We start from the raw sequence: 461373 nt of genomic DNA on the forward strand, positions 1-461373 counted from the left end.
AGCTTCGAGCTCACGCTCCCGGAGCCCGAGGGGGCGAGTCACCGGACGTGGACGGCGCGCCTCGAGGCGCGGCTCGAGGACGGCACGCGCCTCGGTCGCGAGCTAGAGCTCGGTCCGTGCGCCGCGGGCGCCGCGCCGGGCGGGCTCGTCGTGGACCACGGCGCGCCCTATGGCGCGGTGGTGAGCCCGGACGAGGGCGCGGTGCTCTCGTTCGCGGGCGCCACGCTCGATATCCCGCCAGACGCGCTGGAAGAGACGACGCGCATCACGATCCGCCCGCTGATGCCCGTCCAGGTGCAGCCCATGGGGCGCGCGATGCGCAATGTGACGCCCGAGGGGCGCGCGTTCCGCTTCGGCCCGCATGGGCTCAAGTTCAAGAAGCCGGTGAAGCTGACGCTGCCTGTCGACGCCGCGGCGATCCCGAGCGGCGCCAGGGCCAGGGAGATCTTCGGCTTCTACTTCGACGAGGCGGTCCAGCGATGGACGAAGCTCGGGCGCGTCGAGGAGGGCGGGGCCCGGGAGCTCACGAGCTTGACGGATCACTTCACCGATTTCGTCAACGCGGCGATCTCCATGCCGGATCAGCCGGGAGCGCAGTCGTTCGATCCCAACGCGATGAAGGGGATCCAGCTCGCGAGCCCGTCCGCGGGCGTGTCGTTCATCGAGCCGCCGGAGGCGAACGGCCAGGGCACGGCGCAGCTGTCGTTCCCGATCGAGGTGCCGCCGGGCCGGCACGGCATCGCGCCGGATCTGGCGGTCACGTACGAGAGCGAGCTGGGCAATGGCTGGCTCGGCGTGGGGTGGGATCTGCGCGTCTCGGCGATCGAGATCGACACGCGGTTCGGCGTGCCGCGGTACACGGGCGACGAGCTCTACACGCTCGACGGCCAGATGCTGCGGGCCATCCCCGATCAGCCGGGCAGGTACGAGCGGCGCGTCGAGGGCGCGTTCGATCGCATCGAGCGCCTCGGGGCCGATCCCGGGAGCTTTCACTGGGTGGTCACCGACAAGGACGGCACCCGGTATACCTACGGCGAGAGCGCGGACGCGCGCCTCACGGACCGGTCCGGCGAGGCCGGGATCTTCCGCTGGAACCTGGAGCGGGTGGAAGACACGTTCGGCAACCGGATGCGGATCTCGTACTTCAAGGACGCGCCCGAGCGCGAGGACTGGGTGCAGCTCTATCCGCAGCGGATCGACTACACGGAGCACGAGAGCGGCTTCCCCGGAGCGCACTATCACGTCGTTTTCACGTTGGACGACGGAGCGCAGCGGAGCGACGTCGTGAGCTCGGCGCGCGCCGGCTTCGAGGTGCGGACGACGCGGAGGCTCACGCGCGTCGACGTCACCATGGGCCAGGCGCCCGACGCCGAGGAGATCATCCGGAGCTATCATTTCGCGTACGACACGCCGGACCCGCGGCACCATCACAAGTCGTTGCTGAAGAGCATCGCTGTCCATGGAAACGGCGGTGAGGAGATGCTCTACGAGCACGGCTTCGAGTACTTCGGCCTCCAGCAAGCGGACGGCGAGCTCCAGGTGTTCTCGGCGCCGACCGAGTGGGGCCTTCCCGCGGAAGGGCGCGATGGCCTCGGGGCCACGAGCTCGGTCGAAGGGGGGCTCAGCGCGTTCGTCGGCGTGGGGCCGACGGTGTGTGATCCGCACGCCGGGGTGGGGGTCTCCGTCTCGTTCGGGGCGGACGACGAGGACGTCGCGTTCACGGACATCAACGGCGACGGGCTCCCGGATTTCGTGGGCAGCAACGGCGTCTGGCTGAACTCGCTCCCGGATCGGTCGAGCGGAAACGCGTTCTCGCCGGAGAGCGTGGGCAGCACGCACCAGATCACGGCGAGCCTGCAGGGGGCGATGCACATGTTGCAGGAGCTCGGAGGTCTCGGTCTCAACCGCGCCTGGAGCACCGCGACCGCGCAGAGCCTGCTGCTCGACATCAACGGGGACGGCTTCCCGGAGCTGCTGGATGGGAGCGGGGCGGCGCTGAACCCGAACAACGCGCGGCTGGGGCCGGGCGCCCGCGGCGCCGGGTTCACGATCGACGAGGACTTCAGCGATGGCGAGCAGGTCGAGGCGCTCCGCAACGCGTTCTACCGGACCAGCGCGCTGGTGAAATGGACGCCGCCGATCGACGGTGTCGTCGTCATCGACGGCGGCGTGTCGCTGGCCGGGGGCGGCGCGGGAGACGGGGTGACGGCGTCGATCACGAAGACGATGCTGGCGCCGCGGCCGAGTGACAAGTTGCACCGCGAGCACCTGCCGCTCTGGCAGAGGGACATCGGGCCGAGCGATGCTGCGTGTGTGCCCGAGGGCGAGAGAGGGTGCGGGAGCGGCATCCGCGTCCGCGTCCGTCCGACGGATGCGCTCTTTTTCCGCGTGGACCCGAGGGAGGACATCGAGGGCGACATCACGCGCTGGAACCCGCGCATCCGCTATGCGGAGCTCTGCCCGTCGGACTCCTGCCGGCCGTTGCTTCCGCGCGAAATAGGGCGCCCCGACGCGCTCGGGCGTCCGATGTATACCTATACCTTCGCGGACGACTTCTCCGTGCTCGACCGGAGCGTGCCGGGCTGGGCCGCAGGGGCGGACGGGCAGGTCACGGTGCAGGCGAGCTTCGTCCGGACCGACGCGGACGATGCGTTCGATGTGCGGCTCGTGCGCCGGGACGTCGACTCGGGGCAGAGCGTCGAGGTCCATCGGACCAGGGTGTCGGGCGCGCAGCTCGGCACCGAGATCGCGTGGCCGGTGTCCGTGCTCCAGGGCGATCTCCTGTTCCTGTACGCCGAGCTCGGCGAGGACGTGGTCGACCCGTCGCGCGTGCAGTACCAGGGGTTCGCCCGGTACACCGAGGTGTGCGGCCACGACGCGGATCCTGGGAGCTGCCGCGCTGTGGGCGAGTGCGCGCCCAGGTTTGGCGCGCCGTCCGGAAAGAGGGTTTGCGGGCTCGAAGCGTCGCCCGGCGACGGCGGGCCGATCTCGGTGCCCGAGGAGTCGATCCTGGCGCCCGTGCAGCTGAGCGACAGCACGATCGGCGGGACGGCGCTTCTGCTGTCGCAGCTGGAAAAGGTGGACGCCCGCATGGTGGGCGGGTTCCGCGGCTTCAGCTACGGCGAGTGGACGACGGAGTATCCGTTCGACGAGAACCAGCTCCGCCGGAGGCCGGCGGAGAACAAGCCGCCTTATTTCACGCGCGTCGAGCCGCACTGGGAGGGGTACCACGCGAGCTGGTCGCCGGGGGACGCCGGGTTTCCTCTCGTGGGCAGCGTCAGCGGCCCGGTGTTCCGGGGCTCGGGCGCGGACATGTACATCCGGGCCGGGGAGCTCAAGCCGTCGCGCGTCGGCGGCATCCGGCCGGAGGACGTGGCCAACGTCCCGGGGCTCAGGAAGAGCCACAACGGCTCGGGCTCGGGGGAGCTCGCGCTCATCGGGTCGTTCCAGGTGACGACCGGGACCACCGAGTCGAAGCTGGAGCTCGTCGACGTCAACGGCGACGGGCGGCCCGATGCCGTCACGCAGGGCGGCGTGCGCATCCAGACGTGCGGCAGCGGCGGCCGGTGCGACGGGCAGCAGCCGGGGCAGTATGGCGCACTGACCGTCGACGGGCCGGGGGACATCCGGGTCATCGAGAGCATGAGCGCGCGGTTCGGGTTCGGCTTCGGATCCGCGGCGTCCGCCGTCGCGGAGAAGATCGAGGCGAGCGCCGAGACCAAGGAGGTGCTCAGCGTGCTGCCCTCTCTCGGCAAGAGCTGGGGCACGTCGCAGACGACGCGCGACCTGCTCGACGTGAACGGCGACGGGCTTCCGGACAAGGTGAGGAGCGCGGGCGGTGTGCTCCATGTGCAGCTGAACCTCGGCTACCGCTTCGGGGACGAGCGCCCCTGGGCGGCGCTCGATCCGAGCGGCGATCCGTTCGAGCCGTTGCCGGAGGTCGACGGGGATCCGCTGACCGCGCTGGGCCGGGTCTGGTCTCCGGAGCATCTCTCGTCGGTGCGGGTGCAGGACAACACGACGAACAGCCTGCAGGTGGGTTATGCGGGGATCGGCGGCGGCATCGCGCACACGGTGAGCCGGACGCTCGTCGACTTCGTGGACCTGAACGGCGACAGGCTGCCCGACCGGGTGATCAAGCAACCTGGACAGGGCTATTACCGCGTCCGGCTGAACCTCGGTGACCGCTTCGGGCCCGAGGAGAGGTGGAGCGCGCCGGCGGTGAGCGGCGCGCTGCCGTGGGGCGTCGTGCTGGAGAAGAAGTTCACGAAGGAGATCAACGGCAGCAACGACGCGCTGTCGTTCTCGGAGACGACGGCGTTCAACGCCGGGTATGGCGTGCCGATCAAGATCACGACGCCGTACGTGTGCATCGTGCTCGAGATCGCGGCGCAGCTCGGGTTGAGCGACGGACGGAGCGAGCTCGCATGGGAGGACGTGGACGGCGACGGGACGGCGGATCACGTGCTGAAGCTGAGCGAGGGGATGCTGCGGGAGAGCGACCCGGCGCTGCGGGCGCGGCTGAACCTGACGGGCAAGACCAACCGGCTGTCGCGGGTGGTGCGTCCGCTCGGCGGCAGCATCCGGCTGGACTATGCGCGTGAGGGCAACAAGGTGGCGTATGCGAGCAGCCCGGACGAGCTGAGCGTGGACATGCCCCGCAGCAAGTGGGTGCTGTCGCGGGTGGAGGTGGACGACGGCATGGGCACGCCCGCGTACGTGCACACGTTCGATTACCACCAGAGCGGGTTCTACGACCGGGCGGAGCGGGAGGACTACGGCTTCGCGCAGGTGACGGCGACACGGGAGGACGGCTCGCAGATCGTGACGCGTTACCACAACCAGGACTATTACCGTCGCGGGCTCGTGGCCGAGGTGATCGAGCAGGACGCCGAGGGGCGGCTGTTCAGCCGGCAAGAGGTGGTGTACCGGGCGCCCGGGGCGCAGGCGACGCTGACGGGCTCGTTCTTCCCGGCGGAAGAGCTGCGGACGATGTCGTGGTACGAGGGCAAGACGACGGACCCGAGCGCGCCGGGCAAGCAGACGCGCGAGGAGCGGGACTGGGACGACCGCGGCAACCTCATCGGGGTGATCGAGCACGGCGAGCCAGGCACGCTGGAGGACGACGTCACGAGCACGATCCATTACGTGACGTACGACGGGCCGCACATCGTGCGGGCGGACAGCGTCGAGGTGCGTGACAGCGCGGGGACGCTGCTGCGCGAGCGCACCGCCGGGTACAACGAGGTGACCGGGGCGGTGGAGTGGATCACGAGCACGGTGATCGGGGGCAAGGATCCGGCGACGGGCGCGCCGTACACGGGCGACGCAGCGACGAATCCAAGATGGGAGTTCACGCACGACGCGTACGGCAACCTGGAGCGGGCGATCGAGCCGCGGGGCTTCACGCTGACGTACGAGTACGACGATGTGGCGCAGACGTACCTCTCCCGGGTGGAGGACTCGTTCGGATACTTCTCGGAGAGGTGGTCGGACTACCGCTACGGCGCGGTGAGCGCGGTGCGGGACGTCAACGGCCATGAGGTCCACTACGACTTCGACGGGTTCGGGCGGCTGCGGGCGGTGTTCGGTCCGGACGACCCGCTGGCGGCGGCGGAGGCGACGATCGCGTTCGAGTATGCGCTCCAGGCCGGGGAGAGCGTCGCCATGCCGGCGTGGGCGCGGACGCGGCACAAGGACGTGCAGCACCCGGGGGATCCGATCGACACGGTGACGTTCGTGGACGGGCTGGACCGGGTGATCCAGACGAAGAAGGACCTGGAGAAGGATCCAGGGACGGGGGCCGCCGCGGTCGTGGGCATGAGCGTGAGCGGCCGGGTGGTGCTGGACGAGCGGGGGCGCGTCTGGCAGCAGGGGCAGCCGGTGTTCGCGACGGGGGAGGCGACGGCGTTCGTGGACGTGGCGCTGAAGCACCCGACGACGTTCGAGTACGACGTGCTCTCGCGCATCGTCGAGCGGAGGGAGCCGGACGACGAGGCCGAGGGCGGCGAGGCGGTGACGACGACGAGCTACGATATCGAGGAGCTCGATGGCGTGGCGATGTTCGTGGCGACGGAGGTCGACCCGAAGGGGAAGGTGCGCAAGGCGTACCAGGACGTGGACAACGCGATCGTGGCGGTCGAGGAGCGCAATCGGCTGGGCGGGTCGGAGGCGTGGACCACCCTGATGACGCGGTACGGGTACAGCGCGGTCGACGAGCTGGTGCGGGTGACGGACGCGCGCGGGAACGTGACGACGGCGGCGTACGACACGCTGGGGCGGATGGTGACGCTGACGAGCCCGGACATGGGGCGTACGGAGTGGCGTTACGACCGGTCGGGCAACGTCGGGGCGCGGCAGACGGCGAAGCTGGCAGCGGAGAGCGCGGGCAAGCTGATCCGGTACGAGTACGACTTCAACCGGCTCACGCGGGTGAACTACCCGGACTCGACGGACGTGACGTATGTGTACGGCGAGCCGGACGAGGCGGGCGACGAGCACGGCAACCGGGCCGGGCGGCTGGTGGAGGAGCAGAGCGAGGCGGGGAAGAGGACGTTCTGGTATGACCGGCTGGGGAACGTGGCGAAGCTGACGACGGAGTTCCCCCGGCTGAGGGAGCCGCACCGGGGGCCGTACCAGGCGACGATGGAGTACGACTTCGACGGGTTCGGGCGGCTGCTGTCGATGAAGTTCCCTGGCTCCGGGGCGGAGGTGGTGACGTACGGCTACGACCGAGGGGGCCTTGTGCGGTCGGCGGTGGGAACGAACACGCAGACGAACCCGCAGCACCCGGACGAGCCTGCGGTGACGCAGTACCTGCTGCACATCGGGTACGACGAGTTCGAGCAGCGGGTGAGGGTGGTGCACGGCAACGGGATCGCGACGTCGTATCGGTATTACGAGAAGTCGCGGCGGCTTCAGGAGATCAACGCGGACCACCGCGACCGGTACCTTGTGGAGCGCGGCCGGCCGGCGCGGGCGTTCCAGCGGATGCGGTACGCGTACGACCCGGCGGGCAACCTGGAGCGGGTGCGGAACGAGGTGCCGTACGAGCAGGACATGCCGGGCTCGGTGCTGGTGGGGCCGACGACGCAGGAGTACGGGTACGACGATCTGTACCAGCTGCTCTCGGCGAGGGGGACGTACCAGGACCGGAGAGACTGGCAGTACCGGTACCGGCTGTCGTTGGCGTACGACGAGATTGGCAACATCCTGACCAAGGACCAGGCGAGCTACCGGTACGTGCCGCAGGCGTGTCCCACGCCGGTTCCGGCTGGGTGCGACGGATGGCGCGAGGACCACGCGATCCGGGAGCAGACGTACCGGTCGGAGTACCGGTACACGGGCCCGCAGCCGCACGCGCCGAAGCGCATCGACGAGCAGCTCGTGGCGGAGTCGGCCCCGTGGTCGCGGGTGATCAGCTACGACGCGAGCGGCAACCAGACCGGCTGGACTTACCCTGGCTCGGGCACGCGTGCGACGGAGTGGAACGAGGAGAACCGGGTCACGCGGGTGACGCAGAACGGGCAGGTGCTGTCGCGGATGCTGTACGACGGCGACGGCGAGCGGCGGGTGCACCAGCACCACGTGAGCGGCGAGGAGGAGACGGCGTACCACGACCAGCACCTGACGCTGCGGGACGGTCGGTTCGTGACGAAGCACATCTATGCGGGGCAGACGCGGATAGCGAGCAAGATGGCCCCGGACTGGTTCCGTGACCCGCCGACGCTGTACTACCACCCGGACCACCTGGGCAGCACGAGCTTCGCGTCGAACAACGAGCAGACGCTGACGCAGCGGGACGAGTATTTCCCGAGCGGGGAGCTGTGGATAGACGCGTCGGACTCGCGGTACGAGCTGAGGCGAGCGTACGTGTTCACGGGGAAGGAGCTCGATCAGGCGACGGGGCTGTACTACTTCGGGGCGCGGTACTACGACCCGAGGAGCAGTGTGTGGCTGAGCCCGGATCCGATCCTGGACGAGTACATGGACGGAGGGACGAGCGGAGGGGTGTTCAACCCCGGGAACCTGGGGCTGTACAGCTACACGCTGAACAACCCGGTGAATCTGGTCGACCCGGATGGACGGCAGGCGCAAGGGGGACACCGGAACTTCGCGCCGGGTGGCAATGGAATGGGTGGCTGCCGGCATCCGAACTGCTGGTACGGGCCCGAAGGGGCTCGCTTCCAGCAGCAGATGCAGATGCAGCGCTTGGCGGAGCAGCAGGCGCAGGGCAGGATACCGACAAGCCCGGCGGCTGCTCCTCCTAGGACGGTGCGCATGGGCGGCGTGAACCGAGAACCGGTGCTGCCACCGCGGACCGCTGCCCAGCAGCAAGCGGCGGCGCCCCCGAAGCCGGTGCCGGCAGTGCAGCCTGGGCAGGCAGCACAACCGGCGAAGCCACCGCAACCTGCCCCGGCAGCGCAGCCGCCGAAGCCTGTGCAGACGGCGGCCGGCAAGGCATCCGCGCAGCAGACGTCATCCAAAGCAGCCGCAGGAGAGAAACCAAGCGTTTCGGTTAAGAAAGTTGTGAATAGCAATATGCCGCATGCTGCAGAAAGGGCAGTTGAGCGCGCGGGTTTCAGTAGTGCAAAGGATGCTCGCGCCGCGCTTCAAGAGTTCGGGGTCAGTATAGAAAAGGGCGGCTTACCGAGTGGTGCTATCCGAGATACTGCCCATGAAGATCGAGTGATTGTTCCTGGGTTCGGGCAGCGAGGGGCTGTTGTCTATCAGGTCAAAGACGGGACTCTGAGGTTGAAGACGGTGTTGCAATGGAGGCCGCTAAAATGAGTGAATCTGACTCGTTAAATGGTGTTGGGGTCTTTGAGTTGCGTGTGTCTGAGGACGATTCCGATGTGGCGTATCTTCGGTTGCCGTCTCATCCTGGAACCAGTCCCTGTGAGATGTCCAAGTCTGCTCGGCTTCGTGATCTTATTGGTGATTACGATGGCCCGGATGTGGTGCTTGATTTTGATTTGAGGGGTGTTCTTGTTGGTATTGAGATAATTGCATAGGCTGGGAAATCTGGCGAAGCTGACGGCCGAGTCCCTCCCCCCCCCGGGCTGCGCGAGCCGCACGGGGGAGGGGACCATACCATGCGATACACGCAGATCAACCCACAGCACCCGGACGAGCCTGCGGTGATGCAGTACCTGCTGCACATCGGGTACGACGAGCTCGAGCAGCGGGTGAGAGTGGTGCACGGCAACGGGATCGCGACGTCGTACAGGTATTACGAGAAGTCGCGGCGGCTTCAGAAGATCAACGTGGACCACCGCGACCGGTACGACGCAGCAGGCAACCTGGAGCGTGTGAGGAACGAGGTGCCGTACAACCAGTCGATGCCGGGGTCGGTGCTGGTGGGGCCGACGACGCAGGAGTACGGGTACGACGATCTGTACCAGCTGCTCTCGGCGCGCGGGACGTACCAGGACCGGAGAGACTGGCAGTACCGGTACCGGCTGTCGTTGGCGTACGACGAGATTGGCAACATCCTGACGAAGGACCAGGCGAGCTACCGGTACGAGCCGCGAACGTGCCCTCCCCTTCCGGAGCCGTGCGACCCATGGCAGGAGGGCCACGCGATTCGGGAGCAGACGTATCGGTCGGAGTACCGGTACACGGGGCCGCAGCCGCACGCGCCGAGGCAGATCGACGAGCAGCTCGTGGCGGAGTCGGCCCCGTGGTCGCGGGTGATCAGCTACGACGCGAGCGGCAACCAGACCGGCTGGACTTACCCTGGCTCGGGCACGCGTGCGACGGAGTGGAACGAGGAGAACCGGGTCACGCGGGTGACGCAGAACGGGCAGGTGCTGTCGCGGATGCTGTACGACGGCGACGGCGAGCGGCGGGTGCACCAGCACCACGTGAGCGGCGAGGAGGAGACGGCGTACCACGACCAGCACCTGACGCTGCGGGACGGTCGGTTCGTGACGAAGCACATCTATGCGGGGCAGACGCGGATAGCGAGCAAGATGGCCCCGGACTGGTTCCGTGACCCGCCGACGCTGTACTACCACCCGGACCACCTGGGCAGCACGAGCTTCGCGTCGAACAACGAGCAGACGCTGACGCAGCGGGACGAGTATTTCCCGAGCGGGGAGCTGTGGATAGACGCGTCGGACTCGCGGTACGAGCTGAGGCGAGCGTACGTGTTCACGGGGAAGGAGCTCGATCAGGCGACGGGGCTGTACTACTTCGGGGCGCGGTACTACGACCCGAGGAGCAGTGTGTGGCTGAGCCCGGATCCGATCCTGGACGAGTACATGGGGGGAGGGACGAGCGGAGGGGTGTTCAACCCCGGGAACCTGGGGCTGTACAGCTACACGCTGAACAACCCGGTGAACCTTGTCGACCCGGATGGGAGGAGCGCGCAGGGGGCGCATCGGAACTTCCCGCCTGGGGCCAACGGGTGCAGGCACCCGAGCTGCTTCAACGGGCCGGCGGGGCAGAAGTTCCACCAGGAGCAGATGCTGCAGCGGATGAACGCTGGCGCTGCGGCGGCGGGTCGCACGTCTCGCGGTATCGGGGACGGCATGCGCCGGCTGCTGTTCAGGTTCGTGATGCAGCAGCAGCAGACTGCTCGGCCGCCGGCGCAGCCAGCCGCCGCGCCGGCGCAGCCGCCGCAGGCTACGCAGCCGGCGAAAGGCCCGCAGCCGGCGCCAGCGGCGAAGCCGCCGCAGGGGGCGGAGGCGGCGAAGGCGGCGACATCATCATCCGCAGCGGGTGCAAACGGAGGACTCAAATGGGGCAATCCGGCGAGTAAGCCAACCTATGGTCACACATTTACTAGTCACACGGCAAAGCTTACGCCGAAGCAGCTAACGGATAGGGCCAGAGGGTTGGGTCACCAGGCAAGCTAGTGGACAAATGACAAGGCGGCGGCCAATTTTATTGCGGACGTGGCAAAGAAAGGTCCTGGGGTTCACGATGTCCCGCTTCCGAAGGACATGGGGCGGAGCTTTCTTGCTGATGGAACTCAGCTGAATTCCGATATGGCGCGGGTGATAGTCAAGCCAGATGGTGGGGTGAGGACCGCGTTTCCGTTTAGTTCGACTCATCCCAACTAAGACGCGCGAGGTTGACGTGATTGAAGACGAAATTGCATCGATTCGAAGAATTTGTTCTGACCTCGGGCTTCCTGAGGGAGACTCGTATGTTCAGGATTGGGCGTATGAATTGCCGGAGGAGTTTCGGGGCGAGGTTGCATTCTACAGGTATCTGGATGCGTACGCTAACCCGACATATGGGGATCCTGAGCGGCGCATACTAATGCAGCTGGCACTGGATGTGGCGAACGATTTGCTGCAGCGGGATGAAAATATTGGTGTGTCGGCATGGAATGCTTTGGCCAGTGTCATTCGCGTGAGGCCTGATCTTCATCGAGATCAAGTTGAGTACTGGGCAGCGGTCGGGGAACCTCTGGAGGACGCCTTTGCATTGACGCGCATGGTTCGCGGGCTTTGGAATGAGATCTACGCTTGTGCGGACGAGCAGTCTTCGTGAAGTGTTGTGGTGCGGTGTGTCGAATTTTATGTTTCGTGGATAGAGCGTCAGCGCGGGTACGACGCAGCGGGCAACCTGGAGCGCGTGCGGAACGAGATTCCGTATGCTCAGTTGATTCTGGTATTGAAGCTATGGAATGCATATGCGAGAGCGTGTTCGTGAGGTGTTGATGCTGCTGTCGAGCTTGGAACTGCAGCGTGCCTACCAGGTGCGGATTCCTGCTGTGAACGTGGCGGAGGAGCTGTTTAATCAATGGGACGATTGCTACAGGCCAGACAACGCTGAGTTTGACTCTCTGTTTTCTGTGGAGGAAGGCCGCGCGCTTGGGGAGTTCTCCAGGATTATCGATGTCATCGCCGAAGATACCCCTCAGGTTCTTCCTCCACTGGAGGAATTCATGGCGACTGAGGCGTGGAAGCGGCTCTGCGCCGAAGAACAGAAGGCTTTAGGGGCACTGGCCAACCAGGGGCCGCGGAACTGCGGCGCTGGCTGGATGGGTGACGCCGCGGAACGGTTCGCTTGATGAGAATGCGAGCAGGGGCAGGTGTGGATGAGGGCAAGGCGCTGCTCCTCGGTGCTGAGTTGTTTCGCTCGGTTGTGAGCGAGATGCGCCCAACGTGGATCGGCGGAGTCCTTGAGGCGGTCCTTGCTGTGACCCGATGCGACTTCTTGGGGTTCGGGCAGAGGATCGTGGCAATATGTCGCGACAGGAATTCGTGAGGTACGGCGGAGGGCCTGTTCCTCGGTCTCAGGCGGGTCAGCCTGAATCTCGAGAGCGAAGGGGCGCCAATCGAGTGTGCGATGGTAGAGCTTCTCGAGGTCTCCGCTAAGGTCGTATTCAATGCAAGCGGAGCTCAGCCGGGTTTTGACGCACACGCCGGAGCACGGGGCCTCCCGCTGGTGTGGCACATCATGAGGCTCGTCGAGGAAGGACCTGGACGCGAGGAGGCGCTGCGCTGCGTTGAAGAAGCCTTGTGGCGAGGGGTGGGAACGGAAGTCGCCAACAGGTTTGCGACAGGCCGGGCGAGGAACCTATGAGAGGATTTGCGCTGGGGGCACGTTCCGGCACCAGGCCCCCCAACCAGTCGAGGTCGGGGCGGCCGCGTTACGGCGGGCGTCGCGCCAGGTTCGGGCGCGGCGCTGGTCGTGTCTGTGTGCGGCGGCACCGCGGTTCGGCCGGCGCGAGCTCCCCAGACCCGAGCTCAGCGATCGGGCTCGGGTCGGGCCCACGCCAGCCGAGGGGGGCGATCCGCCGCCACGCCCCCCAAACCCCGGCCGAAGCCGCGGATCGCGACGACGGTTCGCCACCGCAAATCAGCCTGCGGGAGCTCGTCCAGCGCGCGCCGCGGGCCCTCCGCCGCTCAGGGCGACGGCTGTGCCGGCACGAAGCGCTCGATGACCGCCTTGCGAAGCAGCTTCAGCGGCAGGATGCCCTGGGCGAGCACGAAGTCGTGGAATCGCTGCGCGTCGAAGCGCGAGCCCATGGTGGACGCGATCTCTCGCCGCAGCTCCATCAGCCGGGTGAACCCGTCGAAGTACGAGGTCGCCTGCCCCGGCGCCCGGCAGGTGTAACGCTCCACCTCGGGCGGCATGAACGGGAGCAGGATGGCCTCCGAGCAAAGCGCCCACCCCTCCATGTTGGCGCTGTTCTCCGCGAAGACGGCCCGGGCGATCGAGACGCCCCGCTCGACGAGCGAGGCGAGCTGGAGCTCGTGCCCGGGGCGCGCCGCGTGGGCGGTGAGCGTCCATGACGCCGCGGCGTAGGTGAAATCGTCGATCCTTCGCAGCTCGTCCGAGGGCCCTGGCAGGCTGAGCGGAAGCACGAACTCCCCCCGCTTCTCCCTGGTTGTCGAGCAGCCGCGGCGGCCGCATGCGCGGCGCCGGCATCTCGGCGCTCTCGGCGGCGGTGCCGAGCCGGATGCGCGCCGGCCGCTCCGGCAGCGTGACGAGGCGCTCCTTCCGGATGATCTCGTCCATCCGGGCGAGCCGCTCCCTGTAATGCGTCAAGATCGCCGCGGCCTGCAGCGCGAGCGCGACCCCCTCGGCGCATGGACAAGTTGTTGAATTGGCACCGCTTTTCAGGGGACGTCGGAGCGCATGGAAAATGTTCAGTCAACCCGGGGTCAGGTCCCCGCAGCTGGGGCTTGACGTCTTCGGAAACGTTGGATCTCCTTCTCCGCTGGCAGATTTCGGTAGATGAATTCAAGATAGTGAAACTGGCCCTGCGCGGCCGCGTCGGTCGGCACAGCGCTGAGCCGCACGGGAAAGCGAGCGGTGGAACATGGCAGACATTCGTCATCTGGTCATCGTGATGCTCGAGAACCGCTCCTTCGATCACATGCTGGGTTACCTGCGCGGCACGGGCATGGACGTCGATGGGGCGATCGGCGCGACGAACTCGGACGATAACGGCACGCCGATCACTGGATATCATCTCGAGAGCACGAGAGTCCGGATCCGCCCGTATCACCACCGGAAGGAGGTCGTGAGGCAGATCAACGGCGGCGCGATGGACGGCTTCGTGAAGGGCTACAGCACGAACAGCCACGTCGCCGAGATCATGAGCTGGTTCGACCAGCGCGATCTGCTGACGTACGATAGCCTGGCGCGACAGTTCGTCGTTTGCGACCGGTGGTTCGCTTCGTTCGCGGGCCCGACGTGGCCGAACCGGTTCTTCGCGCTATGCGGGACCAGCGGCGGGCGCACGGGCAACCTGCAATGGATCGACCACGCGACGTTCTTCGACTTGTTGCCGGTCGACTCGTGGCGCTACTACTCGCACGACATCGCGTTCTTGCGCACCGTCGAGAAATACAAGGGCCACCGCGGGCCGCCGATCGCGAAGATCTCCTCGTTCTACAGGGCCTGCCGTGAAGGCACGCTGCCCAGCGTCTCGTGGATCGACCCGAACTTCACGCTGGTCGACGTGGACGCGCTGCTGAACTGGGCGAATGACGACCATCCGCCGGCCGACGTGGCGCGCGGTCAGAACCTGATCGCGCGCATCTACAACCACCTGATCGCGAGCCCGTCCTGGCCGCACGTGGCGCTGGTCGTGACCTACGACGAGCATGGCGGGTTCTACGACCACGTGCGCCCGCCGCCGTCGCCCGCGAACGAGGCGGCGCCGTTCGACACGCTCGGCGTTCGCGTGCCGGCCTTCGTCGTCTCGCCGTGGGCTCCGCGCGGCGTGCCGTTCCACGGAACACTCGATCATACGTGCATCGCGCGCACCGCGCTCGAGCTGTTCGCGCCCGATCGCGTGAACGCGCTGAGCCCTCGGGTCAGCGCGTCTCCGAGCCTGCTCTCCGTGCTCAGCGAGCCGAGACCACGCACCGACCAGCGCAGGCTCGACGGTATCCCGATCCTGGAGACCGCGGTCGCCCCGATCCACATGGGCTCGACCGCCCCGCCCGGCTTTCACTCGATGGAGCTCACCGACGCCCAGCAGGAAATTCTGACGCTGAAGAAGGCCGCGCTCGAGGCCGGCGTGCCCGTCGAGAACCATTGAGCCAGAGCGCGGCCCTCCGCGGCCGCGCTCCCCTCCGAGCGAACCCGGCGTCGACGCGCCCTGCCTCGACGGGGAGCCCGCTCGCCGGCCAGCCGCGCCAGCCACGCGGTGACCTCTCCGCTTCGCGTCACGCGCCCTCCAGCGCCGCCGTGCAGTGCCCGCAGCGCACCGCCTTGATGGGGATGCTCATCGCGCACTCGGGGCACTCCTTCGTCGTCACCTCCTCCGCGTGCTGTCTCTGAAGCTTCCCCATGAGCCGCACCAGGAGGAAGACGCAGAGCGCGACGATGAAGAAGCTCACCAGGCTGTTGATGACGACCCCGTACTGGAGGAGCACCGCGCCGGCCTTCACCATCTCCTCGGGGGTCGCGTACGGACCGGGCCCGCTCGGGGGCTTCAGGACGATGTAGTGCCGGCTGAAATCGATGCCGCCCGTCAGGAGGCCTATCGGCGGCATGATCACGTGATCTACCAGCGTCTTGACGATGTTGCCGAACGCCGCGCCGATCACGACGCCCACGGCCATGTCGACGACATTGCCACGAACCGCGAACTTCTTGAAATCCTCCCAGAACATCGCTTCCTCCGGCGTCGGGGGCTCCTGCCCTCGCGATCGCACCGCTCCGGTATCATCTCTCCGCGATCAGGACGCTACCAGACGCCCGTGCGGACCGCGCGGCAGCGGCGGTCGCCGCCCTCCGCGCAGCCGCCGCCAGCAGCACGAACGGTGCCACCGGGCTCGTCCGTGGGCTCACCCTGGCTAGCCGCCCGCAACTGGCGCCCTCCGCGCGTTGCCTGCCGCGCTCCCGCGCGCTTCCTCGCTCGCCCCGCGCTCCCTCCCCGCTCTCCGCCCGCTCCCCGCCGCGCGTCGGGCCCCCGCCCGTCGGCTTCCCCGCGCTCGCAGCGCGGCCGCCGCCCCGCCCCCGTGCAAGAGCGCCACACCTGGGGCCAACTGCGCCACCTCCCACCGATTTCGCACATGGCGGTTTCCCGGCCCGGGGCGGCTCTCTAGGATGCGCGCCGGAGGAACCACCGAGCCATGGACCCCGACGCCGAGGCCGCCCTGCGCTACCGCGCCAAAGCCGAGCTGCGGAAGCGCGCTCGGGCCCTCCGCGGCTCCATCCCCCGCGACGCCATCCTCGAGCGATCGCGCCGGATCCAGCGCGCGCTCGCGGAGCTGCCGGCCCTCGCTGCGGCCCGGCGGGTCGCGCTCTTCTACCCGATCGAGGGGCGCAACGAGGTCGACCTCCGGGAGCTCGATCCGCTGCTGCGCGCCCGCGGCGCCCGGGTCGCGTACCCCTCCGTCGACCCCGAGTCGCGCGCCATGACCTTCCGCTTCGTCGAGGACCCCGAGGCCATGGAGGAGCGCGGCCTCGGCTTCCGCGAGCCCGGGGCGACCGACGAGGAGGCCGCGGCGCTCGACGTCATCGTCGTGCCCGCCCTGCAGATCGACGCCCGGGGGCACCGGATCGGCTATGGCGCCGGCTACTACGACAGCACCCTGCCGCGCTTCTGCCCCCCGGCGCATGCGGTGGGCGTCGTGTTCGACTTCCAGCTCATCGCCGAGGTGCCGGCGACCCCGGGCGACGTCCCGCTCGGGACCATCGTCACCGACGCCCGCGTGCTCGTCGCCGAACCCGCCTAGGATGCCCAGGGCGCAGGTGGGAGAGGACATCGCGAGCGACAGGCCCGTCCTCCTCGCGGCCATCGCCTCGGGCGCGATGATCGCCCAGCAGGTCGCCGGCCGGGCGACCCGTGACGCCCTCTTCCTCGCCAGCTTCGGCGCGGCCGACGTCCCCAAGGTCATGGCCGCCGGCGCGGCCCTGTCGTTCGCCGCCGTCGTCCTGCTCTCGCGCGCGCTCCTCCAGCTCTCCCCCGCGCGCGTCGTCCCGGCCACGTTCGCTGCGAGCTCCGTGCTCCTCGCCCTGGAGTGGGCCCTCGCCCGGCGCGCGCCCGGCGCCGCCGCCCTCGTCTTCTACCTGCACATCGCCGTCTTCGGCGCGACCCTCATCTCCGCCTTCTGGTCGCTCGTCAACGAGCGCTTCGACCCCCACACCGCCCGCCACTCCATCGGGCGCATCGCGGGCGGCGGGACCGTCGGCGGCGTGATCGGCGGCCTGTTCGCCTGGCGCGCCAGCCGCCTCATCGACGCCCCGACGATGCTCCTCGCCCTCTCCGCGGTGAGCGCGCTCACCGCCTGGGCGACCCACCACCTGGGCGCCGGCCTCGCGCGCGCGGCCCGCGCCACCGGCGGGGCAGGGCGCACCGAGGTTGAGGCGGGGCGCACCCAGGTTGAGGCGGGGCGCACCCAGGTTGAGGCAGGGCGCACCCAGGTTGAGGCGGGGCGCACCCAGGTTGAGGCAGGGCGCACCCAGGTTGGCGCCGGCGGGTCGGGGCTCGCCGCGCTGCGCGACAACAGCCACCTGCGCGACCTCGGCCTGCTCGTCGGGCTCGGCGCCGTGAGCGGCGCGCTGTTCGACGTGGCCCTCAGCGCCGAGGCGGCCGCCGCGATGACCGACCGCAACGCGCTGCTCTCGTTCTTCGCGCTCTTCCACCTCTCGGTGAGCGTGCTGTCGTTCCTCGTGCAGTCGCTCGCCGCCACCTTCTCGCTCGACCGGCTCGGGCTCGCCGCCACCATCGGCATCCTCCCGGCCGCGGTCGTCGCGAGCACCCTCTCCGTCGTGGTCGCGCCGCGGCTCTGGGCCGCCTCCATCGTCCGCGCGACCGAGGCGGTGCTGCGGAACTCGCTGTTCCGGTCGGGCTACGAGCTGCTCTACACGCCCCTGCCTCCGGACCAGAAGCGGTCGATCAAGACGCTCATCGACGTCGGCTTCGACCGCATCGGCACCGCGGCGGGCAGCGGCCTCGCGATGGCCCTGCTCGTGCTCGCTCCGGGCGGATCGCTCCCGCTGCTGCTCGGCCTCGGCGCGGCGGCCGCGGGCGTCACGCTGCTCTTCACGCCTCGGCTGCACCGGGGCTACGTCGCCGCGCTCGAGGGCAGCCTGCGCTCCGGCGCCGTCTCGCTCGACCCGACGAACGTCGTCGACGCGACCACCCGCCGCACCCTGAGCGGCACCGTTGACGCGCTCAGCCGCGACAAGGTCCTCACCGAGCTCGCCGCGCTCCGGAGCGCCGCGGCGGCGCGGCACGACGCCGGGCGCGCTCCCGCCGACGGCGAGCGCACGTCGCACCCCGGCCCGCCGCTCTCCGGCCGCTCACCGCTCTCCGGCCGCGCCTCGCTCTCCGGCCCCGCCCCCGGGGACTCGCCGCGGCCTCCGGCGGATGATCGCAGGGGCGTCGATGGGCCGCTGTCCGCGCGCGCCGCGTCGGCCGCGCTGGCGTCCGATCCGGTGCTCGCCGCCACGGCCGACCTGCGCTCCGGCGATCCCGAGCGGATCCGCCGGGCGCTCGTCCGGGAGCCGGACCCCGCGCTCGTGCCGCACCTCCTCCCGCTCCTCGAGCGCGAGGGGCTCACCTCCGAGGCGATCCGGGCGCTCCGCGCCGTCGCCCCCCGCGCGACCGGCCAGCTCACCGACGCGCTCCTCGATCCGTCCGTGAGCGTCGCCCTCCGGCGCCGCATCCCGCGGGTGCTCCAGGCCTGTCCCACCCAGCGCGCCGCCGACGGCCTGCTCCTGGGCCTCGCCGACGAGCGCTTCGAGGTGCGTTTTCAGTGCGGCGTCGCGCTCGCGCGGCTCCTCCAGCAGCGCGCGCCGATCCACCTGCGGCGCGACGACGTGATCGAGGCGGCGATGCGGGAGATCGCGATCGGCCGCCGGGTGTGGGACGCCCAGCCCCCCGGCGTCGCGCCCCCGGTCGAGGCGCCGCTGGCCGAGCGATGGCTCGTCGAGCGGACGAGCCGCAGCCTGGAGCACGTGTTCCGCGTCCTCTCGCTCTGCCTCGAGCGCGAGCCGCTCGAGATCGCCTACAGGGCGCTCCACGCCGACGACGCCCACCTCCGCGGGACCGCGCTCGAGTACCTGGAGAACGTCCTGCCGGCGCCCATCCGCGAGAGCCTCTGGCCGTACCTGGGCGCCCGCGCGCCCGCCCCACCCGAGCCAGACGCCGCCGAGCCGCGCGCGCCGCGCCTGCCCGAGCACGCGCTCGACGAGCTTCGCCGCTCTGCCGCCGGCATTCCGCGGCCGTCGATCTCCGCTGCGCGCCGACGACGAGAGCCACGCACGTAGCGCGTGCCCCACCGCTCGTCGCTCCGGCGAGCGACAAAAAAAAAGCGTCGCCGGGGCCTAGGGGGGGAGAGGCCGCACCAGCAACGCTCGCCCGTGAACTAGCAGCTCACATGCCACCGCGAGAAGACGGAAATAGATTTAAAATTCGCATAGATGTCCCGGGCGCATCCTCCCGGCGTTGCACTCCTGCGATTTCATCCTTGCAAACGAGCATCGTGTCGAGGACGTCCCCCACCCATCCGTCTCAAGGCGTTCCCCCCGGCCCTCTGCCCCATCTCCAGCGGTTTCCGCCCCCTCTCTGCCCCATCCAGAGCCGCAGCAGAGCGGCGGTCTCCCGCACAGGAGACGGGCCCAGATCGGCGTTTTCGGCGCGGAAGCGCACTCCGGTGCGCTGAGCACCGAAAACGTCGAGGTGGGCCCGTATCCGAAGCGGGTGACCGCCGCTCTAATGGAGGGGTTCGCGGCGGTGGGCGCGCTGGTCGAGGTGCTCGGCGATGGTGAGCCGGTCGGCGTCGCTCATGACCACGAAGCGGACGGCGAGCAGGTTGTCGCGGTCCCAGACCGGGCGGGCGCGCAGCCGGATGGGGCGCCCGACCCCGAGGTCGAGCTCGAACGGGGTCACGGCGGGCAGCGCCCGGCCTGCCAGCGCGGGCGCGCGCTCGACGACCATGCCCGTGGGGGAGAGATCGATCGCGCGACACCGGTGCCGGTGGCCATCGACGAGCGCCGAGACGGGGAAGTCGACCTGCGCGCGCGCGCCCTGCCTCCGATCCATGAAAGCCTCCTTGGTGTCCTCGTGACGCGGCGATCCTAGGTCGCGGGGCTCGTCCGGGCCAAACATCGGGCGGGCGAGCCGCGCGGTCCGCTCGCGGCGCCGGGGCGCGATCTCGGCGCTGTCCGCTCGGGGCGCGGGGGAGCGATCTCGGCGCGCGCGGGATCGGTGCGATATGCTGGCCCGTCGAAAGGAAGGTGTGGCGATGCCCACGTGCCGGGAATGCGATAACGAGGTCGACGAGCTCAAGACGATCAAGGTCGGAAGCAAGAAGAAGAAGGTCTGTGAGGACTGCGCCGACCGCGCGGCGCAGGAGGGCGCGATCGCCGAGGAGAGCGAGGCGGTGGTGCAGCAGATGATGGGCTTCAAGGGGAGGCGCTGACCGCTCGCACGCGCGCGCGCCCGCCGATTCCCGCCGATCTCCCCCGCGCGGCGAGCAGCGCGACGCCGCGCGGACGCCGCCGATCTCCCCGTCGAACGCCGGCCCGTCGTCCCTCTCCACGATCTCCCGCGAGCCCGTGCCGCGCGCGTCGCGGCAGGCCAGCCGCGACGCGCACGGCGGATCCTCCGCCAAGCGATCGAGCAGGGCTGCGAGCTGTCTTCTTGCTTGCGATGCAGCGGTGTCGCCGAGGAAGCGCGCGACCTCCCTCGGGTCACAGGCGCCGCGGCCGAGATAGCGAATGCAGGGGCAAGGTAGGTAAAGGTGTTTGGTCGACATGGAGAACGCTGTCGCATTGGGGGTTCACCCACATTTCCCCGGGGATTTCGTCTGCATTCAAGCGAGCGGACGACCACTTCTCTATACCTTCCTTACATCAGCGGACGGACTGCGCATTGCAGTTCTGCATCGAAAATTTGCAACCGCGATGTGAAAAGCGGCCGAGGTGTGCGACCTAATTGGGTGTTCGTTTCGTTTTCGAAAGCATTTCGTCTTGACCCGTCGTGTTAATCCGGGAATAAGTTGTTTCACGAGAGCGCCGGTATCCGCCCCTCTGGTGCTGAATGGTCTGCACCGATGGTTCGCGGCGCGAAGGCACGCAGCGGGAGGCTCCACTTCTGCCCCCTGGTGCTTTCGCCCGTTACGGTCCTGTTCACCACAGGGGTTTGACGACGCCGGGGGAGATAAAGCCATGCATTCAATTTCTCAAGGCTTTGGGTCGCTGTCGATTGCCGCCGGTAAGGTCATCGCTTCCCTGTTGGCGATGTCGATCGTCGGCTTCGGCTGCGCGCCGCTCGACGAGGACGTGACCGCAGAGGAGCTGGACGCGGAGGAGCAGGCGGCCGGCACGACGTATCAAGTTGGTCCCACGCGCACCTACAAGACCATCGGTGATGTAGCCAGCAGACTGCAGCCGGGCGACGTGGTGGAGGTCGACGGAAACGCCACGTACTCGGGCAACATCAGGCTCACGAAATGGGGCACGCCCACCTCGAAGATCACGATCCGCGGCGTTCGCGTCGGCGGGAAGCGCCCCGTCCTGAAGGGCGGCACCAACACGATCGAGATCAACGCGAACCACATCGTCTTCGAGGGGTTCGATGTGACGGGCGGCACCTCGAGGTGCATCTTCCAGCACGGGCACGATGTCACCATCCGTGACTCCGTGATCCACGATTGCCCAGCGCACGGGATCCTGGGCGCCGACAGCGATTCGGGTTCGCTGTTGGTGGAATACGTGGAGGTCTATAAATGCGGTAGCGGTACGCAGAAGCACCCGATCTACATCGCGACGGATGAGTCCGCCTACCCGGGCTCCGTGTTCCGGATGCAGCACAGTTACATCCACGACGCAATCGGTGGCAACGCGGTGAAGACCCGCGCGGAGCGGAACGAGATCTATTACAACTGGATCGAGGGCGGGCTCTACAAGGACCTCGAGCTCATCGGCCCCGACGGGCAGGATCCGGGGCTCGCGCGGGAGGACTCCGATGTGGTCGGCAACGTCTTCCGCAAGACGCACACGCAGTACGTGATCCGCGTCGGCGGCGACGGCACCGGCGACACCAACGGGCGGTATCGGTTCGTGAACAACACGTTCCTGCTGATGGCGGGGTCGAGCGCGGCGATCCACCTGTTCGATGGCATCGAGAGCATCGAGCTCCACAACAACATCTTCCATCGCGTCGGGGGCGGGAGCGTTCAGGTCTTCCGTGACGACGCGAGCTGGAAGACCGGCAGCCCGCTCATCAAGGGCGTCAACAACGCCGTGCCCACGGGCACGACGGTGCCTTCCGGCTTCACGGGGACGCTGATCGTGAGCGATCCCGGCTTCACGAGCATCGGCAACCGCGACGTGACGCTGCTCTCGACGAGCCCGCTGCGGAACGCGGGGGTCAGCTCGACGACGGGGATCTCGGGGCGCACGTTCCCGTCGCCGCTCGCGATGCCGCTCTACCACCCGCCGAAGGCGGCGCTCGCGGCCGTCGGCTCCGCGCAGCGGCGGACGGCCGTGGGCGCGGTCGACATCGGCGCGTTCGAGTTCGGGACGACGACCACGACGCCGACGCCCACGCCGACCACGCCGACGCCCACGCCGACGACGCCCACGCCCACGCCGACCACGCCCACCCCGACTCCGGTGTGCTCGGTCGTCAACGCTGGCCAATGGTTCAATTCGTCGCTGCCTTCGACCCAGCGGGGCACCTTCACGGCGACCTGGGACGTGACGCCGAGCGCGTCGAAGATCGACGCCGTGGTCGGCCTCTCGAGCGGCTCCGCGAGCCAGTGGACCCAGCTCGCCGCGATCGTCATCTTCGACGAGGAAGGCAATGTCCGTGTCCGGAACGGCGCGAGGTACCAGGCGCTCCGGGTGTTCCCGTACACCGGCGGGACGACCTATACCGTCCGGATGGTGGTCGACGTGGCGGCGAAGCGGTACTCGGTGTACATCCGGCCGAAGAACGGCACCGAGGTGCAGCTCGCGAGCAACTACGCGTTCAGGTCCGAGCAGGCCAGCGTCGCTTCGCTCGCGAACTGGGCGATGACGCAGACGATCGGAACGGCCACGCTGTCGGCCTGCAACTTCAAGATCCAGTGATCCCACGGGGGGCCGGCGCGACGAGCGCCGGCGCTTCCTCGAGGCGGTCGCCCGAGGGGCCCGGCGCGAGGAGACGGTGTTCTTCGCGCGGCGCGGGGACCCCGCCGGACTCACCTGAGACAAAGCTCCTCCGGCTTCACCGGAGGAGCTTTTTCATTTGGGCTCAGACATCGACGCTCCCCGCGCCGCGCGAAGAACACGGCCTCCTCGCGCCCACGGAGGCCGATGGGGCGTAGGCGATAACCATGCTTTGCGCCCTGAGCATGACCGAACGAGCCTGCTTGACGCCTCACGAAAGCGCCGCTCGGTCACATGGCCAGAGAGGGAGTTTGGGGGTGGCCGTGATGGACGCGGCGCCGGGCCGCCCCGGAGGCTCAGGCGAGGCCGCTGCGCTGGAGCAGGGCGTCGAGGGTGGGCTCGCGGCCGCGGAAGCTCCTGTAGAGATCCATCGGGTCCTGCGTGTCACCGAGCGCGAGGATCTGGCTCCGGAACGCGTCGCCCACCTTCCGGCTGAACAGGCCCTCTTCCTGGAAGCGGGAGAAGGCGTCGGCGTCCAGCACCTCGGCCCACTTGTACGAGTAATAGCCCGCTGCGTAGCCCACCGGGCTCGAGAAGAGGTGCGAGAAGCCGGCGATCATGGCGTAGCCCTCGGGCAGCGGGACGGGCGAGTAACGCCCGAGGACCTCGCGCGCGAACTCGACGACATCGCCCTGCTCTCCGGTCCAGTCCATGTGGAGCGCGAGGTCGATCTCGGCGAAGCCGAGCTGCCGCATCGTCGCGGCGCCCGCGCGGAACGTGCGGGCCGCGCGCATGCGCTGGAGCAGGTCGTCGGGGACGGGCGCGCCCGTCTCGTGGTGGCGCGCGAAGAGATCGAGCGCGTCCCGCTCCCAGCACCAGTTCTCCATGATCTGCGAGGGGAGCTCGACGAAGTCCCAGGCGACGTTGGTGCCGGCGAGGCTCCGGATCGGCACCCGGCTCGAGGCGTGGTGCATCATGTGGCCGAACTCGTGGAACAGCGTCTCGACCTCGCGGTGGTTGAGCAGCGCGGGGCGGCCGCCGACCGGCGGGGTGAAGCTGCCCGCGAGGACCTCGAGGTGGCGCGCGTCCTCGCCGGCCGCGCGCCCGTCCTCGCTCGGCGCGCCCGTGACGAGCCCGTGCATCCAGGCGCCGTCGCGCTTCTGCTCGCGCGGCACGAAGTCGAGATAGAAGGCGGCGCTCTGGGCGCCGTTCGGCTCGACGAGCTGGTAGGCGCGGACGCTCGGGTGCCACGTGGGGGCGGCCTGCCAGGGCGCGATGCGCACGCCGTAGAGGCGGTGGGCGATCTCGAACAGGCCGGAGACGACGCGATCCAGCGGGAAATACGGGCGGAGCGCCTCGTCGTCGAAATCGTAGCGGGCGCGGCGGAGCTTCTCGGCGTAGTAGGCGACGTCCCACGGCGCGAGCGGCGGCGCGTCCGGGCCCTCGATCTCGCGGCGGAAGGCGGCGAGATCTTCCTTCTCGCGGGCGAAGACCGGCTCGGTGCGCGCCCGCAGCGTGTCGACGAAGCGGCGCGCCGCGGCGCCCGTCTTCGCCATCCGGTCCTCGAGCACGAGATCGGCGAAGCTCGCGTAGCCGAGCAGCCTCGCCTTCTCCCCGCGGAGCTCGAGGATGCGGCGGATGAGCGGCCGGTTGTCGTGGTCGGCCTCGGTCGCCCGCGTGTTGAAGGCGCGGTAGAAGCGCTCGCGGATAGCGCCGTCGTCGAGGTGCGTGAGCACGGGGATGTAGCTCGGCGCCTGCAGCGTGAAGCGGTAACCCTCGATGCCCCTGTCCTTCGCGCCCTGACGGGCCGCCTCGACCGCGCTCGGCGGCAGGCCGGCGAGGCGGGCGGCGTCCTCGACCACGAACTCGAAGGCGTTCGTCGCGTCGAGCACGTTCTGCGAGAAGCGCAGGGTGAGCGTGGCGAGCTCGACGTCGATCTCGGAGAGGCGCTTCTTGCCGACCGGGTCGAGCTCGGCGCCGCTCCTCCGGAAATCATCGAGGGTCTTCTTCAGGAAGCGGCGCTGTGGGCCCGTCAGCGCCGCGGCCTCGGGCGTGGCCGCGTACGCCTTGAGCGCGCCGTAGACGCCCTCGTTGAGGGCGATGCCGCTCAGGAACTCGCTGACCTCCGGCTGGACGGCGTTGTACGCGGCGCGCAGCGCGGGTGTGGTGGACGTCGATTCGAGGTGGGAGACGACGTTCATGGCGCGGTCGAGCCGCTCGGTGACGGCCTCGAGCGCGGCGAGGGTGTTGCCGTAGGTGCGGGGGCCGGGCGCCGCGACGAGCGCGTCGAGCCGGGCGCGGGCGTCCTGCAGCAGCGCGCGCACCGCGGGCTCTACGTGCTCGCTCCGGATGCGATCGAACGGGATCTCGAAGCCGAGAGTGAGCAGGGGATTGTCGGTCGCTTCGGTCATATCGCTCCTGGTTGGGCTTGATGGGGCCGGCGGGCGGGCGCGAGCCGGCGACCCTCGGCCGGTCCGCGCAGCCCTACCTTGGTAAAGGCGCCGGCGAGGGTTGGCCAGTAGTTCGTCGTCCAAGTTCTTCCATGGTGGATGGAAGGGGGCCGAGCGCCCTCCCCGGGGGCCTGATGTCACGGCGAGGGCGGAGCTCGGTGAGACGAGGTGAAGCGCGGGCGAGCGGCTAGACGCCCAGCCACCGCGCGACGATCGTGGCGAGCACGTCGGACGTCCCCGAATGGATGCTGCCGCCCAGGGCGTCGTCGATGGCGGAGGGGAGGCCGCTCTCCTCGAGGTAGCCAGCGCCGCCGCGGAGCCGGAGGTCGTCGAGCGCGGACGCCACGGCCGAGTCCGCCGTGTGCCACTTCGCGAGCGCGGCCTCGGCCTGGCCGCGCTCGCCCTGGTCCAGCGCCCACGCGGCGCGGTAGATGAGCAGCCGCGACGTCTCCAGCCGCAGCTTCATCTGCGCGAGGCGGTGCGCGACGGCCTGGTGGCGGGCGATCGCCTGGCCGCCGATCTCGCGCTCGCGGGCGAAGCGGACGGCGTCGCCGAGGGCGCGCTCCATGGCGCCGAGGCGGAAGGCGAGGATGAGCGCGCGCTCGAAGGTCATCGCGATCTGGAAGACGGCGAGGCCGGCGCCGGCGCGGCCGAGGAGCGCGTCGTGGCCGACCTCGCAGCCGGCGAACGAGACGGGCGCGAGCCGCGCGCCCCGGAGGCCCGCGGTCGCGAGCGGCGCGCCGGGGAGGATGCGCGCGGCGCCCTCGCCCGCGGCGCGGGGGACGAGCAGCGCGGTGAGGCCGCGCGCCGGGGCCCCTCCGGCGCGGCCGCCGCCGTCGCGCGCGATCGCGAGGTACACGTCGGCCCGGTCGGCCCAGGTCACGTACCGCTTGTCGCCGGTGAGCCGGTAGCCGGCGTCCGTGCGGTCGGCCCTGGCCTGCGCCGACGCGACGTCCGAGCCCGCGCCGGCCTCGGTCGCGGCGACCGTCGCGATGCACGCGCCGCTCGCCATCGGCGGCAGCCACGCGCGCTGCTGCGCGGGCGTGCCCACGCGCGCGAGCAGGAGCGCCACGCCGAAGAGGTGCGCCCCCGCGGCGAGCAGGACGCCGCCGTCGCGCAGCGTCGCGCCGAGGCCCTCGTAGGCGAGCGCCGTCGTGACGAGGTCGAGGCCCTCGCCGCCGAGATCGCGGGCGATCGGCAGGCCGAGGGCGCCGCCCCGGGCGAGGACGCGCATGCGATCGTCCGGGGCCGCGGCGTCGGCCTCCGCGCCGAGGGCCCGCATGCGGTCGTGGACGGCGCGCTGGGAAGGGGTCCACCCGAAGTCCATCGTCGCTGCGATACCAGAGCCGGCGAGGGGCGGGGAGGAGACGAGGACGGCGCGCGCGCTCAGTAGGGGCGCTCTCCGGCGAAATTGCCGGGAGGATCGTAGTTGCACACCCAGATCTGCCAGGTGCCACCGCCGAACGGCGAGCCGGTCGTGCAATCGGCGACCCCGCAGCCGAGCCGCAGGGAGTCGGCCCATACCACCTGCGTGTAATGGCCGCAGGTGGAGCTGCAGGCATTGCTCGCAAGGTCGTAGTTGGCCGCCTCGTCGACCCACGAAGCGACGACATCCTCCGGTGTGGGTGACGCGCCGGTCGACGCGAAGATGTTTTCTCCATAATCGCTCGCGCTATGGCCGAATATGCACCGGGCGGCATAGGCCTGAGCCACCGCGGCGATCTCGGGCGACCACAAGAGAGGGGGCACCGGCTGATCGGCGGGCGGGTCGACGGTGGCGCGCGCGGCGTTGTGGGCCGCCGTCATCCCGGTCATCCTGGGCGGCTCGCCGGCGGCCTGGCCGCTCGTCGGGCCCTCGTCGTCGGACGAGGCGCCGCAACCGGCCGTCAGGGCGAGCAGGAGAGAGAGCTGCACGAACCGGGGGAGCCGTGGGCCGAGCGTCTTCACGGGGCCATTGTCCTACGGCTCGACCGAGCTCTGCAACGGCGATTCGATGATGGCTGGTTGAGCCCACGACGTGCCGTGTCATGGCGCGCCCGCAGCGCTGCCTGGACGGCGGCGACCGGGCGTTCTTCCTACCACTGCCGTCGGCATGAACATCAACAGATCTCGTCGTCGTTGGCTCCCGTGCTGACGGGCTTCGCCCTAGGGTGACGTCGAGACGAGCAACAATTCCGCAGCATGGGCCTTGTCATGTGGGTCGATCTATGAGCTATTGTCGCCCTGCTTCGGAGGCGGCCGCAGGCCGAGCTCGGAGGCGAGTGTGCTCCCTCATGGGGGTTCACCGCTCTCCGTGGCAGTCCCGCACCAGCTGCATGCCCGACAAAGAACGAAGGAGTTTCCCGATGAATATCCGTGTGACGTGGCGAATCGCGGCATTCCCGCTGGCGCTGGCGGGGCTCTCCGTCATCCCGGCGATGGGGTGTGACAAGGTCTCGGAGCTGCAGAATGACGTCTGCTGTCGCGACTTCACGCCGGGCGCCGATCTCGCCACGGTGGAATGGGGTCTCGAGGGCGAAGCAGAGCTCAATTATGGTGCCTTCATGCAGTCCGTGTCGGACTTCACGGGCGCCGCGGGCGCCATCGTGGCGGACGTGACGAGCGCCTGCCAGGCGATTGCGCTGGACCTCGGCGCGGACGTCGCGACGATCACGGCGACGAAGCCGAACGAACGGGCGGAGCAATGGTGTGAGCTCGCCGTCGACGCGCTCGGGGACGCGACGGCCGGCCTGTCGATCACCTTCCAGCCGCCGAGCTGCACGGTCGACGCGAGCGTGCAGGCGAACTGCGAGGCGAGGTGCAGCGCCAACGTCGAGTGCCAGCTGACCCCGGCGGAGGTCGTCGCGCGCTGCGATCCCGGCCAGCTCTCGGGGCGGTGCGAGGGGAAGTGCACCGGCTCGTGCGAGGGCTCGGCCAACCTGGCGGTCCACTGCGAGGGCACGTGCCAGGGGACGTGCGAGGGCACGTGCGACGGCGAGTGCTCCGCGACGACCGCCGGCGGCGACTGCCGCGGCGAGTGCCAGGGCACCTGCACGGGCGAGTGCCGTGGCTCGTGCGCGTTCGCGGCCGAGGCAGAGGTGCAGTGCAACGCCGATTGCTCGGGCTCGTGCGACGTCCAGTTCAAGGCGCCGAAGTGCAAGGCCGAGCTCAAGCCGCCGAGCGCCGAGTGCCAGGGGTCCGCGGAGTGCAGCGGCTCCTGCGAGGCGAGCGCGAGCGCGAAGGCCAGCTGCAGGGAGCCCGCGGTCAACATCGAGGGTGGGGCCGACGTCGAGGCGGCGATCGCGACGCTCAAGGCGAACCTGCCGCGGCTCCTCGTCGTCGCGCACGCGCGCGGCGAGCTGCTCCTCGCCAGCGCCCAGGCGGTGGTCGAGGCGGGCGGCCACCTCGAGGGCGCGGCCACGGGCAGCGTGAAGGCGGGGGCGTGCCTCATCCCGGCCACCAATGCGATCACGCAGGCGGTCGAGAACATCCAGGCGGGCATCGCGGGCAGCGGCAGCGTGATGGCGAAGCTGGAGATCGCCCCCCCGAGCCCGTGAGCGCAGGGCCCTCGAGTGCAGGCCCGGCAGCGGCGCAGGCCGCGGCCGGGCGCGCGTGAAGGACCCGTCAGGCCAGCCGCTGGCGCAGGCCGCTCACCGCGGCGCTGCGCCCCTGGTCCGGGCGCGGAACGCCTCCGGCGTCACGCCGGTCCAGCGCCGGAACGCCCGGTGGAACGCGCTCGGCTCGGAATAGCCGAGCAGATACGCCACCTCGCCGATCGCCATGTCCGCGTCGAGGAGCGCCGCAGCGCGGCCGCGCCGGACCTCGTCGAGCAGGGCGTGGACCGACGTTCCCTCGTCGCCGAGGCGGCGCTGGAGCGTGCGCGGGCTCATCCGCAGGCGCGCCGCGAGCGCGCCCAGGTCGACCCCCTCGCGCAGCCGCTCGCCGAGGAGCGCGCGCACCCGGTCGGACAGCGCGGGCGGCGCCGCGCCCGGCAGGCGCGCCGCGGCGGCGCTCATGTGGCGCTCGAGGAACGCGGCGAGCACCTCGTTCGCGTGCGGCAGCGGGCGGGCGAGCTCTTCCACCGGCAGGACCAGCTCGGTGGCCGGCGCCTCGAAGAGCACCGGCGAGCCGAGCCGCCGCGCCTTCTCCTCCGGATCACCCGCCGGCGCGTGGCGAAAGCGCACCGCGAGCGCCTGGAGCGGCGCGCCGCACATGCGCCCGGCGTTCACGAGCACGTCGAACGCGAACATCTCCGCGAGCTGGCCGTGGGCCGGCCGGTCGGGCCCGAAGGGCACGAACCCGAGGTGCGCGCGGCGCCCGCGGATCTCCAGCGTGTGGCGCTCGCCCTCGTTCCAGATCTGCTGGTAGCGGAGCATCCGGAGGAACGACTCTCCGAGGGTCGGGCTGCTCATGGCCAGGAAGCCGAGCGCGTCGAAGTGCTCCGGCTCGAAGCGCGCCGCGAAGTCGAGGCCGAGGTGCGGATCGGCGGTCGCCGCCACGGCCGCCTCGATGAGCGCATAGAACGCCGCGAGCGGCACGCGGGCGTCCGGATCGGCGAGCGCCGCGCCGGCGAGCCCCGCGGCCTCGAGCAGCGCCCGCCGATCCGCCCCGCGCTCCGCGGCGTGGTCCGCGAGCTGCGCGGCGGTGCGGGCCCAGATCGTCGGGGCGGGCGCCCGCGGGGCCTGGCGCCGCATGTCAGCCCTTGTGGCGCGCGCTGTCACGGCTCCCCGGCCGGGCAGGCCCCAGGCTTCCGGGCGATCGGAGGAGCATCATGCGAAAGCACGGCATCGAGGAAGGGCGCGGCGCGTTCGTCGAGGGCGCCTGGTACATCATCGCGGACGCGGCCAGTGTGGGCAAGCGGCCGGTCGCCGTCGAGCGCTTCGGGACGCGGCTCGTGCTGTTCAGGGACGAGCGCGGCGCCCTGGTCGCGGCGCGGGCGCGCTGCCCGCACCGCGGCGCGGACCTCGGCATGGGGCGGGTCGTGGACGGGGCGATCGAGTGCCCGTACCACGGCTTCCGGTTCGCCTCGGACGGGCGCTGCGTCGCGATCCCGTGCGAGGGGCGCGGCGCGGGCGCGCGCGGCGCGGGGGATGCGCTCGCGCTGACCCGGTACGAGGCGCGGGAGCACCGGGGCTTCGTGTGGCTCTTCTGGGGCGAGCGGCCGGCCGAGCTGCCGCCGGTGCCCTGGTTCGATGGCCTGCCGCCGGACGAGCGGCACGCCCACACGGCGTCGATCGACTGGGACGTGCCGTTCGCGCGCGCGATGGAGGGCATGCTCGACCTCCACCACCTGCCGTTCGCGCACCGCCCCTGGGTCCCCGGCGTCGGCGCGATGCTCGACCCTTGCGAGGTCCGCGTGGACGGCGATGTCATCCACGCCGAGGCGGTGCTGCGCCACGACGACGGGGAGCCGTGGGACGGCCGTCGGGGGTGGAGGTTCGAGATGGAGGTGCGCTTCCCGGGCGTGCTGCGCCTCTCGTTCGGGAAGCGCGTGGTGGGCATGGCGGGGTGCGCGCCGATCGACGCGGAGCGGACGGCGATCGTGGGGCGGTATTACGTGCCGATTCCGGTGATCGGGCGGCTGCTCGCGTGGCTCGGGTTGCGGGCGGAGTTCTGGCTGATCCAGCCGGGCGACGAGCGGATGCTCGCGTCCTCGGAGCCGCGCGACGCGGATCTCGACGCGTGCCGCTTCGTGCGCGCGGACGCGGGGATCCTCGCGTGGCACAAGATGCGGCGGGCGCGGCTGAAGGCGCAGCGCGCGGGGGAGCCGCGCCGGCTGCCGGTCGAGGCGGGGTGAGGCGGCGCCGGGCAATTCACGATCGCACGGATCTGCTCTACGACGATGTTGAAAACCTATCCAGCGGTCAACTGGCGCGCTCCTGACAAGGGGCGTGTGCAGGCCAGTTGCTCGTCGATAGGGCCCCACCTACGCGCCATCTCGTGATGTCTGTGATCGCGAGATGCGCGAGGAGCGTGGGGGGGCGGCGGGCCATTGGTGTGACCGCGGCGTGGGGCGGCGCGGGGGGCTGCGTGGTGCGTCAGCCGCGCGTCGAGACGAGGGTCTGGACCACGAGCCGCAGATCGTCCACGTCGAGCGGCTTGTCGAGCACCGCGTCGGCGCCGAGGCGGTAGGCCTCCGCGTGCGTCTCCGGGTCGCCGAACGCGGTGATGAGGACCACCGGCGTCGTCCAGTCGTCGCGGCGCAGCCCGGCCAGCAGATCGAGCCCGCTCGCGCCTGGCATCCGGATGTCGCTCACCACGACATCGACCGGGGCGCCGTTCCCGGAGACGAGCGCTTCGCCCATCAACTCGAGGAGGTGCTTGGCGTCGTGCGCCTCCAGGACCTCGTAGCCGTCGCGGCGGAGGGCGGTGGCGAGGAGCAGCCGCAACTCCCTGTCGTCTTCGGCGAGCAGCACGCGGATGGGGGGCGCGCCGGGGTGGACGCACGGCACCGGCGCGGGGGGCGTATTCAGGATCGAGGCAAGACCGCGCATCGAGTCGGGGGGCATCGGGCTCTCTCCTTGGTGGGAGGCCTGTACTGCAGGCCGCGTGCCGCCCGCCGGCGACCGTCCTGAACCGACCCGGGTTGAGGTGGCTGGGTTGGGTGGCCGGAACCGACCCGGGTTGGGGGGCCCGGAACCGACCGAGGTTGAGGTGATCCGGAACCGACCCGGGTTGGGTGGCCCGGAACCGACCGAGGTTGAGGTGGCCCGGAACCGACCCGGGTTGGGGGGCTGGCCGGAACCGACCGAGGTTGAGGTGACCCGAAACTGACCCGGGTTGGGGGGCTGGCTGGCCGGAACCGACCGAGGTTGAGGTGGCCCGGAACCGACCCGGGTTGGGGGGCTGGCCGGAACCGACCGAGGTTGAGGCAGCAAGGTTGAGGCAGCAGGCGCCACCCAGGTTGCGGCGGACGGGCGGGTTGCAGCGGACCGGCGGCGACCCCCGCGTCGGCCATCCGGGGTGGGGCGTCGTTCCCCGCCCGGGGTATTCCTCCGCGCCTCAGCTCCCCTTCGTCCCCCCGGCGCCCGGCTCCCACCGCTCCAGCTTCCGGTGCAGCGTCTTCCGGTCCAGCCCCAGGATCCTCGCCGCCAGCGTCTTGTTCCCGCCCGCCGCCTCAAGCACCCGCAGGATGTACCGCCGCTCCACCTCCTCGAGCGGCACCAGCTCGGACGGGTCGTCCCCCGCCACGAGCACGTGCGACGGCCGGTGCTCCCGGATCTTCGCCGGCAGGTCCTCCACCGTGATCTCCGGGTACGCCGTGAGCGCCACCGCCCGCTCCATGCAGTTCTGGATCTCCCGCACGTTGCCCGGCCACGTGTACGCGAGCAACCGCTCGGCGGCCGCCGGTGACAGGCCGACCACCTCCTTGTCCCAGCGCGTGGCGAAATCCTCGATGAAGCGCTGCGCGAGCAGCAGCACGTCGCTGCCCCGCGCCCGCACGGGCGGCAGCTCCACGTGGAGCACGTTGATCCGGTAGTACAGGTCCTCCCGGAAGCGGCGCGCCTCGACGGCCTCGTCCAGGTCGCGGTTCGTCGCGGCCATGATGCGCGCGTCGAACGGCACCTCCGCGTTCCCGCCCACCGGGCGCACCCGGCGCTCCTGGAGGGCGCGGAGCAGCTTCGGCTGCACCGCGAGCGGCAGCTCCCCGATCTCGTCGAGCAGCAGCGTCCCGCCGTTCGCCTCGACGAACAGCCCGGCGCGCGCCGTGCGCGCGTCGGTGAACGCCCCCCGCACGTGCCCGAAGAGCTCGCTCTCGATCAGCGACTCCGGCACCGCCGCGCAGTTGATCGCCACGAACGGCCCCTCCTTGCGGCGGCTCCGCGCGTGCATCGCCTTCGCGACGACCTCCTTGCCCGTCCCGCTCTCGCCGGTGATGAGCACCGTCGCGTCCGCGTCGGCGATGCGCTCGATCAGGTCCTGCACGCCCCGCATCGCGGCGCTCCGGCCGATGAGGTCCGGGAACCCGCCGGGCCCGGCCACGGCGCGGCGCAGCCGCCGCACCTCGGCCTTGAGCGCGTGGTGCGCGATCGCCCGCTCCAGCGCCAGCGCCAGCGCCTCGATGTCGACCGGCTTGGTCACGTAGTCGTACGCGCCCGCGCGGATCGCCTGCACCGCGGTCTCGATGCTGCCGAACGCGGTGATCACCACGACCGGCACGTCCGGCCGGATCTCGGCCGCCCGCCCGCAGACCGCGATCCCGTCCATCCCGCGCATGTTCAGATCGGTCAGGATGACGTCGAAGCCCTCGTCCGCCTCGAGCAGCGCGAGCGCCTCCGCCGGTGAGGTCCTGGTCGTCGCCTCGACGCCGCGCGACCGCAGGTCCGCCGAGAGCCACGCGCACATCGCCTCGTCGTCGTCGATGATCAGCGCTCGCCTGCCCATGGTCACCTCGATGGCTCGCCCGCCATCTCTCCTCGATAACTCGCGTAGTACAGCGCCCCGCCCGCGGCCAGCCGCGCCGCGGCGGCCGCCCCGGCCAGCGCGCCCTCGGCCCGCGGCCGCCGGGCTCGCGTCATCCTGCGTCCTCCTGGCCGCTCGGCGGGAGGTACACCGTGAACGTCGAGCCCTTGCCGAGCTCGCTCTCCGCGCCGATCCAGCCCCCGTGCTCGCGCACGATCCCGTAGGACACGCTCAGCCCGAGGCCCGTGCCCTCGCCGACGTCCTTCGTGGTGAAGAACGGCTCGAAGATGCGGAGGATGTTCTCGGGCGCGACCCCCTCCCCGCCGTCGGTCACCCGGACGGCGACGTGCTCGCCCTCGGCGCCGCCGTGGTCGGCCGGCGGGCGCGCGCGGGCGCGCTCCACCCGCACGGTGAGCTCGCCGCCCCGCTTCATCGACTGCATGCCGTTCATGATGAGGTTCGTGAGCACCTGCTGCATCTGCCCCGAGTCCACCTCGGCGCGCGCCGCCCCGCCGCTCGCCTCGTCGAGGCGGAGCGTCACGCTCCGCTTCCGGGCGAGGGGCTCGAGCAGCGCCAGCGTCTGGCGCGCGATGTGCGCGAGATCGGCCGGCGCCTTCTGCGCCACCCGGCGACGCGCGAAGTCCAGCAATTGCCGGATGATCTTCGTCATCCGGTCCGCCTGCTCGGCGATGATGCGCGCGCTCTCCGCCGCCTCCTCCTGCGGCAGGCCGCGCGCGATCATCTTGGCGCGGCCGCCCACCACGTTGAGCGGCGTGCCGAGCTCGTGCGCGAGCCCCGACGCCAGCTTGCCCACGGTGGTGAGCCGATCCGCGTGCCGGAGCTGCTCCAGCGCCGCGATGCGCGCGGTCGTCTCGCGGCCCGCGCGCTCGCGCGCCTCGGCCAGGTGCTCGCACATCGCGTTGATCTCGTCGGCGATCCGCCCGAGCTCGTCGCGCTGCGGCAGGAGCAGCGGCCCGCCGAGGTCGCCCTCCCCGATCCGCCGCGCCTTGTCGACGAGCCGCCGCGTCGGGCGCCCGACGAGGACCTGCCCGAAGGTCATCGCCAGGAGCCCGCTCAGCGCCGCGAGGGCGATGATGGTGGCCACGGTGTTGACCACGCTCGCCTGGACGTACGCCTCTTCCTCCTCGAGCGACTCGGAGATCTCGATGGCGCCGACGCGCTCGGGCTCCACCCCGACGGGCGCGTACGTGTAGAAGCGCCCGCTCTTGTCGCCCTTGCGCTCGATCCGGAACACCTCGGTGCCCCGCGAGAGATCCTCGATCTCGGCGGCGGGCAGCGCGGGCGCGAAGCGATCCCCGGCCGGCGCGTCGAGCCACACCCAGCGGAAGCGCACGCCGTCGTCGCGCTCGCTCATCTCGTCGAGCAGCTGGAGCGCCTCCCCCATCCCGTCCCGGCGCCACGTCTCGACCACCGCCGCGCGGAGCGCGATGCCGATGAGGTGCTCGTCGCGCCGCATGTCCGCCTCGAAGAGCGCCCGCTCGCGCCGGACGGAGAGGTAGCCGTACAGGCTGAGCGCCGCGCACATCACGAGGACGAGGGCGAGGGTGAGCTTGCTGGCGAGTCGCATGAGGTCGCCGGTAGGATGCAGGACGCGTACGCGTTCTCAAGGTGTCCGTCCGCACGCTGACCGGCCCGGGCCCGCCCCGGATCGCCCCGATGGGGCAAAACTCCCCTGGACGGGCCCCCGCGGGCCGCGGCGTCACCTGCGCGCCACGTCCTCCCACGAGCCGGTCGCCGCGAGCTGCGGCGCGGGCACCGGCGCCGACCAGCGCAGCGGCAGCGCGTCCTCCCGCCAGGCGCCCTCGGCCACGTGGAACCGCAGGAGCCGCCGGGCGCCTCTCGATCGTGCTCGCTGCGCACGAGCCCCCCCCGGTCCCCATCCATGTCGTCACCCGGAGGGCCGGCGGGCGGCGGTCAGGGTGCGCGCGTTCGTGGATTTCCTCGTCGATCGGCTCCGGTCCGAGGCGTGGCTGAGCTCGTGATCGCAGGCGAGCTCGCGCGTCGAACCTCGGCCGGAGGGCGCTCAGTCCGCCGGCGCGCTGGCGCGGATGAGGTGCTCGAAGGCCCCGAGGGCGGCCTTCGCGCCGTCGCCGAGGGCGACGACGATCTGCTTGAACGGCGTTGTCGTCATGTCGCCGGCGGCGAAGAGGCCGGGCACCGACGTCTGCCCGCGGTCGTTCACGACGACCTCACCGAGGCCGTTGAGCTCCACCGTCCCCTTGATGAACCCGGTGTTGGGGAGGAGGCCGATCTGCACGAACACGCCCTCGACCTCGATCTGGCGCTGCTCCTTCGTCTCGGTGTGCTCCCAGCGGAGCCCGACGACCTTCTGCCCGTCGCCCACCACCTCGGTCGTGCGCGCGCGCGTGATGATCTCGACGTTGGGCATGCTCTTGAGCTTCCGAACGAGGACCGCGTCGGCGCGGAGGGCGGGGGTGAGCTCGAGCAGGGTGACGTGGCCGACCACGCCCGCGAGATCGATCGCCGCCTCGACGCCGGAGTTGCCGCCGCCGATGACGGCCACTCGCTTGCCCTTGAACAGCGGTCCATCGCAGTGCGGGCAGTACGTCACGCCCTTGGTCCGGTACTCGGCCTCGCCGGGGACGTTCATGTCGCGCCACCGGGCGCCCGTCGCCAGCACGACGCTCTTCGCGCGGAGCGTGGCGCCGCTCGCCAGGCGCAGCTCGAACGGCGAGCCGGGCGTGATCGACGCGACGCGCTCGTGCTTGATGAGCTCGACGGGGTACGCGCGCACGTGTTGCTCGAGCGCCGCCGCGAGCTTGGGCCCGTCGGTCTCCACGACCGAGATGAGGTTCTCGATGGCGAGGGTGTCCATCACCTGCCCGCCGAAGCGCTCGGCGACGATGCCGGTGTCGAGGCCCTTGCGCGCCGCGTAGATGGCCGCCGAGGCGCCGGCGGGCCCGCCGCCGACGATGAGCATGTCGAACGGCTTGCGCTGGTCGAGCGCCTCGACGCGCTTCTTCACGGCGGAGCCGTCGTCGAGCTTGGCGAGGATCTGCTCGATCTCCATCCGACCCTGGCCGAAGGGCTCGCCGTTCAGAAAGACGGTCGGCACGGCCATGATCTTCCGCTGCTCGACCTCGCCCTGGAAGAGGGCGCCATCGACGGCGACGTGGCGAACCCTCGGGTTCCTGGCCGCCATCAGGTTCAGCGCCTGCACGACGTCGGGGCAGTTCTGGCACGATTGAGAGAAGTAGGTCTCGAACCGGAGCTCGCCGTCGAGCCGCGCGATCTGCTCGAGCGCCTCGGCGCTCACCCGCGGCGGATGGCCACCGACGTGCAGGAGCGCGAGGATCAGCGAGGTGAGCTCGTGACCGAGCGGGAGCCCCGCGAAGATCACGCGCGGCTCCTCGCCGGGGGAGTGGATGCCGAACGACGGCGTGCGCCCTTCGCCCTCGCGCCGCTCGTGGAGCTCGATGAGGGACGAGGCGCTCGCGACGTCGCGCAGGAGCGCGCGCATCTCCTCCGACCCCTGCGAGTCGTCGACGAAGGCGGTGACCGCGACGGGACGGGTCAGCCGTCCGAGGACGTCGCGGAGCTGGGTCTTGATGGAGTCTTCGAGCATGGCTGCGTTCCTTCCGTCGAATACGAGCGGGTCACGAGCGCTGTCGGGCGCCGCCGCGGCACGCGCGCGGCGACGCCCGAACACCTCAGATCTTGCCGACGAGATCGAGCGACGGCTTGAGGGTCTTCGCGCCCTCGTCCCACTTCGCCGGGCAGACCTCGCCCGGGTGCGTGGCGACGTACTGGGCCGCCTTGACCTTGCGGAGCATCTCCGCCGCGCTGCGGCCGATGCCGAGGTCGTGGATCTCGTAGACCTTGATGACGCCGTCGGGGTTCACGAGGAACGAGCCGCGGAGCGCGAGGCCCTCCTCCTCGATGAGCACGCCGAAGTTGCGCGACAGGGTGGCGGTCGGATCGCCGACGAGCGGGTACTTGACCTTCTTGATCGCCGCGGACGTGTCGTGCCACGCCTTGTGCGCGAAGTGCGTGTCCGTGGAGACGCCGTAGATCTCGACGCCCAGCTTCTGGAACTCGCCGTGGAGGTCCGCGAGGTCCTCGAGCTCGGTCGGGCACACGAAGGTGAAGTCCGCCGGGTAGAACACGAAGAGCGACCACTTGCCGAGGACCGACTCGTGCGAGACGTCCACGAACTTCCCCTGGTGGAACGCGGTGGCCTTGAACGGTTTGATGCGGGTGTTGATGAGCGACATTCTCTTTTCCTCGTTTCGGGGCGGGGGCGTCTCGTGCCTCCGCGCCAGCGAGGGGCAACGTGGTCGCTCTGCGCCGGCGATGCAAATCGAACGATTTTATGAAGAGTTCATTTTTTATGATACTCCGCCGGCCATGGACCTCGAGCAGGTGACGCTCACGCAGCTCCGCTACGCCGTGGCGGTGGAGCAGACCCGCAGCTTCCGCACGGCGGCCGAGCGCTGCCACGTCTCGCAGTCCGGGCTCAGCATGCAGGTCCAGAAGCTCGAGGAGCTCCTGGGCACCGTGCTGTTCGACCGCAGCAAGAAGCCCGTCCTGGTGACCGAGGAGGGGGCGCGCGCCATCGCTCAGATGCGCGAGATCCTCCGGGAGACGGAGCGGCTCGGTCAGATCGTCGCCGGCGACGACGCTCCGGCGGGGCGCTACCGGCTGGGGATCATCCCGACCCTCGCTCCCACCTTGCTGCCGCTGTTCCTCGACCCCTTCGTGAAGGCACACCCGCGCGTCGAGCTGTTCATCGAAGAGCTGAAGACCGAGGAGATCATCGAGCGGCTCGCCGCCGACACCCTCGACGCGGGGCTCGCCGCGACGCCGCTCCACGCTCCGGGGCTGAGCGAGACGCCCCTCGGACACGAGGCGATGGTCGCCTATCTCCCCGAGGGCGACCCGCTGCTCGACCGCAAGACGGTCACGCAGGCGAACCTCAGCGAGCGCGAGCTGTGGGTGCTCCCGGAGGGGCACTGCTTCCGGAGCCAGGTGCTCTCGTATTGCAGGAGCGGCCAGGCGAGGCCCCCGCGCGGCGTCCAGCTCGAGAGCGGCAGCTTCGAGACGTTGATCGGCCTTGTCGACACCGGGCTCGGAGCGACGGTGCTACCCGCGCTGGTGGCGCAGGGGCTGCCCCCGGACAAGCGCCGCGACCGCGTGCGGCCGCTCGCACGGCCGATCCCGCTCCGGGAGATCGGGCTCGTCACGTCGCGGACTCAGCTGCGCAGGCGCGTCACCGAGGCGCTCGCGGCCGCGATCCGCGAGCACCTCGGCCGCGCGCTCGGGCCCTCGCCCCCGGGCGGGAGCGTGCTCGATCCGCTGCTCCCCGAGGGCTGACGAGGCAGGTCCGGAGGTCATCCACGCATCGGACGATGCGGCAGCCTTCACTGCACGCCAGGCGGAAGCTCGTCCAGCGGCGGATGCCAGTGCGCGGAAGGTGTTGACCGGGTGCACGACCGCTGGGACGTTCGTGGCCGGATGATCCCCCCCGATGCTCCCCGCGGCTCTCTCTCAGCGCCCGCGCAGCGCCCGACCGCGGGGCTCGTGCCGCTCGAGCGCCCCGGCTTCGGCGCGGGCCTCAAGGCCATCCTGGGCGGCTACGGTTACCTCTTTCGCACGCCGGACCTCTGGCCGCTCGCGCTCGTCCCCACGGGCATCGCGCTGGTGCTCATGGTCGTGCTCTCCATCGTCGGCGTGAAGCTCGCGCCCTCGCTCGTCGAGCTGATCGTGAGGGAGCCGGGGACGGGGTGGCCCTGGACCGTGCTCATGGCCGTGCTGCGGATCCTCTCGCTCGCGGTGGTGCTCGTGGCCGCCCTCGTCATCTCGTTCGGGCTCGCGAAGCCGCTCTCGGGGACCGCGCTGGAGCGGATGGTGCGCAGGGCCGAGGCCGATCTCGGGGCGCCCCCGTGGCCGGAGGTCGGCTTCTTCGCGGACATGTGGCGCGCGCTGCAGTCGTCGCTCGTGGCGCTCGCCTTCACGCTCCCGATCCTCATCGTCCTCGGCGTCGTGGGTCTCCTCTTCGCGCCGGCGAGCGTCGTCGTCGTCCCGCTCCAGCTCGCGGTGACGGCGCTCGCGGGGGCCTGGGACCTCTGCGACTGCCCGCTGTCGATCCGCGGCGTGCCCGTGGCGGCGCGGATCGATTTCGTGCGCCGGAACCTCGCCGCGGTGATGGGCTTCGGCTCCGGCCTCGCGCTGCTCTCGTTCTTGCCTTGCGCGCTGCTCCTCGTGCTCCCGGCCGGCGTCCTCGGGGCGGCTCGACTCGTCGTCGCGCTGGAGCGGTGGGAGGCCACGACGCGAGCGCCGCGCTGAGCTCGGGCTGTCCGGGCCGCAGCGCCGGGGCTTGAACGGCAGGGCGGTCTGCTACGTCGCCCAGAGCACCGAAAGATCGAGCTCGACGGCCTCGAACGGCGGGGCAACCGAGCACGATCCGGCCGGCGGGCCCGCGCTCCGGCGCGGGGAGGTCCGTCGCGCCGCCGCTACATCCAGAGGCGCGCCACGATCCCGTACGTCCCTGGACCTGGCACGCCCCCCTGGTTCTCGCCGCAGATCACGACCTTCTGGCCCGGGTAGACCGCGGCCCGGTGGATGCCGCCCGAGTCGCCGATATACAAGGAGAGCACCCCGCCGACTCCGAAGTTGGGATCGAGCCTGCCGTCGCGCAGGTAGCGCGCGAGCACCGGCCCAGGCGTGGCGCCGCCTGTCGCATTGCCCACGACCAGGATCCGGCCGTCGGGGAGCACGATGGCGTCCTCCGCCACGTCGTCGCCGTCGGTGATCGGGAGCGCGACGACGCCCGACGCGCCAAAGCTCGGGTCGGCGGCGCCGTCTTCGAGGAAGCGGCGGACCTCGAAGTCGGCGCCCCCGTCCTTGCCGACGCTGCCGCCGACGAGGATGCGGCCGTCGTCGAGGACGGCGATCGCCGCCGTGCGCTCGCTGCTCGCGGACGTGCCGAAGACCTGCTGGCCGCCGGTCCCGAAGGTGGTGTCGGGCTGCCCGTCGGCGAGGAAGCGGGCGAGGATGCCGTCGGACTGGCCCCCCGCGTCCACCTCGCCCAAGACCAGGATCCGGCCCTCGCGGTCGACGACCACGGCCCTCGCGGTGGAGGCGCGGTCGAGCGCCCAGAAGCCGTTCGGCGCGGCAAAGGCGGTGTCGAGCCTCCCACTCGAGGAGATGCGCGCCACCATCATGCGCGCGTCGCGCGCGCCGGCGACGAGGATCTTGTCGTTGGCCAGGACGTGCCCGTCCACGACCGTCTCTTCGCCGCCCGTGTCGACCAGCGCCTTGCCGTTGTTGCCGAACTCCGCGTCCGCGGTCGCGCCGTTCGCCCCGACGCGCCAGAGGGCGATGTCACGCGGCTCCGGGATCTCGTGCCAGCCCATCGCGATGATCTTGCCGTCCACCTGATGCCCTATCGCGGACGACTCGGCCTCGGAGCCCGAGCTGCTCCCGATCCTTGTCGAGAGCAAGGCGCCGCCGGCGAAGTCGGGATCCAGCGCGCCGGCGCTGGTCAGGCGCGCTATCTTCATCGAGGAGCCGCCGACGCCGCCGATGCCCCAGCCGGTCGCGACGATCCGCTCGCCGACCACCTCGATATCGGTGAAATAGCCGCCGTCGTCGTTCCCGAAGCGCACCGGCGCAATGCCCGTCGCCACGCCGAACGTCGCGTCCAGGGAGCCGGGGCGGCCGGTCACGAGCGCGTTCGTCACGGCGGCGGTGCTCTCCAGGGCGCCGGAGGTCGCCGTCAGGGTGAAGGAGATCGTGTTGCCCAGGGCGAGCGGCGCCTCGGCGCCTACCACGATCTCGGCCTTCGTCTCCTTGGCGGCGATCGTGATGCGATCGACGACGAGGCCCGCAGGAGGGCTCACCGCCGCCACCGTCACCTCGCCATCGAAGCCGCCAGTGCGGCGTATCTCGATCTCGACAAGGTTCTTCCCCCCGAGAGGCACCGTGACGTTGGGCGTCAGGACGACGAGCGCGAGATCCATGACACCAGGGCCGTGACCGCCGCCGCCGGCCTCGCCGCCGCCGAGCCCGCCGCCGCCAGCGTCGCTGCCGCCAACCCCGGAGGGCGCGCCCCCGCTCCCTTGAGACGTCTGGCCGTCGGGCCCGCCCGTGTCGCGATCGTCGCTCACGTCATGAATGCCCAGGATCTGCTGGCAGCCCGCGAGAGCGAGCGGGAGCGAGGGCATGCACAGAAGCGGGAGTAAGGCCGCGAGCCGCCGGCGAGGACGCATTGCCGCCATCGTCGCACCCCCCCTCGCGACGTCAACCCGGACCAGGAGCTGCTCAGGGCGCGCTGGCCGGCGCTTGCCCGGCGCGCGGTACTGCAGCGCCGCCGGCGCGCTCGCGCCGCCTGTGCCGATCACCCGTCGCGCGAGTCGCGCGTCCCCTCCGCGTCGCCCGCGTCGCCCGCGCGCTCGCGCCCCGCCCTGCGCTTGCGCCGCCGCTTGACCGACACCCCGCTCGACTGCATCGCGAAGAGGAGCGCCTCCCGGAGGTTCGAGAGCGTCTTGATGTTCGACAGATCGAGCCCCAGCGACACCACCGTCTGCGCCACCTCGGGCCGGATGCCGACGACGATGCCCTGCGCCCCGAGCAGCGCCACGGCGTCGATGAGCCTCAGCACGTGATCGGCCGTGGCCGCGTCCACGGCGCTCACCCCGGTCAGATCGATGATCGCGTGACGGCAGCGGGTCCGCGCCACGGCCTCGAGCAGCACCTCCATCATCTGCTGCGCCCGCTCCTCGTCGAGGACGCCGAGCACCGGCATCGTCAGCACCCCCCTCCAGACCTCGATGATCGGCGTCGACAGCGCCCGGATCGCCTCCTGCTGCTGCTCGATGATCGCGAGCCGCTCGTTCAGCACGGCCTGCTGGCGCTTCTTCTCGGTGATGTCCGTCGCGCCGCCCGCCATCTGGAACGGCACGCCCTTGTCGTCCCACTCGGCCATGCCGCGGGTGAACACGTCGCGGTACTCGCCGTCCTCGCGCCGCAGCCGACACTCCACCTCGAACGGCCGCCGCTCCTCGAGGTGAGCCCTCAGCGCGGCCTGCACCGCCCCCTGGTCGTCGGGGTGCACGCGCTCGAAGAAGCTCGCGAACGTCCCGCCCCACGCCTCGCGGCGGACGCCGATCAGCTGGAGCATGCGATCGCTCCAATCCACCGTGTCCTCGCGGAGGTTCCAGAACCAGACGCCCTCGTTCGACGCCTCCGCGAAGAGCCGGTAGCGCGCCTCGCTCCTCCGGAGGGCGGCCTCGGCGCGGCGCAGCTCGGCCACGTCGGTGGTGCCGCCGATCCACCGGAAGATGTTCCCCGCGGCGTCGCGCTGCGGAAGCGCGCTGACCACGTGCTCCCGGTACGTCTGATCGCTCGCCCGCCGCAGGCGGAACTCCGTGTGGTACGGCTCGCCCGTCGCGAGGCTCCGGGTCCACGCCGCCACCGTCTTCGGGACGTCGTCCGGGTGCAGCACCGCGAGCCAGCCCTCGCCGATCATCTGCTCCTCCGTGCGGTCGAAATAGTCGAGGACCGCCCGGTTCACGAAGTTCAGCTGGCCGTCCGGGCGCGCGGTCCACACCTGGAGGGGCATCGCGTTCCCGAAGAACCGGAGCTGCGCGTCCAGGTCGCCGAGCGGCGCGTCCAGCAGCCCAGCCCCGCTCGCCGGGCCGCCGGCCCCGCGCACCCGGCTCGGCGGCGGCGCGTCCCGCCCGTCCGGCTCCTCCACCTCCTCCTGCCCCGCCCAGGAGGCGTCCCCGAGCGCGCGGAGGAGCGGCTCCTCCAGGTCGAGCGTGCGCTCCGCGCGGCTCTCCGCGACCCGCGCGCGCACGAGGCGGAGCAGCTCCTTCCGCACCTCCTCCTCGATCCGGCCGCGCAGGTAGTCCTTCGCGGAGGCCCGCGACTCGGCGAACCTCACCGACTCCGCCGACAGCTCCGCGACGTCCAGGAAGATCCCGAGCGGCGCGCAGGGCCTCGGCGTGATGCGCAGCGCGAGGGTCGCGTCGAGCCGGTGCTCCTTCGCCTCTCCCTCCGCGTCGACCCGCACCGTCACGGCGTGCGGGATCGCGACATCGAACGCGCCGCTCATGCTCCGCGTCGCCGCCGGTTCGCCGACCTCGAAGTCCACCGTGAGCCGCGACGGCCTGCCGAGGACCTCGAGCTCCCGCTCCGCGCGGCGCCCGACCGGGAGGAGGGCGATCACCTGGCGACGTATCACGTCCTCGGTCATCGCGAGATCGACGATGCTCCGACCCAACTCCTCGAGCGTCAGCCCTCCGTCCTTCACCGCGTCTCCTTCCCGATCCCGCTCTCCCCCCGGTGTCCGTTAGCCCTCCTCGCGCCCGGAGGGCAATCGGTTGACGTTAACGCACCGCGCCGCTCGCCGGAAGCCCTCGCGAGGCTCAGCTCGACGCCGATGTGTACCGGCCTATCGCCCGCTTCCACACGCCGCGCGCGACGGCGCCGAAGGCGATCGCGCCGAGCGCCGCGGCGGCGGCCGTGCGCGGTGCGATGGTGCCGAGCATCGCCTCCGCCGGGTACGTGGTCATCAGCCCGAGCGGGACGATCACGGTGAAGACGACGCGCCAGAAGCCGCTGAAGATCGTGACCGGCCAGCGCGCGAAATCGAAGATGGAGTTGAAGAGGTAGGCCAGGTTGTCGAGGCGCACGACCCAGAACGCGGCGGAGATGACCAGGATGCACATGGAGTAGAGCACCAGCGTCGCCGTCACGAGCAGGCACAGCGCGAGCGCGACGTGGGCGGGCGCGGGGGCGCGCCCCATCTGGGCGAAGGCGTAGACGAAGATCGCCACCGCGGCCGCGGCGTCCACGACCTTGCGGATCTCGAACCGGGCCGTGGAGACGAGGAACTGCGCGTCGGCCGGCTTGAGCAGCGTGAAGTCGAGCGTGCCCTTCCGGATCTGGTCGACCACGCTGATGAGCGACGGGTTCACGGCCCCCTCGAGGATGCCCTTGAGCAGCGTGAACCACCCGACGACGACGAGCGCCCGCTCGTACGTCCAGCCCTGCACCGGCGGCCGGGCCGAGAGCGCGATGTGGAGCGGCACCAGCCCGACCACCGTCCACACGACGGTCATCACCGCGCCGAGCAGGAAATCCCACCGGTACTGCATCCCGAGCGCGATCGACACGCGCAGCTGCGTCGCGAGCAACCGGAGGTAACGCACGCCGCTCACCCGCCGAACGCCGAGAACCGCCGGACCCCCGCGCGCCACGCGACGAGCGCGGCGGCGGCGGACGCGGCGGCGAAGGCCCACTGCACCGCGAGCTCGGTGAGCGCGCGGCCCGGGTCGAGCAGGCCGGTGATGAGCTCGACGGGGAACGCGAGGCTGTAACGGAACGGCAGGACCCGCGCGAGATCGGCGAGCCACGAGGGGAACAGCTCGATCGGGACGAGGTAGCCGGCGAGGACCATGAAGGCCGCGAGGTAGACGTCGAACACCGCGGTCGAGCTGTCGATCACGAACGCCAGCGAGCCGATCAGCGCCATGGTGAAGAAGTTGATCGCCCAGGCGCCGACGAGGGAGGCGACCCAGAGCCCGAGATCGAGGGCCGTCGGCTGAAACCGCTCGCCCGACGTCGCGACGAGCGCGATGACCGCGATGGGCAGGCAGAGCGCCGCCCGGAGCGGCAGCGCGGCGAGGTTCTCGGCGGCGTACGAGAAGAGCGGGTGGATCGGCCGGAGCAGGCGCTGCGAGAGGGCGCCGCTCTTGATGTCCATGTTCATCTCCCAGACGAGCCACGAGCCGGTCAGCTGCCGGACGATGAGGATGGCCAGGAAGTACGCCGAGAAGTCCCGCGCCTCGAAGCGGCCGACCGGCGCGCTCGCGGCCACCGCCGACCAGAGCGCGAGGCTCACGAGCGGCATCGTCGTCGTGAGCATCCAGATCAGCATCTCGGCCCGGTACGCGAGCGCGGCCGCGAGCCCGACGCGGAGCAGCGTCGGGAACGCCCGGGCGGCTCGAGCGAGCTCGCTCATGACGCGGCCCCGCCCGTCGACCCCGACGGCTCGCCTTCCGGCGCGCTCTCCGGCTCGCCTTCCGGCGTCGCCGAGGGCTCCACGCCCGAAAAGAGCTCGCGCATCACCTCCTCCAGGGGAGGATCCTCGACCGTGAGATCCGAGATGTCGGTGTGGCCGAGCAGCCAGGACATGGCGTCGCGCAGCTCTGCCTGCGGCACCTGCAGCACCGCGTGGCCAGAATCGAGCGAGAGGACGGCGCCCACCCGCTCGAGGAGCGCCTGGTCGACCGGGCTCTTGAAGTGCAGCGCGATCCGCTTGTGGGGCCGCACGCTGCGGACGAGCGCCGCGAGGTCGCCGTCGTAGCGCAGCCTGCCCTTGTCGATGACGATGACCCGCGGACAGAGCGCCGCCACGTCGTCCATGTAATGGGACGTGAGCACGATCGTCGCCCGCCGCCGCTCGTTGTAGCGGCGGATGAACTCGCGGACGCCGAGCTGCATCGCCACGTCGAGCCCGATCGTCGGCTCGTCGAGGAACAGGATCTCCGGCCGGTGCAGCAGGGCCGCGGCCAGCTCGCACTTCATGCGCTCGCCGAGCGAGAGCTGCCGCGTCGGCTTCGTCGCGATCTCGGCGATGCCGAGGAGGTCTTCCAGCTCACCGAGGGTCTCCTTGAAATCCGCGTCGCCGATCCCATAGATCGCCCGGTTCACCGCGAAGGTCTCGGCGGGCGGGAGGTCCCAGAGCAGCTGCTGCTTTTGCCCCATCACGAGGGTGATCCGCTTGAGGAAATCGGGCTCACGGTGCCGCGGGACGAAGCCGGCGACCTCGACCTTGCCGCCCGACGGGTGGAGGAGCCCGGAGAGCACCTTCAGCGTCGTCGTCTTCCCGGCGCCGTTCGGGCCGAGGAAGCCGACGCGCTCGCCGGGCGCGATCGAGAACGAGAGGTCCTCGACGGCGTGGACGACCTTGGTGCGGCGCCGGAAGAGCGAGCGCACGGAGGCCGAGAAGCCGGCGGCGCGCTCGTGGACCTGGTACGTCTTGGAGAGCGACTCCACCACGATGGAGCTCGACGCCTCTGCCATGGGCGGCGGAGACTAGCACCTCCGTGCTGGGGCTCCCGCGACGGTCGGCGCTCGACCGGCCGATCCCGTGGGCTAATCTCGTGACACGGGGGGCAACGGCCGCCGGAATTCCCCTATGCCGCAGAGCTTCAAGGACGACACGATCCACGACCTTCCGCTCCCGGCGAGCGGCGCGCGGCAGGGGGCCGACCCCGCGGACGCCGTCGCGACCGGCCCGCGGCAGGTCCTCGCAGGCCGGTACGAGCTCCTCGGGCTGGTCGGCATCGGCGGGATGGGCAGCGTGTACCGCGCCCGCGACCTGGAGCTCGAGGAGCTCGTCGCGGTCAAGGTGCTGCGCCGGGAGCTCAGCGTCGCGCCGGAGGTGACCGATCGGTTCCGGCGCGAGGTGCGGCTCTCGCGCAAGGTCACGCACCCGAACGTGGCGCGGGTCTTCGACATCGGCGAGCACGAGGGCGACCGGTTCCTGACGATGGAGTTCGTCGACGGCGAGCCGCTCGCCGCGCTGCTCGCGCGCGAGCGGCGGCTCGGCATGACCCGCGCGCTGGACGTCGTGGAGGGCGTCTGCGCGGGCCTCCACGCCGCGCACCGGGCCGGCGTCATCCACCGCGACCTCAAGCCGGACAACGTGCTGCTCGGGCGCGACGGGCGCGTCGTCCTGACCGACTTCGGGATCGCGCGCGCGGTCGCGAGCGGCGAGGCGGGCAAGACGCTGGGCGCCGTCATGGGGACGCCGGCGTACATGGCGCCCGAGCAGGTGCAGGGCGCCGACGACGTCGACGCGCGCGCCGACATCTACGCCCTCGGGGCGATGCTCTTCGAGATGCTCACGGGCGAGCGCGCGTGGCAGGGCGACGCGCCGCTCGCCGTCGCCGCGGCGCGGCTCTTCGCCGACCCGCCGGATCCGCGGCTCCGGCGCGCCGACCTGCCCGACGCGCTCGCGCGCGTGGTGCTCCGCTGCATGGCGCGCGAGCGCGACCACCGGTATCCGTCCGTCGAGAGCGTCGTGCACGACCTCGCCTCGCTCACCCGCCCGGCCACGGTGACGCCGCCGGCGTTCACGCCGCCGCAGGGGCGGACGGCGGTCTCCGGGGTGACCCCGGGGGCGAGCGCCGGGGTGGCCGAGCACGGCGGCAAGAGCGTCGTGGTCCTGCCGTTCGCGAACCAGGGACCTGCGTCGGACGCGTACCTGGCCGAGGAGCTGACGGACGATCTCGTCGACACGCTCTCCATGACGCCGGGCCTCCGGGTGAGGCCGCGCGGGGCGCTCGAGCGGCGCTCGTCCTCCGAGCTCGATCCGCGCGAGGTCGGGCGCGAGCTCGGCGTGCAGGTGGTCGTCGGGGGCTCGGTGCGGCGGCGCGACGGGACGGTGCGGATCAGCGCGCGGCTCATCAGCGTCGCCGACGGGTTCCAGCTGTGGGCGAAGCGCTTCGATCGCCCCGAGGCGGAGGTGCTGCGGATCAACGACGAGGTGGCCGAGGCGGTCGCGGCGGCGCTGACGCTCGACGGGGCCGCGCCGAACCGCACGGCGCCGAGCGATCCCGTCGCGCTCGACCTGTTCCTGCGCGGGCGCCACGAGTACCGCAGGTTCTGGCCGGAGCACCAGGAGCGGGCGATCGCGCTGTTCGAGCAGGCGCTCTCGCGCGCGCCCGAGGATCCGATGATCCTGTCGGCCTACGCGATCGCGCGCTGCCGCTTCTGGTTCTTCACCGACCGCGGCGGGGAGCTCGCCACGGAGGCGGCTTCGCGCGCCGTCGCCGCGGCGCCCGGGCTGCCGGACGCGCGGCTCGCGATGGCGTCGGTGCGGTTCCAGCGCCTCGACGTGGTCGGCGCGATGCGGGAGCTCAAGGCGGCGCTCGCGTGCCGCTCGGGCAACGCCGAGGCGGAGGGCCTCATCGGCCACATCCTGCTCGAGTGCGGCGCCTTCGAGGAGGGCGCGCGCCGCGCCCGGTCCGCGCTGGCGCGCGATCCCGAGGTGGTGCTGGCGGCGCAGGCGCTGGCGCGCGCGTACACGCTGCTGGACCGGTGGTCGGACGCCGACGACGTGATCCGGGCGCATCCGATGGTGGGCAGCGGCTCGGGCTACACCGTCCTGCGGATGCGCCGCGCGCTCTGGCAGCGCGAGCCGGAGGTGCTCGAGAAGCTCTCTCAGCGGCGCGTGAGCGAGGCCTTCCCGGACCTCCCCGCGCCGTTCGCGCACGTGATCGCTGACCTCATCGAGGGGCGGCTCTCGGACATCCGGCCCGTGCAGGTCGAGGGGGAGCGCCCGGCCGTCACGGCGCTGCGGCGCACGTCGTTCTTCCGGCAGCTCCAGGCGGAGTTCGCGGCCTTCCTCGGCCAGCGAGAGCTCGCGCTGGCCGCGCTCGAGCTCTCGCTGGCCGACGGCCTGTTCGACCTGATCTGGCTCGAGCGCTGTCCGGTCCTCGCACCCCTGCGCGACGAGCCGCGGTATGCGGCCGTCCACGCGGCGGTGCAGCGGCGGGCCTCCGCGGTGGTCGCGGTCTACCGCGAGCGCTGAGGCGCGGCGCTCAGCTCGGCGCGCGGAACAGCGCGAGCACGCCGGTGTAAAGGGCGAGCCTGGCCTGGCCCCGGGCCCAGGGGGCGATCTCGAAGCTCGAGTGCATGCCGGCGATCGGGAGGTCGGCGAAGCGCTGGCGCAGGATGCGCGGCTCGACGTCGGGCGTCCCGTACAGGCCCTGGCCGCGCCCGGCGCAGGTCAGGTAGAGCGCGAAGCGGGGGGCCGACCCGAGCGCGCTCCGGGACACCTGCCGGGCGATCCCCTCGAGCCCGGCGCGGCCGGCGGCGGCGTCGCGCACCGCGAAGGCGAGGCGCGCGCCGGGCCTCGCTTCGTCGCCGAGCAGGAGCCCCCGCCGCGACGGATCGATGCCGCGGACCGGCCGCAGCACGTAACGCTCGGAATCGAGCGCCTCCGCCTCGGCGTCGCCGCGGTCGGCGCCCGGCGGGTCGGCCAGCGCGGCGAGGATGAGCTGCTGCGCGCTGGGCGGCTCGCCGAGCGTGGCGGTCGCGGCGGAGAGCAGGTCGAGCGCCGGCTGCCCGCCGGCGCGGAGCACGACGCCGCCGCTCGCCTCGTCGATGCGGTGGAAGCCGGAGATCAGCCTGGCGGCGGGCGAGGCGGCGACGAGCGGCGGGGCGAACCCGGTGATGGCGAGGCCCGTCGCCGGGCCCTCGATGAGCTCGCCCTGCGACGTCACGCCGATGGCGGAGCCGGAGGCCGTCCCGGCGCCGAAGAGGCACGCGTTCGGCGCGGACAGGGAGAGCGCCTCGAGCCGCTCGGGCGCGAACGCCCCGGGCCGGGCGAAGAGGATGGCCGTCGCGGAGCGCTGGCCGACGGCGCGGGCGAGCGCCTCGCGCAGGAGGCGGCTCGGCTCCTCGGCGCGCTCGGGCAGCGCGAAGGGGGTGACCTGCCCGCCGGACCACAGCACGCCGCTCGCGCCGGTGTCCCCCTCGATCTCGCCGCGCTCGCTGAGCACGCCCGCGGCCGGCACGACGCAGGCGGGGACGCCGCGCCAGGCGCTGCGGACGAGCTCGGCGATGCCCGAGGCGCGCTGGGCGAGCTGTCCGGAGGCGAAGACGACCCCGCCCGACGGCGACGGCACCGCGCTTCGCAGGTCCGCCAGGTGCTGGAGAAGGCCATCCGGCCCACAGGTCGCGGAGAAGCTTCGTGCCATGGCTGGCTCGTCTCCATCCTAACCGAGCCTCCGCCCACTCGACAGGCCCCACCCAAGAAGTTTATCGTGCGACAGTCGCGCCGGCGCCTCGGGGATTTCCTCACGGGACGGCAAGCGAAGGACCGGGCAAGCTCGATGAGGATCCAATCATTTGGCCGCACCGATGTCGGGCGCCACCGGCGCGCCAATGAGGATGCGTTCTTCCGGGACGACGAGCTCCGCCTCTACATCGTCGCGGACGGCATGGGCGGGCACGCGGCCGGCGAGGTCGCGAGCGCCGAGGCGGTCGAGACGATCTACGGCATGGTGAAGCGGGGCCTGCCTGCCATCGGCGATCCGAACGAGCCGCTGACGCAGCCCAAGGCGCGCGCCGTGCTGCGCATCCTCGAGGGCGCGATCCAGGCGGCGACGTACATGGTCTTCGCGATCGCCGAGCTCGATCGCGACAAGAGCGGCATGGGCACGACGATCAGCGCGGCGCTCATCGTCGGCGGCGCGCTCGTGACCGGCCAGGTGGGCGACAGCCGCATCTACCAGGTCCGCAACGGGACCGCGGTGCAGATGACCGAGGATCACACGCTGATCGCGTGGCAGATCAAGAACGGCCTCATCTCCGTGGACGAGGCCAAGAGCTCGCCCCACCGCAACGTGATCACGCGCGCGGTCGGCAACCGGGACTACGTCGAGGTCGACACCTCGATCGTCGCCGTGGAGGAGGGCGATCGATACCTGCTCTGCTCCGACGGGCTGCACGGGTATCTCCACGCCGAGGAGGAGGTCGCGAGCATCGCCTCGAAGGGCGGCGACGCGGCGGTCGACCTCTTCATCGACCTCGCGAATCGGCGCGGGGGGCGGGACAACATCACGGCGGTGCTGGTCGAGGTGGGCTGACGCGCCCGCGCGAAAGTCGGCTACGCTGCCCGCATGGCGCTGAAGGACAGACTGGTCACCGAGGGCATGAAGCTCGCCGCGAACCCGAACGTGGCGAAGCTGATGCAGGACGAGCGGTTCATGCGGCTGTTCATGACGGCGATGAGCGTGCCCGGCCGGGTCTCCTCGTTCACCGCGGAGCAGAAGGAGACGTTCGCCAAGGCGATGGGCCTGGCGACCGTCGAGGAGGTCCGCGACCTCAAGCGCATGGTGGCCTCGCTGGAGCGCGAGCTCGCGAGGCTCCGGCGCGAAGGCTGAGCCTCGGGGCTGGTCGCAGGCGGTAACGAAGCGCCGCGCCGCGTTTCTTCCTACATTCGAACGTTCACGTGGGTGACCGATGGGGGGGCGAGCGGCGCGGCGCGCGCTGCCGAGAGCGCCGCCGCGCCCCCGCGACGGGTCACTTCGTGTCGCCGCGCGCGTAGATGCTGGCGACGTAGTCGAGCACGTCGCGCGCCGAGACCTCGTTGTACCCGAAGTACTTGATCATCCGGGTCTTGATGATGTCGATCTTCTCCTGCGTCTCCTTGTCGATGACGCTCGACACGAGGGTCTGGAGCTTGATCGCGTCCTTCTGATCCTCGAACAGCTTGAGCTCGAGGGCGCGGCGCAGCCGGTCGTTCGTGTGCCACTCGAACTTCTTGCCGTCGACCGCGAGCGCGCCGATGTAGTTCATGATCTCGCGGCGGAAGTCGTCCTTGCGGTTCTCGGGGATGTCGATCTTCTCCTCGATCGAGCGCATCAGCCGCTCGTCGGGCTCGACGTCCTCGCGGGTGAAGCGGTCCTTCACCTTCTCCTTCAGGGTGTAGGCCTTGATCGAGTCGATGTAGTTCGCGGCGAGCTTCTGGATCGCGTCCTCGTCGGCGCTGATCGCCCGCTGCACCTCGTTCTTGACGATCTCCTCGTACTCGCGCTTCACCATCCCGATGCACTCGGTGAAGCGCTTGCGCTGCTCGTCGTTCGTGATGAGCGAGTGGTGCCGGAGGCCCTTCTCGAGCTCGCTCATGACCATGAAGGGGTTGATCGTCCCCTCGCCGAGGTCGTTGACGAGCGCGTTCGAGATCTTGTCCTGCACGTAGCGGGGGCTGATCCCTTCCATGCCCTCGCGCGACGCCTCCTTGCGGAGCTCCTTCACGGTGTCCTGCGTGTAGCCGGGCAGGACCTTGCCGTCGTAGAGCTTCATCTTCTGGACGAGCGACAGGTTGTGCTTCTTCGGGTCCTCGAGCCGGGTGAGCGCGGCCCACATCGCGGCGACCTCGAGCGTGTGCGGGGCGATGTGCTTGCCGCGGATCTTCTCCTTGTTGAAGTCCTTCTCGTAGATCCGGATCTCCTCCGACACCTTCGTGATGTACGGGATATCGATCTTGATCGTGCGGTCGCGGAGGGCCTCCATGAACTCGTTGTTCAGGAGCTTCTTGTACTCGGCCTCGTTGGTGTGGCCGATGATGACCTCGTCGACGTCCGTCTGGGCGAACTTCTTCGGCTTGATCTTGTGCTCCTGCGACGCGCCGAGCAGGTCGTAGAGGAACGCGACGTCGAGCTTCAGCACCTCGATGAACTCGACGATGCCGCGGTTCGCGATGTTGAACTCGCCGTCGAAGTTGAACGCGCGCGGGTCCGAGTCCGAGCCGTACTCGGCGATCTTGCGGTAGTTGATGTCGCCGGTGAGCTCGGTCGAGTCCTGGTTCTTCTCGTCCTTCGGCTGGAAGGTGCCGATGCCGACGCGGTCCTTCTCGCTGAGCACGAGGCGGCGCACGCGCACGTGCTGCATCACCTTCGACCAGTCGCCGCCGTACTTGTCCATCAGGCGGTTGAAGATGAAGCGGCACGCGGGGTCGAGGTCGCCCTCGGTGCGGACGTGGTGCTGCGCGCTCGAGAGGCCGAGCTCGCGGAACGCGCGGTCGCGCCACGCCGGCGGGACGAGGCGCAGCGGCTCCTCGTGCATCGGGCACTTGAAGCGGGCGCTCTCCGTCCCGGCCATGCCGACGTCGTCGAGGTTCACCCAGTCGAACGTGTAGAGCGCGCCGTCGGGGGTCGTCGAGTAGTGCTCGATGCCCTTCTTGAGGAGCCGGGCGATCGTCGACTTCGACGAGCCGACCGGGCCGTGCAGCAGGATGACGCGCTTCTCCGGGCCGTAGCCCTCCGAGGCGGCCCGGAGCACGTGGACGAGCCGCATCAGCGGGATGTCGAGCCCGTACACGGCGTCGGCGCCGCCGTGCATCTCGTCCTTGAAGAAGTTGTACCGGATGAGCTTCTTCTTGTTGTCCGTGTACTCCTCGATGCCGTAGCGGATGATCATGTCGTACGCCCGCTGGAACGCGTTGCGCGTCACCTGCGGGTTCTGGCGCACGATCTGGAGGTACTCTTCGAACGTGCCCTCCCACGCGAGATCGCGGTAGAGCGCGAAGTCCTGCATCGCCGCGATCTTCTCAACCATCCCTGTCCGCAACTCGCCCATTTCGCACCCTTTTTCTCCAGGGCGATCGCGGGGCGGCCATGGCCGCCGGAGGTGCGGGGGACAGATCTCGGCTCGCCGAGCTCCGCCCCCGTCTCGCGTCGCGCGCCCAGGGGGAAGACGCCAAGCTTAACACCGATCTCGGGGAGGCAAGTCACCGCGCCCCGAGGCGTGATCCATCCCCCGGAACGGGAGCGCGCGGCGGAGCAGCCGGTCGCGCGGGTGGAGGTGCGAGGTCGACCGCGGGGAGGCGACGTCAGCGAGGCGTGGCCCCGCCGGAGCGCGCTCCCTGCGCGCCTCCCCAGGAGAGCCCGCCGCTCTCGACGACGCCGGGCCAGGAGTCGACGTATTCCGACGGCTCGCCGGGGCCGGAGATGTCGATCCAGAAGACGCGCCCGGCGCCGGGGCGGCGCACGTCGACATGGACGAACTTGCTGTTCGGGTAGAACCCGCAGCCCACGTCGTCGAGCGTGCGGCAGAACTGAAACAGCGCGGTGTTCGGGACGCCCATCACGAGGATGTCCATGGCGCGCCCCTCGGCGTGCTGGCTGTGGTGCGTGCCGGAGGTCGGCCTGCGCGCGGCCGGCGCGTCGCGCGTCGTCGGCGCCCGCGGCCTGTACCCGCTGAAGATGTGGAGCCCGCGGCGCGGGAAGGCGTCGGCGATCTGCTGGAGCAGCCAGAGCAGGCGCGGGTGGACGAGGCGGACCTGGGGCACCCACTCGAGCGCCCGCTGCCAGGTGTCGGCGTCGGGCTCGTCGGGGAGCTCTGCGCCCGGGTCGGGCGCGTCGGGCGGACGGGCCATGATCGACAGGCGATCCAGCGCGCCGGGCGCGACGGAGCCGTCGCAGCGCACCAGCTCGAAGGCGTCGTGCTGGCCGCCGTACCGGGCGAACCGGACCGGGCCCCTGCGGCAACGCCAGTCGAGCGGCTGCTTCTTCGGCGGATCCCAGAGCAGATCGAAGCCGTTCGAGGAGAGGCTCGGCCCCGTGGTCGCGAGCACCGGCGGGCCGAGGATCGGATCGAGCTGGCGGAACCACGCCGGCGCGGCCGGCTCGAGGTGGAGGGTGCCGGGCGGCTCGAAGGGGGTGAAGGGGGACCAGGCGCTCGCGAACGCCGTGGAGCCGAGGGCAGGGGAGGCGAGCGCGTGCTCGCCGAGCGCGTCCGCGGCGTCCGGCCGCGCGCCGCCCCAGGCGAGCTGCCACCACGGCTGCTGCCGCCATTTCCCGTAGGCGCTGCTCAGGTAGAGCCGGAACGGCCCGGGGCGCTCGACGGCGGCGTTGTGGAAGGCGCGGAGGAGCGGCAGCTCCGGCGCGACCGTCTCGTTCAGGTTGAAGCTCGCGCGCCTCGGCGGCTCGTCGAGCAGGCTGGCGCCGGCGCGCTGGGGGGCGGCGACGAGCGACGCGGCGAGGCCGAGGGCGGTCGCGAGGCTGTGGACGGCGGCGCGGGACGTTGCCGGCATGGGATCGACGAGGGGCGCGGGTGGGGCGAGGAAGGTAGCTCACCCAGCGGGCGGGCGACCCTGATTTGCCACAAACCGCCAGCGCGGTGGATGAAAACACACCCGCGGGGCGATCGGGGCCCCGCGGCGGCGCTGTTGCCAGCGCGCGGCGCTCGCTCAGGGCGTCGCGGAGGCGCGCGTCAGCCTGTCCCGCACCGCGTCCCACGCGGGACCCTCGGGGACGGCGGCGATGACGATCACGTCGCAGCCGGCGTCCTCGAGCCGGTGCAATGCGGCGTAGAGCGCCGCGGCGTAGCCGGCGGGATCGCCGGGGAGGAGCTCGGCGTGCGGCCCTGTCGCGGTGCGGCTGCCGTGCTCGACGGCGCCTGCGCGCGACCCGGCCCGCGCGGCGCGATCGAGCGCGCCGCGGACGTCCTGTGCGGGGACCAGCGCGACCTGCGCGCGGGGGGCGTAATGGCGCGCGTGGGTCCCCGGGGACGGGGCGCGCTCGGCCGGGGCAGTGATCAGCCCGGCGGTCGTCTGGAGCGGCGCGAGCGGCACGAGCGCGGCGATCGCCTCGGCCGTGACGTGCCCCGGGCGGAGCACCCGCGCGGGCGAGCGCGTGACGTCGACGATGGTGGACTCGATGCCGACGGCGGTCGGCCCGCCGTCGAGGATCGCGTCGATGCGCCCGCCGAGGCTCTTCTCGACGTGCTCGGCGGTGGTCGGCGAGATCTCGGTGGAGCGGTTGGCGCTCGGCGCGGCGATCGGCAGCCCGACCGCGTCGAGCAGGGCGCGCGCGACCGGGTGGACGGGGATGCGGATCGCGACCGTCGGCCCGCCGGCGGCGACCACGTCGGCGACGCGGTCGGCCCGGCGCGCGACGATGAGGGTGAGGGGCCCCGGCCACATGGCGTGCGCGAGCCGCTCCGCGTCCGGCGGCCAGCCGTCCGCGAGGGCGCGGGCGGACGCGACATCGGGGACGTGGACGATCAGCGGGTTGCCGGGCGGCCTCCCCTTCGCCTCGAAGATGCCGCGCGCCGCGCGCGCGTCGTCGGCGCGCGCGCCGAGGCCGTACACGGTCTCCGTGGGGAAGGCGACGAGCCCCCCGCGGCGGAGGATCTCGGCGGCCCGCGCGATGGATGCCGCGTCAGCGGCGAGCCGCTCGGTTCGCATGCGCCGCGGTCCATGTTGCCCGGGCGCGCGGGAGGCAAACGAAAAGCGATCCCCTCCGGCCGCCCGTTTGGATGCCCCCGCGAGGTCGCGACCTGGGGCGGAGGCTGTTCGCGAGCCGGCGGCGAGGTCGCGACCTGGGGCGGAGGCTGTTCGCGAGCCGGCGGCGAGGTCGCGACCTGGGGCGGAGGCTGTTCGCGAGCCGGCGGCGAGGTCGCGACCTGGGCACTTGTATGAAAAGATCCATTTCCTCAGATCGGGACCTGTCTCCGGGGCCGAAAAGATCCTCCGCGATAGGTCGTGACCTATCCGCGGCCTCGCAAACGAGCGCCGGCGCTGGTCGTGACCTTTGGTACAGGTCTTTTCTCGACGTGCACGCGCCAAGGGCGCCGTATCAATCGTACAGATCCACTGGCGCCGTCGGTGCGCTCGTATCGGAAGGGTGGGCAGCTCGCGTCGTCTTGGAGCTCCAGCCACCGGTCCTCCGGGCGTACTGGTTCCACTCACCAGGAGTCCGGCGAGGGATGGGGAGAGAGATTTCAACGCAACGTCGCAAAGGCGCAAAGCCGCAAAAAGAACAAATTTCGTACATCCTTGCGTCTTTGCGCACTTGACGATTTGAAAGCAAAGCTGGACAGCTGCACGTAATGCCGCACAGCCGGGCCAGGCGCCGGCCAGCTTGCGGCAACGCGTGCTGCCCTCTTCATGCGGGGCTGCGCTGACGTGCCCGGCGCGCCACGGAGCTCGCCGCGCTCACGGCGCTGCGGCGCGGCCGAGGGAGCGGCCGTCGCCGTCGGCGTCGATCCAGAGCGGCGCCGTCATCGCGAACGGGAGGATCTCGCCCGGGTCCCCCGCGAGCACCGGCTCGAGCGGGCGCCGCCCCCGGACGATCGCGACGACGAAGGTGTCCTCGGCGACGGAGATCGCGCCGTGCGCGCTCTGCCCGGGCCCGCGGTCGCCGAGCGCTGCGCCGGCGCGGGCGTCGGGCCGTGGCGGTCGTCGCCCGCCGCCGGCCCCGAGGACGACGGGGATCGCGATCTCGTCGAGGAGCGCGCCCGCGGGCGTCGTGCGCACGCCTTCCAGCGGGATCGGCGCGCCGCTCGCGACGCCGCCGACGAGCACCTGGAGCTCGCGCGCGTCGACCCACGGGGCGCGCTCGACGCGGATCGAGAGCGACAGCGGCCCGCCACGGGACCCGCGCCGCGCCGAGGCGACGCCGCCCTGGCGGGTGTCGCCGAGGCGCATCGTCACGAACGGCCCGTTCGTGATCACGACGTCGCGACGGCGCCGCAGGCCCGCGACGAGATCGGCCACGTCGAGCCGGCCCGGATCATCGTCGGCCACGGCGACGTAGGTGCGCGGGGTACCCGCCTCCGCGCCGCGCAGCCCGTGGCTGTCGCTGGTCGCCGTCGGCGTGACCGGGTGGGACGCGCGGAGCAACGCCCAGAGATCCTCGAGCGCGCGGTCCCGCGCGGCCGCGTCGCGCCCGGTCCAGACCTCGACGGCATCGGCGCCGTCACCGACGATCTGCGCGAGCAGGCTCGGGCCCGGATCCGGCGCGGCCTGCGGCGCCCCGGATCCGTGCAGCGGCGAGCCGCCGCCGTGCTGTCGGCTCACCTGGACGACGCGCTCGCCGGGCAGGGCGCGCACCTCGCGCAGGATCTCGCTCGCCGTCTCGTCGACCCACCGCAGCGCGCCCTCGCGGGGCGCGGCCGCCTCCCCGCCGAGCGGGAACACGCTGAGGCTCCCGAGCCCGGCGCCGCTCCGGCCGCTCGTGAGCTCCACGCCCGGGAGCGCGCGCAGCCGGGTCTCGAGCCGCAGGGCGGCGACGTCCCGCTGGAGATCCGAGGCGAGGTTGTGCTCGCTCGCCACCGCGCACTCCACGCCTTCCGCCGCGTTCCAGGCGAGCCGCGCGGCCGAGGAGACGCCCGCGTCGGCGCTCCGCGCCGTGTGCTGCCGGAGGTCGCAGGCGATGTAGCCCGACGTGTCGACCACCCGCTCCAGCGTGAGATCGAGCCGCGACGTCCCGCCGTCCGCGATGTCGACCGTCGCCTCGGCGAGCGCGTACTCGGGGCCATGCGATGCGACGACGCGGACTCGCCCGGGGGGAAGGGCGACATCGAGCTCGCCCATGAGCGCGAGCCGGGGCGGCGAGAGGGCCTCGCCGGTCGCGGCGTCGAAGAGGCTGACCCTCGCCGGCGCGAGCGGACCGAGGGGATCGGGGGCCGCGGCGGGCACCGAGGCGCCGCCCTCGTGCACCGAGAGGTAGAGCCGGCCGGCGCCGGACAGCGTGAGCCGCGCGGGGGCGATCTCGCCGGCGCGGATCCGGATCCGCGCGCTCCCCAGCGCGCGGCGGCCGCTCCCTTCGAAGCCGACGAGGTAGAGGCCGGGCGGCGCCTCGGCGGCGAGCGGCGCGCCGTCGCCGGTCCGCAGCCACAGATCGAGCGCGGCGGCGGGCGGCGCGGCGCCGTCCTCGGCGATCGGCGTCAGCGTCGCCTTGCCGGCGAGGGGCGGGAGCGGCGCGCCGCGGCCGTCCACGAGCTCGAGCGCGACGCCGCCGGGCGCGCCGCCGCCGAGGAAGAAGAGCTCCGTCTCGACGGCGAGCGAGTCGCCGCGCGGCGCGATCGCGAGGATCCGCTGGTACGCGGCGCGCCCGCCGGGCGGCAGCGCGGCCTGCCGAGCGAACGTCGCGTCGCTGAAGCCTTCGCCGCTCCGCGCGCGGACCGCCGCGCCGCCCACCGGGGCGAGCGCGTACGCGACGCCGGCCCCGACGCCGGCCAGGTACGGCGCCTCGTGCTCGCCGCGGAGCCCGGGCGCCGCGCCGGGCGCGACGTGCTCCGCCGCGCCCCAGTGGACGACGTCGCCGAGGTCGAGCGCCTCGAGCGGGCGGTCGCCGTCGTTCCGGAGCGACGTCGTGATCAGGACCGCCCGGTCGCGCGGCCGGAGCGTGTAGCGGGTGGTGACGGAGAGCGCGCCGCCGGCGAGATCGCGCCCGCGCACCGCGCCGCGCGCCTCGATCCAGGCGGCGCCGTCCTCGCCGCCGCCCGTCGTGATGTCGCGGTAGATCACCTGCCGCGGCGGCGCGCCGAGCCGCGTGACGAGCTGCCCGAGCTCGTCGCGGCGCGCCCGCGCGTCCGCCGCGTCGATGAGGTTGCCGCCGCTCTCGGCGAGGCCAGCCCCGGGGCCGGGCTGGTCGACGACCACGGCGATCTCGTCGTTCTCGAGCACGTAGTCGCCGGGCCGCCCCGCCGCGAGCGGACCGGAGAGCGCGTCCGCGGGCCCCGTGATCCGCCGGACGCGCGCCGGCCGCGCGGCGCCGCCGTCCCTCGGGCAGAGATCGCCCTGCTCCGCGCCGCCGCGGCCCCACCGGCAGAGCATGCCGAGGCGCTCGACAGCGCCGGACGACACGACGACGCTGCCGCCCTGCACGGGCGGCGCGCAGGTCGCCGGCGCGAGCGCGAGCACGAAGAGGCGCGCCGCGCGGAGGGCGCGGCGCGCCGCGCGCCCTGCGGGGCTTCCGGGGGGGCGGGGGCACTCGGGCGAGCGGGTCATCGATCCTCTTCCGACTCCGATGCGCGGCCGCGGCGCGCCTTGGGTCAGGAGCGCTCGGTGGCGAGGACGAAGAGGGCGGCGAGCCCCAGGCCGACGCCGAGCGCGCGGCGCGCGGTGAACACCTCGCCGAAGAGCAGCGGCGCGAAGAGCGCGGCGATCGCGATGCCGCCGGCGAACACGATCGGCCCCGTCGCGGTCACCGGACCGCCGATGCGGAGCGCCATGAAGGTGAGCGTCGCGACGCCGCTGATGCACAGGCCGGCGGCGCAGGCCCAGAGCACCCCCTGGGCCGACGGAGGCGTCTCCGCGCCAGGGCGGATGAGGAAGAAGACGAGGATCCCGATGGCCGCGGTGCCCTCGAGGCACAGCGCGCCAAGGGCGTCTCCGACCCGGCCTGCCGCCGCGCGCAGCATCAGGTAGTGACCGGCCATGCAGAGCGCGGCGAGGAGGGCAGGGACGTACCAGGCGGACATGTCGCGCGTCGCAGCCTACTCGTCGTCCGCCATCTCCGGGTAGTCGCCGGGCGCGAGGTTGTCGAACCGGGTGCACGAGGAGGTGAACCGCGTGAGCACCTTGCCCGTCGGCCCGTTGCGCTGCTTGGCGACGATGAGCTCGGCGATGCCTTTGTGGTTGGTCGTCTCCGGGTTGTAGTACTCGTCACGGTAAATGAAGATGATGTTGTCGGCGTCCTGCTCGATCGCGCCCGACTCGCGGAGGTCCGACAGCTGAGGGCGCTTGTCCTTGGTGGTCCGGGTCTCGACGGCGCGGTTCAGCTGGGAGAGCGCGATGACCGCCACCTTGAGCTCCTTCGCGAGCTGCTTGAGCCCGCGGGAGATCTCGCTGATCTCCTGCTCGCGGCTGCTCACGCCGTCCCGCCCCTTCATGAGCTGCAGGTAGTCGATGACGATGAGCCCGATGCGCCGCCCCGAGCTGCCGTCGCTGGGCGGCCGGTCGTACTCGGCCTGGATGCGCCGCACCTTGGCGCGCAGCTCGAGGAGGGAGATGGCCGGCGTGTCGTCGATCCAGATGGGCAGGGTGGACAGGAACGAGGCGGCCTCCGTCAGGCGCCGCCAGTCGTCGGGCTGCAGGAAGCCCTGGCGGAGCTTGCCGACGTCGACGCGGCCCTCGCTGCAGACCATACGTGTCGCGAGCTGCTCGCGGGGCATCTCGAGCGAGAAGACGGCGGCGCCGAAGCCGGGGTCGTGCCGCTCGACGCCGTGCCCCGACTGGTCGGGCCCCGGGGAGCTCACGGTGCGCGGCGACGCCACGTTCACGGCGAGGTTCAGGACGAAGGACGTCTTGCCCATGCCGGGGCGGGCGGCGATGATCGAGAGGTCGCCGTCGTGCAGGCCGGCCGTCTTGGCGTCGAGCTTCTCGTACCCGGTCGAGATGCCGGTGATCCGGTCGCCGCGCTCGGCGGCGGCGGTGATCTGCTCGAACGCGGCCTTGAGCACCTGGGCGATCGGCTGGGTCGCCGTCCCCTGGGGCGTGCGCGCGAGCTGGTAGACCGCCTGCTCCGCGCCGTCGATGTACTCCTGCACCACCCCGACGTCGCCGTAGCCCTCGGCCGCGACGCGCTGGCACGTGGCGATGAGCTGCCGCACGCGCCACTTCTCGTAGACGACCCGCGCGTGCGCCGCGACGTGCGCGACCGCGGGCGTCGCGTCCGCGAGCTGGGCGAGGTACGCCGCGCCGCCCACCTGGACGAGGCGCTCCCGGTCGCGCAGCCACGACGCGACCGAGACGATGTCGATGGGCGTGCCGGCGGCCGCGAGCTCCTGCGCGGCCTCATAGACGCGGCTGTTCGCCTCGCTGTAGAAGTGGTCCGCTTTCAGGATCTCGAGCACCCGATCGAGCGCGTCGCGGTGCAGCAGGATGGCGGAGAGCACCGCCGCCTCGGCGTCGAGGTCGTGCGGCGGCACGCGTCCGGCGACGATGGGAGGTTCGATCCTCTGAGGCCGCTGGCCGCGGCGCTCCATCATTCTCATCATCCGTGCTTCTCCTCCCCACCGATTCCCCCCATCCCGCCCCGAGCTTTTCCACAGGTGCCGAAATGGGCGACGCCCCGGAGGGGAAACGTTCCTCCGGGGCGTCGGGTGCAGGGTCGATTTCCGTCTACCAGAACATGGGCAGCGCTGAGAAGGGTTTCTGTTTGCATTGCAGTGAGCGTTCGTGCGGTCGGCATCCCAATGCAGGTTTCACGTCGAGGGGGCGCTCTTCCATGATCAGAGGCACGATCGGAGGCATGATCGGAGGCAGGCGCGGCGGCTTGCTCGGGCGCTTTCGCGGAGGCCTCGGCGGCGATCGCCGCCGAGGGGCCTCGCGGCGAGGCGCCGCCGGCGGCGAGGTATGGAAATTGAGCAACCCCGGTCTCATCGCCATTTCTTTTCGAGCTTGACTCAGCTGCGATGACGCTTCGCGCCTCGGCGTGAGCCATCGCGGGGAGCCGCCATTGTGGATCACAAAACACGCCATACAAGGATTGAGCCCGCCGAGGTGGTCTGCGTCGGTGAAGCGCTGTGGGATCTCTATGCGCCCGAAGGCATTCCGCTCGAGCAAGCGAAATTGCTGCGCCGTGTGCCGGGGGGCGGGGCGGTGAACACCGCGACGGCGCTCGTCCGGCTCGGGATACGCTCGGGGCTGTGCGCCGCGCTGGGCGACGACGCGATGGGGCGCGGGCTGAGGGACGAGGTCGCGGCGGCCGGCATCGACGTGGGACGGCTCTCGCTGAGCGCGGCGCGCACAGGCCTCATGCTCGTGGCGATCGAGCGCGGCGAGGCGCGCTTCGCCGGGTACAGGCAGGGCGAGAGCGAGGCGCAGGCGCTCGCTGCAGCGCTGCCGGAACGATGGCAGACCCGGGTCGTGCACTTCACCGGGATCGCGCCGGTGCGCGGGGCGAGCGGCGCGCTCGCGCGGGCGGCCGCGAGCGCTCGCCGCGAAGGGTGCGCCGTCGTGGTCGACGTCAACGCGCGCCCGCGGATGTGGCCGCGCGCCGCGCGCGCCGCGTCCGTTGCCGGCGCGGAGGCCGGCGCCGCGCCGGTTTCCGGCGCAGGCGTGCGCGGCTGCTTCCGCCTGTTCGGGCAGGCGGACCTCGTGAAGTGCAGCGCAGGCGATCTCGACGTGCTGGGGACGACGGCGCGCGCGCTCCGCGAGCGCCTCCGCCCCGAGGCGACGCTGGTCGTCACCGATGGCGCGCGGGAGACGCTCCTGCTCGGCCCCGGGGGCGAGCGCGCCGTCGCGCCGCGCCCTGTGCGTCCGCACGATCCGACGGGCGCGGGCGACGCCTTCTGCGCCGGGATGCTGGCGAGCCTCGTCTGGGAGGAGCGAGCGCGGTGGGGGGACGCGGCGCTCATGCTGCGCGCGGTGACGCGGGGGCACGACGTCGCGCGGGCGTGGGTGAGGCGGAAGCGCGGCTGAGGGGGCGCGGGGGCGCGGCCCAAGGGAGCGCGCGGGTGCGGCCGAAGGAGGCGCGGCCCAAGGGAGCGCGCGGGTGCGGCCCAAGAGGGCGCGCGGGTGCGGCTGGAGAGAGGGGAGGGGAAGCGCGGGAGCGCGGGTCGAGCCGCGCTCCCTGGCGCTGCGCTACTTGGCGGCGACCGTGACCTCGACCGACGCCGTGATGGACGGGGCGAGGCGGATCACGACGGGGTGGGCGCCGAGCGACTTGATCGCGTCGGTCTCGATGCGGCGCCGGTCGACGCTGAAGCCCTGCGCGGCGAGCGCCTCTTCGATGTCGCGCGCCGTGACCGAGCCGTACAGCTTGTCGCCCTCGCCGACCGGGCGGCTGATCGTGAGCTTGACCTGGTTGAGCTTGGCCGCGAGCTGCTCCGCCTCGGAGCGCGTCTTGGCGGCGCGCGACTCGGCGACCCGCTTCTCGTGCTCGATGCGGGACACGTTCTCGGCGGTGGCGCCCACCGCGAGGCCGCGCGGGATGAGGTAGTTGCGCGCGAAGCCGGGGCGAACCTTCACGAGCTCGCCGCTCTTGCCGACGTTGTGGAGGTCCTCCGTGAGGACCACATGGATGTGGGTTGCCATGATCGACCTCCTACGCCGTGACGGTGAACGGCAAGAGCGCGATGTTGCGCGCGCGCTTGATCGAGAGGGTCACCTTGCGCTGGTGGCGCGCGCAGTTGCCGCTGATGCGGCGCGGGACGACCTTGCCGCGCTCCGAGATGAAGTACTTGAGCGCCTGCGGGTCCTTGTAGTCGATGATCAGCGCCTTGTCCGCGCAGTAGCGGCAGACGCGCTTCCGGCCCGTGCGGCGGCGCCCGGGGGCGTCGGCGTTCAGGTCGGGCGTGCGCCCGAAGTCGCGATCGTCGTAGTCAGCGCCGCCGTTGCGGCCCATGTCACTGTTGCGGCCGTTCATAGCTCAGCTCTCCTCCTCGTCGGCGGCGCCTTCCGCCTCAGCCTCTTCGGCATCGTCGAGATCGCCCGCCGGGGCCTGCTCGGAGCTCCGGTCGATGCGGCGCTCCGGCTCGATCAGGCCGAGCTGGCGCTCGCGCGAATCGTCGCGGTCGTCCTCCAGCGGCGTGAGCTCGAGGCGCTCGAACTTCACGTCCTCGTCGGCGATCGTGACGCCCTCGACCTCGACGTCGTTGCGCACGAGCACCGTCTGGTACTTCAGCACGCCGTCGGAGAGGCGCAGGTTGCGCTCGATCTCGGAGACGACCTTCCCGCCCCCGAGGTACTTCAGGTACACGTAAACGCCGCGGCGGTGCTTGGCGATGTCGTACGCGAGGCGGCGACGCCCCCACGTCTCGACCTTGGTCAGCCGGCCCGACTCGCGGCCGACGACCTCGGCGAGGCGCGACCCGATCCGCTCGGCGCCGTCGGCGTCGATGTCGGGTCGCAGGATGTAGATCGTTTCGTACTCTCTGGCGCGCCCGGGCGCCGTTACCTGTCGGCTCATTCAGTCTTCCCTCTCGGCCAATGGCCCCGGGGCGGTGCCCCGGAGCGAGGAAAGGAACAGCCTGTCGAGCGACGCACCGGCGAGCTCGGCAGGCTGTCCCGTAGAGGATCAGGGCTTCTGCGTCGGGGGGAGGGGACCCTTCCCTTCCTTCGCGGCAGGGGCTGGATCCGTCGACCCATCCCCCTCGCCCTTCTGCCTCTTGCCCGGCTTGGGCCGGGTGTTTCGGACGTTCATCGCGGCCTCGAAGCCGCGGGCGGCGACTTCTAGCACACTTTGGACAGCTTGCTTCAAGCAGTCGGGCAGGCTCGCGCGCTCGACGGCGTCGAACCCCGACAGGACGTAATCCGCGACCTCGCCCCGGAAACCCGCCGGAGGCCGTCCTACCCCGAGGCGGACGCGCCCGAAGTCGCCCGTCCCGCCGTGCGAGATGATCGAGCGCAGCCCGTTGTGCCCCGCGTGCCCGCCGCCGACCTTGAGGCGAACCGTGCCGAACGGCAGGTCGAGCTCGTCGTGGAGCACGATCAGCTCGGAGGGCGCGACCTTGAAGAAGGCCATCGCCGGCTGCACGCTGCGCCCCGACTCGTTCATGTAGGTCATCGGCTTGAGCAGGATCGCCTGCTGTCCGGCGATCTCTGCCCGCGCGTGGACGCCCGAGAACTTCTCGCGGAACGGATCCGCCCGGACCTCGTCGGCCAGCGCGTCGATGGCCATGAAGCCGACGTTGTGCCGGTGAGCAGCGTATTCCTTGCCGGGGTTCCCCAGGCCGACCACGAGCAGCATGACGAGCGGGTTCTGCTGAGTCCCTGGAATTGAACAGGCGAGGCAGGCGAGGCAGGTGAGCGCGGGGCAGGGCGGGCCGCGCGCGCCTCGCGGTGCGGAGGCGCGAGGCGGCCCGCTCCCGGGTTACTTCTTGTCCTTCTTGTCGCCGCCCGCGGCGGCAGCGCCCTTCGCGGGGGCAGCGGCGCCGGCGGCCGGCGCAGCGGCCGCGGCCGGCGCGCCGGCGGCGGGCTTCGCCTCTTCCTCGGGGCCAGCCTTCTCGGGCGCGTTGACGACGGCGATCGTCTGGTCGTCCGCGAGGAGCGTCTTCACGCCCTCCGGCAGCGTCAGCCCGCTGGCCTTGTACGAGTCGCCCAGGTCGAGCTCGGTCACGTCGATCTCGACGAACGACGGGATCTTCTCCGGCAGGCAGCGCACGGGGATCGTGCGGAAGATCTGCTGGAGCACGCCGCCGGTGACCACGCCCTTCGGCTTGCCCACGCAGCGGAAGGGGATCTGCACGTCGACGGGCTGGTCGAGCTTCACCTGGATGAAGTCGGCGTGGACGAGCTCCCGCGAGATGGGGTGGTAGTCGTAGTCGCGCACCATGACGGTGAGCGTCTGGCCGTTCTCGATGGCCAGCTCGACCACGGAGTTCTTGCCGTGGTCGGAGCCGAGCACCTGAAGGAGCGCCTTCGGCGAGATGGCGACCGACTGCGGCGCGAGCTCGCGCCCGTAGGCGATGGCGGGAATCTGTCCGGCGCGGCGCAGGCGGCTCGACGCGCTCTTGCCGCTATCCTCGCGCCTCGTGGCGTTGAGCTTGATGATGTCCATGACGACGGCTCCAGAAGTGATCCGGGGGTCCGCGGTGCGCGGTTCCGCCCCGGCGTAGGGTGCGGCGCTATAGCAGAACGGAGAAGAGAAAGTCGAACCTTCGTCGCCGGAGGGCGCGTTTTATGTCTTTTGTGCGTTCTTTGGTGTGTCCTGGCGAGGGGGCGCGGGCGACCTGCGTCGCCGGTGCGTCCCGCCGCCGAACGCGCGCGGCCGGTCAGACGAAGAGCGAGCTCACCGAGTCCGAGTGATGGATGCGGCGGATCGCCTCGGCGAGCAGCCGCGCCACCGAGACGACCTTGAATTTACCGGAGGCCCTCGCCTCGTCCGAGAGCGGGATCGAGTTCGTCACCACGACCTCGGTGAGGGGCGAGTCCTTGATGCGCTCGACCGCCGGCCCGGACAGGACCGGGTGCGTGGCGCAGGCGGCGACGCTCCTGGCGCCCTGCTTCATCAGGGCGTTGGCGGCGTTCACCAGGGTGCCGGCGGTGTCGATGAGGTCGTCGAGGATGAGGCAGTTCTTGCCGGCCACCTCGCCGATGATGTTCATGACCTCGCTCTCGTTCGCCCGCTCGCGGCGCTTGTCGATGATCGCGAGCGTGCCCTGGAGGCGCTTCGAGTAGGCGCGGGCCCGCTCCACGCCGCCCGCGTCCGGGGAGACGATGACCACGTCCTTGCCGTAGTGCTCGCGGAGGTGGTGCTCCAGCAGCGCCGGCATCGCGAACAGGTGGTCGAACGGGATGTTGAAGAACCCCTGGATCTGCCCGGCGTGCAGGTCGAGCGCGACGATCCGGTTCACCCCGGCGGCGACGATGAGGTCGGCGACGAGCTTCGAGGTGATCGGCGTCCGCGGCGCGACCTTCCGGTCCTGCCTGGCATAGCCGTAGTAGGGGATGACCGCCGTGATGGATCCGGCCGAGGCGCGGCGGAGCGCGTCGACCATGATCAGGAGCTCCATCACGCTGTCGTTGACCGGCGAGCAGGTGGGCTGGACGACGTAGGTGTCGACGCCTCGGACGTTCTCCTGGATGACGCAGAACGTCTCGCCGTCCGAGAAGCGCGACACGCGCGACTTCCCCATCGGTTGCTCCAGGACCTGACATATTTCCTGGGTAAGCGGGAAATTGGCGTTGCCGGAGAAGATACTGACTCTCTTGAACACGGCGCGCCTCCAGCCCATTTCGGGGAGCGCGGCTCTATCAGTCGGCCATGGGCACGTCAAGCGACTCTGTACAGCGATCGCTTGGCTGTACGTGCGTATCGTGACCGGCGGCGCCGGCTCTCACCTGCGTTCTCGCCTGCGTCCACCCGCATTTCGTTCGGCGCTGCTTCGGGTTAGGTAGCGGCCGTGGAGTCTTTCGCCGCCGCCGCTTCGGGGCAGGGCGGGCGCGCCGCGGCCGGGCCGCGGGGCAGCCTGGTGATCATCGGCAATTTCGACGGCGTTCATCTGGGGCACCAGGCGCTGCTCGCCGACGCGGCGCTGGACGCGGAGCGGCGGGGGCTCGAGCCGGTGGCGCTCACGTTCGCCCCGCACCCCGCGAGCGTCCTCGGCCGGACCCCGCCGGCGACGCTGACGGCGCTGCCGCGCAAGATCGAGCTCATCCAGCGCGTGCAGCCGGCGATCCGGGTCGACGCGGTGACGTTCGACCGGGCGTTCGCGGCGCAGACGCCGGAGGAGTTCGTGCGGCGCGTGCTGCTCGATCGGCTCGCGGCGCGCGTCGTCCTGGTCGGCGCGAACTTCCGGTTCGGCCGCGGGCGCGCCGGCGACTTCACGACGCTCGGGCGCCTCGGCGAGGATCTCGGCTTCGAGACGCGATCGCACCCGCTCGTGGGCGACGCCGAGGGGGCGTGGTCGAGCACCCGCGTCCGAGCGGCCCTCGCGCGCGGGGATCTCGAGTCGGCCGAGCGGATGCTGTCGCGCCCGCACATGCTGTCCGGCGTCGTCGCGCAGGGGGCGAGGCGGGGCCGGACGATCGGCTTCCCCACCTGCAACATCGACGAGATCGAGGAGGCGCTCCCGCCGTTCGGCGTGTACGCGACGCTCGTCGATCGGGTGACCTCGTCGGGCCGCGCGATCGCGCTCGCGCGCGGCGTGGCCAACCTGGGCGTCCGCCCGACGGTCGAGGCGTCGAGGCAGGCGCGCCCGAACCTCGAGGTGCACCTCTTCGACGTCGACGAGGATCTCTACGGCGCGGCGCTGCGCGTGCACCTGATCGCCCGGCTGCGCGAGGAGCGGCGGTTCTCCGGCCTGCCGGAGCTCAAGGCGCAGATCGCGCGGGACGCCGAGGCGGCGCGCGCGCGGCTCGCGTCGATCAGCGCGGATCCGGCGGCGGAGGGGGCGTTTCGCTGAGCGGTCCGGCGAGGGTGAGCGAGCGTCGGATGTGGTAGCGTCGGCGGCGATGGAGCGCCGGGAGCTCGACGGGCTGACGCGGGAGGAGCTGATAGCGCGCGCCGAGGGGCTCGGGGTGCCCCGGCCGCGCCTGCTCACGAAGGTCGAGCTCATCGACGAGATCGTGGCGCGCACCGCGCAGAGCGAGCCGGAGCGGGCCCGCCTCCGCGGCTTCCTCGGGCGGGCGCGCGATCTGCTCTCGCGCGTGGTCGAGCGGGGCCTGCACATGCCGGAGGCCGCGCGCGCGCTGCGCGGCGAGGCGCCGCCGGAGCAGTGGCCGCCGCCCCCGCCCCCGCCGCCGCCGCGGTCCACCACGACGCTCGCCGAGATCTATGCGTCCCAGGGGCACACGGACCGGGCCATCGCGATGCTCGACGAGATCCTCGCGCGAGCGCCGGAGGACGAGGGCGCGCGGCGGCTCCGGGAGAGGCTGATCGAGAGCGCGGCACGCGGGCAGGGGGCAGGCGCGGAAGCGCGGGACGCGGAGGACGCGGACGCGGAGGATGCGGAGGACGCGGACGCGGAGGATGCGGGCGCGGAGGACGCGGACGCAGCCGCCGAGGGGGCGGGCGCAGCCGCCGAGGGGGCGGGCGCAGCCGCCGAGGGGGCGGGCGCAGCCGCCGAGGATGCGGAGAGCGCCGCCGCGGAGGCTTCTCCTGCTCCGTTCGCGCGAGACGATGGCGCGACCGAGCCACGCGGGGCCGCCATCGCGAGCGAACACCAGGGGGAGCCCGGGCCCGTTGCCGGAGCGCCTGGCGGCGTTCCGGTGCAGCCTCCGCGAGATCCTTCGCCTGCAGGCGCCGGAGCGACGGCGTCGCCCGTCGCCGCAGGGGTGGCGCTGGATCTTGCGGCGGCCTTGCGCGACGAGCGGGCGGAGCTCCCGGCGCGGTATGACCTCGACGAGATCGTCGGCATCGCGGTCGATCACGAGACGATCTACCTCTACTGGGAAGTGCGTCCCAGGACGCTCGCGCGAGCGCGGGCGCGTCGCCCGGAAGGACAGCTCGCGATCCGCGTCGTCGCGGTGCTCCCGAGCTGGGAGCGGCCCGTGGTCGAGCAGCGGGATCTCGCCATCGACGCGCTCTTCGGGGACATGTTCGTGCGCGACATCCCGTCCGGCGCGAACCTCCGTATGTGCACGGGCTGGCTCGCCGGCGAGGTGTTCGAGCCTTTCGCGGTCGGCCTCGAGGTCGCTGTGCCACGCGCGTTGCCGGCTTCGCCGAGATCGTCCTCCGAGGAGCCACCGGCCTCTGCGCCAGCGCTGACGGGTGAGACCTCGGAGGAGCCACCAGCCTCTGCGCCAGCGCTGGCGGGCGGGACCTCGGAGGAGCCACCGGCCTCTGCGCCGGAGCTGACGAGCGAGATCCCGCCGGGCAGCCCCGCTGCGGCGATGAACGTCGCGGAGCGGCACCTCGAGGGCGGCGCCGGCGATGCGGCGTCCCCGGCGCTGATCGCCGCGGTGACGGCGTCACCGCCGATTGCCGGGGCCAGCGGAGAGCACGGCGAGCCTGTCGTCGTGGTCGGCGCGAGCGGAGGCTCGGCGACCACGGCGCTTCCGGCGTCGAGCGCGCCGGTCGCCGGCGGTGACGCAGATGTCGAGGTGGCCGCGGCGGCGGTCGTCACCGGCAGCGACGTGGCGCCTGCTGCGCCGGCCGCGATCCGCGGCGTGGCCGCGGAGGCAGTCCGGGCGGCCGCGCCTCACGGCCTCGAAGCGGTCGCGGCTGGGCGCAGCGCGACGCTCGTCGCGGAGCCGACGCTCGCGTTGCCCGACCAGGCGCCGGGGCGCTTCTCCTCGGGAACGGCGCCGACGCCGGAGGCGATCGCTCAGGCGGTCGCGGCGACCCGCGGCGCGGCGAGCGAGGGACCAGCCCGCTTCCCGTCAGGAACGGCGCCGACGCCGGAGGCGATCGCGCAGGCGGTCGCGGCGACCCGCGGCGGTTCGAGCGAGCTGCTCCGAGGAGGCGGCGGGAGCGCGGGACCTCACGCCAGCGAGGCGCTCCGGCGCACGAGCGCGGAGCGGGGCCTCTCGCCGGGCGGCGGGCCGCGCCTCGGCGCCGATCGGGTCCGATCCCTTGGCGGTGGAGCGGAGCTCTGGCGGAGCTTCGCCACCCGGGCGCGCCCGCCTTCCCGGGGCCGCTGAGCGACCTGGTTGACCCGCCGCACGCAACTCGCGACGGGCGGCGGTCGACCCACCTCGCGTGCACCCGAACCACCGATCCGTCGCAAGCTCCGCTCTCTTCCTCCTCCTCCTCGCCGCGCTCGCCTGCGCCCTGTTCACGCGGCAGGCGCGCGCCGAGCTCCCCCTCGACGACGAGCCCACGGCGCTCGACCCGCGCGTGGACCGCCTCGACACCGCGCCCCACGAGCTCTGGGCTGCGTCCCCGGGCAGCGCGCGGCCGCTCTGGCTCGCGGTGGAGCTCGGGGTCGCCCGGCTCGAAGGGGGCGAGCGCTCCCTCACCGGCATGCTGCTCGCGAGCATCCCCCTCGGGCGGCTATCCGCCCGCCCAGGCGCGCCGTCTCCACCGTCCGCCGTCGCCGAACCTGCGGCGCCTCGGCTGAAGCCTGCCCCGGCGACCCCGAGCCCGCCGCGCGCGGCGCCCGAGATCGAGCCCCCGGGGCCGCCTCCGCCCGCGCAGCCAGCCGAGGCCGAGCCGCCGCTCCCGCTGCCGGTCCGGGTCACGCCGGCGATGGCCCGCGCGATCGTCGAGGCGGCGCTGCGGCGATCCCGCCTCCTCGATCCCGAGGCGCGCATCGACGCGATCGCGTCGCGCGCGCGGACGTCGTCGCTCTTCCCGGAGCTCCGGCTCCGCGTCTCCCGGCTCGTCGACGAAGCGGAGAGCCTGGCCCCCACGGAGTACGATCCGTCGCGAAGGACGGCGTCCGGCGGCACGAGCCTGTGGCTCGAGGCGCGCGCGACGTGGCGGCTCGACCGGATCGTCTTCGCCGACGAGGAGATCGCGCTGGAGCGCCTCCGCCGCGAGCGCGCCGAGCTGCAAACGAAGCTCACGGCGCGCGTCCTCGAGCTGCTGTTCGCGTGGCAGCGCGCCGTCGCGCTCGCGGCCGATCCGGGCCAGAGCCCCGAGGAGCACCGCGCCGCGACGCTCGCGGCGCTCGAGGCGGAGGCGTCCCTCGACCTGCTCACCGGCGGCTGGATGACGCGCTGGCGCGCTGCGCGCGAGTGAGCCCGCGCGCCTCCGCCCGCGCAGGGCGCCCGCGCGCTACAGGATGGTCTGCGAGAGCGTCACCGCGCGCTTGCCGGTACCGGCGTCTCCGTCGGGATCGGTCACCGTCACCCCGATCTCCACGACCTTCCCGAGCAGCTCCTCGATCTTCCGCTCGCCATCCAGCCGGAACCGCAGCCCGGCGAGCTTGCAGAAGCCGCCTTCGTCGGGATCCAGGGTGAAGATGACCTCGAGCGGCTCGATCGCATAGCCGAGCTCGGGCACGATGCCGTTCACCAGGGTGAGCGAGCCGGATCGGCGCAGGTTCTTGAGCCGGATGGCGACGAAGATGTGGTAGCCGCCTTGAGGTCCAGCCTCCACCTGGATCTCGTCGAGGTCATCGAGCGGGAAGTAGTCGGCCTGCCCCTCCCCGACGATGACGACCGGCTCGCCCCCGGCGGCCGGCTTGCAGAGGTCCGGCTCCGCGCCCGCGTTCCACGAGGTGCTGTAGGGATCGAGCTGCCGGGGATCCACGTCGGGGGCGCTGCAGCCGCCGGCCACGCAGGTCTGAGGGGCCGGGCAAGTGGCCGCCCCGGGCGCGACGACGCACTCCCGCTCGAGGCGCACCCGCAGCAGCAGCGTGCGGCCGCCGATCACCCGGGTCGACGCGGTGCGGGTGAGCAGCGGCCTCTCGGCGTCGTTCGCTCCGAACGCCTCCAGGGAGATCTCCACGGCCGTGCCATCCTCGAGATCGCTGAAGAAGAACTCCCGCGGGAAGAACAGCTGCCCGTTCTTCTGCGCCAGCGCGTCCTCGTGGACCACGTCTCCGCCGGCCCGCAGGACGACGCGCAGCAGGTCGATGTCGGCGCCCGCGCGGAGCTCGCTCGTCACCCCGATCACCACGGTCCCGGTGGTGGGCCTCGAAGCGCCGCAGCCCGCGACGAGCAGGGCGCAGAGCGCGAGGGCGGCGAGCAGGAAGGTGCGCATGTTCGTGGCGGCCTGGCCGCGAGGGGCGCGGCGCCCGTCGCTCCCTCCTCGCGGCGTTCGGTCGTCCTGGGCCATGCCGACGGCGTGTGCGGCGCGCTGCTGCCAGGCGCAGCGCGCTACTGGATGCCTTCGAGCGCGGCCAGGAACACGTCCGGGCCGACGAAGTCGTTGAAGCGCTTCCGCTCGGCGCCGGTGGAGTCGTACAGCACCACCGTGGGCAGGCCGACGACCTTGTACTTGCCCTTCACCGCGTCGATCTGCGGATCCTCGTCGTCCGTCGCGTCGACCTTCACCGCGACGAAGTGCGCCGCCTTGGCCATGACACGGGGATCCGAGAAGGTCTCCTTCGCGAGCTGCTTGCAGGCGCCGCACCACTCCGCGGTGAAGTCCACGAGCAGCGGGCGCCCTTCCGCCTTCGCCTTGGAGACGGCCACCGGCTCCTCGTGCAGCCACGTGAGCTGCGGCGACACGACCTCGCCGGCCACCGCCGACGGGACGGGCGAGGCGAGCCTTGGCAGATCCAGGCTCGCGACGAGCAGGAAGCTGCTGGCCACCGTGAGCGCGATCCCGACCCCCTTGCGGGCCTTCACGCCGGCGCCGCCGTCGTCCCAGGAGAGGTGAACCGCGCCGAGCGCGAGGCCGACCGCGACGAGGCCCGCCATGATGGCCATGAACTGCGGCGTGGGCTGCGCGAGCGACGACAGCGCCGGGAAGGTCGTCTTCAGGAAATAGAGCGCGACGACCATCATCACGATCCCGAAGAACGACTTCACCCCCAGCATCCACTTGCCGCCCTTCGGCAGCGCGAACGCGAACGCGCCAACGAGCCAGAACGGCAGGCCGAGCCCGAGGGAGAAGGTGGCGCCGACCAGCGCGCCGAGGCCGACATTCTGGGTCTTCCCGATCCAGAGAATGATGCCCGTGAGGACGGGCCCGGTGCACGGCGCGGCGACGAGGCCGCTCACGAGACCGAGCAGGAAGGCGCCGCCGTAGCCGATGCCCCCGACCTGCGAGAGCCGCTGCATCAGGGTGTCCGGCAGCGTCATCTCGAACGCGCCGAACATGGACAGCGAGAGCGCGATGAACACCGCCGCGATGCCGACGATGACCCACCTGTTCGAGAGCACGCCGCCGAACAGGCTGCCCGTGAGCGCCGCGGCCACGAGCATCGTCGTGAAGAGCACGACGATCCCGAGCACGAAGCTCGTCGAGAGCAGCATCGCCTCGCGCCGGGACTTCGCCTCCCGCGCCCCGAAGATGCTCACCGTGATGGCGATCATCGGGTACACGCAGGGGGTCAGGCACGTGAGCAGCCCGCCCCCGAGCGCGGCGAGCGCGGCGAAGAGCGGGCCGGCCTCCAGACCGCGGGTGAAGAGATCGCGCTGATCATCGGCCAGCGCGAGCGCCGGGGACGCGAGCGTGGCGAGCGCGACCAGCGCCGGGAGCGCGCGTCCGAGCGCGCCGCGCCCGCCACGTCGGACACCCGCCGGCGCGGCGCCGGCGCTTGCCTTGAAACGAGTCGAAGCGGTCATCACGAAGGTTCTATAGCAAAGCGATCGGGGTCGTGCGGCGGGCCGCCGTCCGTTCAGGCCGGCATCAGCGTTCCGCGAGGGACGCGAGCGTCCGGCGCGCCGCCTCGATCTCCGCGCCGAGCGCGATCGCGACCGCGGCCCTGCCCGAGGTGCTCCGCTGTACGAAGGCTTCCAGGTATTTCTTGGCCTCGTCCCAGCGCCGGTCGAAGTAGGCCATCTGCCCGAGCACGAACCGGCCGTACCCCTGGCCTGCCGGCACCTCCGAGAGCCGATCGATCAGCGCGCCGAGCCCCTCCACCGGCTTGCCGCTCTCGCACTGCACGACGGCGAGGTGCCCCTGGTAGAGCGGCTTGTCCCGCGTGCCCCAGCGCGCCGCGCGCGTGAGCGCGCCGATCGCCTCGTCGTACCGGCGCGCCAGGTGATACACGCTGCCCAGCGTCCACCAGTGGAACGCCCTCCGGCTCGCCGGCCCCGTGCGCGCCGCCAGCCGGAGGTGCCCGACGGCCCCCTCGATGTCCCCGAGGGCCTGCTTCGCGCGCGCCGCGTCCTGGTGGGCGACGTCGCTCAGCACGCCGAGCGCCAGGATCTGCTCCGCGACCTCGGCTGCCCGCTCGAAGCGGCGTGTCTCGAAATACGCGAGGTAGAGCTGCCGCAGCAGCATGGCCTGCGTCGTCCTGTCGAGCGGCCCCCGGAGCGACAGGCCCCGCCGCGCCCAGATGGCGCGCGAGCGCGGGGTCGCCGCGCCCAGCGCGCGCCGCAACATCTCCTCCGCGCTCAGCGCCGCCGCGGGCGCGCGCCGTCGCGGCGCCTTGCTCGGCCGTTTCTCTCGTGGAGCCTTGGGGCCAGCGTCATCCCCGCTACCCGCAACGGGCTGCGCCGTCGCTTTCGTGCGTCGCCGCGTACCCCCGGAGCCCGTACGGACGGATCGAGCGCCGCCCACGCTGTCACCGTGCTCGCTCGCCTTGCGCACAGAAAGCAATCCTAACAGACCTGCACACGCGTTCCAGCAATACGCGACGTTTCCATCTTGACTCGGGCCAGCTGGCTGGCAGGTGGCCGGTCGTGGGCGACGGCGGGGGCCGGCAGGGGTTGGCCGTGCGCCAGTACGGGCTGTCGGCTTCGGCTGGACCTTGTTGCGCCCCATCGAGCGTGGCGCCATCGTCGCGGCCATGCGTCGCCGTCCTGGCTCAACTTCCCTTCAAGGGAGGCGGTATTCCGTCTCCACGGTCTCCCTCAACCTGGGTCGGGTCCTCAACCTGGGTCGGGTCCTCAACCTGGGTCGGGTCCTCAACCTGGGTCGGGTCCTCAACCTGGGTCGGGTCCTCAACCTGGGTCGGGTCCTCAACCTGGGTCGGGTCCTCAACCTGGGTCGGGTCCTCAACCTGGGTCGGGTCCTCAGGCTCGCGCCATGCTTGGCCTTGCTCGCCGGCCTGCCGCTCCTGGCCGGGTGCGGGCACCCGGCGAGCCGCGACGAGTGCGAGGCCATCTTCCGGAGGAGCGCCGAGATCGAGCTCCGCGCGCAGAACGTCGTCGACCCGAAGATCGTCGAGGAGCGCACGGCGGCGGTGCGGGACGCCCGCGGCAAGGAGCTCATCGACAGGTGCGTCGGGCGCCGCATCACCGATGCGGCGATGGTGTGCGTCCGGCAGGCAACGACCCCGGAGCAAGTCGATGAGTGCCTGGAATGACGCGCCCCGCGACCCGCGCCGACGTCCTGGCAACCCTGGCGATCGTCCTGCTGGTGCTCGGTATCCTTGTGGGGCGCGCCGCGCTCCGCCGCGCCGCTCCACGCCCGTCCGCCGAGGCATGCGCCGCGCTCCTCGATCGGTACGTCGAGCTCGTCCTGCGCGCGGCCAACCCCGAGCCCGCTGCGTCCCAGGTGGCCGAGAGGACCGCGATGGCGCGCGCGACCGCCGGAGAGCGCGGCTTCGCCCGCTGCGAGGCCGACCTCACGCAGGCCGAGGTGGCGTGCGCCCTCCAGGCGGGAACTGCGGACGACCTGGAGCGCTGTCTGCCCTGACGCGACCCGCGCGCGGTCCGCGGAGGACCAGCCCCGACATGCTCCCCTACCACAGCGACGGTGAAGGAGCGGCGGAGGACGGGCGGAGGACGTCGGAAGCGCGGCGGAGGAACGTGAAGGGACGCCGGCGCGCTGCGAATCGTTCCGGGCGCGCCGCGCTGTGATAGTCTCGGCCGTGGCGAGCGCTCCCCGCTGGCGCGATCTCCTCACCTCCCCACCCTCGGATTGCCTGTCGTGAAAGCCCCGTCGCCCCTGCTCGGCTTCAACAACAACGTCCGGCACAAGGGGCGGTTGTTCCACATACAGACTGAGGACTCGGGCATTCGCCATCCTCACATCATCACGCACCTCTTCGCCGACGGCGGGCGCATCCTCAAGACCACGAAGACCTCGTACGCGGAGCACGTCGGTCAGGCCTCGCTCGCGGAGACGGTCCGCGGCCTCATGAAGGAGCAGCACAAGGCGATGTTCATCGCCCTGCGCGACGGTCACTTCGACTACCTCTTCGACGACACCGCCGCCCCGCCCGTGTCCGCAGGCGCCGTGTCCGCAGGCGTCGCCCCCGCCCCGTCGCATCCGGAGGCGAGCAAGCCGGCGCGGGCCTCGTCGCCGTCGTCGCCCGAGGTGGCGGGCGCGCCGAAGCCGCCCCCGCCGTCCCGGCCCCTCACGCCGCCCGTCATGCCGCCCGTCGTGCCCGATGCGTCGCCGCGCCCGAAGCCGGCGGCCGCGCCGACGCCGGCGCCCAGGCCCGCCGCGCCGCCCGCAAGGCCAGCGGCCGCGCCCCTCGCCGCAGCACCGCGCGCCCCGGCCGCCGAGCCGGCGCCCGCTTCGGCCAGCGGGCGCCCCCGGCTAGAGCTCGATCCCGTCGCGCTGCAGGCGCTCGGCGGCGGGCGCGCGGCCAGCCCGCTCGCCGGCAGGGCCGTACGCCCGGCCTCGCCCGCCGAGATCAAGCCCGAACAACCGTCCATCGATCTCGATCTCGACGCGCTGGAGCGCGCCGCAGCCGAGGCACAGACGCCGTTCTTTCAGCAGATCCAGGATCTCCCGCCGCCGCCCGCGTCGGTGATCGGGCGGCGGGCGGAGTCCGCGGCCTCCGGCGCCGGGGTCTACAGCAATGTCCACCCCGAGCAGCCCGTCGCGCCGCCCGCGCCCCAGGTCGCGGTCGAGCATTTCTCGGGCGGCCCTGGCTCCGGCCGCTACGCGGCCTCGCGCCCGGCCAGCATCTTTGCGACGAACCGGCCGGCGGAGGGCGCCTCGATCTTCGGTGAGGACCTGATCAGCGAGAAATCGCTCGACGAGGTGATCCTCAGCTACCTCGCGGAAGATCTCGACAGCCCCCCGGAGAAGAAATAGCCGGGCTGCCGCCTGGCGTGGCGGACGCGTGGAGCAGGTGCGTGGGGGGCAGCGTGGAGCGGGAGGGCAGGCAGGTCGGCGAGCAGGTCGACCGAGCGGCGGTCACCTGATGAGACCCGATCAGACCGCAGACGACGCCGAACGACAGCGTCGCAGGGGCGCGACCGTGGCCCGCATCTGGCTGCGGCCGATGTCGTATCTCCTGGGCGTCAGCGTCGCGACCCTCGCCGTCGTCCACCTGCTCGACGTCGCGCGGCACGAGAACGCGCACCTCTCGCTCTGGGAGGTGTTCGCGCGCATGTCGCCGAGCGACGCCGAGCACATCATGGGCGGCATCGGCGAGGTCATCGCCGCCATCCTCGGCATCGTCATCACGGTCGCGTCCATCATCGTGCAGCTCGCCGCGAACCGTTACACGCCGCGGATCACCGAGATGTTCTTCCGCGACCGGACGAACATGCTCGTGATGGGCTTCTTCGTCGTCAGCGCGGTGTTCTCGCTGTGGGTCAACTTCTCGATCCGCGTCGGCGGGGGCGGCCCGACCGAGGACGTCTTCGTCCCCGTCTACGGCGTCGTCGTCACGATGGGGCTGCTCACCGCGAGCCTGCTCATGATGGCGCCCTACTTCGGGTACGTGTTCGACTTCGTCGAGCCAGACAACGTGGTCCGGCGGATCACGACGAGCGGCGTCGAGCAGGCGCTGCGCCCCGCGGGCGGAGAGGGCGAGGCCGAGGTCGACGAGCGGCGGGTGACGGCGCTCTCGTCGCTGGAGCAGCTCGCCGACGTGGCGCTCAACGCGATCGACCAGAAGGACAAGGGGATCGCGTCGAAGACGGTCGACTCGCTGTCGGAGCTCGTCGTCGCGTACCTGCCCCACAAGGCGACGCTCGATCCGCGCTGGTTCCAGATCCGCGATCGCCTCGCGAAGGACACGGACTTCGTGAGCATGAACGCCGAGGCGCTCGGCAAGCTGTCGACCGCGCGGACCTGGCTCGAGTACAAGGCGCTCCGCCAGTTCTTGATGGTCTATCGCGAGGCGCTCACGGCGATGCCCGACCTCATCACGCGCATCGCCATCGACACGCGCTACATCGGCCAGACCGCCATCGCCGCCGGAGACCGGGCGGCCGTCGCGGTCGTCGTGAAGTTCTTCAACACCTACATGCGCAGGTCGCTCAACGCGAAGGACATCGCCGCGGCCTACAACAACCTGAACCAGTACCGCTACCTCGCGGAGGAGCTGCTCAAGGCGGGGTGGGGCGATCAGGTCCTCGAGATCGCGCGTCATTTCAAGTACTACGCGCAGACGGCGCACGCGATGGGGCTCGCGTTCCTCACCGAGACCGTCGCGTTCGATCTCTGCGTGGTCAACGAGCGCGCGTACGACCTGCACGCACCTGCCCGGGACGAGCTGCTCCAGCTCTTCCTCGAGGTGGACAAGGAAGCGGAGCTCGACCAGCAGGAGCCGTCGCTCCGCGGCGTCCGCAAGGCGCAGGTCAAGCTCGCCACGTACTACCTGCAGAAGGGGGAGGAGGCGCTCGCGCGGAAGATCTACCGCGACATGCGCGACGAGCGGCCCGACAGGCTGCGCTCCATCCGCGCCGAGCTCCTGGCCGTGACGAGCAACGAGTTCTGGGAGATCAACGACCGGGGCGCCGTGTTCGAGTACATCGAGCCCGAGCGGCGCCAGCTCATCCACCGCTTCTTCGAGTGGTTCCCGGCGACGACCATGCGGGAGCCGATCCGCGAGGAGCACACGCAGGAGTGAGCGAGGCGTGAGCGGCGCCCCCTCGGTCAGGCGGAGCCCAGTGCACGCAGGCTGGATCTGCGCCGGGCATCGACGCGGTGATTCCTGCGGCGCGCGGGCGGCGGTAGGATCGGGCATGCCTTGCTTGCACCCTCTCCACCCCGAGCAGGAGGGCTAGCCTCGACGGAGTCGAGATCGAGCGCTGCACACCACGAGATGCCTGCCTCCCGCCCGCGTCGCAAGAACGCCGAGTCCGATCCGCCGCCGGAGCTGTTCGCCGGCAAGTACCGGCTCATCCGGATGCTGGGCAAGGGCGGGATGGGGGAGGTGTGGCTCGCCGAGGAGGGGCCTCCCGACCTCCGGCGCCACGTCGCGCTGAAGCGGCTGGTCCCGAGGCCAGGGCTCGGCGAGAGCGCGAGGGAGTCGTTCTTCGCCGAGGCCCTGGTGATCGCGCGGCTCGATCACCCGAACGTCGTCCGGCTGGTCGAGTTCGGGGAATTCGAGGGCTCGGTGTACCTCGCGCTCGACTACATCGACGGCCCCGCCCTCGATCGCGTGCTCAGGAAGGTGGGCGCGTTCTCGCCGCGCGCCGTGGCCTACATCGGCCGGGAGATGGCGAGGGCGCTCGAGGCGGTGCACGGCCTGTGCGAGGACGAAGGGCAGAGCTACGCGGTCGTCCACCGCGACGTCTCGCCGTCCAACATCCTGATCGGGCGGGACGGCCGCGTCTGCCTGACCGACTTCGGCGTCGCGCGGATACCGGGCCTCGCGGACGAGCAGTCCGAGAGCAGCGTGTTCAAGGGGAAGCTCCCGTACATGCCTCCGGAGCAGGCGCGCGGGGAGCCGTTCGACGGGCGCGCGGACGTGTTCTCCCTGGGGATCACGCTCCTGGAGGCGCTGCTCGGCAGCCGGGTGCGCAAGGCCGAGACGCAGAGGCAGCTGATCATGGGCGTCGCGTCGCTGCCGATCCCTCGCGCGCGCGAGCTCCTGCCCGACCTGGGCGCGCGGCTCTCGGATGCGCTCGACGGGGCGACCGAGTTCTCCATCGAGAAGCGGACCGCCAGCGCGGGCAAGCTCGCCGGCGATCTGGAGCAAGTGCTCCGCGACATGGGCCAGGGCGCCGAGGAAGAGGCCCGGAGCGAGCTGAAGGAGCACGTCGAGGCCTGCATCGCGAGGACGGGCTCGCTGAGCGGCGCCGGTTACCGCGCCTCTCCGTCGCTCCCTCCCGAGAGCGCGTCGAGACAGAGCTCGCCGGGCCTCGGGCGAAAGGCGCCAGCGGTCGGGACCACGTCCGCTGACCGTAGGTCGGTCCGCCCCTCGTCGCCCGATGGACGGCGCGGCGTTCCTGCGGCGGGCCGCAGCGACGCCCCGCTCCCTCTCGGCGCCGCGACGGGCTCGCTCTCGGTGCAGTACCTCGATTTCGACGGCCCGGACGATGTTCCGCAGCGCCCGCGCCTGCACGCGATGTCGACCGCGCCGGAGGGGGAGCTCCAGCGAGGGCTCGCCGCGGCCCAGCCTGCGAACGGCGTTGCTCCCACGGCGAGCAGGCCGCCCGCCGCGGGCAGGCCCTCCGGAGCGAGCGTGCCGCCGGCAGGCAGCGCGCCGATCGCGGTGCCGGCGGTGAACGCCGGCGGGGAGGTGGCGCCTGGTGAGGAGCCCGCGTCTACCGGGCTCAGCGCCGAGCAGCTGCGGCGCAAGCGGACGATCTTCTATGCAGGGCTGTTCGTGCTCGGGACGCTGGCGACGATCCGCCTGATCTTCGTTTCTTATTGCTAGCGGGGCTCGGGCGGCGCCTGCGCGCCGCGAGCGTCTGGGCGCCCCTGTCAGGGCTCGGGGCCGCCTCTCGTCAGCCGCTCTGGATCGCGCGGAGCACGGCCGCCTCGTTGAGCGCGTGACGGCCGCCCTGGAGCGAGGCGAAGCCCGCGCGGGCGAGCGCGGTGAGCGCGTGCGCGGCGCGCCGGATCTCGACCTGGCTGCGCGAGCCGCCGCGGGCGGCGAGCTCCTCCGCGGTCAGCGCCGCGCCGCGGGCGAGCAGCTTTGCGGCCAGCGCGACGTGCGCCACGGACCGGGGGGATCGGCGCCGCGCATGGCTCCTCGCGGCGCTCACCATCTGCTTGACGCCGCGCACCTCGAGCATCGTGGTGGCCGGCATCGCGAGATCCCGGAGCGACGGAGAGGCCGGCTTCGCGATGATCTTCACGGCCGCGCCGCCCGACGCCGCGGCGGGCGCGAGCGCGGGCGCCCCAGGGACGCGGTCCAGGGTCGCGCCGAGCGCGGGAGCCGCGGGGGCGCGCGGATCGGCGGCCGCCGGCGCCCGGGCGACCTCGCCATGGCCAACGCGCGCCACGATCTCGCTCTGGATCACCACCTTGACGACGCCGGCCACCTGAAGCGCGGTGCGCAGCCGCTCGGCCTCGGCCTCGGCGGCTCTGCGCGCCTCGTCGGCCCGGGCGAGCTGCTGCTGGAGCCGGCGGATCTCGGCCCGCAGCGCGGCGCTCGGATCCGGGCCTTGCTGGCTCGCGCTCTCGGCCGCGAGCGCCTCGCGCAGCTCGTCGAGGAGCGTGCTCAGCGTGGCGTCCGCGACGCGCGGCACGCCGCCGGGCTCACCGGTCCAGCTCGGCGCCTCGCCGCCGTGGGCGGTGTGGCGGGCGCGCCAGCGCTCGAATCGCCCGGCGGCGGGCAGGAAGAACTCGCCGGCCGGGAGCGCGCGGAACTCCTCGAACGTGTGCCCGTCGACGAGCGCCCTCACCGCGTCGTAGTCGCGCTCGATCTCGAAGCCGCCGATGGCGGGGAAGTTGAGCTGGCTCATGAGCTCCTTCGAGACCGCCTGCGTGCGCTGGCTGGCGACGACGAGGAGGACGCCGCGCTTGCGGCCCTGCTTCGCGAACCGGTGCAGGATATCGGAGGTGAGCGACGCGCCCGATTGAGGCGCGAAGATGTGCACCTCCTCGACCACGACGGCCGCCGGGGCGCGGCGCTCCGAGAGGAGGACCCAGAGCCGCTCGAGGAACGGGAGCGCGGCCTCTTGCTGGGAGCGGCTCGTCGGCTGATCCGACAGATCGACGATGAGGCCGAGCCCCTCGTCGAGCACCCTCGCGAGCGCGATCTCCGCCGCGCGCTCGCCGGAGGGCAGCGGCAGGTCCGCGTGGGCGCCCCCGAGGACGAGGACGCGGAACCGCTCGCGCAGCGTGTAGAGCTCCCCCTCGGGATCGATCGCGACGACAGGGATGCCGGCGGCGAGCAGCTCCTCGCAGAGGACCCCGACGCCGAAGCTCTTGCCCCGGCCGGAGGAGGCCCAGATGCCGACCCGCAGCCCGGTGCGCGCGTAGTCGGAGAGGTCGAGCTGGTAACCGTCGCAGAGGGAGAGGATGGGGCTCACTGGGTCGCTTCGGGTCGGGGGTCGGGTCGGCGCGCTCGTGGTGAACTGTAGGCGAGCGCGCGGACGCGCGGGAGGCGGGGGCAGCATCGCGGCGGAGTCAAAGGCCACAGGGCATGTCGCGCCGCTCTGCGATCGGACGCGACCCGCGCTGCGGGCTCATCCGCGCCGCTCGGCTCGCTGCGGCGTACTTTCCTGCACCTCATTCGCCTGCCCCCGGCCGAATCCGTACCACACGAGCCTGTTCCCCGCTTCACGGAGAAACCGAAACCGTCGGATAGGCGACGTGACCAACGCCGACATCGTCCACGGTGGTCGTCTCGAAGGGCCAGATCCCGCCGGGCGGAATGTCGGCGGCCGCGCTGCTCGTCGCCATGCCGAGCGGCCGTCCGGCTCGATTCACCGGGAAGACCGTTATCCTGGGATCGCTCACCGCCACGTCGAGTCGGTTCTCGAGCGTGCCCGTGTAAGCGCTCCCGGCGCCCCTGCCGACGGTCTTCACCTCGCTGACGGTGACGGCATCGACGGGGACCACGTCCACGGTGAAGGCAGGAAACCTGTGCTTCAGATACCCGAGCTCCTCGATCACGAGCTCACCGGGGAGATCCGCTGAGCCAGTCATCGCGATCTCGCCCGGGGCGATGCAGGGGATCATCACGCCAGAGCCGTCGTCCAGCCGATAGAGCCGACGGCTGAGCAAGCTCCCGCCCCAGGTTGTCACCAGCTGATCGGCCTTGTCGATGAAGTAAACCATCAGGCCGGCGTCGCAAGACGGGGTCTCCCCGTCATTCCTGACCGCGGCGTAGAGCTCGGGGCCCGTCGCCCCCTGCACGAGGGTGAAGGCAACCAGCTTGAGCCCGGCCCCTTCCTCGTCCATGTCGGTGCTGGACAAGCCTTCCGGCACGAAATGCAGGCCCTCGCCGGGGTCCCCGTCCATGCCGCCCCCGCCCGTCTCCGGGCCGCTCGAGCCAGCTCCCGCCTCCCCGTCGCTGGCAGCATCCCCGCCGCTGCCGGGTCCGCTCCCGCCGTTGCCCGCCCCCTCCTCGGGGGGGCTCGCCGAGCATGCGAGAGGGAGGGCAAGAGCGACAGCCCCGATGACGACCAAGGACTTCGATTGCATCATTGTGCAGAGGGCGAGGGGCAGGGAAGCTGGCTTCCGGGGGCTCACGCTAGCGTCACACCGTCTCACGGGCAAGCGCCAACCTCCTGAAGCTCGGAGAGCGAGTGTTCAAGTCCACAGCCCACGACTCCAGGACGACGACACCGCGTCTTCATCCACGGTAGCCCCCCGCGTTCTCGGCGGCCGCCGGGCGAATCTCCTCGACGAGCGCCCCGACGCGCCCGGTCGACACCCGCACATCATCCACCCAACGCCTGGACGAGCGGGGCCGCGCGCCCGCTCTCGCGAAGGTCCCGGAGGAAGGGGACGCCGCGCCCGCCCCAGGAGCCGGGTCGACGACGTTGCGAGCGAACCCAGCTTTTCGAGCCAGAAATGACCGCCTTGACCGCCCTGACCGCAGATGACCCAATTGGCGTGATGCTCCTCACGTTGGGTGATGCGGCGCGTTGCCCACGAATGACACGAGGCTTGGAATGTCATGGTTGCACATTTGAGAACCTACTGGATTCGGCAGACCCGTGCGCCCGCGCGAGAAGCGCCGGCCTCTCGCGGCCGAGCGAGCTCTCGTCGAGCACTCCTTCACTGTTGTCGATGAGCGGCTCGAGCCCGGCGACAGATGCTCCGTTCCCATTGGCGCTATCCAGCCTGGTTGCATCTCGCGGGCGCACCCTTTTTGTTTGAGATGTCGCGCGGATGGAGTTCTATCTGGAGGAAGGTTGAATCGCCCGCGCGCCGCTGGCGCGCGCAGGGCTCGACGTCAACGGCGAGCTGCGGCGTGACCCATGGGCACGGCGAGGCACATCCCCCGACCGTCGACGGCGCCTCGTGCCATGTCGTGGTTCACGCGTTCTCTTCACTCCGCGGCGCTCGCTCGATGATGCGGCCGAGGAGAGCGTGCTTGTGGCCCCGATCGCGCCGCCGCGCCGCGTCGCAATGACGCGCTTGGCGGCCCCTGCAGTGGCCCGCGCGCGTCGCTGTTCCGCAGGGAACTCGGCGTCCGCGCGCCAATCGGTCCGCTTCTCGAGGTCGAAGACGACATCAGGGCGCCGCTCGTACGCCGGCGTTTCATTATCACGTCTCCAGAGGAAGCGATCGGCCAGACGCGCGTGATCTCGAGGATGGCGACCCGCAGGCTGTTTCATCACTTTTGATCCGCTCCCATGATCACTTCGGCGCGGACCGGGAATAGTGAGGTCATGCGAACGTTACGGCAACTATCGTACATTGGTACGACAACATTTTTCACCTCATTGACCTTCCTCGCCGGGTGCACCGGCGAGATAGCGCCCGGCGATGCGGAGATTACCGGCGGCGGGGAGACCTCCGGCAGCGGCAGCGGCAGCACCGGTTCGGGGGGCACGGACGAGCCCGACAACGGTTCGCCCGAGAAGTGCATCCCCGGCATCCCGATCACGAGCCAGATCCCCCGGCTGCTGAACCGGCAGTACGACAACACGGTGCGGGATCTCCTTGGCGTCACCAGCGTCGACGGCCAGCTGCCGTCCGAGAAGCTCGGCGACGACTTCGACGGCCCGATGACCTCTGACGCGTGGCGCCTCTATCAAGAGGTTGCCGAGAAGATCGCCAAAGCAGTGATGGCAGGGCCGAACAAGTCCAAGTTCATCAGCTGCGACCCGTCGGCGGCCGGCTGCCTGGAGGAGACCATCAAGACCTTCGGCCGCAAGGCGTTCCGTCGCCCGCTGACCGATCTGGAGGTGGCGCGATTCCAGAAGCTGGGCCAGATTACGCCGGCAGGAACGCCCGCCGAGGTCGCCGAGGCAACGCTGATCGGCTTCCTCGTCTCGCCCTCGTTCCTCATGCTCCCCGAGCTGGCGACCGACCCGGATGCGTCGACTCAGGCCCTCAAGCTCTCCAGCTACGAGGTGGCGACGAAGCTTTCGTACTTGCTCTGGGGCTCCGCTCCGGATGACGTGCTGAGCGCGGCGGCCGACAACAACGAGCTCCAGACGAAGGAGCAGATTCTGGCCCAGGCGCAGCGGATGATCGCCGTGCGCGAAAAGACCGGGCCGCTCGTGACAGCGTTCCACCGCAACTGGGCGCAGATGAACAACGGAAACGCCCACTGGTGGACGATGGATCACGACGTCGAGACGTATCCGTTGTACTCCGCTGCCGCCAAGCCCAGCTGGCAGGCCGAGCTCGACGCCTTCTTCGAAGACGTGGCGTTCGAGGGCGGTTCGTTCAAGGACCTCCTCCTCAGCAACGTCGCCTTCGTCAACAAGGACAACGCGGCGATCTACGGGCTCGACCCCGCGAGCTACGGCACCGAGCTGACCAAGGTGGAGCTGGACGCGAACCAGCGGCCGGGCTTCCTGACCCGCGTCGGGTTCTTGAGCTCCTACGCGGGTTACGACGCCACGAGCCCGATCCTGCGCGGCGCGTTCATCTCGGTGTACCTGCTCGGCGTCAATCCGGGTCCGCCCATCCCCGGCGCCACCATGCAGACCGTTCAGGGCGAGTTCGCGACGCAACGCGCGAGGATCGAGAAGCTGACGGAGCCTGCGAGCTGCAAAGGCTGCCACTCGGTCATCAATCCGCCGGGCTTCGTGATGGAGAACTTCGACGGCATCGGAAAGTGGCAGACGACCGACCCGCTTGGTGGTGCGATCGACGCGAGCGTCACGACGAACACCATCGACTTCGGCGACGGCAACGTGAAGGAGATCTCCTCTCCGCTGGCGCTCATGCAGGAAATCGCTGAGCTTCAGAAGGCCAAGCAGCTGTACGCCGAGTCGTGGGTCTCCTACGCCTTTGGGCGGGATCCGAACGGGAAAGACAAGTGCGTCGTCGATCAGATCGACACCAAGCTGGCTGAGGGCGGCTACAGCATTCTCAATCTTCTGGCCGATCTCACTCAAGCGGATTCGTTCCGCGTGCGCGTCCGCGAAACGCCGTGAAAGCTGAGGAAACTTGACCATGAGCAAGCAACTGAACCGCAGAATCTTCCTTCGTGGCCTGGGCGGAGCCGCCCTGGCCGCGCCGTTCCTCAGCTCCGTGTGGGAGCGCGACGCAAAGGCCCAGACCGCTTCGGGTGGGAAAGCGCTCATCGTGATGTTCACCCATTATGGGTGCGTCACGAACAAGTGGTTCCCCACGAAGACCCAGGGGGAGCTCACGGCGGCTGACCTCGAGGCGACGAGCCTCGCGGCCCTCGCTCCGTACGCGAAGAAGCTCCTCATGCCGCGCGGCATCCGCTCGATGAACGAGTGGACCGCCAACATGAAGCGCGGACAGGGGAACGACTCTCACACGCAGATCGTGGGGTCGTTCTTCACCTGCCAGCCGGTCACGCCGAACAGCAACGACCCGTTCAGCTTCAACCAGGCGACGAAGTTCAACGCGAAGCCTGTCGGTCCTTCGCTGGATCACGTCATGGCCCAGCAGCTCAGCCCGAACGGCACTCCCCTGCTCATCGCCACGGCTGGCCAGAATGACAACGCTCAGTCGGCGATCTCCTACTCCGCCGCCGAGACCATCCACAAGGGCCTCAACGCGTCGCAGGCCTTCAGCAGCCTCACGGGCCTCTTCCAGGCGGGGCAGCCGATGTCCCCGGACACCTACGCGGCGCTTCGCGGCAAGAGCATCCTCGACCTCGTGAAGGACGATCTGCAAACGCTCGAGCGGTTCGACATGAGCCAGGCCGACAAGCGCAAGCTCGCGGCCTGGAAGGAGCTCCTCAACCAGACAGGAACCGTTGTGGCTTCCGCGCAGTGCAGCGAGGAGCTCGGCGTGATGCTCGGTGCGACGTCCGCGAACGCCCAGAAGGCGTCGTCGGGCGGCCTGGGCGTCGACGTCCTCACGACCAAGGTCTCCGGCGACCTGGATGGCGCGGATATCAGCTCGGCGATCGCGGCGCTCGCGGCCGCCTGCAATGCCAACCCCGTCATTTTCCTGAAGTACCCGGGAAATTACGGCTTCAAGGGGCTCGGCATCACCATGGAGTCGCACTCCCTCTCGCACCGCCTCGACAATGCAGGCATGCAGGGCAGCTGCCTGCCCAACGCGCTCGAGTGGCTCGTCAAGGTGGACACCTATTACGCGCAGAAGTTCGCGAAGCTCGTCGGAATGCTCGACAGCATCCCCCAGGGGAATGGGTCGACGGTCCTCGACACCAGCGTCGCCATCTGGTTCAACGAGATGTCGGACGGCAACGCGCACAACCTCAACAACGCTCCGATTCTTCAGGCCGGCAGCGGCGGCGGTTACTTCAAGACCGGTCAGATCATCAACGTCGACCCCGCGTCGACCCCGACGGTCGGCAACAGCATGTCGCAGTGCGCCAACGGTACCGGCCAGGTCGACGGTACGAGACAAGGCACCGGGACCGATCCGAAGGTTGGCAACGCGCCGATCAACAAGTACTTCTGCAACATCATGAACGCCATGGGCGTGAAGGCGGGTTCGGATGGCTTCCCTGCGAAGGGCGGCTCCGCGGAGGTGACCCACTTCGGCTATTCCGACAAGACGGAAGAGTTCATCGGTGGCAAGGGCGCAGTCGCCGGCGCCAAGATCAGCAATCCGGGCGGGTTCACGGAGCTCAAGGCCTGAGCACTCTCGGAGCCAGGTCCTGAACACCCCGACGAGCTCGGGTCCAAAGACCCCTTCTTACCGAAGGGGTCTTTGGGTTTGTGCGCCGCCGGCGACCGCGGGCATCGCGAAATGGCCGCTCTTCGTGGTGCGCCTCACGTCGCGGCTCCGCGCTGCCCAACGATGGCGGGCAGCGACAGGCTGGGCATCTCTTCTCATGTTCATGCTGACGAAGCGCTTCCTCATCCCTGCTGCTGTGCTCCTCCCGCTGGCCTGCTCGAGCGAGGTGAGCGACGGTGCCAGGGTGGGCGGGGACACTGGGAACGAGGTGCTCGTCGTCCCCGAAGACCTCACCATCATCGCGCTCCCCGGCGGGAACGGCGTGCTCAACGTGATCGCGCTGACTCTTCGCAAAGGACCGACCAACACCGAGCTCTACGCCGCCTTGAGGAACGACGGGAATACCCCGGCGTGCAGCGCGGCCCTCTCCGTCGAGCTCTACAACAAGGCCCAGCAGTCCGTGGCATCCGGGATCAACGGGCTCCTGACTCAGCATTTCTATCGAGTCACGGATCGCCCGGACGCGATCGCTGCGTGCGTGGGTCCAGGCGACGTGACCATGACCGCGATCACGGACCTGCCCTCGGACATCGTGATTGAAGATGTGGGATACGTCGTCTACCGGTGCCCCTACTTTGCTCTCGACGTCGTTCCCATCGATGGCCTCACCACCAGCGAAGTGAAGGCCGTGACGGGCGGCGCCGGCACGGTGTACACGGGCACGCTCTTCAACGGGCTCGACGTGGCGGTGAGAGATCCCTCCGTCACTGTCTTCTCAGTCGATCGCGTCGGGCGTCCGCTCGGCGTGGCGATCGCCAGCGGCACCGTCCAGATTCCGCCGGGTGGCAGCTGGGCCTTCGAGACGAACACCGTGGACACGCCCGGAGCCGATCAGGCCGCATATCCGGCAGGCGCGATGGGAGAGCAGTAGACCTTCCCATGAGTCGCGCGGGCGCGATCGGCTGCGGCAGACCTACCCGGTCTACGTGAGTGAAGGGAGCTGCCGCCGAGGGTGGCTTCGTTCGACCGGCGCCCGCGGGGCGCCGCAACCCGTCGGCGGCTGCTCGCCAAGCCCTGCTACTCCTTCGCGCCGTCCGCGATCCATTGCGTGAGCGCTTGGATGTAGTCGGGAGGTATGCACTTGGCATCGCCCTCGTTGACGCATTCGAGGGGCATTCGCGGAGTTCCGCCGCACGGCCCCTTCAGGACCTTGATGAGCGCGCTCTCTTCCGGATTCTCGGTGTTGATGAGATCGCCGCAATGCTCGGTTACGTGGGAGCTCACCCTCATGTGGAGCTCTCCGTCGACCATCAAGTTCAGGGGGTTCATCTCGTCGTTATGGCAACCCGCCCCGAAACACGCGTTTTGTATGACGAACTGCAACGTCTCGAACGTCGGAGGCTGCCCGCTGCCACTGCCGGTCGAGCCGCCGTCGCCACCGGTGCTCGCGCTGGTCGAGCCAGCCCCGCCCGAACCGCCGGACCCGACCGCGCTCGACGTAGACGCACTGGCGCTCGTGCTTCCGGCGTCCGTGCCGCCGGCGCCTCCGGCGCCGGCATCGTCAGGGTCGTCGGAGCAGCCTGGAAGCGATGACAGGATGGCGACGATTGCTGCCGCGATGAAGCTTGAGAATCGAAGTTTCATGGTTCACGACGAAGATGGTGAGAGAGAAGGTTGAGCTCTCGTTCCCGTGGATCGAAGCAAAAGGCTTCGAGCTTCGGATTGCAGAGGCGACGCGCGATCCACGTCGCCCGTAGGCAAGAGCTGCGCGAGACGAGGAACGTCCTCTTGTGCGGGTAGAATGAGCAAACGCCATCAGAAAATCAAGCGGTTCGTGGAGGCCATCCCGGTGTACAGCCCTGCTGTACGCGTCGATTGACACTCGTGCTTGTGCGCTCAAGCCGGTCTCACGTGCCCTGAGCGCCTCTCACAACTTCTGGTCACCAGGCAGACGGGGGCGGGCGCGTCGCGTCGTTGCTCCTCGTCGCGCCATGTCAGCAGGGCTCTTCGTCGCGCCTGGCGCTGCGCCCGAGCTCGGCTGCCTGGCTTGGTCCGGCGCGATCCGCGTCGGGAGGGGAGAAGAACTCGTGGCGCGATCCGAAAGTCAAGCTCCTCGAAGTGGGCCTCCCGAAGTGGCCCTCCCATCGTACAGCCACGCTGGATGCGCCGGTCGACAAGAAAACCGGCTTGCGCTCAGCGCCCGGGCGCAGCCATCCTGCTCCGCGAGATCCCGCACTCTTCCGACAAGGAACTCCCCGTGACCGCCGCTTCGCTCTTCGAATTGGCAGTGCAGTTTCATCGGGCCGGGCAGGTCGATCGCGCAGAGCTCCTCTATCGCGGCGTGCTCGAGCAAGCGCCTGGGCATGGCGACGCGCTGCTTCTTCTCAGCGTGATCACCGTCCAATCCGGCCGGCTCGCGGAGGCCGCCGCGCTGCTCGAGCGAGCCGTCCGCGTCGCCCCGAACAACGCTCTCTACCTGTCGCATCTCGGCGACGTGTATCGCTGCCTCGGCCGGAGGCCCCAGGCGGTCGCCGTGTTGCTCATGGCCGTCGCTCGGAAGCCCGACTTCGCCGAAGCGGTGTTCAACCTTGCTCTCACGTTCGAGGAGCAAGGGGACGTGGACGCGGCGGCGGCGTGCTACGAGCGCGCCCGCGATCTCGAACCCGGGTCATTGCAGGCTGGCGAGCGCCTCGCGGGCCTGCGGGACCAGCGGGGTGCGTCTGCCGCCGGGGTCGCTCCTGCGGCGGCGCGCAGCCCCGAGTCGGGCTTGAGCGCGTCCGACGCCCTGGCGGCCCTCGGCGAGACATTGCGCCTCGGCGGCCGGCCGGACGACGCCGCGGCCTGGTACCGCGTGGCGCTGAGGCTCAACCCGCGGATGGCCAATGCGTACACGGCGCTCGGCGCGATTCACGCGGACGCCGGCCGTTTCGACGAGGCGATCGACGATCTGCGTCGAGCGCTCGAGATCGACCGAAACTACCATGTCGCTCGGGATTATCTCGCCGCCGCGCTCGGCGAGTCGGGGCTCCTCGACGAGTCCCAGGCGATGTACCGCGAGGCGGTCGCCCTGTGTCCCGACGACCCCGCTGCGCACAGCGCTCTCCTCTTCAACATGCCGTTCTGGCCGAACGTCACCGAGCGCGAGATCCTCGCCGAGGCGCGCGCGTGGAATGCCCGGCATGCCCGCGCCCTCGCCGCGCAGGCTCCCCCTCACAAAACCGATCGCTCGCCCGACCGGCGGCTCCGCATCGGTTACGTGTCACCCGACTTCCGAACCCACGTCCAGTCCCTCTTCACGATCCCGCTGTTCCAGAGCCATGACCACCGGCAGTTCGAGATCTTTTGCTACTCGAGCACGGACAGGCCGGATAACCTGACGGATCGCATCCGCGGGTATGCCGATGTTTTTCGCGAGGTCGCGGCGCTGGACGACGCCGCCCTGTCCGAGGTCATTCGGCGGGATCAGATCGATATCCTGGTCGATCTCACCATGCATATGACGGACCGCCGTGTCCTGGTCTTTGCCCGCCGGCCCGCTCCCCTTCAGGTGTGCTGGCTGGCGTACCCCGGGACGACGGGCCTCGAATCGATGGACTATCGCCTGTCCGATCCCTTCCTCGATCCCCCCGGTGCGAGCACGGACGTCTATACGGAGGAGACCCTTCGGCTCCCCGACTCGTTCTGGTGCTACGACCCGCTCACCGACGTGCCCGACGTGAGCGCTCTCCCCGCTCTCGCGGAGGGGAGGGTCACCTTCGGCTGCCTGAACCACTTCAGGAAGGTGAATGAAGGGGTGCTTCACGTCTGGACGAGGGTGCTGGCCGCGGCGCCCAGGTCGCGGCTCACGCTCATGGCGCCTCAGGGAAGGGCCCGGGACCGGGTGCGCTCGATCTTCGAGGAAGGGGGCGTCCAGCTCGATCGGGTCGAGTTCGTCGACCGGTGTGGGCGGCTCGACTATCTGCGAAGGTACCGCGACATCGACATCTGTCTCGATACGTTCCCTTCCAACGGCCACACCACGAGCCTCGACGCGCTGTGGATGGGCGTCCCGGTGGTGACCCTCGCAGGGGAAACCGTGGTCGGCCGCGCCGGCGTCTGCCAGGCGATGAACCTGGGTCTGCCGGAGCTCATCGCGACGACGCCGGAACACTACGTTCGGGTCGCCAGCGCGCTCGCCGAGAACCTCGAGCACCTCGGGGAGCTTCGCCGGACGCTGCGCGATCGCATGAAGCTGTCGCCGCTCATGGACGGCCCGCGCTTTACCCGCAATCTCGAGTCGATCTACCGCGACATCTGGCGCCGTCTCTGCGCTCGAGCCTGAGGCGAAGGCCGCTCGGCGAACGCGCCGCGCGGGCCCGGTGCTCCGGCGCTTCGCGCCCGTGACACGTTCTCGTGAAGCCATGCGCGAAGATTCCACCGCACGGGCGGCCTCCATAGCAGTCCGAGCAGCCGACCGATCGCTTTGCAAACAGCCCGGGCCGCACCCTCATGCTCGAGGGCGACGGCGCGGCTCAAGGTGCCAGTAAGCTCGGCAACCACAGCATCTCGAGGCGACGGGTCGGCCGGCACCAGCTCCCCGAGTCGGGGGCTCGCCGGTCGGACCCGCGTTGGAATCCTGCGCTGGGGGATCAGTTCGGCACAGGTCGGGGATAGTCATATTATGCGAACGCTGCGGCAACTAGCGTACATCGGTACGGCAACATTCGTGACGTCATCCACTTTGCTCGCTGGTTGCACTGGCGAGATGGCACCCGGTGACCCGGGGGTCTCCTCCAGTGGCGGGGAGACCTCCGGCGGCGCCGGTACGGGGGGCGGGCCGGCGGAGCCGGACCCCGGCGACCCGCGTGTCTGCACTCCCGGCATCTGGGCGACGTCCCAGGTCCCGCGGCTCTTGAACCGCGAGTACGACGCGGTGGTGAGGGATCTGCTCGGTGTGACGAGCGTGTCGAACGCTCCCACGGGCAACCCGTCCTCTCTCCTCGTGGCCGACTTCGAGGGCAGCATGACGGACATCGCCTGGAACTCCTACCTCGTGGCTGCCGAAAGCATCGCCGCCGAGGTGATGGCCGGGGCGAACAAGTCGAAGTTCATCGCCTGCGATCCGGCGGCGGCCGGGTGCCTCGAGTCGACGATCCGCGCCTTCGGCCGCAAGGCGTTCCGCCGCCCTGTGACGGACGAAGAGGTGCAGCGCTACCTGCGGTTCAACGCGCTGGAGCCCAAGGGCACGCCCGCGGAGGTCGCCGAGGCCATCCTCTTCGCCATGCTCGCTTCGCCCTCGTTCATCACGGTCCCCGAGCTGACGGACGACACGGAGAACGGCGCCATCAAGCTCTCCAGCCACGAGGTGGCGACGAGGCTCGCGTTCCTGCTCTGGGGCTCCATTCCGGATGACGCCTTGAACATCGCCGCAGACGCGGGTCAGCTCACCACCAGGGAGCAGATCCTCGCGCAGGCGGAGCGGATGGTTCAGGACCGCACCAAGACGGCGCCGATCGTGGCCCTGTTCCATCGTGCTTATGCGGACATTCGTGAGGGGTCGCACTGGGGACAGGTCGAGCACGACACGACCAAGTTCCCCGACTACTCCCCGGACATCGTCGCTCCGATGCTGGCCGAGATCGACGCCTTCTTCGAGGAGGTGGCGTTCGAGGGGGGGTCGTTCAAGGACATCTTCCTCAGCAACGTCGCTTACGTGAACGAGGACACCGCTGCGATCTACGGGCTCAACGCCGCCGACTATGGCGCGGAGCTGACGCGGGTCGAGCTCGACCCGAACGAGCGGCCGGGGTTCTTGACCCGCGTTGGGTTCCTGAGCTCCTACTCGTCCTTCGGCGCGACGAGCCCGATCCTCCGGGGCGCGTTCGTCGCCAACAGGCTGCTCGGGCTCACCCTGAAGCCGACGCCCGGCGCGGACCAGACGCCGCGGCCTCCGGGCCCGTTCTCCACCGAGCGCGAGGCCATCGAGGCGCTGACCTCCCCTGCGGGGTGCGTCGACTGCCACAGCAAGCTCGTCAACCCGCCGGGCTTCGTGCTCGAGAGGTTCGACTCCGTTGGCAAGGTGCAGACGAAGGATCCGCTCGGCGGCGACATCGACGCGACGGGCGACGTCTACTTCAGCGACACCAACACGAAGACGATCACGACGCCCCTCGAGATGATGACCGAGCTCGGCGCCGGTGCGATCGCCAAGCGTCACTACGCTGAGCAGTGGGTCTCCTGGGCCCGCCGGCGGGTGCCGAACACGAACGACGCCTGCACCGTCAACGAGCTCAGCGACAAGCTGTCCAGCGACGGCTACACCATCATCAATTTGCTCACGGATCTTACCCAGGCCGATTCGTTCCGCCTGCGCACCGTCTTCGGGGATTGAAAAGGAATACGACCATGATGAAGAACCTCAATCGAAGAGTATTCCTCCGAGGCCTGGGTGGAGCCGTCGTCGCTGCACCTTTCTTGGGCTCTGTCGCCGAGCGTGACGCCGAGGCGCAGTCGGCCGGCGGCGGCGCGCCGAAGCGGCTGATCGTGCTCTTCACGCACTATGGCTGCCTGACGAACCGGTGGTTCCCGAAGAAGTCCCATGGCGAATTGACCGCCGCCGATTACGAGGCGACGACGCTCAAGCACCTCGCGCCCTTCGCAAAGAAGCTCCTGATGCCCCGTGGCATCCGGGGGATGAACGAGTGGAGCTTCGGGCGGACCCACGGCCAGAACAACGACCCCCACGGCCAGGTCATGGGGTCGTATTTCACCTGCTATCCGGTGACGCCCGAGAGCGACAAGTTCAACGCGAAGTCGACCGGGCGGTCGCTCGATCACATCGCCGCGGAGCAGGTCAACCCCAACGGCGCCGCTCCCCTCGTGATGCAGATCGGCGGGGTGCGGCAAGACTCGTTCTCCAATTTCTCGTACGACAAGCCCAAGCAGATCTTCCCTGGCATCGGGTCTCCGACGACGATTTACAACAACCTCACGGGCCTCTTCGGCCAGGGCCCCGTGTCGCAGGACACGTACAAGGTGGTCCGCGGCAAGAGCGTGATCGACGTCGTGCGGGAGGACCTGGAGACCCTCGAGAGGGTCAGGATGAGCCAGGCGGACAAGCAGCGGCTCTCCGACTGGAAGGACCTCCTCCACCAGACCACGAACACGGTCAGGGCCCAGTGCAGCGCCGCCCAGGCAGAGGCGCTCGGGTTGACGGCCCAGTCCGTGCAGGCGGCCTCGCAGGGGGGTGGCCTCGGCATCGACCTGTCGAAGTCGACGAACATCATGATGGACCTCGCGGTGCTTTCGGCCATCTGCGACCAGAACCGCGTCATCTTCATGAAGTTCCCCGGGACGCTCACGTTCAAGTGGGACGGCATCAATCATTCGAAGGACTCCCATGGCATCTCCCACCGCGTTGGCGACGCCAACATGGGTGGTGACTGCGTTCCCGATGTCATCGAGATGATTCAGCAGATCGACGACTGGTACGCGAAGAAGTTCGCTTACCTCGTCGGTCGGCTCGACAGCATCGATGAGGGCGAGGGCAAGCTCCTCGACAACACCGCGACGGTCTGGTTCCAGGAAGACTCCGACGGCAACAGCCACAACCTCAACAACCTGCCGATCCTCCAGGCAGGGAGCTGCGGCGGCTACTTCAAGACGGGTCAGGCGGTGAACGTCGAAGGTGGCAAGGCTGACCTGGCCGTCGGTAACAGCGAGGCTGCCTGCGGGCCGGGCCAGACGAAGCTCGAGTTCGGCGAGATCGACGGCACGGGGACGCCGCCGGACGTCGCCACCCAGCCGATCAACAAGTACTTCTGCAACCTGCTGAACGCCATCGGGGTGAAGGCCGACGCGGACGGCTTCCCGGCGATCGGTGGCTCGGCCGAGGTGACCCACTTCGGCAAGCACGACGACACCAAGCTCTTCGCCAGCGAGACCAATCCAGTGTCCATCAAGGACCCTGGTGAGTTCAAGATGCTTCGCGCGAACGGCTGATCATCAGCACAACGACGCGGCGCTCCGGGGCGGAGCCCGCGTCGTTGTCATCGGCTGCTCACTGCTGCGCGCCGCCGGTGACCCACTGCTCGATCGCGTCGATGTATGTCTGGGGCAGGCACGTGTATTCCGGGCCGGACACACCGACGCATCCATTGGGCATGCGGGCGATATCCCCGCAGGGGCCTTTGAGGATCTTGACGAGGGCGCTCTGTTCTGGCTCGCCGGGGGTGACGAGCGGAATGTCTCCGCAAGCCTCGGAGATGTGCGTCGTCAGGGTCGCGTAGAGGGTGTCGTCGTCGAGCAGCCTCGGTTCCGCCTCGCCGTTGTGGCAGCTCGCATCGGAGCAGCCAGCATTCGCGACGACCGCTCTGACCGTATCGAAGGTCGGGTCGACCGCTGAGCCGCCACCGCCGGTTCCGGCGGAGGTCGAGCTCGAGGCCGTGGCCCCTCCGGCGCCATCCCCGCCCGAGCCCTGCCCGCCGGACCCGGATGCGCTCGAGGTCGTGCCGGCCTCCGAGCTGCCGGTGCTTCCATCGTCGGAGCAGCCCGAGAGAGCTGACAGGAAGGTGAGGAACGCTGCAGCGGTGAAGTTTGAAAGTCGAAGTTTCATGGGTCGTGATTCAAGTGATTAGAGAGAAAAGTATAGCGCTCTCGCCGGTCGAAATAAAGAGAAAGGCTTCGATCCGTCGGACCTTCAAGGCGAGGCGTGATCAATGAATCGATCTGGTGAAGCCGAACTTTTGTGAGCAGGTCGCCCGTGGCGCTTTCGCCTGTCGCTCGGTGGAGCGCTGAGCGAGGCCAGGGGTGTCCTCCGGAGTGGGCAGGCGCTGCGGGGCGGGCAGGACGAGCAGGTGCGTTTGAAAATCAAGCGGTTTGTGGCGGCTATTTTCGCATACAGGCGTGCTGTGCGCGCCGATTGACATTCATGCCTGATGCCCTCAAGCCCGATCTCGACTGTCAAAAGTGCTTGCAAATGCCGTCGCTTTTGGGGCGCTCCGTCGAGCGCCGGAGTCGCGTGCGGCTGCGCAGCGCCGTCGGGCACAGCCGAGCCGTCGAGCATGGCGAGGATGCGATGTGGCCCGGCGCGAGCAGGGTGGGTACCCTTCGCCCATGCGCGATCCCTTCCTCGTGCCCCCCGGTCCGCTCGTCGATGTCGCCTGGCTCGCGGCGCACGCGGGCGATCCCCGCGTCCGCGTCGTCGATTGCCGCTGGTACCTCGGCGGTCGCCGCGGCGCCGACGAGTACGCCCGCGGGCACATCCCGGGCGCCGTCCACCTCGACGTCGATGCCGATCTCTCCAGCCCGGCGCAGGGCGGACCAGGCCGCCACCCGCTGCCCGACGCGGCGGCGTTCGCGCGCGTCCTCGCCCGCATCGGGGTCATCCCAGGCTCGTTGGTCGTCGGCTACGACGACGCCGGGGGCGCCATCGCCGCCCGCCTCTGGTGGCTGCTGCGCTACTTCGGTCATCCGGGAGGGCGCGTGCTCGACGGGGGACTCCAGGCGTGGACCTCCGCGGGACACCCCCTCTCGACCGAGGCACCCACGATCGCGGAAGCGCCCGCCATGGATCTCGCCCCCGGCGGCGCCCCGGTCGCCGACAAGGCGGCTGTCGACAGGCTGCGCCGCGATTCCGCGGCGGTGATCCTCGATGCCCGCGCCCGCGAGCGCTACGAGGGGCAGACCGAGCCCGTCGATGCCCGCCCGGGCCACATCCCCGGCGCCCGCTCCGCCCCCTTCGCCGAGAACCTCAGCGCCCCCGGGGGCGCCTTCCGCGAGCGCGCGGAGCTCGAGCGGCGCTACCGCGACCTCGGCGCGCTCGATGCTGCCACCGTGGTCTGCTACTGCGGCTCCGGCGTCACCGCCTGCCACGACCTGCTCGCCCTGACGACGCTCGGCCGCGAGGACGCGATCCTCTACGAGGGGTCCTGGAGCGATTGGGCCCGCGACGCCGCCCTGCCCGCGGCCAGAGGCCCCGAGCCCTGAGCGGCGTCAGGCGAGCGCGCGGCCGACGGTGGCCTCGATCGTCTCGCGCAGGTAGCGCGCGGCGAGCGCGACCGTGCGCGCCGCGCTCTCCGGCGTCGGCTGGAGCGCCGGCGCGACCTCCATGACGTCGCCGCCGATCAGGCCGACCTCGTGCCCGAGCCGGCGGATGAGCGCCACGACGAACTCGGGCGACAGGCCGTCCGGCTCCGGCGTCCCCGTGGCGTCGGCGTACGCGGCGTCCGTGCCGTCGATGTCGTTCGAGAAATACACGCCCTCGACGCCGGTGCTCTTCACGTGGGCCACGATGGCGTCGAGCGCCGCCGCCGGATCGGCGCGGCACTCGGCCGCCCAGAACTGCCGCACGCCGTAGCGGCTCTCCCAGTGCTCGCGCGGCTTCTGCGACGCGCGGACCCCCACCTGCGTCAGCCGGCCGCCCCGCCCGACCAGCTCGTTCGCGTGGTACGACCACGTGGCGAAGCAGTACGCGATCCCGAGCCGCTCCTCGAGGAGATCGGTGTGCGCGTCCGGCTGGACGATGCCCCACGGCCGCTTCCGCGCGCGGGCGAGCGCGCGCGCCACCGGCAAGGCCGTGGAGTGATCGCCGCCGAGCACGATGGGCGCGACGCCCGGGTTGATCGAGAAGACGAGATCGAGCGCGCGCTCCGCGATGGAGAGCGGCGAGACCGGCAGCCGCGACGCCGCGGGCTCGGGCACGCCAGCGTAGAGCGCGCGGCGCGACGCGGCCTTCTGCGCCTCCGAGAGCATGTCGTCGTGCAGGAGCTGCGGCACGACGAACACGTCGCCGATGTCGACGAGCCCGACCTCGCGCGCCCGCTCGGGGAAGTCCGGCAAGGCGTCGAGGAGCGCGGTCCGGATGGCCTGCGGGCCCATGTTGGAGCCGCGGAGGAACCCCGCGCCGACGTCGGAGGGCACGCCGAGCAAGACGGCGCGCGCGCCGGCGATGCGGTCGAGCGACGCGCGGAACCGCGCGAGGACCTCCTCCTCGGTCGCGGCGCCGTAGAGCCGCCGCTGGACCTCGATCTGCTGCGCGCGGCCGGTCGAGACGAGGTAGAGGCCTCCGGCCGCCGGGCGCAGCAGGAGCGCGAGCTCTTCTTGCGGGGTCATGCCCGACGAGGGTACGCGCCCCTCAGGGGGCCGCCAGCGAAAGGGCGGGCGCGGGCAGAGGGAAGCGCTCGGCCGTGAGGTGAGGGACCGGCGCGCTCATCGCCGCGGTCCAGCTGGCGCCGCACGCGACGACCCGGAGCGCGCGCAGCACCCCGGCGTGCGCGACCAGGAGGTGCGGGCGCGCGCGGGACGCGACGTCCGCGTCGTCCGCGTCGGCCGCGTCGGCCGCGTCGGCCGCGTCGGCCGCGACGTCCACGCCGGGCGGGGCGCCGATCTCGCGCCAGAACGACCGCACCCTGGACTCGACTTCGAGCGCCGACTCGCCCCCGGGCGGCCCGACGCGCTCCCAGCCGTCGAGCCACGCGGCGTACGCGGCCGGGTCGTCGCGCGCGATGTCCGAGAAGGCGCGCCCCTCCCACGCGCCGTAGGAGATCTCGAGCAGGCGATCGTCGATCGCGCGCGGCACCCCGAGGCGCGCCGCGAGCTCGGCGGCCGGGAGCGCGCAGCGGGAGAGCGGCGACGACCAGACCACGCCGGGGCGGACGCAGAGCTCGTGGAGCGCGCGCTCGATCGCGGCCGCTGCAGCCTCCGGGGGGAGCTCCGCGGCGACGTCGAGGCGGCCGTAGCAGACGCCGGAGCGCGCGACGGGGGCGTGGCGGAAGGCGACGAGGCCGTGGGCGAGGGGATCCACGCGCGCGCCCGCGGCTCAGCCGCCCCGCACGAGCGCGAGGGCGAGCAGCGCGGCGCACTCGGCGATCTGCTGCGCAGCGCCCAGGAAGTCGCCCGTGAGCCCGCCGGCGCGGGCGTGGAAGCGGAGGCCGCAGATCGCCGCGGCGGCGGCGGCCGCGACGAGCATGCCCGCCGCCTCGGCCGCCGTGAGGGCCCCGGCGGCGTGCGCCGCGGCGAGCGCGAGCGCCGGCCAGAGCGAGCCGAGCAGCGCCTGCGGGAGCGCCGCCTGCGCCACCGGGCGGCTGCGCGAGCCGCTCTGGGTCACGTAGGGCAGCGCGACCATCAGCCAGATCGGCGGGGTGCGCGAGAGGCACTGCGTCAGCACGAGGGCGACGGGCGCCGCGGCGTCGAGCCGCGCGAGCAGGGCGACGCGCAGCACGAGGACCACGATCAGCGCCGCCGCGCCGAACGCGCCGATGCGGCTGTCCTTGAGGATCTCGAAGATCCGCGCGCGATCGAACGCGCCGCCGAGCGCGTCGGCCGTGTCCGCGAGGCCGTCCTCGTGGAACGCCCCGGTCAGCAGCAGCCCGAGGGCCACGGTGACGCTCGCCGCGACGAGCGCGCCGCTCCGATCGACGAGCAGCCACACCGCGGCCTGGACGGCGCCGAGCGCGGCGCCCACGAACGGGAACCAGGCAGAGGCCCAGCGCCAGTCCGCCTCGGCGTAGGGGAAGCCGCCGACCGGGACGCGCGTGAGGAAGGTCGCCGCCGCGCGGGCGCCGCGCAGCACCGGCGGCGTCGTCATGGAGTCCCGGGCCGCGCGCGATCCGGCACGCTCGCGCTCGCGAACGTCGCCATGCCGGCGTGGAGGGCGCAGGCCGCGTCGAGGAGGGGCAGCGCGGCCAGCGCCGCGCTCGCCTCGCCGAGCCGCATCCCGAGGTCCAGCAAGGGGCGCGCGTCGAGCGCCGCGAGGACGTGGGCGTGGCCGCGCTCGGCCGAGCGGTGGGCGAAGAGCATGCCCGACCGCGCCTCGGCGCACATCCGGACGAGCGCGAGCGCCGCCGTCGAGACGATGAAGCCGTCGACGAGCACCGCCATGCGCCGCTCGATCGCCCGCGCCATGGCGCCCACCAGCGCGGCGATCTCCTTCCCGCCGACCGCCTGCACGACGCGGTGCGGATCGGTGCGCTGGACGCCCGAGGCCTCCTGCGCGCGTCGCGTCGCGTCGCGCACGACCTCGATCTTGCGCGACAGCGCGTCGCCGGAGACGCCGGTCCCCGCCCCGACGACGTCCTCCGGCGCGACCCCGAGCAGCAGCGCCGTCATGGCCGCCGCCGCGGTCGTGTTGCCGATGCCCATGTCGCCGAGCAGGACGACGCGCGTGTCGCCCCCGAGCGCGTCGATCTCCGCGGCGCCCGCGCGGAGCGCGCGCTCGTAGACGGCCTCCGAGAGCGCGTCCTCGATCCGCAGGTCGCCGATGGGATCGTCGGCGACCGGATCGCGCCGCAGCAGCGCGCCATCGCCGCCGTCGACGCGCTCGTACGGGTGGGCGACGCCGACGTCCACGACCCGCAGCTCGACACCGAGGTTCCGGCAGAGGACGCTGGCAGCGGCGCCGCCGCGCACGAAGTTCGCCACCATCGCCGCCGTGACCTCTGGCGGGTACGCCGACACGCCGTGCCGGGCGACGGGGTGATCGGCGGCGAAGAGCACCGCCGCCGCGGGCCGGCTCGCGGGCGCCCCGCCCTGGATGCCGGCGAGCGCCACGGCGAGATCCTCGAGCACGCCGAGGCTGCCGCGCGGCTTGGTCAGCGTGTCCTGCCGCGCGCGCGCCGCGCCCACCGCGCTCGCGTCGAGCTCCGGGAAGACCCAGTGAGGCAAGAGAGCCATGTCCGGGTTCTCTACTCCGACGCGCCGGCGAGCGGGCACGGCGCTGCGGACTCCTTACAGGAACAGGAGTCCTTCGGTCCTATCGGTGGAGCTGAGGGGGATCGAACCCCTGACCTCATGACTGCCAGTCATGCGCTCTCCCAGCTGAGCTACAGCCCCGGTCGTTGGGAGCGGCATATCTACAGCCTCTCGCGCCGCTTGTCTCTACTTTTTTTCGACCGGCGCGTTTTTGTGTCCGAGGGCGTCGGTTCGCGGCTGTTCGTGCACGTTTTACGCACGTTTCATGCCCGTTTGCGTGCGTTTGCTCCCGTTTGCGCGTGTTTGCGCGTGTTGCCGGGTGGGGGCTCCCGGCGGCGAGCTCCGCGCGGCCTGGCGGTGATGCGGCCGCCGGGCCGCGGGGGCGCTCAGAAATTCATCAGCTTCGCCAGGTAGTACTTCATCGTCTCGGTCGTCCCGCCGCCGATGCGGAGGAGCCGCTGATCGCGCCAGGCGCGCGCGATCGGGAAGTCCTCGATGTAGCCCCAGCCTCCGTGGAACTGCAGGCAGGTGTCCACGACGTCGTTCGCCACGTCGCCGGCCAGGATCTTCGCCATCGAGATGAGCTTCACCGTGTCGAAGCTGATCGGCACCTTCCGCACGTACCGCTCGTCGTTGTAGTGGTCGACGCACTTGTAGGCGAACGCGCGCGCCGCCTCGCAGCGCGTGTACAGGTCGACGAATTTGTGCTGCCACGACTCGCGCTTGATGAGCGGCTTGCCGAACGCCACCCGCTCGCGCCCGTACTCGACCGTGCCGTCGAGCGTCATGAACGAGCTCGCGATCGCGCTCACCGCAGCGACCAGCCGCTCGGTCTGGAAGTTCTGCATCAGGTACGCGAAGCCCTGATCGGGCTCGCCGAGCAGGTAGCGCCCCGGCACCCGCACGTCCTCCAGGAAGAGCTCCGCGGTGTCCGAGGACTTGTTGCCGATCTTCTTCAGCTTCTTCGCGACGTTGAAGCCGCGGAGCGCCGTCGGCACGAGGAAGAACGAGCAGCCGTGGGCGCCCTTGTCCGGCGACGTCTTGGCGAGCAGCGTCACGAAATCGGCGCGCGTCCCGTTCGTGATGAACGTCTTCTGCCCGTTCAGCACGTAATCATCGCCCTCCTTGCGCGCGATCGTCCGGATCCCGGCCACGTCGCTGCCGGCCGCCGGCTCGGAGACGCCCAGCGCGGCGATCTTGTCGCCCGCGAGCGCCGGCTTGAGGAACTCCTCGATCTGCTCCTTCGTGCCGATGTCGCTGATCACCGGGGTCGCCATGTCGCTCTGCACGAGCAGCCCCATCGAGACCCCCGCCATCGTGCAGCGCACGAGCTCCTCGGCCTTGGCCGCCGAGAACCAGTAGTCGAGCCCGGCGCCGCCGTGCTCCTCCGGGAAGTGCGCGCCCAGGATCCCGAGCTCGCCGGCGCGCTTGAACACCCAGCTGGGAAAGCACTCCGACGACTCCCACTCCTCCACATGAGGAGCGAGCTCCTTCTCTGCGAAGGCCCGCACCGTCTTCCTGAACTGCTGATGTTCTTCCGTGAACGGCTGCCACATCACGAACCCCTCCTCGCCGGCACGACCGAGATGATTCGTACACGAAACATTTTCCAGCGCAAGCGCTGCGCCTCCGCGCTTCGGCCGCGCCTGATCCGCCGAACGGGCCGCGAGGAGCCCCATGGAAAACGAGGGCCGATGGCGCGGCGCGCGACCGTGCGGGCCGCGGCGCGAGCGGTGCGAGCGGTAGACGCCCCGCCGAAGAGCGAAAAATGAATCGGCACGCGCATCCATCCACGCAGTCTGCCGGCTCTGCTAGCCTCCGGGCCACATGCGACTCCTCGTCCTGTCCCGCAATGCGTCCCTCTATTCGACGAGCCGGATCGTGCTCGCGGGGCGCGCGCGTGGTCACGACGTCAGCGTCATCGATCCGCTCGATTTCCAGATCGTCGTGTCGCGCGGCCGCCCGTCGTTGCTCGTCGGTGGTTCGGCGGTGCCGCGCTTCGACATCGTGATCCCGCGCATCGGCGCCAGCATCACGAACTACGGCCTCGCCGTGGTCCGTCAGTTCGATCTCATGGGCGTCCCCGTCCTGAACGGCGCCGTCTCGATCGCGAGGAGCCGCGACAAGCTGCGCGCGCTCCAGCTGCTCACGCGCCGCAAGCTCAACGTGCCGATCACCGTGTGCGCCCGGAGCCCGGCCGGCGTCGAGGCGGCGCTCTCGCTCGTCGGCGGCTGCCCCGCGATCGTGAAGCTCCAGCAGGGGACCCAGGGCATCGGCACCATGCTCGCCGAGACGCCCCACGCCGTGCACGCGCTGCTCGAGACGTTCTGGGCCATGGGCCAGGACATCGTGCTCCAGGAGTACGTGCGCGAGTCGAAGGGGCGCGACATCCGGGTCATCGTCGTCGGCGGCCGCGTGGTCGCCTCGATGCGCCGCGTCGCCAAGCCGGGGGAGTTCCGCTCGAACCTCCACCGCGGCGGCAAGGGCGATCGGGTGAAGCTGCCGCGCGCCTACCGGAGCGTCGCGATCCGCGCCGCGAAGGCGATGGGCCTCGAGGTCGCCGGCGTCGACATGCTCGAGGCGCGCTCCGGGCCCAAGATCCTCGAGATCAACAGCTCGCCCGGCCTGGAGGGGATCGAGCGCGCGAGCGGCGTCGACGTCGCGGGCGCGATCATCAGCTACGCCGAGCGGTACGCGGCGGAGCAGCGCGGCCTCAGCCGCCGCACGCTCGAGGCGCGGATCGCCGAGGTGATCCACGACGAGCGCATGCCGGCGCCGCGGCGGCTGAGCCGCGCGGCGGCGGAGAACGGGGCGGGCGCGAGCCGCCGGAAGGCCGCGGCGCTCACCGGCGGGAGGGGCGCGCGGAGGGTCCTCTCGTGACCCTGCGGGTCGAGGCGGCCGGCGATGCGGTCGTCCTGACCATCGATCGTCCCGAGCGCAGGAACGCCATCGACAGCGGCTTCGCGGGCCGCCTCGGCGAGGCGATCCGCCGCGCCAGCGCCGACCCGCGCGTGCGCGGCGTCGTGCTCACCGCGACGAGCAGCGACGTCTTCGTGGCGGGCGGCGACATCCGCGAGCTTCACGCGCTCGCCGCCGGCGGGGCGCAGGGGGGCGAGGTCCTCCGGCTGTTCGAGGGCCTCGCGGCCTTCGAGGAGAGCGAGGTGCCGATCGTCGCCGCCGTGCAGGGCGACGCGCTGGGCGGCGGCTGCGAGCTCTTGCTGCTTTGCGATTTCGTCGTCGTCGAGGAGCACGCAGGGCTCTCGTTCCGCCACGTCAAGATGGGCCTGTCCCCGGCCTGGGGCGGGCTGACGCGGCTCTGCGAGCGGGTGGGGCCGCTCGCGGCGGCGCGGCTGCTCCTGACGGCGGAGAGGCTCGACGCCGCCGAGGCGCTCCGCGTCGGCCTCGTGAGCGAGGTCGTCCCCACCGGCGCGGCGCGGAGCCGGGCGATCGCGCAGGTCGGCCGCATCGCCGAGAGCCCGCGCGCGTCGGTCGCGGCCATGAAGCGGTCCCTGCACAGGGTGCGCGAGGCGCTGCGCGCCTCCGCCGCCGAGGTCGAGCGACGGGCGTTCGCCGAGCAGTGGAACGGCCCGGAGCACCGGCGTGCGATGGATACGTTCCTGAGCAAGAAGTGACGGTGGCGCGGCGTGGAGGGCGCGGAGCGGCAGGACCTTGAGGGCGCCGAGCCCCCGCTGGAGGGCGCGGAGCTCGCGCCTGCGAGCGTCGAAGCCGCGCAGGCGAGCGTCGAGGCCGCGCCTGTGAGCGCCGAGGCCGCGCCTGTGAGCGTCGAGGCCGCGCCTGTGAGCGCCGAGGCCGCGCAGGCGAGCGCCGAGGCCGCGCAGGCGAGCGCCGAGGCCGCGCAGGCGAGCGCGCTCTTGCCCATGCCCGCGCCGCCGACGATCGAGCACTTCATCGGCCGCCGCCCGCACCTGCGCGCGCTCCAGCGCGCCGCCGAGGCCCTCGTGCTGGAGCGGCCCGTCGCGGTGCTCGTTCACGGCGCTGCGGGCATGGGCAAGAGCGCGCTCATCCACCACTTCTTGATGGGGCTCCGCCGCGACAAGGGGCCGGTCGTCCTGCGGGGGCGCTGCGCGCTTGCGGCGGCCGAGTCCTACAAGGCGTTCGGGGGCGTGATGGAGGCGCTGAGCCGCTTCCTCCGGCGGGTCTCGGACAACGAGGTGGAGCGCCTCCTGCCGCGCGACGTCCGCGCGCTCGCCCGGGTGTTCCCGGTGCTCTCGCGCGTGCCGGCCGTCGCCTCGGCGCCGCGCCCGAGCGAGTCGCCCGACGCGCAGGAGCTGCGGCAGCGCAGCTTCGCCGCGCTCCGCCAGCTGCTCTGGCGAATCGCCGAGCGCAGCCCGCTCGTCGTGGCGATCGAGGACCTGCAGTGGAGCGACATCGACAGCGTGGCGCTCCTGCTCGAGCTCACGCGGCCTCCCGACGCGCCCGCGATGATGTTCCTCGGCAGCTTCCGGGACGAGGACGTCGCCACGAGCGCGCCGCTCCGCGCGCTGCTCGACGGGATGCGCCTCGAGCGCCGGGGCGCGGAGGCCGAGGCCGCCGGCGCGCGGGGGCGGATCGAGTCGGTGCGCGGTGACGGCGAGCTGCGCGAGATCGCGGTCGGCCCGCTCTCGCCGCTCGAGGCCGAGGAGCTCTCGCTCGCGCTCCTCTTCGCGCGCGACGACGTGACCCGCGCGCGGGCGGACGCCATCGCGCGCGCCTCGCGGGGCAACCCGCGGCTGCTCGGCGAGCTCGCCCGCGACGCGCAGGAGCTCTCGGGCGAGGACGGCGCCCGGGGCGACGCCGCGTGGGGCAGGGCGCTCGACGCGCGGCTCCGCCGCCTGCCGGAGCAGGCGCTCCGGCTGCTGGAGGTGATCGCGGTCGCCGGGGAGCCGATCGACGCGGCGGTCGTGGCGCGCGCGGCGAAGCTCCGCGACGACGAGCGCGCCCCGGCGATGACGCTGCTGCTCATGGAGGACCTGATCTCCGCGCGGCGCGCCGGCGAGGGCGAGCTCGTCGAGGCGTCGCACGACAGGGTGCGCGCGGCCGTGGTCGGCCGGCTCGGCCCGGAGCAGCTCGCGGCGCGGCACCGGAGGCTAGGGCGGGCGCTCGAGGCGCTGGGGACGGCGGACGCGGAGGCGCTCTCGCGGCACTGGCTTGGCGCGGGGGACGCGGCGCGGGCGGGGCGGCTCGCCGAGCGCGCGGCCGAGGAGGCGGCGGAGGCGCTCGCGTTCGAGCGCGCGGCGCGGCTCTACGAGCTCGCGCTCGGCCTGCGCTCGCGCGAGGCGGATGTCCCCGAGGCCGAGCGGCGCGCGCTCGGCGTGCGGTGCGCCGACGCCCTGGTCAACGCGGGCAAGAGCGCCGAGGCGGCGCGGATCTACGCGGCGGCGGCCGAGGGGGCGGACGGCGCGCTCTCGCTCGAGCTCCGCCGGCGGGCCGCGGAGCAGTACCTGCGGAGCGGGCACATCGACGAGGGGATCGAGCTCGTCCGCGCCGTCCTCCGGGCCGTCGGCCTGTCGTTCCCGGAGACGCCGCGGCGCGCGCTGGTGGCGCTGCTCCTGCACCGGGCGGAGCTGCGCCTCAGGGGCCTCCGGTTCCGCGAGCGGCCCGAGGCGGAGGTGCGGCCGGAGGACCTCGCGCGCATCGACGCCTGCTGGACGGTGACGGTGGGGCTGTCCGGCGTCGACATGGTCCGCTCCGCCGAGTTCTCGGCGCGCGCCCTGCTGCTCGCGCTGCGGGCCGGCGAGCCGTACCGCGTCGGCCGCGCGCTCGCGTTCGAGGCCTCGTCCGCGTGCATGATGGGGGCGCCGGGCCGGGCGCGCGCGGAGGAGCTCGTCGCCGCGGTGCGGGCGCTCTCGGAGCGGCTCGACAGCCCGCACCTCCTCGGCCTGTCGATGATGGTGTCGGGCATGCTCGAGGCGTTCACGGCCGGGCGGTGGAAGGCGGCGTCCGCGTGGTACGAGGTCGCCGACGAGCTCCTGCGCGACCGCTGCGCCGGCGTGTCCTGGGAGCTCGCGACGACGCAGCTGATGGCGTCGTGGGCGCGGTACTACCGCGGCCAGATCGACGCGCTCGCGCGGACGACGCCGGCGGTGCTCCGCGCCGCCGAGCAGCGGGGGGATCTCTATGCGGCGGCGATCTTCAGCGCGCAGGCGACGTGGGTGGCGCTCGCGTCGGACGACGTGGCGGGCGCGCGCGGCGCGATCGCGGGGGCGCTGTCGAGGTGGACGACGTCGGGGTTCCACCTCGAGCATTTCGTCGGGCTGCTCGGCGAGACCTACGTCGACCGGTACGCGGGCCGCGCCGGCGCGGCGATGAAGCGCCTCACGGACGCCTGGCCGATGCTCGAGGGCTCGATGCTGCTGATGATGCAGAACAGCCGGGTGATGGCCCACGTCGAGCGCGCGTGCACGGCGCTCGCCGTGGCCGAGGCGGCGCCCGAGCCGGAGCCGCTGATCCAGGCGGCGCTCCGGGACGCCGCGGCGCTCGCCCGGGAGAAGACGGCGTGGTCGGACCCGTTCGTGCCGCTGATCCGCGCGGGCGCGGCCGAGCTGCGCGGCGACAGGGAGGCGGCGATCGCGCAGCTGGAGGCGGCGGCGGCCGGGTTCGACGCGGCGGACATGCCGCTCTATGCGGCGGCGGCGCGGCGCCAGGCGGGCGAGCTGCTCGGCGGGGAGAAGGGGCTCCAGCGGCTCCTCGTGGCGGATGCGGTGATGGCGCGGGAGCGGATCAAGAGCCCGGCGCGGTGGGCGGCGATGCTGGCGCCGGGGTTCGGAAGGGGCGAGCGGGTCGGCTGGGGCTGACCGTGGCGGCCAGCGGCGGTCGGGGAGCCGCTAGCCCGAGCCGCCGCCGGGCAGCGGGCCGAACTGCTTCTCGTACGCCGCGAGCCGGGCGGCGAGCCGCTTCGCCTCATCGCTGGCGGCGCGCGCCTGCTCCTCGGCGGCGCGAGCCTGCTCCTCGGCGGCGCGAGCCTGCTCTTCGCCGGTCTGCAGCACGCGCCCATGGGCATCGATCCAGCGCAGCCAGTCGACGGCGAGGCCGCGGTACGTGCCGTGGCGCACCCCGAGGCGCAGGCCGAGGCACGCGCTCACGACGTCGCCGTTCGTCTCGGGCGGCATCGGCAGGTAGGACCGCGTGGCTCGATCGAGCACATAAGCCTCGAGCACGCCCGAGAACGGATCGAACAGGTAGTACTCCGGCACGTGCAGGAGCTTCGCGTAGATCCGCATCTTGTCGCCGCGATCGACGGCCTGGGTGCTCTCGGAGAGCAGCTCGATCACCACGTCGGGCGTCCTCCCGTCCTCCTGCCAGACGACCCAGGACTTGCGCTCGCGCCTGTTGGTGTCGAGCACCACGAACACGTCGGGGCCTCGGAAGTCGTTCTTCTTTGCCTGCAGCTCGCTGAAGTAGATGGCCATGTTGCCGGCGACGTACACGTCGTCGCGGTCGTGCCAGTGCATCTGCAGGACCTCGACGAGCAGGTTCATCTGGGCGCGGTGGCGCTCCGACTCCATCGGTTCTCCGTCATCGTGCGGGAGCTCGTCCTCGCCGGGCGGGGGAATCGGGACGGGGGAGTTCTCGCTCTGGAAGGGCATTCGACGCTCCGACCGGAGCTTACCTCATCCGTGCGTGCGCGCAGCCGGCCGGGCGGTGACCACGTGCTGTGGCGCCCTTCGGAGCGGGTGTGCACGAATCGGGCGTGATCCGGCGCGAAGCGACGCGGCGCCGCGTACCACTTGCCGGTGGCGTCGAAGCTCCCGGGAGAGCTCGATGTCGGTCCGCTGGACGGCGACGATGCTGGCGTCCGTGTTCGGGATGGGGGGCGCGGGGTGGGGCGGGGCGTGCAGAGCTGGGAGCTGGCCTCGGCCGGAGGGGACGCGCTTGTCAGCGCCCCGGCTGCCAGGATCGGCCGACCCGGAAACCTTGTACATCTTCGAGGGGGTCGGGGTCGGTCGACCCGGAAACCTTGTACATCTTCGAGGGGATCGGGGTCGGTCGACCCGGAAACCTTGTACAAATCGAGGGGGCCGGCGGTGAGCCGACCCGAAAACCTTGTACATCCCGAGGGAAAGGGGGGTCGACCGAGGCGGAGGCGTTGTCGCTGGAAGCTCGATCGAGGGCGGTGAAGGGACAACGGCGCCCGCCTGCCCCCTGCCGCTCGTGACCTTGCCCGACCCGGAGGGAAGGCGGTAGGTTGCACGGGGTTCCTGCGGACCGCGGCTGTACGCGCTTCGCGCGGGGTTCCCGGGACGAAGGGCATGCGCTTCCGTGTCGAACATCTGGGCCCGCTACGCGAGGCGGAGGTCGATCTCTCGAAGGACCTCATCGTGCTGACCGGGCCGAACAACTCGGGGAAGACGTACCTCGCGTGGGCCGTGTACGGGCTGCTCCGCTTTACACCGCGCGCCACCATCCAACCGATCGAACGGTTGAGCGAAGCTTTTCTGGCATCCGAGGATCAAAGCATCGCCCTGGACGATGTGGCGCCGTACTTGCGCGATTACCTCGCCGATCTGACGAAGGCATTCACTCCAGCAATACATCTGTGCTTTGCCTCAGAGGGCGACCGGTTCCGCGATGTTGCCTTATCTGTCGAGCTCGAATCGTCCAGTTTGGTGAAAGAATGGGCCTCTGCGATTACATCATCTTTTATCAGCGGCACCGCGAGTATGGCGCCATGCCCGCGCCCCTCTACGTCTTTCTGTGCTAGCTGAAGTCCAAGGACGTCGGTGGCAGCAGGGGGCAGCTTGAGAACAGCATGCTCCTGGCCGAATACATCGTCTCCATGGTGAAGTACCACGGTCGGGTACAGTCGGATCTGCGGGTCGTTTACCGAGGATTGCTCTTCAGCTCGAACGTGCCTCCTCAGAAGACGGCCGTAAGGCGCACGCCTGTCACGTACGTGGTGTCCAGCGAACGGTTGGTCGGTCTCAAGCTGATCCACTACCCGTGTGGCAGCGAGTGGACGTTGAGTCACTTCTGCGACGAGCCTTGAGCCCTCGCCGACCCCGCGCACGATATCTCTCCTCGATGCCGTAGATGTGCGCAGGTGCGCCTCTTCCGAGCTGAACGCCCGCCATCACGGCGTGTTCACACGCATCGCGGTAGGCCCCCGGCGAGGGTGCTCTCGGCGCGGGGTGGGGGATGGGCCGATGTTTGAGGCCGAGGTGTTGGTCATCCGGCGAAGCTGGATGACCAACACCTCGGCCGAGTTCGGCGGGGCCCCCACCCCGCGCCGAGAGCACCCTCGCCGGGGGCCGGTCAGCTCGGAGCCCGCCGCTACCGCACCGCCATCACCACCTCGTGCGCCTCCGTCCTCGCCGGGATCTCCCACCGCTCGCTCATCCGCCGGATCACCGCCTCCGGCACCGCCGCCTCCCGCGCCCGGTTCTGTGCGAACAGCGTCGACGCAGGCACCTCCACGTAAACGACGCGGATCCTCGCCCCGTAGTCGGCCGCCATCTGCAGCACGGGCCCACGCCGCTGCCGCGACAGGTTCGTCGCGTTCCACACGAACCGCTCCCCGCGCCGCAGGTGCTCTTTCGCCCGCTCGCGCGCCGCCTGCACCACCTGCCCCTGCGCGTCGGTCGGATCGATCTCCAGCTCGCTCCGCAGCGCGTCCAGCGAGACGACCGGCCAGTCGGCGAGGTGCTCGCGAACATACGTGTCCTTCCCGGCGCCCGGCAGCCCGCTCATCATGACGACCTCGGCGCGCGTGTCGTCGTACACCTCCACGTCCGGGTGCCGCCCGCTGCCCCGCTCGGAGCGGAAGTACACGAAGCGCGTGTGAGCCGAGGCGAACGAGCGCGGCGCCGTGTAACACCCCTCCTCGCGGCAGAACTCGCGGAAGAGCTCGATGTTGTCGACGACGCGGGCCATGTCCGCGCACACGCGCCCCCGGATGTCGGCCTCGGCCACGAGCGCGAGCAGATCGCAGCGCGCGTGCAGGCTGATCTCGGCGGCCACCCGCTGCGCGTCGTCGCGCTCGATCAGGTAGAACGGGATCTGGTGGTAGCGCACGAGCGCGCACACATGCTCGCGTAGCGCGAACGGCGCGCCGAGCTCCCAGAGCAGGCGGCGCGCGAGGAGCTCCCCCGCGCGCGAGTGGCCCTTCGCCGTGATCCGCCCGTCCTCCTCGCGGGTGGTCGCCGGCTTCGCCACGTCGTGGAGGAGGCACGCGAGGTACACGACGCGCTGCTCCTCGGCCGGCAGCCCCTGCCACTCGGGCAGCCCGAGGAGCGTCTCCAGCACCATGCGGGTGTGGATCCAGACGTTGCCCTCGGCGTGGTGGATCGGGTCCTGCGGGCAAGCCTCGAGCGCGCGGACCCAGTCGAAGACCTGGAGCTCGTTCCAGGGGACACGCGCGGGATCGGGGGTGAGCAGATCGAGGAGCGAGGAGGTGGAGGACATGACGGAGGACCTCTGGCGAGCGCGCGTGAGGGCCGTAGCATGTCCGCGAAGCGACGCCGGTGCTACCCTGTCGCCGCCATGTCCGCCAAATACCCTCGCTCGTTCCACCTGCCGTGGTCCCCTGGCGGGACGTCCGACGACAAGCGGATGGCAGACGTGTCGGGGCTGCTGGGCGTCGAGATCGTCATCACCGAGAAGTGCGACGGGAGCAACCTCACGTACACGCGGGCGAGCGTCTTCTCCCGCTCGCACTCGGGTCCCCCGTCCCACCCGAGCTTCGACCTCGCGAAGGCCACGCACGCGAGCATCGCGCACCTGCTCTCGGAGGGCATGTCGCTCTTCTGCGAGTACTGCTATGCGATCCACTCCATCGAGTACGAGGCGCTCCCGGGGTACTCGCTGGTCTTCGGCGTGCGGGACGACGTGCGGGGCCTCTTCTGGGAGTGGGACATGGTCGTGGCCCAGGCGAACGATCTGGGGCTCCCCACGGTGCCTGTCCTGTTCCGGGGCACCGTCGAGGGCGAGCGCGAGCTCGAGGCGCTGACGACCGCGCTCGCGCGCGAGCCCTCCGCGTTCGGCGGCCCGCGCGAGGGCGTGGTGGTGCGGGCCGCCGGCGAGTTCCCGGACGCGGCGTTCCAGCGGCGGCTCGCCAAGTGGGTGCGGCGCGGGCACGTGCAGACGGACGAGCACTGGATGCACCAGGAGATCCGGCCCCAGCGGCTCGCGCCGGCGCCGGCCTCTGCGTCACCGCCGTGAGGCCAGCGCCGCGAGCCGATCGCAGAGGCCCTCGCGGATCGGGCCGTAGGCCTTGCGGTACTCCTCCCAGTCGAGGCGCTCGTCCGCGACGATCTCGCGCCAGTACGGGGTCGCGGCGCCGTAATCGTGGAGGACGCCGGACTCGGCGATCTGCACGGCGAAGAGCGGCACCCGGAGGGCGTGGAAGAGCTTCTTCTTCGAGGCCTCCGGCTCGTCGTCGAAGCGGGCGCCGGCCTTCTTGAAGTCGGACGCGGAGCGGCTCGCGGCCGACGCGGCGAGCTTCTTCCTGTCGAGCTTGAACGGGAAGGGCGGCCTTCCTTCCTTGAGCCGGTGCTCGGGCGGCAGGAACAGGCACTCGAGCGCGAAGACGCTGTGCTCGGCGATGGCGTCGCGGAAGGTGTCGAGGCCGTGGACGACGACGTTGACGCCCGGCGCGAAGGCGAGGTCCTGCCGCGCGTCGCGCCGCGCGAGGACGGCGACGAAATCCTCGTCCGACGTCGCGGACGCGGTGCCGTACACGCGCGACCCGGCGCGGAACACGCTGTGGACCTCGCCGTCTTTGCGGCCGAGGACGCGGAGCACGGTGGAGAGGCTCATGGCAGCGGCCCCGATCGAGGGACGGCCAGCATCGCGCCGTTCCCATCCCCGCGCAACGGTCGGCGCGCGCTCGACATCGCCGCGCGGTTTGTGGAGCTGGCGGGATGGTCAACCTTCGATCGTCCGCTCGCCGGCACCAGGGGGAGTGTCGTGTCGCCGCCTGTGGTTGCCGAGCAGCTCCGGTGCGCGCGCCGAGCGCGCCGGCTCAGATAGGCCACGATGACGATGTTGAGCACCAGGATGACGATGCGCGTCAGTCGCCATCCATGGCGGACGAGGTCCATGATCTCGAAGGGGACGAGCGAGGCTGTCGCTCCGACGACCCCATTGACATCACGCGTGTCGAGGACGGCAGCTGGCGCGGCGTGTACGGAGTTCGGGCCGTGGCCTGCGACGTCCCGGCCGGCTGCGCGGCCTTGCCTCGCCAGCGCCTGGCCGCTCCGGCGGCAGCCTTGGCCGCCAGCGTGTATAATCATGGTGTTTCGCCGATGATCTCTTGATCAGGGCAGAATCCGCGCGAGGCATTCCTGCAAGTGGGGTACACATGGCCGTCGGGCAGCAGCAAGCGGGTCAGCAAAGCCTGTTCACCGATGATTTTTTCTACTTCATCCTGAGGCTTCGAAAATCTCGTATCCAGTCCGTGGTGGCCCGCGTGCGGCGCATGTATCCAGACGAGTCGCCGGAGCAGCAGGCGCGCCGGCTGATCGCATCGACCAAGGCGATCTCTTTCGCCGCGGGCGGCGTCGTCCATGTGCCCTCCATCCTCCCTGGGTTCGGCATCGTGTACGAAGGCGTGGGGTTCGTCGCCGGCACATCCATCCTTACCAGGATGCACCTTTACCTGGTCCTCGAGATAGCGCTGCTCTTCGGGAAGGACATCGACGAATCCGAGCGCGTCAAGGAGCTCGCGGCCGTGGTGGCGGCTTGTGCCGCCAGCGTCGCCGCGCCGGTGGCCGTCCTCGCGGTGAGCTTGAACCCGGCCTTCGCCGTGGCGACGGGGGCGCTCGCCGCGACGGCCGTCTCCCGGGCGATCGGGGAATCGGCGATCCGCCGCTACCAGCGCTCGACGGCGCCCGAGGCGGCGGTCCCCGCGCCCGCGCAGGGATAGCCGCGTGTGCTGCTGCGATGGCGCGCTCTCGCCGACGTGCACCCACGTGAAGCGCGGGTGCTGCTCGCATCACGGCGGCGTCTGCGCCTGCCCGTGAGCGCACCCGCAGCCGATCGCCGCGGCGCGAACACAGAAGGTGGCCCTCTCCACCCTCCCGGCGGAGCGTGAGCTCACCGGCGGCCGTGACGCTCCTGTGAGCCCGGTGTTTCCTCGACCGTGGTAGCACCGTGCTCGGCGCCGCCTCAGCCGGCGGCGCCTCCGCGCCTCCAGGAGGGTTCATGGCCGCCGCCGACTCGCGCTCCGCTCGCCCCCAGAAGACCGATCACCTGCCCGAGGCCGTCGAACGGCGGGTGGCGGACGCCCTCGCCGCGCTGTCGCTCGAGCAGAAGGTCCGCCTGCTCACGGGCGCCGACTTCTGGAGCACGCACCCCGAGCCCGCGATCGGCCTGCGCCGCATGGTCGTCTCGGATGGCCCGGTCGGCGTGCGCGGCGAGCGCTGGGACGAGCGCGACCCCTCGGTGTGCCTCCCTTCCTCCACCGCCCTCGCGGCCACGTGGGACGAGGCCTTGCTGGAGCGCGTCGGCGCCGCGCTGGCGTCGGAGGCGCGGCGCAAGGGCGTCGACGTCGTCCTGGGGCCGACCGTCAACCTGCACCGCAGCCCGCTCGGCGGCAGGCACTTCGAGTGCTTCTCGGAAGATCCCCTGCTGACCGGCCGGATCGGCGCCGCCTACGTCCGAGGGCTGCAGGCCCACGGCGTCGGCGCCACGCCCAAGCACTACGTCGCCAACGACTCGGAGACCGAGCGGTTCACGGTCGACGTCCGGGTCGACGAGCGCACGCTGCGCGAGCTCTACCTCGCGCCCTTCGAGCGGATGATCACCGGCGCGGGCGCGTGGCTCGTGATGGCCTCGTACAACGCCGTCAACGGGGTGACCCTGACGGAGAGCGCGCTGCTCGCGTCGCCGCTCGAGGACGAGTGGGGCTTCGACGGCGTCGTGGTCTCCGACTGGACCGCGACCCGCTCCACCGAGGCCGCGGCGCGCGCGGCGCTGGACCTCGCCATGCCGGGCCCGGGAGGGACGTGGGGCGCGGCGCTCGTCGCCGCCGTCCGGCGCGGCGCGGTGCCCGAGAAGGCCATCGACGACAAGGTCCGCCGCCTGCTGCGCCTCGCCGCCCGGGTCGGCGCCCTCGAGGGCGTCGCGCCGGCCGCGCCCGCCCCGGCCCCGCTCTCCGGCGCCGAGGCCGGGACGCTCGCCCGCGAGGCCGCCGCGGCCGGCATGGTGCTCGTGCGCAACCAGGGCGACGCGCTCCCGCTCGACGCGGCCAGCCTGCGGCGCGTCGCCGTGATCGGCCCGAGCGCCGCGGCGGGGCGGATCCAGGGCGGCGGCAGCGCCAGCGTCCACCCGCACTACGCGGTCTCGCCGCTGGACGGGCTGCGCGCCGCGCTCGGCCGGCGCGCCGAGGTGCTCCACGCCGTCGGCACCCGCATCCACGAAGGGCTCGTGCCGGTGGCCGGGGACCAGGTCGTCGACCCCGTGAGCGGCCAGCACGGCGTCCACGTGCGGCTCCTCGACGCGGAGGGCGGCGTCCTGCACGAGGAGCACCGCGACGTCGGGCGCCTCACGTTCATCGGGGATCGGCGCGCGAACGAGGCCGCGACGATCGAGGTGACGGCGCGGTTCCGCGCCGCCGGGGCCGGGCTCTACCGGATCGGCGTGGCCGGCGTGGGCGTCTACCGCCTCGCCGCCGGCGGGCAGGTCCTCTTCGACGAGGCGATCTTGCCGGACAAGGACGACATGGCCGCGGCCCTGCTCGCCCCGCCGCAGCGGGCGGCCGAGCTGTCCCTGGCCGCCGGCCAGGAGATCGATCTCGCCCTGACGCACACCGTCCCCGTGGGCACGCTCGCGGTGGCGTTCTCCCTGGGCGCCGAGGTCCCGGCGCCGTCCGACGAGGAGGAGCTGGCGCGCGCCGTGGAGCTCGCGCGCTCCGCCGACGTCGCGATCGTGGTCGTCGGCACCACCGAGGCGATCGAGAGCGAGGGCTTCGACCGGACCACGCTCGGGCTCCCCGGCCGCCAGGACGAGCTGATCAGCGCCGTCGCGGCCGCGAGCCCCCGGACGATCGTGCTGGTGAACTCCGGCGGGCCGGTGACCATGCCCTGGCGCGACGAGGTGGCCGCGGTGCTGCTCACGTGGTTCCCGGGCCAGGAGTTCGGCGCCGCCGTCGCCGACGTGCTGCTCGGCGCCGTGGAGCCCGGCGGCCGCCTGCCCACGACCTGGCCCGCGCGCGCGGAGGACGTGCCCGTGCTCTCGACGAAGCCCGAGAACGGCAAGCTGGTCTATGCCGAGGGCCTGCACATCGGGTACCGAGCCTGGGCGCGCGCCGGCGTCACCCCGGCCTACCCGTTCGGGCACGGTCTGGGCTACACGCGGTGGGAGATCCTCGACGTGGAAGCGCCGAGCGCCGCCGCCGGCGCGGCGGTCGAGGCGCGGGTGCGCGTGCGCAACGTCGGGGCGCGCCGCGGGCGCCACGTGGTCCAGCTCTACCTGTCGCGGCCGGACTCCGAGGTCGAGCGCCCCGCGCTCTGGCTGGCCGGCTTCGCGTCCGTCGAGGCCGAGCCCGATCAGACGGTCGACGTCGCCGTCACCGTCGAGCCGCGGGCCTTCGCGCACTGGGCGGCGGGCCGATGGCAGGTGGAGCCCGGCGTGTACACGCTGCATGCGGGCCATTCGGCCGCCGTCCTGACGAGACGGACCGCGGTGCGCCTGCGCGATTGAGAGCGCAGCTGCGCAGCCCTGGGCGCTGCGCGCGCTCGCTAAGATCGATCCGACCATCCACGGATCGAATCGATGAAGCCGGGAGCGAGGCTTTGCCGAGGATCATGGCGGGCGCCTCGCGCCTCCGCGCAATGCCTTGGTGCAAATTGCCTCAGCGTGACCGGTGCGCGCGGCCGATTCCCCGCCGGAAAGGGGAATCCGTGCTCGTCTTGTCGTCTCGTCCCGAGGGCGCGCGAGCGAGCGTCGAGCTCGCCGGACGCTGCGCGCGCGGCAGGGCGTGGGCTGGGGGTTCGCGCAGGCGCCGGCGGAGGTGAGGAGACGGCTCCTGGTTCGCCGCTTGCTTTCCAGGAGGGCGACCCATGATGGACGAGCACCATGTCCCCGGCCAGAGCGGATGGCTCGCGCTCGCCAGGAGAGGCGATGAGAGCACGGGCGGCGTCTCGTCGAGCGTCCGTGGATCGCAGAGGGAGCGCGCCGTGGGCGAGGTCCTCGCGGGCAAGTACCAGATCGTGGGCCGGCTGGGCGCAGGGGGCATGGGCACGGTGTGGCGTGCGCGCAGCCTTTGGCTCGACGTCGACGTGGCGATCAAGGTGCTCCACGAGGAGCAGCTCGACGCCCACGCCGCCGAGCGGTTGCTCCGGGAGGCGCGCGCGACGGCGAAGCTCGGCCATCCGGCGATCGTGCGCGTGTTCGATTTCGGCGAGACCGACGCGGGCGAGCCGTTCCTGGTGATGGAGCTGCTCGAGGGCACGCCGCTCTCGAGCTGGCTGGAGGCGAGGGGCCGGGTGCCGGCGGAGCAGGCGGTCCAGGTGCTCTTGCCGGTCGCGTGTGCGCTCGCGACGGCCCACGCGCAGCGCATCGTCCATCGCGACATCAAGCCTGCCAACATCCTCATCGTGCCCGACGGCGCGGGCGGCCACGTCCCGAAGGTCGTCGACTTCGGCATCGCCAAGCTCGCCAACGCGCCGAGCCCTGCGATCACGCAGCGAGGGACGATCGTCGGCAGCCCGGAGTACATGTCGCCGGAGCAGGCCGACGGCCAGCTGGACGTCGGGGAGCAGACCGACGTCTGGGCGTTCAGCGTGGTGATGTACGAGATGATCACCGGGCGGCGGCCGTTCAGCGGGGAGACGCTGAGCGCGGTGATCGTGGCGATCTTCAGCAAGGAGCCGGTGCCGACGACGGAGCTCGGCGCCGGCGACGAGGCGCTGTGGGCGATCCTCCGGCGCGGGCTGGCCAAGTCGCCGGCCGATCGATGGCCCAGCATGCGCGCGCTCGGCCGCGCCCTGGCCGCCTGGGCGGTCGAGCGCGGGGTGACGGCGGATGTGGCGGGCACGTCGCTCGCTCACCAGTGGCTCGCGCGAGGGGCCGAGCCGCCGCTCGCGGCGGAGGAGGCGGCGGCTCCGAGCGCCGCGCCTGCGGGCGCGGCCTCCGGGGCGGAGGTGGCGGCGCAGCGCCCGGCCGGCGCGCGGGAGGCGCCGGGCGCGCTGCGGGCACCGGCGGCCACGCCCGTCGCGCGCCGGGGCGGCACCATCAAGATGCCCGAGGCGTGGCGCGGAGCTCGGCTCGGGCTCACGGCCTCGCCGTGGCTCCAGAAGGCGCTCGTGGTCGGGGTCCTCGCCTTCGCCGCGCCTCTGGTGGTCGTCCTGGGGCTGGGCGCGCGGGGTGGGAGCGCGAGCGCGGGCACCGCTCGGCCGGCGGTCGTGGCGGCTGCTCCTGCCGTCGCCCTGGGCGCGTCGGAAGCGCTGCGGAGGACGGCGTCGGCTGCGTCCTCCATCGGCGTCGCGCCCCCGGATGCCGGCGCGCGGCGCGCGGCTGCTTCCGAGGCGGCCGTGAGGGGTGCGGCGGCGGACAGCGCGCCTGCCGAGCGGGACGAGCCGAGCGATCCGCGGGAGGAGCCGGGCGATCCATGGGATGAGCTCTTGCCGGCGCCCGCGGAGCCGCGCGCTCCGGTGGCCGAGCCGCGCGCTCAGCGGGTCGAGCCGCGCGCTCAGCGAGCTGCGTCGCCGCGTCCACGGCCTGTTTCCACGTCCATGCCGCTGCCGGCGGCGCCCGACTTCTGAGGTGTCATGCGCACTCCCGGGGTGAAGCACCGTTCCCTTCGTGGTTCTGGCGATCTGCTGCTCCTCCTGGTCACGCTCGCTGCGGCGGCGCTCGGGCCGGGAGGCTGCTCCGCTCTGATCAGCGAGGAGCTGTCCGACAAGGCCGACGAAACAGAGGGCGCTGGAGGGCTCGACGACCAGGTTGGCGGCGGGCGTGGCGGGGGCGACCTCATCGGGAGCAGCGGCGCGAGCACGAGCAGGACCACCGTGGGCAGCGGTGGCGACGAGAGCGCGACAAGCAGCGGGAGCGCGAGCAGCGGGAGCGGCGCTGGAGCGAGCAGCGGGAGCGGCGCTGGAGCGAGCAGCGGGAGCGGCGCTGGAGCGAGCAGCGGGAGCGGCGCTGGAGCGAGCAGCGGAAGCGGCGCAGGAGCGAGCAGCGGGAGCGGCGCAGGAGCGAGCAGCGGGAGCGGCGCTGGTCCGAGCAGCGGAAGCGGCGCAGGAGCGAGCAGCGGGAGCGGCGCTGGTCCGAGCCATGGGAGCGGCCCTGGCGCGAGCAGCAGTGCAGGCGAGGGCAGCGGAAGCGGCGCTGGTGCGAGCGACGGGAGCGCCGCTGGCGCTAGCGGCGGTAGCGGCCCTGGCGCGAGCAGCAGTGCAGGCGAGGGCAGCGGAGGCGGCGCTGGCGGCAGCGGCGCGGGCGGCGAGGGCAGCGGAGGCGGCGCTGGCGGCAGCGGCGCGGGAGGCGAGGGCGCGAGCGGCTGGAGCGGCGCGGGCGGCGCGGGCGGCGCTGCAGCGAGCAGCGACGCAGACACCGAGACGACCTGCCATGGCCATTACGCCGATTGTGACGGGGACGTGGCGCAACATTGCGAGACCAACCTGTGGAACAACGACGCTCATTGCGGCACCTGTGGCAATCGATGCCCCGCCGGTACGAAGTGCCGGCGAGGAGAGTGCTCATGAGCGCGCGCCCCGCACCGCGCTCCGCGCGCCTCGGCGTCGCGCTCGCCGCGGCCTTGCTCATGGCCGAGGTCCCGCTCCCCGCGTCGGCGCAGGGCGCGGGCGATGTGGAGTCCGCGCGCGTGCTGTTCGTCCAGGGGGCCAAGCTGGCCAAGCAGGGGCGCTGGGAGGAGGCGCGCGCGCTCTACGCCCGATCGTTCCAGATCAAGGCGGCTCCCCTCACGCGCTACAGCCTCGGCGTCGCGCAGAAGGAGACCGGGCACCTCGTCGCGGCGCTCGCCAGCTTTCGCGCGTTCCTGGCCGAGCCGCCGACGCCGGCGACCTCTCCCTACGTCGGGCCGGCGCGCGAGGCGGTCGCAGCGCTCGAAGGGCGCATCGGCCGGGCGACGATCGCCGTCAGGCCCGCCGAGATCGGCGGGCTGGCGCTGACCATGGACGGGAGGCCGCTGAGCGCGGTCCCTGGTCAGGTCATCGAGCTGGACCCGGGCGCTCACGAGATCGCGGCGAGCGCTCCGGGGTTCCGCGCTGCGGTCGCCCGGTTCAGCGTCGGCGCGGGCAGCTCGGTCGAGGTCCCGATCGCCCTGGCGCGAGCCACGACCGAGACGAGGCGAGCCTCGGCTGCCGGGGGCGCTCTGCCTCCCGTGGCAGGCGCTGTCGATGCATCCTCTCGCCGGACGCTCCCGCTCGTCGTCCTGGGCGCGGGCGGCGCGCTCTTCGCCGGCGGAGCCATCCTCGGGCTCTCGGGCCTGAAACAGGCAGGCGACGCGCGCTCGAGCACGGGCGCGGACGCGGGCGCCGCGCGGGCCAAGGGGATCGCCGGCGACGTCCTCGGCGTGGCCGGCGTCGCGACCGTGGGCGTCGGGCTCTACCTGCTGCTGAAGGAGCCCGCGCCGAGCACGACCAAGGCGGGCTCCGTGACGCCGTGGCTGAGCGCGTCCGGCGCGGGCATCGAGGTGCGGCTCTGACGCCGCGCGGCCCGCGCCGAACCCACCGCCGGCGGCGAGCGCCCGACGCCAGGACGCGGGGCAAAGAAAGACGGAAAAGAGAGGCGGCGAGGGGTATTCCCGGCGGAAGCGCGGACATGGTACTGCGCGCCCATGCGCTCGCTCGTGACGGTGCTGTCCCTGGCCGCGCTCCTGGCCGCGGGCGCACCCGCCTCGGCCAAAGGCGACGGGACCAGCTCGCCCCCTGCGGCCGCGCCCACGGCGAGCGCTCCTCCTGCGGCAGCGCCCATGGCGAGCGCGCCCGCGTCCCCGCAGGACCCGGCGGCGGCCCGCTGGTGTGCGCCGGAGCTCGCGTCGCTGCCCGGCGAGGTGTGCGCCTTCCTGCCGGCCAGGGAGGCGCCTGGCCCCCGGGTGCTCGTGATCTTCCTGCACGGCGTCGTCCACCCCGATTCCGGGTGGCAGTGGGCGCAGCAGCGGGGCGCGGCGCGGGCCGGCGCCCGGCACGGGGCCGCGGTGATCATGCCGCGCGGCCGGCGCGGGATCGGTCCGAAGACCATGGAAGACTGGTGGTGCTGGCCCACCGCCTCCGCCGCGCAGACGGCCCACGAGGACGCCCTGCTCGCCGAGTGGGACGCGGCGCGCGCGGAGCTCGAGCGGCGCGCGGGCGCGCGCTTCGAGCGGGTGCTCGTGTTCGGCTTCTCGAACGGGGCGTACTACGCGACGTCGCTGGCGATGCGCGGGCGGCTGCCGGTCGACGGCTACGCGGCGTTCGCGGGCGGATCGGGCGCGCGCTACCTGCAGCGGGCGGGCGCGCAGACGAAGCTGCGCGCGCCGGTCTTCGTCGGCTGGGGCGGGAAGGACCCGGCGCACAAGGACCAGGTGGCGCTCGCGAAGATGCTCCGCAGGCTGAAGTGGCCATCGAGGTCGCTCGGCAAGCCGCGCGCCGGGCACGCGATGACCGACGAGCAGGTCGACGAGGCGTTCGCGTTCCTGACCGGCAGGCGAGGCGGCGACAAGGCGCCCGGCAGAGGGCGAGGAGCGCGGACGCGCTGACGACCGCGCTCTCCCCCGATTTCCTCGAGCGCGAGGCGGTCAGCCGCCGCCTCTCGACCTGGTCGCCGTGGCCGACGGGGGCGCCGGAGCGTCGCCGGCCGGCACCTGGAGCATCGCGTAGTCGATCGTGGTCTCGTTGCGGAGCACGGTGAGCACCACCATGTCGCCGGGCACGCGGGCGCGCAGGTCGTCCTCGAGGCCTGCCAGCGAGTGGACCGGCCGCCCGTCGACCGCGAGGATGACGTCGCCCGGCTCCAGGAGCGGGGACGTGAAGCTGCGGATATCCATGCTCGCGATCCTCGCGCCCTCCCCGGTGGTCGGCTGGATGGTGAGCAGCCAGGGCGCCGGGACGGAGGTGGCTGTCGGCGCGCGGCTCGACCGGTCGTCGCGCTTCTCTGGCCTTGCGGTCGCCGCCGGGCTCGCCGGCGCGCCGGCGTGTTGCTGCGTGTCCTCGGCGCGCTGCTGCGAGGCCTCGACGCGCGGGCAGTCGCCGCGGCACGCGCCGACCGCCAGCGGGACGAGCGGGGTGAGCACCCCTGAGAGGCGTCGAGCCCACCCGTACGCGCCGCGCGCACGGAGGGGCTGATCCCGCTGTTGACTGCCATGCATGGCCCCGGCGTCCTCCGCGCGTTCGCCGCGCGTCCTCACGCATCCTCACGCGTGCTCGCGTCGCTCGCGTCACTCACGTCGCTCACGTCGCTCACGTCGCTCACGTCGGGAGGTGCAAGATCCCAACCACCGATTCCCTGCCGCTGTCCGGGCCGTTGTTCGGCGCGCCGCGCAGACCCGGGCGAGGCGGGCGCGGAGAGCGTTCTTCTCTCTCTCTCGCTGCGCCCTCGCAATTCCGTCTCTCGCGAGCCCGAGCGGCGTCCTCGGGCCTTGAAATCACCGGAAAGCAGGGAGGGTGTCCGTCCCCCGGCGCGCCGTGCTCACGGGCTGGCGGGCCGTGGCGCCGCGCCGAAGTGCGCGGGGAACACCCGCTCGAGGAACTCGTTGCGCAGGAGCCCGTCGGGATCGACGAGCCGCTTCAGGCGGACGAACTCCGGGAGCGCGTGCGCGTACATCGCCTGGAGGTGCTCCGCTGTCGCGTGGACGTTCTTCACCAGGTAGACGCGGCCGCCGAGCTCGAGCGCGCGCGCGCTGAGCTCGCTGAGGCGGAGGCCGATCCGGTGGGCGCTCTCCTCCTCCGAGGCCTCGAACGCGAGCGTCACGGCGAACCCGTCGGTCCCGTGGTTCGCCGAGAGGAGGAACTGGTCGCCCTGGATGTGGAGCACGTCGAGCAGGAGCGGCGGTATGCCGTCTCGGGTCGCGATCTCATCCACCTTGCCCAGGAAATCGACGAGCCGGCGCAGGCTGTCCTCCTGGGCGCCCGGGTCGTAGGGGATCATGAACGCTTGCTGCACCGTGAGCATGGGCATCCCGAGGGTCTGCGCGATGCGCTTCGCGCGGACGTTGCCGTCCATGAAGAACAGGTAGCCCATGAGCTCATCGACGTACGGGCGTGAGACATCGAAGAAGAAGCGGTCGATGAGCGTCCAGAGGCCCCGGCTCACCACGGAGGCGCGCATCAGCCACTCGATCGGGACGCGGAGAACGTGCCGGGGGCGATGGATCAGCAGCGGGCGGAGCTCGTGCGAGGTCCCCGGGACGTACCGCGACCGGAGGACCATGCTCCTGCTCCCCTCCAGGGTGTGGAAGGCGATGGAGAAGAGCGCCTCCGGGATCCACCCGTCCTCGTCTGCGGTGCCTCCCTCGGCGTGCGGGAGCTGCTCCGCGCGCGGCAGGAGCGCCGTCGCGAGCTCCTCGAGCGAGGCGCAGCGCGTCGCCTGGGTGACGACCCGGATCGGCGTCCCTGCCGGGGCGACGCGCGCGACGCGGTAGGTGACATCGATCACCGCGCCGAGGTAGCCGAGCCCGCCGATCACCGCGTGGAACAGCGCGCTCGTCGCCTCATCGCGGCTGAGGGAGAGCAGCTGTCCGTCGAGGCAGAGGAGGGAGAGCCGCTCGACGTAGTGTCCCTCTTTGCTGGCGATGCCCGAGAAGCGCGAGAGACAGTCCCCCGAGACCGTGCCTCCCGCGGTGGCGTGGCTCGTCGAGACGACCGTGTAGGGCACGAAGCCGCGGGCGGCGAGCGCGCGGGCGATGGCTCCCCAGGTCGCGCCGGCGCCCACGGTCATCCGCGCTCCCTGCGTGTCGATCTCGATGGATCGAAAGTGGTGCATCGAGATCACGATGTCGTCGTTCAGCGCCTGGCTGTCGAACGACTGGCCTCCGGCGCGGAACGTGATCCTGCGCCCTGTCCGCTTCGCCATGCGGAACAGCACCCTCAGCTCCTCGACCGACGCCGGGAAGTACACGTCTCCGCACGATCGGTGCAGCCCGCTGTACCCCTGGAGCGAGAAGAGCGGTCTCCGTCGGATCTCGTCGAGCCGTGGCGCGAGCGGCGCCCCCCCCGCGTACGCGAGCCCGGCGCCCCCGCCTTCCTCTTCGCGAGGGGAGCTCGAGGGCGCCCTGCCGATGAATCGAGCGACCACGTTCAACCCGGCGACCGGTGGAGTTGAACCCCGCCCGTCGTCCCAGCCCGATCGAGAGCAGCGCGCATCCCACCAGCTTCGCTCCAGGTGGCTTGGCGGGCCAAATTAGCCGCCATCGTCGCGCGGCGGCTGTGCGCTGCCTCGACCGCGAAACGCGTCGCTCTAGAAGCCGCGCAGCTCCACGTGGATATTTCGCCGGTGCGCGGACTGCTGGAAGCGCCGGATCAGCTCCGCGACGTCGTGGTCGATGTACGACACCCCCTGGGCGTCCACGACCACGTGCGTGTCGCTCGGCAGCCGCTCGAGCAGCGTGACGAGGTTGCCCTGGGTGAAGAAGTAGGCCGCCTTGTTGAACCGGATGGTCACGCGAGCCCCCTCGTGGATCACGTCGAAGACGCGGGACATCTGGGTCCTCAGCACGAAGAGGACGCCGACCGCGAGGCCGATGGCGATGCCCTTCAGGAGATCGGTCAGCACGATGGCCACGATCGTCACCACGAACGGGATGAAGTGGTTCCAGCCGAGCTGGCGCATCTCGGCGAAGATCTTGGGCTTCGCCAGCTTGTAGCCGGTCACGAGCAGGATCGTCGCGAGGCACGCGAGCGGGATGCGCGAGAGCAGCCCCGCCGCGAAGACCACCGCGAGCAGCAGGAGCGCGCCGTGCGCGAAGGCGGAGACCCGCGTCCGCGCGCCGGCGTTCGTATTGGCGCTGCTGCGGACGATGACCGACGTGACAGGGAGACCGCCGGCGAACCCGGAGAGCACGTTGGCGAGGCCCTGCGCGACGAGCTCCCGGTTCGGCGGCGACTTGCGGTGCCACGGATCGATCCGATCCACGGCCTCCAGGTTGAGCAGCGTCTCGAGGCTGGCCACGATCGCGAGCGTCACGCCCAGCACCCACACCTCGGGCCGCAGGATCGCCGACCAGTCGGGGAACTGGAGCGCGCTGACCAGGTCGCCCGTGGGCAGCGTCACGAGGTGCCTCTGCTCGAGGGCGAGCGACGGGATCGCCGCCTTGAACAGCTCGTTGCCGAGCGTCGCGACGAGCACGGCGATGAGGGGCGCGGGGAGCCAGGAGATCTTCGCGAAGCGCGATTTCTCCCACCCGACCAGGATGGCGAGGCAGACGGCGCTGATGAGGAACGCGCCCCACTCGATGGCCTGCGCCGCCTGGCCGATGATCGTGAAGGTGTTGCCGCCGTCGGCCTTGAACGACTCGGAGGCGAAGTTGTCCTTGTCGAAGCCGACCGCGTGGGGGACCTGCTTCAGGATGAGCAGGACGCCGATGGCCGCGAGCATCCCCTTGATGACCGAGGAGGGGAAGAAATGGCTGATGGCGCCGGCCCTCAGCACGCCGAGCCCGAGCTGAAGGACGCCGCCGATCACCACCGCCATCGCGAAGGCCTGGAAGCTCTGCAGGCTGGCGATGCCCGCCAGCACGATGGCGGCGAGCCCCGCCGCCGGGCCGCTCACGCTGAGCTGAGAGCGGCTCACGAGCGGGATGACGAGCCCGCCCACGATGCCGGCCACGATGCCGGAGAGGAGCGGGGCCCCCGACGCGAGCGCGATGCCCAGGCAGAGCGGCAGGGCGACGAGGAAGACGACGAGGCCGGCGGGGATGTCGTACTTGAGGTTCGCGGTGAGGCGCGGGTCGAGCGGCGGCGCGCCCTCCGCGGGCGGCGACTCCGGGCTCGCACCCGGGCTCTCGGAGCTAAGCGTCACGGCGCCGGCGGGATTCACCCCGGCGCCTGCATGGATGGGATTCGGAAGCTGCATCGGACGGGCCCTCTCGATTCGAGTTAAGACGTGGATCGGCGACGAACAGGCGCTCAGACGGCCCGGCGGTAGACCGCCGACTCCGGCAGCGCCGATGGGGGCACAGCGTCACCGATCGGCCCGAACTGGCCGGTCGAAGCCTCGAATTGAAAGACCTGTCCGGTCTCGATCTTGAAGACCCAGGCGTAAAGAGAGAGATCGCCGCGCGCGAGCCGCGCGCGGATCGTCGGGTGCGTCCGGAGGTTCTCGAGCTGGGCGAGCACGTTCTCCTCCACCGTGATCGTCAGCCGATCCTCCCCCTCGATGTGCGGGTAGTTCTCCTGCACCAGGCGGCGCGTCAGCTCCGCGTGCTGGAGCCACCCTTTGACCGCCGGCAGCTCGTCGAGGCCCCCGAGATCGAGCAGCCCGCGCATCGCGCCGCAGTGCGTGTGGCCGCAGACGATGATGTGCTTGATCCCTAGGTGCGCGACCGCGAACTCGATCGCGGCGGACTCGCTGCCGTTGCTGGCGCCGTACGGCGGCACGATGTTGCCGACGTTGCGCACGATGAAGACGTCACCCGGCTGGGTCTGCGTGATGAGGTTCGGATTGATCCGGCTGTCCGAGCACGTGATGAACAGCGCCTCGGGCCGCTGACCCCTCGCCAGATTGCGAAAGAGGTCTTGATGTGTGGCGCACACCTCGGCATGGAACTTGTGCAATCCGTCCGCGAGCTTCTGCATGGAATAAACCCTCTCGTTGACCGCGCCGATACGGCGCGGCGATCGTCATGAACACCTCCACTTCCAGCGACTCCGAGCCGGACCGCGAGCGGCCACGGCCACGGAGCTAGCCTGTCAGTTCAGGAAACGTGGTGGAGGATGACGGAGGGGAGGGTGGGGGACGGGGGACGGGACGCGGACAGGCCGGAGGTCGGCGACGAGAACGGCGCGCGGCGGCGCCGCGCCGCCGCGCGGCGCCGGTCGCGAGGCGATCGAACGATGCGCCCCGTCGCGGAGCTGCGGCTGCAAGGCCTCGAGGCCCCCCACGTCGTTCTCGCTGGCCCCGGTACGAAACGATCCCGAAACATCGGAGTTGCCGGCTTCGATGATGCTGAGATTCGCCCGTCCCAGCGCAGCGGGGGCGAGGATCAGCACGAAGAGCAGCGCGATCCGAGGGAAAAATGACCGGAGAGCCAGCATCGTTCGAGGAGTGAGAGGCTGTCGGCCGCGGGAACCAGGGAAGCGCCCTGTCTATTCCCTAACCTGGCAGCGGTCTCGGTTCGTCGCAAGACACAACGAGGTGCAGACCGTGTGTGGCAGAATGTCCCGATCTGGGACGGACGTCTCGCGCCTGAGCCAGCACGGCGCCACGTCCAGATACCCGTACCAGCGACAGAATTCAACCTGCTGTCAATGCCGTCGCGATGGCGTCGCGGAAGCCGCGCATCTCGTGCTCACTCGCATATTTATAACGAGGCCAGAAGAAGCCCTTGAGACCGTCCCTCTGACGGCGCGGGACCACGTGGATGTGCACGTGGGGGACGCTCTGACTGACGCGGTTGTTGATGGCGACGAAGGAACCATCCGCCGAGCATGCGGACTCGACAGCGCGCGCGAGGCGCTGCGCGGCCGCGAAGAGCGGACCGACGAGCGACGCCGGAACGTCGGTGAGCACCTGATGATGGGCGCGCGGGATGAGCAGGCAGTGGCCGGGGAAGAGCGGGTGGTGATCCAGGAACGCCATGACCTCCGGCTCGTCGAGCACGACGTGGGCCGGCGTTTCGCCCCGGGCGATGCTGCAGAACACGCAGGGGCGGGGCGGCATGGCGGGCCTCGTCCTCTTCGATGCCGCGCCACCTTCCTGGCGTCAATGCCGGGGGCGCGCCCGCGGCCACGCGGGCGGCGCGCGGCCCCGGCCACGCCGGGAGCGCGCGTCCACAGCGGAGCGCGGCTGCGCAGGGGGGCGCGCGATCAGTGGCTGGCGAGGAGGTCGTCAATCGATCCGTGCGCGGCAGGCTCGCGCGTCCAGTAATCGAGGAGAAGGCCGCCGGCCGTCATCCACGCCCGGTCGAAGCGGCCGTCCTGCGACGTGACGCGCACGACGTGGTCGCCGCCGTGGAAGGCCCAGTGGCGGCCCGTGTGGTCGAAATGATCGATGAGCGCGCCCTGCCGCGTCTTGACGTGGAGCGCGTCGGAGGGATCGCCCCACGAGGTGTCGATGATGAGCTCGTAGACCTGCCAGATGTTGCCGGACGGGAGCACTCCCCAGTCCACCTGGACCCCGGAGTCGTTCGGGAGCCCGAAGACGAAGCAGCGGGGCATGCGCCGCGCCGCGTGCCAGAGATCGCCGTTGCGGCTCGGCTCGTGGTGGAGCGTGACCAGCGTGTCGCGCGCGAGGCCGAACGCGTCGTTGTCGCCAGGGCTGTCCCACACCCGGCGGAAGAGGTGCTGGCAGAGCTGGTCGGCCCCGGCGGAGAACCCGACGGTGAGCAGGCCCCGCTGCCGGCGCTCGTGCAGGAGGCGCCCGAACTTGCCGGGCTCTCCGTCGAACATCGCGCCGAGCTGCTTGTAACGCCAGAGCCCCGTCGTGCTGTAGCCGCCGCCGAGGATCACCACCTCGGACGACGCGAGGTAGCGCCAGAGGACGTCGACGTCCTCCCTGCGCAGGTCGCTGCTCCAGTAGAACGGCACGTGCTCGAGGCCGAAGCGCTCGTAGAACCGGAAGAACCAGCTGAAGTTGCCGTACGCGAACTCCTGCCGCTCGCGCTCGTTGCCGTCGCGGGGCGCCTCGGACATCGGCAGGAACAGGATGCGCTTGTTGTCCCGCCCCGAGAGCGCCCGCTGCGCGATGTAGTGGTCGTGGATGAAGTTGCAGCGGTTATGGGAGCTGTAGAGCAGCGCGGTTCCTCTCATCAGGGCGCGCATCTGAGCCGCTCGCCGCGCCGCGCGTCAAGGGGCCGCGCTCGGCGGGCGGGCTCGGCGACGCGGCGCCGCGACGCCCTGGACGATCGGGCGCCGCCCCTCGATGAAGCACGGTCACGGCCGCCCGCCTGCCCGGCGAGCGTCAGCCGCGCCGCACCTGCTGCATCTTGCGAGGGATGGCGCCCGAGCGCATCAGCATCTCGAACGCCTCCTTCTCGAGCATCGGGTGGACGCCGCGCGGCGGGACGCCCATGGGGCTCTTCTTCTTCGTGACGAAGCCGCTCAGGTACTGCGGGTTGAGCGCGCTCAGGCTCCGCAGCGTGGTCTTCATCTGCTTCGTGTTGTTCGCCCACGCGTACGCGAACGCGCGCGAGCGGAGCAGCTGCGGCTTCAGCTCGGCGAACGCCTCGTCGCTCGGATCGAAGGTCTCGAGCAGCTCGACCGCCTTCCCGGCCTGGCCGGTCCGGGCCCACGCCTCGCCGACGATGGCGGCCATCATGGCGCGGATCCTCGGCTCCTTGTGGCGGGTCATGTCGATCTTGTCGACGAGCGCCCGCGCCTCGTCCGTCTCGCTCAGGATGAGGTGGATCATGCCGCGCTGGGCGCGCGCCTCGTCGGCCATCGGTGCCATCACCTTGTCGAGGTTGATGGTCTCCAGCGTCCGGAGCGCGGCCCGCGGGTCCTCCTGCATCTGGAGCTGCGCCTTCGCGAACGTCGCGGCCGCGTCGTCCTTCTTGAACTCCGTGTCGAGCTTGGCGATCGCGTCCTTGCGGGCCTCGGCGGAGTCGGCGGTCTGCACGATCTGCGCGACGGCGCGCGTCCGGGTCGCGAAGCGCAGCGCCCACACGATGACGCCGCCGACGATGACCGTCAGGACGCCGGCGACCGCCTTCGGCCAGACCCCCGGGATGGCCAGGGCGATGGCCCAGACGATGAGCGCCGGGATGCCGACGCGGATGGCGAGCGAGCGCGGGTTCAGCTGGGAGAGCGGGTCGGCGGGGGGCTTTCCGCTGCGGAGGGCGGCGATGGCCTGCTCGCGTTGCTGCTTGGGGCTCTGCTTCTTCGGGGTGGGTTTGCCGGGGGTCTTCATCGAGGTCGTGGAGCTGATTTCCTGCGCGGGGCGCGGGGTCTCATAGCCGGCTTGCGGGGGAGCGGCCAGCGGAGGCGGACGGACGGACCGATCGGCCCCGGGAGGGGCTCGGGCGGTGGAGGGCTAGCTCGTGGCCGTGTCGGGGCCGCTGCTGCGGGCGCTGGGCTCGCCTTCGGGCTCGGGGGCGGGGACGGGCGTGGAGGCCGGGCGGGCGGGCTCGAAGCCGCGCAGCGGCGGGAGCGGCTCGATCGCGGGGGCGATGATCGGGACGCCGCGCTGCGGCGGGATCGTGGCCGTCGGATCGGCGAGGCCCAGCGTCGACTCGCGGAAGTGGAGGAAGATCGTCTGCGCGAGCGAGAGGCAGGGCACCGCGAAGAGCGCGCCGGTGATCTGGAAGAAGTGCTCGCCGACGAGCAGCGCGAGCACCACGAGGACCGGGTGGATCTTCGCCGCGTCGCCGATGATCTTCGGGTTCAGGAAGTTCGCCTCGAGCTGGTGGATGCCCACGATCCACGCGAGCACGCCGACCGCCGTGCCGAACGACTGCGTGAGGCCGATGAGGACCGCGGGGATCGAGCTCAGGATCGAGCCGAAGATCGGGATCAGCGACATCACCGCCGCGAGGACGGAGAGGATCGGCCAGTACTTGAGGTCGAAGAGCCAGAAGCCGATCGCGGAGAGGACGCCGTTGACGAGGCAGATCAGGAGCTGCCCGCGGACGACGCCGGAGAGCCCCCGGTCGAGCCGGCGCAGGAACCGATCGAACGAGTCGCGCGAGGTCGGGTGCCAGAGCTCGCGGAAGAAGCGCAGGATCTTCTCGTGCGTCAGGATGATGTAGCCGGCGAGCATCAACGTCATGAAGAGGTTGAAGATGCCGCGCGAGATGGCCGTCGCGATGGCCTGCCCGATCCGGAGGACCGCGAGCGAGTTCTCCTTCAGGTAGGTGGCCCCCTTCTCGTAGCCCTCCTGGAGCATGTTCGCGCTGGAGAGCCCGCGGTGCCTCGGGCGCGCCTGCGTGATCTGCCAGACGCCGTCGCGCGTCTCGCGGACCTCGACGTCGTCGGCAATCTGCACGTCGAACGCGCCGTCCGGCCCGGGCAAGACGCGGATCGGCGGGCGCTCGACGCCCTCCTCGCCGCCAGGGGCCTCGATGGAGCCAGGCGCCCGCGCGCCCTGATCGGGCTCCTGGTCGGGCGCGAGCGCCGGCGGCGGCGCCTCGGGCTCGCGGCCCGACCAGCGGTTGAGCCGCGCGTCGAGCGCGGGCAGGTACTCCTGGCGCAGGCGCGCGGCGAGGCGCGGGGCCTCGGCGGTGAGCGCCTTCCCCTCGGCGATGAGGCGCGGGACGCTGAGGGCGAAGAAGCCCGCGATCCCGGAGAGCACGAGCGCGTAGACGACGAGGATCGCCGCCCACCGCGGGACGCGCGCGCGCTCGAGCCGGAGGACCGCCGGCGTGAGCACGTAGGCGACCACGAGCGCGAGCACGAACGGGAGCAGCACCGCGTGGGAGACGATGAGCAGCGCCGCCGTGAGGACGGCGCTGACCGTCAGGAACACGGTGCGCTGCGACGGGCCTTCGCTCACAGCGCCTCGCCGCGCGCGGCCCGGCCGTGGGGGCCCTCGTCGACGACCGACGCGGGGAGGTCGGCGAAGAAGCCGAGCAGGTGGTCCCGCGTCGCCTCGAGCGCCTGCGGGACGACGCGGGCGTCGGCGAGCACCGGCATGAAATTGGTGTCGCCTGGCCAGCGCGGGACGATGTGGACGTGCAGGTGCTCGGCGATGCCGGCGCCCGCCGCGGTGCCAAGGTTGATCCCGACGTTCATGCCCTCGCACTTGAGCGCGGCGCGCAGGCGGGTCGTCGACTCGCGCACGAGGCGGAAGAGGGCCTCGTGATCGGCTGGCTCGAGCGCGTCGAGCGAGGCGACGTGCGCGTGCGGGACGATGAGGAGGTGGCCCGACGCGAACGGGTAGCGGTTGAGCATGACGAACGCGCGGCGGGTCGTCGCCACGACCAGCCGGTCGCGCTGTTCTTGCTCGGATGCGCGGGGGATGCCGCAGAAGATGCAGTCGGCCTGGCCCTTCGGCGCAAGGATGTACTCGATGCGCCAGGGCGCCCACAGGGGGTTGCCCATGTCGCGGAGACGCTAGCACGGCGGCAACGCGCGCGGGACCACCGCTCGCTCGTCGGCACGCCGCGCTCGCAGTTGCCGCGCAGGCGCGCCTCGCGTTCCGCCGCGCCGCCGATGCGGGCTCAGAACTGGATCGGCGTGGCCGCGAGATCGAACCAGAGCGAGAGGCCAAGCCCGACGGAGGTGCCGAGCGCGTCCCAGACGACGTCGCGGACCGAGGGGGTGCCGTGCCCGGCGGCATCGTAGACCTCCTTCGCCAGCCCGGCGCCGAGCGCGACCGCGGCGCCGAGCGCGAGCCGCTGGCGGAGGTCGTCGGTCGCGAGCGCGCCGAGCGCATACCCGCCGCCGGCGAGGGCGATTGACGCGCAGAAATGGCGCATCTTGTCATCGCCGAACCACGGGTCGGCGGCGCGGAGCGGGGCGTAGGCGCGCCCGAGCGGCTGCGCCGGGGACCCCACCCAGGGAGCGGCCGAGGCGCGGGGGCCGCCGCCGCGGGCAACGGGAGCGGCCGTGATGCGGGGGCCGTCGGCGCGGGCAGCGGGAGCGGCCGCGGCGCGGGGGCCGTCGGCGCGGGCAGGAAGAGCGCTGAGCGCCAGGGCGGCGAGGACGGGCGCCCCGAGGGCGGGGCGCGCGAGGAGGCCTCTCATCGCGGCATCGTCCGCGGCCTCGCGGAAAAAGCAAGAGGCGAGGCCCTGGGGAGGGCCTCGCCTCTCGTCGACATCGGGTCCACACGGCGAGCCGAGGGCACCGGGGCGCCCTCGGCCCGCCGCACCTGAGGTGCGGCGGGTGAGCGCCTGGCGCGCGGCAGCGTCAGCGACGCCGCGCGCCGAGCCGCGTCACTTCAGGTCCAGCTTGGTGCCGAACTTCTCTTTGATGAGATCACCGATCGTCCCGGCCACCGGCTTGTCGTCGTCGTCCTTGCGCTTCTGCTGCTGCTGCCGGACCGGGGCGGGGCGCTCCATGCCGATGTTCTTCATCGTCAGGAAGAGCCGGCGATCGACCGTGTCGAGCGACGAGATCTCGGCCTTCACCTTGTCGCCGACCTTGAGCTTGCCTTCCTCGGGCTCCTGCACGTCGCCCTGGGAGATGAGCCCCTCGACGCCCTCGCGCAGCCGCACGAACACGCCGTAGTCGACGATGCTCACCACCTGGGCGTCGTCGAGGACGCGGCCGGGCGGGTACTCCGTCAGCATGCTCGGCCACGGGTCGTCCCAGAGCTGCTTGATGCCGAGGGAGACCTTCTTCTCGTCGTGGTTGATCGAGAGGATGATCGCCTCGACGTCATCGCCCTTGTGGTAGAGGTCGCTCGGGTTGTTGACGCGCACCGACCACGAGAGATCGCTCTTGTGGACCATGCCGTCGACGCCCTCCTCGATCCCGACGAAGACGCCGTAATCGGTGAGCGACCGGACCTTGCCCGCGATCTTGTCGCCGGGGTGGTACTTGTCCGTGAACAGCATCCACGGATCGGGCTCCAGCTGCTTGAGGCCGAGGCTGATGCGCTTCGCGCGCGCGTCCACCTCGAGCACCTGGCACTCGAGCTCCTGGCCCACCTCGAGCAGCTTCGACGGGTGCTTGACCTTCTTGGTCCAGCTCATCTCGCTGACGTGGATGAGGCCCTCGACGCCCGGCTCCAGCTCGACGAACGCGCCGTAGTCGGTGATCGACATGACCTTGCCGCGGACCTTCTTGCCCGCCGGGTACGCCTCCTCGGCGTGGTTCCAGGGGTCCTCCTGGGTCTGCTTGAGGCCCAGGGAGACGCGCTCGGTGTCGGCGTTGTACTTGAGGACCTTCACGAGGACCTCGTCGCCGACCTGGAACACCTCGCTCGGGTGGTTCACGCGGCCCCACGACATGTCCGTGATGTGCAGGAGGCCATCGATCCCGCCGAGGTCGACGAACGCGCCGTACTCGGTGATGTTCTTGATGGTCCCCTTGACGGTCATCCCTTCGGTCAACGTCTCGAGCGTCTTGGCCTTCATCTCGTCGCGCTCGCGCTCCAGGAGCACGCGCCGCGAGAGCACGATGTTGCCGCGCTTCTTGTTGAACTTGATGACCTTGAACTTGTAGGTCTGGCCGATCAGCTTGTCCAAGTTGCGGATCGGGCGGAGATCGACCTGAGAGCCCGGGAGGAAGGCCTTCACGCCGCCGCGGATGGTGACCGAGAGGCCGCCCTTCACGCGCTGGCTGATCGTGCCCTCGATGAGCTCGTCCGCCTCGCAGGCGTTCGAGATCTCATCCCAGACCTTCATCTTGTCGGCCTTCTCCTTCGACAAGGTCACGAGGCCGTCGTCGTTCTCGCGGCTCTCGATGTAGACGTCGACCTTGTCGCCCGCCTTGACGGCGCTCTGGCCCGCGGCGTCCGCGAACTCGCGGAGCGCGATCACGCCCTCGCTCTTGCCGCCGATGTCGACCACGACGGAGTCGCGGTTCACTGCGACCACGGTGCCGGAGATGATCTCTCCTTCACGCGCGAAATCGCCCCCTTCCACGCTCTGTTCGAAGAGCGCGGCAAAGCTCTCCATGCTCGCCCCGGACGAGCCTGCCTCCATATGGATGTTACTAGTCATGTTGTTCGTTCTTGTTTCCTTTCCTTCCCTGGGATTCGCCGCGCGGGCGCAGGCGTGGACCCTAGGTGCCACGCACGAGCGGCGGAGGGGCAGGCACACGCGTACCGATGCACCCGGGCCCCTCGGGAGAGGCGAGCCTGTAGTCTGAGGAGGGGCCTCTGTCAATGCAACGACCGAGCCACTGGAGGTTTTTGTGGGCCCGGTCCGTTTTGCTGGGAAGGATGTGCCCGCCCGCCCAAAGCAGCGCGATCTCAGGGCGCGCGCGCGTTGAGCGCGTCGCGCGCGGCGCGGGCGCGGTGTGCGAGCTCTGCGCAGGCGCGGTCGAGGCCCTCGTGGGGCCATTTCGTCCGGATCTCGACGAGCTCTCCCTGCGCGAGGGCCTGGGCTCCCTCGAGCGCGGCGCCCGCGCCGGCGATGTCGGGGAGCAGCGCGAGCGCGAGCTTGAGGCTGCCGAGGAACGCCTGGGCGTCCGGGGCGAGCGCCGCGGCGGCCTCACCCGCAGCGGGCGCGAGGCGCATCGAGAGCTCGGGCTCCGCGCCGAGGGCGAGCGCGCCCGAGGCGTGGTCGATGCGCCGGAACAGCGCTCCGGCCCGCGGCAGCACGCCGGAGACCGCGGCCGAGGCGCCGGACCACGCGGCGCTGGTGAGCGCGAAGGTGACGGCGCCCTGCTCGGGCAGATCGAGGCGCCGCCACTCGTCTGCGTCGGGCGACGCGGGCAGCGCGGCCTTCACGATCTCGACGTCCGTGCCGAGGACGAGCGTGCCGTCGTCGGCCTGGCCGAGCACGGCGCGCGGCCCGAGGAGGAGGAGCTCGCCCTCGCGGCGGACGCCGGTCCAGCCCTCGTCGCGGGCGACCTTCTCCATGCCGGCGACGAAGCGGCCCTTCGGGATGCGCCCGCCCGCGAGCGCGACCCAGCTCGTGGCGTCGGTCGACGCGACGACGATCTCGCGCAGATCCGTCGGCAGATCGAGGCCGGTGGCCGCCTCGATGCGCGCCTTCCGCGACGCGGTCTGGGGCGCGTCGTCGAGCAGCGGGAGGAAGTGCCGGCGCACGGGGCCGAAGAGCGCGAGGTCGGCGGTCTCGAGGCGGACCACGATGTTCGCGTCGCCCGGGATGTGCTGCCGGGCCGTCGGCACATAGCGCCAGAACAGGAGGTAGACGCCGAGCGCGGCGCCGGCGAGCAACGCGGCGAGCGCGATCGCCAGCACGAGGCACGCGGCCCCGCGGGGGCGGCCCGGGCGCCGCGGGGCGGCGGGGGCGCCCTCGCCGGGCGGCGCGGGGCGCGCCTCCGCGGGATCGCCCTCGGGCGCCGGCGCGGCGAGGTCGTCGGTCACGGTCGGTCGGATCGGTTCTTCGATCAGGGTGTCAGGCATCGGCTTAGCCGGGCGAGCGCCCGGACAGCAGGGCGAGCACGAGGGGCGCAGGGAAGAGCCAGCGGAGCCGCACGGTGCTCTCCACCTGCTCGATCGAGAGCTCCTTCATCAGATCTGCGTGACGACCCTCCTCGACGTTGTCGCGGAGCACCTCGAGGAACCGGCGGGCGCGCGCCGCGCCGGCCGCGTCGACGCCGACGAGCTCCACGTCGAGGCGCACCCCTTCGTCGTGGAGGGACGCCACGGCGCGGACGCGCGCGACGCCCGCGACGAGCGCGCCGATCGACGGGAAGCGCCGCGCGAGGTAGGGGGGGAGCCGGCGCGCGCGCAGGTCGGCGCTCACGAGCCCCTCGGCGGCCGGGTCGCCGCGGCGCGCGTCGGGGCCGTCGCGGAGGAGGCGCGCGACGCTGCTCACCTCGACCGCCGACACGAGCGCGACCGCGCGATCGCCGAGCGCGACGATCCGCGCCGTGTCGGCGCGCGATCCCGCGACGCCGCCGCGGCGGTCGAAGACGGCGACGCCGTCCTGCGCCGCCGGCGCCGGCTCCCAGCGGCCGGGATCGGGCGTGAGCCCGGCCATGCGGCCCTCGAGGACGACAACGCGATCGCCCTCCTCGAGATCGGCGAGCCGCAGGCCGAGCCAGACGACGTCGGCGCGCTGGAGCGCGCTCTCCAGCGCCTCGTCGGGCACCTCGTCGAGCGCGCGCCGGGCGAGCTCGTCCGAGGCCGCCTGGCCCAGGCCGTCGCGCATGCGGGCGACGTCGACGCGCACGACGAGATCGAGATCGGCCGGGAGCAGATCGGCCGGCTCGATGCGCCGGACGACGCGCGGGCCGGCCGGGCTCGCCGCGCGCGCGGGGTGGCCGCCGCCCGCGAGCCGCGGCGCGGCGTCCCCGCAGGCCGGGAGCCCGAGCGCCATCAGGGCGGCGGCGGCGGCGGCGGCGCGGACCTCAGCCGCCGCGCGCACGGAGCTCCACGAGGGTCGCCATCTCGTCGATGATCTCCTGCGGGCTCCTGTGCCCCGAGTCGACGAGGATCGCGTCGTCGGCCTTGCGGAGCGGCGCGACGGCGCGCTCGCTGTCGGCCTTGTCGCGGCGGAGCACGTCGGAGAGCGTCGCCTCGAAGCTGACGGGCATGCCGCGCGCGACGAGCTCATCGTACCGCCGCTTCGCGCGGATCTCGGCCGGCGCCGTGAGGAAGAACTTCACCTCGGCGTCCGGGAACACCACGGTGCCGATGTCGCGCCCCTCGAGCACCACGCCGCCGCCCGCGCCGGCCTGCCGCTGCATCGCGAGCAGCGCCTTGCGCACGGCGGGGATGGCCGAGACCCGGCTCGCCCCGAGGCTGATCTCGGGCGCGCGGATCGCGCTGGAGACGTCCTCGCCGTCGAGCAGCACGCGCATGCCGCTGCCCCCCAGGCTCGACTGGGCCGGGGCGTTCGCGGGCGGGGGGGCGGAGGAGTCGGGCGGCAGGCCGTGCGGGCTCCGCTCCAGCGCGATGCGCCCGCCGCGCGCGAGATCCTCGGCGAGCGCGCCGATCTCGCCCTCCGCTTCCCACGTGAGGCTCGCGCGGCGGGCCGCGAGCGCGACGGCGCGGTAGATCGCGCCGGTGTCGACGAGCAGGTAGCCGAGCCGCTCGGCGAGCCCTCGCGCGACCGTGCCCTTGCCGGCGCCGGCCGGCCCGTCGATCGCGACGCGCAGCCGCCGGGGCTCGCCCCGGGCCGGGAGGTGGTGCGCGTCGTCCTGTCGTTGTCGTTCGGTCACCTGCGCTCCTCCTCCTCTCTCTTCCTCACCGGATCGCCTCACCGATCGCGCGCTCACGCGGCGCGGGCGCCCTCGACCTCGATGCGCGCGCCCAGGGCGCGCAGCGTCCCGACGAAGAGGGGAAAGCTGGTCGCGATGCAGCCCGCGTCGCGGACGCGCGTGGGCCCGCTCGCGGCGAGCCCGAGCACGGCGGCCGTCATCGCGATGCGGTGATCGCCGCGGCTGTCGACGTCGGCCGCGTCGAGCGGCCGGTCGGGCCTGCCCTCGACGAGCAGCCCGTCGGTGCGCTCCTCGCAGCGAAGGCCGAAGGCGCCGAGCACGGACGCCATGGCCGCGATGCGGTCGGTCTCCTGCGCGCGCAGCTCCCGCGCGTCGAACACCTCGGTGAGGCCGCGCGCCCGCGCGCCGAGGCCGAGCAGGATCGGCAGCTCGTCCATGGCGCGCGACGCGAGCTCTCCGCCCGCGCGCCCGGCGCGGAGGCCGCCGCCGGAGGCGGCGGACGCGACGTGGACGTCGCCGGTGGGCTCGCCGAGGGCCTCGCCCTTGATCTCGACGGCGACGCTGCCGTCCATGTCATCCATGTCGCGCAGCACCTCGAGCAGCCCGGTGCGCGTCGGGTTGAGGCCCACGCGCCGCGCGGTCACGCGGCTCCCCGGCACGATCTGCGCGGCGGCGATGAGGAACGCGGCCGCGGAGAGGTCGCCGGGCACGTCGAGCTCGAACGCCGGGAGCGCGCCGGAGAAGCGGGCCGCGTCGAGGCAGACCATCGCGCCGACCGAGTCGATCGGCACGCCGAGCGCGGTGAGCATGCGCTCGGTGTGATCGCGCGAGACGAGCGGCTCGCGCACGAACGTGGGGCCGTCGGCGTAGAGGCCGGAGAGGAGGAGGGCGCTCTTCACCTGGTCGCACGGGACGGGGAGCTCGTGCTCGATCGACGAGAGCACGTGCGGCTCGGGGAGCGGCCCGACGTCGAGCGGCGCCGTGATCTCGCCGATCTTGCGCGGATCGAGCTGCCCCTCGATGCGCCCGCCGCGGAGCCGGAGCGGCTTCGCGACGCGATCCATGGGGCGGCGCGAGAGCGACGGGTCGCCGACGAGCCGCGCCGCGAAGCGCTGGGCGACGAGGATGCCCGCGAGCAGGCGCATCGTGGTGCCGGAGTTGCCGCAGTCGATGGGGCCGCCGGGGGCGCGGAGGCCGGAGAGCCCGGCGCCGTGGACGACGAGGTCGCCCGGCGACGGCTCCTCGACGAGGACGCCCATGGCGCGCAGCGCGCCCACGGTCGAGAGGACGTCGCCGCCGAGCGTCCCGCCCCGGATGCGGCTCTGCCCGGTGGCGAGCGCGGCGAGGAGGAGCGCCCGGTGGGCGATGCTCTTGTCCGCAGGGACCGGCACGCTCCCGATGAGCGGCCGCTCCGCCGGGTGGACGATGAGGTCGGGCACGGGTTGCCGTGTAGCAGAACGGCGGCCGCAGGCACAGCGGGCGGGGCGTCGAGGGCGCCGCGCGCGGGGCGGGACCGCGCGGGCGCCTCGATGTTAGGGTCGCCGCGTCGCAGCGGGGATCGACGGGAGGCGGAGGCGGTATGGACGAGGCAGTGGACGTGGCGGCGCGCGTGGCCGCTCGGCTCGGCGCGATCCGGGGCGTGGTGGCGGTCGTGCTGGGCGGATCGCGCGCTCGCGGCGCGGGCCACCCGGACTCGGACGTCGATCTGGGCATCTATTACGAGCCCGAGAGCCCGCCCGACCTCGCTGCGCTGCGCGCGCTCGCGCGGGAGCTCTGCGCGGGTGGGGCCGAGGGCGACGTGGCGTCGCTCGCGCGGGAGCTCCACGCGAGCGCCGTCGAGGACGTCGTCACGCCGCCCGGCGCCTGGGGGCCCTGGATCAACGGCGGCGCGTGGCTGGAGATCGAGGGGCACCGGGTCGACTGGCTCTACCGGGATCTCGCGCGTGTGCGGCGCGTGATCGGGGAGTGCCGGGCGGGGCAGGTGACGTGCGACTACCAGCCCGGTCACCCGCACGGCTTCCTCAGCGCCAACTACCTGGCCGATATCCACGACTGCCGGCCGCTCTACGATCCGGAGGGCGCGCTGGCCCCGCTGAAGGCGCTCGTGACGCCTTATCCCCCGGCCCTGCGGAGGGCGCTCCTCGAGAGGTTCCTGTGGGAGGCCGGCTTCGCCATCGACACCGCGAGGAAGGCCGGGCGGCGCGGCGACGTGTTCTACGTGAGCGGCTGCCTGTTCCGCGCCGCGGCCTGCCTGGTGCAGGCGCTGTTCGCGATGAACGAGCGCTACCTCTCGAACGAGAAGGGCGCCCTGCCGAGGACGCGGTCGCTCTCGCTGTGTCCCGAGGGCTTCGCCGACAGGGTGAACGCGGTGCTCGCCGCGCCCGGCGAGGGCGGGGAGGCGCTGCTCGCGAGCCTCGGGCGCATGGAGGCGATCGCGCGCGAGGTGCGCGAGCTGTGCCGCCGCGACGGGCCGAGCTGCTAGCATCCGCCGCGACGATCGCGGAGGGCGCCGCGGGGGCGGGCCCGGCGGCGGCGGCGCATCGAGCGAGGACGAGGAGCCATGGAGTCGATCAAGCTGGAGCACGGTCCGTCGGAGGAGCAGCTGGCGAAGCTCGGGGCGCGCGGCTGGCCCATCTGGACGAAGGAGGTGTCGACCTTCTCGTGGCACTACGACGAGCGGGAGATCTGCTACCTGCTCGAGGGCGACGTGATCGTGACGCCCGCGGAGGGCGGCGGCGCGCCGGTGCGGATCCGGGCGGGGGATCTGGTGACGTTCCCCGCGGGGCTGAGCTGCACCTGGGAGGTGCGCTCGCCGGTGCGGAAGCACTACCGGTTCGGCTGAGCGGGGGGCAGCGCCTCGGGGCAAAGCGACTGTCGGCCATCGCCGCGCGGCGGCGCTTCGGGGCGCGGACTCGCGGGAGCTGTTCGCGCTGCGCCTCCACCTTCTCGATCTCGAGCGCGGCCGCGACCCAGGCGTCCACCACCTGCGCGAGCGGCCCCTCGGGCGTCTTCAGCTTCTTGAGCAGCTTCTCCGACGCGTCGTCGAGCCGCGACGGGAGCAGCTTGGCGTCGCCCGCCTGGTCGCCGTAGCTGCGCGAGATCGCCTTGAGCCCCGCCGGCGCGAGCCGGTCGCGCAGATCGAGGACCGTCGCCGCGAACGCGGGATCGTCGCTCATCTCGGCGAGCGCGCCGAGGTAGTTGTACGCCCCGCGGAGCTTGCGATCGTGCGTGGCGTCGAGCGCGATGGCCTTCTCCACGAGCGCCTTCGCCTGCTGCTGAAGGCTGGAGCCGAGCCGCTGCGTGGTGAGGATCCGCCCGTGCGCCTCGTTGACCGCGGGCAGGAGCGGCGCGAGCAGCGGCAGCGACGTGAGGACCCTCCGATCCTGCTCCGGATCGAGCCAGGGGCCCGAGATGTTGACCATCGCTTGCGGGGTGAGATTGCGATAACCCATGAGATACCCTCCTTGGTCAGGGGCGTCCCGAATCTCGGTCCGGGTTGGCTGGATGCAGCGTCCCGCGCGCTCAGGCAGCCGTCGCGATCTTGCTCCGTGGTCGGAGGACCGCTGGTTGCGCTCGGCCCGCTTCGGGGAGCCCGGATGGGCTGCCAGGGCATGTGCTCAGCTCCTGAGAGAGGCCCTCTTCTTCCAAGAGAGGCCCTCTTTCTCACCAGAGGCGCGCTCCGTGCCGGTGCACCCCGACCGCCCAGGAGTGCGATTTGGTGAGAATTTTTGGCCGCGATTTGCAATGCGTTGGCGAGAGCAAATTCGGTCTGTGGGGGATTCAAAGCGCAGGCAGACCTATGTTAGTGCACGTCTGCCCGAGGGATGGACGCCGCTCCGGCCGAGGCTGGGCTGAAAAGGCGGTACCGCGCCGGATTGGGCCGGCGCGGCATCGGGTCCCTGTTGTAGGGCCGAGGTGCGCTTTGCTGCGTTCTGCGCTGGTCATCTGTTGGTCGCACGTCGCGGCCGTCGCGATGTTCCTCCTCGCGCTCGAGCCAGCGTTCGCCGCGCAGCCGCCGCCTCGGTCGCCGCGTGTGACAGCTTTGATCAAGGAGGCAGAGGCCGCCCTGGAGCGGCTCGACATCGCGCGCGCTCGCGACCTGTGGGCGCAGATCTACGATATCGAGCGATCCACGGTGGGGATCTGCCAGCTGGGGCAGCTCGACCGCCGACTCGGGCGCTGGGTGGACGCCGTGGTGGAGCTCACGCGGTGTGTGCAGGACATGCGCCCGCCGGCCACGCCCAGGGAGCGGCGGCTCCACGAGACGCGGCATGCGGATCTGGCGGTGGCGCGGCTCGAGGTGGCGCAGCTCCACGTGTTCGCGCCCGCCGGGGCGGCGCCCGTGCTCGTGGACGGGCGCCTCGTGGACGAGAGCGGTCAGGTCTACGTGGCGCCTGGGCAGCATGAGATCACGACGATGTTGCCGGATGGCCGCAAGGTACGCTCCACGGTGCACGTCACCGCGAGAGAATCGCGCGTCGTCCTCCTGAGCGCCGAACCGGCGAACGTGCGCTCGGTCGCTCCGTTGAGGGCGACGCCTGCAGGCGCGCCGGCGCAGCCGGAACCCGGTCCGGCGCCGTGGCTTCTTTATACGGGCTCCGCGGCGTCGGGCGCGTTCCTGGTCTCAGGAATCGTGCTGCACATCGTGGCATCGATCGAGGACACCGCCTTGAGGGACGAGATGTGCAAGCCCCACTCGGACATCCAGGCTGCGGGCGTGTTTCGAAGAGAGCAGCAGTCCGTCGAGGTAAAGCAGCACCTCAGCACGGCAGCGCTTGTTGCCGGGACCGCGCTCGGTGCCGCGACACTCGCGGTTGCGGTGCTGCCGGATGGCACTCAGATCCGCGCGCGTAGGGCTGGCGCGGAGGTGCGGTTCTCGTGGTAGAGCCTGGTACCGTCTGGGAAGGTCACCGGATCCTCGGTGAGGTTCACGATGGCATGGTCAGCACGTTCCTCGCCCGGCAAGTAGGCGATGAGGGAGCGACGGTCTGGTTGCACGTTCGTGAGGGCCAGGCCTTGGACAGGAAGGCCTTCACGTCCGAGTTGAAGCGGCTGCAGGATATCTCGCGAGCGGTGCCGCAGATCGAGCCCGTTCTCTACGGCGACGCAAGCGGCCTATCTGCCTGGGTCGCGTGCCGGCGGAGCGACGGTATCGGCATCAAGGACGCAATCTCCGGGGCCGATCTCGGGGCGACCGCGCTGCGGATGGTGATCGAGATCGCTCGAGCGATCGAGCGCTGCCACGCGCTGGGCTGGTGCCATGGGGCGCTGAGTCCGGAGCGCGTGTTCATCACGTCGCAGCGCGACTACTGCATCCGCCAGTTCGGCCTGGTCCGGTTGTTCCGGATCGAGCCGCACGAAGCCGCACGAGAGCCGCTGGTGGCGCCGGAGCTGCTGAGCGGCGAACGTGTCGGCCCACGGGCAGATGTCTATGGCCTTGGAGCCCTGCTGTACGAGCTCGTGTGCCGTCGCTCGCTGGACGTCGGCCAGACGGGTGAGCTTGGGGCGCGACGTATCGCCCCGGTCATCCCGAACGACACCCCGCGCGCTGTCGCCGCCGCGATCGAGATGGCCCTGGCCGAGGATCCGCGTCGCAGATACAGGAACGTCAACCACTTCATCACCGTGCTCGAAGACCTCGTGGACGCATGGCCTACGTTGGATCAGGCACCGAGCCGCCGTGATGACCGGGCTTCGAGCGCTGGCGCAGCGCCGTCAACGCTGCGCAGCTCGCACCTGGAAGGGGCACCGTCGCCAGCATCCGTGATGGACGGCCCGGATACTCGACCATCCGAGGTCGCGCCCGGGGCTGTGCCATCGGGGGTTGCGCCGTCGAACGAGGACGAGCCTCCGCTGCCGCAGGTTCCCCCGCTCGATGTGTCCTCGTGGCCGGCCTCCACTCCGGAGGAGCCGGTTTTGCAGCCGCCACCGTCGTTGATCTGGCAACCGGACCGAGAGATCCTGGCCGCTCGGCGCAGGCCTTCCGGAGCGACGCCCCGGCCATTCCCCCTACGCATCACTGCTTCGCTTGCTGCGTTGGCTGCGATAGGCGCCGGGGTGCTCTGCATGACCCAGCCGGCTCGGGTCATGCTCCGCGCGGAGAAGCATGCAGCGACCCTGGTGGAGACGATCTCGCCGCCACGAAAGGTGCAGCCCTCGACGCGAACGCTGGGCTCGGCGCCGACCGCATTGAGGGAAGCGGACAACCGGCCGCGCACCGCGCTTCCGCGGAAAATAAGCGTGGCGACAAGAGCCGAGCTGCGCCGGGCGTACTGCGAGGCCGGCGATGTGAGCTGTGGTCCTGCGATGTACTAGGAGGGCTTCTGTCGATGCGATGTGTTCTTCTGCTCATCGGCGCTGCGGCCGCGGTAGGTTGTGTCCCCGACCGCGACTGCCCTGGCACAGGGCCCCACGAGGGCGATCGTGCCGTGTGGCTCTGGAAGGGCACGCAGAACGAGGTGCAAGACTGTGCGGAAGAGACGGAGGTCCTTTGGGATGGCTGGCGGGAAGATACCTCCACCTCACCCGAGTCGCCGTCGTTCGCACGTGCTTGCGCGGGCGTCGTTCGCGATGACCTCCCGGACGGGTACACCCTTTGCGTGATCCCGACCGAGGACGAGGAGATCTGCTACGAGGGATACGAGGATCGCGCGATGTATGTCGAGGAGAATGGAGAAGAGCACGTGATGTGCTGCACGCCTGCCGGGCACCCGCCGACGGTGATCCCTCTAAGCTTCGGCGAATGCACGACATGAGCGAGCCGATGGCAAATTCCCTCGCACGTGCGATCTCTCCGCTGTTCTGGGTTGTCGTGTGGAGCGCGGGTGGAGGGTGCCTCGCTCAAGCCGAGCCCGAGGTCTCGGGCAAGGCGGTTGTGACGCGCGCCGGCGAAGAGCTGGTGATCGACACCGGCGGTAATGGAACGAAACTTGTAGGCCTGGACGACGATCCGGCAGGCCTGTGCGTCGTGCGGAACTCGGGTGGCCTCAGCGTGGTGGTGGAAAAGGGGGATGACGCCGGGCTCTCGTTTATCAACGTCATGGACGGGGGCGGCCTGCCTCATGTATCCGCGACGATCGACGGAGATCTCTACCAGGGTCCGTGTGAGATTATCGTCCAGGAGCAGCCAACCGACCCGTACGAGGCCGACGTGTCGGCGGGGCCGTGTGACATCATCCGGCTCTTCGACGGTGCGAAGGCGCGCGTGGAGACGGCGGTCTTTCACGTCTCAGACTGCAGCGGAGCCGACTAGGCGGACGGGCTCTCCTGGGGCGATCGCGCCCTCTCCGGCGGACCATCGTCGGCCTGCGCCTTCCTTCGAGCGGCGCGGACCGCCGCCAGCCAGTGCGCCCGGTCGGGGTCGCTGTCCCATGGGGGGGCCTCCTGGTAGAGCGTGTCCCAATATTCCCATACGGCCGCCTCGGTCGTCGCGAGCTCGCTCTCGCCTTCGGGCGCCTCCTCGACGCGGTCCACGAAAGAACGCCATGGTTCCGAGGCGACGTGGCTCAGGCTCGGCCACGGCCGAGCAGGCTCCCCACCGAAGCGTCCATCGCTGCTCCGGAGATAGCCTTCGTAGGCGCTTTGCGCGAGGGCGTTTCGCCGGGGACTGTTGACCGACATCGTGCACGCGTTGCGGAACGCTGCGGCCCAGATGTGGTCCTCCTCCGGCACATCGTCTCTCCATGCGGTCGCATACAGCGTGCGCAGTTCCTCATCGCGCGCCGTAAGCTCCTCTCGATTCGCCGGAAACGGCAGCGCCTTGATTGCGCGCTCGCGCGCGGCGCTCGGTCCGGGGAACTCAGGATATCCAGGTCCCCCCAGTAACGGGGTGACGTCAGCATCGGCGGGATGGGCCGCGTCAACGTCCTCGGCTTTCCGCGGCGGCCGATCCGAAATCCCCTACGAAAGGCGCGGAGCGCCTCGGCCCGGATCTCCACGGCCGTATCGTCGGACGTCAGCGTTCGCCAGAAATAGGTCCTGTGGAGGCGAGACGTGGAGTCAATCGGAGCGAGCTCGCTTGTGCCCTCGTGATCGTTCTTGAAGGCCTCGAGCATGAAAAAGAATGCGCTCTGGACGGCTTCCAGCAGCATCGGCCAAGGTGGGGCTGGGTGTCCGTCGAGGCGTCCGTGGCGGCTCGGGAGAGCGCCTGCGTTTCTTCGGCCGACGCCCAGGGGGCGCGAATTATCAATCCACCGCCTGAACTTCTTGCGGTGCCGCTCTGCCCATATGCGATCCTCCTCCAGCAAGTCGTCTCGCCACGCTTCGGCGCAATGCCTGCCCAGATTCTCGAGGTCCCAGTTCCATGACTTGGGGTCTTTAGTTTTAAAGAGGCCGTGTCCGAAGACTGCTTCGCGCAGTTGAACCCCTCCCGGAGGGAAGTTCGACCACCACTTCACGGCCAATCTCCGGATTGGCCGCCCGTCCGATCGAATGGCATTGCCGCGATCCGGTCTCTCAGCTCGTCGCGGTCGCTGGGATCCACGGTGGAACAGCCGCAGGCAAACACGACGAGCAGAACGCCGCGCCGATGGTTCATCGGTTTTCCCCTGATTCACCGATCCACGTACCCGCAGACGGTGGCCGACCTTACCAGCGGTCGCCGCCGCCGGTCAAGCCGCGGCGGACCACCTGGAGGACGGTGACCGGCGCCCAAGCGGCGCCACTGGCCGGGGCTTCGCCTTTGAAGAAGTGGCAGTGACGGTGCCGAACGATTTGCCGAACATCGCCGGGTCGAGGAGGCCCGCCCGAACCGCCCTTCACCAGCAGCGCAGAGTTGCGCCGCTCCTTCGAGCGCGGCTCCGCGAACGCTCGCGCCGCTCGACCCGGGTTGAGAGGGCACCACGCACTCGGCGCCGTCCACCGCGGAACTCCGGCTCCCTCCGCCTCGGGTCTCGACTAAAATACGACCTCATAGGCATTTTTCATCCACCGGCCTCTGGCGATATCGTCCCAGGCGTACGTATCGGGTTTGGGGCGGTGGCGGTGCTCTGGCGCGGGGGTGTAGCGCGGTCCTCTCTCGCGCCCGTGCGAGCTCGCTCAGGAACAGCGGCGCCCGACAGGTACGCATCGGCAAGCACGGCGCGGGGACTGGGCGCGCGGATGGCTTGATGCTCACCGCTCTCCATGGAATCCTGCGCACATGAAGCTGCGCCTAAAGGCCATGGCGGCCGCTGCGGTCACCGTGATCGCCCTCGGCTGCTCGATCATGGCAGGGGCAATGCGGCCATGAATCTCAAGATCCTGCACGAGGAGCAGGTGCCGGGCGTGACGAATGTCGAGTGCAGGTTCGTTTGGGATTTCCGCTACGAGCCGGAGAAAGTGCCGTCCAACCTGACGAACCCCAGATCGATCACAGTCGACGAGCTGATCGACTGGCTGATCTCGCTCCCGGCGCCACCTCCGGGATTTGCTGCCCCTCAGCTCGTCCCGCTCCTCTGCCCGCTCGGCGCTGGACCAGGCTGGGGGTGCCCACCTCGGCCAACGGACCTTCCGGGCGAGCAACCCACCGACCCGACGGGCGGTGAACCAGGGGATCATCCATGAAGCTCAAAACGTCGCGCGTGCGGTACCTCATGCGGCGCATCGATGTTGAGGCGGGCACGGCGAGTTGCCTATTTTCGCCCCAGGATATTTGGGGTCGGAACATGGACCTCGAGACGCTGGGCAGGCTGTGCGCCGAAGCGTGGCACGACGACCTGCCCGAGGCGGACCGCGCATGGGCCGAGGCGCATCGCGAGAAATTCGGGAGGTGGGTCGACGATTCGCGGCCCGAGGCCATCCGCCCGAGGGGGGACGCGGGCTCTCCCCAGAGCCTCCCGGGCAGGTTCGGCAAGGAGCCCGCTCCGCCGTGGCCGATGCTGCTCGAAGCCGTCAAGAGCGCGTTTTTTACCTTCGTCGTGGACTTCGGGCAGACGGTCGAGGGCGAGGGCGAGGGCGCGACGGGCGAGCCGGCCGCGCGCCTCCACCGAACGTCCGTCTGGCGGGCGCTGACGGTCGACGACGCCCCCGAGGTGGACCGGCCCTCGGCGCTCCGCGCCTTCCGGAGGGGGTTTTGGCGTGGGCGCCGCGGGCTCCCGAGCTCCATGACGAGGCCCATCCCCCAGAGGCTGGAGGCTGCGCGGTTCTGGCCGATGCGTACGCTGCCCCATCTCCCCGGACCGAGCGCGGCGCGCAACCGAGCCCTCTGGGACGCGTCGATTCACTGCACGGATACCAAGGAGTACCGGGCGCTCCAGCAGGAGTTGCGCGATCTCTATGCGAGCGCCTGGCAAGACGACGTGCCGGAGGAGGACCGCGAATGGGCCGAGTCCTACCGCCACTCCTGCGTGAACGAGGTCAACCGTCGCCGGCGAGACGCCGTGGCCCAGAGCGCGTACGAGGGCTATCTCCAGAGCAGCGACGGGCTCTTCGACGGAGAGCCCGCAAGGCCGTGGCCGAACCTGAGAGGCTACGACTCGGACCCATGGCGTGCTCTCGTGGATGCCGTCGAGGACGCGCCCGAAGGCGAGAGCGAGCTCGCGACGGCCGAGGCGGCAGCGCGCGAATTCTGGGACTCGCTCTACCGGGAGGCCCCGCCGTGGGACAGCGACCCGGCCAAGGTGCACTGGCTCGCGGCGGTCCGCGCCGCGCGACGAAAGGGGCTGTCCGGCGATGGTCCGCCGGACGGGGGGGCGTAGCGCTCACGGACTCCCATTCGCCTTTGGCACGGAACTGCCGCTCCCTCCGCCCCGGGTCTCGACTAAAATAGGACCCCATGCGCTTTTTTCATCGCTCCGGTGGGATCGTTTTCTCCATGAAGAGCGCTCGCGCGCTCGCGCGCGCCGCCGGGGTGCTCGGCGCCGTGCTCTGCGCGGCGTGCGCTGCAGACCCCGAAGCCCCGCCGCCCGAGATCTCGGTCGGCACGGTCGACGGCACGGACGCTGTGCTCGCCCTCGTGCGCGGCGCGGGCACGGTCACGCTCTACGTCTGCGGCGGCGTGAGCAGCTACGCGACCATGACCCGGTGGTTCGAGGGAACCGAGGACCCGAGCGGCGCGTTCTCGCTCGAGAGCGACGGGTGGATGGCCACCGCCGATCCGGGCGGCGAAGCCGGCCGGCTGCGCACGCCGGAGGGCGCGGAGCTCGCCTTTCGCGCGCGCCCCGCGGCGCTCGACCGCATCGAGGGCCTCTACGTGGCGGTCGACGGCGGCTGCCGCACCGGCGCCGTCGTCTTCACGCCCGACGACGCCGAGGCGCCCGCGCTCCAGGGCACCTGGTGCGGCGCCGGCGATCTCTATGCCCAGGTGACGCCGATCCGCCCGCTGTCGGTGCTCGATCGGCGCGGGATCGAGGTGCAGGTCGAGCTCAGCGGCGCACGGAAGAAGCTGCTCGTGACCCCGCTCGTGCGACCCTGAGCCACGCCTCCGCCGTCCCGCCGCATCCCCGCCGTCCGCCCGCTCCGGCCCGGCGCCCGTCCTCGGCGGCGCAGAGCGCGTCGGCGATGGCGCAGGACGCTCGGCAGTCTGCCGCGACGGCGGTGCTCGCACCGGAGTCCTGCGAGGAGGAGGCCGTCAACCCGATCCTCGTGATCAACCCGATCCTCGTGATCGACACGCCGCCCGTGGGGTCATGGACCTGGTGAATCCTCCCTGGGCGCGCGGCGCGCGACCTCGTCGAGGATCTCGTCGGCGAGGAGCGACTCGCACGCGGGAAACAAGTCCCGCTCTTCGAAGCGCACGTGCTCGGCGAGCTCTGCTCCGAACGCCCGAGCGGCGTTCGCGTCACCCGCCGACGCCGACGTGGCCGCGCGTCGCAGGCGGGCGTGGTCGCGTTCGACGCGTTCGCAGAGGTCGAGCCGGCCCGCGGCGCGCAGCGCGGGCAGGAGGACCTGCTCCTCCGCGAGGAAGTGAGGCTCGAGCTCCCGATCGAACTGCTCGCGGAGGCGCGCGCCTTCCGACGTCGACCAGGCGTCGATCCGCCGCTCGACGGCGCGGGCCAGGACGAGGGCGTGGTGATGCTCCGACGACAGACCGCGGAGCCGCCGATCGCGCTTCACGCCGACCCCGGCCCCTGCGGCGCGCCGCCGTCGTCGTCCCAGCACGTGAGCTCCACGGTGATCGCCGCGACCTCGGACGGCGGCCTCGAGGGCGCGGCCCTGCTCGCCGCCGCGGCTGCCGCACCTGGCGAGGGCGCGGCCCTGCTCGCCGCCGCGGCTGCCGCACCTGGCGAGGCCAGCAACGCCTTCATGATGCTGCCGAGACGAGGCCCATTCTCCGGCGTGTCGGGTTGGCCGTCGGCCCATACGGCGCGCGCGCCGCTGCCCCGGAGCTCCTCCTCGAACGCGCGAACCGCCTCGTGCAGGCGCGCGATCGCTGCTCGCGGCGCGAGCGACGCGAGGTACGGAGTCGGACACTCGTAGCTGACGATTCCGGAGCAGGGCCCGTATTCGTCGACGAAGCGCTGGCTCTGCTCGATGGCGTCGAGCGGGACCGCGTAGGTCTCCGGGCACGCGGGGCACGACACCTCGAGCGACAGGTGGTGGGTGAACTGGGTCGAGAGCATGAGCGCCTCCTTTCACGAGATGCTGATCACGAGAGTTGCAGGAGACGTGCCATCAGCTCGCGCTGTACTCGCGCAGCTTGCGCCAGAGCGTGTTGCGCCCGACCCCCAGCACGCGCGCGGCCTCCGCCTGGGAGCCGCCACAGGCATCGAGGACGCGGAGGATGTGCTCTCGCTCGACCTCCGCGAGCGACCGAAGCGCATACGGTGCGCGAGGTGCAGGCGGCGGCGTGAGCAGCTCCTCCGGGAGGTCCTCGGCGTCGATCCTCGCGCCGGTCGCGAGCGCCGCGCCGTGCTTCACGGCGTTCTGCAGCTCGCGCACGTTGCCCGGCCAGGGGTGGCGAAGGAGCACGGCTTGCGCGGCGTCGGTGAAGCCATGCGCCCTGGTGCGCTCCTCGCCCAGCATGCGGCGCGCGAGCGGGAGGATGTCGTCTCGCCGCTCCCGGAGGGGCGGAACCTGCACGGAGAGGACCTTGAGGCGATAATAGAGATCTTCGCGGAACGTCCCCCCTCGCACGCGCTGCAGGAGATCTCGGTGCGTCGCGCAGACGATGCGGACGTCGGTCTCGAAGGCCTGGTTCTCGCCGACACGCCGGATCTCGCCGTCCTGCAGGGCGCGCAGCAGCTTGGCCTGCAGCGGCAGGGGCAGCTCGGCCACCTCGTCGAGGAAGAGCGTCCCCTTGCTCGCCGCCTCGAACAGCCCGCGCCGATTCTGCGTGGCGCCGGTGAAGGCTCCCTTGCCGTGCCCGAAGAGCTCGGACTCGAGGAGCTCGGCCGGCAAGGCCGCCACGTTCACCGGAACGAAGGGGCCGGACGCGCGCGGCGAGTTCGCGTGCAGCATCCGCGCGACGACCTCCTTGCCGGTGCCCGTCTCGCCCAGGACAGCGACCGGCGCCTCGCTCCTCGCGAAGCGCGCCACGCGTCGAAAGACGGCCTGCATCGCGGCGCTGCGGGCGACCACATCGGTCGCACCGGACAGGCGCGGCGCGAGCGGGATCAGGCCGCAAACCTCGCAGCTCTGGCGCGGGTGTTCCATGCGTTCCATTTTGGAACGCGACCGGAGAGGAGGCAAGCCCGCCAGCGATTTCGGGGGGCGAAATCGGGTGGATCCGCGCGCGATGGATCTCCGGCACGCGCCCTGCTTACGCGGACGACAGGAGGTCCACCGTGCTGAACCCAACGCGATCGGTCGCCAACATCGTTCTTGATCACTCCGAGTGCGCCCAGGTCTTCCAGCAGCACCGCATCGACTTTTGCTGCCGCGGAGAGCTCAGCCTCGAGCAAGCCGCCAAGGAGCGCGGAGTCGAGCTCTCCGCGCTCCTGGGGCAGCTCGAGCGAGCCATCGCGGAGCGGCGAGGCGGCGCGCCGGGCGCGGTGCGCGAGGTCCCGACGCCCGCGCTCATCGACCACATCGTGGGCAAGCACCACGCGTACCTGCGAAAGGCGCTGCCCTTCGTGCGGCCGCTCGCGGCGAAGGTCGCGCGGGTTCACGGGGAGCACAACCCGAAGCTGCGCGCCCTCGACGGCGCTGTGGGCGAGCTCTCGGAGGCCCTGCTCCTGCACCTCGACGACGAGGAGGCGACCCTGTTTCCGGCGCTCCGCTCGGCGGGCGCACACGTCGACCCGGAGACGACGCGCGCCCTCGCGGCGATGCGCGACGAGCACCTCGCGGTGGCGAAGCTCCTCGAGACCATCCGGGATGCGAGCGACGATTTTGCGCTCCCCGACTGGGCCTGTGGCAGCTATCGCGCGCTGTTCGGGGAGCTTCAGGCGATCGAGCAGGACATCTTTCAGCACGTTCACCTCGAGAACCACGTCCTCGCGCCGCGCTTCGGTTCGTGAGCGGGAGCGCCGCGATGCGGTGAAGCGGCGGCGCTGGGGTGGTCGAGCGCGTCGCGGCCCGCCGCGCGCCGCGCTCTTGCAGGGGACCACGCCGCTCGCGAAGGGCGTCGCGGTCGAGGAGCTCGAGGTCCTCGGCAAGGCCCTGCGGGCGAGCGCGGCCGGCCGCGACGCGCTCGCCAAGCGCGGCGACCCGCAGGCGGTGCTCGACGCGCTCGCCGCCCTGGAGGGCGACGTCGGCAAGGCCGCGCGCGCTCACCTCGACCTCGTGCGCTTCCGCACCACCTGCTCCACGCCCCCGCGCGCCGCGCCACCAGGGCCGTCAACACCCTCCTCGCCGCGACTTCACCCGGACACGTCGCGCGTCGCACGGACAGGGGCGGCGTTCACCCGGACACGTCGCGCGTCGCACGGACACTTTCGAAGCGGTGCACGAGCGGTCCTCCGCCGTGGGCGTGCCCGCCATGTCCTCCGTGGTGGCCGGCGTTGCCGCCGTGAGCGCCGGCATGAGCGGCTGGGCCGGCGCCGTGCTGCCCGTGCGCGGGGGCCTGGGCAGGGGAGGCGGCGTCGGGCGTGGCGCTGCAACTGCTGAGGAGCGCGGTGAGGGCGGCGCAGGAGGCGGCGGGGCGAAGGCGGCGGTGCATCCGCGCTCCCTGCCACGAACCGCGGGCCGGAGTCCCCTGCGGGGCGCTGTCGCGCAAGTTGCGCAAGCTCGCGCCTATTTGAGCAAGCCCCTGCCCGATCCGGACCGCCCGGGGACCGCGGAAAGGCGTGAACCCCGCAAAAGCCGCGTGGCCCGACTCCTGCCAAGGGAACTATGCCCTCCGCAACACGGCGACGGACCCCGATGGCGCGTCGCTGAGGCGTCCTCGGCACGGCGATCGCCGCGTCGAGCAACGCGTCGATCCTTCGCTTCGACGCTGCGCATGTCGCCGCCGCGGAGGAAGGTGCTCGTGCATTGCAACCGCCTCGCCGGGAGCGGCGAGGCCCCATGGAGAGACATCATGAACGTTCAGCGTCGTATCCACAATCATCGATTCGCCTCTGCGCTCTGGCTCGCGCTCTCGATGGCCCCGTTCGCCGCGGGCTGTCAGGTGGAGATGGCCGACGAGGCCGTCGAGCCGATCGCCTCCGAGGCGCAGGAGGCGAGGGCAGGCGGCACCATCTCGGTGGCCCTCTGCGGCGGCTTCCTAGGGCTCACGTGCAAGCCCGGCTTCTTCTGTGATTACGAGATCAAGGCCATGTGTGGCGCGGGCGATCAGTGGGGCGCCTGCACGCCCATCCCGAAGATGTGCACGAAGGAGTACGACCCTGTTTGCGGCTGCGACGGCAAGACGTACGGCAACGAGTGCGCCGCGAACGCGGCGGGCGTGTCGGTGGCGTCGCTCGGCGAGTGCGGGGCTCCCGAGGAGCAGGCGTGCGGCGGCATCGCCGGCCTCGCGTGCGAGCGCGGGTTCTTCTGCGACTACGGCCCGGAGGCCCAGTGCGGCGCGGGCGATCAGACGGGCACCTGCGAGCGCATCCCGGAGGCGTGCCTGGACGTGTACGACCCGGTCTGCGGCTGCGACGGGAAGACGTATGGCAACGCCTGTTATGCGAACGCGGCGGGCGTGTCGGTGGCGTCGTCCGGCGAGTGCGGGGCTCCCGAGGCGCAGGCGTGCGGCGGCATCGCCGGACTCGTGTGCGAGCGCGGGTTCTTCTGCGACTACAGCCCGGAGGCCCAGTGCGGCGCGGGCGATCAGATGGGCACGTGCGAGCCCACCCCGCGGGCCTGCCTCCAGGTGTACGACCCTGTCTGCGGCTGCGACGGCAGGACGTACAGCAACGCCTGCACCGCGAACGCGGCGGGGGTGTCGGTGGCGTCGCGCGGCGCTTGCGACGCGCGCCAGTGAAGCGCGGCGCTTGCGACGCGCGCCAGTGAAGCGCGGCGCTTTACGGCGCCATCGCCGTCCGGATACCCAAGCACGCGAAGAAGGAGCTCGAAGCCTACCTCGATTGCGGGCTGCTCTGCCGCGGCTTCGCGCGGCTTCGGTGCGATGGCTGCGACGAGAGCCGTCTGGTCGCGTTCAGCTGTAAAGGACGTGGATTCTGCCCGTCGTGCCTCGGCCGGCGCATGTGCGCCACGGCGGCGAACCCCATCTAGAAGCGGCTGTGCAGCAGCGCGCCGCCGCCGCCCGGCAGGATTGCGGGTGTGAGGGCGACGGAGGTGCCCTGCTCGGGTGCTGTCAACAAGAGCACCACGCCAGCGCCGAGCCCGGCGAGGCCTATCGCGCCGAGCACGGAGCTCGTGGTGGTGAGCGTCTGGCCCCGGGACTTGCGCGACATGCCCTCCCCGCTGCACTGCGCGGGGTCCGGGCACTCCTTTTCGAGATCGCCCTTCGCGCCGATCGCGAGCCCGCCCGTGACGAGGCTCCCGCCCAGGGCCGCGACGCCGACGCCGCCCACCACGAACGCGAGCGTCTGCCGCGTCCTGGAAGCGGGCGGGGCGTCCGGTGGAGGCGAGTGGGCCTGCGGCGCGTCGGAGAGCGGGACCGGCGGTGGCGCGGCGACGAGCGGCGAGGGCTCGAGACGCACGTCCTTGCGGGCCCCCTCCGCGACCGACACGTGCGCCTCGGCCTGCCTGCCGTCCGCCCAACGCGCGACGAACTCGTGAGCCCCGGGATCGACGGGAAACTCACTGCCAAGGCTGGCCTGCGGCATCGCGCCCTGGTCGAGGAGCACCTCCGAGGGCGCCGGCGCGCCGTCCGCCACCCGGATGACCAGCCTGGGTAGGCGTGGCTCGAGCTCTATGAGTTGCCGCTTGGTGGTGGGCAGTCTGGGGTCGCCCGGTTTGAGTTGAGGCAACAGCTCCTTGAAGTGGCGCCATGCGCTCGCCACCTGCCCGACCTCCCCCTCGCACAGCGCGATGTTGTACAGGGCGCCGCGCGACTCATACAGCGCCTGGCTCTGGCGGAACAGCGGGAGCGCATGCGGGCAGTTGTGCGCCTCCGCCAGCGCGACGCCCTTCTGGAAGAGCTCATACGCCGCATCCTTCGGGGCCTTGGGCTGCGCTGACGCCGCGTAGCTGGCGCAGAGGACCGTGAGCGATAGCGCACAGCGTATCGCTGGGAGATCTCTTGTTCGTTTCACTCGAACTTCACCCGAGGGTCTTGTTGTGTCTTGAGTGGGGCAGTTGCTGGCGGCGGTCTCGTCGGCGTGCGGGTCGCGGCGCTTCCGGGCGGCGTCGTCTTCGTGGTCACCGGCTTCAACGAAGTCGACGGCGTGGCTGACGGCTTCGCCGTAACTTCGGCGGAGGCGCTCGCCGTGGGCGCTGGGCCGAACGCCGGCGCGGCGGTCACGGTCTCCGTGGGGGCTGTGGCGAGTTCCGCCGTTGCCGTGCTGACCGCACCGGTGGACGCGGACGTGAGCCCTGGCGCTGGGATCGAGGTCACGGGCGCGCTGCTGTCTATGGATCCGCTCGCCGTTGGCCGCCACGCAAGGACAAACCCGGCCAGCACGAACACGCCAGCGGCGCCGGCGAGCAGCACCGCACGGTTGCGAGGCGTACGGGGTCGCATGGTGTTGCCCCAGGAGGCGTGGGGCAGCGTCGCATGCGCCGTCCCCGCCGCCTCGTTGCCGAGCGACGACGGCGTGCCCGGCGGAGCCGGCATTGGGGCCGTCGTCGCGGCCTCGGGCGCTCCGACCTGCGAGGGCAGCGACGCGCCAAACACATGGGGCGTCACGGTGGGCGCAGCCTCGGCCGGCGAGGCGCCAGCGCGAGGGGAGGGCTCCGGTAAAAGCCGGTCGATGCTCTCGAACGAGAGCATCGACCGATAGGTTCCGAACGGCGCGAGCACACGGGCGATCTCGGTCACGCTCTGGACGCGGGCGTTCGGGTCCTTCACGAGACACCGGGTCACGAGCGTCGCGACAGCCGGGGGCACGTTCGGCCGAAGGGAAAGGACGGGGATGGGCGTGTCCATCAAGATGGCCGCCGTGATCGCGGTGATGCTGTCTCCCTCGAACGGGTGCCGCCCCGTGAGCATGCGATACAGGATCACGCCGAGGGCCCAGATGTCCGTGCGCACGTCCGTGAATTTAAGGCTTCGAATCTGCTCGGGCGGCATGTAATGGATGGAGCCCATGATGAGGCCGGTCGCAGTCAGGCTCGCCTCCTTGGCGGAATCGCCGCTGGTGATGAATTTCGACAGGCCGAAGTCGAGCACCTTGAGGAGGGGAGTTCCGTCGGGGCGGCGGGTCAGGAAGAGGTTCTTCGGCTTGAGGTCGCGGTGGATGATTCCCCGCGCGTGGGCCTCGGCAAGTGCCTCGCACGCCTGGATGAGGTAGTCGGCGGCCTCGACGAGCGGGAGGGGGCCACGGGTATGGAGCACGTGGCCGAGATCGTCGCCCGTCAGGTACTCGAGCACCATGTAGGCCGCGCCCGAGTCCAGCGTCCCGACGTCGAGGACGCGCGCGATGTGCTGTCCGTCGAGGGCGGCGGCGGCGCGAGCCTCGCGGAGGAAGCGGGCGCCAGCGTCGGGGAGCGCGGCGGCCTCAGGGAGGAGGAACTTGACGGCGACGCGCCGCTCCAGGACGAGGTGCCACGCTGCGAGGACCACCCCCATTCCGCCGGCGCCGAGGATGCGCTCGATTCGGTACTTGCCCGCGAGAACGTCGCCGGAGGCGGGGACGCCAGAAAGAACGGCGGGCTGCTGCGGCATGGTGGGCGGAGAGCGTAGCGGGGAGGTGGTACGGTACAAGAGGCGGACGGCCCGGAGAACAAGGCCAGGCGGGCGACCCCGGGAACGCGGGCGACGCAGGACGACGGCTGCGGAGATGCCTTGCGGCAGGACGCCGGGTGACGCCGACCAAGAGGGCGTTGACAGATGAAGTTCCCCGAGACGGAAGGGGGGCTCACCGCGGGCGTGCACGGCCTGTCCCCTGCTTCAGGTATCCCGCGCCGTCGCTGCCCGGCCCAGCGCCGCGTGAGCCAACGCCGTAGCGCCGCCCTCCTGCACCCCAGGCCGAACCGCCGTGCCCGGCGCAGGTCGGCCAGTAGCACCCGTGCCTCCCGACGGCGATCCCGCGCCCGCCCCGGATCCGGCGCCGTGTAGAGGGCCGCCGCCCCGCGGCGTGTCCCCACCCAGCATCGATTCAATAGAATTGGGTGTCCGGGATGCGCCGGGCGGGTGTCCGGAATGCTGGTCGCTCCGATGTGGTTCCGGACATTACCCGTCGCCGCACACTCGCCTTCTCCAAGAAGCTCGCGCGGCACTGCGCCGCCGTCGCGCTCCACTACGTCCACGTGAACTTCTGCCACATCCCGCGGAACATGCGGATCACCCCGGCGATGGCAGCAGGGCTTACGGACCATGTGTCGACCTTGGACCAACTCATGGCCACCGCGCTGGACGAGCCGGCTGGGGACAAGCCCGAGCCGGGGCCGCTCGCCGTCCCGAAGCCGTAGGGGACAGCCCGGGAGCTCCCCGGCGGCAGGGCGTGGCTCCGCATGGTGGGAGGCGGAAGCGCTGGTGCGATGCCCAGCCCGCAGACGCAGTTCCCTCCTTCCAGTGCTACCCCGGTGGCCTCTCCGGTCGCCACACATCTAACGGATGCGACTGACCCCACGCAGTCGCCCAGGACACCGCTCGTCTCCTGCGCCGAACCGACCGAACAGCTCGACCTATTGGCATGGCTTCCGAAGCCGAGGACGCCGGTGCAGTTGTCGTTGTTCGATGCCCCGCCTATTCACCCGACCAAGGCGTAGACTGGCAAATTGACACCTATTATACGCCGAAAGATGCTACGTGTCATGATAGGCAAGAGGTGGGCGATGGTATCCAGGATGGGGCTTTGGGCCGTCACGGTCGTGTGCGGCGGGTGCGCACAGTTTATCGGCGTTGATTGGGACAGGTATGAGCCGGACGCAACAAGTGGCGGCGCAGGGGGCAGTGGCGAGACCAGGACCGGTCCCGGTTCGGGTGGCGATGGCGGCACCGGCGGCGTCCAGAACGGCAGCGAGTCGGGCGGAGGCGCCACAGGGGGTGCTAACGCAGGTAGCAGCCAAACCATCGTGTGCGTTCCGGACCGAGACAAGCAGTGCTCGTGGAATACGCCGCAGCGATGCAACGATGATGGCCAATGGGAAGACGCGGAGCCGTGTTCAGCGGCGGCACCCGCGTGCGATGCGGGGAAGTGCGTGGCCCGTAGCTGCGTCGGGTTGAAAGAGGAGTGCGGGCCGGGTGGCAATGAAAGCTGCTGCGCAACAACAGAAGTTCCAGGTGGAACGTTCAGCGTAAGTGTCGATGACAGATCCTTTATGACGGTCAGCTCGCTCCAGCTCGATCGATTCGAGGTTACCGTGGGACGGTTCCGTAAATTCGTAGAGGCATATCCGGATAGCAAACCAGCTGAGGGAGCCGGCAGGCACCGGAAAATCGAAGGAAGTGGCTGGGACACAGCCTGGGACTCGGAACTGCCCCCGGACGCATTAGCGCTGAAGAATGCGATAACGTGCAGCGAATACAAAACGTGGACGGATGAACCAGGCGACTACGAGCGCCTGCCGATGAACTGCCTGAACTGGTATGTCGCCTTCGCGTTCTGCGCGTGGGACGGGGGCCGGCTGCCAACCGAAGCGGAATGGTACTACGCGGAAGTCGGAGGGAGCGAGCAGCGGAGGAATCCGTGGTCACAACCTGGAAGCCAGCCCACGCTCGATGGTACTTTCGCAATCTATGCCTGCACGGGGGACGTTTCTGGGTCTGATGACTGTACGTTCGGCGACATAACGCCTGTCGGTTCGAGGTCGCCGAAGGGTGATGGAAAGTGGGGGCAGGCAGACTTGGCCGGAAGCATGTGGGAGTGGACCTTGGATCGATATAAACTCGGTCGTGCAGAGGGTAACTGCGAAGATTGCGCCAACCTAATTGGCACGTCGGGTCGAGTAAAGCGAGGCTGGGGCTGGAGCAGTGGTCATACGGGCGTTCTGGAGGCATCCCACAACAAAGAGGACCCGGCGGTCCGGTTGAATGATATCGGGGTCCGGTGCGCAAGGACACCCTAGAGCGACAAGCGCATTGAAGCCATTTAATCCCGGCAAGTTACGCTGCCTGCTGCGTCAGGCGTTAGGCCACCTCGAGATTCTGGATCGCTGCCGTACGCCGAAGATCGAACAGATTTCTCCTGGCGGCGATGTAGCGTGCAGTGTGGCCCTTCCGTGCCGCGATGTGGGCGAGCGCATGCTCCACAGCCACCCGCTGGCGGAGCACGGCGCGACCTGCCCCCGTCTGCGGCAGCTTCCGGAATTTGCGCTGCAGAGCCTCGTCCACCGCGATGGACACGGTCCGCCCTCGTCCCGAGGCGGCTTGGGTGCACTTGGCTCGGAGGGGACACGCGCCACATTCCTCGGGATCAAACTCGACCGTGTCGCCCGGTTCGAACACTTCGACCTGTCCGGCGGGACATGTGATTGTCTTGGCGCGCAGGTCGATCTTGAACACCTGCAACCAATGCCTCGGCGAGACCTCTGCGCACGCTGTCGCCTACAGCCCGCCCGCCTGCGGGTTGGGGCGACGTTCCTCACGCTCTGGCGCTGAGCTCTCGGGTCCCGGGCACAAGCCTCGCGCGTCTGCCACCCCGCCGTTCACGGGTGCACGCGATGTGCCGGCGATGTGCTATAGCAGGCAGCGAGCGGCAGGCGTTCTCAGGTCGAGCCTCTGGGCAAACCCTCACCCGCCGCCGAGCCCACCCTGATGGTCGAATTGAATCTCCTCCCCGCCGACGCGACTCCAGCCCGCGATCTGACTGACGACGAGGTCGCCCAGCTCCGGGAGGACCTCCTCTACGGCCCCGTGGACGACAGCACGTTCGACGCGCTCTACGCCGCGCCGATTCGCGACAGATCCAGGCAATTCTGGACCACCGCGGATATCGCCCGCCAGGCGGCCTCGCTGTTCGCGCGCCACAACGCCCGACGGGTGCTCGACATCGGCTCCGGGCCCGGCAAGTTCTGCCTCGTCGCCGCGTGCACCCGACCGGATCTCGACTTCACGGGCGTCGAGCACCGGGCTCACCTCGTCGAGGCCGCTCGAGCGGCCGCGCAGCGCCTCGGCCTCGACAACGTCCGGTTTTTCCTGGCCGACGCGACCGACCCCGCCTGGTTCGGGTTCGACGGCTTCTACCTCTACAACCCGTTCGCCGAGAACATCTATTCGGTCGACGATCATTTCGACGACACCGTGGCGCTCTCCCGGCGCCGCTTCATGAACGACGTCGGGCGAGTGACTCGCTGTCTCGCGAACGTGGCGGAGGGCACGTGCGTCGTGACCTACAACGGCTTTGGCGGCCCCATCCCCTCGACCTTCAAGCTCGTGCACGCCGAGCCGGCGGGCTGCGACTGGCTTCGCCTCTGGGTGAAGCAGCACGAGCCGGCGGATCCCGGGGGGTACTACCTGGAGGGGGACGACGAGGTGACGCTGGTCCGCGGTGAGCTGTCGGACCTCAAGGAGAGGCTCGCCGAGCTACTGTGAGGGCCGGTCCGCCCGCGAGGCGCGCGCACCGCGGCTTGTCGTACGCGAGCGCGCTCGGCTCGACGCCGGTCCTGGCCGACGCGAAGGGCACGCCGCTCTCGCTCTGTCCCGGATCCGAACCCTCGATGATCGGGGTGCCATGCCCAGGTGACGCCGATCCGCCCGCTCCGGCGTTGAATCCAGCCCCCGTCCGATCGAAGGTCGGCGCATGGCGGACGCAGCTCGGCCGCGGAGGCGGCACCTTGCCCTGCCCGCGTCGCGCTTCATCGGCCGGGAGGGCGAGCTCGCCGCGATCGCCGAGCTGCTCCGGCGCGGCGAACGGCTCGTCACCCTCTGGGGCCCGGCCGGCATGGGCAAGACGCGGCTCGCCCTGGAGCTCGCGAGCCGCTGGGCCGAGGCGCACGCCGGCGAGGCCGTGTGGCTCTGCGAGCTCACCGCCTGCCGCGACCTGCGCGCCGTCTGCGGCGCGGTCGCGCGCGCGATCGGGGCGCAGGTCGCGGCAGGGCGCCGGGAAGCGACGCTCGTCGAGCGGATCGGCCGCGCCCTCGCGACCGAGGGGCCGGCGCTGCTCGTGCTCGACAACCTGGAGCACGTGCTCGAGCAGGCCGCGCCGGCCCTCGACGCGTGGGTGCGCGCGGCGCCCGAGCTCCGCTTCCTCGCGACGTCGCGCGAGCGCACCCGCCTGGCAGGGGAGATCAGCTACGAGCTCGGCCCCCTCGGCCTCCCCGCGGAGGGCTCGACCGAGCCCAGCGCGGCCGTGGCGCTCTTCCTCGATCGCGCCGCGGCCCAGCGCGCTTCCGCGCCGCCGCCGCCGCCCGGCGACGAGCACCTCGCCGACGTCGCAGCGCTGGTGCGGCGGCTCGAGGGCATCCCGCTCGCGATCGAGCTCGCCGCGGCGCGCGAGGGCGTGCTCGGCGTGCGCGGCCTGCTCGCGCGGCTCGGGAGCCGGCTCGATCTGCTCGCGGGCGCGGCGCGCGGCCGGGAGGCGCGGCAGGCGACGCTGCGCGGCGCGATCGAGTGGTCGTGGGACCTCCTCGACGACCGCGAGCGACGGGCGCTCGCCTGCTGCTCCGCCTTCCACGGGCCGTTCACGCTCGAGGCGGCCGCCGCCGTCCTCGCGGAGCCCGACGCCGCCGCGATCGATCGGATCGAGGCGCTGCGCGACAAGTCGCTGCTCCGCGCGGCGCCCCCGAGGAGCGACGGGGCGACGCGCTTCGCGCTCTACGAGGTGGTGCGGGAGCTCGCCGCCGAGAAGCTCGCCGAGCGCGGGGAGCGCGAGGCCGCGATCGAGCGGCACGCGGCGTTCTACCTGGCCGCCGGCGAGGCGGCGGCCGCGGACTTCGAGCGGCGCGGCGCGCTCGAGGCGCTCAACCGCATCGCCGGCGATCTGGAGGAGCTGCTCGCCGTCGCCGAGGGCGCGCTCGCCCTGGCGACGGCTCCTCGCGCCGGCTCCGGGGCGGCGGCCGAGCGCGCGCTGCGGGCGCTCGGCGCCATCGAGCCCGTGCTCAGCACCCGCGGCCCGTTCGGGGCGCAGCTCGAGCTGCTCGACCGCGCGCTCGCGGCGGCCGAGGCGCTCGCGGCAGATCCGCGCGTCGTGGCCCGCGCGCTCGCGGCGCGGGGGCGCGCGCGGCGGCTCCGAGGGCAGGCGGAGGCCGCGCTCGAGGACCTCGAGCGCGCCCGCGCGCAGGCGGCGGCGCTCGGCGCGGAGGCGCTCCTCTCGGGGATCGTCACGGACCTCGGCGTGCTCCACCACGGGCGGCGCGACATGGAGCGCGCGCGCGACCACTACGCGCAGGCGCTCGCGCTCCACCGCGCCCTCGGCGATCGCCGCGCCGAGGGGCGGGTGCTCGGCAACCTCGGCGCGCTCCATCACGACGAGCGCCGCGAGGGCGAGGCCGCCGCCTACTACGAGCAGGCGATCGCGATCGCGGCGGAGGTCGGCGACGGCCGGATGGAGGGCATCTTCTCGACGAACGCCGGCCTGCTCGAGCAGGAGCGCGGGGCGCCGGCGCAGGCGCGGCGGCGCTACGAGCGCGCCGCCGCGATCCTCGGCGAGGTGGGCGATCTCCGGTTGCTCGCGATCACGCTCGGCAACCTCGGCGCGCTCCACCACGAGGAGGGGCGCCTCGCCGATGCGCGCGCGTGCCACGGCCGCGCGGTGGGGCTGCTCCGCGAGGTCGGGGACCGCCGCTCCGAGGGGATCGCCCTCTGCCGCCTCGGGGCGGCGCTCGCGTCGGTCGGCGAGGTGGCGGAGGCGCGGCGCGCGATCGAGCCCGCGGATCGGCTGCTCGCGCAGCTCGGGGACGAGCCCGACGTGGAGCTCGCGCGGGTGGCGTCCGGCTTCGTCGACCTCGCGCTCGCCCAGGCGGCGCGCCGGGCGGGGCGGGGGGAGGAGGCGGCGGGGCACGCGGGCGCGGCGCGGCGCAGGATCGCGCGCGCCGGGGAGGGATCGCCGTCGAGCGCGAGCCGATCCGACGACGTGCGGCTGCTGCTGCGGATCCTGGAGCGCACCCTGGCGGCGCTGGGCGGCCTGCCCGAGGCGCGGGCGGAGGACGACCTCCTCCTGACCGAGGGGGCGCGCTTCGTCCGCCCGCCGGGCGGCGGCTGGCACGACCTGCGCGAGCGCCACGCGGCGCGGCGCCTGCTGCACGCGCTGGCCGAGCAGCAGCGGTCTGCGCCGGGCCGAGGGCTCTCGCTGGCCGCGCTGAAGGAGGCGGGGTGGCCCGGCGAGCGGATCTTGCCGGAGGCGGCGGCGAACCGGATCTACGTGGCGATGAACCAGCTGCGGAAGCTCGGGATGAAGCCGTGGCTCCGGAGAGACGCAGAGGGGTACTCGCTGGATCCGGCGCTGCCGGTCCACTACGTCGCGGTGGAGCCGGCCGCGGGGGGAGGGGGCGATCCGCGCGGGGGGAAGCGGCGGTAGGGGGCTGTTGCCGGCCGCCCGGCCCCCGGAGAGGGTGTTGTTGGGGCGGGGTGGGGGCCCCGCCGAACTCGGCGGAGACATGGCGCATCCGGCGCCGCCGGATGCGCCATGTCTCCGCCTCAAACATCGGCCCATCCCCCACCCCGCCCCAACAACACCCTCTCCGGAGGCCTGCGGAATCGATGGCAAGCAAGGACGGCAGCGCCGGGGGAGGGGGCGTGCGAATCGGTTTAAGAGCGGATTAAGGGGCGGTCCTGCGGCCGGAACGTAGCCTGTTGGGCGGAGGTCACGCCATGCACATCATCGCTTCTGCTCTGCTGATCCTTGCCCCTGCCATCCTCCTCGCCGGATGCGGTGAGAGCCGTGAGGCCAATCCGGCCGTCAATTCGAGCGGCGCTTATGGCGCTGGATCGGGAGGATCCGGCGGTGACGGCGTGAGGGGTTGGGGCGGCGGCCCGGGGCAGGGCGGCGGCTTGGGGCAGGGCGGCGGCTTGGGGCAGGGCGGCGGCTTGGGGCAGGGCGGCGGCCCGGGTGAGGGAGGCAGTCCGGGCGAGGGCGGCGGTCTGGGTGAGGGAGGCAGTCCGGGGGAGGGAGGCAGTCCGGGGGAGGGAGGCAGTCCGGGGGAGGGCGGGGGATCGCCGTCAGCGGAGGCCTGGTACCGGTCGATCGTGGGACCTCGTAATGAACCCGGTGGTGCGGGGCCTACGGCCCTCGCGATCGGTGGCAGGGCAAACATCGTCATGGCCGGCTACTTCTCAGGGCCAGCCGACTTCGGCGCGGGCATCATGCCGTTCGTCGGCGACCCCGAGGATCCCCTCGCCGGCGACTTCTTCGTCGCCACGTATGCAGACGACGGCGCCCTGCGCTGGGTCCGGAACTTCGGCCGCAGCCGGGTGACGACCATGGGGGTCGCGGTCGACGGGAACGACGGGATCGCCGTCGTCGGCCAGTACTCGCACCGACCGCTCGAGGCCGGGGATCTCGTCCTGGGAGAGCCGGAACGAGACGACCCGCGGGTCGCCTCGTCCGACATCTTCGTCCTCGCGCTCGATCGGGACGGCGCCCCGCGCTGGATGCACCGCCTGGGCGGCGGCGGCTTCGACTTCGCAGGCTGCGTGGCCGTCGGTCCCGGAAACGACGTCGTCGTCGCCGGCGAGTCCGAGGGCCGCCTCGCCCTCGCCAGGTTCGCCGCCGACGGGACAACCCGCTTCGCGACGTACACAGGAAAGCTGGCGTCGAGCACCTGGTTTGCCTCGATCGGCGGCGTCGCCGTGGACCTCCACGGCGACATCCTCGTCGCTGGGTACTTCTCCGGCGACGCCGACCTCGGCGGGGGCGCCATCACCGGGGTGAAAGGCGAGCAGGCCTGGGTGGCGAAATACTCGGGGGAGGACGGCGCCCACCTCTGGTCGAGGCACATCGGCGCACTCGAAAGCGGTGGTTTCAGCAGCGGCGACCTGGCGAAGGCGCTGCTCGTGGACGAGCTCGGCGACGTGCTGATCGCCGGCCAGTTTGCGCAGGGCGCCGACCTCGGTGAGGGCCCGATTTCCGCCACGAACGGCGCATTCCTCATGAAGCTCGCCGGCGAGGACGGCGCGAACCGGTGGGCAAGGGCGATCCCGACCCCGGGCTTTCAGGTCGGCTCGATCAACCTCTCGTTCGCGCCCGAGGGCCGGGTCGCGCTCATCGCCTCGCTCAGGGCGCCCTTCGCCTCGCTCAGGGCGCCCTTCGACCTCGGCGGCGGCTCGGTGGACGAGGACGGAACCTACGTCGCGACCTACGAGCCAGACACCGGGGCGTTCGTCGCGCAGCGGCGGCTCGTCGAGCCCGGCGAGCCGCACGGGTTTACCGGCCAGGTCCCCTCCGTGCTCGACGCGACAGGACACCTGACGACCGTGATGCTTCTCAGCGAGGCACAGAAGAGCAAGGGCTGGAACGGCTTCCTCCTCGCCCACCTGCCGTTCTGAAACGGGCGGCTCGCCCCGAGCGTCAGCCGTCCCCCAACTCTTATCCTCCTTCCTCCGCCTGCCCCTTCTCGGCCGCATCGCCTGCGAGCGCGCCCGCCTGGATCGCCCGCACCTCGTCAATCGTGCTGATCTCCTCTGCAGGCTTGTCAGGCCGGTATCTCCTCACCCGCGTAGACCGCAGCACGACCCCCCCGGGGTACCGCGGACTCGCCTGCACGCCGTCGAAGGCGACCTCGACGACGATCTCCGGCCGCACGTACACCGTGTCTGCGTCGCGGCCGATCTCGAGCTCCAGCAGCCGCTGCGTCTGCCACGCGAGCACCTCGTCCGTCATGCCCTTGAACGTCTTGCCGAGCAGGACGAAGCCCCCGGCCGCGGGATCGCGCGCCCCGAGGTGCAGGTTGCTGAGCAGCCCCCGGCGCCGGCCGGTCCCCCACTCGGCCGCGAGCACCACCAGGTCGAGGGTGCGCGCCCGCTTCACCTTGAGCCACGAGCCGCGGCGCCGCCCCGCCTCGTAGGGCGCGGCGAGCGACTTGGCGATCACGCCCTCATGGCCGCGGGCGATCGCGTCGGCGAAGAACGCCTCGGCCTCGGCCGCCGTCGGCAGCTCGATGCGCGGGACGCGCAGCGACCGGTCGAGCACCTGCCGGAGCGCGGCCGTCCGCTCGCTGCCGGGCCGGTCGAGCAGATCCTCGCCGTCGAGGTGCAGCACGTCGAAGAACAGGGCGCGCAGCGGCAGCTCGGCGCGCAGCGCGGCCGCGTCGTGCGCGCGACCGAAGCGGCGCATCGTCACCTGGAACGGGCGCGGCGCGCCGTCCGCGCGAAACGCGAGCGCCTCGCCGTCGAGCACGACCGAGCGGACCGGGAGCGCCCGGACGATCTCGACAATCTCGGGGACCGCCTTCGTGACCGGGCCGAGGCCGCGGCTGAAGACGCGCACCTCGTCGCCGGCCTTGTGCGCCTGCACGCGCACGCCGTCGAGCTTCCACTCCAGCGCCATCGCGCGGAGCTCGCTCAGCGCCGCCGCCACGTCGTCGGCCGACTGCGCCAGCATCGGCTGCACGGGGCGGAGCAGCTGCAGCGAGAAGCGCTGGAGGCCGGGCGCCCCCTCGAGGAGCGCGGCCTTGGCCACCTCCACCGCGTCGCCGGCGAGCATCACCGCGCGCCGCAGCGAGGCCGGCGGCACCCGCGCCGCGCGCGCCACCGCGTCGACCATGACCGGCTCGAGCCGCTCCTGGCGGAGCTCGCCGGCGAGGAGCCGCGCGAAGAAGTCCCGCTCGAGATCGGTCGCGCGCGCGAACAGCCCCGCCAGCGCCGCGCGGCGCTCCCCCCCGGCCCCCGCCCCCGAGGCGCGCGCGATCTCCGTGACGACCGCGTCGGCGTCCCCCAGGGTGAGCGCAGGCTGGGCGACGGGAGGAGAGGCCCGGCGGGCCTCGGCGAACACCGAAGGCCCGAGGCCGAGCCGCCCCTGGCGCAGCCGACCGGTGAGCCAGTCGACGCCGATCTGCACCTCCGCGGGCGAGAGGCGGCGCAGGAGCGCGGCGAGCGCGCCGATCTTCTCGACACGGCGAGAGAGCGCGGCGACACGCTCGGAGGTGGCGACAAGGTCGGAAACGAGCACGCGGGCAACCCTACCTTGGCACCTCGAGAGCTCACGCTCGACAGGTCTTTTGACGAGGCCGCTGCAGGGTGTCCTCCGCAACCGAGCCGGGGAACTCCGCAGGATCGAACCTGGCCCATGGGCGCCAAGTGGTCTCCGCGTGGGCAGAGAGAGCCTACCAAAGGGTGTAACGCGGCGGAGCAGAAAAGCGCTCTCCCGCGCCGGAATGACGGTCACTCCCGCTTGCAACCACTTGCGGGGAGGGGCGAAGAATTATCATGTCATCTGCAGGTGAGTGCCTCGCTCGGTCGCCGCCGGCGCCGCGAGCAGGCGAGAGCGCGATCGCCTTTCAGAGGATCTCGTGGGCCGGATCTCGGGTGCTGCGCGCCATCGATTCGCCAGGTGCGAAGCGCCCGACGCGCCTGCGCCGCCGCACGGGGGGGAGGGCGCGCGGCGCTGCCCCGCCGTGGCCGCAGACTCCCGAGTACGCCGCGAGATGGCCCCAGCTGCGCCCGTCTCCCTCGACCGCGAGATCGCTCCGTTTAGTTGACCTCCGCCGCGGGCCTTGATACCGGGTTGGCGGTCGGCGCGCCGTGGGCAGGTGAACACGGCGGGCGGGCGCAGTTTTCCTCAACCACAGCTCAGGAATAGCGCCCTCCGCTGACAAGGCCGCGGATTTTGGCCTTGGGAGCAGCTGGCTTGGTTTTTGCGCAGCACCTCTCCGGCAGCTGGACTGTACTGGAAGGAGCTGACGTGGTGTTGGTGTCCGCACGGGAAGGCGACGGAGGTTCTTCGATGGTGGAGCGGCAAGTCCGGAAGCGGGTGGGCGTCGTGATGGGCGGCTCGTCGGGTGAGCGCGACGTGTCCCTGCGCTCGGGCGCGGCCGTCGCCGAGGTGCTCGAGGCCCGCGGGTACGATGTCGTGCGGATCACGCTCGGGGACAGGTTCGGCGCGGAGCTCTGCGCGACGCTGCAGCGCGCGCGGCTCGACGCGGCGTTCCTGGCACTGCACGGACGTCTCGGTGAGGACGGGTGCGTGCAAGGCGTCCTGGAGCTCGCCCAGGTTCCGTACACGGGGTCGAGCGTGCTCGCGAGCGCCCTCGCGATGGACAAGCTGAAGGCCAAGGAGATGTTCCGGCTGCACAACGTGCCGACGCCTCCCTACTACACTGTGGGTGCGAATCAGGACCTCGAGGAGCTCGATGCCGTCCATGGCTCGTTCGGGTTCCCCGTCATCGTCAAGCCGCGCGGCGAGGGGTCGAGCCTCGGCGTGACCAAGGTCGGGTCGCTCGAGGAGCTGAAGTCGGCGCTCGCGCTGGCGTTCGAGTTCGACGACGCCGCCATCGTGGAGCGGTTCGTGGCGGGGACCGAGGTCAACGTGGGGATCCTGGACGGGAAGGTCCTTGGCGCGATCGAGATCGTCCCGAAGAAGGGGCTCTATGACTACGAGGCCAAGTACACGCCGGGCATGACCGAGTACCACATGCCGGCGCGCCTCCCGCCGACCCGCTACCGCGGCGTCCTGAACCTGGCGGAGCGGGCGGCCCAGGCGCTCGGGTGCACGGGCGCGGTGCGGGTGGATCTGCTCGTGACCGGCGGAGAGAACGAGTACGTGCTCGAGGTGAACACCCTGCCGGGCATGACCCAGACAAGCCTCCTGCCGAAGATCGCGGAGGCCGCAGGCTACGAGTTCGGCGACCTGTGCGAGGCCATCCTGGCGAGCGCCAGGCTGCACCAGCCGGTGCGGCGCCGCGCGCCCGCCGCCTCGGAGCTGCGGCTCGGCGAGAGGGGACAGGCCGAGAAGCGGCTGCGCCTCGTGAAGTCGGCGATCTGAAGCGAAGGCGAGCGCGGCTCCGGGGCCCCTGCCGGAGCCGGGGCGCGCTGCCATCGCGTTGCTGCGAGAAGTCGCCCCGGATCAGCATCAACAGAAGAGCCGCCATGGCGCCAAGGCCGCCATGAAGAAGCGGACAAGGGAAGGGCCGCCCCGGCATCTCGACGATCCGCGGAGGAGCCTCGTCCCCCCTGGACGGCAATCTCCGCCCGTGAGAGCCTCGGCGTCTCACGCCCCTCCAAACCAGCCTCGCCTGGTCTCACCCCTCCTCGCCGCAAGGGAGCCGCTCATGGCCAGGTTCCGCCAACTCCTTGGCGCATCGTTCTTCATGGCCTCCACGGCGACCGTCCTCGCAGCCGGTTGCAGGGAGGAGGCAGCGCCGCTCGTCCCCTCGTCCCTGCCCCGCGCGCCGCAGGACGTGGACCGCAGCTGCCGGTGCCCGGACGGAGCCTACTCGACCGGCGAGCTCATCGATCCGGACGACACCTTCTGCGACATGCAGGTCTGTGGGAGAGACTTCATCTCCTATACCTGTACAAAGACCGGGTGGAAGAGCCAGCCGCAGGACCGATGCGGCGACCGCGCCTGCCCCGACCACCTCGATTACCCCGCCTCCGACGATCCGGAGGGGCTCACCTTCTGCGGAGCGCGCGTGCTCAACGGCCACCCCGCTGGCCTCTACCATTGCTTCGGCGGCGGTCAGATCCCGCGGTGGTGGCGCGTGTGTGACGGCAGCTGCGCGGCCACGAGCCCCCGAGGCGCCGAATGCAGGCCTCCGCGCGAGGCGTGCGACTGCCCTCTCCCGCGAGGCCAGGCCGAGTGCGGGGCGCGCGTCTGCCTCCCCTCCGGCGCCGGCAACGAGAGGACGAAGTACGTGTGCGCCAGCGACGGCTGGCATGACCTCGGCGTCTCCTGCTCGGGCGCAGGCCCGGCGAGCTGCACCGCCTGTCGTGGAATCCAGGACAGCCACGGCGAGGAAGCCATCACGAGCGTCTGCGGGGACGAGATCTGCGGGCTAGGCATCGGCAATGAGAGCCGCTGGGTCTGCGGCAAAGAGGGATGGATCAACGCCGGACAGCCCTGCGATCCCGACGAGCGGCTCGGCCCGGCAGCAGAGGATCTCGGGAGGTGCCCCCTCGCGTCCACGACGCGATACGGCTCGGGACAGCCCTTCCCCCGGCCGATCGAGCCAGGGCAGACCTTCTGTGGCGGGCAGAAGTTCTACGACCGCCATGGCCTGCCCACCGGCGAGATCAAGGGCGATCCCGCCACGCTCTACGCGTGCCCCACACCCGGCGGAGAGCCCGTCCTGTCCACCGCGTGCGCAGACGCGGGAGGCGACGGGACGTGCAAGCGCATGACGGAGCTCGCTCCCTGGCACGAAGGGGACATCTGGGGCCAGGCGACCGAGGGCGCCCCGCAGATCCCGCAGTGGGACCGCTGCGACGAGCGGTGCCCGCGCCCCTCCGAGGCGAAATACAAATACCGGAGCGAGGAGCGCCCCCATGAATGGTGGTACCGCGTCTGCGGCCAGCACGGCAATACAGGGCGCTTCGGCACGCTCTACTACTGCAGGATCAGCGGCGAAGACTACGACGCCGCGCTCGCCGGCGAGGTCGAGATGGGTGAGCTCCTGCCGGCAGAGGCGTGCGCGAACAGCGAATGCGACGCGATGGAGGACCCGATGGCGAACTACGACCGGTGCGGCGCCAGCGACGCCAAGCCGGTCGGCACGCCGCCCGATCCTCCGCCGGGCTCCGCCGTGATCGGCTGCGACAGCCTCCACGACTACCAGGGCACGCTCGTGCCGCAGCGCGATACACGCCGCGGCCTGCGGGTGTGCGGTCCAGGCAAGCAGATCTACGAGTGCTCGGACCGGACGCTCGGGCGCCCGAGCGGCTGGGAGGTCAAGCCGATCTCCTGCGGGACCGATTGCGGCGAGTGCGGACCCGATCCGTACGGCAGGACGCCCCCGTATTGCAGGGAGATCCCCGGCACCTTCAACCGCGGGCTGAAGTGGCTCGGCTGCGACAGCGCGACGTCCGATCCGTCGGAGATCGAGTGCAACGACAGCGCGGGCACGCTGGACCCTGCCTACTGCGGGAGCAACAGCGGCCCGCTCGGCGCGAACGGGGACCCGAGGATGCTCTACCACTGCCGGGCGATGTGCCCCCGGGGGACCACGTCCGCGCCGTGCGCCGATGGCGAGACGGCCGGGAGGACGTACGAGTTCGTCCGCTCGGAATACTGCCAGTTCGGCTGCGTGATCACGCCGTCGAGCGCCCCGAGCGACCGGTGCTACCTCCCACCTGGCCTGGGCTTCACGGATCCCATCGACAACCCGCGCCTGCTGAAGATCCTCGGCTACGAGGACCCCTGCTGGGGCGGACACCACCTCGGCCAGGACGTCGTCGTGAACGGCGGTCGGACCGTCGGCGCGGAGGTGAAGGCGATGGCGACAGGACGCGTCCTCTTCGCCGGCCACAACGACTCGAGCTACCACGCCACCGTCCGCATCGAGCACTTCGTCGAGGACCCGAGCGGCGGCCCGGCGCGGCGGGTCTGCTCCTTTTACGGGCACCTCAGCCGCGATGGCCTCATCAAGGAGGGCGAGATGGTCTCCATGGGGCAGCGGATCGGATCCGTCGCGTCGTGGGAGTCCATCAAGCAAGCTCACCCGGATCTGGGCCTCACGGGCGGGGAGGAGAACACGCATCTCCACTACGTGCTCCTCTCCGACGCGCTCTGCAGCACGTTCGGCACCTCGCGCGGCGCGCCGTGCGGGTACGACAAGTCCCTGAGCTCGTTCGACGAGCAGAAATGCAAGGACTCGGTGTACGACGCCAGCAGGACGGATCCCGACGAGGAGCCGGCGACGTTCACGGCCGTGAACGACAGGTGCGAGAACTGGATGCACGCCGGCGGCTTCATCTCCCCGCTGCACTACATGAACGAGACCCAGGGGCGGAAGGTGTGCGCCGCCAGGGCGGACTGCGAATAACGCTTGGCCGGAGGTGATCCCATGCGCCGCACTGGCACGATCCTCTTTCTCTCCATCACGACGCTCACGTGCGGCGTTGACGACCCGCGCATCTGCCCGCCCGGCTCGCTCGCCGCGTGCTTCCTGCCGGACGGCACGCTCGGCGCGCAGCAATGCGCGAGCGACGGGAGCGCGTACGGCGCGTGCGGCGCGCTGCCCTCCCCGCCTCCTCCCGCCGGCGCGGGCTGCGCGCACCTCGGCGAGGCCTGCTGCCCGAGCCTGCCGGCCGAGCTTCGCCCCGGCTGCGAGGCCGCGGCCGCGGAGGGCGACGACGAGGCCTGCGACGAGGTCCTCCGCGCCGCGGGCGACGTCGACCTGTGCGTGGGCGGCCCCGCCGCGCCGCAGTACGGACCCAACTGCGCCGGCCTCCTGAACGGGTGCTGCGCAGCGCTGCCCGAGGCGCTGCGGGAGGCGTGCCACGCGATCGCGTTCTCCGGCAACGAGCGGCGCTGCGAGCGGTTCCTGGAGCAGGACGCCAAGGCGTCGGGGCGCTGCGAGGACGTGAGCCTCGCCGGCGAGAGCTGCGGCTACCTCGGCGCGAGCTGCTGCCCCTCGCTGCCCGAGGGCCCGGCCGCGCGCTGCGCGAGCGTCGCCGGGGCCGGCAACGCCGAGGAATGCCTCGGCTACCTCGGTCAGGTCGGGGACGCCAACCGGTGCCCCACCGTGGGCGACAGGGAGCCGCTCACGTCCGCCGCGTGCGACGAGCTCCTCGCGAGCTGTTGCTCGAGCCTCGACGGGCTGCTCGCCCACCGGTGCGACTTCACGGCGCTGACCGGCAGCGGCGCGCTGTGCGACGCGTTCCTGAGCGGCCTCGCGGGCACGGGGCTCTGCGGCGGCGGAGGCGAGGGGGGCGCTGGCGCAGGATGCGGCGATACGGACGCCGACGTCGAGAACTGCGGCGCCTGCGGCAACGTCTGCGGCACCCAGAACGCGACGCCCTCCTGCGCCGCGGGCGCCTGCTCGCTCGCGTGCGCCATCGGCTTCGGCGACTGCGACGGCGACGCGTCGAACGGCTGCGAGGCGGATCTCGCCCAGGATGCCGACCACTGCGGCGGCTGCGGCAACGCCTGCGTCGAGAAGCACGGCACGGCGTCGTGCATCGCCGGCCGCTGCGCGCTCTCGTGCGTGGAGGGGTTCCGCGACTGCGACGAGGATCCCCTCACCGGCTGCGAGGCGAACGTGAGGAGCAACCCCTTCCATTGCGGCGGCTGCGGCAACGACTGCCTGGGCGGCGTCTGCGAGGACGGCGTCTGCGGCCCCGAGGCGACGACGATCGCCTCGGGGCTCGCCGTGCCCTCGGCGCTCGCCGTGCTCGGCGACCACCTTTACCTGGCCGGGGCGCGGCCGCAGGGCGGGGTCGCGGTCCGCGTCCTGAAGTACGGGCTGGACGAGGTCGCGTGCCTCGCCACGCTCGCGCCTCCGCAGGACGGGACGTGTGGCTTCGGCGTCTTCGAGGGCGTCGCCGTCGCCGGGCTCGACGTCTTCGTGACGAGCGCGGAGGGCGTGCTCAAGCACACGGCGAGCGACGGCCTCCTGCTCCTCAGCGCGAACGTCGCCGAGCCGTGGGCCGTCGTGGCCGACGCGACCGCGGTGTGGTTCACCTCGCGCGCAGAGAGCGGCGTCTTCCGGGTGGACACGGCGAGCAGCGCCGAGGACGCCGTCGAGATCACGGGGACCGTCGGGAGGGCAGGCGGAGCGCTCGTCGCCGACGACACGCACCTTTACTGGGCCCAGGGCGGCGGGGTCGTGGTGAAGATGCGGAAGGACGGCGCGGAGCAGCAGCAGATCGCGTCCGGCCAGTCGTTCGATGACGCGCTCACCCCGCAGTTCCTCGGCATCGACGCGGAGCACCTCTTCTGGAGCACGGAGAGCGGCCGCTTGATGCGGCTCGGCAAGGACGGCGCGAACCTCGTCGTGCTCGCCGACGAGCAGCCCGCTCCGGCCGGGATCGCCGTGGATCCGGCGCCCGACGGCGCCGTGTACTGGGTCAACCGCGGCAGCGGCGTGGTGCGGCGGGTGAACAAGGACGGCTCCGGCCTGGCGACGCTCGCCGCCGGGCAGGCGCAGCCGATCGCGATCGCGCTGGATGAGGCGTACGTCTACTGGGCGGCGCAGGACGGGGCGGTGCGGAGGACGGCGAAGTGACCCTTCCGACGGGGGGCGAGCGGTGGTGGATCAGTCGCAGAGGGGGGCCTCGGCAAGCGGACATCATCCTTCGTGGACCGAGCGTCAGGGAAGAGCTCACGCCTCGAGATCGCCCGGTGCGAGCCTCGCTCCGAGCTGTCGCCCCGGGCCGCCCACGGCCCGCGCGAGCGCCTGCTCGCGCAGGTGCCGTCGCTCCTCGGGCAGGCGGGCGTGCAGGCGCGCCTGCACGCCTGCGAGCTCGCTCTCCGGGTACGAGCGCTCAAGCAGCGCGACGAGGGAGCGCCCGGCGGCGGCGTGGCGCACCTCGTCGCGCAGCAACGACTCGAAGACCCGTCGGATCGACGGCTCCTCGGCCGCGCGAACGTGGGCGCGGAGCGTCCTCACCGACTCCTCCTCGACGAGCACGAGCTCGCGGGCGGCGATCTCGAGCGCCCTGGCCGCCGGAGGATCGTCGGTGCGGGGCATGCGCTGCCCCCCGAGGTCGAGGTGGAGCGACTCCCATCCTCCGAGCCATCCGACGACCTCCGCGCACAGTCGACTGTGGCGGAGCTCGTCCCCGATGATCCGGTGGACGGCGGCGAGCGCCGGGTACGGCGCCTCGGCCTCGACGAGGGCGGCGAGCAGCTCGGTGTAGATCACCACCCCGCGGTACTCGCCCAGGACACGGTGGCTCCAGGCGAGCTGGGCGTGCTCGATGTCCTCCGCGGAGAAGCGCTCGAGTTCAAGCCTCACGCCAAGCCCGTCGTCGACGCCGATCGATGTTTGTGCGTCGAGATCGCGAGCGAAGCGGGCGAGGATCGGATCGTCCGTGGCGAGCTCGATCATCTCTTCTCGATCCGGCTGGACACGCTCAGCGTGAAGAACGCGCCCATGTACTTGAAGTGAGGCCTGAGCTGCACCCCGAGCCTGTACCAATCGCCCTCGTGCTCGGTGTCCAGGACGAGCACCTTCACCTTGCGCAGCGGTCTCCGGGCGCGCGACGCCGCGGTCACCACCTCTCGGTCCGCGACGTACTGAGACACCCAGTCGTTCAGCTCTTTCTCGGCTTCTTGCGGCGTCTCGAAGGCGTGCTGGTAAGAGCGGTAGATGACCTTGAGATAATGAACGATGCGGGCGAGGACGAAGAGCCAGGGAAGCTGGGTCCCAAGCCTGTAATTCATCTCGGCGGCCCTGCCCTCGTCCGTGTCGCCGAAGGACCGCGGCGCTTGCAGGGAGTTCGCCGAGAAAAAGCATGCCTGCCCGGGAGCGACCGCGAGGAGCGGGATCAATCCGCGCTCCGCGATCTCGGCTTCCTGGGGAAAGGACAGCGCCACCTCGGTGGGTGTCTCGATCGTGCCATGTCCCTCGGGTCTCGGTAGCCCCTCGATCAGCCCGCCGCCGCCGGGACGGATGATGTTGGGACACCACCGGTATCGCGCGAAGCTGTCGGTGAGCCGGGTCGCGAAGGCGAAGCTCGCGTTGCCCCAGCAGTAGCTCTCGTGGTCTTCGGTGCTCTCCTCGTAGGCGAAGCTCGCCTCGGCGCGCTCGCCGCGACCGAACGGCGCGCGCAGAAGAAAACGCGGCAGCGCCAGCCCGAGCGCGCGTGAGCACTCCTCCGCGCGCAGCTGCTGCAGCGCCTCGGAGCCCTGGGCCCGGTCCGCACCCCCGAGCGCGTGGTAGCTCTCCACCCCGAGGAGGCGCGGCGAGGCGCCCGCCACGAAGGGCGCCTGGGCCAGGAGCGCCACCGCCGCGCATCGCTGGAGCAGGGCGACGTCCTCCGGCTCCGGGCCGAACTCGAGGTTCGCGAGGATGGCGCCGTACGGCTCGTGCCCGCGCCCGATAGCGCGCGCATAGACGATGGCGTGAAGCCCGCTCTTGTCGGTCGCACTTGCGGATGCGAAGTCGTCCCGCAGGTCGTCCTTCGAGCAATCGAGCAGATCGAGCCGGATGTTCTCGTCGAAGCTCGTCCTCTCGACAACGAACCAGAGCCCACGCCAGGCCCGCTCGAGACGCTGAAAGAGCGGGTGGTGGAGGATCTCGTCCACCTGCGCGCCGATGCGTCGATCGATGCCCGCGATCAGGTCGTCGAGCCGCGCTGGGATCAGCTGGACGAGCCGCTCGTCGTCGACCGGTAGGCGAAGTGTCGTGGTCATGGTGAACGAGTAGAGGCGCAGCCGTCGCGAGCCGCAAGAGCGTCTCGGTGCCCGGGGCGCGCTGACGCCGGTGTTGGAGCGCACGGGCGCGCGGCCCGGAAGGTTCCCGAGGGCAGCGCGCTGCGCGCCTATCGCTCGCTCTTTGTGTCCTGGACAAGGCCCAAGTTCGGCGGATGCGGCGCCGCGCGCCCGCCGCCTCGGAGCTCCGGCTCAGCGAGCGGGGACAGGCCGAGGAGCGGTCGCGCCTCGTGAAGTGGGCGATCTGAGCCGAGGGCGGGCGCCGCTCACCCTGGGAAGCGCGAAACCCGAGCTAAGGCACGCGCTTCATCGTGATGAAGTCGGTCGCCATGCCCTCGACGATGGGCTTGAGCTTGAACACGTCGCCTTCACAGCGGTACTCGAAGACGGTCCCTGGGCGGTCCATGCCGGAAAAGGCGCTGGTCGCGGGCACGGGCATGTCGCGGCCGCCGAGCGTGGCCTTGGTCTCGACGCGCAACCCGCTCATGTCGGCGCGCGTCGTCTTCCAGCGGCCAGGGCCCGCGGGCTCGTATTCAGCGCTGGAGCGGCCGTTCATCTTGACCGTGATCTTCAGGGCCATCCCGGCCGTGGGCGCCTCGAACACGTTCTCGACGCCGCCCTCGCTCGTCTCGCAGACGTAGCTGCCACGCTCGTTGCCGTTGAACGTACAGACGTACTTCCCGCGCTCGCTGACGACGCGCGCGCCCGACGAGCTGCGCGCCAGCGTCTCGAGGAACATATCGGCATAGTCGTATTCCCACTTGCCCGCCGGGCAGCTCGCCGCCGGCGCAACGGCGGACGCGCCGCTCGGGGCAGGCGCAGCCGGCGCGGTCGCGGCGGTCGCGCCCGCGGACGCAGGCGCGCTCGCGGATTCGGATCGGTCACAGGCTGCGAGCGCAGCAATCGACACCACGGTGAAGGGGAGCAGGTGAGGACGTGCCATGCAGCGAGAGTACGCGTCCAGGCGCGCAGTTGCACGCATCAAGGCGCGGAAGCTACGATGCGCTCATCACGGTTTTGGCACCGAGCACCGCAGGTGCAGGAGCTCCACTCTCCTCTCGCTCTTGTGGGTGTGGACCGTAACGAACGCTCCTTTAATTGCGTGCCCCTCGCTGGGCGCGGTCTGCACCAGCGGCAGCTCCGCATCGCAGGCACCGCGGTCGTAGTGCTTCGGATCGCCGAGCAGCTAGCCGCCGCCCTCGCCGAGCGCGGACAGGGCTTCTTGAACGACAGCCTCCGGGCGCTTCGCGATGGCTGTGCGCTCGAAGAGCATGCCGGCGATCTTCTCCTGGAGGGTCCGGGTGCTCCAGCCTTCGAGGCGGCAGAGCTCGACGTAGAAGCGGCGCCGGAGGGGGTCGTCGAGGGCGATGATCTCCCGGAGATGGGTCCAGCTCAACTGTGCACGCAGCGCGTGCACAATCTCCGGGTCGGGGAAAACCTCGGCGAAGCGCAGCATGTGGTGGAGGTTGCGCTTGCCGAAGCCGCGGCCGTACTCGGCCGAGAGGGCGGCGGCCACGTCGGCGACGACCTGCTCGCCGTACGCCGCCCGGCCCTCGCCGACAACATGCTCGCGAAGGCGGCGGCCCACCTGCCAGTACAGCCAGACGAGCTCGCTGTTGATGGATCGGGCGGCGGCGGCGCGGCTCTGGTCGATGAGGCGGCGCAGCTCGTCGACGAGGGCGGCAGGCATGGGGGCGAGCGAGGCGGTCATTCGGGCTCGCCCTCGTCGAGGTCGTGGGGCCCGGTCATCTCGATCCGGTCGGCGATGTGCGTCTTCGCCCGCCGGTCGCCGATGATCAGGCGGTGCGGGTCGGCGAGGGCGAGCAGCTCATTGCGGGAGAGGTGGTCGAGGACTTGGCGCGGCGTCGGCATGCGCGGAGCAAGACGGTAGGTCGGGGCGGCGAGGGATCGCAACGGAAAGATCGCGGCTGGTCTCTCACCATATCGTGCGCATCGACGGGCCCGGGCGAGGAGTGGGCGGCCTACCGGAGGCGCACAACCAGGGAGAACCCGGCGAGCGGCGGTGAACCAGTCTGCCTGGTCGTGAATCAGGCTGCATTGCGGAAACCCCTGGACCGCGCGGCGAGCAGCGCGGCGAGGAGGAGCCAGGGCATGGACGAGCCGCCCGCGTCAGGGCCAGCGCCACGCGCCACGGCGCAGCCGTTGCCGTGCGCGCGCGGCGGGGCGCTCCCTTCCGGTGCAGGCGCCGGAGGCGCGCCTCCGGCGTTGCCGCCGGAGCCGCCGGAGCCATTCGCGGCGGCGTCGCCGCCGTGACCCTCGCCGCCCTGGCCGCCACCGCCCTGCGCATCGCCGCCCTGGCCCTCGCCCCCCGCGCCGCCTCCAGAGCCGCTGGCCGCCTCCGCGAGCAAGCAGCCCCCGGCGATGCACTCGCCGCCTGGACAGGGCGCCCCGTCGAGCTTGTAGCGCCTCTCGCAGGCGCCGGTGGCCGGCGCGCAGACGGCGCGCCTGCAGGTGGAGGTGTCGGGCTGCGGGCACACGAAGGGGTCGCCGCCGACGCAGGCGCCGTTCTGGCAGGTGTCGGTCTGCGTGCAGGCGTTGCCGTCGTCGCAGGGGCTGCCGTCGGGCTTGCGCGGGTTGTCGCAATCGCAGGCGTCGCCGACCCCATCGCCGTTGACGTCGGCCTGGTCGGGGTTCGCGATCAGCGGGCAGTTGTCCACCGTATCGGCGACGCCGTCGGCGTCGTCATCCTCGTCGCACGCATCGCCGAGGAGATCGCCCGCCGGCAGGCCAGCATCGGTGTTGGCCTGGAGCGTGTTCGGGACCGCAGGGCAGTTGTCCTCGCTGTCGGTGATGCCGTCCTCGTCGGTGTCGAGCTCGCAGGCGCCGGCCCTGCACTGCCCGCTGAGGCACTCCTTCGGGAGCGAGCACGCGGCGCCGACGGGCTTCTTCGGCAGGCAGTCGCCGCCGGTCGCCGCGCAGTAGGCCGCATCGGCGCACTGGGTGTCAAAGGTGCAGCCCGTGAGGCAGGCGCCCGCGACGCAGCGGTACTCGGCGCAAGATCGCGTGTCACCCTCGGCGCAGACCCCGCGCCCGTCGCAGAGGGGGCCCTCGACGAGCTCGGAGGCGTCCTTGCACGAGGCCGCGCCGCAGGGAGTGCCCTGCGCCTGCAGCTGACAGCCGCCGCGGCCGTCGCAGACGCCGGTGGTGCCGCAGGAGGAGGCAGGCTCCGCGGGGCAGTCGTCGTCCGGATCGGCGCCGGCCTGGATGGGCCCGCACGCGCCGTCGGGGCCGGCGCCCTTCTTCGCGGCGGAGCACGCCATGCACGCGCCCGCGCAAGGGACGTCGCAGCAGACGCCGTCGACGCAGGACGCGCCGGCGCAGTCCGCGTCGGCGTCGCACGGATCGCCGGGGAGGGCAGGGATGAAGAGCTCGCCGCCGGCGAGGATGCCGCCGGGCCCGTTGCCGCCAGTGACCAGGACCTTGCCATCGCTCAGCAGCGTCGCCGCATGGTGGGCTCGCTGGAAGTACATCGTCTCTGCCGGAGACCAGCTGTCGGCGGCCTGGTCGTACACCTCCGCGGTCGCGCTCCCCTCATAGCCGTAAGCGCCGGCAATGCCCGCCACGATGAGAACCCGCCCGTCCAGGAGCGACGTGGCTGTGTGGTTCTGGCGCGCAGCGCTCATGGGAGCCCGTGCCGTCCAGCGATCGGTCGCCGGATCATACGCCTCCGCGGCCGCGAGATTGGTGTAGTCGGCCCCATAACCGCCTGCGACGAGGACCTGGCCGTCATCGAGCAGCGTGGCCGTGTGGTTCTGGCGCGCGGCGCTCATCGGCGCTGTCGCCGACCAGGTGCCCGTGTCGGGGTCGAAGATCTCCGCGCTCGAGAGGTTGGTATAGTCGGCCCCATAACCGCCCGCGACGAGGACCCGCCCGTCCCTCAGCGACGTCGCCGTGTGACCCTGGCGCGCGGTGCGCATTGGCTCTGTCGCCGACCAGGTGTCCGTCTCGGGGTCGAAGATCTCCGCGCCCGAGAGGTTGGTATAGTCGGCACCATAACCGCCCGCGACGAGGACCCGCCCGTCCCTCAGCGACGTCGCCGTGTGGAGCTGGCGCGCCGTGATCATCGGCTTTACCCCTTTCCAGCCGCGCGTGTCGGGGTCGAAGATCTCCGCGCTCGAGAGGCTGATATACTCGATCCCTTGGCCACCCGCGACGAGGACCCGCCCATCGTTCAGCCGCGTCGCCGTGTGCGCGCTGCGCGGGTCGCTCATCGCCTCCGCCGCGGTCCAAGCTCCCCGCGCCGGGTCGAAGATCTCCGCGCCCGAGAGGCTGACATGGTCGATCCCTTGGCCGCCCGCGACGAGGACCCGCCCGTCGCTCAGCAACGTCGCCGTGTGGTCGTAGCGCGCGTCGAGCATCGGTGCTGCTTCCGACCACGGGCTCGCGCCCGCCAGGTCGTAGATCTCTGCGCTCGCCTCGAAGTCCTGGTTGCCGCCCGTCACGAGCACATCGCCGCCCGGGAGCAGCGTCGCAGTGTGAGCGCTGCGGCCCGCGACCATCGCCGGCACGTTCGACCACGAGCCGGCCGCCGGGTCGTAGATCTCCGCGCTCGCCAGGGGCCCGGACTCGGACGACGCGGACCCGCCCGTGACGAGGACCGATCCGCCGTCCAGCAGCGTCGCCGCGTGGCGAGTGCGCCCGGCGCTCATCGGCGCCGTGAGCGCCCAGCTGTCGCTCGCCGGGTCGTAGATCTCCGCGCTCGCGAGCTCTCCCTCTTCCTCTTCCTCCTCGCCCTCGTCGTTCCGGTAGTTCGTCGAGAGGCCCGTGACGAGGACGCGTCCGTCGTTCAGACGCGTCGCCGCGTGCTCCTGGCGCGCGACGCGCATCGGCGCCGCGGCGGTCCAGATGTTCTCGACCGGGTCGTAGATCTCCGCGCTGCCCAGCGCGCTCTCGCCATCGACGCCGCCCGTGACAAGGACGCGCCCGTCGCCCAGCAGCGTCGCCGTGTGCTCATGGCGCCCAGCGCTCATCGGCGCCCCAGCGGTCCAGGTGCCCTCCAGCGGGTCGTAGATCTCGGCGCTCGCCAGCACGCCCGAGGTGCCATAGCCGCCGGCGACGAGGACGCGCCCGTCGTTCAGCAGCGTCGCCGTGTGCCCTTCGCGCGCGTCGCTCATCGGCCGCGCCGGCGCCCAGCGGTCCTCCGCCGGGTCGTAGATCTCCGCGCTCGTCAGCGCGAACTCGGAGTTGGCGCCGCCGACGACAAGGACCTGCCCGCTGGCCAGCAGCACGGCGGCGTGCTCGCGGCGATCCTGGCTCATCGGCGTCGCCGGCGCCCAGCTGTCGTCCGCCGGGTCGTAGATCTCCGCGCTCGCCAGCGTGCGCTCGCTGCGGGAGCCGCCCACGACCAGGACCCGCCCGTCGTCGCCGCCGAGCCGCGTGGCCGTATGCCCCTCGTCCCGTTGCTCGCCCATCGCCCCGATGGGGCGCCACAGCGGATCCACGAGCAGGAGCTCATCCGACGCCTCTGCCTCGACAAGCAGCGCGATCTCCGCCCCGCGCGCCTCGAGGCGCGCCGCGATCGGCCGCCCGCCTTCCGCGAACGCGCGCGGCGCGGTGACGCGCAGCCGCGGCGTCCCCGCGGCGTCCACCACCTCGACGGCCTCGCCGCGCTGCCGCAGCGCCGCGCCGTCGACCTCCCAGACGGCCGCGGGCTCACCCGCCGGCACGGCGCCCGGCGCCACGGTGAGCCATTCCTCGATCCCCCCGGCGACCGCCCGCCAGAACGACGCGCCGCCCGCGCGGCCGTAGATCACCGCGCCGTCGACCACCGCCCCCGGGCCGGACGCGCCGGCCTCCCGCACCCGCACCGCGAAGCCGCCCGCGCCCGAGAGCCGCATCCAGCCGCCGCCGTCGCGCGGCAGCTCGGCCTGGAGCCGCGGCCCGCGCCCTGCCAGGCCAGGCGCGGCCAGCGCGAAGCCGCCGCCGGTCGCGCCGGTCGCCGACAGCGCGCCGGGAGCGCCGCTGCCCAGCACCTCGGCGGCCTGCGCCGGGAACCGGCGCTGCACGAGCGCCGCCGCCGCCGCGCCGTCGTGCCCCGCCGCGCACCCGATCGCGCCCATCCACCCCACCACGGCCAGCACCAGGACCGCCATGGCCAGCACGCGAAGACCCGACCCAGCTCGCATGCTGGTGAATGTCTCACGCGGTCACGCCCGTAACAACAGCGCCGCGAGCGCGGCTCACACGAGCGATGTGCAGATCCCGAACCGGGGATGATAGACCCCGATTCGGCGCTTGCCGCTCCGCGTCTCGGGCGTCACGAGGACCACCACGCTCCTGTCGAGCGGCGCGTTCGCGCGAATCCGCACGTGCTGGCCGGCGACGACGACGTGCCAGATGTTCACCGTCCCGTACCTCGTCACGACAGCTCCCTCGTAGATGTGCGCCGCCGACGGCGCGCCGCGGAGCGCCAGGCGGCACGCGGCGTAGCTGCCCAGCGCCTGATACAGGAGCACGACCGGCATGACGGCGAACGAGAAGGCGAGGAGCATCGCGACGAGATCGATGTGCCGGAAGAACGAGCCGACCCCGACAAACCCCGCCCAGAAGAGCAGCGAGTACCCGACGCCAGCCAGCTGGTGCCGGACGTGCCGCAAGGCCGCCCAGGGGCGCGGGGGCGGCGCGCGGAGCTCCTCGGGCAACTGGCTCGCGTTGGGTGGCTGCATGTCGTACCGCTCCGACATACCCGGGGCGGCCGCGGAGCTCAATCGGACAGCGCGCGCGTCGCCGCGTCCTCCCGCGCTCGTCCAGGCGCCTGGCCGCTCCCGCTGCGCCTGCGCTCGCCGCCGCAGCCCGCTCCCGCCGTCCTGCCAGCGATCACGGCGCGAAGATCACCGCCCCGCCCGGCGGGACGCTCATCGAGAGCACGCCGGCCGCGGAGACGACCTCGCTCGCGCCGCCGAGCGCGTCCCTGAGCTCGGTGCCGGGCGGGAGGCCGAGCGCCTGGGCGACCTCGACCGAGATGTGCTGCGCTGTCCCCGCGCGCGTCAGCGCCACCACGGCGGACTCCCCCCGGCCGTGCCGGCGGCCGAAGACCAGCGTGTCCTCCGTGGCGGTGAGGTTCACGTAGGCGCCGCGGCGGAGCGCGGGGATGTCCCTGCGCGCGGTCCCGAGCGCGCGCACGAAATCGAGCGTCTCCAGCTCGTCCGCCGTGAGATCCTCCTCCGGACGCCACAGGCTGCGGTTGTTCGGGTCCGCGCCGCCCCACGCGCCGTACTCGTCGCCGTAATAGAGCAGCGGCGCGCCCGGGAGGCCCAGGAGCCACGCCATCGCGAGGCGCGCCCGCGCGTACACCTCGGGCGACTCGGGCGCTCCTGCGGTGTCCGACCACTGGCGGCCCGGGACCTCCCGGCCGCGGGGCCCCGCCTCGTCGCGGTAGTCGGCGAGCGTCGCGAACCGGGCCGTGTCGTGGCTGCCGATGTACGGCGTCATGATCGCGCCCTCCGGCCACCGCCGCTGCCCGTGCTCGACCCAGTACGCGGCGTGCAGCATGCCCTCCTCGCCCCAGCCGAACGTCTGGTACGAGACCCCGTGATAGAGGACGAAATCGAGCTGGCCGTCGAGCCCCTGAGGGCCGATGTACCTCGCGATCGTCTCGTAATTCTCGTCGTTGCACGGGTCGGCGCAGTCGCTCCAGCCCATCGCCGTCTCGCCCATCAGGAAATAACGTGTGCCGGCCGGCTCGAACGCCTCGCGGACCTCCGCGGCGAGGTTGCGCGTCGCGATCTCCTCCACGTGCTTCACGGCGTCCACGCGGAGCCCGTCGAGATCGAACGCGTCGAGCCAGTGGATCGCGTCCGCCACGAACGCGGCGTTGGCCCCGGGCACCGTGTGGTCCACGTCGGGGAGGTAGCTCGCGAACATGCAATCGAGCGCGTGCGACGTCCAGTCGCACCCGTCCGTCCCGCAGACGCACCCCGTCCTGAACCACTCCGGGTGAGACGAGACGTACTCGTGATCTTCGTGGACGTGGTTCACCACGAAGTCCTGGAGGACGCGGATCCCGTGGCGGTGCGCCTCGGCCACCACCGCGCGGAGCGCCCCGGCGCCGCCGAGCCGCGGATCCACCTCGCGCGCCTTGATGGGCCAGTAACCGTGATATCCGGTGACCTGGTGGACTCCATCGCTCGCCGGGTAGGCACCGGCGGGGTTCTCCTGGAACGGCGTGAGCCAGATGGCCCGCACGCCCAGCGCGTCGAGCGTGCCGTCCTCGATCGCCTGCCGCAGCCCCTCGAGATCCCCGCCGGCCCAGTCGCCCCGCGGATCGGCGCCCGGCGTGGCGGGCGGGTTCAAGGCGGGATCGCCGTCGCGGTAACGATCGGTGACGACCATGTAGATGAGCGCGTCCTCCCAGGAGAACGGCTCGGCCTCGACCCAGAACACCAGCCGGAGCGGCTCACCGGCGCGCCCGCTCCGGGTCGCCCCGCGGAGGGTGACGCGGTATTTGCCGTCGCCGAGGCCTCCCAGCTGGATCCGCACGTCGCCGCGCGCGTCGACCGAGAGCTCCTGATCCGTGAGCGGGCGCGCCTCGCCGTCCTGGTCCTGCAGGACCGCCTCGAACGCGGCCGCCTCGGGGCCCGCGCCCTCGATGCCGTCCCGGTAGACGAGCCGGGCCTCGAAGGCGCCCTGTCCGGCGGCAGGCCGCGTCGCCTGGCTGGACGCGACCGAGAACGACGGGAGGCGGCAGTCAGGGACCTTGACGGCGGAGTTCTCGACCCCGTCGACGTACTTGCGGCGCCCCTCCGCCGGGTCGAGCACCCACGAGACCTCGCCGCCGGACCGATAGACGATCTTGTAGCCGTGGAGCCCCGGCGGCAGATCGACGGTGGCCGTGAGCCGGCCCTGCGTACCGCCCTGCAGCTGCGGGGCAGCGCCGAGATCGAAGCCGTTCCACTCGCCAGCGACGCGGACATCCGTGGCCCCGGGAGGCGCGTTGAACGTGAACGAGGTCGGACAGAGCACGTTCCCGTACTGCGCGCCTCCGCCCGCCCCGCCGGCGCCCGCCCCGCCGGCGCCTGCGGCCTCGCCGCCCGCGCCAGCCGCCTCGCCGCCAGCAGCGCCGGCGCCCGCCGTCCCGGCGCCGCTCGTGCCCTTCCCCTGGCCCGCGTCGAGCGCGCGATCTCCCCCACACGCGAGCGGGACGGCAGGGAGCGTGACGGCGGAGAGAGCGGCGATAATGACGGCAGAACGGCGGCGCGACATGGGCTCGAGCAGTATCCGATCGCGGGAGGCATGTCAGCGCGCGCGTCGCCCTGAACCACCTCAGCCGCCGCGGAGAACAGCGATGCTCCGCCCATCCTGTCGCGTCGCCAACAGGCGCGCGCAGGTTCCGTCGGGGCTCCGCCCCGCGCCCAGGCGTTCGCTTCGCGCTTTGTCGGGCCGAACCGCGTGAGCTCACGCGCTCGGAGCGGCCTGGTCTCGCGACCCGATCAAGGCGTGTACCGATAGAGCTCGATCCAATCGTAGGTCGCGCTCGCCGTGCCCGTCTCGGCCGTCACGGCCCCGGCCCAGGCCGCGCTCGACGACGCCCAGATCGTCATGAGCACGTTCTGCGGCAGCACCATGAGGTCGATGCGCTCCTTCCACTCGTGTCGGAGCACGTCATCGACGGAAAAGCGGGCGCCGGACGGTGTCCATTCGATCTGGTACGTGTGAAAGTCCTCGCTCGGGTCGAAGCCGAGGTCCACCTTCTGCGGATGCTGCGTCGGACTGACGGATTGCGTCACCGGGGGCTGTACCGGAGCGCCCGTGTACACCATGGCATTGAACTGCACGTCACTCGGCTCGGCCCCCAGGCACTCGATGTCGAGCTCGTTCCAGTTGTCCGCCGGCCAGGGGGTGTAGATCGTGACCAGGGACGAGATGACCGCCGAGCCACGGGCCAGCTTGACGCGAGCGCGCACGCGCCCGTAGGTGAGCGCGTCCACGGAGCGAACCTCGGCGCCCAGGAAGGTCTTGGCGGCTCCGGAGCTGTCGGCGGTGCCCTGGGGGGCCGGCGTGAGCCGAATCACCAGCTGGCCACGTTCGATGGTGGCGGCGGATTGCGAGAACAGCGCCAGATTCCCGGTCCAGGAATGTGTCATCAGCTGCCAGCGAGCTGCGTCCAGCCGATCGAAATCGTCGCGGAAGAGCAGGGTGAAGGCCTCTTCGGGCAGGGGAGGGCCGCCCGCTGACCCGCCGTTCCCCGTGGCGCCTGCCGCTGCTGTGCCACCCGCCGTTCCGCCGGCGCCGCCCGCGCCGCCAGCGCCGCCCGCGCCGCCAGCGCCGCCAGCGCCGCCAGCGCCGCCGGCGCCGCCCGCGCCGGCTCCGGCGCTGGAGGCGCCACCCGCAGCCCCAGTCCCCGCCATGGAGCTGCCCGTCTCGGCGCTGGAACCACCACCTGCACCCGCGCCGGTGCCGTCCCCGCCAGTTCCGGTCGCCGAGCCCGGGCGCTGGCTGGAGTCGTCACAGGCCAGCGCGGTGAATGCGGAGAACAGAAGCGAAGCGACCGTGAAGCGCGTCGAAGACATCATGGGCTCCACTTGGAGCGCCGGGCGCGAGAGCGCTTCGCATTTTTTGCTTCCGGTCCGCGTCCCCGCTGCCGCACAGTGACCTGGCCTTGAGCGCTCGGCCCGCGTTGTTCCAGCCCTTTCCGATGCTCGCCGGCCGGCGCGCCCAGGTCTTCCGTCACCAGCCGCAGTACCGTCGGCCCCGGCACTTCCACGAGGAGCCGGAGATCAACCTCGTCGCTCGCGGCACGGGCATGATGGGCGTGGGGGAGCGCGTGGTGCCGCTCGTGGCGGGCACGTTGCTCTATTTCGCGCCGGGGCAAGATCACGCGCTCCTCGAGGAGAGCCGTGATTTCATTCTGTACGTCGCGGCGCTCCGCCCCGGGCTGGCGGCTCGCGTCGCGGGGGCCGCGTCGAAGGTCGCGCTCGACGCCGTGCAGCTCACGCCGGCGGTGCTCGCCGAGGAGCTCGCGCTCCTCGGCGCGCTCGACCGAGCGCGCGACACCTCGGTCGTGGAGCATCGCCTCGCGGAGCTCTTCGAGCGGTCGCTGTCGAACGTGCCGCTCCCCCACGTGGTAAGCCGCCGCATCTTCGAGCTCTTGCGGCTCGATCCGAACCTCCCCGGGGCGGCCCTCGCGGCGCGCCTGCACACGGGCGAGAGCGGGATCAGCCGGCGCTTTCGCAAGGACGTGGGCGTGAACGTCGTCGAGTACCGTGCGCGGCTCAAGCTGATGCAGTTCGTCGCCGAGGTGGATCGCGGCGCGAGCTTCGCGCGCGCGGCGTACGCCGTCGGTTTCGGGAGTTATGCGCAATGCCACCGCGTCTTCACGCGCGCCCTCGGCTGCGCGCCCCAGGGCTATTTCGGCGGCCAGCGGACGGCGCTGACCGAAATGACCGTGCCGATGCACGGAGGGTAACCGTGATATCCCGCGCGCGGCCGAGCCCGCCGGCTGACGCGGATCCGCGCCGGATCGCCAGCAACGCTGGCCAATGTGCGAGGGCGGGGAATGGTATACCTTACCGGGGAAGGAGCTCCTGCCGCCACTGCCGAGGCTGCCTTGCCCAGCGCCTGCATGACGAGTCCGTCTCCTCCCTTTCCCTACACGATTCGCGAGACCATTCACGAGGGCCGCGGTACCGCCGTGTACCGCGCTGTTCGAAGCGCCGACGGCCATCCGGTGGTCCTCAAGGTGCTCGACCCGAGGAGCTGCCGGCCGAAGGACGTCGCCCGGCTCAAGAGGGAGTACGAGACGGGCAAAATGCTCGACGTGGCAGCCGTCGTCAGGCCCCTCGCCCTCGAGATGTACGATGGGGCGCTCGCCCTCGTCATGGAAGACCCAGGCGCTGAGCCGCTCGAACGACTGCTCGGCGCGCCGATGGCGATCGGCGGGTTCCTCGAGCTCGCTGTCCGCCTCGCGGATGCCGTCTCCGACATCCATCAGCGCGGCGTCGTCCACAGAGACCTCAAGCCCGCGAACATCCTGGTCATTCCTGCCACCGGCGAGGTGAAGATCGCCGATCTCGCGCTCGCCTCATGGCTCTCACGCGAACAGCACGCCCTGGGGCCGGCACGCCTCATCGAAGGGTCCCTCCCTTACATGTCGCCCGAGCAGACAGGGCGGATGAACCGTGGGGTCGACAGCCGCAGCGATCTGTACTCCCTGGGGGTCACGTTCTACCAGATGCTCACGGGGAAGCTCCCCTTCGACGCCCGCGACCCGCTCGAATGGATCCATTGTCACGTCGCCCGCGCGTTCGCGGCGCCGTCTAAGGTGGTCCCCGACGTGCCGGAGGCGGTCGAGCGCATCGTGATCAAGCTCCTCGCGAAGATGCCCGAGGATCGCTACCAGACGGCCCGTGGCCTTGGCCATGACCTGAAGCGGTGCTTCGACGCATGGCGCCGCGGCGGCAACGTCGCGCCCTTCCCGCTGGGCGAGCAGGACGCGTCGGGCCGCCTGCGCGTCCCGCAGAAGCTCTACGGGCGCGACGAGGCGATCGCGGCGCTGCTGCGCGCCTTCGAGCGCGTGGCCGACACCGGATCTCCACAGCTCGTGCTCCTCTCGGGCTACTCCGGCATCGGCAAGTCGACGCTGGTCCACGAGCTGGACAAGGTTGTCGCCGGCGAGCGCGGATTCTCCGCCTCGGGGAAATTCGACCAGCACAAGCGCGATATCCCTTACTCCACCATCGTTCAGGCCGTTCAGGAGATCGTGCTCGAGCTCCTCGCCGACAGCGAGCGGATCGCGGCCTGGAAGCAGCGGTTGCTCGAGGTCCTCACGGTCAACGGGCAGCTCGTCGTGGACTTGATCCCGCAGCTCGAGCTGGTCATCGGCCCGCAACCGCCGGCGCCCGAGCTGCCGCCGGTCGAGGCGCAGAACCGGTTCCGCACCGTCTTCCGGCACTTCATCGGCGTGTTCGCCCGGAAGGAGCACCCCCTCGTGCTCTTCCTCGACGATCTCCAGTGGGCCGACTCGGCGAGCCTCGGGCTCCTGCAGGATCTGGTGACGCACCTCGACACGGGCCATCTCCTCGTCATCGGCGCGTACCGCGACAACGAGGTGACCCCCTCGCACCCGCTCATGACGGCGCTGCACGAGGCGAGGAGGGGGGGCGCGCACGTCCAGGAGCTGGTGCTCGGCCCGCTCTCCCGCGAGCACCTGTCCATGCTCGTCAGCGATATGCTTCAATGCCGCCTCGAGGACGCCGCGCCGCTCTCGGCCCTGGTCCACGAGAAGACGGCCGGCAACCCCTTCTTCGCGATCCAGTTTCTCCTCGCCCTCCACGAAGAGCGGCTGATCGACCTCGACCCGCGCGCGGGCGCCTTCCGGTGGGACATGGCGAAGATCCGCGCCAAAGGCTTCACCGACAACGTGGTCGATCTGATGGTCGACAAGCTCGCGCGGCTCCCCGCTGGTACCCAGGAGGCGCTGAAGCAGCTCGCCTGCCTCGGGAGCGCCGCGGACGTCGGCGTCTTGACGATAGCGTGCGACCGCTCGGACGAGGCGCTGCACGCGGAGGTCTGGCAGGCCATCCTCGCGGGGCTCGTCCTCTGCCACGAGGGCACCTACAGGTTCCTCCACGACCGCGTTCAGGAGGCGGCCTATTCGCTCATCCCGGAGGCCCGGCGCGCCGCGGTGCACCTCGAGATCGGCCGGCGCCTCGTGTCTCGTCTGCCCGGCGGGGCGGTCGAGGAGCGGGCTTTCGACGTCGCGACCCAGCTCAATCACGGCGCCCACCTCATCACCGATCCACGCGAGAGGGAGGCGCTCTGCCGGCTCAACCTCCTGGCAGGGATCAAGGCGAAGGCCTCGGTCGCCTACGCCTCCGCGCGCAGCTACCTGGCGCAGGCGACGTCCCTCTTGCCGCAGGACGCCTGGAGCGCGCGGTACGAGGACACGTTCAGGCTCCACCTGGAGCTCGCCGAATGCGAGTCCATCGCCGGCAATTTCCAGCCGGCCGACGAGCTGTTCGATCTGATCCTCCAGAACGCCCGCTCCAGGCCCGACCGGGCCAGGGCCCACCGGCTGCGCATGCGGCTCTACCAGATCGCTGGACGGCACCGCGACGCCATGACGGTCATGAGCGAGGCCCTGCGGCTCTACGGCGCGACGCTCCCGGACGCCGACGAGGAGATCCAGGCGGCGATGGAGGCCGAGATCCGGCAGGTCCCGATCTCCCTGCGCGGGCGCCGCATCGCCGATCTCGTCGACGCGCCCGTGGCGACCGACGAGGACGTGCGGGCGTTCATCAGCCTGGTCGCCGAATCGGCCCCCCTCCTGTTCTCCGTGCGACCGGCGCTCTGGCCGCTGCTCACCGCCAAGGGGGTGAACGCCTCTCTGCAGCACGGGCACGCCGAGGAGTCCTCGTTCGTCTACAGTTGTTACGCCGGGGTCATGGTGTCCATCCTCGGGGACGTCCCGTGCGCGTTCCAGTTCTCCGAGATGGCGCTCAGGCTGAACGAGAAATTCAATAGCGTCACGGCCGTGCTGAAGGGGAGGCTGCTCTTCCACCACGCGGGCGTCATCAGCATCTGGCACAGGCACTACGCGACGAGCCTGCCGCTCATGGATAAGGCATTTCTCGATTGCCTCGACGTCGGAGACTTCATCTTTGCCGGCTACTTGACGTACAACATGGTGTGGGTCGTCCTCGAGAACGGCGATCCGCTCGACCGCGTCATCGAGGTCGCGCGGCGATTCACCGCCTTCGCTCGCCAGACCCACAACGACGTGGTGTACCACGTGGTCCGGTTCGAAGAGCAGCTCGCGGCGAGCCTGAAGGGAGCGACGCGGGCGCCCACGAGCTTCGACGGCGGCGACCTCGACGAGGCGAGCTCCCTCGCGATCCTCCAGAAGGCGGGCTTCGGCCTTGGAATCGCGATGGTTCATATCATGAAGCAGGTCGCCGCGTTCACGCACGAGCGTCACGCCGAAGCGCTGGAGTCCGCGGCCACCGCCGCGCTGATGCAGGGGCAGGCGGCGTCTCTCGCCATGGAAGTGACGCACCAGTTCTACCACGCGCTCACGGTGACGGCGCTCCACGCAGAGGCGCCGGCCGAGCAGCGGCAGCGATTCGCGCAGACGCTCGAGAGGGCGCTCCACAAGCTGAGGCGCTGGGCCGAAAGCTGCCCCGAGAACTTCCGGGGCCGCTACGCCCTGGTGTCCGCCGAGGTCGCCCGCATCGAGGGCCGGGACCTCGACGCGATGCGCCTCTATGAAGAGGCCATCCGCGCGGCGCGCGAGAGCGGCTTCGTCCACGTCGAGGCGCTCGCCTACGAGCTCGCGTCTCGGTTCTATCGAGCGCGAGGGTTCGAGCGCTTCTCCGATACGTACCTGCGCGAGGCCCGCTCGTGCTACGTGCGCTGGGGGGCCGACGGCAAGGTGAAGCAGCTCGAGCAGCGCTATCCGCAGCTCCTCGAGCGGCGGCCGCTCGAGGCGACCGCCACCTTCGCGGCCGGCACGGAGCAGCTCGACGTGCTCGCGGTCGTCAAGGCATCGCAGACGATCTCGGGCGAGATCCTCTTCGAGAAGCTCCTGCGAACCCTGCTCGAGTTCGTCCTCGAGCAGGGAGGTGCCCAGAAGGGCTGCCTCATTCTGGTGCGGGACGGCGACCTGACGATCGAGGCGGAGGCCGCGATCGAGGAGCGACAGGGGACCGTGACCAGGGTTCTCCAGTCGTTGCCGGTGTCGTCCTCTCCGCTCCTCCCTGCCTCGCTCCTCCACTACGTGCGGCTCACCAAGGAGCGCGTGCTCCTCGACGACGCCGCCGCGAAGGCGGGCAGGTTCTCGGGGGACGAGTACATCGTCCGGCACACTCCGAGGTCGGTCCTCTGCGTCCCCATCTTGCGGCAGGCCGAGGTGCTCGGCCTGCTGTACCTCGAGAACAACGTCACCACGCACGCGTTCACGCCCGAGCGGCTCCTCGCTCTCGAGCTGCTCGCCACGCAGGCGGCCATCTCCCTCGAGAACGCGCTCTTGCTCGCCAGGGAGCGCGAGGCGCGGGCGGCGGCGGAGGCCGCGGAGCGGCGCACGGCGTTCCTCGCCCACGAGCTGAAGACGCCGCTGACAGGCCTCCACCTGAAGCTCGACGCGCTCGCGCGATCGATCAAGCAGCGAGAGGCGGTCTCCTCGTCCTGGCTGTCGCCGTCGCTCACGTCGTTCAAGCGCCAGCTCGGCCGGCTCGACCTGCTGATCGACAGCCTGCTCGATCTCTCGCGCATCCAGAAGGGGCAGCTGGCCCTGACGCGCGAGCCGGTGGACCTGGCGGCCCTCGTGCGGGACGTCGTCGGGCGGCTGAGCGAGCAGGCCGAGCTGGCTGGATGTGCGCTCCACGTGCAGGCGGAGCGCGCCGTCGTGGGCCCGTGGGATCGGCTGCGGCTCGAGCAGGTCGCGACGAACCTGCTCACGAACGCCATGAAGTACGGCGCCGGAAAGCCGGTCCGGATCGTCACCGACGGGGACGGGGCCGTCGCTCGCCTCTCGGTCTCCGACCAGGGCATCGGGATCTCCGAGGCCGACCAGCGGCGCGTGTTCGAGGCGTTCGAGCGCGCGACGGGGCTTCATCAGGCGCAGAGCCTCGGGCTCGGGCTGTACCTCGTTCGGGAGATCGTGCGAGCGCACGGAGGGCGCATCGATCTGCGCAGTCAGCTGGGCTCAGGGACCACGTTCCTCGTCGAGCTGCCCGTCGAGCCGGAGGGAGAGCTCGGCCCCGCGCAGCCGTCCTGAGGAGGGGGGCGCGCGGGCCGCCTGGCGCCGACTGGGCCTCTTGAGTCGGCGCCCATCACCGTGGTCGATCCAACGTTCGGCACCGGCTGGGATGACTGGAGCCAAGAGAAAGAGTTGCAGCGGAAATCGACGAATGGTCCTTGGCGGCTTGGCGGTTTTTCTGCCGCTCCGGGGCAACTTCCCGCAGTAGCGCTAGCGATCGCTCAGCGTCTCCTTGTCGCGCGCGTCCGCGGCGAGGTACTGGCGCAGGTGCCGGCGGAGGGAGACCCGCGTGATCCCGAGCGCGCTCGCCGTGCGGGTCACGTTGCCGTTCTGGGCCGCGTAGACCGCGAGGATGTGGCGGCGCACGGCCTCCCCGAGCGACGCGCTGCCGCGCGCGGGCGGCGACGGCCGCAGCGCGCCCGGCGGGCCCGAGCGCGGCGGCGCCGGCGGACGCTTGGCCGCGCCGATCTCGGGCGGCAGGTGCTCCAGATCGAGCGGCGCGCCGTGGGCCCGGAGGAACGCGCGCTCGACGACGCCCCGGAGCTCGCGGACGTTCCCCGGCCAGGGGTACGCCTCGAGCTGCGCGAGCGCGCGCGGGGTGACCCCGGCGCTCGCGAGCCCCGTCGCGCCGCTCTGGCGCTGGAGGAAGTGCTCGACCAGCCTGCGTACGTCGCCGTCGCGCTCGCGCAGCGGGGGGAGCGAGAGCGCGAGCCCGCCGACGTGCCGGTGGAGCGCCTCGTGGAACGACCGCCCGAGGACGCGCGCGGCGAGATCCTGGCTCGTCGCGGCGATGACCCGCGCGTCCACGACCAGCGCCTCCCCGCCGCCGATCCGGCAGAGCGGCTCCCCGTCGAGCACGGCCAGGAGCCGCGGCTGGAGCTCGAGCGGGAGCGCGCCGATCTCGTCGAGGAACAGCGTGCCCCCCCGCGCCAGCTCGAGCAGCCCGGGGCGCGCCGCGGGCCGCCCGTCCGCCCCGGCCGCCATGCCGAAGAGCTCCTCCCGGAGGCGCTCGGCCGGCAGCCGCGCCGCGCTCACCGCAACGAAGGGGCCGCCCGCGCGCGGGCTCGCCGCGTGAAGGCGCCGCGCGCAGAGCTCCTTGCCCGTGCCAGGCTCGCCCGTGATGAGCAGCGGCGCGCGCTCGTGCTCCGCCAGCCGGCGCAGCTGCTCCATCGCGCCCGCCCAGCGCTCCGAGGCGCCGATGAGCCGCACCTCGCTGTCGTCCTCGACCCAGACGACGCGCGTCATCCCGCCGCCGGACGAGCAGAGGTGTTCCGTGCGCCGGGAAGGGGCCGCGCTTTCTTCCACATCGCATCTCCTCGATTCATGGGCAGACGGCGAGCGACGCGCCTGCCGTTTTCTGGATTACCGAGCTGTCCTCGGCGCAGGCGGCGACCAGGGAGGGACCGCCGTGAGCGAGAACGGGAACGACGGTGGGAACGACAGATGGACGATAGACGGACGACGGCGGATGAACGTCGGTCACGAGGTGGCCACGAACAACGAGGGATGGTGGCTGACACATGCCGGGTGATCTCACCCGGTCAGCGACATCGACTCTACCGCGAATCACGGTCTCTTGGAAGGGAGATCCCGACCGGCGGCGGGGGGTGCGCCGAGAAACTACGTGCTCAAAATTTGTGCGTACGCGCGGACCTGGGTTAGTCGACCCGTGTACCCGAAAGGAGAGACGACGAGATGAGCTCGAAGCGCAAGACCCCGGCCCGCACGAAGACCACCCGGGCCACGAGCCCGGTCGCCTCGGCGCAGCCCGAGAGCGCGGTCTCTGCCCCCGCCGCCGTCGAGATGCCCTCCGCGGCCGTGGAGCGCGCCGCCGAGCGCGCGAGCGCCGGTGCCCCGAAGGCCGCGCCTCCGCGCCCGCGGCTGTCGCGCGAGGAGCGCCACGGCCTGATCGCCAAGGTGGCCTATGGATATGCCGAGAGGGCCGGCTTCCGGAACAACCCCGTTGAAGACTGGCTGAACGCCGAGCGCGAGGTCGACGCGCGGCTCGAGCGCCTCGCCAGCTGAGGTCTCCGCCGCGGCGGCGGGGGCCGCGCGAGGCCCCGCGTACGCCCTTGCGCGCCCGACAGGCGCGCTCGCGCGGACGGGAGCGGCCCCGTCGGCCGGCGAGGGCGGGCCGCGGCCGCGCTCCCGCCGACCCGGCGGCCGCGCCCGCGGGCCCTCGAGGCTCGTAGCCGCGCCGCGAGATGGGTATCCTCGCGCTCCGCGTGGGCGGTGGGCCCACGGTTCGCGGTCCACGCGCGCCCCGGCCGCCTGGACCGCGGAGGTCTGCACACCGATACTTGCGCCATGCATTCAGGTCACGTCCTCGCCAACCGCTTCCAGCTGGAACGCCTCGCGGGCTCCGGCGGGATGGGCGCGGTGTGGCGGGCGCTCGACCGGCAGAGCGGCCACGTGGTCGCGCTCAAGGTGATCTTCAACCAGGGCAGGGAGCACGTCGTGCGCTTCCAGCGGGAGGCGCGCCTGCTCGCCGAGCTCGAGCACCCCGTCGTCGCCCGCTACATCGACCACGGCGTCACGGAGGACGGCCTCTACTACCTCGCCATGGAGTGGCTCGAGGGCGAGGACCTCGGCGCGCGGCTGTCGCGCGGGCCGCTCGGGATCGAGCACAGCCTGATGCTCGTCGGCCGCGTCGCCGAGGCGCTCGCCGCCGTCCACGCGCGCGGCATCGTGCACCGCGACCTCAAGCCGACCAACGTGTTCCTGCCCGGCGGCGACATCGGGAGCGCGAAGCTCATCGACTTCGGCATCGCGCGCCAGGCCGACGCGACGTACGAGCTCACCCTCACCGGCTCGGCGATCGGCACGCCCGCCTACATGGCGCCGGAGCGCGTCCGCGGCGACGTCGACGTCGACGCGCGCGCCGACCTCTACTCGATCGGGTGCCTCCTGTTCGAGTGCCTCACCGGGCGGTCGCCGTTCGTCGCCCAGCACCCGCTGTCCGTCCTCGCCAAGGTGCTCTTCGAGGCCGCGCCGCGCCCGAGCACCTTCTGCCCGAACATCCCGCCGCCGCTCGACCTGCTCGTGGCCCGGCTGCTCGCGAAGAACCCCGCGGAGCGCCCCGCGGACGCGGGCGAGGTCGCCGCCGAGCTCCGGATGCTGAGCGTCGTGGAGGGCAACATGTCCACGGGCAACGGCCTGCCGACGCCCGCGCTGACGAAGAGCGAGCGGCGGCTCGTCAGCGTCGTGCTCGCCGCCGAGATGAGCGCCGGCAGGCGCGGCCCCCCGTCGGCTCGCCCGCAGGCGATCGCGGGCCCCGAGCGGGCGAGCGACACGATGCTGTCGGGGCACCACGCGACCGTCGTCTCCGGCAGCAAGGACGCGCTGCCCGAGGGCCTGCTCGCGCCGGCGCCGCCGGCGAGGCCCCGGCCCGCCCCGCCGCCGACCACGCCGTTCCACGAGGTCCGGCAGGCCGCGCAGGCGCACGGCGCGGTCCTCGAGGTGCTCGCCGACGGCTCGGTCGCAGCGGTCGTCGCCGGCGCGGGCTCGCCGACCGACCTCGCCGGCAAGGCCGCCCGCTGCGCGCTCTCGATCCACGCGCTCCTGCCCGGGGCGTGGGTGGCGCTGGCGACGGGCTGGGACGTCATCGCCGGGACGCAGGCGGTGGGGCAGGTCATCGATCGCACGGGCGCGCTGCTCGACGCGCGGGTCCGCCACGCCGCGGAGGATCCGTCCTCGGGCCGGCCGGTGCTCATCGATCAGATGACGGCCGCGCTGCTCGGCGATCGCTTCGAGATCGCGGCGGGCAGCCAGGGCCCCACGCTGCTCGGCGCGCGCGAGCCGCAGGACGGCGGGCGCAAGGTGCTCGGGAAGCTCACGACGTGCGTGGGGCGCGAGCGGGAGCTCCGGGCGCTGGAGGACGTGCTCGACGAGTGCGCGACCGAGGGGGTGGCGCGCGTGGTGCTGGTCACGGCGGGGGCGGGCGTCGGCAAGTCGCGCCTCGCGCACGAGCTGCTCCGGCGGGTCGAGGCGCGCAGCGAGCCGGTCACGGTGTGGCGCGCGCACGGCGATCCGATGCGGGGCGGGGCGCCGCTCGGGCTGCTCGCGCAGACGGTGCGGCGCGCGGCGGGCCTGCTCGACGACGAGCCCGCGGAGGCGCGGCGGGAGAAGCTCGCGGCGCGGGTCGCGCGGCACGTCGGCGAGGCCGCGCGGGAGCGGGTGACGGAGCTGCTCGGCGAGCTGGTCGGCGCGCCCTTCCCGGAGAGCCCGGCGCTGCGCGCGGCGCGGCAGGACCGCGCGGTGATGGAGGAGCAGGCGCGGCGCGCGTGGCTCGATTTCCTGCGGGCCGAGTGCGACGCGCGGCCGGTGCTGATCGTGCTGGACGACCTGCACTTCTGCGATCGCGCCACGGTGGACACGCTCGACGCGGCGCTCCGGTTCCTGCGGCACCAGCCGCTCATGGTGCTGGCGCTGGCGCGCCCCGGGGTGCGCGAGGCGTTCCCGGGCCTGTGGGAGGATCGCGAGGCGACGGAGATGCGGCTCGGGGAGCTGTCGCGCCGCGCGTGCGAGCGGATCGTGCGGGAGGTCCTCGGCGACGCGCCGCCGGAGGCCGAGCTCGCGGCGCTCGTCGACCGGTCGGCGGGCAACGCGTTCTTCCTCGAGGAGCTCGTGCGCGCGACGGCGGACAGGCGGGCGGGGGAGGTGCCGGAGACGGTGCTCGCGATGATGCAGTCGCGGATCGCGGCGCTCGAGCCCGAGGCGCGCCGGGTGCTCCGGGCCGGGGCGGTGATGGGCAAGGTGTTCTGGCGCGGGGGTCTGGAGGCGATGCTCGGCGGGGGCGGGCAGGTGCCGCAGCTCGAGTCGTGGCTCTTGACGCTCGAGAAGCGGGAGCTCCTCGAGCCGCGGCCGGAGTCGATGTTCCGCGGGGAGCCGGAGTTCGCGTTCCGTCACGCGCTCGTGCGGGACGCGGCCTACGAGATGCTGACGGACGCGGATCGAGCGCTCGGCCACTGGCTCGCGGCCGAGTGGCTGGAGCGCGTGGGCGGGGACGATCCGGCGGTGCTCGCGCTCGTCGACTGCCACCTCGGCCGCGCCGCGGACGGGGCGCTCTCGCTCGGGAACGCGGACGGCGCGGCGGGGCACCTGGCGCGCGCGGCGGGGGTCCGCGTGCGCCGCGGCGAGTTCGACGGGGCGATCGCCGCGATGACGCGGGCGTTCGAGCTCGCGGACGTCGCGCGGCGCGAGCCCGACGAGCTCGCCCGGTGGGTGGAGATCCTCTCGAAGGCGGCCGGCCACGCGCGCCGCGCGCCGTCGCTGCCGGCGGCGTCGGACCGCATCCTCGCGCGCGTCGATGCGGTCGGCTCGCTGGAGCACCGGGTGAAGCTGCGCATCGAGCTCGCGCGCGCGCTCGGGGCGACCAACCTGTTCCGGCTGTCGCACGACCTGCTCGACGACGTGGTCGAGATGGCGGTAGGGCGCCGCGAGCTCCTGCAGGAGGCGCTGACGGTCGACGTGGAGGTCTCGTGCCTCCAGGGGCAGCTCGCGCGCGCGCGGCGGGCCGCGCTCGACCTCGCCGCGCTCGGGCCGACGGACGATCCGCGGGCGCTCCAGTCGGTCGCGCTGGCGCGGGCGACCTCGGGGGATCGGCCCGGGGCGCTGGAGGCGCTGTCGCGCTGGGAGGCGGCCGCCCCGGGCGATCGGGTCGCGGAGGCGGTGCGAGCGAAGCTGCTCGTGACGATCGAGCTCTACGCGGGGGATTTCCGGGCCGCGGCGGCGGCGTGCGAGCGCGCGATCGCGCTGGATCGGGCCCTCGGGCTGCGGTTTGACGGGGTTGTGAACCTTCACAACCTGGCCTACGCGTGCGTGCGGCTGGGCGAGCACGAGCGGGCGCGGTCGCTGTTCGCGGAGTCGCTCGAGCGGGCGGACGAGGCGGGGTACGACCGGGTGGCCGCCTCGAACCGGATGTACCTGGCGTACCTGGACGGCGTGGCGGGGGCGGGGGACGCGCGGGAGCGGCTGCAGGCGCTCATCGCGCGGGCGGAGGAGCAGGGCTACTGGCACGACGTGCTGCAGGGCCGCTGGGCGGCGGCGATGCTGCTGAAGAACGCGCGCAATGACGCGCTGGCGCGGCGGGAGTTCGAGGACCTCCTGGAGCTGTCGGTGCGGCTCGGGGATCCGCTGGTGGAGAAGGACGCGCGCGCCTGGCTCGACCGCGTGGACCGGTGAGGGGCGGCGTCCCCGGCATGCACTGCGGGCATGTTCCGGGCGCGTGTGGGTGAACGTGTCATCGTGGAGTGCAAGTCGACCGCTATCTACAATCGCCTGTTCGAGGCGCAAGCGCTCACCTGCCTGAGGCTTTGTGATCTCAAGCTCGCGCTCGTCATCAACTTCGGTGAGCGCCTCGTGAGACAGGGCATCCGCGATGGCGCACGCTCGCGGGTCGAGCGCGCCCCGCGCCCCGCCCTCGAGCGGCGGTAAGGCGACGGGGGCCTCGCGGCACCCCCTGGTTGCGATCTGTGACGGCTGGCGGGGGCGCCGCGCAACCTGAGGGAAAGAAGCTTGGCTTCCATCACCCGCAGAGGAACCATGACCCACGCGTATCGACTCGCCTCCTTCTCGATCCTCGGCTTGCTGATCGCTTGCAGCTCGACGGACCCCGACGTCACGCCCGGCGCCGGCGCGGGCTCTGGAGGAACCTCGGGCGCGGGGCAGACGACCGGCGGGGGTGGCGTGACGACCACGGGCGGTGCCAGTACCACCACGGGCGGAACAGGCGGCGCCGGAGCCACCACCGGCGCAACGGGCGGCGTCACCGGGGGCGTGGTCGGCACGGGTGGAGCGGGCGCTGGTGGAGCGGGCGCTGGCGGCGGGGACACGGGTGGAGCGGGCGCTGGTGGCGGGGGCACCGGCGGGTCGACCCCGGTCGGGGATCTCCACATCACGGATCCCGTTCCGGGCTTCGCGAGCGTCGCCGGCGGCACGACCGGCGGCGGCACGGATCTGAGCTCGGCCATCACGGTGGGCTCGATGAGCGAGCTCCAGGACGCGGCGAAGGGCTCGACCCCGGCGATCATCCTCGTGAAGCCCGGGAACTACAGCGGGACGCTCGCGCCAGGCGCCAACAAGACGATCATCGGCATCGGCCCCGGCGTGACCATCACCGGCAACATCCGGATGAGCGGCGCCGGCGTGAACAACATCATCCTCCGCAACCTCGCCGTGCGGGGCGCGCGTTGCGCCAGCTACGACGAGTGCAAGGCCGGCGCAGACGCCGTCTACACGGGGAACGGCGCCCACCACGTCTGGCTGGACCATCTGGACATCTCCGACGGTCAGGACGGCAACTGCGATATCACCCAGGGGGCCGACTACGTCACCGTTTCCTGGTCGCGCTTCTACTACACATACGACAAGGAGCACCGGTTCTCGAACCTGATCGCCGGCAGCGACGACGAGCCGGCGAGCCAGGGCAAGCTGCACATCACGTACATGAACAGCCACTGGGGCGAGCGCGTCGATTCACGCCAGCCTCGCGGGCGGTACGGCAACGTCCACATGCTCAACAACTACCACAAGACCGGCGGCGGGCAGATCCACGGCGTGGGCAAGGACATGGCGCTCATCGCCGAGAGCTGCGTCTATGATGAGAACAGGTCGATCTGGACGGACATGGGCAGTCCGAGAGGCTGGAAGGGGATCGGCAACCAGGGGACCGGCGACGACTTGAACGACTCGAGGGGCACCGTCTTCGAGATCCCGTACCGCTATACGCCGATGCCGGCGTCCCAGGTCGTCGCGGCGGTCACCTCCAAGGAGTGCGGAGCCGGCAACACATGCACGCTTGCTTACTGAGAGCTCCCCCCGGCTGGTAGGCCGGAGAGGGCCTCATCGGTTCGTCGAATCTACAGCTGAGCGGCCGGCTGGCGGCTGCCTCTCCTCCGGGCTGCCTGTTCCATCGTCCCGCTGGATGGCCCCGGACGGAAAAAAAGATACGCTGTCCGCATGCGCCAGCTTGCTTCGTCCCTAGCCGCCCTCTCGCTCCTGCTCTCGTTCACCCCGCCAGCGCTCGCCGAGGAGACCGTCACGGATGCGCAGTGGGCGAAGTCCTACGGCTTCCGACTCGGTGTGGAGGCGGACGTGCTCACCAGCACCATCGAGGCGAACCTCCCTGACTGGGAGACCGTGAGCAGCGACGGGACGAGCGGCGCGTGGGAGGGAAACTCCTTCGTGGCGTCCTTCGCGGCGGTCGCCCAGATCAAGCTGATCGGCGGGCTCCACCTCGACGCCGAGCTGCCGTTTGCGTACGGGAGCAGCCAGGCGAGCGAGCCAGGTGCGGGGGAGCACGACGCGGCGACCGTCGCGCCGGAGCTCGAGGGGTTCTTCTTCGGCAATCCCTCGATAGGACTTCACTACGCCGGGAACATTTCCCCCATGCTGATGCTCGTCGGCGGGCTCTCGGTCTCCATCCCCATCACGCAGGATCCGTCCGACGACACGAAGGCGGCCGCGGCGGCGGCGCTGGCCGTGCGCGGGTACTTCGACACGCAGCGGGCGCTCCTGGAGCACATCCCGCTGCGGGCCCGCGGCGGCATCGAGCTGCGCCCGATCGAGGCGCTGTATGTGCGGAGCGATCTCGTGGCGATGTTCGCCATCCCCACGGGCGGCGGCGACACGGAGTTCTTCATCGAGCAGAGCAACGAGGCGGAGCTGCGCAGCGTGGGCGGGTTCGGGGTCGGCGCGCGGCTCCAGGCCGCGTTCCCGCTCACCCAGACCGACAAGATGCAGCTCGCGGCCGAGCCCTTCGTCGGGGTGGAGCCACCCGCGTCGGGCCTGTACTTCCGGGCCGGGCTGCTCGTGGCCCTGGACGAGCCGCTCGGGTTCGGTCTGGAGCAGGGCAAGCTCGCGACGCTCCGTCTCGCCGTGGGGGCCAGATTCTGAGCTGGTTGGGCCGTGTGGCGCGAAGGGACAGGGCCTGCGGGACGGACCTGTGCCGGCGCGGGGGGTCTGCTAAATATCCCTGTGAATGAAGCGACGGACAGCAGAGCTCAGCGCCGAGGATCTGCAAGCGCTCACGCGCTCCCCCGACGAAAGTCTGCGCATCAAGGCGGCGCTGCACCCGCACACGCCGCTCTCGACGCTCCTCTCGCTCGCCACCGACCAGGCCATCAACGTTCGTCGCGCCCTCGCCCGCCGCACGGGCGCTCCTCGCGAGGTCCTCGCGCAGCTCGCGCGTGACGCCTCGCGCGCCGTCCGGTGCGCTGTCGCCGCCCATCCAGGCTGTGACGAGCCGCTCCGCCGCTTGCTCTGGACCGACGGCGACGGCAACGTGCGCGCGATCGCGAGACACGCCGCAGCGATTCCGCATCACTTTGCCGAAGACCTCGCGCGAATCGCACGCAACGAGCCGGTGCCCGCCCCGGTGCTCGCCGAGTTTGCCGAGCTCGGAAGCCAGGCACGCTGTGCCGTCGCCTCGCACCGCGAGTGTCCGGGCGACTGGCTCGAGCGCTTCCGTCACGACGCCGACGCAGACGTGCGGCTCATCGCCGAGACGCGCATGGGTCTCTCGCTCGACACACTGCGTGCCTTCGCGCAACACCGACTGCCTTCTTATCGCGCCACCGCCGCCGCGTCGCTGCCGTGGGACGACGCGAGCATGCCCGAGCTGCTGGCTGATCGGAATGAACGCGTCTTGCTCGCGCTCTTGCGGCGGCCGGACTTCCCCGCCGCGTTCTACACCCAGATCACGGACAGGCCGCCGCCCGGCGTGCGTCTGCTGCTCGCAACCCACGAAGCGCTCGACGCCGCGCACCTGCAGGGCCTGCTGCGCGACCCGCTCGTGGATGTTCGCCGGCGTCTGGCGCGGCGCCGTGCGCTGAGCGCCGAGCATTTCGAGGTGCTTGCGAGCGACGGCGACACCAGGGTGAAGCTCGAGCTCGTGAAGCGCCGCGATTGTCCCGAAGCGTGCCTGCGCCAGTGGAGCCGTGCCCCGAGCGAAACGTTGCGTCGCGCCGTGTTCGCGCATCCAGGCGTGACGCCGGACATCCTCGCCGCCGCGAGCGCCCTGCGCGACAACCATGAGGAGATCGCAAAACACCCGCGCACACCGGAGCAGATCCTCGTCCAGCTGGCCGACTCCGCCAGCGCCTTCGTTCGTGGCGCTGTCGCGCAGAATCCGAGCACGACCGAGCGCATGCTGTCGCAGCTCGCGCGGGACGCCGACTCCTATGTGCGCTTGCAGGTTGGCAGAAACGAGACATGTCCACTGTCCCTGCTGCTCGACCTCGAACACGACCCGTACTTCGTCGTGCGCCGTCACATCGTGTGGCGCGCCGACTGCCCGCTCGAGATCCTGGAGCGGCGCGCCGCCGACGAGAACAAGTATGTCCGCTACGCCGTCGCGGACCACCCGCGAGCCACAGCCGCCGTGCTGTCGGGGCTTGCGCGCGACGGAGCGATGTTCGTGAGGGCGCGCGCCAAGGAGCGTCTCAGCGGCTCCTGACGACGCCGCTGGATCGGGGGTGGGGCGATTCAGAGGGGGCGTCGAGCAGCTGAAGGCCCGGAAAGATGACGACGCTGATCACGCGGGCATGGGCTTGGCAGGAAAGGGGAACTATTGTCCTTCCTGCCAAGCTGCCCTCGTGGGATGGTCCGGTCAACTCCGGCAGAGAGGCGCGCCATGGAAAGGCCGTTTACTATCGTCTTCATCCTGTTCCCCCAGCTCACGCAGCTCGACTTCACGGGCCCGTTCGAGGTGTTGCAGCGCCTGCCCGGCGCGCGCCTCGTGGCGGCCTCCCGCGAGGGCGGCTCGCTGTCCGCCGACAGCGGCCTCACCTTCAGCGGGCTCGCCCGCCTGTCCGACATCACCGAAGCGGACGCGATCTGCGTGCCCGGGTAGGATCCGCAGCCTCCCTTCGACGCCGGCTCCCCCGAGACCGCGCCCGCCGAGGTGCTCACCCGCGTCCGCGATCGCGCCCTGCTCCAGGTTCCGGAGCGCCGCGCCGCCCTGCTGGCCGCGCGCGCCTGGGCGGTGTGACTCTGCTCCCGAGCGGCTCCTCCCTCTCCCTCCGGGAGAGGACCGGGGGGCGGGGCTGGTCGTGAGCCCCCGCGATCCCCTTGAGCCCGGCGACGCTCGCCTCCACGCTCGTGCCCACACCGCGCGGCCGCTGAGCGCAGCCGCTTTGCCCGGAGATGATCATGCCCCCCGAACGCCCTGCCCTGAACCCCAGCGATCTCGAGCCCCGCACCGGCTCGACGTACCCCGAGTCGCTTCGCGCGCGCGTCACGCCGCGCGAGAAGCGCGCGCTCGGCGACGCGCTCGGCCTGACGAAGATCGGCGTCAACCTCACCACGCTCTTCCCGGGCAAGGAGTCGGCGCTGCGGCACTACCACTCTCACGAGGACGAGCTCGTCTTCGTGCTGGAGGGCGAGGTGGTGCTGCGCACGGACGACGGCGAGCAGGTGCTCACGGCGGGTCAGTGCGCGGGGTTTCCGGCCGGCGCGCCCAACGGGCATCACTTCGTCAACCGCAGCGCCGCGCCAGCGCGTTACCTCGAGATCAGCAACCGCGATCCCGAAGACGGTGTCGAGTACCCCGACGAGGATCTCGCCTTCCGCAAGGTGGGCGGCGAGTTCGTCTTCACGCACAAGGACGGAACACCTTACTGAGTGGATGAGGTGAGCACGTCTCCGACGAGCGCGCTTCACACGGGGCTTGTCTAGATCTCCGGGTGCGGTCCGCCGTCGAGGACCAACAGGTCGAGATCGCGGAGCTGCTCGCGGTCGCCCACGACGTCGATCCGGGCGATCTTCCCCTGCGCCAGCGTGAAGCGGAGCACCCGGAAGAGCCGCCCCTTCGGGGCCAAGACGATGCCCACCGTGCCGTCCACGAGGGCGGGGCGCGCAAACTTGGCGCCGCGCGCGGCGGGGATCGCCTGCTTGGCCCAGGCGCGCGCGCCGCGGACCTCGCCCCCGGCCGGGGGCTCGGCCGTGGCGTCGGCGTGGATCACGACGTCCGGATCGAGGATCGCCACGAGCGCGTCGAAGTCGCCGCCGCGCATGGCCGCGATGAAGGCGTCGACGACCTCGCGCTGGCGGCCGACGTCGGCGTCCGGAGACGGGGGCGCGCCCTGCACGCGACGGCGGGCGCGGCTCGCGAGCTGCCTCGCCGCAGCGGGGGAGCGGCCCACGATCGAGGCGATCTCCTCGAAGGGCACAGCGAACAGGTCGTGGAGCACGAACGCGAGCCGCTCGGCGGGGGTCAGCGTGTCGAGCACCACGAGCAGCGCGAGGCCGACGGAGTCGGCCAGCACCGCCTCGCGCTCGGGATCGGTCCCGGCCTCGCGGTCCACGGCGGGGTCGGGCGCGGCCATCGGGTCCTCGCGCCGCGCTTTGCGCGAGCGCAGCATGTCGAGGCAGACCCGCGCCACGACCGTCGTCAGCCACCCGCCCAGGTTCTCGACGCCGCTCGTGTCGGCGCGGCTCAGGTGGAGCCAGGACTCCTGCACGGCGTCCTCCGCCTCGCTCAGGGAGCCGAGCATCCGGTACGCCACGGCCTGCAGATGGGCTCGGTGGGCCTCGAACCGCTCCGCCAGCCAACTATTTTCATCCATCGGTCACACTCCCTCGTCGTGCTTCGTCATGGCTGTGACGGACGAACCTTAGCCCATGTGACGGCGCGAACGGACGTTCAGCGCCCCGTCACGGTTGGCGAGCACACCCGAGCCCCTCGGGAGGAGCACGAACATGCTGAAAGCACGGATGAAGAACCCCGCGATGGTCATCCCCGACGTCATGCAGCCGATCTACGCCCTGATCGGCGCGGTGAAGAAGAGCGGCGTGCCGGCGCGGACGCTCGAGCTCGTCCACCTGCGGGCGAGCCAGATCAACGGGTGCGGCTTCTGCGTCGACATCGGCGCGCGCGAGATGAAGAAGGCGGGTGAGACCGACGAGCGCGTGTTCGCCGTGGCGGCCTGGCGCGAGGCGCCCTATTTCACCGACGCGGAGCGCGCCGCGCTGGCGCTCGCCGAGGCCGCGACGCGGCTCAGCGACCGCGCGGACCCGGTGCCCGACGACGTCTGGGAGGAGGCCGCGAGGCATTACGACGAGCCGGCGCTCGCGGCGCTGACCCTGCAAATCGCGCTGACCAACCTCTTCAATCGGTTCAACGTCACCACGAGGCAGATCGCCGGCTCGGCGAGGCTCGACGCGCGCGCGGAGAACCGCTGACGAGGAGCGCGCGCCGGCAACCGCGGACGAGGCGAAGGTGTGGAGCCTGCGTCCTAAGAGCGACCAGAAGGGACGCTTATGTCCCGGCGCCCGGTGAGCCATGCGGTCCCGGCGGCGGCCAGAAGCGCGGCGGCGCCGAGGAGATAGAGCCGGCGCAGGGCGATCTGCGCCTTGTCGGGATCGAAATCGGTGAGCGAGCTCCGCGCGCCGCGCGGCAATACCCAGGCGTCGCTCCCGCCGCCGATCGCGCGCAGCGCGCGCCCGAGCGTCTTCTCGGGCGCCATCCGGCTCTGAACGTAGAGGATCCAGCGGCCCAGCGGCGTATGCCCCTTCGGCTTCTGCTCCATCGACGTGATGACGCGGCGGAGCTCCGCGGCCGTCTCGGCCGCGCTCCCCTCGCCCGGCAGGCGGGCCCATTCCCCGTGACCCGGCAACACCCACGCGAACCTCAGCCAGCCGGCCTCGGCCGCCGCGAGCAGATACCGCACCGAGCGGATCTGGCGCTCCCAATCCTCCCAGCATTGCAATCGATGCGCCACGAGTTGACCCAGGAAGCGCGAGTAGCTCAGGTGATCGCCGGTGAACAGGAAGCGGCCTCGAACCAGGAGGCACAGCGAGCCCGGCGTGTGCCCGGGCTGCGGCAATATCATGATCTCGGCCTCTCTGGCCGCCTCTCTCGAGAGCGGCTGCCCCTCGAGCGAGAGCGGGCCGAGCTCGTTCCCGAGCTTGATCTCCACGTCGCCGGTCGAGGGCATGTACTTGTTTTCACGGAGGCTCACGTCTGCGGCGCCGATGATGCGGCGGCAACCCGGGAAGCGGCTGGCGAACTCGGCGTGGTGGTGCGTATGGTCCCGGTGCGTCAGAAAGAGCCATCGCACGCCGCCGTGCTCGGCGAGCCAGCGGAAGACCTCCTCGCTCGGCTTCGGGGGATCGATCAGCACCCCGCCTCCGTCGCGCTCGATGAAATAGGACATGGCGCCGATGTTCTTGATGGATGGGTGTCCGATGACCCAGACATGATCCTCGATGGGCCGCGGAAAACCGCGCCAAGGTGACCCGAGATCGCCCCGGCGGACCTGCGCCGCGCCCGGCTTGAGCGTGATGGCGCCGAACGGGCACGCCGCGACCGCCGTCCGCGCCGCCATCAGATCTTCCTTGCTCCGCGGCTGCCGCAGCACACCGGTGAAGGCGCCCTCCTCGTAGGAGCCCGGCAGCACCGAGAGGCGGCGGCCTCCCCGGAGCTCGCTGGCCGGCACCACCTCGCCCAGGAGCTCCGGCGCGTAGTTCCGGCACGTGCCGGCGCCGCAGCACTTGCGCGTAACGAACAGCTCCCCCCACTCCTCAACCTGCATTTCGTCTTGCATCGCGGCACCTCGTGGATGGCAATCGCTGGTAGAGAACCTCTCGGCCGAGCTCGGAGTTCTCCAGTTCTTCGCTGCCAGTCGTGGCAGTGTCGAGAACGACGGTAGCTTCTCCCGCTGCGCTTGACCAGGTAGCGGCGGGCGAATGCCGCGGTGAAGGACCTCGAGTCCTCCCCGCGCGGCGTGCTGCGGGTGGCGACGCCGCTCCTGTTCGGCCAATCGTTTCTCGCCAGCGTGGCAGCGGCATTGCGCGTCGTCTACCCCAGCAACCGCCACCTCTCGCAGCGCGTCCGCCTGTTCGTCGACATGCTCGTCGCCGAGTTCCGCAAGCGCGGGGACGACCACGGCCTTGTCGTGCAGCAGAGGTTGTCCGAAAAAAATTCCAGAGGGAGGATCGCTGGTCGCATTCCGTCCTGCTCGACACTACGATGAGGCTCCGACAGCAGCGCCCCTGGAAGGATGCGAGGGGGGCAATGATGGAGCTGCGGGATTACACGCTGGAAAAGGTAATCTACGACGGCAACGAGACACGGGTATGGCGCGCGGTCCATGTCCCCTCGGGGGCGCGCGTGGCGATCAAGATCCCGGTGGCCGAGGTGGCCAGTCCGCGCGTGATGGGGCGGCTGATCCACGAGCACCAGGTGCTCATGCAGCTCGCCGAGGTGCCCGGGGTGGCGCGCGCGCGGGCGCTGGAGCAGCGGGGCGGCACCGCGGCGCTGGTGCTGGAAGATCCCGGCCTCGGGTCGCTCGATCGCCTGCTCGCCAAGCAGGCACGCGTGCCGGTCGGGGCGGCGCTGCGGCTCGGCCGGCTCCTGTCACGGGTGCTCGAGGGGGTGCACGCCGCTGGCGTGATGCACAAGGACATCAAGCCGCAAAACGTGCTGGTGGACGCGGCGTGCGAGAGGGTCACGCTGCTCGACTTCGGCATCGCCTCGCTGCTGTCCCAGGAGGCGACCGAGGCGAGCATTCCCGAGGCGCTGGAGGGGACGCTTGTCTATATTTCCCCGGAGCAGACGGGGCGCACGGCGCGCGCGCTCGATACGCGCACCGACCTCTATTCGCTGGGGGTGACGCTCTTCGAGGTGATGTCGGGGCGGCTGCCGTTCACGGAGCGCGATCCGCTCTCGCTGGTGCACGCGCACCTGGCCAAGGACCCGCCTCCGCTCGACGCCGTCGCCCCGGAGGTGCCGAGTGCCGTGGCAGCCATCGTGGCGAAGCTCCTGGCCAAGGATCCCGAGCGGCGTTACCAGACGGCCCGCGGCGCGGCCGAGGATCTGGAGGAGTCCCTCCGTCAATGGGACGAGCGGGGCACGGTCGAGCCGTTCGGCCTGGGAAGAAAGGACTTCTCGCGAAGGCTCCGGTTGCCGCAGGTGCTCGTGGGGCGGGAGCGCGACGTCGAGCGGGTGGGCGAGTCCTTTGCGCGCGCCGCGCAGGGCATGACGGAGCTCCTGCTCGTCGGCGGCCCCTCGGGCATCGGCAAGACGGCGCTGGTGCGCACGGTCTACAGGGACATCGCGCAGGCGGGGCGCGGGCTCCTGATCGCGGGCAAGCACGATCAGCTCGCGCGGTCGACGCCTTACGCGGCGCTGGCGCAAGCGTTCGGGGCGCTGATGCGCCAGTGGCTCTCCAGCCCGGAGGCGGTGCTCGAGGCCTGGCAGGAGCGGATCCGGCGCGAGGTCGGGGACAACGCGCGGCTCATCGCGGACGTGGTGCCGGAGCTCGACCTGGTCATGGGCAAGCTGCCGCCGGTGCCGCCGGTGGAGGGCGAGCAGGTGCTCAACCGGCAGAAGCTGACGTGGCTGAATTTCGTGCGAGCCGTCACGGCGCCGAACCCGCCGCTGGTGATGTTCCTGGACGACATGCAATGGGCCGACAGCGCCACGCTGATCATCCTGCAGACATTGCTGACGGACGTGGAGCGCAAATGGCTGCTGGTGATCGCGGCGTACCGCGACAACGAGACGCCGCCCGAGCACCCGCTGTGGAAGCTCGTGGAGGCGGTGGAAAAGAGCGAGGCCAACGTCTCGCGGATGACGGTGGGCCCGCTGTCGGCAGAGCAGGTGCAAAAGTGGTGCTCGCGGACGCTGGAGAGCGAGCCCGCGCGGGTGGAGCCGCTGGCGCGCGTGCTCTCGCGCAAGACCCGCGGAAACCCCTTCTTCCTGGAGCAGCTGCTGCTCTCGCTGCACCGGCAGAAGCAGGTGGAGAGGGACCCGGAGACCGGGGCGTGGCGGTGGGAGCAATCGTCGCTGGAGAAGGCGGGCGTCACCGATAACGTGGTGGCGCTCCTGACGGACAAGGTGCGTGAGATGCCCGAGCCGACGCAGCAGCTCCTGGGGCTCGCGGCCTGCGCAGGCCACAGGTTCCACCTGCACGACCTGGAGCGGCTCAGCGGGTGGGAGCGCGCTCGCGTGACGGGGGCGTTATGGCCGGCGCTGGACGCAGAGCTGGTGGTGCCGGTCGATGGGGCCTACCGCCCCGCGCAGGCGCTCGGGGCCATCGGCGCGGCGGCGATGGACGCGGCCTACCGGTTCCTGCACGACCGCGTGCAGCAGGCGAGTTACGAGCGGATCTCGCCGGAGCAGCGGGTGCTCGCGCACCTCGAGATCGGCCGTCGGCTAGAGGCGCGTCATCGCGCCGAGGGGGGGACGGCCCAGCAATTCCTGGAGCTCGTGCGGCACCTGAACCTGGGCGCGGCGCGGCTCGAGTCCGTGGAGGAGCGCAAGGAGCTCGCGCGGCTGAACCTGGAGGCCGCGCGCGCCGCGAAGGCGGCGAGCTCGTACCGGTTGATGACCCACCTGCTGGACAGCGCCCAGGCGCTCCTCGGCGAGCGGGCCTGGGAGCAGGAGCGCGCGCTGTCGGCGGAGATCGGGCTCGAGCGCCTGGAGGCCGCCTATCTGCTGCGGGAGTTCGACGACGTCGAAGCGCGGGCGCTCGCCCTGCTGGACAGGCCTCTTCCGGAGGTCGCCTGGCTCTCGGCGCAGGAGATCCGCACGCGGTGCTGCGTCGCCACGGGCCAGTACACGCGGGGAATCGGGCTCGGGATGGCCGCCCTCGCGAAGCAGGGCATCACGTTCCCCGACACGGATGAGGCGTGCCAGGTCGCGCTCCTGCGAGAGTCCACCGCGCTGGATCGATGGCTCGATCGCGCGCCGGACGGGTTTGATCGAATGCAGGTCGATCCGTCGCTGGAGCACCGGCTCATCGATGCCCTGATGACGCAGGCGCAGCTCTGCGCGATCTACGGTGGCCGGCCGATGTTGTATTCGCTCGTCATCGCCCGCATCGTGTCCGAGGCGATACGGCGGGACGCGCTCACGCCCGCCGCCACCCTCATGATCTGCAGCTTCGCCAACGCGTGGTCGGTGGCGACGGGCATGTATCGCCGCACCATGCGCTGGCTCACGCCCGGGGTGCGCGCCGCAGAGCGCGTGGGCTCCGCGATGCTCCCCGAGTGCCTCGCGCTCAAGGGGATCTACCTCGGGCACTCGAGGCCCATCGATGAAGCGTCCCCCGTCTATGAGCAAGCCATCGCAGCCGGCCTGAAGATCGGGTCGTTTCAAGGCACGAGCTGGGGGCTCCTGTGCGACCTGCTCTACTACCGGCTGTGGCGCGGCCTGCCGCTCGGCCAGGTCGATGCGCAGCACAAGGCGCGCTGGGAGCTGGTGCAGCGCGCAGGGGACGCCGTCGGGCGGCACCACTTCGAGCTGGTCGCGTCCTTTTGCGAGGTCTTGATGTCTCCTGACGGCGCCGAGCGCCTCCTGGAGGAGGAGCCGTTGCCGCGAGGCTCTCGCTCCCTCCTTGCCGACGGGGACAGGTACACCGGAGGGTTCGCTCGTACCCTGGAAGGGTATCTGTTCTGTGCCGTCGGCAAGTGGGAGCGGGCGCTGTCGAGGATGCGGGAGGCGGAGCAATTCCAGGCAGACCTCCTCGGGATCCCGATGGTGACAGACATCGCGCTCTTTCTCGCGCTCGCGGCGGCGAAGCGCTGGCCCGACGCCGTCACGGACGAGGAACGGGCGCGGCTGCGGCAGCACATCGAGCACAGCCTCGCGCGATTGCGCTACTTCACCGAAGGCTGCGAGGCGAATTTCCTCCACAAGCTGCGCCTCGGCGAGGCGGAATACGCCCGCGCCCTGGGCAAGCCCGAGGAGGCAGCGGCCAGATACGACGAGGCCATCGAGCTGGCCCGCGAGCACCGCTTCCTGCACATCGAGGCCCTGGCAGCGCAGCTCGCCGCCGAGTCTCGGCTGGAGGCGGGCAAGAGCCATGTCGGGGCGATGTACCTGCGCGAGGCGCGCGACGCCTACGCGCGCTGGGGTGCTGACGCGGTGGTCGCCCATCTGGGCGCGAGGTATCCCGCCTTGCTCAAGGCGTCCATGCACGAGTCGGCCTCCGACCGTACGACCGTGACGGCGACCACCACGACAACGGGCGGGTCCACGGGCGCGAGTTTCGACGTGAAGACCGCGGTGCGCGCGGCGCAGGCGCTCTCGGGCGAGCTCGACCCGGGGCGCGTGGTGGGCCGGCTGATGGAGCTCACGCTGGAGAATGCGGGGGCGCAGCGCGGCGCCCTCGTGCTCGGCGAAGGGGAGGCGCTCTCGGTCGTCGCTCGTTTGTTATGGGTGGAGGGGACCCGCATCGAGGCGGGCCTGTCGGAGCCGCTCGGGCAGAGCCACGACGTGCCGGTGGCGGTGGTGCAATATGCGGCCCGCACGGGCGAACCGGTGGTGACGGGCGACGCGCGGTCCGACCCGCGCTTCGCCGGCGACCCGTACCTGGCATTGCACGCGGTGCTCTCGCTGCTGGCGCTGCCCTTGACGCATCGGGGCCACGTGGTGGGCGTGCTGTATTTGGAGCACCGCGACGTGCCGTCGGCGTTCCCTCCGGCGCGCGTGGAGCTCCTGTCGGTGCTCGCCTCGCAGGCGGCGATCGCCGTCGAGAACGCCGCGCTGTACCGGGACCAGGAGGTCAAGATCCAGGAGAGGACGGCGGAGCTGCGGATCGCCAAGGAGGCGGCCGACCGCGCCAACCGCGCGAAGAGCGATTTCCTCTCGAGCATGAGCCATGAGCTGCGCACGCCCCTCAATGGCATTCTGGGGTACGCTCAGTTCCTCCTGCGAGCGCCCGAGCTCTCGCCGAAGAGCCGCGAAGGGGTGCAGATCGTGAAGAAATCGGGCGAGCACCTGCTGGCGTTGCTCAACGACCTCCTGGACCTGGCGAAGATCGAGGCCGGCAAGATGGAGCTCGTCCCCCGGAGGTTCGACTTTGCCTCCTTCGTGCACAACGTGGCGGATCTCTGCGGCGTGCGCGCCGAACAGAGGGGCATCGCCTTCACCCACGAGGTGCGGGGCCCGGCGCTCGCCACCGTGCACGCGGACGAGAAGCGCTTGACGCAGGTGCTCTTGAACCTGCTCGGCAACGCCATCAAGTTCACCGAGCGCGGCGCGGTCACCCTGCTCGCCGACGTGCTGGACGACGGCGGAGATGGGCAGCGCGACGTGCGCTTCCGGATCGAGGACACGGGCACCGGCATCGCCCCGGAGCACCTCGCGCGCATCTTCGAGCCCTTCGAGCAGGTGGGAGACCAGCGGGCGAAGAGCGAGGGCACCGGGCTCGGCCTCGCCATCAGCAAGAGGATCATCGAGCAGCTGGGCGGGACCATCCATGTCGAGAGCGAGCTCGGCAAAGGCAGCGCGTTCACCGTGACGCTCACGCTCGCCGAGGCGCTCTCTTCCGCGGCCGCCGACGACGCCCTGGCGTGGGCCACGATCACCGGGTATCGCGGCGAGCGCCGCAAGATCCTCGTCGTGGACGACAACCCCGGCAACCGCGCTTTGTACTGCGATCTGCTGGTCCCCATCGGCTTCGACCTCATCGAGGCCGACGGCGGCGAATCCGCGCTGCGGCTCGCCCTGGAGCACAGGCCGGCGCTGATCCTGATGGACCTGGCCATGCCAGGCGTGGACGGCAATGAGACCACGCGCCGCCTTCGGCAGATGCCCGAGCTCGACGGGGTGGTGATCCTGGCCTCGTCGGCGAACGTCGCCGCCGCCGAACAGCCGAAGGGGGCCCACGCCGGCTGGGACGACTTCTTGCCGAAGCCGGTGCATGCCAGCCTGCTCTTCGAGAAGATCGCGCGTTTTCTCCGCGTGGAATGGACGCATGAACCGGTGAATGCCGCCCCCACGGTGGTGAAGGGGGATGACGCGCTGGTGCCACCCTCGGCCGAACAGCTATCGCTGCTGTCCCGGCTGGTGGCGTCGGGCCGTATCCGGAAGGTGCTGGTGGAGGCGGAGCGCATGCAGCAAAATGAGCCGCGGCTCCGCCCCTGGCTCGCGCAGCTCCAGGCCCTGGCGCGGACGTACCAGATGCGGAAGCTGCAGGAGTTCGTCGAGGAGCATGCCGCGGTAGGCCAGGTGGTGGCCGACGGTCAGCGATCATGAGCAGAGCCTCCGCGCCCGGCGCTCGTGAGGCCACGATCCTCATCGTGGACGACATGCCCACGAACCTGGCCCTGCTCGTGGATCATCTGGAATCCGCGGGGCATCAGGCGCTCGCCGCCGAGGACGCGGAGGCGGCCCTGAAGCGAGCCAGCCTCATGAAACCCGACCTGATCCTGCTGGACGTGGTGATGCCTGGGATCGACGGGTTCGAGACCTGCCGGCGACTCAAGGCGGCCGAGGGCACCCGAGACATCCCGGTGATCTTCATGACCTGCCTCGGAGAAGTGGCGGACAAGCTCGTGGGGTTCGAGGCGGGGGGCGTCGATTACATCACCAAACCGTTCGAGATCGAAGAGGTGCTCGCGCGGATCAGGACGCACCTGAGCTTGCGCGAGGCGCAGAAGGAGCTCGAGGCGAAGAACGCGCAGCTCCTGCGTGCCCACCAGGAGCTCGAACAACGGGTGCGAGAGCGCACGGCCGAGCTGGCGAGCTCGAACGCCGCCCTCGAGGCGGAGAACGCCGAGCGCCGGCGCGCGGAGGCTGCTTTGCGCGAGAGCCAGCACCTGCTTCAGGCCATCATCGACAACTCCACGGCGGTCATCTTCGTCAAGGACCTCGAAGGACGCTATTTGATGGTCAACCGCCGCCACGAAGAGCTGTTTCATGTGACCGCGCGGTCGATCGCCGGCAAGACGGATCATGACCTGTTCCCCGCGGAGTGCGCCGACGCGCTTCGCGCTTTCGACCGGCAGGTGGTGGCGGCCGGGGGGCCGCTGGAGATGGAAGAGATCGTGCCCCAGGACGATGGGCTCCACACGTACATCGCGATCAAGTGCCCGCTCTTCGACGAGTCGGGCAGGGTGTATGCGGTCTGCGGGATCTCCACGGACATCAGCGATCGAAAGCGGGCGGAGGCGGAGCGGGAGACGCTCCTCTCTCGCGAGCGGGCGGCGCGGGCGGAGCTCGAGCGTACGGGGCGGCTGAAGGACGAGTTCCTGGCGCTCTTGAGCCACGAGCTGCGGACGCCGCTCACCGCGATCCTCGGCTGGTTGCAGCTGCTCCGCATGCGCGGCCCGTCGGACGAGATCCTGGGCCGGGCGCTCGGGACGATCGAGCGGAACGCGCAGGCGCAATCCAAGCTCGTCGACGATCTCCTGGACATGTCGCGCATCATCGGCGGGCGGCTGAGCCTCGACGTGGAGGTGGTCGATCTGGGCGAGATGCTCGAGACGCTGCTGGAATCGGCGGAGCCGGCGGCGAAGGCGAAGGGGATCCGCCTGGAGCTCAGCGTCGAGTCGGCCGGAGAACAGGTCACGGGGGACCCGAATCGCCTCCAGCAGATCGTGTGGAATCTGGTCAGCAACGCGATGAAGTTCACGCGGCAAGGAGGGCAGGTGAAGGTATCGCTGCGCCGCGAGGGGTCGTACGCGCGCCTCGTGGTGAGCGACACGGGGATCGGCATCGCGCCGGAGTTCTTGCCGTACGTATTCGAGCAATTCCGGCAAGCAGACGCCTCGACCACGCGCGAGTACGGCGGGCTGGGTCTGGGTCTCTCGATCGTGCAGCACCTGGTGGAGCTGCACGGGGGGACGGTGGAGGCGACCAGCGCAGGGAGGGATCAGGGGGCGAGCTTCACGGTGAAGCTGCCGCTTTCGGCCAAGCAAGCCGAGACGCTGGCCGGCGGAGAGCCGCGGCCGACGCCGCAGCGCCGGCCGTCATGGCACCGCGCCGGGGAGCTCTTGAGCCTGAAGGGGGTGCGGGTGCTTGTGGTGGACGACGAGCCGGACACGCGAGAGCTGCTCCTGCGGATACTGGCGGAGTGCCAGGCGGAGGTGCGGACGGCGGGTTCGGTCGTGGAGGCGCTGGCGGAGCTGGAGCGCGACCAGCCGATGGTCCTGGTGAGCGACATCGGTATGCCGCACGAGGGCGGGTATGAGCTGATCCAGAAGGTGCGGCAGTTGCCGGAAGAGCGTGGGGGGAGCGTGCCGGCGCTGGCGTTGACGGCATTTGCGCGCGCCGAGGACCGCGCGCGGGCGCTCATGGCCGGATACCAGATGCACCTGGCCAAGCCGGTGAAGCCACCGGATCTGGTGGCGCACGTGGCGACCTTGGCCGGACGAATCCATGGCATGGCGAGATGAGGATCGACGCCACCTGCTCCGATCCGTTCACCGCGCACGCTGGGCCCGGCGCGCGCCGAGGGCGGCGCGCGCCAGCTCGACGGCCCTGTAGCCGCGTGGGGCGACGGGAGCGTGGGGACCAGGGGCATCGAGACATCCTGGTCGACAAACTGGACAATGGCCGGCTAAATCTAGAAAAAATAGCCTGGATTTCTAGATCGACGCGGGCTCCATCTAGAGTTTTCTCTCTCACATCTGGTTAAATATAGGCTATATCGAGAGAATCATCTCAAAAAATCAGGTCATCGCACCCTGAATCCAGAGAATCATCTCAAAGAACCAGGTCATCGCAGCCTGGATCCAGAGAAACAGCTCAGGAATCAAGCGAAGCAGGTGGGGCCGACGGTGAGCGCATGGTCCGGCCCGACTTCCGGTGGCCGACGTCCCACCGCTCGTCTCTCGACGCGCCGCAGCGCCGCGCTCGAGATCCCCGCCAGCGGCTCTTCGGTCACGGTGAGCCTGGATGGCGCCGCGGGAGAGCGTATCCAGGCGACGCGGGGCAGTCGCGTCGCCATGAATCCCGAGCCGGGGAGACGTGTGGCCGCGGCCGGTCGACGCAACGCGTCTCGCGCGCTGCGCCGCGCTCCGGCAGCGGCCCCGCCACGGCCCACCGCTCGTGCATCCGGCGGGCCGGGTCGGCGGCGCCTCGGCCCGGAGCCAGGGGCTTGCGCAAATTTCGGTGCCAGGCATTGTGCCGGTGCGACGGGCCCTTGGCACCGGGCGAAACCTTTCCAACAATCCCGACCCGTTCAACCCTCGAGAAAACAGTGGAAACGCAAAATTCTACCATCATCTACACGAAGACGGACGAGGCGCCGGCCTTGGCCACCTATTCGCTCCTCCCGATCGTCGAGGCGTTCACGAAGGCCGCCGGGGTTCGAGTCGAGACGCGCGACATCTCCCTGGCGGGCCGCATCCTCGCCAACTTCCCCGAGCGGCTGACGGATAGCCAGAAGCTAGGCGACCACCTGGCGGAGCTCGGCGAGCTGGCCAAGACGCCGAACGCCAACATCATCAAGCTACCCAACATCAGCGCCTCCATCCCGCAGCTCGTGGCCGCCATCAAGGAGCTGCAGCAGCAGGGCTACGCCGTGCCGGACTATCCCTCCGAGCCGAAGACAGAGGAGGAGAAGGCGATCAAGGCGCGTTACGCCAAGGTGCTCGGCAGCGCCGTGAACCCCGTCCTGCGCGAGGGCAACAGCGATCGTCGCGCCTCGCCGGCCGTCAAGGACTACGCCAAGAAGCACCCGCACTCGATGGGCGCGTGGAGCCGTGAGTCGAAGAGCCACGTCGCTCCTATGTCGAGCGGCGACTTCTACGGCAGCGAGAAGTCCGTCGTGGTGGACAAGGCGCAGGAGCTGAAGATCGAGCTCGTCGCCGGCGGCAAGACGACCGTGCTCAAGCCGAGCGTCAAGGTGCAGGCGGGCGAGGTCGTCGACGCCAGCGTGATGAGCGCCAAGGCCCTGCGCGCGTTCTACGCCGAGCAGGTGGCGGACGCGAAGAAGCAGGGAGTGCTGTTCTCGCTGCACCTCAAGGCCACGATGATGAAGGTCAGCGACCCGATCCTCTTCGGGCACGCCGTCAGCGTGTTTTATGCCGAGGCGCTCGAGAAGCACGCGGCCACGCTGGCCAGGGTCGGCTTCGACCCGAACAACGGCATCGGCGACCTGTACACGAAGATCCAGAGCTTGCCGGCCGACGAGAAGGCGGCGATCGAGGCGGACATCAAGGCCGTCTACGAGCAACGCCCGACGCTGGCCATGGTCGACTCCGACCGCGGCATCACCAACCTGCACGTGCCCTCGGACGTGATCGTCGACGCCTCGATGCCCGCGGCCATCCGCTCCAGCGGCAAGATGTACGGCACCGACGGCAAGCTCTACGACGCCAAGTTCACGATCCCCGATCGCTCGTACGCCGGCATCTACCAGGCCACGATCGAGTTCCACAAGCAGCATGGGGCGTTCGATCCGCGCACGATGGGCAGCTCGCCGAACGTGGGGCTCATGGCGCAGGCGGCGGAGGAGTACGGCTCGCACGACAAGACGTTCAAGATCGCCGAGAGCGGCACGGTGCGCGTCGTCGACGCCTCCGGCAACGCCCTGCTGGAGCAGAAGGTCGAGGCCGGCGACGTCTTCCGCGCTTGCCAGACGAAGGACATCGCGATCAAGGACTGGGTCAAGCTGGCCGTCTCCCGCGCGCGCGCCACGGGCGCCCCGGCGGTGTTCTGGCTCGACGAGAACCGCGCCCACGACAGGAACCTGATCGCCAAGGTCAAGGCAACCCTGCCCGAGCACGACACCAAGGGCCTGGAGCTCCCGATCATGAGCCCGGTGGAGGCGATCAAGTTCACGCTCGGCCGCATGAAGGAGGGCAAGGACACCATCAGCGTCACCGGCAACGTGCTGCGCGACTACCTGACGGACCTGTTCCCGATCCTGGAGCTGGGTACCAGCGCCAAGATGCTCTCCATCGTCCCGCTGCTGGCCGGCGGCGGCCTGTACGAGACCGGCGCCGGCGGCTCGGCGCCGAAGCACGTCCAGCAGCTGCAGAAAGAGAACTACCTGCGCTGGGACTCGCTCGGTGAGTTCCTGGCGCTGCAGGTGTCGATCGAGGACCTCGCCAACAAGACCGGCAACGCCAAGGCGAAGGTGCTCGCCAAGGCGCTGGACACGGCGATCGGCCTGTTCCTCGAGAACAACAAGAGCCCGGCGCGCAAGGTCGGCGAGATCGACAACCGCGGCAGCCACTTCTACCTGGCGCTCTACTGGGCGCGCTCCCTCGCCAAGCAGACCGAGGACAAGGAGCTGGCGGCCAAGTTCGGCAAGCTCGCCCAGACCCTGACGGACAACGAGTCCAAGATCGACGGCGAGCTGATCGGCGCGCAGGGTAAGCCCGTCGACCTCGGCGGCTACTACCACTTCGACGATCGGAAGACGTTCGCCGCGATGCGGCCCAGCGCCACGCTGAACGCGGCCATCGACGGCTTCTCCTGAGCCGCGCGGGGTCCCCGCCGAGCGCGCGCGTGCCCACAGGCGACGCGCTCGGCGGCCGCGGCCGTTCAACCACCGTACGTCCGAGTCACGCGCCGGGTGAGCGCCTTGACGCCCACCACCAGACGATGACACCATGTCTGAAATCGTTGGGTGGACTGGAGCAGGGAATGGCCGGACGGGGACGATCGATCAGCGGAGACAAGCCCAAGCCCGGCCCTGGCGGCGGTGGAGAGCCCGCTCGGGGGAAGCTGGATCCGTTCGAGGGGAAGGACTCCTTCGACGGTGAGACGTTCGATGGGCTCACTCTGGAACGAGCGGACCTGAGCGGCCGAGATTTCTGCGGCTGTGTGTTCCGGCGTTCGAAGCTCGGCGAGAGCCGCTGGACGCGCGCTCGGCTCGAGAACTGCGTCTTCGAGAGCTGCGATTTGACCAAGGCCGATCTCACCATGCTCTCGCTGCGCGGCGTGGCGTTCAACTCCTGCAAGCTGATGGGCGTCGACTGGACGAACATCGCGAAATTCCCCGACGTGTCGTTCGAGGATTGCGACTTGCGGTATGTCATCATGGATTCGCTCGCGCTGCGCAAGACGCGCTTCGAGCGGTGCGCGATCACCGAGTCGGTGTTCGCCGCGACGGACCTCGCCGGGGCCGTGTTCGAGGAGTGCCGCTTCGCGGGGACGCGCTTCGAGGACTGCGACCTTCGAAACGCGCAGTTCCCTCGCTCCCAGGATCTGTTCATCGATCCGGCGAAGAACAACGTGAAGGACGCCCGCATCCCGCTGGATACGGCGATCCTCCTCGCGGCCTCGTTCGGCATGCACGTGCTCGGCTTCACGGAGAAGGACGGCAGATAACGGCCCGGGTCGCCGCGCGCCGCGGCCTCGAAACACCAGCAGCCTTCACGGCTTCGCGGCGCTCCCCAGCTCGGCCGGGAGCGCCGCGTCGAGCCAGGCCTCGAACGTGCTCGACAGCGCGCAGGTCGCCGCGCCGCCGCAGAGGTCCGCGCGCTTCGCCGTGAGCTCGCCCTCGAGCGCCTCCCGCGCGGCTCCCAGCGCGCGCGCGCAGACGAGGTTCTTCGCCGTCTGAGCGACGTTCACGCCGCTGCCGGCGGTCACGACGACCGCCGCGGGCTTCTTGTTGCCGCACGCGCGGCCGAGCGCGGCTGTCGCGCCGGCGTCCGTCGCTGAGCGCCGTCGGCCGCCGCGGGCTCGCCCGGCTTCTCGGCCGCGGCCTCCGCGCTCGGATCGTGGATCACCGCGCGAACGGGGTGCCCTCCGGTCCCGTTCTTCTTCCGGCAAAGCAGCTCGAGCCAGCCGTCGAGGCTCTTTGCTTCGCAACCGAGGCCGACGGCCGCTGCGATCGACTCGCTCCGGCCGTCCTTGAAGGACGCCGGCGCACCGGGAGACGCCGGCGCGGTCGACGGCGGAGTCAACTCGGCGGGCGCCGCGGTCGCGGGGGCCGACGAAGACGCCTCCGCGGCGGCAGGCGACGCTGTCTCCGCGGCGGCCGCCGCCGGTGCGCTCGAGCCGGCCACGGCGTCGTGTTCCGGGCGCGCCAGGCGAACCGAGCTCGATCCTCGCCGGCCAGATCGGATAGGCTGAGCATCCCATTCCATCGCGGCGTCAGGCGCCTGGAGAGAGCAGATGAGCGAGTCCAGCATTCACGGCGGTTGTCTTTGCGGGGCGGTGACATTCGAGGTCGACCCGCCGTTCCAGTTGATGGCCCATTGCCATTGCTCGCGCTGTCGCAAAGGCACGGGCACGGGCCACGCCACGAATCTGGCCGTCGATCCCGGCCAGCTCCGATGGCTGTCAGGGGAAGAGGCCATCACACGCTATGAGCCGCCCACGGCGAAGAGCTTCGGGAAGTGGTTTTGCAGTCACTGCGGGTGTCCCGTCCCGCGCCTGAGGCGCGGCGGCAAGATCGTGCTCGTCCCGGCGGGGTCGCTGGATACGGCGCCGCCCATCTCGCCGACGGATCACATCTTCTGGGCATCCAGAGCGCCGTGGGGGTGCGCCAGCGGAGGGCTTCCAACCCACGACGAGTACCCGGCGTCGTGGTAGGACGACCGGGCGTGTCGTCCCCTTGATCGTCGTGCAGGGTCAGCGGGTCACGCTGCTGTCCGGCCCGGCGCCCTTGGGGGGCTCGTAAGGCTCGGGGCTCTTGCCGACGGTCCTGAGGTTCACGAGCTTGTTGAGCAGATCGAACCAGAACGGCGCGCCGAGGGAGGCGGCGGCCGCGGTGATGAGGATGCCGGGGGTCAGGAGCCTGTCGAGCACCCCGCGGAGCCAGCCGACGATGCCCTGGCCGAGGACCGCCGCGATCGCGTTCCAGAGCTTCGGGACGCTCGTGTGCTCGGGGGCCTTCACGCCCCAGGTGATCTCGACGTCGAGCCCGGTGATCCGCGAGCGAGCGGCGCTTGCCTCGGCGATCGCGGCCATGATGTCCTCGTTCTGGTCGACGCCGCCGGCCTGGGGCGCGGCGCGGGGCGGCGACTTCGCGATCTCCTGCGCCGCCGCGATCAGCCGGGCGCGCACCACCGCGTCGCGCGAGAGGGCGCCCGCGAGGCGGATGCTGTCGGCGTTGAACCCGACGCAGAGCACGAGCGCCGTCGCGGTGATGATCAGCTGCGCGCGGCGCTTGTACCGGCCGGCGGCCCGGTCCATGGCGTCATTGAACCAGCGCTCCAGCCGGATGTTGGCCTCCCGCATGTCCTTGACCGTGGAGTCGACGATCGTGGTGAGGGCGCGCCGGAGATCGCTCTTCGGCGGCATGCTCCGGAGGATCCGCTTCAGCTCGTCGAGCGGGTCCTCGTCGCGGCCCGGCACCGCCGCGAGCTCGCCCGGCGCAGGCGCGGCGGCGCTCGCCTGCGGCGGAGGGACGCCGTCGCTCGCCTGCTGCAGGGGCGCGGAAGCGGCGTCGCCCGCCGGCGCAGGCGCGGCGCCGGCGCCGGCCTGCGTAGGTGGAGCGCTGGCCTGCGGGGGCAGCGCCGCGGCGCCGTCGGGCCAGGGGACGTGCCGCAGGGTGTCGATGAGCGCGGCCACGAACGCGTGCGACGGGATGTAGGACGGCCCTACCCAGCCGTACTTGAGATCCTTGATCAGCGGGTGCTCGCGGAGCTTCGCCGCGAGCGGGCTCGGGAGCGGTCCCGGCATCACCCGGGTGCGCACGAACTCGACAGCTCCCCGCGCCACGCGCTTCATGATCTGCTCCAGCGGAGAGCCCTTGGGGGCGGTGGTATCGGCGGCGCCGGGCGACTGCTTCACGTGCGCGTCGAGCTCTCTATCGGCCAGCATGATCTCGATGCTCTGCGCCAGGTTGAGCGCGCGCAGCCGGAGCACGCCGGCGAGCGCCTCGTGGATGGCCGAGCAGAGGACGCTGAGCAGGAAGAAGACGCTGACGAGGCCGATCGCGATGTCGAGGGTCGTTCCCATGGGCATCCGGAAGGGCAGGGCGCGCGGCGGCGCGAGGCGCAGGCCGGCGCGCGTCGCGCTCCCCCGGCCAGCAGGAACAGGGAGGGAACAGGGAGGAAGAGGCGGCCCTGCGAGCGCCCGTTCCCCGCCGCGGCCCGACCAGCAACTCCCCTCCGCGGCCCGATCAGCATACGCCACCCGGCGCCGCGGAGCGAGCGGGAGAGCGCGCTCGTTCTCGCGTGTCATCCCGCGTCATCCCGCGCTCGATGCCACGGGATCTTGGTCTACCATCACGCCCCCGTGACGAGCACCACCCTACCCCCCGAGTCGCGGCGCAGCAGCGCGCCGCAGCCGCGCGCCTCCTGGGTCCAGGAGAGGGCCGACCCCGACCGGACGACGATGCGGCCCAGGCGCGCCCGGCTCGTGCACGAGCCGCCGCCGGCGTCGCCGCCCGGGACGCTCGTCATCGAGGAGACGCAGCGGCCGAAGATCTTCGTCATCGACTACGACGCCGAGGTCGTGTCCGAGAAGGAGATCCAGAGCGTCGATGAGTGCATTCCCTACCTCACGGACGACCGGCCCTCCATCACGTGGGTCGATGTCCGGGGGCTCGGGCACAAGGGGACCTTCGAGCGGCTGGGCGAGATCTTCCGTGTCCACCCGCTCGCGCTGGAGGACATGGTCAACGTGCCCCAGCGGCCGAAGGCGGACGTCTACGGGGGCGAGCACGTCCTCATCATCGCGCGGATGGCGCAGGTCGACGAGCGCTGCGTGCTGCACACCGAGCAGCTGGCCATCCTTGTCGGCAAGAGCTTCGTCCTGACGGTGCAGGAAGAGGCCGACTGGGACGTCATGGAGGCCGTGCGGGAGCGCATCCGCACCGGCCGGGGCTCGATCCGGGAGCGGGGCGCCGATTACCTGGCGTACGCATTGCTCGACGCGGTCGTCGACGGCTTCTTCCCGGTGCTCGAGCGGCTCGGCGAGCACATCGAGGACCTGGAGGTCGAGGTGATCGACGCGAAGCGCCGGATGTCGAAGCCGATCCACGATCTGAAGCGGGATCTGCTCACGCTCCGGCGCGCCATCTGGCCGCAGCGCGATCTCGTCAACGCGCTGCTCCGCGAGGACAACCCGATCATCGCCAAGGACACGCGGCTCTACCTGCGCGACACGTACGATCACGCGGTGCAGCTGATGGACATGGTCGAGACCTACCGTGAGCTCAGCTCGGGCCTCATGGATCTCCACCTCTCCGGGATGTCAAACCGGATGAACGAGATCATGAAGGTGCTCACGATCATCTCGACGATCTTCCTCCCGGTCACCGCCATTGCGGGCATCTACGGGATGAACTTCCACCACGAGAGCTCGCCGTTCAACATGCCGGAGCTCGACTGGTATTACGGCTATCCGCTCGTATGGTGCCTGATGCTGGCGAGCGTCGTCGGGCTGCTCACGTACTATCGCCGCAAGGGCTGGATCAGGAAGGACGACGACGGCGCCTGAGCGTCAACGAGCGCGGGGCGTCAGCGCTTCTTCGCGGGCGCGTAGAACGCGAGGTTCCCGAGCAGGCGCGGATCGCCGGGGCGGCGCGCGAGGGCCTTGCGCAGCGCCGCCTCGCCGGCGGCGAGCTCGCCGACGTGGAACGCGCTCGTGGCGACGAGGTCGAGCAGCTTGTGCTCGTAGACCTCGGCGTCCACGAAGAGGGTGGCCTGGGCGGGGAAGGGGAGGGCGGCGCCGCGGGAGGCGAAGAGGTAGGTGAGCGGCCAGCACCGCTGTCCGTACCAGTGCCAGGCGACGGCGAAGAGCGGCTCGGCGCGGTGCGGGCTGTGGGCGTGGGCGTCGAGGTAGCGCTGCTGCACCTCGGGCCAGGGGCGCCCCAGCGCGGCGGCGGTGCGCGCCATGCGGAACAGCGACTCGTAGACCTCCTCCTGCCAGCCGCCGAGCGCGGCGCGCCGCTCGTAGGCCTCGAACGCCTCCGCGTGCCGGCCGAGGCACTCCAGCGTCTGCGCGAGGTAGAACGCGGCGCGGCCGTCGCGGGGGGATCGGGCCAGCGCGGCGGAGAGCAGCTCCAGGTCGCGCTGCCACCTCCGGCTCTGGGCGGCGGCGTCGCGGCGAGAGAGGTCGTGGACGATGTGGGCGTCGGGGACGCGGATCGAGGGGGGCGGCTCGCCCTCCTTGGAGAGCACCTCGTGGGTGGCGCCGACGTAGCGCCACCCGGCCGAGGCGCGGGCGAGCCGGGCGGAGTCGTAGACGGAATCGCCGTAGCGCACGCGGACATGGTAGGCGCCGTGCCCCGGGCCCGACGCGTCGCGGCGCTCCTCGCAGAAGCGACGGAGCGCGTCGCCGGCGACGAGGCGCTCGTCGCCGCTCAGCATGAGGGTGAACACGGCCGCGTCGCCCGCGAGGTCGAGGGCGCGGCTGCGCGTCGCGCCGAAGTCGACGAAGGGCTCCTCGACGAGATCGCCGGGGACGCCCGCCATGGCGGAGCGCGCGAGGGCCTGTGTGCCGTCGGTGGAGCCGGTGTCGAGGAGGGTGAACCGGTCGACGTGGGGCCTGGCCGAGGCGAGGGTCTCGCGGATGGAGGGGGCCTCGTCCTTGACGATCATGACGAGCGCGAGGAGGGGGGGTGTCACGGGAGCAGTATGCCGCCGGACGCCGGTGGACCGGGGGTTTTAAAAATTGAAGAGGAGGAGGGCGCGCGCCGGAGCGCGGGAGGGGTGACGCGCGGCGGCGGAGGTAGGGCGCGCTCTCTGCGAATTGGTCACGGCCCTGGCGTTCTGTACACTCTCCATGTCATTGTAATGAACATGCGCGGACGCCGGAGTGCTCTCGTGTTCATCGGCGCAGTGGCGCTCCTCGCGCTTGCCGGCAGGGCGGAGCGCGCCTCGTCCGATTCGGGCTCTGCTCCCGGAGGGCACGGGCCGGGCCGCCCGCGCTTCGAGAAGGCGCTCGACGTGCAGGTGTTCCAGCGCGGGAACATCCACACACACACGTCCCTGAGCGATGGGGACAGCGAGCCGCGCGACGTCGTCCGCTGGTACCGCGAGAACGGGTATTCCTTCGTGGCGCTGACAGACCACAACCAGCGCGTCGATCCTGCGATGTTCCAGGATCCCTCGTCGGCGTCGAAATTCGCCGTGATCCCCGGCGAGGAGGTCACGATGTGGGCCGAGGGGAAGGCCGTGCACGTAAACGCGCTCTGCACGCGGGCGACGATCGGCGGGGGCGCCTTCCTGACCAAGGGGGAGGCGCTGAAGTGGGCGATCGGGCGTGTGTGGGCGGAGGGGGGTGTGGCGCTCATCAACCATCCGAATTTCGACTGGTCGTTATCCGCCGGCGACCTCCTGGCGGCGCCTGCGGCGGAGCTCCTCGAGATCCACAGCGGGCACCCGTACGTGTACACGGACGGCGACGCGACGCGCCTGTCGCACGAGGCGCTATGGGATGCGGTGCTGACGGTGCGCGGCGCCGCGGGAGGGGGGATCGTCGGCGTCGCGGTGGACGATCTGCACCAGCTCACGGCCGGGTCGGGCGCGCCGCCCGCGGGGCCCGGCCGCGGGTTCATCGAGGTGTTCTCGCGGGAGGCGTCGCGCGTCGCGATCTGCAGCGCGCTCGCCAGGGGACGGCTCTACGCGTCGTCCGGGGCGAGGCTGCGGAGGATCGCGCTCGCCGGGGACGCGTTCTCGGTCTGGCCGGTGGCGGCGGGCGCGGTCGTCGAGTTCGTCGGGCGCGGCGGGCGCGTGCTGGAGCGGCAGCAGCCCGCGGAGGGGCGGGCGACGTACCGGCTCCGCGGCGGGGAGCGGTACGTGCGGGCGCGGATCACGCGGCCGGACGGGAAGCGGGCGTGGACGCCGGCGTACGCGACCGTGGAGCCGTGAGCGCCGCGGGCGTCGCGGACGCCAGATTGCCCTCCGCGGCGGCTCACGCCCCCCCGCGCTTCCCGTCCAGCCGCGCCAGCACCGCCCGCGGCGACATCGTCGCGCGGTAGACATAGATCTCCCCGGCTTCGTCGTCGCCCAGCACCTCCTCGCTCACGCGGAGCTGCTTGCCGACCGCGAGCAGGATCCTCGCCGGAAACCCCTTCCGGATCAGCTCGACACGCCGCCACACCGCGTCTCGGCTCCAGAACCCGAACGCCTCGAGGTACACCTCCTCCCCGGTCTCCGCGTTCAGGAACACCAGATCAGGGACGCACACCACCTCTCCGGGCAGCGCGAACAGCCGCTCGTTCGGCGACACGGTCCAGGGCGACCCGAGCTTCCTGAACCCCTCGCAGAACGCGTCCAGCTCGGGCGTCGTCTCCGCGAGCTCTCGCCCGTGGTACAGGAGGCCGTCCGCCGGGCCGATCTCGACCGCGAGCGGCTCCTTGTCGCGCCCCCAGCGCAGGTCGGCGCGCAGCCGGAACGAGGCGCACGAGAGCACCGACGGCAGGAACATCGCGAGCCGCAAGCCATACCGCTGCACCGCGTCGAACAGGCTGAACGGGCCGTCGAGCGCGATCGTGTAGCCGGAGACCGGATCGCCCTGGACCACGTGGATGAGCCCGTGGAAGCGCGCCGCCCGGAAGATCCGCCGGTAGCGCTGGGCGCTCTCCCCCTCGACGCGGATCGTCACCTGCGTCGCCCGGAGGAGGATCGACTGCGCCAGCGCCAGGTTGTACCGATCCAGCACGATCTCGGGCGCGTCCGCGGCCGCGCGCCGGAGGATCTCGGCGCCGCGCAGGTCGGCGTAGAGGCCCGCCTCGATCGCGGCGGGCGTCGTGCCGAGCCGGGCGGCCACCTCGTCGAGCACGGCGGCCCGGTCGAAGCGGGCGCGGACGTCGAGGGCGCGGTGCGCCGCCGCCGCCGCGTGGAACAGCTCGCGCCGGAGCGCCTCGGGATCGACGCCCTCCTGCACCTCGTACTCGCAGCCGTCCTCGAGCACCTTCCTCAGGCCGAGCGAGGCCACGCGATCGCGCGCGGGCACCTCGATGGCGTCGAGCGCGGCCTCGACCTCGTCGCGGCGCTCGCCGACGCGCTGCGAGAGGATGTCGAGGTACGCCCGCGCGACCGGCAGCAGGCGCTCGGCGGCCGCCCCGCGGAGGTACTGCGGCACGACCATCCCGCCCCGGCGGCGGACGCGGACGAGGTCACTGGTAAGCAATGTGCTCCCGGCGCTTGTCGCTCACCCGCTGCTCGCTCGTGCCGAGGGCCACGAGCTCGTAGAGTATCGCCGTCTTGTTCTCGCTCCGGCGCAGGATGCGGCCGAGCCGCTGGACGTGCTCCCGCACCGAGCCGCTGCCCGACAGGACGATCGCCACGTTGGCCTCGGGCACGTTGACCCCCTCGTTCAGCACCTTCGAGGTGACCACCGCGGACAGCGCGCCGCGGTTGAAGGCGTCGAGGATGGCGCTGCGCTCCTTCACCTTGGTCTGGTGGGTGATGGCCGGCAGCAGGAACTGCCGCGAGATCTGGTAGACCGTGGCGTTGTCCTCGGTGAAGACCAGGGTGCGATCGGCGCGGTGGGCGTGGAGCAGCCGCGCGAGGACGTCGATCTTGCCGGGCGCGCACAGGGCGAAGCTGCGCTGGCGGCGGTACGCCTCGAAGGCGCGGCGGCCGGCGTCGGACTGCGAGCTCAGCAGGATGAACTGGCCCCACCCCTCGGGCATGCGGATGCCGTTCGCGCGCAGAAAGCCGATGTACACGGCGCGCGCCGCCTCGTACGCGGCGCGCTCGTCGTCCGAGAGCGGCACCTCGAGCCGGACGACGTCGTAGGCCGCGAGGTACTGCCCGGAGAGCTCGGTGATCTCCCGGCGGAAGACGATCGGGCCGATGAGGTCGTCGTAGCCCCGGCCGTCGGCGCGCTCGGGCGTGGCGGTGAGGCCGAGGCGGAAGGGCGCGAGGCACATCTTCGCGGCGAGCGCGTACGACGGGCTCGGCAGGTGGTGGCACTCGTCGAAGATCACGAGGCCGAAGCGGGAGCCGAGCCGGTCCATGTGGGCGTGCGCGGAGTCGTAGGTGGTCACCGTCAGGTCGAGGACGTCGTGGTAACCGCCGCCGAGCAGGCCGATCGGGACGCCGAACGCGGCGGAGAGCCCGTCGTACCACTGGTTCAGGAGATCCAGGGTGGGGACGACCACGAGCGTGCTGCGCTGCCGCGCGGCGATCGCGAGCGTCGCGACGAACGTCTTGCCCGCGCCCGTCGGGAGCACGACAACGCCCCGGCTGCGCCGCCCGGCCCAGGCGTCGAGCGCCTCGCGCTGGTAGGGGAACGGGTCGTGCTTGGCGAGCGGCGCGAGCGGGAGCGCCTCGTACTTGCGGGCGGCGTCGGTGAACGGGACGCCGCGGGCGCGGAGCCTCAGGACGAGCTCGGCGTAGTCGATGGCCGGCACGCGGTAGACGCGCTCCCGCGCGTCCCAGCGGCAGGACGCGGGCAGGCACGCGGGGTCGAGCGGCGCGCCCTCGGCGGGCTCGCCCGTGTCGCCGCCGTCGGGCTCGCCCGCGCGCTCGTCTGCGTTCGATGGCAGCGCGCTGCTGTCGAGCGCGGGCGTCGCCGCGAGCGGCGGGCGCGGGGCGAGGCCTTCGATGCGGAGGGTGCCGCCCTGGAAGCCCAGGACGATCGGCGCTGTGCGGACCGGCTCGGTCATCGGCGCGCTCTTTTGCCGCGGGCAGGGCCGCGTGCCAAGCGGAGACGGCCGGCGATCAGGCGAGCTCGGTCGGCATGACCGAGGCGCCCCGGAGCGGCGCGCGGTAGCGCACCCAGACGAGGGGGGACTCGTTCAGCGTGATCGTGAGGGCGCTGCCGGCGCTCACCGGGAGCTTGCGGCCGAGCTCGCGGTGGATGTAGCGCGCGATGAGCTCCGGCGTCGAGCGCTTGCCCTCGAACGCGGGGTGCTCGTCGAGGTTCCGGTAGTCGATCTCGGCGAGCACGGCGCGCAGGCTATCCCGCAGCGCGCTCGTCTCGACCACCTGGCCGAGGGGCGAGAGCTCCTCGCGCTCCACCTCCACGCTGACCGTGTACGTCGCGCCGTGCAGGCGCTGCGCAGGGCCGAACTGCACGCCCTTGAGGCTGTGGGCCACCATGATGTGATCGCGGACGCCGACGGTGTACATGGCTCCACTATACCCGCCGCGCCGGCGCAGGAGGGAGATCCCAATCGCCTGTCACGGCACACCGGAGTAAGGTGGGGGCGATTCCCCGTCCGGCCCCCGCCGCGGCGGACGGGTTCGTGCGGGACGCAGTGACCGGTTGACCGTTGCGAGGGAGGATCGCCGATGAACAGCGAAGCGAGCGTGCTGGCCCCAGGGTTCCTCATCGCGTCGCCGCCGCTCGGCGATCCGAACTTCGACCGGACGGTCGTGCTCCTCGCGGTGCACAGCGAGGGTGGGGCGCTGGGGTTCGTGGTGAACAGGCCGGCGCCGATGACGCTGGGGGAGCTCCTGTCGTTCGCGGGTTATGGCAACGACCTGAAGGATCCGGCGCCGGTTTACCTCGGCGGGCCGGTCCAGCCGAGCTCGGGGTGGATCCTGTGCCTCGATCCGGCGCTCGGGGCCGAGGAGACGGGCGTGATCCCGGTGGGCTCCCGGGTGCGTGTCACGTCGTCCCGGAGCGCGTTCGACACGCTCGCGGCCGACGCGGTGCGCGGCACGGCCGCCGCCGACCCGCGGCGCAGGACGGTGCTCCTCGGCTACAGCGGCTGGGGGCCCGGCCAGCTCGAGCGAGAGATCGCCGCCGGCGCGTGGCTGCCCGTGTCCCTCGACGAGCGGATCCTGTTCGACGTGGAGGCGGCCGAGCGCTGGGAGCAGGCCTATGCGCTGCTCGGCCTGCGCCCGATCGATGTGATGTCGATGCGGAGCATCGGAGAAGCCTGAGAGCACACGACACGAGAGGAGTCCTATGGAGATCAATATCGGAATCGACGCCAAGAACCGCGAGCTGATCGGCGCGGGGCTGGGACGCGTCCTCGCGGACACCTACACACTCTATTTGAAGACCCACAACTTCCACTGGAACGTCACGGGACCCATGTTCCAGACGCTCCACCTCATGTTCGAACAGCAGTACAACGAGCTGGCGCTCGCCGTGGACCTGGTCGCCGAGCGCATCCGGGCCCTCGGCCTCCCCGCGCCGGGGACCTACAAGCAGTTCGTCGCCCTCGCGACCATCAAGGAGGACGACGGCGTCCCCAAGGCCACGGACATGATCAAGCGCCTCGTCGAGGGCCACGAGACGGTCGCGCGCACGGCGCGTGAGCTCTTCCCCGTGGCCGAGAGCGCCAACGATCAGCCCACCTGCGATCTGATCACCCAGCGCCTGCAGGTCCACGAGAAGACCGCCTGGATGCTGCGCAGCCTGCTCGAGTAGCGCCGCGGGGCGCCGCATATCGTTCCGCCCGTTCCGCCCGTTCCCGCCCGTTCCCGCCCGGCTCAGCGCGCGCTCTTGACGAGGAACCCCTCGCCGTCGATCGCCACGGCGCGCTCCTTCAGCAGGCGGCCGACGGCCCGCTTGAACGCCTTCTTGCTCAGGCCGAAGAGCGCCCGGATCTCCTCCGGGCTCGAGCGATCCCCGACCTTCGGCGCGCCCGGGCGCGAGAGCCGCGCGAGGATCTTCTGCGCGTCGCTCTCGACCTCCTCGTGCGCGTGACCGCGGAGCGAGAGCTCGATCCTCCCGTCTTGCAGCACGCTCGCCACGCGGAACCGCGCCGCCTGGCCGCGGGAGAGCGCGTGCGGCTCGTCGGCGGGGAGCAGGCCGACGAACCTGCGCTCGACGATGACGAAGAGGCCGATCCCCGGCTCGTTGCGCCACGCCTCCCCCTCGACCCACTCGTCGAGATCGAACTCGCCCTGGTCGCGCAGCATCTCGCTCACGCGCATCGTCCCCGCGAGGCGGCCGGTCCTGTCCACGAGCAGCCCCACGGGGTGCCGCTGGCCGACCAGCGGGTCGCGGGTCTGCTCCGCGCAGGGGACGAGCAGCTCCTTGGGCAGGCCCCAGTCGACGAAGGCGCCGAAGGGCGCGACGTCGGTGACCGCCAGGAAGGCGACCTCGCCCAGCGTGACCTTCGGCCGGCGCGTGGTGGCGATGGGGCGATCCTCCGAGTCGAGGTACACGAAGACCTCGAGCGCGTCGCCCTCCCTGGCGCCCTCGGGCACCTCGCTGCGCGGCAAGAGGAGCACCGGCGCGTCCGGGCGAAGGTCGTCCGGATCGGCCGAGAGGAAGGCGCCCGGCGGGCCGAACCGCCGCACCGGCAGGGTCACCACGCGCCCGAGGAGATGGTCGTACGGCATCGGCGCGCAGTCTTGCACAGGGCAGGGGGGCGGGGGCGCGCGGTCGGTCGGTCGCGCCTCTTTCGGCGCCCTCTTTCGGCGCGATGGCCTCCCGATCCCACAAATCAGTTGAAACTGCCTGAAAGACGCCGAATGGTGAGCTGCCGAGGCGCCGGAACGCCAGGAGGTGGAACGCCTCTTGGCGCGCTTGATGGTTCGTTTCCCGCTCGAACGACGTGATCGATCTTCCAGGAAGCCGAACGGGGTGAAGCTCCTCCAGGTCCCTCGGGGCGTGCCGCCCGCTGTGGCTCCGCGAGCGACGAGCGCGTCTCGTCGGGCGTGGAAGCGACTCGCGATCGCCGCCGGTCTCCTGCTCGTCGCGCCCTTCGTCGTGGCGCACGGCCGCGTCTGGCTCGACGGCGCGACACCGTCCGAGAGCGCTGGCAGTCCCGCGCGCGGCCGGCTGCTGCACGGGCACCCGCTCCGCCCCTCGGGGCCCGGTTATGTGACCTACTCTTACCTGGGCGCCAGCCTCGGACGCCAGTACGTGCACGGCGCGGTTCGCGACGCGCTGGAAGAGGCGTTTGCCGCGTGCGCGGCCGCCAAACCAGGGCGGCGCTTCGTCGTCGGGGAGACGGGCCACCGCGGTGGCGGCCCGTTCTGGCCGCACCGCACGCACCAGAACGGGCTCAGCGTCGATATCTTCGTCCCGCTGCGCGACGGCGCGGGGCGGCCCGCGGAGGTGTCGACCTATCCCTGGAACAAGCTCGGTTATGGCCTCGAGCTCGACGCGCAGGGCCGGTTGGGCGAGCTGACGATCGATTTCGACGATCTCGCGCGCCTCCTGTCGACGCTGGACGAGAAGGCCAGGGCCAGGAAGCTCCGGATCCAGCGGATCATCCTCGCGCCGGAGTACGTGCCGTTGCTGCTCGCGAGCCCCGCGGGCCGCAAGCTGGGCTCGCTCGCAAGGGTGATCCCCCGCGGCCCGGTGTGGTGGCGGCACGACGAGCACGTGCACATCGAGTTTGCGTTCGCGGCCGGCGGCCCGCGCTGAGCGAGGTTATCGACGGCGATGGCGCCGGAGCCGCTCGCGCTGCTCTTTCCGCCCGCTCCCAGCCGCGGCCGAGTCGGGCCCGTCGCTCCCACCCACGCACGAGGCCGGTGGCTTGACGAGCCGGTTCCATGACGTTACCGCTGGGAAGGCCCGCGAGCGGCGCGGGTCGCGCGTCGCGCAGCGGTGAGGCGCGGAGCCCGCCATGGACGACAGCTCCGGATACCGCATGTACGTGTTCCGCAGCGGCCGCCGCGACGTCCCGGGGCGGCGGCTCGTCGACGAGCTCGCGGGCGACCTCCGGGCGATCGCCGGCCCCGGAGGCGCGGCGCGCCCTCGCGACCTCGTGCTCAGCGCCTTGATCCGCGCTGGCGAGCTCGAGTCCCTCCTCGCCGACGCCGGCGCGGAGAGCGCCTCGGCGCTGGCGCAGCTCACCGACGATCTCGCCGCCGCGCTGATCCGCGGTGACGGCGCGGGCGCGCTCGCGATCGCGGACGGCCAGACCTCTGGTCACGGACAGCCAGACGTCTGCCCACGGACAGCCGGACGTCTGGCCACGCCCGAGGCCCTCACGGCCGTCGAGGTCCCGGCGATCCTCTCGACGTCGCCGCCCGAGGGGTTCTCGTTCTACGCGCTTCATCCGCTCGATTTCGCCCGGCTGGCCGGGCGGCTCGCGTCCCCGCCGGCGCCGGTCCGGGTCGTCGGTATCCGCAGCATCGGCACGACGCTGAGCGCGGTGACGGCCGCGGCGCTCCGCGGGCAGGGGATCCGGGCCGGGCGCACCACCGTGCGCCCGTCAGGTCACCCCTACGACCGCCGCGTCGAGCTCGACGCCGGGCAGCTCCGCTGGGTCGAGGACGGCATCGCCGAGGGAGCGCGGTTCTGGGTCGTCGACGAGGGGCCTGGCCTCAGCGGCTCCTCGTTCCTCGCCGCCGGAGACGCCCTGGTCCGCGCGGGTGTCCCGCCCGCCAGCGTCGTTTTCCTCGGCTCCCGCGCGCCCGATCCCGACGCGCTCGTCGCGCCGGACGGCGCCCGCCGGTGGCGGTCCTTCCGCTCGGAGCGCGCCGAGGGCGGGGCCCAGCTCCCCGCCGACGTGGGCGAGCCCATCGGGGCCGGGGCGTGGCGCCGCCGCTGCTATGAGGACGAATCGCGCTGGCCGCCCTCCTGGACGTCCATGGAGCGCCTCAAATACCTTTCCCGCGACGACCGCCGGATTCTGAAGTTCGAAGGGATGGGCCGCTACGGGGCGGAGTGTCTGGAGCGGGCTCAAGGCGTCTTCCAGGCCGGCTTCGGGCCGGAGCCGCGCGGCGAGGGCCAGGGGTTCTGCTCGTATCCATGGCTCCCTGGCCGCCCGCTCCAGGCCGATGACCTGTCCGCCGCGGAGCTCGATCGCCTCGCCGACTACTGCGCCTTTCGCGCCTCGGCCTTCCCTGCGCCGAGCCCTGCGGCCGACGAGCTCATTGCGATGGCACGCACCAATTTCTCGCTGGAGATGCGCAGGGAGCTCCCGGGGGAGCTCCGCCTGGAGCTCGCGCGTCCGGTGATCGTCGATGGCAGGATGGATCCTCACGAGTGGCGCAGGTCCGCCGCGGGCGAGCTGGTCAAGGTGGACGCCTGCGGGCACGGCGACGATCATTTCCTCCCTGGCCCCACGGACATCGCCTGGGATCTCGCCGGCGCCATCGTCGAGTGGCGGATGCCGCGAGGCGCCCGGCGCGCCTTCCTGGAGCGGTATCAGCGCCGCTCCGGCGATGATCCCGAGCGGCGCCTGCCGGCGTATCTCCTCGCCTACACGCTCCTGCGTCTGGGTCACGCCGCGATGGCCGCGGCGTCGCTCGCGGACCAGGGCGAGGCGCTGCGCCTCTCCGCGGCGCGACACCGCTATCGCGCGGCCCTGATCGAGGGCCTCCGCCCCGCGGCCGCCTCGGGGGCGTTTGGCTAGCTCCGCGTGTCAGGAATCCCGCCAGAAAAAACGACCGATGACGCGCGGCGGCCGGAAACAGTAGCAATTTTTATGGTTTCCGCCTGTTTCGACGCTGAGGGCGGCTCCGGTGTGGCCGAGCGGGGCGCTCTCCGCCGCAGGGCAATGGCGCAGCGCCGGGCAGCTCATCCGGAGGCGGGGACAAGGGGCGTCACATCCGCCCGCACGGACGGCAGAAGCTGCCCGAGCATCTGCCTGCCGAGCGCATTGAGCTGTCGCCGCCGGAGCCTTTCACCTTTTACGCTCGACGTCGAGGCCCACCCATCCGCTACGTTTGCATCTCCGCCGGCGGCGTGCCCGGCGGCTTCACTGCTCGACGCCCTCAAGCGTGTGGCAGCCATTGCACGAGAAGTCGCCGGTGTTGGTCATCGGGTCGTACGCGGCGATCTGCAGCACATCGGCCATCCGAGGCATGACCGTCTCGAACATCCATGTGCCCCACCGCTCGATCTCCGGATCCTTCACGTACTCGGCGAACGCCTCCTCGGTGGCGGGAAGCGGGGGGAGGTCGGGGCTCGGCATCGCGAAGGTCCCGTCGGCCGCGCCGCTGCCGTGACAGGTCACGCACGTCATTCCCTCGAACTTCGCGTCGAACGCGACGAAGGTCTCCTTCATCTCCGGCAGGACGACATCCTCCATGAACGCGAAGCGCTGATCGAAGCTCATGTCCTCCCACGCGACGGGCGCGTCGTCCTCCTCACCCCCACATGCAGCGACGATCAGGCACATCGCGATCAAGACGCGCTTCATGACCATATTCCTTCTCCCTTCGTGACAGCTCGTGCAGCATCTCATCCGGCGGCTCGAACCGCTTTTCCCGGTCGCGGCGGCGACGAAGGCCGCATGCCCCGAGCGCCGCCGCCGTCCCCGGCGACAGCCGGCGTCATGATCGCGACCGGCTGTACCCCATAGACCCCGCTGCCCGAGGAAACTCATCGCTGAAAAAAATGCGGGGGAGAAAAATCGAACGCCCATCGGCCCAGACCGTTATTATGTGATTTGGAACACAAGAAAGCACGACCATCGCGGCCGGCGGCCTCAGTTCTCCGTAAGCGCTGCATGAAGCGCCGTCTCTCCCCACTCGCGGACAAGGATCACGTCTTTTGCGAGTACCAGCCCAAGCACACCAGCGCTGCGGTCTGCGAGATGTTCCGCGGCTTCTCGGGGTACATCCAAGCCGACGCCCACGCACTCTACGACGCCCTGTTCCGCGGCACGTCCCCAAGGGGCGCTCGTGCCGACGAGGGACGTGGACCGCCGCCGACGGACGATGGGGTAGACCTCCCGGTAATACGTCGGCGCGCCCGTTTCTCCCGGGGTCTCTGTCGGTCGTGGTCGGGCCGGCTTGGACATTGATGACCGGAGATGCCGCGCGGGGCTGAAAGTGACGCCTGGCCACCCCTTCCGCGGGACCGCACGCTGAATCGACAGACACGTGGCCAATGCACCGGCGCTTCGTCGCCCGGCCTACTGCGCCCTCGAGAAGGACACGCTCCACGTCGGCGCCACCTCGGCGATGATCTCCCTGAACCGCGGCGGGATGTCCGAGAGCTCCGTCATCTGGTGGATCGTGAGCACCTCGGCGCTCCCGAGCCCGACGGGGCAGCGCAGCGCCCAGGCGATCGCCTCTTCCTTCGAGCCCACCTCGATCAGGTAGAAGCCGCCGACGAGCTCCTTCGACTCAGCGAAGGGCCCGTCGAGCAGGACGCGCTTCCCCCCCGAAATCCCGACGCGCGCGCGCACCCCGGCGGGATTGAGGCCCTCGGACGCGACCAGCACGCCGGCCTTCTGCATGTCTTCGTTGTATGTCATGTACGCGGCGAACAGCGCCTCGTCCGAGGGCGCATCCGCCGCTGCCTGTGCGTCGTGCTTCGCGTCGTCGGTCGCCCGTGCCGCGGTGATCATGAATCGCATCGTCGAGTTTCCTTCCGGTTCGAAGAGGAGCGCCCCGGCGGCGTCGACCGCCCGGCCCCTGTCTCCATCGTCACGACGAACGGGCGACCACGCGATCGACACGCGGGGCGATCTTTTTTGAATTACACCTAAGGCTTCGTAGTCACGAGGTTTTCTTCTGGCGGGCGGAGCTGGACGGTGGACCCGGACGGGGAGCTCATCGTCCCGGGGCCGGCAGGGCGGCCCCGGCTGCTCTCCGGGGTCGCCACGGGCCGGGGAGCGGAGCCGGCCAGGCCCGCGATTTTTTCTGGAGGCGACCGATGATTCCTGATGCCCGCGGGGGGTCTATGTTCGGCCACACGCTCTTCTCGATCTACGTCGCCGCGTTCCTCTGGGGAGGGCTCGGGCTGCGCGGCCGCCGGGTGCGCGCGCTGCTTTCGGCGACGCCGCCCTCCGACCGATAACGTGGGCGAGGTGCGCTGCGGCGTTTGGTCCAAGCTTGCTCACCCCTCCGGCGCCACCGGCAACCCGAGCAGCCGACCGATCGCCTCGTGAAGGACCCGCGTCGCCACCTCATCTCCGAGGGCGACGGCGCGGCTCAGGGTGCTGGCGACCGAGGCGACCACCGCAGCCCGACGCGACGGATTGGTCACGGCGAGCCATCGAAGCGGCCGCCTTCACTCCACAGCCTGCGGGTGAACTGCGCGGCGATCGCGTGTCGTACCATCGTGTCTGCATGACGCTCTCGCGACGTTCCCCCTCGGACGCCGATCTCTGGCGGCGCCTCGTCTGGTGGTCGGAGGCGTCGGATCGAATGGTCGGCGGCTGCGCCGGTGGCTGCGCGTTGGCCGTCGTGAAGGGCGGCCGCTCCGCGTAGATGGCGCGCCGCTCGTCGCGGACGCCCGCCCCAGCTCGGACTGGATCGACGCCGTCGCGACCATCCCCGAGGCGGACCCCGGCCGGCGGGGCGCGCTCTCGGATCGGTGGCTTCGGGCGGCGCTCGCGGAGCACTCGTCGATCGTCGCGTTCGAGCGCCTCGCGGGCGTGCTCTCGGGCCTGGGCGCACCCGAGGCGCTCGTCGATCGCGCGCGGTCCGCGATGGACGACGAGAGGCGCTCGAACGCGTCGCGATCGACGAGCGCCGGCACGCCGAGCTGGCGTGGGACATGCTCGCCTGGCTCTGGCCGCGCACGGCGGTGCGGGCTCGCGCCGCGATCGCCGAGGCGCCGGCCCCGACGGCTGCTCTTGGTTGAGGGCGTAGCCGAGCGCAGTAGAGACGAGGCCGCGCTCGCGGGGACGTGCGTGCTCGGCCCTCGCCCACGCAAAGAACGTGTCGACCAGGGGGCGGACGACGGCGTCACGGCGCACCTTGCGCTGCGCGGGCCTCGTCGCCGAGGTTGCGTGCGGCGAGAACGTTCTCGGGCAGGCCACGACCTGCTAAGCGCTCGGAGATGGCTTCGAGAATGGGGTTATTGTGCTGCACACCGCTCGCCTTGGTTATCGCCTGCGCGGCCGAATCCTCGCGCGCGCCCGTCGACGCGGGCACCGACGCGCCGCCCGCGGGCACCGTCACCGCGCGCCCACCGCTCCCGCGTGAGGCCGCCCTCGACGCGCGCTTCGTGAAGATCACGCTGCACCGCGAGTTCTACTGCGAGGGGGCGAGCTTTGCGGACTTCAATCACGACGGGGTGACGGATGTCATCGCGGGCCCGGATTGGTACGAGGGTCCGGGGTATGGCACGAGCCATCCCGTGTGGCCGAGGAAAGCCTTCGATCCACACGGCTACTCGGATTGCTTTTTCGAGTTCCCCCACGACTTCGATCACGACGGGTTCACCGACGTCCTCGTCGTCGGCTTTCCGGGGGTGCCCGCGGCTTGGTACCAGAACCCGCGCGACGGCGACGCGCTTTGGGCTCGTCACGACACGCTGCCGTGGCCGATCGACAACGAGTCGCCCCTGTTCGCCGACATCACCGGCGACGGCGTGCCCGAGCTCGTGCACATGTCGGGGGGCATGCTCGGAACGTCGTCGCCCGGCGTGGACCCGACCGAGCCGTGGGTCTTCCGGGCGCTCACCGAGAATCGGGGGTACGGCGCGTTCACGCACGGCCTCGGTGCAGGCGACGTCAACGGGGACGGCGCAAGCGACTTGGTCGAGGCGAGCGGCTACTTCACGCGGAGCCCAGAGTCGCCCGACGGCTTGCCGTTCACGCGCGTCGAGCAGCCGTTCGGTGCCGGGGGAGCGCAGATGCCGGTGGTCGACGTGGACGGCGACGGGGACGCGGACATAGCGACCACGCTGGCCGCTCACGGCTACGGGCTCTCCTGGTTCGAGCAGGTTCCAAACGCGGCCGGCACCGCGTTCGTGGAGCACGTCGTTGTTCCGGGGACCACACCCGATGCCGCGTCGAGCGTGTTCATGCACGAGCCGCACGCGCTCGCTCACGCCGACATCGACGGTGACCGGCTTCAGGACCTCGTGAGCGGCGAGCGCTTCTGGGGTCATGTGCCTGCCGGCATGCCGGACTTCGACGCGCCGGCCCGGCTCTACTGGTTCGAGCAGGCGCGAGCGGCGGAACGCGTCGACTTCCAGCCTGTTCTCATCGACGACGATTCGGGGGTAGGCACCCAGCTCACGGTCGCGGACGGCAACGGAGACGGCCGGCCGGACATCGTCATCTCGAACAAGAAGGGCGCTTTCGTCTTCCTACAACGCTAGGGCGGAATCCTCGCGCCGATCCAAGACGGCCTCCACCGGCGCGAAACTTGCGAAGCGACGGAGGCGAGCTCCCGATCGCGGGCCCACGGAGCCGCTCCTCGGAACGCGCGCTCACGGCCGGACGCATCCGCATCGGTATCTCGAGCTGGCGCTCTGCGCCCCGGCGGGGCGTCTTCTATCCCAGGGGCCTACGGCAATCCGAGGAGCTCGCCTTTGCGGCGCGGCATTTCGACTCGATCGAGCTCAACGGCTCCTTCTATTCGCTCCAGCGAGCGTCGTCCTACGTCGTGTGGCGGAACGCGACGCCGCCGGACATCAGCGCTTCATCTTCGCGCCGTCGTCGCCCGTCACGCCCGGTGGGAGCGTTGCATCATCGTCCATCGATGCGACGAAAGGAGCCCACACCACGGTGCGCTGCCCCGCGTGCCCGGCGGGCGTGGGGTCACCCGGCGCTTGCCTTGGCCAGCGCATCCTCCAGCCTGTCGTTGCCCCAGAACATCTCGTCGCCGACGAAGAAGGTGGGCGCGCCGAAGATCTTGCGGCGGATGGCCTCTTCGCTGAACGCCCGGAGCCTGGCCTTGCGCGCCTCTGCCTGGGCCTCTTGCACGTGCTTGCGGCCGTCCAGCCCGAGTTCATCGAGGACCTGCACCGCCACCTCGTCGGTGTTGATGTCCTTGTCCTCGGCGAAGTTCATCTGCATCACCCGCCGGCAGTAGTCGCCCGCCCAGGGCTGCTCGGCAAAGGCGGCGGCCACGCGCATGGTGTGCACCGCCGCGCGCGGAAAGGTGGTGGGGCGGCGCCATGGCACGCCGTATTTGGCGCATGCTCGGGCGGTGTCCATGAACGCGTATTCGCCCTTTTCCTTCTGCAGCACGAAGGGCGAGGTGTCCCATCCCAGGCGCTTGAAGACCGGGCCCAGCAGGAACGGGCGCCAGACGATGTCGACGCGTGCGTCCCGTGCCAGCGGCGTGATCCGCGAGATCGCGATGTAGCTGTAGTTGCTGCCGAAGTCGAACCAGCACTCGACCAGTCCTGTCATGGGTTCTCCTGTTCGTGGCGTTCAGTCGTAGACCACCAGGCAGCGCACTTCGATGCTGCGCCGCAAGGGCGCGTCGCTCGGGATGTGGGGCAGGTCGAAGGCGGCGTGGGGCGTGAAGCGCGAGGTGCCGCTCGCTTGCGAGTCAAACTGCTTGAAGACCAGCGCCTCGTGGGTGTCCATTTCCGAGAAGTAGGCCCAGCGGTGGCCGGGCGCGTGGCGCGACAGGTAGATCTCGCCGACCCGGCGCGGGTAGCGCAGCTCCGCGGGCACCAGGTCAACCACGTTCACGCTGGTGGCGTCGCACACCGCCAACGGGGTATCCCTCACGACGCCGCCGATGGAGCGCCAGATGTTGACGATGCTGTAGCGGCGCACCGCGGCAGCGGCCTCAGGATCGTTGAGCACCAGGTGCAGGCGCCTGCGGCCGCTGTCTTCCGAGTAGTCGTTGTGCACCCGGCCCAGCGCCGCGGCCGCGCTCGCGGCGCCGCTGCGGCCAAAGGTCAGGGGGGGCGGGCGGCCTTCCTCGCGCTTTCGCAGCAGGTGGTCGAACACGAAGCCGCGCGAGGCGCCGGTGACGAGGCAGGCCAGCTCCACGCATTCCGGGTAGTAGACGGCCTGGAGCGCCTCCTCATCATGGAAGTCGTGCAGGCGCGAAGGCGCGTCCCACAGCTCGAAGCCCTCGTGGTGGATGCGGGGCGGGGCGGGCGCGAGGCGCGCGTCGACGATCGGCACCTCGCGCAGGTCGTGCTCGAAGTTCTCCCGGGGCACTTCCGGGCCTGTGTCAACCAGGTGGATGACCGGCCGGGCGTCTGCCGGTTTCAGATAGCCCACCGTGCCGCGCACGAAGGGCACGCGCGGGCGAGATGGCGTGAACGCCGGCCCTCGGCTGCCACGCGGGGAGGTGGCGGGCGCTGGGGCGGCAAGCGTGGCGTGAAGGGAGGCCATGGACGTCAAGGACTTCTCCTCGTGAATGGACCGCAGGGGCGCGGCACACGTCCATTTCAGCTCACCGGCGATGGGCCTCAAGTGAGATTTCGGACGGACTCGCATTCCTGGCACGCAAGTCAGTGCGTGTCCGAGGCGGCCTGGCGGCGTATCCATTGGCACACCCGCTGCACGTCGGGCGTGGGGCTGGGCTCGGATTGGACCAGCCAGTACTGGTGGGACGATGTCCACTGCCCCTGGTCCCATCCCAGCGCCTCCAGGCTGCCGGCCTTGACCAGCGGTGCGACGAGGGCCGAGCGGCCCAGCGCCACGCCCCGCCCGCTGGTGGCGGCATGGATGAGCTGGTCATACTGGTTGAAGCGGATGATGCCCCGGGGCTTCAGCCGTTCCAGCCCCATCAGCTTGAGTTTCTCGTTCCATTGCAGCCAGGGCTGCTTCGGCTCGTCGAACTCCAGCAGTACGTGCTGCTTGACCACCTCGGCCGCCGGCCGGCCGCGCAAGTGCAGCGACGGATGGGCCACGGGCACCAGCGCCTCTCCAAACAGGGGAACCGCGCCTTCCGGCGCGGCGCTGGGCGCGCAGTAGCGGATGGCGATGTCCACGCCTTCGGCGCGCAGGTCCATCAGCTTGTTGCTGGTGGCGATGCGCACGTCCACGTCCGGCAGCTCTTCGTTCAAGGCGCCCAGGCGCGGCAACAGCCACAGGCCGACCACGCCGATGCTGGCGGTGATCGTCACCGGCTGCTTCTCGTGGCGCTTGTGTATCGCCGCCATCGCGTCCTGAAGCTGTTGCACTGCCATGTCGGCCACCTTGAAGAACCTCTCGCCGTCGGCCGTGAAGCGGATCGACCGGTGGCCGCGCACCAGCAGCTTCACGCCAAGCGCTTCTTCCAGGGCCGACACCTGGCGGCTGACGGCAGATTGGGTCAGGCACAGGTCCTCGGCGGCGAGGGTGATGCTCATGCGCCGGCCGACGGCGACGAAGCCCTTGACGAGATCCAGCGAATGAAGCCGGGCGAGAGGCAGTGACATGCGCAGCGCTCATGTGACGTGGACGTCAAGGATTGTGGGACGGCCGCCCGCCCGTCAAGCGGGGGGTTGGAGGCAGCCACGGTAGCTCACGGTGGTGACTTCGCTCACGCCAAGATCAGCTAACCTCTCGATTTTGTGGATTTCCTCGCGGCCTGGAGATCGCCGCGGGGGGTCACGCCGCTCAGGTCGACGCCGAGCTGCACGATGATCTGCGCGACCGTGGGCGCGATGCCGACGAGCACGACCTCGGCGCCGAGCAGCGCCGCCGCGCGGACGGCCCGGAGCAGATGGTCGGCGACGCCCGTGTCCACCATCGGGACGCCGGTGACGTCGATGAGGACGACCGAGGCCTGCTCGCGCTCGATCGCGGAGAGCAGCGAGCGTTTCCGCTCGACGTCGCCCGCAGCGTCACCTCGCGGCGCGGGCGAGGTGCGACGGGACGCCGCCTCGTTCCACGCCTCGAACGCGGCCGTTCCAGATCGCCGGCTGGCGCCGCTCCGGGTAGCGCAGCATACTCTGGCCGCGATTCTTGAGCCGTCACGGGCGGATTTCGTACGCCCGTCTCCGGGCCTGCCGCTCCGGCTGCCCCTTCACCGGTTTCGGCCCGGTGCCCCATGGGTCTGCTCCGAGATGCCGTCGCCGAGCCTGGCGCGCCGCAATCACAGGCCCCGTCACGTTGATCGCTGGCGAACGCTGGCTCCTGGCGGAGGCGGACTCCCTCGGAGCGAACGATCGTCCGAACAGAATCATGATGTGGAGGCAGAATGAAGAAGAAAGAACTTGGTCATCGGCTTGGTCTCGCGGTGTGCGCGGGCGCCGCGCTCGGCCTCTCCGCGGGCTGCTCGCTTGAAGGCGCGTCGGACGAGCCGCTCGATGCATTGGGGTTGCATTCGTCCGCGATCGTCGGCGGCGAGGTCGCCGAGGCGAGCCCCTGGGCCGTCCAGGTCTTCGACGTGCGCGGGAGCACCGGCGACTTCTACCAGTGCACCGGCACCCTCGTCGCGGCGCGCTGGGTGCTCACCGCGCAGCACTGCATCGCGGACGAGGGCGAGACCTCGGCGGTGCGCGTCGGCAGCAACACCTACCTCGCGGGCCAGCGCATCGCGGTCGACGCCGTCGAGGTGCCCTCGGCCGCCGCCGACATCGCGCTGCTCCACCTGACCGAGGACGCCAGCGGCCCGGTCGTCCAGCTGGCCGAGGCGACGTCGGTCGCGATCGGCAGCGACGCGACGGCCTACGGCTGGGGGAGCGAGGGCACGCCGCTGGTGATGGCGCCGTCGCTCAAGAAGGCGACCCTCCACATCGACGGCTGGTACTCCGTCGAGGAGCTCCTGGCGACGGGCGTGACGGGCTCGGGCTGGAGCGGCGACTCCGGCGGCCCGTGGTTCGTCGATGGGCGTCAGGTCGCGGTGTTCTCGGCCTCGAGCGGGCAGAACGGCACGAACCTGCACGCGACGCAGCTCGGCGTCGACGTCGCGCGCCACCGCGCCTGGATCGACGCCACGATCGCCGGCGGCCCCACCGTCCACCCCAGCGGCCAGGTGGTGCTCCACGATCTCTCGAACTTCTCCGGCGTCTCGCAGGGCTTCGGGATCGGCCGCTACGACCTCCCGGACATGACGATCATCGGAGACAACCGCGCGAGCGCCATCAGGGTCCCCGCCGGACTCCGGGTCACGGCCTTCATCCACGCCGATTTCGGGGGCGAGGCGCGCGTCTTCACCTCGGACACGGATCTCGTGGCCGCGGGCTTCAACGACGGGATCTCGAGCATCGTCGTCTCGAACGCCTCGGACCCGCAGCTCGACGTGGTCACCTTCTACGAGAACGCCAGCTTCTCGGGCCAATCGGTCAACTACGGCGTCGGCTCCGGCCTCTTTTACAGCACCCCGTGGGACCAGAGGGTCAGCTCCGTCCGCGTCCCCTCCGGCTTCAAGCTGACGCTCTACAACGGGCTCTGGCGCTACTCGGCCGAGTCGCGCGTCTTCACGGCAGACGCGAACCTCGCCCCCCAGAACTTCGACGACCAGACCCGGAGCTTCCTCATCGAGCGCTTGTAGGAGCGAGCGCGCGGAGCGGCCAGCGCTCTCGCGTCGCGAGGCGAGCGCCGGATCCTCCCCACGCCGGCCGCGCGAGGCCAAGTCGGCGCGCGCTCGCGAGCCTTGCCCGGTACGCCCCCCGCGGATCGAGCCACAACATGGGCTAGCTTACCATCGTGGACACGGCGTCCGGCGCGGCGAACGCCCCGGCGCGCCGCTGCACGGTGCCGTTGCGCTCCACGAGCCCGCTCGGTACCCTCGGGGGTAAAATGACGTCCACCGCGCCGCAGGGCTGCTGCGAGGGGAGCCCTGTCGACCGTTCGGCTTCCCCTCTGACCAGAGCCCTGCCTCCCGCCGCCGCTCCCTCCGGCCCGATGAACAAACGGCGAGGCGCCCCGTCCGCCCTCCGAGGCATGTCGCGCTCAGCGGCGCGCACCGACATGCGAATCAAGCACCACGCCAGGGCCGAACGCCGTGGCTTCGCAGAACGATGAAAGGAGTTATGACGACATGAAGAGGTTCTTGGCTCTTTTTGCCGCCCTGGGTTGCTCCCTCGCCACGTCGGTCGCGCTCGCGGATCCTCTCCCTGTGACCGGCCAGTGGCGGACGATCGATGAGAAGGGGGTCGAGCAGTCGGTGGTCGAGATTTACGAGAGGGGCGGGAAGATCTTCGGCAAGATCGTGAGCCTGAAGCAGCCGCTCGACGAGAAAGGGAAGCCGAAGATCTGCACCGCCTGCGAGGGCGCCGACAAGAACAAGCCCATTCTGGGGCTCGTCATCATCAGGAACATGGTCCGCGATGACGACGAGTACGATGACGGTACGATCCTGGATCCGAACAACGGCGAGACCTATAGCTGCAAGCTCGAGGCGATCGAGGGCGGGAAGAAGCTGAAGGTGCGCGGCTTCCTGGGCATCTCCCTCCTCGGCAGGACCCAGACCTGGCTGAAGAAGTAACAGCTTCTCATCCGCCAATCGTCGGCCGCGGCGCGCGGCGGCCGCCGCGCGACGTGCTACACCGCGGGCTCACGCCGGCCCTCCGGGGCGGTCGCCCCCCGAGCATGGATATGACTCAGCCCCAGCCCGACAATCCGCTCCACGGTGTCACGCTCCAGATGATCCTCGAGCACCTGGTCGCGCAGCATGGCTGGGAGCAGCTCGGACGCATGATCGACATTCGCTGCTTCAAGTACGATCCCAGCATCAAATCGAGCCTGCACTTCCTGCGACGGACCCCGTGGGCCCGGCAGCAGGTGGAGGCCCTCTACCTGCGGGACAAAGCCAAGCCCAGCCCGTGACCGGCCCGCTCGATCGCACGCCGAGCCCCGGTCTCGATGCCGCGGGGGCGCAGCGCTTCCCCCGACGCCGGGGTCAGGCGCCCGGGGCGCGCACGAACTGCTCGTAGACCACGAGCGTGACCGGCTTGTCGGTGGCGACCTTGACGAGGATGCTCTTGACGCGCAGCCATTCGAGGCCGGTCTTGCCGGCGCCCACGCGCGGCACGCCGATCCGCGCGATCCCCGCCCCGGCGGCGTGCGTCACCATCGCGGCGAGCGAGCGCTCGAGCGCGGCGAGCGAGGGCCTCTTCGTCGCGTTCTCCTGGATCGCGAGGGTGTACACCGTGTCGCCGCCCTCGCTCCAGACGAAGGCCTCCCCGAGCTGGAGCTTCCGCTCGGCGCTCCGCTGCTCGAACGCCGGGAGCAGGCCCGGCCAGCGCTTCTTGAACGTCACGGAGATCCCCGTGTCCATCGTGCCCACGCAGCTCACGCCGTGCGCGTACGCGTGGAGATCCGGGGTGTTGAGGAGATCGCCCTTGGTGAAGATCGTCGGCACGCGGGGCACCCTAGCACCGCCGCGGTCCGCTTCGTAGCTCGCCTCCATCCCGGATGACGCCGTCGCCGTCGACGTCGCGATCGCGCGCGAGCCAGGGCGCCGCCGGACGCCTGGCCGGAGCACGACGGTAGCCCCGGCTCACCGCTTCCTGGAACGCGAGAGGCCCTGGGCGAGGGAGCCGACGAGGGTGATGCCGGTCCCGTCAAAGCCCGACGCCACCAGGGCGCGGGCCAGCGCGGGCTGGATGCCCGTGATCATGGCGGACGCGCCGAGCAGCCGGATGGCGCGTACCATCTCGATCAGGTGCCTGGCGCCGGACTCGTCGAGCGTCGCGGCGCCGGTCATGTCGAGTATCACCCGGTCGACCCCGCTGCCGGCGATCGCGGGCAGGAGCCGCGCCGCGATCTCGGCGCTCCGCTCTCGGCTCAGCGCCCCGATGATCGGCAGCGCCAGCGCGCGCTCGCCCACGTCCAGGATGGGCGCGGAGAGGGCGAGGATCTCACCGCGCTGCTGCTCGACGAGCGCCAGCGTCGCGTTCAGCTCGTCCAGCAGGCGGCCGCGCTCCTCGGCGGAGCGCTCCGCGCCTATCCGCGCCGTCTCGTCCGTGTGGTGGAACAGGACCCCCAGGGCGCCCGTCACGGGATCACGCACCGCTCGCCCCTCGATCGCGTGCAGGCGCTCCCCATCCACGGTGCGGACGAGCAGCTCTCGCGTCACGATGTCGCCGTCCAGCGCCGCCCCGAGCATCGCGTCCGCCTCGCCGGGCTCGCCCAGCCAGGCGCTCCACGTCCTGGTGCGGCCGAACGCCCGCAGCGCCGCCGGGTTCTGCATCAGGAGGTCTCCGCTCGGGTCGACGAACGCGATCATCACGGAGGTGTGGCGCAGCGCCTCGATGCCTCGGACGAGCTCCGGCTCAGGCGCTCCCTCCCTGGGAAGCGCCTGGCTCAAGATCGCGAATCGCCCATCGTCGAGCTCGATGCTCGAGGAGTGGAGCGTCACCGTCACGGGCACCCCGCGCGGGTAGAAGGTCCAGCTCTCGCGCACGACGCCCCCCTCGCGCAGCTGCGCGGCGAGGGCCTGGAAGCGCGTCCGGATCGACGCCGGCACCGTCGAGAAATCGCGCGCGAACAGCTCGTCGCGATCCTGCGCCCGCCACAGGTCCAGGCCGGCCTCGTTCACCCAGCAGACCCGCGAGCGGTCCACGTCGACGACCCACACGGGGATGGCCGACAGCTCAAGCCCGGCCAGGCGCTGCGCAAGCTGCATCGGCATCACACTCGCTTACCGGGCTGCGGCGCGCAATGGGCGCCGGTTCGCCGTGTGATTCTCCTCATAAATTCGGCCTGCAGCGGCGACAGGCACACCCGGCCACGCTGGCATCATCCCGGGCCAGCTCCCGCGCCGACTGGAAACATGCCGCCTGGCCCTCCTCGATCCGCCGCCACGGGGGAGAACGCCGATGCGGAGGCTGCTCTCTGTCGTTGCGTACGTTGCGATTTCGCATACCTGATGGATGGACCTTTTCTCTCTCTCCCTGCGAAAAGAACATTCTCGCCCAGCAGAAATCAATACGCGAGCAGCCTTGCGACGCCGAGCGATCGTCATCCGGGCAGCCGTGAGATCCGGAGCGACGGTGCGCGCGCTCGGCAGCGAGTACGTCTATGCGCGTTACAGAAGCCGCGTGCAGGGTCAGGACGAGGCGCCTCCGACGCGCATCACCGGCGCCGTCGACGGCACGACCCTCTCGTGGGATCCAGCGCCGCCGCCCGGCGCCCAGGCCACGGTGGACAAGGGGAAGAGCTTCGTTGTCCGATCCAGCCAGCCGTTCGTCGTCAGGAGCCAGGATGACGAGCACCCGTTCTACGTCTCGACGTACATGACGCGCGGCGCGGCGTTCCAGAATGCCGGGGATCCCGAGTTCGTCAACGTGGTCCCGGCGGGGCAGTACCTGTCGCGGTACATCTTCTTCACGGACCCGACCTACCCGGAGACGAACGTCGTGTTCCTGCGCAAGAAGGGGGCTGACCGTCGTCATCCCTCCCGAGCCTCCGCAGTGAGCGGGAGATGCGGTATCAGGGGCGGCGGGCCACGCCCGGGCGACCCCGGGCGGCGCGCGCGCGGCCCAGGCGGACCAGGTACGGTCGTCGTGGCAAAGCGGCCGCAGGGCGGACGCCGGGGCCCGGGGCGGCCCGCCGAGGAGATAGCCGCGGCCGGCTCGACTACGGCGATCCCACGTCTCGCGCTCATTTCTTTCCCGACGTTGCTCTACGGAATTTCCGCGATGGTGCGGTGAGTACCGCGGCGATAGGTTCCCACCTGCGATCCCGGTTCGTCCGCGGCAGCCACGCGCGGCAGCCATGTCGAGCTCCATCCCGGTGGTTGACCGGAGAGCGCACGCTCATGCTCAAGCGCCTCATCCTCATTGACGGCCCCCCTTCGAGCAGCGATGGACGCTCGACCCGCGGGACGCCGCTCGTCTCCCCGTCCGACAGGGCGGCGCTCTCCAGGGAGTTCCCCGGCGTGGAGGTGGAGAGCGGCGCGCCCGGCCCGTCCGGGAGGGCGCTCCACGCCGTCATCGACGCCCGGGCGTGGCGCGCGTCGGCGCTCGACCTCTGGGCGCTCGACACCCGCCTTCACGCGCTCGACGCCGGCGGCCTCTTCGACCTCCGGATCGAGGGGCTCGAGCGAGCGGGCGCCGCGCGCGCCGCCTACGAGGTCCTCACACGGTGCCAGCGCTTCCTCCGCAGGAGGAACCCCGCCTCCGCGACCGAGGTGTTCGACCGGGTCCTCGGGCGGCACCGGGAGCTCCACGATCTCGACAGGCCGCTCGTCCGCGCCGACCACGATCATGCGCTCGACGTCTGGCAATGGATGCTCCGCCTCGAGCCGCGCGCCGGCGTCGCCGTCCAGGTGGCGGCGCTCTTTCACGACGTGGAGCGGCTCGTCTCCGAGGCGGACGTCCGGAGAGAGCACCGCGCCCCGGACTACCAGGCGTTCAAGGACGAGCACGCGCGGCGCGGGGCCGCCCTGACGCGCGCCGCGCTCGCCGGCGTCGGGCTTGGGCCGGAGGTCCTCGACCGGATCGGCGCCCTGGTGGCGTCGCACGAGCGGCCGGGGGACGACGCCGAGCTCGCCTTGCTCAACGACGCCGACGCGCTCTCGTTCTTCTCGCTGAACAGCGCCGGGTTCCTCGACTGCTACGGGCCCGAGCACACCCGCGCCAAGGTGGCGTACACGCTCCGCCGCCTCCGGCCCGAGGCAAGGGCGCTCTTGCCGCGGATCCGCTGCCGCCCCGAGGTAAGAGCGATGATCCCCGGCGAGCCGGGCAGGCCACTGGCGCTTGCGCCCGAGACGCAGGCATCGAGGAGGTCCGCTCCGCCATGAGGCTCGTCATCTTCGGTCTGACGATCAGCTCGTCCTGGGGCAACGGCCACGCCACGCTGTGGCGCGGCGTCGTCTCCGCCCTCGGGCGGGCCGGGCACCACGTCACCTTCTTCGAGCGCGACGTCCCGTATTACGCCGCGCACCGGGATCTGACCGCGCTCTCGCACGGCAACACGCTCCGGCTCTACACCTCGTTCGAGGACGTCCTCCCCGAGGCCAGGCGCGCCGTCCGCGAGGCCGACGCGGCGATGGTCACGTCGTACTGCCCCGACGGCGGCCCCGCGACCGACGTGGTCCTCGAGTCCGGCGCGCTCAAGGTCTTCTACGATCTCGACACGCCGGTGACGCTGGATCGCGTCCAGGCCGGACAGCCGGTCGGCTACATCGGCCCTCGAGGCCTCGCCGATTTCGATTGCGTGCTCAGCTACACCGGCGGCGCGGCGCTCGATCGGCTAAAGGCGCAGCTAGGCGCCCGGCGGGTGTTCCCGCTCTACGGCAGCGCGGACCCGGCGGTGCACCGCCCGGTCCCGCCGCGGGACGGCTTCCGCGGGGATCTCTCGTACCTCGGCACGTACGCCGCCGACCGGCAGGCGGCGCTCTCCCGCCTCTTCCTCGAGGCGGCGAGGAGGCTGCCCGAGCGGCGGTTCGTCATCGGGGGCTCGCTCTACCCCGAGGACTTCCCGTGGGCGCAGAACATCTATTATCTGCGCCACGTGGCGCCGCCGGATCACCCGGCGTTCTATTGCTCCTCGCGGCTGACGCTCAACGTGACGCGGGGGGCGATGGCGGCGATGGGCTACTGCCCTTCCGGCCGGCTCTTCGAGGCCGCCGCCTGCGGGACGCCGATCCTGAGCGACGGGTGGGAGGGGCTCGACCGGTTCTTCACGCCGGGGAGGGAGATCCTCGTGGCGGCGACCACGGACGACGCGGTCGCGGCGCTCTCGCTCCCGGAGGGCGAGATCGCCGCCATCGCCCGCGCGGCGCGGGAGCGGGTGCTCGCGGAGCACAGCGCCGCGCGCCGCGCGGCGGAGCTCGTGGCCATTCTCGAGTCGGTCTCGGCTCATTGAACGGAGCCGAGGTCGGCTCATCGAACGGAGGGACGGCGCGATGTGGGGAGTGATTCCGGCGGCGGGCCTGGGCAGCAGGATCCAGCCGCTCGCGTTCTCGAAGGAGCTGCTCCCGGTGGGGACGCGCAGGGACGGCGACGTGGAGCGGCCGCGCGCGGTCAGCGAGTACCTCATCGACCGGATGGTGCTCGCCGGCGCGACCCGGCTCTGCATGGTGATCTCGCCGGGCAAGTCGGATATCGTCGAGTACTACGGCGCGAGCGTCGGCCCGGCGCACATCTGTTATGTGGTGCAGCCGGCCGCCGCCGGGCTCTGCGACGCCATCTTCCGGTCGCTCCCCTGGATCCGGCCGGAGGAGGACGTGCTCGTGGGGCTCCCCGACACGGTGTGGTTCCCGGAGCACGGGCTCTGCTCGCTCGGCGTCGGGGGGCTCTCGTTCCTGCTCTTTCCGGTCGAGCATCCGGAGCTCTTCGACGCGGTCGTCACCGACGAGGAGGGCCGGGTGCTCGAGATCCAGGTCAAGCAGCGCGACGCGCGCTCGCGGTGGGTCTGGGGCGCCTTCAGGCTCACGGGGGCGGTGATGCGAGCGCTCCACGACCTCTGGCGCGAGCGCGGGCGGGAGGATCCGTACATCGGGACGCTGGTGAACGAGTACCTCGCCCGCGGCGGCAGCGCGCGCGCCGTGCGGGCCGGAGAGGCCTATGTCGACGTGGGGACGCTGCACGGCTACCACGAGGCCATCCAGCTCCTCAGCCGCGCCGCCGCGTGAAGGGAGGAGCCATGGAGAGGTGCGTCGAGGGCGCGGCGACGTGGACGCGGGAGCAGATCCAGGAGCGCGTGCGCGGGCTCGGGCCGTGGTTCCACAACCTCGATCTCCGCGGGGTGAAGACGGCGCCCGACCATTTCCTCGGGGATTACCCCGCGTTCAAATGGAGGGGCTTCGCCGACGCCGTCCCGGCGGATCTCACGGGCAAGACGGTCCTCGACATCGGCTGCAACGCCGGCTTCTACTCGCTCGAGATGAAGCGGCGCGGGGCGGCGCGCGTCCTCGGGATCGACAGCGACGAGGACTACCTGGCGCAGGCGCGCTTCGCCGCGGAGGTCTCCGGGGCGGACATCGAGTTCCGGAACCTCTCCGTGTACGACGTCGGCGGCCTCGGAGAGCGCTTCGATCTCGTGCTCTTCCTGGGCGTCCTGTACCACCTCCGCCACCCGCTCCTGGCGCTCGATCTGCTCCACGAGCACGTGGTCGGACACACGCTGATCTTCCAGAGCATGCAGCGCGGCAGCGCGGAGGTGGCGCCGCTGGAGGAAGACTTCCCCTTCTCCGAGGAGGAGATCTTCGACGAGGCCGGTTATCCCAGGCTCCATTTCGTGGAGCACAGCTATGCGCACGACCCGACCAACTGGTGGGTGCCCAACCGGGCTTGCGCGGAGGCGATGCTGCGGAGCGCCGGCTTCGAGATCGTGAGCCACCCCGAGCCCGAGGTCTACCTCTGCCGCCGGCGCGAGAGGGCCGCCGGTCGCCCGCCTGGCGCCGTCTATCCGGCGAGGCGAGCCTTCGTGAAGGGAGAGCAGGCGTGATCGAGGCGGTGATGCTCTGGAACGAGCCCAACAACAGGTCGCACTGGGATTTCGAGATCGATCCCGAGTGGACGACCTATGGAACCATGGTGAAGCTCGCCGCGGACGCGATCCGGAGCGAGCGCCACTGGCTGCTGCGGGTGCTGGGCGGCATCTCGCCGATCGATCCGGGGTTCATCGCCAACATGGGGCGGCAGGGCGTGCTCGAGCACGTCGATGTGGTCGCGGTGCATGGCTTCCCGCTCGACTGGAATCACTGGCAGATCCACGAGTGGCCCGCCAAGCTCGAGGAGATCCGCCTGGTGACCGACAGGCCGCTCTGGATCACCGAGATCGGCGTCTCCACGTTCGGCGCCGAGGAGGTGCAGGAGTTCGGTCTCCGGCGGAGCGCCGAGCTGCTCCGCGGCAAGGTCGAGCGGATCCACTGGTACAGCCTCTATGATCTGCCGCGCGCGTGGCCGGCGACGACCCGGCACCGGGAGGCCGAGGGCTCGTCGTATTACCGGCATTTCTACATGGGCCTGCTCCGCGAGGACGGGACGCCCAAGCGCGCGCTCCGGCTCTTCCCGGAGTACACCCCTGAATTCGGTCTGTGCCAGTGGTTCCACTTCGACGACCACCGGCTCGACGACGCGGTGGCGTGGCTGAAGGATCTCGGGGTGCGCCACCTCCGCACAGGCCTCAGCTGGGCCGACAGCTTCCGCCCCGGCGCGGAGGCCTGGTTCGACCGGCAAATGAAGGCGCTCGAGCCGTTCGAGGTGACCCTGACCTACTGCTTCACCCCCGAGCACGCCGGCGTCCGGCCCCACCACACGAGCCCTCCGCAGCAGATCGAGGAATTCGCCGACTTCTGCGCACGGATGACGCGGCGCTACGCATGAGATGACGCAATGCGTAGCGCGCGCAAGGAGCCGAGGGGCGGGTACGCGTCTGCTCGCCTATCCGCGCTTTACGCGCCGTCTGGCGCGCCGCGTCGCCGTTTGGTAGTGTGGAGATCGCTGCGTTTTGCGCCAGGACGACCTGGCCGCATGCGCTCCAGGTGGCTCATGTCCCACGTCGCGAGCACGCCGAAGCGAAAGAGAAGACCCGAGGAGCACCGCGGCAGCCCGGGGGGGCGACCCGAGCCGCGCACAGGGCTTCGCACCAGGCGCGCGGAGGTGCCGTCGTGAACCTCGCCGTGCTGCGCCGTCAGGGCCCCTCCGCCCAGGAGCTCGCGTGGCCGCCGTTCTCGTGGCTCTCGTCGGGCCGGGCGCCGCGCTGTCTCGTCGTGCTCGCCCATCCGGACGACGAGACCATCGGGCTCGGCGCGCGGATCGGCCGGCTCAGCCCGATCGAGGTGGTCCACGTGACCGACGGGGCGCCGCGCGACGAGCGCTTCGTGCCGGCGGGCCTCGCCGGCATCGGGCGCGAGCGCTACGCCGCGCTCCGGCGCGAGGAGGTGACCCGCGCGATGTCGGCCGGCAACGTGCCCGCGGGGCGGCTCAGGTGCCTCGGCGCGGTCGACCAGGAGGCGATCGAGGAGGCGCCGAGCCTCACCCGGCGGCTCGTCGAGCTGTTCGCCCGGACGCGGCCCGAGGTGGTGTTCACCCACCCCTACGAGGGCGGCCACCCCGATCACGACGCGGCGGCGCTCGCCGTCCACGCGGCGGCGGTGCTCGCCCTCTGGAACGGCGTCACCGCGCCGCTGATCTTCGAGGCGGCGTCGTACCACGCCGCGCGCGGCCGCCTCCTCACCGGCGAGTTCATCGCGCACCCCGGCGTCCCCGAGATCGCGCTCCGGCTCTCGGACATCGAGGCGTCGCGGAAGCGCGCCATGCTGGCCTGCTTCGCCAGCCAGCGGGAGGTGCTCGCCCCGTTCGGCGCGGAGGTCGAGCGCTTCCGGCCGGCGCCCGCGTACGATTTCCGCAGGCCCCCGCACGACGGCCCGCTCCACTACGAGCGCCTCGGCTTCCCGATCGACGGCGCGCGCTGGCGGCGGCTCGCGGCGAAGGCGCTCACGCTGCTCGGCCTCGAGCGCGAGCTGTGCCTCTGACGGTCCTGCTCGTCGGTTATCCGCTCGCGCCCGTGGGTCCGGACGCCGTCGGCGGCGCCGAGCAGGTCCTCTCGATGCTCGACGAGGCGCTCTCGCGCGGCGGCCACCGGTCGATCGTGGTCGCCCCGGAGGGCTCCGCCTGCGCGGGGACGCTGGTGGCCACGCCGGCGCCCCCGCCGGGCGCGGTCCTCGACGAGGCGGCCAGGGAGCGGGCCTTTGGCCATCACCGGAGCGCCGTCGCCCGGGCCCTCGACAGGTATCCGATCGACCTCGTCCACCTGCACGGCGTCGATTTCGATCGCTATCTGCCCGAGCCGGGCGTGCCGGTGCTCGCGACCCTCCATCTCCCGCCGAGCTTCTATTCGCCCGCGGTGTTCCGTCTCGAGCGGCCGAGGACGTTCCTCCACTGCGTGTCCGCGACGCAGCGGCGCGCCTGTCCGCCGGAGGCGCGGCTCCTGCCCGACATCCCGAACGGCGTCCGGCTGGAGCGCTACCGGCCGAGGCGGTACAAGCGCGGCTTCGCCCTCGCGCTGGGCCGTATCTGCCCGGAGAAGGGCTATCACGTCGCCGTGGAGGCCTCGGTCCGCGCCGGCGTGCCGCTGCTCATCGCCGGCCAGGCGTTCGGGTACGAGGCGCACACGCGGTATCTCCAGGAGGTCCTGCTGCCGATGCTGCGCGGGCCCGGGCCTGTGCGGCGCTTCATCGGCCCGGTGGGCCTCGCACGGAAGCGCCGCCTGCTCGGGGCGGCGCGGTGCCTGCTCGTCCCCAGCCTTGTGCAGGAGACCAGCTCGCTCGTGGCCCTGGAGGCGCTGGCCTCGGGAACGCCCGTGATCGCGCTGCGCGGCGCCGGCGCGCTGCCGGAGATCGTCGAGCACGGCCGGACGGGGTTCCTGGTGGACGGCGCTGCGGAGATGGCCGGCGCGATGGCGAGGGTCGACAGCCTCGACCCGGCGGCGTGCCGCCGCGCGGCCGAGGAGCGCTTCTCGGCGGCGACGACGGCGGCGGCGTATCTCGAGACGTACCGCCGGATCCTGCGGGAAGGGTGAAGCGCCGGGTCGCCGTGCCGGAGGATGGAGGACGACGCTCTCCGCCTGCGGCCGCGCCGCGGGCATCACAAAGACCTCTCAGCGAGCGTTGCAGGCGAAGACGTGCTCGATGGCGTCCACGCACATCTGCTCCGCGACCTCCCGGGTGACCCGAGCCAGCACCCGGAACCGCGTGAGCTCGGTCAGGGTCTGGTAGACGTTGACCTCGGCGATCACCTCTCCGTCGCCCGCGGCCTCGGCGCTGTAGAAGAGGCGGATCAGGTTGTTCGCCTTGGCCGGCACGCCCCGGAGCAGGAGGTGAAACTCGATGCTGGGGGTCTTCTCACCGACGTCATGCTCGATCCGATAAGCGTGCCCTGACGAGGCGAGCTCACCGCCGATGGCATCAAACGTGGGAACGAAGATGTCGGCCAGGATCCGCCGGAATTCGTCAATGAAAACCTGGCGCCGATCCGGCGGGGTGGAGCCGTTCGTGCTCCGGGCCAGGCGATCGCCGTATTTCTTTTGAATGATCCCCAGGCGGATGCGGGTAGTTTCATCGATGGCCACGTGGGTGTCCCTCGGCGGTCAGAACAGGGCGGGATCTCGGGGCGCTCTCGCGGGCGGCTCTCGCGGACGTCACTTGAGAATCAGGACCTTGGTCTGGCTCGGGACGATGGTCGTCGAGTTCGTGTTGATCTGGTTCCCGAGGCCGTTGGCGGAGAGCACCACCGCCGGTTTCCCCTGCCACAACGTGTTGCGAGAGAACCGGAGACGCCTCGCGGGGCCCATGTTGCGGCCGGAGATCACGCCGCCGAGAAGCCCAGGGTTGTCGCCGGAGGTGAGCGGAATGGTGGTCGCCAGGGTATGGGCGGGAGCGGGCCCGATGCGCACTTTGTACGCCGGGGACGTCCCCATGGGCTTCGCCGCGAAGTTTGGAAATGGGACGGGGATGGTCGTCGGAAGACGGCAGACGTCCGGGATGCCGAAGTCCATTCCGCCGCGCGATGTGATTGCAAACATGTCCGGTCACCCTACCTGGATCTGATCGGCGTCGATCTTCACGACGTGGCACGCGGTGATCTTGGCGTTCTCGCTGTGGATGACGAGGTTGCCCTTGGCCGCATAGTCGATGCGCTCGGCGCGCACATGGTCAGCCTCTTCCACGATGCGGTAGGAGCGCTTCACCCGCTGCGACAGCCGTTCGAGCGCCGAGTCGAGGCTCCGGCCGATCAGCTTGGCCCGGTCGACCTCCCCGCGGGCCATCTTGCTGAGGAACGTGAACAGCTCCAGCGCGACGTGCCCCTCCTTGGCCTCGACACGGAAGGTCGACGCGGCCATCGAGAGGTCCTTGCCGGCTGCCACGTGTACACCGTCGGGCGCCGCGATGCCCAGCGAGCCGCGCCGCAGACGAATCTGGAGATCTCCTTCGGAGACGAGGTGCGAGGGCGCGCCTTCCTCCCGCTCGAGAATCGCTAGGATGTAATGCGCGCCGTTCACGGCGGTGAGGAGCACCAGGTCTCCGGCGGCGGGCTCCAGCAGGCAGCTCGTCGCGCGCTTCGCGCGGACCTCGCCGCTCTCGGTCTCGACGATGTACGCGGAACCATCGACGCGGAGCACGGCGCCGTGATCGCCGTGGGCTTCCCGCTGGGTTTGTCTCGCTCTTGCTGCGCTCTGCATGGTTTCCTCATGAGTGAGGGGTGCGTTGACTGCCGGCAGGCCTCCCAAGGACGTTGGCCTGCCAGTCTTCTGCTTCCTTGAGCTCCTGGTCGTCGCCGTGCGCCAGCGCCTTGCTCGGCGGCCAGATCGCGTCCTTGTCCGTCACGCGGTGCAGCCGCGCGCGCGACAGCGTCGCATCGGAGAAGTCGGCGAACGACACGTCGGCGTGGGAGAAGTCCGCGTGGCTCAGGTCGGCCCGGCAGAAGCGGGCGCCCGGGCAGCTCGCCCGGTGCCAGACGCTCATCTCGAGCCGCGCGCCTGAGAGGTTCGTGGCGCCCGCGCGCGCGTCGACGAAGAGCGCCTGGCTCAGGTCGGCCTGGGTGAGGCTCGCGTTCATCAGGGTCGCTTCGACGAAGTCGGCCAGCCGGGCGACGGCGCCGTCCAGCCGGGCTCCGGTCAAGTTGGCGCCCTTGAAGCCGCATTGCGTCAGCGTGGCCCCTGAAAAGTCGCAACCTCGCAGGTCGGCGCCGGTAAATTGCGTTCTGCTGAGGTCCATCCGCCGGAAGTCCTTGGGCCCCATCCGCACCTCGATCAGGATCGCTTCCACGAGGGTAGTCCCCGTGAGAACGGCCTGGGACAGGTCCTGACGGAACAAGACAGCCCTGGTCAGGTTGGCCTGAGAGAAGTCCGTGCCCTCGAGCGTGACGCCGAACAGGGTGCCGTCGGTCAGGTCGGCCCGGACCAATCGGGCGTTCTTGAGCTGGGCATGGTCGATGGTGGCCGACGAGAGGTCGGCTCCGGTCAGATCGGCCGATTCGAGATCCACGGCCGAGACGCTCGCTCCAACCAGCGAGGCGCCGGCGAGCACGGCCCCCGCGAGCGTACAGTCCATGGCCGTTCCAAGGTGAAAATCCAGCCCCTTCAGGTTGGCTCCCGCGAGGTCACAGCGGTGAAAGATCGCCTCGCGCGCCTTGACGCCGGTGAGGTCGGCGCTGGTGAAGCGGACATCTTCGAAGATCCCGCCGGAGAGGTCGAGCCCCGACAGGTCGACGCCCGACAGGTCCAGCTCCGAAACGATCTCTTCTTGTTCGATCAGCTTGCACAGCGCTTCCCTGTCCATGCTCCCTCTAGAACACCAATCATGTTGAAACCCGGAGGATTTCACAGGGAGGCGGGGAGGAAGAAAAAAAGAATCTCTCCTTCTCGCCGTCTCTCGCTCCCCGCCTCCTCGCCTCCCTGTGAAATTCCTGCTTTTTCTCGGGGTTTCAACCCGTTTGTCGCTCTAGGCCGGTATTACCCTGAGTCGCTTGAGGTTGGCGCCGGCAAAGCTCGTGTCGTCATCTCCAACCACTCGATCGGCGCATGCGCTGAACAGGCTGGCTTTCTCGAAGCTGGCCCCCTGGACGCACGCGCTGTTCAGGATGCTCTGCCTCAGGTCGGCGGCGTGGAGCGACGCCCTGGTGAGGTTGGCGCGGGTCAGCATGGCTTCGGCGAGGTTCGCGCGATCGAGGCACGCCTCCGTCAGGTCGGCCTCGTTGAGCAGCGCGCCGCGCAGGTCGGCGTCGGAGAGGTCGCTGCCGGCGAGGCTCGTCCCCATCAGGTTCGCGCCGGCGAGCGTCGCGCCGGAGAAATCTGCGCCGGCGAAGGACGAGCCCATCACGCTCGTGAGGTCCTTTGCCATCACCTTTCGGAAGATGGCGCGGTCGCCCTGGGCGGCGATGAAGGTGGCGGAGGTCAGGTCGACGCCGGTGAAATCGACCTCGGTCACATTCACCTCGTTGAAGGTGCACCCCGAGAGCCGCGCACCCACGAGGCGCGCTCCCGTGAGGTCCACCTGCTGGAACATCGCCTCTTCCGCGACGACGTTCTCCAGGTTGGTGTCGCAGAAATTGGCCTCGGAGAGGTCGGCGCGCGAGAGATTGGCGCCGGACAGATCCGCTCCCCAGAGGTCCGCCTTGACGAGCACGGCCTCGCCGAAATCGACGCCTCCCGTGGCCTTCACGTCCCGCAGGCACGCCGAACCAAAATTGACTCCGTTGAGCCTGGCCCCCGAGAGATCCGCGGCCTCCAGGTTGGCTCGCGCCAGGACGGCTCCCGTGAGCTTCGCCTTCCGCAGGATGCTCCCGGTGAGAAAGGCCGACTCGAGCATGGCGCCCTCGAGGTCGATCCCCTCGAGGTCGAGGTGAGAGAGGTCGGCGCCCGTGAGGTCGCACCCCGCGAAGCTCCGCCCCTCCTTGTGCCCGGCCTCCACGTCGCGGCGAAGTCGCAGGGACTCTTCGCTGTCGAGCGGCGCGGCGGCCGCCAGGAGGTGCGCGAGCCGCGGCCCGTCTTCGCCCAGCTCGGCGAAAGACGAAGCCCTGTCGTCCGGATCTTCCGCAGACGCGAAGCCCTCGTCGTCCGCAGCTTCACCGCCCCAGGCATCGTCTTCGGGCAGGGCGTGGGCCGCCTCGGGCGCCTCGTCGGGGAGGTTGAATGGGTCGTCGAGGTCCTCGTCAGCGGCGGCCTGGGTCTCGTCCTCGAAGGCTTGCCAATCCAGCGACGACACCAGCTCTTCGGTCTTCTCCGGCGTGAAGCCCTCGCTCGTCAGCGACCGCCGCACGCGCTCGCGGACCTCCGACATCCTGATCTCGCTCGGGCGCTCGGCGTCGTTCTGACGCGCCTTCGAAAGCAACGCACCGACGTCGACCCCGTGCGCCGCCAGCCCGCTGCCGAGCTTGCCCTCGACCAGGCGGACCACGGCCTCCTCGGATTCTTCCGGGTCATCGAGGGACGCGAGGTCGTCGGAGGGCTCTTCCTGGGCGAGGTGCGCCTCTGGATCGATGCCATGGTCTCGCAGCTGCTTCTTGCCCCATTCCGTGAGCGCTTCCTGCGCGCGAAGCGCTTCGGCCTCCTCGGGGTCGTCTTCCAGGGCGGGCGTCGTCGCCGAGGCTGCAAACGCGAGCGCCTCCGTGTCCGCCTCGTGGTTCACCCCTGTGTCCACCTGGGACCACGCGGAGCTCTCCTCTTCCTCCGTCTCCGTGCCCTCCGGGAAGTCCGTGGCCGGCTCCGCCTCGTCCTCGTCGGCCGCGGCTCCAGCCGCGCGCTCGACGGATCGAGCCGGAGTGCCTCCCAGAAACCCCTCCCGCCTGAGCTTCGACGCGAGCCCGGAGAGCGTGTCATCGGGCAGCGGCGGCGCCTCCGGATCCTCGGGCTCGGGCATGAGCGTGTCGTCCTGGTCATCCGGGAGATCGTTGCTCAGAGGGCCAAGCCGGGGGATCAGGTAATCGTGGTAATAGGCGACGGGCCTGGGAGCCCCCATGGCTTCGCAGGCGACCAGCACCGCCACCACGTCGTCCGCGTCGTCCTCGGAGATCTCGATGCCGCCGCGGAAGAGGACGACCCCTCGCTCGCGGTGCGGGAACAGACGCACCGTGTCGAGCTTCATCGCGGGCTCGTGGATCTCCACACCGTCGCTCGTCTTGAGGACGACGAAGCATCGACTTGCAACGCCGGGGAGGGCGCCTTCGATCCGGGGCTTGTCGGGGTGCATGTTCTCGACAACGAAGGTCTCGTCGCCCCGGAAAACACCGTCGATCTGCTGGTCGTCCGGGGCCATGTTGAACAGCGTCGGGTCCAGATCCCGCGCAAGACCAGGGAAGCACTCGTCGCGCCACGCCGCGTCGTAGGTGCCGATCTTGGAGAACCGCTGGGGCCACGTCAGGTCGTAGCCGTCGAGGCCGGCGGGCATCGGGCAGTCGCCGCGCGCGTGGATGAGGTGCCTGGGCGACTCGATGTTGGGGAGCGCCGCGCTCTTGTCGCCGTGGCCTTTGCCCAGCGGGTTCCTGGCGAAATCCTTCCCGCCAAAGGCGTTTCGCCAGGTGACGGGCATCTCGGTGAAGGGCGCCGGGTCCGACATGCCGAGCAGCCCCCACGTCCGGTCGCCGATGACGTAGAGGCTCTTGTTGATGGGTCCGAGCTGGACGCGGACCGAGCTCGCGGGGCGAGCGACGCGCCCCGGCGGATAGCAGCGGCCCGTGACGAGGAGCTCGCCCCGGGTCTTGGGGTTGAACTCGTCGAGGAGGCCGTCCTCGCCGAGCTCCTCCATGGCCATCTTCCAGATCGTGGGCTCATAGAGCAGCCGGGCCGGCCGGTCGTAGGAGAAGCCGACGAAGGTGGTGACCACGAGGTGCGGGGTGCGCTGGTGCATGAAGACCCTCGGCACCACCCCGAGGCGCATGGGCTTGACGATTTTCATCCGGCGGACTCCAGGGTGGCGGGCTCGATGGGGCGTTCGACTCGGCGCTCAGCGCGAGGCTGTGCCACAAGCGGCAGGTGAATTACTGAATGAGGTGCAGCTGCCCTTTGTGGAAGCCGAGCTGGTATTGAATGCGACACAGCTCGGCCCTGTACTGGAGACCCTTCGCCTGGATCTCCGCCCGTGTCACCTTCTTTATCTCGTTAGGCGCATATTTGTATGCCAGGCCGTTGATCCTCTCGGTCTTGGTTCCCTTGATGATCTCGATGCGCGACCCAATTGTGGTCTTGTAGAGCCCGGTGATGGTGCTTTCGGCGGGGCCATTGACAGTGCTCTGTTTCGGCCCGTGAAGCGTGAATTTGACTGGACCAAAGACCTCGGCGATGTTACCGCCCCTGACCGTTTTCCTGCTTCCCCCCGCGTGAACGGTGGTCGTTCGCCCTGCGTAAAAGTTGCTGGTGGCGTGACCGCGGATGTCCGCGCGTCGCGTGCCGTTGATGTCGACCTCGCTGGTGCCCCAGACCGTTGTTTGGCTCGACTTGTAGATCGTCGTCTCTCGCCCGTCGAAGAAAGTGCTCTTGTCGCGCTTCTGGATATTGGTGTTGCGCTTTCCAAGGACGAGCAAGCTGCTGTTGCCCTTGATGGTGGCGTCGCGATCGCCCTTGAGCCAGAACGTGTCGTCGCCCCCGATCCTCGTGGTACGATCCTTCGTGATGGTGGTCTTCCGGTTGCCGTGGAGGATCGTCTTTTCATTGCCGAGGATGGTCGTGTGGCGATAGCCCAAGATCACGTTCTGCGCGTATCCGGCGATGAAGGTTCCGGCGTATCCCCCGGTGATGCTCAGGCGGAACCCGCCCACGATGTTCTCGGAGATGCCCACGGTGATCGCCGTTCGGTTGCCACCCACGATGTTCTCGGAGCTGCCTCCGATCCACGTATAAGCGTGCCCTTGCGACTTGACCTCGTACGACGCGCCGCCGTTGGGCGCCCCCATCCGGAGGTAGGTGTTGTCATACGGCGTCGACAGCGTGACCCGCTCCTGCCCGGCCTGGTCTTCGAGCTCGAGCCGGTTCCGCCCGCCCGTCTGGATCACGTTCCGCGTGTTGTTCCCCGACGTGACCGGGCTCGGCGTGAGCGCGTTGGGCGCGACGCCGACGATGGCCGGCCGGTCGGGATCGCCCCCCTCGAAGGCGCACATGACCTCGACGCCGGCGCGCAGCGGGAAGTGGAAGCCCTCGATGCCGCCGCCGTGGGGCTGGAGCATCCGGACCCAGGTCGACGCCTTCCCCCCGCTCAGGTCGCTCTCGTCGAAGAGGAACTTGATCCGGTAGCGGCCATGGCTGTCGATCTGCGCGTACTCGCTGACCGCCGCGCCCTCGACGACCGCGATCTCGGTGCCGTAGATGCGCGGCCACGCGGTGACCTGCGGCGCGCGGAACTGCGTCGTCACGGGGATGGCCCTGGCCTCCATGCGGTAGTTCTCGGTCCACGTCGCGAAGTCGCGGAGCTCGGGCATGTCCGGGGCCTGGTTGGACCAGTGCTCGACCTCGATGGTCAGGTACTTCGTGTTGAACGCGGCCCGCGGGTGGTCCTCGATCTCGAAGGTGAACCCGGGGACCACCGTCGCCGCCTTGCCCATCGCCTGGAAGACGACGCCGGTCGCGGAGAGGCTCTCGGCCTTGATCCGCGCCAGCCGCGCCCCGTCGCCCGACGAGAAGAACCGCGCGCCGTACAGGCTGACCTCGCCGAAGCCGCTCGGGCTGACCGACGCCTGCCCGGTGACCGGTACGGCCGGCGTGGCGTAGTTGTAGTCCTTGAGGCGGACCGTGCCGGGCATGGCGTCATGCCGGCAGGTGAAGGCGTGGAACGTGTCCTTCGCGGTGTTGGCGCCGCCTGGCTGCGGGTAATAACGAATGGGCTTGCCGCCATGGGGCTGATGGGCCGACTTGTCATCGACAAGCACCAGCGTCTCGCCGCCCTCCCCGTGCTCGAAGTGATAATAGATGCCTTCGCGCTCCATCCACCGGGCGACGAAGGCATAGTCGGTCTCGCGGTACTGGCAGACGTGCTCTTCGGCGGTGTAGGAGCCCTGGAGCTGGAGCGCGCAGTCCGTGACGCCGCCCTTCTGAAGGACGGCTTGAAGGATCGCCGGGATGGCCTGCGCGGTGAAGACACGGCTGTGAAAGGACATGGCGAGCAAGGCGAGGCGCGGGACCATGGTGGCCCGGAAGACGGACCGGCCGGCGAACTCGTTGATGAGCTCGATGCTGCCGAGGACGCCGCTCCGAAGGAAGGGCTCGCCGCCGTCGCTCCGCTCCAGGGAGATGCTCACCGGCTGCCCCACGGCCGCCGCCATATCGAAGCTCTGGCCGACGTCGTTCGTCATCACCAGGTAGAGCTCGAAGCGATAGGGCCTCGAGATGCCCTCGGTGCCGTGAAAAGCTACGAGCTTGGTGGAAGAGGGCAGGGCGCTGGATTGGACGACGAAATTGTCAGGCATGGCGAGCCTCGCGGGTGGGAAACAGCGGCAGGCGCAGACGCGCTGGAGAGCCTAGACGGAATTTGTGTCAATTGTGTGGCGGGCCACATGCTTGTTGTTGTCTATCGATGACGATGACGTGACGGATTCGTCGCAGGCGATGTCGTCCGGTTGGCGACGTCCCGCTCGCGCCCATCGTCACGCGGCAGCGGTCCGCGCCGGCTCGCCTCTTTGCCTCCAGCAGCGCAGGGCCGCCGTCCTCTCGGCGCGCTACATCCGGATCAGCGGTCGCCCTGCGAGGGCCGTCAGGAAGAGCGCCAGCGCGACGGCGCCGTAGCCGATGCCGAACGCGATCACCCATCCCACGGCCCGCCGCGTGCGCGGCCCCGATCCCGGCGCCCGCGCCGACAGCCAGTAGCCGACCAGCGGGACGGCTTGCAGCGCGTGCATCCCGAAAAAGTGGGCGATGCGCAGGTCGCCTCCGCGCGTGCTCCAGTTGACGGCGGGGAGCCCGGGCCCGCCGTCGGCGACGCCGACGCTGTGCGCGTTGTGCGCCGACATGAAGCCGCCTTCCGCGCAGGCCAGCAGGAACAGGACGAGACCCAGCCGGATGCCCCAGAGATACGGGGCCGGCAGCGGAGGTCGCGTCGCCCAGAACCTGGTCGCGAGGTACGCCGCGAGCGCCGTGTTCACGAGGATGGCGATGCCCATGAGCGCGAACACCGCGCCGTCGAACAGCGTCGATTGATTGAAGTGCGACGCCACGCCCCGTGCCGCCTGCGCGGTGATCGCGATCATCTCGAAGCTCACCATCGCCACCGTGCCCCAGACGACGGCCCGGCGGCCTCTCGGCGGGAGCGTGACATCACCGACGAGCCAGTTGATCGTCAGGAGGTAGATGGCGATCGAGGCGGCGAACTTCGCCGGCTTGATCCACGGGTTCACCCCCATCACGAGGCGCGCGTCGAGCGGGGCGGCGGCGAGCAGCACGACGAGCAGCGCGGCGTGGGCGGCCGCCGCCATGAACAGGACGGGGCTTCGCCGGAGGAGCTCCTCGATCGAGCGAGGGAGCGAGAACGAGGGGCTCAGCGAGCGGGCGCTCATGTCAGGCCTCCCCGGCGGGGCGCGGCGCCGCGATCGTGACGACGGCGCGGCGCGATCGATCGGCGATCGCGCGGACGGCGAGGTAGAGCGAGAACCCCAGCGGTCCGAGCATCAGCGTCAGATAGAGCACCGGGGCCATGAGCCACGGCGAGAGATCGCGATCGCGGCTGTCGAGGTACACCCACCGGCCCACGAAGAGATCGAAGGCGAGGAAGTGAACCCAGCCGATCGTGGCGCCCGCGGGCGAGCCGAGCAGCGGGGCGACCGCCGCGAGGCTCGGCTGGTTGACGATCGGGAACACCTCGCGGATGACCGGGAGGACGAGCGCCGCGTAGAGCAGCGCGGGCGCGACGACCACGAGCGGCGACTCCATGATCCGCCGCGTCCATCGAGCGCGGGGCAGAAAAATCATCAGGAACCAGAACGGCATCACGAGCAAGCCGCTCAGTCCAAAGACCCTATCCATCCTACCCTCCACCGGTTGCTGATTGTAACGATGAAACTATTCGTAACAGTGTTAACTTTGCGGGAAAAAAAGAGAGCGATCAGGGGCTCAGGCCCCGGACCATCATCCTCATGGCGATCTCCAGGGTCCGGTCGACGTCGTCGGCCGTGAAGCGGCCGCGGTCGGCCAGGCCGAGGGCGGTGATCCCGTGGACAAGGGCCCAGACCACCTGGCTGTGGCGCTCCACGTCGCCGCGCTGCATGGCGCCGGCGTCCATCGCGGACGCGACCGCGTTTTGCAGCACGTCGAACGAACCGATCATCGGCTGTTGCCGCGCTTTCCGCTGGTCGAAGACGAAATCGAAGCGCTGCATGAACATCAGCCGGTAGTGCACCGGGTTGTCGATGCCAAAGCGAACGTACGCGGCGCCGAGCGCCACGAGCCGCTCGATCGGGTCCGCCGTGCTCTCGGCGGCCGCGACGAGCGCCCGCTGGAACTCGGTGAAGCCGTCGTGGACGATGGCGAACAGGAGATCGTCCTTGTCCTCGTAATAGCGGTAGATCGTCGTCGCCGAGTAGCCGATGCGCTCGGCCACCTGGCGCATCGAGAACGCCTCGTAGCCCTGCTCCAGAAACAGCTCGCCCGCCGCCGCCAGGATCGCGCCGCGCAGGTTCTCCTTCTGCTGCTCGCGGCGCTGCTGGCTCGAGGCCTGCAGGCGCTCCGCCTGGGTCGTGCCGCTGGTCTTCGTGGTCTTCGGGCGCGAGCTCGCCATGTCCGTGTCGCCTGGCCTCCGGGCGGCGCGGCCGCCGCCCCCATCGTCGTGCGTAACGGTGTTACTTTTTATAACAACGGCATCCTATGCAGTCAAGGATCTCTTCATCGAGCGCGCTCCGCGAGCGTGCCTGGATGCGAAGGGCTCGGGCTGGAGCTCGATGCGTTGTGGGGGGAAGTCGAGCAGCTCGGCGCCGACGAGGGCGAAGCGCCGGAGGAAGACCAGGAGAGCTTGCCGCGGTAGCCTGCCGGCGGCGCCTCGCGGCGCCGCCCGTCGTCAGTTCATCGTCAGTTCACGGTGGGCACGAATTCCACACACGCCTCTTCGATCGCCGCGAGGGCGCTCGTGAGGCCGTCCTCGAGGTGCCCTTCGCAGAGATCCCAGAAGAACCCACGGCCGTCGGCGGCGAACAGGTCCACGAGCCTCTGCATGTCCCGGGCCGCTTCCGCGTCCCCATAAGCGCCCTCGCACTGCCGCCTCCCGCCGATGCCGAGGAACACCACGTTCTTCGCGTCGCCCTTCGCGGCGATCAGCCGATCGTGGATCTGCTGCGGCGTCTGGCGCGGGGCGGGCTGCTCGTCCTCGTCGGTGATCGCCACCACCACGAGCAGCGCGTCGTTGCGGAGGAACCCCGCGTTCTCGGCGGTCGAGAACGGCGGCTCCAGCGCGGCGGCGATCGAGGACACGGGCTGCTCGTCGTCATTGGTTTCGGTGCACTCGATGTCGTCCACATAGAGATCTGCAGCGCACTGAAACTCGCCCGTGAGGTCGGTGCTCGTGCTCTCCATCCACGCCTTGCCGCTCTGGAACGAGCACTCACCCGCGGCGCCGCGCGTGTGGAAGGTGGCGGGGAGGGGGCAGGCGTCCATCACGGCCGCGCGGAAGTCGAGGATGCCATCGATATCGAGCAACGCCTGCGCGAACGCCGGAAACACGACGTCGCGCATCGACGCCTTCTCCTCATCCATGCTCGAGGAGTTGTCGAGCGCGAACACGACATCGACGTGCTCGCACCCCGAGGAGGCCGCGCCGTTGCCGCCTCCCCCGGTGGTCCCGCTGCCGGACCCGATCCCGGAGCCGACCCCCTCGCCGAAGGAACCCCCCTGGCCGCTGGAACCACTCCCCTGCCCGCTGCCCGAGCCCGAGCCGTCCGACGAACCGCTGGTACCACTCGTTCCCGAGTCCCCGCCGCAGCCCACGAGACCCACCGTCGCCGCGCAGAGCGCCGCGCACCATGCCCTGAGATCCATGCCGCTCTCCTTCGCTCTAAGTTAAGGGCGCAGTGCCCCTGCCGTTCGCCGCACGGCCCTGTGCGACAATCGGGCGTCAGAGAGCTGACGGTATCATGGGCGCCGCACCGACTCTACGGTCGGCTCGGCTCAGCCGTTCGCCGCACGGGGCAACGGTGCGTCATCGTCCGACACCGGGAGCCCAGGTGCGCGATGGCCCAGCCCGAGCGCGCTCCGGAAACCCTCGAGCGTGCGGCGCAGTCCCGTGCGCAACGGCACCTTCGGCTCGAAGCCGAGCACCCGCCGCGCGCGGTCGATCACCGGCTGCCGCTGCCTCGGATCGTCCTCGGGCAGCGGACGGAACACCACCCGACCCCGGCTCCCGGTCAGGTGGAGCACCTCCTCGGCGAGCTCAAGCACCGTGAACTCCTCGGGATTGCCCAGGTTCACCGGACCCGTCTCGGCCGGGTGCTCCATCAGCCGGACGATGCCCTCGATGAGGTCCTCCACGTAGCAGAAGCTCCGTGTCTGGGAGCCATCGCCGTACACTGTGAGGTCCTCGCCCCGGAGCGCCTGCACGATGAAGTTCGACACCACCCGACCGTCATCGAGCGCCATGCGCGGACCGTACGTGTTGAAGATCCGCGCCAGGCGTACTTCGACCCCGCGACGGCGGTGGAAGTCCATCATCAGCGACTCGGCGCAGCGCTTCCCCTCGTCATAACAGGAGCGGATCCCGATCGGGTTCACAGCGCCCCGGTAGCCCTCCGGCTGCGGGTGGACCTCGGGATCGCCGTAGACCTCGCTGGTCGACGCCTGGAAGACGCGCGCCCCGCAGCCCTCGGCGAGCTCCAGCGCGTGGAGCGCGCCGAGCACGTTGACCATCGTGGTCCGGACCGGATCGCGCTGGTAGTGCGGCGGGCTCGCCGGCGAGGCGAGGTTGTAGATGCGGTCGACCTCCCGCTCGTACGGCTGCATGACGTCGTGCTCCACCAGCCGGAAGCGCCGGTGAGAGAGGAGATGGGCGACGTTGTCCCGGGAGCCCGTCGAGAGATCGTCGAGCGCGACGACCTCGTGGCCCTCCCGGATCAGCCGATCGCACAGGTGGGAGCCGACGAATCCGGCGCCCCCGGTCACCAGGATGCGGAGCGCTGCGCTCATGTCTCTCTGACCTCCTCTCCAGGTCGACTCCCCACGTCGACGTCATCGTCCCCGGTCCCCCGGGCGCTCCGGCGCTCCGGCGCGTCCTGCTCGTCGAGCAGCTCCCGGGTGTATCTCTCCAGCGCCTCGGCGCGGTGCGCCGCGGTGTGTCGGGCGAGCACGCGCTCGCGCGCCCGCTGGCCGATCGCGATCCGCTCCCGCTCGGGGAGCTCGCGGATCAGGTGGAGCACCTCCTCCGGGGAGCGGGCGACCAGGATCTCCTTGCCCGGCTCGAACAGCTCGTCGAGGCCCGGCCAGTCGTCGCTGATCACCGGCACGCCGCAGGCCGCGGCCTCGAAGAGGCGCACGCTCGGCGAGTACCCCGCCTCGATCATGTCCCGGCGGGTGACGTTGAGCGTGAAGCGTTGCGCGCCGTAAAAGCCGCGGTGCGCGCCCGGCGGGACGTGATCCGTGCGCTCGACGTTGGTGGGCCAGCCGATGTCCGCCGGGTACTGCGGGCCGGCGACAACGAAGCGGCCTCGCCCCCAGCGGCGCGCCGGCGCGACCAGGAGCCGGTCCAGCGTGGGCTGGCGATCGGCGCTGTACGTGCCGAGGTAGCCGAGATCCCACCGGGGCGGCGCGCGCTCGGGGAAATACTCGTCCGGATCCACCGCGCAGTAGAGCGGCCGTGCCCGCTTCGCCCCGTGGCGGCGCTCGAGCCGCTCGAGCGTCGGGCCGCCGGTGAACGAGAGGTACAGGTCGTACCGCGGGATGAGCGCCGGAGACAGGTACCCGGCGCCGCCCCGCTCGATCTGCTTGAGCGTCACCGGCGTGTCGATGTCGTAGAACGCGGTCTTCCCGCGCGCGGTCTCCGTCACCCAGGCGCCGACCTCGGCGCCGTCGGGCACGTAGGACCCGACGACCACCAGGTCCGCGTCGCGCACCGCGCCCCCGAAGCGCGCGCGGAGATCGTCGAGCCCCCGGTAGAGCTCGGTCCGGCCGTAGGGCGGGCTCGGGAGATCGCGGTTCTCGGCGTAGAACGAGAGGTCCCGCTCCAGGAACAGCACGCTGTGCCCCCGCTGGGCCAGCCGCTTGAGCAGCCCGCGGTACGTCGTCGCGTGGCCGTTGCCCCATGACGAGGTGATCGACAGGCCCAGGAAGACGAAGGAGATGGGCTTCACGGCGGCGCGATCGCGGTGAGGGTTGCGCCGTCGGGGCGGGCCAGCAGGGCCTCGACCTGCCTCGCGCGCTCGGCGTAGGTGTGCCCCGCCAGCACGCGCTGCTTCGCCGCCCTGCCGATGGCGCGGGCGCGCTCCGGCGTGAGCGCCCGGAGGGCCTCCGCGACGTCGTCGCCGCTCCTCGCGACAAGCACCTCGCGCCCGGGCTCGAGGAAGAGCTCGATCCCCTCCCACGCGTCCGTGACGAGGCACGCGGCCGCGCCCGCGGCCTCGAAGACCCGGGTCGCCGGGGAGAAGCCGACCGACGCCATGCTGTCGCGGGCCACGTTCAGCACCGCGCGGGCGCTGGCGTTGAAGGCGTTGTGGTCCGCCGTGTAGACGTGCCCGACGTAGCGGACGTTCGGGGGCATCGCCTTGTCCTGCCAGCCGCTGCCGCCAAGGAGGAACCGGAGCCCGGGGAGCGCGGCCGCGGGCCGCAGGAAGAACTCCTCCACGCGCCGCTCCCGGTCCGGCAGGCGGTTGGCGAGCAGCGCAAAATCGCAATGAAATCGAGGGTCTGGCGCGACCTCGAAGTGGGTCTCGGGGTCGAGCGCGTTGTAGATCGGCGCGCAGCGCCGCGCGCCGAGCGCCTCGTAGCCGCGCACCACCGGGTCGCCGCCGCCGTAGGTGAAGACCAGGTTGAAGCGCGGGATCTGCGCGCGGAAGGGATCCGACGGCGCGGCGCGGACCCGCTCCAGCGTGGCCGGGGCGTCGACGTCCCAGAAGACCGTCGTGAGGCCCGGCCGATCGAGCGCGGCGACCTCGGCCTCGAGCAGCTCGTCGAAGACGCCGACGCCGCTGGCCTTGACGACCACGTCGGCGCTCCGGGCCTGCTCGACGAGCCGCCTGGGCTCCGCGGGGTCTGTGCCGGAGTAGACGACGACGCGGGCCCACGGCGGGTCCTCGATGTCGCGGTGCTTCTGCCGATCGTAGGCGTCCGGCTCGTGAAAGGTGATGCGGTGCCCTCGCGCCGCGAGGGCGCGGAGGATGCCGCGGTAGTAGGTGGCGGCTCCGTTCCAGTAGGCGGAGACGAGGCTCGATCCGAAGAAGGCGATGTCGAGCGATCGGCTCGCGGCCGGGCGTGGGTTGCGTCGGTTCATGACGTGGCTCGCTGGGGTGTGGCGGCGGGCGCGGGGCGGTCGACCTCGACGCCGAGCTCGGCGGCGATGTCGAGGAGCTCGTCGACCCGGTGGGCGCACGTGTGGCGCGCGAGGATCGTCGCGCGCCCCCGCTCCGCCAGCTCGGCGGCCAGGGCGGGCTCGGCGAGCAGGGCCGCGAGGCGCCGCTTCATCTCGTCGCCGTCCCGGGCGACGAGGTAGTCGCGGCCGGGAGAGAACAGCCCCTCCGCGTCGCTCCACGGCGAGCAGACGAGCGGGATGGCGCAGGCCATGGCCTCGAACGGCCGGATGGTCGGGATGCCCGGGAGCGAGGCGACGTAGGGCCTCCTCGGGACGTGGACGGTCACCCTGGCCCGCGCGAACGCCTCGGGAGCGCGGTAGTTGGGGAGCCAGCCCCGATGCTCGATCCCGGCCGCGTCGAGCGCGGCGCGGGCGTGGTCGGGGTAACGCACCCCGTGCACGCGGGCGGAGAGGCCGAGATCGCGCGCCGGGCCGATCAGGAACGCGTCGAGCTCGCGGGTGCGCTCCTCGTCGCCCCAGTTGCCGATCCACACGAGATCGCGCTCGGGCTGGGCCACGCGGCGCGGGCGGAACACGCGGACGTCCGCGGCCTCGTGCCAGACGAAGGCCCGGCGGGCCCAGCGGCGCGCGAGGTAGAGGTCGCGGATCACCCGGCCGAAGGCGAGGACGCCGTCGTAGCGGCTGAGGTCGTAGCGCGCCATGGCCCCGGGATCCGTGACCGACCGGTGGTGCGTGTCGTGGAAGAGCAGCCGGTACGGCGCGCGCGCCGCGCGCGCTCGATGCGCGCCGATGCGGGCGACCAGCTCGGGCTCGCTCCACTCGTGGACGAGGACGAGCGAGGTGCCCTCGAGCGCCTCGTCCAGGTCGAGCGAGGCAAGGTCGTACCGGATCGGATCGACGCGCGGGTAGACCTCCCTCACCTCGCGCAGCGGCGCCTCGCCGTGATCGGCGACGAGGTTCCGGAGGCTCCACGCGTCCCTCGGCTCGAAGGCGCGGACGTCGTGCCCGCGCTCGGCGAGCTCGGTGACCACGCCGCGGAGGAAGTGCGCGTTCCCGTGGTTCCAGTCGGAGAGCAGGGAGTGGCAGAACAGGGCTATGCGCATGGCGCGCTCGCCTTCTTCACGGGGGGCGCGGCCGCGATCCCCGAGGTCCCGCGCGGCTCGAGCCGCTCGGCCGCCCCGCGCGCCGTCGAGCGCGCTTCGCTGGGCCCGCGACCGAGGAGCTCGCCGTAGAGGCGCTGGTAGCCCCGGGCCATCCGCCGCGGCGAGAAGCCGAGGGCGCGGGCGCGGGCGCGCGTGGCCATCTCGCGCCGCGCGCCGGGCGTGTCGATGAGCGCCCGGAGCGCGCGCCGGAGGGCCTCCGTGTCGCCGGGATCCACGTAGAGGGCCGCGTCCCCCCAGACCTCGCGCAGGCTGGGGATGTCGCCCAGGACGAGGGCGCACCCGGAGAGCGCCGCCTCCAGGACCGACAGGCCGAACGGCTCGTAGCGGGCCGGGTGAGCGTAGATCGACGCGCGGCCGAGCGCGGCGGCGACGGCGGACGGCGAGAGCACGCCGAGGTGCTCGAGCGAGGGGAGGGGTGTCGCGCCCGCGCCCGCACCTCCGTCCGGGCGGACGTCGCTCCCGGCCACCTGGATCGGCCAGGGCAGGTGAGGGGCCACCTCGCCGAGCGCCTCGATGTTCTTGGCCTGGTCCCAGAGCCGCCCGACCGCGAGGACGAGCTCCTCCTTGGGGCGCGGGGCGAACCGCGCGGGGTCGGCGGCGTTGGGGATCACCTCCGCCCGCGCGCCCCCGGGGAGCGGGCCGTGGTGGCGCAGGAGGGCGTCGAGCATCGCGCGGGTCGGGGCCACCACCGCCGGCGCGGCGGCGAGCCCCCGGGCCACCTCGCGCCGGTAGCGATCGTACCGCGGCGGCGCCTCCCCGCCGAGGACCGCGGCCCACCAGGAGAGGACGCACGAGTGGGCCACCACGAGCTTCGGGGCGCGGAAGGCGAGGGCGCCGTGCGCATAGCCGTTCAGGTGGATCAGCGCCGGGCGGACGCGCTCCTCGAGCTCGAGGAGCCAGTCCCCGGCGCGCGCGACGTCGTCCCAGGGGTCCTCCATCCACTCGAGCCGGAAGGAGCTCTCGAAGACGGCGAGCCCGGGCACGCGGCCCGCGGCCTCGCGCTGGGGCGCGGAGAGCGGCCCGCCCAGGGTGGCGAGCGACGTCCGGACCCCGCGCGCCGCGAGCGCGCGCGCGAGCTCGATCGCGTAGGAGAAGACGCCCCCCACCGTGTCGGCGGTCATCAGGACCGAGCCGGGGGCGCGCGCGGCGTCAGCCATGGCCGGGGGGCGCGATCTCCAGCGCGGAGAGCGGGAGAGGGCGGCTGTCCTGGAGGTCGCTGAAGCGCTCGAACCGATCGAGGTAGTGCGCGACCGAGCGCTCCCACGCCTCGTCGTCGGGGGTGCCCCAGCGCATCGTGTACTCGGGCGAGCCCGGGTAAGGGAACATCGGCACCGGCTCGTTCGCCCACACGCCGTGCTGCCGGAGCCGCTCCCGGAAGGCGGCGACGTCCGCGGGATCGTCGGTCGGCGACTGGATCAGGTTCGCCTGGACGAAGGGCACGCTCTTCTTGGCGTGGATCAGGAGATCGCCGAGCTGCTCGGTCGAGAGCCTGCAGCGCTTGGCCAGGAGGCTCCTGCCCTCCCGGGTGACGCTCTCCACCCCTGCCTCGATCGAGACGCACCCCGCTCTCCCGAGCAGGTCGAGCATCTCCCGGCTCCAGCTGTCGACGCGCATCTGGACGCCGAACGACACCGGGCGATCGACGAGCGCCTCGAGCAGCGGGCGATCCGGCAGGAAGATCTCGTCGATGAAATAGACGTAACGAACCCCCTGGGCGACGAGCCCGTCGAGCTCGTCGAGGAGCACCTCGAGGGGGCGCTTGCGGTAGCCCTCGCGGAAGTTGTCCTTCGCGCAGAAGGTGCAGTGGTAGGGGCACCCTCTCGACGCCTCGACCTCGGCGCCGGGGCCGATTGGCGTGGTGTCGAAGCGGTGGTGGTGGTGGGCGTGGCGCGCCACCGTGGCGTCGTCCCAGCGGAGGGCCGGCAGCCGGGCCATGTCCGACGCGCGCGGGCCGCCCTGCACGCGCGCCTCGTCGCCTTCCAGCCAGGCGATCGCGTCGATCTCGCCCCAGCGCGATCGCGGGCGATCGGCGAGCTCCACCAGCACGTCCTCGCACTCGCCCATCACCACGGCGTCGACCCCGAGCTTGCGCAGGGTGGCGCGGGGGGTGGTGGAGGCGTGGGGGCCCACCGCGAGCCGGAGCCCTGGCAGCCCGTGGAGCGCGTGGAGCGCCTGCTGCGGGACGCGGAGCTCGGGCGGGGCGCAACGCCAGAAGAGGTAGCTCGGCGCGGTGGTCACCACGATGGCGTCGGCGCGGAGCGCGGCCACCTCGTCGCGGAGGGCGCCGTCGGCGAGGCCCCGGGCCTGGGCGTCGACGAGGGTCGCCTCGTGCCCCGCGGCCTCGAGCAGCGCCCTGGCGTAGCCGTATTCGAGGGGCAGGTGAGGCTCGCGGCAGCCGAAATAGATGCTCCCCTCGAAGCTCCAGGCCGGGTTGACGAGCGCGAACCTCACCGGACGTCCCCCGCGCACGGCTCCTTCGCGGGTTGGCCGGCGCCGGCGGCGGCCTTCCCGGCGCCGGTCGCCTCCGTCATCTCCCGCAGCCAGCCGTGCAGCCTGCGCACGCCCTCGCGGACCCGGACGCGCGGCCACCACCCCGTGGCCGCGGAGAGCCGGCGGCAGTCGGACACGTAGTACCGCTGATCGCCCGGCCGCCACCCCTCGAAGCCGATCAGGGGGCGCTTGCCGTCGAGCTCCTCGATGAGGTCGAGCAGCTCGAGCAGGCTGAGGGTGTTCTCCGGGCCCCCGCCGACGTTGAACGCCGACGCCGAGATCTGCCGGATGTCCCTGCGGGCGAGGAGGAGCGCGTCGACGAGGTCGTCGATGAAGAGCACGTCCCGGACCTGCATCCCGTCGCCATAAAGGGTGATCGGCTCCCGCCGGAGCGCCTGGAGGAGGAAATGCGCGACCCACCCCTGATCCTCGGTCCCGAACTGGCGAGGACCGTAGATACAGCTCATCCGGAACACCGCCGCGGGGAGCCCGAAGGTGCGGGCATAATCGATGACGTACTGGTCCGCCGCGCCCTTGGAGCAGCCGTAGGGGCTGTGGAAATCGAGCGGGCGGGCCTCGGAGACGCCGGAGGCCCGGAGCTCCGGATCCGCGGGCTCGTAGCGCCGGCCGCTGCACGAGAGCGGGACGTCGGGGAGGCCGCCGTACACCTTGTTGGTGGACGTGAGCAGGAGCGGCGGCAGGGCGCTCTCGGCGCGGATCGCCTCGAGCACATTGAGCGTCCCGCGGGCGTTGATCTCGAAGTCTTCCACCGGCTGGACGAGGCTCGTCGTCACGGCCACCTGGGCGGCGAAGTGGAAGACGCTGGAGGCGCGCCGGACCGCCGCCGCGACCGCGCGGGCGTCCCTCACGTCGCCGGTGATCAGCGTGACGTGGTCGCCGTGGGTGCGCCTCAACCACTCGACGTTGCGCGCCACCGAGGGGCGGGAGAGGTTGTCGAAGAGGATCACCGCCTCTCCCGCCTGGAGCAGGCGGTGGGCCAGGTTGGCCCCGATGAAGCCGGCGCCGCCGGTGATCAGCGCCGGGCGCCCCGGCGCTGCGGTCGCGCCGCCCGGGCCATCCGCCGCGGCGCTCATACCGTCAGCCCCCTGGATTCCAGCTCGGCGCGGGCCTGGGCGACAGCGTCCTTCGCCACTTGCCCCTCGAGCCAGCCGGCGAGATCGCGGAGCCCCTCCTCGAGCGAGACCCGGGGCGCATACCCGATCTTCTGCTGCGCCGCGCCGATGTCGGCGAAGCAGTGCCGGACGTCGCCCAGCCGGGCTTTCCCGACGATCTCGGGCTCGATACCGCTCTTCCCCATCACCTCGCGGACGCGCTCGGCCACCTCGCGCACGGTGTACGACCGCCCGCTGCCGATGTTGAGCACCTGGCCCACCGCGGCGTCGGCGCCGAGGGCCCGGACGCAGGCGCGGGCGACGTCGGTGACGCTCACGAGATCGCGCCGCTGCAGCCCGTCCTCGAAGATCACGGGCGGACGGTCGTTGAGGAGCCGCGCGGCGAAGATGGCGAGGACGCCGGTGTACGGGTTGGAGAGGGCCTGACGGCGGCCGTAGACGTTGAAGAAGCGGAGGGCGACGGTCGGGATCTGGTACGCGCGCCCGATCATCAGGCAGAGCCGCTCCTGGTCGTACTTGGAGAGCGCATAGACCGACTCGAGCCCCGGGGGCTTGGACTCGGGCGTCGGGATGGGCACGAGCGCCTCGCCGGCCTCGCTCCGGACCTCCCAGTCGCCGCGCTTGAGCTGCTCGAGCGGCCGGCTCGCGCCGGGGACCACCGCGCCGGAGGCCGCCCGGTAGAGCCCCTCGCCGTACACGCTCATGCTGGAGGCGACGAGCAGCCTCGAGACCGGCTTCGCGGCGAGCTCCTCGAGGAGCACGGCGGTGCCGAGGTTGTTGATCGAGGTGTACTCCGCGATCTTGTACATGCTCTGTCCGACCCCGACCGCGGACGCGAAGTGGACGACCGCGTCCACGCCGCGGAGCGCCGATTTCACCGCGTCCCGGTCGCGGACATCACCGACGATGAGCTCGACCTCCGGGTCGAGGTACGCCGGGCGGCGGCGGTCGGGGCCGTGCACCTGAGGGACCAGGCTGTCGAGCGCCCGGACGCGGACCCCCTGGCGCAGGAGCTCGTCGGCCACATGAGAGCCGATGAACCCCGCTCCACCGGTGATGAGGACGTGACTCGTCATATCCCTCGTGTTCGAAACAGGGCATGATCGTTGCCCGGACGCCATCCGAGTATCATGCGACTCACGATCACGCAACACGGTTTGTGAGGTATTCAACAAGGGCCCGCTCCGTGCGATTTTCCGTGCTCCGCTGAGGAATGCTCGAGTCTGGCGAGCCCATAGGGGCTTTCCCGTCTGTCTACCGGGCCAGTCTGTACCGTTCGAGTGCGCGAGATCCGCTGGCGCCGGAGCGGTTAGGGTGAACCCGTAGCGATGCTTCTGATCGCTTGCGTGTCGCCAGCGGCATTGCGTTGAGCTCCGAGCGATTCCCAGGCATTCTGCCGGCGCGCGAGCGGCGCGAGCGGCGCCAGCGCGGGAGCGCGCGGGCGGCGCCAGCGCCGCGCGGCCCCGGCCGGGCACAGGCGCTGCAAGCTTGCCGCCGCCCGCAGGCCTCCCGTACGATCAAGAAGCAAGAAGGAGAGGAGCGATGATCGTCGTTACCAACCGCATTCCCGTCGCCGAGGGCCACGAGGCCGATTTCGAGGATCGCTTCAAGAACCGGGTCCACCTGGTCGATCAGGCGCCCGGCTTCATCCGGAACGAGGTCCACAGGCCGAAGCCGATGAAGCTGGACCACGCGACCGGCGCGTGGAGCCCGGACCCGGACGCGCAGGGGTTCTACGAGGTGAAGACCTGGTGGCGGTCCATGGACGATTTCATCGCCTGGACGAGGAGCCCCGCGTTCGCGGAGGCGCACCGGAACCGCGCGCCGAAGGAGATGTTCGCGGGCCCGAGCAAGCTCGATATCCACGAGGTGTTCCTCAGCACCGATCTGCCGGGGTAGGCTCGGAGCGCGCCGTCCTCGCCGGCGGCGCCTGGAACGACACGCGAACGCCCAGAACCAAGGAGACGCAGCGCATGCGGTTTCGTCCGGATCCCACCTTTTACCCGTCGCCGCGCCTGGCGATGGAGGCGCCGCCCGAGCGGCTGGCCTACGTGACCGCGCTCCACGCGGGCGCCGCGCTGAAGCGCCCGGGCGAGCCGCGCCACGACGCGCTCACGGTCGTCGATCTCGATCCGAGGTCGCCGGCGTACGGCACCCTGGTCTCGGTCAACGAGCTGCCGACCTACGGCGACGAGCTGCACCATTCCGGCTGGAACGCGTGCAGCGCCGCCCTGTGCCCCTACGCGCCGCACCCCCACGTCGAGCGCCGCTTTCTCCTGCTGCCGGCGCTCCGCTCGTCGAACATCTTCGTCTTCGACGTCAAGCCGGACCCGCGCCGCCCCGAGCTCGTCCACACGGTGCGCGCCGAGGAGATCGCGAAGCGGGCCGGCTACTCTCGCCCGCACACGCTGCACTGCGGCCCCGACGGCATCTACGTGAGCGCGCTCGGCGGCCCGGACGGCGACGGGCCCGGGGGCATCTTCGTGCTCGACTGCGAGAGCTTCGATGTGCTCGGCCGATGGGAGATCGATCGCGGGCCGCAGTTCCTCCACTACGACTTCTGGTGGCACCTCGGCCACGACACCCTCCTCACGAGCGAGTGGGGGACGCCGAAGATGATCGAGGACGGCGTGAATCCGGAGCTCCTGCTCGGCAAGAAGTACGGTCACAGCGTTCATGTATGGGACCTGCGGAAACGCAAGCACCTCCAGGCGCTGGATCTCGGCGACGAGCACCAGATGGCGCTGGAGCTCCGCCCCGCCCACGACCCGACCAAGGCCTATGGCTTCGTCGGCGTCGTCGTGAGCGTCAAGGACCTCTCCGCCTCGATCTGGCTCTGGCATCGCGACGGCGACCGGTGGGCGATCCGCAAGGTGATCGAGGTGCCGGCCGAGCCCGCGGATCCCGACCTCTTGCCGCCGCTGCTCAAGGGCTTCAAGGCGGTGCCGCCGCTGATCACGGACATCAACCTCTCCCTCGACGACCGGTTCCTCTACGTGTCTTGCTGGGGCACAGGCGAGCTCCGCCAGTACGATGTATCGGACCCGTTCCACCCGAAGCTGGTCGGCTCGGTGCACCTCGGCGGCATCGTGCGACGGGCGGCGCATCCCCGCTCCGGGCCGCTGCGGGGCGGGCCGCAGATGGTCGAGGTGAGCCGCGACGGCCGGCGCGTTTACTTCACCAACTCGCTGTATGCGTCGTGGGACGAGCAGTTCTATCCCGAGGGCGTCGGCGGCTGGATGGCCAAGATCGATGTGGCGGCGGGCGGGGGCCTCTCGGTCGATCCCGAGTTCTTCGTCGATTTCGGCCCGCTGCGCCCTCACCAGGTGCGGCTCGAGGGGGGCGACGCGTCGTCCGACTCGTTCTGCTACCCCTAGCCGGCCATGATGCCCTGGCTCACGCTGGCGCTCCTCGGCGCCTATCACGGCATCAACCCTGGCATGGGCTGGCTGTTCGCGGTCGCCCTGGGCCTGCAGGAGAAGAGCAGCGGCGCGGTGCGGCGGGCGCTCGTCCCGATCGCGCTCGGCCACGCGGCGTCGATCGGCCTCACGGTCGCGCTGCTCGGGGTCGGGCTCGCGAGCGTCCCCGCCGCGGCGCTCCGGTGGCTCACGGCGGCCGCGCTCGTCGCGTTCGGCGTGCTCAAGCTGGTGAGGCCGCGCCACCCGAGGTGGGTCGGGATGCGCGTCGGCTTCCTCGACCTGACCTGGTGGTCCTTCCTGATGGCCACCGCGCACGGCGCGGGGCTCATGCTGCTCCCGGTCTTCCTGCTCGGCGCCGAGAGCCCTGCTCCGTGCCACGGCGGCGGGTGCCACAACGCGGCTGGCCTGTCGCTCGCGAGCCCGCTGGGCTACCTCGCCGCGGTCCTCGTCCACACGGCCGCCATGATGGGAGCGGCGGCCGCGGTCGCGCTCGTGGTCTATCACAAGCTCGGCGTCGCCATCCTTCGCACCGCCTGGTTCAACCTCGATCGGGCCTGGGCCGTCGCGCTCATCGGGGCCGGCGTCATCGCGGTGCTGCTCTGACGTCCGCTGTGACGGGCGACCGGGCGACGGCCCGGCTCCCGAGCTCGCCGACACCCCGCTTGAACGCGGGCCGCCTCGTGTACCTCCTCCCCAACCTGATCACGCTGTCCTCGGTCTTCTGCGGCTTCGACGCGGTACGGCTCTCGGCCTCCGCGCGGTCCGACGACGACCTCCAGCGCGCCGCGCTCCTCATCCTCCTCGCGATGCTCGCCGACACGCTGGATGGCCGCGTCGCGCGAATGACCCGGACCGAGAGCGCGTTCGGCGCCCAGCTCGACTCGCTGGCCGATCTCGTCTCCTTCGGCGTGGCCCCGGCGCTGCTCGTGTATCAATGGTCGCTCCACCGCCTCGGTCTCGCCGGCGTGCTCGGCGGGTCCGTGTTCGCCGCGTGCGGCGCGATCCGGCTCGCCCGCTTCAACGTCCTCTCCATGGGCGAGGCGGGCGGTCCGCCGTCGCCCCCGAGGTACATCGTGGGCCTCCCTGTCACGGGCGCCGCGGGGGTCCTGATAGCGATCGTCATGACCCGCCGCGGCGCGGGCGGGCAGCTCGGCGGCGCCGGCGTCGCGCCGGCGGTCCTCGCGACGACGCTGCTCGTCTCGATGCTGATGGTGTCGACGCTCCGGTTCCGCTCGTTCAAGGATCTCCGGCCGGGCCCCCGCACGCTGCTGGCCACCGCGCTCGCGCTCGGATCGAGCGCGCTCCTCTCCTTCCGCTGGGGGCTCGCGCCCGTCCTCGCCTGGGGGCTCGGCGTCTATGTCCTGCTCGGCGTCGTCGAGTCGCTCTGGCGGCTCCCGGCGCTGCGGCGCGGCGCTCCGGCTGCGCGCGATGCACACGATGCGCGCGCCCGGGGAGGCGACGAGCGGCCGTAGCGCGGCCCGCCGATCACGGCCTCCCCGACTGCCAGTACCCGTTCCCCTGCTGCTTCCACCACTTCACCTCGGCGTTCGGGGCCCCCGGCCACGCGCGATAGGTGTAGATCCCGTCGTCCAGGAGACAGATCGGGTCCTGGTGCTCGTGGCTCAAGCAGACCTTCCCGGGCCCTCTGTCGTACTCGAGGTAGTAATCCACCTGTTCGGGGTCCTGTAGCCCATCACGCCAGATATTTTTCGTTCGTGCCTCCCATCTGCCCATCGACACATAGGTGAACGTTCGATGGGTGGTCCCGGTGACCCCCCCGGCCCGGGTGGTCGGCCCGGAATACGCATAGATCATCATCTGCGCATAGGCGGCCGCCGACGTGAGCGACACGACGGCCAGGGTAGCGAGACCGCGGCGTAGCCTGCTCATGGATCACCCCTCCTGCCATTGAGAGAACGATGCTCGCCTCGAGCGATCGGCTGGGCGTCAGGTTCTCCTCCGGCCTTGACGCGCTCCACCATCTGGAGCCCTGGCGCTGACCGTCAACCCTGTGTACCTGCCTGTGGGGTAGGACCGCTCGCGCGATCGCGAGCAGGCTCGTGCTGGCGGCGCACGCGGCGCTTCAGCGCTCGACCTCGATGGGCTGTCGCGGAGATCTGGAGCGAAGGAGCTGGTTGGCCGCTCGGCGGGACCAGCCCGATCGACTCCTCTGCAAACGCTGGTTCAGGGGCGGCCACGGGTGACGACGAGCTGGGGCCAGCGGGGCGCTCCACGGGCGGTGCCCGTGCCCCCGCCGCTGCCGCCGGCCCCGCCGCTGCTGCCGGCGCCGTCGCCGCCGCTGCTGCTGGCGCCGCCGCCGCTGCTGCCGGCGCCGCCGCCGCCGGCCTCGCCGCCGCCGCCGGGGACCAGGAAGTCGCGCACCACGCCCATGTGCTGCATGTTCGAGGCGCCGCTGTCCGACGAGAGCGCGGGGCTGATCTCGGAGAGCGGCGAGTAGACGCGCGTGTCCGCCACCAGGCCGTTCGCGAAGCTGCTCCCGCCGAGCACGACGGCCGTCTCGTACGCCTCCAGGTCGCCGTCGACGAGCACCCAGTCGTAGGGCTTCGTCCTGCCGGCGTTGGTGTTCGCGTTCCCGTTCACGTCGGCGGGATAGGGCCCGGCCGTGACGACGACGTCCGAGAGGCTCGAGACGCACGCCTCGGTCCGGCTCCCCGTGTTGAAGTCGCCGCCGATCACCAGGTAATCGCCCTGGGCGACGTTCGCCGCGATGAACGAGGCGAGGTTCTGCGCCTCCGTGTTGCGCGCCGCCGCGCTGGACGTCAGGAGGTGGACGCTGATCGCGAACACGTGGCCAGGGCCGGGGATATCGATGCGCGCCCACGCGAAGTCCCGGTTGCTCACCGACGTGTCGTCCCACTCGCCGGACGCCACGATCGGCCACCGGCTCACGATCCCGTTCGGGATCTGCGCCCCGCTCTCGCGGTAGTAGCTGAACCCGGCGCCGAACGTCGCGTCCACGAAGGCGCGGAGCTCGGAGGTGGTATTGCCGCCGTAGTTGAACTCTTGCAGCAAAGCGATGTCTGGCTTGATTCCCTGCAGGATGCGCTTGCCGTGCCCGGGATCGTAGCTCTGGTGGTTGCCGCTCGTGATGTTGGCGGCCATGAGCCGGACGCGCGTCGACAGCGCGTCGCTGTGCTCGCCGAGGAGCTCCGCCTCCGCGCCCTCGTCCACGTCGAGCGGCGGATCGGCCGCGCACGCGGCCATGGCGAGCGCCGAGGCGAGCAGAGACAGCCGAACCCATAAGGATCGCTTCAAGCGGGAAGACGTCGATCGCATCGCGCTGCACCAGACCTTTCCGGGGATCGTCTCCTGAAGCACCCCTCGAATTTCCTGGGAAAATTCGCAGGGAGGCGGGGAGTGAAATACCACCGATCTCCCCGTCTCCCCGCCTCCCTGTTGAATTCTTCTCTGAAAATGCGAGCAAAACGAGGGGGGGTGTCAGGAGCGTCTCATGACAGCACGGAACGAGGGCGCGACGGTGTCGCGTTCGTCCCTGTTTCATGCAGTGATGATGCCGTTCCGGTCACGGACGGACGACACCCGACGTCCAGCGCCCTGGTCGGCTCAGCGGCTCGCCATCGCGAACGCGATCCCGCTCTGGAGGGAGCTCTTCACCGCGCAGCGGCCCATGTCCGCGCCGCGCTCGGCGAGGCGCTGGGCGACCTCGGGGCGGATCCCCGTGAGGACCACCCGCGCGCCGAGGAGGCCCGCGACCCGCACCGCCTCGAGCAGCGCTTCCATCGCCGGCCGATCGATCTCGTCCACGCCGGTCAGGTCGATGATGGCGATCCGCGTGCGGCGGTTCGCGATGCCGCGCGACAGCGCCTCGATCATGCGGCGCACCCGCCCGGCCTCGAGCGGGCCGATGAGCGGCACGACCACCACGTCGTCGCGGATGGGGATGAGCGGCACGGACAGCTTCGCCAGCGCGTCGTCCTGGGCCTTGATCACCTCCTCCTGCAGCCGCGCGCGCTCCTCCTCGGCGCGCTTGCGCTCCGTCAGATCGATGCCGGTCATGATGACGAACCGGACCCTCTCGTCCCTGCCGCGCAGGACGGCGCCCGACCACGCCGTCACCCGGCGGGCGCCGTCTGCAGCCGTCCACGGCACCTCCACCTGCCTCTTCGACCCGCCCGCGCCGAGCTGCTCGAAGAGGCCTTTGAGCTGCGCCGACGCGCGCGGATCGGGCGTGAGATCCCAGAGGAACCGGGCCTCCCGGAGCCCCCGCGCGCTCCCCAGCGCCTGCTCGGCGGCGCTGTTCATGCGGACGATGCGGCCGCGCGCGTCGAGCACCACGATGAGGCCGTCGACGAGATCCATGACGGCCGCCATGAAGTCCCGCTCCCTGCTCAGCATCTCCTGCCCGTGCTTGCGCTCGAAGATGCGGCCGAGCTGCCGCGCGATGCGGCCGATGGTCGCCGTGAACTTCCCGTCGTCCGCGTGCTCGGCGTCGGAGAAGAACTCCAGCACGGCCACGACGTCCGCGCCGACGACCACGGGGAACGCGAACCCCGCCTTCACGCCCAGGTTCCTCGCGAGCCGGGCGCGCGGGAAATTGGCGTCCACCGTGACGTTGCGCACCCACGCCGGCTGCTTCGAGGCGAGCACCCTCCCGGGAAGACCGAGCCCCGCGGTGAACTGTGTCGCTTCCGTGACAGCCTTGAAGGTCGCGAACTTTGCTTCATCGCTCAGGTGCCAGAGCGCCGTGGGAAGGAGCAGAGACGGATCGTCCGCGGCCGGCACGTACGCATGCCCGACCGGCCAGCCGAGGTGATTGCAGATGTGCGTGATGGTGCGATGCAGCGCCTCGTCGACGCTCGCTGCCTCGTGGACGTCGACGGTGACCACCCGGAGCAGGTCCACGAGCGACCGCTCATCCGTCAGGACATTGTCGAGCCTCAATCGGGCTCGCGCCGCCAGTTCATCCGAGCGTTTGAGGGGGCAAGTCATGCATGAAGCCGTAACATGCGCCATGTATCGAATCCGTTTCGATGCGGCGTCGTCCTCGGTCCGCTCGTTCCGCTTGTTCCGCTCGTTTGCCATTGACCGGCGCGGCGCGCTCGGCCGAGTCATCCGAGTCGTCGCTGGACGGTGGTGCGCTCTTCCCCTTAAGGTGTCGACTGCCGCGGCGAGGCGGCGTGCGCGGGCGCGCGGGGCCGTGAAGCAGGCGACGGCCGCGGCGTCCTCTCCGGCTTCTGCTCCAGGCTCTGACGGCTTCTGACGGACAAGGATGATGATGCTCTCGAACTGTCTTCGCCGGTGTGCGTTCGTTGTGACGTTGCTGGCCGCCGTGCCGGCGCTCGGGGCGCCTCCGCCGGACGGCGCCGCGGCCGAGGCGCAGCAGGCCGCCCGGACCAAGGCGCACGAGGGGCTCAAGCTGTACGGCGCGGACCGCTGGCAGGAGGCGTTCGACGTCTTCCAGGAGGCGGATCGGCTCTTTCATGCGCCGACGCTGGTGCTCTACATGGCGCGGTGCCAGCGCAAGCTCGGCCGCCTGGAGGCCGCGCGCGACCTGTACGAGCAGGTCCTCGGCGAGCCGCTCCCGGAGGATCCGCCGACCGCGTTCCTCGAGGCGCGGAAGGACGCCGAGACCGAGCTCGCGGGCGTGCGCGCCGCGCTGGACACGGCCGCGGTGAAGGCGCCCCCCCGCGCCGAGCCCGCGGCGCCGGTCGCGGCGGAGGGCGGCGGCTCGCTGGTCCCCGCCGGCGTCGCGTTCGGGCTCGGGGCGGTGGGCATCGGCGTGGGCGCCGTGACCGGCCTCATGTCGCTGTCGCAGGTCTCGGACATCAGGTCGGCCTGCGAGGGCCGGCGCTGCCCGGCCGAGCTGCAAGGCGACGCGGACGCAGCGACCACGCTGGGCCACGTGTCCACGGTGAGCTTCGTCGTGGGCGCGGCGGCGGCCGCGGCGGGCGTCGTGCTGCTCGTGGTCCGGCCCGGCGGCGGCAGCGCGTCCGAGGCCGCCGGCGCGCCTGCAGCCGCGGGCGCGCCGCCGCGAGCGCCGCGCGGCGTGGTCTGGAGCGCCGGGGTGGGCCTCGGGCGGATCGAGCTCCAGGGGAAGTTCTGAACCATGTCGTCGCGGATGGTCAGGCCCTGCGCGACGGCGCGATCCTCGACGTTGTCGAGATCGCAGCGGTGGTCCAGGGACTCTCTCCCTGCCGTGTGTCGGTATCGCATCGCGCGCGCCGTCGTGTCGCGCGCACATGGCTCCCCATCTCGGGGGCGGCCGAGCCGCGTGTCGATGGCGAGCCGCACCTCGAGGCGAGTCAGCGTCGCCCCGCTGCAACAGGGATCGCCGCCGCCGAGAGCAATGTCCTCGTTTCGCGCTGGTGCCGGTCAGATCATGTGTTGAGTGACGATCTGTAAAGACACTTTAATAAGCGTGATGTCGCGAGCGTGGCGCAAGGTAGCGAGGTCGGGGCGCGCGCCGGCGCGCCCGCTCTTCCGGCGGGGCGAGGGCGATCCGGGCGCCCTCCGCGCTCGGTCGGCTGCGCCGCTCGGGTCGCTGCGAGCGCACCTCGGCCGCGCTCTCTGGTAGCGTGGGCCCGTGCAGCCTCGCGCCACCGCCTGCCGCGTCCCTCCTGCGATCGTCCTCGGGGCGGCCGTCGCCCTCCTCGCCCCGGCCTCGGCGAAGGCCGCGGATCCGGCGCCCGCCGTCGTGATCGACCTCGGGGGGGTGCCGCTCGATCTCGTGCTGGTGAAGGGGGGGCGCTTCCGCCAGGGCTCGCCGCCCGCGGAGGCCGGGCGCGGCGACGACGAGGCGGTCCGGGACGTGACCGTCGGCCGCGACTTCTACCTGGGGAAGTTCCCGGTCACGGTCGGGCAGTTCGCGCGCTTCGCCGCGGAGACCGGCTACCGCACCGAGGCCGAGGTCGGCGCCTCCGGCGGGTTCGGGTTCGACGGCAAGGGCCTCTCGCAGCGCAAGGAGTTCACCTGGAGGACTCCCGGCTTCCCGCAGACCGACGTGCACCCGGTGACGCTGGTGACCTTCAAGGACGCGGGCGAGTTCACCCGCTGGCTGACGCAGAAGACAGGCCGCGCCTTCGACCTGCCGACGGAGGCGCAATGGGAGTACGCCGACCGCGCGGGGACCCAGACGCGGTTCTACGCGGGCGACGCCGACAGCGCCGCGGCCGCCATCGGGTGGTTCAAGGGCAACGCGGGGAGCGGGACGAGGCCTGTCGGGCAGAAGCAGCCGAACGCCTTCGGCCTGCACGACATGAGCGGCAATGTCTACGAGTGGTGTCGCGACTGGTACGGACCCTATGCGCCCGGCCCGGCGGTCGACCCCGAGCAGAAGGCGCCCCCGGCCGGCGACAAGCCCCGCCGCGTGCTGCGCGGCGGGTCGTGGCTCAAGGACGCGAAGCACCTGCGCGCCGCGGCGCGGTACCGCAACGACCCCGGCAGCCGCAACGCGGACAACGGCTTCCGCGTGGTCGCCGCGCTCTCGGCGAGCGCCCCTGCCGCGGCGCCCGGGCCGACCCCGCCGCCGGCGGCGGCCGCGCAGGCGCCGCGCTCGAGCTCCTGGTCGACCGCGGCGACGGTGGGGTTCGTCGGCGGCGGCCTCGTCCTGGCGAGCGCCGTCATCGGCCTCATCGGCCTGCTCGTGCACCGCGCGGCCGGCCGCAAGCCGATGGCCGGGGCGCCGCCCGGCGTGACGTTCCGGCCGCAGGGCGACGGCTTCTGGCTGCACGCGCCCCCGCACCTGCACGGGTTGATGCTCCACTACCGCTGCCTCGTGAAGGGCGCGATGCGGCGCGCCTCGGTCCCGATCGAGCCGGGGCCGCGCGGGCAGTTCGTCTACACGGGCGGCGTCCCGTACGCCGTGGAGGTGGAGCAGATCGGCGCGGCCGCGTGGGCCGCGCCGCGCGCGGCCGGGTGGGCCGCGGTGCCGTCCGCCGCGCCGCGCGCGGCCGCCGGGCGGCACCGGTCGAGGGACCGCATCTCGAGCGCGCCGGACGTGGCCGCCGCGCCGTTCCGCGGCTATCCGTCGGCCTACTGAGCCGCGCCGCGCGATCTTCGCACGTTTCGCACGTTTCGCATGTTTCGCATGTCTCGCATGTTCCGCAGCTCCCGCATGCGCCGCCCGCTCTGCGCCGTCTTCGCCGAAGCGCCCGCGCACCGCGCCCGCGCCGGCCGCACGCTGCGCGCGCTCCGGCTCGCCGGGCTCGCGCCGGTCGACCTCACGGCGGCGCCGCTCGCGGCCGCGGCGGAGGCGCTCGCGGCGGGGCCGGTGTGGCTCGTGCGCGGGGGCGCCTGGCCTGCGCCCTCCGCGGCGCTCGAGCCGGACCCGTTCCCGCCGCCGAGCGACACAGGGCTGCCGCTCTGCGCGCTCGGCGCCGTCCTTGCGCCGATCGATCTGCCGGCGGCCGTCCCTGCGCGCGCCGATGCCACGGCGTGGGCCGACGCCGACGCCACGGCGTGGGCCGAGCTGCTGCGGGCCACGGGCGGCGAGCTGAGCCGCGCCGCGCGCGCCCGCCGCGCGCCGGGGCTGCCCCGCGCGGCGAGCGTGTACCTCGACGGGGCGCTCGCCGCGGGCGTCGCGGCGCGGCTCGGCGCGGGCGAGCCGCTCGACGCCGCGCTCCAGGGCGAGCTCGGGGCGCGGCGGGCGCGCGTGGTGCGGCACGCGCCGCTCGACGTGTGCGACGACGACGCGCCGCGGGTCGCGCAGGTGGTGACCAGCCTGCAGCAGGGGGGCGCCGAGCGGATCGCGATCGACCTCGCGAGGGAGCTGCCGCGACGCGGCGTGCGCTCGCTCGTCTGCGCGGTGTACCGGCCGACCCGCGCCACGTTCGCCGCGCCGCCGGGGGCGCTCGATCTGTCCGATGCGCGCGGCGACCGGGAGGCGCGCTTCGACGCGCTCGCCCGCGGGCTCGCCGCGTGGGGCGCGGATCTCGCGCACGCGCACCTGTTCGACGCCGAGGACCTCGCGCGGCTGTCCGCGCGCGGGTACCGCCCGCTCGTCACGGTGCACAACGTGGCTGCAGGCTGGCCGGCGGGCCTCGATCGCCTCGCGCCGGACGACGCGGCGCTGCTCGTTGCGTGCGCGCGCGCGGTCGAGGCGGAGCTCGCGGAGCGCGCGCTGCCGATCCCGGCGCGCACGGTCTGGAACGGCATCGACCTCGCGCCTGCGGAGGCGGCGCGCCGGGCCGAGGCGGCGGAGGCGCGTCGGTCCGGGTCGGGGGAGGCGGCGTGTCGGTCCGGAGGGGCGGAGGCGGCGCGCCGATCCCGGTCGGCGGAGGCCGCGGCGTGGCGGAGGCGCCTCGAGATCGCGCCGGACGACCTCGTCCTGCTCGCCGTGGCGAACCCGCGGCCGCAGAAGCGGCTGCACCTGCTGCCTGGAATCCTCGAGGCCACGCGGGCCGCGCTGGCGGCGGCCGGCGACCCGCGGGCGGCTCGGCTCGTCGTCGCCGGGAGCGCCTCGCCGGGCAGCGAGCAGGCGCTGGCCGCGGAGGCGGAGATCCGGCGCGAGGTCGACCGGCTCGGCCTGCGCGCCGAGGTGCGCTTCGCGGGGGCGGTCGGCGACGTCGCCGGGCTGCTCGCGGCGGCCGACGTCCTCGTGTCGCCGAGCGCCCACGAGGGGCTGAGCCTCGCGCACCTGGAGGCGCTCGCGGCGGGCCTTTCGGTCGTCGCGACCGGCGTCGGTGGCACCGCGGAGATCGCGGCCGAGACGCCGGCGATGGTCCACCTGCCGCTGGATGCCGCGCCCGAGCGGTTCGCCGGGGCGATCGTCGCGGCGGCGCGCGCCGGCGCCGCGGGGGAGGCGCGCGACGCGCCGACGAGCGGCCGGGACGTCGTGGCGGAGGCGCGCGCCGGTGCAGGGTCGCCGAGCGGCCGGGAGGTCGTGGCGCGGCACTTCAGCCTCGCGCGGATGGCCGAGGGCTACGCGCGGCTCTACCCGCGGGCGATCGCGCGCAACCGCGGCCTGCGCCGGCGAGACGGGCTGCTCCTCGTCACGAACAACTTCTCGATGGGCGGGGCCCAGTCGAGCGCGCGCCGGCTGCTGCTCGGCCTCGCGGCGGCCGGCGTGCGCGGCCGGGCGGCCGTGATCGAGGAGCAGCCGGAGTACCCGACGCCGGGGCGGCGCGCGCTCGCGGCCGCGGGCATTCCGGTGCTGGCGGTGCCGCCGCCGGCCGACATCGAGCCGGCCGAGGCGGTGGAGCGCCTGCTGCGCGCGATCGAGGAGGACCCGCCGGAGGCCGTGCTGATGTGGAACCTGATCGCCGAGCACAAGGTGCTCCTGGCCGACGGGCTGCTCGACGTACCGCTCTTCGACGTCAGCCCGGGCGAGATGTACTTCGCCTCGCTGCGCCGGTATTTCGCGTCGCCGCGCCGCGGGCTGCCGTACCGCGCGCCGCGCGAGTATGGCGCTCGCCTCGCGGGGGTGATCGTCAAGTACGGGGCCGAGGCGGCGCTCGCCGCCGAGGTGCTCGGGGCGCCGGCGCACGTGGTGCCGAACGGCGTGGCGCTCGGCCCGCGCCCGATGGCGGCGCCGCGCTCGACGCCGCCCGAGCCGCGCGCGTCCGGCGGCGAGCGCGCGTTGCTCGCGATCGGGACGGCCGCGCGCATCCACCCGCACAAGAAGCTCGACGAGCTCCTCGCGGCGCTGCGCCTCGCGGCGCCGCGCCTGCCGCCGCACGTGCTGCGCATCGCGGGCGGCGTGGAGCGCGGCGCCGAGGCGCACGCCGAGGAGCTGCGGCGGATGGCGGCGGGGCTGTCGGTCGAGTGGGTCGGCGAGCTCGCCGACACGCGCGCGTTCCTGCGCGAGCTCGACATGTTCGCGCTGATCGCCGAGCCCGCCGGGTGCCCGAACGCGTCGCTGGAGGCGATGGCCGAGGGGCTGCCGGTGGTGGCCACGGCGGTCGGCGGCATGTCCGAGCAGGTGGACGACGGCGTGACGGGCCGCCTGGTGCCGCCGGGCGACGCGGAGGCCCTCGCCGCAGCGCTCGTGGAGCTGGGCGCCGATCTGGCGCGACAGGCGCGCATGGGGGCGGCGGGGTGGGAGCGCGCGCGGGAGCGGTTCTCGTTGGAGAGGATGGTCGCCGATTACGCGGGCGTGTGCCTTGGCGGGCGGAAGGCGTCCCCGTGGTAAGGTCGCTGCGTGTCGCTCACCTCGTTCAGCGTCGAAGGCTACCGTTCGTTCGTCCGTCGCACGCCCATCGAGCTGCGTCCGTTGACGCTCCTCTTCGGCTACAACAGCGCCGGCAAGAGCGCGCTCGTGCGGGCGCTGCCCCTCTTGTCCGCGTCGTCCGGCGGCGCGAACGTGGGCCCGCTGGCGCTCACGGCCGAGGGCATGCGCGAGCCGACGTACGCGGATATCGCGACGCGGCTCTCATCACGCAACAAGCTCGTCTTCGGTCTGGCCTGGGATGACGACGAGCTGCCAGTGCGCGCCATTGAGATCTCGCTGCGCGAGGACGACAAGCGACACCTGGTCAGCGAGCTCTTCGCCCGCGGCGCGGACGGCGCCGAGCTCCTCCATGCCATCGATGTTCCCGAAGAACCGGGCCGGTATGAGATCACGGCTCCTGGAAGCCCGCCGCTGACAGTCACGCTCTCGTTCAAAGATCTCCGGCCTGTGCTGTCGGGGCAAGGCGCCGCATCTTCCGTCCCCGGCGATGTCCGATTGGTACTCGGCCAGTGCTGGCAGCGATTGGAGTCATTGCAGGAGTCGGTGCACTGGCTGGGCGCGGTGCGCGCGGCGCCTGAGCGTCGTGGGGTTTACCAGGGCGAGCCGGTGCGGCTCGGGAGCAGTGGTAAAGAGGCGGCGGCAAAGCTCGCTTATGACGCGCGGGGCAGGAAAATCATCCTGCCCCGCGTCTCGGCGGTGTTGCGCGAGATGTTCGGTCAAGCCATCGACGTTCGCGACAGCGGAGCGGAGTTCGCCATCGAGCTCGAGCCCGTCGAAGGGGCGCCGCTGCGGATCTCGATCGTCGATGTCGGAGAGGGGGTCAGTCAGGTCCTGCCGGTGCTGGTGCTCGGTGCGATGGCCGCCGTGGGCGATCTCCCCCCGGGCGCCGTTCTCGCCATCGAGCAGCCGGAAATGCACCTCCACCCGCGGGCCGAGCGGGCGCTGGCCGAGTTCTTCGGTGAGGTGATCAAGGCGCCGTCCCACCCGAGGCTTCTGATCGAGACCCACTCAGAGAACCTGCTACTCTTCGTGCAACTGCTGATCGCACAAGGCGAACTCGATCCCAAGGATGTTTCCATCCTCTGGCTCGAGAGTTTGCCCAACGGGGAGTCCGACTGCCGCGGGATCGCGCTGGACGCTCGGGGGCGGCCGAAAGACTGGCCGGCGGGGGTCTTCTCCGAGGACGCGAAGATAGCGCGCGAGCTCTTCCTGGCGCGGAGGGGCGTACCGTCATGATGGTGCTGCTCGACGCAGAGCTCTTTGTCGGCACATCGACCGCGGATCTGATGGTGCTGCTATGGCTTGGCGCGACTCAACGGCACAGGATCGTCGTGCGCGACGACCAAGCGACGGCGTACACGGCCTGGCTCGCGGGCCTGGACGAGGCGACGCGCGCAGACTGGGAACGCGTTGTCGGGGACGGTCTCCGCCAGAGCGAGCTGGAACCATCTTATCATGAGGTCTGGGTAACGGCGCGCGGGGAGTCGACGTGGTCCTACCCGCATCCGATACTGACATTCGGCGACGCGATCGATTTCCTCCAGCGTCCCTATCGAGTCCTCCTGGAGAACGGTCTAACAGACCGCGCCTTCCTCTTGAGCATGTGCGACCGCGCGACGCGTGAGTTCCTGGAAGAGCGGATCTCTCGGGAGTGGGTCGAGGCGGAGCACTGCGGAGGGCTCGGCGAGCTCGAAAAACGGGTGAAGAAGGTCCGGGGGCACGTCGCGACGCGGATGCGCTCCTCGGCCATGTTCGACAGCGATGCGATGCGGCCAGGAGCGCCGAGCCCGAAGTCGGAGGTCGTCCGGAACCTTTGCTATCCCGACGTGCACCACCACCAGCTCGAGCGCCGGGCCATCGAGAACTATCTGCCGCGTGCCGCGCTCGAACGGTGGTGCCAGCTAGCGCAGGGGCGAACGCGGGACAAGCGCAAGGCCCAGGTTGAGGCGCTCTTCGCGCTCCGGGACGACCAGCGCGCACACTACAATATGAAGGAGGGCTTCGAAAAAGACCTGCCGAACGTCCATCGGGCAGGCGAGCTGTTCGCTGTCATCTCGGGCGATACGCGCCGATTGCTTCATCATGGATTGGATGTGCATATCGCCAATTTGTACCGAGACGGTCACGTCCATTTTCATGAGCTGGAGCGCGCGGCAGTCGTGGCCCACGTGCAGCAATTCGCTCGGGAAATCGTCGAGCGGATCCGGTGAGGGAATCATGACGGTACGAGAGTCACTGGCCGGGTTCTATAGCGAACCGCAGATCCGGTACCTACCGCAGGTGCTTGAAGAGATCGGCAGCGGCCAAATTGTTATCCCCAAGTTTCAGCGTCCGCTCGTGTGGCCCAAGGAGATGAGGCTTGCGTTGCTCGACAGCATTCTGGAAGGAATTCCGATCGGCACGGTCATGCTCTGGCGAACGCGCTCCGGCGAGATGTCAGTGAAAGAGCGCCTTGGCCCGTTTCTGTTGCCCATGGCGGACAGGAGTGCGCCTGTACGCCAATATTTGCTCGACGGGGAGCAGAGGCTCACGACGCTGTACTTCGCGCTCATCGGCGCCCAAAAGTTGGCGCAAGACAGCGACGAGACGAACGAGCCCCCGGAGGCGTTTCAGGTATATTACGATCTGCGCGTTAAGGTGTTTGTTACGCGGCAGGATCTCGGGGCGGTGCTCCCACACCATCTCCCACTCACGGATATGCTTCAGGGGGCTCGCTTGGTCAAGTTTCAGCGAAATCTGGTCGGTGAGAGGCGTGCCGGCAAGAGGGAACAAGAGAACTATGCCGATGCGGATGACCTCGTTAGCTTATCAGATGAGGTCGCTGACGCGTTTCGTCAGTATAAATTTCCGACGGTCCCCGTGACGTCGGAGAACGTCGAGCTCGTAACGCGGACCTTTCAGCGCGTGAATAGCCAACACGTTACGATGAGCGAAGTTCATATGGTGAATGCGCTCACGTGGTCCTCGAGCTTCGACCTGCTCGATCGTCTGCAGGAGATGAAGCAGGGATCTCTCGCCGAGCTCGGATGGGACGAGATCGATGAGCAGACTATTCTCCGGGTTTGCAAGATTGCGCTCGGAGTCGCCATCTACGATGACGACTCCGAGGCGGTAGGAAAGGCGCTCAAGAAGCAGCCCGACATCCTGGGAGAAGTCGAAGCCCATCTCTGTCACGCCGCGCGGTTCCTCAGGACGAAGTGTTCGATCTGGGCTCCGGATCTGGTCCCCTACACTGCCCAGATCGTCCTCCTCGCGGCAGCGTTCCGAGAGAGGCCAGAGCCGGATGCGGACGTGCTCGAACGTCTTCGTGACTGGCTCTGGTTGACCACCTACACCGAGATGTTCCAGCGGCAGATGAGCGAGTCCCGGTTCTCGCAGCTCCTCGACGACGTTCGCGCGCTGGCCACCGGGGAGATGCTCGCGCAGCCGCCTGGCAAGGCGCCAACCAAGCGTCCGCTGCCGCGCTTCGACTTTCGTCATGCGCGTGCGCGCGGCGTGGCCCTGTTGATGGCCAGGTACAAACCGCGGGCTCCTTCGGCTCCCTCGGAAGAAGTGACGCGAGCGCATTGCAGCAGGCTTCTTGCGGAGCACCGGAACCGTGCGATGACACAGCTCATCACCTCGGCGCAGGCCAGGAGGCCGGCGGTCTCCGGCAGCCCCGGCGCACGCGTCCTCGTTCGCCCAGAGTCCATTGGTACAATGCGAAGGCTCCTCCAGTCGGCTGAGCGACCGTCCAGCGAGTTTCTCGCCAGCCACATCATCAGCCACGACGCATGCCAGGCGTTCCGTGATGGCGACTATGATACATTCGTCCGGCTGCGTGAAGGCCGCCTCAACGACCTGGAAGACGCGCGCTTTCAGCGCGTGCTCCGGCGTCTTTATCCCACGCCAGGTGGACTGCCGAGCATCTAGTGGCAAGTCCTTGTTGCGGAGCCTGAGAAACGGACGGGATTTGAACAGCGGGCGCGCATGGGGGCGGCGGGGTGGAGCGCGTGCAGGGTAACCGTCCGACCAACGCCATCATGACTACCCCGTAGGGGCCGGTTACCAGTCCACATCGCGACGAAGGAGGTGCCTCCGCCCAGCCGGCGTCACTTCAGGCGCAGGTAGAACTCCGCCGCGTCGAGGCGGTTCATCGAGCCGGCCGGGCCGGTGATGACCGCATGCTGACCGGCGACCAGCAGGCCGGTCGCGGAGAGCGCCGTCATGCCGCCGTCGACCTGCTTTGCCGTGGCCCCGGACGCGGACAGATCGACGCCGTCGAGTGAGCCGCTCAGGTTGGTGTTCAGGCTGTGCTCGGAGAAGGAGGGACAGGGATACGTCACGCACACGATCCCGCTGCTGTCGACCCGAGAAAAGTGGCCCTTCGGCGCATTGCCCGTCGCCCCGAGCCAGATCTCGCTGGCGATGAGGACGTCCGCCGGCCGCGACCTCAGGTCGCCGAGCACGACCTGCTTCAGGCCGCCGCGGACCAGCGCCTGCCCGGCACCGAACGCCTCTCTGGCTTTGGCCTCTGTCGAGCGATCGAGCCCGAGCCCGGACAGATCCAGCTCGAACATGTGGCATTCTTCTTGCCAAGTCCCATCGGCGCAGCGGGTCACGCTGGTGTTGACGCGGGCGACGAAATGGCCACCGCACATCGGCGCGGCGCATCTGCGGTAGTCAGGATGGGTCGCGATGAAATAGTCCGCCACGGCGACCTCGGCCGCGGCCAGCGCGCCGACATCGGCCTCGACGTCGAGCTCGGCCTGGGCGAGGTCCCCCGCGAGGCCGCCCTCGCGCGGGGCTTCGCAGGCGAGCGCTGGCGCGGCGAGCACGCCGAGCAGGGCGAGCAGCGAGAAGCGATGATGGGTGAGGTTGAACATCGGTGTTCTCCAGGAGCGGACACGGGTCAACGTGGATGCGAGCGCCTCGGCCGGTCCGCAGGCTCGGGACGCCTTCATGAGCTCCCACGCGTCGAGGGGACGAGCTGTCGCGAGCACGGTATGCACATGCCGCCCTGCCACCTGCTCGCCGTGCTTCGCTCGGAGACAATCGGCTCCAGCGAATCAATATAGTATGCTACCAGACCTGCCGAGTGAAGAGCTGGTCGGAGCAAGAATTCGACGAGCCATGAGGCGTCGCGTAATCGACCTGAAGTGACGTGGATTGTAGGGGACTGTCCCCCAAGCTCATCGGTGCTTTACGGAGAGCTTGACGAACTATGCTGGCACGGGATCGCGCGGTTCCCGGCCGCGGTTCTGACTTGGATTTTGCCGTTCTTGTTGCTCGCGCATCCCCGTGCCCGTGCCCCGTGCCCGAGCGCCGCGGGGAGCATCCGATCTCGGATCGGAACCAGGGTTGGCTGGTGGCATGAGGGTCGGTCGTGGTGAGCTGCGCGCTACCCCGGCTTCTTTGCCACGACGAACGCAACCATCCTCCCGCCACCGACCTCCCGCTCCTCGATCTCGACGAACCCTGCCTCGCGCATCTCGCGGAGGATCGTCCCGCGATCGTAGCTGTGGACGACCGGCGCCTTCCCGAACCAGCGCAGCACCGTGATGATCGCGCCGTAAGGTACCCAGGTGCCGCCGAGGCAGACGTTGGACGAGATGAACGAGCCGCCGGGCTTGAGGAGGTCGAAGAGGGTCTTGAGGGTGCGCCGCCGATCGGGGACGAGGTGGAGGATGGAGTAGGCCCAGGCGCTGTCGAAGTGCTCGGGCTCGTACGGGGTCGGTTCGTCCAGCGTGCCCTGGCGAAAGGTGACGTTGGTCACGGCCTGGGCCTGCTTCTTCTGGTCGGCGATGCGGATCATCTCGCCCGAGACGTCCATCGCGTGGATGTGGCCGGCGTACGGCGACATCGCCAGGGCGAGCGAGCCGGTGCCGCAGCCGATCTCGAGGACTGTGGCGCCCGGGCGCAGGTGCTCGCGGGTGATGGCCTTCTTGCGCTCGAAGGCGGTGACGTTCTCCACCGGCTTGGCGGCGTACTTCTCGGCGATGTCGTCCCAGAACTTGGCGTCGGCGGTCATCGTGGTCGAAGAATCTACGCACGCGGCGCGCCCGCGCCCGGTGCAAGTTCGTGACGCAGGGGCGCAGTTTCGCGCCACCCCTCGGCCTCGCCGCGAAACAGCGCCGCGCGCGCCGTCAGCGCCGCGGTGATGCCCTCGCGCGCGGCCCGCAGGCGCGCGTTGTCCCGGAGGTCGCGGTGGCTGAGGAGCCAGAAATCGGCGACGTGGCGCAGGTCCGGCCTCGCGAGGCGCTGCAGCCCGGGCTCCGGATCGCCGGCGTACGTGGGTAACATCACGAAGCCGAGGCCCGCGTGTGCGGCCTCCATCATGATCGCCATCGACTCGAACGTGCCCCAGATGGGAACCTCGGGATAGCTCGACGACGCGACGAGCTCCCTCACGATCCTGGTCACGCTGGATCCGAGCCAGCGCGCGGGGCGCGCGCCGCGCTCGGGGTCGAGCTGGGCAGCGTGCGCGGTCGCGACGTAGTTGCAGAGGGTGATGGGGACGAGCCGCCGCCAGAGCCGCGCCTCGAGGGCCTCGACCCGCCGCGCCACGGTCGAGTGGCTCACGCCGAGCATCGAGCCCGCCGCGCGGACGGAGCCCGTTCGAGCGAGCGCGAGAAAATGGCGCACGTCATCCCAGTCCACGACGCCGCTAGAAGCCCTGGTAGTCGATCTTCATCTGATCATAGGGAGCGATCATGCTCTCGATGACATCTCCGCTCGGCGAGAAGATGCGCTCGTGCCACTCGGTCGGCTCCCAGATGAAGGTGCCGAGCCCGCGCTTGTCCGGGAGGTTGAACATCAGGTCGTTGGCCGCGCGCTTCTCCCACGAGTACTCCGCCACCACGAACTTCAGGTCGGGATAGCGCTTCACGAGGTCATCGAAGTTCGCCTTCCACCCCGAGGGCGGCCCCTGGTACTCGGTGTAACAGGACTGGCCGAGCACATCGAACTTGACGCCCTGCCCGAGTACCCCGTCGACCCACCAGCGCGTCGCCGCGTTGTCGTCGCAGCGGTCGAGGTGCAGCATGACGGTGATCGTGTCGTCGGCGTCCTTGACGCCCTGGATCCCGGCCTTCAGGAGCGAGCCCAGCCCCTGGAACGCCTGCCCGGTGACGAAGCCGTCAGGCCACAGCAGCCCCTGCGGGATCTCGTTGCCGATCTGGACCATGTCCGGCCGCGCGCCGGCGGCGCTCAGCTGCTCGATCGCGTCCCGCGTGAACTCGCGCATGGCGCTCGCCAGCGCGTCGCCCTCGAGATCGGTCCAGGCGACGGGCTTGTGTTGATCGTCGGGGTCGGCCCATACGTCGCTGTAATGAAAGTCGAGCAGGAACCCCATGTTCGCTCGCTTCACGCGCCGCGCCATCTCGATCGTGTGCTCGAGATCGCAGAAGCCCTCGCGCGAGTAGGGGTCGTCGTCGACGGCCGCGTCGGCGTACACCGCGGTCGGGTCGTTGAACAGGCGCAAGCGGATCCAGTTGAACCCGTGCGCCTTCAAGATCTCGAGGATGTCCTTCTCGACGAGCTTACCCGTCCGCGGATCGATGTCGCGGAACACCTTGCCTCCGGCCTCGCGCTCCTGCACCCAGGAGATGTCCGCGCCGAGGATGAAGCCCTGGGGCGCGCCCGGCGTCCCGTCGCCTCCGCTCCCGCCCGTGCCCGCGCCGCCGGCGCTCGCGGAGGTTCCACCCGCGCCGCCGGTGCTCGCGGACGTTTCACCCGCGCCGGCTCCGCTTCCGGTTGTGCTGCCGCTCGCGCCGCCCGCTCCGCTCCCCGTGGACGCCTCGGCGCCCGTCGATGCGGCCTGACCGGCGCCGCCCCCGCCGGCCGCCCCGGCCCCCGAGCTCTCACCGCACGCGGCGAGCGCCGGAAGCAGCGTCACCACACCCATCCATCCCAGCGTCTGTCGCAGCATCCCTGATCCCGGCGAGGATCCTACCATTGGCCATTCGCGCGATCACGGCGCACGAAGAGGGCGCGTCCACGATCGCGGCGCCGCCGGTAGAAAGATCCGCTGTCGATAGGCGCCAGGGCGCAGAAATGACGAAGGCCCGCCGCACGGCGTGTGCGCGGCGGGCCCTCGGACTGCTCACAGACGATGGTTTACTGCTGCTCCGGCCCCTTGCCCATCCAGTAGCTCTCGGGCGGGCCCAGGAGGCTCTCCTTCACGCCACCGGCGTCCACCACGATCTTCTGGACGATCACGCCCGGATGGACCATCCACACCTTCAGCGTGTGGTCACCCGCCGCGGCGATCGTGTGCTTGGTGCGCATGATGTTGGCGTTGTCCGAGGTGTGCCGCTCCCAGATCTTGTTGCCGTTGCCGTTGAGCTCGACGGCGTGGCTCGTGTTGACCTTCTGGACCGGACCGTCGTCGAACGACACGGCGTACTGCAGGCCCTCGGCCCAGTTCTGGAAGTTGTTCCTGGGCGACACGTAGACATACACGTTCACCGGGCCGCTGCTCGTGAGGTGCATGTCGTACTCGAGGCGAGGCGACGCGGCGCCGGGCTCCTGGGCCTCGGCCGTCACAGGGAACGGCGTCACCCCCGACCCGGTGCGCCCGATGTCCGGGAGCAGCTTCCACTCGACGTCATCCGTGCCGATGGCGCGGCTGAAGTGATCCGCTTCCATCGAGACATAGCCGTTCGCCTCGATGAAGCGGTTCGGCTTCCACGCGACCTGCCGCGGGTCCTCGACGCGGGCGATGACCTCCACCGAGCTCCCGTCCGAGCCCGTGACCGTGATCGGGACGTCGACCGGGAACGTCTGGTTCGTGGGGATCATGACCCAGTCGACCCTCACCGTCGCGCGCACCTCCTTGTCGACGACACCCTGGCTCGGGTAGACGTTCAGCCACGGCGGGCAGGGCGTGTTCGCGGCCCAGCCGGTGGGGCACTCGACCGGGAGCGCGACGTCGATCGCGTACTCGAGCGGCGCGCTGCCGCGGTTGAACACCTCGATGTACTGCTCGGGCTGCGTCTGATACCGGCTGAACGCCGGCAGCTCGGGGGTCACCGTGGTCCCGTCGCCTGCCCCGGCGCCCGTCCAGAAGTTGCTCGATCCGTCGATCGCCACACCGAGCTCGGCCGCTTCGGGGACCTCGATCGAGACGAGCTCAGGCCAGATGAACTCCTGGATGTTGTTGTACTGGTGCTCCGGCTGCTGCCAGGACGGGTTCCCCGGCGCGCCGTAGCCGATGTGCGGCTGCGTCTGGAAGCCTTCCCACTTCCCGTCGGCGAGATCGTGATTGTAGTAGTAGGAGAGCGCCAGATCGTCCTGGAGCCGCGCCTCGGCGATGGCCGCCAGGTCGTTCGTGGCCGCGCGCCCCTGCGCCGCGTAGAGCTTGTTCTTGAAGCCAGCCAGGCGCAGCGCGTACAGGTTGGCGGTCGCCTTCACCTGGTAGAGCACGAGCTGGAAGTAGGCGTCCTGCACCTCCTCCGGCAGGAGCCTGGCCGCGAACTCCGCCTGCGAGGCCAGCGCCTCCCACTCCTCCGTGACGCTCTCGAGCTCGCGGTAGTTCGTGAGGCTGAACGGGCTCGCGCCGTCGTCGTACGTGATCGCGGCCGTGTCGGGATCCGGGACGTCGGTCGTGGGCGCGCTGACCAGGAGATCGTAATCGACGGTGATCTTCCGGTTGGTCAGCTCCGGCTTGCGATCCGACTGCAGCAGCGCGTAGCTGTGCAGGATGTCGGCGATGATGTCCGCGTGCTCGGAGCCGAACTGCTGCTCGGTCCACCGCCGCTCCCAGTCGCCGATGCGCTCGACCGGCCAGCGGTCCGGGTTCCACGCGTAGTCGAGGAAGAACTGGAGCGGGAGCTCCTCGTTCTTGAAGTCTCCGACGTTGACGACCCAGAGCCGATCCACGCCGTAGTTGTAGGCGAGGTGGAGCTGCTCCCAGACGTTGGGCAGGAGGATCGTGTCGACCCACTTGTAGTTACGGCCGCCGCCGACGTAGTCGAAGTGGTAGTAGAGGCCGAAGCCGCCGGCCCGCTCCGTGCCGAGCTCCGGCAGGCGCTTCATGTTGGACCAGTTGTCGTCGCAATAGACCACCGTGACGTCGTCCGGCACGGTGATGCCGGCGTCCCAGTAACCCTGGATCTCCTTGTACAGCGTCCAGACCTGGGGGATGGTCGTCACGTCCTGCCCCGTCACGTCCTCGAGGATCTTCCGCTGGGACGCGACGATATCCTGCATGAGCGGGATGCCGTCCGCCGGGGGCAGGCTGACGTCGCCGGGGCCGCGCATGCCGAGCGTGACGACGCCCTCGATCTTCTCGTCGACCATCCGCTGGATGCCCTTGGTCCAGTGCTTCTTCAGCGCGTCGGAGTTCACCGAGAAGCGCCACTCGCCGGTGCCGCCGTACGGATCGTTCCCTGGCTTGGTGATGGTGCCTGCCGCATCCCTCTGCGCCGCGACCGCGTGGCGATTCCACTCCTCGATACCCTGCATCATCGGGGCCTCGTGGGAGGTCCCCATCACGATGCCGTACCGCGTGGCCGTCGCGTGGTTCTCCGGGTCGTCCTCGCCGAACGCCCGGCCCCAGACGGCCGGCCAGATGTAGTTCGCCTTCATGCGGAGCGCGACCTCGAAGATCTTCTCCCAGTAAAGGTGGTTGAGCCCTCCGGGGAAGCCCTCCGCCTTGCCCGGCCCGAACATCTTGGCCGCCCAGTTGCCCGTCGCGGGGTTCTCGTCGTTGATGAAGAACCCGCGGTACTTCACCTTCGGTTCGCCCTGGGTGTGCTGCCCGGGGAGCACGAACAGCGCCTGCTTCTTCTGGGCCGGGACGTCGTCCCACCAGTACAGGGGCGACACGCCGATCTGCGAGGAGAGGTCGTACGCGCCGAAGATGGTGCCGCGCTGGTCGCTGCCCGCGATGACGAGCGCTCGGTCCACGCCCTCCACCGGCTGCTCGACGATCTGCGTGACGAACGTCTCCCACTTCCCCGTCAAGCCGGAGACGTCGAGCCGCTCGTCCGCCACCAGCTGATCGATGATCGGGCTGTTGCCCACCGTCCCGACGAGGACCACCTCCTTCGCCGACGCCGGGATCTCGTGGTTGACGGCCGCGGCAGCGCCGGTCACCCGCTGGATGTCCGACGCGAGGTCGTCCACGACGCGGTTCACGCCCGCATAATCGCTCTCGCTGACGACCAGCGGTGCGACCTTGCCGCTCACGGCGAGGGGGAAGCGATCCGCTCCACCTTCGGTTGAAACGTACTTCTCCAGGGCGCCCGTCACCGGGTCGACCGGCGACACCGGCGTCTCGCCGGGCGGGCCCTGCGGCCCCGGCTCGCCGGGCGCGCCCGGCTCTCCCGGATCGCCCTTCGCTCCATCCGACCCGCAGGCGGTCAACGAAGCGAGCGACATGGGGAGCAGCAAGCAGAGTAGCGAGGATCCGATTCGACCCTTCCTGATGACCATGCGTGCGTAACTCATAACGGTGTTTCCCTCGTTGATGCGGCTGACCGGCGTCGTCGACGCGCCCGCGCTGGACACGGGCCGTGACCTCCGGCGCTGAGGCCGGGCGCTCCTATGCAATCGTCCAAATCCCTGCGGCGATCCGCGCGACCGTGATCGCGATCCCGGTGATCACGAGGCGCCGTTCCGAGCGCTCACGCCGTGGCGATCCCGGTGATCACCACGGCGTGAGGTGCACACCGACGGTCCCGAGGCCGTGCAGGCTCGACCCGCGCCGGCCGCGCCGGACAGGACGCGCCCGCTCCGGGCCGCCGGAGGCGCGTGGATAACGAGGCGCCCTTGACGCGCGGACACGGTCCGGCGCGAAAGGCCCCTCGCTGTACGCCGCGTCTCCGGCGGTCGGGCTGGTCTCCGTCGTCGATAGTTGTTGACAGATGAAGCTCGGAGGCGGAGTTCGCCTTCTCTGCACAAGTTGGCTGGGTGTCACCCAGGTTGCACCTCGCTGGTGTGGCCCGGGAGAATTCCCGCAGCGCGCTGATCTGATCACGCAATCGCCTCGATTTTTCGGGGTGGCATCCGTTTTCGTCATCGCGGCGCGCGGGGGGGACGCCGACATGCATCGAGGTGGCTGTTGCATGGCGCGCGGGTCCCCTGGCTTACCGCAGCGGTGATGAGTGACAGTGTTTATGAAGTCCCGCGCGTCGATGAGAAAGAAGGCGTTGTTCTGATAAACGATGCTTCCCTGGGCATCTGCAAGCGTCGAGAGCGCCGCCGCAACGACACTCAAAACGCCAGGATGCCGCATCAGTCACCCCGCCTCGAAGCGAACAAGGATAAGTAAGTCTCATTACAAATAAATGAAGAGAGGGGTTCAGCCAGGCTGGCCCGTCTCGGCGCGATACTGCTTCGAGAACAGCGCCATTGCAAGAGGAGGCTCTCGGGCGCTCCAACAGGGCTTTGAGGCACAGGGGTCGCGTCATTGTGTGCCGAGGATAGTCCTTTTGTGCCATCCTGGGTCAGTGGCAAGCGTTGAAGGCGGCACGTCAATGTCGCGGCGCTTCGCGTTGCGACGTCGCCCCTAGCGCTGTCCGCCTGCGGATGGAGGCTGGAAGCCGCGGAGCGGCACGGCGCCGCCGCGATGCGAGGACGGTGTGGCGCGCCGCTTGCCCTGCGCCATGGATGGCACAGTCTCCACAGGTTCGTTGGGAAAGAAAGGGCAACACCATGAGAGCACATCGCATCATCCAGGGAGCGCTCCTGCTGGCTGCGGCGCAGCTTCCTTTCGTCATCGGTTGCGCGCCCGTCGCCGAGGGGCCGGACAGCGGCGACGACGCGGATCCCGGGCCGGAGTCGTCCGACGCCACGTCGGGCGGCGGCGCGGACGCGCCCGATCCGGCTCTGGATCTGTTCGCTTGCAACTTCGAGCCGAGCTGTGAGCCGGTCACCATGCACTCCTATCCGAGCCCGCCAGAGGCGCTCCCGTGCGCGGCCAAGCTGGTGACCGGAGGCGGCACGGGCGTCCTCAGCTCGCTGCTCGCGCCTGGCCCGTACATCGACGAGACCGAATCGCTGATCTTCGTCCTGGGCGACGGCACCGCGCTGGTGCAGACGCGCGAGAGGCACTGCGGGCGCGAAGGGATGGAGTGCGGGCCGACACTTGTGTGGGAGGCGCCGTCGCCCCATCAGATCTGCGACCTCGTCGTCTCTCCGGACCTCGAAGCGGCGTGCGAGGAGGACGCCGAGGGGTGCGCCTGGAGGCCGTGGGCTGACGTGGCGAACTGCCGGTCCGTCGAGGAGCACACATGCGAGGACGTCACCGCGCTGCTCGCGGCCATGTGATCGCGGCGGGGCGCGCCGGCCGCGAGCCGCTGAGCTCGGCCAGAGCCCCCGTCGGAACGGCCAGATCGTCTGTGCCTGCTCGGCTGGAGGTCCGCGATCGCGGCGCGTTCGGATCGACCTGGGTCCGGGCACGCGGGCGCTGGCCGCTCGGCCGAGGTCAAGTATGCTCCCGGGCCGCCCGTGAGACCCTGGCCGCCGCCATGCCGCTGATCGTCGTCGAGGACCTGCGCAAGGCGTACCGGGTGGCCGAGCGCCGGCCGGGCGCCCTGGGCGCGCTCGCCGGGCTCGTGCGCCCGCGCTACCGCGCGGTCGACGCGCTCGCGGGCGTCTCGTTCTCGCTCGATCGGGGCGAGCTCGTCGGGTACATCGGGCCGAACGGCGCCGGCAAGTCGACGACGGTCAAGATCCTGGCGGGCATCCTCGTGCCGGACTCGGGGCGATGCGAGGTGGCCGGCCGCGTCCCGTGGCGCGAGCGCATCGCGCACGTGGGGCGCCTCGGCGTCGTGTTCGGCCAGCGCACGCAGCTCCTGTGGGATCTGCCGGTGATCGACTCGTTCGAGCTCCTCCGGGACATCTACCGCGTCGGCGCGGCCGAGCACGCCCGCGCGCGCGACGAGCTCGTCGCGATGCTCGATCTCGGGCCGCTGCTCGACACGCCGGTGCGGCAGCTCAGCCTCGGCCAGCGCATGCGGTGCGATCTCGCGGCCGCGCTGCTCCACGCGCCCGACCTGCTCTTCCTCGACGAGCCCACGATAGGCCTCGACGCCGTCTCGAAGCTCGCGGTGCGGCGCTTCGTGCAGCGGCTCAACCGCGAGCGCGGCGTCACGGTGATCCTGACGACGCACGACATGGACGACATCGAGGCCCTCTGCTCGCGGGTCATCCTCATCGCCGGGGGGCGGGTGCTCTCGGACGGCTCGCTCGAGGCGCTGCGCGCGCAGGTCACCGCGGAGCGCTGGCTCATCGTGGACCTGGCGGACCCGGCGGCGGAGATCGCCGAGCCGCGCGCCGAGGTGATCCGCCGCGAGGGCGCCCGCGTGACGCTGCGCTTCGACCCCGCCGCGATCTCGACGGCGGAGCTGGTCGGGCGCGTCACGGCCCGCATCCCGGTGCGCGACCTGCTGGTGCAGAACCCGCCCATCGACGAGATCGTGGCGCGGCTCTACGGCGAGGGCGGCGACGCGGGGGCGCCGCCGTGAGCGCGCCGTTCGAGCGCTTTGCGGCCAATTTCGCCGCCTGTGCCGCCGTGTTCCGGGCGCGCTGCCGCGCGCTCCTGCAGTACCGCGCCGCGGCCGCGGCCGGGTTCGGCACGCAGCTGTTCTGGGGGTTCATCAAGGTCATGGTGCTCGAGGCGTTCTACGGGAACGCCGTCTCGGGCGCGCCGCCGCCGATGGCGCTCGGACAGGCGATCACGTACACGTGGCTCGGACAGGCGTTCTTCCAGCTGCTGCCGTTCTCGACGAACCCCGACCCCGAGGTGCGCGAGCTGATCCGCACCGGCGCGGTGGGCTACGAGCTGGCGCGCCCGCTCGATCTGCACGCGCTCTGGCTCGCCCGCGCGCTCGCCGCGCGCGTCGCGCCGACGCTGCTGCGCGCGGTCCCGATGTTCGCGGTCGCGGTGCCGCTCCTCGGGATGGGGCTGCCGCCGTCGCTGGCCGCCGCGGGCGCGTGGGCGGCGGCGATGGTCGGCGCGGCGGCGCTCGTGGGCGCGTTCGCGACGGCGGTGACGTCGACGATGCTGTGGACGACGTCCGGCGACGGCATCGCGCGGATCGTGCCGTCGCTCGTGCTCGTCGCCTCCGGCATGATCGTGCCGCTGCCGCTATTTCCGGCGTGGATGCTGCCGTGGCTCGACGCGCTGCCGTTCCGGGGCATGGTCGACGCGCCGTTCCGGCTCTACCTCGGGCACCTGCCCGCGGGCGCGCTCCCCGGCGTGCTGCTGCACCAGGCGCTGTGGACCGCCGTGTTCGTGGCGCTCGGCAGGGCGATGGTCGCGCGCGGCCTGCGCCGGCTCGTGGTGCAGGGCGGCTGAGGGGCGAGGGCGAGGAACAGACGAGGACTGACGAGGACTGACGAGGACTGACGAGATGTCGCTCGATTTAACGAGGCTTTACCTCCGGCTGGCCGCCGCGTCGCTGCGGGCGCAGATGCAGTATCGCGCGTCGTTCGTGATGTGGTCTGTCGGGCAGTTCATCACCGTGGGCATCGAGCTGCTCGGGGCGTGGGCGCTGTTCGACCGGTTCGGCGCGGTCCGAGGGTGGCGCTTCGCGGAGGTGGCGCTGCTGTTCGGCCTCGTCAACGTCTCGTTCGCGCTCGCCGAGTCGTTCGGCCGCGGGTTCGACACCTTCTCCGCGATGGTGAGGTCGGGCGATTTCGACCGGCTCCTCCTGCGCCCGCGCTCCACGGCGTTCCAGGTCGCCACCGGGGAGTTCCAGTTCCTGCGCGCAGGGCGGCTCGCGGTCGGCCTCGTGATGCTCCTGTGGGCCGGCAGCGCGCTGAGCCTGGGCTGGACGGCGGCCAGGCTGGCGCTGCTCGCCGGCGCGATCGTCGGCGGCGCGTGCGTGTTCTACGGACTCCTCGTGCTCCAGGCCACGCTGTGCTTCTGGACGGTCGAGTCGCTGGAGATCATGAACACGTTGACCTATGGCGGCACGGAGGCGGCGCAGTACCCGCTGACCCTGTACCGCGACTGGTTTCGGCGCTTCTTCACGTTCGTCGTGCCGCTCGCGTTCGTGAGCTACATCCCCGCGGGCGCGCTGCTCGAGCGCCCCACGGTCCCGGCGCTGCCGGAGGCCGCGCGCTGGGCGTCGCCGCTCGTGGGCGTGGCGTTCCTGCTCGTGTCGCTGCGCATCTGGCGGTTCGGGGAGCGGCGGTACCAGTCCACCGGGTCCTGAAGCAGCGGGCGGGGCGCCGGTGCAAAGGCCAGAGGCCGCCGCTTTGTCAGCGGGCGCTGTCAGGTGTCAGCGATCGATGACACCTGACAGCGCCCGCTGACAGGCGGCGGCGGTGCACGGCGGCGCGCTCCGCAGGACTGCGTGCGGGGCGGGCTCGGCACGCTGCCTGCAAAAGCGTTGAAGCGCTGAGGCGTTGAAGCGTTGAAGCGTTGAAGCGTTGAAGCGCCCCGGCACTCAGACGGCAGCGAAGAACGGGCTTCGCGCGCCAGAGATCAACGGAAACCGGCGAGGCGGCCCGCGCCGCCTCGCCGACGATGGAGGATGTACCATGCTCTCTCTCAACAAGACCCTCGGTCACTTTGGAATCGCTCTCTGCAACTCCACCCTCGCGCTCTCGCTCCTCGGCGCCGCCGCGCTGATTCCGGGCTGCGTCGCCGGCACCGACGAGCCGTGCAGCGACGGCGCCTGCGAGAGCGAGCTGGGCGACGGGCTGGACGTCAGCTCGGGCGAGGCCGAGGACGTCGGTGAGGCCGATTCGGCGCTGGCGGTGAACGACGTGGGCGTCATCCCGAACAGCGCGTGCCCGGCCGGCGTCGAGAAGATCACGATCTTCATGGACGACGAGGATACGAGCAACGGCAACGACCACGACGGCTGGATCGGCGCGACGCAGAGCAGCAGCAACACCAACTTCGTCTTTTGCCGCGTGCCGGGGACCTCCTTCAAGCCGCTCAATACCGCGGAGCCGTACGCCGTGCTCAAGCTCGGCATCTCCTGCCCGGCCGGCTCCGAGGCCTTCTCGCGCACCTTCGACAACGAGGACACGTCGAACAGCAACTCGTTCACGGGGAACATCTTTCCCAACACCAGCTCGCAGAGCCCCTCGAAGACCACGCTCGCGTTCTGCCTGTTCCGCGGCAGCGCTAGCGCGATGAGCAGCTTCCCGAGCCTGGGCTTCAGCTACGGGATCCTGTCGCGCGCGGGCCTCTCGAAGAGCCTGGGGGAAGGCTGGATCGAGACGGACGACGAGGACACCTCGAACGGGAACAGCATGTTTTTCTCCTGGTCGGCGCTCGACGTCGCCAAGACCAACGACGCCACCCAGATCGTGAGCAACGAGGCCGACTCCAAGACGAGGCTGCGCACGGCCCGCGTGAAGTGAGATCCGCGCCGCGCGGGGAGGGCCGCGCGCGATAGATTTCGCCGGGCGATCCACGTACTGTCCGGTGCATGAAGCCGGCCAGGGACGAGCCCGAGCCCTGCACGCTCACGAGCGTGGATCGCGATCGCTCGCTCCGCATGCCCTCCCTCCGTGTCCGCGTCACCTCGCCGCAAGGTCACGTGACGGAGGCGCTCCTCGATATCAGCCCTGTCATCGTCGGGACCGGCCAGGACTGCACCCTGGTCGTCCCCGACGCCCGGGTCTCGCGCCGGCACTGCGAGCTGCGCCTCACGCCCGAGGGGATCTTCCTCCGCGATCTGGGCAGCAAGAACGGCACGCTGCTCGGCCAGACGGCCATCCTGGAGGCGCGCCTCCCCCCCCGGGTGGCCGTGCTCATCGGCGACTCGGAGCTCGTCGTCCACCCGGCCGGCGAGCCCCGGCTCGTGCCGTTGTCGCCGACTGGCATGTTCGGCGGCGCCATCGGCCGGAGCTTCGCCATGCGCGCGCTCTTCGCCAAGCTGGAGCGCGCCGCCGCCACCGATCAGACCCTCCTCCTGCTCGGCGAGTCCGGGACCGGCAAGGAGGTGCTGGCCAGGGCCATCCACGAGCACAGCCCGCGCAGGAACGGGCCTTTCGTCGTCTTCGATTGCGGCGCGACGACGGCCAACCTGGTGGAGTCCGAGCTGTTCGGCCACACCCGCGGCGCCTTCACCGGCGCCCACGCCGCGCACGCCGGCCTGCTCGAGGAGGCGAGCGGCGGCACGCTGTTCATCGACGAGATCGGCGAGCTGCCGCTCGAGCTCCAGCCCAAGCTGCTGCGGGCGCTGGAGGCGCGCCAGGTCCGGCGGCTCGGCGCCAGCGATTTCCGGCCGTTCGACGCGCGCATCGTCGCCGCCACGCACAGGAACCTGCGCGCCCGGGCGGCGGAGGGGCAGTTCCGCGAGGACCTCTATTACCGGCTCGCCGTGGTCGAGGTCCAGGTCCCGGCGCTGCGCGAGCGCAAGGACGACCTCCCCGCCCTGGTGGAGCGCTTCCTCGCCGCGCACAACCCGCCTCGCTCCCTCGCCGATCTGCCGCCGAACGCCCTGTCGCTGCTCGCCGCCCACGACTGGCCGGGCAACGTGCGGGAGCTGCGCAACGTGGTGGCGCGCCTGCTCCTGTTCCCGGAGACGGTCGACGAGCTGCTCCGGCCCCTCAAGGAGGGCGCCGCGGCGGCGCGCCCACCTGCCCCCGCGCCCGGGCCCGCGGCCGCGACGGCGCGCCTGGACCCGCTGCTCGAGATGCCGCTGCTCGAGGCCCGCGAGATGGTGATGGAGCAGTTCGAGCGGAGCTACCTGACCGCCTGGCTGGGCCGCCACAAGGGCAACATCTCGCGCGCGGCCGGCGCCATGGGCGTGTCGAGGCAGCTCGTGCACAAGCTCCTCGACAAGCACGGAATTCGGCCGAAAGGGGAGCCCTGATGCCGGCCTCGCGGGCCGCCGCCCGCCGCGCGCCGTGGCTCGCGGCGGGCGTGGCGCTGCTGCTCGCGCTGCCGCCCGGCATTGCGGGCGCAGAGGGCCCGGCGGGGCTCAACGCCACGTTGAACGAGGCGGACGTCGCGCACCTCAGGGCGGAGAGGCTCTTCGAGGAGGAACGCCTGGCCGAGGCCGCCGCGCTCGCCGAGCGCGACGTCGCCCTGCACGAGAAGGTCGTCGCCTTCTACAAGGGTCGGCTGCCGAAGCAGCACACCCCGGCCACGCCGTCGCCCGAGCTGCTCCTCGGCGCGGCGCTCGATCAGCTCGGGTGGGTCCTGATCGAGCTGGGCCAGCACCGGCGCGCCGAGGAGGTCTTCGCGCGCGCCCACGCCATCTACGGGCGCATCCTCGTCGCCGGCGACGAGGAGCTCGCGGGCCTCTCGATCGCCGGGCTCGCGCGCCTCGCGGCCCTCCGCGGCGACAGCGCCGCCGCCGAGGGGCTGCGGCGCGAGATCGTCGCGTTCGACGCCCTGCTGGGCAGCCCGTTCCCCTGCCTCGCCTACAGCGAGGTCGGCCGCCTGTTCGCGATGAAGGCAGACCTCGACGTGGCCGAGGCCATGCTCAGGCTCGCCGCGGAGAGCTATCGGGGCAAGCCCGCGGTGCAGGTCGAGCTGCTCCGCAACCAGGCCGATCTGGCCCTGGAGAGGGGCGAGCCCGAGGTCGCCGAGCCGCTGCTCGTCAAGGCGCTCGAGGCCGCCAGCGCCAGCGCGCGCGCCGCTGGTACGCCGAGCCCGCGCCTCGCCCGCGTCCTCGACAGCCTGGGCCGCCTCCACCTGGCGATCGGCAGGCCCGACCGCGCCGTGCAGGCGTTCACGCGGGCGCTCGCGCTCCAGGAGGAGGCGCTCGGCCCCGGGCACCTGGCGGCCGCCGAGTCGCTCGACGGCCTCGCGCTCGGACACATGCAGCGCGGCGAGCCGGCGCGGGCCGCGCCGCTGCTCGATCGCGCGCTCGCCATCCGCGAACAGGTGCTCGGGCCGGGGCACCCGGCCACCGCCGCGCTGCGCCTGCACCTCGGCGACCTGCGGCGCGCGACCGGCGACGACGGCGCCGCCGCCGCGCTCTACCAGCGGGCGCAGGCCGATCTCGCGGAGGCGTCGGGGCCGGATCACCCCGCCGTGGCCGAGGCGCTGCTGCGGCGCGCCGCCCTGGCCCGCGGCGGCGATCGGCCCGATCCGGGGCGCTCGGAGGCGCTCTCGCAGCGGGCCCTCGCGATCGTCGAGAAGGTCTTCGGCCCCCTGCACCCCAGGGTGGCCGACGCGCTCGACGCGCTCGCCGAGGGCCACCTGCGCGCAGGGGGCATCCCGAGCGCGGCGCAGGCCCTCGCGCGGAGCACGGAGATCCGCGACCGCCGCGCGGCGGCGCTGCTCGCGGACAGCTCCGAGGAGCAGAAGCTCGCCGCCGTGGAGGCGCTGCGCGGCCAGACCGACCTCGTCCTGGCGCTGCCCGCGGCGGCCTCGCCGCAGGGCGGCGCGGCGGTGGACCTGGCGTTCACCACGATCCTGCGGCGCAAAGGCCGCGCCCTCGACGCGCTGGCGACGGGCCGCGCCGCCCTGCGCGATCGGCAGAGGCCGGAGGACGCGCGGCTGCTCCGCGAGCTCGTGGCGATCCAGGGCGCGATCGTCGACGCCATCGTGCGCGGCCCGGGCGCCGTGCCGGCCGCGGAGCACGACGCCGCGCTCGCCGCGCTGGAGCGCCAGAAGGCCCGGCTCGAGGCGGAGCTGGGCAAGCGCGGCGCGACCCTCCTGCGCGACGACCGGCTGGTGACGCTCGCCGAGGTGAAGGCGGCGATCCCGGAGGACGCGGCGCTCGTCGAGATGATCGTGCGCCGCCCCGTGGGCGAGGCCGCGGAGGCCCCGCGCCTCGCGGCGTACGTGCTGCGCCGGCGCGGCGCCGCCCGCTTCGTGGACCTCGGCGAGGCGCGCGCCGCCGCTGGCCTGGTGGACGAGCTTCGGCAGGCGCTGGCGAGCCCGCGGCGCGATCCGGCGCCGGCCGCCCGGGCCCTCGACGAGCGCGTGCTGCGGCCGCTCCGGCCGCTCCTTGGCGACGCGCGCCGGATCCTGATCAGCCCGGATGGCGAGCTCAACCTGGTCCCGTTCGGCGCCTTGCTCGACGAGGGCGGGCGCGCGCTGATCGAGCGCTTCACCTTCACCTACCTGTCGAGCGGGCGCGATCTCGTGCGCTTCCTCCACGATGAGACGCCGCCCGAGCCCGGGCCGGCCGCCGTGCTGATCGGCGCGCCGGACTTCGGCGATCCCGACCGGCAGCGCTCGCGCTACCGCCCGGGGGCAGGCCCCGATTCGGTCGAGCTCGGCGACATCCGCTTCCGCCCGCTGCCCGGCACGGCCGAGGAGATCGCGGCGATCGGCGCGGTGATCCCGGGAGCGAAGGCGCTCACCGGCGCCGCGGCGACCGAGGAGGCCGTGCAGGCCGTGGCGCACCCGCGCATCCTCCACATCGCCACGCACGGCTTCTTCCTGCCGCCCGTCGTCGCGTCGGCCGGGCGGGCCCTCGAGAGCCCGCTGCTGCGCGGCGGCCTGGCGCTGGCGACGGCCAACCAGCCCGTCACGGGGCGAGAGGACGGGATCTTGACCGCGCACGAGCTCGCCGGCCTGGATCTCTACGGGACGCGGCTCGTTGTGCTCTCGGCCTGCGAGACCGGGGTCGGCGCGGCCCGCAGCGGCGATGGAGTGTACGGCCTCCGGCGCGCGGTGCTGATGGCGGGAGCGCAGACCCTGGTGATGAGCCTGTGGAAGATCAGCGATCAGGAGACGCGCGATCTGATGGTGCAGTACCACCGCCGGCTCCAGGGCGGCGGCGGGCGCAGCGAGGCGTTGCGCGAGGCCGCGCTCGCGGTGCGCGCCGCGCCCGGCAACCAGCACCCCTTCTACTGGGCCGGCTTCATCAGCGCCGGAGACGGGTCGAGCCTCGATGGCAAGGACGTCCCGCAGCGGCCGGCGCCGCCCCCGCCGGTCGCGCCCGGCCCGCGCGGCTGCGGCTGCGCCGTCGGCCCGGGATCGGGCGGAAGCGCCGCAGCCCTCGCGCTCGCCGCGCTCCTGCTGGGGTGCCTTCGCCGGCGCCGCCGGCCCGAGGACAGGCGTGCTTGAGCTCTTGCGCACGAGGACAGAAAAGAAGGAAAATAGTGCGATGCGCAGCAACGTGAGTCGCTCAATTGTAATCTTACTCACGGCCTTCCTCGCCGCGTGCGGCTCCGCCCCGCCGCCCGACGCGCCGAAGTCGCCCGAGGGGGTCGCGGCGCCCGATGTCTCGGCCGCGCCCGACGGGGCGGCGGCGCCCGATGGCTCGGCGCCTGATCGCTCGGCCGCGCCCGCGGCGGGCGGCGTCGCCGAGGAGTGCGTGTGGCCGGCGGGCACCCCCGCCGAGCCGCCGCCGGCTTGCCCGCCCGGCTGCTTCTGGAGCGAGAAGGACAAGGCGTGCAAGCCGGATCGCGGGGTCATCGTGCCCCAGCGCCCGCCGCGCTGACCCGCTGCCCTCTCAGCCCGAGGCGGCAGGCGCCGGACGCTGCTCCAGCCACGTCCGCGCCTCTTCCATCAGCTTCATCGTCAGCTCGCGCAGCGTCACGTCCGCGGCCTGCGCCGCGGCGAGCGCCCGCGCCACCTCCTCGGGCGGCGCCGCGCCGCGCCGGGCCAGGTGCAGGGCCTCCCAGAGATCCGCGCAGAGCACGCGGTCGCGCTCGCGGTGCTGCTCGGCCACGCGGCGCGCGGCCTGCGCGTCCGCCAGCGCCTCGGCGCTGCGGCCCATGCCGGCGAGCAGCTCGGCACGCCGGAGCAAGGTCAGCGAGAGCATCGCGTCGCCGCGCTTCTCCTGCAGCCCGACCGCCTCGTCGGCGCAGCGCAGCGCCGCGCCCGCGTCGCCGCAGCGCCGCAGCGCCTCCGCCCGCAGCGACAGCGCCACGCCGCGCAGCGCCGGATCGCCGGCCTCGGTCGCCAGCGCCGCGGAGCGCCCCGCCACCTCCGCCGCCTCGGCCGCGCGGCCGGCGCGCAGCAGGAAGGCCGCCAGGTTCTGCAGGAGCAGCCGGCGCTGCGCCCGCATGCCGTAGCGCTCGGCCCGCGCCGCGAGCCCGTAGAGCCGCTCGATGGCCGCCGCGAGCCGCCCCAGCTCGGCCTCGACCACCGCGAGATCGCCGTCGATCTCGACCTGCCGCCACACCGAGGCGCCGGCCGCCGAGAGCTCGAGCGCGCGCTTCAGATCGGCGTCCGCCAGCTCGAGGTCGCAGCGATCCGCCTCGTAGTCGAGCTCGAACCGCAGCACGCGCGCCGGCAGCTCCAGGCCGGGGCCGCAGCGCACGGCCAGCTCGACCGCCTCGCCGGCGAGCGCCATGGCGCGAGGCCCGCGCGTCACCCCGGCGAGGGCCATCCGCGCCTCGCAGCGCAGCCGCTCGTCGCCGAGCGCGTCGGCGTCGGCCAGCAGCGATTCGTCCCCGATGCCCGCCTCGTGCAGCCCGCGGGCCACCTCCAGCCGGTAGATGCGCCGCCGCAGGCCCGCGGCGCTCGCCGGAGCGAGGGCGCCCGCGCTCGCCCCCGGCCGCTCCAGCCGCTGCCTCGCGTCCTCGAAGGCGCGCCCTCTCAAGAGGACGCGCACGATGTCGAGCTCGATCGCGGCGCGCTCGCCGGGATCGCCGGCCAGCGTCGCCAGCCGATCGCCGAGCCCGGCGGCTTCCTCGAAGAGCCCGGCCGCGAAGGTCGCATCCATGGCCCGCCGCAGCCAGGCCCGCGCCGGCTCGACGGCGCCGAGCTTCTCGTAGCCGGCGGCCAGGAACGCCGCGTCCGCTGCGGCGCCCGGCCCCGCGGCGATGGCGTCGAGGAGCGCCCGGTGCAGGCGCGGGAACCAGGGGCGCTTGCGCGCCACGCCGAGCACGGCCTGCCGCACCATCTCCTGCCCGAAGCCGATCTCCGGCGGCTCCCCCGACACGGTGAGCATTCCCGCCTCGACCCAGGCGTGCACGGCGCTCTCGAGCAGCTCGTCGCTGGCCACCACGCGGTAGAGGACCTCGAAGCCGAGGCCGCCGCCGTACAGGGCGACCGCGGCCAGGGCGCGCAGCCCCGCGCGCTCGGCGTCGCTGCCCGGCTCGAAGTAGCTCGCGAGGCGGTCCTCGACCAGCTCCGCGACGCCGGGCACCTGCTCGTGGAGCGCCCGCCCGGAGGCCGCCTGCAGCGCGCCGTCCTGCCACGTGATGGCGCCCGTCTCGCGCCAGGCCAGGAGCGCGTGCACCGCGAAGAAGGGCACGCCGCCGGAGCCCCGCGCCACCGTCCGCGCGAGCTCCGGGGAGAGCGGCGCGATGGCGTGCGCCAGCCGCTCGGAGTCGGCCTCGTCCAGCCGCTCCAGCGCGAGGTGCTTGATCCCGGGCCGTATCCTGGAGCGCACGGCCCCGAGCAAGGCCCGCAGCTTCGGGGACGGGCTCGGCTCGTTGCGGGCCGCCGTGAGCACGAGCAGCCGCGCGGGATCGCCGCTCGCGGCCTGCTCGGCGAGCAGCGAGAGCAGGCGCAGCGTCGTCGGGTCGGCCCACTGGAGGTCGTCGAGCGCGAGCAGCAGCGGCTCGGCGGCGGCGCGGAGCAGCGCCGCCTCGACCCCCTCGAGCGCGCTGTCCGCGTCGCCGGCGCTGGGCAGCGCGGCCGGCGCGAGCGCGCGATCCACGGCGTCGGAGAGCTGGGCGAGGGCCACGCGGCCGCCGGGCGGCAGCGCGTCGAGGGCGCGGCGCAGCGGCCGCAGCGGGCTCTGCCGCTCGGGCGAGCAGCTCCCGCGCAGCACGCGCTCGGCCGGCAGCCCGGCCGCCTCGATGCCGGCCTGCAGCACGCGCGTGCGGCCGATACCGAGCGGACCGGTGATCACCACGAAGCGCGCCCCGCCGGCGATCTGATCCGCGGCGCCCGCCAGCGCCGCCAGCGCCGCCTGCCGGGCGATGAGCGGCGGGTGCACCTTGATCTCGGGGGCCTCGGCGCGGGAGACGGTGCGCGCTGGAGGGGCGTTTGCCCGGGAGAGCGTCGGCGCTGCGCCTGTGGCGGAGCCGGGGGCCGTGTCAGGCGAGCGCTCGGCGAGCGGCGGCGCGGCCAGCGCGCTCGCCATCTCGGGAGGCGCCGCCGCAGGCGCCCCCGAGGGCTGACTGCGCGGCGCGGGCGGCGCCGCCAGCGCCGGGCCGCCGCCGCCCCGCAGCGTGCGGGCGACGCGCTCCGCGGCCTGCCCCTCGTGCGGCGCGAACGGCGCCAGCGCGGCGGCGAGCGCGGCCACGTCGGCGGGGCGCTCCGCCGGGTCTTGCCGGAGGCAATGCAGCACGGCGGCCTCCAGCGCCGGCGGGGTGCCGGGGCGGGCCGCGGCGAGCGGCGCCGGACCGCGCTGGATGGCCGCGCAGACGTCGAGCAGCGACTCCCCGGGGAAGGGCGGCGCCCCGCTGAGCAATCGGTAGAGCACGGCGCCCAGCGCCCAGATGTCCGAGCGGGCGTCGGCGGTGCGCGCCGAGCGCATCTGCTCCGGGGCCATGTAAAGGGCGGTGCCCAGCACCGCGAACGTGCTCGTGAGCTGCTCTCCGGCGGCCGCGGGCGTGTGCTTCGCGATCCCGAAATCGATCACCTTCACGAGCTCCGAGCCGTCGGCCCGCCGCGCCAGGAACAGGTTCCCGGGCTTCAGGTCGCGGTGCACGATCCCGTGCGCGTGCGCCTCGGCCAGCCCCTCGCAGGCCTGCAGCGCGTACCCCACGGCGACCTCGATCGGAGGCGGCCCCTGCACCCGCAGCAACGCGCCGAGATCGCAGCCCTCGAGCAGCTCGAAGACCAGGAATGGATCCCCGGTGTCGAGGAAGCCCAGATCGAAGATGCGGGCGACATGCTCGCCGCGCAGCGCCGCCGCCGCCCGCCCCTCGCGCAGGAAGCGCTCCCGCGCCGCGGCGTCGACCAGCGCGTCCCGGCGCAGCAGCTTGAGCGCGACCTGGTTGCCGAGGTGCAGGTGGCGGGCGGCCATCACCACGCCCATCCCGCCCTGGCCGAGCAGGCGCTCGACGCGGTATCTGCCGGCGACGACGTCTCCGAGGCTCACCGGGGCGCTCATGGGCTTCGCGGCGCCCGAGTATAGCGGTGTTCGCTGCGCCGCGGACGCGATATACGCGCCAGACCCTCGCAGCCGAAGGAGCCCCGCGTGTCGATCAAGGACCACCTCTCCATCTCGCCCGAGGTCAGGAAAGCGCTCGCTGGCGGCCGGCCGGTGGTCGCGCTGGAGTCGACCATCATCACGCACGGCATGCCGTATCCGCAGAACCTCGAGATGGTGCAGCGCGTGGAGGCGGTAGTCCGCCGGAACGGCGCCGTGCCGGCGACGATCGCCATCATGGACGGCAAGCTCAGGGTGGGCGTGAAGGGGGACGATATCGAGCGGCTGGCCAGGGAGGGCGGCAAGGCGGCCAAGGCCTCGCGGCGCGACATGGCGGCGCTCCTGGTCCTGGGCGGGCTGGCCGGGACGACCGTGGCGACCACGATGATGGCGGCGGCGTGGGCCGGTATCCGGGTCTTCGCCACCGGGGGCATCGGCGGCGTGCATCGCGGGGCGGAGACGACCTTCGACATCTCCGCCGACCTCGAGGAGCTGAGTCAGACGCAGGTGGCAGTGGTCTGCGCCGGGGCCAAATCGATCCTCGACATTCCCAAGACGCTGGAGACGCTGGAGACCCATGGCGTGCCGGTCCTGGGTTACAAGACCGAGGATTTCCCGGCCTTCTGGGCGCGGCAGAGCGGGCAGAAGGTGGACCACAGGATCGAGAGCGCCGAGGAAGCGGCCAGGGTCATCGCGCTGCAGTTCGAGCTCGGCATGGGCGGGGTCCTGGTGGCCAACCCGATCCCCGAGAGCCATGCGATGGACGCCAGGGCGATCGAGGCGCGGATCGAGGAGGCGATCCGGTGCGCCGAGGCAGAGGGGGTGAGCCGCAAGGACCTGACGCCGTTCCTCCTGAAGCGCATCTTCGAGCTCACCGAGGGCAAGAGCCTCGTCGCGAACATCGCGCTGGTCGAGAACAACGCGGCGGTGGCGGCGGAGATCGCCGCGGCGATGAGCGAGCTCGGGGCGAAGTCGAAGTCGAAGTCGAAGGCCAAGGCATGAAGCGAGGCCCACCGCGCGCTCGCGGTGGGCGACGTGATCGTCGGCCCCGAGGGGTTCTGGGCGGCGATCAGCTCGCCTGCGCCTCCGCTGCGGCCGCGGCCTCGTGCGCCGCGGCGAGCTCTGCGTCCTTCGCCGCGATCCGCGTGAACGCCGGCCGGCTGCACACCCGCGCGACGTAGTCCTTCACCTCCGGCAGCTCGGGCACGAGCTTGAACTTCACCATCCAGTCCAGCGCCTTGCCCCAGAGGACGTCGGCCGCCGTGAATCGATCGCCGAGCAGATACGGCCCCTTCCGGAGCGCCTCTGCCACCACGCCGAACATCGTATCGAAATCTCCGTACGGAGACATCGACGGCGGCGCCGGATCGCGCTTCATCGCCCGATCGACGACGGCCGGCTCGAAGCTCGACCCGTAGTACACGATCCACCGGAGGTACGGCCCGCGCAGCGGATCCCCGATGGCCGGGGTCAGGCCGGCTTCCGGGAACAGATCGGCGAGGTAAATGACGATCGCGACCTGCTCGGTGACGAGCGCGCCGTCGTGCAGGATCGCGGGCACCTTCCCGAGCGGGTTCACGGCGATGTAAGGGGCCTTGCGCTGCTCCCCGGCCTTCATGTTCAGCACGCGGAGCTCGTGGGGCGCGCCCAGCTCCTCGAGCAGGGTGCGCGTGGTCGTCGAGCGCGTGTTCGGTGAATGGAACAGGACGAGGTTGCCCCTCGGGGTCGTGGTCGAATCAGCCATGTTGGTGCCTCCGGGGCGGACGCTACTGCCCGGGCGAGGCGCGGTATTGTAAAAGAGCGCCACGCGCGATCATGAGCTCGAGCATCACCCCCGAGGACCCCACCCGCGGCATCCTGAACCCCGCCGCGGGTCTCCAGCGCTTCGAGCTGCACCGCCACGCGCCCGCGCCGGACCTGGCCAGGCTCGTCGACTGGCACTGGGTCGTCCGCTGGTCGCTCACCGCGCCGTTCGAGCAGGAGCTCTTGCCGCACCCCTGCGTCAACCTGGTCATCGAGCTGCCGGGCTCGGCGGTGCACGGCATCGGGACCCGGCGCGAGGTCGTCCGGCTCGAGGGCGCGGGGCGCGTCGTCGCGACGAAGTTCAAGCCAGGCGGCTTCTTCCCGTTCGCGCACCTCCCCATGCGCCGGCTGGTCGACCGCGTCGTCCCCCTCGTCGAGATCTTCGGCGGCGCGGCCGGGCCGCTCGAGCGCGTCGTGCTCGATCAGCCGGACGACGCTGTCGCGATCCGCGCCGTGGAGGAGCTCCTGCGCGCGCGCAGGGGCCCGGAGGACGCCGGGCTCGACGAGGCCATGGCGCTCGCCGTCCGCGCGCAAGAAGACCGCGACATCCACCGCGCCGAGCATCTCGCCCGGATCGCGGGCGTCTCGGTGCGCACGCTGCACCGCGCGTTCGAGCGGTACATCGGCGTCGGGCCCAAGTGGATCATCCGGCGGTCACGCGTGCAGGAGGCCGCGGAGCGCGTGGCCACGGGCGCGCCCGTCGCGTGGGCGGCGCTCGCGCAGGAGCTCGGGTATCATGATCAGGCGCACCTGATCCGGGAATTCAAGGTCCAGGTCGGCTTCACACCGGCCGTCTATGCAGAGCGGTGCGCGGCAGCGAGGTCGAAAGGCGGCCCGCCCGGCGTGAAGGGGTGAGCTGCGTGTTCACGGCCATCCACAGCGCGAGAAGGCCCCGTGATGCGCAAGAACTTGGTTCAATTTTCTCCAGCTGGAAGAACCCAAAGCGGCTTGCGTCAAAGTTCCTCTGTCGATACCATCCACGCGCCAATCGCGCGCCGTCGTCGGCGACACCAGCTTTAGAGGTACTCGAAACATGCGTCGATTTCAGAATCGCGTCTTCGTGGTCGCGTCGTTTTCTTTGGGGCTGTTCGCGGCCATGCCCGTGTACGCGGCGTCCGTGCAGGCGGTGAGCCAGGCGACGTGGGGAGCGAGCGGCGTCCCGAGCTACGTCAACATGAACATCTACGTGCCGGACAAGCTGGCCGAGAATCCGCCCATCGTGGTGGGCTGCCACTCGTGCAGCACGCCGTTGAGCTCGTTCTTCAACAGCATCTCGGGTATCAAGGCGGGCGCCGACAAGAACGGCTTCATCATCATCCTTCCGGAGGCCACCGGCCGGAATTGCTGGGACGTGGGCACGACGAAATCGCTGACCCACGACGGCGGCGGCGACACGCAGGCCGTCGCTCAGATGGTGAAGTACACGCTCGAGAAGTACAAAGGCGACCCGAAGCGCGTCTACGTGATGGGCGGCTCGTCCGGAGCGATGATGACGCAAGCCATGCTGGCGGTGTACCCGGACATCTTCCGGGCCGGCGCGGCGAGGGCGGGGGTGGCGGCCGGGTGCTGGGCGGACGGCTTCGACGCGGGCCAGCAATGGAGCAACAACTGCGCGGGGGGCAGGACGAGCAAGTCGGCGCAGCAATGGGGAGACCAGGTTCGCGGGATGTTTCCTGGGTACACGGGGCATCGCCCGCGCCTTCAGATCTTCCACGGCACGGCGGACGCGACGATCAACTACAAGAACCAGGCCGAGGCGATCAAGGAATGGACGAACGTCCTCGAGCTGAGCGAGACCCCGACCTCGACCGACATGATCACATCGGGCGGGACCACCTATGATCGCCAGTTCTGGAAGAACGAGTGTGGTCAGACGGTGTTCGAGGCCTGGTCGGGAAGAAACGGCGCGCACTCCATGCCGTACGAGGCCGACGCCATCCTCGCGTTCTTCGGGCTCGACAAGGCCGGTGGCGCCGATCCGGAGACCAACTGTTCCGAGGCTGCCGGCAGCGGCGGCACGGGTGGCTCGGGCGACGGCTCCGGGGGTGATCAGAACGTCGGCGGCGCCGGGCCTGCTGCGGGGAGCGGCGGCGCCTCGGGGGACGGCGGAAGCGCGGGCGAGGGCGTGACGGTCGGCTCTGGCGGGCAGCCCGCAGGCGGCGGCGAGGTCACCACGACGGGCGGCAGCGACCCGAGCGGCACGAGCGGCACGAGCGGCGCTGCGGACAGCGCCTCCACCGGTGCGGGCTCGGAGTCTGCAGGTGAATCGGGTGAAACGGGAGGGTGCGCCGTCGTCAATGGCGATGCCAGGCCGAAGAGCTCGTATGCAGCGGTCGTCGCCATGGGTCTTGCGCTGTTGACGCTCCGTCGCCGGCAGCGAAACGCCCGGAGCTGACACGTGTCTTGCCGGTGAGCTGACGCAACCCCTCGGCCTTACGAGAAAATTCACAGCGAGGTGGCGAGGCGGGGAGATGGGGAGTGAAATCCCACCAATCTCCCCGCCTCCCCGCCTCCCTGTTCAATCTTCTGCCAAAAATAAGGGGTCTCCGCGCTAGAAGGGGACCTCCGGAATCGGCGCGCGGTCGAGCCCCGGCGCGGTCGTCGGCGGGATCGGCGGCCTTCTGGAAGGAGCGGGGACAACCGTGTGCGGTGTCCTGGGCGTGGCGCTCGACGGCGGCCGTGCTGCCGTGGTGGACGTCGAGGGCGCCGGTGGCGTCGCGGTCTCGCCGGCGGCGTCTGCTGCCGAGCCCGTCGCCTCTGCAACGGGCGCCGCGGGCGTCACGCTCTCCAGCGGCTCCGAGGAGCGCTCGACCTCTGCGGACGCCCTGGCGGCGACCTCCTCCGACGCCGGCGCGCCGGCCGAGGCGACCTTCGCATCGCCCCCGCCGCTCGCTCCGCCCCGACCGAGCGCGATGGTGAGGCCGGCGCCGAGCAGCATCGCCATCGCGATGCCGATCACCAGCGTCGCGCGCTGAGGCCGCTGCTGTCCGGCGTCCTGCGCCGTCGATCCGGCGATGGTCAGGGTGCCGGGGCCCGCCGAGCGGGGCGCGGATGCTGGCTCGTCGAGCTTGGCGGCGTCGAGCGCTATCGTCCCGCTGAGCCTCGGTCGAGCGGTGCTCGGCACGCCGGAGCACGGGCATTGCAGATCCGGAATCGATGGCGACGCCATGCCCGCGATACGGCGGAGCTCGCTCATCATCTCTCCGACCGACTGGAAGCGCTCCGCCCGCTCGCGGGCCAGCGCCCGCGCGAAGAAGGCATCGATCTCCGGCGGCAGGTCGGGCGCGATCAGGGACGCGCTGGGCACCGGGCCGACCAGGATGCTGGCGATCACCGCGCCGAGCTGGGCCCCCTGAAAGGGCAGCTCGCCGGTGATGCCATAGAAGAGGATGACCCCGAGCGACCAGAGATCGCTGCGCTGGTCGATGTCCTTTTCGCCCCGGACCTGCTCCGGGCTCATGTAGTGGGGCGAGCCGAGCAGCTCTCCGGTGCGGGTCACCTCTTCCGTCTGCGCCGCGCAGGTCTCCTTGACGATGCCGAAGTCGAGGATCTTGACGACTTCATCCTGCTCTCCCTCCACGCGCACGAGGAACAGGTTGGCAGGCTTGAGATCGCGATGGACGAGGCCGGCGTCGTGTGCGCGACGGATGGCCTTGCCGGCCTGCACCAGGATCAGGGTGGCGTCCACGAGAGAGAGCCGGCCGACGCGCAAGAGGCGCGTGCCCAGGTCCTCGCCCTGCAGCAGCTCCATCACGAGGTATGGAGTGTCGTCGTCGACGCCAAAGTCCTGGACGTAGACGACGTGTGGGCTCTGGAGGCTCGCCGCGATCCTGGCTTCACGCTCGAAGCGGGCGAGGAACGTCGATGACGCAGCATAGGTCGGGTCCATGAACTTGACCGCGACGAGAGAGCCCAAGTTGACGTGTCGCGCCACCCACACCGAGCCCATCCCGCCGTGCGAGAGAGGTCGTTCGAGACGATACTTCCCACCTACGACGGAATCCGGAGCGAACTGCATGGTGATGGCTTCCTCCTGATAGCCGAGGGAGGCGAGGGGAGCGTACAGGATAGGAAAGGCGCCGGCCACGACGAGGCGGGAGATGTCAGATGGATTGTCCTTCTGTGCGCCACGTTCCGGGCGCCTCGGGCTCGATACGGCCACGAGATGGCTCCCCGGATCGCCGTGGCAGGCCCGGGTCCGACGCGGGCGTCGAGAGCGCCATCGGTGCGTGACGTTCCTGACAGCGGCGGTGTTCGGCGAGGGGGATGGGCTCGGGACGACGGCGAGCGCGGGCGCTGCGCGCGCCGGCGCTGAGCGTTCGCGCGCCGAGCACCGGGGGCCTCGCTTGCGCAGCGCAGCACGCCGGGCCTCCGCGGCGGTCCGCCGGCGCCCGCGCCGCGAGAGAAGACCACGACGCCCCCACCTCCGAACCCCCGCGCGGCAGCACGAGACCGCCCGCGAGAGCTATTGCGATCCCCTTGCCTCCGTCTAGAATCTACACTGCAATGAACAAATTATTTCGCAATTCAACTATCATCGCAGCTGGTCTCTCCCTCGCTCTCGGCGCGCTGGCCTGCGGAGAAGACGACAGCCCGGCAGACCAGAGTGGAACGGGCGGCGGGGCGACCACGGGCTCGGGCGGCGGGGCGACCGCCGGGTCGGGCGGCGGGGCGACCACCGGGTCGGGCGGCGGGGCGACCACCGGGTCGGGCGGCGCGTCGACGTCGGCGTCGGCGTCGAGCGGCGGGGTGACGACGGCGTCCGGCGGCGATCCCAATCCCGATCCCGCGAACGCGCGGACCTTCGACCACCGGCACGCGAGCCTGGACGGTATTCCGGCGAGCTGCGTCGAGGCGCTCAGGTCGGGGGACTTCGTCTTCCACTACGCCCACCGCTCGCACGGCTTCCAGATCATCGTCGGCGCCGAGAGCATCGAGGCGAAGACCCCTGCCTACGCCTTCGAGAAGGAGTATTGCGCCGTCCCCCAGCAGGAAGGCGCCTTCCTGATGTGGGACGGGATGATCGCCACCGACCTCATCCCGGGCGCGCAGTACTGGGCGACCGAGGCCGGGATCAACGACGTGCGCGCCATCCTCGGAGGGCACCCGGAGATCCGGTACTCGATGTGGGCGTGGTCCTCGGAGATCTCCGTGCAGACCGAGGAGGACGTGCAGCGGTACCTCGACGTGCTCGACGCGCTCGGGCAGGAGTTCCCGGAGGTGACCTTCATCTACATGACGGGGCCCGGTGACGAGGAGTACAACGGCGTGAACCGCGTGGAGCGCAACCAGCAGATCCGCGATTTCTGCCGGGATCATGGGAAGATCCTCTATGACTTCGAGGACCTCGACGTCCACGCGGACGGCGAGCGGCACACCACGATGGTGGGCGACGTCGAGATCCCGATGCAGCACCCGCGTTACGACGTGGAGACGTCCGGCAACACGGAATACGAGCACACCCACACGACCCAGGGCGCCTGCGAGAACAAGGCCATGGCCTTCTGGCGCATGATGGCCGAGCTCGAGGGGTGCGCGCCGTAGCCCCCGAGGCCGGCGGGCGCGCGGGCTGGCGCTCGGCCGCGGCGACGCCGCGAGCCGCTGTCTTTCCTGTCGGTCAAACGGTTACTGGATCAAGGCTTACGAGGCGCCGGCCGACACGCTGCTCGCGAAGAAGCGCCTCATCGAGGCGCTGACGCGGCGCCTGTTCAACCACGTCGAGCACGGCATCAACGTCCCAGGGAAACGGCTGGACGAGGCGCGGCTCGCCTTCGAGTCGGAGACCGAGCCGCAGCGGAAGCGCGTCAAGGCCGCCATGCTCGCGGGCGCGATCTTCAATCGAGCGACGGATATCTTCACCAAGCTCGTCGAGATCCAGGAGCTCGGCGTCACCATCGAGCCCGACAACGCCCTGATGCGCGAGTGCGGAGAGCACCTCCTCGAGGCGCTGACGCTCGGGAAGAGGGTGCTCCACCGCAGCGGCGAGGAGGGGCTCGACGAGCTCTGGGGCGAGCCCTTCAAGGCGTTCTCGTTCCCGATCGAGGCGTTCTACAACAGCCGGTATGTCAAGATCGCCCAGAGCATGAGGGCGATCGACGGCATTCGCGACGCGATGATCGCCATCTTCGCGGGCTCATCGCGCCACGTACGGCGCCGCGCCCGCGTCCGGGTCCGCGCGCAGCGTCGCCTGAGCGTCCGGACCGGCCGCGCTCACCCCGCGTCCTGCGCCGCCACGAGCTGGATGCCCTTCTCGGGACAGGCGACGACGCAGAGGCCGCACGCCTGGCACTGCGCTGCGTTCGGCGTGAACGCGGTCTTCCGGCCGTGGACGAGCGACTTGAGCTTGCCGAGCGGCGAGAGGGCCTCGAACTGAGGGATCCCCTCGTTCGTCACGGAGCCGGGAATCCATCGCCCGGCGGATGGTTGATGCGGCATGATGCCACCCGTGACCGTTGCCGATTCGCTTTCGACCCAAAGGCCCGACCGAGACAAGCTCGGTCTGGATCACACCCGGGAGTTCGTGGACCGCGTTTTCGGCGCTGACTTGCACGCCTTGCGCGTGCTGTCGCTGGCAAACGGCGTCGCCGGGGTCCTGAACGCCGCCGTCCTGTCGATCCACGCCATCGGGCAGGCCTATGCGAACGTGGCGAAGATCACCGCCAAGAGCGGCGTCAAGCAGGTCGACCGCATGTTGGGCAACGACGCCCTGTCGCTCGACATCGTGCTGGCGCGCTGGGTCCGGTTCGTCGTGGGAGAGAACGCGTCGATTCTCATCGCCCTCGACTGGACCGACTTCGACAAGGACGACCACACGACGCTCTGCGCCTACATGGTGACGACCCACGGTCGGGCGATGCCGCTGGCTTGGAAGACGGTGAAGAAATCGACGCTGAAGGATCGGCGCACCGGACATGAACTGGAGATGGTCGGCTGCACACCTGGCTGCCCGAGAACGTGAACATCACGCTCCTGGCCGACCGGGCGTTCGGCTATCAGGAGCTCTACGCGCTCTTGGAAGCGTTCGGCTGGGACTTCGTCATCCGGTTCCGAGGCTGCAGTTGTTGGTGGGCGCGCGAGTGACGGACAAGCGTGCCGCCGTGGGCGCCGTGGTGCTCGTGAATGCGGCGCGCATGAAGGAGGCATGGTGCCTGGCGACGTCGCTCGCGACCACGAAGGCGGCGGAGGTGGTCAAGCTCTATGGCCGGCGGTTCACGATCGAGGAGACCTTCCGCGACACCAAGGACCTCCACTTCGGCATGGGGCTGTCGGCGACGCACATCCGCGATGCGGCCCGGCGCGATCGGCTCCTGCTGCTGGTCGCCATGGCGCACACGCTCTTGACGCTGCTCGGCGCCGCCAGCGAGGCCTCCGGGCTCGATCGAACTCTGAAGGTCAACACGGTCAAGAAGTGAACGCACTCGCTCTATCGCCAGGGGCTGTACTGGTACCACTGCATCCCCACGATGCGGGAGGAGTGGCTTCGCCGCCTGGTGGATGCCTTTGACCGCATCGTCCGCGAGCATGCGTTCTTCCGCCATTTCTTCGAGGTCAAATGAGGGGATGTCTCAGCCAGGGATCTGCTGCTCACGAACGCGCTGTTCTACTGGGCGCCGAACAGCATCGCCAGCGCGGCGAACCTCTATTACGAGACCGCCCGCAACGAGGCCATCCCGCCGTATCTCTTCGAGAGGATCGCGGCGCCGACCGCCGTGGCCGATTTCCCGGCGGAGATCTACCGCTCGCCGCGCGCCTGGGTCGAGAGCAGGGCCAACCTGGTGCGGTGGGCGGAGATGCCGCATGGCGGGCACTTCGAGGCGCCAGAGCTCCTCCTCAAGGACGTGCGCGCCTTCTTCCGGTCGCAGCGCGCCGGCTCGGGCGCCTGATCCGCGACCCCGGGCCCGCCGGCGGCCGGCGGTGAGCGGCGTCGCTCGCTCGCGCGGGTTTTGCTCGCTGAGCCCGCCCGGGCTCCAGCCGAGCGGCGACATGCGCGCCATCGCGTGTACAATCGGATTATGAAACGTGATCTTCGTTCTGCGTTGCTTGCCGTGTTGCCGGCGCTGACGGGCGCATCGTGCGGGGCGCTGCTCGGCCTCGATGACTTCACCGACGCTCGAGCGCCGGGCGGCGGGGGTAGCGGAGGGATTGACGCCTCCTCTGATGGAGCCGGGACTGCCACGTCGGGCGGCGCAGATGGATCGGGGGGCGCAACGTCGGGCGGAGGCTCAGGCGGCGCTCCTGGCGGTGTGTGCGCTCCGAACAGCGACACGTGGTGCTCGGGGAACACGCCGCAGCGGTGCGACGACCGCGGAGCGTGGCAAGACGAGGCGCCGTGCCCCGCCAGGGCGCCGGTGTGCCGCGGAGGGACCTGCGTGGCACCTCCGAGCTGCGCCGACCTGGCACCGACGTGCGGGCCGATGAGAAACGAGAGCTGCTGCGCGACGACGGCGGTATCGGGCGGGACCTTCAACCGGAGCAATGTCAGCGAGCATCCGGCCAAGGTGAGCGACTTCCTGCTGGACCGGTTCGAGGTGACCGTGGGGCGATTCCGCGCGTTCGTCGATGCGTACCCGAGGAGCTTTCCCGAGCCGGGAGCCGGGAAACACCCGAAGATCGAGGGGAGCGGGTGGGATTCGAGGTGGAACGGGTATCTGGCTTCGAGCGCGGCGTTGCTCAAGGACGAGGTAAACTGCGAATCGATGTTCCGGACGTGGACGGATACGGCGGGCGACAACGAGAGTCTGCCAATGAACTGCCTGAGCTGGTATGCTGCGTTCGCGTTCTGCGCCTGGGATGGGGGCCGCTTGCCAACGGAGGCGGAGTGGAACTACGCAGCGGCGGGCGGAGACGAGCAGCGGCCGTACCCGTGGTCGACGTCGCCCACGGATGAGACGATCGACCAGAGTTTTGCGGGGTATGGCTGCACCTTCACGGATACTCCAGAGAAGTGTACGTTCACGGACATCTTGCCTGTCGGATCACGGAAGGCAGGAGATGGAAGATGGGGGCAGGCCAACCTGGCCGGGAACGTGCGAGAATGGGCCCTGGATATGAAGTGGGACTATTCCGAAGATTGCACGGACTGCGCTAACTTGGAGGGGGGAGCCGAGCGGGTATTGCGGGGCGGCTCCTTCTCGGATGACGCGCAATACCTGCTTTCATCCACCCGCGAGAGCCACGACGCGACGACGCGCCGCCCCTACATCGGGGTCCGCTGCGCGAAAAACCCGTAGTTGCGAGGCGAGTCCACCGAGCGGATCCGTTCTGCTGCGAGCTGGAACGGCGGCCGCGGGCTGCGCCGTCGGCCATCAGCAGCAACGCCTCGCCCCGCCGTACGATGCGTTTCCGTCTTGTCCGGACGCAGGGCCGCCTCCACCGCCGTGCGCTGGTCTTCCCCGGCTGGAAATTCTTTGGCGGAGTATTGCGACGTCCCCGCCGAGCCGGGCGTCTTCCGGGTGTGGGACGAGATGATCCACAACAACTACGTGCTGGGCGAGCAGTACTGGGGGAGCGAGGAGGGGCTCGCGGCGCTGCGCACCATCCTGAGCGAGCACCCGGAGATCCGGTAGTCGATGTGGTTGTGGTCCTCCGAGATCGTCGAGCAGACCGAGGAGGACGTGAAGCGTTCCCTGGACACGCTGTACGCGCTCGGCCAGGAGCTCCCGAACGTCACGTTCATCTACATGACCGGGCCCGGTGACGAGGAGTACAACGGCGTGAACCGCGCGGAGCGCAACCAGCAGATCCGCGATTTCTGCCGGGAGCATGGGAAGATCCTCTATGACTTCGAGGACCTCGACGTCCACGCGGACGGCGAGCGGCACACCACGACGGTGGGCGACGTCGAGATCCCGATGCAGCACCCGCGTTACGACGTGGAGACGTCCGGCAACACGGAATACGAGCACACCCACACGACCCAGGGCGCCTGCGAGAACAAGGCCATGGCCTTCTGGCGCATGATGGCCGAGCTCGAGGGGTGCGCGCCGTAGCCCCCGAGGCCGGCGGGCGCGCGGGCTGGCGCTCGGCCGCGGCGACGCCGCGAGCCGCTGTCTTTCCTGTCGGTTAAGTCCCGGTTTCCGGCGGAGGACTCCGCCGGATCGCGTCGCTCACGTCTTGCGGGCCGCCTTGCGCCCATGCTACTCGGCTGTCGCACGGGCATGCTCCCCCGCGCGCCTCCCGCGCAGGGGCGCCGCCTGGCAGCCGATCGGAGGCGGGCCATGGAAAGCGCGATACCGCTCGGGAAGAAGCAGATCATCGACGGCCAGCTGCGGGTCTACTACTACGGTTACTGGATCAAGGCCTACGAGGCGCCGGCCGACACGCTGCTCGCGAAGAAGCGCCTCATCGAGGCGCTGACGCGGCGCCTGTTCAACCACGTCGAGCACGGCATCAACGTCCCAGGGAAACGGCTGGACGAGGCGCGGCTCGCCTTCGAGTCGGAGACCGAGCCGCAGCGGAAGCGCGTCAAGGCCGCCATGCTCGCGGGCGCGATCTTCAATCGAGCGACGGATATCTTCACCAAGCTCGTCGAGATCCAGGAGCTCGGCGTCACCATCGAGCCCGACAACGCCCTGATGCGCGAGTGCGGAGAGCACCTCCTCGAGGCGCTGACGCTCGGGAAGAGGGTGCTCCACCGCAGCGGCGAGGAGGGGCTCGACGAGCTCTGGGGCGAGCCCTTCAAGGCGTTCTCGTTCCCGATCGAGGCGTTCTACAACAGCCGGTATGTCAAGATCGCCCAGAGCATGAGGGCGATCGACGGCATTCGCGACGCGATGATCGCCACCTTCGCGGGCTCGCCGATGTTCGCCGGGCTGGACCGCCTGGCCCGCGAGCTCGCGCACGCGGCCAAGATCAAGTGCGAGACGCTGCGCACCGACGACGACATCTTCGAGGTCTGGACGTCGTTCGTCGTGTCGGCGGAGAAGCTCGCCGGCTTCCAGCCGCTGCTCGGCGCGGACGCCTCGCCCCATGAGCGGGAGCAGGCCGCCCGGGGCGTCGAGCTGATCGTCCGTGGCAAGAACGTGATCTCGTACATCACGCGCGCGCGCGTGCCGATGCCCAAGACCACGGGCGAGCTCCTCGAGCGGTACGAGCGCTATCGCGCCACGTACGGCGCCGCGCCCGCGTCCGGGTCCGCGCGCAGCGTCGCCTGAGCGCCCGGACCGGCCGCGCTCACCCCGCGTCCTGCGCCGCCACGAGCTGGATGGCCTTCTCGGGACAGGCGACGACGCAGAGGCCGCACGCCTGGCACTGCGCTGCGTTCGGCGTGAACGCGGTCTTCCGGCCGTGGACGAGCGACTTGAGCTTGCCGAGCGGCGAGAGGGCCTCGAAATCTGCGCGCTCGATGCGGCCGATCTCGAAGACGTGATAAGGGCACACCTCGACGCAATCGCCCTTCGCCTCGCACCGGCTCCGGTTCACCACGGGCCGGAAGGCGCCGGGCTCGGCCCGGCACTGCTCTCCCGGCCTGTCCCGGTGCGACGCGGCGCGACGCGCCTTCTCCTTGTTCAACGATCCTGTCATTGCGTGCCTCGTGGTGATGGGCGCGACGATCAGCGCAAGCGCGCCGCCCCGCAAGGGGCTACCAGCTCCACCCGCGCCGGTCAACGAGGCGAGGCCGGCGGATCGCCGTCGCCGGCGAGCTCGCCGGCGGTTGGTTCCGCGTCCCCCGGAGACCTGACGGCCGTTCGACCCGGGTCGCGGCCGCCGCGAGCGCAGAGGCTTTCACGCGCATGAGCGTCGGCGGCGCGGTGTTGTACTGCGGCTGCACCGTGGCCGGCGCGCGCGGCTCGCTCGGAGCGCCGCGCGCGGCGATCGCGCTGGCTGGAGCGATTTTCCGGCGGAAGCGCGGCATTGCTCCCGCAAAGGGCCGGGCGTTTCGGAGATCGACAGGGGCATGACACCGCCCTGGCCGCTCCTCTTCGGCGAGCGGTCGTGGCATAGTCCGTTCATGAGACATGAACTCCTTGGCTCCGTGCTGTGTGGCCTCCTCCTCGCCGCCTGCAGCGATGACGAAAGCGTGTCGCCGATCGGAGCAGGCGGCGCGGGCGGCAGCACGAGCAGCGGCGCTGGCGGCGTCACGACCGGCGACGGCGGAGGCGGAAACGGAGGCGCAGCGCCGGTCGCCTGCGGAGGGAGCGCAGGAGCGACCTGCGGCGAGACGGAGTACTGCGCGACGCCGGACGTGGCGTGCGCCGCGGAGGCGCAGGGCGAGTGCACGCCGAGGCCGAGGGTCGGGGAATGTCCGGACGAATGTCAGGGCGTCTGCGGGTGCGATCAGCGCACCTATTGCAATGAGTGCATGGCGCACGCGGCCGGGGTGAACGCGTCGAGGGATACGGTCTGCGCAAGCGCAGATTACGTGATCGCCGACCACGACCGTGTCTACGTGCACCACGCCGACCTGCGAGAAGATCGGTGTCTGGCGATCTCGATCGCGGCGTTCGCCGACAGCGATCCGCTCTATGCCGGCATCGATCTGGAGGACTTCTGGGGCGTGCTGGACGTGGCGCTCACCGACCAGATGGGCGATTGCACCGGGCCGGGCATGCCGCCCGCCGACGAGCGCACGTATACCGTGACCGGGGCCACCGGGACGATGTCGTGGGAGGCTGAGCCGAACACCGGCATCCCGTGCATCATCGACATGGATATCACCGTCACGCTCGACGGGGAGCCCGGGACCGTGCGCTTCCAGGAGACCGGCGTGATCGTCGACAACACGTGCCTGTAGCGTCTAGCGCGCGTCCAGCTCTACTGCGGGAAGTCGGCCGGGGAAGGGGACCGTCAAGCCGCCAAGGGCGCCAAGAAGCCAGAAAAATGGGAGGGAAGAATGCCGGGACGGCACTTCTTCTTCTCCCTTGGCGACCTTGGCGCCATGGCGGTTTTTCTGCCGATCCGGGGCAACTTTTCGCAGCAGTGCTGGCTCCGCTCGTCGGTCTTCACCGGGGTCATCGACGATCGATCGGTCAACGATCGACTTCATGCGCTGCTCGCGTCGGGGACGGGTGAGCCCTGCGAGCCGTCCACAGGAGGCTGTGTCCCAGAGCTACGCCGCGGATGGCAAGGACACTCCCTTCCCGGCTCTCCTTGCATCGATGATGTGAGCGGTGTTGACGAGCCCGATGTGAGAGAACGCCTGTGGGAAGTTGCCGAGCTGCCGGCGCAGCTCGGGGCTGTACTCCTCGGCGAGCAGGCCGACATCATTGCTGAGGGAGACCAGGCGATCGAGGAGCGCCTCCGCCTCGTCGAGGCGACCGACCATCGCGTAGTTGTCGGCGAGCCAGAAGCTGCAGATGAGGAAGGTCGCTTCGTCCCCCGGCAGACCGTCCACCCCCGTCTCGGTCGCGTAGCGCAGGACGAGGCCATCCCGGGTGAGGCCCTTCTCGATCGCCGCGACGGTGGACAGCATGCGGGGATCATCGGCGGCCAGGAAGCCCATGTGCGGGATCAGGAGCACGCTGGCGTCGAGGGCCTCCGAGCCGTACGATTGAGTGAAGGCCCCGACGCGCGTGTTGAATCCGCGATCGAGCAGGTCAAGGCGGATCTCCTCGCGCAACGCGCGCCAGCGCTGGAGCCGCTTCTCCAGTCGATGCTGCCCGCCGACACCGAACTCCTCGTGCATGCGTACGGCGCGATCCACGGCCACCCAGGCCATCAGCTTCGAGTGCGTGAAGTGCAGCGGCTTCGCCCCGCGTACCTCCCAGATGCCCTCGTCCGGCCGCTGCCAGGACTTCTCGACGAAGTCCACAATCTCCACGATAGGGTCCCATGTGTGCGGCAGATCCGGCAGGCCGTGTGTGTGGGCATCGTAGAGCGTGTTGAGCACCTCGCCGTAGACGTCGAGCTGAAACTGATCGTATGCGCCGTTGCCGATGCGCACCGGTCTCGATTCCTCGTATCCCGGGAGCCACGGCAGCTCGATCTCGGTGAGCCGATGCTCCCCGGCCACGCCGTACATGATCTGCAGCTGCGCAGGAGCGCCGGCGACCGCGCGCATGAGCCAGTCGCGCCAGGCCTGAGCTTCCTCGAGGTACCCGCCGCGCATCAGGGCGTCGAGCGTGAGCGTGGAGTCGCGCAACCAGCAGTAGCGATAGTCCCAGTTGCGAACGCCGCCGAGGTCCTCCGGCAAGGACGTGGTCGGCGCCGCCACGATGCCACCCGTCGGCGCATACGTGAGCGCCTTCAGCGTAAGGAGCGACCGCACGACGGCGTCACGCCAGCGGCCCTGGTAGCGACAACGGCCCGCCCACTCTCGCCAGTGACGCTCGGTTCGCGCGAGCTCGTGCTCCGCGTCGACGGGGTGGGCCGGCGCGTGCTCATGCGACGGGTAGAACGTGAGGGTGAACGGCAGGCGTTGACCCGCGCGGATGACGAAGTTCGTCTCCAATCGGGCGGCGTTCCAGTCGGGGTCGAGCGACGCTGGGCTGCTGAACGCAAGCGCGGCGGGTCCAGACGTGAGCGTCGCTCGGCCTCCGTCACGCTGGATCCACGGGATCACGCGGCCGTAGCCGAACCGCGCCCTCAGGTCGGAGTGCATCGGGACCTCGCCCTCGATTCCTTCGACGATCCGGATGACGTCGTGGGCTCCGTCGACGAGCCGGGCGGCATCGTGCGGGGCGACGCCCGGGGGCATGAGGTCGATCAGGCGCACGCGGCCGCCCTCACAGGCGAACTCGGTCTCAAGGATCAGCGTGTCCCGCCGATAGCGCCGCTCCTGGCTCCGTATCGCCGTGGCTGGCCGGATGGTCCAGTAGCCGTGTTCGTCGCGTCCGAGCAGCTTCGCGAAGCACGCGTCTGAGTCGATGCGTGGCAGGCACAGCCAGTCGAGCGAGCCGTAACGCGAGACCAGACCGACCGTGGTCGTGTCACCGATGAGAGCGTAGTGTTCGATCGGAGCTGACATGGCTACACTATGCGTGTTCATGCCTGGACCGCAATCCTGGAGCTGACCGTTCGCCGCCCAGACTGCCTGATCCGATCCGCGCTCGCAGCGCCGTGTCCCAACGCGTTCGCTCGCTCATGCTGCAAGCAAGAAGGCTCATCAAGCCATTCGTGGCGGGGCGGCACGACGCTCGTCTGCGAGGAACACGGAGGCGTTGCGCCCTGGAGTTCAGCGGCCACGAGCGGGTCGTGGACCACCGCATCTCGCGGGCATCCTCGCGCCCCTTCCCACGTACGTATCAATCTACAGCACGCGGGCGCTCCTGGTCGACGGATGAATCGTGCCCGCCCGCCGCGTCACGGCGGAGGCTTTCGGCCGCCCGCCGGTGGTGCAGGGGCCTCGGTCGCGGCGGCCACGCCGGCTGCGGCGGCCAATCCGGCGACGATGCCGTCCCAGTGGCTGCCCTTCCACAGGACCTTGCCGCATCGATCGCACCGCCAGAACTCGTCGTGGCGATCCGCCACCACCGCCGGCACCGCATCCCGGATGCTGTCCTTCGGGGCGGCCGTGAGCGCGCCGCCGCACGCCATGCAGCGGGGGTCCCGCACGGGCAGCCCGAGCTCCCGCAGCACGAAGCCGGCCTGCTCCGTCGGCCGCAGCCCGCGCGGCACGTAGAGCCCGCGCACGGCCGCGGTGCGCAGGGAGCGCCGCTCGAATACGCCGGCGTCGGAGCTCAGCAGCACCCGGCCGGTCTGCTGCGCGAGGCGCACGAGATCGCCGTCGTCGATGCCATGCTCGAACATGGCGTCGTAGCCCGCGCCGCGCAGCCAGCGCGACAGGCCGCCCAGCATCGCGTCGCACAGGAAGCTCGGCGCCGCCGCGCCGCCCTGCGCCGGGGCCGCGCCGACCTGCGCCGGGGCCGCGCCGACCTGTGCCGCCGCGCCGCCTTGCGCCGGATCGGCGCCGCCTTGCGCCGGATCGGCTTCGCCGCCCGCCTCACCCACGAGCATGCCCCATCGCGCTCAGGATGGCGGAACGCCAGCGGGGGGCAAGGGCGCCGCCGGTGAAATCCCCACGCGCCCGCCGCGCGCTGCTACCGTCGCTGTAGGGTCAACCGATCGTGGAGGAGTCGATGTCGATGAAGCGTGCCAGGTGCTCCTGCGTGGCGGCCGCGCTCGCCGTGCTGGCGAGCGCGCAGCAAGCGTCGGCCTACTGCCGCTCGAACACCTGCAAGAGGTCGGAGCTCTGCCTGCAGGACGACCAGCCGGTCGGTGAATGCAAGCCGCTCCGCTGGGCGGGCGATTGCATCGGCTTCAGCATCCAGGAGGACGCGTCCAGCGAGATCTCCTACCAGGAGATCTCCGACGTGCTCGAGGCCGCGTTCGCTACGTGGACGCAGGCGCCCTGCGACGGGGGAACGCCGGGGCTCCGCGTCCAGAACCTCGGGCCCGTCGCCTGTGGAGCGGTGGAGCTCAACGCCAGGGACGGCAAGACAAGGATCGTCGACGGCCTCGTGCCGGGCAACACCAACGTGGTCGTCTTCCGCGATCTGGAGTGGCTCGCGAGCTCGGGGCACAACACCGAGATGCTCGCGCTCACGACGGTGCAGTTCGACAGGAAGACCGGTAATCTCTGGGGGGCCGACATGGAGATCAACACCGATCTCTACGACTTCACCGTCGGGGACGACTCCGCCGCGCCGAGGGAAGATCTGCTCGCCATCGTCACGCACGAGGCCGGCCATTTCCTGGGCCTCGACCACACCATGGCCGGCCCCGAGGCGACCATGCACTCGAGGTACGACAGGGCGGACCCGATGAGCTTCCGGACGCTCCACGACGACGACATCGCGGGCATCTGCCAGATCTACCCCCCTCGGGATCTCTCCACGTCGACGTGCAACCCCATCCCTCCGCACGGGTTCTCGCCCGAGTGCGCCGACGACCAGCTGGTCCGCTGCAGCGCGGCGCCGCCCGCCGCCGGCGGCCCAGGGTGGAGCGCCCCGCTGGCCGCCGTCGCGATCGGCGCAGCCGCCTGGCTCCGCGCCGTCGGGCGCTCCCGCGCCGGCGGGCGCTCCCGCGCCGGCGAGCGCGGCCGGCCGAACCTCGGTCGGGATCGTCCCACGACCGGGAGGGCGAGGTCGTAGGCCAGCTATTGGTATACCCTTCTCAATACATCAACTAAACCTTCGATCGATGCGGCGGCGCCGATTGCACGTCGTACGTGTACGTCAGGTTCTGGAGAACGGCGTCGTCCGAGCTGCGCGTCGTCCGGAGGCGCCCCGGAAGATCTGCGGATCGTCGCGCGGACGCCGACCCCGGCGGCGCCGCGGTCGAGGAGCTTTCCGACGTTGCCGTCACGGTCGCTGGATGTGTCGTCACGACAGACAACCGCACCGCTTCACGCTCACGTCTACTTGCTGGGGAGGAAGCGGTCAAAGAATCCTTCCTCAGCGAGATGCCCTATCGGAAAATTCCAGCCCTGGAGGGAGACGCTCGGCCTGGTACACGTACGCGCCCCGAATCTCTCAACCTCCGCCGCCGCTCCAGCACGACATCGAGCGGGCGATCTGATAAGTTCGACGAATGAACCTGCGTCGCGCGATCCCATACCTCTGTCCGTTGGCCCTGCTCGCCGCGTGCACGGACGAGCAGCGCTCTGACGCGGGCACCGGCGGAGGCGCCGGGACCTCCGAGAGCAACGGGAGCACGAGCGCGGTGACCGGGACCAGCGCAGGCAGCGGCGGCATGGGCGGCAGTGGCAGCGCTGAGGAGAGCGGCGGCAGCGGCGACGTGGCGCCCCGGGAGCCCGAGGAGATCCCGGTGCTGGAGGACATCACGTTCTACGACGGCTATGCCGAGACCGTCGATGAACCGATCCCGGCCGGCGTGATCCGCCACAACAACTCGCTGGTTGCGACCAGGTTGACCGACGAGCTGCTCGCCAAGATCCAGACCACCCTGAAGGTCCGCGTGGTCGTGGGAGCGCGGTGCGACAACTACGACCGACTCGGCTCGGTCAACCTGGCGCTGGTCCCCAAGGGCGCCCCGACCTACGTTCCCGGGGAGGTCGACCGGATCGAGATCGCACGGTTCGTCACGCCGTTCATGGACATGAACAAGCAGCCGAAGACGGTCCCCTACGAATGGGAGGCCAGCAACCTCGTGCCGATCTTGAGGGACCCCGACCTCCTGGCCGAACACGATCTCTGGCTCGAGTTGGGTGTCTTCGGCGTGCCTTACGCCGCGAACGACGAGGTCCCCGGTTGCGCTGGTCGCAATGACACGCAGCTCGGGTCGCTGCTGCTCTACACCGACAGCACGCAGGAGGCCCAGGACTTCAGCGTCCTGTTGCCGCTGGCGATCAGCGAAGAATTCAACAACTACGCCACGGGCGCCAGCGACAAGGTCGGCACGACCCGCAAGACCGTCAGCTTCGAATTGCCGGCGGATACACAGGATGCGCAGCTCGTGTTGATCACGTCGAATCACGGCGCCAACCGGGGCGGCGAGGAGTATATTCGCCGCGAGCATTACGTGTACGTCGACGGCGAGCTGGCATTGCAGTACAAGCCAGGGCGCACGTCGTGCGAGCCGTTTCGCAAGTACAACACCCAGGGCAACGGCATCTACGGGGCGTCTCCGCGGTCGGACAAAGACTGGCAGTCGTCCAGCAACTGGTGCCCTGGCGACGTGATCGACACCCGGATCGTCCCGTGGGGCGCCGCGAGCGCCGGCACGCATGAGTTCGTGATCGACGTCCCCGACGCGACCTTCGCCGGCGGGGAGGGCAATATCCCGTTCTCGCTCTACGTGCAGGCGCGTTAGGCGCTCCAAGCGCCAGCACCCGACGCGGGAACAGCCCGGGCCGTCACCGCGCTCCCGGCGGCTGCGCGCGGCGGCGTCCGTGCCGCCGCGCGCGCAGGAGCGCGCCGCCGGCCGCGGCGAGGCAGCTCAGCAGCGCCCCGGCGCGCCCCCCACCCGACGCCCCGCAGGAGCAGCCGCTGCCGGCGCTCGGCTCGCCTGCGCCCGCGCCGGCTGCGCCCGCGCCGGCCTCGCCCCCGCCGGCGCTCGGCTCGCCCCCGCCCGCGCCCGTGGCGCCGCCCGCGCCGGCGCCGGCCTCGCACGAGGCCGCGGCGCCGACGAAGCGCGCTGTCGCCCGCCAGAGCCCGGGGCAGGTCCGGCCGGTCGAGCTGTCGCCCCCGCAGGCCGCCGGCGGGCCGCAGAGCCGATCGAGCGTCATGAGCGGCGAGAACGTCCTGCCCCCGTCCGTGGAGACGCCGGCGGAGAAGCCGTCCACGGGCTCGTCGGCGCAGGCGAAGAGGCCCCGCGCCGTCCAGGTGAGGCAGCGGACGCCGAGCTGCCCAACCTGGGTGAACTCCAGGGTATCCGTGGGCGCCACCCACAGGCCGTCCAGATCGCTGCCGGCCGCGATCTCGGTCCCGTCGGGCGAGAGGGCGAGGCCGAGCAGGCTCGCCGCCTGGAACACCTCGCGCCACGTGGCGCCCCCGTCCCGCGAGACCAGCAGGGCGTCCGCGCCGTCGCCGTCGCGGCGCACGTACACCACGTCAGGGTCGTTCGGGTCCACGGCGCCGAGGTACGGCAGGTTGCGATCGTCGCTGCCAGGGACGTCGAGCTCCTCCCAGGTCGCGCCGCGATCGTCCGAGCGCCGCACGATCCCCTCGAACGTGGGGCCGTTGCGGCGCCCGCTCACGTAGATGCGCCGCGGATCGCTCGGCGCGCTGTCCAGGGTCACGCCGAGGAACGTGCTCGGGAAGTCGACCCCGGCCTGCGTCCAGGTCCGTCCGTCGTCCTTCGATTCCCAGACCTGCGTCAAGATCGCGTCGCTGGCCATGACGCTGGAGCCGAGCAGGAGGACGCTCGCGGGATCCGCGCGATCGATCGACAGATCGACGATGTTGCCCTGGGGGAGCGCGCCCTCGGCGATGTGCCAGTCGCAGCCGCGGTCGTGCGTCGCGCTGAGCCCGTCGAAGAGCCCGGCGAGGATCGAGCCGTCGGCGGTGACGACGAGCATCGGGTCCTCGAAGCCGCTGTAGCCGATGGCCGCTTCACAGATCCACGACCAGCGCTCGCCGCCGTCGTGGGTGGTGAGGACGCCGTAGGTCGCGCGGACGACGATGTGCTCGGGATCGGCGGGATCGACGAGGATCTGGCCGGCGGTGGGGTATCGACCGTTGGCGCGCGCGGGCGGGGCGGCGGAGAGGGCGAGGCCCGCCGCGGCGGCGGCGAGCCCGAGAGCGATACGGTTCATCGAAGCGAGGTTCGCTACTGCCGCCGGAACTGCTGGTTCGTCCCGTTGTTGCACGTGTACTGGGCGAGCCTGGCGCCGTCGGCGGTGCTGGCCCCGTAGACGTCCACGCACTTTCCGCTGTTGACCGAGCGCAGCGAGACGACGCCGTTGCCGCGATCGATGAAATCCCACTTCTGGCTGTTCCTGCCGCTGTTGCAGCCTGCCTGCGTGATGTTCGCCCCGTTGTTCCGGCTGGACCCCTGCACGTCGAGGCACTTTCCGCTGTTCACGTTCTTCACGGTCGCCGTGGTGCCGCTGATGATCTCGACTTGCCACTGCTGGTCGCTCGCCCCGGTGCACGGCCGCTGGACGACGGTGGCGCCGCTGTCCAGGCTCGCCGCGTTGACGCTCATGCATTTGCCGGAATGGAGGGCCGCCAGGCTCTGGCCGGCGGTGCCGCCGGTGCCCCCACCGGGGTCGCCGCCGGGATCGGTCGTGCCGCCGCCCAGGCCGGAGATCTGGATCTGCGCGCCCGTGGCCGACACGGAGAGGAGCTTCAGCGTCGCGTTCGTCCCGAAGAGCTGATGAGAAGCGCCGACGGCGAGCGGCGAGTCCCTGAAGTTCCCGCCGGGGATCATGTCGAGCAGGTGCGCCCGGCCGCTCTCCCGCGACTGCGTGAAGAACGCATGGATGAGCACGCCCTTCGTGGAGAGGTTGCGCGAGTCGACGACGTTCGTCGCCGCCGGCTGGCGGAACTCGATCTGGTACATGACGTCGTTCGGGCCCTTGACGCGGAGGAGCTGGGTCCCGGTGCTCGCCTCGGTCATCGGGGCGAGCGTATACGTCCCGTCGGCGGTGACCGTCTGGGCCTGCGACGACGGGATCCACCCGAGGTTCACCTTGTAGTTGGCGTTGAAGTGCTGCTTCCCGCCGTTGCCCATCGGGTCGAACGGATCGCCGTACTCGTCGAAGGTGCAGTCGTTGCTCATCGTCACCGTCGCCCCGGCGTTGCGGCACGTCCGCGAGGAGGCGTGCCACAGGCCGAAGTTGTGGCCGAGCTCGTGCACGACGACCTCGGGCCAGAGGCCGGCGATCCAGGTGGCGTTGCCGGGCTGCGCGCCCATGCCGGCGTACCCGCAATCCATCTTCCCCCAGATCATGTAGTGCTGGTACGCGTTCAGATCGAAGCCGGCGTTCCTCGCCGCGGTCCTGGCCTCGTTCTGCCATCGGTTGTAGTCGTCGCACTTGCCGAAGGTGATGTTGAACGGGCCGGCGAGGTCGTACTCGAGCTGCATCTTGCCGAACGACGAGCCCGCCAGGTGGGTCGCCGCGCCGGCCATGGTGTTGCGCACGTCCTGCTCCGTGCCCAGCGTCTGGCCGCCGTCGAACTGCACGCGCAGCACCAGGACGCGCTTGGTCCCGGTCGTGACGAGCGCGTTCGTCAGCTCGCCTATCCCCTCGGCAGGCCGCATCGTGGCGACCACGATCGTGCCGTCGCCGGTCTCGGTGCCGAACACGTCCACCGGCGAGCCGCTCGCCGTGCGCCAGTCGATCGACGGCTCGGCGCCCGGCGCCGCATTCGTCATCGAGCCCAGGTCGAGGCGCACGAACACCCCATCTTCCCGCTCCAGCATGTACCGCGCCTCGCCGTTGGCGACGGCGACGGTCAGCGTCCCCGAGGCGGTCGGGGCCGGCCCCGCTTCCTCGTCACCGGCGTCGAGGCTCAGGCAGCCGGGCGCGAACGCGCACGCTGCAATGAGGGCAGCCGTGGTGAGGTGTGACTTGAAGCGCTTCATTGGATCTTCCTTTCCTGGCTCGGTCCGATGCGCCCATCTCCCCCGATGCCGGAGAGCGCCGCGCCATCCCCCCTCAGGAGCCCGGGCGCGGCGAGACGGAGCGCTGTCAAGGAGAGGCCGCAAGCGCCGCCAGCCTCTCCGCTGCTGATGTAAATTGACGGCCAATCCGCTCGCGGATCCGGGGGACGATCGCTCGCGATCGCCGCGCCGTGCTGCCGTCCTCGCACCCTCGCGAGTGTCTTTGCCTTCAGAGCAAATCCGCGGCCACAGTCGTGCTATCGGCTTGACACGGGCAACGCGCCTCTCTGGGTGAAACAATCACGTGAGGACGGCCCGTGATCCAATCCGATATGATGTTTGCGCGACTGCCGTGGATCCCGAGGGATCCTGAATGGACATGAAAACACCACCCCAGTGAGACCACGTGAGTTGGTGGATGAGCTCTTGTGCTCGGCGGATCGAGCGAGCTCGGCCGGCATTCTGCGCGATTTGCCGCGAGGGTGGCAATCCGTGGTCGCGGGTGAGCGCGTGAGTTCACCGGTGAGGGCGCGGGCGGGGATGTGGGTAGATTGGCGCGCTCGCGGCGCGCCCTGCCGGCCGTCGCTCCGTCCGGAGCTCCGCGGGGCGCGGCCTGGCCGTGGGCGCGGAGCGTGGAGGGAGATCGAGGGGACCCGCGGCAGGGCCGCTCAGCGGGGCGGGGACAGGGCCGCTCCGCCCAGCTGGACGGCGGCCCCGCGGCGGATCGCGCCCTCGCGGCGCACGGTCGCGTAGACCCCGGCGACCGCCGAGAACACGACGCCGGGGGCGACGGTCGCGCTCGCGACCGCGTTGTGCCGGGCGAGCGCGCGCAAGAGGCCCGGATCGCGCGGGAGGTCGCCCTGGGCCAGCGTGGGGACGACGCAGCGGGGGCAAGGATCGATGACCTCGAGGCGGACCTCCTGGGCGATCTCCAGCGCGCGGCCTATCCAGCCGTTCTCGACGAAGCGGCGCTCGCCCGCGGCCGTCGCGACGACGAGGTTCGGGCGGAACCTCGGGACCTCGACGCGCCCCGAGGGGTGGAGATCGCGCAGGCGGTCGAGCGTCGCCGTGGTCAGCACGTGCATGGCGGCCACGTCGAAGAACGTGCCGGCCGGCGCGGCGAGCGCCATGGGCTCCTCGACGATCGTGGTCTGCGCCGCGGAGCCGTCCGCGGGCGTCCGATCCGCCTCGCGCGTCGCGGCGTCGGGCGGCCGGCTCACGAGGGCCACGTCGCGGCCGAGGGCGCGCGAGAGCGCCCGATCCACGTCCGGCTGCGCGCTGCTGAGCACGGCGCCGTCGGGCAGTGTGATCCACACGGGCGGCAAGGGCGCCGAGGGGCGCGGCGGCGCCGCGAAGGCCGCGCGGCACGCGAGCAGCGCGCCCCACTTGCCGGGGTGCTTGGCGCTCGCGACGTGCCCCGTCTCCCGGTCGAGGACGGCGTAGGCCCGGTCGCCGATCGCTCCGCGGTCCGTGATCGCCGTCTCGTCGATCTCCTCGCCTTGCATCGATTTGACCGGATAGCGCCATATCGACACGACCGTTCCGGTGGGCTGTTCGTCCGGGTGCATGGCGTCTCTCTACTCGTTGCTCGATCTCCGGGCGAGCTCGGCGCCAGGAGATCGACGGTGCGACACGGCGCCTTGCGCCTCGCTCGGCTCCGCCGCTCTCGGCCCCTGGTCGCTCGCTCGGCTCCGCCGCCGCCCCAGGTCCAGATGCGCGCAGCGGCAGACACGCGCATCGGGTTCACACGGGGACGATCAGCTCGGCGAGCGGGAGCAAAGCGTAATCGGCGGCCGCGGTGAACCGCATCTCCCCGTCGATCAGGTAGAGATCGGCAGCTCCGGGTCGATCGTCCAGGATTCCGAGGTCGTACGTGACGACATCGCCGTCGACGCGCAGCGTGCGGATTCCTCCGATCTCCTTCTGGTGCGCTGCCGCCGTGGGCCAGTCGTGACCGAGCTCCGCCTTGCACTTCCTGTGACCGGTGTGACCGGCGACCTGTCGCAGGCCTCGCGGGAGCGAGCGCGGCTCGAAGCGCCGCGGTCGCGCCGGATCGAGCTCCCATGCCGGATCGCCACCCACGCGATCCACGCACGCAGGTCGATGGTAGAGGAGGCCGCCGCCTTCGTTGCCTGCGGCGCCCGCGACGTGGAGAGGCTCGAGCGAAAGCGGCGTGCGCGCGCCGCTCTGCCATTCCGTGCGCCGCGCGTCGACCGCGGCGCGCAACTGTCGCTCGAGCGCCGCCGCCAGCCGATGCGGGTCGCGCTCGTCCGGCATGCCCAGTATCGCGAGCTCGCGCGTGGTCACGCCCGCGTGGGTCAGCAGCACAGCGCGGCCGTCGGGCAGCACGCCTGAGAGAGCGAGATGAAAGCGGCCGCAGAGCAGCAGCTCGATGACGAGCTCGCGCTGGGACTCGCTGAACGATGCGTAATCGCGCGCCGCGAGCCCCGGGGTCGCCACATCGGGAAACTGCGCTGCGAACTCGTCGCGTTCGCGCCGCGCGGCGGCCTCGGCGCCTTCACGCCGCCTGGTCTCCTTGATCGAGCGCCCGAGCGCGCGCGCCGCAGCGAACCGCACGTCGTCGAGGTCGGCGAGCTCCATGACCCGCGCCGCGTCATGGTTGCCGAGCAGGAGCCTCACCTGAGCAGCGTCGTGGCTGGCTAACCAGCGCAGCGTGCGGAGCCCCTCCGCGCCGGCGCCCACCGGATCATCGAGGTCATAGTCGAAGTGATCGCCGATCGACACGAGCACGACGTCGCCGGCCAGCCGGCCGTCCGCGCCGAGCAACGCGTGCGACGCGAGCACGGCCATCACCTTGGCCATCGGCGCCTGCGGGTCGCCCATCACGAAGATGCGCCGGGGCGTCACCATTGGCTGAGGCGCGGCCATGGCGCCTATTTAGCATGTCCTCGGATTCGGGCAAACGCTTGTTGATTATCACGCTGCCCGGCCGCCTCCCGCCGCTGGTCTTGAGCATCCGGCGCTCAGCCGCCTCGGCCATGGCCTGAGTGAGGGGTCGCTCTTGCAGTGCCCGGCGCTCGGGCGTCGAGCGCGACGAGGCAGGGGATGAGCCCTCCGAGCCTGGATGGGATCGAACGAGGGAGAGCGCCATCCTGCCCTCACTTGCACGCATCGCAGACACGCAGCGCCTCCTTCTCCACCGTACTGCTTCCAAATTCCAAAGAGGCCCCGCTTCGGGACGGGGCTTGGAAGGATCTTTCGTGCCGTCGAGGACGCCGCTCCGCGGACAGGTGACCGCCACCACAAGGACGAACTTGCCCTACCGCGACGTCTCCGACTTCGCGCGGGAGACCGGGACGTCAATCTTGGTCGGTCAGCGGCCTCTTCTCTATGTTCAGGTCCTTCCAGGGACATACCTCTTGCAGGAGACCGAAGTCGAAGGCCCAGAAATACTCGGGGCTACCGGGCTCGAGCAGCGTGCAGCAGTAGTCAGTCCATGTTCCAAGCCCATCCACGACGATCGCCTCGCTGCAACTGGCTCGAATATCGTCCTCCACCACCCTCCAGGGTATGACCTCCTCAAGCCGGAGCCGGCGCTGCTTCTCACCCGCGCGAACGAAGCGGATTCCACACATGGTCTGATCGACGCCCATTCTGAGCTCCAGCTGCAGACCTGGCCACGCAGGGAGAGAGTAGAGCATCCTCGTGGCGTAGAAAAACGCGTCTTTCGCCGGCGCCGGCACGACGCGCTGTGGGGCTCCGAGGAGCTGAAGGTACGAGTCGGCACGGCACTCGCCTGCGGTGCCTTCGCCTCCATAGAGCGCGCCTGCGCGCGCTACCATCTCCTTCGCCACATCGACGTCCGCCGGGTTGATGCCCAACCGTCTCAGGCCCTCTGCAATACATTCCTCGTTTCGCATGCATGACATGAGATACGCCTGAAAAGCGTCGATAGGTTTCATGATTCCCTGCTGAGGCTCCACGTCTTATTTGCTGAGATTGAGACCCGTGAACATAAATTGTTTTTCGATCCTCGATATGATGACCATTTGGATGGATATCGTGCCGGTAGGTCCTACCACAACCACCCGTCGTTCGCCAAGCAGCCGGAGTGGGGGAAGCACGACATGGTCGCCGATCTGCACCAGCTCGGTAGCCATCGATTTTGTAGGCAGGGAGTAGAGCGCAGCCCGGATCGCGATGACGGCCTCGTCCCGCGGGAGGCCGAGCTTGTTAACCTGTGCCACCGCCTCGACGATCCTCCCGCCCTTCTGTTTGATCCTCAGGCCGATTCGAACGCCCTGCTGACGCGCTCTCTCCAGGAGGAGGGACTCTTGCTTCGCGACGGCCTGTGCAGGGGGTATAGGGCTGGCGTCCCCAAACTTCGGACTGGGCCGCTTGCCCGCTGCCGCCGTGCCTCCCTTCGCTCCTGTCGAGCCTGCCTCGGGCTGACGCGCCGGCGCTGCCTCCGGGGGCTCGGGAGGTTTCTTGCCGTCGCCGCCCTTCCCTCCGCTGCCGGTCGTCAAGGCCAGCAGCGCAGCCCCGGTGGGTGCAACCCCGACCGCGCCGCCGCCTACCTCCGCGACCGCTACAGCCGCACCCGGGGCGGTGAGCCGGAGGCCGGGGGTGATGGCTCCGCCACCTGCGGCTGCCCGCAGAACCATAGCGAACGGCAGGAGCGCCCTGGCCCGCTCCGTGGCAGCGCCCTGAGTGTCCCCCGCAGCCTCGAGCTTGTTCGCCTGCTGGAAGTGGCGTTGCATCACAACCGCGGGGTTTCTGTCCCTGGTCGCCTGGTAGAAGCCCTCCGTCTTTACATCGCTGTAGAAGCTCTGCGCGATGGCAATGGGATTGATGTAGACCACGGCATCGATCGCCTCCGTGACCGCCGTGCTCGTGCCGATCAGGCTCTCTTTGACAGCCTTTTCGGTTTTTCGGATCCCGGGGGTCGACGCGTACATGGCCCAGGCAAGCAGCTTGGCCTGTTCCCAGGTGCCAAACTCTTCACCTTCGTTCCCGCTCGGATCATGTAGCCGAACCGGATTCCCCATTACATAGTTATACAATCCTGGACCATCCACCATCCCCGCCGGATCTGCGCTCGTCCACCTCCCGAGCCAAGGCGCGTAGTACCGCGCCCCATGGTAGTAGAGCCCCGTTTCCTCGTCTTTCTCCTTCCCCGTGTACCGATACCGCCGCTGCGATACTTCGATGCCTGACGCCGCCGCCCAGTAAGCTGTCGTCCCGTACGGGTGGTACTCCTCGTAGCCGATCACGAGCCCTGCCCCGTCCACCTCCAGCGACGCCGATCCGAGGTGGTTGTCGAGCTGGTAGCGCACCCGCGGCGTCACCGTGAACGGCCCCGAGGTGTCGACCGTCTTGGTCTCGACCATGGCCACCCGCCGCGCGCTATCCATGACGTGCAGCGTCTGTCGCTCGAGCACGAGCCCCGTCGCGTCGCGCTTGCGGTAGACCTCGTAGCCGCCGATGTAGATGCGCTCCTCGACGAGCCCGTTGTGCTCCCAGACCTTGCGAACGCGCTGCCCGGCGGCGTCGTAGGCGTAATACACGACTCCGCCGCCGTCGAGATCGGTGCTTCGCAGCTGGTCGTTCTCATCCCACGTGAGCGCTTGGATGTGCGGCATGGCCGTCATGTTGCCGTGGGCATCATGGGTATACATCGGGCTCGACGGCTCGTCCTCAGGATCCCCGAACGTGCTCACGAGCCGGTTGCTCGTCATCTCGTAGGCATACCGCCGGATCCAGGTCCCCGCGCCGGCCAGATGCTCCATCCGCACGAGGTTCCCGACGGCGTCGTAAAAGTACTCCTCTGTATAGTTCCTGAGCGCCTGCGGGTTGTTCGGGTGGGGCAGCGCCTGGATCGGCAGGTCGTTCTGGTCGCGCTGCACGTCGGCGAGCCCGCCCGCGTGCTCTCGTCCCGTCGCCTCGATCAGGCGATAGACCGCGTCGTAGGCGTACTGAGCGTTCGGTGACACCACGGCGTTGTTGAAGAACACCGTCTGCTGCGCGCTGTCCTTGATCTCGACGATGTTCCCGACGGGGTCGTACGTGTACGTCAGGTTCTGGAGAACGGCGCCGTCCGAGCTGCGCGTCGTCCGGAGGCGCGCGAGCCGGCAGGTCAGCGGATCGTACGTGTATTCCGTGGACGTGCCGTTGCCGTAGTCGATCCGCTCTCGCTGGCCCTTCGCGTCGTAGTCGATGTTGTCAACGAACGTCGTCCATGTCGCCGCGCCCGGAATCCACACCTCAATGCGTTCGAGCAGGCCCGCCTCGTTGTACGTGGGCTTGATCTCGCTCGCATCCGGCGCGATCTGGCTCGTCGGCCGGTTCAGCGCGTCGTACTCCGTCTGCATCTCGAAGCTCTCGGCCTCGAGCAGCGGGTCGGCCGCGGCGGCGATAGCCGACACGTCCGTGAGCGCCGAGAGCACCGACCAGTCGGCGCCAGCATGCACCTCGCTGCGCAGCCGGCGCGACGCCTGCAGCAAGTTGCCCTTGAAGTCGTACGTCTGGCTGGTCACCACACCCGCACCATCATACACCTGGAACGCCCGCCCGCGAAGGTTGCGCTGCAGTGCTTCCGGATGCGCTTCGCCATAGACCACGCGCCTGACGAGGCGCTCGGGCTCGCCGTCGAGGAACAACCACGTGCGTGTCAGGCGTTGTAAGGCGTCGTAGGTGTGACGGCGATTCTGCCTCCTGCCGTTATAACTACGCACCAGCTTGTTGCCGATATCAACGACGTCCAGGTGAGCTCCACCGTCCGGGCTCGCCGTGGAAAAACGCCGCCCAAGGACGTCAAAATGCTCGGTGACCGCCTCGACGCCGCGCGCGTCGATCACACGGAGCACATGGCCTTGCACATCGAGCTTCCTGCGCGTCTCGTGGGAGGGGGCAGCCACTCCGTGGATCCTGTTGGGGATCACGGTCCAGAAGGCACGTCCGAGCGCATCGAGGTACGTGGCCGACGGCGTGTCCGCGTGCTCGAGCGCGAGCGTCGCGGCCCGCTGCTCTGCAGCGCTCGCCGAGCCCGACTGCCGTTCGGCCAGCCAGGGCGTGCCGATGACGGCGTCGTTCTGATCGAACGTCCGTGTGAGCCAGGCATCGAACTCCGCGCGGGATTCGGCTCCGTCGGGAAACTCCGTGCGGATGACGCGATCGAGCGGGTCGTAGTGCACGATAGGAGTGACGCCCCATTCCACCAGGTCCGACTCGTCCTCGTATTCCGCGGTTGAGCTGAAGAACGGTTCGAACTGCTTTACCGGATTGCCCTTGTTGTTGAAGACCGTGCGGCCTGTCCCGATCCAGCGGGCCGTCACGGGCCCGATGACGAGCGCGCCATTCCCGTCGCGCACGAGGACACCTTGACCGTCGCGGAGCGGCGCGTCACCTGGCTCGGCCTGAACCTTCTGCATCACCACGCGTCCGAAGCCGTCGCAGTAGGCGAGGCTCTCGTGAAACGGCGTGGTTGGGCTGCCGGCATGATGCACCTCGCGCGTGAACGTGTGCACGAAGGCCGGCTTCTGCTCGACCTGCCAGCGAAGAATGTCGTATTCGACGCGCGACGTCGGATTGTCGAGCGTATCGCCTTCGTTCGCGCTGTCCTTGCCCATCACGGCGCTACGGACGACCTCGCCGAGCGCGTCGAAGGCGACGGCGGAGCGGTTGAGGTTCGGGTCGGTGACGTGCCATGGGGCAAGGACGCGGTAGTCGTTCTCGGCCTGGACCTGATTGTTCAGCGGATCGGTCGTCGTCTCGATGAGCAGCGCAAAGTCGTCGTAGGTGACGAAGGAGTGCTCGCCGAACGAGTCGACCGCTTCCACGGGGAGATAAAAGCGCGCGGGATCGAAGATGAGGTGGCCGCTGGCCGTCCAGTACCCCCCGTCGCGCTGGACATAGCGCCCCTCGGACAGCAACACCGCAGGGTCGAACGCCGTCGCGCTGAACTGCCCGGAATCCTGGACGATCTCGCTCACGAGCCCCGGCGTCAGCGCGAGCTCGTAATGCTTGTACGGAAGCGCCAGGGATTCGACTTCACCGAGCGGCAAAGGCCCGGTAAGGTCGTCCTTGTAAAAGACCTGCTGCGTTCGCTGGATCAGGCGGCGCTGGGGTGCAAGGCCGGTCGACTCGCCCTCGTAGGGCAAATCGTCCTCCGGATCGAGCATATCGAGGACACCCGTCCCCTGGTCATCGTGCAGCGCGGAGCGAGCCAGCAAGCCCTGTCCAGCCGCCGGCAGCGTGAGCCCGGTGAGCTCGAAGTGCCGCTCTTCGCATCGCAGGCCAACCCTGTACCACGTGTCTTCCGCTGGCTTGTTGATGAAATCGGCCTCCGATACCGTCGCCCACGCGCGCCGCTGCTCCGGCTCTCCCGTGGCGCGTGCATACGCGAGCGACACCCTGCGCTTGACGTTGCCGAAATCGTCGACATCAATCACGAGGTCGTGGACGACGCGCGGATCGTCGGCCTTGCGCTCGCTGTGAATGAGGACACGCTCTCGATCATGCACCATGAAGACGCCGTGCCGCGTGCCTTCGCTCGTCTTGATGCGCCTGACGCCGAAGCTCTGCTCGGTCGTGACATAGGGGATGTTCTCCTTGTCTGTGCCGTCCAGAGCATAGACCTCTTGACGCAGCAGGCGCCCGCGCAGCGCTCGCGCCGCCTCGCGCTCGTCCTGAATGGACATGCCCTGCGGGAGCACGGTGTCCCTCAAGAGCAGGGCGGCCGGCCCCTTCTGGAAGTACTCCTCCGCCAACTCCCGTTCGAGCCGCTCTTTCTCGAGCCAAGCGCCCGTATGATACCAGCTCACCATCCGTACCGGCGCCTGGAAGAGCTCGGTCCCGGAGGCCCCAACCGTGAACTCCTCCGCGTCGCGCTGCTCGACGCGGGCGAACCCACGAAACTCGCGCTCCACGCCGTCGAAGAACCCATGCCGATAGCGATACGTCGTCACGAACCGGCTCTTCGAGATTGCGTCGACCCGCTCGACATGATCGACCACGTGCACGGGGAAGGGAAGGCGCGTGAGCCATTGGATGCCGGCGGCCTTGTCCTCGAGGTAAAACTTCGTCGACGGCGCGTAGCTGATCGTCGTCTCCACGCCGAGGTTGTTGACGACCGAGCGGAGTAGGTGCGGTTTCGCGCCCGCCATCAGGTCCACGTAGAAGATGGAACGCGCGGTGGGAAGCGGCGACGACCAGACCAGGCACGCGGTGCCCTGGCCGAGCAGATCGACAATGCCAAGCCGTACAGCGTTGTCCACCGGCGGCAGCGAGTGAATGTGCACCGGCGCAGCGAGGCGATTGCCGGATTCGTTCAGGTAGAGGGCGACGCTATCGCTCCCCAGATACAAGATGTCGCTAGTGCCCGAGCCGTCGACATCGCCGAAGCGGATGCGCCGCGCGTCGAACTCGTCCATGGCCGCGAAGACGGGGCCATTCTCCAGCGTGACCTTCTTGCCGAAGCGCCCATACCCGAGGTTGGGCCAGTAGCTCACCTCGCCGTTGCGCACGCGGACGATGTCGACGAGCCCGTCGCCGCTCATGTCGGCCAGCTGGATGCTCTGCTCCGGATCCGCGAACACGACCGCCGGCCCGCGCTCGTCGTCGTCCGTATAGGAGACGCGCTGGGCTTCGCCAAAGCCCTGCTTCGCCTTCGAGCGATACCAGACGAACGCGTGGTCCTCGGTGATCAGCAGGTCCGCGAGGCCGTCGCCATCGAGGTCGATAAAGCGCAAGTTCGGATCCATCCAGTCGATGTTCGGAAGGGACTCGAACGTCCGGAGCGCTTCGAAGCCGCCCTCTGGCGTGCTCGAGAAGTAGCCGGAGAGCGGGGCGCCGTAGGCGACCAGATCGAGCTGGCCATCCCCACCGAGGTCCTCCAGCTGCTGGATGCCCCCCACGAGCGTGCTCGGCGCGGGCAAGGCGGAGAGGGTGCGGGGCGCCTCCAGCTTTCCTTGCCCGCGGTTTGCTTTGTAGTACCAGGTCGACCCTTCGTCGATGAGCACCCCGGGGATGCCCTCGCCGTTGAGATCGATCCACTGCTTGGCCGCTCCGTCCATGCCGCCCTCGATCCCCACGAGGCTGTCGCGCGGGAGCGCGCTCAGCGTGTCGTTGATGACGGGCCGCACGTAGTCGAGGCGCAGCGTGGGGAGCACCTGGCGCTGCCAGGTGCTCGCGACCGTGTCGAACAGATAGCCCGCTTGCGTGACACCCACGAGATAGGTGAACGCTCCGTTGGCATCATACTCGAAGTCCGTCGACCTGACGAGCACCGGCGTGCCATTGGCGGGGAAGCAGTGAAACATGAGCACGCGGCGGCAAAGCCGGTACGTACGCACCTCGAACGTGGCCCTGTAGCTCGAGAACGGGTCCTGGCGGACCGTCCAGGGCGAGGTCCCCGGTCCGGTGTCCGCCGGTGTGGGTACGGCGGTGGTGGTCGTCTCGGCGGGCGCGTGCTCGCCGTAGTCGAACACCATCTCCATCATGAAGTCGCTCGCGACGAACGGGGCCGCGTTGCAGTAACGGACACGCTTCAGGTAACGCTGGGCAGTGGCAAGGAAGACAACATTCCCTCCCTGGCGCTTGAAGCGGCTCTTCTCGCTCAAGTCCGAAGGGTCGACGCCGCCGCCATCCTCGGCCTTGTACTCGTAACGAATGATGTTGCCGGTATCGTCGCGGCTCTCTTCGAGCAGCCACCTGAAGATGCGCGCATCGCGGCCCACCTCCGGGCCTCTGGGGTCCGCGATGCGCGCCTCGGGCGTCTGGCCATAGACGTGGGTTGTATTGTCCTTGGTGGTCACACGCCAATGCACGTCGCCGTCGTCCTTTCGGATCCAGCGCTCGATGCGCGCAAAGAGGCCTTCCACCCGCGGCCTGTAGGTGCGCGCGACATGGGTACCGCGATCGAGCTCAGGCGCGCCGGTCTGGCTGAGCGTGGGGACCAGATCTTCCGCGCCCGAGAGGATGTAGTCGTCAGACTCGATGTCGTCCCGGTAGCGCGGAAGGCCCTTGTCGGTCTTCCGGGAGATGCTCGCGATCGAGAGAGCGAATCCGAGACCGAAGGCGCCGTTGCCGCCCCCGCTGTCGTACGCGAGCTGGAGCTGCGGGCCGAACCCGCCGCGACCGGGCGACGCGGGGAGCGGAACGGCGAGCGACGAGGTGCCCGTCGCCGGGTTGACCGAGAATTTCTCGCCGATGCCGCGGATGGCACCTCCGCCCTTCGGCAGGGTGAGCGCGGGCAACAGGGGCTGCCCGCCAGGTTCGCGGCCCTTCCCATCGCCGGACCCGCCATCCTGGCGCGCAGCGCGCGCTTCAGCGCCCTGATCGGGCGTCGCCTGCGCGCGGTTCGTCGACGTCGTGTCCGGTTGGCCTTTACGGCCGTCGCTGGATCGCTCTCTCTTTTTCATGACGCCTCACCGACGGTTCAAGGGGCCACCACGCTCTGGATCAGTTGAATGCTGGGCTTCGGTGCCTTGCTCTCCTCGACCTGAAACAACGCCTTCATCTTCGCGAGCCTCTGCCGGATCCACTTGCTCGATGTGGCCGCCGTGAAGAGGCCGCGGAGCTGCTGCGGAGTGAGGTCGGCGACCTCGGAGACGACACCGATGCCGCTCCGCCGGATCCTCAGCGCGTTGTCCATCTGGTCTTTCCCGTGGGGAACGATGACGATGGGGACCTCCTCCCAGATGGACTCCTTGATCGTGGCGAGGCCGCCGTGCATGAACACCACCTCGGCCTGCTTCAGGATTTCGAGCTGCGAGACCCAGGAGAAGAGGCTGACGTTCTTTGGAAGTCGGTTGTTGAGCGGGTCCACGTCGACGCCATATTCGACGTTGAGCTGAGCGAGGAGCTTGTCGCCGACGGCGAGGACGAGATGATGGTTATCCATCCTCTGGGTCTTCATCATATCGATGAGGTTGTTGAAGAACTGCCGTGCCTTGAACTCGTAATCCTGGACTTGCGAGCCGGCGGTGCCGAAGATGAGCGGCTTGTCCGTCGGGATCCCCGCCGTATTGCCGGGCAAGGAGCCTCCGCCCAGGTGCTGCCGCGCGATCATGGGCTCGACGTACTTGACGTGGTCGCCATGATTCCAGTCGTCGTCGGTGAAGTCGAACGCACGGGGGCAAGGGATCAGCTCGAGCTTGTCTCGGAGCGGCTCGATGAATTGATCGATGTCGAGGCCCGGCTGCGGCGAGACGGAGTCGATGATCTTTTGCGAGACGGCGCGCGGCATGTAGACGAGCTTGGTCTTGGCGTGGAGCCTGGGCGTGTCGTCGGGGTGGCGGAGGTACGTGGTGATCAGGATGAAAGGGATCCCGTACTTGCGATGGATGAGCAGCGTTTCGAGCGCGGTGAAGTAGCCGCCGATGAGCAGGTTCGGCGCGGAGGGCCCGAGGAAGACGTCATCGAGCGCGCCGCGGCAGATCGGAAGGAGATGGTGCGGCTTCCAGCGCTGATCGATCGGCTCGAGCTTGTTCTCGTACGAGTGCCCGAGCGGGTATACCGATGGCAAAATCTCGTGGAACATCGGGTCGCTCAGAGAATTCATGTACGGTTCCATGATGAAACGGCAATCCGGGATGCCCATGAACTCCACGGTGTAGCCGGAGCTCTGCAGGGATTTGGCCAGGTTGATGCACGGAAGCCAGTGGCCCTGTTCTTTGTAAAGGTCGGGCCAGATCATTACTCTTGCCATGTCGCTCTCCTCATGACGCAGTAGAGACCGCGGACGGTTCAGGTTTCAGTCGGCGGCCGCCGCCGTGTATCTCACGATAAAGACGATATCTTCGACGGTGTCGGCGCTCAGGCCGTGTTGCTCCAGCGCCCAGGTCTCCGCGGCCCAGTTCTGGAGCAACGTCGTGGAGGCGCTGCCGCCTTTGGGCAGGGACCGCACGGCGATGCCGTTTTGCGGGTTCACCGGCGCGTCGACGCCGCCGTTCAGCGAGATGCCGGCGTCGCTCAGCGCGGCGCCGGGCTTGGTGATGACGTGAACGTCGACGTGGCCCTCGTCATCGACGATGTTGGCGAGCGCGAGCGTCATGCGGGCACGCCGGATCACGAACGGGAAGTGCTCGGGCAGGAGCGTCATCTGGACGGGCTCGCCCGGGCTGGTGAGCAGGCGGTGGAACACGTCGGGGAACTCCTTGCGGAGGCTAAGGACCCGCACGAGCCCGGTCTCCTCGTCGGAGACGACCTTGAGGAGCTTGTTGAGCCCGTCGATGATCGCGGTTTCCGCGCCGTCCTTGAGCGTGCCGCCGCCGTCGCGCGCGGTGTAGCTGAGCTGCAGGACGGCGTCGGAGATCGTGTTGTGATCGAACTGCGGATACGCCGTCGGCAGCTCGAGCCTCCACCGGCTGATGACGCCTGCGCCCTCGAAGGGCAGGTAGCGCTCGTCGCGGAAGTTGAGCTCGAACAGCCCTGCGTCGCTCTGCGCGCTGCTCGTCGCTATCGATTGAATGCCGACGAGATCGTGGACGAAGCGCGGGTCGTCGAAGCCGGTATAGGCGTACGCGGTGGGATTGGCCGTGCTCTGCTTGCGGATGGCGCTGCCGAGCAGCGTGAGCTTGGCGCTGACGCTGGTGTGCGGCCCGGTGACGCAGGGGATCGTGAGCCGGACCGCTCGGATGCGCCGGAAGTACTGGCCAGGGTGATCGAGATCGAACAGCACCTCCGGGAGCTCGAACTCGCAGGCGCCCTTCTCGCGCAGGTCCTGGAGCGCGGCCGGGTTGATCGCGGCGAGCGAGATCGGCTTCTGGATCTCGAACTCGCGCCGGTTGCGCTCGAGGTAGGCCACTTCCATGCGCTTGAGGTCGAGGACGAGCTTCTCGCCGGCGAGCAGCCCTTGCCGCAAGCTGTCGAAGTATCCGAACTGGATGAAGCTCGTTCCGTCGAGCCCGAGCTCGAACTGGAAGGTGCGCTCGGCGCTCTTCGCCACGTCATAGGCGAGCTTGTACACCTGCTGATAAGTGCGGCTGAGCTCGCGCACCATCCACTGGTAGAGGTCGCGGCTCGTGAACTTCTCCTGCAAGAACTCGCGCACCTCTTCCGCGTGCTCCATCTGCGCTTCGTGGTTGTCGAGCTCGAGCTGCGCGATGTCGCGCCGGATCTGCGCGGTCGCGATTTGCTGGTCGATCAGCGTGATCTCCTTGGTCGCGAGCCGCTTTTGCAGCTGCCAGTCCTCCCAGCGCCGCTGGTGGCTGGCGTTGATGCCGGCGAGGCTCGCGGTGCCTCGCGTATAGCTGGCCGCAGCGCCGAGCCCGTCGGCCATGGATTTCATCGCGCTGGCGAGCGCGCTTCCGGTCTTCACGTTCACCTGAAGGAACGGAAACGGCCCCACCATGCCTACCGCGGGGTCGGGGATAGGCGCGAACAGCCCGGCGAGTGTGTGGAATACACCCTGACCCACCTCGAACCGGGTGCTGAACTTGGTCATCGAGAGCTGTGTCGCCTCGCTCTCGTTGATGCGAACGCGGTTGGTGTACTCCGTGAGGCGCTCCTCGACGAGCGCCCGCGAGAGATTGAGCGCCTTGATGTTCTCCTCGGCCTCGGCGATCTGCGCCTGCCGCACCCGGCGCACGAGCTCCAGCATCTTGATCTCATGCCCATGGCGCATGAGCTGCAGCTCCTCGGCGTCCTTCTTCTCGAGCGCCGCGAGCAGCGCCGCCCCGAAGCCCTTGAGCTCGTTCGCGAGATCGACCGCTCGCTGGATCCACGTGCCGAAGCGGTAGCAGGGCAGCGGCGCGTTGAGCTGCGCGAGAACGCTCCCGAGGTCGAGGCCTGCCGCGGCGGCGCGCACGAGCAGGGCCGGGTCGATGGGGGGCTCGAACAGCTTGAGCTGACGCTTGACCCCATCGATGTTCATGCTGTTTCTTATCTTGAAGAGACGGTCCTGCACCGTGTCCCAGTAGCGATCGAGCCGCTCGTTCCTCGGCACGCAGAAGAAGAGGGTCCTGAGCGAGAGGTTCTTGATCGAGGCCGTCGCTGCGTCCTCTTGCGCGAGCTGGGTCTGCTTCAGGTGCTCGCTGTTGCTCACGAGCCGGTATTCGACGTCGACGATGGCGTTCGAGAAGCTCGTGATCCCCTTCGTCTTGAGCTCGCGGTACGTGTACCTGGGCTCACCCGTCAGCGGCTCGACCGCCTCGGGGCGGTCGCCGAGCAGCTCAGCCGCGAGGATGTAGAGCTGCGTCGCTTGATTGATGGCCTCGATCGTGTCCAGCCGGAAGAGCTGATCCGCCCAGGCGATGAGGTTGTCGAGATACTTCATCACCACGGACTTCTGGTACGCCACCAGCCGCTGCCGCGCGATGAGGTGCGGATTGAAGGGGTTGCGCCGCCAGTCGTCGACCAGCGCGGTGAGCTCCTGGCGATCGTAGGTCGACAGCGTCTTCGTGAGCCCCAGCGTCTCCGAGAGGCTGTCGGTCGCATCCTTGTTGGCGAAGAACGGCAGGAAGTTCCAGTAGCGGGAGCCGGCCGGGAGGCGCTCGACCCAGCGCTTGGTCTGCTCGTATCGCGTGAGCTCCTGCTTGGGGTCGAAGACATAGTGGTACCATTTCATCGCGTCTTCGAACTTCAGGTCCTGGCTCAGGCGCCCCGCGATCAGCATCGGCAGATGGAAGAAGAGCTCCCAGTTGTAGATGCCGAACGGCGTCCCGTAGCCGAACTCGATCGTGGGCAGCGGATACGGCTGCTCGACGCTGCGCGTCGGGTGGAGCTCCGTCTCGATCAGGCGCTGCGTCGTACCCCAGGCCTGCCTGTCGCCGGCGATGTGGTAGCCCAGGTAGAGGTGGCCGTAGTAGTTGTAGTAGTAGTTCGAGTAGTACCGGTTGTCGGCGATGGGCAGCGCCTGCGTCGCGCGGTTCATGATGCCTTCCGGCCCGAACGCCTGCAGGCGCTTTCGCACCTCCGTCACCAGCGGATGGTTGAACGTCGAGAACGAGGCGACTTGCGTCCTTTCCCGGCTCAGGCCCGACCGCGTCACGACCCCTTTGCTCACGGCAAACAAGCTCGTGGAGGGGGTCTCGTAGAAGAAGGGCTTGAGCTCGGCGCTGCCGAGATAGGGGAAGTTCGTGCCGAAGACGCGGAAGGCGCCCGGGGTCCTCCGGAAGAACGGCGCGTTGCCCAGGAATCGGAGCTCATCGCCGGCGTTCCTGGCGTGGACGATGTAGTCCACCTCGACGGCGGCGTTCTGCACGAGCAGGGTTCCTTCCGGCCAGCTCTCTCCCACCTTGAGCACGAGGTCGCTGGACCCCAGCGTGTCGTCGCCCGTGTGCCACACCGCGAACGTGCCGAGCCGCTTCGGTCTGAGGAAGTTCTTGTCTTTCCAGAGCCATTCGGCGAGCGAGTCGGCCCGGCTCACGCCGTCCGCATTCGGAATGTTCGTCTTGACGACATCCACCGATACGTACTCGCTGCTCGCGACGGCGACGCGCAGGTGGTAGCCCGCCGTCCGGGGCTTGTCTTCGCCGAGCTCGCGATCGAAGATCGTCTCCGCGTCGGCATCGGTCACGCGGCTCTTGGAGAGCTTGGGCTTGAGCCACTTGTTCTCCGAGGCCACGTACTCGCTCCACATGAGGCGGATCTCCGCCTGGAAGTCCGCGTGCACGGCTCCGGCGTTGTCTCCGTCGACGTGGTTCTTGTTCGCCGGCAGGGGCGTCGGCTTCTGCTTGTTCTGCACCAGCGGCCAGAACAGGTGGAGGCGCCCATTGAAGACGACCGGCGCGACGACGTCGGCGTTGATATCGAGGTTGATCTTCTTCCACGGTGTCCAGACCCCGTCGTGGAACTGCTTGGCCTGGAACGTCCGATAGTAGAAGCTGCGCGACTGGAAGCGCGTGCGGCCCACGACGTGAAGGACGTGGTTGACGCCGGAAGAGAAGACCTCCTCGGCGTAGGTGCCTACCACCTCGAGGTTCGACACCTCGCTCATCTTCTCCAGGTAGTTATGGAGGGCCGTGAGGCCCCGCTCGTGCGTGATGTCGCCCTCGACGAGCTCGTTCTCGAGCTCCATGAAGAACTCGGTCTTGTCGTCGCGCAGCTCCGGCTCGATCCAGTTCTCGGGGTAGAGGAAGACCTTGCGGTTGGCCTCCCAGACCCGGTAGTTCTGCATCCACGCCCACTGGTCCTTGGCCTGCTCGAGCTGGATCAGCGAGGCGTTGTCCTCGAGCCCGAGGAAGACGCGCTGGACGAAGAGCTGCACGACGTTCAGAGCGAGCCGGATACGCGAGATGAGCGTGTCGGGCTCCATCTCGACGTCGATCAGGAAGTGAGCGAAGAGGTCGTTCTCGTCGACAAAATCGGGCTTCTGCTCGCCGTTCACGCCGTCGACCTCGACGGCGCCGGTCGTGAGGTATCCCGTGAGGGCGTCGCGCTGGCGTCGCCGGAGCGGGTCGCGCAGCGGCTTGAAGACCTCCTTCCAGGCATCCCTGCTGAACTGCGATCGGAAGACGTTCCTGAGCCGAACGGCGGCGCCAAGGGTCGGCGCTGGGCTGAGCAAGAGGTCGATGATCTGGCTCGCGTTGAGCTCGAGCCGCCGGACGATCCGCATCGTCGCCCTGAGCATCTGCCAGAGCTCGAGCATCTCCGAGAGGTTAAAGTTATGCCAGGGCGGCGGCGGGGGTGGCGCCGGAGAGATCAGATCGAGGACGGCCAGGATGTCCTCGGTCTTCCATCCAGTGAGCACCGCCACATCATCGGCGCCCGCGTCGGCAGAGCCGCCGCCTTCACTCCAGAAATCGAACAGGGTCTTGCTCTTGAGCTCCACGGAGCGCTGGAGGTCAAGCAGATCGATGAAGCCCGCGAGCGCCGACCACGGCACGTCCGCGTCGTCGTCACGCAGGGGGAGCTCGTCGAGAGATAGCCCAGTAGACCCTTCGCTCAGGTATTTCAGCTCGGACCTCTTCAGCTCGAGACCTTTCACGAGCCCGACAGCCTTGAACAGCTTGGTGTAGACATCCGCACGGAATGGGACGATGGCGCTCGCGGGCACGGGGACCGGGTCCGCGTTGCCGACCTGCCAGAGCAGCGTTGCGTCCTCCGTGCCGCTGTAGGTGACACGCACGTCCAGGACCGTGCCCGCTTTCAGCTTCTGGCCAGGGAAGAGGTAGAGCTTGTTCTGTTGAACCTCGTTGTACCCAGAGGAGGTGCGCTGCTCGCCGTCGATCCATAAGGCGACCTCGGCGCTGGGCGCCACCGGCAAGCTGACCGAGATGATGAATACGTAGTCGTCGTCCCGCGGGATGACCACGGACGCCCTGCGTTCCCCCGGCTCGGCGGTATTCCATTCCGCTTTCAGGAAGCTCTTCCAGTCATCGATAGCCATGCCGAAGTCGCCGGTCAGGATCCTGAGCGCCTTCGTGAGCAGCGCTTCGGCTTCATCCCGAGCGAGGCCCATGAGCTCGGCAGCGACGGTGAGAGCCGAGGCCGTCCGCGCCTGGTCGACCAGGTAGGCGCGGAGCCGATCCCACACGAGCTTGTAGCGCAGTACGCGCGATCGGGCCTCATCATAGGTGACCAGCTGATCGATGGGGTCGTTGTCGGGTGTCCACCCGATGAATGCCGCGAAATAGCGATTCAAAAAGTTCCGGTTTTGCTCTCTCAGCGGTGCTTGTACCGCTTCGTACCCCGCCAGCGCGTCATCGTATTTCTGCTGAGTGTCGAAATCGTCCCGGTGGGGCGGCGGAGGCGGCCCCTCGACGATCTGGATCGCCCGCACGACCTTGTCGGCCGGCATGATCTTGGTGAGCGCAGCGACCAGCGCGGCCGCGTCGGGGATCTGGTCCGGGTAGGTCGCCTCGATCTCCGCCGCTGCCGCCGAGAGCCGTTGAACGGCGCGAGTCATGTCCTCCGCCGTAGGCGCAAACGGAGCGCCCGGGCCGCTTTCATTGCGCAGATAATAGGCGATCTCGGCGGCCGACATGCGCGACGCCCGAGCTCGCTCGAACTCTCGGATGGCGGCGTAGGTGTTCAGGATGGCGGCCTGGAGATCGGTTGCCCCCTCCGCGAACGGGTTGCCCACGAGCGCCGCGAGGTCGTAGAACTCGGCGATCGAGAGCCCCATCGCCCTCGAGAACGTCGCCACCCGGTACATCTCCGTGAGCTCGGCCAGCCCGAGGTTCGTGACCGACTTGGAGACGATGACCTCCCCCCAGAGCCGGTCGATGTCTGTCGAATTCAGACGAAGGGCCGCGCGGAGGTGCGCCGGATAATCCTCGTCATCCGTCACCGTCGCGAGATTGACCGTCGCGCCGATCCGCACCCGCTCGAGCCCTTGATACTCGGCCTGACTCGGGGCGCCCACGAGGAACACCTCGTCGAAGCGGCTCTTCTCGATTCGCCCGGTGCGGCGCGTATCGAGGTTCGCCCACCACGCGACCACGTCGAGCGGCGAGAGCTTCAGCTCGTCGGCCAAGCGCTTTACCTGGGCGAGCCTGACGAGGTTGTCGGGAATGTTGCCATCCTCGAGGCTCATCAGATAGGCGTCGAGCTCGCGCATGCTCCAGCCGAGGTTGCGCCAGAGCCGGACGAAGAAGCTGACGCGCCGCAGCGTGTCCGTGTTGAGGTGCGCGATCTGGAACTCGTTGTAGTTGCACTCGACGAGCTCTTCCGTGCTCGACACGATGTGGAGCCCGTGCGTATCGGCGGCCTGGCGGTGGACGAAGCGGGTATCGAGCAGGTCGAGCAGCTCCTGGTAACGCAGGCCCGTGCGGTGCAGGAATACGGGCACCAGCGTCACGAGCTTGACCCAGGCCGGCCTCGTGTCCGGGTCCGCCTCCGGATCCGGCTCCGCGGCGGTGATCTTGAGGGTGGGTTTGTCGGGCCGCCGGATGGTCACCTCGTGGGCGCCGGGCGGGATCACGAAGCCCCAGTACTCCGGCACCGGGCGCTCCGCGCCGAGGATCGCCTGGGCCTCGGAGGGCGTCAGGTTCAGGTAGGCGAGCGCGATGTTCGGATCCAGGAGCTTCGTGTCGGCGTCGCTCATCGAGAACGCCTCGAGGATCTCATGCTTTCGGATGTTCTTCTGCTTGAGGAAGATGTCGATTTCTTCCCTGCCGAGCGCCAGCGGCAGATGAAACGGGAAGACGGCCTGCGCGAGCTTGTCGTACGCCTTGTGGTTGAAGTGCTCCGGGAACACCTCGAGCGAGTCGTTCGCTCCGTTGGTCTGGAGCGCTGGATAGACCGTGAGCGGCGCGGCGTTGCCCCGGATCCGGAAGCGGACGGCGTCGTCCTCGACGATCCACTCTTTGCTCGGTTCGGTATAGGCGGCGCTCTGATTGGCGACCGCGCGCTCGCTGAGCACGTACCCTTCCGCCAGAACCGCGCTGCGAAGCGCGCCCAGCGCCCCCTCGACGCCGTCCTTTGCCTGGTTCATCGTCTCGGGCGTGACGCCGATGGTGAACTCGAGCGGCTCGACGACCGCTTCGAGGACCTCGTTGACGATGTCGATATACGGCAAGACCGTGTCCGTGTTGGAGCAGGTGAGCTCGATGTCCTCGAGGTCGGGTCGGCGCTCGAACAGCGTCCTCTTGGGCGCGCCGTCGACCCACTCCAGCAGATCCATCAGGTACGCGCCGGGGCTCAGCACCGTCTGGCAATGCTTGCAAGCACATTTGTTGAGGTCGCCGAACAGGGTGATCCAGTTCGGGAGCTTCGGGAGCTTGTTCAACGTTGGATCGCCGTTCGATGCCACGAGCCCGGCGGTGTAGCCGTGCGTCGGATCGAGCACGGAAAAATTGACAGGCCCCGGTACGGCGCTCATCCCGCCGATCTCATTCAGACTCGGGTGGAACTTGACCAGCGTCGTGAGGATCTCGTTCGCGTAATGGGATGCCGTGCGGTGGATGTCGCGCGCCGCCGTGAGGCCACCCACGTGCTCTTCATGATCCGCCACGAATCGGTCCTCCGGGATGCGTGCGATCCGGACCGCGGAGTCGAGATCCTCGTCGATGAGGTGATTGGCCGCCTCGAAGTCGGCGGTCAAGCGAAACACGCGCTGGATCTGCTTGATCGAGCGGACCGTGCCAGAGTCCAGCGTGAGATCGTTCTCGACGAGGTAGTCGTCGATGTTGCCCTTCTCGAGGCTGAACTTTGGGTGATCCGTCAAGAACTGGCTCACCGCCGCGAAATCGGGTTCCCCCTGCATGCGGGAGACGAAGCGACGCTGCGGGCTCAGCTTGCCGAACAGGTCGTAGAGGCGCCTCGCGTAGACAGCTCCTTGCCCGTACGTGCCGTTGAACCCCGGAACATCACCGGGGTATCGACCGTCATTGTAGCTGGTCGAGCTCGATGCGAAGTCGGTCCAGTTCGGGTGCGCGCCGTCCAGCGTCACCGTGGCGAGATCCTCGATCGTCCGCCAGCCCGAGCTCGCCTTGTTGGCGTACACGGCGGCGACGATCGGGTAATAGCGGCCGGCCTTCTCGTACATCTCGAACACGAACGTGACGTCCTCCGCCTCCTGTTCGGTCAGCACTTCGTCATCGACCAGCGCGGAGAGCAGCCCGGGGAGCTCCCCGAGGTTGTCGAAATGCGCGCCGATGAGCGCCTCCTTCTTGGCCCTGAACGGGTTCTCCGCCGCGGGCAAGCCTTGGATTCCGATGGTCCGCGCCAGCCACAACGTACTGGCCGAATCGACGGTAAAAGGCTGGGGATTTTCGGTGGTAGCCGCTGTCGCACGTGCGGCGGACGCCAGCGAGCTATTGCCAGGGGTCGTTGACGAACTCGTGAAATTGTGTGCAGTGTAGTTGGTGGGCCACGATGTCACTACTGGCGCACCAGCGAACGCAGCGCATGGGAGCCACAGGGTCTCCTTGTTGGCTGTCAAGGGGATATGCGCCGGTGGATCGGCCTGGGCGTTCAGTCCAGAGGCCGGTCCTGAAACGGTGACACCTACACCCGTTGATATCGTTCCCTTCCAGCTGTTCTTGGCCACGCGATAGACCTGCGCGGCCGCCTGATTTGCGGCCGAGGTCTGAAAGTTGACGAGGGTGCCGCCCTCGCTTCCCGTTGCTACTTTGGCGTAGCCGTTCATGCGAACACGGCCATCCAGACCATGGAGGTCGGACCACAATAGCGTCCAACCGGCCGGCGTCGTCACCGTCGGCCCGTCGTAGACGGCGAACAGCGCGATGAGCAGGTCGCCGGCCGTGACCGCCGAAGGCATGGCGGCCTGGTGCGCCGTGCTCGCGGTGCCAAACGAGGTCTGCGTGAAGTTCAGAATCTGGGGAAATCGCTCTTCCTTGCCGAACACGAGCTCGAGCAGCTGTTGCTGCCACGGACGGTCTCTGCCCTCATCGAACGGGACGAAATTCATCAATTTCGTGAGCACCGTTCGCCAGGTGTCGACCAGGGTCGGATAGATGTCGACCTCGATCGCCGCGGAGATGATCCCGCGGTGGACGGCGGCGACCAGCGTCTGGAAGAACTTGTCGGGATTTACGTCGAGCAGCGCGCGCAGGTTGTCGCCGAGCCCTGCGCGCACGAGCGAATAGATGACTTCCCGCGACATGGGCCCGCTCAGCGTCGAGGGAGGAAGCTGTGTGTCGATCTCCTTCGCGATGAGCCAGGAGCGGACGAAGGCGCGGACCAGCGCTTCATCGAAGCCGCTCGAGCGAGCGACCAGGGTCAGGAAATCCGGGCGTTCATCGAGCGTGCGTACGGTCGACAGCTGTGCGGCGTCCGAGACCCCCAGGCTGGGTTTCAGCCCCGTGACCAGGCGCTCGTACTCGCAGTCGGCGTTGGCGACCACGCGATCGATCACCACGTCGAGCTGCTGCTCGCGGGCGGCATTGTAGATCACCTCCGAGGACGATAGCCTCCGCAGGTCCGTCCCCTCCGGATTCAATTTTTCGTTCGCATACAGGATCAGGTTGATCTGCCCTGGGGGTGTGCCGATCGGGATCGCAGCGCTCGCTACCGGCGGCGGGCTGTAGAGGATCTCGAAGTTTCCGCCTGCGTCGCTCTCCGCCTTGCTGAGCAGGAATTCGTCGATACCGCCGCTCGTCCAGCCGACGTGGTATGCCTCGACGACGATGCCCGAAGCGGCGAGGCCGATGGTGTTCCGCACGGTGCCGAAGGCGCGGTGCTGGCGCGAAGATGCGGTCCATGTCGCGCCGCTGCTCACGAGCTCGGCGCTCTGGCCGATGATGATGCGCACCCTCGACCCGCTCTGGATCGCGTTGAACGTCTGCGTCCAGCCGACCTCCTGCCCGCTCGCGCTATAGATCCTGAAGCGCAGGTTCGCCGTCTCTCGTGTCGACTCGAACACCGCGACGCGCTGCAGGACGACCGGCCAGCCGCCGGTCTCCGGGTCGTATTGGCCCTGGCCTACCTCCCTCTCGGTAGAGCCCTCGATATCGAATGCCCTCACGCGCGCGATCTCGTTCTGAGTCGGACGGTTCATGTTGGGCCAGAACAGGTCGATGTTGATGATGTAAGGGTTCGGGATAGACATGTTCTTTCCTCTCAGGCACGCTCGCGCGCGCACCTTCAACGTCGACAATGGCGCGCCATGCCCTGGCTCGCCTCATGGCGTGCCAGGGTCGGCGCTCCCTCCGGGGAACGTGGCAGAACGTCAGCGTTGCGGCATGATCTCGCCGCAAACCATGTGCGACAGACGCACTACCGATTCTGTCGCATTCTGATGGAATGTAACTTCAATGTTGGTTGAATATTGCGTAATCTGTGCCTGCGGAAGCGGTGCGCGTCGCAGGCTGCGCCGTCTTGCTTGTGTTCAGGCGCTGTCGAGCGAGTGGCATTCCGTGATGGACGAATATGTCAGCGTGCAGACTGATGGTCAATGTCGGACCGGTGCTCGAGACCAGGCGGAGATCTCGGGAGCAAGGCATTCGGTCGGTGATCCCCATGGGGGGACGGGTGATCACGGAGAGCCGACATCAGAAAACTGTCGAAGGTCAGCCGCGCCGAGTGGAGCGGCGCGTCACGGCGCGTTAACGCCCAGGCTGGTTCAAGAGCAGCTTGGGTCTGTTCCCGCGGACTTCTAACAAGCTTGGTGAACACCGATGTTCTCATCGGCCTGGCCCGGAAGGCGGCTGTGAACCGCAGTGGTCCGGCTCCAGGAGACGCGAGCCCCGGCAACGGGGGCGCCCACTCGATAGGACGTCATCGAGGCTCGGACATCAGCCCGGCCCTGTCACGCGGGACGACCTCCCTCCACGGGGGCGTGCCGCGCACGCGGAACCAGGGAGGAGCCTGGGCGACGCGGTGCTAGAGGACCGATCAGTTTGATTTTGTGGTAATCCCGAGCGCTTCGATGCAAGGCTCGACGGTCTCGCCGGACCATGATCTCGTCCGCATCCGGAGGTGCACGGATGGAACGATGGTTGCCGCCGGTGGAGCTGTCGCGACAGGAACAGGCGCTCATGAAGCGGTTGACCCGGGTGCGAGCCCTGTTCGGCTTTCTCAGGCTGCACCGGCACGAGCTATTCGACGAGACGTTCCAGGAGCAGCTGGAGAGCATGTACCGGACTACGGGCGCAGGTGAGCCGCCGCATCCGCCGGCGCTGATGTGCATGGTCACGCTGCTCCAGGGCTACGTCGGCGCATCGGATGCCGAGGCGGTGGAGCTGTCGCTCGTCGACCTTCGCTGGCAGATGGTGCTCGGCTGCCTGGGGGCGGCCACGCCCGCGTTCTCGCAGGGCGCGCTGCAGGCGTTCCGAGAGCGGATGGTCGAGCATGAGATGGACCGGGTGCTGCTGGAGCGGACCGTGGCGCTCGTTCGGTCCGGCGCGATGACGGAGGGCGAGAGGCGTGCGGTGTCCAAAGCGCTGCGCGTGGCCGTCGATAGCCGCCCTTTAGCGGGAGCCGGGCGGGTTGAGGACACGATCAACCTGCTCGGCCATGCAGCACGCAGCATCGTCCGCGTCGTGTCGAAGATCACGCAGCGCCCGCCCGAGGAGATCTGCCGCAAGGCGGGCATCCCGCTGCTGCTGGGTCCCAGCATCAAGGCCGGGCTCGACCTGGATTGGAGCGACCCGAAACAGAAGGCGGCGGCGATTCAGATCCTGGAACGGCAGGTCTCGTCGCTGCAGCAGTGGGTGGACCGCCATCTGGACGACGTCGTCGAGCAGCCGCTCCGCTTCTACTTGGATGCGGTCACGCAGGTTCGGGACCAAGACTTGGAAATTGCTGAGGATGGGGCCGTTCGCATCCGCCAAGGTGTTGCAGCTGACCGCCGTGTCTCCATTGAGGACGCCGAGATGCGCCACGGTAGAAAGAGCCGCTCGAAGAGGTTCGATGGCTACAAGGAACACATCGCACGCGATCTGGACCTTCCCGTCATCGTCGCCTGTGCGGTCACGCCAGCGAATCGCCCCGAAGAAGAGGGGGCCGCACCGATCGCCGAGGACATCCAGCGTCAGCGGCTGCGCCTCGGCGAGCTCCACATCGATCGCGCCTATGTGAACAGTCCCGTCGTTGGCGACGTGATCCGCGACGGTGGCCAGGTGTTCTCGAAGCCCTGGGGACAGCGTGCTCGCAGCCCCAACCTGTTCAGCAAGCGCGACTTCAAGATCGACCTGCGCACCAAGACGATCACCTGTCCGGCAGGACAGGTCGAGGCATTCGAACCGGGCGACACAGTCCAGTTTGATCCTGAGGAGTGCGGCGCGTGCCCCCTCCGAGCCAGGTGCACCCAAGCCGCCTCGGGACGGGGGCGGACCGTGTCCATCGCGAAGGACGAGGCTTTGCAGCGCAAATTCCGGAAGCTGCAGCAAACGGGGGCAGGTCGCGCCGTGCTCCGCCAGCGGGTGGCTGTGGAGCATGCGCTCGCCCACATCGCGGCACGGAAGGGCCACACTGCACGCTACATCGGCGCCAGGAGAAATCTGTTCGACCTCCGGCGCGCAGCAGCGATCCAGAATCTAGAGGCGGCCCAACGTCTGATGCAGCAGGCAGCGTAACCTGCCGTAATTAAATGGTTTTCAATGTGTTTGTCGCTCTAGGCCGGCCTGGAGCGATCCACGCGGAGCTCGATCCACGGAGAGGTCTGCTCGGCCAGGGTGCGGTAGGTGAGCGCCGCGGCGCCGACGAAGAAGAGCGCGAGCGCGGCCGGGCCGATGTCGATGCTCCCGGCCGAATCGACGGCGCCGAGCATGCTCGCGTGGAACGCGCGGAACAGGCCGAGGTGAAGCGCCGCGAGCGCCCCGCCGAGCGCGAGCGCCCAGGAGCGGTGGAACCGCGCGCGCTGGGCGTGGTGAGCGATGACCGTCTCCGAAGCGACGCAGAGGCTGCCGTGCGCGGGCGCCCGGAGCACCCAGGCCCGCGCGGCGTCGCGGTAGCCCTTGCCGGCGGCGCTCGCGTCGATCTCGCGGCGCACCGAGCCCGCGATGTAGATCGTGTCGCCGGGGCGGACCTCGGACACGTAGGCGGGCGCGCCGCCACGCCTCGTTGGGACGAAGGTGGTATCCAGGGTCAGCCTGCTGCTCGCCGGCTCGACCCGCACGGTGGCGCCCGAGGCCAGCCGGAGCGAGAACGCGCGCGCCCGCGTCTGCCACGGGCTCGGCGCTGCGCTGGCCTGGCCGCCGCACGGGATCTCGATCGCGATCACCGCGTCTCCCGGCGCGGCGTCCTCCGCGCTCACCTCGCCGCGCAGGAGCGCAAACCCCTCGCGTATCGCGCCGGGTGAGGCCGACGGGCTCCGCGCATACGCGGCGATCTGCGAGCGCCGCCGGTGGTGGAGGCAGCGCCCGATCGCGATGGCGACCGCGACACCCAGCACCACCCCGGCGACCCCGTAGACGATGAAAAGGCTCGCGACGAAACCCATCGTGACAGCGTAGACGTGCGGCGTCGGGGCGTCGAGACGGGGTGTTGGCCTCGGGAGCCCCGGGAGCGCAAGGCGCGCATCTCGCACCATAGCCGCACCGCGGCCCCGCGCCCCGCGTCGACACAGACAGCGGCGCACAGCGCCGCAGGCGCCAATCCGAGCGCCGCTGCACGCCAGGGAGCGCACTGCCACGGGTGAGGCGCAGGGGCACAGCCGCGCGGCGCATTGCGGTCTGGACGGGCGGATTGCCACGGCGGGAGGCGATTTCGATATGAGGCAAGCGCCGCTCCAGGGCCGGGCGCGAGGCCGCGTCCTGCGTGTCGGGCGCGGGTGGCGCCGCGCGTCAGAAATGGGCGATAGAAGTTCAACGCGATGCCGGAAGCGTGTTAAGGAGACGCCGTGTCCGACCAGCTCAGCTCGGATCTCGCCTCGCTGCGGATCCAGCGGGACGTCGATCCCGATCGACGGAGCCCGCTCCGCACCGTCCTCGTCGCCGCGGTCGTGCTCGCGGCGGTCGCCGGCGCCGCCGCGTTCGCCGTGCCGAAGGCGCAGAGCGCGCTCTTCAAGACCGAGATCACCACCACGGAGGTCGCGCTGGTCTCGCCGGCGCAGGCGTCGATCTCCGTGACGTCGACCGGGTACGTGGTCCCGCAGGTGGTGTCCAAGGTCGGGGCCAAGTTCCCCGGCCGCATCGCGCGGGTGCACGTCAAGGAAGGCGACGTGGTGAAGCAGGGTGACCTGCTCGTGGAGCTCGACGACGCCGACCAGAAGAGCCTCGTGGCCGCGGCCCAGGCCAAGGTCGCGGCGGCGCGGGCGCGCGCCTCGGCCTCCCGGGCGAGCATCGGCGAGGTGGAGCAGCAGCTCGCGCGGGAGCGGCTGCTGGTCGAGCGCCAGGTGACCGGCCGCGCCTCGATGGAGGACCTCACCGCGCGCATGCACTCGCTCACCCAGTCGGCGGCGGCGGCTGACGCCGAGGTGAAGGCCGCTGCGGCCGACGTCGAGAGCCTCCGGGTCACGCTGGCCGACCGGAAGATCGTCGCGCCGATCGGCGGCACGATCATGTCGAAGCCGCCGGAGGTGGGTGAGGTCGTCGGCCTCGAGCTGCCGCACCTCGTCGAGATCGCCGATTTCACGTCGCTCGTCGTCGAGACCGATGTCCCGGAGACGCGCCTCTACCTCGTCGAGCCCGGCAAGCCGTGCGAGGTGGTCCTCGACGCGTATCCCTCGAAGCGACACCGCTGCACGACGCTCGAGATCGGCAAGCGGGTGAACCGCGCCAAGGCGACCATCCCGGTGAAGGTGAAGTTCATCGGCGAGCCGAAGGAGGCGCTGCCGGAGATGAGCGCGCGGGTGAGCTTCCTCGCCGAGGCGCTGTCCGAGGAGGCGATGAAGGAGCCGCCGAAGCGGGTCGTCCCGGAGGCCGCGGTGGTCGAGCGGGGCGGCGCCAAGGTGGTGTTCGTGGTCAACGAGGGCCAGGTGAAGATGGTGGCCATCAAGGTGGGCGGCCCCGCGCCCGGCGGGCTGGAGCTGCTCGACGGCCCGGCCCCGGGGGCGCGCCTCGTGGCGAGGCCGTCCCCCGAGCTCGCGGACGGTCAGAAGATCAAAGAGAAGGAAAAGGGGAGCGAATGACCGAGGGGTATCGCGACGGGAAGCCGAAGCCCATTGTCGAGCTGCAGGGGGTCGGCAAGAGCTATTTCCGCGACAAGGAGCCGATCGTGGTGCTCGACAACATCACGCTCGACATCCCTGAGGGGTCGTACGAGGCGCTGATGGGGCCCTCGGGCTCGGGCAAGTCGACGCTGCTGAACCTGATCGCCGGGCTCGATCGCCCGACGCGCGGCTCGGCGCGCGTGGCGGGGCAGGACCTCACGCGGATGAGCGACGGCGAGCTGGCGCGCTTCCGCTCCAGGACGATGGGCTTCATCTTCCAGGCCTACAACCTGATGCCGGTGCTCACCGCGGTCGAGAACGTCGAGCTGCCGCTCCTGCTCACGAACCTGTCATCGTCCGAGCGGCGGAAGCGCGCGCAGACGGCCCTGCGCGTCGTCGGGCTCGAGGAGCGGATGGGCCACTATCCCCGGCAGCTCTCCGGCGGCCAGGAGCAGCGGGTCGCGATCGCGCGGGCGATCGTGAACGACCCGACGATCATCGTGGCGGACGAGCCGACCGGCGATCTCGATCGCAAGAGCGCCGACGAGATCCTGGCCCTCCTGGAGAAGCTCAACAAGGAGTTCAAGAAGACCATCCTGATGGTCACGCACGATCCGCAGGCCGCCGAGCGCGCGACGGTGACGCGCCGGCTCGACAAGGGGAACCTGTCATGAACCTCGTCTCCGTCGCCGCCAGGAACGTCCTCCGCAACAAGTTCAGGACGCTGCTGACCGTGATCGGCGCGGTGGTGGCGGTGCTCGCGTTCGTGCTCCTCCGGACGGTGCTCTCGGCGTGGAACGTCGCCGCCGACCACGCGGCGAAGGACCGGATCGCGACGCGGCACAAGATCTCGTTCATCCTCCCCTTGCCGAAGCGCTACATGGACACGGTCCGCGAGGTCCCCGGCGTGACGGAGGGGTCCTTCATGAGCTGGTTCGGCGCCAAGGACCCGCGCGACGCCAACAACTTCTTCGCCTCGATGGCCGTCGAGTCGAAGACCTTCTTCAAGGTCTACGACGAGATGGTCGTCTCGCCCGAGGACATGGAGCGGTGGCTGGGCGACAGGAAGGGCGCCATCGTGGGCGACGTCCTCGCGACCCGGCTCAAGGTGAAGCCGGGCGACACGGTGACGCTGGAGGGGACGATCTACCCCGGAAACTGGCAGTTCAACGTCTCGGGGATCTACACGGCGACGCGCAAGTCGATCGACAGGTCGCAGTTCATCTTCCACTACGACTACCTGAACGAGTCGCTCCCCGAGCGGCAGCGCGACCAGATCGGCTGGATGACCGCCCGGATCGACGACCCCTCGCGGAGCGCGGACATCAGCGCGGCGATCGACAAGATCTTCGACGAGAGGGACGTCCAGACGGCGACGATGAGCGAGCGGGCGATGAACCTGTCGTTCATGGCGATGATGTCGGCCGTGCTGACGGCGCTCAACGTCGTGTCCATCATCATCCTTCTCATCATGATGATGATCCTCGGCAACACTATCGCCATGGGCGTCCGGGAGCGGACGCGGGAGTACGGCGTGCTGCGCGCGCTCGGGTTCGAGCCGAAGCACGTGAGGATCTTCATCATCGGGGAGGCGGCGACCATCGGGCTTCTGGCCGGGTTGCTCGGGCTCGTGGTCTCGTATCCGATCGTCGAGCTCGGGCTGGGCCGGTGGCTGGAGGAGGACATGGGCGCCTGGTTCCCCTATTTCCGGATCGAGCCTTCGACGATGGTCATGGCGGTGCTGCTCTCGATGGGGCTGTCGCTCGTCGCGTCGCTCATCCCGGCGTACAACGCATCGAAACTCTCGGTCACCGACGCGCTCCGGCGCGTGGCGTGAGCGACCCACGCAGCCTGTCTTCGACACCCTGAAAGCGGGAGAGAGCGCTCATGATCCCCGTCGCCTACAACGTTCGAAATCTGGTGGTGCGCAAGACGACGACCCTCGCGACGGCGTCCGGTCTCGGCCTCGTGGTGTTCGTGTTCGCGTCGGTGCTGATGCTCGCGAACAGCGTGGAGCGCACCCTGGGGCGCACCGCGCGCGACGACGTCGCGATCGTGATGCGGAAGGGCTCCGACGCCGAGATGGTGAGCAGCATCGAGGAGCAGCAGATCGGCGTGATCCTCGCGAGCGCCGAGGTCGCGAAGCGGCAGGACGGCAAGCCGGACGGGGTGGGGGAGGTGGTGGCGGTCATCCTCCTCGAGAAGCTCGGCACGGAAGGCATCTCCAACGTGCAGGTGCGCGGGGTGCCCGACGACGTGCTCGCGTTCCGCTCGCAGGTGAAGATCATCGAGGGCCGGCCGGCGCAGCCGGGCACGGACGAGGTGATCGTGGGCAAGGCGATCGTGGGCCGCTTCAAGGGCCTGTCGATCGGCGAGTCGTTCGAGCTGCGAAAGAACCGGCCGGTGAAGGTCGTGGGGGTGTTCGAGGACGGCGGCTCCTCGTCGGAGTCCGAGGTCTGGGCCGACCTGCACACGACGCGCTCGGCGTTCGGCCGCGAGGGGGGCGTCTCCGCGGTGCGGGCGCGGCTCGCCTCGGCCAGCAAGTTCGACGCGTTCGAGGCGTCGATCGAGCAGAACCGGAACCTCGGGCTCGAGGTGATGCGCGAGAGCGTCTATTACGAGAAGCAGTCCGAGGGGACGAGCATGTTCATCAAGGTGATGGGCGTGCTCATCGCGGTGTTCTTCTCGATCGGCGCGATGATCGGCGCGATGATCACGATGCACTCGTCGATCGCCAACCGGCAGCGCGAGATAGGCACGCTGCGGGCGCTCGGCTTCTCGCGGTTCAGCATCCTCGTGTCGTTCCTCATCGAGTCGGTCCTCCTCGCGCTGGCGGGCGGGGCGCTCGGCGTGCTCGCCGCGCTCGGGATGAGGTTCGTGCGCTTCTCGACCGTCAATTTCGCGAGCTGGTCGGAGGTCGTGTTCACGTTCGAGCCGACGCCCGGGATCCTGCTGACGTCGGTGGCGATCGCGGCGGTGATGGGCCTGCTCGGCGGGTTTTTCCCGGCGCTCCGCGCTGCGCGGATCAGCCCGATCCAGGCGATGCGGGGGTGACCCGGGGCGAGGGGGGCGGCGCCTGAGGCATCCCCCGCAAATTCTTCGGAAAGTTCACAGGGAGGCGGCGAGACGGGGAGGTAAATCTTCAAATACTCCCTGTCTCCCCGCCTCCCTGTTCAATTTCCCCGCTGAAAAGGGCTGCGAAAGGTGTTCCGGCGCGCCCGGCGCTCCCTTGGCCGGGGACGTGCTCTCCCCTCGCCGGGGGGGAACAGCATGCCCACGATCACCAAGGCGATTTACGTGAACTTCGCGGCGGGGAGGAACGTGGAGCGGCTGAATCGGCTCTCCTCCCTGGTCCAGCGGACAGAGCTGAACTCCCTGGTGATCGATATCCGGTCGGAGGGGGGCGCGCTCCTCTTCGAGCGTGACGAGGTGACCAGGGCCCAGCTGGGCGCCCTCCGCGACGCCGGTATCTACCTCATCGCCCGGCTCGTCGCGTTCAAGGGCGGCCCGCGGGGCTGGCACGACCCGGGCTCGGAGCCGCGATGGCACGAGATCGCGGAGATCTCGCTCCGGGCGTACGACGCCGGCTTCGACGAGGTGAACTACGATTATGTGCGTTATGGCGCCGCGCGCGAGCCGCGGTCGCGGACGCCGATCGAGGAGAGGGCGCCGACGATCCGCGCTTTCTTCGAGTTCCTCCGCGCGGAGGTCGGCAATGCGGCGTCTCGCCCGATCTCCGCGGATGTCTTCGGGTTCACGCTGCTCGGGCCGCAGGACGGGATAGGCCAGCGGCTGGAGGACGCCGTGGAGCTCTTCGACTACGTGATGCCGATGCCGTACCCATCGCACTGGGGCCCTGGCAGCTTCGGGTTCGCGAACCCTGCGCATCACCCCTACGAGACCCTGTATGCCTCGCTCTCGGCCGGCTGGCGCAGGGTGGCAGCGCTTCCCGGGCGCATCGGGCTGCTGCGCAGCTGGATCCAGGCGTTCGATCTGGACAGCTCGCGCCCCATGCAGCGGTACGAGTACACGCCGTGGCACATCCAGGAGCAGATCCGCGCGAACGACGACGCCGGCTGCGCGGGCTACGCGGCGTGGAACCCCAGGAGCCACTACGACGAGAGCGCGTTCGTCGGCGCGCCGCGGGACACGGTGTGAGAGCGCGGCCGCAACCGCTCTCGCCACGCCCGCAGCGGGGCCATCCGGCGGCTTTGCCGCGGCGAGAGCGCTTGCCATGCCGCGCTGCTGCCCGCACGCCGCCGCCTGACCGGACGGGCTAGTACCGCGGGTCAGAAATCCCGCCAGGATTTCTGCGACGATGCGCTGGACGCGGACGAAATATCAATAATTTCAATCTGTTCTGTCTGATTCGCGGTCGGGCAGCTCGCCGGTGTGGCCCAACGCGGGCCCAACGGGGCGCCTGCAGCCACCGGGGCGCCCGCTGCGGGCTGGCCGGCGTGGTCAACGACCTCGCCCGGCGCTCGGTGGTGCAGCGCGCGGACGAGGGACGCGCCGTTGCTCGGCGACGGCGAGCCCGCCTCCGGGCCCGCGGACATGGGATCACTTCCGCCTAAACGGCCGCCCTTGCCGTTCAGCTCGGGGATCGCCTCGTCCAGAGGAGCGAAGTCTCCCAAGCCGAGCTCAGCGACCTTGCGTGCCGCGCGCTTGTAGTGGTGGATCTGACGGCTCGACTTATGCCCGGTCCGATCGGAGATCCACGTCTCGGTGCGGCCGTTCGCGAGCTTGATCGTGATAAAGGTCGCGCGGGTGTCGTGCAAGCGTATATTCAGCCTTGATTGCGTGGTCTCGAACAACTCGGGCCGATCAATGCCAGCACGGCGCAGGTGATTTCGAAAGTTGTGCGCCCCACTGCGCCCCGGCAGAGGCCCGCTCGGCCCAACGAAGACACGCTCCTTCGGGGGACATATAGCGAAATAGGTCCGAAGCGCCCGCACGACGTCGGGTGAGAGTGCCCACGCGCGAGGGTCATCCGTCTTGTTCTCGTCGAGCACCACGGCGCCGCGATCGAGATCCAGGTCGGACGGCTCCAGCCTTCCGGCCTCGTCTGCCCGCATTCCCTCGCGAATCAGGAAGCCATAATAGATCCGATAAGACAGCGGAATATTTACCGCCGCCATGAGGCGCCTATCCTCGTCGGGATAGAGGGAGCCTTTGGCCTTGTTGTCCTCCGCCTTGGGGATCCATCCACGCGGCAGCGGATTGCTGGCGATGATGCGCGCCGGATAGGTCGCGAGCGCGAGTATCCGATGAATGACCTTTGCGACTCCTTGACGCGAGGAGTCCTCAAGATGTCCTGGCAGCATGGAGATCGCTCGATCCGCATGGTCGAGCGTCAAACGAGAGAGAGGAACGGGGCCGAGTACCCCCAGAACATGATTGAGCTTATGCCGGTATTGCTCCGGATGGCGAAGCGCTTTCACATGCAGTGGGTATTGCTCGGCGAGCCTTCCAGAAACAACCAATTCGGCGAACTCGGCGAAGGTTGTTTCCCCGGACGCGCGAGCACGCGCTTCGCCCCTGCAGAGCTGTTCGATGGCAAGCCGGACGTCGCGGAGCGCGCTGCCCTCGCGCGCAGCAGCGCGCTCCAGCAGCGGCAAGCCGAGCACGATCTGGCCGGCCGCGAGCAGGCGCCCGGCGAGCTCGGACAGCACCTCCAGGCGCGCGTTGGCTTCCTGCTTGGTCCGGCACGTCGGCAAACTGAACGTGGATCGACCGGCCTCGCCGAGGCTGAGGCGCGCGGTCCACGTCTTCCCGCGCAGCCGGACGGACCCGGAGCCGTTGGCGCGCTTGTCTCCTGCGGGCCTGCCGGGTGCGCGAGTCGCCAGCTTCGGGTGCTCCGTCGTGCTCGCCGAGCCCGGCGAGTCTGCGGCGGCCGCCGCTGCTTCCTCCACCGGAGTGGCACGTCCGGCGGAGCGGCTCGAACGCAAACGCCGATCGGTCGACGCCGGTGCAGGGAGGGATGTGGTGGGCGACGACGCCGAGCGCTTGGCGCGCGCCCGTCGGTGGGGTACGTCAGTCATGGGTCGGTCTCCGGTGATGCGGGGCTCGATCAAGGGCCCGTCCGGCGTTCGCTGCGCCGACCGGGCCCGCTCTACTTTGGCGGCAGCCTAGCACGGCTTGTTCCTGCGCGAGGATCGCTCGCCCGGCCGGTGCGCGGACATGGGACAGATTCGAGGCCGGCAGAGGCCAGCACGGCGGCAACCCGCGTTCGCTCATCCACCTCTGTGTCACGGCGCGATGCTGGGTCACCAGCCAGCGCCTGGAGGTAGGCGACGAACGCTTCGCGCTGGACGAGGCGCAGCTTGCCAAGCCTCGTGACCGGGAGCGGGAAGCCCGGTCCGCGAATCGTGTCGAGGTAGACGCGTGCCGGGATCCCGGTGACCGACTCGACATTCTTCTGCGAGAGCGTCTCCGGCTGCGGCGCTGTGAGTGTGAGCCCCTCCAGCGGGATCGCGAGCGTCGCCGTTGCCGTGGTGGGCTGGGCAAGCCCCCTCGGGGGGCACGATCTTCGGGCTGGCACGCCCGGGAATGTCCTCTCGACCACGCGCGTGCCGTTGTCCGCCTGACGAAGAGCAAGGGGTGCCGATACACGGGCGAGAGCCGCTCGTGTCATGATGTACCTCCATCCGTGTTGGGTTCGTTCGCAACCGTGACCGACGCCGCCGGAAGGTGCCCGAAACGGTAGTTCTGCGCTCTCGGTAGTTCGCGACGAACTACCGGTGTACGCGCCCGGAAAGAACGTCAAGCGATGTCGCGGGGTTAGGTGTTTTTGGAAGCGCCGCTGAGGGGCCGAAAAAGGGGGAAAACGAAGGGCGCGATTTGGTAGTTCTGCGCGCCCCCTCAGCGATGCGTGCGGAGGTGACACCGAGGGGGGCGCCAAGGTAGGCACACACCGCGCAGAACGCGACCCACGCGCACCGGGCGAGCGGGTTCGGCCCTTCCGCCGTCGCCTCCTAAGCCCCGCGCCCCCGTGCCGACCACCGTGTCAATGATGCCGTCGGGCGCCACACGACGGACGCTGTGATTGCCCCTATCGGCGATGTAGACGCTGCCGTCGAGCCCCACCGCGATGCTGAACGGACTCGTCGATGTAGCCAGCGTGGCGGGGCCGCCGTCCCCGCTGTACCCGGCCGCGCCGGTACCGGCCACGGTCGCGATCGTCCCGTCGGGTGTACCCCGCCGCACGCGATTGCCGCCCTGCTCGGCAATGCGAAGGCGGCCATCAGGCCCGAGCGCGAGCCCGCGCGGCACGTCGAGCTTGGCGGCGACCGCAGGCCCGCCGTCGCCGCGATCCCCCTCATTGCCTGTGCCGGCCACGGGCCTCAATCACGCCGTCTGTGCCCACGCGGTGCACCCGGTGGTGGAACGTATCGGCGACGTAAATGCTGCCGTCCGTCGCCGCGGCCACGCCCGAGGGAGCATATCGATGCGCACGAGCGAGGCGGGCACGCCGCGGCGGCTGGGCGGGATCGTTAGGGCATCAGGCCGAGCGCGAACAGGGCATCCGACCAGAGCGGCCAGAGCGTGCGGTAGGGGTGGGTCGCCAGCAAGATGCCACCGTTCGGGAGGCGCCGGACGTGGAACCGGGCGTGATCCACCAGGAAGTAGACGTGCTCGCCCGTCAATTCCACCCAGGCGAGGGACCCGCCGCCGCGGGTGAACCCCTCACCACGCGCCCGGGCCTGCACCGTCAGGTTGTGGATCTCCTCGGCGCGTGGCTCCGCGGCGCGCCACGCCTCGTCGGGCACGTCCGCCGCGGCGATGAGCGCCTCGATCAGGGCGGAGCCCGGCAGGCCCAGCGCCTTGAGGACGGTCTCGCGGGAGAGCGGGATCAAGCGCCCACTCTTGTCCGTCGGAACCACGCGCGCCCCGGCCGGCGCGGCTTCCACCCGCGCGCGGAGCGCCTCCGCCGGTAGGCCCGCGATCCGCGAGACGCTTTCGCCGTCGTGGAGGCTGACCCACGACAGGGCGAGATCGCGCGCGATCTCGCCGGCGTTCGCGTGGTACGTCGCGCACATCGAGACCGGCGCGAGCCAGGTCCACGCGCTCGTGCAGCCGCCGGTCGAGACGCGCCCGGTCGCGTCCGACGCGCAGACGCGGAGCAGCAGGTCCTCAAGGTCATCCAGCACGATGTGCCACGCGAGCTCGGCTTCCGCCTCCACGGAGCGCGGGCCGCTGCCCAGGGCGGGATACAATTCCAGCGGGAGAATGTCCGCCGCGCTGGCAGGGACCATGTGGATGGGGCCCCGTGGCTTGAGACGTTCGCTCTTGCCCGTGAAGCAGCGATAGTGGCCATAGAACGTGCGTCGGTCGTCGAGCTCCATGGCGAAGTAGGTCTCGGCGTCGGTGCGTCCGAAGTGGGCGCGGATCATCGCGACCGCCTCGTCCACGAAGTTCACCGAGCGATCCACGTCGGAGCCCATCCTCACGCGGATATAACTCCCTTGTGCAACGAGAGCCGGCAACGCCGCCGCGAACGCGTCGCCCCGCTCTGTCTCGTCACACCACGCGAAGAAATACGGCCCTGGTTTCATCCTTGGATCACCCTCGTGAGGTTGCTGGGTCAGGGATCAGGCCGAGCGAGAAGAGCGCGTCGACCCAGAGCGGCCAGAGCGAGCGGAACGGGTGGGTCGCCAGGATCACGCCGCCGCCCGCGAGGCGGCGCACGTGAAAAGGCGCGTGCTTTCGGAGGAAGCGGACGTGGGCACGCGTGTCCGTGTGCACCGGCCACGTGGGCGGGCCTTCGCCCGTCTCCGCGATCTGGCTCGTCAGCGCCAGGATCTCTCTCGCGCGCGGCTCGGCGGCGCGCCACGCCTCGTCGGGCGCCGCCGCGGCCTCGAGCGCCTCCAGCAGGGTGGCGGGCGGCGTTGCCAGCGCCTTGAGGACGGTCTCGCGGGAGAGTGCGTGCGCGCGCTCGCTGCCGCCCTTGAGCGGGACGCGCGCCCCAGCCGGCGCGGCTTCCACCCGCCCGCGGAGCGCTTCCAGGGACAGGCCCGCGTTGCGCGATACCATCTCCTTGTCGTGGCGCTGTAGCCACGACACGGCGAGATCGCGCGCGATGTCCCGCGCGTCCGCGTTGTACGTCGCGCACATGCGGACGGGTGCGATCCAGTCTCCCCCGTTCGTGCACGCGCCGGTGCGGACGCGGCCGCTCGCGTCCGGCGCGCAGAGGCGGAGCAGGAGGTCCTCGAGGTCGTCCCGGAGCAGGTGCCACGCGACCGCGGCCTCGGCCTCGATCGAGCGCGGGCCCCTGCCCCAGGCGAGCTCGAGGTAAGAGCAGAGAAACCTACGCTGGTCGCACGTGGTCATATGGATGAGGCCGGCCGAAATGTCACGGCCGGCCTCTTCGGTGTAACAGTGGCAGCTGCAGCCGAAGATACGTTTGGAGCCGGTCAGCATGACGTCGAGGCCTGCTCCAGCGGAAGGACCTGCGGCAAACTCGGCGCGGATCATCGCAACCGCCTCGTCCATGGAGGTCGTGTAGAATAGACCATCGTCCGTCATCATGCTGATACGAGTCCCTGGATGCATGAGCGCCGGCAGCGCCGCTAGGAACGCGTCGAGCGTCTCTGCCGCGTCACACCAGGCGAAGAACGACGGTCCTGATTCGCTCATAGCTGGGTCACCTTGATGGGGTGATTGAATCCTTTCAGGGTCACCTTCTTGCGCGTCTTCGTGTTGAAGAGGTACCCATCCTTGACGGCATAGGTATCTTTCGGCTTGAATTTCGCACCGCGCGTCATGATGAGCTCGACCTGCTCGACATCCCCCGCGACCCCCTTGTTCCGTAGCCCCTCCATCCCGTTCGACAACTGCTTGAACACATCGTCTAGAGCGACAAACACATTGAAAACCATTTAATTACGGCAGGTTACGCTGCCTGCTGCATCAGACGTTGGGCCGCCTCTAGATTCTGGATCGCTGCTGCGCGCCGGAGGTCGAACAGATTTCTCCTGGCGCCGATGTAGCGTGCAGTGTGGCCCTTCCGTGCCGCGATGTGGGCGAGCGCATGCTCCACAGCCACCCGCTGGCGGAGCACGGCGCGACCTGCCCCCGTTTGCTGCAGCTTCCGGAATTTGCGCTGCAAAGCCTCGTCCTTCGCGATGGACACGGTCCGCCCCCGTCCCGAGGCGGCTTGGGTGCACCTGGCTCGGAGGGGGCACGCGCCGCACTCCTCAGGATCAAACTGGACTGTGTCGCCCGGTTCGAATGCCTCGACCTGTCCTGCCGGACAGGTGATCGTCTTGGTGCGCAGGTCGATCTTGAAGTCGCGCTTGCTGAACAGGTTGGGGCTGCGAGCACGCTGTCCCCAGGGCTTCGAGAACACCTGGCCACCGTCGCGGATCACGTCGCCAACGACGGGACTGTTCACATAGGCGCGATCGATGTGGAGCTCGCCGAGGCGCAGCCGCTGACGCTGGATGTCCTCGGCGATCGGTGCGGCCCCCTCTTCTTCGGGGCGATTCGCTGGCGTGACCGCACAGGCGACGATGACGGGAAGGTCCAGATCGCGTGCGATGTGTTCCTTGTAGCCATCGAACCTCTTCGAGCGGCTCTTTCTACCGTGGCGCATCTCGGCGTCCTCAATGGAGACACGGCGGTCAGCTGCAACACCTTGGCGGATGCGAACGGCCCCATCCTCAGCAATTTCCAAGTCTTGGTCCCGAACCTGCGTGACCGCATCCAAGTAGAAGCGGAGCGGCTGCTCGACGACGTCGTCCAGATGGCGGTCCACCCACTGCTGCAGCGACGAGACCTGCCGTTCCAGGATCTGAATCGCCGCCGCCTTCTGTTTCGGGTCGCTCCAATCCAGGTCGAGCCCGGCCTTGATGCTGGGACCCAGCAGCAGCGGGATGCCCGCCTTGCGGCAGATCTCCTCGGGCGGGCGCTGCGTGATCTTCGACACGACGCGGACGATGCTGCGTGCTGCATGGCCGAGCAGGTTGATCGTGTCCTCAACCCGCCCGGCTCCCGCTAAAGGGCGGCTATCGACGGCCACGCGCAGCGCTTTGGACACCGCACGCCTCTCGCCCTCCGTCATCGCGCCGGACCGAACGAGCGCCACGGTCCGCTCCAGCAGCACCCGGTCCATCTCATGCTCGACCATCCGCTCTCGGAACGCCTGCAGCGCGCCCTGCGAGAACGCGGGCGTGGCCGCCCCCAGGCAGCCGAGCACCATCTGCCAGCGAAGGTCGACGAGCGACAGCTCCACCGCCTCGGCATCCGATGCGCCGACGTAGCCCTGGAGCAGCGTGACCATGCACATCAGCGCCGGCGGATGCGGCGGCTCACCTGCGCCCGTAGTCCGGTACATGCTCTCCAGCTGCTCCTGGAACGTCTCGTCGAATAGCTCGTGCCGGTGCAGCCTGAGAAAGCCGAACAGGGCTCGCACCCGGGTCAACCGCTTCATGAGCGCCTGTTCCTGTCGCGACAGCTCCACCGGCGGCAACCATCGTTCCATCCGTGCACCTCCGGATGCGGACGAGATCATGGTCCGGCGAGACCGTCGAGCCTTGCATCGAAGCGCTCGGGATTACCACAAAATCAAACTGATCGGTCCTCTAGCTCAACCGGGTTGCCCCCTTTCACTTCGCTCACGATCAGCTTCTGCCCGCGGGACACCGTCACGAAGTCAGGAGCCTTCCCACCGGACATGCCGGGGAGCGACTCGTCTGGAAGGTCGAGCATCTTACGCACGCCGCCGTCGCCGACGCCGAGGAGCGCCCGCTCGTCGCGGGTCATGAAGCTGATCGCCGTTTTCTCGAAGGTGTTGAACCCGGCTTCCGTGACGTGCCCTTTCAGCGTCTTGAACCCGCGGAGCCTCCATACCTCGAACCCCTTGACAACGACCTTATCGACCTTTGCGATCTCCCCAGCGATCCGGATCCCACGCGGCGGTAGCGCGCCGGCGGCAGCAACGCCGTGCCAGATGTGCCCCACCGCCCCGAGCCCGAAGCCCAGCCCCGAGAAGATCCGCTCCTCATCGCTGAGCTCTCGCCCCGACGGCACACACCACTCCTTGCCCGTTACCGCCTCGCACAGGTCGAGCGTCGGCCCGACCACGGGCACGAACCCCACCCCGATGCGCGTCGTCGCGTGCACCAGCGTCTGCATCACCTCCGCGTACGCCTCGAAGCCCTCGCCGACCGTCGACATCGCCCCCGCGAACGCGCTGATCGTCTGGTAGAGCTGCGTCTGCTCCAGGTCGAGCCCGCCCCCCGTCCACAGGTTGAGGTTGTCCTTCATCTGGTCCGCGAGCGCATCGAACCGTGGCTTCAGCACCGTGTCCACCTGCGCCCGCAGGTCGGCAGGCACGGGCGAGTCCTCGAACCAGTCCGACGCATCCATGAACTGCCGCACGAAGCCGGTGATCCGGTTCTGCGCCTTCAGGAACGCGTTGGTCTCCGCGAGCGACACGCCCATCCGGTCGCGCAGCGCGATCTCCAGCGCCGCGCTGTTGGCCCGCCACGCCCGCACGTTCGCCACGAAGTCCGCCCGGAGGACCACCACCCGGCCGCTGACGTCCGCCTCCAGCGCCGCGAGCACCGCGTCCGCGTACGCCGCGTAAGGATCCCTCCCCTCCTCGAACGCGCCGTCCACCTCCGCGATGTCCGGCACCTCGACCCACGGCACCTCGCTCTCCCCGAGCGCGTACGCTTGCGGGTCGTCCGGATCCCACCCCTCGGTGATGTTCGTCGATGAAGACCGATTTGCGAGGCTGGAGGACTGTTCCGAAAGCGCGGATGCCCACCCCCGGCCCGTGCTCGGCGCTCCGCGCCTGCGCGCGGTCCGCCCCTCCCAAATCGCGCGCTCCGCGCGCTCAGGGAGGGGTGCGCCGTCCCGCATATCCAGGTGGGAACCTGAGAGGGAGAGCAGGCGGGCAACTCGCGTCAGGACGTGATGCCCAGCAAGAAGAGGGCGTCGGCCCAGAGCGGCCAGAGCGTGCGGTACGGGTGCGTCGCCAGCACCACGCCGCCGCTCGGCAGGCGGCGCACGTGGAACGGGGCGTGCTCTTCGAGGAAGCGGACGTGCCTGCGCGTGGTCGTGTCCACCCGCCAGGTGGGCAGACCTTCGATCTCCTCGGTCTGGCTTGTCAGCTCCAAAATCTCTCTCGCGCGCGGCGCGGCGGCGCGCCACGCGTCGTCGGGCACCGCCGATGCTTTAAGGGCGTCGAGCAACGCGGAAGGCGGTGCTGCCAGCGCCTTGAGGACGGTTTCGCGGGAGAGCGAACGCGCGTGCTCGCTGCCACCTTTCATGGCGACGCGCGCACCGGCCGGCGCGGCTTCCACCCGCGCGCGGAGCGCATCGAGCGACATGCCTGCGGCGCGCTTGATCTTGCCCTTGTCGTGGAGTTCCACCCATGACAGGGCGAGATCGCGCGCGAGTTCCGCGGTGTTCGCGTTGTACGTGGCGCACATGTCGACCGGCGCGACCCAGTCCCAGGCGTTCGTGCATGCGCCGGTCGGGATCCGTCCGCTCGCGTCTGGCGCGTAGAAGCGGAGCAGGAGGTCCTCGAGATCGTCCTCAATCACGAGCCACGCCAGCGCAGCCTCGGTCTCGATCGAGCGCGGGCCCCTGCTCAAGACGAGATCGAGCTCAGGACGGAGAAAGTCGGATTTGTCGCACACACGCAAGACGAGGGGGCCGGATGCATGGCGACGTTCGTATTCTTCCGCGAAGCACGCGATGCCGAAGCATATCGCGCGCTCGGGGTGCCTCAGCATGACGCCGAAGGATAGGTCCGCGTTGATCCATCCGGAGAAGTGGGCGCGGACCGTCGCGACCACCTCGTCGATGGAGTGCGTTTTGATCCAAATGTCGTTATCCATCGCCACGCGGATGAGGTCTCCCGGAATCACCAGCGCCGACAGCGCTGCCGCGAGCGCGTCGACCCGGTCGGCCTCGTCACACCACGCGTAGAACATGGGGCCTGCTTCGCTCATAGCCGGATCACCATGACGAATTTGCCGCCTACGGCGACGGGTTTGCCCGTGAGCAGGTTGATCAAGTAGCCGTCCCGCACGCCGATGTTCTTGTTATCAAACGTCGCCCCCTGCTTCATGATGAGCTCCAATCGGGCAACGTCGCCATGGAGCTTCCACTTCGTCTTCAGCGTTTCCATCGCGTTCGTCAACTGCTCGATCACGTCCCTGGCGATTACCTCGTCTCCGCCTTTTGCCTCGCTGAGAATCAGCTCGTTCCCTCCGCGTAACGAGACGAAGTCCGGCGCCTTCCCCTCGATGGTACCCGTCCGTGACTCCTTCGGAATGTCGAGCACCCTGCGCACGCCGTCGTCGCCGACCCCGATGAGCGCTCTTCCGTCGTCCACCAGGAACTTGGCCGCTTTCTTCTCGAAGATGTTCACCGCCTTGGTCGTGATCGCCCCGGTGAGCGTCTTGTACCCCCTGACGCGGTTCGTCTTCACGATCTTGGCGAAAACCTCCTCGATCTCGGCGATCTCCCCGGCCACCCGGATCGCGGACGGCCGCAGCCCGCTGGCGGTCTTGATCACCCGCCACATCGGCCCGATCGCCGCGACCCCGAACCCCATCCCCGAGAAGATCCGCTCCTCGTCGCTGAGCTCTCGCGCCGACGGCAGGCACCACGCTTTGCCCGTCACCGCCTCGCACAGGTCGAGCGCCGGCCCCACCACCGGCACGAACCCGACCCCGATGCGCGTCGTGGCGTGCACCAGCGTCTGCATCACCTCTGCGTACGCCCCGAACCCCTCGGCGACCGTCGACATCGCCCCCGCGAACGCGCTGATCGTCTGGTAGAGCTGCGTCTGCTCCAGATCGAACCCGTCCCCCGTCCACAGGTTGAGGTTGTCCTTCATCTGGTCCGCGAGCGCGTCGAACCGCGGCTTCAGCACCGTGTCCACCTGCACCCGCAGATCCGGCGGGATCGGCGTCTCGATGAACCAGTCGGACGCATCCATGAACTGCCGCACGAACCCGGTGATCCGGTTCTGCGCCTTCAGGAACGCGTTGGTCTCCGAGAGCGACACGCCCATCCGGTCGCGCAGTGCGATCTCGATCGCCGCGCTGTTCGCCCGCCACGCCCTCACGTTCGCCACGAAGTCCGCCCGGAAGACCACCACCCGGCCGCTCACGTCCGCCTCCAGCGCCGCGAGCACCGCATCAGCATACGCCGCGTAGGGATCCCTCCCTTCGTCGAACGCCCCGTCCACCTCCGCGATGTCCGGCACCTCGACCCACGGCACCTCGCTCTCCCCGAGAGCGTACGCTTGCGGGTCGTCCGGGTCCCACCCCTCGGCGCGCGCGTCTTCCGTCGCCAGGTCCGCCACCTCGTCGGCCTGCGCGCCGAACTCGTCCATCAGCCGCGCGAGCTCGTCCTCGAGATCGCTTACGCTCTGCTTCAGGTCGTCGATGAGCTGCTCCATCGCCGCGCGCGTCTCCGGCGCGACCGCGTCCTCATACCGGTCCAGGATCGCCTCGAGGTCGGTCCGCGAGATCTCGTCCAGCGGCCGGCCGACAAGGTCCTTGAGCTCGGTGTCGAGCTGCTGGAGCAGGTCCATCTTCTCCGCCAGCAGGCCCACCGCCCGTGCGTTCGCCACGAGCGCCGCGCGCTCCTTGGCGATCTCGGCCAGCAGGATCTCGAGGTCACGCGCCAGCGCCGGATTGATCTCCGCGAGGCTCAGGTCGACCTCGGTGTTGCCGGAGAACTTCTCCCCGCTGCGCCGCACGTTGAAGAGAGGCTTGTTCAGTCCGAGCGGCTCCGAGACGAGATGCACCACCTCGTGCGACTCGGTGCACCAGTCATCGCCGGCAGAGTTCTTCACATGGAAGTGGAAGTCGTTCGCTCCCATCTGGAGCAGCACCGAGTCGAACTCCGTCTCCGCCCTGTTGGTAGCCGAGCCGTCGGGGAGCTCCAGCAGCGCGCCGGGGACCTCGTACGTGGTCAGCGGCGTGTCGTTCACGCTGAAAAAGTTGTGTCCAACGAGGAACGCCCCTTCGCACGAGGAGCTGAGCTCCGTGCGCTCCCAGTCCAGCCTGTACGGCGTACCGGCCCACGCGAACGACGGCGCCAGCACCGCCAGCGCCGTGAACAGCGCGACGAGCCTCCGGAACACCGCGGCGCTCGGGCCGCGCAGCGCGACGTCCTTGGAGCCTCTCATGTCCCCTCCGCGCCGCGCACGGCGGCGTCGTACGCGATCGCGGCGCCCTTCACGTCCCCCGCGTCGAGCCTCGCCTGCGCCACGTCGAGCTCCGCTGCGCCCATGCCCTTCTCCCGCAGCGCCGCGAGACCCGCCGCGATCTTCTGCGGCACCCCCGTCCTGAGCTCGGCCTCCGCGGCGTCGAACCTTCCTCGAAGCTCCGCGCACCCGGCCTCGCGCCAGGACGACCCCGCCGCCTCGCAGAGCGGTCGCAGCTGCGCCAGCGCCAGGAGCTCCCCGCACCGCTCGGCCAAGAGCGGCAGCCCGAGCTTCTCGCTCACCGGCGGCGCCGCCGACAGCGCCGCGACCTGCGCGCGCCCACGCTGCTCGAAGGCGTCCGACGCCTTGCGGGTCCGCGCCCCCGCGACGGCCTCGCGCGCCCCCTCGTCCATCTGCAGCACGCGGAGCGCCTGCCGGCGCAGCGCGATGCCGCCGAGCAGCGCCGCCGCGGTCGCGTCGCTCCGGGCGACGCGGCCCTTCACGTAACCCAGCATCGCGTTCAGCGAGCGCAGCGCGCCCGACGTCATGTCCGGCAGCACCGCGCCGTGCGTCGCGAGCAGCTCCCTGTGCGGCGCCATCGCCTCATCGAAGGAGGCCGCGAAGACCTGGAGCGTCGCCGACCACCTCAGGATCTCCGCGGTGAGCTCGCCGGGCGCGCGGCTCGCCTCGCGCGCCGCCGCGAGCACGGCCTGCTCCACGCCGTCGAGGCCGTCGATGTCCGACCGCGACGCCTGCGCCGAGAGCTCCGCGTATGCCGCCGTCTCCGCCGCCTCGGTCGCGCGATACGCAGCGAAGCGCGCCGCGACGCCCGCGTATTTCGATCGCAGCGGGGCGGCGTCGCTCCGGGCCTGGTCGAAGATCGCCTGCACAGCCGCCATCGCCTGCCGGTCGGCCGCGAGCATGGCGGCGAGCGGCTCTCTCTCCGCGCTGGCCTTGTCGATCATCGCCGCCTTGAAGTTGCCGGCCGCGTCGACCGGCGCCTCCGCGAGCAGCACCCTCTGGCGGTCCCTCGCCTCGTCGAGCAGCCGCGCGAGCTTGCCCGCGAGCGTCGCCCGCAGCGATTCGGCGTTCCTCGCGTCGTCGCGCACGTACGCGATCGCCTCGTCGATGTGGCCGAACCAGACGCCGAGCGAGGTTTCGCTCGCGACGATCTCCTCTGGCATCTTGTCGTTCGGCCAGGTGGCCCACACCTCGATGGGCAGAGCGCCGTCCTTCTCGGCCTGGGCCCACGCGGCGCCCGGGCCCTGATTCTCGCCGACGCAGTGCTCCTCGCCGCCCACCGCCGCCGCGCAGAAGCTCCCGAACGTGTCGTCCCCGAACTTCCACAAGCACCCGGCCGCCGTCGCGCCGAACGTCAGCGCGCCGATAGCCGCCGCAAGGATCGCCCTCCGTCGCGCCGGTCTGGATCTCTCGATCATGCTCATTGCCTCCACCCCGCGAAATTTCTCGCCCGCGCACGCTCGCCCGCCGATTTTCCAGAAGCAAGCGTCCCCACCAGAGCGCTAGGACATTGCTCGGCCGTGGATCGCGCCCCGAGCGCCAGGTTGTCCGTCCTCAATGCGCGGACAGTCGCCGAACCGGAGAGGTGTGCTTGGGGGTGCGTGGCGCCACCGCCTGCGGACCGGCCGCGGCGTCGAGGCGGACGCCGCTGAGCTCGTGACCCTCGCCGGCGAGCTCCGCGAGCGAGGTCTCGGCGTCGTGCTCCTGGGGCGCCGCGCGGCTGTCCACGTCGCCGCCAGCAGGCCCGCGGGCGCTCTCGTGGAGCTCCGGGCGTGCCACCGTCGGCGCCCTGTAACACCAGGGTTCGCCTGAAGTGTCGTGATCCTATTCAGGGAAACGCAGCGTCTCGACCCGGGTGCCGTCCTCCCCCCGGATCTCTTCGCCAGACCAATCCCAGCTCACGCCGCCCTTTCCCGGCGGTCCGAGAGTATAGGTGACCCCCTCGAGCGTGAGCTGAGCTTCGTCGAGGTAGGCGATGCCGATCGAGTCGCCGCCGCGCCCGGGGCCGCCGTAGCCGCCATCGCCCCCTAGGCCGCCGTCGCCACCCTTGCAGGACCAGGTGCCGTCTCCCACGGCGCCGCCCAGTTCGCCTCGACCGCCTTTGCCCCCTTGCTCGGGTGGCCCGCCGTCGCCACCCGGTCCCCCGGCGAGCGTCTCGATCACGGTGTCGCGTACCGTCAGGTTGGCGTGGAGCGCGACGATCCCGATCGTCGGGTGGCCGTTCTCACCCCCTCGACCGCCTCGCCCACCGCAGCCACCAGCGCCTCCGGAGCCGCCGCCGGCGCCTCCCTTCGAGGCCACGCCGCACACGGCGAGGCCGCCTCGACGGCCACCACCCCCGCCGCCGCCTTGACCCGGCATGCCCCTATCGCCGTCGCCTGCCCAATCGGCCTCCCATCCTGTCTCGGTGATACGCCCGATGCCCTGACCCGCGGCGCCGACGGTACCCCACATACCGTTTTTCCCGGTGAAGCCGCCGCTGCAACCACCGTCTGCCCGGTTGCCAAGTCCTCCCTGCCCATCGTGGCCGGGGTCCGGCTCGGGTACGGGCTCGCCGGCCTCCCCATCTCCAGCGCCGTCTGCGAGCCCGTCGCCTCCCTTGCCACCGGCGCTCGGGATTCCGCCATCGCACGGATTCATCACCGCCGGGCCGCCGGGGACGGCGTCTGCCGTGCACGCATCGCCGCCGTACGCGCCATCCGGTCCGCGCGGTGCCTGGTTTAGCCCGCCCCATTTCTCGCCATCGTGGCCTGCCCATCCGTAGGAGGTGCGGAGCTCGCTCCGGATGAGCTCCACGGCCGTGTTGGAGCGAACAAGCATCGTGATCGGGCCCCACCCATCCAAGATCATGTCGACGATTGTTGATACCCCGTCCGCGGCGCCGCTGTCGCCGTCGCTCGCCGGCACAACGGTCAGGACGATGTCCGGCCTGTCCGAAATCTGAAGCACAGAGCGCGTGTCGGCCTGGCGCTTCCAGCTCACGCAGCCGAACCCCCCGATGAGATCCACGCCGGAAGGCAGCGTCAGGGGCCCGAAGAACCCGTCGGCGCACGCGAAGACGCGCCCTCGGCCGGTACGCGCGAGCTCCACGCCGCGCTGCAGCGTGCGCACCGGCTTGTCTTTGGTCGTGCCGGGGTTCGCGTCGTCGCCGCTGCCCCAGACGCCGCCCACGAACACGCCGCATCCATCCTCCCACACATCGGCGGCGAGACGCTCGAGGCAGACCGACTCCGGCGGCGGCTCGCCTTGACACGGCGAGGCGCCGTCGCACGCCGGTCCGCCAGGCTCGTTGGGGCCCGGCGCGGTGCCGCAGCCGGCCAGGGCGAGCAGCAGCGCGGGGGACAGAGGGATCGCTCTCGTGGTTCGCATCGTTCTTCCTCGATGTCGTGTCGTAGCGAGGGGGACAATCAGCGGGGCGGGGCGGGATTGGGCACGTCGAATTGACGGTAAGGCATGGAGTCGCCATCCTCGCCCATCCCCACCTCGTCATCTGGTCCTGCATTACCTGCGCTGCCGCCCTGGCCAGGGTTTCCAAGCTGTACAGGGGAGTCCGGCCCGATGCCCACGTAGGCGCTGTGAGCAGCGACACCGTAGGACGACCCCCCGAGGCCGCCGCCGGCGTCGCCCCCGCGACCGCCGTGGCCACCGGCGCCGCCGGGGCACGCGGGCCACATCTCACTGACACCGGGAGGAGGCTTTCCACCATAGCCGCCGACGGAACCCCCGCCCCCCGGTTGGCCCGTGCCGCCGACCCCGCCGTTGCCGCCGTTGCCCGTAGTCACCCGAGTCGCCTCGAGCGTCACCGAGCTCCCCTGCAGGGCAACGACGCCGATGCTCGACCCGCCATAGCCACCGCCTTTACCCCCGATGCCACCGCAGCCGCCGCTGCCACCTGAGCCGCCACCTGCGCCGGCCTGCGGGCGGCCAGCCGGGCACGCCCCCATCGCTCCCCGCGATTTGCTGCCGCCACCGCCGCCCCCTCCTTGACCGACGCCGCCCCTCTTTCCATCATCACCGCGGATTCCCATCCAGCCGTCTTCGGTGAGGTAGCCTGCGCCAACAGCACCGTCCGCGCGACCGGCGTCAGGGCCGTCCATCCCGTTTTCGCCATCACCGCAACGCGCGCTAGCCGCGCCAGTGCCTCCAAGGCCGTTGCCTTCTGGATTCTCCGCGGGCCGCGGCTGCCCCGGAGCGCCATCGCCCCCCGACTCGAGCCCACCGTCGCCCCCGTAGCCTCCGGTGGACTCGACGCCATCGTCGCAGACGGTCACGACTGCCAGCGCGCCCGTCGGGGAGTCCGTGGTGCAGGCGTTCGCGCCGTCGTTCCCCACCATGCCGGCATTCGCGCGGAAGCTCGGCGCGTCCTTCCCCGGTTCCCCGTCCTTGCCATCGCCCGCGACGACCACGCTTTCCCGCACGATCGCCCTGGCCCCCGCGCTCAAGATCACCGCGATCGACGACTTGCCGTCGGGTGCCGAGGCGCCGGCCGCCTTGACGCTTGCGCCGAAGACCGTTGACGTCTTGCCCTCCTTTTCGCCTGCGATCACCCTCAGCGGGATCCCCCCCGGCGGAGCGATGATCGTCGGGTGCTCCGGCCCGCCGAATGACCCCTCGTACGACCAATCCCCGCCGTCACACAGGCGCCCGCCCCAGAGGTCGACCCCCGAGGGCAGCGTGATCGTCTCCGCGAACTCCCCTCCGCACGCGTACACGCGCCGGGTCGGCTTCTCGTCGTGGCTTCGCCCATACGCGGCGAGCCCAATCGCGTGTTGCAGCGTCTTCACCGGCGCGTCCTTCGTTCCGGGGCTGTTGTCGTCGCCCTGCTCGCTGACGAACACCCCGCACTCGTCGAGCGCCATTGCCGTCGCTGGGTTGCCGTCACAGAGAGTCGGCTCAGGCGCAGGGGCGCACTCCATCACTTCCCAGCAATCGTCACGGTACGAAGTGCAAGCTAGCAGCGTGCTGCTCGCTCCCCACGCACAGACCACGGCAGCAACCGCGGCGGCCACCGCTCTTCGGTCTGCCTGTGGCCGCATCCCCTCGGTACTCGGCATGGTCACCACACCCCCTCGATGCTCACGCCCGTCTCGTGCCCGGTCACGACGGGCGATATTTGGACCCGATCCTGCGCTGGCGTGTGTCCCAGGAAGGAGAAGTCCGTGAAGAAGGACGCGGCGGTGGCCGCGCCGATCACACCCCCCGTGATAACCAGGGCCGTGCCCCCCCGGTCGGACAGGTTGCGCGCGTCACGCAGGCGCCGCAGCTCGCCGCACGGCGAGCGCTCCGGCGCTTGCCAGCACATGGACGAGCTCGATCTTGGGTCGCTCTGGAGCTGGTCACGCCGCGCGCTCATGTCCTGGTCGAGCTTGCTGGCGCTGATCATGAGGATGGCGCCTGCCGACACGGTGCCCGTCGCGAGCGAGATTCCCACGACACGCAGCGTGCCCGGCCAGGAAGCCCACGGACTGGGGGCCTGCACGCGCGGAGGGGGCAAAGCGCGTACGGGAGTCGGCGTCGCGGTCGCGGTCCCCTTGGCGCCGCTCGCCTCCTTGGTGCCGCTCGCCGCCGCACACAGCAACGGCATCGTGAACTCGTGCTCCGCGCCTGCCACGGCGCGCAAGTAATGAAGAGCGTCCTTACAGCCCGGTGCACGGCCCCGCACCATGTGTTGGCCTGGCTCGAAGAACAGCGTGTAGGTCCGCGCGGTCCGGCCGATGCGCTTACCGTCGATGAGCACCTCGGCGTCGGGCGGATCGACGCCGAGCACGAGCCGCGCGACGTGTGGCGCTGCGTTGCGCTGCCCTGCCTCGAATCGCTGCTGGAGCGCTTCTGGCAACGCTTCGCGCTGTTCTAGGCTCCTGGCCAGGTGCTCGGCCGCGTCGCGGTACTTGTGCAGCGCGAGCTCGCAAAGGCCGAGCTCGCCGGCGAGCTCCGCGCGCTCCACCTCGGTGCTGGTCGCCGCGTCCGCGGCCTCCAAAGCTGCCTTGTATTCAGCGGTTGCCTCGGTCCACAGCCCGGCCTTGCGCGCTTTCTGACCACGGCGAACATGCTCCTTCACCGTCGATCGGTCGCTCGGTCCCGCCTTCGGATGGCTATTGTCCGCGCTGGCCGAGTTCGGGAAGCCTGTTGCGGCCCCGAGCGCAAGAAAGATCGAGAGCGAATGCGCAATGCAACGCATGCCGCGACGGTACCGACGCCGGCTGCTTGGCGTCAACCGGCAGAAACCGCCACGTCTCGGCGGCTTCGGTGGGAATTGGCGGTCGGATGAGGGAATGCGTTCAACCATCCGTAAGACATGTCCAAGCGTAGTCTAAACAACTACATGGCGGCACACTGTCCGACCGAAGTTGCTCCTCGACTCATTTCTCTGAACCTTTTGGGCCGCCTCGCGTGTGCTGCTTACCGTGGCCAAGCCAGCGACCGTCTCCCCCGGCTTCGAGCTCTTCCGGCGCCTGGCCAGGCGCCACGGTGTACCGGCGCGAAACGCCGAGGATATCGCCCAGGAAGCGCTGCTGCGGGGGCTCGACGCCGACCAACGGATCGAGCCGGGCGGCGACCCGGGGCCGTACCGCGTCACGATCGCCGTCAACCAGGCGCGCAATCACGTCCGGGACGCGCGCTGCCGCGGCGAGGTGCTCACGTCGTTCGATGAGCGCGAGATCCGAGATGAGCTCCCCACGCCGGAAGAGCTGCTCCGCAGACGGCAGCGGGAAAAGCTCACCCGGCAGCTGATCGACCAACTCGATCCCAAGTACCGGGATCTCGTGATCAAGCACGACCTCGAGGAGATCCCGCTCGCCGAGATCGCCGCCGAGCAGGGGCTCCCGCTGGACACGGTGAAGACGCGACACCGGCGGGCCCACAAGGAGCTCGAGGTGCAGGGGGGACGGTGGCAGGCGCAGGAGCGCTCTCAGGGAAGGGACGGGAGCATCTGCGTGCCCCTTGCACTGGGGTTCGGCCGTCGCGCGTGGTCGGTGGCCTCGCTGGGTCGGCTGGGCCTTAGGATCGTCGTTCAGGCCGCGCTCGTCCTGCTGACCGGCGCGCTCGTCTCCGCCGTGCCGCCCTTGCCCGACCTGGAACCGTGGATCAGGGCGGCGGCGGTCCGCGCCCCTGCCACCGCGCCCGCGGAGCAGGACGCCGTGGCGCCCCTCGCGCGAGATGGCGTCCAGAGCGTCGCGGGGCCCGCCAGCGGAGATGGGGCGCCCGACGCTGCGGCGCCCGCCGCGGCGACCGCGCACGAGATCTCGTCGCGCACAGAACACGGAAGCGTGCACGGCGAGGCGATGGCGACCGGCACGCCCGCTCCCTCGAACGCGAAGACGAGAAGTCACCGGGCCGCGCCTCCGGCGAGCGCCGTTCGACCGACCACCGGCGAGGTCGAGAGGAGCCTGGTCGACCAGGCGCGGAGGGCCATCGAGGCCAACGACGTCATGGCCGACGTCGAGGCTCGGCGGCTGCTCGAGGCTCACGCGCGGCAGTTCCCGCGAGGGCGGCTCGCCGCGGAGCGCGAAGCGCTGCTCAGGCAGCTTCGCTGAATCGTCGGCTACCCATCAACAGCTAGGCAGGCGGGGATAGCGGTGCTGCTTTCGCGCAGCGCAAGGCCGAGATCCGCGTTGTGTCGGACAAGAACGCTCACGTCCAGGAGGCGAAAGTTCATGGAAGACATGCTGGGTGCGATGTGGCTCGTGTCGCCGCTCGGGCTCGCGATGATCGCGTGCGTCGCGATCGGCTTCGCGGTCACCGCGCGCGAAGCGCTGGGACGAGAGCGCGGGCTTCGCGAGGCGCGCGAGCACGCGCATGATGACGAGGAGGCGGCCCTCACCGATGCGAAGGAGCAGGCCGCGGGGGAGCGCGACCGATATCGGCGCCTTCTGGACTGTCATGTCGACGCGGCGCTTGCAGCGCTGAGAGACGCCCGCGCGCGCTCCGCTCCCCGGCCGGGGAGGGTCTTGGAGTCGTTCTGTGCGACGACGCCTCCGTGGAGGAGAAGGCTGGGCGAGAGCACGGGGTTGGAACCAAGGGAGGTGGAGCGGTTGCTGAGGAGCGACCTCCCCATGACGCCCGGGCTCGCGCGGCAGCTGGAGACCTTCACCGGTACGCCGGCGCGGTACTGGGAGCGCCTCTGGTGGCTACACGACGACCACCGATCGGACGCGGAGGAGACCGTGGTGATCCAGGTGGGCGAGCCCGTTGCCAAGCGCGAGAGCTCGGCGCGTCCCGCGTCGTCGCCGGCCCCGAGTTCGGCGCAGCCGACTCCGCCAATGGTACCTCCCCGCGCGCTCGACGTTCCTCCGCCTGTGGTGCCGTCTCCCGAGCTTGCGGCCAGGAGCCCGCGGGCGAAGCTCCCGCCGCCTCCGCTAACGCGGCTTCGGTCGCCGCTCCCTCTCCGCACCGCCACGGGGGCGGAGCTCGTCCAGCGCGCCGCCACGCTGACGAGCTTCCCGCTACAGCGTGACGAAGGGGGGACGAGCTCCGCCAACCCGTCCGACTGGGAGGACGCAGAGCGCTCTCCGCTGAACACGACACTTCCGGGCGTAGGGAGCCATGGATGAGCGCCGCCGCGCTTCGCAGCTACACGCCATCAGGAGCCTGCTGGCGAGCATGCCGCCGCTACGGGAACTGAGCAGCTACGGCTGACGTCTTCCTTTGGTAGCGGACGGGGAAGACCGCGAACCGGTGCCGCATGAGGCGGACGCGCGGCATCACCCGCTTACGGGCGATTGCCCGCGGGGGAGGGTAACGTCATGAATCGTCTGTCTAATGAAGACGAGCGCGCCGCCGCGCACGCGCGCTTGTTTTGCCCGGCGCAGGTTCGTGCCGTGCTGCGCTGGCTGGGGAGGCTGGCGGTCCGCCCGTGCCATCGTGCCGACGTCGCAGGCCAAGTCTGGCTCACTGCCTGGGAGAGCTGGCCGAGGTTCGATCCCAGACGCTGCCGGCCGGAACGCTGGCTGAACGCGATCACCGTACACGTTGCTTCACACTATCACGAGCGGATGGAGCGCCGCAGGGAGGAGCTCGTCGACTTGATCGATGTGCCCGATCCAGCGCCGGATGCCGCTGCTACCATGGAATCCGACAGCATGAGGACGGGCACCATCGCCGCGGTGAACGAGCTCGATCCGAAGCTGCGATTTATTCTCGTGGCACACGACCTGAACGGAGTCTCGATGGCCCAGATCGCCGAAGACGCAGGGCTACCTCTCTCTGTGATTTACAAGCGACGCGCCAAGGCGATCGGTGCGCTGCGCGACATCATCCGACTTCGGGAAAATGCGGAGGACTTTGCCCAGAGAGTGGGCCCGCAATGACCATCAAAGGCCTGGTTGTTCACTTACGGCGCGACTGGGACGATCACAAGGCCGAGCAAACAATCGACACTCTCATGATGATCAAAAAGGTTAGCAAGGTGTCACCTATCGCAGCCGGTTACGAGGACGACCTGAACCGGCAGCGGGTCGAGCGAGAGCTGCGCGACTAGCTGCTCTCGCTTCTGGGCGACGAATAGACGTCGAACGCGGCGCTGGCGAACCCGCGTCCGAGGGCCTCAGAGCCGGGGGCGTCACCGAGCCCGCCGCCCCGTGTCTCGGCTTCCGCTGCTCCGTCACGGCGCCCCCGGGCGCCTATGCAACGCGAAGGAGCCGCGCAAGGCGATCTGCTACGCTCCGGCGCACGTCCGCCAGAGGTGGGGATCCACCGAATCCGCCGCTGGCTTGCTCATAGGCGAGACCGGCCCACTTCAGCACGTGAAGGAGGCGCTCGCCATTGGCCGGGTGCACCTCATAGGTCGCTCGTTCGCTTTTCTGGTGGGGGAGATGAGGCTGTTCGGGGTCGTCGACCTGAATCGAAATAGTCCACGGGATGCGAGCCCACTTTTTATCGGGTCCCTGCTTGCTGTCGACTGCGCAAACGATCACTCCCTCGCGCTTCACGGTTGCGAGCAGCCATTCGAGGACGCCCGTGAGTTCGTCCAGCTCCGCGTTGTCGAGCTCGGAGAAGAGGCGCACCACACCCCGGAAGAATGCGTCTGCGCTCTTCTCTTCACGACCGTACTCCGCGACCAGGACGCCAAGAGCAACGGCGGCGCGTTCGCTCGGAGCGTCCATCAGCGCGCGCACGGCGCGGCTGATCGCGTCCGCGAAGTCGGGGTTCTGCTGGGCTTCAGCGTCCAGCTTCCCAGCGACCTCCTCGGCGGTGACGCCAGCATCGGCTGCCCACTCGGCCTTGATGGCCTCGAGCAGGTTCAGGGCCCGGCGGTGGTAGCGCGTCGTCCACGCTTGCCACGCCATTCCCAGCGCCCCAGGCAGCAGGGTCGCGATCAGGGCTGCAGTCGCGACGCTTCCCGCGGCGACGGTCAACCCGGTGCCGGCGACCACAGCCGGCGCTGCCGCCTTGCCTACCTCGATCGCGGCGGTGGCCCCCACCTCGACGGCATCCTTCGGATCGACAGCCTCGCTCATGGCGAGGAGCCTACAAGGGCGGCGCCGAGATCGTAAGAGGAAATGGCAGCGGCTGCCGCTCAGCCGGGCCGTTCAAATTCCCGCAGTTTGTCAGGTCCGGCAACAAGCTCGCCGCCGTTGCCGGTGCCCTGCCGTCGCTCTCGCATCGCACGGCAAGCCTATGTCCCTGGCCTGCTCGACGTCAGGATGGGCTCTGCCGAACGGATACCCACGGGTCCGGTTCCAGCAGCGCGTACGGCTGGCACGGAAGAAGGGCTCGGTCGCCGCGTGGATGGCGGTCGAGAACGCGAAGGGGCACACCTGTGCGCTCTCCTGGCTGCTGCTCGACGTCTACACCCGCGCAGATCGCCCCCTGCCCGAGAAGTTCGTCGGCGCCGACAGCGACGCGCGCCTGCGCGTTCTCGAGAGCGTCGCGCGGGAGACGGGCGCCACGCGGAACCAGGTCATCCTGGCATGGCTGCGCCAGGGGAAGCCTGCGCTGGTGTCGATCATCGCGGCCAGCACGACCGCGCAACTGCAAGAGAACCTGGGATCGCTCGATCTCGTCCTGAGCGACGAGCAGATGTAGCGGCTGAGCGACGCGCACGGCTGAGGCGCGGCGCCGCGAGCGCGCCGCGAGGGTTCACGCCGCGGCCCGGATAGCGTAGGCTGGGGGGAGTTGCATGAAACCGGACGACCTGCCTGACCGTGTTCATATTGAAGCCTTGAGGGAGGCGCTGTGGCGTCCCGAGAGCCGCGCTGCCGTCCTCGTCGGCGCGGGCATGAGCCGCAACGCCGATAAGTTAAGCCCAGCCGTGCCAGATTTCCCCCTGTGGTGGGACATCGCGGCCGAGCTCAGGAAGACCGTGGACCCCAAGACTTCCGAGCACGATGCGCTGCGGCTCGGCCAATTGTACGAGAACACCTATGGACGGGCGCGACTCGACGACATGCTCCTCGAGTTGGTTCCCGACGGCAAGTATGAGCCAGGTCCGCTGCATCAGCGTCTCCTTCATCTGCCGTGGGCGGACGTCTTCACGACCAACTACGACACCCTTCTCGAGCGAGCACGCCGCAGCGTTCCAGAGCGCAAGTACGAGATCGTCGAGGCGCCGGCCGATCTCACCCGCGCCGAGCGGCCGCGAATCGTGAAACTCCACGGCAGCTTCCCCGCGCGCCGGCCGTTCATCTTTACGGAAGAAGATTACCGGCGCTATCCGACCGATTTCGCCCCTTTTGTGAACCTCGTCCGGCAATCGGCGATGGAAAACGTTCTGTGTCTGGTCGGCTTCTCGGGATCCGATCCGAACTTCCTGCAGTGGGCCGGCTGGATCCGTGACCAACTCGGTTCGACGGCACCCAAGATCTATCTCTGTGGCGTACTCGACCTGACGACACCCAAGCGGAGCTACTACCAGCACATGCAGGTCATTCCGGTAGACCTCGGCCCGCTCTTCCCTCAGGGCGAGTGGGTCCTCCGCGACGAGCGCCAGCGCGCCGCGTTCGAATGGTTAATGGACAGCCTGCGCGCTGGCGAGCCGCTTGACCGAAGCCGATGGCCGAAGTTGAAGAACCGAACGAGCCCACTCCGGTCCGTGGCGCCTTGGCCCCCCGTCCTCGCTCCCCCGGAGGCCCCGGACCTGCCGCCGTCGCCAAAGCCGCCGCAGGGCAAGCTGGACCACGCAACGCTTACGGGCCTTTTGAACCGCTGGAAGATCGAGCGCTCCTGCTATCCAGGCTGGGCCGTCTGCCCGGACCATGCTCAAAGCGCACTCTGGAACGCCACCAATGAATGGTTTGTACTCTTCGAGTCGGATTCCGGCATTCATCTTCTGGACGAACTTCCCGTCGCCGAACGTATCGGCGCGATCTATGAAATTTCCTGGCGAGCCGAAACAGCGCTCCTCCCGCTACCCTCCACGATCCCATTGCAGATGGAGAAGGCCCTCGAAAGCATCAACCCGCATCCCATACTAATTGATCTAAGTGACGCCTCCCTCACGCCGAACACAGCGACCGAGTCCCTTCGGTGGGATGACCTTACCGAAACGTGGGTCAACGTCGCCTTTTCACTGGTGCGTCACGCCTGGCAGTTCCAGGACACTGCGCTTCACGAGCGCTGGATGAAGCGGTTACTGCGCATCGCGAAGGTCCGATCATCTTGGCGCGCCCGTTGGTGGTACTCGAAATGTTGGCACCATCTCGTGCGACTCGAGACGAGCGAGGCGCTCCGCGCAGTAAGAGATTGGCCTGAAGACCTGTCGTTACCCTTCTGGGAAGCCAAACGCGCGGCGGTGCTCGGGGATCTCGGTCTGCTCGAAGAGGCTCGGCAGATCGCGACCCGGGCGATGGAGCGCGTGCGGCTCGGTCGCGACCGAACTCGTGTCGATTACCAAAGTCTCTCCGCAGAGGGATGGATCCTGCTCCTGCATCATGTGCTTACCGAGTATGCTATAGAGCTACCGGGACAGGAGCACGAGATTCGACAAAGTCGATTGCGTGAACTCGCGCGCGACCGCTGCAATCCATGGGACGACCTTCGCCGGCGGGAGCACACGCTGATCGAGGAGAATCCTGGCATGCGCCGCACGGCGACTCGCGGTTTCGATCCGGGACGCGTGCACTATGGATCGAAGCTGGTATTCTGGCAAGCAAGCGAGTGGGCGCTTATCAATACGCTACACGACGGATTGAAACTACGTAGTAAACGTCCTGCATTCCTTGAGGCCATGCGTCGCCTGTGGAGTAAATCGCCGCGCCTTGTGCTGAGCCTAGTTATCCGCGCTGGTGCAATTGACGCCATCAGGGAGGGCAATCCGCTGTCGGGGCTGCTCGATCGTGCAGCGATCGCTCTCCTGTCTCAAGAGCAGGTGGACGCACTTTACGCGTGGCTGTCTACTGTGCTGGCAGCCGCGCTGGAGAGCTGGGAGCAGAACCCTGACCCCGGACTCAGGGATGTACGCGGAGACCGGTCGCGGATCGAGGGCGCGGCCGAGGTACTCTCACGACTCGCGTTTCGACTTAATGAATCGCAACTCACGGGCTTATTCGATCTAACACGCGCCCTGCACACATCAACCGCATGTCAGCGTGCTCTCGCGCTGCACTCGGTCATCAAGCATTTGCTCCGTCGAATTCTCTACGCCGCTACACCCCTGCAAATCTCGTCGTGGGTGCCAGAATTGATGAGAATTCCGGTTCGCGGGGAACCTGGCACCGAAATCAATGAGCATAGCGATTGGTCGGAACCATTCTGGCTGTTCGACTGGAGCGATCTGATACAGTTCACATCGACCAACGGCGTGTCATGGGCTCCGACCATCGATCGCCTCCTCGGGCTGGTCCGGGAGGGCCTACCGGAGACTCGTAAACGCGCGTTTACGAGGCTTGCTGCGCTTGCGCTCGCCGGCGCTTTGACGCAAGGCCAGCTCGATAGCTTCGTCGAAGCCATATGGATCAGAACCAGCCGTGGCTATCCAGCGGACATCGGCTTGCCCTGGGTTCTGCTCAAGCTACCTGAGAGACAACCGGGAGAAACGCGGCGCGCGGTCGTGCGATACTTCCGCGAAGCACCACTCGATGCAGAAGAATGGCTCGAAGCGCTGAGCAGGACGACCACACCGACAGCGGAGTTCCACGAGGGCGGCGCCGTTGCGCCCGGGATCGTGTGGACGCCAGAGGAGGCGCGGTCGCTACTGGATAGGCTCTTGAAGCTTTGGGAGGACTCGAAACCTTTGTTGTCAGACCTCGACCACCTCCCCCCACGGATCGCTCTAGACATTATCAGCAATGTATGCAGTACGCTATCGACGGCCATCGCGCCTTTCCTCGACCTCGGAGATCCCCGTGCACGCGCGCAAGCGGTGACGCTCGCCGAGCGCCTGCGCCAGCACGGGACGGCGGCCACCTGCATCCTGCCGTCGCTCCTGCAGCTTGGCACCGTAGAGCCCGGCGTGGCTGCCACCGACGTGCACCGCGCGGTGGTCGGAATCCACGAGGAAGACGTGAGCGATGGCGTATCAGCCCTGCTGCTCTGGCTCGATCTCAGCCAAACGGGCCGGCTCGCGCCTCCGCCTGGGTACCTACTCGACGTGCTCGTCGCCTGCGTCGAGACCGGGCGCTATCCGGGCCTGACCCACACGCTCGCTGGCGTGACGGCGCTCGTGTCCCGGAAGCGGCCGCCCCTCGAGGCGCGCCACAGAGAGGCGCTCGAGCGCGCCCTCGGCCGCCTCATCGAGACGACGGCGCTCGACAGGCTGACCGACGACAGCGCCGCGGCGGATGATCTGCCGCTCGACGCGGGCGAGCGAATGGCGAGCCTGGAGTGCGCCTCGGCGCTCGCCGCCGCCCTGGCGACAGCCCACCACGCGGTCGGCGCGGACGAGCCTGCCGCGATCACGGCGTGGCGCGAGCTCGCCGCCGCCCACGTTCTACCCGAGGTGCGGCGGCCGTGGCGCGCCTTGATACGCGCGTGAGCCGGCGTGCCGAGCGAGCTCGCCCCAACCGTGCTGCGCCCTGCCGACCGACCGTCCGCGCCCGCGCGCCTCGGCTAGAGCGGCAGTCCCCGGAGTTGGTACGGGCCCATATCGAGTAAGCGCCCCCCGTTGCCGGGGACGCCTCTTGGCCCTCCCTCGCTTCCGTGGACACCCACTGAGGCACCAGGAAGCAGGGATGGGACGGAGTAAAGAGGAGGGCGTTCACGCCCGAGTCCAAGGCGGAGGCGGTACGGCTGCCTTCGCGGCGCTGCTCGACGCGCTCTACCGCAAGCCCTGGGTGGTCTACGCCAAGCCGCCCTTCGCTGGGCCCGAGCAGGTCTTTGCCTACCTCGGCCGCTATACCCACCGTGTCGGGCTGTCCAATCACCGGCTGCGGTCGATGGATGAGCGCGGCGTGTGCTTCCGGACCCGCGGAGACAAGACCGTGACGCTCTCCGCAGAGGAATTTCTGCGTCGCTTCCTGCTGCACGTGCTGCCTCATCGCTTCGTGAAGATCCGACACTTCGGCTTGATGGCTGCGTGTCACGCCACCACCACGCTCGAGGTGGCACGCACGAGGATCCTGGCGGCGCGAGACGCAGGGCAGCGCGCTGTCGGGGGAGATGAGCACCGGGAAGGCCGCTCGCACGAGCACGAGCCCTCTGCGCGCCACGTCGTCAAGGTCGACTGGTGCACGCTGCTCACCGCGCTCACGGGGATCGACCTGTCCATCTGTCCTCGCTGCGGCCAGGCTGCGATGGCTCGCCGCCCGCTGCCGTCGTGCGTCGTCGCCTCTTCCGCTGCTCCTCCGGACACGTCATGAGCATCGCTGGCCTGGGCAGGAGCAACAACACCACCTCCGTCGCGTGGCGGTCAGGCATCGATCCGCCTTCTGCGCCGTCCATGTCGGCGGCCTGCGTGCTGCTGGGCCTCTGTCGGCGCCGCGCTCTGTCTCGGCACGCTCGGCACGTCTGCGCCCAACGTCGTGGCGGCGGGATGCACCACGCGTGCGAGCCCCGCCGCGCCCGCCCTCTGCTGCCTTCTCGGGCAGGATCTCCATAGACCCCGCGGCCGCCCCGCCAGGCCGCGAACCGGCCAGGTCCAACCCGACGTTTACGGGACTGCGCCGGGACCTCGCCGCCGCTGCTGCTCGGGCGCAGTCCCGCAAACGCCTATTCAACGGGGCGCCCTCCGCCGCCGCATCGCGCGCGGTCAAGGGCTCGCGGCATCACCGGTCGGGGTCGGCGCCTAGACCAGGGGGCCGCTTTCACTCCGCAGCCTGCGGGAGCGGCGCTGCTGCATGAGGCCGGCTTCGCGCGCGTCGATCGCCGGCTGCTCCACCGCTACTGGTGGGCCCCGGCCTGGATGCTGGCGGCGCGCTGAGGGGTACGGCCACGCTCCGGCGGCAGGCGCACAGGGGCGGCGATCACCGCCCGTCGGACGCGTTGCGCGCCCGGTAAGCGCGCTGCTGGCACGCCCGCGAGCAGTAAGCCCGCGGCCGCCCCGTGGCAGGCTGGGCGATCTCGCGGCCGCACTGCGCGCACGTCGGCCCCTCGTCACGCCGGGGGGCGTCGCCGGGAGTTTCGTCACCAGCGCGCGCCGGGGGTCGTGACGTTTCGGGACTTTCGTCACACCGACCGGAGCGCGACCGGACGAGCGCCTCGATGCCGTCGAGCACGCGCTGGAGGCCGAACAGGAACACGTCCTCCGTGAACGGGTGGTCGTCGAACGCGCCCGAGCGCATCAGCTTCGCCATCGTCGGGTGGCGCCCCGGGTCGAAGAGCTTGTCCCAGAAGTACGCGCGCTCGGACCACCACTGCTCGTCGGTGACGCCGGTCTCCTGCTCGGCCTCGACCGCGTCCACCGAGAGCCTCGCCGCGCCTCGGACGTACCCGTCGACGAGGTGGACGGCGGCGAGCACCTCGCGGGCGGTGAGGCCGATCCCGCAGACCGCGCGGAGCTCCGCGTCGTACGCCGCCATCCCGTTCGGCCCCATCACGGGGCGCACCGGCGTCACGAGCAAGAACCACGGGTGGCGGTGGTAGAGCGCCCAGTCGGCGAGCGCCGCCGCCTCGAGCTTGGTCCGCCATCCCCCCGGGACGCTGTCCACGAGGGGCAGCTCCCCCGCCACGGTGTCCAGCATGAGATCCAGGAGCTCGGCCTTGCCCGGCACGTACCTGTACAGCGACATCGTGGTGAACCCGAGCTTCCCGGCGACCCGCTGCATCGACAGCGCCGAGAGCCCCTCGCCGTCGGCGAGCTCGATCGCGGCCCGCACGATCTGATCGAGGCTCAGGCCGGGCCTGGGCCCCCGGCTCGGCCGCTTCCTGATCCCCCAGAGGAGCTTGAGGCTGCGCACGGCGTCGCCGCCCCCGCTGTACTCCGTCGCAGTTTTTCGCCGTCTCTTTGGTTTGACAGCCATCCTTCAACTGCGTATACCACACACAGTACAGTGTACGACGTAAACAGTTGCTGGAGGTCCGCTTGAAGCAGCACGACGAGAGGCCATCGAGGCGAACGACGCGAACGACGCGAACGACGACCCTGCTCCTCCACGCGCGCGGCCTCGCGGCCTCCGTGCCGCTCCTCGCGCTTTCCCTCGGATGCGCGGCGCAGGAGGCGGAGACGGCGCAGGAGCCGACGTTCTGGCAGGACGTCGCGCCGATAACGGCGTCCAAGTGCGCCGCGTGTCACCAGGAGGGCGGGCTCGCGCCCTTCCGCCTCGACGACTACATCTCGGCGAAGGCGCGCGCCGGCGCGATCGACGACGCGGTGCGGGGCGGCCATATGCCCCCTTTCCTCGTGAAGCACGACGGCTCGTGCGGCGACTTCAAGGACGACGAGACGCTCACCGCCGAGGAGCTCGACGTCATCCATCGCTGGGCGACCGGGGCGCGCGCCGAGGGCGATCGCGCGGGCGCGCCGCCCACCCCGCCCGTGCCCACGCTCGAGGGCGGGGTCGACTACATGACGCCGCCGATCACCCCCGTGGTCGACCCCGCCGATCCCCTCGCGGCCCACGACGAGTGGAGGTGCTTCCCCGTGGACCCGAGCCTCGACGCGGACCGCTTCATCACCGGATATCAGGTGACGCCCGGGGTCCGGTCCATCGTTCATCACGTCACGGTCTACCGGGTGACCCCCTCGGAGGCGTCGCTGGCGGAGGGCAAGACGAACCAGGACGTGATGACGGAGCTCGACGATGCCTCGCCGGACCGGCCCGGCTGGGAGTGCTTCGGCGGACCGGCCGACGAGTTGCCGTTCCAGCCGCTGTTCGCCTGGGCGCCCGGGCAGGACGTGGTCGAGTTCCCCGGCGGCACCGGGGCGCCGGTCTCCGCGAAGGACGTCTTCGTCGTCCAGGTGCATTACAACATCCATGACCACGCGGGCGCCTCCGCCGAGGACTCGACGCGCCTCCGGCTCCGCTACGAGGACACCGTGGAGCGGCGCGCCGTGTTCGTCGGGGACGACGGCTTCATGACGACCCTCTTCGAGCCGGACGGCCCGGACACGCTGCCGCCCGGCCAGCAGAACGCCGCCTACACATGGCGCAGGACGCGGGCGGAGCTCGCGCTCGACCCGATGCTGCCCTCGATCGAGGTTCTCGGCGTGATGCCGCACATGCACGAGCGCGGGCGCACCTTCGACCTGCGCGTGGGGTCGGGGACGCAGGAGAGCTGCATCGCGCGCGTGAACGACTGGGACGTCCACTGGCAGGGCGTCTATTGGTATCGCACGCCGCCGCTGCTCGACCCGAGCTCCTCGCTCGAGGTGACATGCACCTTCGACACGCGCGACGCCGAGGCCCCGGTGCTGCCGGGGTGGGGCACGCAGAACGAGATGTGCAACCTGAACCTCCTGGTCGCGCTGCCGATGACGCCGTGACGCCGCGATCGTCCCTAATTCATTCCTTTCTGCGGCTTTGCGTCGTTGCGTTGAAACCTCTCTCCGGATCCCTGGCAGGACTCCTGGGGGGTGGAACTAGACCCCGTAGACTTGCTCCACGATCGACGCGATCAGCTCCATGGATAGCGTCACGCCGCGCTGCTGGCGCCACGCGACATGCCCGTCCGGCCGGATCAGGAGCGCGCCGTCCTGCTCGATCTGCGAGAGCGCGTGCACCGCTGCCTGATGACAGGCAGGGATATCGGCCGAGCCGAGCCTGAACAGCCGGACGTCGTGGCGCGCCTCGACATCCTCCAGCGCTTCGAGGTCCGCGGGCAGCGCCTCGACGGCCGCGCCGAGCAGCAGGATCGAAGCGCCGTAGTCGATCATGGATCGGCTGCCGCGCTGTCTCCTGTTGCCGTCCAGCCAGAAATGCGGGAATCGCGCGCCCGGCCGCGTCGACGGGATGTACGACGACACCCGATCGTCGACCTCCGGTGGTCTCGTGCCGTCGGCGCTCGGCCTCGTAGCTGTCGAGCAGGCCGGGCGCGGCCCGCCGCTGGGGGGAGAAGATGAAGTAGAGCTTGCCCCGGGTGCGGACGACGCGGCGCAGAACCCGAGGAGGACCCGGCCATCGGCGTCGTTCGGAGCTCATGGCAGAGGGATAAAGCACGGGATTCACGTGCACAATGACCATGAGTGGCCATGCGGTGGCCGGAAATGGCCACGCCCGTGGGAGGCGGGAGGCTCAGGTCAGGGTCGACGTTGTGGGCGCGCTTCGGCGAGCGCGAGCGCGAGCCGGACCAGGCCGGCTCGTCTGGCCATCATGACCCCTCAGAAGCCCACCACGGCGTCGTAGGCGGGCTTGGGGTTGTGGTTGCCATCGAAGAGCAGGGGGAAGTCCTTGCGCCCCGAGCTGAACTCCGACAGCCAGGTGTTGTCGTCCGCGATGCCCCAGAAGGTGACGCCCGTGATCACGGACTTGTACTTCCGGAACAGCTCGAAGAACTCCCGGTAGCGCGCGGCCTGCTTGGCCTTCAGCGCGTCGGTGAAGGTCGCGGCCGTGTAGAACGTGCTCTGGTTGTACGTCACGCCGGGGATGTACAGCGAGAGGTCGAGCTCCGTGACCTGCACATCCAGGCCGAGCGATGAATAGAGCTTGATCGCCTCTTCCATGTTGGCCACGTTCTGGTGAACCGCCTGGTTCGTGGTCACCGTGGAGGGCTCGATGTTGAGGTGGGCCTGCAGCCCGACGCCGTGGACCGGCACGCCCTGGTCGAGCAGGCCCTTGAGCATGTTGTAGATGCCCTGCTGCTTCGCGGGGATGTAGTTGTAGAAGTCGTTGTAGAACAGCTTGGCGTCTGGATCGGCCTCGTGCGCGGCCTTGAAGGCCTCCGCGATGTAGCTCTCGCCGAGGACCTCGTACCAGCGGCTCCTCTGGCCATCTGCCAGGTTGCCCGTGCGGTACGAGCCGTCCTCCATCATGGCCTCGTTCACGACGTCCCACGCGTAGACCTTGCCCCGGAAGTGACGCACCACGTTGCTGATGTGGTTCTTCATGCGCGTCAGTAAGGTCTGCCGCGACACGGTGCCGCCAGAGCCGTTCGAGAACAGCCATGCCGGGTTCTGGCTGTGCCAGACCAGGGCGTGCCCGCGGACCTTCATCTTGTTCGTGACCGCGAAGCTCACGATGCGATCCGCCGCGTCGTAGGTGAAGCTGTTTTCGTTCCTCTGGAGCGACTCGAACTTCATTTCGTTCTCGGCGGTGATGCTGTTGAAGTGCGTCTTCAGCAGCGCGGCGTGCGTCATGTACGACTGCGAATCCACCGCTGCCCCGATCGGGAAGAGGCTCGCGTACTTCTCCGCGAGGTCCTTGGGGCCTTCATCGGGCATGCCGCCCGTGCCCGTGTCCGCGCCGCCTGTCCCCGCGCCGCCCGTGCCCGCGGAGGCAGCGCTGTCCGCGCCGCCGCTTCCACCCTCGTTCGTTTCACCCCCACCGGCCGACGTGCTGCCGCTGCCTCCAGCGTTGCTGCTGCCCGCGCCACCCCCGGCGCTCGCCGATGTTCCGCTCGTTGGAGCCGTGCTCGCGGTGCTGCTGGCGGTGGTGGCGCCCGTGGCCGCATCATCGTCCGGAGCCGACGTGGACGAGGTGCAGGACCAGAGCAGGCAGCTGAGCAAACCAATCGAAATCAAATTCTTGCGCATCGGTGCGATCCCTCGGAAACGCACCCTACTCGATTGGTGCCCGCCACAGCGAGTCAGGGCGTCCAGCGTATGTTGTTGGGTAATACTACTTACGAAGTGTCTCGATGGAGGTGTTCTTTTCTCCTTCCGCACGTGGGTGAGCCCGGACGGGATCCAGCTTTCTCGTGAATGTTCTGTCGCACTGGCGCAACAGAGCGGCCTGGGTGGAGGAGGTATGGGCATGAGGGAGGAGTTGCGAGGACGACGGCGATCGGGCCGCGGGGCGCGCCCGCTGACAAGGGCAGCTGTCCTGCTGGCGATCACCGCGCCGGCGCTGGCCTGCGACGTCGGTGAGCAGGGTGGCTCCAGCACCGGAGCGGGGTCGCATCCGACTACCAGCGAGGCGAGTGCGGGAGGCGCCGGCGAGGCGGGGGGAGCAGGCAGCGCCGGGGGCACGGGCAGCTCAAACAGCGTTGGGGGCACGGGTGGCACGGACGGCACGGGCGGCATGGGCGGCGCCGGCGGCACGGGCGGCGCGGGCGGCATGGGCGGCGCCGGCGGTACGGGCGGCACGGGCGGCGCGGGCGGCATGGGCGGCGCCGGCGGTACGGGCGGCATGGGCGGCGCCGGCGGCACAGGCGGCGCCGGCGACACGGGCGGCGCCGGCGGCACGGGCGGCACGGGCGGCGCAGGCGGCGAGCACTGCGATGGAGTCGCGTCGGCATGCCCGCCCGCGGGGAGCCATCTCTGGAGCAAGCGCTTCGGCGGCGCTCACGCGCAGGTCGCCACGGACGTCGCCATCGATTCGGACGGCGGCATGATCGTCACCGGCCACTTCGCAGGGGCCATGGATCGCAACGGCTGGCGCTCGATGTACAGCGCAGGCGGCGACGATGCCTTCGTGGTGAAGTTCGTGCGCGACAGCGACGTTCCCGAATGGGATTACATACCCCTCTGGTCCCAGAGGTTCGGCGGCCCAGGCGCCCAGCGGGCGCGCGCCATCACCGTGGACGTCGCCCGAAACGTCATCGTGGTCGGCCTGTTCCAGGGAACCGTGGATTTCGGCGGCGGCCCGCTCACGAGCGCCGGTGGCGACGATATCTTCGTCGTCAAGCTCGACGCAGGCGGCCAACACGTCTGGAGCCGGCGCTTCGGCGACGCCGCAGACCAGCGCGGCGAGGCGGTCGCGGCGGACAGCGGAGGAAATGTCCTTGTGACGGGCCTGTTCCAGGGAACCGTGGACCTCGGCAGCGGCCCGCTCGCGAGCGCCGGCGGCGACGACGTGTTCGTCGCCAAGCTCGATCCGGACGGCAATGCCGTGTGGAGCCAGCGGTTCGGCGACGCCGCAGACCAGCGCGGCGAGGCGATCGCGGTGGACAGCGCAGACGACGTCCTCGTGGCCGGCGATCTGCAGGGGCAGGCGGATTTCGGGGGCGGCCCCCTCGTGAGCGCGGGCGGCGATGACGTGTTCGTGGCCAGGCTCGATGCCCACGGCGAGCACCTCTGGAGCAAGCGCTTCGGCGACGCCCAGGACCAGCATGTCGGGGATCTCGACGCGCGCGAGACGGGCGAGGTGCTGCTGATAGGCGATCTGGAGGGACAGGCGGATTTCGGCGGGGGGCCGCTCGTGAGCGCGGGGGGCAGCGACGTCTTCGTGGCCTGGCTGAGCGTGACCGGGGATCACCTCCACAGCGCGCGCTTCGGAGGCGAGGCCGAGCAGCACGGCGAGGCCATCGTCCATGCGGAGGGCGACGTGTCCCTGCTCGCGGGGGAGTTCCAGGGCCGGATCGATCTGGGCGCGGGGCCGCTCACGAGCGCCGGCGGCGACGACGTCTTCTACGCCGCGCTCGACGGGAGCGGCGCGCCTCTCTGGAGCCGCCGCGCCGGCGACGCCCAGGACCAGCGCGCGGCGGGGCTCGCCTGGAAGATCACCGAACAAGGTCCGCGGGGAATGCTCGCGGGCCGCTACGACGGTCAGTTCCAGCCAGGCGATCTCATCGAGTGCCGCGATCACAGATTCACCGGCTGCCGCCCCGGCTGGGACGACAGCTTCGTGGTGGAGTTCGCGCCAGCGACCGGAGGCGATGCGTCGCAGTGCCACCTCGGCGAAGGGATGCAGGACAACGGCGTACAACACTCCATCCTGGAGGTGGCGGCGGACGGCGGCGGCAACGCGGTGTTCCTGGGCGCGCTCGGCGGCGTCGTGGATCTCGGCGGCGGAGAGCTCGCGCCGGGGGGCCCCGCGATCTTCCTGGGGAAGCTCTCTCCGACCGGCGAGCATCTATGGAGCAGGGCCTTCGACGTGGGCTCGCCGCTCTCGCCGACCCCGATCCGGCGCATGGTCGTGGACAGCGCCGGCAACATCGTCGTTCTTGTGGGCGCCGATGCATCGCTCGACCTCGACCTCGGCGGCGGGCCGGTCGGCCGCGGCATCCCGGCGATCGCCATGGCGAAATACGACCCGTCCGGCACCCACCTCTGGAGCAAGCGCTTGAGCACCGGCGGCGTGAAGTCGCTCGATGCGCTGGCGGTCGACGGCGCGGGGAACATCTTCCTGTCCGGCAGCTCCGAGACGGGCATCGATTTCGGCGGCGGCCGCGTCCCTCCGAGGAACACGGTCGGCTACTGTGCGTTCCTCGTGAAGCTCTCTCCGGGCGGCGAGCACCTCTGGAGCAGGGGCTTCGTGGGGACGGACTACATGCATCCGTGGAGCGCGACCGCTGACGGGGGCGGCAACGTGATCGTGGTGGGCGCGCTGCGGGGGAGCGCCGATTTCGGCGGTGGGCCGCTGTCGAAGGCCACGCGGCGCTCGGACGACGTCTTGATCGTGAAGTACGACGCGCTCGGCAATCACCTGTGGAGCAAGAACTTCGGCGACGACGCGTGGCAGTCCGGCCAGGCCGTCGCGGTGGACGCGGACGACAACCTCTTCGTGATGGGCAAGTTCGGGTCGACCCTGGATCTCGGCGGCGAGCCGCTGTCGAGCTCGCCAGAGGCCAACGAGTCGTTCCTGGCGAAGCTCGATCCGCTCGGCAACCACCTCTGGAGCAAAGGTCTCGGGCTGCACGTGTGGGTATCGGGCATCGCGAGCGATGGGGCGAACCTGCTGCTCGGTGGCAGCTTCTATGGGGCGGGCGAGCTCGGCGGGAGCCCGTTCTCCACCTGGGGCCAGAGCGACTACGACGCCTTCGCGGCCAGGTTGAGCGGCGCGGGCGACCTGCTGTCGGTCGCGCAGCTCACCGGTCCCGACGTCCAGCGGGGCTTGTCGGTCGCCGCGGACAGCGCGGGCCACATGTTCGTCGCCGGGAGCACGGTGGGGGAGGTCGACCTCGGCGGGGGAGCGCTCGCCGCGGACGGCACCGAGGACGCTTTTCTCGTGAAGCTGGCGCCGTAGGTCGAGCGACCCAGCGACCCGACCTGGATCGGTTACAGCGATCCGGCCCATCGTCTACCGATGGGCCGCCTTCACTCCACAGCGAGAGCAGGCCCCATGAAAAAGACGGGTGGGTCGCGGTGCTCGGGGACGACGGCGAGTGGCAGACCTTCTGGAGCTCTCCGACCCTGACGAGCCGCGCGCCTTTCGAGATTCACAGGGAGGCGGGGAGAAGGGGAGTGAAATCCCGTGAATCTCCCTGTCTCCCCGCCTCCCTGTTTGATTTTCTCGCTACAATGCCAGAAAAATGAGGGGGTTGTCAGCTGGCGGCCTCATCTCGTGGCCTTCGCCCGCGCCGCCGGCGCCTTCGCGGCTCCGCCGCTCTTCGCCTTCGCCCGCGCCGCCGGCGCCTTCGCGGCTCCCGCCTTCCCGAAGCGCACCTCGAACGCGCCGGCGTCCTCCTCGATGAAACGGAGGAGCGCCTCCCCTTCCTCGGCGAGCTGCTCGCGCGCCGCCTTGCCAAGGGCCTCGAACGGCTCGAGCACCAGCGCGGCCGTGGCCTTCTTCCGCTCGACCGTCCATGTGCCGGCCACGAACCCGTCCACGAGGAACGTCGGCAGGATGCGGAGGTTGGCGGACATGACGATCCGCGGGCGATGCTCGTCCGCGATGACCCGCGTGCGGTCGTCGTGCGCGAGCAGGAGGTTGTCGTAATCGGGTAGAAACCGGGCCGGCGCGGGTGTGTCCGCGGGCGGCCGCGGCGCGTCGGTCAGGTCGAAGAGCTCCCGGCCCCGCTCGTCGCGGAACACGCAGAGCTGCTCTCGCAAGGCGTGGAGCACCTCCTTGACGCGGGTCAGGCCGGACCACGTTTGCACGTCGGTCGCTGTCGCCGGGCCGAACGACGCGAGATAACGGAGCACGAGCGCCTGCGGCGCGCCGCCGTCGCGGAGCGGTTTGCCGAGCCAGGACGCCGCCGGGGCGAAGTCCGCCGTTCCCGGGTATCCCCACGGGGTCTCGGCGGGCACCTGGACGACCGGCAGGTGCATGCGAACCGCGAGGGCCATGGCCCGCACGTCGCCGTCGGCGTGGAGCTCGGCCAGGTGGTCGCGCAGCTCGTCCATGGTCCGCGGCTCCGCGTCGAAGTACGCGCGCGCCTCGGCGACCAGCCCGGCGATGTCGAGGGCGTCCGCGCGCTCGCGGAGGACCGACCGCGTCGCGGCGTGGAGCACCGGCGCGATGACCGGGTGCAGATCCAGGTAGTCCCTTGCGCTCACGAGGTGCAGCGTGCCGCGCAGGAACGGCGCCCGGACGACCTCGCGGCGCACGACGAGCTGGACGAGCTCTTCGCGCCGGAACGCCGCGAGCCGGGACCAGAGCCCGATGAACGGCGGCCGAGCCAGCTGGGCCTGGAGGGCAATCAGCCGCTCGATCCCGTGGACGGCCGAGGTCTGCTCCCGCGCGAGCAGCATCTGCCGCGCGAGCGTGGCCCGGTTGAGGTCTCTTCGTGTCAGCGTCGGGGCGGGCATGCAGCCCGCGAGCTTACTCGAAACGAGGCTCAACCTCTATGGGCCGCCCGCCTGCTGCTCCTGGCCAGAGCAGCAGGCGGCGCGCCTCACGTCTGGACTCAGGGGGCGAAGACGAACGAGAACAGCGCCGCCTCGTCGCGATCGGGTCAGAACCGATAAAGCACGTTGTCCTTGTCGCCAGAGACATAGACCGTCCCTGACGGGCCCACGGCGACGCTGCTCAACGCATAGGTCGGCACCATCCCCGTGACCGCCTCGAGCCCCACCTTGAGGTGCTTTTTCACGACCCATGTGTCCCCCGTCGACGGGTCGACGCGCAGCAGGCGGCGCTTTCCGACCTCCACGACGAGCAGGGTGCCGTCCAGATCGGCCGCCATCCCCTCCGGCTGATCCAGGCCGTCGGCCACCACGAGCGGCGGAGAGAGCGTCACGCCCCCCGCCGCCACCTGGAGGATCTGGCCCGTGGCCCAGTCGGCGGCCCAGAGGTCGCCTCCCGACACCGCGAGGCCCGAGGGCACGGTCATCGGCGCGAGCGTCACGGGGCCGCCGGACGTCTGGCGGGCGATGCGCGCAGCGCCCGGCCCCGCGCCGAGCTCGGCCACCACGAGATCTCCCTGGAACCGGACCGCGTTGAGCGGCGAGACGAAGTTGCTGTACGTCTCGAGGACCGTCGCCGTCGCCGGGTCGTAGGCCTGAACCACGCTGCTGAACCACGCGGTCAAGATCAGGTTCGAGCCGTCCGCCGACACCGTGGCAGGCGCGTGAAACTCCGACTCTCCGAGGAACGACCGCTCGACGCCCAGCGGAGCGCCCGTGTCCCCGTCGAACTTCCGCAGCGACGACAGATCGGCCACGTAGACCGACTCGTCACATCCTTCGGTCGTCACGGCCACGCCGCCGGGCATGATCATGCCGCCCGGCATGATCGTGCGCACATGGCCGTTCGGCCTGATGCGGACGATGAAGCCGTCGCTGGCGCTCGACACGTAGAGATTGCCCTGCGGGTCGAATGCGAGGTTGTCGAGCCCCGGCGTGAGCTCCGCGATGACCTCCTTCTCGCCCGTCTCGATGTCGATCCGCACCACATCGCCGTTCTGATCGACCACGTGGAGCCGGCCGAGCCCGTCGAACTTGGCCGCCGCGGGGATGAAGAAGCCGTCCGCGACCGTCTGGAGGTCGCACTCCACGTCCGGATCGACCGCGCCGGTGCAGGAGTCCACATCGATGCTGATCACCCTGCCTTGCGTCCAGATCGGCCCGTACAACCTGCCGTCGGGCCCCCAGTCCATGCCGTTCAGGAAGCCGAGGTTGCTCGCGATGTGGCGCGGCGGCGCCGACAGCTCCGGATCGACCTCGTAGAGCCCGTCACCGAAGAAGTCGAGCGCCACGAAGAGCCGCCCCGTATCGGAGAACGTGATGGGGTTGACCCCCGGCGCGACGAACTGCTGGGTGATCGCGCCCGACGGCGCGTGCCGCACGACATTGCCAGGGATGAGCGAGGTCCAGTAGAGCGAGCCATCCGGGCCGAACGTGAGGTCGTCCGGGCCGTCGATCCCGTCCGACGCGTCGAGCCGATCCACGATGGCTCCGCTCTTGCGGTTCACGATGGCGATCTCATTGCCAAGGAAGCTCGCGACGTACAGCCGACCATCCGGCCCCACATTCATCCCATTGGTGCCGTGCATCGGCGACCCCTCGGCGAGGATCGGCCGCTTCGCATGCGCCGGCGGCGAGGCTCCCAGAAGCACCGTGCCAGCGAGCACGAACGCAAAAAGCCTGTGCATGAGCTCTCCCTTCAGCGCCGCACCTGGACCGGCACACCCAAGGATCACGATGACGTCAGGCGCGAGACCAGCGCGACGGCGCGAACCTCCGGCGGACTTTGTAGTCACGCGGGGTTGTTTCGACGCTAACATAATCAGTAGACTTACCCAAGCATAAAATTCGTGCAATGGATGCGGGTGCGTCAGCGTCGTCAGCGTCGCCGGCATCGTCAGCATCGTGAGTTCCTGGGCGGCCATCCCGCGCGGCGCGCGTCGCGTGACACCCGAGCCGGCGTGGTGGTATGCGTCGGAGTCGATGACTGCCAGCATCTGTCTGCCGGCGTACAACGAAGTCCGCACCATCGAGGCGACCCTCACCGAGCTGTCGCGGCTCGGCCCCGAGGTGGACGAGATCCTCGTCTGTCTCAACGGGTGCACGGACGGCACGGAGCGCGTCGTCGAGGCGTTCCGGGGGCGGGAGCCGCGGCTCGCCGTCATCGAGAGCGAGCTCGGAAAGAACAACGCATGGAACGCCCTGGTGGCCCGGGCGCGCAACCGTCGCCTCGTGTTCACGGACGCGGACGTGCGCCCCGCCGAGGGCTCCATCTCGGCCCTGCTGCGCGCCCTGGAGCGCTCTCCGCGCGCCGCCGTCGCCGCGGCCTTCGAGCAGCCGCGCGGGGCGCCGCCGCCGCCGCTCGGCACCGTCCTCCGCCTGCTGACGACCAGCCTCGGTCAGGACTACATCTCCGGTCGCCTCTACGCCATCGATCGCGATCGGCTGGGCGCGGTGATGGCCGATCGGGGGCTCCTGCCTGCCGGGGCGCTCCCTCGGCTGCCCGTCGACCTCGTGACCGAGGACTCGTGGCTCACGGCGCTCGTCGCCGGCGACGCGCTGGTCGTGGTCCCCGAGGCGCCCATCCACTTCGAGGTGGACAGCATGGCCGACGTGATCCGCGCGCTGGCGCGCAATGCCGCCGCGAGAGAGCAGCTCCGCTCGAGCTACCCGGAGCTCTACCGGCGCGACGGCGCCCGCCTGCTCTCGGCGCAGTCGGCGCCGAGGATCCTCCTCGACCGGCTGAGATCGGCGCCGGGGCCTTTCGCGGTCACGCGCGGGCTCGGGGGAATGGCCCTCAGGGCTGCGATCCACCGCGTGCTCGGAGCGCGGATCCGGGCGCAGCGCGACCGCATCCTGGCGGACGTCAGCGCCGGCCGCGGCGGGCGCGTCATGGCCACCTCCGGCCGCCTCCCGTCGAAGGGCGGCTGAGCGCCCGTCCCGGCAGGCTCCCCGCCCTCATCGCCGGGCGTCAGACGCGCGGGCGGAACCAGTCGATCGTGCGATCGAGGCCCGAGTCGAGATCCACCACAGGACGCCAGCCGAGCAGCTCGGTGGCCCGGGAGATATCGGGCCTGCGCCGCTGGGGATCGTCGACGAGGGCATCGCTCATCGTCAGCTTCGCGCGCCCGCCGGTCTTGCGGATGATGAGCTCGGCGAGGTCCTGCATCCTCGTCTCGGCCGGATTCCCGAGGTTGACCGGTCCGGTCAGGTCCTTGGCGTTCATCACGCGAACCAGCCCCTCGATGAGGTCGCTGACGAAGCAGAACGAGCGCGTGCGGTGGCCTCCGCCGTACAGCTCCAGCGCCTCGCCGCGCAGCGCCTTTACCACGAAGTTGGCGATGACCCGGCCGTCGTTCCGGTCCATGTTCGGGCCATAGGTATTGAAAATGCGCACGATCACGGTATCGACATTGCGGGTCTGGCGGTACTCCCAGAAGTACGTCTCCGCGACCCGCTTGCTCTCGTCGTAGCAGGCCCGAGGCCCGATGGGGTTGACGTTCCCCCAGTAGTCCTCGTGCTGAGGGTGGACGAGCGCGTCGCCATAGACCTCGGAGGTGGAGGCCTGCAGGACCCGGGCCCCCAGCTCCTGCGCCAGGCGGAGGACGTTGATAGCGCCGAACACGTTCGTGTTGAGCGTGTGCACCGGATCAGCCCGGTACTTCACGGGCGACGCCGCGCAGGCCATGTTGTAGATCTGGTCGACCTCGAAGCGGAGCGGCTCGCTCACGTCGCAGCGGTGCAGCTCGAACCGCGGGTTCTTCAGCAGCGGCCCGAGGTTCTCGTCACGCCCCGTCACCATGCTGTCGACGCAGATCACGTGGTGCCCGTCGGCCAGGAGCCGCGCGCAGAGGTGCGATCCGAGGAAACCAGCCCCACCCGTGACCAGGATTCGCTTGCTCGCACTCATCGGAAAAATACCTCCTTGACGCGCTGTTCGGTAGAGCTCTGGGCCGTGGCGCCGTGATTGGTCGAAAACCTCTTACCATAGGAAATAGGTATTACAAAGACCGGATGACATCTGGAGGCGAGTTCCTTATCATGCCGGGCGTGCACCGCTCGCCTCGCTACCTGGGTTCGCTCGTCCGCGCAAAGCTCGCCCGCGAAGCGCGCCCGATCTGGGTGGATGTGTGCGTCACCAATCGATGTCACCTGAGCTGCGAGTACTGTTACGGCGACTACCACCACCGGCGCGACGACATCGGACAGCTCAAGGTCGAGCAGCTGTTCGCGATCGTGGACGAGGCGGCGGCGCTGGGGACGGCGGTCCTGACGCTCACGGGCGGCGAGCCGATGCTGCACAAATCCATCGGCCGCATCGTCGAGCGGGCGGTGAGCCGAGGGATCTCGGTGGGAATGGTCACCAGCGGATTCCGCGTCAAGGAGCGCGTGGACGAGCTCGCCGACCTGAGCTCGATCGTCGTGAGCGTCGACGGTCCGGAGCCGATTAACGATCTGAACCGCGGTCAGGGGACCTTCGCCGTGGCCATGACCGCGCTCGAGGCGTGCCAGGCGCGCGGCATTCCGCGCATCGTGAAGGCGGTGCTGAACCGCCGGAACAAGGACCAGGTGCCCTGGCTCCTCGAGCTGGCGGGCCGCTTCGGCGCGCGGCTCGAGGTCGTCGTGACCTACGCCCCGCAGTCCGATCGGCAGCTGCGCATGCACGGCGACAACTCCCTCGACGCGGGCGAGCGGCAGGCCCTGGCGGACGCGCTGCTCGAGCAGAAGCGCCGGGGGGCGCCGATGGTCTTCCGCGAGCGCGTCTGGGAGAACATGGCGCGCTGGTGGCAACACCACGGCGGGGATCGCGTCACGCGGGAGGAGCGGCGGGAGCGCTTCGAGTACCTGCCGTGCAGCGCGGGCCGGTACTACGCCTTCATCGACGGCGACGGCCGCATGTACCCGTGCAACCAGCGGCTCGCGGACTTCCCCGCCAGGAGCGTGCTCGAGGTCGGCGTCCGGGCCGCGTGGGAGCACCTGCGCGATCACGGCTGCTTCGCCTGCGCGGCGCCGTGGCTCAACCAGCAGCACCTCGTGAGCAGCGAGCGGCTCCTCGCGCGCAGCCTGGGGCGAGATCTGCTGGCGCGGGTCGCGCGTGGCTGAGCGGACGCTCGCCATCGTCGTGCTCGGCGGCTCGCGCGGGATCGGGCGGGCCATCGTCGCGCGCGCGCTCGCGGAGGGGCACCGGGTGTTCGCCGGCGCGCGGGACGAGCGCGCGCTCCTCGCGTTGCAGCAGAGCGCCGCGCCCGAGGGCGCTGGCCGGCTCGGCACGGGCGCGGTGGACGTCGGCGACGACGCCTCCCAGCGCGCCTTCTTCGGCGCGGCGCGCGCGTTCCTCGGCGGGATCGACGTCGTCGTCAACAACGCCGCCCGGGAGGGCTACGGGCGCCTCGACGAGATGGCGCTCGAGGACGTCGAGGCGATCGTCCGCACCAACCTCCTCGGCGTCATCCTCGGCTGCCGGCACGCGGCGCAGGCGATGCGGGACGGCGGCGGCCACATCATCAACGTCGGCTCCGAGGTCTCGTTCCGCGCCGTGCCCATGAAGAGCGTCTACTGCGCCACGAAGTTCGCCGTCCGCGGGCTGAGCGACGCGCTCGAGCTCGAGCTCGCGCCCCGGGGGATCCGGGTCTCCCAGGTGCACCCGGGCTGGGTGGACACGGGCCTGCACGAGGACGAGCGGCGGCGCCGGGGCTCGGTGTCCCGGCCGCACGACGGCGGCGTCGCGGTGGAGCGGGTCGCCGAGAGCGTGGCCGCGCTCTGGCGCGCGCCGCGGGCGCAGGGCGGCGCTCCGCTGCGGCTCCGCCTCCGCAGCGTGGTGGGAGAGCTCTTCCCGGCGTGGGCGCGGTGGCGGACGCGCCGGGCGTTCGGGGAGCAGCTGAGAGAGGGCTGAGGCGAGACGGCAGGGCGGGGGAGCCGCCGCGACGCCGGACCGGAGACCACCAGGAGGTTTTCTTGACCTGTGCAACGACGTCCTTCCCTCAAGGAGCAACCGCGCCGCCTCCTCCGCTGGATCCGGGCGCCCCCGTCGTCGTCGAGGGCCTCGACGCGGTGGGGGAGGTGCTGCGGCGGGCGCGCGGGCGGGCGCAGGCGGTCGCGATCGCCTCGCGGGACCTCGAGTGGCTCGCGGCGCGCCTCGGCCTGTCCGAGCGGACCGCGGAGGGGCTCCCGGTGGTCCGGTTCGGCTCGGGCGAGCGGGGCGGCCTCGACGCCGCGGCCACCCGGGCCGTCGAGAGGCTCGTGGCCCTGTCGGTGCTGCTCGGGGGCGCGCCGCTGTGGCTGACGATCGCGCTGCTGATCCACCTCGAGTCCCCGGGCGGGCCGTTCCACATCGCCCCGCGCGCAGGGCTGCGCGGGAAGCCGTTCCGGTTCTTCAAGTACCGGACGATGCGGACGCAGCGCCGGGACGGCGAGGACAGGGGCGACGCCGCGCGGCTCTCGGTCATCCGCGGCGAGATCCCCGGCTTCGTGCGCGACGATGGGGTCGTCATCCCCAAGGACCCAAGGGATCCGCGCGTCACGCGGCTGGGCGGCGTCCTGCGCTGGCTGTGCCTCGACGAGATCCCCCAGCTCCTCCACGTGCTCACCGGCGACATGGCCCTGGTGGGGCCGAGGCCCTATCCGATGGCGGAGTTCGACGCGCTCAAGCCGTGGCACCGCCTCCGGACCGAAGGCCGGCCCGGGATCACCGGCCTGTGGCAGGTCGTGGCGCGCAACCAGGTAACCTTCGACCAGAGCGTCATCCTCGACATCTACTACCTGACCAACGCCAGCTTCTGGGGCGACCTGAAGATCATGGCGATCACGCCGCTGCGCATGCTCTTCGGCGTGGGGAGCTACTGACGCCGTGCGCCGGGCGATCGACGACGCCGTGAAAGGACCGCTCGCCGGCCGCTCAGGAGGCCCCGAGGTGGTCCCTGACGCGAAAGAGGACGATCACCTCGCCGGCCACCAGGCCGAGCGTGACGACGAGCTTCACCGCGGCCGCGCCGGCGGCGCCGTGCGCGGGCACCGCCCACAGGTCCCCGGCCGCGATGAGGAGCACGGTGGCCGTCCAGAGGGCCGCGTACGGGCGCTGCTGGCCCGCGGCGAAGAGCATCGGGCCGATGGCGAGCTCCGGCACCATCCACACGAGCGCCGTGGTCAGGAGCTGCAGCGGCAGCACGGCGCTCGCGTAGTCGGGGCCGAACACGAGCCGGACGAGCGGCCCGCCCATCCACCACACCGCGGCGCTCATGAGCGCGCCCGCGGCCATGAGCCCGACGAAGGTGAGCGTGGCGAGGCGCCTGCGGGCGCTCGCCGAGCGGCTGGCGACGAAGGCGGGGAAGACCGCCGCGCGCACGACGCCCGGCAGCATCATGGCGCCGCCGATCATGCGCTGGACCGCGCTCATGTCGCCGACCGCGTGGGGGGTGCTCATCCAGCCCAGCATCAGGAGATCGAGCTGGAAGTAGAGGGGGCTGGCGAGCATCACCACCGCGAGCGGCCCGGCCTCACGGAGGAAGCCCTGCGGCAGCGCCGCGCCCTCGCTGGACCACTGCCGGCGCTCGAGGAGCTGGGCGGCGAGGGCCAGGGCCAGCGCGAGGGCGACCAGGTGGCCCGCGACGAGGGCCCACGCCAGGCCGAGCGCGCCGAGCCCCGAGAGCAGCGCGCCCGTCCCCAGCCCGAAGGACGTGACCGCCATGGTGACCGCCACCAGCACCTCGCGATCCATCCGCTGGTGCCCGCGGAACACCTGGTTGAGCATCTCGACGAACGAGGCCATCAGCCACGCGGCCGTCAGCAGCCACACGAGCGTCCGGCGTGGCGAGGCCGCGCCCGCGAGGAGGCCGACCACGAGGCCGACGGCGCCGGCGGCCAGCGTCACGGCGAGCTTGAGGCGCACGAGCGGGCCGATGGGAGCGCCGGGATCGCGGGCCACCTCCCGCGCGATGAACAGGTGCAGGCCGAGGTCCGCGAGCTCGCCGAGCAGGAAGCCCACGGCGAAGGCGTAGCTGTAGTCGCCGAAGCCCGCCGGCCCCAGGTGCCGCGCGGCGACCACGGCGAGGAGCATGCGGACGCCGCGCGAGACGAGATCGCTCGCGGTCTTCAGCGCCATGCTGCCCGAGACGCTTCGCCTCGCCGGCGGCGGGGCGTCCTCGCGGAGCGCCGACGACGTCATGGCTGGAGGAGATCCTTCGCCGGAGGTCGCCGCGCGCGCATGCCGCTCCCCTATCGCCCCGATCGCGGTGCGGTTCAACTTCCCGTCGGCGGTCACGTGGAGCGGCGGGGCGCCGCGCCGCGCGTGAAGGATCCAAGTCAGGAGAGGACCACGTGAAGACCAGCACGGATGGCAACGTTTCGTTGGTGCAGCTCAGGCGAAAGGAGTCGCTGGTCTCGGCGGACATCGAGCCGCCGGAGATCCTGCTCGAACGAGCCCGCGCCCTGGCGGTGCCGGCCACGCGCCCGGCGGTCGCGCCGCGGCCCCAGGGCCAGACCCGGGAGCTCACGCGGCGCGGCGTGCTGTGGCTCGGGCAGACGTGCAACCTGCGCTGCCACTTCTGCTACTTCCTCGATCGGATCGAGGACAAGGAGCACCCCGAGCACCCGTTCATGTCGCTGGAGAAGGCGCAGGAGATCTGCCGGACCCTCGTCGAGTTCTACGGGAACGACGCGATCGACATCCAGGGCGGCGAGCCGACCATCTGGCGCGACATCCATGCGTTGATCCGGTACTGCGCCGGGATCGGCCTCGCGCCGACGCTCATCACGAACGCGCTGGTGCTCGACAAGCGCGACAAGGCGCAGCAGTTCAAGGACTCCGGCGTGGCCGACTTCCTGGTCAGCGTCCAGGGGCTCGGGAAGGCGCACGACCTGGCCGTGGGCGTGAGCGGCGCGCACGTGCGCCAGATGCGCGCGCTGAACCACCTCATCGCGCTCGACGTGCCGTTCCGCGTGAACTGCGTGATGTCGAAGCTCGCGGTGCCGCAGCTGCCGGCGATCGCGAGGCTCTCGGTGGAGCTGGGGGCGCGCGCCGTCAACTTCCTCGCCTTCAACCCGTTCGCGGATCAGCGCAAGCAGGGCGCCCGCACGGCGGAGAACGTGCCTCGTTATGGCGACCTGCGGGGCCCGCTCGACGAGGCCCTGGACGTGCTCGCGCAAGCCGGCGTGGAGGCGAACGTCCGGTACCTGCCCCACTGCATCGTCCCCGAGCGCCACTGGCCGTCGGTGTACAATTACCAGCAGCTCTCGTACGACCCGCACGAGTGGGATTTCGCGAGCTGGACCTGGACCAACAAGGGCCCGCAGCGGATGCGGGCCGGCGCCGTGTCGCCGCCCGTCCCGCTCGGCGCGCGGCCGCGCCTCGGCCGGCTCCGGCAGCCGCTCCTCCGCCTGGCGGACGCGATCGACCTCCGGGGCCGGATGCTCCGCGCCGACACGGACCCGCGGCTCGGCCCCGTGATGAGGAAGCTGGAAGGGCTGTCGTACCGGCTCCTCCGCCGCCGCGGGGATCGCGACGCGGCCTACCGCCACGACGCGCTGAACCGCGTCGAGCACAACGGCTACCAGAAGGGCGCGGGGTGCCAGCGCTGCGCGCTCCGCGACATCTGCGACGGGTTCCACGGCGACTACGTCGCGATGTTCGGCACCGACGAGGCGCGGCCCGTCGTCGATCGCGCCCCGGTCAGCGATCCTCGCGCGTTCATCAGCGCGCAGGACAAAGTGGCGCCGGCCAGGGGAGAGGCATGACCGCCGCTGCGCCCTCGACCGCGCCCCGGGTCGACGTCCTCGGCGTCCCCGTCACGCGGCTCTCCTTCGAGCAGCTGCTGCGCCGCCTGGACGAGGCCTTGCGGGCGGAGCGCGAAAGGCCCGACTACTACACCTACGTCAACGCCTACTGCGCCACGCTGGCGGCGCGCGAGTCGCCGTACCGCGCCTCGGTTTCCCGGGCCGACGTCGTGTACGCCGACGGCATCGGGGTGGTCTGGGCGGCGCGCCTGCTGGGCGGGCCGTGCCCGGAGCGGATCAACGTGGGCCCGATCGAGCTGGGCCGGATCGTGGACCTCTGCGCCGAGCGCGGGGCCTCGGTCTTCCTGCTCGGCGGCGCGCCCGGGATCGCCGACGAGGTCGCGCGCCGCCTGGTCGCGGAGCGCCCGGGGCTCCGGATCGCCGGCGTTCACCACGGGTACTTCGCCCCCGAGGAGGAGGCGGCGGTGGTCCGACAGATCAACGGCTCGGGCGCCGCGTTGCTCATCGTCGGCCTCGGCCCGCCCAAGCAGGAGCTCTGGGTGAGCCAGCACCTCGCGGCGCTCCAGGTGCGCGCCACCTGGTGTATGGGGGGGCTGCTGGATCAGGTGGCGGGCGCCGTCGCGTACCCGCCCGAGTGGGTGCGCCGGAGCCACGTCCAGTGGCTCTACCGCCTGGCGGTCGAGCCGCGGCGGCTCTGGCGGCGGTACCTGCTCGGCATCCCGGAGTTCATCGGCCGCGTCGTCCACCAGCGCCTTCGGCCGGAGAGACAAGCATGAGCGACCAGCGACCCTTCATCCCCATGGTCTCGCCGCAGGTGGACGAGCCGGACGCGATCGCGGCGCAGATCGCCGACGTCCTGCGCTCGGGGCGGCTCAGCAACGGCGGCCCGCTCGTGGAGGGCTTCGAGCGGGCGATCGCGGCGTTCCTCGGCGTCGAGGAGGCGGTGGCCGTCTCGAACGGCGCCGTCGCGATCAGCCTCGCCATCGAGGCCGCGGCGGTGCGGCGGGGCAAGGCGATCCTCCCGGCCTTCACCTTCATCGCGACGCTCAACGCCGCGGTGCACGCGGGCTTCGAGCCGGTCTTCTGCGACATCGACCCGGAGACCTGGACGCTGGATCCGGGGCACCTGCGCCGCCTGCTCGCGGAGCACGGCGCGACGCTGGTCCTCCCGGTCAACGTGTTCGGCGTCCCGCCCGATCTGGCCGCCATCACGCGCGAGGCCCGCGGCGCGGGCGCGGCCGTGATCTACGACGACGCGCACGGCATGGGCACCGAGACGGCGAGCCGCGAGGCCGAGGCGCTCCTCACCGCGACGACCTACTCCCTGCACGCCACCAAGGTCCTCGTGGCCGCGGAGGGCGGCGTGGTCGTCTCCCCGGACCGGGAGGTCCGCGCGGCGATGCGCCGGCTGCGCAACCACGGGCTCGCGCAGCCGCTCTCGGCGTCGGTCCCGGGGATGAACGCCAAGCTGGACGAGCTGCGCGCCGCCCTGGCGCTCTCGTCGCTCCGCCGGCTCCCGGAGGCGCTGGCCCGCAGGCGGACGTACCTCGACCGGCTGCGCGCGGCCCTGTCGCGGCACCCGCAGGTGTACCGCACCCAGCGCGTGCCGCCGGGCGTGAACCCCAACGGGCAGAACCTCGGCGTCGGGCTGATCGACGCCCCGATCGACGACGTCATCGCGGCCTTCGCGCGGCGCGGCGTCGAGGCGCGCCGGTACTTCTACCCGCCCCTGCACGCGCTGGACTGCTTCCCCGCGGGCGTCGCCCTCCCGAACACGGACCGGCTCTGCGCGGGCCAGGTCTGCCTGCCCCTGCACGGGCGGATGAGCGAGGAGACGCTCGATCGCGTCGAGGCCGCCATCCACGGCGTCGCGGAGGAGCTGGAGGCGCGGCGGCCGTCCGCGCGCTCCTCGAGGCCCGCGCTCCTGGGCGCCACGTAGGGGCGGCTCCAGGGATCCGACGCCATGCGCATGGAAGGAGCGTGGGACCGCCTGAGCACCGCGGCCGGCGTGATCGGGCTCATGGCCTTCGCGGTCGCCGCGTTCACCCCTGCCGCCGCGCCGCTCGATCGCTGGATGGCGTCGGCGCCCGACGCAGGGCAGGCCGACGCGGTGGTCGCCCTCGGCGCGGACGTCGATCCGGACGGGCGGCTCCCGGAGGATTCCCTCCGGCGCGCCGTCGAGGCCGTCGCGCTGTACCGTGAGGGGCGAGCGCCGCTCGTGCTGATGCTCGGCAGCCGCAACGGGCCGGCCAGCGAGGCCGAGTCGCGCGCTCGCCTCGCGCGGGGCCTCGGCGTCCCCGCGTCGGCCCTGCTCACGGAGCCGCGCGGGCTGACGACCGCGGTGGAAGCCCAGCGCAGCGCGGAGCTCCTGCTGCCCAGGGGCGCAAGGAGGATCCTGCTCGTCACCGGCGCGCACCGCATCGCTCGCGCGCGCCGGCTCTTCGAGCGCGCGGGCTTCGAGGTCCTCGCCGCGCCCGTCCCGGAGGGGTCGCCGGCGTCGAACATCCCGGGGGAGCGCCTCTCGGCGATCGGCCGGCTGCTCCAGGAGCTCGCGGCGCGCGCGCTGTCGCGGCTCCACGGGGGAGCGTAGCGATGCCCGACGCGCTCTACATCCTGGGCGTCGTCGCCGCCACGTCCTGCGCTGTCTATGCGGCGGGGCGCCGCCGGGGGATGCGCGCCGGGCTCCTCCGGCCCGCGCTCCGGCGCGCGATCCGCTGCGTGGGCGTGTGCCTCCTGTTCTGGGGCGGCAACGTCGCCGTCGGGGCGGCGGTGGCCCTGCTCGTGCGCGGCCTGGGGCTCGGGTTCATCTGGCTCTACGTCAACACCGACGTCTCCGTCCTCGTCCTCTCCGCGCTCCAGGCGCTGGCCTTCGAGTCGTGGCGCGTCGAGCACGAGCGGGAGCGCGCGGCGAGCGCCTCGCGCGCCGACGATCTCCCCGGATCCCCTGCCGCGCCGGGGCCGGCACATGAGTCCCCGCATCGGGTAAAAGGAGCGAAGCGATGAGCACTGCAGCCGTTGAGGAGCGTCCGATCTCGAGCCGGTGGAGCGACAGGGCGCTGCGCCAGACGGCCGGCTACTACGGGCTCTTCATCTGCCTGGGCCTCATCACGGCGATCACCGGGCCGACCCTGCCGGACCTGGCGCGGCAGACGGGCTCCAGCGTCGGGGACATGGGCTCGCTGTTCCTCGGCGGGGGGGTCGGTTACACGCTCGGTACGCTCTGGGGAGGCAAGCTGTTCGATCGCGTGCACGGGCACACCCTGCTCGGGGGAGCGCACCTGATCGCCGCGGCGTGCCTCGCTGTCATCCCGGCCGTCCCGTGGTTATGGCTGCTCGTGGTCGTGGCGTTCTGCCGGGGTCTCGCGGAGGGGCTCGTCAACACGGGCGCGAACGCGCTGCTCCTCTGGACGCACGGGGAGAAGGTCAGCCCCTACATGAACGGGCTGCACTTCTGCTTCGGGCTGGGCGCGTTCCTGTCGCCGCTCCTTGTCGCGCGCGTCCCGGGCGCCTGGGGCGGTTATCACGCGGCGTACTGGGCCGTGGCCGCCTTCTCGGCGCTCGTCGCCCTGGGCATGCTCTCGATGCGACACTGTCCCGAGCCCAAGGAAAAGGCCGAGAAGGACGCCGCGGCGAAGGGCGCGGATCGCGCGCTGCCCCTCCTTCCGGTGCTCGTCGCGGTGCTGTACCTGTTCGCCTACGTCGGCGGGGAGATCTCGTTCGGGAGCTGGATCTACACCTATGCCCTCACGCTGGGCGTCGTCTCGGCGACCGGGGCCGCGTACCTCACCTCGGGGTTCTGGCTCTCGTTCACGATCGGGAGGCTGCTCTCGATCCCGGTGGCGATCCGCTTCACGCCGCGCCAGGTCATCCCTGTGGGGCTGGGCGGCTGTCTCGTGCTGTCCGCGATGATGCTGCTCCTGCCGCCCTCGAGCGCGCTCCTGTGGGGTGTCTCGCTCGGGCTCGGGCTCTTCATGGCGCCGCTCTGGCCCAGCGGCTTCACGCTCACGGGGCAGATCGTGCCCATGACGGCGTTCGTGACCGGGCTCGTGCTGGTCGGCGACAGCCTCGGCGGCATGGTCCTCCCGGCCCTCACCGGCAAGCTGATCGAGGGAGCGGGCCTGGAGCGGCTGGCCTACTCGCTGCCGATGCTCGTGTTCGGGAGCCTGGTTGTCTGTGCCTTTTCTTATCTCGTGCTGCTCACCCTCGACAGCAGGCGAGGAGGGGAGGCGGCGGCGGTGAGCGCCGCGCGCGACGGCGCTTTGCCCTGAAGCCTGCGGCGCGGCTCATTGCGCGCGATACCCCTGCGCCGGGTCGCGCAAGGCGCCGCAGATGCCTCCGAGCGCCTCTCCGATCTCCGGGGACCAGCCCAGGCCGCGCAGCCTTGTCGCGTCGAGGGCGGCGTCCATGGCCAGGAAGCCGGCGATGGGGCCGTGCGCTGCGAGGGCTTCCGCGAGGCTCCACGAGCCCACGGGGACCCCGGCGGCGTCGCCTATCGCCGCGAAGAGCGCCGCCATGGGCTCGGGCGCCGCCTCGGCGGCATGGAACACGCCCCTCTCGTCCGACTCCAGCAGCCTCGCGTAGGCCACCGCCAGATCCCGCACGTGGACGGTGGACCAGCGGTTCTCGCCATCATCGATATAGCGCGCCACCCCCGCGGCGCGCGCGCCCTGCACCAGGCCTGCCACCGGGCCTCCGCCGTCGCCATAGACGATGGGCGGCCGCACGACCAGGCCGCGGACGCCCTTCGCGCCGAGCACGCGCGACTCGGCCGCCACGAGCCACTCGAGCGCTCCGCCGGGGTTGACGCTCTCCTCCTCCGGCACGGGCACCCGCGAGGAGCGCGCGCGCGGCGCCCCGGTCGTCGTGATGAAGACGCCGCCGCTCATCGCCGAGAGCATCGCCGTGACCGCCGCCTCGTCCGTGGCCGGGCGATCCTCTCCTGTCGTCGCCGCGGTGTGCACCACCCCGTCGCCGGCCGCCGCCGCGCGCGCGAGCACGTCGACCTGCGATAAACTCCCCCGGATCGGCTCCGCGCCAGCGGCCCGCACCTTCGCTGCCGACGCGTCGCTGCGCGCGAGCCCGCGCACCCGGTGGCCGCGCGCGACCAGGGCGCGGGCGACCGCAGATCCGATGAAGCCGCTCGCGCCGGTGATGAAAACGTCCATGGTTGCCTCCTCGTGACTCGGTGGCTGAACCATGGCGACGGACCGGGGGACCCTCCATGTGATAGCGTCCAGCGCTCTTTTGTGATCGTCCAATGCCCGATGTCCTGACAGCGCTGCTCCGCCACGTGCGCATCGAGACCAGCCTCTTCGGCCGCGTCGAGCTCGGCGCGCCGTGGGGGGCTCGTATCGGCCGCCGGGAGATCGTCCTGCTCCACCACCTCCTCGAAGGCGAGATGTGGCTGGAGCTCGGCGGCCGAGAGATCCGCGTCGGCCAGGGCGATCTGCTGCTCATGCCGCACGGCGTCCCGCACTGCCTGCGGCACCGGCCGGGGGCGGCCGTCGTCGACGAGGAGCGCTGGCTCTCGCCGCCTCGGTCGGGCGCGCAGACGGTGCGGCGCCGGCTGGGCGGCGACGGCGCGAGGACGGTGGTGCTCTGCGCCGCCATGCACGTCGCGGGGGCCGGGCGGTCGCTGCTGCTCCGCGCGCTGCCCTCCGTGGTGCTCCTCGACGGCGGGGCCGGGGAGCCGGTGCCCGGTCTCGGCCGGCTCCTGGACGGTATTCGCGACGAGGTGCGCGACCGGCGGCCGGGCGCGCCGGTCATGGCCGCTCGCTTCGCGGAGCTGCTCCTCCTGCAGGCCATCCGCGCGGAGCTCGAGCGCCCCGCGCCTCCTGGCTCTTTCCGCGCGGCGCTCGCGGACGAGCGCGTCGCCCGCGCTCTGGACGCGCTCTACAAGGCCCCGGCCCGCGCGTGGACCGTGGCCTCGCTCGCGCGGGAGGCCGGCATGAGCCGCTCGGGCTTCGCCCTCGCCTTCCGCGAGCACGTGGGAGAGGGCCCGCTCCGTCACCTGACGCGCTGGCGCATGGAGCTGGCGAAGGAGACGCTGCGAGAGCGCCCCGGGCTCGCGCTCGCCGAGGTGGCGTCGTCCGTGGGGTACCAGGACGAGGCGGCCTTCAACGTCGCGTTTCGCCGGGAGGTCGGGGTCCCGCCGGGGGCGTACCGAGCCGGGGACCGCGAGCCGGGATACTGAGCTTCAGAGAGCGCTGCGTCTCTTTGGTCGACCGCGCTATCTGGTGAGACGATGTCCTTGGAGCCACGGCGTTATGGCTCGGCAGCCGTGGAGCGAGCGGATGGATCGGGACGCATGCGCGACGAGCTGTGGAGAGACTGAGAAATTCCTTCACTTGCAGCCCTTTCAGCGGGCAAATTGAACAAGAAGGGCGGGGGCGATTTGCCGTCGGGCGCATTGTGGTGCTGTTCGCTGCCCAGAGATATTTGCAGGGATGCGGGAAGATTCTTGCGCTTGCAAACGTGTCCTCGCTTTACCGCCTTCCTGTCGAGCGGACAGCACGTCGGGCGCGTTCGTTTCCGATCTGGACAGGGGGAGCCGGTCGGGTAGCGTAGGTTGCCGTGCGTATCGCATCGAGAGCGGACCTGACGCAGGGCCTCGAGGCGACCCAACCCGCTGCGGGAAAAGACTCTCTGCCGGGTGAGGGCGACGAGCGCGGCGGAGGCGACGAGCGCGCACGGCCTGCGTGGCGTCCAGGTGCCGTCGTCGCCGGCCGGTACCGGCTCGATCGGCTGCTCGGTGAAGGGGGCATGGGCGTGATCTGGGCCGCGAGCCACACGCTGACTGGCAGGCCGTTCGCGCTCAAGTTCGTGAAGGGCGGGGCCGTGCGCGGCGCGGTGGGCATGCGCCTGCTGCGCGAGGCGAAGCTCGCGAGCAGCGTCCGCCACCCCAACGTCGTCGAGGTTCACGACGTCGAGATCGAGAGCGGGGCGCCCGTGATGGTCATGGAGCTCCTGTCCGGTGAGTCGCTCGCAAGCAGGCTGCGTCGCGAGCCGAGGCTGCCCCTCGGCGAGGTAGCCTCCATCTTCCTGCCGGTCATCTCCGCCGTCGGGACGGCGCACGCGCTGGGCATCGTCCACCGCGACCTGAAGCCGGAGAACATCTTCCTTGTCGACGGATCGAGCGAGCGGGTCAAGGTCCTCGATTTCGGCATCGCGAAGCTGACGGCCACGAGCGGACAGGACGCCCAGACAACGGGGCTCACCGAGAGCGGGACGAGGCTTGGTACGCCCTGCTACATGTCGCCGGAGCAGACGTTCGGAGACCGGCAGATCGATCACCGTACCGACAACTGGTCGCTCGGCCTCATCCTTTACGAATGCCTCTCGGGCGTGCTCCCGACCCGGGCCGACAACGCCGGCCAGGTGTTCAAGATCATCGTGACAGGCGCGATTCCCCCGCTGGAGAAGGTCGCGCCCGACGTGCCCCGGGAGCTCGCCAGGGTGGTTGGCCGGTTGCTGTCGACGGACCGCCAGGCTCGGCTCTCCGACCTGAGCGAGGTCGCTCGCGCGCTCGCGCCGTTCGCGCAGGGCGCGGCGCCGAGCTTCGGCGCGCCGGAGCCGCCCGCATTGGGCCTCTCCGAGCCGCCCAGGGCGCCGGGCGGCGAGGCGGCGGATGGGGACGTGGTGGACCCCCTGGGCGCGACCGAGCGCCTCGGCGCCGCGGCGCGCCGCGATGAGCTCCGCTCGACCGGAAGGCGCCTCGGCTTGCGGGCGGCGGCCTGGAAGATCGGCCTCGCCATGGCGCTCGCGGCCGTCATCGCTGGGGCGCTCGCGCTGCGCGGAGGGCCTCGTCCGGTCGGGGCGACCACCGTTCCCGGGCCGCGCTCCATCACTACGGCGCTCGCCCTGTACAGCGCCGCGCTGAAGGCCGCTCGCGATGCCAACGAGGGCAAGGCGGTGGACGGCCTGCGGCAGGCGATCTCCATCGATGACTCCTTTGCCGAGGCGCACCTTCGCCTCGCGATCTACGCGCCGGAGCCCGCCGAAGCTCGGGAACACTATCAGCGCGCAGAGGAGCTGAGCGTCGCGCTCGACCCCCGCGATCGAGCGCTCCTTGCGGCCATGGAGCCCGCGCTCGGCCGCGACCCCGCGGATACGGCGCGCTGCGCGGAGCGGCTGGCCGCGCTCACGGCGCAGCACCCGTATGATCGCGACGCGGAGCTGCTGGCCCTCCTCGCGCGCTGCGCGCTGCGATCGGACGTCCATACCAGCGTCGCTGCGGCGAGGCGGGTCATCGGGATCGACCCCGAGTACGCACAGGGATGGGCCACGCTGGCGCAGTCGTTGTGGCAGCTCGGGAGCTTCAACGACTCCGCTGCCGCCATCGACCGGTGCCTCGCGATCTCGCCCACGGCGGCCAGCTGTTACGAGATCCGGAGCGAGCACCACAGCGCGCTCGGCCGCTGCGCGGACGTCGAGGAGGACCTGTGGCTCGCGCGGCCCACGACGAGCGGAAGGGGCCGGCTGATCTTTCGCAGGCTTGCGTGGTCGAGCTATGCGCAAGGGCGCTCTCTCGACGCGGTCCGTGAGGCGATGCGGCAGAGCCGGGTCTCGCTGCCGCACAAGGAGCGGCGCTTCACCGCGCTGCTCGACGAGTCGAACCTGAACGCGATCCTGGGCAATTTCTCGCAGGCCGAGGAACAGCTACGGCAGGCGCGCATGTACATCAGCGCGGAGTCCAGGGGGCACGCCGATGTCGTCCGCGCGCTCATCGATGTCTACCTCGAGACCGATCGCAGGCGCGAGGCGGCGGACATCGCCAAGACGTGTCTTGACAATTACAGCGCCTGCGCCGGCGGCTCGCCGGACCTCTTGCGGGTCATGCTGCATGCCGGCCTCATCGCCAGGGCCGAGTTCCAGGAGAAGGTGGCCGAGCTCCTGTCGCGGTCGAGCGCGCAGGGTGCGGCCGATCCCGCGCGCTCCGCCGCGGTGCAGGCCTACGCGCGGTGGATCGAGCACCCCGAGGAGGCGGCGGAGGCCGTCCCCGCGCTGCCGCTGACCGCGCTGATGAGCAATCAAGTCGGGCAAGAGGTCCAGGCGGACGTCGGCGCGGTCTTTTACCTCGCGGGCATGCCTCTCCATGCGATCCCCACGCTTCGCAAGGCGGTCACGACGTGCGATATGCTGGGCTGGCCCGTAAGGTACGTCCGCACGTTCTGGTTTCTCGGTCAGGCCCTCGAGCAGATGGGCGAGATCTCCGGCGCGTGCGAGGCCTACGCGAGCGTGATCGAGCGCTGGGGGAACGCCAGCCCGCGCTCGGTGACCGCCGAGCAGACGCGGGCGAGGATGAAGGCGATCGCCTGCGGTCCGGTCGAGTGACCGCTCCCGCTCTTCGTGCCGGGGTCCGTCGCTCTTCGACCGGGGCCATGCCGTGCCGCTTGTCCAACGGAGCGATCCCGCGGCGCCATTGTTCTGAATTTCAGTTCAATGGTGTGCGGAAAATGCAGATTCTCTTCGCTGTGCTGGGCGCCTACCCTGGTGCATATGGGCCGAGTGCTCGGCCCGCGCCGCGCCCTGCGGCAAACAGCCTATTTTGCTGGAGGAGAGCTTATGCGTGAGGAGACGAGACGGGCAGCATTGCGTGCAGCAGCGAGGGTCGCGCTGGGAGCGCTGGCCTGCGGCGCCCTGGCGGGCTGCAGCGGACGTTACGTCTCTGGCGGGCAGTCGTCACCGCTGGATCCCGACGAGGAGATCCCGGCGGAGGAGCCGGACGCCCCGGCTCCGGCCAGCGGCGGGGTGACGGCCGGAGTCGGCGCGACGGCCGGAGTCGGGGCGACGACCGGCGGCGGTGGGGAAGCTTCGACGGGGAGTGGGGTCATTCCGACGCCCGATGAGGGCGGCGAGGGCGGCGCGGGCGGCGCGGGCGGCGCGCCGTCCACGCCGACCGGGCTCGCGTGCGCCGAGCAGGTGAACCTCGACGACACGGCGGCTCGCCCTCGCGCGGAGCTCGACTGCTGCCTCGACTACACGGCGCAGCGCCTGCCCGCCCCCGGGACGGGGATCTCCGAGTCGCAGTGGGCGGCCCTCGCTGGAGACGCCTCTTTCGTGAACTGCTGCACGGCGCTGATCGTGGGCGTGGACGCCGACGCGATCGCCTACACAGAGGCCGAGACCGTCCGGCACGGCTGCTGTTTCGGCGACGTCGTCGCTCCCGAGGCGGAGCTCTATACGCAGACGCTCTGCACGCCCTGGGGCCCCCCGGTCCCGCCGGCGCTCGACGCCTATGATGCCCCGTCGGAGGTCGCATGAACGCCGCGACGCTCGATCTCCGCGGCGAGGCGCGCGCGCGTGCCTTCGACGTGAGCGGGTATCCCGCGGCGCTGTTCCCGTCGGCGATCCTCACCTGGCACGCGCGGATGGTGAACGAGCACGGGTCGTCGGCCGTGTTCGAGGCGCTCGCGAGCCAGCTCGCCTCGGCGGGCTTCCCGCCGGAGCTCGCCGAGGCGTGCCGGGGCTTCGCCGACGAGGAGCGCCGTCACGGGATCCTCTGCGGCGCCGTGGTGGAGGCCCTCGGCGGGACGGCGACCGCGAGCGTCCCGCAGCGCCCGGAGTTCCCGCTGCACCGCGACGCGCCCGCCCGCGCCGCCGCGCTCCGCAACGTGATCCACATCTGCTGCATGAGCGAGACGGTGGCCGTGGCCCTCATCGGCGCGGAGCGGCTGGAGATGCCGCCCGGGCCGCTGCTCGATCTGCTGACGCGCATCTACGCCGACGAGGTCGGGCACGCCCGCTTCGGCTGGCGCCTCCTCGAGCAGGTCGCGCCGGATCTCTCCTCGGCGGAGCGGCAAGCGATCGAGCGCTACCTGCCCGTCGCGTTCCGGCACCTCGTGGAGCACGAGCACGCGCACCTGCCGGCCCACGACGCCCCGCCGCACGGCGAGCAGCTCGGGCTGTGCAGCGGCCTGAAAGCCCGGGTGTTGCTCGATGAGACCATCGAGGAGGTCATCCGCCCCGGGCTTCGCCGCTTCTTCGATTGCTGATCTCCCGCGCGCCCGCCCGCGCCCGCCCGCGCCGCGCCGACGCCCCCGTCGCCGAGGCCCGCCCCTCCGGCGGGTGCCCGCGATTCCCCGCGGGTCACGCGCGCTTCTGCGGCCTGCCGCGGGGCTCGGGCGCCGCCGGCTCCGGGACCGCGACGGGCGCCAGCGTCTGCCGCGCCAGCTCTCGCGCGTAGGCGAGGCGGTCGGCCGGCGAGCCGAGCGCGCTCAGCCCCTCGTAAAGCCCCGCGAAGAACGCCGGGAAGAAGACCGCCGAGAGCGCCGCCACCACCCGGCGCGCCGCCGCCCGCTCCGCGAGCCCGGGCACCGCCGCCCGGACGAGATCGCGCAGGCGCTCCATCACCGGCGCGAAGAGCTTCGGGAAAGGACCGCTGTAGTCGTCCGCGTGAAACGCGTCGTGCAGGAGCGCCCTGCCCACGTTCGGGTACCGCATCCCGCCCTCGAGGTAGTAGCCGAGCAGCCCGCTCAGCGCCTCCAGGGGATCTCCCGGCATCCGGGCGAGGAAATCCTCGCTGTCCGACAGCATGTTCCGGATCGACCCCTCCAGCGCCGCCGCGACGAGCGCCTCCTTCGACCGGAAATAGTAGTTCACCGCGGCGATGTTGACGCCGGCCGCCGCCGCGAGCTTCCGCACCGTCAGCTGCCCGATGCCGTGCTTCTCGATCTGATCGATCGCCGCGACCACGAGCCGCTGCCGTGGATCGAGATCGTCCGCAGGGGCGAGGGGGTCACGGTCGTTCATACGATTGTTTGAAACACACCTTGACGATGCGCCTGGCAGGCGTCAATCCTTGAAACGAATGTTTCAATCACTTGTTTCTTCAGGCGCTGGGGGTGCACCGATGCTCGATCGGCGGAGGTTTCTCACCCACACGGCGGTCGCGGGGGGCGCGGCGGCGCTCGGGTTCGCGTCGGGCCGCCGCGGGGTCGATCAGGAGGTCGCGTCCGCGCGGTTCCACGGCGACGACACGCTCGGGCAGGGCCAGGCGGCGCCCGTCTGGCACCGGTTCAAGTTCATCGGCCAGCCGGTCGCCCTGGCGCCGCTGCTCGCGGTCGTCGCGGTCCACGCGCCGGGCGCGGCGTGGGCCCAGCTCCCCGATCTCGTGGACCTGAGCGCGCAGTACATGCCGGGCGCCGCGCTCGAGGACCCGCGCCCCGTGCGGGTGCAGATCTCGTCGTACGAGGTCAACGCCAACGTGCCGATCCCCCTCGGGGAGAGGACGTTCCTCATCCCGGGGGCGACCTACCACGTCGAGGCGATCTCGTACGCCGGCGCCTCGCCGGGCTTCGACGAGCTCCGGGCGTTCCACGCCGTCGACGTCCCGGTGCTGTTCGTCCAGCTGCTCCCCCACGACTGGTCGCTCTCGCTGCGCGTCGCGCCGGGGCTCGCGGGCGACTTCGAGGCCTTCGACGGCGGGCTCGTCCGCGTCAGCGCGCTCGGGCTCGTGACCCACACGCTCTCGGAGAAGCTCGTCCTCGGCGGCGGCGCGCTCGCGTCGTACAGCTTCGGCTCGTTCCTCCCGCTGCCCGCCGCGTACGTCGAGTGGACGCCGAGCCCCCGGTTCCGCGTCGAGGCCTTCCTGCCGGGCTTCGCGTCGGCGAAGCTCCTGTTCTCGGATCGCGTCGAGGTCGGCCTGCGCGCGGACGTGGCGGGGAACGCCTACGCCGTGCGCGACCCGCGCGTCACCGGGGCGTGGCCGTGCGCGGCCCTGCCAGCCGACGACCCGGCGGCCGAGCAGGACGAGCGGGCGGCGCGGCCCGAGCTGTGCCTCGATCACGTCGCCTACTCGGTCGTGACCGCGGGCGTGACCCTCGGCGTGCGCGCCTTCTCGTCGGTGTGGGTGACCGCCCAGGCGGGACACAGCCTGTTCCGTCGCTACGAGCCGATGAACGACGAGGACGATGCTATCCCCACAGGCGTGCAGAGCATCCCGAACGTGCTCTTCTTCCGCGCCGGCGTGACATGGCGCATCCCGAAGAGCTGAAGCGCGACTCACCGCCTGGCGCGCCGCGCGAGCGTATAGCCGCACACCGACCGGCGGGTGCCCGCCGGACCGTTGAAGACGGCTCGACGCCGGTGCATCCTCCGCCTTATGCGCCCGGGAGAGGTCATCGACAGCCGCTTCCAGCTCGAGCGCGTCGCGGCCTCCGGTGGGATGGGGACGGTCTACCGCGCCGTCGATCGGGCCACGGGGGCGCAGGTCGCGCTCAAGCTCCTCGGCCAGCCCGACCGGAGCGCCGCGCACCGCTTCGAGCACGAGGCGCGGATCCTCGCCGAGCTCGATCACCCGCGGATCGTCCGGCACGTGGCCCACGGCATCACCCCCGACGGGGTGCCCTACCTCGCCATGGAATGGCTCGAAGGGGAGAGCCTGGCGCAGCGCCTCGCCCGGCAGAAGCTCGATCTCGAGGAGAGCCTCGCCCTGCTCCGCGCGGCCGCCGAGGCGCTCGGGGCGGCGCACGCGCGGGGCATCGTCCACCGCGACGTCAAGCCGGGCAACCTGCTGCTCGTCGGCGGCGAGGTCGGCGGCCTCAAGGTGCTCGACTTCGGCATCGCCCGGATGAAGCGCACCATCGGCGCGCTCACGCAGACCGGCTCGGTGATGGGGACCCCGGGGTACATGGCCCCGGAGCAGGCCACCGGCGAGCGCGACCGCCTCGACGCGCGGGCCGACATCTTCTCGCTCGGCGCCGTGCTCTTCGAGTGCCTCACGGGCAGGCCCGCGTTCCAGGGCCAGCACGTGATGGCCCTCCTCGCGAAGCTCCTCATGGAAGACCCGCCGCGCGTGCGGCACCTCCGGCCCGAGGTGCCGCAGGAGCTCGACGAGTTCGTCGCCCGCATGCTCGCCAAGGACCCGGAGCAGCGGCCGCGCGACGGCTCGGCCGTCGTCGACGCGCTCGACGCCCTCGAGCGCGATCCGACGAGCGGCCTGGCCGCGCCCCCCGTCCTGTACGAGGCGATCACGGCGTGCGAGCTCCGGCTGCTCTCGCTGGTGGCCGCGCGGGAGCCGCGCTTCTCGCCCTGCGACAGCGCGGCCAGCACGCTCGTCGCCACGGCGCCGAGCGACCTCACGAGGAAGCTCTACACGAGCGCGCAGCCGTTCGGGGCCCGCGTGGACGCGCTCGCCGACGGGACGATCGTGCTCTCGATCGCCGGCGTCGGCGACGCCGCCCTGCAGGCCGCGCGCGCGGCGCGGTGCGCCCTCACGCTCGTCGAGCTCGTGCCGGAGGCCTCCGTCGTGCTCACGACCGGCCGCGCCGAGCACACCGGCAGCCTCCCGGTCGGCCCGGTCATGGACCGCGCGGCCGCGCTCCTCGCCCTCGCGGAGCGCGACGCGCGCCCGGAGCGGAGGCCCGCGCCCGTGTGGATCGACGACGTGACGCGTGCGCTGCTCGACGCGCGGTTCGAGATCGAGCCGGCGCGGCCCGGCTCGTTCTTCCTGCTGCAGGAGCGCGAGGTCGGCCGGTCGGCGCGGACGCTCCTCGGCAAGCCGAGCCCCTACGTCGGCCGCGACAGGGAGCTCCGGAACCTGCGCGAGCTCCTCGAAGACAGCTTCGGCGGGCCCGAGCCCCGCGCCATCCTGATCACCGGGCCGCCCGGGATCGGCAAATCTCGTCTGCGGTACGAGCTCATCGAGATCCTGCGGGAGCGGCACCCCGAGCTCATCGTCGCGGTCGGCCGCGGCGACTCGCTGAGCGCGGGCTCGCCGTTCTCGCTCCTCGGCTCCGCGCTCCGGGGCGCGGCCGGGATCACCGGCGGCGAGCCCGCCCCGGCGCAGCGGGAGCGGCTCCTCTCGCTGGTCGCCCGCGCCCAGGCGCTGACGCCGGGCGAGAGGACGAGGATCGCCGCGTTCCTCGGCGAGATCGTCGGCACGCCGTTCCCGGGCGAGGCGGATCCGAGCTTCCTCGAGGCGCGGCAGAGCCCGGCCCTGATGGCCGACCAGATCCCGCTCGCCTACCTCGACTTCATGGAGGCGGCGTGCGCGGCGGGGCCCTACCTGCTCGTGCTCGAGGACATCCAGTGGGGCGACGCGGCGTCGCTCAAGCTGATCGCGCGGGTCCTCCGGGAGCTCCGCGACCGGCCCTTCGCGGTGCTCTACCTGGCGCGGGTCGAGGTGCGGAAGGTCTTCCCCGTCCTCTGGGAGGGCAGCGAGGTGCACGAGATCACGCTCGGCGCGCTGCCGCGCCGCGCGGCCGAGGAGCTCGTGCGGCAGATGCTCGGCGACGAGCTCCCGCCCTCCGAGGTCGCGCGCCTCGTCGAGCGCGCGAGCGGCAACGCGTTCTACCTGGAGGAGCTCATCCGGGCGGTCGCGGAGGGGCGCGCGGACAGGCTGCCGGAGACGATCCTGGGCATGGTCGAGGCGCGGCTCGAGGCCATCCCCGCGGAGGCGCGGCGGCTGCTGCGGGCGGCGAGCATCTTCGGCGAGGCGTTCTGGAAGACCGGGGCGCTCGCCCTGCTCGGCGACGCCGGCGGGTCGACGCTCGCGGTGGACTGGCTGCCCTGGATGCTCCAGCGCGAGCTGCTCGAGCGCCGCGAGCAGAGCCGCTTCTCGGACGAGGAGGAGTACGCGTTCCGGCACGCGCTCATCCGCGACGGCTGCTACGCGATGCTGCCGGACCACGATCGCGCGCTCGGGCACCGGCTCGCCGCCGAGTGGCTGCTGCAGGCGGGAGAGCACGACGCCAAGGTGCTCGCCGAGCACTTCGAGCGGGGCGGCGAGCCGCGGCTCGCGGTGGAGTTCTACCTGCACGCGGCGGAGCAGGCGCTCGCCGGGAGCGACCCGGCCGCCGCGCGCGCGCTCGCGGACCGGGGGCTCGCGCTGGGCGCGGAGCGGGACGTCGAGGCGGTGCTCCGCGGGATCCGGGAGGGGGCGTCCCGCGCGCTGGGCGTGGCGGACGAGCGCGCCGCGCGCTCGTCGCGGTCGTGAGCGCTCAGGGAGGCCGCTTCCGAGGCCGCGGGTGCCGTCGGGCTCGCCGTGGCGAGCCGCCGTGATGCCTCACCGGCCCGCGGCGATGGGCATCCCGGTGCCGGAGACGAAGACGAGCGCGACGGCGCCAACGACATCACGGCGCCACCTCCATCGAGCCTGCCCTTGTCCAGCCGCGCGGGGACGAGCTTCCGCAGCTCCGCGGCGATCTGGCAGGGGGTCCGGCGGCGGCAGCGATAGCACCGTCTTGGCCTCGGCCGGCACAATCGGGGATGGCGGCCGACGTGGCACAGGACCGGAACAGGCGAGAACCAGCGCCAGCAGGCCGAAAGCGAGGCAGAAGAGGAGAGGATAGTCCGCGCAAAGCCATTTCGATTTATCAAGAGTTTTTCATTAGCAACCGGCGGTTAGCACAAGCAAGCGCGATTCTCCTGCAGCGCGGACGGCGCCCGATTCACCAGCCTGGGCAACACGCTCGACATGAACAAGGATTGGCACTACTTCCTGGGCTGTCGCTTCGGCATCTTCAATCACGCCACGCAGTCTTCAGGCGGCTCGGTGAACGTTGCTTCCTTCGAGGTAACCACGCCGTGACATGCGGGCCGGCTCGAGGAGGCGGGCGCCCCCATCGACGCCATTGGCTGCCAGGCCCACGGCACGGGTGACCTGTCCGCCGCCACCGCGAAGCGCGCGAAAGGCAGGTGCGCGTTGGGTCGCCGACGCGTGCGGGGGGGTGATCGTGGCCGGCTCGAGGCGAGCGGCGCGACCACCGGCGGCTGACGCCCCACTCAGGGCAAAGCCGGAGGACGAGGCCCGACCGGGGACGTTCACGCCGATCCGCCCCTCCGCCGCCGAGATCGGGCCCGGCCAATGGCAAGGCGCCGCTCGAGCGGCGCCTCGAGAGAGGCGGGCGCCGGGGCGCGGTCGTGGTGGATGTCGATACCATTCCCCCGCCGCCCGCGCGCGACTATGCTTGGTCCCGATGGACGACAACTCTCCTCCCGAGGGGCGCATCAAGCGAGGCGGGCGCCGGGCCGCCGTCATGGTCGATGTGGCCAAGCTCGCCGGCGTCTCGTACCAGACGGTCTCGCGGGTCCTGCACGACAGCCCCCACGTGCATCGGGACACGCGGGAGCGCGTGCTCGACGCGATCCGCCAGCTCGACTACCGCCCGAGCTCCGTGGCGCAGGCGCTCGTCACCGGGCGCTCGCGGACGCTCGGTGTGGTCAGCTTCGACACGACGCACTACGGCCCGGCGTCGACGCTCCACGGGCTCGAGGCGGCGGCGCACGACGCCGGGTACGGCGTCAGCGTCGTCAGCCTGAAATCGCTCAGCCGGGCGCCGGTGGTGGATGCGGTGAAGGGGCTGTGCGATCAGGGCGCCGACGGCATCATGATCATCGCCCCGCTGCGGTCGGCGGTGGACGCGCTGCGCCACGTCACCTCCGACGTGCCGGTGGTCGCCGTCGAGGGGGGGCCGGACGATTCGGTCCCGGTGGTCGCCGTCGACCAGCACGGCGGCGCGGCGGCCGCGACCCGCCATCTCCTCGACCTGGGTCACCGGGCGGTGTGGCACATCGCCGGTTCGACCGAGTCGCTCGAGGCCGAGCAGCGCATCTACGCCTGGCGTTCGACGCTGGAGGCCGCGGGCGTCGAGCCGCCGCCTCTCCTGCGCGGCGACTGGAGCGCACGCTCGGGCTACGAGCTCGCCCCGCAGCTGGCGCGCACGCCGGGCGTCACCGCCGTCTTCGTGGCCAACGACCAGATGGCGCTGGGCGTGCTCCGCTACCTCCACGAGATCGGACGCGCGGTGCCGCGGGACATCAGCATCGTCGGCTTCGACGACATCCCGGAGGCGGCCTACTTCACGCCTCCGCTCACCACCGTCCGCCAGGACTTCTCCGAGCTGGGGCGCAGGTGCCTCCACTTGCTGCTCGGGCAGATCGAGAGCGGCCGCCGCTCCTGCTCGCGCGTCGTGGTCGATGCCGAGCTGGTCTTGCGCAAGAGCACCGCCGCGATCCCCCGGAACCGATGAGCGCTCCAGCCTGCCAGCCTCGTCTGCGCGCATCCCCTCACGGTTCAGAGACCTGGCGATGATACGCGCCGGATAGGTCGCGAGCGCGAGTATCCGGTGAATAGCTTTTGTGATGCCTTATCCTCAAGATGTGCTGGCAACATAGAGGCTTGTTGACGCTCACGATGGTTGATGCCCGATCGCGCAGGCGGTTCGATGGCCATCGCGGGGGTGAGAGACGGCGCTGTGGCTGCGTCTCCTTATCCCTCGGCTCCCTGGACGCGCGCCGTCGCTCGCTCGCGGCATGAATGCGGCGTCTGCCTCGAGCATCAGAGGCGGCATGGCAAGATCGTTCGAGTCCATCGGTTCGACTTCCAGGCTTCACCGGCGTGCCTCCGCCGCCTTGCTCCTCGCCGCCTTCGGCCCCACGAATGAATGCGATCCTAGCGCGCCCGGCAGCAGCAGCAGCAGCAGCAGCAGCAGCAGCGGCGGCGCCGCGGGCGGCGGCGGGTACAGCTCCGCAACCACAGGAGACGGCGGCGGCTCCGCTGCGACGGGCAGCGGCGGCTCCGCAGGCCACGGCGGCGGCGGCTCGGCTGCGACGGGCAGCGGCGGCTCCGCAGGCCACGGCGGCGGCGGCTCGGCTGCCACGGGCAGCGGCGGCTCCGCAGGCCACGGCGGCGGCGACGAGAGCACCTCGACCGGGAGCGGCGGCTCGCCGGCGACATGCGTGCCGGGATCCATCGTCGCGTGCTACTCCGGCTCCGAGGGGACCAACGGCGTCGGGCGCTGTACGGCCGGGACGCAGACCTGTCGTCCTGACGGCTTCGGCTACGGGCCCTGCACGGGTGAGATCACCCCTGCTGCGGAGGTCTGCGCCACGCCGCAGGACGAGAGCTGCGACGGCGACCCCCAGTGCCCGCAACCGGCCGCCTGGGCGCGCGGCTTCGGCATCGAGCCCACCCTTCCCACATCGACCATCGCCGTCGACGCCATGGGGAACTACTACATCTTCGGCGCCTTCGAGGGAACGGTCGACTTCGGCACCGGCCCTCTGACCAGCGCCGGTGACAGCGACATCTTCCTCCTCAAGCTCGACCCCTCGGGCGCGCCGCTCTGGAGCAAGCGCTTCGGCACCCCCTTCCCCGAGACAGGAGATGCCCTGGCCATCGACGGAAACGGCAACGTCCTGATCGCCGGCACCTACGAGGGCAACTACTCTGGCATCGGCATGGACCTCGGCTTCGGCGGGTGCGCCCTGCCGGCTCCGCCCGATCGTTCCGCGCAATTCATGGCCAAGCTCGACCCCGACGGCAATCACATCTGGAGCGATGGATTCAGCTTCTACTATCCGTATGCTACCTGGGCAACGAAGATGGCCATCGATGCTCTCGACGACGTGTACCTCGCCATCGGGTTGGAGGACGTGACAGCGGTGGTGAAGCTGGACGCGATGGGCAATGTCCTCTGGAGGCGTAACACTCCGGGCAGCCCGAGCTTCCAGATGAACCTCGCGCTCGACAGCGCCGGCAACGTGGTGACAGTGAAAAAAGCAGGCGTCGATGGCGACTACACTGTCCTCTACACGTACGTCTCAAAGCTCTCTCCGGATGGAGATTTGCTCTGGTCCCGGAGGTTGGACGACCACGACTTCCGTGGCAAGGTGGCGGTCAACTCGGCGGGCGAGATCCTCGTGTTGGCCGAGGGGGTTCTCATCAAGCTGGATCAGGACGGCGAGGAAGTGTTCACCCTGCCCGTCCTCCACACCGGCAACATCGCGGTCGACCCTGCGGACAACATCTTCCTCGGCAGGGTTGGGCTCACGATGCTCGACCCGAGCGGCGCCGAGCTCTGGACGCGCGACTTCGCGGCCTCTGTAGCGGACATGGCCATCTCCCCGAACGGCGCGGTCGCCGTCACCGGCGTCGTGAGCGGCCCTGTGGACTTCGGGACCGGCCCGATCGAGTACACAGAAGGCTGGGATATCTATGCTGCCACATTCAATCCGCCGGCCAGCGGCGACAGCGGCGAGGGAGGAGGCAGCGGCGGCAGCGGCGGCGGAGACCCGTCCGAGACGTGCGTGCCGGGCTCGGTCATCGCGTGCTACTCCGGCCCTGCCGGGACCAGGGGCGTCGGACCCTGCGCTGCGGGGACGCAGACCTGCCGGCCCAACGGCCTTGGCTTCGGCGCCTGCGTGGGCGAGGTGACGCCTGCCGAGGAGCTCTGCTCCACGCCGGAGGACGAGAACTGCGACGGCGACCCCCATTGCCCCATGCTGTCGTGGGCGCGCGGGTTCGGCAGCACCGGCGCCGACGAGGGCCTGAACATCGCGAGCGACGCCGCAGGCAACTACTATGTCACCGGCGCCTTCACAGGAACCGTCGACTTCGGCGCGGGCCCTCTGACCTCCCCCATCAGAAGTCACTTCCTGCTCAAGCTCGATCCATCGGGCGCGCCGCTCTGGAGCGAGCGCCTGCCCAGCGGCCGCCCGCTCGTCATGGCCGTCGACGGCAACGGCGACCTCGTGCTCGCCGGCACATACTCGCCGGGCGGCGCCATGGTGTTGAACCAGTGCCTGCCCCCCTACCGGGACTTTGATACAGCAGCCTTCGTGACCAAGCTCGACCGCGATGGCAACTCCATCTGGAGTCAAGCCCCCATCGCCCCGCCGGAAAGGCTGCTCGAAATCTTCAGCTATCCCGAGCGGATCGCCGTCGATGCGGCCGGCAACACCTACCTGGTCTTCGTCAACGTCTCGACGGACGGTGCCTACCTGTTGAAGCTGAGCCCTGGCGGCGATGTCCTCTGGAACCACAAGATCACGCCCCCTCCCGACGAGTACGACCACCCGCTCTACAACGCCGATCTCGCGATCGACAGCGCCGGCAACGCGCTGACCGTCACCGCACCGGAGTCCGCCGCAGGGAATCTCACGGTCAGCAAGCGCGACCCGACCGGCGCCGTGCTCTGGAGCCGCACGTTCGCGCCGGATCCGTCGATCCCCCCTGGCGGCGAGGGAAAGGCGGCTTGGTCGGTGACCGTCAATGCGGCTGACGAGGTCCTCGTGGCCGGCATCACGGACGGGACCGTCGATCTCGGCGGCGGCGTGCTGCCCGCCGGCCCCGTGCTCCTGAAGCTGGACGCCGCGGGCGCCCACGTGTTCAGCGACGCGATCCCCTTCGGCGACGCGCTCGCGCTCGATTCCGCTGGTAACATCGTCGTCGCCGGAGACGGGCTCGCCAAGCTCGACCCGAGCGGCGCCGAGCTCTGGACCCTCGGCTTCGGCGCCAGCGCACATGGCATCACGATCTCGCCGAGCGGCGTGATCGCCCTCACAGGGGCTGCGAGCGCGGCGGTCGACTTCGGGACCGGCCCCATCCGCCACGCCGGCGGCTCCGACATCTTCGTCGCGACGTTCAATCCCTGAAACCCATGGGGCGAAGGGCGCCATGCTCGAGATCGAAGAGCCCTTGCCGCCATGGGGCTGATCTCCCGGAGAGCCGTGCGCACTTGCGTCAACTCTGGAATTCTCGCTCTAAGACGGCCGGTGGGCCTCGCCAGGCACAACGATCGAGCGCCGATGGGCCTGTGGTACGCTACGATCAGGCCCTTGTGTCGAAGCGCAGTGTACAACCGGAGGCCCGCGGCACCCGTGTGATCGAGGTGGCAGGCGGTCCGCGGCTCGTCGTCCCCCGCGGCCGCCTCACGGCGGTGGACGGGCCGAGCGCGGGCCACACGATCGCCGTCGAGGCTGCTCCGGTGGTCGTCGGCGCGGGCGATGACGTCGATTTCACGCTCGCGGATCCTGCGGTGAGCGCGCGCCACCTCGAGATCGCTGCCACGCCCCTCGGCTTCCGCTTGCGCGATCTCGGGAGCACGAACGGGACGTTCGTCGACGGCCGGCGCACCGGCGAAGTCTGGCTCGTCGAGGCCACGGAGATCCGCGCCGGAGAGACGCGCCTTTCCTTCACGCTCGAGGAGGGGGAGCGGGAGCTCCCGCTCTCGCGTGCCATGAACTTCGGCGATCTCCTCGGCCACAGCCCGCCGATGCGCGCCGCCTTCGCGATCCTCGAGGGCGCGGCCCGCAGCGACGCGACGGTGCTCGTGCTCGGCGATTCGGGCACGGGCAAGGAGCTCGCCGCGCGCGCCATGCACGAGCGTTCTCCGCGGCGCGATGGGCCGTTCGTGATCCTCGACTGCGGCGCGGCCAGCCCGACGCTGCTGGAGGCGCAGCTCTTCGGCCACGCGCGCGGGGCGTTCACCGGCGCCACCGAGGCCCGTGAGGGCCTCTTCGAGGCGGCGCACGGCGGCACGCTCGTCCTCGACGAGATCGGCGAGCTCCCGCTCGAGCTCCAGCCGAAGCTGCTCCGCGCGCTCGAGGCGCGCACCGTCTGCCGCCTCGGCGAGCCGAGGCCGCGGCACATCGACGTCCGGTACATCGCCTGCACGCACCGGCTCCTCGATGCCGAGGTCCGCGCCGGGCGCTTCCGGCAAGATCTCTATTTCCGGCTCTCTGTCGTGACGGTCCGCCTCCCGCCGCTCCGAGAGCGAAAGGAAGAGATCCCGCGGCTCGTCAGCCACTTCCTCGGCAAGCTCGCGCCGGGCGCCCCGATCGATCTGCCCAGGTCCATGCTCGAGCTGCTCGCGAGCCACACATGGCCGGGCAACGTGCGCGAGCTGCGCAACGTCGTCGAGCGGTTCCTGACGCTCCCAGGGGTCCCGGCGGCGTCGTTGCTCGGCACCTCGAGCGGGGCTCCGGGCGGCGCCGAGCTCGGCGGCCTGCCGATGCCCGTCGGCGAGCCGTTCCACGAGGCGAAGCGCACATGGACCGAGCGCTTCGAGCAAGCTTACCTCGAGCACCTCCTCGCGCGGGCGCAGGGCAATGTCTCCGAGGCCGCGCGGCTCGCCGGGCTCTCCCGCCAGTCGTGCTATCGGCTGATGCAGAAGCATGGCCTCCGGGTCGAGTGAGCCGGCCGCCGAGGGCGACCTCCATGTCCCCGCCGCTCCCGGCTGGCTCGTCGTGCGCCGCATCGCCGTGGGCGGGATGGCCGAGGTGTTCCTCGTGCGCGGCGAGCGGGCCTCCCGCGCGGTGCTGAAGCGGATGCTGCCTCAGCACCGGGGCGATCCCGAGCTCGTCCGCGCCTTCGTGCACGAGGCAGAGCTCGGGCGCGCGCTCGCGACGCCGGTCCATCCGGCCCTCGTCCGCACGCTGGAGCACGGCGAGGACGCGATGGGCGGGTGGATCGTCCTCGAGCACGTCGAAGGGGCAACGCTCGCCGAGATCCTCGCTGCCGCCCGCCGCGCCGGGGAGGCCGTGCCGCTCGGCGTCGCGCTGCATGTCACCGCGACGCTCCTCGACGTGCTCGCGTTCGTGCACGGCGCCACGGACGCCGCGGGCCGCCCGCTCGGGATCGTGCACCGCGACGTCACGCCGGAGAACCTCCTCGTCTCGCGCGATGGGGCCGTCAAGCTCGGCGACTTCGGTATCGCGCGCTCGCGCCTCCGGGACGCGCGCACGCGGACCGGCGTCATCAAGGGCAAGCTCGCGTACCTCGCGCCCGAGCAGGTGACCGGATCGAGCGTGGACGCGCGCGCGGATCTGTATGCCGCCGGGATCCTCCTCTGGGAGCTCGTGACCGGCCGGCCCTGGCTCGACGCAGCCGACGAGCTCTCGCTGCTGCGCGCAGCGGAGGATCCGCCGCGCCGGTCGCCCTCGTCGCTCGGCGGCGACCCGCGCCTCGACCCTGTGCTCGCCCGCGCGCTGGCGCGCTTCCCCGAGGAGCGATTCCCGACCGCCGCCGCCTTCCGCGGCGCGCTCGCCCCGCTGCTCGAGACCGAGCTCCGGGGCGACGAGCGGGCCTGGCTGGCCCGCGGCGCGCAGGCCCTTGCCCTGCCCGGACCGGCGCCCTGCGCGCCCGATCCTGCCCCGGCGCCGCCGCCGGAGCCGCCGCGCGCCGCGCCCTCCTCCGGGACGGCACAGCCCCGCGCCGGGAGCCCGCAGCCCGCCCGCGCGGCGTGGCCCGCCATCGCCGCGCTCGCCGCGACGCTGCTCGCCGGCGCGCTGGCCGGAGAGCGCATGCTGCGCGCAGGCGGAGCGGCGTCGCGTGCGATCCCGATGCAGGTCGCGCCGGTCGCGACGGCGGCGAGCGGAGGCACGGCCGCCGAGGCTCCGTCCGCGCCCGCGGCTGGGGCCGCTCCGGTCGCCACGGCGGCGAGCGGGGGCAGCGTTGCCGGGGTCCCGTCTGCGCCCGCAGCCGGGGATGTCGCGGCGAAAGCGTCCTTTCCGAGCGCGTCAGGGCCCCTCGGCGGCGTCCCACCGGCCCGAGGGGCAGCCGCCTCCGCGCCTTCCGGCGGCGCCTCCGCGCCTTCCGGCGGCGCCTCCGCGCCGTCCGCCGCCGACGGTGGCTTGCCCGCCCGCGCTGAAGCCGGCGAAGCCCTCGCTGCGCCGCCGGCCAGGCTGGAGGGTGCGCCGGTCGACGAGCGCGCGGCCGCGCTGCGCGCTCGGCTCGACGCCGCCCGCGCCTCGCTCGCGAAGCGCGGGATCGAGGCCGCGGACCTCCCGCCCGGCCTGCGCGCCTCCGCGGCGCGCGCCGAGGCTGCCCTCGCCGAGGGGGACGTCGCCGCGGCGGCCTCCGAGGTCGACACGTTCGTCGCGACCACCGCCGGGCTGCGGCTCGACCAGGAGATCCTGCGCCGAAAGCTCGATCGGGTGGGGGCCCTGCTTCGCGCCGCGCACGCGCGCGGCGCCGACACGCGCGGCGCCGACACGCGCGCCGCGGCGGCGCTGCAGTCGTTCCTCGACAGGCGCTACGAGGCGACGAACGCCGAGCTCGACGCCCTCCTCGCGGAGCTCGCGCGATGAGGGTGCGCCGTCAGCGGCAGAGCCCGCTCGTGGCGTCGCAGCGGTGCTCCGGAGCGCACGGCGAGAAGAGCGCGTCGGCGCGACAGTCGTCGACGCACAGGGCGCGCAGCCGATCGCACACGCGCCCTCCCGGGCACGGCACGGGGCAGTCTCTGGGAAGGCAGACCCCGTCGACGCACGCGACGCCCAGGGGACACGCGTAGTCCGGCGCGCACGGGGGCTCGGTCGGCTCCGTCGGGGGCGGCTCGCAGGACAGGGAGAAGTCGCCGAGATACCCCTGCGCGCCCGCTTCTGCCGCGACCTGATCGAGCGGCTGCCCTGCCAGATCGCGTACCGCGCTGGCGATGGCGACGCGATACGCGAGCCCGCCGACCCCCGCGAGCCTCGGCGTGGCGACGTTTGCGACGAGCCCTGACGGATCCATGGCCACCGAGATCGGCCCTGGATCTGGCGTGATCACGACGGCGCCCGGCGCGCGCAGGCTCGCCTCGTCGATGGGGCGCGAGAAGGAGATGACGAGCGAAGGCACGGCACATCCGAGCGCGGCGCCTCCATCGCTGGGCAAGACGCGCTCGACGCGAGGCGGCCTCACCTCCGGCCGCAGGTTGAAGGGGACCGTCATCCTCGGCGGCGGCGCCGCGAGGCGCGCCCCCATCAGCTCGCCGCGCGCGACGAAGCTGCCCGGCGCCGGGCTCGCCTGCAGGCCGAGCACCCGGATAGTGAGCGAGACGTCGGGTAGACCGCCCTGCTCGATGCGGATGATCGGGAGCCGCTCCCGCTCGATCGAGAGGGTGAATACGAGCTCGAGCGCCGCATCCACGTCGGCGTTCTTCACCTGCACGCCGCCCTGCGACCGCTCCTCGCCCGGGGCGTAAAGGCCCTCCTCGGCGTCGACGACGAGCACGGCCTGCTGGACGTGCGCGAGGAGCTGCTCGGTCGTGTTCACGTTCGGATCGGGCACGAGCATCAGGTCGAGCGCGGGCGGCTCCGCGCACCCTGCCGCGCCGAGCGCGAGCCCGGCGGCGCCGAGCGCGAGCGCGCGCCGGAGGGCGGGAGAGGGGCCCCTCGCGGCGTCCTGCCCAGGCTCGCGCGCCGGAGGATCGCGCCGGCGCCGGCTCATGGCGGGGTGAGCACCACGTCGGGGTCGCCCTCGCCGCTGCTCAGCGCGACGCCGATCCCGGCCGCGGCGCCGGCCGTCGCCGCGGCGGCTACGCCGACCCAGAGCCACGGCTCCTCGTACCAGGCGCGGCGCGGCCCCGGCGGGAGGGGCGCCCAGGGCTTCGCGAGCCGCTCGCCCAGCCGCTCGATCGCGGCGCGGAGCCGCGCCGGATCCGCGTCGTGCACGACCTCCTGCATGAGCTGCTCCCTCATCTGTGTCTCCACGTCGACGATCGCGCCGCGCACGAGCACGGTCGCGCCGAGCCCCGCGAGCTCGGTCCGGACGATCTTCGAGGCGCCGAGCGCGCGGGCCGCCTCCCGCACGCACGCGGCGTCGTCGGCGCAGCCGGGGCTGCGCGACAGCCGCGCCGAGAGCAGCGAGACCCGCGCGCCCCCGCGCCGCGCGAGCGCAGACGCCATCGCGCTGTCGCCGTCGACGCCCTCGACGCTCGCCTCGGTGGCCCATGCGGCGGGCATGAGCGCGACGTGGACGCCGGGCCGCGGCGTGCGGGGCGCCTCGCCGGTCGCCCCGGCGCACCCCGCGACGAGCGCTGGAGCGCCGGCGAGCAGCGCGATCAGCGCGAGCTCACGTCCGGAGGGCACGCCGGGAAAACCCAGCTGCAGGAGTCCCCGTCCGTCGGCGTGCATGCAGGGTAGATGCGGGTTCCGTCCGGGCATGTCCAGTATTCCGCGGGCGGCGGCTCACCACACGCGTCGACGCCGCAGACGCCGCTCACGTCCGGAGTGCACGTCGGGAAAACCCAGCTGCAGGAGTCCCCGTCCGTCGGCGTGCATGCAGGGTAGATGCGGGTTCCGTTCGGGCATGTCCAGTATTCCGCGGGCGGCGGCTCACCACACGCGTCGGCGCCGCAGACGGGCTGCCGGCACTCGCGGACTTCCCAGCCGCAGGTGCCATCCGGGTGAGGGATGCACCGGCCCGTGTTCCCGCCGATCGAGCCGTCGGCGCACTCCCAGGACGGCGTCCCGAGCGCGGGCCCGCACGCGTCGACATCGCACGTGAGGGCGCCGTCCGCGCACCTGACGAACGTGGTGTCCGAGCCCGCGCCGTAGAGCGGGGCGCAGTCGTCGCGCAGGAGACAGGCGGCTTCGTCGAGCCCATCGCACGCGATCCACGATGGGGTTGCGCCTGTCGTGGCGCCGCCGTTGACAGAGGTGCAGTTCACCATCGCAGCGAGCGCGGTGAGCGCGAGGAAGGCGGTGGCGAGTCGATTTCTCATGATCGTGTTCTCCTCGTCCTTTCAGGGTTGCCGGACCCTGTGCCCTGTAGCAATGGCCATTCCACCGCTTCCCGCGCCCATTCCTCGGGCGATCGCGCCGCTGGATCCGGCGCCGATCGTCACGCGCCGTTGACACCTGTCCACCGCCCGTGACAGGGGCCCGTTGCGGCGTGCGCGAACAGGGGCTCCCGGACGGGCCATGTCCACTTCTCCACCATTGACGACAAATGCACTGGTGTCGGGATCGGGCTCGACCTCGGTCAAGTCACGGTCTCGGAGGCGACGCTCTCTCGTTCCAGCACGCTCTCCCAGCGTCCACGCGGCGACCACCGTACTGGAAAAGCACCGTTGTGCGCCGCAAGGTGCTCGGTGACGCCGTGGAGCGTCTCGCGACGCGCCTCCCGGGCCAGACCAACGCCCGGACGGACACGTGTGCCCACGGCACGCCGAGGCGCCCCTTGGTGGCGCCCGATGGTCTTTCCAGCCGTCAACCCTCCCGGAGGTCAGGCCCGCTCCGGCCCCTTGCTGTCCTGGCTCTTCGGCCTGGGCGTGGCGTCGTCGGCGTCCGCTCGTTCCAGCCACGTTTGCGCCGCGCGCACGAGCGTCTTCACCTCGCGTCGGGAGAGGCCCTCGGCGCGCTTCAGGAACGCCTCGAGCGCCTCCCGAGCCTTCGCCGGCCGCCCTGCGTGGGCCTGTAGTCTCCCTTCGTGATAGAGCGCCTCCACGAGCGACGGAGTCAGCCGCAGCGCGCGTCGGGCGGCCGCGATGCCGGCGTCGATGTCGCCGCCGCCGGCGTGCTCGCGGAGCGCGCAGGTCGAGTCGGCGAGGGCGAGCTGGGCGCCGGCGTCGTCGGGGTTGGCTTGCGCGGCCGCCACGGCCTCGGCGTGGTGCGCTGCGCGCGCTTTCCCCTGCCGGATCTCACGCCGGCAGCGAGCGCAGTCGACAGCGTCGGCGTCGATCAGGAAGCGCAACGTCTCGTACCAGTACCGTTGCTCGGTCGCGCGAAACACGAAGTCTTCACCGCAGGTGCGACAGGGCCGCTGGCGATCGACGTAGAACAGCACCGGGCCGCCCATGCCGAACACCTGGCGCGAGACGTCGGCGCGCACGGCGCCGGGAGGGAGCTTGCGCACGTCGTCGGGGTGGAGGTCCCAGAGCGAGAAGCTGCGTCCCTCGGGCGTCGTCACGGTGCGCTCGAGCAGACGCAGCGCTCCGAATTCGGAGTCCCACACCCGCGCCTCGGGGGAGGCGGGCGATGGATCGCGGCGCGACCGGCGTCTGGCCATCCGGCAGGATAGCAAGATCAGGGCTCCAGCGCGAGGGCGGCTGCCGTCCTGCACCCGGGCCTCCTTGAAACGGGCGTCGCGTGTGCCCGGCCATCCGCGAAACCACGTCATGGATCAGGTCACTGGATACAGCCATCACCGCCACGACGAAGGTGCACAGCAACCGAAAGAGAGAGCGCTCGTCGAGATTCGCGGAAGTGCATGTATATAAAATCAGAGTGGAATTCGCCAAGAGGATCGGGCATGTTTGCCATGAGCTTACGCTCCCTGCTGTGCGGACCACGCTCTTTCGACCCAGGACCGAGCCATCACGACGCTCGCGGTCCCACCCTTTCGCTCTGCCGCGCTACACTTCCTCGCGCTGCGATCCGGCTTTTGATTTGCCTAGCTCTCGCGGGCCGAGCTCCAGGGCGTGCTCCGCGAGGAGCTGAACGGCTCCCCGGCCTGCGCGCCGTGGTGCAGGATCTCTCCCAGTCCGGCTTCACGGCCCAGCGCGGGTTCCCGGTCGAGTGCTCGGTCCGCGGCCTCGACTGGGGGGAGCTGACGAAGCACGGCCAGCGCATCCCGGACGCCCAGAGCGGCCTCGTCGTGGATCTCGACACGGACGACCAGCTCGGCATGCCCGAGCTCCGCATCGTGCGTGCCCGACCGCGTGCGCGCGGCGGACCTCGGCGTGAGCGTCGAGGCGAGCGCGACGACGCGGAACACGCTGATCGGCGGCGGGCGCATCGCCAAGTACAACGACAGCGGGCGCCGCATCGACGTCCGCGCGCGCCTGCTCGCGGAGCAGCGGAGCCGGCCCGAGGGCCTCGCGCGCATCCAGGTGAGGAGCGCGTCGGGGGGCGCTGGTGCCGCTCACGTCGGTGGTCAGCTACGAGGAGCTCCCCGCGCTGCAGGCGATCACGCGCCGCGATCGCGAGCGCGCGATCTCGATCGCGACGTTGATGGCCGCGGTCCCGTCGGCGCTGGCGCTCGGCCCCGGCGCCGAGATCCGGGCCCCGATGGCCGCCGCGGTCATCGGAGGACTGCTCGTCTCGACGGCGCTCAGCCTCCTCGACGACCACACGCTCTGCTACCGACAAGACGTGGAGTCGGACCGGCACGGTTTCCGCATCGGCCGCGGCAACATGACAGGCTGGCAGTAGGATTGTGGTCGGGCAGTCCGGCGATGGCCGTGGTCCGGCGCCCACCCCTCTTAACGCGGCGCTCCGAAGGAGCCCTGCCAGCCATGTCGTCCCTCGGGCCCGAAGATACCCGCGGGCCGGTCGATTGGAATTGACACCGGCAGTGTGAGCGTTCACATTCCAGTCGAGGACCACCCCTTTGTTTCGGCTTGCTCGGGTCCTCCTGAGTACCGAGCTCTTCGTCAACATGATCCATTCAGTCGATTTTTACACCGATCCTGTTCGCTCGGTCGTCGCGGAAGCGATTGCTGATCGATGGTGATCGGCGTTTTGCCAAGAGCGATCCAATAGAGGACGCGACAGCCCTCGCTTGTTCGACGGCTGTCGTGAAATCCTGGGTGCTGTCCACCGGAGACGACTTCGTCAAGAATCCGGCGATGCTGGCGAAGCGACAGGATGGCAAGCTCGGGAACGAGGGAACCTATGTTGCGGCGGGCCATGCTGAGGCGCTCCTCGGGCGCACCGGTGCCATCACATCGGCCCCGTCCGGGAGCTCGTCTGAGCCGGGTGGTAGGTGCTTTGCCAGGGAGGCGGATCCCGCAAGGAACGTTCTGTCACCTGAGGGGAGCGTGGCGAGCCGCCCTTGACACGCTCGAATCGTTTCGTTTCCTTTTCACCTGATTCCGGTACGTAGGAGACCTGTGATGCAAGATCAAACGTTCATCCGACTCGCCTTTTGTGTCACCCTTGCGAGCTGTGTCGCGATTTCGTGCGCCCCCGCCGAGTCCGACTCGAACAACGACGGAGGGGGCGGAGGCGGCGCAGGGGGCGTAGGCGGCGGAGCGACGGCGAGCGGCTCCGTCACAAGCGCGAGCGGCAGCGGCGTTTCGACCTCTAGCAGCACCACCGCGGCCGGGACCGGCGGTGACGACAGCGGCGGGAGCGGCGGGAGCGGCGGGGCTGACCCGACCGGCAGCGGCGGTAGTGGCGTGGGTGGCTGGCCCGAAGGAGCCATTCCCATGGGGAACGCGCCTGTGCGGAGCGCGGGGTGCGGCAAGGCAACCACGTTGACGACCAAGGAGTATACGATCTCGAGTTCGGGCCAGAATCGCGTGTACTACGTCGATATGCCCAAGAACTACGACATGAACAAGCCCTACCGGCTGTTCTACACCTCGCATTGGATCGGCAGCCGCTGGCAAGACGTCAAGGGGCAAGACTTCTACTTTCTCAAACCGCAGTTGGAGGCCGACGGAGAGCAAGCCATCTTCGTGGCCCCCTCCTCGGACGGTGCAACGTGGCAAGAGAAGGACCACGCGCTGTTCGACGACATCATGGCGCTCATGAATGAAAATGTCTGCTACGACACGACCCGCGTGTTCGCGACCGGCTTCAGCTTCGGAGGGATGATCACCTACTCGCTGTCGACGAACCATCAAGCGGAAATCCGTGCGGCCGTGGGCATCGCCCCGGCCAACTACAACATCTGGTTGCCTGAAAAGACGCGGAAGCCCATCGCTTGGATGCACACGACGGGCATGAGCGACGGGACTTGCCCCTGGGTGAACAACGAAGGTCAAAAGAGAGGGGCCAAGTTCATTGCCCTCGAAAAGGCCGAAGACAACGGCTGCACGATTCCGGACAACATCCCGACTTCGAACGGCGCGTACAGCTGCTTCGATTTCAAGGATTGCGATCCGGAACATCCGACGCGGGTGTGCACCTTCGGCGGCGGGCACACGAACATCGACGGCAATCCGAATTGGATTCCCATCGAGTCGTGGAAGTTCTTCAAGCAGTTCTGACCGACGTCCTCGCCGCGGACGGGACCCTCGCCCGCGCGCAGCGCCGCGCTCAAGGAGGCGACCTCGTCGCTCCGCAGGCGCTGCATGGCGAGGATTTGCTCGCGCACCAGCGCCCGGCGGCGGCGGAAGTCGACGCCGTGGTCGGGCTCGCCGGGATGTGGGTGTTCTCGGGGAGGTAGATCGCCGAGGCGCTCCGCTTCAATCCTTCAGGGCGCTTTAAGCCCCATGCATCTTGAGGCCGCGCTCGTCCATCACGGCCTTGTTGCGCGCCTCGCTCTTCGCGTACGCCGGGCGGGCTCTGACCCGCTCGGCATATCCGGTGAAGCTCGGGCGCGGCTCGAGCATCTTGAAGTCGAGCATGTACGCGATGGTGCCGCCGAAGATGACGTCGGCCATCGAGAACTCCTTGCCGAGGACGAAGTCACGGCCCGAGATGGCCGATTCCATCGTCGCGATCATGTCGTCGTAGTTGCCCCAACCGGCGGAGCCGGCGCGGAACTCCCAGTTGCCGACCTTGGCCATCGAGCCGGGCTCGATGACCGAGGGGGCGAAGAGCGACCAGCGAAAATACGTGCCGCGCGCCGCGTCGTCGAGCTTCGGCGCGAGGCGGCCCGGGGCATAACGATCCGCGAGATAGAGGCCGATCGCCGCGGATTCGGTGACGACGGTGTCGCCGTCGACGAGCACGGGCAGCTTGCCCATCGGATTGAGCTTCGTGACGTCCTCCTTCTTCTGGTCGCCGGCCATGATGTCGACGAACTTGAGCTCGTACTCGACGCCGACTTCCTCGAGCATCCACACAGTGTTGGCGGCGCGCGAAAACGGGTGGTGGTAAAGAACGATGGCCATGGTGGTGTCTGTTTCTCCGTTCGTTTCCGCCGGTCGGTCGGCGGCGCGGCGGAGGCTACCAGAGTCCGGCCCCGTTGGGCGCGGCGCCAGGTGCGGCAGGTTTGAATTCCTCTGCCCGCCGCGTTCATGGCTCGCGCCTCGGCGCGTGGCGAGCTCGACCGCTACCGGGCGATGATCACCGGCTCGAGCCGCGGCCACACGAGATGGCGCAAGCCGCCTCCATCGTGGGGCACACCGTGCCCCCGCAGCGCCGCCTCGCCCGGCGACGCGGCGAGGAAGGCCGGCGCCTCTGCGCTCGCCACCTTGAACAACGTGTCACTGGACCTTGAACAAGGCGTCACCGATGGTGACGTGCCATTCCCCGTCGAACCAGCGCCCGTGTCCGAGGTCGCTGCTGATCTCCTCCGGGGCGGCGCCGGGCCGCCCGATGTAACGCTTCTTGTTGTTGAGGAACATGACCTCGCCGGTGTCGCTGATGCCGTCGTGCCCGATGCGCAGCTCCTGCTGATCGAACTGGCTCGGCGTCGCGAAGTTGCTCAGCTGGTGCGCGTCGCCCGAGGGGGGCCGCAGCCATACCTGGTTGACGGCCCCGTCGCTCTTCAGGTAGGCCGCGTGCCCTGCGTGCAGCAGCAGCCCTGCCGCATCGCCGGTCCTGGAGTCGCCGAGGAACACCTCCGCGCCGTCGGCCGTGTAGAGGTAGCTCGAGCTCACGGATCCGTTCCACCACCGGCCGGCGACGTTCGTCCCGTCGGTGATCGGCCGTTGCAAGTAGCCGGGGTGGTTCCCGAGGCGGATCTCGCCCGGCCCGCGGATCCACGGCTCTTCGTGCGTGCTGTAGTAGGTGTCGCCTGACGCCGTGATGTCCGCCTGGAACGGCGACGCGCTGCCAGGGTCGAGCCACAAGCTCGTCTCGATGCCTGTCGAGAACGTGTGCACGATGGCCTCGTCGTCGTCGGCCCTCGTCCACAGGAGCGTATCTCCGTTCACCGCGTCGAGGCGGCCCTGCCTGGGCGTCCGGTCCAGCGCGCCGTCCTTCCACAGGAAGACGTATCCGTACCACGCTTGCATGGCGACGCCGGACGGCGTGAGCGCCCCGTAACCAGGCTTGTGCATCCAATCCTGGTGCAGCCGGAGCTCCCCGAGCCACGTCACCTGCTGCGTCACGCGATCGACGACGCCGATCTGGAGCGCGTGATCGATGAACAGGACGCGCGTCGCGTCGAAATCGAGGATGGCGCCGGGGGCGCGCTGGACGGCGGTGAGCTTCGGGCTCCGCTCGACGTAGACGCGCGGGAGCGCCCAGTCGTTGAAGCCGAGTCCCCCGCCGAGGGTCGGCCCGTACCAGACGGGGCCCACGTCGTCCATCGCCTCGAGCCTGATCGTGAGCACCTCGCCCGACTGAAGCGGCGAGGACAGGTGGTGCAGCACGTCCATCCTCCCTGGCACCGACGACGGGACGCCCACCAGCACCTCATCGCGCACCTGGCTCCGGACGCGCGCCTTGAACTGCGTGCAGGAATAGGGAGGCGTCCCCACGCACGTCGCAGCGATGCGGGTGTCCCCGGTGAGCGTGCGGTTTGGCCGCGGGCTCGCCACCCAGACGCTGGGCGGCGCGTACCTGTGCACGGTATACTGCCTCGTCGACGCCCTTCCGAGCTTGTCGTACGCGGTGAACGTCAAGGTGTGAGGGCCGTAGGGCACCGTGCTCGTGTCGATCGTCGCATAGTAGCGATCGTTGTAGTCGTTGAAGGTGAGCGGGGTCGTCACCCCTGCGTATTCCGCTTCGACGGAGTAGACGTCTTCGTAGGGTATCGCGGCGATGCTGACCTGGATGTTGTTGAAATCGGAGATCGCGCTCTTGTGATCTTTTCTCCAGGTGGTTCGCCCGAAGAACTGAATCTGGTCCAGGACCACCTCCGCCAGCGCGGAGGTGGTCGAGAGGGACATCCACGACGCGACCGCACAACCGACGACCGTCCGAGGGGAACGCATGGGGCCTCCGGGGCTGGTACGCGGCTCTGATGCCGCCGCGGTTCGCCCCGTTCAACCGGCGGGCCCGCGACGCGGCGGAAGCGGCCGGGGTCAGGAGGCGGTCAGTGGAAGCACACCTCGAGCGAGGGGCGGTTGCCGAGGATGTCGTGCTCGCTCGAACGGTAGCTGGTGAGCGCCGTCAGGTCCTCTTCCAGGAGGAAACCGTGGTTCGGGTGCACGCCGTCGACCCACGCCTGGACGAGCGCGGTCAGGTCGACGGTCGCGACGCCGGACGACGCCCCGAGGAACGTCGCCTCGACGGCCGGCTCGAAGCTGTCGGCGAAGTTGCTCCAGGTCACCGTGGACTCCGCCCAGGAGGCGTTGATTCGGTGCACCCGGATCTCGCCCGTGCCGGAGCTGTAGAGCGCGGTGCTGAACGTGGCGGACGCGACGGTGGCCCCGTACGGGATGGAGTCGAGCTCGAAGCGGTACAGCGCGTTCTTCTCCGCGCCGTTGCTCAGGCCCGTGTGGACATAGGAAGAGCTGCCCTCGTTGTAGCTCGGGTACAGCGCCCAGATCGCCGTGTCCGCCACCTGGCCGAAGGTGCCCCGCTGGATCGTCACGCAGGGGTCGCACGCGTCGCCGGCGCCGTCACCGTCGCTGTCGGCCTGGCCGGGGTTCGGCGTGGCCGCGCAGTTGTCGCAGGCGTCGCCGACGCCGTCCCCGTCGCTGTCGGCCTGGCTGGGGTTCGGCGTGGCCGCGCAGTTGTCGCAGGCGTCGCCCGCACGGTCCCCGTCGCTGTCGGCCTGGCTGAGGTTCGGCGTGGCCGCGCAGTTGTCGCAGGCGTCGCCTCGGCCGTCGCCATCGGCGTCGGCCTGGTCGTAGTTCCGCGTGGCCACGCAGTTGTCCGCTCCGTCGCAAACCCCATCATAGTCGTAGTCGTACCACCCTGGGCCTCTGCATTCGTCGCAGAAATCGCCGTACCCGTCGCCGTCGCTGTCGTCCTGGCCGGGGTTGGGGAGGCCCGGGCAGTTGTCCACCGAGTCGCAGGCCCAGTCGGCGTCGAAGTCGGTGTCCCCGGACGCGTAGCAGAAGTCGCACGCGTCGCCGTGGCCGTTCCAGTCGCTGTCTTCCTGGCCGGGGTTCGACGTGTCCGCGCAGTTGTCGCAGGGGTCGCCCACGCCATCGCCGTCTGTGTCGCGCTGGTCCGGGTTGTAGTCGTAGTCGCAGTTGTCCGCACCTCCGCAGAGCCCGTCATAGTCGTAGTCGTCCCATCCTGAGCAGGGCGCGCAGGCGTCCCCGAGCCCGTCACCGTCGCTGTCTTCCTGGCGGGAGTTCGGCGTGCCCACGCAGTTGTCGCAGGCGTCGCCGAACCCGTCGCCGTCGGCGTCGCTCTGGTCCGGGTTGGCGGTCGCGATGCAGTTGTCCGCCCCATCGCAGACGCCATCATCGTCGCTGTCGGCGTCGCTTTGGCCCGGGTTGACGGTCGCGACGCAGCTGTCCGCCCCATCGCAGAGGCCATCACTGTCGCTGTCGTCCGACCCCGGGCCCACGCAGCGATCGCAGGCATCACCAACCCCGTCGCCGTCGGCGTCGCTCTGGTCCGGGTTGTAGGCGTCAAAGCAGTTGTCGCACCCCGTGCCCGCACCCGCCATGACGCCGTCGCCATCTCTGGCCCCGCTCCCCATGAACTGGGCGGTGGACACGTAGCCGTCGCAAATATTCCGGTTGGCGCAGCGCACGCCGGTGCGGGTCGGGTTGGCGTCGAACAGACACGCTGACGCCGCCCCCTCGTCCGACGCGACGTCGACGCGCACGTAGCCCCACGAAACGTACTCATCACCGACCAACGCGACCTGGAAGTCGTTACAGATCGCGGGGTTGTAGAGCTCGAGCAACGCCGGATCGGTGATGCTCACCCGGAGCGGCGAGGCGTTGCACTCGCAGTCGTTCGAGCTTGGCACGGTGTCGAGCAGCGTGCCGTTCATGTACAGCGCGAAGCCGCTGGCCGCGACGCAATCGGCGTGGGCGATGGTGTACGTGATCGCGGTGGTGGCCGCGTGCGCCGCATCGGGCAGCAGCGCGAAGCCGAACGACAAGCCAAGCGTACGGAACAGCAAAAAGCCAATATTGCCTGGAAGGCGCATCGTTCCTCCTCGGTTTCGGGGCGCTCGCACCGGAGCGCACGCGGCAGCGAGCACACCCGCTCTGCCCGGAGACCCGCCGGGCCGCGCTGCGCCCGTCGAGCTGCACGGTCCAGAGCTCGTCGCTTCCCGCCCTAGATGCGACAGCGCTTGCCAAAATTCACCGTTCGGTGAGGATCGCCGCGGCGGGGTCGCTGGAGGCTCGAGCGCCACCGTCATGACGATGGCGGCCTCGACTCCTTCCGCAGCCGCGCGCGGACAGCCGACGGCGTCGCCTCGGTCTCGCGCCGAAACGCGCGCTGAAACGCCTGCACCGTGGCGAACCCGACGGCGTGGACGATCTGCTGGTTCGACAGCGTCGTCTCGCGGAGCAGGCGGCGCGCGTGCTCGGTGCGCAGCGTCGCCCGGTACGCCATGGGCGGCGCGCTCGTGGCCTCGAGGAACCGCCGGGCGAGCGTGGCGCGCGAGACGCCCACCGGGGGGCTCATCCGCGACGGCTGTAGACGCTCCTGTCGCGGGCCGCGCGCGCGGTCGGCGCCCGAGACACCGCGCGATCCCCGGCGTCCGTCGAACAACGGCATTGTCCGGGGGGCATCGGCCGGGGCATCATCCGCCCCCGGACACCCTCCGACCGCGTGGGCGCCCCCTGCGCTCCAGGCGAGCGCGGGGCCGTGCCCGGACGGGGATCTCCGGCCGATCCGCTCATGATCAGGCTCCTCTTCCGCCGCAGGATCGCCGAAGGCTACCGCAGGGAGCTCCTGCGCGTCTGGACCCCGTTCCTGCTCGTCGGCCTCACCGCCCTCGTCGCGACGTACCTGCTGTTCGTAGAGCCCCCGCCTCCCCGCCGGCTGACGATTGCCACCGGCCAGCCCACGGGCCGCTATCACGCCTTCGCCGAGCGGTACCGCGCGTACCTGGCCGGGTTCGACATCGCGCTCGAGATCCGCGAGACGGCGGGCTCGGCCGAGAACGTCGCGCTCCTGCTCGATCCGGCGAGCGGGGTCTCGGTGGCCTTCGTGCAGGGCGGCGCCATGCCGCCCGACGCGCGCGACCGCCTGAGCAGCCTCGCCAGCGTCTACCGCGAGCCGCTCTGGATCTTCCACCGCGGCGACCGGCCCTACGACCGCCTCACGGATCTGGCGGGCAAGCGGCTCTCGATCGGCCCCGAGGGGAGCGGCACGCGCGTGGTCGCGCAGCGGCTGCTCGCGGACAGCGGCGTCACCGCGGCCGGTCAGGCCGCGGCCGGCGCGCCCTTCGAGGGGCTGCCGGATCGGCAGGCGGCCGAGGCGCTCCAGGCCGGCCGCATCGACGCGGCCTTCTTCATCGTCGGCCCCGGCTCCGAGCAGGTGCAGCAGCTGATCCGCGCCGATGGCGTGCGCCTCATGACCCTGCGCCAGCACCAGAGCTACGCGCGCCGCTACCCCTATCTGACGAGCGTCGTGCTCAGCGAGGGGCTGCTCGACCTCGAGCGCAACATCCCGCCCGCGCCGAGCCCGTTGCTCGCCCCGCCGGCCGCGCTGGTCGCCAACGCGACGCTCCACCCCGCGCTGGTCCCGCTCCTGATCGAGGCGGCGCGCGCCGCGCACGAGCCGGGCAACCTCCTCGACGCGCCCGGCGAGTTCCCGTCCGCGCGGTTCGTGGAGGCGCCGCTCCGCCCCGAGGCGCGGCGTTACCTCGAGGAGGGGCCCTCGCTCCTGCAGCGCGTCCTGCCGTTCTGGCCTGCGTCGATGGTGAGCCGGCTGAAGCTCATGCTGCTGCCGCTGGCGACGGTGATCTTCTCCATCTTCAAGATCGCGCAGCCCCTGTACAACTGGCGGATCAGCGCGCGGATCTACCGCCATTACGAGATCTTGCGCCGCGCGCAGCGGGAGCTCGCCGGCCCGCCGGATCCGGCGCGGCGCGCGGAGATGATCGCGACGCTCCGTCAGCTGGAGGAGAAGCTCGCCACCGTATCGGTCCCGCTCGGGGCGATGGCGGCTCTCTACCAGCTTTACCTGCACCTCGGGTACGTGCGCCGGCGCCTCGAGGGCGAGCAGCCCTCGCTACCGCCGCCGCCGCCGCCGCCCGTCGCGTGATGTGTGACGCGTCACGCCGACGTTCCTGCGCGGTGATTCAGCCGTGGGCGGCGCGCAGCTGCGCGCGGACAGCCGACGGCGTCGCCCCGGTCTCGCGCCGAAACGCGCGCTGAAACGCCTGCACCGTGGCGAACCCGACCGCGTGGGCGATCTGCTGGTTCGACAGCGTCGTCTCGCGGAGCAGGCGGCGCGCGTGCTCGGTGCGCAGCGTCGCCCGGTACGCCATGGGCGGCGCGCCCGTGGCCTCGAGGAACCGCCGGGCGAGCGTGGCGCGCGAGACGCCCACCGTTCGCGCCAGGGTGTCGACGTCCCACGCGCGCGCCGGGTCGTGCACGAGCTCGGCGATCGCGCGGGCGACGACGACGTCCTGCGTGGCGCCGAGCGCGGCGAGCTTCGCGGGCTCGCGGTCGGCGAGCAGCCGCACGAGCTCGATGAGGATGAGCTCGAGCCAGCGACGGCGAGCCAGCCCCGCCCCCGGGCGCATCTCGTGCAACTCGCTCCGGAGGCGCGCCAGCGCGCCGGCAAACGAGGGCCGCGCCTCGATGGCCCGCGCGCCGGCGTGGATCACCGGCGGCAGGACCTGCAGCAAGGGGGCAAGCGCGTCGTGCTCGAACCGGAACACGCCGCACAGCGCGCGCGCCGTGGTGGCGCCGCGGCCGAGCACGCGCTCGCCGTCCTCCTCTCGCGAGACCTCGAGCCACCGGTCGAGGAGCACGGGCTTCGCCCTCGCGTCGCCGTGGTCGACGCGGTGCCCCACGTTCGGTCGCACCAGCGCCACGTCGCCCTGGTAGAGCGAGACAGCCTCTCGCCCGGCGCGCAGCACGCAGCTCCCCTCGGTCACGTGGTGGAGCACCAGGATCGGACGCGCCGGAAGCTCGAGCGCCCAGGCCCCCCGCGCAGCGGTCCGGCAGACGAGCTCGGACGAGAGCTTGGCCGCGAAAAATCGGCTCGACAGCGGGTCATCCTGGTACATGGCGCGAGCCTAACGATGATCCAGAACACGCGCAATGTGAGCGTCTGGGGACATTCGTTGCGCGCGCCGGCCATCGCGGGCGCGTCCGCCGAGGGCTACATCCA

General features: G+C 70.7%; 343 protein-coding genes, 1 tRNA gene and 7 pseudogenes (2 of these 351 only partly in view). 174 read left to right on the plus strand and 177 right to left on the minus strand.

Translation table 11 applies throughout. From position 1 onward, the window contains the following. The 5 genes from ACSRUE_RS13655 to ACSRUE_RS13675 all read left to right on the plus strand — a co-directional run. A protein-coding gene (locus ACSRUE_RS13655; RefSeq protein ID WP_441291369.1) for a SpvB/TcaC N-terminal domain-containing protein crosses the window boundary here: on the plus strand, positions 1-8790 show its 3' portion. The gene continues 1476 nt to the left of window position 1, outside the view; 8790 of the gene's 10266 nt are visible here — the last part of the coding sequence; its start codon lies beyond the left edge, outside the window; it ends in the stop codon at positions 8788-8790. Then, on the plus strand, positions 8787-9014 hold the full coding sequence (locus tag ACSRUE_RS13660) for a DUF2283 domain-containing protein (protein ID WP_441291370.1): 228 nt from the start codon (positions 8787-8789) through the stop codon (positions 9012-9014). The genes ACSRUE_RS13655 and ACSRUE_RS13660 overlap by 4 nt, the downstream gene beginning before the upstream one ends. Positions 9015-9095: 81 nt before the next feature. Further along, positions 9096-10862, plus strand: coding sequence for an RHS repeat domain-containing protein (locus tag ACSRUE_RS13665; RefSeq protein ID WP_441291371.1), 1767 nt, complete (start codon positions 9096-9098; stop codon positions 10860-10862). Between the two features lie 223 nt (positions 10863-11085). Then, positions 11086-11505 carry a hypothetical protein gene (locus ACSRUE_RS13670; RefSeq protein WP_441291372.1) on the plus strand — a complete coding sequence of 140 codons (420 nt, stop codon included), beginning with the start codon at positions 11086-11088 and terminating at the stop codon, positions 11503-11505. A 136-nt stretch (positions 11506-11641) separates the two neighbouring features. Next, positions 11642-12028, plus strand: coding sequence for a hypothetical protein (locus ACSRUE_RS13675; protein ID WP_441291373.1), 387 nt, complete (start codon positions 11642-11644; stop codon positions 12026-12028). 838 nt (positions 12029-12866) lie between these two features. On the opposite strand, the gene ACSRUE_RS13680 is transcribed toward ACSRUE_RS13675, so the two are convergent. Then, a complete protein-coding gene (locus ACSRUE_RS13680; RefSeq protein WP_437764589.1) occupies positions 12867-13328 on the minus strand; it encodes a DUF885 family protein in 462 nt (153 codons plus the stop codon). 458 nt (positions 13329-13786) lie between these two features. On the opposite strand from ACSRUE_RS13680, the gene ACSRUE_RS13685 reads away from it, so the two are divergent. Beyond that, the gene (locus tag ACSRUE_RS13685) at positions 13787-15016 is read left to right on the plus strand and encodes a phospholipase C (RefSeq protein ID WP_441291374.1); all 1230 of its coding nucleotides are present in this window, start codon (positions 13787-13789) and stop codon (positions 15014-15016) included. 127 nt (positions 15017-15143) lie between these two features. Here the strand turns inward: ACSRUE_RS13685 and mscL are convergent, their stop codons facing one another. After that, positions 15144-15593: a large conductance mechanosensitive channel protein MscL gene (mscL, locus tag ACSRUE_RS13690; RefSeq protein WP_437764591.1), complete on the minus strand. Its 450-nt coding sequence runs from the start codon at positions 15591-15593 to the stop codon at positions 15144-15146. A gap of 462 nt (positions 15594-16055) precedes the next feature. Between mscL and ACSRUE_RS13695 the strand changes: the two genes are divergently transcribed. Together ACSRUE_RS13695 and ACSRUE_RS13700 are read left to right on the plus strand one after the other, a co-directional pair. Then, the gene (locus ACSRUE_RS13695; protein WP_441291375.1) at positions 16056-16661 is read left to right on the plus strand and encodes a 5-formyltetrahydrofolate cyclo-ligase; all 606 of its coding nucleotides are present in this window, start codon (positions 16056-16058) and stop codon (positions 16659-16661) included. 16 nt (positions 16662-16677) lie between these two features. Next, positions 16678-19200, plus strand: a complete 2523-nt coding sequence (locus ACSRUE_RS13700) for a hypothetical protein (RefSeq protein ID WP_441291376.1) — start codon at positions 16678-16680, stop codon at positions 19198-19200. A 445-nt stretch (positions 19201-19645) separates the two neighbouring features. Here the strand turns inward: ACSRUE_RS13700 and ACSRUE_RS13705 are convergent, their stop codons facing one another. Continuing rightward, a complete protein-coding gene (locus ACSRUE_RS13705) occupies positions 19646-19975 on the minus strand; it encodes a PilZ domain-containing protein (protein WP_272104316.1) in 330 nt (109 codons plus the stop codon). Positions 19976-20177: 202 nt separating this feature from the next. Here ACSRUE_RS13705 and ACSRUE_RS13710 point away from each other — a divergent pair, with 202 nt between their 5' ends. Beyond that, a complete protein-coding gene (locus tag ACSRUE_RS13710; protein WP_157907138.1) occupies positions 20178-20354 on the plus strand; it encodes a hypothetical protein in 177 nt (58 codons plus the stop codon). Positions 20355-21174: 820 nt separating this feature from the next. After that, entirely contained in the window at positions 21175-23010 is a 1836-nt protein-coding gene (locus ACSRUE_RS13715; protein WP_441293085.1) for a hypothetical protein, read from the plus strand. A 374-nt stretch (positions 23011-23384) separates the two neighbouring features. Here ACSRUE_RS13715 and ACSRUE_RS13720 read toward each other — a convergent pair whose 3' ends face one another. The 3 genes from ACSRUE_RS13720 to ACSRUE_RS13730 all read right to left on the minus strand — a co-directional run bounded on the left by ACSRUE_RS13720 (position 23385) and on the right by ACSRUE_RS13730 (position 27425). Beyond that, positions 23385-25439, minus strand: a complete 2055-nt coding sequence (locus ACSRUE_RS13720) for a M3 family metallopeptidase (protein ID WP_441291377.1) — start codon at positions 25437-25439, stop codon at positions 23385-23387. A 226-nt stretch (positions 25440-25665) separates the two neighbouring features. Then, complete coding sequence (locus ACSRUE_RS13725; protein ID WP_441291378.1) at positions 25666-26805, minus strand: acyl-CoA dehydrogenase family protein; 1140 nt, start codon at positions 26803-26805, stop codon at positions 25666-25668. 59 nt (positions 26806-26864) lie between these two features. Continuing rightward, the gene (locus ACSRUE_RS13730; RefSeq protein ID WP_441291379.1) at positions 26865-27425 is read right to left on the minus strand and encodes a CAP domain-containing protein; all 561 of its coding nucleotides are present in this window, start codon (positions 27423-27425) and stop codon (positions 26865-26867) included. A gap of 398 nt (positions 27426-27823) precedes the next feature. On the opposite strand from ACSRUE_RS13730, the gene ACSRUE_RS13735 reads away from it, so the two are divergent. Then, entirely contained in the window at positions 27824-29014 is a 1191-nt protein-coding gene (locus tag ACSRUE_RS13735) for a hypothetical protein (protein WP_441291380.1), read from the plus strand. Between the two features lie 93 nt (positions 29015-29107). On the opposite strand, the gene ACSRUE_RS13740 is transcribed toward ACSRUE_RS13735, so the two are convergent. Then, a complete protein-coding gene (locus ACSRUE_RS13740; RefSeq protein ID WP_441291381.1) occupies positions 29108-30151 on the minus strand; it encodes an AraC family transcriptional regulator in 1044 nt (347 codons plus the stop codon). A 77-nt stretch (positions 30152-30228) separates the two neighbouring features. On the opposite strand from ACSRUE_RS13740, the gene ACSRUE_RS13745 reads away from it, so the two are divergent. Next, positions 30229-31254 carry a Rieske 2Fe-2S domain-containing protein gene (locus ACSRUE_RS13745; protein ID WP_441291382.1) on the plus strand — a complete coding sequence of 342 codons (1026 nt, stop codon included), beginning with the start codon at positions 30229-30231 and terminating at the stop codon, positions 31252-31254. A gap of 241 nt (positions 31255-31495) precedes the next feature. Here ACSRUE_RS13745 and ACSRUE_RS13750 read toward each other — a convergent pair whose 3' ends face one another. From ACSRUE_RS13750 to ahpC, 6 genes are all read right to left on the minus strand, one after another. Then, positions 31496-31966, minus strand: coding sequence for a response regulator (locus ACSRUE_RS13750; RefSeq protein ID WP_437764600.1), 471 nt, complete (start codon positions 31964-31966; stop codon positions 31496-31498). A 493-nt stretch (positions 31967-32459) separates the two neighbouring features. Continuing rightward, positions 32460-33842 carry a sigma-54-dependent transcriptional regulator gene (locus ACSRUE_RS13755; RefSeq protein WP_441291383.1) on the minus strand — a complete coding sequence of 461 codons (1383 nt, stop codon included), beginning with the start codon at positions 33840-33842 and terminating at the stop codon, positions 32460-32462. 2 nt (positions 33843-33844) lie between these two features. Beyond that, positions 33845-33976 (minus strand): hypothetical protein, encoded by a 132-nt coding sequence (locus tag ACSRUE_RS13760; protein ID WP_441291384.1) that lies wholly within the window; start codon positions 33974-33976, stop codon positions 33845-33847. Continuing rightward, positions 33973-35448: an ATP-binding protein gene (locus tag ACSRUE_RS13765; protein ID WP_441291385.1), complete on the minus strand. Its 1476-nt coding sequence runs from the start codon at positions 35446-35448 to the stop codon at positions 33973-33975. Before ACSRUE_RS13765 ends, ACSRUE_RS13760 begins: the two co-directional genes overlap by 4 nt. Positions 35449-35904: 456 nt before the next feature. After that, positions 35905-37467 carry an alkyl hydroperoxide reductase subunit F gene (gene ahpF / locus ACSRUE_RS13770; RefSeq protein ID WP_441291386.1) on the minus strand — a complete coding sequence of 521 codons (1563 nt, stop codon included), beginning with the start codon at positions 37465-37467 and terminating at the stop codon, positions 35905-35907. Positions 37468-37552: 85 nt separating this feature from the next. Beyond that, positions 37553-38116, minus strand: a complete 564-nt coding sequence (gene ahpC, locus ACSRUE_RS13775) for an alkyl hydroperoxide reductase subunit C (RefSeq protein WP_012239567.1) — start codon at positions 38114-38116, stop codon at positions 37553-37555. Between the two features lie 133 nt (positions 38117-38249). Here ahpC and ACSRUE_RS13780 point away from each other — a divergent pair, with 133 nt between their 5' ends. After that, positions 38250-39215, plus strand: coding sequence for a hydrogen peroxide-inducible genes activator (locus ACSRUE_RS13780; protein ID WP_437764606.1), 966 nt, complete (start codon positions 38250-38252; stop codon positions 39213-39215). 141 nt (positions 39216-39356) lie between these two features. Then, the gene (locus ACSRUE_RS13785) at positions 39357-40187 is read left to right on the plus strand and encodes an EI24 domain-containing protein (RefSeq protein ID WP_441291387.1); all 831 of its coding nucleotides are present in this window, start codon (positions 39357-39359) and stop codon (positions 40185-40187) included. Positions 40188-40354: 167 nt separating this feature from the next. On the opposite strand, the gene ACSRUE_RS13790 is transcribed toward ACSRUE_RS13785, so the two are convergent. The 5 genes from ACSRUE_RS13790 to ACSRUE_RS13810 all read right to left on the minus strand — a co-directional run bounded on the left by ACSRUE_RS13790 (position 40355) and on the right by ACSRUE_RS13810 (position 46934). Then, a complete protein-coding gene (locus ACSRUE_RS13790) occupies positions 40355-42067 on the minus strand; it encodes a delta-60 repeat domain-containing protein (RefSeq protein ID WP_441291388.1) in 1713 nt (570 codons plus the stop codon). A gap of 173 nt (positions 42068-42240) precedes the next feature. Continuing rightward, positions 42241-44157, minus strand: a complete 1917-nt coding sequence (locus ACSRUE_RS13795) for a PAS domain-containing protein (protein WP_441291389.1) — start codon at positions 44155-44157, stop codon at positions 42241-42243. Between the two features lie 115 nt (positions 44158-44272). Beyond that, the gene (locus ACSRUE_RS13800; protein ID WP_441293086.1) at positions 44273-45058 is read right to left on the minus strand and encodes an ABC transporter permease; all 786 of its coding nucleotides are present in this window, start codon (positions 45056-45058) and stop codon (positions 44273-44275) included. Between the two features lie 5 nt (positions 45059-45063). Next, entirely contained in the window at positions 45064-45870 is an 807-nt protein-coding gene (locus ACSRUE_RS13805) for an ABC transporter permease (RefSeq protein WP_437764611.1), read from the minus strand. Next, positions 45867-46934 (minus strand): ABC transporter ATP-binding protein, encoded by a 1068-nt coding sequence (locus ACSRUE_RS13810; protein ID WP_441291390.1) that lies wholly within the window; start codon positions 46932-46934, stop codon positions 45867-45869. The genes ACSRUE_RS13805 and ACSRUE_RS13810 overlap by 4 nt, the downstream gene beginning before the upstream one ends. Positions 46935-47049: 115 nt before the next feature. On the opposite strand from ACSRUE_RS13810, the gene ACSRUE_RS13815 reads away from it, so the two are divergent. Beyond that, entirely contained in the window at positions 47050-49449 is a 2400-nt protein-coding gene (locus tag ACSRUE_RS13815; protein WP_441291391.1) for a protein kinase domain-containing protein, read from the plus strand. 10 nt (positions 49450-49459) lie between these two features. Here ACSRUE_RS13815 and ACSRUE_RS13820 read toward each other — a convergent pair whose 3' ends face one another. Next, on the minus strand, positions 49460-50620 hold the full coding sequence (locus ACSRUE_RS13820; RefSeq protein WP_441291392.1) for an FIST signal transduction protein: 1161 nt from the start codon (positions 50618-50620) through the stop codon (positions 49460-49462). Between the two features lie 135 nt (positions 50621-50755). On the opposite strand from ACSRUE_RS13820, the gene ACSRUE_RS13825 reads away from it, so the two are divergent. Both ACSRUE_RS13825 and ACSRUE_RS13830 read left to right on the plus strand, forming a co-directional pair. After that, positions 50756-51511, plus strand: coding sequence for a PP2C family protein-serine/threonine phosphatase (locus ACSRUE_RS13825; protein ID WP_437764615.1), 756 nt, complete (start codon positions 50756-50758; stop codon positions 51509-51511). Positions 51512-51544: 33 nt separating this feature from the next. Next, a complete protein-coding gene (locus tag ACSRUE_RS13830; protein ID WP_441291393.1) occupies positions 51545-51808 on the plus strand; it encodes a hypothetical protein in 264 nt (87 codons plus the stop codon). A gap of 139 nt (positions 51809-51947) precedes the next feature. Here ACSRUE_RS13830 and ACSRUE_RS13835 read toward each other — a convergent pair whose 3' ends face one another. The 6 genes from ACSRUE_RS13835 to dnaB form a co-directional block, all read right to left on the minus strand. Continuing rightward, the gene (locus ACSRUE_RS13835) at positions 51948-54005 is read right to left on the minus strand and encodes a PrkA family serine protein kinase (protein WP_272104360.1); all 2058 of its coding nucleotides are present in this window, start codon (positions 54003-54005) and stop codon (positions 51948-51950) included. Between the two features lie 253 nt (positions 54006-54258). Beyond that, on the minus strand, positions 54259-55461 hold the full coding sequence (locus ACSRUE_RS13840; protein WP_437764617.1) for a YcbK family protein: 1203 nt from the start codon (positions 55459-55461) through the stop codon (positions 54259-54261). A 156-nt stretch (positions 55462-55617) separates the two neighbouring features. Next, positions 55618-56616 (minus strand): L-threonylcarbamoyladenylate synthase, encoded by a 999-nt coding sequence (locus tag ACSRUE_RS13845; protein ID WP_441291394.1) that lies wholly within the window; start codon positions 56614-56616, stop codon positions 55618-55620. A 750-nt stretch (positions 56617-57366) separates the two neighbouring features. Then, positions 57367-60165 carry a CehA/McbA family metallohydrolase gene (locus ACSRUE_RS13850; protein ID WP_441291395.1) on the minus strand — a complete coding sequence of 933 codons (2799 nt, stop codon included), beginning with the start codon at positions 60163-60165 and terminating at the stop codon, positions 57367-57369. Positions 60166-60209: 44 nt separating this feature from the next. Then, positions 60210-60638, minus strand: coding sequence for a hypothetical protein (locus ACSRUE_RS13855; protein ID WP_441291396.1), 429 nt, complete (start codon positions 60636-60638; stop codon positions 60210-60212). A gap of 15 nt (positions 60639-60653) precedes the next feature. Continuing rightward, a complete protein-coding gene (gene dnaB / locus ACSRUE_RS13860; RefSeq protein ID WP_441291397.1) occupies positions 60654-62156 on the minus strand; it encodes a replicative DNA helicase in 1503 nt (500 codons plus the stop codon). A 505-nt stretch (positions 62157-62661) separates the two neighbouring features. Between dnaB and ACSRUE_RS13865 the strand changes: the two genes are divergently transcribed. Then, on the plus strand, positions 62662-63582 hold the full coding sequence (locus ACSRUE_RS13865; protein ID WP_441291398.1) for a PfkB family carbohydrate kinase: 921 nt from the start codon (positions 62662-62664) through the stop codon (positions 63580-63582). A 162-nt stretch (positions 63583-63744) separates the two neighbouring features. Here the strand turns inward: ACSRUE_RS13865 and rplI are convergent, their stop codons facing one another. The 6 genes from rplI to ACSRUE_RS13895 all read right to left on the minus strand — a co-directional run bounded on the left by rplI (position 63745) and on the right by ACSRUE_RS13895 (position 67838). Beyond that, positions 63745-64197, minus strand: coding sequence for a 50S ribosomal protein L9 (gene rplI / locus ACSRUE_RS13870; protein ID WP_441291399.1), 453 nt, complete (start codon positions 64195-64197; stop codon positions 63745-63747). 10 nt (positions 64198-64207) lie between these two features. Further along, on the minus strand, positions 64208-64528 hold the full coding sequence (gene rpsR, locus ACSRUE_RS13875) for a 30S ribosomal protein S18 (protein ID WP_437587596.1): 321 nt from the start codon (positions 64526-64528) through the stop codon (positions 64208-64210). A gap of 3 nt (positions 64529-64531) precedes the next feature. Then, positions 64532-65071, minus strand: coding sequence for a 30S ribosomal protein S6 (rpsF, locus tag ACSRUE_RS13880; protein ID WP_437544729.1), 540 nt, complete (start codon positions 65069-65071; stop codon positions 64532-64534). 108 nt (positions 65072-65179) lie between these two features. Then, on the minus strand, positions 65180-65851 hold the full coding sequence (pth, locus tag ACSRUE_RS13885) for an aminoacyl-tRNA hydrolase (RefSeq protein WP_437294707.1): 672 nt from the start codon (positions 65849-65851) through the stop codon (positions 65180-65182). Positions 65852-65974: 123 nt separating this feature from the next. Beyond that, positions 65975-66661 carry a 50S ribosomal protein L25/general stress protein Ctc gene (locus ACSRUE_RS13890; protein ID WP_437764626.1) on the minus strand — a complete coding sequence of 229 codons (687 nt, stop codon included), beginning with the start codon at positions 66659-66661 and terminating at the stop codon, positions 65975-65977. Positions 66662-66875: 214 nt separating this feature from the next. Further along, complete coding sequence (locus ACSRUE_RS13895; protein WP_437764627.1) at positions 66876-67838, minus strand: ribose-phosphate pyrophosphokinase; 963 nt, start codon at positions 67836-67838, stop codon at positions 66876-66878. A 168-nt stretch (positions 67839-68006) separates the two neighbouring features. Here ACSRUE_RS13895 and ribF point away from each other — a divergent pair, with 168 nt between their 5' ends. The 3 genes from ribF to ACSRUE_RS13910 are packed head-to-tail and all read left to right on the plus strand — an operon-like array spanning position 68007 to position 72229. Continuing rightward, positions 68007-69008, plus strand: a complete 1002-nt coding sequence (gene ribF, locus ACSRUE_RS13900) for a riboflavin biosynthesis protein RibF (RefSeq protein ID WP_437741234.1) — start codon at positions 68007-68009, stop codon at positions 69006-69008. Between the two features lie 49 nt (positions 69009-69057). Next, positions 69058-71187: a hypothetical protein gene (locus tag ACSRUE_RS13905; protein ID WP_441291400.1), complete on the plus strand. Its 2130-nt coding sequence runs from the start codon at positions 69058-69060 to the stop codon at positions 71185-71187. A gap of 58 nt (positions 71188-71245) precedes the next feature. After that, positions 71246-72229, plus strand: coding sequence for a hypothetical protein (locus ACSRUE_RS13910; RefSeq protein ID WP_441291401.1), 984 nt, complete (start codon positions 71246-71248; stop codon positions 72227-72229). 36 nt (positions 72230-72265) lie between these two features. Here the strand turns inward: ACSRUE_RS13910 and ACSRUE_RS13915 are convergent, their stop codons facing one another. From ACSRUE_RS13915 to ACSRUE_RS13925, 3 genes are all read right to left on the minus strand, one after another. Beyond that, positions 72266-73195, minus strand: coding sequence for a hypothetical protein (locus tag ACSRUE_RS13915; RefSeq protein WP_441291402.1), 930 nt, complete (start codon positions 73193-73195; stop codon positions 72266-72268). 116 nt (positions 73196-73311) lie between these two features. Further along, on the minus strand, positions 73312-74727 hold the full coding sequence (locus ACSRUE_RS13920; protein ID WP_437764631.1) for a protein-disulfide reductase DsbD family protein: 1416 nt from the start codon (positions 74725-74727) through the stop codon (positions 73312-73314). Positions 74728-74791: 64 nt separating this feature from the next. After that, positions 74792-75490, minus strand: coding sequence for a tetratricopeptide repeat protein (locus tag ACSRUE_RS13925; RefSeq protein WP_441291403.1), 699 nt, complete (start codon positions 75488-75490; stop codon positions 74792-74794). 406 nt (positions 75491-75896) lie between these two features. On the opposite strand from ACSRUE_RS13925, the gene ACSRUE_RS13930 reads away from it, so the two are divergent. From ACSRUE_RS13930 to ACSRUE_RS13950, 5 genes are all read left to right on the plus strand, one after another. Beyond that, complete coding sequence (locus ACSRUE_RS13930) at positions 75897-76415, plus strand: hypothetical protein (RefSeq protein ID WP_441291404.1); 519 nt, start codon at positions 75897-75899, stop codon at positions 76413-76415. Then, complete coding sequence (locus ACSRUE_RS13935) at positions 76412-76747, plus strand: hypothetical protein (protein ID WP_437764634.1); 336 nt, start codon at positions 76412-76414, stop codon at positions 76745-76747. The genes ACSRUE_RS13930 and ACSRUE_RS13935 overlap by 4 nt, the downstream gene beginning before the upstream one ends. A 234-nt stretch (positions 76748-76981) precedes the next feature. Then, positions 76982-78100, plus strand: coding sequence for a hypothetical protein (locus ACSRUE_RS13940; RefSeq protein ID WP_441291405.1), 1119 nt, complete (start codon positions 76982-76984; stop codon positions 78098-78100). Between the two features lie 190 nt (positions 78101-78290). Next, positions 78291-79868, plus strand: a complete 1578-nt coding sequence (locus tag ACSRUE_RS13945; protein ID WP_441291406.1) for a DUF2254 family protein — start codon at positions 78291-78293, stop codon at positions 79866-79868. Positions 79869-80063: 195 nt separating this feature from the next. Further along, positions 80064-81623: a serine/threonine protein kinase gene (locus tag ACSRUE_RS13950; protein WP_441291407.1), complete on the plus strand. Its 1560-nt coding sequence runs from the start codon at positions 80064-80066 to the stop codon at positions 81621-81623. 70 nt (positions 81624-81693) lie between these two features. Here the strand turns inward: ACSRUE_RS13950 and ACSRUE_RS13955 are convergent, their stop codons facing one another. Next, positions 81694-83226 (minus strand): helicase HerA domain-containing protein, encoded by a 1533-nt coding sequence (locus ACSRUE_RS13955; protein ID WP_441291408.1) that lies wholly within the window; start codon positions 83224-83226, stop codon positions 81694-81696. 250 nt (positions 83227-83476) lie between these two features. Then, positions 83477-84160: an FxLYD domain-containing protein gene (locus ACSRUE_RS13960; RefSeq protein WP_441291409.1), complete on the minus strand. Its 684-nt coding sequence runs from the start codon at positions 84158-84160 to the stop codon at positions 83477-83479. Positions 84161-85593: 1433 nt separating this feature from the next. Between ACSRUE_RS13960 and ACSRUE_RS13965 the strand changes: the two genes are divergently transcribed. The 3 genes from ACSRUE_RS13965 (at position 85594) to ACSRUE_RS13975 (ending at position 89882) form a co-directional block, all read left to right on the plus strand. Beyond that, the gene (locus ACSRUE_RS13965) at positions 85594-87261 is read left to right on the plus strand and encodes a DUF1592 domain-containing protein (RefSeq protein WP_441291410.1); all 1668 of its coding nucleotides are present in this window, start codon (positions 85594-85596) and stop codon (positions 87259-87261) included. A 19-nt stretch (positions 87262-87280) separates the two neighbouring features. Beyond that, entirely contained in the window at positions 87281-88912 is a 1632-nt protein-coding gene (locus tag ACSRUE_RS13970; protein WP_441291411.1) for a DUF1552 domain-containing protein, read from the plus strand. 196 nt (positions 88913-89108) lie between these two features. Next, positions 89109-89882: an FxLYD domain-containing protein gene (locus tag ACSRUE_RS13975; RefSeq protein ID WP_437764642.1), complete on the plus strand. Its 774-nt coding sequence runs from the start codon at positions 89109-89111 to the stop codon at positions 89880-89882. Between the two features lie 146 nt (positions 89883-90028). On the opposite strand, the gene ACSRUE_RS13980 is transcribed toward ACSRUE_RS13975, so the two are convergent. Continuing rightward, positions 90029-90595, minus strand: a complete 567-nt coding sequence (locus ACSRUE_RS13980) for a hypothetical protein (RefSeq protein ID WP_441291412.1) — start codon at positions 90593-90595, stop codon at positions 90029-90031. A 403-nt stretch (positions 90596-90998) separates the two neighbouring features. On the opposite strand from ACSRUE_RS13980, the gene ACSRUE_RS13985 reads away from it, so the two are divergent. The 3 genes from ACSRUE_RS13985 (at position 90999) to ACSRUE_RS13995 (ending at position 96931) form a co-directional block, all read left to right on the plus strand. Further along, positions 90999-93272, plus strand: a complete 2274-nt coding sequence (locus tag ACSRUE_RS13985) for a tetratricopeptide repeat protein (RefSeq protein WP_441291413.1) — start codon at positions 90999-91001, stop codon at positions 93270-93272. Between the two features lie 423 nt (positions 93273-93695). Continuing rightward, the gene (locus tag ACSRUE_RS13990; RefSeq protein WP_441291414.1) at positions 93696-95321 is read left to right on the plus strand and encodes a DUF1592 domain-containing protein; all 1626 of its coding nucleotides are present in this window, start codon (positions 93696-93698) and stop codon (positions 95319-95321) included. 83 nt (positions 95322-95404) lie between these two features. Beyond that, on the plus strand, positions 95405-96931 hold the full coding sequence (locus ACSRUE_RS13995) for a DUF1552 domain-containing protein (RefSeq protein ID WP_441291415.1): 1527 nt from the start codon (positions 95405-95407) through the stop codon (positions 96929-96931). A gap of 58 nt (positions 96932-96989) precedes the next feature. Here ACSRUE_RS13995 and ACSRUE_RS14000 read toward each other — a convergent pair whose 3' ends face one another. Then, positions 96990-97544 (minus strand): hypothetical protein, encoded by a 555-nt coding sequence (locus ACSRUE_RS14000; RefSeq protein WP_441291416.1) that lies wholly within the window; start codon positions 97542-97544, stop codon positions 96990-96992. Positions 97545-98044: 500 nt separating this feature from the next. On the opposite strand from ACSRUE_RS14000, the gene ACSRUE_RS14005 reads away from it, so the two are divergent. Beyond that, positions 98045-98917, plus strand: a complete 873-nt coding sequence (locus tag ACSRUE_RS14005; RefSeq protein ID WP_441291417.1) for a sulfurtransferase — start codon at positions 98045-98047, stop codon at positions 98915-98917. A 6-nt stretch (positions 98918-98923) separates the two neighbouring features. Here the strand turns inward: ACSRUE_RS14005 and ACSRUE_RS14010 are convergent, their stop codons facing one another. The 6 genes from ACSRUE_RS14010 to ACSRUE_RS14035 all read right to left on the minus strand — a co-directional run bounded on the left by ACSRUE_RS14010 (position 98924) and on the right by ACSRUE_RS14035 (position 104175). Then, positions 98924-100042, minus strand: a complete 1119-nt coding sequence (locus tag ACSRUE_RS14010; RefSeq protein ID WP_441291418.1) for an arginase family protein — start codon at positions 100040-100042, stop codon at positions 98924-98926. A 22-nt stretch (positions 100043-100064) separates the two neighbouring features. Continuing rightward, a complete protein-coding gene (locus tag ACSRUE_RS14015) occupies positions 100065-100733 on the minus strand; it encodes a histidine phosphatase family protein (protein WP_441291419.1) in 669 nt (222 codons plus the stop codon). 15 nt (positions 100734-100748) lie between these two features. Beyond that, entirely contained in the window at positions 100749-101516 is a 768-nt protein-coding gene (locus ACSRUE_RS14020) for an adenosylcobinamide-GDP ribazoletransferase (protein ID WP_441291420.1), read from the minus strand. Then, the gene (gene cobT / locus ACSRUE_RS14025) at positions 101513-102601 is read right to left on the minus strand and encodes a nicotinate-nucleotide--dimethylbenzimidazole phosphoribosyltransferase (protein WP_441291421.1); all 1089 of its coding nucleotides are present in this window, start codon (positions 102599-102601) and stop codon (positions 101513-101515) included. Before cobT ends, ACSRUE_RS14020 begins: the two co-directional genes overlap by 4 nt. Before the next feature lie 86 nt (positions 102602-102687). Next, a tRNA-Ala gene (locus ACSRUE_RS14030) sits at positions 102688-102760 on the minus strand. 245 nt (positions 102761-103005) lie between these two features. Next, positions 103006-104175 (minus strand): acyl-CoA dehydrogenase family protein, encoded by a 1170-nt coding sequence (locus ACSRUE_RS14035; protein WP_441293087.1) that lies wholly within the window; start codon positions 104173-104175, stop codon positions 103006-103008. Between the two features lie 271 nt (positions 104176-104446). Here ACSRUE_RS14035 and ACSRUE_RS14040 point away from each other — a divergent pair, with 271 nt between their 5' ends. The 3 genes from ACSRUE_RS14040 to ACSRUE_RS14050 are packed head-to-tail and all read left to right on the plus strand — an operon-like array spanning position 104447 to position 109413. Further along, positions 104447-105499, plus strand: a complete 1053-nt coding sequence (locus ACSRUE_RS14040; protein ID WP_441291422.1) for a RimK family alpha-L-glutamate ligase — start codon at positions 104447-104449, stop codon at positions 105497-105499. Further along, complete coding sequence (locus ACSRUE_RS14045) at positions 105496-106251, plus strand: enoyl-CoA hydratase/isomerase family protein (protein ID WP_441291423.1); 756 nt, start codon at positions 105496-105498, stop codon at positions 106249-106251. Before ACSRUE_RS14040 ends, ACSRUE_RS14045 begins: the two co-directional genes overlap by 4 nt. A 12-nt stretch (positions 106252-106263) precedes the next feature. Then, positions 106264-109413 carry an ATP-binding protein gene (locus ACSRUE_RS14050; RefSeq protein WP_441291424.1) on the plus strand — a complete coding sequence of 1050 codons (3150 nt, stop codon included), beginning with the start codon at positions 106264-106266 and terminating at the stop codon, positions 109411-109413. 30 nt (positions 109414-109443) lie between these two features. On the opposite strand, the gene ACSRUE_RS14055 is transcribed toward ACSRUE_RS14050, so the two are convergent. After that, positions 109444-110205: a Uma2 family endonuclease gene (locus tag ACSRUE_RS14055; protein WP_441291425.1), complete on the minus strand. Its 762-nt coding sequence runs from the start codon at positions 110203-110205 to the stop codon at positions 109444-109446. A 663-nt stretch (positions 110206-110868) separates the two neighbouring features. Between ACSRUE_RS14055 and ACSRUE_RS14060 the strand changes: the two genes are divergently transcribed. Further along, positions 110869-111324, plus strand: coding sequence for a hypothetical protein (locus ACSRUE_RS14060; RefSeq protein WP_441291426.1), 456 nt, complete (start codon positions 110869-110871; stop codon positions 111322-111324). Between the two features lie 565 nt (positions 111325-111889). Here ACSRUE_RS14060 and ACSRUE_RS14065 read toward each other — a convergent pair. Further along, positions 111890-113020 (minus strand): AAA family ATPase, encoded by a 1131-nt coding sequence (locus ACSRUE_RS14065; RefSeq protein ID WP_441291427.1) that lies wholly within the window; start codon positions 113018-113020, stop codon positions 111890-111892. Between the two features lie 147 nt (positions 113021-113167). On the opposite strand from ACSRUE_RS14065, the gene ACSRUE_RS14070 reads away from it, so the two are divergent. Next, entirely contained in the window at positions 113168-113776 is a 609-nt protein-coding gene (locus tag ACSRUE_RS14070) for an RNA ligase family protein (RefSeq protein WP_441291428.1), read from the plus strand. On the opposite strand, the gene ACSRUE_RS14075 is transcribed toward ACSRUE_RS14070, so the two are convergent. Both ACSRUE_RS14075 and ACSRUE_RS14080 read right to left on the minus strand, forming a co-directional pair. Beyond that, positions 113765-114373 (minus strand): hypothetical protein, encoded by a 609-nt coding sequence (locus ACSRUE_RS14075; RefSeq protein WP_441291429.1) that lies wholly within the window; start codon positions 114371-114373, stop codon positions 113765-113767. The genes ACSRUE_RS14070 and ACSRUE_RS14075 overlap by 12 nt on opposite strands. After that, complete coding sequence (locus ACSRUE_RS14080; RefSeq protein WP_441291430.1) at positions 114370-114657, minus strand: hypothetical protein; 288 nt, start codon at positions 114655-114657, stop codon at positions 114370-114372. The genes ACSRUE_RS14075 and ACSRUE_RS14080 overlap by 4 nt, the downstream gene beginning before the upstream one ends. Positions 114658-114917: 260 nt before the next feature. Between ACSRUE_RS14080 and ACSRUE_RS14085 the strand changes: the two genes are divergently transcribed. The 6 genes from ACSRUE_RS14085 (at position 114918) to ACSRUE_RS14110 (ending at position 123254) form a co-directional block, all read left to right on the plus strand. Further along, positions 114918-115481: a hypothetical protein gene (locus ACSRUE_RS14085; protein WP_441291431.1), complete on the plus strand. Its 564-nt coding sequence runs from the start codon at positions 114918-114920 to the stop codon at positions 115479-115481. A 278-nt stretch (positions 115482-115759) separates the two neighbouring features. Continuing rightward, positions 115760-118258, plus strand: a complete 2499-nt coding sequence (locus tag ACSRUE_RS14090; RefSeq protein ID WP_441291432.1) for a beta-glucosidase family protein — start codon at positions 115760-115762, stop codon at positions 118256-118258. Between the two features lie 359 nt (positions 118259-118617). Then, positions 118618-120321 carry a protein kinase domain-containing protein gene (locus tag ACSRUE_RS14095; RefSeq protein WP_441291433.1) on the plus strand — a complete coding sequence of 568 codons (1704 nt, stop codon included), beginning with the start codon at positions 118618-118620 and terminating at the stop codon, positions 120319-120321. Between the two features lie 6 nt (positions 120322-120327). Then, positions 120328-121260, plus strand: a complete 933-nt coding sequence (locus ACSRUE_RS14100) for a hypothetical protein (protein ID WP_441291434.1) — start codon at positions 120328-120330, stop codon at positions 121258-121260. Then, a complete protein-coding gene (locus ACSRUE_RS14105) occupies positions 121257-122222 on the plus strand; it encodes a hypothetical protein (RefSeq protein WP_441291435.1) in 966 nt (321 codons plus the stop codon). The genes ACSRUE_RS14100 and ACSRUE_RS14105 overlap by 4 nt, the downstream gene beginning before the upstream one ends. Before the next feature lie 132 nt (positions 122223-122354). Further along, on the plus strand, positions 122355-123254 hold the full coding sequence (locus ACSRUE_RS14110) for an alpha/beta hydrolase (protein ID WP_441291436.1): 900 nt from the start codon (positions 122355-122357) through the stop codon (positions 123252-123254). 39 nt (positions 123255-123293) lie between these two features. Here ACSRUE_RS14110 and ACSRUE_RS14115 read toward each other — a convergent pair whose 3' ends face one another. The 15 genes from ACSRUE_RS14115 to aroA all read right to left on the minus strand — a co-directional run bounded on the left by ACSRUE_RS14115 (position 123294) and on the right by aroA (position 140828). Continuing rightward, positions 123294-123863 carry a PDZ domain-containing protein gene (locus tag ACSRUE_RS14115; protein ID WP_441291437.1) on the minus strand — a complete coding sequence of 190 codons (570 nt, stop codon included), beginning with the start codon at positions 123861-123863 and terminating at the stop codon, positions 123294-123296. 320 nt (positions 123864-124183) lie between these two features. Beyond that, on the minus strand, positions 124184-125788 hold the full coding sequence (locus ACSRUE_RS14120; protein ID WP_441291438.1) for an FAD-binding oxidoreductase: 1605 nt from the start codon (positions 125786-125788) through the stop codon (positions 124184-124186). 162 nt (positions 125789-125950) lie between these two features. Then, entirely contained in the window at positions 125951-127510 is a 1560-nt protein-coding gene (locus ACSRUE_RS14125; RefSeq protein WP_441291439.1) for a SulP family inorganic anion transporter, read from the minus strand. 107 nt (positions 127511-127617) lie between these two features. Continuing rightward, positions 127618-128286 (minus strand): carbonic anhydrase, encoded by a 669-nt coding sequence (locus tag ACSRUE_RS14130; protein WP_437764679.1) that lies wholly within the window; start codon positions 128284-128286, stop codon positions 127618-127620. Positions 128287-128944: 658 nt separating this feature from the next. Continuing rightward, a complete protein-coding gene (locus ACSRUE_RS14135; RefSeq protein ID WP_441291440.1) occupies positions 128945-129370 on the minus strand; it encodes an HIT family protein in 426 nt (141 codons plus the stop codon). A 146-nt stretch (positions 129371-129516) separates the two neighbouring features. After that, complete coding sequence (locus ACSRUE_RS14140) at positions 129517-130458, minus strand: hypothetical protein (RefSeq protein WP_437764681.1); 942 nt, start codon at positions 130456-130458, stop codon at positions 129517-129519. A gap of 151 nt (positions 130459-130609) precedes the next feature. Next, the gene (locus ACSRUE_RS14145; RefSeq protein ID WP_441291441.1) at positions 130610-131557 is read right to left on the minus strand and encodes a hypothetical protein; all 948 of its coding nucleotides are present in this window, start codon (positions 131555-131557) and stop codon (positions 130610-130612) included. Between the two features lie 123 nt (positions 131558-131680). Then, positions 131681-133138, minus strand: coding sequence for an AI-2E family transporter (locus ACSRUE_RS14150; protein WP_441291442.1), 1458 nt, complete (start codon positions 133136-133138; stop codon positions 131681-131683). Then, positions 133135-133686, minus strand: coding sequence for an HIT family protein (locus tag ACSRUE_RS14155; protein WP_441291443.1), 552 nt, complete (start codon positions 133684-133686; stop codon positions 133135-133137). Before ACSRUE_RS14155 ends, ACSRUE_RS14150 begins: the two co-directional genes overlap by 4 nt. 119 nt (positions 133687-133805) lie before the next feature. Beyond that, positions 133806-134330: a hypothetical protein gene (locus ACSRUE_RS14160; protein ID WP_441291444.1), complete on the minus strand. Its 525-nt coding sequence runs from the start codon at positions 134328-134330 to the stop codon at positions 133806-133808. Positions 134331-134519: 189 nt separating this feature from the next. Continuing rightward, positions 134520-136253 (minus strand): 30S ribosomal protein S1, encoded by a 1734-nt coding sequence (locus ACSRUE_RS14165; RefSeq protein WP_441291445.1) that lies wholly within the window; start codon positions 136251-136253, stop codon positions 134520-134522. Between the two features lie 251 nt (positions 136254-136504). After that, the gene (locus ACSRUE_RS14170) at positions 136505-137626 is read right to left on the minus strand and encodes a hypothetical protein (protein ID WP_441291446.1); all 1122 of its coding nucleotides are present in this window, start codon (positions 137624-137626) and stop codon (positions 136505-136507) included. Between the two features lie 4 nt (positions 137627-137630). Beyond that, complete coding sequence (locus tag ACSRUE_RS14175; RefSeq protein ID WP_441291447.1) at positions 137631-138593, minus strand: hypothetical protein; 963 nt, start codon at positions 138591-138593, stop codon at positions 137631-137633. Further along, positions 138577-139389, minus strand: a complete 813-nt coding sequence (cmk, locus tag ACSRUE_RS14180; RefSeq protein WP_441291448.1) for a (d)CMP kinase — start codon at positions 139387-139389, stop codon at positions 138577-138579. The genes ACSRUE_RS14175 and cmk overlap by 17 nt, the downstream gene beginning before the upstream one ends. A 53-nt stretch (positions 139390-139442) precedes the next feature. Next, positions 139443-140828 carry a 3-phosphoshikimate 1-carboxyvinyltransferase gene (gene aroA / locus ACSRUE_RS14185; protein WP_441291449.1) on the minus strand — a complete coding sequence of 462 codons (1386 nt, stop codon included), beginning with the start codon at positions 140826-140828 and terminating at the stop codon, positions 139443-139445. Between the two features lie 140 nt (positions 140829-140968). On the opposite strand from aroA, the gene ACSRUE_RS14190 reads away from it, so the two are divergent. From ACSRUE_RS14190 to ACSRUE_RS14215, 6 genes are all read left to right on the plus strand, one after another. Next, positions 140969-141871: a nucleotidyltransferase domain-containing protein gene (locus ACSRUE_RS14190; RefSeq protein ID WP_441291450.1), complete on the plus strand. Its 903-nt coding sequence runs from the start codon at positions 140969-140971 to the stop codon at positions 141869-141871. A gap of 78 nt (positions 141872-141949) precedes the next feature. After that, a complete protein-coding gene (locus tag ACSRUE_RS14195) occupies positions 141950-142231 on the plus strand; it encodes a cupin domain-containing protein (protein ID WP_441291451.1) in 282 nt (93 codons plus the stop codon). A gap of 1191 nt (positions 142232-143422) precedes the next feature. Continuing rightward, on the plus strand, positions 143423-144274 hold the full coding sequence (locus ACSRUE_RS14200) for a hypothetical protein (RefSeq protein WP_441291452.1): 852 nt from the start codon (positions 143423-143425) through the stop codon (positions 144272-144274). Between the two features lie 53 nt (positions 144275-144327). Continuing rightward, on the plus strand, positions 144328-145704 hold the full coding sequence (locus ACSRUE_RS14205; protein WP_441291453.1) for a serine/threonine protein kinase: 1377 nt from the start codon (positions 144328-144330) through the stop codon (positions 145702-145704). Positions 145705-145718: 14 nt separating this feature from the next. After that, the gene (locus ACSRUE_RS14210) at positions 145719-146144 is read left to right on the plus strand and encodes a hypothetical protein (RefSeq protein WP_441291454.1); all 426 of its coding nucleotides are present in this window, start codon (positions 145719-145721) and stop codon (positions 146142-146144) included. Continuing rightward, positions 146141-146641, plus strand: a complete 501-nt coding sequence (locus tag ACSRUE_RS14215; protein WP_441291455.1) for a hypothetical protein — start codon at positions 146141-146143, stop codon at positions 146639-146641. Before ACSRUE_RS14210 ends, ACSRUE_RS14215 begins: the two co-directional genes overlap by 4 nt. On the opposite strand, the gene ACSRUE_RS14220 is transcribed toward ACSRUE_RS14215, so the two are convergent. Next, a complete protein-coding gene (locus ACSRUE_RS14220) occupies positions 146638-146862 on the minus strand; it encodes a hypothetical protein (protein ID WP_441291456.1) in 225 nt (74 codons plus the stop codon). The genes ACSRUE_RS14215 and ACSRUE_RS14220 overlap by 4 nt on opposite strands. 1752 nt (positions 146863-148614) lie before the next feature. Between ACSRUE_RS14220 and ACSRUE_RS14225 the strand changes: the two genes are divergently transcribed. From ACSRUE_RS14225 to ACSRUE_RS14240, 4 genes are all read left to right on the plus strand, one after another. Continuing rightward, a complete protein-coding gene (locus ACSRUE_RS14225; protein ID WP_441291457.1) occupies positions 148615-148932 on the plus strand; it encodes a hypothetical protein in 318 nt (105 codons plus the stop codon). 101 nt (positions 148933-149033) lie between these two features. Beyond that, entirely contained in the window at positions 149034-150065 is a 1032-nt protein-coding gene (locus ACSRUE_RS14230) for a hypothetical protein (protein WP_441291458.1), read from the plus strand. Positions 150066-150181: 116 nt separating this feature from the next. Beyond that, positions 150182-150781, plus strand: coding sequence for a hypothetical protein (locus ACSRUE_RS14235; protein WP_441291459.1), 600 nt, complete (start codon positions 150182-150184; stop codon positions 150779-150781). An 86-nt stretch (positions 150782-150867) separates the two neighbouring features. After that, positions 150868-151008 carry a hypothetical protein gene (locus tag ACSRUE_RS14240; protein ID WP_441291460.1) on the plus strand — a complete coding sequence of 47 codons (141 nt, stop codon included), beginning with the start codon at positions 150868-150870 and terminating at the stop codon, positions 151006-151008. Here the strand turns inward: ACSRUE_RS14240 and ACSRUE_RS14245 are convergent. The 3 genes from ACSRUE_RS14245 to ACSRUE_RS14255 are packed head-to-tail and all read right to left on the minus strand — an operon-like array spanning position 150994 to position 152961. Then, on the minus strand, positions 150994-151422 hold the full coding sequence (locus tag ACSRUE_RS14245) for a hemerythrin domain-containing protein (RefSeq protein WP_437990536.1): 429 nt from the start codon (positions 151420-151422) through the stop codon (positions 150994-150996). The genes ACSRUE_RS14240 and ACSRUE_RS14245 overlap by 15 nt on opposite strands. Continuing rightward, the gene (locus ACSRUE_RS14250; protein WP_441291461.1) at positions 151419-151928 is read right to left on the minus strand and encodes a hypothetical protein; all 510 of its coding nucleotides are present in this window, start codon (positions 151926-151928) and stop codon (positions 151419-151421) included. The genes ACSRUE_RS14245 and ACSRUE_RS14250 overlap by 4 nt, the downstream gene beginning before the upstream one ends. Positions 151929-151980: 52 nt before the next feature. After that, positions 151981-152961 (minus strand): sigma-54 interaction domain-containing protein, encoded by a 981-nt coding sequence (locus ACSRUE_RS14255; protein ID WP_441291462.1) that lies wholly within the window; start codon positions 152959-152961, stop codon positions 151981-151983. 131 nt (positions 152962-153092) lie between these two features. Between ACSRUE_RS14255 and ric the strand changes: the two genes are divergently transcribed. The 3 genes and pseudogenes from ric to ACSRUE_RS14270 all read left to right on the plus strand — a co-directional run. Then, positions 153093-153767: an iron-sulfur cluster repair di-iron protein gene (gene ric / locus ACSRUE_RS14260; RefSeq protein WP_044969819.1), complete on the plus strand. Its 675-nt coding sequence runs from the start codon at positions 153093-153095 to the stop codon at positions 153765-153767. 1001 nt (positions 153768-154768) lie between these two features. Then, positions 154769-155656 carry a Kazal-type serine protease inhibitor family protein gene (locus tag ACSRUE_RS14265; RefSeq protein WP_441291463.1) on the plus strand — a complete coding sequence of 296 codons (888 nt, stop codon included), beginning with the start codon at positions 154769-154771 and terminating at the stop codon, positions 155654-155656. A 98-nt stretch (positions 155657-155754) separates the two neighbouring features. After that, positions 155755-155895: pseudogene (locus ACSRUE_RS14270) on the plus strand (transposase zinc-binding domain-containing protein); the annotation flags it as partial. Positions 155896-155903: 8 nt separating this feature from the next. On the opposite strand, the gene ACSRUE_RS14275 reads toward ACSRUE_RS14270, so the two are convergent. Both ACSRUE_RS14275 and ACSRUE_RS14280 read right to left on the minus strand, forming a co-directional pair. Next, complete coding sequence (locus ACSRUE_RS14275) at positions 155904-156893, minus strand: tetratricopeptide repeat protein (RefSeq protein WP_441291464.1); 990 nt, start codon at positions 156891-156893, stop codon at positions 155904-155906. Further along, the gene (locus tag ACSRUE_RS14280) at positions 156890-158464 is read right to left on the minus strand and encodes a protein kinase domain-containing protein (RefSeq protein ID WP_441291465.1); all 1575 of its coding nucleotides are present in this window, start codon (positions 158462-158464) and stop codon (positions 156890-156892) included. Before ACSRUE_RS14280 ends, ACSRUE_RS14275 begins: the two co-directional genes overlap by 4 nt. Positions 158465-158958: 494 nt before the next feature. Here ACSRUE_RS14280 and ACSRUE_RS14285 point away from each other — a divergent pair, with 494 nt between their 5' ends. Both ACSRUE_RS14285 and ACSRUE_RS14290 read left to right on the plus strand, forming a co-directional pair. Then, the gene (locus tag ACSRUE_RS14285; protein WP_441291466.1) at positions 158959-159210 is read left to right on the plus strand and encodes a hypothetical protein; all 252 of its coding nucleotides are present in this window, start codon (positions 158959-158961) and stop codon (positions 159208-159210) included. 852 nt (positions 159211-160062) lie between these two features. Continuing rightward, on the plus strand, positions 160063-160809 hold the full coding sequence (locus tag ACSRUE_RS14290) for a formylglycine-generating enzyme family protein (protein ID WP_441291467.1): 747 nt from the start codon (positions 160063-160065) through the stop codon (positions 160807-160809). 61 nt (positions 160810-160870) lie between these two features. Here ACSRUE_RS14290 and ACSRUE_RS14295 read toward each other — a convergent pair. Continuing rightward, positions 160871-161242 (minus strand): annotated as a pseudogene (locus tag ACSRUE_RS14295) (transposase); the annotation flags it as partial. Positions 161243-161497: 255 nt separating this feature from the next. Here ACSRUE_RS14295 and ACSRUE_RS14300 point away from each other — a divergent pair. The 3 genes from ACSRUE_RS14300 (at position 161498) to ACSRUE_RS14310 (ending at position 167164) form a co-directional block, all read left to right on the plus strand. Then, positions 161498-162274 (plus strand): methyltransferase domain-containing protein, encoded by a 777-nt coding sequence (locus ACSRUE_RS14300; protein ID WP_441291468.1) that lies wholly within the window; start codon positions 161498-161500, stop codon positions 162272-162274. A 208-nt stretch (positions 162275-162482) separates the two neighbouring features. Further along, positions 162483-165197: an ATP-binding protein gene (locus ACSRUE_RS14305; protein WP_441291469.1), complete on the plus strand. Its 2715-nt coding sequence runs from the start codon at positions 162483-162485 to the stop codon at positions 165195-165197. 740 nt (positions 165198-165937) lie between these two features. Next, positions 165938-167164, plus strand: a complete 1227-nt coding sequence (locus tag ACSRUE_RS14310) for a hypothetical protein (protein ID WP_441291470.1) — start codon at positions 165938-165940, stop codon at positions 167162-167164. A gap of 40 nt (positions 167165-167204) precedes the next feature. On the opposite strand, the gene ACSRUE_RS14315 is transcribed toward ACSRUE_RS14310, so the two are convergent. Next, complete coding sequence (locus ACSRUE_RS14315; RefSeq protein ID WP_441291471.1) at positions 167205-168785, minus strand: ATP-dependent DNA ligase; 1581 nt, start codon at positions 168783-168785, stop codon at positions 167205-167207. A 774-nt stretch (positions 168786-169559) separates the two neighbouring features. On the opposite strand from ACSRUE_RS14315, the gene ACSRUE_RS14320 reads away from it, so the two are divergent. The 3 genes from ACSRUE_RS14320 to ACSRUE_RS14330 all read left to right on the plus strand — a co-directional run bounded on the left by ACSRUE_RS14320 (position 169560) and on the right by ACSRUE_RS14330 (position 175779). Then, positions 169560-170597, plus strand: a complete 1038-nt coding sequence (locus ACSRUE_RS14320) for a D-alanine--D-alanine ligase (RefSeq protein WP_437764716.1) — start codon at positions 169560-169562, stop codon at positions 170595-170597. A gap of 286 nt (positions 170598-170883) precedes the next feature. Continuing rightward, entirely contained in the window at positions 170884-173595 is a 2712-nt protein-coding gene (locus tag ACSRUE_RS14325; protein ID WP_441291472.1) for a M23 family metallopeptidase, read from the plus strand. A 21-nt stretch (positions 173596-173616) separates the two neighbouring features. Next, positions 173617-175779 (plus strand): hypothetical protein, encoded by a 2163-nt coding sequence (locus ACSRUE_RS14330; RefSeq protein ID WP_441291473.1) that lies wholly within the window; start codon positions 173617-173619, stop codon positions 175777-175779. A gap of 96 nt (positions 175780-175875) precedes the next feature. On the opposite strand, the gene ACSRUE_RS14335 is transcribed toward ACSRUE_RS14330, so the two are convergent. From ACSRUE_RS14335 to ACSRUE_RS14375, 9 genes are all read right to left on the minus strand, one after another. After that, positions 175876-176604: a ferritin-like domain-containing protein gene (locus ACSRUE_RS14335; RefSeq protein WP_441291474.1), complete on the minus strand. Its 729-nt coding sequence runs from the start codon at positions 176602-176604 to the stop codon at positions 175876-175878. Continuing rightward, the gene (gene tssC / locus ACSRUE_RS14340; protein WP_441291475.1) at positions 176601-177911 is read right to left on the minus strand and encodes a type VI secretion system contractile sheath large subunit; all 1311 of its coding nucleotides are present in this window, start codon (positions 177909-177911) and stop codon (positions 176601-176603) included. The genes ACSRUE_RS14335 and tssC overlap by 4 nt, the downstream gene beginning before the upstream one ends. A 310-nt stretch (positions 177912-178221) precedes the next feature. Further along, positions 178222-178872, minus strand: a complete 651-nt coding sequence (locus ACSRUE_RS14345) for a hypothetical protein (protein ID WP_441291476.1) — start codon at positions 178870-178872, stop codon at positions 178222-178224. Between the two features lie 243 nt (positions 178873-179115). Next, the gene (locus ACSRUE_RS14350; protein WP_441291477.1) at positions 179116-179640 is read right to left on the minus strand and encodes a DUF1016 N-terminal domain-containing protein; all 525 of its coding nucleotides are present in this window, start codon (positions 179638-179640) and stop codon (positions 179116-179118) included. Continuing rightward, complete coding sequence (locus ACSRUE_RS14355; protein ID WP_441291478.1) at positions 179637-179801, minus strand: hypothetical protein; 165 nt, start codon at positions 179799-179801, stop codon at positions 179637-179639. Before ACSRUE_RS14355 ends, ACSRUE_RS14350 begins: the two co-directional genes overlap by 4 nt. A 176-nt stretch (positions 179802-179977) precedes the next feature. Continuing rightward, entirely contained in the window at positions 179978-184075 is a 4098-nt protein-coding gene (locus tag ACSRUE_RS14360) for a kelch repeat-containing protein (RefSeq protein WP_441291479.1), read from the minus strand. Positions 184076-184129: 54 nt separating this feature from the next. Next, positions 184130-184615 carry a hypothetical protein gene (locus ACSRUE_RS14365; RefSeq protein WP_441291480.1) on the minus strand — a complete coding sequence of 162 codons (486 nt, stop codon included), beginning with the start codon at positions 184613-184615 and terminating at the stop codon, positions 184130-184132. 151 nt (positions 184616-184766) lie between these two features. Beyond that, a complete protein-coding gene (locus ACSRUE_RS14370; RefSeq protein WP_441291481.1) occupies positions 184767-187151 on the minus strand; it encodes an alpha-amylase family glycosyl hydrolase in 2385 nt (794 codons plus the stop codon). Between the two features lie 227 nt (positions 187152-187378). Continuing rightward, on the minus strand, positions 187379-188461 hold the full coding sequence (locus ACSRUE_RS14375) for a glycoside hydrolase family 16 protein (protein WP_441291482.1): 1083 nt from the start codon (positions 188459-188461) through the stop codon (positions 187379-187381). Positions 188462-188565: 104 nt separating this feature from the next. Here ACSRUE_RS14375 and ACSRUE_RS14380 point away from each other — a divergent pair, with 104 nt between their 5' ends. Both ACSRUE_RS14380 and ACSRUE_RS14385 read left to right on the plus strand, forming a co-directional pair. After that, positions 188566-189354, plus strand: a complete 789-nt coding sequence (locus ACSRUE_RS14380) for a helix-turn-helix domain-containing protein (protein WP_437764722.1) — start codon at positions 188566-188568, stop codon at positions 189352-189354. A gap of 156 nt (positions 189355-189510) precedes the next feature. Beyond that, positions 189511-194661 (plus strand): AAA family ATPase, encoded by a 5151-nt coding sequence (locus ACSRUE_RS14385; RefSeq protein ID WP_441291483.1) that lies wholly within the window; start codon positions 189511-189513, stop codon positions 194659-194661. 192 nt (positions 194662-194853) lie between these two features. Here the strand turns inward: ACSRUE_RS14385 and ACSRUE_RS14390 are convergent, their stop codons facing one another. Continuing rightward, the gene (locus ACSRUE_RS14390; RefSeq protein WP_441291484.1) at positions 194854-195948 is read right to left on the minus strand and encodes a sigma 54-interacting transcriptional regulator; all 1095 of its coding nucleotides are present in this window, start codon (positions 195946-195948) and stop codon (positions 194854-194856) included. Between the two features lie 390 nt (positions 195949-196338). Between ACSRUE_RS14390 and ACSRUE_RS14395 the strand changes: the two genes are divergently transcribed. The 8 genes from ACSRUE_RS14395 to ACSRUE_RS14430 all read left to right on the plus strand — a co-directional run bounded on the left by ACSRUE_RS14395 (position 196339) and on the right by ACSRUE_RS14430 (position 206265). Continuing rightward, a complete protein-coding gene (locus ACSRUE_RS14395) occupies positions 196339-196668 on the plus strand; it encodes a DUF2934 domain-containing protein (RefSeq protein ID WP_012239449.1) in 330 nt (109 codons plus the stop codon). 282 nt (positions 196669-196950) lie between these two features. Then, on the plus strand, positions 196951-200826 hold the full coding sequence (locus ACSRUE_RS14400; RefSeq protein ID WP_441291485.1) for a protein kinase domain-containing protein: 3876 nt from the start codon (positions 196951-196953) through the stop codon (positions 200824-200826). Positions 200827-200871: 45 nt separating this feature from the next. Next, positions 200872-201078, plus strand: a complete 207-nt coding sequence (locus ACSRUE_RS14405; RefSeq protein WP_441291486.1) for a GxxExxY protein — start codon at positions 200872-200874, stop codon at positions 201076-201078. 108 nt (positions 201079-201186) lie between these two features. After that, positions 201187-202452, plus strand: a complete 1266-nt coding sequence (locus ACSRUE_RS14410) for a pectate lyase family protein (protein WP_441291487.1) — start codon at positions 201187-201189, stop codon at positions 202450-202452. 150 nt (positions 202453-202602) lie between these two features. Then, positions 202603-203538, plus strand: a complete 936-nt coding sequence (locus ACSRUE_RS14415) for a hypothetical protein (RefSeq protein WP_441291488.1) — start codon at positions 202603-202605, stop codon at positions 203536-203538. An 85-nt stretch (positions 203539-203623) separates the two neighbouring features. Beyond that, positions 203624-205099: a hypothetical protein gene (locus ACSRUE_RS14420; RefSeq protein WP_441291489.1), complete on the plus strand. Its 1476-nt coding sequence runs from the start codon at positions 203624-203626 to the stop codon at positions 205097-205099. Positions 205100-205276: 177 nt separating this feature from the next. After that, positions 205277-205495 carry a hypothetical protein gene (locus ACSRUE_RS14425; protein WP_441291490.1) on the plus strand — a complete coding sequence of 73 codons (219 nt, stop codon included), beginning with the start codon at positions 205277-205279 and terminating at the stop codon, positions 205493-205495. 299 nt (positions 205496-205794) lie between these two features. Next, complete coding sequence (locus ACSRUE_RS14430) at positions 205795-206265, plus strand: cupin domain-containing protein (RefSeq protein WP_441291491.1); 471 nt, start codon at positions 205795-205797, stop codon at positions 206263-206265. A 50-nt stretch (positions 206266-206315) separates the two neighbouring features. On the opposite strand, the gene ACSRUE_RS14435 is transcribed toward ACSRUE_RS14430, so the two are convergent. Further along, on the minus strand, positions 206316-207209 hold the full coding sequence (locus tag ACSRUE_RS14435) for a sigma-70 family RNA polymerase sigma factor (protein ID WP_441291492.1): 894 nt from the start codon (positions 207207-207209) through the stop codon (positions 206316-206318). Positions 207210-207345: 136 nt separating this feature from the next. Here ACSRUE_RS14435 and ACSRUE_RS14440 point away from each other — a divergent pair, with 136 nt between their 5' ends. After that, positions 207346-207825, plus strand: a complete 480-nt coding sequence (locus ACSRUE_RS14440; RefSeq protein WP_441293088.1) for a carboxymuconolactone decarboxylase family protein — start codon at positions 207346-207348, stop codon at positions 207823-207825. Positions 207826-207878: 53 nt separating this feature from the next. On the opposite strand, the gene ACSRUE_RS14445 is transcribed toward ACSRUE_RS14440, so the two are convergent. Further along, positions 207879-209189: an MBL fold metallo-hydrolase gene (locus tag ACSRUE_RS14445; protein ID WP_441291493.1), complete on the minus strand. Its 1311-nt coding sequence runs from the start codon at positions 209187-209189 to the stop codon at positions 207879-207881. A 150-nt stretch (positions 209190-209339) separates the two neighbouring features. Here ACSRUE_RS14445 and ACSRUE_RS14450 point away from each other — a divergent pair, with 150 nt between their 5' ends. The 5 genes from ACSRUE_RS14450 (at position 209340) to ACSRUE_RS14470 (ending at position 221659) form a co-directional block, all read left to right on the plus strand. Continuing rightward, complete coding sequence (locus tag ACSRUE_RS14450) at positions 209340-209618, plus strand: hypothetical protein (protein WP_441291494.1); 279 nt, start codon at positions 209340-209342, stop codon at positions 209616-209618. Between the two features lie 41 nt (positions 209619-209659). Continuing rightward, positions 209660-215629, plus strand: coding sequence for an AAA family ATPase (locus ACSRUE_RS14455; RefSeq protein WP_441291495.1), 5970 nt, complete (start codon positions 209660-209662; stop codon positions 215627-215629). Continuing rightward, complete coding sequence (locus ACSRUE_RS14460; RefSeq protein WP_441291496.1) at positions 215626-217770, plus strand: response regulator; 2145 nt, start codon at positions 215626-215628, stop codon at positions 217768-217770. The genes ACSRUE_RS14455 and ACSRUE_RS14460 overlap by 4 nt, the downstream gene beginning before the upstream one ends. Positions 217771-218576: 806 nt before the next feature. Beyond that, positions 218577-220805: an NADP-dependent isocitrate dehydrogenase gene (locus tag ACSRUE_RS14465; RefSeq protein WP_441291497.1), complete on the plus strand. Its 2229-nt coding sequence runs from the start codon at positions 218577-218579 to the stop codon at positions 220803-220805. Between the two features lie 167 nt (positions 220806-220972). Next, positions 220973-221659 (plus strand): pentapeptide repeat-containing protein, encoded by a 687-nt coding sequence (locus tag ACSRUE_RS14470; protein ID WP_441291498.1) that lies wholly within the window; start codon positions 220973-220975, stop codon positions 221657-221659. A gap of 45 nt (positions 221660-221704) precedes the next feature. On the opposite strand, the gene ACSRUE_RS14475 is transcribed toward ACSRUE_RS14470, so the two are convergent. After that, positions 221705-221920 carry a hypothetical protein gene (locus tag ACSRUE_RS14475; protein WP_441291499.1) on the minus strand — a complete coding sequence of 72 codons (216 nt, stop codon included), beginning with the start codon at positions 221918-221920 and terminating at the stop codon, positions 221705-221707. Next, a complete protein-coding gene (locus ACSRUE_RS14480; protein ID WP_441291500.1) occupies positions 221917-222339 on the minus strand; it encodes a hypothetical protein in 423 nt (140 codons plus the stop codon). Before ACSRUE_RS14480 ends, ACSRUE_RS14475 begins: the two co-directional genes overlap by 4 nt. A 109-nt stretch (positions 222340-222448) precedes the next feature. Here ACSRUE_RS14480 and ACSRUE_RS14485 point away from each other — a divergent pair, with 109 nt between their 5' ends. Then, positions 222449-222868: a GFA family protein gene (locus ACSRUE_RS14485; protein WP_437764744.1), complete on the plus strand. Its 420-nt coding sequence runs from the start codon at positions 222449-222451 to the stop codon at positions 222866-222868. 39 nt (positions 222869-222907) lie between these two features. Here ACSRUE_RS14485 and ACSRUE_RS14490 read toward each other — a convergent pair whose 3' ends face one another. Then, positions 222908-224239 (minus strand): hypothetical protein, encoded by a 1332-nt coding sequence (locus tag ACSRUE_RS14490; RefSeq protein ID WP_441291501.1) that lies wholly within the window; start codon positions 224237-224239, stop codon positions 222908-222910. A gap of 279 nt (positions 224240-224518) precedes the next feature. Between ACSRUE_RS14490 and corA the strand changes: the two genes are divergently transcribed. Next, the gene (corA, locus tag ACSRUE_RS14495) at positions 224519-225724 is read left to right on the plus strand and encodes a magnesium/cobalt transporter CorA (protein ID WP_441291502.1); all 1206 of its coding nucleotides are present in this window, start codon (positions 224519-224521) and stop codon (positions 225722-225724) included. Between the two features lie 20 nt (positions 225725-225744). Here corA and ACSRUE_RS14500 read toward each other — a convergent pair whose 3' ends face one another. Further along, on the minus strand, positions 225745-226854 hold the full coding sequence (locus tag ACSRUE_RS14500) for a hypothetical protein (protein WP_441291503.1): 1110 nt from the start codon (positions 226852-226854) through the stop codon (positions 225745-225747). 198 nt (positions 226855-227052) lie between these two features. Between ACSRUE_RS14500 and ACSRUE_RS14505 the strand changes: the two genes are divergently transcribed. Beyond that, a complete protein-coding gene (locus ACSRUE_RS14505) occupies positions 227053-228099 on the plus strand; it encodes a PHP domain-containing protein (protein ID WP_441291504.1) in 1047 nt (348 codons plus the stop codon). Between the two features lie 43 nt (positions 228100-228142). Here the strand turns inward: ACSRUE_RS14505 and ACSRUE_RS14510 are convergent, their stop codons facing one another. Genes ACSRUE_RS14510 through ACSRUE_RS14520 form a run of 3 tightly spaced genes read right to left on the minus strand, consistent with a single transcriptional unit; the run spans position 228143 to position 231312 of the window. Further along, the gene (locus ACSRUE_RS14510) at positions 228143-229363 is read right to left on the minus strand and encodes a DUF790 family protein (RefSeq protein ID WP_441291505.1); all 1221 of its coding nucleotides are present in this window, start codon (positions 229361-229363) and stop codon (positions 228143-228145) included. After that, positions 229350-230846 carry a DEAD/DEAH box helicase gene (locus ACSRUE_RS14515; protein WP_441291506.1) on the minus strand — a complete coding sequence of 499 codons (1497 nt, stop codon included), beginning with the start codon at positions 230844-230846 and terminating at the stop codon, positions 229350-229352. The genes ACSRUE_RS14510 and ACSRUE_RS14515 overlap by 14 nt, the downstream gene beginning before the upstream one ends. Before the next feature lie 55 nt (positions 230847-230901). Further along, positions 230902-231312: a 6-pyruvoyl trahydropterin synthase family protein gene (locus ACSRUE_RS14520; protein ID WP_012239418.1), complete on the minus strand. Its 411-nt coding sequence runs from the start codon at positions 231310-231312 to the stop codon at positions 230902-230904. Positions 231313-231474: 162 nt separating this feature from the next. Between ACSRUE_RS14520 and ACSRUE_RS14525 the strand changes: the two genes are divergently transcribed. Together ACSRUE_RS14525 and ACSRUE_RS14530 are read left to right on the plus strand one after the other, a co-directional pair. Further along, entirely contained in the window at positions 231475-232071 is a 597-nt protein-coding gene (locus tag ACSRUE_RS14525) for a YqgE/AlgH family protein (protein ID WP_437764753.1), read from the plus strand. A 25-nt stretch (positions 232072-232096) separates the two neighbouring features. Beyond that, the gene (locus ACSRUE_RS14530; RefSeq protein ID WP_437764754.1) at positions 232097-232564 is read left to right on the plus strand and encodes a Dps family protein; all 468 of its coding nucleotides are present in this window, start codon (positions 232097-232099) and stop codon (positions 232562-232564) included. 62 nt (positions 232565-232626) lie between these two features. On the opposite strand, the gene ACSRUE_RS14535 is transcribed toward ACSRUE_RS14530, so the two are convergent. Further along, positions 232627-233484 (minus strand): CvfB family protein, encoded by an 858-nt coding sequence (locus ACSRUE_RS14535; protein WP_441291507.1) that lies wholly within the window; start codon positions 233482-233484, stop codon positions 232627-232629. A 244-nt stretch (positions 233485-233728) separates the two neighbouring features. Between ACSRUE_RS14535 and ACSRUE_RS14540 the strand changes: the two genes are divergently transcribed. Together ACSRUE_RS14540 and ACSRUE_RS14545 are read left to right on the plus strand one after the other, a co-directional pair. Further along, on the plus strand, positions 233729-234517 hold the full coding sequence (locus ACSRUE_RS14540) for a penicillin-insensitive murein endopeptidase (RefSeq protein ID WP_441291508.1): 789 nt from the start codon (positions 233729-233731) through the stop codon (positions 234515-234517). Positions 234518-234719: 202 nt separating this feature from the next. Then, entirely contained in the window at positions 234720-236456 is a 1737-nt protein-coding gene (locus ACSRUE_RS14545) for a hypothetical protein (RefSeq protein ID WP_441291509.1), read from the plus strand. A gap of 345 nt (positions 236457-236801) precedes the next feature. Here ACSRUE_RS14545 and ACSRUE_RS14550 read toward each other — a convergent pair whose 3' ends face one another. Next, positions 236802-237245 carry a hypothetical protein gene (locus tag ACSRUE_RS14550; RefSeq protein ID WP_437586157.1) on the minus strand — a complete coding sequence of 148 codons (444 nt, stop codon included), beginning with the start codon at positions 237243-237245 and terminating at the stop codon, positions 236802-236804. A gap of 717 nt (positions 237246-237962) precedes the next feature. Beyond that, positions 237963-238409, minus strand: a complete 447-nt coding sequence (locus ACSRUE_RS14555) for a YciI family protein (RefSeq protein ID WP_441291510.1) — start codon at positions 238407-238409, stop codon at positions 237963-237965. Between the two features lie 299 nt (positions 238410-238708). On the opposite strand from ACSRUE_RS14555, the gene ACSRUE_RS14560 reads away from it, so the two are divergent. Further along, positions 238709-238852, plus strand: coding sequence for a hypothetical protein (locus ACSRUE_RS14560; RefSeq protein ID WP_437764774.1), 144 nt, complete (start codon positions 238709-238711; stop codon positions 238850-238852). A 39-nt stretch (positions 238853-238891) separates the two neighbouring features. Here ACSRUE_RS14560 and ACSRUE_RS14565 read toward each other — a convergent pair whose 3' ends face one another. Continuing rightward, on the minus strand, positions 238892-239041 hold the full coding sequence (locus ACSRUE_RS14565) for a hypothetical protein (protein WP_441291511.1): 150 nt from the start codon (positions 239039-239041) through the stop codon (positions 238892-238894). A 798-nt stretch (positions 239042-239839) separates the two neighbouring features. Between ACSRUE_RS14565 and ACSRUE_RS14570 the strand changes: the two genes are divergently transcribed. Continuing rightward, a complete protein-coding gene (locus ACSRUE_RS14570) occupies positions 239840-241108 on the plus strand; it encodes an FG-GAP repeat domain-containing protein (RefSeq protein WP_441291512.1) in 1269 nt (422 codons plus the stop codon). Between the two features lie 47 nt (positions 241109-241155). Beyond that, positions 241156-241365: pseudogene (locus ACSRUE_RS14575) on the plus strand (hypothetical protein); the annotation flags it as partial. Between the two features lie 185 nt (positions 241366-241550). Here ACSRUE_RS14575 and ACSRUE_RS14580 read toward each other — a convergent pair. The 4 genes from ACSRUE_RS14580 to ACSRUE_RS14595 all read right to left on the minus strand — a co-directional run bounded on the left by ACSRUE_RS14580 (position 241551) and on the right by ACSRUE_RS14595 (position 244650). Beyond that, on the minus strand, positions 241551-242147 hold the full coding sequence (locus tag ACSRUE_RS14580; protein ID WP_441291513.1) for a 2-hydroxychromene-2-carboxylate isomerase: 597 nt from the start codon (positions 242145-242147) through the stop codon (positions 241551-241553). Positions 242148-242168: 21 nt separating this feature from the next. Further along, positions 242169-243092, minus strand: coding sequence for a CmcJ/NvfI family oxidoreductase (locus tag ACSRUE_RS14585; RefSeq protein WP_441291514.1), 924 nt, complete (start codon positions 243090-243092; stop codon positions 242169-242171). Between the two features lie 119 nt (positions 243093-243211). Beyond that, a complete protein-coding gene (locus ACSRUE_RS14590; protein ID WP_441291515.1) occupies positions 243212-244123 on the minus strand; it encodes a LysR substrate-binding domain-containing protein in 912 nt (303 codons plus the stop codon). Positions 244124-244242: 119 nt separating this feature from the next. Further along, positions 244243-244650 (minus strand): STAS domain-containing protein, encoded by a 408-nt coding sequence (locus ACSRUE_RS14595; RefSeq protein WP_441293089.1) that lies wholly within the window; start codon positions 244648-244650, stop codon positions 244243-244245. Between the two features lie 237 nt (positions 244651-244887). Here ACSRUE_RS14595 and ACSRUE_RS14600 point away from each other — a divergent pair, with 237 nt between their 5' ends. The 3 genes from ACSRUE_RS14600 (at position 244888) to ACSRUE_RS14610 (ending at position 247460) form a co-directional block, all read left to right on the plus strand. After that, positions 244888-246183, plus strand: a complete 1296-nt coding sequence (locus tag ACSRUE_RS14600) for a trypsin-like serine protease (RefSeq protein ID WP_441291516.1) — start codon at positions 244888-244890, stop codon at positions 246181-246183. Positions 246184-246672: 489 nt separating this feature from the next. Continuing rightward, positions 246673-247119 carry a DUF2147 domain-containing protein gene (locus tag ACSRUE_RS14605; RefSeq protein WP_437764781.1) on the plus strand — a complete coding sequence of 149 codons (447 nt, stop codon included), beginning with the start codon at positions 246673-246675 and terminating at the stop codon, positions 247117-247119. A 110-nt stretch (positions 247120-247229) separates the two neighbouring features. Beyond that, on the plus strand, positions 247230-247460 hold the full coding sequence (locus ACSRUE_RS14610; RefSeq protein WP_044966495.1) for a VF530 family DNA-binding protein: 231 nt from the start codon (positions 247230-247232) through the stop codon (positions 247458-247460). Between the two features lie 73 nt (positions 247461-247533). On the opposite strand, the gene ACSRUE_RS14615 is transcribed toward ACSRUE_RS14610, so the two are convergent. Then, complete coding sequence (locus ACSRUE_RS14615) at positions 247534-247995, minus strand: macro domain-containing protein (protein ID WP_437294573.1); 462 nt, start codon at positions 247993-247995, stop codon at positions 247534-247536. 138 nt (positions 247996-248133) lie between these two features. Further along, positions 248134-249267 (minus strand): STAS domain-containing protein, encoded by a 1134-nt coding sequence (locus tag ACSRUE_RS14620; RefSeq protein WP_441291517.1) that lies wholly within the window; start codon positions 249265-249267, stop codon positions 248134-248136. Between the two features lie 343 nt (positions 249268-249610). Between ACSRUE_RS14620 and ACSRUE_RS14625 the strand changes: the two genes are divergently transcribed. The 8 genes from ACSRUE_RS14625 (at position 249611) to ACSRUE_RS14660 (ending at position 257108) form a co-directional block, all read left to right on the plus strand. Beyond that, entirely contained in the window at positions 249611-250288 is a 678-nt protein-coding gene (locus ACSRUE_RS14625; protein ID WP_441291518.1) for an IgGFc-binding protein, read from the plus strand. Positions 250289-250395: 107 nt separating this feature from the next. Then, positions 250396-251379 (plus strand): DUF4202 family protein, encoded by a 984-nt coding sequence (locus ACSRUE_RS14630; protein WP_441291519.1) that lies wholly within the window; start codon positions 250396-250398, stop codon positions 251377-251379. Further along, positions 251376-252446 carry a CgeB family protein gene (locus ACSRUE_RS14635; protein WP_441291520.1) on the plus strand — a complete coding sequence of 357 codons (1071 nt, stop codon included), beginning with the start codon at positions 251376-251378 and terminating at the stop codon, positions 252444-252446. Before ACSRUE_RS14630 ends, ACSRUE_RS14635 begins: the two co-directional genes overlap by 4 nt. A gap of 40 nt (positions 252447-252486) precedes the next feature. Further along, positions 252487-253215, plus strand: a complete 729-nt coding sequence (locus tag ACSRUE_RS14640) for a sugar phosphate nucleotidyltransferase (RefSeq protein ID WP_437764787.1) — start codon at positions 252487-252489, stop codon at positions 253213-253215. An 11-nt stretch (positions 253216-253226) separates the two neighbouring features. After that, positions 253227-254030 carry a TIGR04290 family methyltransferase gene (locus tag ACSRUE_RS14645; protein ID WP_441291521.1) on the plus strand — a complete coding sequence of 268 codons (804 nt, stop codon included), beginning with the start codon at positions 253227-253229 and terminating at the stop codon, positions 254028-254030. Beyond that, entirely contained in the window at positions 254027-254911 is an 885-nt protein-coding gene (locus ACSRUE_RS14650; protein WP_437764789.1) for a beta-xylosidase, read from the plus strand. The genes ACSRUE_RS14645 and ACSRUE_RS14650 overlap by 4 nt, the downstream gene beginning before the upstream one ends. A gap of 284 nt (positions 254912-255195) precedes the next feature. After that, positions 255196-256062, plus strand: a complete 867-nt coding sequence (locus ACSRUE_RS14655) for a PIG-L deacetylase family protein (RefSeq protein WP_441291522.1) — start codon at positions 255196-255198, stop codon at positions 256060-256062. After that, positions 256053-257108 (plus strand): glycosyltransferase family 4 protein, encoded by a 1056-nt coding sequence (locus ACSRUE_RS14660; protein ID WP_441291523.1) that lies wholly within the window; start codon positions 256053-256055, stop codon positions 257106-257108. The genes ACSRUE_RS14655 and ACSRUE_RS14660 overlap by 10 nt, the downstream gene beginning before the upstream one ends. A gap of 78 nt (positions 257109-257186) precedes the next feature. On the opposite strand, the gene ACSRUE_RS14665 is transcribed toward ACSRUE_RS14660, so the two are convergent. The 18 genes from ACSRUE_RS14665 to ACSRUE_RS14750 all read right to left on the minus strand — a co-directional run bounded on the left by ACSRUE_RS14665 (position 257187) and on the right by ACSRUE_RS14750 (position 278367). Beyond that, the gene (locus tag ACSRUE_RS14665; RefSeq protein ID WP_441291524.1) at positions 257187-257657 is read right to left on the minus strand and encodes a hypothetical protein; all 471 of its coding nucleotides are present in this window, start codon (positions 257655-257657) and stop codon (positions 257187-257189) included. Between the two features lie 69 nt (positions 257658-257726). Beyond that, positions 257727-258110 (minus strand): DUF4150 domain-containing protein, encoded by a 384-nt coding sequence (locus tag ACSRUE_RS14670; protein ID WP_441291525.1) that lies wholly within the window; start codon positions 258108-258110, stop codon positions 257727-257729. A 6-nt stretch (positions 258111-258116) separates the two neighbouring features. Further along, positions 258117-258767 carry a DUF3540 domain-containing protein gene (locus tag ACSRUE_RS14675; protein WP_441291526.1) on the minus strand — a complete coding sequence of 217 codons (651 nt, stop codon included), beginning with the start codon at positions 258765-258767 and terminating at the stop codon, positions 258117-258119. A 7-nt stretch (positions 258768-258774) separates the two neighbouring features. After that, positions 258775-259866: a pentapeptide repeat-containing protein gene (locus ACSRUE_RS14680; protein ID WP_441291527.1), complete on the minus strand. Its 1092-nt coding sequence runs from the start codon at positions 259864-259866 to the stop codon at positions 258775-258777. A gap of 162 nt (positions 259867-260028) precedes the next feature. After that, a complete protein-coding gene (locus tag ACSRUE_RS14685) occupies positions 260029-262980 on the minus strand; it encodes a DUF2169 family type VI secretion system accessory protein (RefSeq protein ID WP_441291528.1) in 2952 nt (983 codons plus the stop codon). Between the two features lie 82 nt (positions 262981-263062). After that, positions 263063-265480: a type VI secretion system Vgr family protein gene (locus ACSRUE_RS14690; protein ID WP_441291529.1), complete on the minus strand. Its 2418-nt coding sequence runs from the start codon at positions 265478-265480 to the stop codon at positions 263063-263065. A 249-nt stretch (positions 265481-265729) separates the two neighbouring features. Beyond that, positions 265730-266563, minus strand: a complete 834-nt coding sequence (locus tag ACSRUE_RS14695; RefSeq protein WP_441291530.1) for a hypothetical protein — start codon at positions 266561-266563, stop codon at positions 265730-265732. Position 266564: 1 nt separating this feature from the next. Further along, a complete protein-coding gene (locus ACSRUE_RS14700) occupies positions 266565-267029 on the minus strand; it encodes an ABA4-like family protein (protein ID WP_441291531.1) in 465 nt (154 codons plus the stop codon). A gap of 79 nt (positions 267030-267108) precedes the next feature. After that, positions 267109-267780, minus strand: a complete 672-nt coding sequence (locus ACSRUE_RS14705) for a TetR/AcrR family transcriptional regulator (RefSeq protein ID WP_441291532.1) — start codon at positions 267778-267780, stop codon at positions 267109-267111. A gap of 287 nt (positions 267781-268067) precedes the next feature. Next, positions 268068-269030, minus strand: coding sequence for a hypothetical protein (locus ACSRUE_RS14710; RefSeq protein WP_441291533.1), 963 nt, complete (start codon positions 269028-269030; stop codon positions 268068-268070). Between the two features lie 129 nt (positions 269031-269159). Then, positions 269160-270170 carry a UDP-glucuronic acid decarboxylase family protein gene (locus ACSRUE_RS14715; RefSeq protein WP_441291534.1) on the minus strand — a complete coding sequence of 337 codons (1011 nt, stop codon included), beginning with the start codon at positions 270168-270170 and terminating at the stop codon, positions 269160-269162. Then, positions 270167-271330 (minus strand): CgeB family protein, encoded by a 1164-nt coding sequence (locus tag ACSRUE_RS14720; RefSeq protein WP_441291535.1) that lies wholly within the window; start codon positions 271328-271330, stop codon positions 270167-270169. The genes ACSRUE_RS14715 and ACSRUE_RS14720 overlap by 4 nt, the downstream gene beginning before the upstream one ends. Beyond that, positions 271327-272466 (minus strand): CgeB family protein, encoded by a 1140-nt coding sequence (locus tag ACSRUE_RS14725; RefSeq protein WP_441291536.1) that lies wholly within the window; start codon positions 272464-272466, stop codon positions 271327-271329. The genes ACSRUE_RS14720 and ACSRUE_RS14725 overlap by 4 nt, the downstream gene beginning before the upstream one ends. Continuing rightward, complete coding sequence (locus ACSRUE_RS14730) at positions 272463-273608, minus strand: CgeB family protein (protein WP_441291537.1); 1146 nt, start codon at positions 273606-273608, stop codon at positions 272463-272465. The genes ACSRUE_RS14725 and ACSRUE_RS14730 overlap by 4 nt, the downstream gene beginning before the upstream one ends. After that, positions 273599-274825, minus strand: coding sequence for a glycosyltransferase family 4 protein (locus ACSRUE_RS14735; protein WP_441291538.1), 1227 nt, complete (start codon positions 274823-274825; stop codon positions 273599-273601). Before ACSRUE_RS14735 ends, ACSRUE_RS14730 begins: the two co-directional genes overlap by 10 nt. Further along, positions 274818-276119: a TIGR04295 family B12-binding domain-containing radical SAM protein gene (locus tag ACSRUE_RS14740; RefSeq protein ID WP_441293090.1), complete on the minus strand. Its 1302-nt coding sequence runs from the start codon at positions 276117-276119 to the stop codon at positions 274818-274820. The genes ACSRUE_RS14735 and ACSRUE_RS14740 overlap by 8 nt, the downstream gene beginning before the upstream one ends. Next, positions 276116-277252, minus strand: coding sequence for an SDR family NAD(P)-dependent oxidoreductase (locus tag ACSRUE_RS14745; RefSeq protein ID WP_441291539.1), 1137 nt, complete (start codon positions 277250-277252; stop codon positions 276116-276118). Before ACSRUE_RS14745 ends, ACSRUE_RS14740 begins: the two co-directional genes overlap by 4 nt. Beyond that, on the minus strand, positions 277249-278367 hold the full coding sequence (locus ACSRUE_RS14750; protein ID WP_441291540.1) for an NAD-dependent epimerase/dehydratase family protein: 1119 nt from the start codon (positions 278365-278367) through the stop codon (positions 277249-277251). The genes ACSRUE_RS14745 and ACSRUE_RS14750 overlap by 4 nt, the downstream gene beginning before the upstream one ends. Before the next feature lie 466 nt (positions 278368-278833). On the opposite strand from ACSRUE_RS14750, the gene ACSRUE_RS14755 reads away from it, so the two are divergent. From ACSRUE_RS14755 to pssA, 4 genes are all read left to right on the plus strand, one after another. Further along, positions 278834-279190 (plus strand): antibiotic biosynthesis monooxygenase family protein, encoded by a 357-nt coding sequence (locus tag ACSRUE_RS14755; protein WP_437710456.1) that lies wholly within the window; start codon positions 278834-278836, stop codon positions 279188-279190. A 74-nt stretch (positions 279191-279264) separates the two neighbouring features. Beyond that, positions 279265-280668 carry a selenium-binding protein SBP56-related protein gene (locus ACSRUE_RS14760; RefSeq protein ID WP_441291541.1) on the plus strand — a complete coding sequence of 468 codons (1404 nt, stop codon included), beginning with the start codon at positions 279265-279267 and terminating at the stop codon, positions 280666-280668. 6 nt (positions 280669-280674) lie between these two features. Further along, on the plus strand, positions 280675-281313 hold the full coding sequence (locus ACSRUE_RS14765; RefSeq protein ID WP_437741045.1) for a hypothetical protein: 639 nt from the start codon (positions 280675-280677) through the stop codon (positions 281311-281313). A gap of 77 nt (positions 281314-281390) precedes the next feature. Next, positions 281391-282182 carry a CDP-diacylglycerol--serine O-phosphatidyltransferase gene (gene pssA / locus ACSRUE_RS14770; RefSeq protein ID WP_441291542.1) on the plus strand — a complete coding sequence of 264 codons (792 nt, stop codon included), beginning with the start codon at positions 281391-281393 and terminating at the stop codon, positions 282180-282182. 13 nt (positions 282183-282195) lie between these two features. Here pssA and ACSRUE_RS14775 read toward each other — a convergent pair whose 3' ends face one another. The 3 genes from ACSRUE_RS14775 to ACSRUE_RS14785 form a co-directional block, all read right to left on the minus strand. Then, positions 282196-282381: a hypothetical protein gene (locus ACSRUE_RS14775; protein WP_441291543.1), complete on the minus strand. Its 186-nt coding sequence runs from the start codon at positions 282379-282381 to the stop codon at positions 282196-282198. A gap of 513 nt (positions 282382-282894) precedes the next feature. Next, on the minus strand, positions 282895-283986 hold the full coding sequence (locus ACSRUE_RS14780) for an endonuclease/exonuclease/phosphatase family protein (RefSeq protein WP_441291544.1): 1092 nt from the start codon (positions 283984-283986) through the stop codon (positions 282895-282897). Between the two features lie 309 nt (positions 283987-284295). Further along, positions 284296-285594 carry an STAS domain-containing protein gene (locus ACSRUE_RS14785; RefSeq protein ID WP_441291545.1) on the minus strand — a complete coding sequence of 433 codons (1299 nt, stop codon included), beginning with the start codon at positions 285592-285594 and terminating at the stop codon, positions 284296-284298. 367 nt (positions 285595-285961) lie between these two features. Here ACSRUE_RS14785 and ACSRUE_RS14790 point away from each other — a divergent pair, with 367 nt between their 5' ends. From ACSRUE_RS14790 to ACSRUE_RS14815, 6 genes are all read left to right on the plus strand, one after another. Next, positions 285962-286795 (plus strand): tetratricopeptide repeat protein, encoded by an 834-nt coding sequence (locus ACSRUE_RS14790; protein WP_441291546.1) that lies wholly within the window; start codon positions 285962-285964, stop codon positions 286793-286795. Between the two features lie 480 nt (positions 286796-287275). Further along, positions 287276-288730, plus strand: coding sequence for a formylglycine-generating enzyme family protein (locus ACSRUE_RS14795; protein ID WP_441291547.1), 1455 nt, complete (start codon positions 287276-287278; stop codon positions 288728-288730). Positions 288731-288787: 57 nt separating this feature from the next. Further along, on the plus strand, positions 288788-291820 hold the full coding sequence (locus ACSRUE_RS14800) for a glycosyltransferase (RefSeq protein ID WP_441291548.1): 3033 nt from the start codon (positions 288788-288790) through the stop codon (positions 291818-291820). 9 nt (positions 291821-291829) lie between these two features. Next, positions 291830-293095 (plus strand): AAA family ATPase, encoded by a 1266-nt coding sequence (locus tag ACSRUE_RS14805; RefSeq protein WP_441291549.1) that lies wholly within the window; start codon positions 291830-291832, stop codon positions 293093-293095. Further along, the gene (locus ACSRUE_RS14810) at positions 293092-294069 is read left to right on the plus strand and encodes a hypothetical protein (RefSeq protein ID WP_441291550.1); all 978 of its coding nucleotides are present in this window, start codon (positions 293092-293094) and stop codon (positions 294067-294069) included. Before ACSRUE_RS14805 ends, ACSRUE_RS14810 begins: the two co-directional genes overlap by 4 nt. Positions 294070-294076: 7 nt before the next feature. After that, positions 294077-295771, plus strand: a complete 1695-nt coding sequence (locus ACSRUE_RS14815; protein ID WP_441291551.1) for a DUF262 domain-containing protein — start codon at positions 294077-294079, stop codon at positions 295769-295771. A 179-nt stretch (positions 295772-295950) separates the two neighbouring features. Here the strand turns inward: ACSRUE_RS14815 and ACSRUE_RS14820 are convergent, their stop codons facing one another. From ACSRUE_RS14820 to ACSRUE_RS14840, 5 genes are all read right to left on the minus strand, one after another. Then, complete coding sequence (locus ACSRUE_RS14820; protein ID WP_441291552.1) at positions 295951-296724, minus strand: DUF6748 domain-containing protein; 774 nt, start codon at positions 296722-296724, stop codon at positions 295951-295953. A gap of 515 nt (positions 296725-297239) precedes the next feature. Further along, the gene (locus ACSRUE_RS14825; RefSeq protein ID WP_441291553.1) at positions 297240-297869 is read right to left on the minus strand and encodes a class I SAM-dependent methyltransferase; all 630 of its coding nucleotides are present in this window, start codon (positions 297867-297869) and stop codon (positions 297240-297242) included. A gap of 14 nt (positions 297870-297883) precedes the next feature. Further along, entirely contained in the window at positions 297884-298483 is a 600-nt protein-coding gene (locus ACSRUE_RS14830; protein WP_441291554.1) for a helix-turn-helix domain-containing protein, read from the minus strand. Between the two features lie 22 nt (positions 298484-298505). Then, positions 298506-299735 (minus strand): glycosyl hydrolase 53 family protein, encoded by a 1230-nt coding sequence (locus tag ACSRUE_RS14835; RefSeq protein ID WP_441291555.1) that lies wholly within the window; start codon positions 299733-299735, stop codon positions 298506-298508. Positions 299736-299956: 221 nt separating this feature from the next. Further along, a complete protein-coding gene (locus ACSRUE_RS14840; RefSeq protein WP_441291556.1) occupies positions 299957-303223 on the minus strand; it encodes a glycosyl hydrolase 115 family protein in 3267 nt (1088 codons plus the stop codon). A 1275-nt stretch (positions 303224-304498) separates the two neighbouring features. Here ACSRUE_RS14840 and ACSRUE_RS14845 point away from each other — a divergent pair. The 8 genes from ACSRUE_RS14845 to ACSRUE_RS14880 all read left to right on the plus strand — a co-directional run bounded on the left by ACSRUE_RS14845 (position 304499) and on the right by ACSRUE_RS14880 (position 314163). Further along, positions 304499-305113: a hypothetical protein gene (locus tag ACSRUE_RS14845; protein WP_441291557.1), complete on the plus strand. Its 615-nt coding sequence runs from the start codon at positions 304499-304501 to the stop codon at positions 305111-305113. A gap of 200 nt (positions 305114-305313) precedes the next feature. Further along, positions 305314-306312 carry an ABC transporter ATP-binding protein gene (locus ACSRUE_RS14850; RefSeq protein WP_441291558.1) on the plus strand — a complete coding sequence of 333 codons (999 nt, stop codon included), beginning with the start codon at positions 305314-305316 and terminating at the stop codon, positions 306310-306312. Next, entirely contained in the window at positions 306309-307145 is an 837-nt protein-coding gene (locus tag ACSRUE_RS14855) for an ABC transporter permease (protein ID WP_441291559.1), read from the plus strand. The genes ACSRUE_RS14850 and ACSRUE_RS14855 overlap by 4 nt, the downstream gene beginning before the upstream one ends. A 55-nt stretch (positions 307146-307200) precedes the next feature. Beyond that, the gene (locus ACSRUE_RS14860; protein WP_441291560.1) at positions 307201-308007 is read left to right on the plus strand and encodes an ABC transporter permease; all 807 of its coding nucleotides are present in this window, start codon (positions 307201-307203) and stop codon (positions 308005-308007) included. Between the two features lie 328 nt (positions 308008-308335). After that, positions 308336-309169 carry a hypothetical protein gene (locus tag ACSRUE_RS14865; protein WP_441291561.1) on the plus strand — a complete coding sequence of 278 codons (834 nt, stop codon included), beginning with the start codon at positions 308336-308338 and terminating at the stop codon, positions 309167-309169. 68 nt (positions 309170-309237) lie between these two features. Beyond that, positions 309238-310629, plus strand: a complete 1392-nt coding sequence (locus ACSRUE_RS14870) for a sigma 54-interacting transcriptional regulator (RefSeq protein ID WP_441291562.1) — start codon at positions 309238-309240, stop codon at positions 310627-310629. Further along, a complete protein-coding gene (locus tag ACSRUE_RS14875; RefSeq protein ID WP_441291563.1) occupies positions 310629-313787 on the plus strand; it encodes a CHAT domain-containing protein in 3159 nt (1052 codons plus the stop codon). The genes ACSRUE_RS14870 and ACSRUE_RS14875 overlap by 1 nt, the downstream gene beginning before the upstream one ends. Positions 313788-313827: 40 nt before the next feature. Beyond that, a complete protein-coding gene (locus ACSRUE_RS14880) occupies positions 313828-314163 on the plus strand; it encodes a hypothetical protein (RefSeq protein ID WP_437764829.1) in 336 nt (111 codons plus the stop codon). 12 nt (positions 314164-314175) lie between these two features. On the opposite strand, the gene ACSRUE_RS14885 is transcribed toward ACSRUE_RS14880, so the two are convergent. Next, complete coding sequence (locus ACSRUE_RS14885) at positions 314176-317727, minus strand: protein kinase domain-containing protein (RefSeq protein ID WP_441291564.1); 3552 nt, start codon at positions 317725-317727, stop codon at positions 314176-314178. A 99-nt stretch (positions 317728-317826) separates the two neighbouring features. On the opposite strand from ACSRUE_RS14885, the gene ACSRUE_RS14890 reads away from it, so the two are divergent. Further along, positions 317827-318780, plus strand: coding sequence for a pseudouridine-5'-phosphate glycosidase (locus ACSRUE_RS14890; protein ID WP_441291565.1), 954 nt, complete (start codon positions 317827-317829; stop codon positions 318778-318780). Positions 318781-318847: 67 nt separating this feature from the next. Here the strand turns inward: ACSRUE_RS14890 and ACSRUE_RS14895 are convergent, their stop codons facing one another. Next, positions 318848-319522: a glutathione S-transferase family protein gene (locus ACSRUE_RS14895; RefSeq protein ID WP_441291566.1), complete on the minus strand. Its 675-nt coding sequence runs from the start codon at positions 319520-319522 to the stop codon at positions 318848-318850. Positions 319523-319593: 71 nt separating this feature from the next. On the opposite strand from ACSRUE_RS14895, the gene ACSRUE_RS14900 reads away from it, so the two are divergent. Next, on the plus strand, positions 319594-320436 hold the full coding sequence (locus tag ACSRUE_RS14900) for an AraC family transcriptional regulator (protein WP_441291567.1): 843 nt from the start codon (positions 319594-319596) through the stop codon (positions 320434-320436). Positions 320437-320614: 178 nt separating this feature from the next. Beyond that, complete coding sequence (locus ACSRUE_RS14905) at positions 320615-321976, plus strand: extracellular catalytic domain type 1 short-chain-length polyhydroxyalkanoate depolymerase (protein ID WP_441291568.1); 1362 nt, start codon at positions 320615-320617, stop codon at positions 321974-321976. Between the two features lie 156 nt (positions 321977-322132). On the opposite strand, the gene ACSRUE_RS14910 is transcribed toward ACSRUE_RS14905, so the two are convergent. After that, positions 322133-323599, minus strand: coding sequence for a protein kinase domain-containing protein (locus tag ACSRUE_RS14910; protein WP_441291569.1), 1467 nt, complete (start codon positions 323597-323599; stop codon positions 322133-322135). Between the two features lie 731 nt (positions 323600-324330). On the opposite strand from ACSRUE_RS14910, the gene ACSRUE_RS14915 reads away from it, so the two are divergent. The 8 genes and pseudogenes from ACSRUE_RS14915 to ACSRUE_RS14950 all read left to right on the plus strand — a co-directional run bounded on the left by ACSRUE_RS14915 (position 324331) and on the right by ACSRUE_RS14950 (position 330734). Next, positions 324331-325125, plus strand: a complete 795-nt coding sequence (locus ACSRUE_RS14915) for a hypothetical protein (protein ID WP_441291570.1) — start codon at positions 324331-324333, stop codon at positions 325123-325125. A gap of 76 nt (positions 325126-325201) precedes the next feature. Further along, positions 325202-325717, plus strand: a pseudogene (locus tag ACSRUE_RS14920) (hypothetical protein); the annotation flags it as partial. A gap of 300 nt (positions 325718-326017) precedes the next feature. Then, a pseudogene (locus tag ACSRUE_RS14925) lies at positions 326018-327137 on the plus strand (transposase). A gap of 153 nt (positions 327138-327290) precedes the next feature. Next, entirely contained in the window at positions 327291-327464 is a 174-nt protein-coding gene (locus ACSRUE_RS14930; RefSeq protein WP_441291571.1) for a hypothetical protein, read from the plus strand. 531 nt (positions 327465-327995) lie between these two features. Beyond that, positions 327996-328811 carry a formylglycine-generating enzyme family protein gene (locus ACSRUE_RS14935; protein WP_441291572.1) on the plus strand — a complete coding sequence of 272 codons (816 nt, stop codon included), beginning with the start codon at positions 327996-327998 and terminating at the stop codon, positions 328809-328811. Positions 328812-328988: 177 nt separating this feature from the next. After that, on the plus strand, positions 328989-329147 hold the full coding sequence (locus ACSRUE_RS14940; protein WP_441291573.1) for a hypothetical protein: 159 nt from the start codon (positions 328989-328991) through the stop codon (positions 329145-329147). 3 nt (positions 329148-329150) lie between these two features. Continuing rightward, positions 329151-329570, plus strand: coding sequence for a hypothetical protein (locus tag ACSRUE_RS14945; protein WP_441291574.1), 420 nt, complete (start codon positions 329151-329153; stop codon positions 329568-329570). Positions 329571-329798: 228 nt separating this feature from the next. After that, complete coding sequence (locus ACSRUE_RS14950) at positions 329799-330734, plus strand: hypothetical protein (protein ID WP_441291575.1); 936 nt, start codon at positions 329799-329801, stop codon at positions 330732-330734. A 19-nt stretch (positions 330735-330753) separates the two neighbouring features. Here ACSRUE_RS14950 and ACSRUE_RS14955 read toward each other — a convergent pair whose 3' ends face one another. After that, positions 330754-331104, minus strand: a complete 351-nt coding sequence (locus tag ACSRUE_RS14955) for a 4Fe-4S binding protein (RefSeq protein ID WP_437764838.1) — start codon at positions 331102-331104, stop codon at positions 330754-330756. Between the two features lie 496 nt (positions 331105-331600). Between ACSRUE_RS14955 and ACSRUE_RS14960 the strand changes: the two genes are divergently transcribed. After that, complete coding sequence (locus tag ACSRUE_RS14960; protein ID WP_441291576.1) at positions 331601-332314, plus strand: hypothetical protein; 714 nt, start codon at positions 331601-331603, stop codon at positions 332312-332314. Between the two features lie 3 nt (positions 332315-332317). On the opposite strand, the gene ACSRUE_RS14965 is transcribed toward ACSRUE_RS14960, so the two are convergent. The 3 genes from ACSRUE_RS14965 to ACSRUE_RS14975 all read right to left on the minus strand — a co-directional run bounded on the left by ACSRUE_RS14965 (position 332318) and on the right by ACSRUE_RS14975 (position 335475). After that, positions 332318-332566 (minus strand): hypothetical protein, encoded by a 249-nt coding sequence (locus tag ACSRUE_RS14965; RefSeq protein ID WP_441291577.1) that lies wholly within the window; start codon positions 332564-332566, stop codon positions 332318-332320. A 63-nt stretch (positions 332567-332629) separates the two neighbouring features. Then, positions 332630-334486 (minus strand): glycoside hydrolase family 15 protein, encoded by a 1857-nt coding sequence (locus ACSRUE_RS14970; RefSeq protein ID WP_441291578.1) that lies wholly within the window; start codon positions 334484-334486, stop codon positions 332630-332632. 335 nt (positions 334487-334821) lie between these two features. Further along, positions 334822-335475, minus strand: a complete 654-nt coding sequence (locus tag ACSRUE_RS14975) for a Mut7-C RNAse domain-containing protein (RefSeq protein ID WP_441291579.1) — start codon at positions 335473-335475, stop codon at positions 334822-334824. 128 nt (positions 335476-335603) lie between these two features. On the opposite strand from ACSRUE_RS14975, the gene ACSRUE_RS14980 reads away from it, so the two are divergent. After that, the gene (locus tag ACSRUE_RS14980; RefSeq protein WP_441291580.1) at positions 335604-336611 is read left to right on the plus strand and encodes a matrixin family metalloprotease; all 1008 of its coding nucleotides are present in this window, start codon (positions 335604-335606) and stop codon (positions 336609-336611) included. 439 nt (positions 336612-337050) lie between these two features. Next, positions 337051-338292, plus strand: a complete 1242-nt coding sequence (locus ACSRUE_RS14985) for a peptide-N-glycosidase F-related protein (protein WP_441291581.1) — start codon at positions 337051-337053, stop codon at positions 338290-338292. A gap of 43 nt (positions 338293-338335) precedes the next feature. Here the strand turns inward: ACSRUE_RS14985 and ACSRUE_RS14990 are convergent, their stop codons facing one another. The 8 genes from ACSRUE_RS14990 to ACSRUE_RS15025 all read right to left on the minus strand — a co-directional run bounded on the left by ACSRUE_RS14990 (position 338336) and on the right by ACSRUE_RS15025 (position 364948). Next, entirely contained in the window at positions 338336-339736 is a 1401-nt protein-coding gene (locus ACSRUE_RS14990) for a WD40/YVTN/BNR-like repeat-containing protein (protein ID WP_441291582.1), read from the minus strand. A gap of 14 nt (positions 339737-339750) precedes the next feature. Continuing rightward, positions 339751-341511, minus strand: coding sequence for an RICIN domain-containing protein (locus tag ACSRUE_RS14995; RefSeq protein WP_441291583.1), 1761 nt, complete (start codon positions 341509-341511; stop codon positions 339751-339753). Positions 341512-342197: 686 nt separating this feature from the next. Beyond that, a complete protein-coding gene (locus tag ACSRUE_RS15000) occupies positions 342198-343097 on the minus strand; it encodes an MOSC domain-containing protein (protein ID WP_441291584.1) in 900 nt (299 codons plus the stop codon). Between the two features lie 175 nt (positions 343098-343272). Further along, a complete protein-coding gene (locus tag ACSRUE_RS15005; RefSeq protein ID WP_441291585.1) occupies positions 343273-344400 on the minus strand; it encodes a metallophosphoesterase in 1128 nt (375 codons plus the stop codon). Positions 344401-344849: 449 nt separating this feature from the next. Then, positions 344850-345452 carry a hypothetical protein gene (locus tag ACSRUE_RS15010; protein ID WP_441291586.1) on the minus strand — a complete coding sequence of 201 codons (603 nt, stop codon included), beginning with the start codon at positions 345450-345452 and terminating at the stop codon, positions 344850-344852. 24 nt (positions 345453-345476) lie between these two features. Continuing rightward, on the minus strand, positions 345477-352910 hold the full coding sequence (locus tag ACSRUE_RS15015) for a SpvB/TcaC N-terminal domain-containing protein (RefSeq protein ID WP_441291587.1): 7434 nt from the start codon (positions 352908-352910) through the stop codon (positions 345477-345479). A 17-nt stretch (positions 352911-352927) separates the two neighbouring features. Continuing rightward, positions 352928-354199, minus strand: coding sequence for a glycosyltransferase (locus tag ACSRUE_RS15020; protein ID WP_441291588.1), 1272 nt, complete (start codon positions 354197-354199; stop codon positions 352928-352930). A 45-nt stretch (positions 354200-354244) separates the two neighbouring features. Further along, a complete protein-coding gene (locus tag ACSRUE_RS15025) occupies positions 354245-364948 on the minus strand; it encodes a neuraminidase-like domain-containing protein (protein ID WP_441291589.1) in 10704 nt (3567 codons plus the stop codon). Between the two features lie 877 nt (positions 364949-365825). On the opposite strand from ACSRUE_RS15025, the gene ACSRUE_RS15030 reads away from it, so the two are divergent. Continuing rightward, complete coding sequence (locus tag ACSRUE_RS15030) at positions 365826-367415, plus strand: IS1182 family transposase (RefSeq protein WP_441291590.1); 1590 nt, start codon at positions 365826-365828, stop codon at positions 367413-367415. Between the two features lie 38 nt (positions 367416-367453). On the opposite strand, the gene ACSRUE_RS15035 is transcribed toward ACSRUE_RS15030, so the two are convergent. Beyond that, a complete protein-coding gene (locus tag ACSRUE_RS15035) occupies positions 367454-368281 on the minus strand; it encodes a hypothetical protein (protein ID WP_441291591.1) in 828 nt (275 codons plus the stop codon). A gap of 399 nt (positions 368282-368680) precedes the next feature. Between ACSRUE_RS15035 and ACSRUE_RS15040 the strand changes: the two genes are divergently transcribed. The 5 genes from ACSRUE_RS15040 (at position 368681) to ACSRUE_RS15060 (ending at position 374089) form a co-directional block, all read left to right on the plus strand. After that, positions 368681-369910 (plus strand): efflux RND transporter periplasmic adaptor subunit, encoded by a 1230-nt coding sequence (locus ACSRUE_RS15040; protein WP_441291592.1) that lies wholly within the window; start codon positions 368681-368683, stop codon positions 369908-369910. Next, the gene (locus ACSRUE_RS15045) at positions 369907-370605 is read left to right on the plus strand and encodes an ABC transporter ATP-binding protein (RefSeq protein WP_441291593.1); all 699 of its coding nucleotides are present in this window, start codon (positions 369907-369909) and stop codon (positions 370603-370605) included. Before ACSRUE_RS15040 ends, ACSRUE_RS15045 begins: the two co-directional genes overlap by 4 nt. Next, on the plus strand, positions 370602-371768 hold the full coding sequence (locus ACSRUE_RS15050) for an ABC transporter permease (protein ID WP_012239324.1): 1167 nt from the start codon (positions 370602-370604) through the stop codon (positions 371766-371768). The genes ACSRUE_RS15045 and ACSRUE_RS15050 overlap by 4 nt, the downstream gene beginning before the upstream one ends. Before the next feature lie 50 nt (positions 371769-371818). Beyond that, the gene (locus ACSRUE_RS15055) at positions 371819-372985 is read left to right on the plus strand and encodes an ABC transporter permease (protein WP_441291594.1); all 1167 of its coding nucleotides are present in this window, start codon (positions 371819-371821) and stop codon (positions 372983-372985) included. Between the two features lie 216 nt (positions 372986-373201). Beyond that, the gene (locus tag ACSRUE_RS15060) at positions 373202-374089 is read left to right on the plus strand and encodes a putative glycoside hydrolase (RefSeq protein WP_441291595.1); all 888 of its coding nucleotides are present in this window, start codon (positions 373202-373204) and stop codon (positions 374087-374089) included. Between the two features lie 131 nt (positions 374090-374220). Here ACSRUE_RS15060 and ACSRUE_RS15065 read toward each other — a convergent pair whose 3' ends face one another. From ACSRUE_RS15065 to ACSRUE_RS15135, 15 genes and pseudogenes are all read right to left on the minus strand, one after another. Further along, entirely contained in the window at positions 374221-375843 is a 1623-nt protein-coding gene (locus ACSRUE_RS15065) for a tyrosine-type recombinase/integrase (protein ID WP_441291596.1), read from the minus strand. 949 nt (positions 375844-376792) lie between these two features. Continuing rightward, positions 376793-377269: an NHL domain-containing protein gene (locus ACSRUE_RS15070; protein ID WP_441291597.1), complete on the minus strand. Its 477-nt coding sequence runs from the start codon at positions 377267-377269 to the stop codon at positions 376793-376795. Then, entirely contained in the window at positions 377250-377360 is a 111-nt protein-coding gene (locus tag ACSRUE_RS15075; RefSeq protein WP_441291598.1) for a hypothetical protein, read from the minus strand. The genes ACSRUE_RS15070 and ACSRUE_RS15075 overlap by 20 nt, the downstream gene beginning before the upstream one ends. Before the next feature lie 64 nt (positions 377361-377424). Then, positions 377425-378486, minus strand: coding sequence for a hypothetical protein (locus ACSRUE_RS15080; RefSeq protein WP_441291599.1), 1062 nt, complete (start codon positions 378484-378486; stop codon positions 377425-377427). A 7-nt stretch (positions 378487-378493) separates the two neighbouring features. Further along, the gene (locus tag ACSRUE_RS15085) at positions 378494-379567 is read right to left on the minus strand and encodes a hypothetical protein (RefSeq protein ID WP_441291600.1); all 1074 of its coding nucleotides are present in this window, start codon (positions 379565-379567) and stop codon (positions 378494-378496) included. Beyond that, a complete protein-coding gene (locus ACSRUE_RS15090; protein ID WP_441291601.1) occupies positions 379564-379776 on the minus strand; it encodes a hypothetical protein in 213 nt (70 codons plus the stop codon). The genes ACSRUE_RS15085 and ACSRUE_RS15090 overlap by 4 nt, the downstream gene beginning before the upstream one ends. A gap of 47 nt (positions 379777-379823) precedes the next feature. Continuing rightward, positions 379824-381413, minus strand: a complete 1590-nt coding sequence (locus ACSRUE_RS15095) for an IS1182 family transposase (protein WP_441291590.1) — start codon at positions 381411-381413, stop codon at positions 379824-379826. A gap of 95 nt (positions 381414-381508) precedes the next feature. Beyond that, positions 381509-382798 (minus strand): annotated as a pseudogene (locus ACSRUE_RS15100) (hypothetical protein); the annotation flags it as partial. A 44-nt stretch (positions 382799-382842) separates the two neighbouring features. Then, entirely contained in the window at positions 382843-383895 is a 1053-nt protein-coding gene (locus tag ACSRUE_RS15105) for a hypothetical protein (RefSeq protein WP_441291602.1), read from the minus strand. Further along, positions 383892-386090 carry a hypothetical protein gene (locus ACSRUE_RS15110; protein ID WP_441291603.1) on the minus strand — a complete coding sequence of 733 codons (2199 nt, stop codon included), beginning with the start codon at positions 386088-386090 and terminating at the stop codon, positions 383892-383894. The genes ACSRUE_RS15105 and ACSRUE_RS15110 overlap by 4 nt, the downstream gene beginning before the upstream one ends. Continuing rightward, entirely contained in the window at positions 386087-387547 is a 1461-nt protein-coding gene (locus ACSRUE_RS15115) for a hypothetical protein (RefSeq protein ID WP_441291604.1), read from the minus strand. Before ACSRUE_RS15115 ends, ACSRUE_RS15110 begins: the two co-directional genes overlap by 4 nt. Positions 387548-387683: 136 nt before the next feature. Further along, on the minus strand, positions 387684-387908 hold the full coding sequence (locus ACSRUE_RS15120; RefSeq protein ID WP_441291605.1) for a hypothetical protein: 225 nt from the start codon (positions 387906-387908) through the stop codon (positions 387684-387686). A 45-nt stretch (positions 387909-387953) separates the two neighbouring features. Then, the gene (locus tag ACSRUE_RS15125) at positions 387954-389498 is read right to left on the minus strand and encodes a hypothetical protein (protein WP_441291606.1); all 1545 of its coding nucleotides are present in this window, start codon (positions 389496-389498) and stop codon (positions 387954-387956) included. Between the two features lie 38 nt (positions 389499-389536). Beyond that, positions 389537-391165 carry a hypothetical protein gene (locus ACSRUE_RS15130; RefSeq protein ID WP_441293091.1) on the minus strand — a complete coding sequence of 543 codons (1629 nt, stop codon included), beginning with the start codon at positions 391163-391165 and terminating at the stop codon, positions 389537-389539. Between the two features lie 20 nt (positions 391166-391185). Further along, positions 391186-392415, minus strand: a complete 1230-nt coding sequence (locus tag ACSRUE_RS15135) for a hypothetical protein (RefSeq protein WP_441291607.1) — start codon at positions 392413-392415, stop codon at positions 391186-391188. 118 nt (positions 392416-392533) lie between these two features. On the opposite strand from ACSRUE_RS15135, the gene ACSRUE_RS15140 reads away from it, so the two are divergent. The 4 genes from ACSRUE_RS15140 (at position 392534) to ACSRUE_RS15155 (ending at position 395607) form a co-directional block, all read left to right on the plus strand. Then, a complete protein-coding gene (locus ACSRUE_RS15140) occupies positions 392534-393664 on the plus strand; it encodes an RNA polymerase sigma factor (protein ID WP_441291608.1) in 1131 nt (376 codons plus the stop codon). A 120-nt stretch (positions 393665-393784) separates the two neighbouring features. After that, positions 393785-394681, plus strand: coding sequence for a helix-turn-helix transcriptional regulator (locus tag ACSRUE_RS15145; protein ID WP_441291609.1), 897 nt, complete (start codon positions 393785-393787; stop codon positions 394679-394681). A gap of 192 nt (positions 394682-394873) precedes the next feature. Continuing rightward, the gene (locus ACSRUE_RS15150) at positions 394874-395437 is read left to right on the plus strand and encodes a sigma-70 family RNA polymerase sigma factor (RefSeq protein ID WP_441291610.1); all 564 of its coding nucleotides are present in this window, start codon (positions 394874-394876) and stop codon (positions 395435-395437) included. Then, positions 395434-395607 carry a hypothetical protein gene (locus ACSRUE_RS15155; RefSeq protein ID WP_441291611.1) on the plus strand — a complete coding sequence of 58 codons (174 nt, stop codon included), beginning with the start codon at positions 395434-395436 and terminating at the stop codon, positions 395605-395607. The genes ACSRUE_RS15150 and ACSRUE_RS15155 overlap by 4 nt, the downstream gene beginning before the upstream one ends. A 142-nt stretch (positions 395608-395749) precedes the next feature. On the opposite strand, the gene ACSRUE_RS15160 is transcribed toward ACSRUE_RS15155, so the two are convergent. Next, on the minus strand, positions 395750-396586 hold the full coding sequence (locus tag ACSRUE_RS15160) for a hypothetical protein (RefSeq protein ID WP_441291612.1): 837 nt from the start codon (positions 396584-396586) through the stop codon (positions 395750-395752). Positions 396587-396857: 271 nt separating this feature from the next. Here ACSRUE_RS15160 and ACSRUE_RS15165 point away from each other — a divergent pair, with 271 nt between their 5' ends. From ACSRUE_RS15165 to ACSRUE_RS15175, 3 genes are all read left to right on the plus strand, one after another. Beyond that, a complete protein-coding gene (locus ACSRUE_RS15165) occupies positions 396858-397154 on the plus strand; it encodes an aldo/keto reductase (protein ID WP_441291613.1) in 297 nt (98 codons plus the stop codon). A 94-nt stretch (positions 397155-397248) separates the two neighbouring features. Then, positions 397249-401040 (plus strand): SIR2 family NAD-dependent protein deacylase, encoded by a 3792-nt coding sequence (locus tag ACSRUE_RS15170; protein WP_441291614.1) that lies wholly within the window; start codon positions 397249-397251, stop codon positions 401038-401040. A 196-nt stretch (positions 401041-401236) separates the two neighbouring features. Beyond that, on the plus strand, positions 401237-401863 hold the full coding sequence (locus ACSRUE_RS15175; RefSeq protein WP_441291615.1) for a transposase: 627 nt from the start codon (positions 401237-401239) through the stop codon (positions 401861-401863). Between the two features lie 603 nt (positions 401864-402466). On the opposite strand, the gene ACSRUE_RS15180 is transcribed toward ACSRUE_RS15175, so the two are convergent. After that, a complete protein-coding gene (locus ACSRUE_RS15180; protein WP_441291616.1) occupies positions 402467-403462 on the minus strand; it encodes a TetR/AcrR family transcriptional regulator in 996 nt (331 codons plus the stop codon). Between the two features lie 62 nt (positions 403463-403524). Between ACSRUE_RS15180 and ACSRUE_RS15185 the strand changes: the two genes are divergently transcribed. Continuing rightward, on the plus strand, positions 403525-404925 hold the full coding sequence (locus ACSRUE_RS15185; RefSeq protein WP_441291617.1) for a monooxygenase: 1401 nt from the start codon (positions 403525-403527) through the stop codon (positions 404923-404925). Between the two features lie 96 nt (positions 404926-405021). Here ACSRUE_RS15185 and ACSRUE_RS15190 read toward each other — a convergent pair whose 3' ends face one another. Both ACSRUE_RS15190 and ACSRUE_RS15195 read right to left on the minus strand, forming a co-directional pair. Beyond that, the gene (locus ACSRUE_RS15190; RefSeq protein ID WP_441291618.1) at positions 405022-405405 is read right to left on the minus strand and encodes an aromatic-ring hydroxylase C-terminal domain-containing protein; all 384 of its coding nucleotides are present in this window, start codon (positions 405403-405405) and stop codon (positions 405022-405024) included. Between the two features lie 354 nt (positions 405406-405759). Continuing rightward, positions 405760-407130, minus strand: coding sequence for an endo-1,4-beta-xylanase (locus tag ACSRUE_RS15195; protein WP_441291619.1), 1371 nt, complete (start codon positions 407128-407130; stop codon positions 405760-405762). A 487-nt stretch (positions 407131-407617) separates the two neighbouring features. On the opposite strand from ACSRUE_RS15195, the gene ACSRUE_RS15200 reads away from it, so the two are divergent. After that, complete coding sequence (locus ACSRUE_RS15200) at positions 407618-410503, plus strand: hypothetical protein (RefSeq protein WP_441291620.1); 2886 nt, start codon at positions 407618-407620, stop codon at positions 410501-410503. A gap of 311 nt (positions 410504-410814) precedes the next feature. Here the strand turns inward: ACSRUE_RS15200 and ACSRUE_RS15205 are convergent, their stop codons facing one another. Next, entirely contained in the window at positions 410815-412008 is a 1194-nt protein-coding gene (locus ACSRUE_RS15205; protein WP_441291621.1) for a winged helix DNA-binding domain-containing protein, read from the minus strand. Between the two features lie 146 nt (positions 412009-412154). Further along, complete coding sequence (locus ACSRUE_RS15210; RefSeq protein ID WP_441291622.1) at positions 412155-413792, minus strand: hypothetical protein; 1638 nt, start codon at positions 413790-413792, stop codon at positions 412155-412157. A 295-nt stretch (positions 413793-414087) separates the two neighbouring features. On the opposite strand from ACSRUE_RS15210, the gene ACSRUE_RS15215 reads away from it, so the two are divergent. Next, on the plus strand, positions 414088-415035 hold the full coding sequence (locus ACSRUE_RS15215; RefSeq protein WP_441291623.1) for a glycosyltransferase family 2 protein: 948 nt from the start codon (positions 414088-414090) through the stop codon (positions 415033-415035). Positions 415036-415075: 40 nt separating this feature from the next. Here ACSRUE_RS15215 and ACSRUE_RS15220 read toward each other — a convergent pair whose 3' ends face one another. Then, a complete protein-coding gene (locus ACSRUE_RS15220) occupies positions 415076-416014 on the minus strand; it encodes a UDP-glucuronic acid decarboxylase family protein (protein ID WP_437764875.1) in 939 nt (312 codons plus the stop codon). A 104-nt stretch (positions 416015-416118) separates the two neighbouring features. On the opposite strand from ACSRUE_RS15220, the gene ACSRUE_RS15225 reads away from it, so the two are divergent. The 3 genes from ACSRUE_RS15225 (at position 416119) to ACSRUE_RS15235 (ending at position 418947) form a co-directional block, all read left to right on the plus strand. After that, on the plus strand, positions 416119-417207 hold the full coding sequence (locus ACSRUE_RS15225; RefSeq protein ID WP_441291624.1) for a radical SAM protein: 1089 nt from the start codon (positions 416119-416121) through the stop codon (positions 417205-417207). Continuing rightward, complete coding sequence (locus tag ACSRUE_RS15230; RefSeq protein ID WP_441291625.1) at positions 417200-417997, plus strand: SDR family NAD(P)-dependent oxidoreductase; 798 nt, start codon at positions 417200-417202, stop codon at positions 417995-417997. Before ACSRUE_RS15225 ends, ACSRUE_RS15230 begins: the two co-directional genes overlap by 8 nt. A 62-nt stretch (positions 417998-418059) precedes the next feature. Further along, positions 418060-418947 carry a sugar transferase gene (locus ACSRUE_RS15235; protein WP_441291626.1) on the plus strand — a complete coding sequence of 296 codons (888 nt, stop codon included), beginning with the start codon at positions 418060-418062 and terminating at the stop codon, positions 418945-418947. Positions 418948-418999: 52 nt separating this feature from the next. Here ACSRUE_RS15235 and ACSRUE_RS15240 read toward each other — a convergent pair whose 3' ends face one another. Then, a complete protein-coding gene (locus tag ACSRUE_RS15240; RefSeq protein WP_441291627.1) occupies positions 419000-420265 on the minus strand; it encodes an oligosaccharide flippase family protein in 1266 nt (421 codons plus the stop codon). A gap of 185 nt (positions 420266-420450) precedes the next feature. On the opposite strand from ACSRUE_RS15240, the gene ACSRUE_RS15245 reads away from it, so the two are divergent. From ACSRUE_RS15245 to ACSRUE_RS15270, 6 genes are read left to right on the plus strand one after another with little or no spacing between them, the layout of a single operon-like run. Then, on the plus strand, positions 420451-421833 hold the full coding sequence (locus ACSRUE_RS15245; RefSeq protein WP_441291628.1) for a radical SAM protein: 1383 nt from the start codon (positions 420451-420453) through the stop codon (positions 421831-421833). Then, complete coding sequence (locus ACSRUE_RS15250) at positions 421830-422609, plus strand: WecB/TagA/CpsF family glycosyltransferase (protein WP_441291629.1); 780 nt, start codon at positions 421830-421832, stop codon at positions 422607-422609. The genes ACSRUE_RS15245 and ACSRUE_RS15250 overlap by 4 nt, the downstream gene beginning before the upstream one ends. Then, entirely contained in the window at positions 422606-423772 is a 1167-nt protein-coding gene (locus ACSRUE_RS15255; RefSeq protein WP_441291630.1) for a DegT/DnrJ/EryC1/StrS family aminotransferase, read from the plus strand. The genes ACSRUE_RS15250 and ACSRUE_RS15255 overlap by 4 nt, the downstream gene beginning before the upstream one ends. A 24-nt stretch (positions 423773-423796) precedes the next feature. Further along, positions 423797-424423, plus strand: coding sequence for a YdcF family protein (locus tag ACSRUE_RS15260; RefSeq protein ID WP_441291631.1), 627 nt, complete (start codon positions 423797-423799; stop codon positions 424421-424423). A 2-nt stretch (positions 424424-424425) separates the two neighbouring features. Beyond that, the gene (locus tag ACSRUE_RS15265; RefSeq protein ID WP_441291632.1) at positions 424426-424836 is read left to right on the plus strand and encodes a hypothetical protein; all 411 of its coding nucleotides are present in this window, start codon (positions 424426-424428) and stop codon (positions 424834-424836) included. Then, on the plus strand, positions 424833-426101 hold the full coding sequence (locus tag ACSRUE_RS15270) for an MFS transporter (protein ID WP_441291633.1): 1269 nt from the start codon (positions 424833-424835) through the stop codon (positions 426099-426101). The genes ACSRUE_RS15265 and ACSRUE_RS15270 overlap by 4 nt, the downstream gene beginning before the upstream one ends. A 15-nt stretch (positions 426102-426116) precedes the next feature. Here the strand turns inward: ACSRUE_RS15270 and ACSRUE_RS15275 are convergent, their stop codons facing one another. Then, positions 426117-426998, minus strand: coding sequence for an NAD-dependent epimerase/dehydratase family protein (locus ACSRUE_RS15275; RefSeq protein WP_441291634.1), 882 nt, complete (start codon positions 426996-426998; stop codon positions 426117-426119). Positions 426999-427090: 92 nt separating this feature from the next. Between ACSRUE_RS15275 and ACSRUE_RS15280 the strand changes: the two genes are divergently transcribed. The 4 genes from ACSRUE_RS15280 to ACSRUE_RS15295 all read left to right on the plus strand — a co-directional run bounded on the left by ACSRUE_RS15280 (position 427091) and on the right by ACSRUE_RS15295 (position 432827). Further along, positions 427091-428026, plus strand: a complete 936-nt coding sequence (locus ACSRUE_RS15280; RefSeq protein ID WP_441291635.1) for an AraC family transcriptional regulator — start codon at positions 427091-427093, stop codon at positions 428024-428026. Positions 428027-428406: 380 nt separating this feature from the next. Continuing rightward, the gene (locus tag ACSRUE_RS15285; RefSeq protein ID WP_441291636.1) at positions 428407-431166 is read left to right on the plus strand and encodes a protein kinase domain-containing protein; all 2760 of its coding nucleotides are present in this window, start codon (positions 428407-428409) and stop codon (positions 431164-431166) included. Positions 431167-431397: 231 nt separating this feature from the next. Further along, the gene (locus ACSRUE_RS15290; RefSeq protein ID WP_437764889.1) at positions 431398-432096 is read left to right on the plus strand and encodes a hypothetical protein; all 699 of its coding nucleotides are present in this window, start codon (positions 431398-431400) and stop codon (positions 432094-432096) included. Continuing rightward, positions 432093-432827 (plus strand): ferritin-like domain-containing protein, encoded by a 735-nt coding sequence (locus tag ACSRUE_RS15295; protein WP_437764890.1) that lies wholly within the window; start codon positions 432093-432095, stop codon positions 432825-432827. The genes ACSRUE_RS15290 and ACSRUE_RS15295 overlap by 4 nt, the downstream gene beginning before the upstream one ends. A 94-nt stretch (positions 432828-432921) precedes the next feature. Here the strand turns inward: ACSRUE_RS15295 and ACSRUE_RS15300 are convergent, their stop codons facing one another. Next, positions 432922-433584, minus strand: a complete 663-nt coding sequence (locus tag ACSRUE_RS15300; RefSeq protein ID WP_441291637.1) for a TetR/AcrR family transcriptional regulator — start codon at positions 433582-433584, stop codon at positions 432922-432924. A gap of 100 nt (positions 433585-433684) precedes the next feature. On the opposite strand from ACSRUE_RS15300, the gene ACSRUE_RS15305 reads away from it, so the two are divergent. From ACSRUE_RS15305 to ACSRUE_RS15330, 6 genes are all read left to right on the plus strand, one after another. Beyond that, positions 433685-434827: a DUF6268 family outer membrane beta-barrel protein gene (locus ACSRUE_RS15305; protein WP_437764892.1), complete on the plus strand. Its 1143-nt coding sequence runs from the start codon at positions 433685-433687 to the stop codon at positions 434825-434827. Positions 434828-434935: 108 nt separating this feature from the next. Continuing rightward, positions 434936-437770 (plus strand): serine/threonine-protein kinase, encoded by a 2835-nt coding sequence (locus ACSRUE_RS15310; RefSeq protein ID WP_441291638.1) that lies wholly within the window; start codon positions 434936-434938, stop codon positions 437768-437770. 982 nt (positions 437771-438752) lie between these two features. Then, entirely contained in the window at positions 438753-439805 is a 1053-nt protein-coding gene (locus tag ACSRUE_RS15315) for a LacI family DNA-binding transcriptional regulator (protein WP_441291639.1), read from the plus strand. Between the two features lie 319 nt (positions 439806-440124). Continuing rightward, on the plus strand, positions 440125-443211 hold the full coding sequence (locus tag ACSRUE_RS15320; RefSeq protein ID WP_441291640.1) for a hypothetical protein: 3087 nt from the start codon (positions 440125-440127) through the stop codon (positions 443209-443211). 185 nt (positions 443212-443396) lie between these two features. Continuing rightward, complete coding sequence (locus ACSRUE_RS15325) at positions 443397-444752, plus strand: sigma 54-interacting transcriptional regulator (protein ID WP_441291641.1); 1356 nt, start codon at positions 443397-443399, stop codon at positions 444750-444752. Further along, positions 444733-446646: a serine/threonine-protein kinase gene (locus ACSRUE_RS15330; protein WP_441291642.1), complete on the plus strand. Its 1914-nt coding sequence runs from the start codon at positions 444733-444735 to the stop codon at positions 446644-446646. Before ACSRUE_RS15325 ends, ACSRUE_RS15330 begins: the two co-directional genes overlap by 20 nt. Positions 446647-446656: 10 nt before the next feature. Here ACSRUE_RS15330 and ACSRUE_RS15335 read toward each other — a convergent pair whose 3' ends face one another. From ACSRUE_RS15335 to ACSRUE_RS15350, 4 genes are all read right to left on the minus strand, one after another. Continuing rightward, positions 446657-447766 (minus strand): Ig-like domain-containing protein, encoded by a 1110-nt coding sequence (locus tag ACSRUE_RS15335; RefSeq protein WP_441291643.1) that lies wholly within the window; start codon positions 447764-447766, stop codon positions 446657-446659. Continuing rightward, positions 447763-448407, minus strand: coding sequence for a hypothetical protein (locus ACSRUE_RS15340; RefSeq protein WP_441291644.1), 645 nt, complete (start codon positions 448405-448407; stop codon positions 447763-447765). Before ACSRUE_RS15340 ends, ACSRUE_RS15335 begins: the two co-directional genes overlap by 4 nt. Continuing rightward, positions 448380-449042 carry a hypothetical protein gene (locus ACSRUE_RS15345; protein ID WP_441291645.1) on the minus strand — a complete coding sequence of 221 codons (663 nt, stop codon included), beginning with the start codon at positions 449040-449042 and terminating at the stop codon, positions 448380-448382. The genes ACSRUE_RS15340 and ACSRUE_RS15345 overlap by 28 nt, the downstream gene beginning before the upstream one ends. Before the next feature lie 503 nt (positions 449043-449545). Next, the gene (locus tag ACSRUE_RS15350) at positions 449546-450274 is read right to left on the minus strand and encodes a zinc-ribbon domain containing protein (protein ID WP_441291646.1); all 729 of its coding nucleotides are present in this window, start codon (positions 450272-450274) and stop codon (positions 449546-449548) included. 442 nt (positions 450275-450716) lie between these two features. On the opposite strand from ACSRUE_RS15350, the pseudogene ACSRUE_RS15355 reads away from it, so the two are divergent. From ACSRUE_RS15355 to ACSRUE_RS15365, 3 genes and pseudogenes are all read left to right on the plus strand, one after another. Beyond that, positions 450717-451263: pseudogene (locus ACSRUE_RS15355) on the plus strand (efflux RND transporter permease subunit); the annotation flags it as partial. Positions 451264-452156: 893 nt separating this feature from the next. Then, positions 452157-453257, plus strand: a complete 1101-nt coding sequence (locus ACSRUE_RS15360) for an alpha/beta hydrolase family esterase (RefSeq protein WP_441291647.1) — start codon at positions 452157-452159, stop codon at positions 453255-453257. Further along, the gene (locus ACSRUE_RS15365) at positions 453233-453436 is read left to right on the plus strand and encodes a hypothetical protein (RefSeq protein WP_441291648.1); all 204 of its coding nucleotides are present in this window, start codon (positions 453233-453235) and stop codon (positions 453434-453436) included. The genes ACSRUE_RS15360 and ACSRUE_RS15365 overlap by 25 nt, the downstream gene beginning before the upstream one ends. Before the next feature lie 37 nt (positions 453437-453473). Here ACSRUE_RS15365 and ACSRUE_RS15370 read toward each other — a convergent pair whose 3' ends face one another. The 5 genes from ACSRUE_RS15370 to ACSRUE_RS15390 form a co-directional block, all read right to left on the minus strand. Beyond that, a complete protein-coding gene (locus tag ACSRUE_RS15370) occupies positions 453474-454106 on the minus strand; it encodes a glutathione S-transferase family protein (RefSeq protein ID WP_441291649.1) in 633 nt (210 codons plus the stop codon). A gap of 161 nt (positions 454107-454267) precedes the next feature. Beyond that, positions 454268-454408 carry a hypothetical protein gene (locus ACSRUE_RS15375; RefSeq protein ID WP_441291650.1) on the minus strand — a complete coding sequence of 47 codons (141 nt, stop codon included), beginning with the start codon at positions 454406-454408 and terminating at the stop codon, positions 454268-454270. A gap of 13 nt (positions 454409-454421) precedes the next feature. After that, the gene (locus ACSRUE_RS15380) at positions 454422-456098 is read right to left on the minus strand and encodes a hypothetical protein (RefSeq protein WP_441291651.1); all 1677 of its coding nucleotides are present in this window, start codon (positions 456096-456098) and stop codon (positions 454422-454424) included. A 101-nt stretch (positions 456099-456199) separates the two neighbouring features. After that, complete coding sequence (locus ACSRUE_RS15385; protein ID WP_441291652.1) at positions 456200-458224, minus strand: thrombospondin type 3 repeat-containing protein; 2025 nt, start codon at positions 458222-458224, stop codon at positions 456200-456202. Positions 458225-458436: 212 nt separating this feature from the next. Then, positions 458437-458709: a helix-turn-helix domain-containing protein gene (locus ACSRUE_RS15390; protein ID WP_441291653.1), complete on the minus strand. Its 273-nt coding sequence runs from the start codon at positions 458707-458709 to the stop codon at positions 458437-458439. Positions 458710-458925: 216 nt separating this feature from the next. Between ACSRUE_RS15390 and ACSRUE_RS15395 the strand changes: the two genes are divergently transcribed. After that, positions 458926-460296 carry a TAXI family TRAP transporter solute-binding subunit gene (locus ACSRUE_RS15395; RefSeq protein ID WP_437294446.1) on the plus strand — a complete coding sequence of 457 codons (1371 nt, stop codon included), beginning with the start codon at positions 458926-458928 and terminating at the stop codon, positions 460294-460296. 37 nt (positions 460297-460333) lie between these two features. Here ACSRUE_RS15395 and ACSRUE_RS15400 read toward each other — a convergent pair whose 3' ends face one another. Then, positions 460334-461269 carry a cupin domain-containing protein gene (locus tag ACSRUE_RS15400; RefSeq protein ID WP_441291654.1) on the minus strand — a complete coding sequence of 312 codons (936 nt, stop codon included), beginning with the start codon at positions 461267-461269 and terminating at the stop codon, positions 460334-460336. Positions 461270-461284: 15 nt separating this feature from the next. On the opposite strand from ACSRUE_RS15400, the gene ACSRUE_RS15405 reads away from it, so the two are divergent. Continuing rightward, positions 461285-461373: the beginning of a DUF4267 domain-containing protein gene (locus tag ACSRUE_RS15405; RefSeq protein ID WP_441291655.1), read on the plus strand. It continues 421 nt past the right edge of the window; the window shows 89 of its 510 coding nt (coding positions 1-89); its start codon is at positions 461285-461287; its stop codon lies off the right edge, out of view.

This window comes from Sorangium sp. KYC3313, from assembly GCF_052075895.1.
In the GTDB taxonomy this organism is placed as follows: Bacteria; Myxococcota_A; Polyangia; order Polyangiales; family Polyangiaceae; genus Sorangium; species Sorangium cellulosum_B.

Bases quoted from the DNA above. Each gene is read 5' to 3' on its own strand.
- ACSRUE_RS13660 (WP_441291370.1), top strand. From the start codon at position 8,787: ATGAGTGAATCTGACTCGTTAAATGGTGTTGGGGTCTTTGAGTTGCGT.
- ACSRUE_RS13665 (WP_441291371.1), top strand. From the start codon at position 9,096: ATGCGATACACGCAGATCAACCCACAGCACCCGGACGAGCCTGCGGTG.
- ACSRUE_RS13675 (WP_441291373.1), top strand. From the start codon at position 11,642: ATGCATATGCGAGAGCGTGTTCGTGAGGTGTTGATGCTGCTGTCGAGC.
- ACSRUE_RS13685 (WP_441291374.1), top strand. From the start codon at position 13,787: ATGGCAGACATTCGTCATCTGGTCATCGTGATGCTCGAGAACCGCTCC.
- mscL (WP_437764591.1), bottom strand. From the start codon at position 15,593: ATGTTCTGGGAGGATTTCAAGAAGTTCGCGGTTCGTGGCAATGTCGTC.
- ACSRUE_RS13695 (WP_441291375.1), top strand. From the start codon at position 16,056: ATGGACCCCGACGCCGAGGCCGCCCTGCGCTACCGCGCCAAAGCCGAG.
- ACSRUE_RS13705 (WP_272104316.1), bottom strand. From the start codon at position 19,975: ATGGATCGGAGGCAGGGCGCGCGCGCGCAGGTCGACTTCCCCGTCTCG.
- ACSRUE_RS13710 (WP_157907138.1), top strand. From the start codon at position 20,178: ATGCCCACGTGCCGGGAATGCGATAACGAGGTCGACGAGCTCAAGACG.
- ACSRUE_RS13715 (WP_441293085.1), top strand. From the start codon at position 21,175: ATGTCGATCGTCGGCTTCGGCTGCGCGCCGCTCGACGAGGACGTGACC.
- ACSRUE_RS13720 (WP_441291377.1), bottom strand. From the start codon at position 25,439: ATGACCGAAGCGACCGACAATCCCCTGCTCACTCTCGGCTTCGAGATC.
- ACSRUE_RS13725 (WP_441291378.1), bottom strand. From the start codon at position 26,805: ATGGACTTCGGGTGGACCCCTTCCCAGCGCGCCGTCCACGACCGCATG.
- ACSRUE_RS13735 (WP_441291380.1), top strand. From the start codon at position 27,824: ATGAATATCCGTGTGACGTGGCGAATCGCGGCATTCCCGCTGGCGCTG.
- ACSRUE_RS13740 (WP_441291381.1), bottom strand. From the start codon at position 30,151: ATGCGGCGCCAGGCCCCGCGGGCGCCCGCCCCGACGATCTGGGCCCGC.
- ACSRUE_RS13745 (WP_441291382.1), top strand. From the start codon at position 30,229: ATGCGAAAGCACGGCATCGAGGAAGGGCGCGGCGCGTTCGTCGAGGGC.
- ACSRUE_RS13750 (WP_437764600.1), bottom strand. From the start codon at position 31,966: ATGCCCCCCGACTCGATGCGCGGTCTTGCCTCGATCCTGAATACGCCC.
- ACSRUE_RS13755 (WP_441291383.1), bottom strand. From the start codon at position 33,842: ATGGGCAGGCGAGCGCTGATCATCGACGACGACGAGGCGATGTGCGCG.
- ACSRUE_RS13760 (WP_441291384.1), bottom strand. From the start codon at position 33,976: ATGACGCGAGCCCGGCGGCCGCGGGCCGAGGGCGCGCTGGCCGGGGCG.
- ACSRUE_RS13765 (WP_441291385.1), bottom strand. From the start codon at position 35,448: ATGCGACTCGCCAGCAAGCTCACCCTCGCCCTCGTCCTCGTGATGTGC.
- ahpF (WP_441291386.1), bottom strand. From the start codon at position 37,467: ATGCTCGAAGACTCCATCAAGACCCAGCTCCGCGACGTCCTCGGACGG.
- ahpC (WP_012239567.1), bottom strand. From the start codon at position 38,116: ATGTCGCTCATCAACACCCGCATCAAACCGTTCAAGGCCACCGCGTTC.
- ACSRUE_RS13780 (WP_437764606.1), top strand. From the start codon at position 38,250: ATGGACCTCGAGCAGGTGACGCTCACGCAGCTCCGCTACGCCGTGGCG.
- ACSRUE_RS13785 (WP_441291387.1), top strand. From the start codon at position 39,357: ATGATCCCCCCCGATGCTCCCCGCGGCTCTCTCTCAGCGCCCGCGCAG.
- ACSRUE_RS13790 (WP_441291388.1), bottom strand. From the start codon at position 42,067: ATGCCCTCGCTCCCGCTCGCTCTCGCGGGCTGCCAGCAGATCCTGGGC.
- ACSRUE_RS13805 (WP_437764611.1), bottom strand. From the start codon at position 45,870: ATGAGCGAGCTCGCTCGAGCCGCCCGGGCGTTCCCGACGCTGCTCCGC.
- ACSRUE_RS13810 (WP_441291390.1), bottom strand. From the start codon at position 46,934: ATGGCAGAGGCGTCGAGCTCCATCGTGGTGGAGTCGCTCTCCAAGACG.
- ACSRUE_RS13815 (WP_441291391.1), top strand. From the start codon at position 47,050: ATGCCGCAGAGCTTCAAGGACGACACGATCCACGACCTTCCGCTCCCG.
- ACSRUE_RS13820 (WP_441291392.1), bottom strand. From the start codon at position 50,620: ATGGCACGAAGCTTCTCCGCGACCTGTGGGCCGGATGGCCTTCTCCAG.
- ACSRUE_RS13825 (WP_437764615.1), top strand. From the start codon at position 50,756: ATGAGGATCCAATCATTTGGCCGCACCGATGTCGGGCGCCACCGGCGC.
- ACSRUE_RS13830 (WP_441291393.1), top strand. From the start codon at position 51,545: ATGGCGCTGAAGGACAGACTGGTCACCGAGGGCATGAAGCTCGCCGCG.
- ACSRUE_RS13835 (WP_272104360.1), bottom strand. From the start codon at position 54,005: ATGGGCGAGTTGCGGACAGGGATGGTTGAGAAGATCGCGGCGATGCAG.
- ACSRUE_RS13840 (WP_437764617.1), bottom strand. From the start codon at position 55,461: ATGCCGGCAACGTCCCGCGCCGCCGTCCACAGCCTCGCGACCGCCCTC.
- ACSRUE_RS13845 (WP_441291394.1), bottom strand. From the start codon at position 56,616: ATGCGAACCGAGCGGCTCGCCGCTGACGCGGCATCCATCGCGCGGGCC.
- ACSRUE_RS13850 (WP_441291395.1), bottom strand. From the start codon at position 60,165: ATGACCCGCTCGCCCGAGTGCCCCCGCCCCCCCGGAAGCCCCGCAGGG.
- ACSRUE_RS13855 (WP_441291396.1), bottom strand. From the start codon at position 60,638: ATGTCCGCCTGGTACGTCCCTGCCCTCCTCGCCGCGCTCTGCATGGCC.
- dnaB (WP_441291397.1), bottom strand. From the start codon at position 62,156: ATGATGAGAATGATGGAGCGCCGCGGCCAGCGGCCTCAGAGGATCGAA.
- rplI (WP_441291399.1), bottom strand. From the start codon at position 64,197: ATGGCAACCCACATCCATGTGGTCCTCACGGAGGACCTCCACAACGTC.
- rpsR (WP_437587596.1), bottom strand. From the start codon at position 64,528: ATGAACGGCCGCAACAGTGACATGGGCCGCAACGGCGGCGCTGACTAC.
- rpsF (WP_437544729.1), bottom strand. From the start codon at position 65,071: ATGAGCCGACAGGTAACGGCGCCCGGGCGCGCCAGAGAGTACGAAACG.
- pth (WP_437294707.1), bottom strand. From the start codon at position 65,851: ATGCTGCTCGTGGTCGGCCTGGGGAACCCCGGCAAGGAATACGCTGCT.
- ACSRUE_RS13890 (WP_437764626.1), bottom strand. From the start codon at position 66,661: ATGGACATCATCAAGCTCAACGCCACGAGGCGCGAGGATAGCGGCAAG.
- ACSRUE_RS13895 (WP_437764627.1), bottom strand. From the start codon at position 67,838: ATGGGCTGGAGGCGCGCCGTGTTCAAGAGAGTCAGTATCTTCTCCGGC.
- ACSRUE_RS13905 (WP_441291400.1), top strand. From the start codon at position 69,058: ATGGAGCGCCGGGAGCTCGACGGGCTGACGCGGGAGGAGCTGATAGCG.
- ACSRUE_RS13915 (WP_441291402.1), bottom strand. From the start codon at position 73,195: ATGCGCACCTTCCTGCTCGCCGCCCTCGCGCTCTGCGCCCTGCTCGTC.
- ACSRUE_RS13920 (WP_437764631.1), bottom strand. From the start codon at position 74,727: ATGACCGCTTCGACTCGTTTCAAGGCAAGCGCCGGCGCCGCGCCGGCG.
- ACSRUE_RS13925 (WP_441291403.1), bottom strand. From the start codon at position 75,490: ATGTTGCGGCGCGCGCTGGGCGCGGCGACCCCGCGCTCGCGCGCCATC.
- ACSRUE_RS13930 (WP_441291404.1), top strand. From the start codon at position 75,897: ATGCGTCGCCGTCCTGGCTCAACTTCCCTTCAAGGGAGGCGGTATTCC.
- ACSRUE_RS13935 (WP_437764634.1), top strand. From the start codon at position 76,412: ATGACGCGCCCCGCGACCCGCGCCGACGTCCTGGCAACCCTGGCGATC.
- ACSRUE_RS13945 (WP_441291406.1), top strand. From the start codon at position 78,291: ATGTCGTATCTCCTGGGCGTCAGCGTCGCGACCCTCGCCGTCGTCCAC.
- ACSRUE_RS13950 (WP_441291407.1), top strand. From the start codon at position 80,064: ATGCCTGCCTCCCGCCCGCGTCGCAAGAACGCCGAGTCCGATCCGCCG.
- ACSRUE_RS13960 (WP_441291409.1), bottom strand. From the start codon at position 84,160: ATGGACGGGGACCCCGGCGAGGGCCTGCATTTCGTGCCGGAAGGCTTG.
- ACSRUE_RS13970 (WP_441291411.1), top strand. From the start codon at position 87,281: ATGAGCAAGCAACTGAACCGCAGAATCTTCCTTCGTGGCCTGGGCGGA.
- ACSRUE_RS13975 (WP_437764642.1), top strand. From the start codon at position 89,109: ATGTTCATGCTGACGAAGCGCTTCCTCATCCCTGCTGCTGTGCTCCTC.
- ACSRUE_RS13980 (WP_441291412.1), bottom strand. From the start codon at position 90,595: ATGAAACTTCGATTCTCAAGCTTCATCGCGGCAGCAATCGTCGCCATC.
- ACSRUE_RS13990 (WP_441291414.1), top strand. From the start codon at position 93,696: ATGGCACCCGGTGACCCGGGGGTCTCCTCCAGTGGCGGGGAGACCTCC.
- ACSRUE_RS14000 (WP_441291416.1), bottom strand. From the start codon at position 97,544: ATGAAACTTCGACTTTCAAACTTCACCGCTGCAGCGTTCCTCACCTTC.
- ACSRUE_RS14005 (WP_441291417.1), top strand. From the start codon at position 98,045: ATGCGCGATCCCTTCCTCGTGCCCCCCGGTCCGCTCGTCGATGTCGCC.
- ACSRUE_RS14010 (WP_441291418.1), bottom strand. From the start codon at position 100,042: ATGACCCCGCAAGAAGAGCTCGCGCTCCTGCTGCGCCCGGCGGCCGGA.
- ACSRUE_RS14020 (WP_441291420.1), bottom strand. From the start codon at position 101,516: ATGACGACGCCGCCGGTGCTGCGCGGCGCCCGCGCGGCGGCGACCTTC.
- cobT (WP_441291421.1), bottom strand. From the start codon at position 102,601: ATGGCTCTCTTGCCTCACTGGGTCTTCCCGGAGCTCGACGCGAGCGCG.
- ACSRUE_RS14035 (WP_441293087.1), bottom strand. From the start codon at position 104,175: ATGTGGCAGCCGTTCACGGAAGAACATCAGCAGTTCAGGAAGACGGTG.
- ACSRUE_RS14040 (WP_441291422.1), top strand. From the start codon at position 104,447: ATGCGACTCCTCGTCCTGTCCCGCAATGCGTCCCTCTATTCGACGAGC.
- ACSRUE_RS14055 (WP_441291425.1), bottom strand. From the start codon at position 110,205: ATGCCCTTCCAGAGCGAGAACTCCCCCGTCCCGATTCCCCCGCCCGGC.
- ACSRUE_RS14060 (WP_441291426.1), top strand. From the start codon at position 110,869: ATGCGCTTCCGTGTCGAACATCTGGGCCCGCTACGCGAGGCGGAGGTC.
- ACSRUE_RS14065 (WP_441291427.1), bottom strand. From the start codon at position 113,020: ATGTCCTCCACCTCCTCGCTCCTCGATCTGCTCACCCCCGATCCCGCG.
- ACSRUE_RS14070 (WP_441291428.1), top strand. From the start codon at position 113,168: ATGGCAGACGTGTCGGGGCTGCTGGGCGTCGAGATCGTCATCACCGAG.
- ACSRUE_RS14075 (WP_441291429.1), bottom strand. From the start codon at position 114,373: ATGAGCCTCTCCACCGTGCTCCGCGTCCTCGGCCGCAAAGACGGCGAG.
- ACSRUE_RS14080 (WP_441291430.1), bottom strand. From the start codon at position 114,657: ATGGACCTCGTCCGCCATGGATGGCGACTGACGCGCATCGTCATCCTG.
- ACSRUE_RS14085 (WP_441291431.1), top strand. From the start codon at position 114,918: ATGGCCGTCGGGCAGCAGCAAGCGGGTCAGCAAAGCCTGTTCACCGAT.
- ACSRUE_RS14090 (WP_441291432.1), top strand. From the start codon at position 115,760: ATGGCCGCCGCCGACTCGCGCTCCGCTCGCCCCCAGAAGACCGATCAC.
- ACSRUE_RS14095 (WP_441291433.1), top strand. From the start codon at position 118,618: ATGATGGACGAGCACCATGTCCCCGGCCAGAGCGGATGGCTCGCGCTC.
- ACSRUE_RS14100 (WP_441291434.1), top strand. From the start codon at position 120,328: ATGCGCACTCCCGGGGTGAAGCACCGTTCCCTTCGTGGTTCTGGCGAT.
- ACSRUE_RS14105 (WP_441291435.1), top strand. From the start codon at position 121,257: ATGAGCGCGCGCCCCGCACCGCGCTCCGCGCGCCTCGGCGTCGCGCTC.
- ACSRUE_RS14110 (WP_441291436.1), top strand. From the start codon at position 122,355: ATGCGCTCGCTCGTGACGGTGCTGTCCCTGGCCGCGCTCCTGGCCGCG.
- ACSRUE_RS14115 (WP_441291437.1), bottom strand. From the start codon at position 123,863: ATGCATGGCAGTCAACAGCGGGATCAGCCCCTCCGTGCGCGCGGCGCG.
- ACSRUE_RS14130 (WP_437764679.1), bottom strand. From the start codon at position 128,286: ATGCAGAAGCTCGCGGACGGATTGCACAAGTTCCATGCCGAGGTGTGC.
- ACSRUE_RS14135 (WP_441291440.1), bottom strand. From the start codon at position 129,370: ATGCCGCCCCGCCCCTGCGTGTTCTGCAGCATCGCCCGGGGCGAAACG.
- ACSRUE_RS14140 (WP_437764681.1), bottom strand. From the start codon at position 130,458: ATGAGAGGAACCGCGCTGCTCTACAGCTCCCATAACCGCTGCAACTTC.
- ACSRUE_RS14145 (WP_441291441.1), bottom strand. From the start codon at position 131,557: ATGAAGACCCCCGGCAAACCCACCCCGAAGAAGCAGAGCCCCAAGCAG.
- ACSRUE_RS14155 (WP_441291443.1), bottom strand. From the start codon at position 133,686: ATGGGCAACCCCCTGTGGGCGCCCTGGCGCATCGAGTACATCCTTGCG.
- ACSRUE_RS14160 (WP_441291444.1), bottom strand. From the start codon at position 134,330: ATGAGAGGCCTCCTCGCGCGCCCCGCCCTCGGGGCGCCCGTCCTCGCC.
- ACSRUE_RS14165 (WP_441291445.1), bottom strand. From the start codon at position 136,253: ATGACTAGTAACATCCATATGGAGGCAGGCTCGTCCGGGGCGAGCATG.
- ACSRUE_RS14170 (WP_441291446.1), bottom strand. From the start codon at position 137,626: ATGCCTGACACCCTGATCGAAGAACCGATCCGACCGACCGTGACCGAC.
- ACSRUE_RS14190 (WP_441291450.1), top strand. From the start codon at position 140,969: ATGGACGAGGCAGTGGACGTGGCGGCGCGCGTGGCCGCTCGGCTCGGC.
- ACSRUE_RS14195 (WP_441291451.1), top strand. From the start codon at position 141,950: ATGGAGTCGATCAAGCTGGAGCACGGTCCGTCGGAGGAGCAGCTGGCG.
- ACSRUE_RS14205 (WP_441291453.1), top strand. From the start codon at position 144,328: ATGGTCAGCACGTTCCTCGCCCGGCAAGTAGGCGATGAGGGAGCGACG.
- ACSRUE_RS14210 (WP_441291454.1), top strand. From the start codon at position 145,719: ATGCGATGTGTTCTTCTGCTCATCGGCGCTGCGGCCGCGGTAGGTTGT.
- ACSRUE_RS14215 (WP_441291455.1), top strand. From the start codon at position 146,141: ATGAGCGAGCCGATGGCAAATTCCCTCGCACGTGCGATCTCTCCGCTG.
- ACSRUE_RS14225 (WP_441291457.1), top strand. From the start codon at position 148,615: ATGAATCTCAAGATCCTGCACGAGGAGCAGGTGCCGGGCGTGACGAAT.
- ACSRUE_RS14230 (WP_441291458.1), top strand. From the start codon at position 149,034: ATGGACCTCGAGACGCTGGGCAGGCTGTGCGCCGAAGCGTGGCACGAC.
- ACSRUE_RS14235 (WP_441291459.1), top strand. From the start codon at position 150,182: ATGAAGAGCGCTCGCGCGCTCGCGCGCGCCGCCGGGGTGCTCGGCGCC.
- ACSRUE_RS14240 (WP_441291460.1), top strand. From the start codon at position 150,868: ATGGCGCAGGACGCTCGGCAGTCTGCCGCGACGGCGGTGCTCGCACCG.
- ACSRUE_RS14250 (WP_441291461.1), bottom strand. From the start codon at position 151,928: ATGCTCTCGACCCAGTTCACCCACCACCTGTCGCTCGAGGTGTCGTGC.
- ACSRUE_RS14255 (WP_441291462.1), bottom strand. From the start codon at position 152,961: ATGGAACACCCGCGCCAGAGCTGCGAGGTTTGCGGCCTGATCCCGCTC.
- ACSRUE_RS14265 (WP_441291463.1), top strand. From the start codon at position 154,769: ATGAACGTTCAGCGTCGTATCCACAATCATCGATTCGCCTCTGCGCTC.
- ACSRUE_RS14280 (WP_441291465.1), bottom strand. From the start codon at position 158,464: ATGCCGCAGCAGCCCGCCGTTCTTTCTGGCGTCCCCGCCTCCGGCGAC.
- ACSRUE_RS14290 (WP_441291467.1), top strand. From the start codon at position 160,063: ATGACGGTCAGCTCGCTCCAGCTCGATCGATTCGAGGTTACCGTGGGA.
- ACSRUE_RS14300 (WP_441291468.1), top strand. From the start codon at position 161,498: ATGGTCGAATTGAATCTCCTCCCCGCCGACGCGACTCCAGCCCGCGAT.
- ACSRUE_RS14305 (WP_441291469.1), top strand. From the start codon at position 162,483: ATGGCGGACGCAGCTCGGCCGCGGAGGCGGCACCTTGCCCTGCCCGCG.
- ACSRUE_RS14310 (WP_441291470.1), top strand. From the start codon at position 165,938: ATGGCCGGCTACTTCTCAGGGCCAGCCGACTTCGGCGCGGGCATCATG.
- ACSRUE_RS14320 (WP_437764716.1), top strand. From the start codon at position 169,560: ATGGTGGAGCGGCAAGTCCGGAAGCGGGTGGGCGTCGTGATGGGCGGC.
- ACSRUE_RS14325 (WP_441291472.1), top strand. From the start codon at position 170,884: ATGGCCAGGTTCCGCCAACTCCTTGGCGCATCGTTCTTCATGGCCTCC.
- ACSRUE_RS14330 (WP_441291473.1), top strand. From the start codon at position 173,617: ATGCGCCGCACTGGCACGATCCTCTTTCTCTCCATCACGACGCTCACG.
- ACSRUE_RS14335 (WP_441291474.1), bottom strand. From the start codon at position 176,604: ATGATCGAGCTCGCCACGGACGATCCGATCCTCGCCCGCTTCGCTCGC.
- tssC (WP_441291475.1), bottom strand. From the start codon at position 177,911: ATGACCACGACACTTCGCCTACCGGTCGACGACGAGCGGCTCGTCCAG.
- ACSRUE_RS14345 (WP_441291476.1), bottom strand. From the start codon at position 178,872: ATGGCACGTCCTCACCTGCTCCCCTTCACCGTGGTGTCGATTGCTGCG.
- ACSRUE_RS14350 (WP_441291477.1), bottom strand. From the start codon at position 179,640: ATGACCGCCTCGCTCGCCCCCATGCCTGCCGCCCTCGTCGACGAGCTG.
- ACSRUE_RS14355 (WP_441291478.1), bottom strand. From the start codon at position 179,801: ATGCCGACGCCGCGCCAAGTCCTCGACCACCTCTCCCGCAATGAGCTG.
- ACSRUE_RS14360 (WP_441291479.1), bottom strand. From the start codon at position 184,075: ATGCGAGCTGGGTCGGGTCTTCGCGTGCTGGCCATGGCGGTCCTGGTG.
- ACSRUE_RS14365 (WP_441291480.1), bottom strand. From the start codon at position 184,615: ATGCAGCCACCCAACGCGAGCCAGTTGCCCGAGGAGCTCCGCGCGCCG.
- ACSRUE_RS14370 (WP_441291481.1), bottom strand. From the start codon at position 187,151: ATGTCGCGCCGCCGTTCTGCCGTCATTATCGCCGCTCTCTCCGCCGTC.
- ACSRUE_RS14375 (WP_441291482.1), bottom strand. From the start codon at position 188,461: ATGATGTCTTCGACGCGCTTCACGGTCGCTTCGCTTCTGTTCTCCGCA.
- ACSRUE_RS14385 (WP_441291483.1), top strand. From the start codon at position 189,511: ATGACGAGTCCGTCTCCTCCCTTTCCCTACACGATTCGCGAGACCATT.
- ACSRUE_RS14395 (WP_012239449.1), top strand. From the start codon at position 196,339: ATGAGCTCGAAGCGCAAGACCCCGGCCCGCACGAAGACCACCCGGGCC.
- ACSRUE_RS14400 (WP_441291485.1), top strand. From the start codon at position 196,951: ATGCATTCAGGTCACGTCCTCGCCAACCGCTTCCAGCTGGAACGCCTC.
- ACSRUE_RS14410 (WP_441291487.1), top strand. From the start codon at position 201,187: ATGACCCACGCGTATCGACTCGCCTCCTTCTCGATCCTCGGCTTGCTG.
- ACSRUE_RS14415 (WP_441291488.1), top strand. From the start codon at position 202,603: ATGCGCCAGCTTGCTTCGTCCCTAGCCGCCCTCTCGCTCCTGCTCTCG.
- ACSRUE_RS14420 (WP_441291489.1), top strand. From the start codon at position 203,624: ATGAAGCGACGGACAGCAGAGCTCAGCGCCGAGGATCTGCAAGCGCTC.
- ACSRUE_RS14425 (WP_441291490.1), top strand. From the start codon at position 205,277: ATGGAAAGGCCGTTTACTATCGTCTTCATCCTGTTCCCCCAGCTCACG.
- ACSRUE_RS14430 (WP_441291491.1), top strand. From the start codon at position 205,795: ATGCCCCCCGAACGCCCTGCCCTGAACCCCAGCGATCTCGAGCCCCGC.
- ACSRUE_RS14435 (WP_441291492.1), bottom strand. From the start codon at position 207,209: ATGGATGAAAATAGTTGGCTGGCGGAGCGGTTCGAGGCCCACCGAGCC.
- ACSRUE_RS14445 (WP_441291493.1), bottom strand. From the start codon at position 209,189: ATGCAAGACGAAATGCAGGTTGAGGAGTGGGGGGAGCTGTTCGTTACG.
- ACSRUE_RS14455 (WP_441291495.1), top strand. From the start codon at position 209,660: ATGATGGAGCTGCGGGATTACACGCTGGAAAAGGTAATCTACGACGGC.
- ACSRUE_RS14460 (WP_441291496.1), top strand. From the start codon at position 215,626: ATGAGCAGAGCCTCCGCGCCCGGCGCTCGTGAGGCCACGATCCTCATC.
- ACSRUE_RS14470 (WP_441291498.1), top strand. From the start codon at position 220,973: ATGGCCGGACGGGGACGATCGATCAGCGGAGACAAGCCCAAGCCCGGC.
- ACSRUE_RS14485 (WP_437764744.1), top strand. From the start codon at position 222,449: ATGAGCGAGTCCAGCATTCACGGCGGTTGTCTTTGCGGGGCGGTGACA.
- ACSRUE_RS14490 (WP_441291501.1), bottom strand. From the start codon at position 224,239: ATGGGAACGACCCTCGACATCGCGATCGGCCTCGTCAGCGTCTTCTTC.
- ACSRUE_RS14515 (WP_441291506.1), bottom strand. From the start codon at position 230,846: ATGACCGAGCCGGTCCGCACAGCGCCGATCGTCCTGGGCTTCCAGGGC.
- ACSRUE_RS14520 (WP_012239418.1), bottom strand. From the start codon at position 231,312: ATGTACACCGTCGGCGTCCGCGATCACATCATGGTGGCCCACAGCCTC.
- ACSRUE_RS14525 (WP_437764753.1), top strand. From the start codon at position 231,475: ATGAACAGCGAAGCGAGCGTGCTGGCCCCAGGGTTCCTCATCGCGTCG.
- ACSRUE_RS14530 (WP_437764754.1), top strand. From the start codon at position 232,097: ATGGAGATCAATATCGGAATCGACGCCAAGAACCGCGAGCTGATCGGC.
- ACSRUE_RS14535 (WP_441291507.1), bottom strand. From the start codon at position 233,484: ATGCCGTACGACCATCTCCTCGGGCGCGTGGTGACCCTGCCGGTGCGG.
- ACSRUE_RS14545 (WP_441291509.1), top strand. From the start codon at position 234,720: ATGGACGACAGCTCCGGATACCGCATGTACGTGTTCCGCAGCGGCCGC.
- ACSRUE_RS14550 (WP_437586157.1), bottom strand. From the start codon at position 237,245: ATGAAGCGCGTCTTGATCGCGATGTGCCTGATCGTCGCTGCATGTGGG.
- ACSRUE_RS14555 (WP_441291510.1), bottom strand. From the start codon at position 238,409: ATGCGATTCATGATCACCGCGGCACGGGCGACCGACGACGCGAAGCAC.
- ACSRUE_RS14560 (WP_437764774.1), top strand. From the start codon at position 238,709: ATGATTCCTGATGCCCGCGGGGGGTCTATGTTCGGCCACACGCTCTTC.
- ACSRUE_RS14570 (WP_441291512.1), top strand. From the start codon at position 239,840: ATGGCTTCGAGAATGGGGTTATTGTGCTGCACACCGCTCGCCTTGGTT.
- ACSRUE_RS14580 (WP_441291513.1), bottom strand. From the start codon at position 242,147: ATGACAGGACTGGTCGAGTGCTGGTTCGACTTCGGCAGCAACTACAGC.
- ACSRUE_RS14585 (WP_441291514.1), bottom strand. From the start codon at position 243,092: ATGGCCTCCCTTCACGCCACGCTTGCCGCCCCAGCGCCCGCCACCTCC.
- ACSRUE_RS14590 (WP_441291515.1), bottom strand. From the start codon at position 244,123: ATGTCACTGCCTCTCGCCCGGCTTCATTCGCTGGATCTCGTCAAGGGC.
- ACSRUE_RS14600 (WP_441291516.1), top strand. From the start codon at position 244,888: ATGAAGAAGAAAGAACTTGGTCATCGGCTTGGTCTCGCGGTGTGCGCG.
- ACSRUE_RS14605 (WP_437764781.1), top strand. From the start codon at position 246,673: ATGAAGAGGTTCTTGGCTCTTTTTGCCGCCCTGGGTTGCTCCCTCGCC.
- ACSRUE_RS14610 (WP_044966495.1), top strand. From the start codon at position 247,230: ATGACTCAGCCCCAGCCCGACAATCCGCTCCACGGTGTCACGCTCCAG.
- ACSRUE_RS14620 (WP_441291517.1), bottom strand. From the start codon at position 249,267: ATGCCGATGCAGCTTGCGCAGCGCCTGGCCGGGCTTGAGCTGTCGGCC.
- ACSRUE_RS14630 (WP_441291519.1), top strand. From the start codon at position 250,396: ATGCTCAAGCGCCTCATCCTCATTGACGGCCCCCCTTCGAGCAGCGAT.
- ACSRUE_RS14635 (WP_441291520.1), top strand. From the start codon at position 251,376: ATGAGGCTCGTCATCTTCGGTCTGACGATCAGCTCGTCCTGGGGCAAC.
- ACSRUE_RS14640 (WP_437764787.1), top strand. From the start codon at position 252,487: ATGTGGGGAGTGATTCCGGCGGCGGGCCTGGGCAGCAGGATCCAGCCG.
- ACSRUE_RS14645 (WP_441291521.1), top strand. From the start codon at position 253,227: ATGGAGAGGTGCGTCGAGGGCGCGGCGACGTGGACGCGGGAGCAGATC.
- ACSRUE_RS14670 (WP_441291525.1), bottom strand. From the start codon at position 258,110: ATGTTTGCAATCACATCGCGCGGCGGAATGGACTTCGGCATCCCGGAC.
- ACSRUE_RS14675 (WP_441291526.1), bottom strand. From the start codon at position 258,767: ATGCAGAGCGCAGCAAGAGCGAGACAAACCCAGCGGGAAGCCCACGGC.
- ACSRUE_RS14680 (WP_441291527.1), bottom strand. From the start codon at position 259,866: ATGGACAGGGAAGCGCTGTGCAAGCTGATCGAACAAGAAGAGATCGTT.
- ACSRUE_RS14685 (WP_441291528.1), bottom strand. From the start codon at position 262,980: ATGAAAATCGTCAAGCCCATGCGCCTCGGGGTGGTGCCGAGGGTCTTC.
- ACSRUE_RS14690 (WP_441291529.1), bottom strand. From the start codon at position 265,480: ATGCCTGACAATTTCGTCGTCCAATCCAGCGCCCTGCCCTCTTCCACC.
- ACSRUE_RS14695 (WP_441291530.1), bottom strand. From the start codon at position 266,563: ATGAGCGCCCGCTCGCTGAGCCCCTCGTTCTCGCTCCCTCGCTCGATC.
- ACSRUE_RS14700 (WP_441291531.1), bottom strand. From the start codon at position 267,029: ATGGATAGGGTCTTTGGACTGAGCGGCTTGCTCGTGATGCCGTTCTGG.
- ACSRUE_RS14705 (WP_441291532.1), bottom strand. From the start codon at position 267,780: ATGGCGAGCTCGCGCCCGAAGACCACGAAGACCAGCGGCACGACCCAG.
- ACSRUE_RS14710 (WP_441291533.1), bottom strand. From the start codon at position 269,030: ATGGATCTCAGGGCATGGTGCGCGGCGCTCTGCGCGGCGACGGTGGGT.
- ACSRUE_RS14715 (WP_441291534.1), bottom strand. From the start codon at position 270,170: ATGAGCGCAGCGCTCCGCATCCTGGTGACCGGGGGCGCCGGATTCGTC.
- ACSRUE_RS14725 (WP_441291536.1), bottom strand. From the start codon at position 272,466: ATGAACCGACGCAACCCACGCCCGGCCGCGAGCCGATCGCTCGACATC.
- ACSRUE_RS14730 (WP_441291537.1), bottom strand. From the start codon at position 273,608: ATGCGCATAGCCCTGTTCTGCCACTCCCTGCTCTCCGACTGGAACCAC.
- ACSRUE_RS14735 (WP_441291538.1), bottom strand. From the start codon at position 274,825: ATGGCTGACGCCGCGCGCGCCCCCGGCTCGGTCCTGATGACCGCCGAC.
- ACSRUE_RS14745 (WP_441291539.1), bottom strand. From the start codon at position 277,252: ATGAGCGCCGCGGCGGATGGCCCGGGCGGCGCGACCGCAGCGCCGGGG.
- ACSRUE_RS14750 (WP_441291540.1), bottom strand. From the start codon at position 278,367: ATGACGAGTCACGTCCTCATCACCGGTGGAGCGGGGTTCATCGGCTCT.
- ACSRUE_RS14755 (WP_437710456.1), top strand. From the start codon at position 278,834: ATGATCGTCGTTACCAACCGCATTCCCGTCGCCGAGGGCCACGAGGCC.
- ACSRUE_RS14760 (WP_441291541.1), top strand. From the start codon at position 279,265: ATGCGGTTTCGTCCGGATCCCACCTTTTACCCGTCGCCGCGCCTGGCG.
- ACSRUE_RS14765 (WP_437741045.1), top strand. From the start codon at position 280,675: ATGATGCCCTGGCTCACGCTGGCGCTCCTCGGCGCCTATCACGGCATC.
- ACSRUE_RS14790 (WP_441291546.1), top strand. From the start codon at position 285,962: ATGATGATGCTCTCGAACTGTCTTCGCCGGTGTGCGTTCGTTGTGACG.
- ACSRUE_RS14800 (WP_441291548.1), top strand. From the start codon at position 288,788: ATGTTCCGCAGCTCCCGCATGCGCCGCCCGCTCTGCGCCGTCTTCGCC.
- ACSRUE_RS14810 (WP_441291550.1), top strand. From the start codon at position 293,092: ATGATGGTGCTGCTCGACGCAGAGCTCTTTGTCGGCACATCGACCGCG.
- ACSRUE_RS14815 (WP_441291551.1), top strand. From the start codon at position 294,077: ATGACGGTACGAGAGTCACTGGCCGGGTTCTATAGCGAACCGCAGATC.
- ACSRUE_RS14820 (WP_441291552.1), bottom strand. From the start codon at position 296,724: ATGTTCAACCTCACCCATCATCGCTTCTCGCTGCTCGCCCTGCTCGGC.
- ACSRUE_RS14825 (WP_441291553.1), bottom strand. From the start codon at position 297,869: ATGACCGCCGACGCCAAGTTCTGGGACGACATCGCCGAGAAGTACGCC.
- ACSRUE_RS14840 (WP_441291556.1), bottom strand. From the start codon at position 303,223: ATGTCGCTCGCTTCGTTGACCGCCTGCGGGTCGGATGGAGCGAAGGGC.
- ACSRUE_RS14845 (WP_441291557.1), top strand. From the start codon at position 304,499: ATGAGAGCACATCGCATCATCCAGGGAGCGCTCCTGCTGGCTGCGGCG.
- ACSRUE_RS14850 (WP_441291558.1), top strand. From the start codon at position 305,314: ATGCCGCTGATCGTCGTCGAGGACCTGCGCAAGGCGTACCGGGTGGCC.
- ACSRUE_RS14860 (WP_441291560.1), top strand. From the start codon at position 307,201: ATGTCGCTCGATTTAACGAGGCTTTACCTCCGGCTGGCCGCCGCGTCG.
- ACSRUE_RS14865 (WP_441291561.1), top strand. From the start codon at position 308,336: ATGCTCTCTCTCAACAAGACCCTCGGTCACTTTGGAATCGCTCTCTGC.
- ACSRUE_RS14870 (WP_441291562.1), top strand. From the start codon at position 309,238: ATGAAGCCGGCCAGGGACGAGCCCGAGCCCTGCACGCTCACGAGCGTG.
- ACSRUE_RS14875 (WP_441291563.1), top strand. From the start codon at position 310,629: ATGCCGGCCTCGCGGGCCGCCGCCCGCCGCGCGCCGTGGCTCGCGGCG.
- ACSRUE_RS14880 (WP_437764829.1), top strand. From the start codon at position 313,828: ATGCGCAGCAACGTGAGTCGCTCAATTGTAATCTTACTCACGGCCTTC.
- ACSRUE_RS14895 (WP_441291566.1), bottom strand. From the start codon at position 319,522: ATGGCTGATTCGACCACGACCCCGAGGGGCAACCTCGTCCTGTTCCAT.
- ACSRUE_RS14900 (WP_441291567.1), top strand. From the start codon at position 319,594: ATGAGCTCGAGCATCACCCCCGAGGACCCCACCCGCGGCATCCTGAAC.
- ACSRUE_RS14905 (WP_441291568.1), top strand. From the start codon at position 320,615: ATGCGTCGATTTCAGAATCGCGTCTTCGTGGTCGCGTCGTTTTCTTTG.
- ACSRUE_RS14910 (WP_441291569.1), bottom strand. From the start codon at position 323,599: ATGCAGTTCGCTCCGGATTCCGTCGTAGGTGGGAAGTATCGTCTCGAA.
- ACSRUE_RS14935 (WP_441291572.1), top strand. From the start codon at position 327,996: ATGAGAAACGAGAGCTGCTGCGCGACGACGGCGGTATCGGGCGGGACC.
- ACSRUE_RS14945 (WP_441291574.1), top strand. From the start codon at position 329,151: ATGTGGTTGTGGTCCTCCGAGATCGTCGAGCAGACCGAGGAGGACGTG.
- ACSRUE_RS14950 (WP_441291575.1), top strand. From the start codon at position 329,799: ATGGAAAGCGCGATACCGCTCGGGAAGAAGCAGATCATCGACGGCCAG.
- ACSRUE_RS14955 (WP_437764838.1), bottom strand. From the start codon at position 331,104: ATGACAGGATCGTTGAACAAGGAGAAGGCGCGTCGCGCCGCGTCGCAC.
- ACSRUE_RS14965 (WP_441291577.1), bottom strand. From the start codon at position 332,566: ATGAAGTCGATCGTTGACCGATCGATCGTCGATGACCCCGGTGAAGAC.
- ACSRUE_RS14970 (WP_441291578.1), bottom strand. From the start codon at position 334,486: ATGTCAGCTCCGATCGAACACTACGCTCTCATCGGTGACACGACCACG.
- ACSRUE_RS14975 (WP_441291579.1), bottom strand. From the start codon at position 335,475: ATGCTCGTGGGTGAGGCGGGCGGCGAAGCCGATCCGGCGCAAGGCGGC.
- ACSRUE_RS14980 (WP_441291580.1), top strand. From the start codon at position 335,604: ATGAAGCGTGCCAGGTGCTCCTGCGTGGCGGCCGCGCTCGCCGTGCTG.
- ACSRUE_RS14985 (WP_441291581.1), top strand. From the start codon at position 337,051: ATGAACCTGCGTCGCGCGATCCCATACCTCTGTCCGTTGGCCCTGCTC.
- ACSRUE_RS14990 (WP_441291582.1), bottom strand. From the start codon at position 339,736: ATGAACCGTATCGCTCTCGGGCTCGCCGCCGCCGCGGCGGGCCTCGCC.
- ACSRUE_RS14995 (WP_441291583.1), bottom strand. From the start codon at position 341,511: ATGAAGCGCTTCAAGTCACACCTCACCACGGCTGCCCTCATTGCAGCG.
- ACSRUE_RS15000 (WP_441291584.1), bottom strand. From the start codon at position 343,097: ATGCACCCGGACGAACAGCCCACCGGAACGGTCGTGTCGATATGGCGC.
- ACSRUE_RS15005 (WP_441291585.1), bottom strand. From the start codon at position 344,400: ATGGTGACGCCCCGGCGCATCTTCGTGATGGGCGACCCGCAGGCGCCG.
- ACSRUE_RS15010 (WP_441291586.1), bottom strand. From the start codon at position 345,452: ATGAAACCTATCGACGCTTTTCAGGCGTATCTCATGTCATGCATGCGA.
- ACSRUE_RS15015 (WP_441291587.1), bottom strand. From the start codon at position 352,910: ATGAAAAAGAGAGAGCGATCCAGCGACGGCCGTAAAGGCCAACCGGAC.
- ACSRUE_RS15020 (WP_441291588.1), bottom strand. From the start codon at position 354,199: ATGGCAAGAGTAATGATCTGGCCCGACCTTTACAAAGAACAGGGCCAC.
- ACSRUE_RS15025 (WP_441291589.1), bottom strand. From the start codon at position 364,948: ATGTCTATCCCGAACCCTTACATCATCAACATCGACCTGTTCTGGCCC.
- ACSRUE_RS15030 (WP_441291590.1), top strand. From the start codon at position 365,826: ATGGAACGATGGTTGCCGCCGGTGGAGCTGTCGCGACAGGAACAGGCG.
- ACSRUE_RS15035 (WP_441291591.1), bottom strand. From the start codon at position 368,281: ATGGGTTTCGTCGCGAGCCTTTTCATCGTCTACGGGGTCGCCGGGGTG.
- ACSRUE_RS15045 (WP_441291593.1), top strand. From the start codon at position 369,907: ATGACCGAGGGGTATCGCGACGGGAAGCCGAAGCCCATTGTCGAGCTG.
- ACSRUE_RS15050 (WP_012239324.1), top strand. From the start codon at position 370,602: ATGAACCTCGTCTCCGTCGCCGCCAGGAACGTCCTCCGCAACAAGTTC.
- ACSRUE_RS15055 (WP_441291594.1), top strand. From the start codon at position 371,819: ATGATCCCCGTCGCCTACAACGTTCGAAATCTGGTGGTGCGCAAGACG.
- ACSRUE_RS15060 (WP_441291595.1), top strand. From the start codon at position 373,202: ATGCCCACGATCACCAAGGCGATTTACGTGAACTTCGCGGCGGGGAGG.
- ACSRUE_RS15080 (WP_441291599.1), bottom strand. From the start codon at position 378,486: ATGAAACCAGGGCCGTATTTCTTCGCGTGGTGTGACGAGACAGAGCGG.
- ACSRUE_RS15085 (WP_441291600.1), bottom strand. From the start codon at position 379,567: ATGAGCGAATCAGGACCGTCGTTCTTCGCCTGGTGTGACGCGGCAGAG.
- ACSRUE_RS15095 (WP_441291590.1), bottom strand. From the start codon at position 381,413: ATGGAACGATGGTTGCCGCCGGTGGAGCTGTCGCGACAGGAACAGGCG.
- ACSRUE_RS15105 (WP_441291602.1), bottom strand. From the start codon at position 383,895: ATGAGCGAAGCAGGCCCCATGTTCTACGCGTGGTGTGACGAGGCCGAC.
- ACSRUE_RS15110 (WP_441291603.1), bottom strand. From the start codon at position 386,090: ATGAGAGGCTCCAAGGACGTCGCGCTGCGCGGCCCGAGCGCCGCGGTG.
- ACSRUE_RS15115 (WP_441291604.1), bottom strand. From the start codon at position 387,547: ATGATCGAGAGATCCAGACCGGCGCGACGGAGGGCGATCCTTGCGGCG.
- ACSRUE_RS15125 (WP_441291606.1), bottom strand. From the start codon at position 389,498: ATGCGAACCACGAGAGCGATCCCTCTGTCCCCCGCGCTGCTGCTCGCC.
- ACSRUE_RS15130 (WP_441293091.1), bottom strand. From the start codon at position 391,165: ATGCGGCCACAGGCAGACCGAAGAGCGGTGGCCGCCGCGGTTGCTGCC.
- ACSRUE_RS15135 (WP_441291607.1), bottom strand. From the start codon at position 392,415: ATGGTTGAACGCATTCCCTCATCCGACCGCCAATTCCCACCGAAGCCG.
- ACSRUE_RS15145 (WP_441291609.1), top strand. From the start codon at position 393,785: ATGGAAGACATGCTGGGTGCGATGTGGCTCGTGTCGCCGCTCGGGCTC.
- ACSRUE_RS15150 (WP_441291610.1), top strand. From the start codon at position 394,874: ATGAATCGTCTGTCTAATGAAGACGAGCGCGCCGCCGCGCACGCGCGC.
- ACSRUE_RS15155 (WP_441291611.1), top strand. From the start codon at position 395,434: ATGACCATCAAAGGCCTGGTTGTTCACTTACGGCGCGACTGGGACGAT.
- ACSRUE_RS15160 (WP_441291612.1), bottom strand. From the start codon at position 396,586: ATGAGCGAGGCTGTCGATCCGAAGGATGCCGTCGAGGTGGGGGCCACC.
- ACSRUE_RS15165 (WP_441291613.1), top strand. From the start codon at position 396,858: ATGGCGGTCGAGAACGCGAAGGGGCACACCTGTGCGCTCTCCTGGCTG.
- ACSRUE_RS15170 (WP_441291614.1), top strand. From the start codon at position 397,249: ATGAAACCGGACGACCTGCCTGACCGTGTTCATATTGAAGCCTTGAGG.
- ACSRUE_RS15175 (WP_441291615.1), top strand. From the start codon at position 401,237: ATGGGACGGAGTAAAGAGGAGGGCGTTCACGCCCGAGTCCAAGGCGGA.
- ACSRUE_RS15180 (WP_441291616.1), bottom strand. From the start codon at position 403,462: ATGGCTGTCAAACCAAAGAGACGGCGAAAAACTGCGACGGAGTACAGC.
- ACSRUE_RS15195 (WP_441291619.1), bottom strand. From the start codon at position 407,130: ATGCGCAAGAATTTGATTTCGATTGGTTTGCTCAGCTGCCTGCTCTGG.
- ACSRUE_RS15200 (WP_441291620.1), top strand. From the start codon at position 407,618: ATGGGCGGCGCCGGCGGCACGGGCGGCGCGGGCGGCATGGGCGGCGCC.
- ACSRUE_RS15205 (WP_441291621.1), bottom strand. From the start codon at position 412,008: ATGCCCGCCCCGACGCTGACACGAAGAGACCTCAACCGGGCCACGCTC.
- ACSRUE_RS15210 (WP_441291622.1), bottom strand. From the start codon at position 413,792: ATGCACAGGCTTTTTGCGTTCGTGCTCGCTGGCACGGTGCTTCTGGGA.
- ACSRUE_RS15215 (WP_441291623.1), top strand. From the start codon at position 414,088: ATGACTGCCAGCATCTGTCTGCCGGCGTACAACGAAGTCCGCACCATC.
- ACSRUE_RS15220 (WP_437764875.1), bottom strand. From the start codon at position 416,014: ATGAGTGCGAGCAAGCGAATCCTGGTCACGGGTGGGGCTGGTTTCCTC.
- ACSRUE_RS15225 (WP_441291624.1), top strand. From the start codon at position 416,119: ATGACATCTGGAGGCGAGTTCCTTATCATGCCGGGCGTGCACCGCTCG.
- ACSRUE_RS15240 (WP_441291627.1), bottom strand. From the start codon at position 420,265: ATGACGTCGTCGGCGCTCCGCGAGGACGCCCCGCCGCCGGCGAGGCGA.
- ACSRUE_RS15250 (WP_441291629.1), top strand. From the start codon at position 421,830: ATGACCGCCGCTGCGCCCTCGACCGCGCCCCGGGTCGACGTCCTCGGC.
- ACSRUE_RS15255 (WP_441291630.1), top strand. From the start codon at position 422,606: ATGAGCGACCAGCGACCCTTCATCCCCATGGTCTCGCCGCAGGTGGAC.
- ACSRUE_RS15260 (WP_441291631.1), top strand. From the start codon at position 423,797: ATGCGCATGGAAGGAGCGTGGGACCGCCTGAGCACCGCGGCCGGCGTG.
- ACSRUE_RS15265 (WP_441291632.1), top strand. From the start codon at position 424,426: ATGCCCGACGCGCTCTACATCCTGGGCGTCGTCGCCGCCACGTCCTGC.
- ACSRUE_RS15270 (WP_441291633.1), top strand. From the start codon at position 424,833: ATGAGCACTGCAGCCGTTGAGGAGCGTCCGATCTCGAGCCGGTGGAGC.
- ACSRUE_RS15275 (WP_441291634.1), bottom strand. From the start codon at position 426,998: ATGGACGTTTTCATCACCGGCGCGAGCGGCTTCATCGGATCTGCGGTC.
- ACSRUE_RS15280 (WP_441291635.1), top strand. From the start codon at position 427,091: ATGCCCGATGTCCTGACAGCGCTGCTCCGCCACGTGCGCATCGAGACC.
- ACSRUE_RS15290 (WP_437764889.1), top strand. From the start codon at position 431,398: ATGCGTGAGGAGACGAGACGGGCAGCATTGCGTGCAGCAGCGAGGGTC.
- ACSRUE_RS15295 (WP_437764890.1), top strand. From the start codon at position 432,093: ATGAACGCCGCGACGCTCGATCTCCGCGGCGAGGCGCGCGCGCGTGCC.
- ACSRUE_RS15300 (WP_441291637.1), bottom strand. From the start codon at position 433,584: ATGAACGACCGTGACCCCCTCGCCCCTGCGGACGATCTCGATCCACGG.
- ACSRUE_RS15305 (WP_437764892.1), top strand. From the start codon at position 433,685: ATGCTCGATCGGCGGAGGTTTCTCACCCACACGGCGGTCGCGGGGGGC.
- ACSRUE_RS15310 (WP_441291638.1), top strand. From the start codon at position 434,936: ATGCGCCCGGGAGAGGTCATCGACAGCCGCTTCCAGCTCGAGCGCGTC.
- ACSRUE_RS15315 (WP_441291639.1), top strand. From the start codon at position 438,753: ATGGACGACAACTCTCCTCCCGAGGGGCGCATCAAGCGAGGCGGGCGC.
- ACSRUE_RS15320 (WP_441291640.1), top strand. From the start codon at position 440,125: ATGGCAAGATCGTTCGAGTCCATCGGTTCGACTTCCAGGCTTCACCGG.
- ACSRUE_RS15330 (WP_441291642.1), top strand. From the start codon at position 444,733: ATGGCCTCCGGGTCGAGTGAGCCGGCCGCCGAGGGCGACCTCCATGTC.
- ACSRUE_RS15335 (WP_441291643.1), bottom strand. From the start codon at position 447,766: ATGAGCCGGCGCCGGCGCGATCCTCCGGCGCGCGAGCCTGGGCAGGAC.
- ACSRUE_RS15345 (WP_441291645.1), bottom strand. From the start codon at position 449,042: ATGAGAAATCGACTCGCCACCGCCTTCCTCGCGCTCACCGCGCTCGCT.
- ACSRUE_RS15360 (WP_441291647.1), top strand. From the start codon at position 452,157: ATGCAAGATCAAACGTTCATCCGACTCGCCTTTTGTGTCACCCTTGCG.
- ACSRUE_RS15370 (WP_441291649.1), bottom strand. From the start codon at position 454,106: ATGGCCATCGTTCTTTACCACCACCCGTTTTCGCGCGCCGCCAACACT.
- ACSRUE_RS15380 (WP_441291651.1), bottom strand. From the start codon at position 456,098: ATGCGTTCCCCTCGGACGGTCGTCGGTTGTGCGGTCGCGTCGTGGATG.
- ACSRUE_RS15385 (WP_441291652.1), bottom strand. From the start codon at position 458,224: ATGCGCCTTCCAGGCAATATTGGCTTTTTGCTGTTCCGTACGCTTGGC.
- ACSRUE_RS15390 (WP_441291653.1), bottom strand. From the start codon at position 458,709: ATGAGCCCCCCGGTGGGCGTCTCGCGCGCCACGCTCGCCCGGCGGTTC.
- ACSRUE_RS15395 (WP_437294446.1), top strand. From the start codon at position 458,926: ATGATCAGGCTCCTCTTCCGCCGCAGGATCGCCGAAGGCTACCGCAGG.
- ACSRUE_RS15400 (WP_441291654.1), bottom strand. From the start codon at position 461,269: ATGTACCAGGATGACCCGCTGTCGAGCCGATTTTTCGCGGCCAAGCTC.